This window comes from Mesorhizobium ciceri biovar biserrulae (assembly GCF_001618845.1).
Lineage (GTDB): Bacteria > Pseudomonadota > Alphaproteobacteria > Rhizobiales > Rhizobiaceae > Mesorhizobium > Mesorhizobium ciceri.
Genome location: NZ_CP015064.1, coordinates 167,357 through 622,660 on the forward strand (window position 1 = coordinate 167,357; position 455,304 = coordinate 622,660).

The window sequence follows — 455,304 nt, forward strand, 5'->3', positions numbered from 1 at the left end:
CGCTCCAGCACCGGATTACGCCAGGCGGCCGCCGCTTTGAGGAAGGCTCCACCCTGCAGCATGGTCTCGGTATGGCGTTCGCGCGAGCCGGCCAGGGCTTCGGCGAGTGCCGCCACTTCATCGAGATCACCGGTGCCGCATGCTCGGCGCCAGCTCTCGGCGAACAGCACGGCGTCGTTCCAGCCCGAGCCCATCTCGACCAACGTCTCCAGCCAGCCGGCGAGGCTCCCGGCATCGGCAACCAACCCGTCATGCACCGCCCGCTCGAGACCATGGCTGTAGGAAAAGCCGCCGACCGGAAAGGCAGGCGACAGCCACGCCATCAGCCGCAGCAGGGCGATGTTCGAAGGCTGGTCAGTCATGATCGTGGTGATGGCCGGCATGACTGTGCGAATGGGAATGCGCTTCGCCATGAGAATGGCTGTGCGCTTCGGCGTGGCTGTGGGCATGCGCATGGCCGTGATCGTGGCTTTGCCCAGCATGGCCGGAATAGGCGCCGCGCACCGGCTTGAACGGTTCGGAAACGTCGCTCACCGTGGCGCCGAGCCCCTCCAGCATCGCCCTGATGACATGGTCGCGCAGGATGAGGATGCGTCCGGCCTCGATGCCTGCCGCGAGATGGCGGTTGCCGATATGCCAGGCGAGTTCGGCCAGATGCACGCCATCGCGGGCGCGGATGTCGTAGACCTCTTCCGGTGCCGCGATGATCTCGATATGGCCGCCATTCTCCAGCACCAGCCGGTCGCCATCGTTCAAGGCGACGGGTTCGGGCAGGTCGACCAGCACCTTGCCGCCGTCGGCAAGTTCGATGGCCCGGCGGCGCAGATGCCGCTCGTCATGGGCGAGAATGGCCCGGCCGGACGGTAGGGTGGTTCCGGCAGCGCCGGCGGACAGCACCGAGACGGCGCGCGGGAATTTGGTGAAGTCGGTGTTGAGGTTGAGTTTCATTTCATGGATCTCCCATTTGCTTGTGCCCGCACACGCGCGATCCGACGGCCTTGTACATGTCCAACCCTGCCTTTCTCCAACAAGCTAGACCATCACGTTCGTTCAGACGATGGTGTCGAAGAGCCGCAGGATGAACGATATCTGGTAGATAAGCGCCGCCGTGACAAAGGCGATGTGGAAGCGGCGGTCGCGCACCAGGATCGCGATGATGCAGAGCACGACGAAGACCGGCGTGCGGAACAGATACTCGCTGCCGAAGCGGGCGAAATGCTCCGGCCCCTTCAGCAGCGTGTCGACGACGTCGAGCAGATAGGTCGCCGCCAGCAGGCCGAAGAACCACGCCCGCCGCGAATAGAAGAAATCCTCGTAGCTGGTGTAGTCCAGCATCGAATCGGGAAACAAAAGCGCGCACAGCAGGAACAGCGTGATCGCGTAGAAAATGATGAACAAATATTTGCCGAAGGTCCAGGTTTCGACGGCGTAGAGGCCGAACTCCCACCACCAGAAATGCACCAGCATCAGGAGCACCGAGACGACCCAGGCCAGATGCACGGTATAGAGCTTGTACTGGCCGGGATGCTGGACGATGCGCGCCACCCCCGACAGCAGGCGGGCGACACCAAGCCCGATCACCATGCCCATGACGATGCGGATGTGCGGGAAGATGTCGTGGGCGGAAGCGATTTCGGTGGTCATGCTCGATCACAATGCAGCTGTTGGTTGGCCGCATAGTGCTGCCTTCCACCAAGGGCTGCAACGGATAATGCTCGCCCGGTGGAAGCGCCGCTTCAAAACAGAAAATACCGTTGCGCCATCGGCAGCACCGTCGCCGGCTCGCAGGTCAGCAACTCGCCGTCGGCGCGCACCTCGTAGGTTTCCGGATCGACCTCGACATGCGGCGTGGCGTCGTTGAGCACCATCGAATGCTTGCCGATGCCGCCGCGGGTGTTTTCGACGGCGACGAACTGCTTGTCGACACCGAGCCTGCCATGCAGTCCCGACTCGAGCGCTGCTTTCGAAACGAACGTCACCGACGAGTTGGTCCTGGCCTTGCCATAGGCGCCGAACATCGGCCGGTAATGCATCGGCTGCGGCGTCGGGATCGAGGCGTTGGGGTCGCCCATCGGGGCGGCGGCGATCATGCCGCCGATCAGCACCATGTCCGGCTTGACGCCGAAGAAGGCCGGGTTCCACAGTACCAGGTCGGCGCGTTTGCCAACCGCGATCGAGCCGATGTCTTTCGACAGCCCATGCGCGATGGCCGGGTTGATCGTGTATTTGGCGATGTAGCGGCGGACGCGGAAATTGTCGTTGTTGCCGGTCTCCTGCGGCAGCGAGCCGCGCTGGCGTTTCATCTTGTCGGCGGTTTGCCACGTGCGGATCGCGACTTCGCCGACGCGGCCCATGGCCTGCGAATCCGACGAGATGATCGAGAAGGCGCCGATGTCGTGCAAAATGTCTTCCGCCGCGATGGTCTCCTTGCGGATGCGGCTTTCGGCAAAGGCGATGTCTTCGGGGATCGACGGCGACAGATGATGGCAGACCATCAGCATGTCGAGATGCTCGGCCAGCGTGTTGACCGTGTAGGGCCGCGTCGGATTGGTCGAAGACGGAATGACGTTGGGCAGGCCGCAGACCTTGATGATGTCGGGCGCGTGGCCGCCGCCGGCGCCCTCGGTGTGGAAGGCGTGAATGGTGCGGCCCTTGATGGCGGCGACCGTGTTCTCGACAAAGCCGGATTCGTTCAGCGTGTCGGTGTGGATCATCACCTGCACGTCGTATTCGTCGGCGACCGACAGGCAGCAATCGATGGCCGCCGGCGTCGTGCCCCAGTCCTCGTGCAGCTTCAGCGAGCAGGCGCCGCCCAGCACCATTTCCTCGAGCGCGGCGGGCAGCGAGGCATTGCCCTTGCCCGACAGGCCGATGTTCATCGGAAAGGCGTCGAAGGACTGGATCATGCGGGCCATGTGCCATGGCCCCGGCGTGCAGGTGGTGGCCAGCGTGCCGTGCGCCGGACCGGTGCCGCCGCCGAGCATGGTGGTGATGCCTGACATCAGCGCTTCCTCGATCTGCTGCGGGCAGATGAAGTGGATATGCGCGTCGAAGCCGCCTGATGTCAGGATCTTGCCTTCGCCGGCGATGATCTCGGTGCCGGGGCCGATGATGATGGTGACGCCATCCTGCGTGTCCGGATTGCCGGCCTTGCCGATGGCCGCGATGCGCCCGTCGCGAAGCCCGACATCGGCCTTGAAGATGCCTGCACTGGCATCGATCACCAGCGCGTTGGTGATCACGGTATCGACGGCGCCTTGCGCCCTGGAAACCTGGCTCTGGCCCATGCCGTCGCGGATCACCTTGCCGCCGCCGAATTTCACCTCTTCGCCATGGATGGTGAGATCCTTCTCGACCTCGATGAACAGTTCGGTGTCGGCAAGCCGTACTCTGTCGCCGACCGTCGGGCCGTACATCTGCGCGTAGGCGGCGCGGGTAATTCTGGCCATCAGCGATTGCTCCCGAAATGCGGTTTGCCGAAATGCGGTTGGATTGAAGCGCGGCTGCACATTGCTGCCATCCTATGGTCACGCAATGACCTGCTGGGCGACACCTTCTGATCCCATTTGGCGGTTGAGGTTAGGGCGTCACCCCAGACCGACCGTTTGCCAATCGATGGAAAGGAAAATCCATGCGCAAAACGATAGTTCTTGCCGCCGCCGCCAGCCTGATGCTGGCGGGCGCCGCCAGTGCCCAGCAGCAACCCGCGCCACAGCCCGCTCCGGCGCCGGCAACGCCTGCTCCAGCCACGCCCCAGGCTCAGCCGGCCGTTCCGACGATCCAGAGCGTCAACATCGTCGACATCACGGAGCTGCCAAAGGACACCCAGACGCAGGTCAACCAGGTGATCGCCCAGCGCGGCGATGACGGCTTGAAGAAACTGCGCAGCTCGATCGACGCCACACCCAAGGTCAAGTCGGCGCTCGAAGCCAAGGGAATGACCTCGGCGCAGGTGGTCGCAGCCAGTATGGAACCCAATGGCGCACTGACCCTGATCACCAAGAAGGCGAGCTGACGCCACGGCATGGCGGGCCGGCATCCGGCCGGCCGGCCGCATCGGGAAAGGAACCTTCGCCGGGCGGGATTCGTTTTGTTCTTTTCGCGCTAACCCGCGCCCCGAAACGATTTCTCTCAGGAGCGAGCGATGGCGATCACTTCTTTCTCGACCAGAATGCAGGCAGTCGCCGCCATGACGTTCCTGGCGGCGGCTGGTCCTGCTGCCGGACTGAAGGCGCAAGGACTGGAAAGCACGGAGACCGTCAATCGCATCGTCGGCTCGCAGGTCAAGCAGGAAGAGGCCAAGGCCAACACTGAGGCCGGCAACGTCAACACGGCGATCGACCGCACGCGTGAAAACATCGGCACGGTGCGCAAGACATCCAAGCTCGACAAGGTCGACATCGTGTTCCTCACCGATGCCGCGCGCAGCGAAGGCGGCCCGCCGCCGGAGATCGAGGCCAAGGTCAAGCAGCATCAGGACGACATTACGGAGCTGCGCAAGGAGATCGAGGCCAACGCGCTGCTGTTCAACGCCATCGAATCGCGGCGCGTGCAAGCGCAGGATGTCCTCGCCGTCGAATTCGACAATCCCGGAAAGATCGTCATCTACGCCGCGGCCAAGCCATCGAACTGAGCTGAGCGCGCCGGAAGATCTCACAGCTTGCCCATCACCTTCTGCTGAAATCCGTAGACCTCGCGCTTGCCGCCGAGCGGCACCAGCGTGACGTCGCGCTCCTGGCCCGGCTCGAAGCGCATGGCCGTGCCCGCGGCAATGTCGAGGCGCATGCCCCTGGCGCGCTCACGGTCGAATTTCAGCCCCTCATTGGTCTCGAAGAAATGGTAGTGGCTGCCGACCTGGATCGGCCGGTCGCCGCTGTTGGCGACTTTCAGGGTGACGGTCTGCAGGCCCTTGTTGAGCTCGATGTCGCCGCCCACCGTGATGATTTCACCGGGGATCATGGTCACCCTCACACGATGCCGAAGGCGAGACCGATGCCGATCGCCGCGCAGGCGGCACCGGCAGCGCGGGCCAGGCCACGAAACCGGATGCCGAGACCGAGACCGGTGGCGATGCCGGTGGCATGCAGCAACAGCGTGGCGGTGGCAAAGCCGGCCATGTATTCAAGCCCGCCGGCATTCTCCGGCACCTCGGTGCCATGCGCGTGGCCGTGGAAAAGTGCGAACAGGCCGATGATGGCGACGCCGGCCGAGACCGGCAGATCGATCGCCAGCGCCACCAGCAGTCCGAGTGTCACGACCGATGCCAGTATGCCCGGTTCGACGAAGGGCAGCGGCATATGCAGCATGCCCAGCGCGCCGCCGACCAGCATGACGCCGACAAAGGCAGCCGGCCAGGCAAGAACCGCCTTGCCGCCCTTGAGCGCCGCCCACAGCCCGACCGCGATCATCACCGTCATGTGATCGAGGCCGGAGAGCGGGTGCATGAAGCCGGCCGTGAAGGAGGAGGTGGTACCCAGGCCGACATGGGCATAGGCCGGCAGGGCGGCGGCCAGCAGCAGGATCGCCGACAGGCAGAGGCGTTTGGCGGATATCATTCTGTTTGCCTTTCGTTTTGCTCGGTCTGGTGTTCACGCCGCCTTGCGGGGGCCGCAGCCTTCGGCCTTGAGAACGCGTTTGGCTGACGCCGGATATTTCTTCAGCATCGCTGCCGGGCGGATCGGCCGCGCCGAAAAACCACCGCCGCAATTGGGGCAGATGCCGCCCAACACCTGTTCCACGCATCCGGCGCAAAAGGTGCACTCGAAGGTGCAGATCAGCGCATCCGTCGCCTCGGGCGGCAGGTCCTTATCGCAGCATTCGCAGTTGGGACGCAGCTCCAGCATCCTGTCCTCCTCAACGGATCGGTTCGTGCACGGTCACCAGCTTGGTGCCGTCGGGAAACGTCGCCTCGACCTGCACGTCATGGATCATCTCGGCGATGCCTTCCATGACTTGCGCGCGGCTGACGACATGAGCGCCGGCTTCCATCAGTTCGGCGACCGGACGGCCGTCGCGGGCGCCTTCGACGACGAAATCGGTGATCAGCGCAATCGCTTCCGGATGGTTGAGCTTGACGCCGCGTTCGAGCCGCTTGCGCGCCACCATCGCCGCCATGGCGATCAGCAGCTTGTCCTTTTCCCTCGGCGTCAGGTTCATGCGTTTCCCTGGATTGGTAGAGGCAGGCCTATAGTGACCATAATTTGGGCAACCCCGCCCTTCCGTTGAGCAATTCGACGAGTGGAACCAGCCGCTGGCGCAGCCGGTAGCCATCCCCGGCGTAGAGCCTCGCAAGAAGCTTGCCAGATTTCTTCACGCACCAGGCACTGGCGCTGCCCTGGTCGCCGACGATCTCCAGAACCGGATCGAGCAGGGCTTCGGCGCGCGGCGACACCAGAAGCAATGTCGCCACCGCGATCGCGCCGCCGGCAACCGCCGGGCGATCGAGCGTTGCGGCGATATCGGGTCCGATGCGGAAATCCTCGGCATGAACGAGGGCGCCATCCTGACGCACACGCCAGCGGTCATGGAAGTTGCCCTGCGTGGCGCGTTCGCCCATCGCCAGGCGGCCGAAGACGGTGGCTTCCAGCACCAGCGCCTCGGCGCCGACGGCAAGCTCGACGTTGAGCGTACGGGCAAAGGCCGCCCTGTCGAAAACGATGGTTTCCTGCGGCAGCCAGGCGATGCGGCCGTTTTCGCCTACCGACAAATTGACCCGCACTTCGGCATGGTCGGATGCCGCCCGGTAGATCTTCTCGCAGGCCTGCGTGGTGATCGATGCCGAAGCGGCCGCGGCGACATCCACGTCCCAGGCGATACGGTCGCCGCCCGTCATTCCGCCGGCGGTGTTGATCAACACCGCTTCGAGCGGATCGGCCGAGACGGCCGGCATTCTTATCTTGGCGGCGCCGTCCTGATAGAGGCGCCGCAGGCGCGTGCGGCCCTCACTGAGCGCACAGGAAAGCCGCGCCACGCCCGCAACGCGCTGCGTCGAAATCCCGCCATGTTCGCCCATATCCATGCCTGCACGTTAAGCACTCCGGCGGCTTTGTCGATATGGAGTTCGATATAGCTTGTTGCTTGACAACGTTTCGGTTTCTATAGAGGGAACCACCTTGGTACGGTCATGCTGCGCTTGGCGGGGGTATTAAACGACGACGGCGGCTTGATACCAGGAGAAAAAGGGGCGCTGCTCAGTCGGCGTCGGGAAACGCGAGATAGTGGGGAAGGAACCGAATGGCCGACCAGCTGGCAACGGATATCATCGCGAAGATCAAGGCTCATGCCGAGCCGGGCGGCGAAGAAATCACCACCACCACCGAATTGACCTCGCTTGGCATCCATTCGCTCGAGCTGACGGAGATTATCTTCGATCTTGAGGAAGAGTATGGCATCGAGATCGAGATGAACACGGTCGACGCCTGGAGCAATCTGAAGAACGTCGGCGACATGGTCGAAGCTGTGCGCGCGCTGATCGCGAAAAAAGCCTGAACTGAATGCGGCAGCGCGTTGTCATCACCGGCATGGGCGGCATTTGCGGGCTCGGCACCAGCGCGCCCGCGATCTGGAACGAGATGCGCGCCGGCCGCTCGGCCATCGGCCAGATCACAAGTCCCCAACTGCATGATCTGAAGGTCAAGGTCGGCTGCGAAATCAAGACGCTTCCCGATCACGGCATCGACCGCAAGCAGACCGTGTCGATGGACCGCTTCAGCCTGCTGGCGACGATCGCAGCCAGGGAAGCCATGCAGCACGCCGGCCTGGTCTCGAATGAAGCCACCACCTATCGGATGGGCACGGTCGTCGGTGTCGGCGTCTGCGGCTGGGAGGCGATCGAAGAGAGCTATCGCGCCATCCTGGTCGAGGGCAAGAACCGCGCCGGCATCTTCACCGTGCCAAAGGTCATGCCAAGCGCGGCCTCCGGCCATGTCAGCATGAATCTGGGCCTGCGCGGCCCGGTCTTCGGCGTCACCTCGGCCTGCTCATCGTCCAACCACGCCATCGCCTCGGCCGTCGACCAGATCAGACTTGGCCGCGCCGACGTGATGGTCGCCGGCGGCACCGATGCGCCGCTGGTCTGGGGCATCCTGAAGGGCTGGGAAGCACTGCGCGTGCTGGCGCCCGACACCTGCCGGCCATTCTCGGCCGACCGCCAGGGACTGTCGCTCGGCGAGGGCGCCGGCATGGCGGTCCTGGAGACGTACGAGCACGCCATGGCGCGCGGCGCCACCATCCTTGCCGAGGTCGCCGGCGCCGGCCTCTCCGCCGACGCCTCCGACATTGTCGCGCCGACCGTCGAAGGGCCGACGGCGGCCATGCGCGCCTGCCTCGCCGATGCCGGCTTCAATCCCGAGGATGTCGACTACCTCAATGCCCATGGCACCGGCACCAAGGCCAACGACCAGATCGAGACGGCAGCGATCAAGCGCGTCTTCGGCGACCATGCCTACAAGCTTTCGGTGTCGTCGACCAAGTCGATGCATGCCCATTGCCTCGGCGCATCGGGTGCGCTGGAGATGATCGCCTGCGTGATGGCGATCCGCGAAGGCATCGTGCCGCCGACGGCCAATTTTCGTGAGGCCGATCCCGATTGCGACCTCGACGTCACGCCGAATGTGCCGCGCGAGCGCAAGGTGCGCGCCGCGATCAGCAACGGCTTCGCGTTCGGCGGCACCAATGCCGTGCTGGCCTTCAAGGCTGTCTGATCTAACGGGCGGGCGGATCTGCCCCAGGCCGGCCATTCCGTTGACTGTCCGTGCTCGATGAAACCCTTCGCCGCCATATTGATCGTGCCGTGCGCCGCGTCTAATCCTTGGCCGACCCGCCAAAACCGCGCCGCTCGGCGCTAATCCTCATCCAGGAGTTTCCATGGCAGACCTGTCCGCCTTTCCGATCGCAACGCGTTGGCCGGCCAAGCATCCGGACCAGCTCCAGCTCTATTCGGCGACAACGCCGAACGGGGTGAAGATATCGATCGCCTTGGAGGAACTCGGCCTTCCTTACGAGCCGCATTGGGTCAACATCGGCCAGAACGAAAGCTGGACACCGGAATTCCTGTCGCTCAATCCCAACGGCAAGATACCGGCGATCATCGATCCCAACGGCCCGGACGGCCAGCCGATCGGCCTGTTCGAATCCGGCGCCATCCTGCTCTACCTTGCTGAAAAGACCGGCCTGCTCATGCCCATTGATGGCGCGCGCCGCTACGAGACCATCCAGTGGGTGTTCTTCCAGATGGCCTCGGTCGGGCCAATGTTCGGCCAGGTCGGCTTCTTCCACAAATTCGCCGGCCGCGAAATCGCCGACAAACGCCCTCTGGAGCGCTATCGCGACGAGTCAAAGCGACTGCTCGGCGTGCTCGACGGCCGGCTGAAAGGGCGCAAGTGGATCATGGGCAATGACTACACCATCGCCGACATCTCGCTGCTCGGCTGGGTGCGCAACCTGATCGGATTCTACGAAGCGCGCGAACTCGTCGGCTTTGACGATTTCGCCCATCTGGGAACATGGCTGGAGCGCGGCCTGGCGCGGCCGGCGGTGCAAAAAGGCCTGACCGTCCCGGCCAAGGGATAGCAAAACCAGCCTCCGAAGCGCGGCTATTTCGCCTTCGCTTTAGCTTTCGAACCGCCTTTGCCCATGACGGAAGCAGCGAGCGACGCAGCACCTCGGGCGGCGACCATGACCGCGCCGGCAGCGACGTTGGCCGTGGCCTTGGCCGTGCGCATCGCACTGCCGCCTAAGGAGTCGCTGGAACTCGCGGGCTTCTTCGGCTTTGCGGCTTTTGGCGCGGCTTTCGCTGCGGCCGGCACCACTTTCTTCGGCGCTGCCTTGCCGAAAGCCGGCTTGGCGTCCTTTGAACGGGCTGTCATCGCCGGGCCGGCGCCGATTTTGGATTGGGTCGCCTTGCCCTTGGCGGGCGCAGGCTTTTTTGCCTTGGTTGCCATTAGACCGAATCCCTCTTTTGGCACAATTGTCGTGTCGGGATAACGGCCTGAAAGTCTTAAGGTTCCCCTTGCACAATCCGTCGAATCAAGCGGAAAGGCCGATCACCAGATCGGCGGCACTGCGCCGCGCGAGCACGCGCTCGATGTTGGGCAGGTCGTTGGAAGCGATCCAGGCGCGCGCATCTTCATCGGAGCGGCCATGCTCGTGCCAGCGCTCCATCAGGCGGCGCTCGAGCTCGTTGCGCGGCACGTCGACGAAGATCGAGAAATCGAACAGCGGCGCCAGCCGCGACCACGGCTCTTCGTCGAGCAGCAGGTAATTGCCCTCGACCAGGATGAACTTGGTTTCTGTGGCGACGATCGAGGCTGCGGCGCGCGACAGTTCCATGCTGCGGTCGAAGACCGGAATGGCGATGTCGGGTTCACCGGCACGGATACGCTTCAGCAAGGCCTCAAAACCGGCAAAGTCGAAGGTTTCCGGCGCGCCCTTGCGCGCGCGCAGACCGCGCCGCTCGAGCACGGCGTCGTCATAGTGGAAGCCGTCCATCGGTACGACCTCCGCTGCACCTTCGGGCAGCAGTTCATGCAGCCTTGCCGACAGCGTCGACTTGCCGGCGCCCGGTGGACCGGCAATGGCGACGATGAAGCGGTTTGCCTTGCCGGCACGCTTGAAGATGGTGGCGGCGAGATGGGCGATTTCGGACATGAGAGCCTCTCTGGCAGAGCTTCAGATCCACCATGTTCCGCATGATGATTTCGGCCACATCTTGGCGACAGTTCACGGAAATTTCAAACCCTGCGGCCGCGCAATCACACCTACGAGGCCAGCGGCTGGCCAATGCGCAGGAAATCGCTGTCGAAGGGAACCTCCCGCGTCGAACCACCGGCTTGCAGCCGCATGCGGCCATCCGCCGTCGTGACGTCCCGCGGCGGCTCGCCGCCCGACAGCGGCAGGACGCCGATGACGTGGCGAAAGGACACGCTTTGGCCTTCGCCCAGCGCAAAAGCGGTCGCCACCCCTTCGCGCTTCAGCCAGTTGTCGCCGATCGAGGCGGCATGGCCGACGGCAGCGCGGCCATCCTCGATGCCGAGCACGCCAAGGTGGCGGCCGCTCCATGGGGCGTAGTCGCGCCCGCCATTGCTGAACCACAGCATGGTGATTGGCAGTTCGGCCGGGTTCTTCAGCACCAGCACCAGATCGTCCTCGGCCTGTCGTGCAAGCGCGGTCCATCCCGGCCCGCCATGGTCGGCTTCGACCAGCGTGATGAAATCCTCGCGGCGGTCATCCATGCGGTATTCCGTCAGGTCGAGCGTGCCGCCGCCGGCGGCGGGAAAATGGCCGAGATCGGTGGAGCGAGCCGGATAGGCGAGCATGAAGCGGCCGCGTGCGGGATCGGGCTCCAGCGGATCGTCCAGCGTCGCGGCAAAACGCTTCGGCGAAAAGGCCAGCCTGCCGCCGCCGGTCATGGCCGTCATCGGGTGATGGGCGACCGAGATGGCACCATGGCCGCCTGAAAACGCATGCTCCTGGTAGAGGAAGGGATGGCCGTCGCGCAGCGTCAGGATCTTGTCGACCGAAGCGCCCATCACCTCGTGCCGCAAGCGGTAGACCGCGCGCCAGCCATCGTCGGTCGCGACACTTTCGACGACATCCCAGGCGCTGTTGGCCGTCCAGCCATGCAGCGGCGCTTCCTCGACATCGCTGCGCGAAAACGGCGCGCAGAGGAAATCGCCGGACAGCCGAACCGTGCCTTCCGGCAGGTCTTTCGGCAGCGTCTCGTTCGCATCGACCCAGGGCGCGCGATGCAGCGGCTTCAGCTGCCGCCCACCGCCCTCGACGACCATGTCGGCGATGTGGCCGACCGTGAGGTCGAGCGAAACCGAAATGCCTCTGGCCTTGATGGTGTGGATGGTCATTGCGCTGTCACCGATTCTGAAGGCGCAAACTGAACCGTTCGGCGGCGGTTGCGCAAGCACTGCGACAGGGCATTTTTGCATCGCGCACCTTCACCTTCCCCACAAGGGGAGGGTGAGCTACTGTCGCTTGTATTCCCGCACCGGCGACTTGGTGTCGTCGGTGTAGGTAACCTGCACCGACATCGATTTCACGCTGTCGGCGACCTTGAAATAGGGCTGGTAATCGTAGGGGATGGCGTAGGGGTCCTTCTTGTCGCAAGGCGGCATCTTGATCTCCTTGTCGAGTGCCGCGCCGTTCAGGCTGTAATGCACCTGTTTGATGGCGCAGCGGTAGGACAGCATCTGGGTGAAATAGACCAGGCCGTGGTTGCCGCTGGCATCGAAGGCGATCCACGAGGTCCAGAACTGGTCGAGGATCTGCTTGTTGCCTTGCTGAAGCGCTGTCTCGGGGTCGAAGCGGATGTCGAACGGGCCGGTCTCGCGGCCCCTGATGTCGAGATATTTGATCGCAATGATCCCCGCCACCGTGCTGTCGGGCATCTCGAAGCTCGGATTGGCCATCGGCTTGCCGGTCGTCTGGTCGTTCATGGCCAGGAAACCGGTGTCGGTGAACGGACCGCTGTCGCCCATGCGCCAGGAGATGGCGGTCGCCGGCTCGGGCAGCGAGATGGTCATCGACCAGCCCTGGTTGGAGCGCATCGGCGTCAGCGAAGGCACGAAGCGGGCGGGGTCGAGCACGTCGCCAAGCGCCGCCAGCCGGCTGCGGCTGCGGTCCAGCCAGTCGGCCAACTGCGTCTGGTCGACGAAATATTTGAGCAACCCGCCATCCTGTTCGTAGGACGTGAACTTGGTCAGCGCCTTGGCCTCGTTGCGCTTGTCGGCCAGCGTCTGGGCGCCGAGGCGGTCTTCGGAAAACTCCTGCGCCAACAGGAAATAGGCCGGCGCGAAATCCGGATTGGCTGATATGAAGGCGTTGAGCTTGTCCAGGCGCTGGGCGTCGTCGAACTGCTGGATATGCACGAGCTTGATCGACAGCGCCTTGCCCTTGTCGGCAAGCGCGCCGAACACCTCACGCGCGCCGGCCTTGCCGTCCTGCACCCGAAGCAGCGTGGCAAAGCGCGTATAGGGGTCGATGGCGTCGACGTCGAAGCCGGCAAAAGCGAGGTAGGAGCGCCGCGCATTCAGCATGTCGCCGGACAGCTCGTAGACGCGGGCATTGTGGTAGAACTCGTCCGGCCGCTTCGGCTCGGCGATCGCCCCGCCCTGCGCGGCCAAGGCGGCAAAGCCCTTGGCGATGATGTCGATCGAGGCGGCGATCTGCTGCGTCGTCGCCTGCAGCTTCTCGGTCTGGGCCTGCTGCTGCGCCTGGCCGGCGACCAGCGTCTCGGTCTCCTTCTTCACCTCGTCGGTGGTCTTCTGCACTTCCGCCGTCTGCTCAGTCTGCTGCTGCTGGACGGACGCGATCTCGTCGGTCTTTTTCGCCACCGTGTCGGTCGACTGCTTGACCGCGTCGACCGTCTTTTGCGTCTGCGTGACGGTCTGCTCGATCTTCGCAACTTTCTCGGTAACGATGCCCATCGACTGCTGCAGCCCGGCAATGGCCGGCACCAGGCTGGCGATCACCCCGTGCTGGGCGTTGGTCTGCTGCTGCAGGCCGTAGACGCCGCCGGCGACGGCGGCCGCACTGGTGGCGAAGATCAAGGCCGGCAGCGCCTTGGCCGCCAGCACCAGCCGGAGCACGATGGCAATGGCGATGATGATTGCGGCCACCGCGGCGACCAGCGCGACATAGGCGGCGAACGGCGCCAGCGGATTGAGGATGTCGGATACGGCACCCCCGACAAAGGCGACGCTGCCGGCCCATTTGCCGGTGCGGCTGAGTGATGCCCTGATAAGCGAGGGCGCAGCGCCCCCGGCCCCGATGTTCGTCATGCCAAGCCCCCAAGCCCTCGATACCACGCCCCTTCCCACGGGAAACGCGGCCTTGGCAAGCAAAGACACGGGAAAACCGGCGTTTTCGCGGCGGATGCCAAGCTTGCGCGGCTCGACAATCCTGGGGCTAACCGGCATTAACCAAATGGACGCAACAGCTGCGTTACGTTAGCGTCGTCTCATCTCAGCAACAGCCGACCCAGAACAGTCCAGCCCTTGTCCTACCTGCGTCCCCTTCCGCTCATCCAGAGAGTTTTTGCGGCACTAGCCCTGCTGGTGCTGCTGGCCGGCTGCGCCACGACGCCGCCCGACAGCGTGCTGGCCGTGCCCGCGCCGGCGCAGAAATATGCGGCCATCGTGGTTGACGCCAGGACCGGCAAGCAGCTGTTCGAGGTCAGCTCGACGGCGCAGCGCTACCCCGCCTCGCTGACCAAGATGATGACGCTGTATCTTTTGTTCGAGGCACTGGAGTCCGGCCGCGTCAGCAAGCAAACGCAGATCCCGGTTTCGGACCATGCCGCCTCGCAGCCGCCGACCAAGATGCGCTTCCGCCGCGGCGAAAGCATCGACGTCGATTCCGCGATCCGCGCCATCGTCGTCAAATCGGCCAATGACGTGGCGGTGGCGGTCGGCGAATATCTCGGCGGCTCGGAGGATCAGTTCGCCGCCATGATGACATCCAAGGCGCGCCAGCTCGGCATGACCAGCACCACCTTCCGCAACGCGTCCGGCCTGCCCGACGATGGCCAGATGACGACGGCGCGCGACATGGCGGTGCTCGGCATGGCGCTGCATCAGCGCTTTCCCCAGCAGTTCCACTATTTCTCCGAAAGCGACTTCATGTTCCGCGGCCGGCTGGTGCGCGGCCACAACGACATGCTCGGCCGCGTGCGCGGCGTCGACGGCATCAAGACCGGCTACATCAGGGCGTCGGGCTTCAACATCGTCACCTCCTACAATGCCGACGGCCGCAATTTGATCGTCGTGGTGATGGGCGCCGACTCAGCCCGCCAGCGCAACGACCATGTCGAAGCGCTGATCCAGCGCAGCCTGTCGCCGACCACGGACGGCGCCAAGACCAGGCTGATGTTCGCGGAACAGTGAGGAGTGGTCCGCGTAGCGGACAAAAAGCCAATTGCTTGGCTTTTTGAACGACGAACGCCCTGAGCCTGCGAAGGGCGAGCTGCCGGTAGCAAGCATCGCGCTTGGCTGCGCGGGGATGGATATCGATAGGAATTTTTTCTTGACCCTGAGGGCAGCTATGCTACTATTTTCGGTATGGTGCTGAGTCGCGCCAATTGATCGACTGGAAACGTGACCCGCCCGCAAGGCGGGTTTTTTGTTGCCCGCCGCCCTGCAGAACCTTGTGCACGTTGGCGGGGACAGCGCCCCCCTCTGTCCTGCCGGATCTTCGTCGCTCGGAAAGCCAAGCAATTGGCTTTCCGCCCGCTGCGCGGACCGCTCCTCAACCCCCGCAAACGGGGAGATTGGCAGCTTCGGCGCTCCGCTCACTCCTGTGACGGTGGAAATTGGCGAAAGCCGGGACAACAGCCAATCTCCCCCCTTGAGGGGGAGATGTCCGGCAGGACAGAGGGGGGTGATTGGCGCAAACATCGGGCAAGTTCTTCCCGCTCCGGCCAATCTGGAACGTCTCCACCCGCCCTGAGAGGCGAGCCGCCGCCAGCCACATCGCCTTCTCCGATCAAAAACACTTGTCCGGCCTGCGAAATCCGTGCCCGGCGCTGGCTATGCGCCGCCACCTCTGTCTATCGTCGCCCAGCACCCTCAGGAGCCCACCATGAGCACCGTCCCCAAAACGCCCGAACAGGCGGCAGACAATCAGAACGATGACGGCGGCGAGTATTTCGAGGCGCCGATCGTCGGTGAGCTGGAGGCCGATCCGGTATCGGACGAACACTTCGACACGCCCGAAGTGCCGGACTCCGACCCCGCTGGTCCAGGCGCCCACCGTGGCAAGCCGAAGAAAAAGCCGTCGGCGATATCGGGCCGCAAATTCCGCAAGCGCGATCTGGTGCGCATCGACACGCTGCGCCCGAGCCTCGCTGACCGCATCCGCTCGGACCATCCCGACCTGCCGGCGGGCGCCCGCATCAGCCGCGCCGAGCTCGGCCGCTACCGCATGCGCTACATGGAGGAGTTGCTGCAGCAGGAGCACGGCGAATTCTCCGAGCTCGACCGTCAGGTGGTCGAATCGATCGCCAGGCAGGACACGATTTCCGAAAACTCGGAAGAAGAATTCGAGGAGCACCGCACCTTCGCCGACCGCGTCTCCGACAACATGGCGGCATTCGGCGGCAGCTGGTGGTTCCTGATCTCGTTCGGCAGCGTGCTTCTGGTGTGGATCGGCATCAATCTGGTCGCCGGCATGAGCGCCGCTTTCGATCCCTATCCCTTCATCCTGCTCAACCTGCTGCTCTCCTGCATTGCCGCCATCCAGGCGCCGATCATCATGATGAGCCAGCGGCGGCAGGAGTCCAAGGACCGCCTGCGCTCCTTCAACGACTACCGCGTCAACCTCAAGGCCGAGCTCGAAGTGCGCCATCTGCACGAAAAACTCGACTACCTCATCTCGCGCCAATGGACGCGGCTGGCCGAAATGCAGCAGATGCAGCTGGATGCGATGCACGAACTGGCGGGCGCGAAGAAGCCGAAGCGGGCGGTGCGCGGAAGGCGGACGGTGAAGGCGGGGGCAGGGGAGTGAGAGGTGGCTCGGCGAAGCCGAGACGGAGAGGGGGAGCGCCATATCCAATAAGCTGGCATCCACGAGAGGACCGCCCCACTCTCCACCACGGGGCGCGCCAATCGCCATTTGCCCGTTGAAGCCCGCGCGCGCTTCCGCTAAGAAGCCGTGACTTGCCGGTTCACCGGCTGGTTCGTTTTCCGGATTTCGGAAAGCACCCGTAGCTCAGCTGGATAGAGCGCTGCCCTCCGAAGGCAGAGGTCACAGGTTCGAATCCTGTCGGGTGCGCCAGTTCATGTAGGACCGTTTCGGGGCACTGCGTTTGTCGTGGGCAGCTTTGCGGTCGAGCAGGCTCACGCGGCCCTTCAGCCCTTCAAAGGCATAATTCTTCTCAACCGCCAGCCAGGGCAACCGCCAGCGTTCGGCGGCGAGGGTGTCGCGAGCCCGCGAATGGGCCACCTGCGTCGTGAAGAAGGTGCACCCCTCATTGCTCGGCTGCCGGCCGGCCGTCGAACCACATGTAATAGGAGGCGATGAGCATTTGGCGCCCCTCGAACGCGTCCAGCAATGTTACCGACCCGACACCGATCGGAGTGAGTGCGCCCTATCTCCGCTTATGAGGCACCGTGCCGTTCTCCCGCGGCTGGGGAGCGCCTAGAGCATCAGATAGATGATCCGGCCCAGAGCGCCAAAAAGCAGCGCGAAGGCTGCAATCGACTGGACGAAGAAGCCGGGATAGCGCTTCAAGGGCGCGGTGCGATACCCTACGAAATATGCAATCCGACCTATCATCCAGAGCAGCCCAAGGCCGGAAGCCCACGCGGCATTCCAGTAGATCGCGAACAGCCACATCGACGGCATAAAGATAGGAAACCATTCCACCGCGTTGGCATGTGCCCGGATGGTTCGTTCAAGGAGCGGGTCGCCGGTCATTGCGGGCGCCAGTATGCCAGTCTTCTTGTGGGTTCTCGCGACCGTCACCGCCATTCCGAATATCATCAAGCTACAAAACAGCGTCACGAGAGCTACCGGGTAAAGCCGTTCCATGTTTGCCTCCTCTCATGGTCGGGACAGTAGGCAAGCAAAGGTTATCGGCAAGGGCAAGGCGCAGGCAGATCTTTCCTGACAGCCAGCGCCAATAAGAGCCGGGTTTGTCAGTTACATAATTGCCCTTTTTGTTAATCATCCGAAAACGATGGGCAAGTTGGAATGCCATCAGCGTCCCTTCCGTGGAGGCGGTGACGGCCATCGACATACCGCCGTGACCGGCCTGCTGCCGAAAGGTGGCGGCATTTTGTTGCGCGATTGACACGCTGCCCGGCGGAAGGCAAAGAGTGACACATTATTGGCAAAGGGGAATGTCGATGAAGAAAATCTATCAGAAGCCCGTTTTCACGAAGCGTGAGCGACTGTCGTCAGTGACGGCTTCGCCCAGCTCATCCGGGATTATCGATTAACCAAGAGAGCTACAGTTTTGGAAAGCCCGCTGCCGAAAGGTGGCGGGCTTTTTGCTTTCTCGAGGAAACGAAAGCCGATTCCGCAAGTCGGCACCGTCAACCTCAATTTCAAGTTCGGCAGACGCAAGTGCCTGTGGGACCGCGTGCAGGGCAAGGTTAGCGGACCAGTGCCGAAGGCCTGAAGAAAGACAAAGCGGAATGGTTCAAGCCCGCCTTGTCGGATGGTGCGAAGAAATGCATCGCCATGCGAAGCTGCTGGACTGCCCGGAGGAGAAGTAATGCCCGTGGTAAAAGGGCTCCCTGAAGCGCGAGAACAGGCTCTGCACTCGCGATCTAGACCATCAGGCTTAATTGCTGGATTCCTGTTGTGCCGGTAGCGTAATCGGGCTGGGGTGTCCAGCACTGGCCAGCACGGCGTGTCCAACCCCAAATTCGCAACCGTGCCGGTCTGTTGCACCAATGGGAATGAGTGTCTCGGACTTCGACCTTGACGCCCTTCCGCGCAAGAATCGTCTGCATTGCCGCCATCAGCTCTTCGTCCCACTGGTCAGGTTTCCCTAACGGTCGAAGGTAAGCCAGCGCGGGCCCGCCGAGTCGCGTTACCCTACCACTCCCCGCACACTCTCCCGCTCCACCAGCGGGCACTCCAGCTTCGTGATCGGGTACCGCCCGCGCCCAGGCGCCGCCGGCGCTTCCAGCTGTTCGATCGCCCATTGGCCCATCGCCATGTGCGGCAGGATCGAGGTCGTCAGCGGCGGGAACAGATGCCTGGCGATTTCCTCGTCGTCGTAGCCGACCACGGAAATATCTTGCGGAATGTGCAGGCCGGCTTCCTTCAGCGCTTCGTAGCAGCCGATCGCGGTGCGGTCGTTCTGACAGAAGATGGCGGTGGGCTTGTCCCTGAGTGCCAGCAGCTTGACGGTGGCGGCATAGCCGGCGCTGGCCGACCAGTCGCCCTCGACCACCAGCTCGGGATCGAACGGAATGTCGGCCGTGGCGAGCGCGCGGCGGTAGCCCTTCAGCCGGTCCTGTGCCGCCTGCATCCACGGCTCGCCGGTGATGGTGGCGATGCGGCGGTGGCCGTGGCTGATCAAATGGCGGGTCGAGCTCTGGCCGCCGGCGATCTCGCTCGGCACCACGGCAGGGAAGGCGTAGTCCGCCGTGTAGCAGTTGAGCAGGATCACCGGGATGTCGAGGCCGTAGAGATAGTCGGGCGCCGTGATCTCGCGGGTGAAGATGGTCATGTAGATCAGCGCCGAAATGCCCCGCTTGGTCAGCGCTGAAATGGCGCGCGGCTCCATGACGGAATCGCCCAGCGTCTGCGCCACCAGAAGCACGTTGCCGGCATTCCACGAGGCCTGGCGCGCGCCCTCGATGGCGACCACGGCTTCGGGGCTGGTGGCGAGCTGGTCGACGGCAAAGCCGATCACCCCGTCCAGCCCTTCGAAGGCGGGCCCCTCGAAGGCAGGCAATGCCGGGTGAAGCGCCTCGAAAGCGGGCGCGGTGTAGCCAAGCGTCCGTGCGGCCTCGATCACCCGTTCGCGGGTCTGCTGCGACAGCTTGATCCCTGGCGAATTGTTGAGCACGAAGGACACGGTCGCCTGCGAGCAGCCAGCGGCCCTGGCGATATCGATCATGGTGACGCGGCCCTTGGCGCCCTTGGCGGGCGCCTTGCGCCGCCTCGCTGTGTCGCTGGCCCGATCCGTCGTCTCGCTCATGGCAAATCCCAGTCTGGCTGGCCGGTCAGGCCGGCAAGGTGGCGTGACCCCGTCGATTTATCGGAATAACGTCAAGCTCGTTTATAACTATTAGTATGCCGGAGGTCCATCCGCCACGCATCTCCATACAAGCGAAAGCTCAATTAACAAAAGGCCCGGGGGGCGGCCCAGCGGTGAGGGCGGCATGCCGGCGGGCACACCGCGAAACCGCTGGCATTGGCTCGGAACTAATACTGTTTACTAATACAAAAATGCGCTGTACCGTCAATCGTCGCATCCGGCCGGTCACGTCCGGGGCGGCGGGAGAGTACGAAAAATGGCCCGGTGGCGAGCGGATCCTATCTCCGCAAGCCTTGTCTCGGATATGTGATATGTCAGACAAATCGGACTATTTACGAATGAAGGATGAGTCTCTAAGGTCGCTGTCGTGGCTGGAACGACGCCATTCTTTCGGTGCCGGGAACCCCTTTGAGGAGGAGGGCGTCCACGCTGCAAACGGCAAATCAGGTCAGTGCAAGATCGGCCGGTCCAACGACTGAGCCAAACGGGAGGTTGAACATGAAATCCTTGATACGCAATGCATCCGTAGCCGCGACCGCGCTGCTGCTTGGCCTGTCGGCCACGGCAATCGCGCGCGCCGACGACAAGCCGACGCTGGCCTTCGTCGTCAACGGCGCTTCCGATTTCTGGAAGGCCGCCGAAGCCGGCGTCAAGAAGGCGCAGGGCGAACTGCCCGACTATACGCTCGAGCTCAAATATCCCGAACAGTCCTCGGTCGCCATCCAGCAGCGGCTGATGGACGATCTGGTGACCGCCGGCGTCAAGGGCATCATGGTCTCGGCCGTCGATCCCAAGACCTCGACCGATGGCCTCAACAAGATCGCCTCGGAAACCGCGCTTTTCACCACCGACTCGGACGCGCCGCAGACCAAGCGCGTCGCCTATATCGGCTCGTCCAACGTCGATGCCGGCAAGCAGGCGGCCGAAATCGCCAAGAAGGCGATGCCCAATGGCGGCAAGTGCCTCGGCTTCGTCGAGCGCATCCAGGGCATGAAGGACGGCCTGGCCGGCACCAAGATCGAGCTGATCGACGTGCGCGGCGACGACATCGACCAGGCGCGCGCCAAGAAGAATGTCGAGGACGCGCTGGTCGCCAGCCCCGACGTCACCTGCATGGTCGGCTTCTACTCCTACAACACGCCGCGCATCTATGAAGCGCTGCGCGATGCCGGCAAGCTCGGCTCGATCACCGTCGTCGGCTTCGATGACGATCCGATCACGCTGGGCGGCGTCAAGGAAGGCACCATTGCCGCCACCGTCGTGCAGCAGCCCTTCGAATGGGCCTATCAGGGCATGAAGCTGATGGCTGCCTATCTCAAGGGCGACAAGTCGGGCATCCCGGAAGGCAACCTCATCATCATCCCGACCAAGATCATCGGCAAGGATGACGTCGACGCCTACGCCGCCAATCTGAAGGCGATGGCCGGAAACTAAGACTTGAAGCAGTTCAGCCGGCTCAACGTCGCTTGGGCCGGCTGCTCGCATTGACGAACACCGCGAGGATCGTCACTCTGCCAAAAGCCAAGAGCATGATCCCGAAAAGTGGAAGCCGGTTCTCGGAAAAGATCATGCTCAGAAATTGGCCCGCCAATCGCTGTCAGGCATGATGAATTATTCCGACACATCCATTGCTGCATCCGTGACCGCCCCGTTCCTCAGCCTTGAGAACGTGCGCAAGACCTATCCGGGCGTCGTCGCGCTCGACGGCTTCTCCATGGAGGTCAGGCCGGGCGAGGTCATCGGCCTTGTCGGCGAAAACGGCGCCGGCAAATCGACGTTGATGAAGATTCTCGGCGGCGTCACCAGGCCCGACAGCGGCACGATCACCGTCGACGGCACCGCGCATGACAGGCTCTCCGTCGAAGCCAGCCTGGGATCGGGCATCGCCTTCGTCCACCAGGAACTCAATTTGTTCGAAAATCTGGACGTCGCCGCCAACATCTTCTTCGGCCGCGAACCTTTGCGCGCCGGGCCGCTCAAGCTCGTCGACCGCGCAAAGCTGCGCACCATGGTGGCGCCGCTTTTGAAGCGCGTCGGCGCCAATTTTTCCGCCGACACGCCGGTCGCGACCCTGTCGCTGGCGCAGCAGCAGATGGTCGAGATCGCCAAGGCGCTGTCGATCGAGGCGCGTCTGGTCATCCTCGACGAGCCGACATCGAGCCTGCCGCTCGCCGAGACCGACAAATTGCTCGACGTCATCAAGGCGCTGAAGGCCGACGGCATCAGCGTCATCTTCATCTCGCACCGCCTGCACGAGGTCGAGCGCGTCGCCGACCGCGTCGTGGTGCTGCGCGACGGCATGCTGGCCGGCACCTTGCCGAAGAGCGATATCGGCCACGACCAGATGGTCAAGCTGATGATCGGCCGCATGCTGAAGGAGCGCGAGAAGGCCTCGGAAGCGGCGCGTGCGCCCGGCGCCGTAGCACTTGCGGCCAAGGCCATCCGCACCCCTGCCTATCCCGGCCGCCCGGTCGATCTCGACGTCAGGCGCGGCGAAATCCTCGGCCTCGCCGGTCTTGTCGGTTCCGGCCGCACCGAGCTGGCGCGGGTGTTCTTCGGCATCGATTCGAAGCTCGGCGGCGCGCTGGAACTCGACGGCCACCCGCTTGCGCTGGCTTCCGCGGCCGACGCCGTCGCGCACGGCATCTTCCTGGTGCCGGAAGACCGCAAGCTGACCGGTATCCTGCTCGACCTGTCGATCGCTCAGAACATTTCGCTGCCCAATCTGCCCGCGCATGCGCGCCGCTCCCTGGTGTCCTCAAGCGCCGAGACCTCCACCGCCGAGAAGCAGAAGAAAGATCTCGGCATCAAGGCGCCTTCGGTGCAGACGCGCACCGGCACGCTGTCGGGCGGCAATCAGCAGAAGGTCGTGCTCGGCAAGTGGCTGGCCATGAACCCCAAGGTGATGATCCTCGACGAGCCGACGCGCGGCATCGACATCGGCGCCAAGGCGGAAATCTACGGCCTGATGCGCGCATTGGCCGATGCCGGCGTCGCCGTGCTGATGATCTCGTCGGACATGGAAGAGGTGATCGGCGTGTCCGACCGCATCGCCGTCATGCATGAGGGCCAAATCTCCGGCATTCTCGACAAGGACCGGTTCAGCCAGGAAAACGTGCTGCTGCTGGCGGTGGGCAAGCAGCCGAAGTAGTTTTGCCGGGGTCTCGCGCAAGCGCGATCTGCTCAGGCATTGGGGAGAAGACGATGAGCAAGAAAGATCTCGGCCTGCTGATCCTGATCCTGGTGGTCGGGGCGATCGTGGCGATCATCAATCCGCGCTTCCTGTTGCCGATCAACCTCGCCAACACCTCGAACCTGATCGGTCTGTTCGGCATCCTGTCGATCGGCCAGGCCTTCGTCATCATCACCGGCGGCATCGAATTGTCGGTCGGCTCGGTGGTCGCGCTGCTTGGAACGCTGTTCATCGACTTCATCGCCGTGCGCGAGGTGGGCTGGCCGCTGGCCTTCGTGCTGATCCTGTTCCTCGGCGCCGTCATAGGCCTGGTGCATGGCTGGCTGATCACAAGGCTCAAGCTGCAGCCTTTCGTCGTCACTTTGTGCGGCCTGTTGATCTACCGCGGTGTCGCCCGCTTCTACACCGCCGACGGCACGGCGGGTTTTGCGTTCGGCCAGAATTTTCCCGAGCTCGAATTCCTGACGGCCGGACGCTCCTATGGCGTGCCGAACAGTTTCATCGCGCTGATCGTTATTTCGATCGTCATGTGGGTGGTGCTGCACCGCTCGGTGTTCGGCCGCTATCTCTACGCCATCGGCAAGAACGAGGAGGCGGCGAAATATTCGGGCATCCGCACCGGCCGTGTCGTCATCGCCGCCTATGTCATCTGCGGTGTGCTGACGGCGCTGTCGGCGATCTATTTCGCCATGTACACGCGCTCGATCTCGCCGGCCAGCCACGGCCAGTTCTACGAGCTCTACGCCATCGCCGCCGCCGTGCTCGGCGGCTTCTCGTTGCGCGGCGGCGAAGGCTCGCTGATCGGCGTCATCCTCGGCACGGTGCTGCTGCAGGAGCTGCAGAATCTCGTCAACCTGCTCGGCATCCCGTCCTCGCTCAACTTCGCGGTGATGGGCGGCGTCATCCTCATCGGCGTGCTGGTCGACCAGCAATGGGGCGTGTTCCGGGAACGGCGGCTGATGGTCGACGCCACCCGCAAGGGCGTGGCGGGCCAGGCTGCGGAATAGCTAGCCTAGATCAGGCCCGACATGTCGGAAAAGGCCATCGCCTTGCGCAGCACCTCGGCGAAGCGTTCGCCGGCGGCTTCGCGCGGGCCGCTGTTGTCGATCGAGGTGACGCCGGGCCCGGACAGAGTGACATTGGCGCTGCGTGCCAGCCGCGCCAGCACTTCGCCGCGGGACTCCCGGCCGCGCATCGCCAGACGCTCGGCCAGCACTTCAGGCGAGGCAGTGATCTCGACGACGGCCAGGTTGGCATAGCGTTCGCGCAAGGAGGGGATGATCGCGCGCGACACATTGGCGACAGCGACACGGCCATTGGCGACAGACCAGTCGACATCGGCGGGGATGCCGTAGCGCAAGCCGTGTGCTTCCCAGGAAATGGCGAAGGCGCCATCGGCTTCGGCTTCGGCGAAGGCAGCGTCGGCCAGCGTGTCGTGATCCTCGCTTGCGGCATCGCTCGGCCTGGTGATGACCCGGCGGACGAACTCCAGCCGCGTTTCGTCGGCAAAATGGTTGCGGGCGTAGCTGATCACCGTGTCCTTGCCGGCGCCGCTTGGGCCGACGACGGCGACGAAAACGCCATCGCGGATCGGAAACGTCTCGGCCGAAAGTTCCCGCTCGATCAGTGCCGACACCATCATGCCACCCGGCGTCCCTGCCGCCAGACGGTGCGCACGACCGGAACATGGTCGTCGACACGCACCCGTACCAGATCGGCGCGGCGGCCCTGCTCGATGACGCCGCGGTCGGTCAGGCCAACCGCATCGGCCGGGTTCTTCGACACCATGGCGACGGCCTGCGGCAGGGAAATGCCTTCGACGACATCGCCGAGGAAGAACGCCGACTGGATCAGGCTGAAGGGAATGTAGTCGGACGACAGGATGTCGAGCAGGCCGTCGCTGGCCAGCGTACGGGCCGAGACATTGCCCGAATGCGAGGCGCCGCGCATGACGTTTGGCGCGCCCATCAGCACACCCATCCCGGCCTCTTTCGAGGCCCTTGCGGCCTCTTCCGTGGTCGGGAATTCGGCAACCCGCACGCCCTGCTCGATGGCTTCGTCGACATGGCCCGATGTGGCGTCGTCGTGGCTGGCCAGCACGATGCCGCGCTCCTGGCAGGCGGCGGCGATCACCGCTCGGTTCGGCGCCGAATTGCGCGCCGATTCGGCCATCCGCTTTTCGCAGAACACCTTGAAGTCGCGATCGGTCAGCTTCAGCTTGCGCTGGTAATAGTAGGCATAGGTTTCGAGATTGACGAACTGGCGCTGGCCTGGCGCATGATCCATCAGCGATGCCAGCTTAACCCGCTCGTCGCCGTCGAAATTGGCGAAAGCCCTGAGGCAGTCCGGAGCCGAAACCTCGCAGCGCAGGTGGATGAAATGGTCGGCGCGCAGACGGTCCTGCTTCACACTGTCCTCGATCGCGTCGGCCAGCTTGCGGATGTCGGCCGATGTCAGGTCGGCGTCTTCGTCCATACCGACGCGCAAGGCATCCAGCACGGTGGTGATGCCGGCGGTTGCCACCTGCGCGTCATGGGCGAGCACGGCGGCGATCGGATTCCAGCGCACCTTGGGCCGCGGCGCGTAATGGCCTTCGAGATGGTCGGTGTGCAACTCGACCAGCCCGGGAATAATATAGTCGCCGCCCATATCCTCGCCGGTGCGACTAGAACCAGAGCTTGCGCCGGCTTCGATGCCGGCGATAAAGCCGTCGCGCAGCACCAGCGAACCTTCGACGATCTCGTCGGCAAGCACGATGCGGGCATTGTGGAGAACAGTCTCGGCGGTCATTTCAGGTAGTCCTTCAGGCGGTTTTTCTGGCCGGGCGGCGCCCGAGCGCGTGATGCGAGAGCACCATGAACGGCGCACCCGGTTCGGTTTCGACAAACAAGGTCAGCGCATCCACCAGCACCTTCTGTTGCAGCACTTCCGCGAACAGGCTGTCGATCGCTGCGCGCAAACGCGGGCTCTCCTGTGACCCCGCCCGGCCGGAGAGCGTCATGTGGAAGCGAAAGGTTTCGAAGACATAGGGGTAGCCCCATTGGCAGAGATTGCGGAACTCGGCCGGCTTCAGCGAATCCGGGCTGCGCCGCTCGATTTCCGCCTCGCTCAGCGGTGCGCGAAACCGGTCGAAGTCGCGCACCACGTCATCGGCGAACCGGTTGAGCGCAGGCACTGGCCCTTCCGGCACCAGTGCGAAGAAGCCGTCGATCTGGCTGACCACGAGACGGGGGATGGTCACCACCGGCGTCACCTCGGCAAAATGGTCGAGTGCGGCGCGCAGCGAGACTTCCGTCTCGTTGGCAGCCAGGCGGAACGGTGCTTTCAGCGTCGCATGGAAACCATAGCGGCGCGCCGAAGCGGTGTGGAAAGCGACTTCCGCCGCCGACAGGTCGGCCACCGCTTCGACCGGCCTCGTCGCGGCGCCAAACGGGTCGCGGCCCAGCCAGTCGGCGGCAATCCGCGCCAGTGGCTCGTCCTGCCGGGGAGTGAAATAGAGGGCGTAGCGCATGGAAAGTCCTTGTCAGCTTCGCTGCCATAGGTGATTTCCATGACGAATTGACGAAGCCTTGCTGGCTTTCAGGTAACAAAACGCTGCGGCGGGGTCATTAGCCGACGATTTTTTCGTGCTGGACCAGGGAGCGAGTGCTCACGCAGCGACCGATCAGGCCTTCATCAGCCATTCATGCTCGGGCGCATTGTGGAACTTCCACGTCCGCTTCGGTCCTGCCATGACGTTGAGATAATAGAGGTCGTAGCCATGGCAGGCGGCGCAGGGGTGATAACCCCTGGGTACCAGCACGACATCGCCATCCTCGATCGCCATTGCTTCGTCGAGCGCGCGATGGCCGTTCTTGTCGGCGTCGGTGTAGACGCGCTGGAAGGCAAAGCCCTGCGGCGGGTTGAGGCGGTGATAGTAAGTTTCCTCGAGGTAGGATTCAGCGGGCAGATTGTCCTGGTCGTGCTTGTGCGGCGGATAGCTCGACGTATGCCCCCCGGGCGTGATGACCTCGACCACCAGCAGCGAATCGGCCGGCTTGTCCTCCGGCAATATGTTGGTGACATAGCGCGTGTTGGTGCCCTTGCCGCGCACCTCCTGGCCGAGATCGTCCGGTCCGATGACGCGAACCGGCAGGCGGCCGCCAAGGCCCGGCGCCGAGCAGACCGCGAGTTCCAGTTCGGTGTCCGCGGTCACCGACCAGTCCGAACCCTCAGGCACGTAGACCGACCACGGCTTGCCCTCGAAGGGCGACATGCGCTCGCCGAGCAGGCCGAGCTCCTTGCCGCCGGCTGAAGCCTTGCCCTTGCCGGTGACGAACACCAGGCAGACTTCGCGATCCTCCGTCTTGCCGGAGGCGCTCTCGCCCGGCTTCAGCCGATGCAGGTCGAAACCGACATAGGTCCAGCCGGCGCTTTTCGGCGTCACATGGGCGACGCGACCGTGGCCCTTGTCGGCTTTGACGAGCAGCTTCGACATTTTTGTCTCTCCTATCGCAAATCTTCGAGATCGGCCGAAGCCTCTCAACTTCGTCATCCTAGGGCCTAGGAGGAGCGAAGCTCCGTCGCGGAGACCTTAGGATGACGAAGTTAGAAGCACTGGAAGCTAACCGCCGACGCATGCGATCAGTCACTCCTTCGGCTCGGGCCCGACCGGAGGCCTCGCCTCGTCAGCAGGCTTGTAGAGATAAAAAAACTGCCAGACGGCGTAGCCGGCGAAGCCGAGCGCGATCATGCCCCAGAACGGCGTGCCGGTGGCGAACTCGATGATCGACCAGATGACACAGACCGCGACGACGGCGACACGCCGCCACAAAGGCCGGAAGAAGGGGTGTTCGGAATCTTTCATCGGGCCAATCTACAGCAATCGGCCTCGCCGGGAACCCGTCGCACCAGCCATTGGGATACTAGACATTTGGAAAGCCTTGCGTCTCGACCGTGTATCCGGCCGCCGTCATGACGCGCATCAATTCCTTGTAGCCCACTTGCGCCATCCTGAGCGGCGGGTTCTTCTTCGGGTCCTGCTCGGCCTCGACCACGAACCAGCCCTCATAGCCATGGTCGGCGAAGCGCTGCACGATGGCGCCGAAGTCCAGCGAACCGTCGCCCGGCACGGTGAAGGCGCCGAGCGCCACCGCGTCGAGGAAGGACTGCTTCGTGCGGTCGAGCTTTTCGATCACCCCCATGCGGACGTCCTTCACATGCACATGGCTGATCCGGGTATGATGGTTGTCGATGGCGCGCAGTATGTCGCCGCCGGCGAATGCCAGATGGCCTGCATCGAGCAGCAGCGGAATGCCGGCTCCGGAATAGCGCATGAAGGCATCGAGTTCCGGCTCGGTCTCAACCACTGCCGCCATGTGGTGGTGGTAGGACAACGGCATGCCCTGTTCGGCGCACCATTCGCCAAACGCGGTCAGGCGTTTCGCATAAGCCTTCATCTCGTCGTCCGACAGCTTCGGCTTGGTCGCCAGCGGCTTCGAGCGGTCGCCCTGGATCGAACGGCCAACCTCGCCATAAACGATGCAAGGCGCGTTCACCGCCTTGAACAGGTCGATCATCGGCTGGATGCGATCCTTGTTGTCGGCCATTTCCCCATCGACCAGCGTGCCCGAGAACCAGCCGCCGCACAGCGTGACGTCGGCGGCCTTGAGGATCGGCAGCATGATTTCGGGGTCATTGGGAAAACGCCGGCCCATCTCCATGCCGGTGAAGCCGGCCGAGCGCGACTGGCGCAGACATTCTTCCAGCGACACGTCATCGCTGAGCTCCGCAAGATCGTCGTTCCACCACGCAATGGGGGACATGCCCAGTTTGGCTTTCAAGTCGTCACTCCGGTCCTAAAACAGTTTCTTGCTCGTTGGCGCCGCCCCTCATCTGCCTGCCGGCATCTTCTCCCCGTGTAGAGACAGGGAGAAGGAGGAGCTTCGGCGCCTCTATCAATCGCCGATGGTCTGCATCTGCCGCTTTTCGTCATACGCCTTGCGCGCCGCGTTGACCTGCGGCCGCACTGACACTTCCGGCACCGCCACATCCCACCAGTGACCGCCGGCATCGGTGGAAACCAGCGGGTCGGTGTCGATGACGAGCACCGTGGTGCGCGTATTCTTCCTGGCCTGTGCCAGCGCGTTTTCCAGCCCGGCGATCGACGGCACTTTCTCGGCAATCGCCCCCATGCTCGCCGCATGCGCGGCGAAGTCGATGTCGGGCAGAACCTCGTGGCGCGAGTCCTTCAGCAGATTGTTGAAGTTGGCGCCGCCGGTCGCCATCTGCAGCCGGTTGATGCAGCCATAGCCGCGGTTGTCGAGCAGCACGATGGTCAGCTTGAGGCCGAGCATCACCGAGGTGGCGATCTCCGAATTCATCATCAGGTAGGAGCCGTCGCCGATCATGACGACGATCTCCTCGCCGGGCTTCGCCATCTTGGCGCCGAGCCCGCCGGCAATCTCGTAGCCCATGGTCGAGAAGCCGTATTCGCCATGGTACGAGCCGGGCGCGCCCGCCTGCCAAAGCTTGTGCAATTCGCCCGGCAACCCGCCGGAGGCATTCAGCAGCGTCACACCGGAGCCCATGGCGCGCTGCACCGCGCCGATCACCTGCGCATCGGACGGATAGGCGGCATTGGTCGACGCCGTCACCTTGGCCGCCTCGACCGCCCAGGCCTTCTTGCCGGAGGACGCATTGTCGGTCCAGCTTGCCGGCGCCTTCCAGTCCTTCAGCGCAGCACCGAGTTCCGCCAGGCCCTCGGCCGCATCGGCCACCAGTGGCAGGGCGCGGTGCTTGCCGGCATCGAAGGGCTGCACGTTGAGCCCGATGATGGTCTTGCCCGAATTCTTGAACAGCGCCCACGAACCGGTGGTGAAATCCTGCAGGCGCGTGCCGATGGCCAGCACGACATCGGCTTCCTCAGCCAGCCGGTTGGCGGCAGAAGTGCCGGTGACGCCGACCGCCGCCATGTTGAGCGGGTGGTCGTCCGGCAGCGAGGATTTGCCGCCTTGCGTCTCGCAGACAGGAATGCCGGCGCCCTCGGCGAATTTCGCCAGTTCGTCCGACGCCTGCGAATAGAGGACGCCACCGCCGGCGATCACCAACGGCTTTTTTGCACCCTTGAGCGCGGCGACCGCGGCCGCCAGTTCCTGGCGATCCGGGCGCGGCCGGCGCTGGTGCCAGACCCGCTCCGCGAAAAAATTCTCGGGATAGTCATAGGCCTCGGCCTGGACGTCCTGGCAGAGCGACAGCGTCACCGGGCCGCAATCGGCCGGATCGGTCAGCACTTGCATGGCGCGGCTCAGCGCAGGAATGATCTGCTCCGGCCGGGTGATGCGGTCGAAATAGCGCGAAACCGGACGGAAGCAGTCGTTGACCGTCGCCGTGCCGTCGGAAAAATCCTCGGCCTGCTGCAGCACCGGGTCGGGGATGCGGTTGGCGAAGACATCGCCTGGCAAAAACAGGACGGGCAACCTGTTTACATGGGCGAGCGCCGCCGCCGTCACCATGTTGAGCGCGCCGGGGCCGATCGAAGAGGTCGCGGCCATGAAGCGGCGGCGGAAATTGGCCTTGGCGTAGGCGATTGCCGCATGCGCCATCGCCTGTTCGTTGTGGGCGCGAAAGGTCGGCAGTTCGTCGCGCACCTGATAGAGCGCCTCGCCGATGCCGGCGACATTGCCGTGGCCGAAGATCGCCCAGACGCCGCCGAAGATCGGGACTTTGCTACCGTCGATCTCAGTCATCTGGCGCGACAGGAAGCGGGTCAGCGCCTGCGCCATCGTCAGGCGGATTGTCTTGCTCATGGTGTTTTCCTCCGCAGTCCTATTCCGCGCCTTCTTATGCCGCCTTGCGGCCGCGCGCGGCAAGCCACGCATCCGTCAACTGTTCGAAGCGCTGCGCCATGTCGGCGATCGCCTCGTCATCCGACATCCTGCCGGCCAGCCATTGTTCGGCCGCATGGACGAAGATGGTGCGGCCGACGGCAAAACCCTTGACGATGGGTGCCTTGGCGGTGGCGGCGAACGCCGCTTCCAGCTCGTCCTGCGGCGCTTCCAGGCCCAGCAGCACGACGCCGCGGCACCAGGGGTCGTGCTTCAGGATCACGGCCTCGATCTTCGCCCAGGCGCCGCTCGACGCCTGCGGCTCGAGCTTCCACCAGTCCGGCTTGATGCCGAGCGCATAGAGTTCCTCCAGCGCGCGTGGGATCGTCGTGTCGTCGAGCTTGCCATGCTTGCCGGCAATGATCTCGATGAGAAGCTCCCTGCCTACCTTCCGCGCGCCTTCGAACAGCGCGCGCAACTTCTGCTGCTGTTCGTCCTTGAGCGCCGCCGGATCGTCGGGATGATAGAAGCACAGGCATTTGATGCAATGGTCGACCGGCCACTCGGTGAGCTGCGAGCCGATGTCCTGCGAGAATTCGAAGCGCAGCGGCCGCGAACCCGGCAGCTCCACCGGCCGCCCGAGCCAGGCGAAGGAATGCCTGGCGAATTCGAACATCGCCTTGCGGCCGTGTTTCTCGTCGATCAGCATGCCGTAGCCGTCGCGGCCGGCGGCAACCTTCGCCGCCGCCTTGACCGCCAGCACCTTGAAATCCTGGATGCGTGCGGGATCGGCACCGGCCTTCGCCGCCACATCCTCGAGCTGCACGCGGTGGTCGCAGGCGAGCGCCATCATCGAGGGAATGTCGCGCCGGCGCGTCGTTGCCCAATGGATGTGGTTGATCGCCTCGTCCTTGCGCAACGCCAGATGCCTGCTGCCGTTCTTGAGGAAGAACCGCAGCTCCTCGAAGGTCGGATATTCCGGCGCGCAGAGCAGCCGCGACACGGCGAAGGCGCCGCAGGCATTGGCCCAGGTCGCCGCCGTCGCATGGTCTTCGCCACCCAGCCAGCCGCGCAGGAAGCCCGACATGAAGGCGTCGCCGGCGCCGAGCACATTGTAGATCTCGATCGGAAACCCCTTGCCGACGACGCCGTCCTCGAGATCGTCGCTGATCGGTCCGTCATAGACGATGCAGCCCATCGCGCCGCGCTTCAGGACGATGGTGGCGGACGACAGCGAGCGGATAGTCTTCAAGGCGCTCAGGCAATCATCGGCGCCCGACGCGATCATGATCTCTTCCTCGGTGCCGACGATGAGGTCGCAGTCGGGCAGCACCGTCTTCAGCTGGGCCGAGACGCGGTCCGATTTCACATAGCGCTCGAACCCTTCGGCATGGCCGGCGAGACCCCACAGGTTCGGCCGGTAGTCGATGTCGAACACCACCTTGCCGCCCTTGGCCTTCATGATGCGGATCGCCTTGCGCTGCGCGGCATCGCTGTTGGGCCTGGAAAAATGCGTGCCGGTGACGACGATCGAGCGCGCCGAGGCGATGAAGGCCTCATCGATGTCTTCCGGCGCCAGCGCCATGTCGGCGCAGTCCGAGCGATAGAAGATCATCGGCGAGACGCCTTCGTCCTCGACCGACAGCAGCACCAGTGCGGTTAGCCGCTCCTTGTCGGTCTTGAGCCCGTCGACATTGACGCCTTCACGCGTCAGCTGCTCGCGGATGAAGCGGCCCATCTGCTCGTCGCCGACGCGGGTGAGCAGCGCCGAGCGCAGGCCGAGCCTGGCGGTGCCGACCGAGATGTTGGCCGGGCAGCCGCCGACCGACTTGGCGAAGGAGGTGATGTCCTCCAGCCGCGAGCCGATCTGCTGGCCGTAAAGGTCGACGGAAGCGCGACCGATGGTGATGACGTCGAGCGGCGCGTATTCAGCGTCCACGGCTTCGCTCATTGGAACCTCCCGTCGGCCTTGTTGTGTTGGGGTACACGCGCGAGCGGCAGCGTGGCGCCGGGAATATGAAATAATAATTCCAATCGATAGTCAATATGGAATGAGTATTCCTTCGGTGAAAAGTACCTTTTCGGCGGTGGATCAGGCCTTGCGCTTCCTGCCCGTGTCGCGCCGCTTCTCGCCGACGCCGACGGTCAGCGCCATGGCCAGCGCCATTGTCGCCGACAGTGAGCGGAAGCCGGCGAAATCGGCCTCGGCAACCTCGAACCAGACCTTGGCGAACTGGGCGAGCGGCGAAAACGAGCTGTCGGTGATGGCGACGATCGGCACGCCCTGTTCCGAAATGCTGCGCGCCTCCTCGATCGTGGCGGGCGCGTAGGGCGAGAAGGAGATGGCGATGACGGCATCCGCCGGCGTGGCGAAGCCGATCATCTCGGCATTCAGCCCGGCCGCCGATTCGATCAGCTGGTTGCGGATCTTCAGCTTGCCCAGTGCATAGGCGATGTAGGACGCCACCGGATAGGAGCGCCGCTTGGCCAGCACATAGATGGTTTCCGCCTTTGCCAGCAGGGAAATAGCGTCTTCCAGATGCGCTTCGTCCAGCGTGCGCGAGATGTCGTTGAGCGAGGTCGAGGCGGCGGCGACGAAGCCGTCGAAGATCGCCCGGTGGCCGGCGCCTCCCTCAGCCTTGACGCGCAGCGCCTGCAGCCTTTCGTCATAGGATGAGTTGCGCTCGCGCAGCCGCTCGCGAAACACCTGCTGCAGGCTGGTGAAACCATCGAAGCCAAGCTGCTGGGCAAATCGGATCAGGGTCGAAGGCTGCACGCCCGCCGAAGCGGCGATGCTGGCGGCGGTGCCGAAGGCGATATCGTCGGGATTGTCGAGCGCATGGGCAGCGATCTGGGCGATGCGTTTCGGCAGGCTTTCGCGCCGCTCCAGGATGGTGGTGCGCAGCGTCTCGAAATCGCGAGGTACCCGTTCGTCCATCGTCGCTCTGTCCAGGCTCATGCGTGAAGCGTCCTCTGTGCCTCATCATAGCGAGCCTGCGCAAGAACACCATAAAAAATGAGGCAGACATTCCATTTCAGGAGAAAATGGACTAATTCATCCACGCAGCGCTTCAAGCAGTGGAGAAACGGAAAATGGTCGGCGTCGGTCTCATCGGTACGGGTTTCATGGGCAAGTGTCACGCCATCGCATGGAGTGCCGTCAGCGCCGTCTTTCCCGACGTGGCCAAGCCACGGCTGGTCCATCTCGGCGAGGTCAATGAAGAGCTTGCCCGGCGCAAGGCGGGCGAGTTCGGTTTCGCCAAGGCGTCGGGCGACTGGCGCGCCGTCGTCAACGATCCCGAAGTCGACATCGTCTCGCTGACCACGCCCAACCAGTTCCATCCAGAAATGGCCATCGCGGTTCTTCAAGCAGGCAAGCATCTGTGGTGCGAAAAGCCGATGGCGCCGAGCTTTGCCGAGGCCGAGGCGATGGCGGCGGCGGCGAAAAAGTCCGGCAAGGTCGCGGCGCTCGGCTACAACTACATCCAGAGCCCGGCCATCCGCCATATCGGCGCGCTGCTGGAAGAGAAGATCATCGGCGAGGTCAACCATCTGCGCATCGAGATGGACGAGGACTTCATGGCCGACCCCGAAGCGCTGTTCTTCTGGAAGCACGAAGCAGCTTCCGGCTATGGCGCGCTCGACGATTTCGCCGTGCATCCGCTGTCTCTGGTCTCAGCCCTGTTCGGCCGCGTCGCCAGTGTCATCTGCGACATGGCTAAACCCTATGCCGATCGCAAGCTGGCCAGCGGCGGTCGTCGCGCGGTGGAGACCTACGACATCGCCAGCGTGCTGATGCATCTGGAAAACGGCATTGCCGGCACGCTGCTGGTCAACCGCTCGGCCTGGGGCCGCAAGGGCCGCATCGCCGTCCAGATATTCGGCTCGAAAGGGTCGATCCTGTTCGACCAGGAACGATCGAACGAATTCCAGCTCTATCTCACATCAGACCGGCCGACCGAACAGGGCTACCGCACCATCCTGGTGGCGCCGCACCACAAGCCCTATGACCTCTTCGTGCCGGCGCCAGGCCATGGCCTCGGCTTCAACGACCTCAAGATCATCGAGTGCCACGAATTGCTGACGCGGCTTGAGGGCAAGCCGGCGCGGCTCATCGAGTTTGCCGAAGGGCTGGAGATCGAGCGCACCGTGCACGCGATGGCGCGTTCGTTCGAGGAAAAGCGCTGGGTGGACGTGCGGTAGAGCGGCTGCTTCCCCTTCTCCCCTTGACAAGGGGAGAAGGGAAATCGCGTCAGCCGCCAACCGCAGCGTTCGTCTCCCACCCGTTGACCCAGACCTGCCGCAAGCGGTCGCCTTCGCCCTTGAAGCGTAACCCGGTCGCCTGGCAATCCGCGATCCGGTCGCTGCGGAAATTGCGGATCGCCTGGCGCAGCTCGCACCAGGCGACGATGTTGGCGGTTTCGGCGTAGTAGATCAGCGCGATCGGGCGGATGAGGCGCTCGGAGGCGCGGCCCATTTCGTCTCGATAGGAGAGGTCGAGCTTTTCCTCGTCGCGGATGGCGCGTCGCACCAGCGCAAGGTCGATCGCGCCGGTCGAAGGCGCGGCGAACCCCCACGCATGCAGCGCATTGGCGTCGAATACCTGGCGCAAGGGCGGCGGCACCGCGCCGGCGATCTTGGCGCTGACGCGCTTGGCCGCCTGCTTGAGCTCGCTGTCGCCGGTGCGCTCCAGCAGCGCCAGCGACAGGACGATCGCCTCCATCTCCTCGATCGAGAACATCAGCGGCGGCAGGTCGAAGCCGGGACGCAGGATGTAGCCGATGCCGCGCCCGCCCTCGATCGGCACGCGCATCGCCTGCAGGGCGGCAATGTCGCGATAGATCGAGCGCACCGTCACTTCCAGCCGTCCGGCAATCGTCGCCGCCGTCACCGGCTGCCGCGCCAGCCGCACGATCTGGATGATCTCGAACAGGCGTGAGGCCTTGCGCATTTTTTACCCCAGGTTGCACGCCCAACTGACACACCATTGTCAGTTGGGCTGACCTATAGGAGCGCCTATCGAATTGAAAATCAACAGGTTCCGCTGCGGCTTGGCCGGGCGAGGCGATAGGCAACTGACATGGACTACGCGGCAAACCTCTGGCTTTTCTTTATCCTGCTGTTCGGCATCATCGCCGTTCCGGGCATGGATATGCTCTTCGTGCTGGCCAATGCACTGACCGGCGGACGCGACAGGGGTCTCGCCGCGACCGGCGGCATCATGGTCGGCGGCATGGTGCACACGCTGAACGGCGCCATCGGCGTCGGCCTGCTGATGCATTTCGTGCCGATCCTGTTCAAGCCCCTTCTGCTTGCCGGCGCCGCCTACATGGCCTTCATCGGCATCACGCTGATGCGCAGTTCCATCACTGTCGGTCAGGAGGGGCCTGCCGGCAGCCGTTCCGCATGGAAGGCGTTTCGCCAGGGGTTTGTGACCTGCCTGATCAACCCGAAGGCATACCTGTTCGTGCTTGCCGTCTACCCGCAGTTCCTGAAACCGGACTACGGTCCGATCTGGATGCAGGCGACGGTCATGGGGCTGCTGACCGTGGTGACGCAGGCTGCGATCTATGGCGGGCTGGCTATCACCGCCGGCCGCAGCCGCAACCTTCTGATCGCCAATCCGCGGGCGACCATTTTTGCCGGCCGGGCGGCCGGACTGCTGCTCTTTGCCGTGTCGGTGTTCACGGCATGGGAAGGATTAAGGGCGGCGTAATCCCGGTCACCGCCGCCCACTTCCCTATGCCCTGTCAGGCAGCTCCCTGCCGGTTGTCGATCATGGCGCGGCGTGCCGAGCGGCGCCACTCGACGGCGCCGGCAAGGCCGTGCAGCACCGTCTCGGTGGTCGCCCAGTCGATGCAGCCATCGGTGATGCTCTGGCCATAGACCAGCGGCTTGCCCGGCACCACGTCCTGCCGGCCGGCGACGAGATTGCTCTCGATCATCAGGCCGATGATGCGCTCGTCGCCTGCCGCGACCTGGCCGGCGACATCTGCCGCCACCTTGGGCTGGTTCTCGGGCTTCTTGGCCGAGTTGGCGTGGCTGACATCGATCATCAGACGGGGCGCAACGCCGATGCGGGCGAGTTCCACAGCGGCGGCTTCGACGCTCGCCGTGTCATAGTTCGGCTGAACGCCGCCGCGCAGGATAACGTGGCAGTCCTCATTGCCCGTGGTCGTGGCGATGCCGCTGCGCCCGCCCTTGGTCACCGCCATGAAATGATGCGGCTGCGCGGCGGATTTCACCGCCTCGGCGGCTATGCGCAGATTGCCGTCGGTGCCGTTCTTGAAGCCGACCGGGCAGGAGAGGCCCGAGGCCAGTTCGCGGTGGATCTGGCTCTCGGTCGTGCGCGCGCCGATCGCGCCCCAGGCGACGAGGTCGGCAATGTATTGCGGGGTGGTCATGTCGAGGAATTCGGTCGCCGCCGGCAGGCCGAGATTGTTGACGGCCGACAGCACATTGCGTGCCATCCGCAGCCCCTTGTCGATGTTGAAGCTGCCGTCGAGGTCGGGATCGTTGATCAGGCCTTTCCAGCCGACCGTCGTGCGCGGCTTTTCGAAATAGACCCGCATCACGATCTCCAGCCGGTCCGACAGGCTCTCGCGCAGCGCCGCCAGACGGCTGGCGTAGTCGACGGCCGCGACCGGATCGTGGATCGAACACGGGCCGACGATGACGAGCAGCCGGTCGTCGGTCCCGTTCAAGATGGCATGGGTTGCGTTGCGCGATGCGCTGACGGTGCGCGTCGCCGTCAAAGTGCGCGGTATCTCCCGCATCACCTCGTCCGGTGTGCTCAGTTCTCGGATTTCCTTGACCCGGAGGTCGTCTGTGGTGGTCAACACGGCTTTCTGCTCCTGTCGAGAGCATGATGCCGAAAAGTGTGAAGCGGTTTTCGGACGACATCATGCTCCTCTTTGATTTAGAGGGAACCTGCCGGCTGAAAACAAAAAAGCCGCCAGGTATGGCGGCTGTTCGGATCTTGTTGCTGCAATCTTCAGATCGAGCGCAATCCTCCCGCCGCCAGCGAGCTCCTAAAGTACCAATATGTGGCGGTCAGGTTGATCATGAGGCTCATATAGTCGATGCGGAGGCACTTGTCACGTGCCCTGATGCGGAGACAATTCGGGATGGCCGAAGCACCCAAACTTCGTCCTCCCTGGGCGGAGCAGGAGCGAAGCTCCGTCGCGGAGACCCTGGGATCCATTCCGTGACTTTGGCCGAATGGTGCAGCGGAGCAGAATTCCGCACCGCAGCAACGCTCAGAAGTCGCGGCATGGATCCTCGGGTCTGCGCTGCGTCGCTACGCTCCTTGCTCCGCCCGTGGATGACGAAGCGATGGACGTTTCCGATAGACTCGCCGGCGTTACTCCGGTGACGCCCCTGCAATGCTCTGGTCATAGTCGACCAGCGACCCGGTCATGACACCGGACTGCGGGCTGACCATGTAGCTGATCAGACGGGCAAGCTGGTCCGGCTTGACCAACTGGCCCATCGGCTGCGTCGCTTCGGCCTTCGCCAGCCAGTCGTCCGGCGCGTCGTGCCACTTCTTCTGCACGATGTCCTCGCCTTCCGTATCCATCCAGCCGGGCAGCACCGCATTGCAGCGGATGCGGTTGTAGCGATAGGCATTGGCCACGTTCTTGGTCAGCGTCATCAGCGCGCCCTTGCTGGTCGAATAGGGCGTCAGGAACGACTGGCCGGTATGCGCCGACATCGACAGCACGTTGACGATCGAGCCGGGTGCCTTCTTCTCAAGGAGATGCGCCACCACGCCCTGCATCAGGAAGAACGGGCCGCGCACATTGGTATCGAAAATCGTATCGAACAACTCTTCGGAGGTTTCGACCAGCGAACCGCGCGCCGAAGTGGCGGCGGCGTTGACCAGCGCGTTGACGGTGCCGAAATGCGAGATCGCGGTGGCGACCGCGCGCTTGCAGTCCGCCACTTTTGACACATCGGCGCTGATGAAAATGGCATCGACGCCGGCTTTCTTGAAATGGGCGACAGCCTTGTCGCCCTTCTCCTGCGAGCGGCCGATGAGCGCCAGTGCCCGGCAGCCTTCATCGGCCAAGGCTTCGGCGACGGCAAAGCCAATGCCTTGCGCGCCGCCGGTGACGATGGCGCGTGTCTGTGAATTGCGATCGGCTGATGCGCTCATCGCTCTGCTCCTGTGGTTTTTCCTAAGGGTTCTCTTACTTGTCGAGACGGACAGTCTTGCCGGTCGTTGCTGATTTCAGCGCTGCGTCGGCCAGTTTCAGCGCCACCAGTCCGTCCGCGCCGCTCGGCGCGGCCTTCTTGCCTAACGTCGCTGCGGCGATGAAAGCAGCGATCTCATTGGCATAGGCGTCGAGATAGCGGGTCATGAAGAAGTCGTGCAGCGGCGGGCGGGTATAGCCCTTCTCGTTGGCCAGTTCGATCGACACCGGGCGCTGGTTCTCGGCGGCAACCATGCCTTTCGAGCCATGCACCTCGATGCGCTGGTCGTAGCCATAGGTGGCGCGGCGCGAGTTGGAGATGACGGCCTGCTTGCCGGAAGCGGTTTCGAGGATGACACTGACGCTATCGAAATCGCCGGCATCACCAATCTTCTTGTCGACCAGCACCGAGGCATGGGCGCTGACCGCCACGACCTCTTCGCCGAGCAGGAAGCGCGCCATGTCGAAATCATGGATGGTCATGTCGCGAAAAATGCCGCCCGAACGCTTAATGTAGTCGATCGGCGGCGCGCCGGGATCGCGCGAGGTGATGGTGACCATCTCCACGGTGCCGATGGCGCCGTCGTCGATCGCCTTGCGCACGGCGGCGAAGTGCGGATCGAAGCGCCTGTTGAAGCCGACCATCAGCGTCGCCTTGGTCTTCTCGACCACGGCCAGGCATTTCTCGACGCGCTTGACGTCAAGGTCGATCGGCTTCTCGCAGAAGATCGCCTTGCCGGCCTTGGCGAAGCGCTCGATCAGATCGGCATGGGTGTCGGTCGGCGTGCAGATGATGACGGCGTCGATATCTCCGGCTTTCTCGATGTCCTCGATGCTGCGCACCTCCGCGCCATAGGCGCTGGCCAGTTCGGTCGCCGCCTTCTCGAACGCATCGGCAACCGCAACCAGTTTGGCCTGCGGGTTGGAGCCGACGGCACGGGCGTGGACCTTGCCGATGCGGCCGGCACCGAGGAGAGCGAAGCGAACGGTCATGGGTATTTCCTCTGGGGAATGGGTTGGAGAGAGTTGTCCGCACCTTGCTTTTGGGGAAAGGTGGCAAGGCTATTTTTCGAGCGCGCCAGAAAACAGGATGACCATCCTGTTTTAGGCCGCGAGTTCCGCCTCCCCGGTCTTGGCGCCGGTGATGTAGGAGACGATGTCGTTTCCGTCGGTGTTCTCCTTGCGCAGATTGGCGACGATGCGGCCGCGCCGGAACACGACGATGCGGTCGCAGAGATCGAACACCTGGCGCATATTGTGGCTGATCAGGATCAGCGGCTCGCCATTGTCCTTCAGCGTACGCACGATGTTTTCGACCTGCGCGGTCTCCTGCACGCCAAGGGCGGCGGTAGGCTCGTCCATGATGATCAGCTTGGAGGCGAAGGTCGCGGTCCGGGCGATCGCCACGCACTGGCGCTGACCGCCTGACATGTGGCGGATGGTGTTGGACAGATTGGGGATCTTCACCGCGGTGCGGACCAGCGCCGCCTCGGTTGCCTTGCGCATGTATTTGCGGTCGAGGATCGAGAACGGGCCGAGGTTGAACAAAACCTTCTCGCGGCCGAGGAACAGGTTCGACGGCACGTCGAGATCGTCGGCCAGCGCCAGATTCTGGAACACGGTCTCGATGCCCGCCGTGCGGGCCTCGATCGGCCCGGCAAAGTTCACTTCCTTGCCGTCGAACCAGATCTGGCCGCTGGTGCGCTGCTCGACGCCGGTGATCTGGCGCACGAAGGTCGATTTGCCGGCGCCGTTGTCGCCCATGATGGCGACATGCTCGCCCTTGCGCAGCTCGAAGTTCGCGCCTTCCAGCGCATGCACGCCGCCATAGCGCTTGGTCAGGTTTTCGGTCTTCAGGACGATGTCTGACATGGTCATGCCCTCATTGCCCGCAGGCGTTGGCGCCACTGGTCGAGAACCACCGCACCGACGATGATCACGCCCTTGACCATCTCCTGGTAGTAGGCATCGAGGCGCAGGAAGGTGAAGCCGGAGATGATGACGCCGAAGATCAGCGAGCCGATCACCGTGCCGATGATCGAGCCGCGGCCGCCCGATAGCGAGACCCCGCCGATGACCGCCATGGCGATGGCGTCGAGTTCGTACATCACGCCCATGCCGGACTGCGCGGTCAGGTTCTTGGAGCTCAGCACCACGGCGGCGAGCGCGGCGAGAATGCCGGCGATGACGTAGACCAGGATCTTGTGATTGGCGATCTTGATGCCGGACATGCGCGCCGCGTCCTCGTTGGAGCCGATCGCGTAACAGTGCTTGCCGTACCTCGTATAGGTCATGATCAGCTGGAACAGGATGGCCAGCGACAGGAAGATGACGACCGGCATCAGGCCTTTGCCGATGCTGGCGAAACTCTCGGTGGGAAACGAGATCGGCTGGCCCTTGGACCACCATTTGGCGATGCCGCGCGCGGTCACCATCATGCCGAGCGTGGCGATGAACGGCGGAATGCGCGTGTAGGCGATCAGCGCGCCATTGACCAGGCCGGCGAAGAGGCCGCAGGCGATCGCCACCAGCAGCGGCACGATGACAGGCAGGTCGGTCCAGCCCTGCGCCAGGAACATCGCCTTGGGATTGGGGTTGCCGTTGACCGTCGCCACCTGGGCGAAGCTCATGGCGATCATGGCGGTCGCGCCGACGATCGAGCCCGAGGACAGGTCGATGCCGCCGGTGATGATGACCTGTGTCACGCCGATGGCGATGATGCCGACGATCGACACCTGCAGGATGATGATCTGCAGGCGCGCTTCGTTGAAGATGCCGCCGACATCGCTGCGTGTGTTGAACAGGAAGCTGTCGCCGAGAAAGATGCGGCCGATCAGTTCGAAGATGACGACGAGAATGACCAGGGCCAGGAAAACATTGAACTCGGCCGGCCATGTGCGCTTCTTCGCATCATAACCGACGCCGCCGACGCCATGAGATGTCTGTGCCACGTATTCTGTCCTCCATCAGCCGCGGTCGCCCTCGCGCCGTGCCGGCGCTGAGGGAGAGAGGGGAGCGGCGCTGTCTTGATCGAGAGCGCCGCTCCGTATCGAACCGCTGGCGGCTCAGTTCTTCTTCAGGAACTTGTCGATGTTGGCTGGCGTCACCAGCTGGAAGGGCACGTAGACCTTGTGCTCGACCTTCTCGCCCTTGGAGAGCTTGAGCGCCGCATCGAGAGCGCCGGCGCCCTGGCCGGCCGCGTCCTGGAACACAGTTACGTCGAGGTCGCCCGCCTGCATGGCCGCCAGCGCGTCCTGGGTGGCATCGACGCCGCCGACGACAACCGCCTTCATGTCGATGTTGCCGGCCTTCATCGCCTGGATGGCGCCGATGGCGCTTTCGTCATTGTTGGCGATGACGCCATCGAACGGCTTGCCGGTCGAAAGCCAGTTGGTCATCAGGTTCTGCGCCTCGTCGCGGTTCCAGTTCGACGTCTGCTTGTCGATGATCTTGATGAAGCTGCAATCCGGCGTCGCGATCACATCGTCGATGTCCTTGGTGCGCTGCACGGCGGCCTGGTTGGAAAGCTCGCCCATGATCACATAGACATTGGCTTCCTTCTTGCCGGCTTCCTTGAACAGGCGGCAGACTTCCTTGGTCTCGAGCGTGCCGGAATCGGCTTCGTTCGAGGCGACGAAGGCCTGGTTGTCGGGCAGCGTGTCGACATTGACCGGCTCGCGGTTGACATAGACCAGCGGGATCTTGGCTGCGGCGGCGGCATCCGACATCGCCTGCGTGGCCGAAGTGTCGACCGGGTTGACGATGATGGCGTCGACGCCCGAAGCGGCGAAGTTCTTGATCTGGTCAAGCTGCTTGGCAACGTCGTTCTGCGCGTCCTCGACCTGCAGCTCGACGCCGCTCATGCCCTTGGCCTGCTCGATCATGCCGTTGCGCAGCACGGTCAGGAAGTTGTCGTCGAACTTGGCCATCGACACGCCAACCTTGGCGGCCAGGGCGGATGAACTCATCAGCGCCGCGAAGGCGACGCCTAAAATCAATTTCTTCATTGTGTTTCTCCTCCACATATTGGTGTCCGGTTTCACCGATTTATCCGGAATCCCCGATCTCCCCGGGGAATCTCTCCCTGATGTCGTTTCTATTCCGGGTGACGCTTGCCGTTGGCTGGAACGTCAAACCCTCTGTTTGAAACAGATATCCGGAACGAAAGAACCAAAATATACAGATGATGAAATATTTATTCCATTTCACATCGGGGCGTCAAGGGCGATTCCGCGGCTTGCGGGCCGATTTACGCATCGCTCTGATGGATTCTATCATTTGCCTCGGCACCTCGCGCGGCGGCTGGCTAGATGTTTTCCGGCAGATAGATGTCGAAGGGCAGAAAGGTCTGGCCCGGAGCGTTGGCGGCGCCGGTTTCGATGGCATGCGCCATCAGGTCGACGAGCTCACGGCATAAAGCGGCGAGCGGGGTCGAGATCACCATGGTGAGGATGTTGTCGGCGAGCGCCGCGCGCGACTCGGCGTTGATCTCGTTGCAGACGACCACCGGCATGGTCGCGGGCTTCGCTGCCCGCAGCGCCGAGACCGCGCCTTCCATGCCACCGCCGGCGACGTAGCAGCCGGCAAGATCCGGATAGCGCGCCAGAAGATCGATCATCGCGTCATGGGTCACCTGGTTGGCTTCCAGATTGACCAGCGTTTCAAGCACGCTGAACTCCGGCGCATGCTCGCGGAAGAAGGAGCGAAAGCCGATCTCGCGCAGCTCATGGCCGTGGAAGCGGTGGCTGCCGACGAAGAGGGCGACCTTACCGGGCCGCTTGGCTGCCTTGGAGATCATCCATGCGGCGGTGCGCCCGACCTTGCGGTTGTCGAGGCCGATATAGCCCTCCCGGATGCCGGCGGCAAAATCGGACAGCACCGAAAAGACCGGCTGCCCTCTCGCCTTCAAGGTTTCCACGACCGCTGTCAGGGTCGGATGGTCCGGACCGACCACGGCGATGGCCCTCGATTTCGCCGCCAGCCTGCGCATCTGGGAGGCGATCTCGTCGGGAGCCAGGGAGCTGGCGAAATCGATGCTCGCAACGCCGCGGAAGCGCTGCGATTGAGAGATGGCCAGTTCGAGTTCCCGCGCGAAGTCACCGTAGAAGGCATCATTGCCCCGCAGCAGCAGGAAGCCCAGGCGGTACTCCGGCAACTCCTGGCGCATGCGCTGCTTGATAAGGCCGGCGGCGTGGTAGCCGATGTCGGTAGCGGTCTCGTAGACGCGGCGCGCTGTCTCTTCGCGCACCGGCAGCCGGTTGTTCAGCACGCGGTCGACGGTGGCGACACTGACGCCCGAGATGCGCGCCAGATCGGATATTGTCGGCCGCTTCACCATGCTTGCCTCGTCGGGTTTGCTCGAGCCCTTCGTACATCATCCTGATGGGAAATGATAGAAACTATCTTTATGATGTTGAGTCTATCATCAGTCGGCGTTACTTTGACGCCCGAAGCCAAGGGATTTCATGGCATTCGCTCTGGCGGATGCCTTTGCCGAGGGAGGCAATCATGTCCACTGCGCCGTCCCGGCGTGACTACAGCCTGATCGGCCGCGACGCCAAGCTCGCCGTCGAGACCGGCCTGTCGGCGGCCGAGTGGTATCACACCGACATACCGCGCAAGCAGATGAAGGAGCTGATGCAGCGCTCCGACGGGCCGGCGATCCGCGATACGGCGATCTGGTTCGCCGCCCTGATCGTCAGTGGCGCCGGCGGCGCCTGGCTCTGGGGCACATGGTGGTGCGTGCCGTTCTTCTTCGTCTATGGCGTGCTCTACGGCTCCTCGACGGATTCACGCTGGCACGAATGCGGTCACGGCACCGCCTTCCGCACGCAATGGATGAACGATGCGGTCTATCAGATCGCCTGCTTCATGATCATGCGCAATCCGGTGACCTGGCGCTGGAGCCACACGCGCCACCACACCGACACCATCATCGTCGGCCGCGACCCGGAAATCTCGGTGATGCGGCCGCCGGATCTGGTTCGCGCCATGCTGGGCTTCGTCGGCGTGCTCGACGCCTGGCATGCGATGAGCGATATGCTGCGCAACGCCGCCGGCACCGTCAGCGCCGCCGAAAAGACCTTCATTCCCGAACAGGAACAGCCCAAGGCGATCCGCGTCGCCCGCATCTGGACGGCGATCTATGCCGCCACCGTCGGGCTGGCGCTCTACACCGGTTCGTTCCTGCCGCTGATGCTGGTCGGCCTGCCCAGGCTCTACGGCGCCTGGCACCATGTCATGGTCGGGCTGCTGCAGCATGGCGGCCTGGCCGACAATGTCACCGACCACAGGCTGAACAGCCGCACCGTCTACATGAACCCGATCAGCCGCTTCATCTACTGGAACATGAACTACCATGTCGAGCATCACATGTTTCCGATGGTGCCCTATCATGCGCTGCCGAGGCTGCACGAACTGATCAAGCACGATCTGCCGGAACCGACACCGTCGATCCTGGCCGGCTACCGCGAGATGATCCCGGTCTTCCTGCGCCAGCTGCGCAACGAGGACTATTTCCTCAAGCGCGAGCTGCCGCCGACCGCACGGCCATATCGCGAGGAATTCCACAACGACACTATCGCCGCCGCGGCGGAATGATCGTGCTTCCATCCGATCCAGACTGTTTATTTAACGCAATTCCGGACGGAAAACCGCTGCGCACTTTTTTGCTTTTGGGAGGACTTGAATGAGCGACTGGGTCGAGGCCTGCGCCACCGGCGACATAGACGAGGAGGATGTGATGCGCTTCGACCATGGCGGCCGCACCTTCGCCATCTATCGCAGCCCCGACGACGAGTTCTTCGCCACCGACGGCCTTTGTACGCATGAAAAGGTGCACCTGGCCGACGGGCTGGTGATGGATGACATCATCGAATGCCCCAAGCACAATGGGCGCTTCAACTACAAGACGGGTGACGCCCGCGGCGCCCCGGTCTGCATCAATCTCAAGACCTATCCGGTCAAGGTCGATGCCGGCAAAGTCCTGATCCAGATCGGATGACTGACATGGCGGGGGGGATGCTCATCATCGGCGCCGGCGAATGCGGCGGGCGGGCGGCATTGGCGCTGCGCGACCTCGATTATCAGGGGCCGGTGACGCTGGTCGGCGACGAGCCGCATCTGCCCTATGAGCGCCCGCCTCTGTCCAAGGAGGCGATGGCCAGCGATGCGCCCGAGATCAAGGCGATCGCCAGCGACGCAATTCTGGCCGAGAAATCGATCCGGCATGTCCATTCCGTCCAGGCCGTCGCGATCGATCGCGCGGCGCATACTGTGCGCCTGTCGGACGGATCGGTCCTGCCTTACGAAAAGCTCCTGCTGGCAACCGGTTCGACGCCGCGCAAGCTGCCGATGCCGGGCCTGGGCCCGCGCTGCGTCTATCTCAGAACCTTCGCTGATGCGCTCGCCATTCGCGCGCATCTCACCCCCGGCAACCGTATCGCCATCATCGGCGGCGGCTTTATCGGCCTCGAACTCGCCGCCGCGGCCCGCAAGCTCGGTGCCGCGGTCACCGTCATCGAGGCGCAGCCTCGCATCTTGATGCGCGGCGTGCCGGCGGAGATCGCGGAAATCATCCATGAGGCGCATGTCGCCGAGGGCGTCGACATCCTGTGCGGCGACGGCATCGCGTCCATCGCCGACGATGGCAACGAGGTTCGCGTCACCCTTGCCGGCGGACGGGAGATATCAGCCGACCTCGCGATCATCGGCATCGGCGCCGTGCCGGTGACCGGGCTTGCGGCCGAAGCGGGGCTGACGATCGACAATGGCATTGCAGTCGATGCCGAGCTGCGCAGCAGCGATCCCGACATCTTTGCCGCCGGCGATTGCTGCTCGTTTCCGCTCGCCGTCTATGGCGGCCGCCGCGTGCGGCTGGAAGCCTGGCGCAACGCCCAGGAACAGGGCGCGCTGGCGGCCAGGAACATGCTCGGCGCCGGCGAGGCGCATGCGGCGGTGCCGTGGTTCTGGTCGGATCAATATGGTCTGTCCCTGCAGATCGCCGGGCTCTCCGACGAGGGCAAAAACACCGTGCGCCGCGATCTCGGCGACGGCGCCTTCATCCTCTTCCATTTGGCTGAAGACGGCAGGCTGGTCGCGGCCAGCGGCATCGGCCCCGGCAACGCGGTCGCCCGCGACATCAGGCTGGCCGAAATGCTGATCGCCAAGCGCGCCAAGCCGGCGCCGGAAGCGCTGGGCTCGCAGGACGTGAAGCTGAAGTCGTTGTTGGCGGCCTGAGCCTACGCTCCCCCTTTTTGGGGGCCGCTGCGCAGCTGCGGGATGGGAGTGCGGCACCGCCCCTAACCTTCGGTCCGACCTGCCCTACAAGGGGCAGGTAAAGGCTCTGAACCCCAGCCCTAAAACAGCGCCTTCAGCTCCGGCAGTTTGTCGTTCACCAGCCAACCATAATAATTCTCTTCCGGCAGCTTTTCGGGCTCACCGGCGGCGCGGCGCCTGTCGTTCTCCGCCTTCAGGGCATAAGCGCGCTGCTCCGGATTGCCGACATTGTAGAGCGTGGCGGTCAGCCCGGGATTGCCCGAAATGTCGAAGCCGGCAATGCTTTTATAGGCATCGATCGATTTCCTGATCGTCGCGGCGACGTAGGGCAGCGTCAGGTCGGGATCCATGATGGTCTTGTAGACCGAATTGGGATCGCCGACGTCGAGCTTGGGCAGGCCCGAAACCTTGTGCACCAGATCGCTCATCTGCAGGGCGGTCAGCGGATTGAGCTGGCCGAGGCCGAAGGTCTGGCCGGCATAATAAGGCTGGAAGAAGGTGGCGCCGAAGCGGTCGTCGGGAAAGCTGGTCCCGCCGACCGACTTGCCGCGAAACGAACGGTTCCACACCTGTTCGCGGCATTCCCACAGATCGTAGCTGTCGGACATCCCCGCGCATTTCTTGAATTCCGGCCGCTGGACGAAGTCGGTGATGTCCTCGCCGTCATAGGCGAAGGACAGCTTGCTGGAGAGATAGGAGATCGCCTTGACATAGTAGGTCTGCAGCCGGTCATAAGCATCGACATTGTAGGTGTGCTCGCCGACGATGGCGCCGACGATGTGCAGGGGATCGATGCCGTAGGCGGCCGCCGCCTTCCTGATCTTGGCGCGCAGATCGGCGTCGTTCTGCAGCAGGGCATAGACCTTGCGGTACTTCGCCTGGAAGCTGGTGTTGGTCGCCTGCGTGCGCCGGCTGGAGGCGCCGGGAATGTCGGGCTGCACGGCATTGCGATTTCCCGGCGGCACCAATGTCGCTGCCTCGGCGGCGAACAGCGTCGCCGCCAGCGTCAAGCCGAGAATGACCAGGATCAGTTTTTTCATGCACCCGCCGCCCAAGCAATTCCAGGAAAAGTGTGAAACGGTTTTCCGGAATTGCGTCAACCTAGAGATCGAGAATTGCCGCGCAAACTAGGTAAAGCTCTTGGTCGAGTCGAGAGCGCCCCTTCACCCGGCAGGACGAAAGGTGGCCAGATGGTACCATCTGGCCACACATGATTTTGCTTGCCGGAAAATGTTGCCTTGACCGGCGCCGGAACGTTTCGGCGCCGTCGTTTAAAGGATGAACCGCGACAGGTCGGTATTCCTGGACAGATCGCCGACATGCTTTTCGACATAGGCGGCGTCGATAGTGACGCTCGTTCCGTTGCGGTCGGGCGCATCGTAGGAGATTTCGTCCAGCACCCGCTCCATCACCGTCTGCAGGCGCCTGGCGCCTATGTTCTCGACGCTGGCGTTGAGATCGACGGCGATGCCGGCGAGCGAATCGATGGCGTCGTCGGTGAAGGTCAACTCGACGCCCTCGGTCTTCATCAGCGCGATATACTGCTTGATCAGGCTGGCCTCGGTCTCGGTCAGGATGCGCACGAAATCGTCCTTCTCCAGCGCCCGCAGTTCGACGCGGATCGGCAGGCGGCCCTGTAATTCCGGCAACAGGTCGGACGGCTTCGAGACGTGGAAGGCGCCGGAGGCGATGAACAGGATGTGATCCGTCTTCAACGGTCCGTATTTGGTCGCCACCGTGGTGCCTTCGACCAGCGGCAGCAGGTCGCGCTGCACGCCTTCGCGCGAGGGCCCGCCGGAAATGTCCGATCTCGCCGCGATCTTGTCGATCTCGTCGAGGAAGACGATGCCGTCGTTTTCCGCGGCATCGAGCGCCCGGCGCACCACCTCGTCCTGATCGAGCAGCTTGTCGGACTCGTCATTGACCAGCAGGTCGTAGGACTCCTTCACCGTCGTCTTGCGCATCTTGGTTTTCTTGCCGCCCATCGCCTTCGACAGCATGTCGTTGATGTTCAGCACGCCGATATTGGCGCCCGGCATGCCGGGGATTTCAAATCCGGGCATGCCGCCGCTGCCGGTGTCGGCAACCTCGACCTCGATTTCCTTGTCGTCGAGCTCGCCGTCGCGCAGCTTCTTGCGGAAACTGTCGCGGGTGGCCGGGCTCGCCGTCTTGCCGACCAGTGCTTCCAGCACACGTTCCTCGGCGTTGACGTGGGCGCGCGCCTTGACGTCCTCACGCATCTTCTCGCGCACCAGGCCGATGGCGATCTCGACCAGGTCGCGGATGATCTGCTCGACATCGCGGCCGACATAGCCGATTTCGGTGAACTTGGTCGCCTCGACCTTGACGAAAGGCGCACCGGCCAGCCGCGCCAGGCGGCGCGAGATTTCCGTCTTGCCGACGCCGGTCGGCCCGATCATCAGGATGTTCTTGGGCATCACCTCTTCGCGCATCTGGCCTTCCAGCTGCTGGCGGCGCCAGCGGTTGCGCAAGGCAATGGCCACGGCGCGCTTGGCGTCCTTCTGGCCGATGATGAAGCGGTCGAGTTCCGAAACGATTTCGCGGGGAGAAAATGTGCTCATATCACTAAATTCCACTTTGCCACTGCTTGATGGCCTCGAACGGATGCAGCAGCATGATCACGTTGAGTGTCAGATTGTCCCGGATGAGGTAGCCGGTGCCGAGTTCGAAGATGATGGCGAGGCTGACGATCACCCATATAGGTAGCCTTCGCGCCATCACAAATCCCAGCACCATGGCCAGTGTGTCCGACACCGAATTGATGATGCTGTCGCCATAGTAATCGAGCGAAATGGTGCCGGCGCGGTAGCGGTCGATGATGAACGGGCTGTTTTCCAGCAGCTCCCAGCCGCCCTCGATGAAGACGGCGAACGCCAGCCTCAGGCCGATCGGCGAACGCGGGAACAGGAACCGCGCCAGCGCATAGAACAGGAAGCCGTGGATGATGTGCGAGAACGTGTACCAGTCCGAAATGTGCTGGGAATTCTCCGAACTGTTCACCACGCCATGCCAGAGCTTGACGTAGCCGCAGGTGCAGATCGGCGTCCGCCCCATGCCGTAGAGCGCCCCGGCCTGGAAGATGACCAGGGCAAGCACCAGCAGAAGCCCCATCCGCCAGCTGTCTTCGTAGGCCGAATAGCTGTTTTCCGTGGCCGGTGTCGTCATCGGTTCATTCCCCCTCGTTTCGCGTCGCCGTCTCGACCATCACAAAGTCCTGTCACGCCTTCAGCGGCGGTAGCCGGCGGATCACGGCCGCCGGCAAGGTGGGGTTGACCACAATCCGCCGGATACGCTGCCAGCCGGCCCCGAACAGGATAATCAGCGCGCCAACAACGACCAGGATCAAGGCAAAAGGCGGGATGCCCGTCGAATCGGAGGCGGAATTCACCAGATAATAGATGCCCAGCGAGCCGAAGTAAGCCAATGTAGGAACCAGAAGCGAACGGCGGTCTATGGCCAGCGCGACATAGAGGAAGCCAAGGATCAGAATCGTCAGCATGATGGTTGCATTGGCATCCGGCGCGATATGTCCGAATACGACGTTTTGGCCGGTTGCCATGATAAAGAGCGGATGCACCAGCATCGGCGCCGAGACGACATGCAGCCAGAAAGCGCAATCGGACCAGATCTTGCGTCGATCCCTGTCGTAAATGTCAAAAGCGACACCCGTTGCGAACACGATCAGGCCGCAGATCAGCGGCATGTAAAGGGCCGCGCGAAGCAATTCGGGAACGTCCTCGAGGCGCGGCGGCGGAATCGCGCCGGTTGTCACGCTGTCATACAGGATTATCGCCGTTTGCAGGAAGGCAAGCAGTGTGAAGGCGATGGCGATGGTCCCGGCAAGGATGGGGACGCGAAAGCGCCAGAAATAGATCGCCGCCGCGATTATTCCTCCGCCCAGGAACAGATATCCGGCCCGGGACGCCGTCTGGCGCAACGCCAATAGCTGCCAGATGGTTTCCGGCTTGCGTATGCCGAAGCTGGCCTCCACTTGCAGCGCCAGAGCGGCCAGAATGGCGGCCATGAAAATCAGGGCAAGCACGGACGACGATAGCTTCATCCGGTGCTGACGCGTGACGATTTCGGCGAGCCCCCAGGCGAAAACCGCGAGGATGCCGGCGATCCAGAATGTCTGGCCTGGAAGCAAGGTGGTGAGGACAAAGAAGAAGCCGGCGCTGAGCAGAACGGTTCCCACGGTGACGAACAGATCGTTGCCGCCGCCGACCAGCCGCAGGTTTTCCTCGTCACCCTCGTCATCGGCGCGCGTGGCCTCGGGGGCGAGAGCGACCGCGCGTTCCATGGCCTCCAACTGATCGCGCAAGGTCTGCGAGATCAAACCTTTCGCGACTGCCTTGTCGAGGGTTTCGGCGCTGATCAATTGGGCTCCTGCGTCGCGTCGCGCGCCATCATCAGGGCTGGCCCGTACTCCGATGTTCTGGTGTCAAAGGCAACAAAGCCGGCCTTTTCGTAGGCGCGGATCGCCCTGACATTGGCGGGATCCGGGTCGATGATGACGCGCGGAACACCTTCCTCGAAAAGCTGTTCGACAAATTGGCGCACGATCGCCGAGCCATGGCCACGCCCGACCAGCTCCGGCACGCCGATCGACACGTCGATGCCGAGCGTGCCGAACGGCTGGTCGGCGTAGGGGTGGTCGTCTTCCAGATGCGGATCGTAGCTCTGCAGATAGGCGATCGGCTTGCCGTGGAGCTCGACGATCAGCGGCTCGACGGAAATCGAGTCGATATGCTCGCGAATCCCGGCGATTTCCGTCTCCGGATCGTCCCACCACTCTGCAACATGCGGCTGGGCAAGCCAGCCGGCGATCATCGGCAGGTCTTTCTCCGTCACCGGCCGAAAATCATAGGTCACCACCTCTTCAGGCGGCATCGAGCGTTTCGACGACGAAATTGTTGTTGGTGTAGACGCAGATGTCGGATGCGATCTGCATCGCCTTGCGGGCGATCTCCTCGGCATCCTTGTCGCTGTCCATCAGCGCGCGGGCCGCGGCCAGCGCGTAATTGCCGCCCGAACCGATGGCCATGACGCCGAATTCGGGCTCGAGCACGTCGCCGGTGCCGGTCAGCGCCAGCGAGACTGACTTGTCTGCCACCAGCATCATCGCTTCCAGCCGGCGCAGATAGCGGTCGGTGCGCCAGTCCTTGGCGAGCTCGACGCAGGCGCGCGTCAGCTGGTCGGGATATTGTTCGAGCTTGGCCTCGAGCCGCTCCAGAAGCGTGAAGGCGTCGGCGGTGGCGCCGGCGAAACCGGCAATCACATTGCCGCCCTTGCCGATGCGGCGCACCTTCTTGGCGTTGCCCTTCATGATGGTCTGGCCAAGGCTGACCTGGCCGTCGCCGGCGATCACCACCTTGTTGCCCTTGCGCACCGTCACGATGGTCGTGGCGTGCATGGTCAGTTCATTGGACATTTCTTGGGCTCCGAGCAGCGCCATCCCGATAAGGCGATTGGCGCGGTACGAGTAACTTTGATCGGCCATATGTATGCATGGGGCCGGTGATTGCAAATCGCTCTCTGGCAAGGCCGATACCGCTGCCAGAGGCAACTGGCAATCGCCGGATCATGCTGCTAGAAGGCTTTCGTTTTCAAGCCTGCGAGCGCTTGAAGCCTCTGAGCCGGTCACGATGTGAACCTCTGGACAAGGATAGAGTGATGCCGCCCCGTTCCGCCGAAGCGAGCCGTAAGACCAAGGAAACCGACATCTCCGTGTCGATCCATGTCGACGGTTCCGGCAAGTCGGATATCGCTACGGGCGTCGGCTTCTTCGATCATATGCTGGACCAGCTGTCGCGCCATTCCCTGATCGACATGACGGTCAGGGCCAAGGGCGACCTGCACATCGACGATCACCACACGGTCGAGGACACCGGCATCGCGCTCGGCCAGGCCTTGACCAAGGCGCTCGGCGAGCGGCGCGGCATCATGCGCTATGCCTCGATCGACCTTGCCATGGACGAGACGCTGACGCGCGCGGCGATCGACGTCTCCGGCCGTCCCTTCCTGGTCTGGAACGTTTCGTTCTCGTCGCCGAAGATCGGCACCTTCGACACCGAACTGGTGCGCGAGTTCTTCCAGGCGCTGGCGCAGAATGCCGGCATTACGCTGCATGTCACCAACCACTATGGCGCCAACAACCATCACATCGCCGAGACCTGCTTCAAGGCGGTGGCGCGCGCGCTGCGCGCTGCTCTCGAACGCGATCCGCGCCAGCCGGATGCGGTTCCCTCCACCAAGGGATCGTTGAAGGGATAAGGCCATGGCCACCTACGTCGTGATGGAACCGGCAGGCCGCAGCGAAAAGGCTGATGCGACGGCCTTTGTCCGCGATGGCTTCACCTGGCTGGGCCTCCTGGTGCCGCCGCTATGGTTCGCCTGGCATCGGCTGTGGATCGAAGCAGCACTTGCCTTCGTCGTCATGGGCCTGCTTTCGATGCTGGGCCAGAAGCTCGGCCTTGGTCTGGCCGGGTCGCTGCTGTCGTTGCTGGTTTCGCTCTATGTCGGCCTGGAAGGGCAAGGCCTGCGCATCGCGGCACTTCGCCGGCGTGGTTGGCACGAGTGGGGCACGGTCGAAGCCGGTTGGCTCGACGATGCCGACACACGCTATGCGCTGGAGGCGGAAGCGCTTGCCGATGAGGTTGTGCCGGCGCCGCGCATGGTCCCCGATGCTGCCCTCGCGCGGCCAGCGCAGCCGGGCATTGCGCTGGGGCTGACCCACATACCGGGAAGAAACTGACATGATTCCGGGAAGAAGCTGAGATGCGGGTTGCGATCATCGACTACGGCTCGGGCAATCTGCGCTCGGCCACCAAGGCTTTCGAGCGCGCCGCGCGCGAAGCCGGCATCGCGGCGCAGATCGACCTGACGGCCGATGCCGAGCGGGTGCGCACGGCCGATCGCATCGTCCTGCCCGGCGTCGGCGCCTATGCCGATTGCGCGGCCGGCCTGCAGGCCGTCGAAGGCATGTGGGAAGCCGTCGAAGATGTCGCGATCGTCAAGGGCCGGCCTTTCCTCGGCATCTGCGTCGGCATGCAACTGATGTCGCAGCGCGGCCTTGAAAAGACAATTACCGAGGGCTTCGGCTGGATATCGGGCGACGTCAAGGAGATCATGCCTTCCGATCCGGCGCTGAAGATCCCGCAGATCGGCTGGAACACGATCGAACTCAAACGCCAGCATCCACTGTTTGCCGGCATTCCCACCGGGACCAACGGGCTGCACGCCTATTTCGTGCACTCCTACCACCTCGATGCGCGCAAGCCGGACGAAGTGCTGGCGGTCGCCGATTATGGCGGCCCGGTGACGGCGGCCGTCGCCCGTGACAATCTCGTCGGCACGCAATTCCACCCGGAAAAGAGCCAGGCGCTGGGCCTCGCCCTGATCACCAATTTCCTGCGCTGGAGGCCCTAGAGCATGATCGCGAAAAGTGGACCCCGGTTTTCTCGGACAAACGGTCCCGTTTGTCCCGAGATCATGCTCAAGCAAAGGGGAAACCGATGAGCAAGAAGGGCTACTGGATGGCGATGGTCGAGGTGACCGATCCGGAAAACTATCCGCTATACATTGCCGCCAACAAAGCGGCTTTCGACAAATATGGCGCAAAATTCCTGACCCGCGGCGGTCAGTCGTCGAGCCCGGAAGGGTCGTCGGGCAATCGCCATGTCATCATCGAGTTCGAGAGCTACGCGGTCGCACTCGCCTGCTTCCATTCGCCCGAATACCAGGCGGCGCTGAAGTTCCGACGTCTCTATTCGACATCGCATTTCGCCATTGTGGAAGGCGCCTGAACGGATGATCCTTTTCCCCGCCATCGATCTCAAGGACGGCCAGTGCGTGCGCCTGAAGCACGGCGACATGGCCACCGCGACCATCTACAACGATGATCCTGCAGCGCAGGCGCGGGCCTTCGAGCAACAGGGCTTCGAATGGCTGCATGTCGTCGACCTCAACGGCGCTTTCCAGGGCCAGAGCGTCAACAGCGCGGCGGTCGGCGCCATCCTCAAGGCGACGAAGAACCCTGTGCAGCTCGGCGGCGGCATCCGCACGCTGGCGCAGATCGAGGACTGGCTCGATCGCGGGCTGGCCCGTGTCATCCTCGGCACGGTGGCGGTGCGTGACCCGGACCTGGTCAGACAGGCCTGCAAGGCGTTTCCGGGCAAGGTCGCTGTCGGCATCGACGCCAAGGGCGGCAAGGTCGCCGTCGAGGGCTGGGCCGAGGCGTCGAGCCTCGGCGTCGTCGAACTGGCGAGGAAATTCGAGGGCGCCGGAGTCGCCGCCATCATCTACACCGATATCGATCGCGACGGCGTTTTGACCGGCATCAACTGGGACGCCACCATCGATCTCGCCGATGCCGTATCGATCCCGGTCATCGCGTCGGGCGGCCTCGCCTCGATCGCCGACATCGTGCGCATGACCATGCCCGATGCGCAAAAGCTCGAAGGGGCGATCTCCGGGCGCGCGCTCTATGACGGCCGCATCGATCCGGCCGAGGCCCTGGCGATCCTGCAGGGCAGGGCGGAGACGCGGACGTGAAAATCTCCATCATCCTGGCCTCCTACGACAGCGGTCATTACCATGGCGGCATGGGCCAGGGCCCGGACGCACTGATATCAGGCGGGCTCGTCGACGCGCTGACCATGGCCGGCCATGACGTTACGGTGGAAGACATCGGCAGGGTCGGAGACATCCAGGAGCGCGAGATCGCCACCGGCTTTGCTGTCTGCAACGCGGTTGCGACCGAGGTTCGCCTTGCCCGTGACGCCGGCCGGTTTCCCATCGTCCTTGCGGGAAACTGCCTGACATCAGCCGGTGCGGTCGCCGGCGAGGACGCCGATGCGATCATCTGGGCCGACCAGCATGGCGACCTCAACACGCCCGAGACATCGGCGTACGGGTTTCTCGACGGCATGGCGCTGGCGACGGTGCTTGGCCTGTGCTGGAGGCCGATGGCTTCGGCCATTCCCGGCTTCAAGCCGATCGATCCGTCGCGTTGCGTGCTCGTCAACGCGCGCGATCTCGATCCGGACGAGAAGCGGCTGCTGGAGACATTGCCGATCGTGCGGACGGAATGCTCCGGGGTGGCCCAGGCGACCGAAAGACTGAAGATCGCCGGCGCCAAACGCGTGCACATGCATCTCGACATGGACGTGCATGATCCCCGCGAGTTGCAGGCCAACCGCTATATCACTTCGGGCGGCCCGAGCCCGGAGCAGTTGCGCGACGCCACTTGCGCCATGGCGATTGCGGTGCCGGTCGTCGGCATCACCGTCTCCGCCTACGACCCGGCTTTCGACGCGCAGGCCGATGTGCCGCCGCTGGTCGGTCAATTGCTGAACGATCTCATCGCCACGATAGAGGGCCGCTGATGCTGAAAGCCCGTGTCATCCCCTGTCTCGACGTCAAGAACGGCCGTGTCGTCAAGGGCGTCAACTTCGTCGATCTCGTCGACGCCGGCGATCCGGTCGAGGCGGCCAAGGCCTATGACGCGGCCGGCGCCGACGAGCTTTGCTTCCTCGACATCACTGCTTCGTCGGACAATCGCGAAACCATCTTCGACGTCATCGCACGCACCGCCGAACAATGCTTCATGCCGCTGACCGTCGGCGGCGGCGTGCGCCAGGTCGCCGACATCAGGAAGCTGCTCTTGGCCGGCGCGGACAAGGTGTCGATCAACACGGCGGCGGTGAAGAACCCGGATTTCGTTGCCGAGGCCGCCGACAAGTTCGGCAACCAGTGCATCGTCGTCGCCATCGACGCCAAGAAAGTGTCTGCCACCGGTGAGGCCGACCGCTGGGAGATCTTCACCCATGGTGGGCGCGAAAAGACCGGCATCGACGCGGTCGAGTTCGCGCGGAAAATGGTCGATCGCGGCGCCGGCGAGATCCTGCTGACCTCGATGGATCGCGACGGCACCAAGGCCGGCTACGACATCGCGCTGACCCGCGCGATATCAGACGCCGTGCGCGCGCCGGTCATCGCTTCCGGCGGCGTCGGCACGCTCGACCACATGGTCGAAGGCATTCGCGACGGCCATGCCGGTGCGGTGCTGGCCGCGTCCATCTTCCATTTCGGTACCTACACGATAGCGCAGGCCAAGGCGCATATGGCCGCCGCAGGGCTGCCGATGCGGCTGGACTCTGTGAATAATCGGCCCTAAAGCATGATCCCGAAAAGTGGGAACCGGTTTTCGGAAAAGATCATGCCTAAACAAGCAGATAGATGGCGCCATGGCTGAGTTTTCGCTGTCAGATCTTGAAGAAACCATCAGGGAACGCGCCCATTCCGGCGACCCGGACTCGTGGACGGCAAAACTGTTCGCGCGCGGCATCGACAAGGCGGCGCAGAAACTCGGCGAGGAAGCAGTCGAGACGGTGATTGCCGCCGTCAAGGGCGACAAACAGGCCCTCGTTTCGGAAAGTGCCGATCTTATATATCATTGGCTCGTCGTTCTCGGCCTCTCGGGGGTTTCGCTGAGCGACGTGCTCAAGGAGCTCGAAGGCCGCACCCGGCGTTCGGGCATCGCCGAGAAGGCGTCACGGCCCAAGGGCTGACCGCGAGGAAGGGCAGGTATCTCGATGGATCAGCTCGCGCCGACCGAGAAGTATTCCCCGTTTCGCTTCTTCTCCGCCGAGCAATGGTCGCAATTCCGCGCCGACACGCCGCTGACGCTGAGCGCGGACGAATTCCGCCGCCTGCGGTCGCTCAACGATCCGGTCGATCTCGAAGAGGTCACGCGCATCTATCTGTCGCTGTCGCGGCTGTTGTCGGCTCATGTCGAAGCGAGCCAGCTGCTGTTCCGGCAACGCCAGGCCTTCTTCAACGCGGTCGACGTGGTCAAGACGCCCTTCATCATCGGCATCGCCGGTTCCGTCGCGGTCGGCAAATCGACCACCGCACGCGTGCTGAAGGAGCTTTTGGCGCGCTGGCCGTCGAGCCCCAAGGTCGATCTCATCACCACCGACGGCTTCCTGCTGCCCAACGAGGTCCTGCGCCGCGAGAACCTGATGGAGCGCAAGGGTTTTCCAGACAGTTACGATGTCGGCGCGCTGCTGCGCTTCCTGTCGGGCATCAAGTCGGCGCTGCCCGATGTCCGCGCGCCGGTCTATTCGCACCTCACCTATGACGTCATTCCCGGCGAGTTCGTCACCATCGACCGGCCCGACATATTGATCTTCGAAGGCATCAATGTCCTGCAGCCCGGCAAGCTGCCGCAGGACGGCAAGATCGTGCCTTTCCTGTCGGACTTCTTCGACTTCGCCATCTACATCGATGCCGACGAGAAGCTGATCCACAACTGGTACATTTCCCGCTTCATGCGGCTGCGTGAGACCGCCTTCCGCAATCCGGACTCCTTCTTTCACCGCTACTCGCAGCTGTCGGAGGGTTCGGCGCGCGCCATCGCCGAAGGCCTGTGGACCAACATCAATTTGAAGAATTTGCGCGAGAACATCCTGCCGACGCGGGCCCGCGCCGACTTGATCCTGCGCAAGGGCGCCGACCACCTGATCGAGGAAGTGGCGCTCAGGAAGCTGTGACGGCCGGCTTCGTCACCCGTCGCAATGTCAGATTGATCCGCCCACCGTTTTTCAGCAGCGCCGAGGTCGAGGGATAGATCCGATCGACGCCGTGAAAGCACAGCCGCCCCTCGCCGCCGAGCACCACGACGTCACCGCTTTGCAGCCTGAACGACTTGGTGGCGCCATCACGCGTGGTCTGGCCAACCCGGAACAGGCAGTCGTCGCCGAGCGAGACGGAGACGACCGGCGCCGAAAAATCGGTCTCGTCGCGGTCCTGATGCAGGCCCATCTTCGCATCCGCCGTGTAGAAATTGATCAGGCACGCTTCCGGCGGATGCGGATAGCCCGAGACCTCGCGCCACAGGTCGAGCAGCGCATCCGGAATTGGCGGCCAAGGCGCCCCGGTTAGCGGATGCGCCGGCTGGTAACGATAGCCGTGCTCCTTGTCGGTGACCCAGCCCAGCGGCCCGCAATTGGTCATGCGCACGCTCATCTCCTTGCCGGTGCGCGGCATGGCCGGCACGAACAGCGGCGCCTGCTGCACGATCCGTCTCACCTCGTCGACCAGTTCTTCCTGCACGGTGCGTGACAGGTAGGCCGGCATGTGGCGGACGCCTTTGGGCAGAACGAGCACGGATTCGATCACCTTTTGGATGGTTCGGAACCGTAAAATGTCACGATCAAATGAAAACGGCGACCCGAAAGCCGCCGCTCTTGTCGAATTGGCAGTCGCCGATCAGGCGAGGTCGGGGATGCGCAGCACCTGGCCCGGATAGATCTTGTCGGGATGGGTCAGCATCGGCTTGTTGGCCTCGAATATGACCGTGTTCTTGACGCCTTGGCCCTTGCCGTAGCTTTTCTCGGCGATCTTCCAGAGATTGTCGCCCTTCTTCACGGTGTAAAAGGTGGGCTCCTTGGCCGGGGCGGCGGCCGTGCCAGGTGCTGGCGCGACCTGTAATTCGTCCGCCTGCACCTTGGAGACGCCGAGCGTGTTGCCGACGGCGATGACCGCCTTCTCGAAGATCGACTGGTCCTTGACCACACCCTTCAGCACCGCCGTATCGCCGTTGACGACGACCTCGACGCCATCGGTGCCGAGCTTGTGCGAATCGAGCTCCTTCTTGAGTGTGTCGGCCGTGGGTGCGGCTTCGTCGTCACCGCCGATGCCCAGTTTCTTGCCGACACTCTTGACGAAATCGAACATGCCCATCGTTGGTCTCCATTGCTGTGGTGGGTGATCGCAGCTTGCCATCTGCAACCCAGAATTGGAAGCCACCCGCGCGTTGCAGCTTCGCGGTGCTTAATCGTTCTCCACCCGGCCGCGCAGCTTCTTGATCGTGCCGCGCCCGGCCTTGCTCTTCAGCCGCCGTTCCACGGCACCTTTCGACGGCCGCGTCTTCTTGCGCGGCGGCGGTGGCGGCTCGGCGGCCTTGGCGACCAATGCCGTCAGCCGTGCCCGCGCATCCGCCCGGTTCTGTTCCTGGGTGCGGAAGCGGCCCGCTTCGATGACGATGACGCCGTCCTTGGTGGCACGCTGGCCGGCAAGCTTGATCGTCCGCTCGCGCACGCGCTCCGACAGACCCGCTGCGTTGGCGGCGTCGAAGCGCAGTTGCACCGCCGTCGCCACCTTGTTGACGTTCTGGCCGCCGGGACCGGACGAGCGGATGAAATCCTCGTGCAGGTCGCCCGGATGGATCACCGCATCGCCTGATATGAAGATATTGTCGTCGCTCGCCATGCCGCAGTCATGGCGCGGCGGATCGAAAAAGAAAAGGCCCGATCGAACCGGGCCTTTCAACGAAGCTGAACCTTGTGGCGCGATTACTCCGCGGCTTCCTGCATGCGCGGCGCCGCACCCAGCACCACGGCGTCGACATGGCTTTCGAATTTCTCGAAATTGACGGCGAACATGCCGACCAGCCTTGCCGCCTGCCGGTCATAGCCGGCCTTGTCGGCCCAGGTGGAGCGCGGGTCGAGAATGGCGCTGTCGACGCCTCGAACCGCCACCGGCACCTCGAAACCGAAATGAGGGTCGGTGCGGAACTCGGCCGTCTTAAGCGAGCCGTCGAGTGCGGCGGCTAGCAAGGCGCGCGTCGCCTTGATCGGCATGCGCTTGCCGGTGCCGTAGGCGCCGCCGGTCCAGCCGGTGTTGACCAGCCAGCAATCGGCGCCGTGGCGGGCAATCAGCTCGCGCAGCAAATTGCCGTATTCCGATGGATGGCGCGGCATGAACGGTGCGCCGAAACAGGTCGAAAACGTCGCTTCGGGCTCGGTCACGCCCTTTTCGGTTCCGGCCACCTTGGCGGTGTAGCCGGAGAGGAAATGATACATCGCCTGCGCCGGGGTCAGCCGCGCGATCGGCGGCATCACGCCGAACGCATCGGCGGTCAGCATGATGATGTTCCTCGGATGGTTGGCGCGGCCGGTCTTGCTGGCGTTGGGAATGAAATCCAGCGGGTAGGCGCAGCGTGTGTTTTCGGTCAGCCTTCCGTCGTTGAAATCCGGCACGCCATCAGCGTCGAGCACGACATTTTCCAGCACCGTGCCGAAGCGCTGCGTGGTGGCGAAGATTTCCGGCTCGGCTTCCGCCGACAGCTTGATCGTCTTGGCGTAGCAGCCGCCTTCGAAATTGAAGATGCCGTGGGGTCCCCAGCCATGCTCGTCGTCGCCGATCAGCGTGCGCGAGGGATCGGCCGAGAGTGTCGTCTTGCCGGTGCCCGACAGGCCGAAGAAGATGGCGGCGTCGCCGGCCATACCCTCGTTGGCCGAGCAATGCATCGGCATCACGCCTTTCGCCGGCAGCAGATAGTTGAGCATGGTGAACACCGACTTCTTCATCTCGCCGGCATAGGAGGTGCCGCCGATCAGCACGATCTTGCGCGTGAGATCCACGGCGATCACCGTTTCGGTGCGGCTGCCGTGGCGGGTGGGATCGGCGCGGAAGGACGGCAGGTCGATGATCGTCATATCGGGCACGAAATGCTCGAGCTCGGCGGCATCGGGACGAATGAGCAGATTGCGGATGAACAGCGAGTGCCAGGCAAATTCGGTGACCACCCTGGTCGGCAGCTTCAGCTCCGCATCGGCGCCGCCGATCAGGTCCTGGACGTATAGATCCTTGTCCGCGGCATGCGCCTGGAAATCAGCGAGCAGCGTGTCGAACTGGGCTTGTGAAATTGCCTTGTTGTTGTCCCACCAGACATGCGGTTCGGTGTCACTGTTGCGGACGACAAACTTGTCCTTGGGCGAGCGGCCGGTGTGCTGGCCTGTTTCGGCGACCAGCGCGCCATGTGCCGTCAAGCGGGCTTCGCCGCGCCGGATCGAGTCCTCATAAAGAGCAGCCGCACCGAAATTATAGCGCACCACCCCGGTGGTTTTCAGGCCGATATGATCGATCGCGCAGGCGGAATTGCGTTTGCCGACTTCCGACATCGAGTGTCCCTCTTGGATTTGCCGCATCTTTGCCGGCACGTTCCCGGCACGCCCACTACGCGGGCTGAGATGGTCAGAACCAGAAAAGCCAAATGATATCAAATCATTAATCGATTTAAATATTTTGAAAGTTGTTTAAATCGTTTATATGTGCAAAAAGTTTCGCGGTTGCCCAAAGGATTGGCGATGTACGTTCGTCCAATCCATGTCGAGGTAGGATTGTGGCCGCCGGCATGCCGCGCGTGACAGCGGACAAGGCCTATGCCACATTTTGTACCTAATTTGTCCTGCAAAAGCCCCTTCTCTACGACAGAAGGGACAGCTCATGAGGGAGCCGCTTGAAATGGCAACAATCGCGCTTGTCGATGACGACCGCAACATTCTGACATCGGTGTCGATCGCCCTGGAATCCGAGGGGTATCGCGTCGAGACCTACACGGATGGTGCGTCGGCGCTGGAAGGCCTGGCGGCACGCCCGCCGAACCTTGCCATCCTCGACATCAAGATGCCGCGCATGGACGGCATGGAACTGCTGCGCCGGATGCGCCAGAAGTCCGACCTGCCGGTGATCTTCCTGACCTCCAAGGACGACGAGATCGACGAATTGTTCGGCCTCAAGATGGGCGCCGACGATTTCATCCGCAAACCCTTCTCACAGCGCCTGCTGGTCGAGCGCGTGCGCGCCGTGCTGCGCCGCGCCAGTGCCCGCGAGGCCGCCGCCAAGACACCCAGCCAGCAGGCCCGCTCTCTCGAGCGCGGCCAGCTCGTCATGGACCAGGAGCGCCACACCTGCACCTGGAAGGGCGAGCCGGTGACGCTCACCGTCACCGAGTTCCTGATCCTGCATTCGCTGGCGCAGCGTCCCGGTGTCGTAAAAAGCCGTGATGCGCTGATGGATTCGGCTTATGATGAACAGGTCTATGTCGACGACCGCACCATCGACAGCCACATCAAGCGGCTGCGCAAGAAGTTCAAGGCCGTCGACGACGACTTCGAGATGATCGAAACCCTTTACGGAGTCGGATACCGGTTCCGCGAAGCATAAGTAGCAGGGCCTGCTATTCGATGGCAGTGGAAGCACAGCGAACAAGACCGGCGGGCGCCTCCAGGCGGCCGTCGCGGATCATGCCGTCCTTCGTCTCGAAGATCACGGTGCCGATGCGCCGCTTCCTTGGCCATCACATCTTTTCCAGCCTGACGCGGCGTATCCTGTTCCTCAACCTTGCCGGCCTCGCCGTGCTGGTGACCGGCATCCTCTATCTCAACACCTTCCGCGACGGACTGATCGACGCCCGCGTCGAAAGCCTGATGACCCAGGGCGAGATCATCGCCGGCGCCATCGCCGCTTCGGCGACGGTCGAGACGGATTCGATCAGCATCGACCCGGAAAAGCTGCTTGAACTGCAGGCCGGCGAAAGCCTGGGGCCGGGCTCGGACCAGCTCGACAATCTCGATTTCCCCATCAACCCGGAGCGTGTCGCCCCGGTGCTGCGAAGGCTGATCTCGCCGACCAGAACCCGCGCCCGCATCTATGACCGCGACGCCAATCTGCTGCTCGATTCGCGCCACCTCTATTCGCGTGGCCAGATCCTGCGCTACGACCTGCCGCCGGTCGAGGAAGAAGAGCCCGATCTGGTCGAGCGCATCCAGAAATTCGTCTTCGACTTCTTCCGCAACACCGAGCTGCCGGTCTATCACGAGCAGCCGGGCGGCAATGGCGCCGCTTTCCCGGAAGTGGTCAAGGCGCTCACCGGCAGCCCTTCGACCATCGTGCGCGTCAGCGAGCAGGGCGAGCAGATCGTTTCGGTGGCGGTGCCGATCCAGCGCTTTCGTGCCGTCCTGGGCGTGCTGATGCTGTCGACCGAAGGCGGCGACATCGACAAGATCGTCGCCGCCGAGCGCAAGGCGATCCTGCGCGTCTTCGGCATCGCGGCCCTTGTCACCGCCATCCTGTCGATGCTGCTCGCCTCGACCATCGCCAATCCGCTGCGCCGGCTGTCGGCGGCGGCGGTGCGAGTGCGGCGCGGCGTCAAGAGCCGTGAGGAAATCCCCGACTTTTCCGACCGCCAGGACGAGATCGGCAATCTGTCGATCGCCATACGCGACATGACCAACGCGCTCTACGCCCGGATCGAGGCGATCGAAAGCTTCGCGGCCGATGTCTCGCACGAGCTGAAAAACCCGCTGACGTCGCTGCGCAGCGCGGTGGAGACCTTGCCGCTGGCCAAGAACGACGATTCGCGCGGCCGGCTGATGGACATCATCCAGCACGATGTCAGGCGGCTGGACCGGCTCATCACCGATATTTCCGACGCATCGCGCCTGGACGCGGAACTCGCGCGTGAAGATGCGGGAACGGTCGATTTGAAGAAATTCATCACCGATCTGGTCGCCGTTTCGCGCGAAGCGACGCGCAACAAGAAGGCGGTCGAGATCGAGTTCAAGGCCGCCAAACTGCCGCAGGGCGTCAAAGCCTATGTCGTCGTCGGCCATGATCTGCGCATCGGCCAGGTCATCACCAATTTGATCGAGAATGCCCGTTCCTTCGTTCCCGAGGATCATGGCCACATCAGCCTGTCGCTGGCGCGTGCCGGCAAGTTCAACATCGTCACCGTCGACGACAATGGCCCCGGCATCCGCGCCGACAACATCGACCGCATCTTCGAACGCTTCTACACGGACCGGCCGGCCGGCGAGGCGTTCGGCCAGAATTCGGGCCTTGGCCTGTCGATATCCAGGCAGATCGTCGAGGCCCATGGCGGCACGCTCACCGCCGAGAACATCCCCGGCACCAAACCCGGCGAGATCAAGGGCGCGCGTTTTGTGGTGACGTTGCCGGCCGAAGGCTGAGAGCATGAATTCCAAGCATGCCTGGTCCAGCCGTGCAGCCTGAAAACATTCACGCGACAATGGTTTTGATCGGCGAGCGCGGCATTCTCGTCACCGGAGCCTCCGGCTCGGGCAAGACGGCGCTGGCGCTGGCGCTCATAGATCATTGTCGCCAGCGCGGATCGTTCGCGCGGCTCGTCGGTGACGATCAGCTCTTTGTCGAGGCGCATGCCGGGCGGCTTCTGTGCCGCGCTCCCGCCGCCATAGAAGGCCTCGTCGAGGTGCCTGGGCTCGGCCCCCGGCCTCTGCCATTCGAGCCGGCAGGCCTCGTCGACCTGCATGTCCACCTGGTGCCGGCCGATAAAGCGCCGCGCTTCCAGGAGGATGCCGCAAGCAACATCGTGGGTTGTCTGGTGCCACAGGTCGATGTGGTCGAACGCAATGTCGCGGCGGCCTTACCGGTCGTGATGGCGCGGCTGTCGATCGCGCCTTTTCTATGATCCGCTCCGGGTTTTTTGCTGCAATGCGTCAAAATGGCATGCGCCTGCGCAATTTTGGGCTTGTCAACGGGCCGCGCGTCGACAAGATAGCGCTCCCGCCGCCTGGATTGGCTGGCGAGCATAAAATGCGCCTGTGAAGCGGCGATGACGGGAGCCACCAAAGAATGATCGGACTCGTGCTTGTAACGCACGGTCAACTGGCCACCGAGTTCCGACATGCCGTCGAACATGTCGTCGGGCCACAAGACAATTTCGAAACCGTGGCGATCGGTGCCGACGACGATATGGAGCAGCGTCGCCGCGACATCGTCGACGCGGTTGCCCGTGTCGACACCGGGGCGGGCGTCATCGTGCTGACCGACATGTTCGGCGGCACGCCCTCCAATCTTGCCATCTCGGTGATGGAGTCCGGCCGCACCGAGGTGATCGCCGGCATGAACCTGCCGATGCTGATCAAGCTTTCCTCGATCCGCAAGGGCGACAACATGGCGGCCGCCCTTGATGAGGCCCAGGCCGCCGGTCGCAAATACATCAATGTTGCCAGCCAGCTCCTGAGCAGCAAATGACCGCGCTGTCCCCGGAAAAAGATCAGATAGTCCGGGATTTTCCCATCATCAACCAGCGCGGCCTTCATGCGCGCGCTTCGGCGAAGTTCGTCCAGCTGGCCAGCGGCTTCGATGCCTCGGTGCATGTCGAGAAGGATGGCGTCAAGGTTGGCGGCACCTCGATCATGGGCCTGATGATGCTGGCGGCAAGCCCCGGCTATTCGATCCGCGTCACCGCCAGCGGGCCGGAGGCCCAGCAGGTCATCGACGCCCTGGAGCAACTGGTGGCGTCCCGCTTCGGCGAGGAATGCTGATTTAGGACACTGCCAAAGCATGTCCGAGACACATGCACGAATAAAGATTTCTTTATATCCCATTGTCGTCCTTGCTCCGATCTGCTAGTCAGGCCGGCAATTCGCGCCCTTGGACGCGCCGACCGGCGCGGGCGTGTCCGCAACAAATTCGCAAGCACAACATTCGCATCGGAGTACTGCCATGACGGGTAGCAAGGACTATGTGGTCGCCGACATCTCGCTTGCCGGCTGGGGCCGCAAGGAACTCGAGATCGCCGAAACCGAAATGCCGGGCCTGATGGCCTGCCGTGAGGAATTCGGCCCCAAGCAGCCGCTCAAGGGTGCGCGCATCACCGGCTCGCTGCACATGACCATCCAGACGGCGGTGCTGATCGAGACGCTGAAGGCGCTTGGCGCCGATATCCGTTGGGCCTCCTGCAACATCTTCTCGACCCAGGACCATGCGGCCGCGGCCATCGCCGAGGCCGGCATCCCGGTGTTTGCCGTCAAGGGCGAGTCGCTGGAGGAGTATTGGGACTACACCGACAAGATCTTCCAGTGGGCCGATGGCGGCCTCTCCAACATGATCCTCGATGATGGCGGCGACGCCACCATGTACATCCTGATCGGCGCCCGCGCCGAGGCCGGCGAGGACGTGCTGTCCAACCCGCAGAGCGAGGAAGAGGAATATTTCTACGCCCAGGTCAAGAAGCGCCTGAAGGCTTCGCCCGGCTTCTTCACCAAGCAGAAGGCGGCGATCCGCGGCGTCACCGAAGAGACGACCACCGGCGTCAACCGCCTCTACCAGCTGCAGAAGAAGGGCCTGCTGCCCTTCCCCGCAATCAACGTCAACGACTCGGTCACCAAGTCGAAGTTCGACAACAAGTATGGCTGCAAGGAATCGCTGGTCGACGGCATCCGCCGCGGCACCGACACGATGATGGCCGGCAAGGTCGCTGTCGTGTGCGGTTATGGCGACGTCGGCAAGGGCTCGTCGGCCTCGCTCAAGGGCGCCGGTGCCCGTGTCAAGGTCACCGAGGTCGATCCGATCTGCGCCCTACAGGCGGCGATGGACGGTTTTGAAGTCGTCACGCTGGAAGATGCGGCCCCCACCGCCGATATCGTCATCACCACCACCGGCAACAAGGATGTCGTCACCCTCGACCATATGCGCTCTATGAAGGACATGGTCATCGTCGGCAACATCGGCCATTTCGACAATGAGATCCAGGTCGCCGCGCTGCGCAATTTGAAATGGACCAACGTCAAGCCGCAGGTCGATATGATCACCTTCGCGGACGGCAAGCGGATGATCCTTTTGTCGGAAGGACGGCTGCTCAATCTCGGCAACGCCACCGGCCACCCGAGCTTCGTCATGTCGGCATCCTTCACCAACCAGGTGCTGGCGCAGATCGAGCTCTACACCAAGCCCGGCCAGTACGAGAACCAGGTCTATGTCCTGCCCAAGCATCTCGACGAAAAGGTCGCCCGCCTGCATCTCGACAAGCTTGGCGCCCGCCTGACCGAACTGTCGGGTGAACAGGCCGCCTATATCGGCGTCACGCCGCAGGGTCCGTTCAAGCCGGAACACTACCGCTATTAACCAAAGCTAAAATTACTACCAGATATTGAGGCCGGGCGATTGACTTTTCGCCCGGCCTTATTTTTGCGCGCCATCAGCCTTCACGCCGATTCGGCGAGGGGTTATTGTCAGGTGATTCGGCGATGCTTCCAGCCCGAGAGGGTCAAGAGAGGCACGCATCAGGGCGGTCTTGCATTCAGGCGGCGGAGAGGACCAAGACATGCCGGGGCAACACCCGCACAGAGCGGGACGGGCCGTTTCCGGCGGCCATGACGATTCGGGGATTGCTGGCTCCGCCCTGGAAGGGGGGAGCCTGTCCTGGCGCGCCCGCGCGTCGACATTCCTTGCCACCTCCGCGCTCGCGGGGCCCTTGGCCGGCGCCGCCGCGCATGCCGAGACCGCTGTTGCCAGCGTCGCCGGACTGTCGGTGAGTGCCATTGATGTCATGCAGCTTGCAGTGTTCGTCGGCGTGACGGGTGCCGCACTGATATCGGCCATCGTTCTCATCCGCGAAAGAGCCCGCACCTCGGCGGAGAATGTCGAACTCAGGAGCCGCCTCGCCGACATCAACGCGGCGCTCCGCCGTTCCGAGGCGCTGCTCAATCTGCGCGACCAGCGCGTCGTCGTCTGGGCTGCGGAAAACAAGAAGCCCGAGCTCATCGGCACATTGCCCGTCGAAAGCGGCGCTCCCGAGGATAGGGCCGCTTTTCTTGCTTTCGGCCGCTGGCTGATGCCGCGTTCGGCGGCGGCACTCGAACATGCCGTCGCGGGATTGCGCGAAAAGGCCAAACCCTTCGACCTGGTCATCGAATCGCAGGCCGGTGCGCCGCTCGAAGTGCATGGCCGCAAGAGTGCCGCGCATGTGCTCGTGCGTTTCGTCTCGCTCTCGGAGACGCAGCGCAGCCAGGCCAGGCTGAAGATCGAGAACCAGCGGCTGGCCGCCGACCACGACACGATGATCGGCCTGCTCGACGCGCTGAACATGCCGGCGTGGCTCCGCAGCGAGGATGGCGGGCTGAGGTGGGTCAACCGCGCCTATGCCGATGCCGTCGAAGCCGAAAATGCCGAAGCCGCGGTTCGGGAGAAGAAAGAGTTCCTCGGCGGCCAGGCGCGCGATGCGATTGCCGCCCAGCACAGGACGCATCCGGTTTTCGAGCAGTCGCTGTCCACCGTGATCGAAGGCGATCGCCGTGTGTTCGCGGTCACCGATTTCGCCGGCAGCGATGGCTCGGCCGGCCTTGCCTGCGACACCAGTGCCATCGAAGCCGTTCGCGGCGAATACGAACGGACGGTGCGAAGCCACGCCGACACGCTCGACCAGCTCAACACGGCGGTCGCCATTTTCGACACCGACGAGAAGCTGCGGTTCTTCAACCAGGCCTTCCAGAAGCTTTGGGGCCTGGACGCAGGCTTCCTGCACAGCGCTCCAGACAATGCCTTGCTGCTCGACCGGCTGCGCAGCGAAGGCAAGATCGCCGAACAGCCTGAATGGCGCCGCTGGAAGGAAGGCCTGCTCGGCGCCTATCGCGCTGTGGAATCCCAGGAACATTGGTGGCATCTGCCGGATGGCAAGACCATCCGCGTCGTCGCCAACCCCCAGCCCAAGGGCGGCGTGACCTGGGTGTTCGAGAACCTGACCGAGAAGATGGACCTCGAGAGCCGCTACCAGACAGCGGTGCGGGTCCAGGGCGAGACGCTCGACAATCTTGCCGAAGGCGTAGCGGTGTTCGGACCCGACGGCAGGCTCCGGCTGTCGAATCCTGCCTTTGCCACGCTCTGGGGATTGAGCGGCGAAGCGGCCAAGCCCAGCGTCCATGTTTCCACCATCCGCGACCTTTGCGACCGGCAGGCGGCGGACAGCCCCTGGCCCGGCTTTGTTGCCGCCGTCACCGGCTTCGACGACGAGCGCCGCGACCGCCACGGACAGACCGAGCTCAACAACGGCAACGTGTTGAGTTACGCCATGATCCCGCTGCCCAACGGGCAGGTGATGATGACCTTCGTCGACGTCACCGACAGCGTCCATGTCGAGCGGGCGCTGAAGGACAAGAACGAGGCGCTGCAAAAATCCGATCAGCTCAAGAACGAATTCGTCCAGCACGTTTCCTATGAACTGCGCTCGCCGCTGACCAACATCATCGGCTTCACCGAACTCCTGTCACAGCCCACGACCGGTCCGCTGACGCAGAAGCAGCGGGAATATGTCGAGCATGTCAGCTCCTCCTCCGCGGTCCTGCTCACCATCGTCAACGACATACTCGACCTGGCGACGGTGGACGCCGGCATCATGCAGCTCGATATTTCCGAGGTGCAGGTCGATCGCACCATCGCCGCTGCGGCCGAACTGGTGGCCGACCGGCTGGAAGAGCATTCGATCAGGCTCGAGGTCGAAGCAGCCTCGGCGCCGAAGACGTTTCACGGCGATGAGGTCCGCGTCCGCCAGATCCTCTACAATCTGCTCAGCAACGCCGCCAATTACGCCCCGGAAGCCAGCACCATCCGGCTCACTTGCCGCCATCTGGCGGACGGGGTGGAATTCTCGGTCCATGACGACGGTCCCGGCATGCCGCCCGATGTGCTCGATTCGGTGTTCCGCCGTTTCGAGCCGCGCGCCAATGGTGGCCGCCGGCGCGGCGCCGGCCTCGGCCTGTCGATCGTCAAGAGCTTCGTCGAGCTGCATGGCGGCAGCGTTCGCATCGAAACCGGCAAGGACAAGGGCACGACCGTCATCTGCACCTTTCCAGACATGCCGGGCATCCGTGCCGCGGCCGAGTAGCGCGTTCGATGACCGGATTGGTGCTGGAGCGATTACTCGCCGACGAGACCCAGACAGCGCGGCTGGGCGAAGATCTGGCGCTGTCGCTGCGCCCAGGCGACGTGCTTGCCCTGAAGGGCGATCTGGGCGCCGGCAAGTCGACGCTGGCGCGGGCCTTGATCAGGACCTTGGCCGACGATGCCGGCCTCGACGTTCCGAGCCCGACCTTCACGCTGGTGCAGAGCTACGACACCCGCATTCCGGTGCATCACTTCGATCTCTACCGCCTGTCCTCGGCCGACGAGATCGATGAGCTTGGGTTCGACGAAGCCTTGGCGCAAGGTGCTGCTTTGGTCGAATGGCCGGAGCGGGCGGAAGCCCATCTGCCGAAAACCACGGTCCTGATCGAGCTCGTCCAGCATGGCAACGGCCGGCTGGCACGATTGTCGGGGCAGGGACCTGCCTTCGATCGGGCCGCACGGTCGCTGGCCATGCGCGACTTTCTCGTGAGCGCCGGCTGGGCGCAAGCGCAGCGCCGCCATTTCATTGGCGATGCTTCTGCCCGCTCTTACGAGATCGTTTCGCTGCCGGGCCAAAAGCCGCAAGTGCTGATGAACTCGCCACGGCTGGTGCTCGGCCCGCCGGTCCGCGACGGCAAGCCCTATGCCGAGATCGCCCACACCGCCCAGTCGGTTTCCGCTTTCGTCGCCATCGACCGCGCCTTAAGGGCAGGCGGCGTCAGCGTTCCGGAAATCCATGCCGAGGACCAGGAGCAGGGATTCCTGCTACTCGAGCATCTTGGCTCGGAAGGGTTCCTCGGCAGCGATGGCCAGCCGCTGCCCGAGCGCTGCGCGGCGGCGGCCGAGCTGCTGGCCATGATGCATGGCAGGACCTGGCCGCAGCGCCTGGAAACAGGGCATGGCGGCTTCCACGATGTCCCGCCTTGCGACCGCGAGGCCATGATGATCGAGGCCGATCTGCTGGTCGACTGGTACGTGCCGGCAATAACGGGCAGCCCGGCAAGCGGTGCCTTGCGCGCCGGCTACCACAAGCAATGGGGCGCGCTCCTCGACCGGCTGCACGGCCGCGAATATACGCTGATGCTGCGCGACTTTCATTCGCCCAACATCATCTGGCGCGGCGACCGTTCAGGGCATGATCGGCTGGGCATCGTCGATTTCCAGGATGCGCTGATCGGCCCGTCCGCCTATGACGTCGCCTCGCTGGCCATGGACGCGCGTGTTACGATGTCGCCCGAGATCGAGAGAAAGACGCTGGATGCCTATGTCGCGGCGCGCCACGCAGCCGGTGCTTTCGACGAGGCAAGCTTCCTGGAATCCTACGCCATCATGGCGGCGCAACGAAATTCCAAGATCCTCGGCATCTTCGTCCGCCTCGAAAAGCGCGACGGCAAGCCCTATTATCTAAAACACCTGCCGCGCATTCGCGATTATCTGCGCCGGGCCTTGTCTCATCCGGCGCTGGCAAGCCTGCGCGAGTTCTACGACGCCCACGGTTTGCTGGAGGAGCGAGCGCTGTGACAGCAGGACCGGACACCGCCATCGTACTTGCCGCCGGCCTTGGCAAACGCATGCGGCCGATTACCGACACCATTCCCAAGCCGCTGGTCAGGATTGCCGGCAAGACGTTGCTCGACTGGAGCCTCGACAGCCTGGCTGCCGCCGGTGTCGCGAAGGCCGTGGTCAACGTCCACTATTTTCCCGAACAGATCCTCGCCCATGTCGCCGCCCGCCGCGCGCCAAAAATCGTCATTTCCGATGAGAGCGAACAACTGCTCGATTCCGCCGGCGGCATCGTCAAGGCGCTGCCGGAACTGGGCGAGCGACCCTTCTACATCCTCAATGCCGACACCTTCTGGATCGATGACGGTCCTCTCAATCTCCAGCGCCTCGCCCTTGCATGGGACGCGGCGAAAATGGATATTCTGCTGATGCTGGCGGATCTCCAACAGGCGACCGGACACTGCGGCAGCACCGATTTCCTGGTGGCGCCGGATGGCGGCTTGCGGCGTTCAAAGGGGGATCCGGCGGGGCTGATCTATGCCGGCGCGGCGATCGTCCATCCGCGCCTGTTCAAGGGCGCACCGGCCGGGCCGCACTCGCTCAACGCCTATTTCGATTCCGCCATCGCCGCAGGGCGCCTGTTCGGCATGCCCCTGCATGGCCACTGGATCACCGTCGGCACGCCCGATGCCGTACCGCTCGCGGAAGCGGCGGTCGCCGGTGCGCTCATCGAGTCGCAATGAGCGGCTCCAGCCGCGTTTTCTCGATCCCGCCCGGAGCGCCGTTTCTGCCGACGCTTGCCGAGGCGCTGCTTGCCGGTCGTCTTGTTCCGGGGTTTCGATTCGACGGCGACCCGCTCGCTTTGGTCGATGTCACTATCTATGTGCCGACACGCCGTGCCGCGCGTGCCTTGCGGGGTGTCTTCGTCGACAGCCTGGCGGCACGCGGCGGCGGCGGCTCGGCGATCCTGCCGGTCATCCGGCCACTCGGCGAATTCGACGAGGATGAGGCCGCGTTCGAGACCGAGGCATCGGCGGCCATCGATCTGGCGCCGCCGATTTCGGCAACCGAACGCCTGTTGCTGCTGACGCCGCTGGTGCGCGCCTGGAAACGCCGGCTGCCGGCGCATGTCGCCGCCCTTTTCACCGAGGAGATCGTCATCCCGGCTTCCACCGCCGACGCGATCTGGCTGGCGCGCGATCTCGCCCGGCTGATGGACGAGATCGAGACGGAAGGCACCGACTGGGCCAAGCTCACCGATCTGGTGACCGGCAATCTTGCCGGATGGTGGCAGGTGACGCTCGAATTCCTTGGCATCGTCACCGAAGCCTGGCCGAAATTCCTCGCGGAAAGCGACCGCTCCAATCCGGCCGCGCATCGCAGCGCGCTGATCCGCGCCGAGGCGGCGCGGCTGCAGCGCAATCCGCCTGCCGGCCCGGTCATCGCCGCAGGCTCGACCGGCTCGATACCAGCGACGGCCGAATTGCTTGCCGCGATCGCGCGCCTGCCGGGCGGCGCCATCGTGCTGCCGGGTCTCGACCGGACGCTGGACGAAGCGTCGTTCCAGGCGATTGCCGCGCCTGGCGCGCGTCCAGCCGTACTCGGCCACCCGCAATATGGCTTGGCCAGGCTGATCGGCAAGATCGGCGTATTGCGCGGCGACGTCGAGGAGATTGGCGTGGCCGAACCGCGACGTGCGCTTCGCGCTGCCCTTGTCGGCGAAGCGCTGCGGCCGGCCGAAACCACCGAACTCTGGGCCGAGACACGTGCCGGTTTCCCGGCGTCCGACATTGCCGGCGCCTTCGCCGAGGTGACCTTGCTCGAAGCCGCCAGCGAACGTGATGAGGCCGTCGCCATCGCCGTCGCGCTCAGGCGCGCGGTCGAACAGCCCGGCCAAAGGGCGGCTCTCGTCACCGGCGACCGCGCGCTGGCGCGGCGCGTCTCGATCGAGCTCCAGCGCTTCGGCGTCGTTGCCGACGATTCCGGTGGCACACCGCTCGCCAACACCCCGGCGGCCAGCTTGCTCAGGCTGGCGCTCGAGGCACTGTTCCGGCCAGGCGATCCGGTTGGCCTGCTGTCGCTGCTCAAGCATCCGCTGCTCGGCCTCGGCCTCGAACGGGCCGATGTGCGCCACGCGGCGGAGCTGATCGAACTGGTGGCGTTGCGCGGCGGCACAGGCCGCCCCGACATCGTTTCGCTACCGGAACTGTTCGAAGCCCGCCTCACCGGCTTGGGCGGCGGCAGCCGACAGCCCTTCTGGTTTTCCCGGCTGACCGTGCGCTCTATCGAAACTGCGCGGAATTTGCTCGAACGTCTCAAGCAGGCGCTGGCGCCGCTCGCAGCCTTCCGAGGCCGGGATGACGCCGACCTTGCCGCGCTTGTCAGGGCCAGTGTCGTGACACTCGAAAATCTCGGCCGCTCCGCCGACGGGGGTCTTGGCGAGATCTATGCCGGTGACGCCGGCGAGAAGCTTGCCGAACTGCTGCGCGGGCTGGTCGCGGCTTCGGCTTCGCTGTCCTTCGCGGCGACCGAGTGGCCCGACATCATGGCGGCGCTGATCGCGCCTGAAACGGTCAAGCCGGCACAAGGCACCGACCGGAACATCGCCATCTGGGGCGCGCTGGAAGCCCGGTTGCAGACGGTCGACACGCTGGTCATCGGCGGGCTCAACGAGGGCGTATGGCCGCGCAAGCCAGAGAGCGACCGCTTCATGTCGCGGCTGATGAAGACCGGCATCGACCTCGAGCCGCCCGAGCGGCGTATCGGCCTTGCCGCGCATGATTTCCAGATGGCCATGGGCGCCGGGAAGGTGGTTCTGTCCCGCTCGGCACGTGCCGGCGATGCACCCGCCGTGCCGTCGCGCTGGCTTCAGCGGCTGCTCACCTTCATAGGTAATGACCAGGCGGCCGCGCTGCGCCGGCGCGGCGACGAATTGCTTACCTGGGCGCGCGCGCTCGATACCGGCCCAAGGCAGGATTTCGCGCCACGGCCGCAGCCGAAGCCGCCGCTGTCGGTGCGCCCGACGCATTTCTCGGTCACCGAGATCGAGACCCTGCGCCGTGATCCCTACGCCGTCTATGCAAGACGCATCCTCGGCCTGATGCCGCTCGATCTGGTTATTCGCGACCCCGGTGCGGCCGAGCGCGGCACGCTGTTTCACGCCATCCTGTACCTGTTCTCAGGCAGCGTCGCCGATCCGCGCGCTCCCGATGCGCTTGCGGGCCTCATCGCCGCCGGCCGCGCCTGCTTTGCCGAAGCCGCCCTTCCGGCCGACGTCGAGGCGGTGTGGTGGCCGCGCTTCGAAAAACTCGCCGCCAACATCATCGAGTGGGAGCGCACGCGCGCTGATGCTGTGACAAGGCGCCATGCCGAGGAGCGCGCCGGAAAGACCGTTGTCGGCCAGTCCGGCGTGACGCTGTCCGGCTACGCCGACCGGGTCGACCTTCTGGCCGGCGGCATGGCCGACATACTGGACTACAAGACCGGCTCCTCGCCGTCCAAGGCGCAGGCGCACACACTGCTTGCGCCGCAACTGGCGCTGGAGGGCGCGCTGCTCAGGCGCGGCGCCTTCAAGGATTTGGGCGTGCGTGAGCCCTCTCAGCTGGCTTTCATCAGGCTGAAGCCGAATGGCGAGGTGTTCGAGGAATCCATCCTCGAACACAACCGCCAGCCGCGAACCGCGACCGATCTTGCCGAAGAGGCTTGGGCACGGCTGGAAAAGCTGCTGATCCACTATGCAGACCCTGCGACCGGGTATCTGTCGCGCGCGCTGCCGTTCCGCGAAGGCGAGACGGATGGCGACTACGACCATCTTGCCCGCGTGCTCGAATGGTCGGCAGGCGGGGATGGCGGCGACGAGGGAGGGGAGGCATGAAGAAGGCCTATCCCATTCCCAGCGACACCGCGACCAGCCAGGCCCGCGCCGCCGACCCCGGCAATTCCGCCTGGGTGTCGGCCAATGCCGGCTCCGGCAAGACCCATGTGCTGGCGCAGCGCGTCATCCGGCTGCTGCTGCGCGGCACCGATCCGTCGAAGATCCTGTGCCTGACCTATACGCGCGCCGCCGCCGCCAACATGTCGAACCGGGTCTTTTCGACACTGTCGGAGTGGACGACGCTTGGTGACGTGGATCTGGCGGCAAAGGTCGAGGCGCTGGAGGGGCGCCGGCCCGATCTCGAGACCATGCGCCGGGCGCGGCGCCTGTTCGCCGAGGCGCTGGAAACGCCCGGCGGGCTGAAGATCCAGACCATTCACGCCTTCTGCGAATCGGTGCTGCACCAGTTCCCGCTGGAGGCCAACATCCCGGCCCATTTCGAGATGCTCGACGGCCAGATGGAGGCATCGCTGTTTGCCGCGGCGCGCCGCGAGATGATTTCGGGCACGTCCGCCGGTGACAGGGATCTGGCCGAGGCTTTTGCCGCCATTCTCGATCGGGGCGGCGAAGCCGGGCTCGACGCCTTGCTGGGTGAGATTGTGCGCAAGCGCGACGGCTTGCGCCATTTCATCGACGCGGTCGGGCGCGATGGCACGCACTTCCAGGCCCTGTTCGACGAATTCCATTTCCATCCAGGCCAGACAGCCGAGGGCATAGCCGCTTCGGTATGGCCGTTGCCGGGCTTCCTGCCCGACTATTTTGCCGGCTTCGCCCACGCCGCCGAGGCCACCGACGCCAGATCGGTACTGAACAACATCCTGCCCTATGCGCGGCAGGCTTTTGCCGAGGGCGATCCCATTCGCCGCCTGCAACTGCTCGCGCGAGCCTTCCTCAAGACCGATGGCGACGCTTACGACCCGGCAAAGGCCTTCAAGAAGGCCCTGGTCGACCGGTTGCCGGATCTGGCGGAGCGTTATCTCTCGGCCGCCAACGCCATAGTCGAAACCACCGATCGGCTGGCCCTGTTCCGGATGCTTGAAGGCACGGCTGCCGCGCTGACCATCGCCGACTGGCTGATCGCCCGCTACGAAATGCTGAAGCGCAGCCGCGGCTTCCTCGATTTCAACGACCTGATCACCCGCACCGTCAACCTGCTGGCGCGGCCGGACGCCGGCCCCTGGGTGCAGTACAAGCTCGACCAGGGCATCGACCACATCCTGCTCGACGAGGCGCAGGACACCAGTCCGGACCAATGGGAAGTGGTGAAACGGCTGGCGGAGGAATTCTTTGCCGGCTTTGGCGCACGCGACAGGGTCCATCGCACGGTGTTCGCCGTCGGCGACGAGAAGCAGTCGATCTATTCGTTCCAGGGTGCGGCCCCGGACTCCTTCGCCGACAGCCGGCTGTTGTTTGCCGGACGAGTGCGTGACGCCGAGGCGTCCTTCGCCGATCTCAAGCTGACCTGGTCGTTCCGCTCGACCGACGATGTTCTGACCGCGGTCGACCGCGTCTTCGCCGATCCAGCCGTGCGGCGCGGCATCAGTCATGATCCCGATCCGCTTCGCCACCAGGCGATCCGCACCGACGCGCCGGGCTATGTCGAGGTGTGGCCGTCGGTCGGCGCTGAAGCCGTCGATGAGCCAGATGACTGGACACAAGCCATCGACCATGCCCATGCGCCAGCGGTGCGCGTGGCCGAGAACGTCGCCGCCACCATCGCCGGCTGGATCGGCAGTGGCGAAATCATCGAGGGCCGCGGCAAGCGGCTGCGGCCGGGCGATGTGCTGGTGCTGGTGCGCAAGCGCGATCGCTTCGTCCATGCCCTGACCCGCGCACTCAAACGCCGCGACATTCCGGTTGCCGGCGCCGACCGGCTGAGCCTGCCCGGGCACATCGCGGTCAAGGACCTGATCGCGCTCGGTCACCTCCTCATCCAGCCGCAGGACGATTTGTCGCTTGCCGCCGTGTTGCGCAGCCCGATCTTCGATCTGCCGGAAGAGACGCTGTTCATGCTCGCCGCGCAGAGGCCGTCGGGTCTGTCGCTGATCGCGTCGCTGCGACAGCACGCCGGCGACAGCGAGAGACTGGCGAAGATCGTCGCCCAGGTCGACATCTGGACGAACGAAGCCGCGTTTAAGCCGGTGTTCGAATTCTATGCCGCCCTGCTGGCGCGCGATGGCGTGCGCCGCAAGATGATCGCGCGGCTCGGGCCCGAAGCCGGCGATATTCTCGACGAGTTCCTGAGCTTCTGCCTCGCCGAGGAGCGAACCGGCCTGCCGGGGCTGGAAGCCTTCCTGTCGACGTTGGAAAACGCCGGTCCCGAGATCAAGCGCGAGATGGACCAGACCCGCGACGAGGTCCGGGTCATGACCGTGCACGCCGCCAAGGGCTTGGAAGCGCCCGTCGTGTTCCTGGTCGATGGCGGTTCCGCGCCGTTCAGCGACCAGCATTTGCCGCGCCTGATGCCCTTCGATGGCTCCGGCGCGAACTGGGACGGCAAGGGCTATCTCTGGCGCTCGGCCAGCGAGGTCGCCAACGGTTTTTCGAAAGCAGCGGCCTCAAGGGCACGGGAACTCGCCGACGACGAATACCGCCGGCTGCTCTATGTCGGCATGACCCGTGCCGAGGACCGGCTGATCGTCTGCGGCTATCATGGCAAGCGGGCGCCGAACGCCGGCACCTGGCACTCGATCGTCAGCCGCGCGCTGATCGGCGCGTCGGAGAGCGAGCAGCGTGCGCATCCCGCCGGCGGCGAGCCGGTGCACCGTTTCCATGTCACCAAGCTGCCCCCCGTCGCGCCAAGTTCCGCCGAGCAGGTACGGCAGGCCGACGCTTTCGCGCCTTTGCCGGCGACGCTGTTCCGGCCCTTGCTGCCCTTCGAGGATCTGCCGCGTCCGTTGTCGCCATCGGGCGCCTCGGCGCTGATCGACGAAGGCAAGCAAGCCGTTGTCGACAAGGCGTCGCCGGTGCTCGACGCCGACGCCGAGCCCGGCTTTGCCGTGCTGCGTGGGCTCGCCCTCCACAAACTGCTGCAGATGCTGCCCGGTATTGCCGAGCCCGAACGTGCGGGAGCGGCAGAACGCTATCTCTTGCGAACCGGTGCGGACTGGCCGCCATCAGAGCGTGAAAAGGCCCTGGCGTCGGTCACATCGATCCTTGCCGATCCCGGCTTCGGTCAGCTGTTTGCGCCATCGTCGCGTGCCGAGGTTGCGATCATGGGCAGCCTGGAGGTCAAGGGCAAGAAGCGCTCGATTTCCGGCAAGATCGACCGGCTGGCGGTAACGCCGGACACGGTATCGATTGTCGACTACAAGACCAACCGGCCGGCGCCCGCCAGTCTGGCCGAGGTGCCGCCGGCCTATGTCCTGCAGTTGGCGCTCTACCGCGCGCTGTTGCAGCCGCTCTATCCCGGCCGCACGGTCAAGGCGGCCTTGCTGTTCACCGAGGCGCCGCAGCTGATCGAACTGCCTGCCAGCGCCATGGACGACGCCCTTGCTCGACTCACGGGAGCGTGACACAACACCTGCTTGAAGAAGGGCGCGATCACCACCACATTTGGTGGGACAAAAACTTTCAAAAGGATTTTTCCATATGGCAACCGTGAAGGTCGACAAGAGCAACTTCCAGGCTGACGTGCTTGACGCCAACGTACCGGTCGTCGTCGATTTCTGGGCGGAATGGTGCGGTCCCTGCAAGATGATTGCGCCGGCGCTCGAAGATATCGCCACCGAACTTGGCGCCAAGGTCAAGATCGCCAAGCTCAACATCGACGAGAATCCGGAGCTTGCCGCCCAGTTCGGCGTGCGCTCGATCCCGACGCTGATGATCTTCAAGGGCGGCGAAATGGCCGACATGAAGGTCGGTGCCGCGCCGAAGACCGCGCTGTCGCACTGGATCAATGGCAACCTCGCCTGACCCATCTGAAATTCCTGGTATCAAGCCCGGCCTCGCGCCGGGCTTTTTGTTGGCGTCATCGGTGCGTGGCTCTGGCTCTCGCATCCGGGCACTCCATGTCATCTGCTCGAGGCAGACAGGAGAACTCCATGACCGGATCCGCCAAGGCCACCGTCTTCATCGACAACGAGCGTGTCATCGTCACCGAATACCGCTTCGCGCCGGGCGAGAACACCGGCTGGCATCGCCACGGCCACGACTATGTCGTCGTACCGCTGATGGACGGCAAGGTGAAGCTGTTGACCAAGGACGGCGAATCCTTTGCCGAGATGAAGAAGGGCGCGCCCTATTTCCGCAAGGAGGGCGTAGAGCACGACGTCATCAACGCCAATGAAGGCGAATACGCCTTTATCGAGATAGAGTTGAAGTAACGCCGCCTATCAATGCGCTGGAAATCCACCGCGTGATGGCACGCCATCAACTGCCACCTTGATGGCAGCGGTGGATCGGCCTATATCCGTTCTAAAAGGGAGTTCGAAATGGCCGAACCACAACTCTCAGTCCGAAGCGCAAAAGCACGCGACCTGGCTCATAGACTTGCTCGTCGTGAAAATCGTTCGATAGCCGATGTGGTCGAACGTGCGCTCGAATCCTACGAAATTCGTGAAGCTGGCCGTGAACCTGCTTCCACCTTCTATGCCAGCTTGACTGCAAACCATGGCGCCGACATCGATCTGGAAAAGATCATTCGCGAAGGCCGCCAGGTTCATTCGGGACTTGAGCTTTGATTTTCGTCGATACCAACGTGATTTCGGAGAGTCTGAAGAAGGCGCCGGACCAAGCTGTCCTGGCGTGGCTTGTCCGCAATGACGCTGAACTGGCCCTTCCCACAGTGACGATTGCTGAAATCGCCTTCGGCATCCAAAAAATACGGCCTGATGAGCGTGCCGATCGGCTGGAGCAGGGACTTTCCCGGTGGCGCCATCGATTTGCCGGCCGGATTTTTGGATTGACTGAAGATGCTGCCTTGGCTTATGGCGAGATCATGGGGGCCGCGACACGCCAAGGTCGCGGCATGTCAGCCCCCGATGGCATGATTGCGGCGATAGCGCGCGTGAACGGTGGCCGGCTGGCAACGCGCAATCTCAGCGACTTTGGCACCACCAGCCTTGATCTGATCTCACCGTGGGATTTCTGAAGGTCGAAAGCCAAGGTTCGGCCTCAGCCGCCGCAGCCACTCAAGGCATGAATAGTGCCTGCTTCAGGTCGGCGGGGTGCCGTTCTCGGCCAGCACCGCTCCGGTCAGATACAGCGAACCGCTGATCAGGATGCGTGGCGACGGGCCGTCCCAGGTGTCGCGCAGCAGCATCAGCGCGCTGGCGACGGAACTCACCGGCTCGGCGGTCAGCCCGGCTTCCGTTGCGCGGATCGCCAGTTCGTCGTTCGGCACGCCGGCCTCGCTGAGGCTCACCGGCACCGTGTAGACATGCCGGGCGAGGCCCTTGAAGGCACGGAAATAGCCGCTCTGGTCCTTGGTGTTGATCATGCCCGAGATGAGGAACAGCGGACGCGGGTTCTTCTCTTCCTGCTCGGCCAGCGCTTCGGCAACCACCACGCCGGCGCCCGGATTGTGGCCACCGTCGAGCCAGATATCGGCGCCCTTGGGTGCCAGTTCGGCCAGCCGGCCCTGCACGAGCTTCTGCATGCGGCCGGGCCAGGCGACATTGACCATCGCCTTTTCGGCGGCGCGATGGCTGATCTCGAAACCGGCCGCTTTGACCGCGGCGATCGCCGCCGCCGCATTGGCGAACTGGTGGCGGCCGGGCAGCCTGGGCGGCGGCAGGTCCATCAAGCCGTCTTCGTCCTGGTAGACCATGCGGCCGTTTTCCTCGAAGGCAAGGAAGTCCTGGCCGTAGACGAAGGTGGGGCATTCAAGCCGCTCGGCGGTTTCGATCAGCACCTGCAGCGCCGTCTCGCTTTCCTGCGCGCCGATGACCACCGGACAGCCGGGCTTGATGATACCGGCCTTTTCGGCCGCGATCAGTTCGACACGGTCGCCGAGATAGGCCTCATGGTCGAGCGACACCGGCATGATCACCGACACGGCCGGCTCCTTGATGACATTGGTCGCGTCGAAGCGGCCGCCGAGCCCGACCTCGATGATGGCGGCGTCGGCCTGGTGTTCGGAAAACAACAGGAAGGTGACGGCGGTGAGGATCTCGAAGACGGTGATCATCTCGCCTTCATTGGCCCTGGCCGCACGGGCAATGGCATCGGCGAAAACCCTGTCCTCGACCAGCCTGCTGCCGCCATCGGCGGCCAGCCGGTAACGCTCATGCCAGTTGACCAGATGCGGCGAGGTGTGGACATGGACGCGGTAGTCCGCAGCCTCGAGCAGGGCGCGTGAAAAGGCTGCGCACGAACCTTTGCCGTTGGTGCCGGCGATGTGGATGACCGGCGGCAGCCGGTCCTGCGGATTGTCAAGCCGCTCCAGCAGCCGCGAAATGCGGTCGAGCGAAAGGTCGAAGCCTTTCGGATGAAGCGCCATCAGGGCTTCGATTTCGCGGTCGGCGGCAAGCGTCGTCATGGTGGAATCCTAGCGCATGAGCCTGAAAACCAGAATCGGTTTCGGATGGCCATGGCAATCAAAGGCTACAGCGCGCCGAAGCCCTCGTGCAATCGCGGTCGCGGCGCTTCGTGTCGCTTCAGGCTTGCGGCCGAGCTTCCGCGGCAACCACCGCCGGCGGCAGGATTTCCGGCTCCAGCGTTTTTTGCTCTTCCGGCAGCTTGAGCAGCATCTTGAGCAGGCGCGCGATCGTTTCACGCATTTCCAGCCTGGATACGACCATGTCGACCATGCCGTGCTCCATCAGATATTCGGAGCGCTGGAAGCCATCGGGCAGTTTCTCGCGGATCGTCTGTTCGATGACGCGCGGTCCGGCAAAGCCGATCAGCGCGCCGGGCTCGGCGATGTGCACGTCGCCCAGCATGGCGTAGGAGGCGGTCACGCCGCCCGTGGTCGGGTTGGTCAAAACGACGATGTAGGGCAGGCCGGCTTCCTTCAGCCGGTCGACACCAACCGTTGTCCGCGGCAATTGCATCAGGGACAAAATACCTTCCTGCATGCGCGCGCCGCCGGAAGCGGCGAACAGGATCAGCGGCCGCTTGCGCTGCAGGGCCACTTCGAAGCCGTGCACGATGGCGTCGCCGGCGGCCATGCCGAGCGAGCCGCCCATGAAGGCGAAATCCTGCACCGTGACCACCACCGGCAGACCCTCGACGGTGCCCAGCGCATTGATGATCGCGTCCTCAAGGCCGGTCTTGGCCTTGGCGTCCTTCAACCGGTCGACATAGCGCTTCTCGTCGCGGAATTTCAGCGGATCCTGCATCACCTTGGGGTTGTCCAGGGTCTCGTATTTGCCGCCATCGAAGAAGAATTTCAGCCGCTCCTTGGCCGAGATCTTCATGTGATGGCCGGACGACGGAATGACGAACTGGTTCGATTCCAGGTCCTTGTGGAACACCATCTCGCCGGTCTCCGGATCCTTGATCCAGAGGTTCTCGGGCATGTCGGTGCGCCGGCCGAGCATCGAATTGATCTTCGGGCGAACGTAATTGGTGATCCAGTTCATCGCTTCGGCTCCTGTCCTGACGAGGATTGGGAAGAGGTAGGAGAACTATTCGGCAGCAGCAAGGCGGGCCGAGCGCACGCCTTGCGCTAGGCCGCTGACCAGCGTGGCGACGGCCTCGGCCGGATCGGCGGTCTTCTCGCCCTTCGGCCCCAGCACATTGGCCACCGCATTGACGATCGCGGTGCCGACGACGACGCCGTCGGCATTGGCGCCGATCACCCGGGCCTGCTCGGCGGTCTTGACGCCGAAGCCGACGCAGACCGGCAGGTCGGTGTGGCCCTTGATGCGCTTGACCGCCGCCGCTACCTTGCCGGTGTCGGCCAGTGCCGAGCCGGTGATGCCGGTCATCGACACGTAATAGACGAAGCCCGACGTGTTCTGCAGCACCTTGGGCAGGCGTTTGTCGTCGGTCGTCGGCGTCGCCAGCCGGATGAAGTTGATGCCGGCTTTCAATGCCGGAATGCACAGTTCCTCGTCCATCTCCGGGGGCAGGTCGACGACGATCAGCCCGTCGATGCCGCTGGCGATCGCGTCCTTGAGGAAGCGGTCGACGCCATAGATGTAGATCGGATTGTAGTAGCCCATCAGCACGATCGGCGTTTCATTGTCGCCGGCGCGGAAGTCGGCCGCCATCTTCAGCGTCTTGGCCAGCGTCTGGCCGCCTTTCAGCGCCCGCAAGCCCGCCGCCTGGATCGCCGGGCCGTCGGCCATCGGATCGGAAAACGGCATGCCGAGCTCGATAATATCGGAACCTGCGCCCGGCAACGCCTTCATGATCGACAAAGAGGTGTCGTAGTCGGGGTCGCCGCCCATGAAATAGGTGACGAGCGCCGGGCGGCCTTCGGTCCTGAGCTTCGCCATGCGGCGGTCGATGCGGGTGGCCATGATCAGATCTCCATGCCCAGCATGCTGGCCACCGTGTGCACGTCCTTGTCGCCACGGCCGGACAGGTTGACGATGACGATCTGGTCCTTGTCCATGGCGGGCACGATCTTCACCGCATGCGCAATGGCATGCGCCGATTCCAGCGCCGGGATGATGCCTTCGACGCGCGTCGTCAGCTTGAAAGCCTCCAGCGCCTCGTCATCGAGGATCGGCACGTATTCGACCCGGCCTGAATCGCGCAGCCAGGAATGCTCCGGCCCGACGCCGGGATAGTCGAGGCCGGCCGAGATCGAATGGCCGTCCATGATCTGGCCGTCGGAATTCTGCAGGAGATAGGTGCGGTTGCCATGCAGCACGCCCGGCGCGCCGGCATTCATCGAGGCGCAATGCTCGATGCCGTCGAGACCGCGACCGCCGGCTTCGATGCCGATGATGCGGACCTCCTTGTCGTCGAGGAAGGGATGGAACAGGCCGATGGCGTTCGAACCACCGCCGACAGCGGCGATGATGGTGTCGGGCAGCCGGCCTTCCTGCTCGAGGATCTGTGCCCGCGCCTCGATGCCGATCACCGACTGGAAGTCGCGCACCAGCTCCGGATAGGGATGCGGGCCGGCGGCGGTGCCGATCAGGTAATAGGTGTCCTCGACATTGGTGACCCAGTCGCGCAACGCCTCGTTCATGGCGTCCTTCAGCGTGCCGTGGCCGGCGGTCACCGGGCGCACTTCGGCGCCGAGCAGCTTCATGCGGAAGACGTTCGGGCTTTGCCGGGCAACGTCTGTGGCGCCCATGTAGACGACGCAGGGAAAGCCGAAGCGGGCCGCAACCGTGGCCGAGGCCACGCCGTGCTGGCCGGCGCCGGTCTCGGCGATGATGCGCTTCTTGCCCATGCGCTTGGCCAGCAGGATCTGGCCGAGGCAGTTGTTGATCTTGTGCGAACCGGTGTGGTTCAAATCCTCCCGCTTGAAGTAGACCTTCGCGCCGCCCGCGAGGCCCCTGGCCGAGGAAACCTCACGAAGATGCTTCGTGAGGCCTTCGGCGAAATAAAGCTTCGACGGCCGTCCGGCATAGTGGGTCGACAGGTCAGTCAGCTCAGCCCTGAAATCCGCATCGTTCTTGACCTCGTTCCAGTGCCGCTCCAGATCGAGGATCAGCGGCATCAGCGTTTCGGCAACGAAACGACCGCCGAAAATGCCGAACATGCCCTGTTCGTCGGGCCCGGTGCGGAAGGAATTGGGTGTCGCCGGCTTGTTCATCGCCGATCTCCTGGCATCTTGACTATGAGGCATGTCCTTGTCGGAAAACCGGTTCCCACTTTTCCGGGACATGCTCTGGTTTGAGGCACCACTAGGCTGCGCGGGTGTTCCGCGCGGCCCTGACGGCCCGGAAAAACTGTTCGATCAGCGCCGGATCCTTGACGCCCGGCGCGCTTTCCACGCCTGAAGAAATGTCGATCCCAGGCGGGTTGGCAAGCCGAAGGGCATCGCCGATATTGGCGGCGTTGAGCCCACCGGAAAGCATGTAATCGACGCCGCCGTCAAGGCCGGCGAGAATGCGCCAGTCGAAGGCAACACCATTGCCGCCCGGCAGTTCGGAGCCTTTCGGCGGCTTGGCGTCGAACAGGAACCGGTCGGCTATGCCGATGAATGGCTTCATTCGTTCGAGATCGGCGGCCTCGCTGAGCGGCAGCGCCTTCATCACCGGCAGGCCATAGCGGGCTTTGACCTCGGCGACGCGCTCGGGCGTTTCCGCGCCGTGCAGCTGCAGCATGTCGGGCTGCATTTTGGCAACGATTTCATCCAGGAAGGCGTCGCCGGCATCGACGGTGACGGCAACCGCCATCGCCTTGCCGCGCGCGGCCTCGCGCAGACGGCCAGCCTCGGCAGGTTCGACATAGCGCGGGCTTTTGGCGAAGAAGATAAACCCGACATGGCTGGCGCCGCCGGCCAGCGCCGCGGCCATTGCCGCGTCGGTCTTCAAGCCGCAGATTTTGATGTCGAGTGCCATGGCGCGGGAATTGGCATGAAAAGCGATAAGAGTCGAGAAAAAGCATGCTGTTTGCCGGCACGGCCAAAGGCGCTACCTATGGATGGACAGGACGCAAGGCGGGAGCACGATCATGGCCGACAGAACCGTAGCCGAACTCAGGCAGAAGATTGCGCAGGCGCGCGAGGTCATCGCGCACCTGATCGACAAGGCCGCCTTCAATGGCGCCGAGGCGCACCGCGCGCTCGACTATTTCGGCGGCGATGAGTTCGACGGCAATTTCCTGCCGTGGCCGCATCATGGCGATGAGGGGTTGCGGCCCGAAGACTTGAACGCCGCCAACGACGATTGAGCGATCTACTCGAACATGATCGCCTGCAGCGCACCGCCATTGCGCTTCAGCCAGTCCTTGCAGCGATCGGTGTCGGGGCAGAGCTTTTCGCACAGTTTCCAGAATTTCGGGCCGTGGTTCATCTCCTTGAGATGCGCCACTTCATGCGCGACGAGATAGTTGATGACCGGCGACGGCGCCATCATGATGCGCCAGGAAAAGGACAGATTGCCTTCGGAGGTGCATGACCCCCAGCGGCTTGACGTGTCCTTGAAGCGGATCGCCTTGGCGCGCTTGCCAAGCGCCTCGGTGTGCTTGGCCACCAGCTTCTCGATTTCCTTCTTGGCCTCGCGCTTGAGGAAATCGGCGAGGCGGCGCGGCAGATGTATGCGGTCGCCATGCACGATCAAGAGCGGACCACGTTCGTCGCGCGACACGGTGACGGTGCCGCGCTTTGACGGTTCATGGACGATGCGGTGCGGCACGCCGCGTACCGGGATCCTGATGCCGGGCCGCACCTGCGGCCGCGTCGGCACCTTGGCCAGTCGCTGCTCCAGCCAGTCCTGATGCCGCTCGAGGAACCTGTCCACTTCGCCGCGGCGCAGGCCTGGCGGCACGGTGATGCGCAGACCCTGGCCGCCTGAATCGATACGCAGCGTCATTCGGCGCGCCCTGGCGCTCTCGACGATCTTGAGCGGCAGCGTGCGACCGGCGACGCAATATTCGCGCTCCACGACAGGCGTGGGCTTGGGCTTTGTCAGATTGCGAAAGAAGCCGAGAGTCATGGCGGGACGATACGCGATTCGAGAAAAACGACTAGAACAAAAAAGAAACGGCGCCGCTCGCGCGACGCCGTTTTTTCACGATGTGACCAGTCGCCGGATCTCAGTCGTCAAGCAGGTTCGAACCCTTGCCACGCTTGGTGGTCGTCGTTCCGGTGCTCGGATCGGTCTTCGTCGGCGCCGTCGACTTGTTGCGGTTGGCCATGAAGCGGTCGAACTCGTCCTGGTCCTTGGCGCGGCGCAATTCGCGGGCGTATTCGTCGAACTGGGTCAGCATCTCGTCGAGCTTGCGGCGCTCTTCGTTCAGCCGCTCAAGTTCCTTTTCGCGCCAGTCGTCGAAAGCGACGTTGCCGGTGCGGGCGGAGCCATTGCCCCAGCGCGCGGCCTTGTCGGAACCGCGGCGGCAACCGGCGAAGATGCCGTCGGTCGCGCGGTTGACGTCACGCTTGAAGCCATCGAGGCGGTCGCCCCAGATGATGTAGGCGAGCATGGCGAAGCCGAGTGGCCAGAACACCATGAAACCCACAACCATCAACGCGATGGTTGCCGGCGTCCAGGCCGGACGGATCAATGCGGATGTGTTCATTTTCTCCCATTCCTTCGGTTGGAGACAGCCAAACCCGGCTGCGTGGAATCGAAATGGGAAGAGAAAAACGGCGATTCAAGACAATGTCCGCCAAATCCGGACAAGCATCTGAAATGTTTATCGCTTTTTGATCATATCGAGGAAAAGCACGACCAGCCCGGCAATCAGGCCCCAGAATGCGGCGCCAACGCCGAACAGCGTCAGACCCGACGCGGTGACGACAAAGGTGACGGTGGCGGCCATGCGATCCGCCTCTTCCTTCAGCGCGATAGAAAGCGCGTTGGCGAGCGACGCCATCAGCGCCAGGCCCGCCACCAGTACGATCAGGCTCTGTGGCAGCACCGCGAAGATCGCCACCAGCGAAGCGCCGAAAATCGCAAAGATGAGATAGGCGAGCGCATAGAACGGCCCGGTCTTCCAGCGCTCGGCGGGGTCGGGGTGGACGTCCGGCCCGGTGCAGATCGCGGCCGAGATCGCCGCCAGATTTGTGGTCGAGCCGCCGAACGGCGCCGACAGCAGCGAAAACAGGCCGGTGACGCCGATCAGCGGGCCGGGCTCCGGATGGTAGCCGGCGGCGCGCAGCACGGCGAGGCCGGACAGGTTCTGCGAAGCCATGGTGACGAGATAGAGCGGCAGTGCCAGCCCGATCACCGCCTTGGCGGTGAAATCAGGCGCAATCAGCGTCAGCGTCGACAGTTCCGGTGTCGGCAGGCCGCCGACACGGCCGGTGAGGAAAGCGGCGAGGCCACCGCCGATCAGCACCGCCAGCACCGATAGCGCCGGGTTGAACAGCCGGATGACGAAGAAGGCTGCAATCAGCGGCAGGATCAGCCACGGGTCGATGGGAATGGTCTTCACCGCATTGAGCGCGAAGGTGACGACGATGCCGGCCAGCATGCCCGAGGCGACGGAAGGCGGTATTCTCGAGATCAGCTTCGTCAGGGGCCGAAACAGCCCGGTGGCGATCAGAAGGACGCCGGTGACGATGAAGGCGGCGACGGCCTCGCCCATCGAAAAGCCGCTCGATGCCGCGATCAGCGCCAGGCCCGGCGTCGACCAGGCGGTGATGACCGGCATTTTCGTGCGCCATGACAGCCACAGGCTCTCGATCGCCATGGCCAGGCAGATCGTCGTCACCCAGCTTGCCGTCTCGATCTGCGTCGCGCCGACTGCGTTGGCGGCGGCGATGACGATGGCCAGCGTGCCGCCGAAGCCGACGATCGCCGCGACGAAGGCGGATATCGGAATGGAAAGGCGCATCAGTTTCCCCTCTGCGCCATCGCATCGACGGCCCGCACCAGCATGTCGAGATCCTGCGGTCGCGACAGGCGATGGTCGCCGTCAGGGATCAGCGACAGGGTCACGTCGTCGGCGGGCAGCAGGCTGACCAGCTTCAGTGCATGGCTTGCCGGCACATCCGCATCGGCCAGGCCCTGCAGGATATGCACCGGGCAATGGGTGTCGATCGGGCCTGTCATTGTCAGGTTGTCGCGCCCGTCCTCGATCAGGGCGCGGGTGTAGATGTAGGGTTCCGTGGAATAGTCCGACGGCTCTTCGAAGAAACCTTTTTTGGCGAGATCGCGCTTCTGCGCCTTGGTCAGCACCGGCTCGATCAGTTCAGCGGTAAAATCCGGTGCCGGCGCCAGCAGCACCAGGCCGGCGACGTTGCTGTCATCAGCCTTGCGCAATTCCTGCACCATGCGCAGCGCGATCCAGGCGCCCATCGAGGAGCCGACCAGGATCTGTTTGCCCTTGGTGAAATGCCGGAACACGGCAAGGCTTTGTGCAAGCCATGTCGAAATCGTGCCGTCGGCAAAGGCGCCGCCGGATTCGCCATGGCCGGAATAATCGTGGCGCAGAAAGGCGCGGCCTTCTTTTGCCGCCCAGTCCGACAGCGTCTGCGCCTTCGCGCCCAGCATGTCCGACTTGTAGCCGCCGAGCCAGACGATGCCGGGCGCAGAGCCAGCAGTATGGCGCACCGCGATGCGCGATCCGTCGACATCCATAAAGACGGGGGGCGTTGCGGTCATGGCTTTTTCCTCAGGCCCTCTTCTGGCGCGGGATTCTTGTGGCACGGTCGGTGGCGTGGCGAAAAGTGCTCACTATGTTCTTTGTTTGGTGCAGGGCAGCGATCAGGGTGATTTTCTGTCAATGCTGTGCTATTGACTCCGCCCGCGCGCTCACCACATTGGCGCGTCCATGCATCAACACTGACAAATCCTGAACGAAACGGCCAAGGAGACCACGACCATTCGCAGACCTTTCAAAGCAGCGGCGCCGACCAAGGATGGCCCGCGCTCCAACCGTGACATCCGGGTTCCCCGGGTCCAGCTTATCGACGCCGAAGGCCAGAACCGCGGCGATGTTTCCATCAACGACGCATTGCTGCTGGCCGAAGAGGCCGGACTCGATCTCGTCGAGATATCGCCCAACGCGGTGCCCCCCGTCGTCAAGATCCTTGATCTCGGCAAGTTGAAATACGCCAACCAGAAGAAGGCGGCCGAGGCGCGCAAGAACCAGAAGGTCATCGAGATCAAGGAGATCAAGATGCGCCCGAACATCGACAGCCATGACTACGAGACCAAGATGAAGGCGGTTCGCCGCTTCTTCGAGGAAGGCGACAAGGTCAAGCTGACGCTGCGCTTCCGTGGCCGCGAGATGGCGCATATGGAACTCGGCATGCAGCTTCTGAACAAGGTCCGCGAGGAAGTGGCGACGATTGCCAAGGTCGAAGCGGAACCGAAGCTCGAAGGCCGCCAGATGATGATGGTGCTGTCGCCGCGCTAAGATCTGCGGCGCGTATCTAGGATCACGATGACGTCAGGCTTGGCCATCGCGCTTAAATCCGCCTGAATCACATCGCAAGGCGTCCCGGCGATCGGCGGGACGCCTTCTTCTTGTTCAGACGCTGCGATCGCCGGCAAAATTCCTGACGATCGGATTCACTATGGTCGATGAAGTCAAGGTTTCGGACGTGGACTTCAAACGCGGGCTGGGCAATTACCAGCATATGCGCCGCATAGTGCTTGCCGTTCTCGTGGTCGTGCTGTTTGCAGCATTGCTATTTGGCCAATCGACGTTTCCGCCCGACACAGCCGTGCACGAGACGATCGAAATGTTCGGCGTGCTGCTGATTTTCCTCGGCATCGTGGGCCGCCTTTGGGCGACACTCTACATAGGCGGGCGCAAATCGTCCGAGGTGGTGACTGGCGGGCCTTACTCGATCACCCGCAACCCGCTCTATGTGTTCTCGACCGTAGCCGCAGCCGGTGTCGGCGCGCAGATCGGTTCGTTCTCCGGTATCATCCTCTTCGGGCTTTTGTGCGCGGGGGCGTTCCATATCGTCATCCTGCGCGAGGAGAAGTTCCTCAAGGAAGCGCTCGGCGCGCCGTATCAGGCCTATCTGGCGCGGGTGCCGCGCTTCTTCCCAAAACTGTCGCTCTACCAGGAGGGCGATACCGGAAACTTCAAGCCGCGCCTGCTGTTGACCACGCTGCTCGACGGCCTGGTGTTTCTGATCGCGCTGCCGGCCTTCGAATTGATCGACGGCGCCCAGCTGTCAGGCATGTTGCCGGTCTGGTTCACGCTGCCCTGACGAGGACACAGCGCCGCATCTCCACAGGTGTTGCGCGCGGGCCGTCTTTGACGTATAGCACCGCCGTTCAAGAAAACCGCCCGGCAGGGCATGCCGTGGCGGTTTCATTTGCTTTTCGGGCTTTGGTCGGCCTGAAGCGAACAAGAAGCGCGATAGTGCGCCAACAATACGGAGTAGCAAAATGCCCAAGATGAAGACCAAATCGGCCGCCAAGAAGCGGTTCAAGATCACAGGTACGGGTAAAGTCCTGTCGGCTGCGGCCGGCAAGCGTCACGGCATGATCAAGCGTTCCAACAAGTTCATTCGAAATGCCCGCGGCACGATGGTTCTGGCTGAACCGGATGGCAAGAAGGTCATCAAGAATTTTCTGCCGAACGGCCTCTAAGGCATTCGGTCCGGACACGCATTTGTTTTACGCAATTCCGAACGGAAAACCGCAAGGCACTTTTCCTGGAATTGCTTTTAAGGAGATCATGACATGGCACGCGTAAAAAGAGGCGTCACTTCGCACGCCAAGCACAAGAAGGTCCTGAAAGCCGCGAAAGGCTTCTACGGCCGCCGCAAGAACACCATCCGCATCGCCAAGCAGGCGGTGGAAAAGTCGCTGCAATACGCTTACCGCGACCGCAAGAACCGCAAGCGCTCCTTCCGCGCGCTGTGGATCCAGCGTATCAACGCCGCGACCCACGAGCATGGCCTGACCTATGGCCGCTTCATCGACGGCCTCAACAAGTCGGGCATCGAGATCGATCGCAAGATCCTGTCGGACATGGCCATCCACGAGCCGCAGGCTTTCGCGGCCCTAGTCGCCAAGGCCAAGGTGGCGCTCGAATATCTGAAGAACACCACGCCGAACGCTTTTGAAAGCGCTGTCGCCTAAGACCAGCGCTTCCCAAGCATTCGCAATTCTGATTTGGGGAACCCGCGCTGGCACGGCTGGCGCGGGTTTTTCTTTTGCCTGATCCTTGGAGTGATTTCACTTTAGAAGTGACTTTCACTTTGAGGCCGACCTCCCAACGCAGCGAGTTTGACCGTGAACGACGCAACCACTGGCCTGGATACGCTTGAAAACTCACTTCTGGCCGAGATCGCCTCGGCCGCCGATGAGCCGGCCATCGAGGCCGTGCGCATCGCTGCTTTCGGTAAGAAGGGCAGCGTGTCCGAGATGCTGAAGACACTTGGCGCCATGACCGCCGAGGAGCGCCAGATCAAAGGCCCAGCCATCAACGGCCTCAAGAACCGCGTCACCGACGCGCTGACTGCCCGCAAGGCTGAGCTCAAGGATGTGGCGATCACCGCCCGCCTCGCCGCCGAAAAGGTCGACGTGACGCTGCCGGTGCGGCAGTCGCCGGCCGAGCGCGGCCGTATCCATCCGATCAGCCAGGTCATCGACGAGATCGCTGCGATCTTCGGCGACCTCGGGTTTTCCATCGCGGAAGGTCCCGACATCGAGACCGACTATTACAATTTCACCGCGCTGAATTTCCCCGAAGGCCATCCGGCGCGCGAGATGCACGACACCTTCTTCTTCCAGCCGGACGAGAAGGGCGAGCGCAAGCTTTTGCGCACGCACACTTCGCCGGTGCAGATCCGCACCATGGAAACGAAGAAGCCGCCGATCCGCATCGTCATTCCTGGCAAGACGTACCGGCAGGATTCGGACGCCACCCACTCGCCGATGTTCCATCAGGTCGAGGGGCTGGTGATCGACAAGACGGCCAACGTTGCCAACATGAAATGGGTGCTGGAGGAGTTCTGCAAGGCCTTCTTCGAGGTGCCGCAGGTCAAGATGCGCTTCCGGCCGTCCTTCTTCCCGTTCACCGAGCCAAGCCTCGAGGTTGACATCCAGTGCGATCGCTCGCGGCCCGGCGAAGTGCGCTTCGGCGAAGGCTCCGATTGGATGGAGATCCTCGGCTGTGGCATGGTGCATCCCAACGTGCTGCGCCATGGCGGTCTCGATCCGGACGAATATCAGGGTTTTGCCTGGGGCATGGGCATCGACCGCATCGCCATGCTGAAATACGGCATGCCGGACCTGCGCGCCTTCTTCGATGCAGACGTGCGCTGGCTGTCGCATTACGGCTTCCGGCCGCTCGACATGCCGACTTTGTTCGGAGGCCTGAGCGCATGACAGCGCCCTATGCCGGCGGCTGCCGCTGCGGCGCCGTGCGGTTCGAGGCCTCTGCCGAACCGCATCACGTCAGCTACTGCCATTGCGGCGATTGCCGGCGGGCCAGCGGCGCGCCGGTGTCGGCCTTTGTCGGCTTCCTGGTCGATCAGGTCGCGTTCACCGGCAAGGCGCTGAAGATGTATGAGAACGGCCCGGTGACGCGCTCTTTCTGCGGCACCTGCGGCTCACCCATCGCCTATGTCGACGAGCGGCTGGAAGAAGACATCTACTTCATGCTCGGCGCCATGGACATGCCGGCCGATTTCCAGCCGACGCTGCATGCCTATATCGGCGAGCAGCTTGCCTTCCTGCATATGTCCGACGACCTGCCGAGACATCTGAAATCAAGCGTCAAAAGACCAGACGGAACAGTCCCATGAAATTCACCCTCTCCTGGCTCAAGGACCACCTCGAGACCGACGCCACGCTCGACGAGATCGTCGAGCGGCTGACTTCGATCGGTCTCGAAGTCGAGCATGTCGACGACAAGTCGAGCCTGAAACCATTCGTCATCGCCAGGGTGCTGACGGCGGTTCAGCATCCCGATGCCGACCGGCTGCGCGTGCTGACCGTCGACACCGGCGACGGCAAGCCTCCGGTGCAGGTCGTTTGCGGCGCGCCAAACGCTCGCGCGGGCCTGATCGGCGCCTTTGCCGCGCCCGGCACCTATGTGCCCGGCATCGACGTAACGCTGACGGTCGGCAAGATCAGGGGCGTCGAAAGCCACGGCATGATGTGTTCCGAGCGCGAGCTGGAGCTGTCCGACGAACACAATGGCATCATCGACCTGCCTGAGGATGCGCCGGTCGGCACCAGCTTCGCCGCCTATGCGCACATCGACGATCCGGTCATCGAGATCAACTTGACGCCGAACCGGCCGGATGCCACCAGCGTCTACGGCATCGCCAGGGATCTGGCGGCGAGCGGGCTTGGCCGCCTCGTCGGCGGCGCCATCATGCCGCATGTCGGCAATGGCATGTGTCCGGTCAAGGTGACGATCGAAGCGCCGGAGCTTTGCCCCGGCTTCGCGCTCAACTTGGTCAAGGGCGTCAAGAATGGACCCTCGCCAAAATGGCTGCAGCAGCGGCTGATCGCCATTGGGCTGAGACCCATCAGCGCACTGGTCGACATCACGAACTACGTCACCTTCGACCGCGGCCGCCCGCTGCATGTGTTCGACGCCAGCAAGGTTGCCGGCAATCTCGTCGTGCGCCGCGCGCGCGATGGCGAAAAGGTGCAGGCGCTCGACGGCCGCGAATACACGCTGACGCCGGAAATGTGCGTCATCGCAGATGACAACGGCGTCGAGTCGATCGCCGGCGTCATGGGCGGCGAGCATTCGGGCTGCGACGAGAACACCTCAGATGTGCTGATCGAATCCGCCCTTTGGGATCCGATCACCACGGCGCGCACCGGCCGCACGCTCGGCATCATTACCGACGCGCGCTACCGTTTCGAGCGCGGCGTCGACCCCGAATTCATGGTTCCGGGCGTCGAACTGGCGACGAAACTGGTGCTCGATTTCTGCGGCGGCACGCCGACCGAAATGGAGGTCGTCGGTTATGCCGGTCACACGCCGAAGATCGTTTCCTTCCCGCTTTCGGAAGTGAAGCGGCTGACCGGCATCGAGGTTCCCAGCGCGGAAAGCCTCGACATCCTGTCGCGCCTCGGCTTCAAGCCGGAGGGCTCGGGCGATGTCGTCGATGTCGCCGTGCCGTCCTGGCGCCCCGACGTCGATGGCAAGGCAGACCTGGTCGAGGAGGTCATGCGCATCCACGGTGTCGACAACATCGCGCCGCAGCCGCTCGGTGCGCATGACGCGGTCAATGCAAAGATCCTCACCACGCTGCAGGTCCGTACCCGCACGGCCAAGCGCGCGCTTGCCGTGCGCGGCATGATGGAAGCCGTTACCTGGTCGTTCATTCCGGCCAAGCATGCCGAGCTGTTCGGCGGCGGCCAGACCGCGCTGAAGCTTGCCAACCCGATCGCCGCCGATATGTCCGACATGCGGCCCTCGCTGCTGCCGGGGCTGATCGCGGCTGCCCAGCGCAACGCCGACAAGGGTATTGGCGACGTGGCGCTGTTCGAAGTGTCGGGCACTTATGAGGGCGACGGCGCCGACCAGCAGCGGCGCGTCGCCGCCGGCGTGCGTCGCGGCACCGCCAAGCTCGACGGTTCCGGCCGCAACTGGGCCGGCAATTCCGGTCCAGTCGGCGTGTTCGACGCCAAGGCCGATGCGATCGCCGCACTGGAAGCCTGCGGTGCGCCTGTCGACCGGCTGCAGATCGAGGCCGGCGGCCCGGCCTGGTATCATCCCGGCCGTTCCGGCACGATCAAGCTCGGCCCGAAAACCGTGCTCGGAACTTTCGGTGAATTCCATCCGAAGACGCTGGAAGGGCTCGATGTTTCCGGCCCGCTGTGCGGCTTCGAGATCTTCGTCGATGCCGTGCCTGAACCGAAGGCCAAGCCGACGAAAACCAAGCCGAAACTGGAACTGTCGCCCTTCCAGGCGGTCAAGCGCGATTTCGCTTTCGTCGTCGACAAGTCGGTCGAGGCCTGCACGCTGGTGCGCGCAGCGCTCGCCGCCGACAAGAAGCTCATCACCGCCGTCTCGGTCTTCGATATTTTCGAAGGCGCTTCGCTGGGCGAGGGCAAAAAATCGATTGCCATCGAAGTGTCGATCCAGCCGGTCGAAAAGACGCTCACCGACGAGGATTTCGAGGCACTGGCCAAGCGCATCATCGAGAATGTCGGCAAGCAGACCGGGGGCGTTCTGCGGGGTTAAAAAACTTGCGAGCAGATGGCGAATCGCCCTCCAAAGGGCGATGGACCATCTGCGGTATTCCGGCCTTCCCCTTGAAGAACAGCGCGCGGCGTTTCTCGCCATCGTGTCTGCCGACCCGCTGTTATGCGACGCGGTGGCGCGGGCTCGCACGCTCGACCTGCCGGACTGGCTGGTGGTATCCGGCGCTCTCTACAACAGCATCTGGAACCACCTGACCGGCAAACCGTCGGGCTACGGCATCAAGGATGTTGATCTTTTCTACTTCGATGACAGCGACCTGTCCTATGAGGCCGAGGACGCGGTGATCCGCCGGGCGGAGAAGCATTTCGAGGGGCTAGCGTTGCCGGTCGAGGTGCGCAACCAGGCGCGGGTGCATCTGTGGTATCCGCAGAAGTTCGGACGGCCGTGCCCGCGCTATTTGAGCGCCAGCGAATCCGTCAGCCATTTTGCCTCGAAGACGCACGCCGTCGGGGTTCGATACGACGCTGACGGGCAGCTCGAGATCGTGGCACCGTTTGGTCTTGACGACATTTTCTCGTTTCGCATCACGCCGAACCGGGTGATGGACAATCAGCGCACGCATGAGGCGAAGGGTAAGCGTGCAAGGGAGAATTGGCCGGAGATTAGTGTCGAGCCTTGGTAAAAATGTCGGCAGGGCAGAGGGGGGCGCTTCACGTCAGCGTCCCCACCTTCTGCACCGCGCTGCGTACGAAAAAGGGGCGCGCGGCGCCCCTTCCGATAACTCACCAGTTTTCAACCATTGACCAGCGTCAGCTCCTTCTCCGCATAGCGCCTACCGACCACCTTGTCGGGCGACAGCGCGTCACCAATCGCCTGCACCTCGACCGCACTCAGCGCGATCCCGGCAGCCGCCGCATTCTGCTCCAGATGGCGTATCCTTCTTGCGCCGGGGATCGGCACGATGAAATCGCCCTGGTGCAGCACCCAGGCCAGCGCCAGTTGGGCCGAAGTTACCCCCTTTTCAGCTGCCAGCTTTTCCAGCGTCGCGATGACAGCGGCGTTGGCTTCCATCGCCTCGGCCTGGAAGCGCGGCAAGGTCCGGCGCCAGTCGTCGTCGCTCAGCGCCTCGGGCTTGGCGATCGTGCCGGTCAGCAGGCCACGGCCGAGCGGGCTGTAGGGAACAAAACCGATGCCGAGTTCGCGGCAGACGGCGAACACCTCGTCTTCCGGGTCGCGGCTCCAGAGCGAATATTCGCTCTGCACGGCAGCAATTGGATGCACGGCATGGGCCCGGCGGATGGTCGCCGCACTCGCCTCCGACAGGCCGAGCGCGCGCACCTTGCCCTCGCGCACCAGCTCGGCCATGGCACCGACCGTGTCCTCGATCGGCACGTTGGGGTCGACACGGTGCTGGTAGTAGAGGTCGATCACATCCGTGCCGAGCCGCTTCAGCGACGCCTCGGCGACCGCCTTGACGTGCTCGGGGCGGCTGTCGACGCCGGCCATGCGGTCGAGGCCTGTACCTTCCTCCAAAATCCTGAAGCCGAATTTTGTCGCGATCGTCACCTTGTCACGCGCGGACTTCAGCGCTTTGCCGAGCAGGATCTCGTTCTCGAACGGGCCATAGACCTCCGCCGTGTCGAAGAAATTGACGCCGATATCGATGGCGCGGTGCAGCGTGGCGATTGCGTCGGCTTCCGCCTGGCCGCCATAGGCGAAGCTCATGCCCATGCAGCCGAGGCCGACGGGATAGACGTTCAATTCAGTTCCTAGCTTGCGGGTTTGCATAACGCGTCTCCTTGTTGCGATGCGGCAGAAATAGCGCCTTGCCTTGTGTTCGATAATCGGCTCTCATTTGCACGGGCTGTTCTAAAAGATAGATCAATGAATCGCGCGCATCTTTCCCAACTGGCCGTGCTGGCAACCGTTGCCCAATGCGGCAGCTTTCGCGGCGCGGCCAGGGAATTGGCCATCGCGCCTTCGGCGGTCAGCCATGCGGTGTCCAGCCTAGAGGCGCGGCTTGGCGTTCGGCTGCTGGCGCGCAGCACACGCAGCGTCGCGCCGACCGAAGAAGGTGCGCAGTTGCTGGAACGGCTGCGGCCGGCGCTGTCGGAGATCGATCTGGCGCTGGAGACGGCAATCGAGACGCGCGACCGGCCGGCCGGCAATCTGCGCCTGACCGTGCCGCGCACCGCAGCCCATTTGGCGCTGACGCCACGGTTGGGCGCTTTTGCGTCGGCCTATCCCGATATCGTGCTGGAGATCGTCATCGAGGACCGTTTCACCGACGTGGTGGAAGGGGGCTTCGATGCTGGCGTCAGGCTAGGCGAGAGCCTGCAGCGCGACATGATCGCGGTGCGCATCGGGCCGGACCTTCGCGGCGCGGTGGTTGGCGCCCCGGTCTATTTCGAGGTCAACCCCAAGCCGCGTCACCCGCGCGACCTGGCTGACCACCGCTGCATCCGCTTCCGCTTCTCCAGCGGCATCCTCTACCACTGGGAGTTCGAGAAAGGCCGCGAGGCGATCGAGATGGCGGTGGAGGGACCGCTGATCCTCGACGAGGACCATTTGATCGCCCAGGCGGCGGTCGACGGCGCTGGGCTCGCCTTCGTCTTTGAGGATTATGTCCGCGCGCCGCTCGCCGACGGCAGGCTGATCCGTGTGCTGGAGGACTGGTGCCCCTCCTTCGACGGCTTCTTCGTCTATTATCCGAGCCGCCGGCAAATGCGCCCGGCGCTCCGGGCGTTTGTCGATTTCTTCAAGGTGAGTGGATAGAGCGGGCTCGCCCCTCCCCTTGTGGCCCTCCGGAGGGAGAGGAAGGGCACCGGCTGTGATAAGCTCGCGCCTTCCTCTCCCCCTCCGGAGGGAGAGGAAGGAAGCCAGGCTCGGCGAACTCGCGCCTTTCGTCTCCCTCCGGAGGGCCCTGATGGGAGTCCGAAGGACGGGCGAGATCGGCGGCTCGCCCCGATAGGGCGGCTGAGGGACGGGGTGGGTAGCGCCCTACGAGACCCCCACCCCGCTTCGCAAAAGCCGCTTCGCGGCATTTGCTGCGCGACCCTCCCCACAAGGGGGAGGGTGAAGCGCGCTGGAAGAAAGCCGAACCAACATTCGTTCACTCCCCATGCAAACATCGATCACCAACAGCCCCACCCGCTATGGCTGGGGCGCGATCCTTCTCCACTGGCTGATTGCGCTCGTTTTCATCGGCCAGTTCGGGCTCGGCTTCGTCATGGTGCGGCTGACCAGCCAGCGCACCGTCTTCGAGCTGATCCAACTGCACAAATCCTTCGGCTTCCTGCTGCTCGGGCTTGTGTTGCTGCGCATCGCCTGGCGTCTTGGCAATGCAACGCCGGCGCTGCCGCGCTCGGTCGGAACCCTGGAGCGTCGGGCAGCACCGTTCGCCCATCTTGCGCTCTACGCGTTTCAGCTTGCCTTGCCCTTGTCCGGCTGGGCGCTGGTGTCGGTCTCGATGCTGGAGATCCCCAGCCTGCCGTTCAACCTGTTCGTCATGCCGAACCTGCCGCTGGCCGAATCGGATGGTGCCGAGAGCTTCTGGGCGGCGGCACATTGGTATCTCGCCTATGCCGGCATGACGCTTGTGGCTCTCCACGTCGCGGCGGCGCTGCGGCATCATTTCCAGCTCAGGGATGGCGTGCTCACGCGCATGGTCACGCCTTCGTCAGATTCGGAATAGAGCGAGCGGTTCATTCGTTCATGGAGTGAGGGCGCAAGAAATGCGCTGCCTCCAACAAGGAACATCCCCATGTACACGCGCATCCTCGGATTTGCGGCGGTCGCCGCTTGCCTTGCCATGCCTGTTTCTGCGGCCGTCGCGCTGGGTGACGCCGCCGGCAGCTATTCGATCAGCCCGGCCAGTTCCAGCATCCGCTTCTCCATCGGCAAGGTCGGCGGCGGCGGCCTCAATGGCACCTTCGCCCGCTTCAAGGGCTCGATCCGCATCGACAACAGCGATGTCGGGCGCTCAGCTGTCAATTTCACCATTTTTCCCGAAAGCGTCGGCACCGGCCAGGGCCGTATCGATGCCTTCCTGCGCTCCGACGCGGTGTTTGATGCCGCCAACAGCCCGGAAATCCAGTTCCGCTCTACCAGCGTGACCCGAACCAGCGACACCACGGCTCTCGTCAGCGGCCGGCTGACGGCGCGCGGCAAGACGTTCCCGGAAAAATTCACGGCCGAGCTCGGCGGTCTCAAGGCCGGCATGATCAAATTCCATGTCACCGGCAAGGTGCTGAGGTCGCGCTACGGCATGGATGTCGGCACGCCGATCTATTCCAACATCGTCGACTTCGACATGACGCTGACCGGCAAAAGGGGCTGACCTCGTCATTGGCTTTTCCGGCGATTTCGGGCAAACCTCGTCGCCTGTAATCGTGATGGAGAAGCCTGATGTTCCGATGGGGTGTGTTGTCGACGGCCAAGATCGGCCGCGAGCATTTGTTGCCGGCGATGGTCGAGGCGGAGAATAGCGTGCTGTCGGCGATCGCCAGCCGCGATCTGTCGAAGGCCAAGGCGCTGGCCGATCGCTTCGGTGCGCGCCATGCCTTCGGCTCCTATGAGGAACTGCTTGCCTCCAACGAGGTCGACGGCGTCTACATCCCGCTGCCGACCTCGCAGCATGTCGAGTGGGCGGCCAAGGCCATCGAAGCCGGCAAGCATGTGCTGGTCGAAAAGCCGCTGGCGCTCGACGCCAAGGACATCCTGCCGCTGATCAAGCTGCGCGACCAGAAAAGGGTGCTGGTCTGCGAAGCCTTCATGGTCATCTACCACCCGCAATGGATCAAGGTGCGCGAGCTCATCGCCAGCGGCGCCATCGGCCGGCTGCGCCATGTGCAGGGCGCGTTCTCCTACTACAACGTCGACCCCAGCAACATGCGCAACCAGCTCGACCTCGGCGGCGGCGCGCTGCCCGACATCGGCGTTTACCCGACCGTGTCGACGCGCTTTTCCACCGGCAAGGAGCCGCTGCGCGTGCAGGCGACGATCGAGCGCGACAAGACATTCGGCACCGACATCTACTCCTCGATCCGTGCCGATTTCGGTGACTTCGAGCTGTCGTTCTATCTGTCGACGCAGATGGCGGCGCGCCAGGTGATGGTGTTCCATGGCGAGAAGGGTTTCATCGAGTTGTTCTCGCCTTTCAATGCCGGCCTCTACGACCACCACCGTGTCGAACTGCACAACCAGAACCACACCGAGGCGCAGGTTTTCCGCTTTCCCGGCACGCAGCAGTACCGGCTGGAGGTCGAGACCTTCGCGCGCGCGGCACAGGGCGGCAAGGAGCGCGTCTTCACGCTGGAGGAATCGGTGCTCAACCAGAAAGTCATCGACGCCATCTTCCGCGCCGGCGGCAAAGAAGGCTGGGAGACCGTCTGAATTCCTCGCATTGAAATAGCCGGCTAATTCTGGGAGGAAAAATGGCTGACGATGCGGACGTGATCATTGTCGGCGCCGGCCTTGCAGGGCTGGTTGCCGCCGCCGAGCTTGCCGAGGCCGGCAAGAAAATCATCATCGTCGACCAGGAGCCGGAGCAGTCGCTCGGCGGCCAGGCATTCTGGTCGTTCGGCGGCCTTTTCCTCGTCGATTCGCCCGAGCAGCGGCGCATGCGCATCCGCGATTCGCATGACCTGGCGCTGGAAGACTGGCTGGGCACCGCGGCTTTCGATCGGCCCGAGGATTTCTGGCCGCGCAAATGGGCGGAAGCCTATGTCGGCTTTGCCGCCGGCGAAAAACGCTCCTGGCTGATACAGCGCGGCCTGAAATTCTTTCCCGTGGTCGGTTGGGCCGAGCGAGGCGGCGGCAATGCCATCGGCCACGGCAATTCGGTACCGCGCTTCCACATCACCTGGGGCACGGGCCCCGGCGTTCTCGAACCTTTCGTACAGCGCGTGCGCGAGGCGCAGAAGCGCGGACTGATCAGTTTCAAATTCCGCCATCGGGTCGATGAATTGACCCGCACGGGTGCGACTGTCGACGGGGTGCGCGGCGACATCCTGCAACCGAGCACCGCCGAGCGCGGCCACAAGAGTTCGCGCGAAATATCAGGAGATTTCGAGCTTCGCGCGCAAGCCGTGATCGTCGCTTCCGGCGGCATCGGCGCCAACCATCAGCTTGTGCGGGAAAACTGGCCGCAGCGGCTGGGCGCGGCGCCCAAGCGCATGATCACCGGCGTGCCCGATCACGTCGACGGCCGCATGCTGGCGATCACGGAACAGGCCGGCGGTTCGATCATCAACCGCGACCGCATGTGGCACTATGTCGAGGGCATCAAGAACTGGGCGCCGATCTGGACCGACCATGCGATACGCATCCTGCCCGGCCCATCATCGCTGTGGCTCGATGCGCGCGGCAAGCGCCTGCCGGTGCCGCTCTATCCCGGCTTCGACACTCTGGGCACGCTCTCCCACATCATGAGCACCGGCTTCGACTATTCCTGGTTCATCCTGACCAAGAAGATCATCCAGAAGGAGTTCGCGCTGTCGGGCTCCGAGCAGAACCCCGATCTGACCGGCAAGAGCTGGCGCCAGGTGCTCGGCCGCGCCACATCGGGCATTCCGGGCCCCGTCAAGGCGTTCATGGAAAAGGGCGAGGACTTCATCGTCGAGGCCGATTTGCCGGCGCTGGTCGCGCGCATGAACGCGCTGGCCGGCGGCGAGGCGCTGCTTGAGGTGGCTCAAGTCGAGCGCGAGATCCGCGCCCGCGATAGGCAGCTCGACAACCCGTTCTCCAAGGATATGCAGATCACCGCTCTGCGCGGCGCGCGCGCCTATCTCGGCGACCGGCTGATCCGCACGGCCAAGCCGCACAAGATGCTCGATCCGGCAAATGGCCCGCTGATCGCGGTGCGGCTCAACATCCTGACCCGCAAGACGCTGGGCGGCCTGCAGACCGATCTCGACAGCCGCGTGCTGGGGGCAGATGGCCAGCCGGTAGCCGGGCTTTATGCCGTCGGCGAAGCCGCCGGTTTCGGCGGCGGCGGCGTGCATGGCTATGCGGCGCTCGAAGGCACCTTCCTCGGCGGCTGCATCTTTTCCGGCCGCAGCGCCGGCCGGGCAGCGGCTGCCTCGGTGGCGTGATGGGGCGCCACTTGGTCCTCAGAGTTTGGCCGCGATCACCAGCGCCAGTCGCCCTGTCCAAGCGCGGTCACCGCACCGACGATCCGGGTGAAGCTGGTGCGGGCGCGGCCAACCGTGTGCCGGGCTCTGAGATAGCCGTGCACCAATCCCGGCTCCTCGAACCACGTCGCGTGGCCACCTGCCGTGATGATCAGGTCGCGATAGGTCTCGCCATCCGATGACAGCGGGTCGCATTCGGCGGTGATCAGCACTGTCGGCGGCAAGTTGGAGAAATCGGTGTCGGCAAGCGGGGCCAGCGTCGCATCGCCGCTACGGTCTTGCCCTCCAGTGCGAATGTGCTTGTAGAATTCGAGATCGCGCACGGTCAGCATCGGCGCTTCGGCGTGCTTGACATAGGAGCCTTTCGAGCGGTCTCCGCCGAGGCCGGGATAGATCAGCACCTGGCCGACCGGCCTTTTCGAATGGCCGCGCGTGGCGTGACTGACGGCGGCGCAGAGATTGCCGCCGGCGCTGTCGCCGCAGAGCACGATAGGATGATCGCGATTGGCGGCGGCCCATTCGAAGGCGCTCATGGCATCGTCAAAGGCGGCTGGATGCAAATGTTCCGGCGCCAGCCGGTAATCTACGGAGACCACCTCATAGCCTGTGCGCGAGCACAGCTCCGCGCAAACATCGTCGTGGCTGTCCAGCCCACCAAGGATGAAGCCACCGCCATGGACATAGAGCACCGTCACGGCTGCCTGAAGTGTGCTTCGGTAGATGCGGATCGGGATGTCATGCGTCGGCGTTGCAATGGCGGAGGTTTCGACAGCGACGCCCTCGGGGTAGCCGGCAAAGAATTCCCGGCACATGCGGTCGTAAATCTCGCGCTGCTGCACGATCGTGTAGTCGATCGTATCGGGCGGGTAATAGGAATTGGTGCGCTCGATGAAGGCCCAGGTCTCGGCGTCGATGAGCTTGATGTAGTCGGTCATGGGTGCTGGAGAGGCGGCCAAGGCTGAGCCTGGGCGCCCCCCTCTGTCTGCCGGACATCTCCCCCTCAAGGGGGGAGATCGGATGTTGCGAAGGCTTTCGCCAACCTTCGGCGTCGCAAGAAGAGTGCAGAGATCGAAGCTGCCAATCTCCCCCCTTGAGGGGGAGATGTCCGGCAGGACAGAGGGGGATAAGCGCCGTCATTTCGGCAACAATCCTTACTTCCCCTTCCACACCGGCTCCCGCTTCTCCGCAAAAGCGCGAAAACCCTCCATATTGTCCTCGGAGCCATAGAGCGCATCGACCGTCGGCAATTGCCGGCGGGTCACCTTGTTCATCGCGTCCTGGAAGGTCAGCGCCTCGGCCACGCGCGCCGTCTCCTTGATCGCGGCAAACACCAGCGGTGGGCCGCCTGCGAGCAGCCGGGCGATCTCCCAGACGCGATCTTCCAGCTTTTCCTTGGGCAGCACTTCGTTGACCAAGCCCCAGCGATGCGCTTCAGCGACATCCATCCAGCGGCCGGTGAGCAGAAGGTCCATGGCGACATGGTAGGGGATGCGCTTCGGCAGCTTGATCGTCGCCGCGTCGGCCAGCGTGCCGGCTCGGATCTCGGGCAGCGCGAAGGAGGAATGATCGGAGGCGTAGATGAGGTCGCAGGACAGCGCCAGCTCGAAGCCGCCGCCGACCGCCATGCCGTTGACGCACGCGATGATCGGCTTGTTGAGGTCGCGCAGCTCCTGCAGGCCGGCAAAGCCGCCGACGCCATAGTCGCCGTCGACCGCATCGCCGCCGGCAGCTGCTTTGAGGTCCCAGCCCGCGCAGAAGAACTTGTCGCCAGCGGTCTTGACGATGGCGACGCGCAATTCCGGATCGTCTCGGAACGCCTTGAAGGTCTCGCCCATCAGCCGCGAGGTCTTCAGGTCGATGGCGTTGGCCTTGGGCCGGTCGAGGGTGACTTCGAGGATGGTGCCCTCGCGGCGGGTCGAAATGACGTCAGACACTCTTGTTCTCTCCCAGCACCAGCAGCGCGTCGGCGATCCAGGCGCCCTTGCCCTCTGCACAGACGATCAGCGGGTTGATATCGAGTTCCTCGATCTCCCCGGCATTCTGCTGCACGAAGGCGGCAATGCCAGAAATAGCATCGATGGCAGCCGCGACATCGGCCTTCGGCCGGCCGCGATAGCCTTCGAGCAGCGGGAACAGTTTCAGGCCGCGCAACGCCGCCTCGATATCGTCGCGGGTCGCCGGCAGCATCAGCGTGACGCTGTCGCGCAACAGCTCGACCAGCACGCCACCAGTGCCGAGCGTCATCACCGCGCCGAACATCGGGTCGCGGGTGAAGCCGACGATGAGTTCGGCAACACCGTCGCGCACCATGCGCTCGACATAGAGCCCGGTGCCGAGCGGCAACAGGTCATGCGCTGCGGTGCTGACGGATTCGGCATCCCTGAGATTGAGCCTGACAGCGCCAACTTCGGATTTGTGGGTGACGCCGAGCGCCTTCAACGCGACGGGAAAGCCGAGCGCCATGGACGAAATCACCGCCTCGACGGCATTGGCTGCGCGCTCGCCCTTCGGCACCGGCAGGCCGGCTTTGATCAGCCGTGACTTCGCCTCGGCTTCGTCGGGCGTGACGTGGTCCCCGCCAGAGGCGCCGGAGGCCGACGTGTCGATCGGCTGCGCCTGCGGTTCAGCCCAAGCCCAGCCGATGAAGGCTGCTGCGCCGGCTGCATCCATCGCTTCCGAAATGCCGAACAACGGCACCATGCCGCGCGCCATCAGTTCGGCGGTGTATTCCTCCGGCAGGTTCTCCGGCAGCGAGGAGACGATCGCGCCATGCGCCTTGTTGGTCTTGAGCGCCGATTCGAAAGCGCGCAACGTCGCCCACCAGTCGGTGACCGAGCAGCGGTCGGGTCGCGGAAAATCGAGCACCAGCATGTTGAGGTCGAAACCGCCCGACACCATGGCGGTGAAGGTGGCGGTCATCGCCGGCTCGTTGTTCCAGATGAAGGTGTGATAGTCCAAGGGATTGGCGACCGCGACCAGCGGCCCGAGCGTCGATTTGACATGGGCGCGATGGCTGTCGGTCAGCACAGGGAAATTGACCCAGCGGCCTTCGGCGCTGTCGGCCATGACGGAGGCCTCGCCGCCGGAGCAGCTCATCGACGACAGCCTATAGCCGGGCAAAGGTCCGGTGATGTGCAGCAGCTTCAGCGCCTCGATGAAGGCGGGGATTGAATCGACACGCGCAATGCCGAGCCGCCGCAGGAACGCACCCGAGGCCGCGTCCGAGCCGGCGAGCGACGCGGTATGCGAGACAGTCGCTTGCCTGGCCTGTTCGGAACGGCCGACCTTCATGGCGATGATCGGCTTCTTCAGCTCGCGGGCTCGTGCCGCCAGCCGTTCGAAGCCGGCTACCGAATCGAAGGCCTCGATGTGCAGGCCGAGCGACGTGACCCGCTCATCCTCGATCAGGCCGAGCGCCATTTCGGATAGGCCGGTCTGCGCCTGGTTGCCGGCGGTCATCAGGAAGGCGATCGGCAGGCCGCGCTTCTGCATGGTCATGTTGATGGCGATGTTGGAGGACTGGGTGATGATGGCGACGCCCTTGCCGCCCTCGGCCAGTCTTATGCCGCCATGCTGGTCGGGCCACAGCAGCGCGCCGTCGGCATAATTGATCAGGCCGTAGCAATTCGGCCCGATGATCGGCATCTGGCCGGCCGCCGCGACCAGCTCGGCCTGCAGCCGCTCGCCATCATCGTCATAGGCCTCGGTTTCGAGGAAGCCGGCGGCAAAGCAGACGGCGCCGCCGGCGCCGCGTTCGGCCAGCGCCTTGATCACCTCGATGGTCAAATGCCGGTTGACGCCGACAAAGGCAGCATCCGGCGCGCCGGGCAGGTCAGCCACCGAACGATAGGCCTTGCGACCGGCAACCTCGTCCTTGGTCGGATGCACCGGCCAGATCTCGCCGGCAAAACCCATCTTGATCGATTGCGCGACGACGGCTGCAGCCTGCGCGCCGCCGAAGACGGCGATCGATTTAGGCCGCAGGAGACGCTCCAGTTTATGCATATGTTATGCCCCGAACGGGCGCAGCAGCGCCCTTGAAATGATGTGGCGCTGGATCTCGGACGTGCCTTCCCAGATGCGTTCGACGCGCGCGTCGCGCCAGATGCGCTCCAGCGGCAGATCGTCCATCAGCCCCATGCCGCCATGGATCTGGATCGCTTCATCGGCGACGTACGCGAGCATTTCGGTGGCCTTCAGCTTGGCCATGGCCATGTCCTGGTCGGTGACGGTGCCCTGATCGTACTTCCAGCCGGCTTCGAACACCATCAGGTCGGCGGCCTTCAGTTCGGTCGCCATGTCGGCGAGTTTGAACGACACGCCCTGGAACTTGCCGATCTGCTGGCCGAACTGCTGGCGCTGCGCGGCGTATTCGACGGCATGGCCAAGCGCACGCTCGGCGCGGCCGAGGCAGGTGGCGCCGACCTGCAGCCGGGTGGCGCCTAGCCAGGAATTGGCGACATCGAACCCCTTGTGGACTTCGCCCAACACTTGGGCTCCGGGTAGCCGGCAATCGTCGAATTCGAGGATGGCGTTGGTGTAGCCGCGATGCGAGACGTTGCGGTAGCCGTCGCGCACCGTAAAGCCCTTGGTGCCCTTGTCGACGAAGAAGGCGGTGATCTTCTTGCGTTTTCCGCGCGGCGAATCCTCTTCGCCGGAAGCCATGAACACGATGGCGAAGTCGGCGAGGTCGGCGTGGGAGATAAAATGCTTGGTGCCGTTCAGCACCCAGTCGTCGCCATCCTGCACGGCGGTCGCCTTCATGCCGCGCAAATCGGAGCCGGCGCCCGGCTCGGTCATCGCCAGGCAGTCCCATTTCTCGCCACGGATGCAGGGGAACAGATACTTTTCGCGCTGTTCGGGCGTGCCGGCCAGGAGGATGTTGGAGGGGCGCGCCACGCAGGTCCAGTGCAGCGCGTAATTGGCGCGGCCGAGTTCCTTCTCGTAGAGCAGCCAGGTCACCGTATCGAGGCCCGCTCCGCCGACATCGGCCGGCATGTTGGCGGCATAGAGCCCTGCCTCGATCGCCTTTACCTTGATCTCCTCGATCAGGTCGCGGCGCAGCACGCCGGTGCGCTCGACCTCGCGCTCATGCGGGTAAAGCTCGTTCTCGACGAACGCGCGCGTCGTCTCGACTATGAGCTTCTGTTCCTCCGACAGCCCGAAATCCATGCTCTCAGCCTTTCTTCTTGCCGGTCTTTTTCTTCGGCTTTTCGGCTTTCTTGACCGGTTTCAAGGCTTTGGCCTTCTCGGCCGCCTTGGAGGCCATGGGCTTCTTCGCCGCCAGCTTGGCCAACTGCCTGGTATAGTCCTTATGCAGCGCGCCGGCGCCCCAGCCCTTGCCTTTGTTTTGTTTCGACAGCGCATCCATGATGGCGACCAGATTGTCGTCGCGGATCTTTTCCAGTTCGCGGATCGACAGCCCATGCGCCTGTTCGTCCGACTGCGTGGCGATCAGGTCGACCAGTTCGTCGTTGAACTCAGGCACGTCCATCAGCTTGGTCCATGGCCATTTCAGGCACGGCCCGAACTGCGCCATGAAGTGGCGCATGCCGGCCTCGCCGCCGGCGACGCGATAGACCTGGAACATGCCCATCTGCGCCCAGCGCAGGCCGAAGCCGTAGCGCATGATGTCGTCGAGTTCCTCGACCGTGCAGATGCCGTCCTTGATCAGCCACAGCGCCTCGCGCCATGCCGCTTCGAGCAGGCGGTCACCGACGAAGGCCTCGATCTCCTTGCGGATGACGACAGGCTTCATGCCGATCGAGGCATACATCTCCTTGGCGACCTCGATCGCCTCGGGAAAGGTCTGCTCGCCACCGACGATCTCCACCAGCGGCAGGAGATAGACCGGGTTGAACGGATGGCCGACGACCAGCCGCTCCGGATGCTTCTTCATCGCCACCTGCATGTCGGTCGGCTTGATACCGGAAGTCGAGGAGCCGACAATCGCGTTGGCCGGCGCGTGAGCGTCGATCTCGGCCAGCACGCGGTGTTTCAGGTCGAGCCGCTCCGGCACGCTCTCCTGGATGAAATCGGCATCGGCGACCGCTTCGGCGATGGTCTTGGCGAAGGTCAGCTTGCCCTCTTTCGGCAGGCCGCCGGGCACCATCTGCTTGTAGGCGCGGCGCGCGCCCTTCATCACTTCGCCGACCTTGCGCGACGCCTCGGGATCGGGATCGAAGATCGACACGTCGATGCCGTTGAGCAGCAGGCGCGCCACCCAGCCGGCGCCGATCACACCGCCACCGATGGCGGCTGCCTTGTTGATGATGCTCATGCTGAAGCTCCGGTTCTTGTCGCGGCGGTTGCGGGATCGATGAGGGGCACGCGCTCGCCGGCTCGGATCACCGAGGGATCGTAGGCCTTGCGGGCAAAGACTTCGAGCACGAAGGGCCGGAAGAATTCGATCGACAGCGTGTCATAGTCGGGGTCGAAGCTGGACTGGTCCCAGCGTTCGCAAAACTGGTCGCAATCGTCGAAATAAGCATGGCCGGCAAAGCGGTCGCGGGCGTGGCGGTTGCCGCCGAGATGATGGGCATAATAGAGCCGCTGGAAGTCGCCATGCTTTTCCACCACCCAAGTGCATTGCTCGCGCACGAAAGGTTTCAGGATCGAAGCGGCATATTCGTCGTGATTGTAAGGCGCATAGATGTCGCCGATGTCGTGCAGCAGCGCGCAAGCGATCCAGTCGGTGTCTGCGCCGTCGCGCCACGCACGTGTCGCTGCCTGCAGCGAATGGCCGAGCCGGGTGATCTTGTAGCCGGAAAGACCCGCGTCGAGCTGCACCAGCGCGTCGACCAGCCGCTCGCCGGTCCTGGCCGCATAGTCGATTTCATGCGCGGTCAGGAACTCGTAGTCGTCCCGGTCGCCATCCTTCATCGCGGTGAATTTTACGGTAGTCATGCCGACCCTCCCGACGAATAATCTATGCCGCGATCGGCGCCCGCTTGGTGAGGTTGAGCTTCTGCCGTACCTCTTCCGGTCCAAGGATTCTGGCGCCGAGATTGGTGACGATGCTGGCGGCGCGCTCGACCAGCTGTGCGTTGGTGGCCAGCACGCCCTTGTCTAGCCACAGATTGTCCTCCAGCCCGACGCGGACATTGCCGCCGGCCAGCACCGCCGCCGCGGCATAAGCCATCTGGTTGCGGCCGATGGCGAAGGCCGACCAGTTCCAGGTCGACGGCACATTGTTGACCATGGCCATGAAGGTGTTGAGGTCGTCAGGCGCACCCCACGGCACGCCCATGCAAAGCTGCACCAGCGCATCCGGGTTGAGCACCTTTTCCTCGACCAACTGCTTGGCGAACCACAGATGGCCGGTGTCGAAAGCCTCGATCTCCGGCTTGACGCCGAGCGCCGTCATCATGCCGCCCATGGCGCGCAGCATGCCGGGCGTGTTGGTCATGACATAGTCGGCCTCGGCGAAATTCATGGTGCCGCAGTCGAGCGTGCAGATTTCCGGCAGGCATTGGCGCACATGTTCCATGCGGTTGGTGGCACCGCCCATGTCGGTGCCTTTTTCGTTGAGCGGCAGCGGCGCTTCCGGCGATCCGAACACCATGTCGCCGCCCATGCCGGCGGTCAGGTTCAGGATGACGTCGACTTCTGCCGCGCGGATGCGCTCGGTCACTTCGCGGTAGAGATGCACGTCGCGCCTCGGCCTACCGGTCTCGGGATCGCGCACATGGCAATGCACGATGGCGGCGCCCGCCTTGGCCGCATCGATGGCGGAATCCGCGATCTGCTTGGGCGAGCGCGGCACATGCGGGCTGCGGTCCTGCGACCCGCCGGACCCGGTCACGGCACAGGTAATGAAGACCTCACGGTTCATCGCAAGCGGCATGGAACTCTCCTCCGAAAGAAATAGGCCTCAACAATGCCCGACTTGCCGGAAACTGTTTTGCGTTTTACGAAGCTTCCATGACGAAAAGCGAAAAACCAACGATCTTTCGCGCCGAGCGCTCGCCGCTTAGGGTGACGCTGCTGGTATTTTCCGGTTCGTCGATCATGTGCGTCGCATCCGCCGTCGATCCACTGCGCGCGGCCAACCGCATCTCCGGCGAGACCCTGTTCGATTTCAAGCTGGTCTCGGTGACCGGCGAGGCTCCAGTCACCACTTGCGGCCTGCCGGTGGCGGTCGGCGGCCGCTTCGATGCGGGCGAGTCGACCGACGTTCTTGTCGTCGTCGCCGGCTTCGGCACCCAGAACTATGCAACCTCGGCTCTGTTGTCCGGCCTGCGCCGGGCCGCACGGACAGCACGCGCTTGCGGCGGTGTCGAAGCCGGCACCTGGCTGGTGGCGCGCGCCGGCCTGCTGGAAGGACGCAGCGCCACCACCCACTGGGAAGACATGGAGGATTTTTCCTCGGCCTTTCCCGGCGTCGACGTGCGTCCGGACCGTTATGTCATCGACGGGCCGGTGTTCACCTCGGGCGGCGCGTCGCCGACCTTCGACCTGATGCTGCATCTCATCCGCACGAGGCTCGGCATGGCCGTCGCGCTCGATGTCGCCAGCGTCTTCATCTACGACCAGGCGCGCGCCGCCACCGACGCACAGCCGCTGGTCTCGCTCGGCCGGCTCGATGGCTACGATCCGCGGCTGGCGCAAGCGATCCGGCTGATGGAAGCGCATGTCGACCAGCCGCTGACCATTGAAGCGGTGGCCAAGCGCGCCGGCGTGACGGCACGGACGCTGGAGAGCATCTTTCGCAAATCGATCGGCGAGACACCGGGCGCCTATTATCTCAGGCTGCGCCTGGGCGCCGCGCGCCGGCTGGTGGTCGATACAAGGATCGCCATGGCCGATATTGCCGGGCGGACCGGATTCTCATCCGCCGCGGCGTTTTCAAGAGCGTTTTCAAGGGCTTTCGGCGAAGCGCCAGTCAGGCTGCGCCGGGGCTGACTATGATAGAATCAGGCAGCGTTCTGACGGTCGCTGCCGCCGTCGATCTGCGAGCGCATTTGCTTGGCAAGATGGGTCTCGAAACGGCTGGCCACAGCGCGATCCCATTCGTTCGAGCGGCGCGTGCCGTCCTTCGGATGCGGCATTGCCATCAGCCGGTCGATGATCGATCCAGCCTCGCCAGGTGAGAGCAGGGCGTCGATTTCACGTTCGTTCTGCATATCGGTTCGCCTCCTTCTTCCTCTCCCGCCACGAGCCACTCTTATACGAGATTCGTGACGGCAGTTTGAAGGCAAGAGCGAGGTCATTGAAGGGCGTCGAAGGGCAAAACCATGTCGCTGGACCGGGCCATGCGCAAAGCTGTTCCTGCGCCCAGGCAGGTCAGGTCAAGGAGAAATCTATTGTTGGATTGCGCAATTCCCAAGGCAAAGCGCTGTACGCTTTTCCCGGGGAAACCGTTACCCACTTTTCCTGGAATTGCTCAAAGCCGCTTTTCGAACAGCACCGTGGTGAAGCCACTGTCCCATTCGTCATCGGGATAGCGGCTTTTCTCGATATAGCCGACCGCTTTGTAGAGTGCTTGTGCGGGCAGGTTGAACGTGTCGGTCTCCAGCCGCGCCTGCGCCAATCCGGCCGCACTGACCGCCTGTTCGGCATGGGAAAGCAGCTTGCGGCCGACACCTTGGCCTTGACGGGATGCCATCACGTGCAGGGCCTCGATGAAATCCGCGCGCCAATGGATCAAGCCGGCGACCTCGCCATCGATCTCGGCAACGGCGAATTCAGGCCAGCTCTGGTCGACATAGCGCCCGCCAATATCCGTCTCGACATAGCGTTGCGCGGCTGCTTCGGTGATGTTCGGCAGCCAGGTGCCTTCGAAGGTTTCCTGCAGCACCTGCTTCAGCGCCGGAATATCGCTCGCCTGCGCAGGGCGCACGATGATTCGATCCTCTGCCATTTCCTTCTCCTGCCAATGCATGTCGCCCAAAGTGCACAGCGGTTTGGGACGACGACATGCCGCCGCACGGGCCCTCTTTCGGTGACACGTGTAGCGTCCTGGTCCCACGCAGGCTGCCGAAGATCTGTGCGATCCTCGGCAGCTTGTCGCGAACTGGGCTGACTAGCAGATGGCGATGGCGGCGGCTTTCAGCCAGTGGCGCCGGATGTCGGTCCAAAGATGAAGCGGCGCTCGCCCTACACGTAGCGGTTGACGATGTTTTCCAGCAGTTCCTGGCGGCCGGACCTCGGCTGCGGCTCGATCTTCTTCTTGACGACACGCTCGGCGATATCCTCAAGCGTGCGCTTGCCGGCAAGCATCGCCTTGCCCTCGGCCGTGTTCCAGCCGGCATAGCGTTCGGCCAGCGGCGCCGACAGTGCCTTGTCCTCGACCATGCGCGCCGCGGCTTTCAGGCCGCGAGCGCAAGAGTCCATGCCGCCGATATGGCCGATCAGCAGGTCCTGCGGATCGAGCGACTGGCGGCGCAGCTTGGCGTCGAAATTGGTGCCGCCGGTCTTGAAGCCGCCAGCCTGCAGGACTTGGTAGTAGGCCAGTGCCATTTCCGGCACGTTGTTGGGGAACTGGTCGGTGTCCCAGCCCGACTGGTAGTCGTTGCGATTCATATCGATCGAACCGAAAATGCCGAGCGCATTGGCCAGAGCCAGTTCGTGCTCGAAGGAATGGCCGGCCAGGATGGCGTGGCCCTGCTCGATATTGACCTTGACCTCCTTCTCCAGCCCGAAGCGCTTGAGGAAGCCGTAGACCGTGGCGACATCGTAATCGTACTGATGCTTGGTCGGCTCCTGCGGCTTCGGCTCGATCAGGATCGTGCCCTTGAAGCCGATCTTGTGCTTGTAGTCGACGACCATGCTGAGGAACCGGCCGGCCTGTTCCTGCTCGCGCGCAAGGTCGGTGTTGAGCAGGGTCTCATAGCCTTCGCGCCCGCCCCACAGCACGTAGTTTTCGCCCTTCAGCCGCTTGGTGACGTCGATACAGCTTTTTACCGTCGCCGCCGCGTAGGCAAAGACATCCGGATCGGGATTGGTGGCCGCGCCCGACATGAAGCGGCGGTTGGAGAACAGATTGGCGGTGCCCCAAAGCAGCTTGACGCCGGTCTGCTTCATCTTGCCCGCGAAGTAGTCGGCGATCTCATCGAGGCGCGCCGCACTCTCGGAAAAATCCTTGCCTTCCGGCCGTACATCGGCGTCGTGGAAGCAGAAGTAGGGCGCGCCGAGCAACGAGAACATCTCGAAGGCGACGTCTGCTTTCAGTTTTGCCAGCTCCATCGTGTCGACGCCGCCGGCCTTGGGAAACCACGGCCGGTCGAAAGTCTGGCCGCCGAACGGATCGCCACCCGGCCAGGCAAAGGAGTGCCAGTAGGCAACGGCGAAGCGCAGATGATCTTCCAGCCGCTTGCCGGCGACGACCTCATCGGGATTGTAGAACCTATAGGCCAGCGGATTGGTCGAATCCGGCCCTTCATATTTGATCTTCTGGATGTCGCCGAAAAATCCACTGCTCATGATTTCTGTCCTCTCACAAAGTTCTGACGCCATTACCTCAGGCGTAATTGGTTTCACGCCGGCGCTGGTTGAAAAGGGTCATGTCAAAGCCACCAAACGAAGGAGACAGACCATGACCGACCTCACCAAGATCGCTGAAAACTACATCACCGCCTGGAACGAAAGCGATGCCGGCCGCCGGGCCGAATTGCTCAAGGCGACCTTCACGGAAGACGTCAGCTACCGCGATCCGCTCATGCAGGGTGATGGCCATGAAGGCGTCGCGGCTCTGATCGGCGGCGTGCAGCAGCGCTTTGCCGGTTTCCGGTTCTCGCTGAAGGGTACGCCGGACGGTTTTGCCGACAAGATCCGCTTCTCGTGGAATCTCGGACCTGAGGGAACGCCTTCGGTGATCGAAGGTACCGACATCGGAATCATCGAGAACGGCCGCCTCAAGAGCGTCACCGGTTTTCTCGACAAGGTGCCGGCGCAGTGAGCCGGACAGCCGCGGCGTGGGCGAAAGACCGCTCACGCCGTGGCGACCCTGATTGCCGGATAAAGCGCCCGGTAGCGCTGATAGGCATCGGCATAGGCGCCGCCGAGCGCCGCATCCGGTTCGATAGTTGCGTCCGTCCTCGGGGCCGTACAGATTTCGAGCGGATCGGCACCCGTCGCCGCGATCAGGCCGAGCCGCGCGGCACCAAAGGCGGCGCCGAAGTCGCCGTCGGCAGGAATGTCGACAGGCAGTTGAAGCGCGGTGGCAATCGCCTTCAACCAGTAGCGTGAGCGCGAACCGCCGCCGATCGCCGTCACCCGCGTCAAGGCTGTGCCGGCCGTGGCCAGCGCTTCGAGGCTGTCGCGGAAGGCAAAGGCTATACCCTCCAGCACGGCCTGGGTCAGCACGGCACGGCTCGATTGATGCGCCAGCCCGGTGAACGCGCCGCGAATGGCGGAATCATTGTAGGGCGTGCGCTCACCCGAGAGGTATGGCAGGAAGGACACGCCGCTCGGCGCCTTCAATGTGTCGCCGAGCTCAGTGGTCAACTCGCCGGCGCTCTTCCCGGTGATTTCCGACAGCCAGTTGAGCGAATCGGTTGCCGACAGGATGACCCCCATCTGGTGCCAGGTGTTCGGAAGCGCGTGGCAGAAGGTGTGAACCGCGCTAGCCGGGTTGGGCAGGTAGGAAGCGTTGGCGGCAAACAGCACACCCGACGTGCCGAGCGAAACAAAAGCGTGGCCGGCGCCAACCGTGCCCATGCCGCAGGCCGAGGCCGCGTTGTCGCCGGCGCCACCGGCGATCGGAATGCCGGCCTGGACGCCCCACTTCGATGCCAATTCGCTGCGCAATGCGCCTGCCTTCTGCGTACCCTCGACCAGCGACGGCATCTGCTTTTCATCGAGCGATGTCGCCGCGAGCAAATCCGCACTCCAGCGCCGCTTGCCGACATCGAGCCAGGATGTGCCGGCAGAATCCGACATTTCCGAAATGTGCTCGCCCGAAAGCCAGAGCCGCAGGAAATCCTTGGGCAGCAGCACTTTTGCGACCTTGGCGAAGACAGCGGGCTCGTTGTTCTTCACCCAGGCCAGTTTCGGCGCGGTGAACCCGGGAAAGACGATGTTGCCGGTCAGGGCGCGGAAACGCGGATCGGCATCGAGGACGGCGGCCTCGGCATGGCTGCGCGTGTCGTTCCACAGGATGCAGGGGCGCAGCACCTTGTCGGCGGCGTCAAGCAGCGTGGCGCCATGCATCTGGCCAGACAGGCCAATGCCCTTGACTGCCGCGAGTTCATGCGGATGGGAGGATTTGAGCTCGGCGATTGCGTCTTCGCAGGCCCGGATCCAGTGCTCGGGATTCTGTTCCGACCAGCCGGGGTGCGGCCGTGAAACATCAAGCGAACCATGGCCGGAACCGATGACGGTTTGCCCGGCATCGATCAGCAGCGCCTTGACGCCCGACGTCCCGAGATCGAGGCCCAGATACATGTCTTCCTCCCACGCCAGTTAATTTTTTCGGGTCTCGAAAAAATCTGGCTTGGCCAGTTTCTAAAACAAGATCCGCTTCGGGTCAATTCTCCGACAAATCGGCGGCGCGTCGCACAAACAGCGCTGACAGCGGACTGTCGGGCCGCGCCATCGAACGCTCCGCCGTGAGCGCCCTGGCCAGCGCACCCTCACCGGCGCGCAAGGCCGCCTCGATCAGCGTCAAGTCGATGACGTCGCGCTGGGCGTGGCTGCCACCGAAACGATGTGCGATCGCCCGGATCGGCCGGATCAGGCGCGCGGTCTCGGCGTAGCTGCCCTCACCGAATGCCTTGATGGCGAGCGTCAGCGGATGGCCGACATCCCGCGTGAAAGCCGCATTGTCGTCGCTGCCACGCATGGCCTCGCGCTGAGCCTCGAGCAAGGCGAGGGCCGGCGCATCTAATCCGGCACCGACGAAGGCCATCATCGCGTGGGCGTCGTTGAAGGCATAAAGGCCCGCTCCCGCCTTGCCCCAGTTGGCGGCGAGCGCCGCCCAGCGGTCGCCGACATCGACGCCGCCGAGGTGGAGCCGCCACAGGACTGCCGAGGCATCGACCATGTTGAGCGCCATCGTCGATTGCACGCTGTAGATAGGGCCGTCATAGAGGGCCAGCACCGCGTCGGTCTCGCCGAGATCATAGTGGAACAGCGCCAGGTGCCACCAATTGTGGACCTGCAGGAAGCTCTCCCGTGTCCACGCTTCCGGATTGGCGCGCATCCAGGCAATGCCATCCCTTTGCCGGCTTTGCATCTCCATGACATGGGCGACGGCGTGCTGCGCCCAGCCGTCGCGGGGCTCGATGTCGACTGCCTCGCGGCCAAGCTGCTCGGCCCTGACATAGTCACCCATTTCCTCCAGCCCGAAAGCCTGCATGCCGAGCATGGCGTGGTAGCCGGGCATGCCGCTTTGCCACGAAGGCAGGGCACGAGCGATGCGGTCGCGCAGCATGCGGGCATTGCCGGTGAAGAAATCGATCTGGTGGCCGACCTGCAGCGCCAGCCCGTCGCGCGGGGTCTCGATGGTGATGTCCTCGAGAACGCGGCTGGCCTCATGCCAGCGCCCGCTGGCGAGATGGCCAAGGGCCGAGACATGCGCCCGCTCGCGCGTGGTCGCGGCAAGCGGCAGTGCGGCCTCATGGCAAGCCTTGGCCACGGCCGTCGCCTCCCGCTCGGTGGCGAGGCCGAACAGATATCCCTTGAAGACATGGGCCATGACGAAGCCGGGATCTTCCGCGATGGCGCGGTCGACGGAAGCTACGGGATCGCCGATGAAGCACTGCAGTTCACGCACTGCCTGGCTGTAAGGCGTGAATCCCGCCTCCGTCGCGCCCGAAAGTGCCAGGCCGAATGCGTCCCTGATTGCCATGCGATGTCCTTTATCGACCCGTGACAGGCCCTTGATCCTTCGGCCCAAACCGATCCTAAAGCATAGGCCACGGACACGCCAACCGTGCGCTACGCCAGAGCTTTCAGTAGTCTTTGCAGTTTAGCAACCATGCGGGGCAGATTAGGCTTTGTAAAACTGAATGAATTGTGTCTTCATTGCGGCGGCTGGCGGGGGCTGGAAATCGCGAATCGAGAGGGGACGCGATGCGGCATGTGAAGAACTCGCTTCCGAACAGTCGTTCGGCGGATGCGCAGGTGACAATTGCTTCGCAATGGCGAAAGCCGCATCCGTTACATCCGTGGCTTATTAGCATCCTCTCAACTACAGCTTTTGCGTTGCTGCCCAACTCCGCCGCGTTTGCCGCATGCGTGCTGGCTCCATCCGCCGGAAACACCGTCTACACCTGTGACAGCGGCGACTCAGGCGGCAGCCTCACCGATCTCGACGGTGACAACACGCTGAATTTTCCCGCCGGCGGCACCGGGCAGATATCAGGCAATGTGACCTTTGGCGTCGGCACGGACCGCATCGACATGCAGTCAGGCACCATAACCGGCACCGTCGATCAGGGTGGCGGCACGGATTTCTTCAAAATTGGCGCGGGCACCGTCACCGGCAATGTCCAGCAGGGCGCCGGCATCGACGACTTCAACATGAGCGGCGGCCAGATCGGCTCGCTCAACCAGGGCGACGGCCTCGACACCTTCGCCATGACCGGCGGACGCATCGTCGATTTCTTCGACGATGGCGACCACGCCGTGATGACCGGTGGCCGCATCGGCCGGGTCAACATGAAGCTCGATCAGAACTATTTCAACATGTCAGGCGGCACCATCGACCGCAACCTCGTCACCGGCTTCGACAAGGACACGATCATCCTTTCGGGCGGCACCATCGGCGGCAACATCAGCGTCAGCGGCGGCAATGACAGCGTCACGGTCACCGGCGGCACGGTCGGTGGCGATATACTGATGAGCTTTGGCGCCGACAATTTCGTCTGGAACGGTGGCGGCATCATCTATGGTTCGGTCGATCTCGGCGGCGATAACGACACCGCCAGGCTCAGCAACCTCACCAACGCCAATCTCGGTGCCACGGATGCCATATCAGGTGGTGCCGGCACCGATGCGCTGACCCTGGACAACGTCAAACTGGATGGCGTCAGCCGGCTCCAGAACTGGGAAAGCATCGACGCCACCAATGACACCCAGCTGACGATGGACAGCAATCTGGTGCTCGGCGACAGCGGCACCGGCACGGGTTCGCTCAGTGTCGATGCCGCAAGCACGCTCTACGGCGGCGGCTTCAATGCGGCGATCCAGGCGTTTACGGCAGGCCAGCTGGCGCAGGTCACCAATGCCGGGCGCATCGACCTGACCAATGGCAGCACCGGCGCCACCGACAGCCTGACGATTTCGGGCAATTATGTCGGCCTGGGTGGCCTGCTGCTTATCCAGACCGAGCTCGGTGACGATTCCTCCGCATCCGACAAGTTGGTCCTGTCGAGCGGAACGGCTTCCGGTTCGACCGGCATCTCCGTGGTCAATCTCGGCGGCGCGGGGGCTGCGACCACGCAGGACGGCATCATGGTCATCCAGGCAATCAACGGCGCTACCTCGGGCGCCACGACATTCGCGCTCGACGCCCCGGTCGCTGCCGGTGCCTTTGAATATTATCTGTTCAAGGGCGGCGTCAGCGCCGGCAGCGAGGAGAACTGGTACCTGCGCTCGACGCTGAACACGCCGGCCCCGCCGGCCGCAGCCCCGCCGGCGCTGGAACCTGCTCCGCCGCCGGCACCTGAGCCGCCGGCGGCCGAACCGCCGCCGCCGCCGCCCATCGACCCTGCGCCGCCGCCTCCGCCGGAATCCACCCCCGGCGATCCCGATCCGGTTGATCCGGCGCCGCCGGTCGTGCCGACCGATCCGCCGCCCGCGACACCACCGGCACCACCACCGGCACCAGTGGCGGATCCGCCCCCGCCACCGCCGGTGGTGCCAACTGAGGTGCCCGACCTGCCGACACCGGCGGCGGGCGAGGAAATCCTGCTCTATCGCATCGAGGTTCCGGTCTATTCGGCCTTGCCGCCGGTCGCCGAACATCTGGCGATGACGACGCTCGGCACCTTCCACGAACGGCGCGGCGAGCAGAGCCTGTTGTCGAACACCGAGCTGTCGCCGGTCTGGGGCCGCATCTTCGGTCAGGACAGCAAGATGGCCTATTCAGGAACGGTATCGCCGTCCTTTGACGGCACCCTGTTCGGCCTCCAGGCGGGCTTCGATCTGTTCGGCCGCGAAACCGCGTCGGGCCAGACCGATCGCGCCGGCCTGTTCGTCGCCTATGCCAGCATGAATGGCGACGTGCGCGGCCAGGCGCTGGGCAGGGACAATCTGTCCGTCGGCAGCATGGATATCAACGGCACCAGTATCGGCGGCTACTGGACCCGGATCGGTCAGGGTGGCTGGTACCTGGACGGCGTCCTCATGGCCACCTTCTTCGGCGGCAACGCAACATCGTCGCGCGACATTGGCATCGACGTCGGCGGGACCGGCGTCACCGCTTCGCTGGAAGGCGGCTATCCCATCGCGCTGGCGCAAGGCTGGACGCTTGAACCGCAGGCGCAACTGGTCTGGCAGCAATTGTCGCTCGACGATGCGTCGGACCGCTTTGCTTCGGTTTCCTTCGATACGGACGGCAGCGTGACCGGCCGGCTCGGCGCACGGCTGCAAGGCGAAACAGCGATCAATGGCATGGCGCTGCAGCCGTATCTCAAGGCCAACATCTGGCACGATTTCGGCGGCACCAGCCATGTCAATTTCGACACCACCGACATCTCGACCGAGGGCAGATCGACCTCGTTCGAGTTCGGCGGCGGCGTGATTGCCAAGGTGACGGACAAGGTCAGCATCTTCGCCACCGGCGACTACACCACCAATCTCGGTGGCGACAAGCGTCGGATCCTCGAAGGCAATCTGGGCTTCAGCGTCAAATGGTAAGGCCGGTCATGATCCCGAAAACCAGTTTCGGGATCATGATCAAAAAGACAGCTTAATTGCTGGAACGCATCGCCACCGTGGCGATGCCGGCGCCGACCAGCAGCGTACCGCCGGTGCGGTTGAAGATGCGGATCGCCTTGGGATTGCGCACCACGTTGCGTGCGCGTGCCGCGATCAGCGCATAGCCGAAGGCATTGGCGAAGGCGAGCGCCAGGAAGGTCGTCTCGAAGATCAGCATCTGCGTCCAGAAATCGGCGTGCCGGTCGAGGAACTGCGGCAGGAAAGCAACGAAGAACGTGATGCTTTTCGGGTTGAGCGCGGTGACGAGCCAGGCGTGCGCCATCATCTTGGCCGAGGAGACCGCGTCGGTGCGCGGTTCGGCCTTCAACGCGCCGCCGGCGCGAAACAGTTTCACGCCAAGATAGATCAGATAACCGGCGCCGATCAGCTTCAGGATGGTGAAGACGGTCGCCGAGGCCGCCAGCAGCGCACCGATACCCAGCATCGACAACGTCATCGCAGTGAAATCCCCCAACGCCACGCCGACGGCCATCGGCAGAGCGGTACGCCAGCCCTGGCCCAGCGCATAGGACACGACCAGCAGGATGGTCGGTCCCGGAATGATGAGAAGGATCGTCGATGCGGCAGCGAAGGCGGCCCAGTTTTCGAAGGACATGCTCGTCTCCTTTGAGCTTAAAGAAGAGGATAAATCCTTAGGCCCGGGAGAATGTAAAGAGGCGATTTCCCTAACTGCGCCAGCGGCAGATCGGTGTCAGTTCGCGCCGCTCAGTGTGCTCACGATATCGGCCAGGCTGACATTGGCACCGAGAACGGTAGCCGCCGCGACAATGGCAGCGGCAAAAAGCTTGATGTCGGTTTTTAAGGTCTTGCACATGGAGGCCCCTCGCTGATGGCTCGAGGAGTAGGAGACGCCGGCACCGGGAATATGACTCGACCGAGGTCTTTTTGTGCAGCAGCCTTCGTTCAAGTTCAGGCAAGAAGGTCGAACATCGCCAAGGCCATGCGCAAATGCAGGCTGTGCAAGGTCTTCACGCTTTATCAACCATGAATGAGGAAAATGCCTGCTATCCGGCCGGACCGTGCTTCCCGCCGACAGCGTAGGGTCTGGGTATATGCGTGAGTTGCCGCAAGGTCTGACGCCGCCGCGAAATGGCGACGCAATCGAAACCGATCATCATCTTTCCCGCCGCGCCATCCTGTCCGGGGCAGGGGCGCTTGCGCTGCTGAGCGCCGCCGGTTGCTCGACCTCGGGCGGCGGACTGCCGGCGCTCGAGCTCGACGACGTCACCACGGGTTCCGTGCGGCCGATCCGGCCAAGCATCAGCGTCGACAAGAACGTCACCAGCCCCGGGGTCATGTATGCCGGGCTGACCGACGGCGGCTTCAACGTGCCGGAAGTGCCATATCTGAAGGTCAAGCCGGAATTCCGCCGCCAGATCGTCGTCGACACGACAGGCGAGGCGCCCGGCACCATCGTCGTCCATCTCAAGGAGCGCATGCTCTATCTCGTCCAGCCGGGTGGCGATGCCATCCGTTATGGCGTCGGCATCGGCAAGGACGGTTTCCGCTGGTCCGGCCGCGCCAATATCCAGTACGGCCGGGAATGGCCGACCTGGACGCCGCCGCCGGAGATGATCGCCCGCAAGCCTGAACTGGTGAAATGGCAGGCCGGACAGCCCGGCGGCCTCACCAATCCGCTCGGCGCGCGTGCCCTCTACATCTACCAGGACGGCAAGGACACCGGCTATCGCATCCACGGCTCGCCCGAATGGTGGAGTATCGGGCAAGCGATGTCGTCGGGCTGCGTGCGCCTGATCAACCAGGACATCATCGACCTCTACAGCCGCGTCTCCAAGAAAAATCCGGTCGTCGTCGTCTGACGCTTATGGGGCGTGTTGGCGCCGCTCGAAACTCCCGTTGCGCGATGCGGCAAGACAGGCCAAGGTGCCTTGAAAACCATCGCGCCGGGAGAAATCAAGCATGGCTGGAACGTTTGTCATCGCGCAGGGCGGCGGCCCAACCGCCGTCATCAACCAGACGGTTGTCGGGGCGACGCTGGAGATCCGCAAGCGGCATCCCGGTGCCAAGGTGCTGGGCTCGATCCATGGCGTGCGCGGCATCCGTGACGGCAATTATGTCGACCTTTCCGCCATTCCGGAAGACCGCCTGCGGCTGATTGCTGGCACGCCGAGCGCCGCCCTCGGCTCGACGCGCGACAAGCCCGACGCCGCCTATTGCGATGTCATCCTCGACGGCCTGAAAAAGGCCGGCGCCGACGCCTTCATCTATATCGGCGGCAACGACACGTCGGGTACCCAGCAGATCCTGACCGACGCCGCCGGCGGCTCAATTGCCTTTGTTCATGCGCCAAAAACCATCGACAATGATCTCGAGGAAAACGACCACACGCCGGGCTTCATTTCGGCGGCCGAGTTCGTCGCCGGCGCCTTCCTGTCCGTCGATCTCGATTTTCGCGCGCTGCCCGGCATCTATGTCGGCATCGTCATGGGCCGGCATGCGGGCTTCCTGACCGCGGCTGCCGCTGCCTGGCAGCTCGACCCCGACAGCGGCCCTCATCTCGTCTACGTGCCCGAGCGGCCGTTCTCGGCCGCTGGCTTCATCGACGACGTGCGTGCCACGCTCGATCGCCACAAGCGCTGCATCGTCGCCGTTTCGGAAGGCGTCAGCACCGCCGACGGCAAGGCATTGGTCGAAAGCCTGGTGCCGCCGGACAAGCTTGAGCGCGACGCGCATGGCAACGTCAAGCTGTCGGGCAGCGATCTGCCGGCCGCACTCGAGCGCGCGTTGGCGGAAGGCCTGCCGGGCAAACGTGCCCGCGTCGACGCGCTCGGCTACATGCCGCGCGGCTATATCGGCGCCATCAGCGCGGTCGACGCGCAGGAGGCTTTCGATGCCGGCGCTTTCGCCGTCACCGTCGCCGAACAGGGCGGCGGCTCGGTGGCGCTGCAATATGACGGCACCAGAACGGTGCTGAAGAAAGTGCCGCTCAAGAACGTCGCCGGCAAGACCCGCCACATGCCTGACGATTTCATGAAGCCCGACGTCAATCAGCTGTCGGATGCCGGCATGGCCTATCTCAAGCGGCTGGTGCCGGAAAAGTACAAGGTCGGGAAGCCCTTCGTCTGATGCCGGGCTCACACCTGATGCCCGGCTCACTTCGTATGCCGGACTCACACTTGATGCCGGACTGGTTCAGCAGGAGCGTGGTCGACGGCAAGACGACGATGCTGACCGAGCCCTTCGTGCATGCCTATGTTCGGGCCAATATCTGGCATCTGCGCGGTCGCGATGCCGACCTGCTCGTCGACACCGGTATGGGCATCTGTCCGCTGGCGCCGCAGATCGAGACGCCGCAGGGCAAGCCGTTGCTGGTCGTTGCCACCCACATCCATCTCGACCACGTCGGCTCGCTGCATGAATTCCCGTTGCGGGCCGGGCCAAGAATGAGCGCGGCTCGGTTCGAGACCATGGATGAGGCCGCGACCTACGCCTACATGTTCCACGACCTCGAGGGTGCCGTCTCGAAACTGCCGGCGCCCGGATGGAAGTCGGCCGACTACAGGATCCCGCCCGCGCCGTTGACGCGAACCCTGGACGAGGGCGATGTCGTCGATCTTGGCGACCGGCAATTTCGCGTGCTGCATTTGCCGGGCCATTCACTGGATTCGATCGCGCTGTTCGACGAGGCCGACGGACTGTTCTTCAGCGGCGATGCCATCTACGACGCCATGCTGATAGACGACCTGCCGGATTCCGACCGGGCCGCCTATATCAGTACGATGCGGCGCCTGCTCGACCTGCCGATCCGTATCGGTCATGGAGGACACGGACCGAGCTTCGACGGCAAGCGCATGCGCGAGATTGCTACGGCCTATCTCGGACGAACCGCCGGTGGCTGAGGCTCCAGCGAGGCAGCAAGGCGCGACCCGACGACTTTGCGACCCTGCCGCCGTGCGGATATTAAATCTTCGTAAGGTCGCCCGAAAACCCTAAATCGGGCCAATCTGCGCCCTAGATGCAAGGCCGTCGATCCGGTTGGCTGCCATGTAGGCGAGACGGGCAATTGCAACCTCGACACGCCGATGACCGATTTCCCGCATGGGAGGCCACGGCGCTGGATCAACTCTCGCCCGGACAACGACCATGTCAGATATCCTTCGTAGGCATCGCGTCGCGGCCTTGCTGGGCGCTGCGCTGATCATATCCCCCTTCGTCATGTCTTTCGCCCAAAGCGCGGGCAACACCGTTCCGACCACCCAGACACCTGTTGCCGGCATCACTGCGCCCAATGGCTCGTTCGCACCCATCGTTGCCGCCGACAAGCCGGCGGTGGTGACGGTCACCACCGTCATGAAGGCACAGCCTGAAACGATGAGCGATGCCTCTCCTTTCGACGGCGGCTCGCCTTTCGACGACTATTTCCGCCAGTTCTTCGGTGACCAGGGCATGCCGACGCCCAAGACGCCGCCGCAACAGCAACCGCAGCGCGCCGAGGCGCTGGGTTCCGGCTTCATCGTCGCCTCCGACGGCACCATCGTCACCAACAATCACGTCATCGATGGGGCCTCTTCGATCAAGGTGACGCTCGACGACGGCACCGAACTTCCGGCCAAGCTTGTCGGGCGCGATGCCAAGAACGATCTCGCCGTGCTGAAGATCAAGTCGGACAAACCCCTGCCGACCGTCAAATGGGGCGATTCCGACAAGCTTATGCCAGGCGACCAGGTGCTGGCCTTCGGCAACCCGTTCGGCATCGGCACCACCGTCACGGCAGGCATCGTCTCGGCGCGCGGCCGTGACCTGCATAGCGGGCCGTTCGACGATTTCATCCAGATCGACGCGCCGATCAACCACGGCAATTCCGGCGGCCCGCTGGTGGATGTCGCGGGCAATGTCGTCGGCATCAACACGGCGATCTATTCGCCCAATGGCGGCAGCGTCGGCGTCGGCTTTGCCATTCCGTCGGACCAGGCCCAGAAGGTGGTGGCCAAGCTGATGAAGGGCGGCTCCATCCAGTACGGCTATCTCGGCGTTCAGATCCAGGAGGTGACACCGGATGTCGCGAGCGCCATCGGGCTCGACCATCCCGGCGGCGCGCTGGTTTCAGAGGTCAATGACGGCTCGCCGGCGGCCAAGTCCGGCATCGAGACGGGTGACGTCATCACCAGCTTTGCCGGGCAGGACGTAAAGGACCCCAAGGACCTGTCGCGGGCGGTCGCCGATGTCGCGCCGGGCGCCACGGAAACGGTCGATGTCTGGCGCAAAGGCAAGCCAATGCGGATTTCCGTCGATGTCGGCCAGAACAGCGCCGATGCGAAGACCGCGTCGCTGGATGACGGGTCCGACACGCCCAGTGCCGGGCGCGCTCCGGCGATAGGGCTCGGCTTGATGGATATAACGCCCGACATTCGCCAGCAGATGAACCTAGCCGGCAAGCAGCACGGCGCGGTGGTTGCCAGCGTCAATCCCGACAAAGCTGCCGCCGCTTCCGGAATACAGGCCGGCGACATCATCGTTGCCGTCAATCAGGTGCCGGTTAAGAACGCCAGGCAGGTAACCCAGGCAATCGCGCAAGCCGGCAAGTCTGGCCGCAAGTCGGTGCTGTTGCTGGTCGAGCGTGGCGACGCTCAGATCTACATCGCGGTGCCTTTTGCCAATGGCTGAGAAATGACGTTGACGTGAACGGGACCGGCAGGGTTCGTCGGCGACGATCCCTCCGGCCTCCGCCCGTCAAGATTTTGGTTGCCCGCCACGACATCTTCGAGAACATTGCATCAGGTTGATGTCGGCCCGATGCAGGGAGATTGCCGCGATGGTCACCCGAGGTTTTTCTTCAGGACGGCGCCCGCCAACCGATGACGATGCCCGCATCCCGCCCGGCCAACATCTTGAACAGGGTTTTCCGGTGCTGTCGGCCGGTCCGACGCCGCGCGTGCGCACCGAGGATTGGTCTTTCACGCTGAAACATGGGCCACGCCCGATCAAGAAATGGAATTGGGCCGAGTTCAACGCGCTGCCGTTGACCAAGATGACGCGCGATATCCATTGCGTGACCGCATGGACCAAGTTCGACACGCCGTGGCAGGGCGTGCTGGTCGACGATATCCTTGCCGACGCGGGTGTGGAGCCGCCGACCGGCTTCACGCTGGCGCACGCGTTCGACGGTTACACCACCAATGTGCCGGTCAAGGATCTCACCGCCGGCAAGGCCATGGTCGCGCTGCTCTACGAAGGCAAGCCGATCACACCGGATCATGGCGGCCCGGCAAGGCTGCTGGTGCCGCATCTCTATTTCTGGAAGTCGGCCAAATGGCTGAACGGCTGCAATTCACCACGCGCGACGAGCCCGGTTTCTGGGAATTGCGCGGCTACCATATCTATGGCGACCCATGGCGCGAGCAACGCTACACGGACGATCCGTGAGCGATACGGCGGCAGTGCAGTCGCCCTGGCAAACAGCCGGCATCGTCCGCATCGAAAAGCGCACGCCGCGTGTCACCAGCTTCTTTTTTCAGCCGTCTCGGCCCTTCGCCTATCGCGCCGGGCAGCATGTCGACGTCAGGCTGACGGCGCCGGACGGCTATCAGGCGCGCCGCTCCTATTCCATCGCCTCCGCGCCCGAAACGAATGGCGCAATCGAACTGGCGATCGAAAAACTCGACGATGGCGAGGTTTCGCCCTTCTTCCACGAGGTCGCGGCAATTGGCGACGAAATCGAACTGCGCGGGCCGCTTGGCGGGCATTTCGTCTGGCCGAAGGATGAGAGTGGGCCGCTTGTGATGGTCGGCGGCGGTTCGGGCGTCGTGCCCTTGATGTCGATGATCCGCCACCGCGCCGCACGGAATTCAGCGGTGCCCGTCGTCCTGGTCTTTTCGGTCCGGGTCTGGGACGAAGTGATCTTTCGTGACGAGCTGATCGCCCTCGACGAGCGTCAGGACGGCTTCGAGCTGGTGCTGACACTGACCCGCGAAGCCGCACGCCGCCCGGCCGACTATGCGAGGCGGGTGGACGTCGCGATGATGGCGCAAGCCATGGCGCGGCTGCCCGAGCCGCCCGGTCTCGCCTTCGTCTGCGGCTCCAATGCCTTCGTTTCCGCGGCAGCCCAGGCGCTGATCGATGCCGGCGTTGCAGCCGAAATCATCCGCACCGAACGCTACGGAGTTTGAGCGGACGCCGCCTTGCGAGAAAGGTTCGTCGGATTCGCCTTCAGCCGATCGGCAAGAAACCCGCCGACAGCAACTGGAAAGGCAAGGCGCCATAGGCGGCCACCGTGGCCGCGTCGTTCCACTCGCGAAACTGTCGCGATGGTCGCGCCTCGAGCGTCAAGGCAACTCGCGCGCCGTCGAGCGTCACCTTGCCGCGAAAATGCAGCACGCGTTCCCTGCCGGATCGGCTGATAGCCACGGCACGCAGGCGAGCGATATGCTCGCCACCGTCATTGATCTCCATTTCGATGCGGCGCCGGACCGGCGGAACGCCGATCCTGACGGTGATGTCGAGCATCATGTCGCCGGTCGTTTGCGGACAGGCGATGGCCTGCGAAAACACCAGAGGCGCCGATGCGGCTTGCGGCTTGCCCGCGGCCGGTCTCCCGCGCCAGGGTTTGGCGGGCGGCTCCTGCTGCAACCGGCCCTTCTTCCGCTTCAGGCGCAACTGCTTGGCAAGGCCGCGCGACAGCCAGACCAGGCCGCCGAAATCCGTGCGCGGCTTGGCTTGCAGAACCGACGACCAACGCGACAGGCCAGCCCGGTCGGCCATCTCGAAGATTCTGGCCATTGTCCGTTCCGGCACCGGAATGCCGATCTCGAACGCCAGATAGGATAACGCCACCGCCGCTGGAACCGCCAGGCCGCGTCTTCCGACGATGTCGAGGAACATCCCCCAATCGACGTCTTCGGCATGGATGGCGACCGCGCAGTCGACAAGCCAGTCGCTGTGGGTGTGGGCGTCGAGGCCGCCATGGGCGATGGCCAGTGCCATGCGATCGGCCGGCGATGGCACGAAGACCGCGACGCCGCTGAATTGTGCCGGGACCGCCCGTTGCCAGATCGCCAGGTCGTCTTCCGCGCTCGTCTGCGACCCATCATAGCCGAGCTGGTGCAGGTCGATGTCGCCGAAACGGCCCTTGAAGAAGTTCATCGACCGCAGCGACGCCAACCGGGTTCGCAGATATTGCGCGCTGACGCCCGAGGCGATCTGCCAGTCGCGGTCGCGCAAGATGTCGAAGGCGGCAGCCATGTCGCGCGGGCGCACCAGTATGTCGATGTCATGCGCCACCCGACCACGCTGCGCCGACGCGTTCAAGGCAATGCGGCTGGCGCCCTTGATCAGCATGATGTCGGCGCCGCCGTCGGCCATCGCCTTCAGCGCCGGCTCGGCCTCGCGCATCGCCATGCGCGACTTCGTCCACAGCATCTTCTGCAGGCCGACGAGGCGCGGGTGCGCGGTATGCCCGGCCAGTTTTCTGCCGAACCTGTCGGAGATGGCGGCGAGCAGACGATGTTCTCGAAACGAGACGAGGTCGATGTCGTTCTCGTCGAGCCAGCGCGCGGCGCAGGCAGCGGCTGCGTCCTCATCGGAGAGCAGCGCCGCCTTCAGCAACAGGTCCAACTGGCCGGTGGGCCACGACCAGCCATAGTCCGGGAAGCGGCGGCTGATGCGGCGAACAGGCCTGGCGTTCAACTGGAGCCCGCCTTGTTCTGGGCCCGCCGCTGCATGGCGAGCCTTGCGACCTGGATATAGCCCCGGTCGCGTGCCGGATCGCGGCCGTAGGAAAGGCTGCCCGGACGGATGCGGCGCAATGCAAGCACGTCGTCGAGCATGGCAAGTACAAAGCCTGCCTCACGAACCCGGGCGATCCAGTCGATCATCTCGCCGCGACCGCCTGGTGGGTCGATGATGGAACCGACGCTCTGCACCACCTCCTGGCGGATCATCATCGTCGTGCGCGACCAGCCCGCTCCACTGGCCGCATCGGGCAAATCGGGGCTGTCGCCGCGAAACGTCCGCCAGTGCGTAAAGACGCCCGCTGTCCCGGGATGACGGCCGAGATAGGCCAGCTGCTTTTCGATCTTGTCCGCCAACCACAAATCGTCGGCATCGAGCGTCGCGATGAGCGGCGTCGAGAGTGCCGCAATGCCACGGGTCGTTGCGCTGCCGGGTCCGGTATTGTCCTGTCGCAGCACCGTCACCGGCAGGTTCATCGCATCGATCACCGCGGCCGTATCATCGGTCGAACCGTCGTCGACCACGACGATGGCCTCCGCCTTTGCCGTCTGGGCCAGAACGGAGTTCAGGGCCGCGCCTATGGTGGCGGCCGCGTTGAAAGCCGGAATGACGACGCCGTAGCCTGCCATCAAAGGAACCGCCACTGCGCGAGATCCTTGAAGTCGAAGATCCCCTCCACCCGGCGCAAGCTGGGATCGGCCTTGCGACGCTTCATCGACTTGTGAATGGCGCGCATGAACTCGCGAAAGGGCACATCGGCTTCCTTGGTCATGTTGCCGGGATGACGCCTGTAATAGAGAGCCACCGTATCGGGCATAACGTATTTTGCCTGGCTCTCAAAGATACGCAACAGATAGTCGGTGTCCTCGGCCTGTTTGAAATCCTCGTCGAAACCACCGATGCGCTCGATGAGGTCTCGCGCGAAGATCCCGGCTGACAGGTGGATCCCTCGCACGGTGATGGAGTGGCTGTCGGCAGCCGGTTCCAGTGTCTCGCCATTTATCTTGTCGACCAGCGTCATGCGCGAATAGGTCAGCTCGAGGCCAGGATCCTCTTCGAAGCAGGCGAGATCCGCCTTGAAGCGGCCTATCGGGGAGATGTCGTCCGAATCGAGAAACGACACCAGACGCGTCTGCGGCAGCAGCTGCTTCAGCCCGGCATTGCGCGCCTTGGTGACCCCGCCATTGATCTGCTGGAAAAGACGAATGCATGGGGCCTCGTCGATCAACGACCGTATGACGGCTGCCGAGCCATCGGTCGACCCGTCGTCGATGACGATGATGTCGAGATCGATGTCTTCGCGCTGCCTGAGCAACGAGCGCAGCGCCAGGCCAACGAATTGTTCGCGATTGTAGACCGGCATGATGACGCTCAGCCTCATCGGCGTCTCCAGCAGCGTTGCGGGCTTGGCTGATCCGAGCCGATTGTGTCGAGCATCATGGCATCCGCCAATCGGCGGGACTCTTCAATTCGAAGATGCCCTGGACCTCTCGCCGTGACGGATCGGCCTTGCGCCGCCGCATCGACTTGTGGATTGCACGCAAGTGGTTGCGGACCCTGCCGCTATGTTCCTTGGTGACATTTCCGGCGTGGCGTCGGTAGTAGATCGCGACGGTGTTCGGCAATTCGTAGCGCGGACCGGTTTCGAAGACTCGCAACAGATAATCCGTGTCCTCGGACTGCTCAAAGTCCTCGTCGAAATGGCCGATGCGATCGACAAGCGTTCGACTGAAGAGAGCGGTGCTCAGCGAAATTCCGCGAAGCGTCATGGTACAGCAGTTCGCCTCCGGCTCGAGCTTCTCGTCGTCGATCCGGTCGACCAGCGTCATCAGCGAATAGGTTAGCTCAAGCCCGGAGGTAGCCTCGAAGCGGGCGAGATCGGCCTTGAACCGTCCGGCCAGCGAGATGTCGTCAGAATCCAGGAATGACACGAACTCCGCATCCGGCGGCAGGTGCCGCAGCCCGGCGTTGCGCGCCCTGGCCACGCCCATGTTCGATTGCTGGAACAGTCGGATGCAGGGGTTTTCGCGCATCATCGAGCGTACGGCCTCAGCAGAGCCGTCGGTCGAGCCATCGTCGATGACGATGATGTCGAGATCGGCGGCGTCCCGCTGCCGCACCAGCGAGCGCAATGCCGAAACGACATAGCGTTCACGGTTATAGACGGGCATTATCACGCTCAGTTTCACGAAGCGCCCCGCACAAGAAAGTCCGCAATCGTGCCGGCTATCTCCTGTGGCTGCGTCCCCAGCGACAGACGATAGCACGGCAGCAGGCGGGTCAGGTCGCTGAAGAAGCGAAAGCCGCTCCCCCGCTCGCCCGGCATCTGCGCTATGCCGGACGGCGCCAAGGCAATCATGGCATCCCTGCGCGACACCGGCACGATCGAACTTGCCCCGCCTCCGCCGATATGTGGCACCACCAGCGCAACGATGTCCAGGGTTTCGGGCACCGGCCGTGGCGCAATGTCGTCAATGTGAAAAGCATGCTTGCCTTGCCAGTTGAGCGGACCGTGCGCCTTCAGCCGGTGCTTCAGCCCAAGTCGCGCGAATCCCTGGGGATCCTGCTTGAGTGTTGAAAACAACGGGCGGGCAGTCACGCCGTTGGAGAGGTCGACCAGCACATAATCGTCGCCGACGCTGTCCAGCCCGTGGAGGAGGCCGGCGGCGACGGTCCCGGATTTCCCGGCGCCGCCCGCGCCGGCCAGCAGTACGCCCCTGCCCTTGGTGCCGAGCGTCCCCGCATGGGCCAGCCGCATGCCACGTGCCGCATATTCCCAATGGAGGAAGGGGCGCAGCGGCGCTCCCGGCTCCCAGGGTGGAAAGGCATCGGCCGAGGCCATCAATTGCACGCCAACGCGACGTTGCGGATCATAGAACTGCCAGAAATCCAGGTCATGGAAATGGTTGCCGCGCAATCCGGCTTCCGCCAGCCTGGTGGCCAAGCCATGCTGCGTGAAGGGTCCTTGGCCCCATCTGGCCGGTGCCGCGATGCCGTCAATGCCGGGATGTGCGACGAAGATGCGGCAGATGTCGGCAGGCGCTCGGTTGTCCGGAGCCGTGACAAAGCCATGAGCGAAGGCATCCGCGAACGCGCCGGCACTCACATGCGCGGTCAACTCCAGATGCGGCAAGCCCACCTTGCAGGTCAGTGGATAATGCGCGGCGCTGCTCTGCGCTTGCGCCAGGACATGACGTGCGTAGTCAGTCAGGTTTTCGAGAGTGACGTTTGGCATGGTCTGCCTGTTCCGGAGCTGTCCGGCAACGAGAGCCTGGCGGGCGCCTCAGTTGGCCTGCTTCACCGCGGGCCAGCCGAGAGGCTCCTCGACCTCGTGGATGGGATCGACGACAATGAGGTCGGCAAGGTCGTCATGGATGTCGACCTTGAGGGGCTCGCCGGCAGCGGCGAGCTGAGCCAGCAATTCGCTGGGAACCGGTCTTGCCACGCCATCGGTTGCGGCCGCCAGCAAACCGAATTCGAGCAATTGTGAAACAAAGCCGTCAATCGCGGCGGCATCGAGGGCGCCAATTCCGGTCGCGGCGCCGACCAGTTCGGAGGCAGGCACGCCGGACGACAGTGCATCCCAAAGCCTGCTGCCTGAATCAGAGAAGCCGAAATATTTACCGGTGATCAGGTCGAGAACGACGGCTTCGCCATCGAAGGATTCAAAGACGATATCCTTGCTGGCAATGGCATATACGCCGGATTGTCGCATGTTTGCTCCCCGCCGAAGCAGGCCGCGGAGATGATCTTCGGGCCCTACGGTCAACCCCACCGTTGCAGGCGTCTAACCATTTGCAGGGTTTTTGGCAAGATGGCGTAGGCCCGGGCGAGCGCAGCTGCAGGCCGCGCGGGCATGGACAGTCTCTGACCGTGCCTGCCGGTCACGCCTCGATTTCAAGCGCCGAAAGCGGCTTCGAGCAACAGGCGAGGATAAAGCCGTCCTCGATTTCGTGATCGAGGATGCCGCCATTGTGGCTCATCTCCACGTCGCCCGCGACCTTCCTCACCTTGCAGGTGCCGCACAGGCCGAACTCGCAGGCGGCGGGAATCCGCACCCCCGAGGCGCGTGCCGTCTGCAGCACGGTCTGGCCGGCGACGCATTCGGCATCGACATCGGAATGCGAGAACCGGATCGGTGTCACGGCCTCCACGGCGGCAGCGGCGCCGTCTTCCGCCGGCGGCGAGAACGGCGCCGGGATCTCCTCCACGGCAGGCGCGGCAAAGCTTTCCTGATGGTATTTCGCCATGTCGAAGCCGGCGGCGTCCAGCATGCCGCGCACGGCGCGCATGAAAGGATCGGGGCCGCAGCAGAAAATCTCGCGCTCGCGGAAATCGGGCGCCAGCAATGGCAGCCGGATCGCGTCGATGCGGCCCATATGGCCGAACCAGCCCTCGCGGCTTGACCGCTCCTCGATCATGAAGCCGAGCGACAGCCCAGGCATGCGGCTGCCGAGCAGTTCGAGCTCCTTGCGGAAAATGATCTCTTCCGGGCGGCGCGCGCAGTTGACGAAGCCGACATCGGTCCATGGCGCGCAGTCGTTCAGCCAGCGCAGCATCGACATCATCGGCGTCACGCCGGAACCGGCCGAAATGAACAGGTATTTGGCGGCCGGGTGGCTGTGCAGCGAGAAGTCGCCGGTCGGCCCATAGGCCTTGACGTGCGAACCGGGCGTCAGATGGTCGAACATCCAGCGCGTACCGGTGCTGCCCGCCTGCGCCTTGACCGTCACCGCGATCGAGAACGGCCGCGACGGCGAGGACGACAGCGTGTAGGTGCGCATCAGCGGCCCGTCCGATGTCGGCAGTTCCAGAGTCACGAACTGCCCCGGTTTGTAGCGGAACCAGGTCTGGTTGTCGGAGCGGAAGGTGAAGGTCTTCACGTCAGGCGCTTCGTCGCTGACGCCGATCACTTCCAGCACCTGCAGCCTGTCGTTCCAGGGCGTCATCTGGTCGAGATGGCGATAGAGGCCAAGGTCCGTCATCGCATTCATCCTCTTATCCCCTGGGCTAGGCGACGCTGCGCAGGGCCGGCCGGCCGCCTTCGGCAAGGCGCGGCCCGATGAACGACGCGTACCACTCGACGAACTGGATCACGCCGCCCTCATGCAGCTCCGAATAGGGGCCTGGTTCATAGGCAGGCGACAGGATGCCGAAGGCGTTTTCCTCGACGATGCGGCGGTCCTGGTCGTTGGTCTCGATCCAGACATGGGTGAGCTCAGCGAGGTCGTAGTCGACGCCTTCGACCGCATCCTTGTGGACGAGCCATTTCGTTGTCACCGCGGTTTCCGTGGCACTGATCGGCAGCACGCGGAACGTAACGGCGTGGTCGCCGAGGATATGGTTCCAGGTCGTCGGATAGTGATAGAGCAGCAAGGAGCCGATGCGGTCGGTTGAAACGCTGTCGGACAAGTTCTTCTGGACCGCCCGTTTTCCCGTCATGGTGTAGCTGACGGCATCGCGCAGCAGCGGCGCGCGGGTGGCGCGGTACTGCCCTGCCGGATCGATGCGGAATTTGCTCGGCAAGCCTGATGCCTCGCATTTGGCCCAGTGTGCGACCATTTCAGGGTCGCTGTCGGCGCCATGGACGCCGGTTATGGTTGGAGCCTCGGGGAAGGTCTTGCACAACTCGGGATGATTGGCGGCGCAGTGGTAGCACTCGCGGTTGTTTTCCCAGACCAGCTTCCAGTTGCCCTTCTCGACGATCGTGCTCTCGAAGGCGATCTTTGCTTCACGCAGCCGGTGCGGCAAGAGATAGGGTTCGATCATCGCCCGCATCGGCGCGAAATCTGCCGGTTCCTTGGCCAGGCAGATGAAGATGTAGCCGCCGACGCTCTCGCAGGCGACCGGCTTCAGGCCGAAATCACTCTTGTCGAAACCGTCGGCCATCTGGCGGGCAAACAGCAGGCGGCCGTCCAGCTCATAGGTCCACTGATGATACGGGCAGACGAGCTTTGCCGCGGTACCCTTCTCCGTGTTGCACACGCGGCTGCCGCGATGGCGGCAGGAATTGTGGAAGGCGTTGATCTTGCCGTGCTGGTCGCGGACAAGGACGACCGGATAGTCGCCGACCTGCACGGTGATGTAGCTGCCCGGCTTAGGCAGTTCGCAATCATGGCCGATGAACAGCCAGTCGCGATACCAGATCAGCTCCATGTCGAGCTTGAAGTAGTCTGGATCGGTGTAGAAGGGCTGCTCCAGCGAAAAGCCTTGCCGGCGCCCCTTCAGGAGCCTCAGCATGTCGTTGCGGATATCCATGTCCTGTCCTCGTTTCTAAGGACTGAACTGGTGGTGATGGAGGAAGGATTGAAACACAGGCCGGCTGTGTGCCGGACATGCGCTATCCACCTCTTGACCGCCCACCGCGATCAGTCGAGTCTAAAAATCTCGGGCTGGTTTCCGGGCTCTGGAGTTGTCCTTGCGGACCATCGCGACACCTTCCCAGGCGGTTGCCCAGTGGTCTCCCGTTGCGACTTGAACTCCACCACCGTTGCGGGGGCAGCGCCGGATTCTGACCGGCTTCCCAATTCTCCGCCTCGTCGTCACGAAGCGGCACCTGAGATGGTATGATCTAACCACGATCGCGGGCGCGCCGTCGGCATGAAAACGACATCGTATCCATGCGGCGCGACACGGCATGCGAAACGCTACTGCAGATCGTCGCGGGCCGAGATCCCACCTCCCGGGCGGCCATTTGCCGGCTGCGATCTTCCCGAATCCGACCCTTCGCGGGGGTCAAAAAAAGGTTAATGGTTTCGAAAAGTGACTATTAGCTCGCCCTAAAATCGAACCGAACGGTTCGTTTCTGTTGACGGTGCGTGCAGGACGGTGTGAACGCTGGGCCTCTGAAACAGTCAGTGATCCATCAAGTGTCTATACCTAACACACTGATATGAAGAAGAAAAATACATCCCTAGATTCCGTTGGCACAATTTCAAGGTGTGGATTCATGGTCCACACGGAACAACTTCGTGATTGGAAAAGACGACCTTGCCCTCCCACATCGGGGCTGTCCGAACGACGCGATTTCATTTCCAAGACACGCCGCTAGACGGACGGAAAAAAGACGATACTGGAGTACCAAAAATGAAAAAGATCATTCTCACTGCCGCAGCCCTTCTGGCCATTTCCGGCAGCGCCTTCGCTGGTAGCGACCACTACGGTTCGAACGCCGCGGCAGCCACTGCTGTCGACAGCTCGTACACCGCTTCGACCAAGAAGTCGGAACCGGCTGCTCAGGCGCCTGCCCAGGGTGCTGACCGCAACCTCTTCGGCAACAACTAACAGCCGATTCCCAGTTTCCCGGTCGACGGCGGGCTTGCCCGCCGCCCTGGCGAAATTCAGACATTCAGGAGTATTCAAGATGAACAAGATCCTCATTGCTGCCGCCGCCGTTCTGGCCATCACCGGCAGTGCCTTCGCCGGCAGCGACAACTTTGGCTCCAATGGTGCCAATCAGCCTGCCGCCACGACTTCGGTCGACAGCACGCGCACCTCTTCGGTACGCAACACCGGTTCGCCGGTTTACAAGCTGCTGAACTCGTCGGGTGACACCACCCAGAAGTCTGCTCCGCAAGGTGCCGACCGCAACCTCTTCGGCAACAACTAACAACCGAAGTCGATCTCCAAGTCAAAGAGCGGCGGGCCCGGCCCGCCGCTCTTTTTTGTGCCTGACACGGTAATTGCGGTTAAGCCGCCTTTGCTTCCACTTCATGCAACGCGAAAGAACGTCCATCCGCGTCGAAGATATGCAGGTCCTCGCCATTTGCGCTCAGCCGCAATGTCGAGCCGCGCTTGACCTCGACATTGCCGGGCAGCTTGGTCACCAGCGGCAGATCGGCGCGGCCGATGTCGACATAGACAAGCTGCACCTCGCCGAGTTGCTCGACATAGTCGACCGTCCCCTCGAACAGATAGTCCGCGCCGCTGGCGATGATCAGGTCCTCCGGCCGCACGCCAAAGCTCACCGCAGCGCCCTTTGCCGAAGCCGGCGTCGCAATCGGCACGGTCGCCTTGCGTCCGCCGACATGGCTGACGAAGGTCGGGTTTCCGGTCTTTTCGATGGTCGCCGGCAGGATGTTCATGGCCGGCGAGCCGATGAACTGGGCAACGAACAGATTGCCGGGCTTCTTGTAGAGGTCCATCGGCGTGCCGACCTGCTCGATATGGCCGTCCTTGAGCACCACGATGCGGTCGGCCAGCGTCATCGCCTCGACCTGGTCGTGGGTAACGTAGATCATGGTCGTGTTGGGCATCGATTCCTTGAGCTTGGCGATCTCGATGCGGGTGGCGACGCGCAGCGCGGCGTCGAGGTTCGAAAGCGGCTCGTCGAACAGGAACACCTTCGGATTGCGCACGATGGCGCGGCCGATGGCGACGCGCTGGCGCTGGCCACCCGACATCGCCTTGGGCAGGCGGTCGAGATATTTGGTCAGTTGCAGGATCTCGGCGGCCTGGCGCACGCGGCGGTCGATCTCGGCCTTGTTCTCTTTGCCGATCTTCATCGAGAACGCCATGTTGTCGTAGACGGTCATGTGCGGGTACAGCGCGTAGGACTGGAACACCATGGCGATGCCCCGCTTCGACGGCGGCACGTCGTTCACCACTTCGCCGGCTATTCTGAGTTCGCCGGAGGTGATTTCCTCGAGCCCGGCGATCGACCTCAGCAATGTCGACTTGCCGCAGCCCGACGGGCCGACGAAGACGATGAACTCGCCCGACTTAATATCGAGGTCGATGCCGTGGAGAATGTTCAGATTGCCGTAGGACTTCTTCACTTGTCTTAGCGTGACATCGGCCATTGGTTTCCTCCAGTGATTGGAAATTCAGTCGAGACGCCCGAACCAGGCGCCGTAGCCGCCAAGCTCGATGGAACCGCTGCTCGCCTGCCCCGAAAATCCGTGCCCGGGCAGAGGTTGCAGCGATCGGCCGCCAAGGTCAACCTTGGCCCGCCCGGCTCCCAGATTGAAGACGCAGACGATCTGCTCGTTGCCTGCGCGGCGCGTGAAGGCGACGGTATCTCCCTCACTTTCGATGAAGGTGATGTCGCCCTTGGCCAGCGCCGGATGGGCACGCCGGAAGGTGAGAAAGCGCCGGTAGTGCTCGAGCAGCGAAGCCTCGTCGCCCTGCTGGACATTGACCGCTTGCGCCAAATGCTTGGCCGGCACCGGCAGCCAGGGTTTTGCCTGGGAGAAGCCGCCATTCTTGGCGCCGCCGTTCCACACCATCGGTGTGCGGCAGCCGTCGCGGCCCTTGAATTCAGGCCAGAAGCGGATGCCGTAGGGATCCTGCAAATCCTCGAACCGAAGGTCGGCCTCGCCGAGCCCAAGTTCCTCACCCTGATAGATGCAGACCGAACCGCGCAAGGACATCAGCAGCGCCGAGATGACCTTCAGGTAGGCGGTCGGGTCGGGCTCATTGGCGGCCCAGCGCGAGGCCGGGCGCATTACATCGTGGTTGGAGAAGGCCCAGCACGACCAGCCATCGCTGGCGACCTTGCCGAAGGATTCCAGCACCGAGCGGACCTTGCCCGCGCTGATCTTTTCCGGCGCCAGGAAATCGAAGGAGTAGCACATGTGCACGCGCTTGCCGCCGGCGGTGTAGGCGGCCACCACTTCAAGCCCACGCTGCGAATCGCCGACCTCGCCGACCGCTGCGGTTGCCGGATATTCATCGAGCAGGGCACGGAACCGTTCGAGGAAGCCGAGGTTCTCGGGCCGGCTCTTGTCGTAGAGATGGTCCTGGTAGTTGTAGGGGTTGACCGCCGGCGCGGTCTGGTCGTTGCGCTCTTCCGGCGGCAGCGGCGGGTTGTTTTCCAAGCCCTGGCTGTGGAAGTAGAAATTGATGGTGTCGAGCCGGAAACCATCGACGCCGCGCTCCAGCCAGAAGCGGGTGACGTCGAGCAACGCGTCCTGGACTTCGTGGTTGTGGAAGTTGAGGTCGGGCTGCTCGGCCAGAAAATTGTGCATGTAATATTGCTGGCGGCTGGTGTCCCATTGCCAGGCCGAGCCGCCGAAGATCGACAGCCAGTTGTTGGGCGGCGTGCCGTCCGGCCTGGCGTCTGCCCAGACGTACCAGTCGGCTTTCGGGTTGCTGCGGCTCGACCGGCTTTCCTTGAACCACGGGTGGTTGTCGGCGGTATGCGACAGCACCTCGTCGATCATCACCTTCAAGCCCAGCCTGTGTGCCTCGGCTGTCAGCGCGTCGAAGTCGGCCAGCGTGCCGAACATCGGATCGACGTCGCAGTAATCCGACACGTCATAGCCGAAATCCTTCATCGGCGACTTGAAGAACGGCGAAATCCAGATGGCGTCCGCACCGAGTGCCGCGATGTAGGGTAGCCGCCCGATGATGCCCTTAAGGTCACCGATGCCGTCGCCGTTCGAGTCCTGGTAGCTGCGCGGATAAATCTGGTAGATCACCGCGCCCCGCCACCAGTCGCGATCGATGGCGAGGTCAGGCTTCGAGCTGGCCTTCAAAGCGGATTGCATCGTCTCAGCCTCCTTTCACCGAGCCGGCAAGCAGCCCGCGGACAAAATAGCGCTGCAGCGAGAAGAACACGATCAGCGGCACGATGATGGTCACGAAAGCCGATGTCGTCAGAATCTCCCAGTCGCCGCCGCGTGAGCCCAACAGCGCGTTGAGCTTGGCGGTCAGCACGATCTGGTCTGCCTCTGTGCCGAGGAAAACCATCGCCACCAGCAGATCGTTCCATACCCACAGGAACTGGAAGATGGCAAACGAAGCCAGCACCGGAAACGACAGCGGCAAGACGATCTTGACGAAGATCTCGAAATCGCTGGCGCCGTCGATGCGCGCCGATTCCATGATTTCGCGCGGCAGGCCGGCAATGTAGCTGCGCAGCAGGTAGATGGCGAAGGGCAGGCCGAAGCCGGTATGCGCCAGCCAGATGCCGAGATAGGTCTTCGACGGCATGCCGAAGAAAGCGCCGACGCCGTTGTAGAGCTTCAACAGCGGGATCAGCGACATCTGCAACGGCACCACCAGCAAGCCGATGATGACCGCGATCAGCAGCGCCCGGCCGGGAAACCGCATCCAGGCCAGCGCATAAGCGGCAAAGGCGGCGATCAGGATCGGGATGACGGTCGCCGGAATGGTGACGGTCAGGGAATTCATGAAAGACCGTCCGATGCCTTCGGAGAACAGCACGGTTTTGTAATTATCGGTGGTGAATTTCGGCGGCGCCGACGAAGCATAATAGACGCGCTGGCCGCGATCGCCTTCGAACGCTTTCGGGGACTGCATGACGAAGCTGCCGTCGGCATTGAGCTGCAAGGTCACGCCGTCGCCGAGATCGGCTGTGGTGCCGGCGGGATACTGCGTCGGTGCCGCCGATTTGACCCCGAAGGCGCTGATGTCGCGCTTGGCGCCGTCGCCGAAGATATTGCCCTCGAGCACGAACTTGCCGTCCTTCTCGACTTGCGCCGAGGCGGGCGGCAGCCGGCCGGCTTCGGTCTGGGTGGAACTGGCGAACGAGTTCCACCAGCCCGAGGCAATGATCTGGTTCTTGTCGCGCAGCGATGAAACCAGGATGCCGAGGGTCGGTATGGTCCAGATCGCGACGAAGATGAGCACGGCGATGTGGACGCCGAAGCGGCTGGCGAAGGAATTTCCGGTCGCGACGGCCATCTCAATGTCCTCCCGTCTCTTTGTTCGCCTGGCGGATGTTCCAGACCATGATCGGAATGACCGCAATCATGATGATGATGGCGATGGTGGCGCCGCGGCCGAAATCGCCGCCGCCGCGGAACATCCAGTCGAACATCAGATTGGCCAGCACCTGGCTGTTCCACTGGCCGTTGGTCATGGTCAGCACGATGTCGAATACTTTGAGCACCAGAATGGTGATCGTGGTCCAGACCACGGCGATGGTGCCCCAGATCTGCGGCACCATGATCTTCCAGAAGATCTGGAACGGATTGGCGCCGTCGATCACGGCGGCTTCCAGCGTTTCCTCGGGGATGCCGCGCAGGGCGGAAGACAGGATGACCATGGCAAAGCCGGTCTGGATCCAGATCAGGATGATCATCAGGAAGAAATTGTTCCAGAACGGCAGCGATATCCAGACCTGCGGCTGGCCGCCGAAATGCTGGATGATGGCGTTGAGGATGCCGATCTGCGTCTGGCCTTCGCCGCGATACTCGTAGATGAATTTCCAGATCACGCTGGCGCCGACGAAGGAGATCGCCAATGGCAGGAAAATCAGGCTCTTGGCGATCGTGCCCCACCAGATCTTGTCGGTGAGCACGGCGATGATCAGCCCGAGGAAGGTGCAGGCGGCCGGCACCACCGCCAGCCAGATGATGTTGTTGAGGATCGAGTTGCGGAACTCGCGGTCGCCGAACGCCCATTCATAGTTCGCCAGGCCGACGAAATTGATGCCGCCGCGATCGAGGAACGACAGCCGCAGCGTCTCGACCACCGGATAGATCAGGTAGATGGTGAGGATGATCATCGCCGGGCCGACGAACAGCCATGGCCTGACCAGCCCTTGCCGGCGTAGATTGTCGATGGCCGCGGCACCGGCGACGCCGCGTGACGGGAATATCAGGTCGACCAGTTTGTTGGCGCCCCAGAAATAGGCGACGCAACCGCCGACGCCGACGATGATGACGAATATGGCCGAGAAAATCTGAGCCGCCATGGGTCCCTCTCCCCCTGCGCATGACCCGACAAGGAATGACCTTGGTGACGGGGACCAGGCGCCGATTCAGTTGTTTGGAGCGCGTCATCGGCGGCTTGCGCACATTGCCGATCGCGCTTCATGTCAATGCGCTCATGACGAAAGGCTGCGGCACGGGCCGCCGTCGGATCCGGGCCGGTACGGTCCGGATCCAGTGCGAGAATGGTTGGTCGTCTACGTGCCAGCCGTCTACTTGATGGCGTCCCAGCTCTTCTGGATGTCGGTGGCGACGTCCTGTGCCGACTTGCCGCCGACCAGGTCGATCATGCCGGTCCAGAAGGCGCCGGCGCCGATCTTGCCCGGCATCAGGTCGGAACCGTCGAAGCGGAAAGTCGAGGCATTGGCGAGGATTTCGCCCTGTTTCTTCAGCGCGTCGCTGGCATAGGCATCCTTGTTGACCGACTTGAGCGGCGTCACGAAGCCGCCCTCGGCCATCCAGATCTCGTGGGCGAGCGGCATCTTCAGGAATTCGATGAACGCGCGCGCACTCTTGCTGTCCTTGGTGATCATCGCCAGCGTACCGGCGCCGAGCACGGGCGTGCCCAGTTCAGGCTTGGCGGCATAGGGCGGGAAGTAGAAGAAGTCCGCGTCCTGGCCGACCTTGGTGCCTTCCGGGAAGAAGGTCGGAATGAACGATGCCTGGTGGTGCAGGTAGCATTTCGGCGGCACCGAAAAGAGGCCCTTCGGGCTGTCGCGGAAGTCGGTCGCCGCAACCGCCTTGGCGCCGCCGTCGACCATCTTGTCGTCGGTCGCGATCTTGCCGAAAATGTCGATGGCGTTGACCACCGCCGGATCGTTGAACGGGATCTCGTTCTTCACCCATTTGTCGTAGACCTCCGGAGGCTGGGTGCGCAGCATCAGGTCTTCGACCCAGTCGGTTGCCGGCCAGCCGGTGGCACCGCCGGAGCCGAGGCCGATGCACCACGGCTTGCCGCCATCGGCGATGATCTTCTTTTCGAGATCGGCGAGTTCTTCCTGGGTCTTCGGCACCTTGTAGCCGGCTTCCTCGAAATTATCCGGCGAGTACCAGACCAGCGACTTCACGTCGGCCTTGTAAGGGAAGGCGAAGAAGCCCGGCTTGCCGTCCTTGTCCTTGAAGGTGCCGAGATCGACCCATGACTGGCCGGCGCCGTAATTGTCCTTGACCCATTTGGCGGTGTCGTCACCGAGCGGCGTCAAAAGGCCCTTCGACGCCAGGTCCTGGATGAGGCCCGGCTGCGGCAGCACGGCGATGTTGGGCGGGCTGCCGGCCTGCGTGTCGATGACGATCTGCTGCTCGTAATTCTCCGAGGAGGAGTATTTGATCTCGACGCCGGTGGCTTCCGAGAAATAGTCGAGAACGCCGCGCACCAGGCCTTCGTCCTCGCCGCGCCACGGTCCGAAGATCGACAGCGTCTCACCCTTGAGGTCGACTTTCTTGAGCTCTTCGTAGTTCGCCCAGTTGAAGCGCTTGTCTTCGCCGGGCTTGAACTTCAGTTCGGCCTGCGCGGGCGCGTTCAGGGCGAACGTGGCAAACGCAGCACCCAGCAAAAGCATTTTCTTCATCGGTATTCCTCCCAGTGGGTCTCACACACCGGACGGAACCTCCATTCCGCCCGCCGACGCCGCAGGACTGTGACTCAGTCGGAAAGGAACCGCAACCTTTCGAAGAGTCTTCCAAAGCGCTTTGGCTTTTTCGATCACGCCATTGAATCGCGGGGAAGTCAAGAGGCTGGCGAATCAATCGATTTAGGTTCGCGCATTTGTGCCCTAAAAGTGCGTCGCAGCACGCTATTATGGCAGTGCAGCAGCAATTTTTGTTTCAAACATGCCCAAACCGCGTCTATGGTTGGGCTTCGTATGGCTCGGCCCCGATGGCACTTGGGTCGATTCAATTTAAAAGCGCTTTGAGGGAATGGAGACTTTCGTGAACCTCAAGCAGCTCGCCCACATGCTGGCACTTTCGCAAACCACGGTAAGCCGCGCGCTGAACGGCTATCCCGAGGTCAACGAGGAGACGCGCAGGCGTGTCATGGATGCCGCCAAGCGCCATGGCTATCGGCCCAACCCGAGCGCGCGCCGGCTGGCGACCGGCAAGACCGGCATGATCGGCTATGTCCTGCCGACCGGTGCGTCCGTCGACATCGATCCGCATTTCGTCGAGTTCCTGTCCGGCCTTGGCGACTATGCTCGCTCGCACGAGCTCGACCTTGTGCTGTCGCCGGCCGACGCCGACGACCAGGAGACGACCTACCGGCGCATCGTCGCCAACCGGCAGGTCGACGCTGTTTATATCTCCTCTCCAAGGCCCGCTGACCGGCGCGTGGCGCTGGTCAACACGCTCGGCATTCCCTTCATCGTCCATGGCCGCAGTGAGGGCTTCGATTTCGACTACGCCTTCACCGACATCGACAATGAGGGCGCCTTCCACGAAGCGACCAGGCTGCTGATCCAGCTCGGTCATCGGCGGCTGGCGCTGATCAACGGTGACGGCCGCGAGACCTTCGCCATCCATCGCGAACGCGGCGTGCGCCGGGCACTCGCCGCGAGCGGACTGACATTGATCGAACGCCATGTCTGCTCGGTCGATATGACCGAGGAGAACGGCTATCGCGCCACCAGGCGTTTGCTGGAAGGGGACGACGCGCCGACGGCGATCGCCTGCTCCAGCCTGATCATGGCGCTGGGCGTCGTGCGTGCGGTGCGCGACCTCGGCTTGAGCATTCCGGGCGACGTCTCGCTGATCGCCCATGACGATGTCTTCCCCTGGCTGAGGCCGGAGAATTTCTCGGTGCCGCTGTCGACGACGCGTTCATCGATCCGTCTCGCCGGCGCCCGTGTCGCCGAGCGGCTGGCGGCACGGATTTCAGGACTGGAGGAGGGCGCGCGAGGCGAGGTCTGGCCGGTCGACCTGGTGGTGAGAGGGTCAGTCGCCGGTGCGCCGGCGTAGCTGGAGATCAAAGCCATGTGCTCTGCGGGATCGAGTTGAGACGCGACACTCACGCCGCATCAATCTCGCCCGACGCCGGCAGTAGCGAGACCACCGCAAGGGGGCCGGATTCCGACATCTCACGCCGCGGATTTGAGGTGGTCGATGAAGGCGCGCAGCTTCGGCAGGACTTGGCGCTTGCCGGGATGATACAGGAAGACGCCCGGCGTCGTGGCGGCGATGCCGTCCAGCACCGGTTCCAGTTTACCTTCGGCTATCGGAGCTTCAGCGATTGGTCGAGGCGTCTGCGCCAGCCCGACGCCCCGCATCGCGGCCCCGAGCAATGTCGGATAATCGTGCGCTATCAGCGGGCCTGAGAGCATCGCCTCGATCGCCTCGTTGCCGTCGACGAAAGCCCAGGGCGCTATGGCGCCGTTCGAACGGCGCAAGCGCAGGCAGGCGTGGTTGCGCAGATCATCGACGCGTTCGGGGCGGCCGTGGCGTTTGAGATAGTCAGGGCTGCCGACGACCACGAACGAAAACGATGGGGTTAGCCGCACCGCGACCATGTCGACCGCAATGAACTGGCCGAGACGGATGCCGGCATCGAACCCGCCGGCCGCGAGATCGACCATCTCGTCGCTCGCGGCGATCTCCAGCTCGATCTCGGGGTAAGCCCGGCAGAACGACGCGATCATCGGCTCCAGGATCAACGGCACGACGGCGCGGGGCACGGACAGGCGCAGCAGACCGGTCGGCCGTTGGCCGATGTCACGCACGGCCTCGCCGGCCGCGACGAGTTCTTCGAAAGCAGGGCCGGCACGATCGAGGAACCGCTGGCCAGGCTCGGTCAAGCCGACGCTCCGTGTCGTGCGGACGAACAGCGCCGCACCCATGCGTGCCTCCAGCGCGCGCACCGCCTGGCTCACGGCGGACGGTGTCACGCCGAGTTGCGCTGCGGCGCGGCGGAAGTTGCGGTGCCTGGCGACAGCCAGGAACGCCTCGATGCCCTCCAGCGCACCATGTCGGACTGTGTAGTTCTGCTTCATAGGTTGTTGTTATTACGCCGGGTAGTCGAATTATGGAAGTGGGCCTAGGTATGAGCTGAACCTAGGAGACATCATGCGATGACCGATGAACTTGAAGGGGTACGCGACCATTATCGCGCGACGGGCCTGACCGAGCGGCTGAAGACGGTGTTGGCTGCCCTCGGCCCGGAGGACCAGCTCCTCACGCCCCAACAATTGGGCGTTCTCGACCAGTTTCACACCCGTGGGCTAGCTGCCACCGGCGAGCTTGCCCAATTGGCGGGGATCGCTGCCGGCATGTCGATACTGGACGTCGGCTCGGGCGTCGGTGGGCCGGCGCGCTTTCTGGCTGCGACCTATGGCTGCCGGGTTACTGGCGTGGATCTCAGCGAGCCTTTCGTGGATGCCGCGCGCTATCTGACCGAGCGCACGGGACAGAGCGGGCAGCTGTCGTTCCAGACCGCCAGCGCATTGGAGCTCCCATTCGACGATGGCCGTTTCGACGCGGTGCTGTTGCAGCACGTGGCGATGAACATCTCTGACCGGACGCTGCTCTACAGCGAGATTCGGCGCGTGCTGAAGCCAGGCGGCAGGTTTGCCACATACGACGTCGTGTTGTCTGGAGGCGAGCCGCACTATCCGCTTCCCTGGGCGAGAACGCCGGCGACGAGCTTTCTCCTAACAGCCGGTGCGACGCGCGAGGCGATCGAACCGGCCAGCTTCCGCATGCTGGCATGGCAAGACGACACCGACGCCGCCAAGGCGTGGTTCGCACAGTTGCGCGCGTCGGGGCCGCCTTCGCCCAATCTCGGCGTGGTGATGGGACCGGACTTCGCTGAGCTTGCGGCCAATCTCGGACGAAATCTTATGCAAGGTCGGCTCGGTATCCTGACCGCAGTGTTCGAGGCCGCATGAACCAATTGTCGAGAGGAGGCCAGATGTCCACCGAAGTCCTATTCCAAATCCATCTTGTTCTGGGCTATGTCGCGTGGCTGCTTTGCTTCGCTGTATACGGTTTGCCGTGGCTCAGATCGATGGACCGGGTCGCGGCGCAACGCGCTGTTGCCACTCTGCACAGCTTCCGCTTCTTCGGGCTGGTCTTCCTCGTTCCGGGTGTCGTCAGCCCCGATTTGCCTGCCGGCTTTGCCGTGTTTGCTGCCTACGGCGACCTTGCAACAGGAGTGCTGGCCATGCTGGCGCTGCTCACGGCAAGGATACCTCGGCTCTTCTGGGCGCTCGTCGTCGCCTTCAATCTGGTCGGGACGGTTGATCTGATCGTAGACTATTACCACGCCATCCAGGTCGGCCTCCCCCAGCGTGCGGGCGAACTGGGCGCCACCTACGCGATCCCGATCATCTACGTGCCGCTGCTGATGATCACGCACATCGTCGCGTTCTATTTTCTGGTGCGTCCCCCGCAGGCCGCCGCTTGGACTGTCGCAGACTAGTCCTTTGCCGCCGCCTTGATGTCCAGCAGGCCGTAGCCGAAATCATTGTCGCGTCCCTTGGGACCGAGATCCCTGGCCGTTGCCGCGAGCGCCTTTTCGATGTCGTCGGCCGAGCGATCGGGCGCGGCATGGATGAGATTGGCGATGGCGCCGCTCACGATCGCCGCGGCAAACGAGGTGCCTGTGACCACATCCGAGCCGGCGCCGCTCGGCGCCACCATCTCGACGCCGGGTGCCGAGATGAAGACATAGGCGCCGCGATTGGCCTGCGGCATCAGCCCGTCCTTGGCATCGGTGGCGGTCACCGCGATGACACTATCGAAGGCGGCCGGATAGCCATAGGGCGCCTTCGGCCCGTTGTTACCGGCTGCGGCGACCAGCACCATGCCGAGCGCGCGGGCATTGCGGCAGGCGACGCCGAGCAAATCGTTCTTCGGCCCGACAAAGCTCATATTGATGATGCGCACGTCCTGTTCCGCCGCCCAGTCGAGCGCCGACAGGATGACGTCCATGGTCGACTTGCCGCCCTCGAAGGCGCGGGCGTGATAGATTTTTGCGCCCGGTGCCATGCCTTCCAGCGCGCCGACGCCGGCGATCAGCCCGTCGATCGACGTGCCGTGATCGCGCTTTTCGATCGGCACGTCGGGCATGGCGTCGAACTGCCCGGCAATGACGCCCGAGAGCGCCGGGTTGGTGTCGTCGATGCCGGTGTCGATCACCGCGATGCGGACGTTTTCTCCGCTGGCTTGCTTGGAATCGAGCGCAATGCGGTCGAACGCATAGTTGACGATGCCGGCGTCCTGCTGCAGCGAATAGACGTGATTGGGCTCGCGCCGCTGAGTGCGGCCGTCGGCGGCCAGTTGCGCCAGCACGACGCCGACGGGCCGGCCGTCGGGAATGCCGAAGCGCACCAGTGTGGTGCCAAGCAGCCGCGACTGGCGCTGCGAGCGCACCTGCAGGCCGAAGGAGGCGGCGATCTGCTGGACAGCGCCGGCATCGCCGTCGACGGTCACCAGCACCTCGTCGGGCACGAAATCGCCAATCACCGCGCGCCGCGGCTGAACGGCAATGAGATCGGTCGGCGAGACGATCGGGCCACCGGGCGGGGGGCCGGCTTGAGTGTCGGCCGGCGGCGTCGCCGGTTCGGGCCGTGGCGTCGGCACAGGGGTCGGGGGCGCCGCCGGGTTGGGAAACAGGTCGACGATCAGGGCCGGCAGGAACACCGCGCCGGATTGCGCCGCATCCGATCCGCCCTCTGTGTCGCTGCCATCCTTGGCGCAGTCGGCGCCTGCCGCATTGGTCCCGTCGCGGCAGTCGATTTTCGTCTGGTCGGGATTGGGATCGTTGGTCTGCGCCGACGCGGGCACGGCGACGATTGTCATCGCCGCCGCAAGCATTGCCGCAAATCGAATGACCGCCTCAGCCGCCATCAACCGGTTTCCTTCCCTCGATCACAGTCTCCGTGAAAGCCTGGGCGGCAACAAGGCCGATTTGCCTGGTGTAGTCGGCTGCGTTGGCAGCCGGGATGCCAAGCCGGAACACGCCGTCGGCGGTCGGTCCGCCGACGATCTTCAGCCCGTTGCTGCCGAGGAAGGCGGAAATGTCCGACATCTTCGCATCCGGCTTGAACTTGACCAGGGCGTACGGCATTTTCGCCAGATCGTCTTGCGCGCCGGCAATCTCGAAATCATTGCCCTTTCCGCCGGGTTCGACAAACGACTGCACCATGACCAGCGCCAGCAGAACCGCGGCTGCCGCCCAGGCGACGCCGACCGGCACCGCCATGAAGCGGCCCCAGGCCTGCGCCAGCCAGGACGATCCTGCCGGCTTGCGCGCAGGCCCGGCCTCGGCGTCGAGTGCCTTGGCAAAGCGGCTGAGCGCATCGGCCGGCGGCCGGATTGCTTCGTTGGCGGCCGTGGCGCCGGAGAATTCGGCTTCAGCTTCGCCAAGGGCGGCAAGTGCGGCCGGATCGCTGGCCAGCCATTCCTCGACCGCTTCCAGGTCGGAACCTTCCAGCGAGCCGTTCAGGTAGAACGGCAGCAGCGTTTCCATTTCGTCGCGGCGCGACATCTTTTCAGCGGCGCTCATGGCCACCCCCTGTCGTAACCGGCGGCCTTGAGAGCCTCGCCGAGTTTCTTGCGGGCGTAGAACATCCGGGTCTTGACGGTGGCGACCGGAATGTCGAGCACCTCGCTGATCTCGCTCACCGACTGCCCGTGATAATAGGCAAGATCGATGACGACGCGATGCTCTTCCGGCAAGGCGTCGACGAAGCGCCGCAGGGCGGCCGCCTTGTCTTCCTTCATGGTGACGACTTCCGGCGTGTCGGCGCCGTCGGGCACTGCGGCGGCGGCCTCGTCGTCGATCCAGTCTTCCTTTTTCTTGCGCAGAAAGGACAGCGCCTTGAAACGGGCAATGCCGAGCAGCCATGTCGAGACTTCGGAACGCCCTTCGAAGCCGGGCGCCTGGCGCCACAGCTCAAGGAAGACTTCGTTGGCGATATCGTCGGCCATCATTTCCGATCCCGTCTGGCGCGCCACGAAGCGGTAGACCCGCGCGTGGTGACGCATGAACAGGAGCCGCACGGCGGCTCGGTCGCCCTTCGCGACCCGGTCGACAAGCGCGCGATCGGTCTCCGTCGCTGCCGTCATGGCCGGTCGAGCCGCCTGGCTCCTGTCTGCTCTGTCGCTGATCGGCCCAAAAAGGTTCATCCTCCGCCAAGGAATTTTGCGGAGGCTAACCGAAGAGCGCGGAGGTTGCCAGAGGTGCGCCTCTTCCTTCTCCCACAAGGGCAGAAGGGAAGAGCTTCGCGGACCGCTTCTCACTCCAAGAAAGACTTCGCCTTCATCGTCGCGGGCACGGGAACACCCAGTCGGCTCAGCACCGTCGGCGCCAGCTGCAGCTGGTCGAGTAGTGTGTCCGCATCCGACCCTTTGCCTTGTCCAAAATAATACAGCGCGAAATCCTGCATCTCGTCGTCATGGCCGCCGTGATGGCCACGATCGGTCTGGCCGTGATCGGCGGTCACGATCACCTCATAGCCGGCTTCGATCCAGCGCGGCAGGAAGGCGGCCAGCATGCCGTCCATCGCATAGACGGCATGGTCCATCTCGTGGCAGTCGTGGCCGAAGCGGTGTCCCATCGAATCCAGCGTGCAGGTATGCAGGATGCCGTAGTCAATGCCATGGCGTTTCGTCAGCATGGTCAGCGTCGCGAACAGGTCGACATCGCTCGGCGTCATCTGGTTGCGGAGATTGTAACCGGTCATGGTGTGGAAGCGGCCATGCGTGATCGGCCCGCCTGGCTCGTCGAATTCCATGCCCTCGACCAGGTCGAACGGGTAGGCGCGGAAGAATTCCGACCAGTAGGAATGGGTCACCGCCCCCGTCTTGCCGCCTGCCTTGCTGACCTCGGAGAAGATATCGGGCTGCTCGACGCGGAAACGGTTCTCATTGGAGAGAATCCCGTGCACCTGCGGCGAAACCCCGGTGTGGATCGAGGCATAGCAGCAGGCCGAGGTCGACGGCAGCACCGAGCGCATCTTCCAGACGCGCGCCTCGCCCGATTGCACCCAGCCTTCGAGATTGCCCATCAGCCGGCGCCAGTTCCGGTAAGGCACGCCATCGAGGATGATCAGCAGAAGCTTGGATTTGAGCGCCACGGGCTGCTCCATGCGGTTGGCGGTTGAAACGGGAATGCCGTATGCCGTCCCGGGCACACGGCATTCTGATAGATGAAATCGGACGATCAGAGTCCGCTCAAGCGTTGAGCCAGCACTCGGCAAGCGCGTAGCCGTCCATCATTTCGCCGATAGGGCTCTTGGCATAGCGAGCGGCGCTCGTCCCGAAGGACGTGTGGCGCTCTAGTGTTGCATCCGGATGACGGTCGCTGACGCCCCTATGTGGCAGCTTGGTCTGACACAATTTCCAGGGGAAGCGCCTGCCTTTTTCTTCCGGCAGTATTGGTTCCCAGTTTTCCCGGAATTGCTTTAGTTCCCCGCGCTGGCCATGCGCCGTCCCTTGATTGCCTTTTCCAGCCAGCCGATTTCCATCTCTGGAACCGAGGAGAGCAGCAGGTCGGTGTAGGCGTCGAAGGGCGGGCTCAGCACCTTGCCCTTGGGGCCGTAACGCACCACCTCGCCGCGATACATAACCGCGATTGAATCGGCGATCGACTTCACCGTGGCAAGGTCATGCGTGATGAACAGATAGGCGACGTTCTCTTCCTTCTGCAGCTCCAGCAGCAGCTCGAGGATGCCGTGTGCCACCAGCGGATCGAGCGCCGAGGTCACCTCGTCGCAGATGATCAGCTTCGGCTTGGCGGCAAGCGACCGGGCGATGCAGACACGCTGTTTCTGGCCGCCGGAAAGCTCGGCCGGGTAGCGGTCGGAAAATCCCTTGCCCATCTCGATCTTGTCGAGCAGTTCGGCAACGCGTCTGTCGCGCTCACGGCCGCGCATGCCGAAATAAAACTCCAGCGGCCGGCCGATGATGGTGCCGACGGTCTGACGCGGGTTCATCGCCACATCGGCCATCTGGTAGATCATCTGCAACTGGCGCAGATCCTCCTTCGGCCGGTCGGCCAGCCTGTTGGCCAGCGCGCGTCCGTCGAAGGTGACGGTACCCTGTTCGGGTGGCAAAAGTCCCGTGATGGCGCGCGCCAGCGTCGACTTGCCGGAGCCGGACTCGCCGACCACGGCCAGCGTCTGGCCCGGATAGATGTCGACGGATACGTCCTTCAGCACCTTGATATGGCTGCGGCCATAGGCGGCGGTGACGTTCTTCACCGACAGGAACGGCGACGTGCCGGGCTTCTGCTCCTGGTGTTCGATCTCATGCACCGAGACCAGCGCGTTGGTGTATTCCTGGCGCGGCTCCTTGATGATCTGCCTTGTGCCGCCCCATTCGACCAGCCTTCCATGGCGCAGCACCATGATCTCGTCGGAGACCTGGGCGACGACGGCAAGGTCGTGCGTGATGTAGAGCGCAGCGACATGGGTGTCGCGGATGGCGTCCTTGATCGCCGCCAGCACGTCGATCTGCGTCGTCACGTCGAGCGCCGTTGTCGGCTCGTCGAAGACGATCAGGTCCGGCTCGGAGCACAGGGCCATCGCCGTCATCACACGCTGCAACTGGCCGCCCGAAACCTGGTGCGGAAAACGCTCGCCGATGGTTTCAGGGTTCGGCAGGCTGAGCTTCTTGAACAGCGCAACCGCGCGCTTCTCGGCCTCGGCGCGTGTCGCGGTGCCGTGCAGCAGGGTGGCTTCCACCACCTGGTCCATCAGTCTGTGCGCCGGGTTGAAGGCCGCTGCCGCCGACTGCGCGACATAGCAGACCTCGCGGCCGCGTAATTTGCGGAAGCCGTCCTTGCCGCCCTTGAGGATGTCGCGGCCGTTCAGGATCACCTCGCCGCCTGTGATGCGCACGCCGCCGCGGCCGTAGCCCATAGACGACAGGCCGATAGTCGACTTGCCGGCGCCGGATTCGCCGATCAGGCCGAGCACCTTGCCCTTCTCGAGCGTCAGTGAGACATCGTGCACCAGCACGATGTCCTTCGGCGGTTCGCCGGGCGGGAAGACGGTAGCCTCGATGCGCAGATTGCGGATGTCGAGCAGCAGGCCTGACTTCGGTTGCCCGAGCTTCGCTTTGGTGTCGGCCATCACCCGCGTCCTCCCTTGAGGCTTGTCGTCCGGTTGAGCACCCAGTCGGCAACCAGGTTGACGGAAATCGCCAGCAGCGCGATCGCCCCCGCTGGGATGAGTGCGGCCGCGATGCCGAACACGATGCCGTCTTTGTTTTCCTTAACCATGCCGCCCCAGTCGGCGTCCGGTGGCTGCACGCCAAGGCCGAGGAACGACAGCGTCGACAGGAACAGCACCGCGTAGATGAAGCGCAGACCGAGTTCGGAAACCAGCGGCGACAATGCGTTGGGGAGGATCTCGCGGAAGATGATCCAGCCGCTGCCTTCACCGCGCAGTTTCGCCGCTTCGACATAGTCCATGACGTTGATGTCGACGGCGACCGCGCGCGACAGGCGATAGACGCGGGTCGAATCCAGAATGCCCATCACCAGGATCAGCGTCACCAGATTGGTCGGCAGCACCGACAGCACGACGAGACCCATGATCAGTGTCGGGATCGACATCAAGAGATCGACGAGGCGCGACAGCAGCGTGTCGAACCAGCCGCCGAAGACGGCCGCCGAGAAGCCGAGAATGGCGCCGAGCGAGAACGACAGCGCGGTGGCCAGCACCGCGATGAACAAAGTGATGCGGGCGCCGTAGATCATGCGCGAAAGCAGGTCTCGGCCGAGATTGTCGGTGCCCAGCAAATGGGCAGCCGACATCGGTTCCCAGACGTCGCCGACGATTTCGCCATTGCCGTGCGGCGCGATCCAGGGGGCGAAGACCGCCGCAAGCACGAACAATGCCGTCAGCACGATGCCGATCAGCGCGGGGATGGGGATGCGTTTGATATCGAGCATATCCGCCCCCTATTTCGGATGTCTGAGACGCGGATTGGCGACGATCGCCGCTATGTCCGCAATGATGTTCAGGCTGATATAGACGGCGGCGAAGATCAGGCCGACCGCCTGCACCACCGGCACGTCTCGCTTGGTGACGTGGTCGACCAGATACTGTCCCATGCCCGGATAGACGAAGATCACCTCGACCACGACGACGCCGACGATCAAGTAGGCGAGGTTGAGCATGACGACATTGATGATCGGCGCGATGGCATTGGGGAAGGCGTGCTTGCGGATGACGTTGAAGGCCGACAGGCCCTTCAGTTCCGCCGTCTCGACATAGGCCGACTGCATGACATTGAGGATCGCCGCGCGTGTCATGCGCATCATGTGGGCGAGCACGACCAGCGTCAGCGCCGTCGCCGGCAAGGCGATCGCCTGCATCCGTTCGCCAAAAGGCATGCCGTCATAGACGGTCGAAATGCCGGGGAATATCTGCCATTTCACGGCGAAGAAATAGACCAGCACATAGCCGATGAAGAATTCGGGAAACGAGGTCGAGGCCAGCGCCAGCCCGGAGATCAGCTTGTCGACCCAGCCATTGCGGTAGCGCACCGCGATCAGGCCGAGGATGATCGCCAGCGGCACGGCGACGATCGCCGCCCAGAAGGCGAGGAACAGCGTGTTCCACAGCCGTCCCTTGATCGACGTGGCGATGTCCTGCCCGCTCGACATGGCCGTGCCGAGATCGCCGGTCAGCACGCCGCCCAGCCAATGAAAATACCTGAGATAGGCTGGCTGGTTGAGTCCGAGCTGCTCGCGCAGATTGGCAAGCGACTCCGGCGTCGCCGACTGTCCGAGAATGGCTTGCGCGACGTCGCCGGGCAGGATCTGGGTGCCGGCGAAGATCAGGACCGAAACGGCCAACAAGAGCAGAATGCCCAGCGCAACGCGCTGGGCCACCAGTTTCAAGATGGGTGAGGACATATCCGCAAGGCCAAGCTCAGGCTTCGAGCCAGCACTTCGCCAGCGCGTAGCCGTTCATCAGCTCCTGATGCGGATCGTCGACCCAGCCGCCGACCTTGGCGCCGGTAGCGTCGATGAACTGGTTGAACATCGGCAGGATCAGGCCGCCCTCGTCTCGTACCAGGACAGCCATGTCATGATACATCTGCTTGCGCTTGGTCTCGTCGAGCTCGGCGCGCGCCGCCAGCACCATCTTGTCGAAGTCAGGACGCTTGAAACGCGTGTCGTTCCAGTCGGCGGTCGACAGATAAGCGGTGGAGTACATCTGGTCCTGGGTCGAGCGGCCGCCCCAGTAGGACGCGCAGAAGGGCTGCTTGTTCCAGACCTCGTTCCAATAGCCGTCGCCGGGCTCACGCTTCAGCTCGATCTGAATGCCGGCCTTGGCCGCGCTCTGCTGGAACAACTGCGATGCATCGACGGCGCCCGGGAAAGCGACGTCCGAGGTCCGCAGCAGGACAGCGCCGTCGTGGCCGGACTTCTTGAAGTGGAACTTGGCCTTGTCGGGATCGTACTTGCGCTGCTCGATCTCGGTAAACAGCGGATAGGACGCATTGATCGGGAAGTCGTTGCCGAGCGAACCGTAGCCGCGCAGGATCTTGTCCAGCATTTCCTCGCGGTCGATGGCCAGCTTCAGTGCCATGCGCAAATCGGCGTTGTCGAACGGCGCCGTGTTGCAATGCATGATGAACACGTAGTGGCCAGGACCCGCGTGGTTGCGGATGGTGACGCCCGGCAGGCGCTTGATCAGGTCGACGATCTTCGGCTCGACGCGGTTGATCACGTTGACCTGGCCGCCCTGCAGGGCGGCCGTGCGCGCTGTCGCATCGTTGATGACGATGATCTCGATCTGGTCGGCATGGCCCATCTTGTCGCCCTGCCAGTAATTGGCGAAACGCTCGCCGCCATGGCGCACACCGGGCTCATTGGTCGTGACCTTGTAAGGACCGGCCGAGATGCCTGCGTCAGCCTTGTCCTTGCCGCCATTTGGTTGGACGATCAGGTGATAGTCGCTGAGCAAATAGGGCAGATCGGCATTGGCCTCCTTCAGCGTCAGCACGACTTCCTTGCCGCTGGCCTTGATGGTCTCGATACCTTTCATGTAGCCGAGCGCGCCGGATTTCGACTTCTCGTCGGAATGGCGCTCAAGTGTGGCGGCCACGTCCTCGGCGGTCACTGTCTTGCCGTTGTGGAATTCGACGCCGTCGCGGATCTTCAGCGTCCACACCTTGGCGTCGTCCGACGAGCCGATCTCCTCGGCGATGCGGTTCTCGAGCTTGCCTTCCGGCGAAAGCTCGACAATCAATTCGCCCCACATCTTGCCGAAGGCGAACGGCACCTGAGTCATGAACAGTGCCGGATCAAGGCTGTTGGTGGATTCGCCGCCGACAAGTCCGGCCTTCAGTGTGCCGCCCTTGACCGGGCCTGCCGCGCGTGCAGCGCTTGAAAGCAGCGAGTTGGCGAAGGGCGCGGAGATACCGAGCGCCGCCGCCCGGCCGAGAAAATCACGACGGCTCAGTTTGCCCGACGCGACACGCCGGCTAAGAAATTCCAGTTCGTTCGACATTTTGAGTTCCTCACTCTGTTGGTTCGACTCTGCGGTCGTTTTTCTTGTTTCTTGTGAGGAGAATAATGACCGCAAGGGAAAGCGGTAAGCAAGACCGAATGCGACATGCCGTGGCGTAAATCGTACGTCGCAATTGGACCAATGAAATCGGCATTCAAAGAAACGCGCGCGGCACCTTCTCCTCGAAATTGCGCTCGAAGACGAGGGTTTCGTCCTCATAGGCCTCGATTCTGGCGCTGACGCTGAAGTTTTGCCCGTCCGATCGCATTTCGGCTGTCGTTTCGGTGCGTACTGACCATCCGTTTCGCGACAGGGTCTGCGTCCAGTGCGTCTTCCCCGAGGCCGACAGCGGATCGTCGGGATGGATCGTCCAGGTCTCGCGGGCGATGCTGCCATTGGCGAGGCCATGGGCGAGATCGCGCACCTCGCCGAAATCGTCAGCAATGGAAAGCGTCACCATTCCGGTCTTCTCATCACGATCGACATGACGCTCTGAATTGGCGGCGCGGATCGTCTCTGTTGCCCAGGGGGTGGCACCTTCCGGCTCGGCGAACGTTACTTCGTCGCCTGTCGCCAGCGGCCGCAGCGGCAAATTGAGCGTCGCCGTCGACAAGGTGAGCTGGACCGGCTCCGGCGACGGCCAGATGGCAGGCCAATAGGCGTTCGAAACGGCAACACGCAGCCGGTGGCCGGCCGGCACACGATAGGCGCATTGATCGAGCACGACGCGCACCGAGACGGTTTCGCCCGGCACCAGCGCCTCGGGGAATTCATGCGAATTGCGGTGCGTCAGATTGAGCACGCCATAGGAGATCAACTCCGAGGCGCCGTCGGGATGCACATCGCAAAGCCGGACCGCGATGTTGGCCTGCGGACGATCAGAGGACAGCCGCAGCTCGACCTCCGGCGCTCCGACGATGTCGATCGGCTCGCTGAGTTCCGGCTGGTCGAGACACACCGACAGCGCATCGTCGGGGCGCTGGTCGCCGGGCAGTTCGGGACCGAAGGTGAAGGGAAAATACTCGCCGCCGGCCAGGCCGCAGCTTTGCGGAGAGGCGATGATGGCGGGTTTTTCCGTTGAGGGGATCAGATCAACCGTTTGCATCTTGATGGTTGGCGAGGGCCATTCCTGCTCCGCCACCCAACGGCCGGGACGCTCGGGGTGCCAGCGCGCCGGACGCACGCTGTCCATGACATAGGCGCGGTAGGCCGGGTCCGCCTCGACGCCGGTGTCGACACCCTTCAGCCAGCGGTCCCACCAGCGCAAGGCCTCCTGCAGGAAGCCGATGGCAGGCTTGGGCCCGGCGTAGTGCGGGTATTTGTGGATCCATGGCCCGACGATGCCCTTGACCGGGGCTTGGATGTTGGTCGCCAGATGCGAGACGGTGTTGCGGTAGCCGTCATGCCAGCCGCCGATCGACAGCACGGCGGCTTTGACGGCGGAAAAATCCTCGCAGATCGAGCCGCGCTTCCAGTAGGCATCACGGTGCTGGTGTTTCAGCCACAGCGGCGCCAGGAAGGATTGGTTCTCCAGCCGGGTCAGCCAAAGATCGCGCCACCGGTTGTCGCCGGCCAAAAGCGGATCCGGCGGCCGCGACGAGTAGGACAGCATGGTCGAGGCCCAGCCGAAATTCTCGATCAGCAGGCAGCCGCCCTTGTAGTGGATGTCGTCGGCATAGCGGTCGACGGTCGAGCACAGGCTGATCACCGCTTTCAGCGCCGGCGGCCGCTTGGCCGCCACCTGCAGGCAGTTGAAGCCGCCCCAGGAAATGCCCATCATGCCGACATTGCCGTTGCACCAGGGCTGGCTTGCCGCCCAGGCGATGACGTCGCAGGCGTCCTGCAATTCCTGCTCGGAATATTCGTCGTCCATCAGCCCTTCGGAATCGCCATTGCCGCGCATGTCGACGCGGATCGAGGCATAGCCGTGGCCGGCGAAATAAGGATGCGTCAGCTGATCGCGAAAGATGGTGCCGTCGCGCTTGCGGTAGGGCAGATGCTCTAGGATGACAGGCACCGGATCGTCGCCCGCATCCTCCGGCATCCACACCCGCGCCGACAGGCGGCAGCCATCCGGCGTGACGATGCCCATATCCGGGAATTCGACGATTTTGCGGGCAAATTCGGTGACGGTTTTCATGGCATGCTCCAGGATCGCCAGATGATGGAACCTGCCGTGCCGCGTCGTGGGCCAGCCAACGAATTCGGCTGGTCAATCCGCGTCAGTTCAGCGGGATATCGTTATCGTCCTTGTTCGCCTGATAGATGTTGGACAATTCATCGTAGCGCGCCGAAATCGCGCCGATACGGGTCTCCAGCCGTCGCCGCTCTGCCTCGGGCAACGCTCGCACCAGCCTGCGGATAGAAAAGCTCTTCCAATAGGCATTCTCGGCATTGTAGCCGCCGGGATCGAGGGTGAAGACCTCTTTCAGGATCTTCAGGTCGTGCGGGATGGCGAAGCTGTCGCGCGAATCCTCGTGGCTGAACAGATAGTAGAAATTATCGAAGCCGGTCCAGGTGATCGCCGACAGGCACAACGAGCAGGGTTCGTGCGTGGCGATGAAGATGGCGTCTTTCGTATCGACGCGCTCAGCCCTGGGCATTTCGTAGAAACGCTTCAGGCAGTGTACCTCGCCATGCCAGAGCGGGTTTTCCATCTCGTTGTTGGTTTCAGCCAGCACCAGCGAACGGTCGTCCTTGCGCAGGATCGCCGCGCCGAACAGCTTGTTGCCATAGGTAACGCCCTCGGCCGTCTTCGGCACGATGTCGTGCTCGATCACATCGAGCAGGCGGTCGATCAGTGAAATATCGGTCACAGGAGGCTCTCGTTGGGCAAGTGGATCTCGTAGGCGTGCGAGAAATGGAACTCTTCGAGATTGGAGCCATCGCCGCCACGGTCGACGATCAGGAAGTCCTGAGCCTCGCCGAGCGGCGTCAGCACGCCATGCCAGAGATTGCGCCGGTAATTGATGCCTTGTCCGGGTGCGGTGATGAAGGCATGCGGCTCGCCCGGCCCCTGCTCCCCGTCATGGCAGACGACGACCAGGAAGGGGCGCGGCGAGAGCGGGATGAAGGCCTGGCTGCCGAAGGGATGGCGCTCGACCATGCTCAATTTCAGGGGCAATTCGTAGGGCGTGCCGCGCACCATCGAGATCAGCACTCGGGCGTTCGGACCGGTTGCTTCGGCGGTAGCCAGATCATGATAGCGCTCGGCCCTGCCGCCATTGATCGGGTAGTGGTTGTCGCCGCCCATGTCGATGACATCGCCGAAGGGGGCAAAGCCATCGCGGGTCAGCGGCCGCGCGACGATACGGGTCACAGCGCGCGCCTTGCGATGCCGGCGCCGCCGAGCTTGGCGTGCCGGTTGACATCCTTGTAGAGCAGATAGCGGAATTTACCCGGGCCACCGGCATAGCAGGCCTGCGGGCAGAAGGCGCGCAGCCACATATAGTCGCCGGCCTCGACCTCGACCCAGTCCTGGTTGAGGCGGTAGACGGCCTTACCCTCCAGCACATAGAGACCGTGCTCCATGACATGGGTCTCGGCGAAGGGAATGACCGCGCCGGGTTCCAGCGTGACAATGGTCATGTGCATGTCGTGGCGCAAATCTGCCGGATCGACGAACCGCGTCGTCGCCCAGCGGCCTTCGGTGCCGGGCATCGGCGTTGGCGCGATCTCCTGCTCATTGGTGAAGAAGGCTTCCGGCACATCGAGACCGTCGACCACCTCGTAAGCCTTGCGAATCCAGTGGAAGCGCACGGCGGCCCTGCTTTCGTTGCGAACCGTCCAGCCGCTGGCCGGCGGCAGGAAGGCAAAGCCGCCGGGCCGCAACACATGCGTCTTGCCGGCAAGCAGAACCGTCAGTTCGCCTTCGACCACGAACAGAGCGCCTTCGGCGCCGGCATCGGGTTCCGGCCGATCGCTGCCGCCGCCGGGCGCGACCTCGACAATGTATTGCGAGAACGTCTCGGCAAAACCCGATAGCGGTCGCGACAAGATCCAGACGCGGGTTTCGTCCCAGAACGGCAACGCACTGGTGACGATGTCCTGCATCACACCCCGGGGAATGACGGCATAGGCCTCGGTGAAGACGGCGCGGCCGGTCAGAAGCTCGTTCTGGCCGGAATGACCGCCATGTGGCGCGTAATAGGTTCGCTCGGGCATCCTGATCGTATCCATGGTTTCAAACCTATTGCGGAAGCATGTCCTTGAGGCGGAGCAGCGCGATGCGCTCGACCTGTTTGCAGGCGGTCTCGAATTCGACGCCGCGGCTGTTGCCGATGCGCGCCTCGAACTCCGCCAGGATTTCCTGCTTCGTCTTGCCCTTCACCGCGATGATGAAAGGGAAGCCGAAGGTGGTGACGTAGGCGGCGTTGAGCTTGGAAAACAGTTCGCGCTCCTTGTCGGTCAGCGCGTCGAGGCCGGCCGAGGCCTGTTCCCTGGTCGATTCCACCGTCAGCCGTTTGGCCTTGGCCAGCTTGCCGGCAAGGTCGGGATGGGCGTTGAGCACCGAAAGCCGCTCGGTTTCGCTGGCGGAGCGGAAGATACGGCAAAGCGCATTGTGCAGGCCGCCCGAAGTGTCATGCGCCGGGCCTAGTTCCAGTTCGTAGGCGCGTTCGGCGATCCAGGGCGAATGCTCGAATACGCCGCCGAAAGTGTGGACGAAGGTCTCGAATTCCATCTTCGATGGGCGGAGTGCCGCCGGTTGATAAGGATTGACCTCTTGCCAGTGCTTGGCGATGTCGATGCGCCTCGCCAGCCAGACCTTGTCGTGCGACTTCACATAGTCGACGAAGCGCTTCAGCGCCGCCACCCGGCCCGGCCGCCCGACGAGGCGGCAGTGCAGGCCAATGTTCATCATGCGTGGCCGGCCGGCCTTGCCCTCGGCATAGAGCGTATCGAAGCTGTCCTTCAAATAGGCAAAGAACTGGTCGCCCGAGTTAAAACCTTGCGGCGTGGCGAACCGCATGTCGTTGGCGTCGAGCGTATAGGGGATGATGAGCTGCGCGCCGCCCTCATGCTCGAACCAGTACGGCAGCTCGTCGTCATAGGTGTCCGACACATAGTCGAAGCCGCCTTCTTCCGCCACAATCCGCACCGTGTTGATCGATGTGCGACCCGTATACCAGCCGGTCGGGCGCGCGCCGGTCACTTCGTAGTGCAGCTTGATCGCCGCCTCGAGGTCGCGGCGCTCATCCTCGGCGCTGTGGTCGCGGTAGTCGATCCATCTTAAGCCGTGCGAAGCGATCTCCCAGCCGGCGTCCTGCATGGCCGCTACCTGATCCGGCGAACGGGCGAGCGCTGTGGCGACGCCGTAGCAGGTGATCGGCACTTGCGACTCGGTGAACAGCCGGAGCAGCCGCCAGAAGCCGGCGCGGGCGCCGTATTCGTAGATGGATTCCATGTTCCAGTGGCGTTGACCCACCCAGGGTGCCGCGCCGACGATTTCCGACAGGAAGGCTTCGGACGCCTTGTCGCCATGCAACACGCAGTTTTCGCCACCTTCCTCGTAATTGACGACGAACTGCACGGCGACATGTGCACCGCCAGGCCATTTCGGGTCCGGCGGATTGGCTCCGTAGCCACGCATGTCTCTGCTGTAACGCATCGTCCCTCCCGCCGGGCACGGCCCGAAGTATGATCAGAATATCGAAAGGGTGCTTCTCGCATTCCCCCGAAAATTTTTGAAAGTGTTTTTGTCGCACTCCGCTCGACCGGGACTTATGCATCGCCTTTAATTGGCGCACAATTCACTGTTGATACTTGACCGTACCGGGCCAATTCGCTCGTACCGGAAATGGGAGGCGGCCAATGGCAGAAACGTCGAAAGCCGACGGCGGGCGTCTGACGACCCATGTCCTCGACACGGCGACCGGCAAGCCGGCGGCGGGACTGTCGATCGCGCTCTATCACCTCGAGGGCAAGGCGCGGACACATCTGAAGACCGTTCTCACCAATGCCGACGGCCGTTGCGACAAGCCGCTGCTCGCCGGCGCGGAGTTCCGCACCGGCGAATACGAACTGGTCTTCGCCGCCGGCGACTATTTGCGCCAGCAGGGGTTGAGCCTGCCGAAACCGGCCTTTCTCGATGTGATACCGATCCGCTTCGGCATGGCCGAGCCTGTGCATTATCATGTGCCACTGCTGGTCTCGCCCTACGGTTACTCGACCTACAGGGGGAGCTGAGGCATGACCAAAATTAGCATCCGCAACGAAATCCGCTTCATTCTCAATGGCAGGGATGTGGCGCTTTCGTCGGTGGCACCCGACGCGACCTTGCTCGACTGGCTGCGGCTCGACCGTTCGCTGCGCGGCACCAAGGAAGGGTGCGCCGAGGGAGACTGCGGTGCCTGCACCGTGCTGGTCGGCAAGCTGTCGGAGGGCGGCTTGGTCTATGAAAGCGTCAATGCCTGCATCCGCTTCCTCGGCTCGCTCGACGGCACACACGTCGTAACGGTCGAGCATCTGCGTGGCGGGCCAGGCCAGTTGCATCCGGTGCAGCAGGCGATGGTCGATTTCCACGGCTCGCAATGCGGCTTCTGCACGCCCGGCTTCGTCATGTCGCTCTATGGCTTGTGGATGAAGTCGCCTGATCCCTCGAACGCGGATGTCGAAAAAGCTTTGCAAGGCAATCTCTGCCGCTGCACCGGCTATGAGGCGATCATGCGCGCCGCGCAGGCCATCTCCAGCTACGGCAAGGCGGCAAAGGACCCGCTGGCCACGGAACGCAAGGCGATCACCGCGAGGCTCGAGGCCATGCGTGACGGCGCCCGGGTCGAGATCGGAACCGGCAAGGCGCGGCTGGTCGTGCCGGCCGATGTCGACGATTTCGCCGCCGTGCTGGACAAGGAACCCGGCGCTACCATCGTGGCCGGCTCGACCGATGTCGGCCTGTGGGTGACCAAACACATGCGCGATATTTCGCCGGCCATTTTCATCGGCAATCTCGACGGGCTTTGCACCATCTCGGAAGACAAGGGCGTCATTTCGATCGGCGCCGGCGTCACCTACACTGACGCCTTCGCGACATTGGCGAAGCGCATTCCGGCGCTGGGGCCGTTGTTCGATCGCATCGGCGGCGAACAGGTGCGCAACATGGGCACCATCGGCGGCAACATCGCCAACGGCTCGCCGATCGGAGATACGCCACCGCCCTTGATCGCGCTCGGCGCAAGTCTCACCTTGCGCAAGGGCAAGAAGCGGCGGACGATCCCGCTGGAAACCTTCTTCATCGCCTATGGCAAACAGGACCGGCAGCCGGGCGAATTCGTCGAGGCCGTGCACGTGCCGGTGCCGGCCAAGGGAACGAAGTTTGCCGTCTACAAGATCACCAAGCGTCGCGACGAGGACATTACCGCGGCCCTTGGTGCGTTTTTCCTGGATCTGGCCAAGGACGGCACGGTGGCGGAGGTGCGCATCGCCTATGGCGGCATGGCGGCGACGCCGAAGCGGGCGTCTTCCGTCGAAAAAGCGCTGTTCGGCAAGCCATGGACCGAACAGACGGTTGAAGCGGCGATGGCCGAATATGCCAGGGATTTCACCCCGCTGACCGACATGCGGGCCTCGGCCGAATATCGCGCCCTGGCAGCGAAAAACCTGCTGCTGCGCTTTTTTGCCGAGAGCAGCGGCACCAGAGAGCCGGTCCAGGTTTCAAGGCACGAGGCGGCATGATGAACAAGCACGCTGCCCCCAACCTCAAGGCTGAAAAGATCGCTGGCGGCGTCGCCACCGATCAGCGCCACGATTCCGCGCACAAACATGTCAGCGGCGCCGCCGTCTACATCGACGACATGCCGGAACCATCAGGCACGCTGCATGGCTGCCTAGGGCTTTCCGGTGCCACGCATGCCACCATCACCAGCATGGATCTCTCGGCGGTGCGTACAGCGCCCGGCGTTGTCGACGTGCTGACGGCCAGTGACGTGCCGGGCGAAAACGACATTTCGCCGACCGGCCGCCACGACGAGCCGGTGCTTGCCGACGGCAAGGTGCAATTCTACGGCCAGCCTATCTTCTGCGTTATTGCGCAAACTCGCGAGCAGGCGCGCCGCGCCACAAGATTGGCAAAGGTCGAATACAAGGAATTGCCTTTCGTCACCGACATCGGCGCGCTCGATCCGAAGAAGGACAAGCTCGTCACGCCGCCTCTCACCCTGAAGCGCGGCGATGCCGCTACGGCGATCCGTCAGGCGCCGCGCCGGCTAAAGGGAAAAATGCGCATCGGCGGCCAGGAACACTTCTACCTCGAAGGCCATATCGCCATGGCCGTTCCTGGCGAGGATCAGGACGTCACCATCTATTCCTCGACCCAGCATCCAAGCGAAGTCCAGCACATGGTCAGCCATGCGCTCGGCGTGCCGAGCAATGCCGTCACGGTGGAAATCCGCCGCATGGGAGGCGGCTTCGGCGGCAAGGAAACGCAGGGAAATCAGTTTGCCGCATTGGCCGCGATCGCCGCGAAGAAGCACCACCGCGCCGTGAAGATCCGGCCCGACCGCGACGACGACATGATCGCCACCGGAAAGCGTCATGATTTCCTCGTCGATTACGAGGTCGGCTTCGATGATGAGGGCAACATCCTCGGCGTCGATTTCATGTTCGCGGCGCGCTGCGGTTTTTCGTCGGATCTGTCCGGCCCGGTAACCGATCGCGCGCTGTTCCACTGCGACAACACTTATTTCTGGCCGGCGGTGCATGCGCAGTCGGCGCCGCTCTACACCAACACCGTGTCGAACACCGCCTTTCGGGGGTTCGGCGGCCCGCAAGGCATGGTCGGCGCCGAGCGCGTCATCGACGAGGTGGCCTTTGCCGTTGGCAAGGATCCGCTCGAAATCCGCAAGAAGAATTTCTACGGCACCAGTAGCGAGGGGGGCCGCAACATCACGCCCTACCACCAGACGGTCGAGGATAACATCATCCAGCGCATCGTCGCCGAGCTGGAGCAAAGCGCGAGCTATGCGCGGCGGCGGCGTGAAATATCGGCCTTCAATGCCAACAGCCGTTTCATCAAGCGGGGCCTCGCTCTGACGCCGGTCAAGTTTGGCATCTCGTTCACCGCCACGCATTACAATCAGGCCGGCGCGCTGGTGCATGTCTACACCGATGGTTCGGTGCATCTGAACCATGGCGGAACCGAGATGGGGCAGGGCCTCTACGTCAAGGTGGCACAGGTGGTGGCGGAAGAGTTCCAGATCGATCTCGACCAGGTGAAGATCACCGCGACTACGACCGGCAAGGTGCCGAACACTTCGGCTACGGCAGCGTCGTCCGGCTCCGACCTCAATGGCATGGCGGCGCAGAATGGCGCGCGCCAGATCAAGGATCGGCTGACCGATTTCGCCGCCGAAAAATATCAGGTGCCGCGTGATCAGGTGCTGTTCCTGCCCAACCGGGTGCGTATCGGCAACCAGGAAATCGCCTTCGCCGACCTCGTCAAGCAGGCCTATATGGCCCGCATCCAGCTGTCGGCGGCTGGTTTCTACAAGACGCCGAAAATCCACTGGAACCGCGACAAGGGCGAGGGCCGCCCCTTCTATTATTTCGCCTATGGCGCCTCGTGCTCGGAAGTCTCGGTCGACACGCTGACCGGCGAATACATGGTCGAGCGTACCGATATTCTCCATGACTGTGGCCGCTCGCTGAACCGGGCGATCGATATCGGCCAGATCGAGGGCGGCTTCATCCAGGGCATGGGCTGGCTGACGACGGAAGAACTGTGGTGGGACGCCAAGGGCCGGCTGCGCACGCATGCGCCGTCGACCTACAAGATCCCGCTCGCCTCCGACCGGCCGAAGATCTTCAACGTCACCTTGGCCGACTGGCCGGAAGCCGGCGAGCCAACCATCCACCGCTCCAAGGCGGTCGGCGAGCCGCCGTTCCCGCTCGGCATGTCGGTGCTGCATGCGCTATCGGACGCGGTGGCCAGTGTCGCCGACAACAGGATCTGCCCGCGCCTCGATGCTCCGGCGACCCCGGAGCGGGTTCTGATGGCGATCGAGCGGCTGAAGAAGGAGGCCGGCGCCTGAATCCGGCCCCAGGGTCGGCAATGCGTGCAATCCGGGCCGAAAAAACCTATATTTCCCATTCGGGAACGTGAACCATGAACTCGAAAGTGCAAAGCCTGAAAGCCTTTCTCGCCAGCGCCGGTCGGGTTGCCCTGGTCGAAGTGGCCGGAACAAAAGGCTCGACGCCACGCGAGAAGGGCGCCTTCATGCTCGTCTCGCAGACGGCGATCTTTGGCACCATCGGCGGCGGTCAGCTCGAATATATGGCGATCGACAAGGCCAGGCAGATGTTGGGCAAAGAAGCCCGCATCGAGGTTGACGAAGTCTGCGCTACCCTAGACGTCCCGCTGGGTCCCGAGATCGGCCAATGCTGCGGCGGGCGCGTTGAAGTCTTGATCCGGCTCGTCGATGCTGCGCTTGCCGGCGACCTGGTTGCGGCCGCGGAAGCCGAGGAGGCGCACCTGCCGTACGTCTACATCTTCGGTGGCGGCCATGTCGGCCAGGCGCTGGCATCGGCGATCGCACTTCTTCCCGTGCACGGCGTCGTCATCGAGACGCGGGCCGAAGCACTGGAAGGCATGCCCGAAACCATCGAGACACGGCTGACAGCTATGCCGGAAGCGATGGTGCGGAATGCCCCCGCCGGCGCCGCCTTCGCCATCCTGACCCACGATCATGCGCTGGATTTCCTGATCGTCGCGGAAGCGCTGAAACGCGGTGACACCGCCTATGTCGGCATGATCGGCTCGAAGACGAAGAAAGCGACGTTCAGGACCTGGTTCCTGAAATCGGCGGACGGCAGCCAGGCTGAGTTTGCCCGCCTCGTCTCGCCAATTGGCGGCGACACCGTCAAGGACAAGCGCCCTCAGGTCATCGCGGCGCTGGCTGCGGCCGAGATCATGACGGCGTTGGTCAATCACAACGCAGCCTTTAATGCCGACCATCAAATTCCGCATGGCAGGGTGATGGCAGGCTAAGCTGCGCCGCAGCTAAACCGGCCGTTTCAAACCCAGATGGTCGCGCAGCGTGCGGCCCTGGTATTCCGTCCGGAACAGGCCGCGCCGCTGCAACTCCGGCACGACGAGCGTGGCAAAGGCATCGAGTTCCCCGGGGAAATATGAGGGCATGACGTTGAAACCGTCGGCCGCGCCACCCTCGAACCGCGCCTGCAGTTCGTCGGCGACTTGGGCCGCTGTGCCGACGATGCGCCAATGGCCCCGCGCGCCGGCAAAATGCCGGGCGAGCTGGCGGATGGAGAGGCCGTCGCGGCGCGAGTGCTCGATGACCAGCGCTTGCCTGCTCTTCATCCCCTCGCTCTCCGGCAGTTCCGGCAGTGGCCCATCGATCGGATAGCGCCACAGATCGGAGATGCTGAGGTAGCTGGACAGCAGCGCCACGCCGACATCGTCGGGGATCAGCTCCTGCAATTCCTCGTATTTTTCACGGGCCTCCGCTTCGGTCTCCGCCACCACCGGTGCGACGCCCGGCATGATCTTGATGTCGTCCGGCTCGCGCCCGTAGGCCGGCAGACGTCCTTTGAGATCGTCATAGAAGGCCTTGGCTTCCTCGAAGGTCTGCGCCGCCGTGAACACCACATCGGCGGTGCGGGCGGCAAGGTCGCGGCCGACATCCGAGGCGCCGGCCTGAACCATCACCGGCGCGCCCTGCGGCGAGCGCGGCAGGTCGAGCGGATCGCGAACCGAAAAGCTCTGGCCGTTATGGCCGGAAGCCTTGCCGTGCCACAGGCCGGTCACCACCTCGGCAAACTCGCGCGCCCGTTCGTAGCGGTCGGCATGGGGCTTGAGGCCCGTCGCGCCGAAATTGGCTGCTTCGATGGGGCTGGCCGAGGTGACCAGATTCCAGCCGGCCCGGCCTCCGCTCAGATGGTCGAGCGACAGGAAGGTTCGTGCCAGCCCATAGGGCTCGTTGTAGCTTGTCGACGCTGTCGAGACGAGGCCGATGCGGCTGGTCTGGACGGCGAGCGCCGAGAGCAGGCTGATCGGCTCGAAACCGATCGAGCGCGACGTCTGGCTGGCAATGCCGATATTGGCTTCACGCAGGCCGGCGGCGTCCTCGCAGAACACCATGTCGAATTTTGCCGTCTCCGCCGTGCGCGCCAATGCGATGTAATGGTCGATGTCGATGCCGGCGGTGACGTGTGCCTTTGGATGGCGCCAGGCGGCGATGTGGTGGCCTGTCGCCCACAGGAAGGCGCCCAGCCTCATCTGGCGAGCGGTCATCGGTCACCTCCGCCGGCAAGCCCGAGATGCGAGCGCAACGTTTTTCCGCGATAGCTTTCTCGAACCAGGCCACGCCGCCGCAGTTCCGGCAGAACCAAGCCGACGAAATCGTCGAGCGCTGAAAGCTGTTCCGGCATCAGGATGTTGAACCCGTCGCAGCTTTTCGCCAAGAATTCCTTTTCCAGCCTCTCGGCGACGGCAGCCGGCTTACTATCGGCGATAAGCGCGACGTTCGTCAGCACTTTCACAGCATCCGGATCGCGTCCGCACGCCGTGACACGGCGCCTGATATCGTCATAGCGTTCGGTCGCGCCCTCCACCAGTCCGCCGTCCAGCAGGATGACATCGGCGGTGCGAGTGGCAATATCGAAGTCGGATTCCTGCAGGCCCGACAAGACGAGCACTGGCGTATCCTGCGGCGACCGGGCGACGTTCAGCGGTCCGCGCACGGAAAAGAATTCGCCCTTGTGCTCCAGCAGGTGCATCTTTTCGGGGTCGTGGAAGCGGCCGCCGCTCTGGTCGAACAGCAGCGCGTCCGCATCCCAGCCCTGCCACAGACCTTGCACGATGCCGATATATTCCTCACTGCGACGGCGGAAATCGTTAGGCGAAAATCCTTCGGGCCGGCTGAAATTGGCTGCTTCCCGTGGCGCTTGCGTCATGGTTGCGTTCCAGCCACTGCGGCCGTGGCTGATAACGTCGAGCGAAGCGAAACGGCGTGCCAGATTGTAGGGTTGGTGGGCAATTGTCGAGGCAGCGGCAACCAAGCCGATCCTGCTTGTGACAGTCGCCAGAGCGGCCAGCAAGGTCGTCGCTTCGAAGGGCATCCGTTTGTTCGCGGCTTCGCTTTCGGACGCTGGCGCGGCATCGGCAAGCAGCACCATGTCCAGCCCGGCTGCTTCAGCCTTTTGCACGAAACCAGCCAGGCGGCTGAATTCCAACCCAGTCTCGAGTGATGGATCGGCGAGCGAAACGGCAAGATGCATTGTGGCGCCGTTGTCCATCGAGGGTTCCCTATGAGATGAAATGCCACCCAAACTATGTTCGCCACATCCTGGGATGGCAACCGCCGGCGCTGGGCCAAACCGCCGCTCACCTACCGGCCAGTCCCTATTTGCCGGCCAGCCTTTATTTGCCAGCAAGAAGATCGTTGATCAGCCGCTGGCAGCGCTCGGCCATGAAGTCGAGCAGCAGCCGCACTTTTGGGTCCTGCAGCTTCTTGTGCGGATAGACGGCGGCGAACTGCACCGGTGTCGGTGGCGTGCTGGGCAGGATCACCTTCAGCCGCCGGTCGCGGATGAATGGCTCGACCTCGAAGCGCGGCTTGTTGATGATGCCGCGGCCTGAAAGCGCCCAGCCGGTGAGCACGTCGCCATCGTCGGTGTCGTAGGGCCCGTGTACCTCGAATTTCTGCGGGCCGGTGGGGGTCTGCAGCGTCCACACATATTCGCGCGCGCCCGAATAACGCAGCATCAGGCAGTCGTGCTTCTTGCCGATCAGTTCCTGCGGCTCAATCGGTTCGCCGCGCGCTTCGAGATATTTCGGCGCCGCCACCAGCACGCGCTCGCATTCCATGATGCCGCGCATCCTGAGGCTGGAATCCTCGATGATGCCGAGCCGGAAGGCGACGTCGATGCCTTCCTTCATGATGTCGACATTGTGGTCCGAGAGCCTGAGCCGCACCTCGATATCAGGGTATTTGTCGTGGAAATCGGGGATGCCCGAAGCGACCAGCCGGCGGCCGAGGCCGAGCGGTGCCGTGACGCGGATGGTGCCGCGCGGCTGGCCGGAAAGGGCAGAGACCGCCGCTTCCGCCTCGGTGATTGCCTCCAGCACCTGCTTGGCGCCCCCGTAAAAAACCGTGCCATGCTCGGTCGGCATCAATTGCCGTGTGGTGCGGTTGAACAGCCGCACGCCAAGGTGCTTCTCCAGTTCCTTGATGCGGTTGGAAGCGACCGCCGGCGAAATGCGCATGTCGCGCCCGGCCGCCGACAGATTGCCGAGTTCAACGACGCGAACGAAGACGGCGATGTTGTCGAGATAGGCCATGCGGAGCACCTTCGCCGGTTTGCAGGATCAACCTAGTATTTTCCATTTTTTTTTGAAAGTCCTCGTGCGCCTCGCCTCTTTCCGTTTGCGCTCCAGCCCGTAAAGTCACCCAATCGGCAGGGACGATTTCAATGATGGATTTCGCGATTTTCTGGGATTGGCTGAGTTTTGCCGTGCGCTGGCTGCATGTCGTCACCGGCATCGCCTGGATCGGCTCGTCGTTCTATTTCGTCGCGCTCGATCTCGGCCTGCGCCAGCGTCCCGGCATGCCCGTCGGCGCCTTCGGCGAGGAATGGCAGGTGCATGGCGGCGGCTTTTATCACATCCAGAAATATCTGGTGGCGCCGGCCGAAATGCCGGAACACTTGACCTGGTTCAAATGGGAATCCTACGCCACCTGGCTTTCCGGCTTCGCCATGCTGTGCGTCGTCTATTATGCCGGGGCCGATCTGTTCCTGATCGATCCGAACGTGCTGCCGATGTCGGTGCCGGTCGGCATCCTGCTGTCTCTGGCAACGATCGGCGTCGGCTGGGTGGTCTACGATCTGCTGTGCCGCTCGCCGCTGGGCAAAAGCGACACCGGCCTGATGCTGGTGCTCTATTGCGTGCTGGTGTTCATCGCCTGGGGACTGACCCACCTGTTCACCGGCCGTGCCGCCTTCCTGCATCTGGGCGCCATCACCGCCACGATCATGTCGGCCAATGTCTTCATGGTCATCATCCCCAACCAGAAGATCGTCGTCGCCGACCTCATCGCCGGCCGCAAGCCCGACCCGAAATACGGCAAGATCGCCAAGCAGCGCTCGCTCCATAACAATTACCTGACGCTGCCGGTCCTGTTCCTGATGCTGTCGAACCACTATCCGCTGGCGTTCGGCACTGAGTTCAACTGGGTCATCGCCTCGCTGGTGTTCATCATCGGCGTGCTGATCCGGCACTATTTCAACTCGGTCCATGCGCGCAAGGGCAATCCGACCTGGACCTGGATGGCGGCACTCGTCCTGTTCATCGTCATCATCTGGCTGTCGACCGCGCCGAAGGTGCTGACCGGCGAACCCAAGGAATCCGCGTCGGCGCAAGTCTATGTCGCTTCAGCGCATTTCCCGGCGGTGCGCGACACCGTGCTCGGCCGCTGTTCGATGTGCCACGCGGCGGAGCCGGTCTATGAGGGCATCTATCATGCGCCCAAGGGCGTGATGCTCGACACCGATGCGGATATCGCCAACCACGCCCGCGAAATCTATCTGCAGGCCGGCCGCAGCCACGCCATGCCGCCCGCCAACGTCTCTCAGATCACCGACAAGGAACGGGCGCTGCTGGTGGCCTGGTTCGAAGGCGCAGGGAAATAGCATGAATTCGACACTTCTGCGCGGCCGCACGCTGTCCTTTGTGCGCTGGCCGCAAACTATCGAAGACCATTCCGCCTGGCGCTACGAGGAGGATGGCGGACTGCTGATCCGTGACGGCAGGATCGTCGCCGCGGGTAGTTATGCCGATGTTGAAAAGCAAGCCGACGAAACGGTGAAAAGGATTGACCACCGGCCGCATCTGCTGCTGCCCGGCTTCATAGATGCCCATGCGCATTTTCCGCAGATGCAGATCATCGCCTCCTACGGCGCCGAACTGCTCGACTGGCTGAACACCTACACTTTTCCGGAAGAAACGAAGTTCGCCAACGCCCAGCACGGCCGCCGCATCGCGCGGCTGTTCCTCGACGAAATGGTGCGCCACGGCACCACGACGGTCGCCGCCTACTGCTCGGTGCACAAGGCCTCGGCCGAAGCCTTCTTCGCAGAATCGCATGACCGCAACATGCTCAACATCGCCGGCAAGGTGATGATGGATCGCAATGCGCCCGACGGCGTGCTCGACACCCCGCAATCCGGCTATGACGACACAAAGGCGCTGATCAAGGAGTGGCACGGCAAGGGCCGCCAGCACTACGCCATCACGCCGCGCTTCGCCATCACCTCGTCGCCGGAGCAGATGGAGATGGCGGGCGTGTTGTGCCGCGAACATCCCGGCCTGCACATGCAGACGCATCTGTCGGAAAACCACGCCGAGATCGCTTTCACGCAGGAACTCTACCCGTGGGCGCGCGACTACACCGACGTCTACGAGCATTACGGGCTGTTAGGCAAAAAGAGCCTGTTCGGCCACTGCATCCATTTGTCGGAGCGCGAAGCGGATGCGCTTTCGGACTCGGGCTCGGTGGCGGTGTTCTGCCCGACCTCGAACCTTTTCCTCGGCTCCGGCCTCTTCGATTATCAGCGCTTTCGCCGACGCGACAAGCCGATCCGCATCGCCGCCGCCACCGATGTCGGCGGCGGCACCAACTACTCCATGCTGCGCACCATGGACGAAGGCTACAAGGTGATCGCGCTGAATGGCGAAAAGCTCAACCCGTTCCAGTCCTTCTGGCAGACGACGCGCGGCAATGCCGAGGCGCTGTCGGTGGTGGAAAAGATAGGCACGCTGGACGCGGGCACCGACGCCGACATCGTCGTGCTGGACGCCAGGGCAACGCCGGGAATGCGACTCAGGATGGAGACGGTCGAGACGCTGGCGCAGGAACTCTTTCTCCTGCAGACGCTGGGCGACGACCGCTCCGTCCGCGAAGTTTATGTGGCGGGGCGGCCAGCCAAGGCTGACATGAGCGCGGGGTAAGACCCCCTCACCCGGATTGCCAACCGAATTGCGAAGGCAATTCGGGGCAATCCGGCCTCTCCCCGAGGGGAGAGGAGGAAGCCGAGGCCCGTGCTCGTCTCTTCTCCCCTCGGGAGAAGGTGGCCACGCCACGGAAGCTTGACCGAGCGGAGCTTGTCGTACACACGACGTGTGACGATTTCGGAGAAAGAAAATGGCCGTTGCTGACGACATCGCTCTGATCAAGAGACAGGAAGAGACCCTTGTCTTCGCGACCTTCGACGAGGCCGTCGCTTTCAAAATCGGCTCCGCCATTCGCGATCGTGCAATCGCCGAAGATCTACCCATCATAGTCGACATCAGGCTGTGGGACCGGCCGCTGTTCTACGCCGCGCTGCCGGGCTCGAACGCTTCCAATCCCGACTGGGCGCGGCGCAAGATCAATGTGGTCAAACGGTTCCTGAGAAGCACCTATCGCATGGTGTTGGAACAGCAGCGCCCCGACCGCACCTTCAAGATTGGTGAAGGGCTGGATATTGCCGACTACGTGCTGGCCGGCGGTGGCTTTCCGGTGACCGCCAAGGGCACCGGCGTCATTGGCGTCATCGCCGTTTCCGGACTGCCGGAGCGCGAGGATCACGGCGTCGTCGTCGATGCGCTGTGCGATCATTTGGGCGTCGACAAGCGCGGCTTGGCATTGCCTCGGGAAGGCGAATGACCGTGCTCGACCCCAAATCGTTCCTCGTCTCCATCTTCAACGCCGCCGTCGCCGCCGCCGATCCGGAACGAACCATCAGGGATCATCTGCCGGCCAAGCCCAAGGGCCGTACCATCGTCATCGGCGCGGGCAAAGGCTCGGCGCAAATGGCGGCAGCCTTCGAGAAAGTGTGGGACGCCCCCATCGAAGGGCTGGTCGTCACCCGCTATGGCTATGGCGCGACCTGCGAGCGCATCGAGATCATCGAGGCGGCGCACCCGGTGCCGGACGCTGCCGGCCTTGAAGCCTCGCGCCGGCTGCTGGCGAAGGTGCAAGGGCTGACGGCGGACGATCTGGTGGTGGCGCTGATTTCCGGCGGCGGCTCGGCGCTGTTGCCGTCGCCGGCCGGCAGCTTGACGCTGGCCGACGAGATCGCCGTCAATGAGGCGCTGCTCGCCTCGGGTGCGCCGATCGCGGCGATGAACACTATCCGCAAGCACCTTTCCACCATCAAGGGCGGCAGGCTGGCGGCGGCCGCATGGCCGGCCAGGGTGGTGTCGCTGATCGTCTCCGATATTCCCGGCGATAATCCGGCAATGGTCGCCTCCGGCCCAACCGTACCGGATACAGGCAGCCGCGCCGACGCGCTGGCCTCGATATCGGCCTATGGCATGAAACTGCCGGCCTCGGTGATGGCGCATATCAATTCGCCGGCCGCCGATGCGCCAAGCCCGGATGACGAGCGCTTTTTGCGCAACGAGGTGCATCTGATCGCTTCGGCCGGGGTATCGCTGGAAGCCGCCGCTGCGGAAGCGAAACGGCAAGGCGTCGAGGCGGTTATCCTCTCCGATGCCATCGAAGGCGAGGCGCGCGAGGTTGGCGGTGTCCACGCCGCGATCGCGCGTGAAGTGGCGACGCGCAACAGGCCTTTCTCGAGGCCGGTGCTGATCCTGTCGGGCGGCGAGACAACCGTGACGCTGCGCGCAAAAGGCAAGGGCGGCCGCAATTCGGAATTCCTGCTCGCCTTCGCCATCGGCATCAATGGCGTCGACGGTATCAATGCGCTGGCCGCCGACACTGACGGCATCGACGGTTCGGAAGACAATGCCGGTGCCTTTGCCGATGCTTCGACCGTGTCGCGCATGCGCGCTGCCGGGGTGGACGCCAAGGCTATGCTTGCCGGCAACAATGCCTGGACGGCCTTCAACGCGGTTGACGATCTCTTCGTACCCGGCCCGACCGGTACGAATGTCAACGATCTCAGGGCAATTCTGATCAGATAGCCGCAGCAATTCCAGGAAAACCGTGAAGCGGTTTTCCGTCCGGAATCGCGCAAAACAGACAATCAGGCGGCCATCAGCCGCTTCACCAGCTTCATGTCCTGCAGGAACCGTTCGCGTTCAGCCTCCTTGTCCGCGGGTTCGCGGATGCGCAGGATGAAGGAGGGATGGATGGTGATGAACACGCGCAATCCGTCCTCGCGCTCGATCACTTGTCCGCGCATCTTTGTCACCGGAATCGCCTTGCCGAGCAGCGACATCGCCGCTGTCGCGCCGAGTGCCACGGCGAGGTTCGGCTTGATCAGCTCGAATTCTTGGTCGATCCACCAGCGGCAGGCCTGAATCTCACCGGAATTCGGTTTGGAGTGGATGCGGCGTTTGCCGCGCGGCTCGAACTTGAAGTGCTTGACCGCGTTGGTGACATAGACCTTTTGCCGGTCGACACCGGCATCGTCCAGGATCGCATCGAACACCTTGCCGGCCGGACCCACGAAAGGTTTGCCGGCGAGGTCCTCCTGATCCCCCGGCTGTTCGCCGACGAAGATCACCTTGGCATTGTCAGGGCCTTCACCGAAGACGGTCTGCGTCGCGTCGCGCCACAGCGGGCAGCGGCGGCAGCCTTTCGCTGCCTCGCGCAATTCCGGAATCGTGCTTGCATCATCTTCCGGTGCTTCGACGGGCTGCTTCGGCCAATGCCGTGCCTGCACCTTTGCGTGGTGCGGCGCGGGTGTTGTCGGCATCTTCGCAATCATGTCCTTGGCGGCCTTGTCCGCTCCTGCGATCATGTCTGGAATGAGCGAGGCCTCGGGAAGGTTCCGCCAATATTTCTTCGGCATCTCCTTCTGCATGGCTTTCACCTTCAATCGCGCCGGGTTGAAGATGTTCTCGAAATAGGTGCGCCAGAGCGCCTCGGTATCGTCCTGATCAGGCGCATCGCCCTTGGCCGCGCCCGGCCCGATCGCCAGCCTTTCGCCATCCCAGTCGGCAGAGGCATAAGGGGTCAGGATCGTCCAGCGCATGCCGGTGAAACGTCTGACGAAGAAATCGGCGTTGCGCTCGACGATGAAATGATCCGGCTCGAACCAGGCGACATAGCGCTCATCGGCACCGTCGCCGATTTTCCGGAAACGTACGAAGGCGTGCATCTTGTGGCTGTCGCGCCGCACCGCCTTCTCCATGGCCTCGAGCCGCCTGGTGTCGGAATCCGACGCGATTTCCAGCAGTTTAGCCTCGTCGCGCAATCGCCACAGCATTCGGTAGAGAAAGGCAAACCGGCCGGGATCGGAATGGCAGAACGCCGTTTCGGCATGCCCGAGGAAGTCGCGCGGCACGACGAGTTGCGCGCCCGCAGGCACTTCAGGCAATTGTGCCTGCTCAGAGCCTGGCGCGACATGCCAGTCGACGTCCTCGGGCCTGACCTCATTCAAGGCCAGCCGCCGTGCCGCGTCACGCCAGCCCGCAAAATCCGTCTCGCTGTCGAGCCGAACTCTGTATCTGGCGAGATCGAGTTCCGCCGGCCGCATGATCAGAACAACGACAACTGTTCGCAGGAGGAGGCAATCTTTTCGCGCAGGCCGGCCTTGTCGGTCAGCGCACCAGGCGACCAGCCTTCGGCGATGATGAACGGCCTGAGCTTGGCGATCGACTGGCAGATCCATCCGACGTCCTCGAGCCGCATGCGCCGGTGCCGACGCGTCTCCAAAATCTTCGCCACCACCTTGGTGCCGAGGCCCGGCACCCGCAGCAGCGCTTCGCGGTCGGCGCGATTGATGTCGATGGGAAACTGCCCCCGGTTGCGCAGTGCCCAGCCCAGCTTCGGGTCGATGGCGAGATCGAGCATGCCGTCGCTGCTGCCGGCGAGGATTTCCGGTTGCGAAAAGCCGTAAAACCGCATCAGCCAGTCGGCCTGATAAAGCCGGTGCTCACGCATCAGAGGCGGCTTCTGCAGGGGCAGCGACGACGACGAATCCGGAATCGGACTGAAGGCCGAGTAATAGACCCGCCGCAGATGGTAGCTGCCATAGAGCCGGGCGCTCGTGTGCAATATGCCGTCGTCGGATGTCTTGTCGGCGCCGATGATCATCTGCGTCGACTGGCCGCCCGGCGCAAAGCGTTCGCGCTTTTTGGTCTTCAAAGTCGGCTCGGCCTTCTCCTCCATCTTCTGGCGCAGCCTGGCCATGGAAAGCCGGATTGTCTCCGGCTTCTTCTCGGGCGCCAGCCGCTTCACACCCTCGTCGGTCGGCAGTTCGACATTGATCGACAGCCGGTCGGCATAGAGACCGGCCTGCTCGACCAGTTCGGCCGAGCTTTCCGGGATGGTCTTCAAATGGATGTAACCGGAGAATTTCTCCTCCAGGCGCAGCCGGCGCGCCACCTCGACCATCTCCCCCATGGTCTCGTCCGGCGAGCGAACGACACCCGAGGACAGGAACAGGCCTTCTATGTAGTTGCGCCGGTAGAAATCCATGGTCAGCTTCACCACCTCGTCGATGCCAAAGCGGGCTCGCCGCACGTTGGAAGACGAACGGTTGATGCAGTAGCTGCAATCATAGATGCAGAAATTGGTCAGCAGGATTTTCAGCAGCGAAATGCAGCGGCCGTCCGGCGCGTAGGAATGGCAGATGCCCATGCCCTCGGTGGAGCCGATGCCGCCTGATTCCAGCGAGTCCTTTTTCGCCGCACCTGATGAGGCGCAGGACGCATCGTATTTGGCGGCATCGGAGAGGACAGCCAGTTTTTCACGGACGGTGAGTGCGCTCATCCGTTCATGATATGTTCTTATCCGCCCTTATGCCACCTCATTTGATGGAAACGGCGAAAAAGTGATCGCCCGCCCGGCCCTCAGACTTCGTGCAGATAGAGGTGGTAATCCAGTTCGCTGACCGTGCGTGCCACGCGCAGGTATTCGGACTGTTTGATCGCCACGAAGGTCCGGTGCAGGTCCTCGCCGAGCGCGTTCTTCAGGAAGCTGGACGCCCGGGCCGATTCGATCGCGGCGCGCCAGTCGACAGGCATGGTTGTGCGCGTGACCGCTGCCTCATAGCCGTTGCCGGTCGTTTCGGGCCCCGGATCGAGCCCTTCATCCATGCCCTTGATGATGCCGGCGAGCACGGTTGCGGCGATCAGATAGGGGTTGGCGTCGACGCCCGACGGCCGGTGCTCGATGCGCCGGTTCTTGGCGTCGCCGGCCGGCACACGCAGCGCCACCGATCGGTTGTTGACGCCCCATGTCGGCGCCACCGGCGCATAGGATTGCGAGACGAAGCGCCGCCAGGAATTGGCGTGCGGCGCAAACACCAGCATCGATTCCGCCATGGTCTGGATGAGGCCGCCGAGCCCTTGCAGCAGCGGCAGCGACCAGCTCTCGCCGCCGGCTTCGGCAAAGACGTTTCGGCCGGCTCTGTCCTGCAGCGAAACATGGAAATGCATGCCCGAGCCGGCGTATTTCTCGATCGGCTTGGCCATGAAGCAGGCGGTGACGCCGTGGCGGCGCGCCTGCGCCCGCACCAGCCGCTTCAGCATGACCAGGTCGTCGGCCGCCCGCATCACATCCTTGCGGTAGTTCAGCGTCAATTCGTACTGGCCGGGCGCATATTCGGAAATGACCGTCTCGGCCGGAATGCCTTGCGCCTTGGCTGCGGCATAGATGTCGGAAAACAGCGGCTCCATGCCGTGCAGATGGTCGACGGAATAGACTTCCGTCTTGCCCGAGACGCGGCCGTCGAGCACGGCGCGCGCCGGCTGCACCTTGCCGTCGGCATCGCGCTCATTGGCCAGCAGGAAGAATTCAAGTTCGAAGGCTCCGGCCGGATAGAGGCCCTTGGCCGCCAGGATGTCGACTTGCCGAGCCAACGCCAGCCGCGGATCCGACGACATCGGCCGGCCGTCGAGCATGTACATCGCCATCAGCAGCTGGCCACGCGGCGGGCTCGTGCCGTAGAGCGGCACCAGCGTACCGGGGATCGGCCATGCCCTGAGATCGCCGTCGCCGGTCGTCCAAATCAACCCGGTCTCGTGCACATCCTCGCCGGTGATGTCGAGGCCCAGGATCGAGATCGGCATATGGCGGCCGCCCTCGAAGATGCTTTTCAGCTCGTGCCGACGCACGATCTTGCCGCGGCCGACGCCATTGGCGTCGGTCAGCACGATATCGAAGGCTTCGATCTCGGGATGGGCGTCGAGAAAGGCTTGCGCCTCGGCGGATGTCGAGCCCGAAGGTGAGGTCATTATGGCATTGGGATGGTCCATCGCCGCTTGTCTCATGCCCCAAGCTTTGCCGCAACCGCGCCGAAGGCGGTGATCAGCCGGTTGACCTGGGTCGCAGTGGTCGCCGGCGAGATCAGCATCATGTTGTGGAAGGGTGCGATCAGCACGCCGCGATTGACCAGCGCGACATGGATCGCGGCCTCCAGTTCCGGCGCATGCGCCACTTCCGCCTCGGCGCCATTGCGCAGCGGACCGGGCGCGCAGATGAACTCGACGCGGGCGCCGACACGGGAAACATGCCAGGGCAGGCGATAGCGATCGATCACGCCGGTCAACCCGGCATCGAGCCGCCGCGCCAGGTGATCCATGCGGTCATAATTTTCCGGCGTCATTACCTCTTCAAGCGCGGCGCGCATCGCTGCGAACTGCAGCGGGTTGGCCGAGAGCGTCGTGCCCATGCCGGAATAGCCCGGCTCCTTGGTCCTGTTGTAGTCCGCGTAGCGCGAGGCGACGTCGTCGCTCATGCCCCAGACACTGGCCGGCACGCCGCCGGCGATCGGCTTGCCCAGGACGAAGAAGTCCGGGTCGAGACCATATTTCCTCGTGTAGCCGCCGGGGCCGGTCGAGATCGTGTGCGTCTCGTCGATCAGAAGCAGTGTGCCGGCTTGGCGTGTCAGTTTGCGCAGGGCGTCATGGTAGCCCGGATCGGCAAGCACCATGCAGGAGTTGGTCAGCACCGGTTCGGCGATGACGCAGGCGACGTCCTTATCCCCAAGCGCAGCTTCGAGTGCTGAGATATCGTTGAACTCGATGACCTTGGCCGTACGCGTCAGGTCGCGGAACTCGCCCGCCAATCCCGGCCGGTTGACGGGCTTGCCGTCGATCAGCCGCACCATCGTCTCGTCGACCGAGCCATGGTAGCAGCCGTTGAAGACAAGGATCTTCTCCCGGCCGGTGACGGCGCGGGCGACGCGCAATGCAAAACGGTTTGCGTCGGTTGCCGTCGTCGCGATCTGCCAGAATGGCAGGCCGAAGCGCTGCTGCAGCAGCGGCCCGATGGCCAGCGCATCTTCCGAAGGCAGCATATAGGTCAGGCCACGTCCGGCCTGGCGGCGGATGGCGCGCGCCACCGGCGGCGGCGAATGGCCGAACATCGAGCCGGTGTCGCCAAGGCAGAAGTCGTCGAGCTTGTTTCCGTCGATGTCGGTGATCGTGGCGCCCTTGGCGCTGTCGACCAGGATCGGGAACGGCGTCGGCCAGTCGTTCATCCAGTGCATCGGCACGCCGCCGAAGAAGCCGGGCAGGCCGTTGCCGACCTTTGCCTGAGATTGCGGCCGCGCCTTGCGGAAGGTTGCCCCCTCGGTCTCGCGCAGATCGGCAATGCGGTCGCGGCCGATGCCGCCGATGGACGTCTTGGACATATCGCTGTGCATGAAAACCCCTCTGGTCGATTCCTCTTAGCCAATCCGTGTCTGCATCCGCAATTGGCCGCGCATCTGTCCTGCGTTGGCTCAGCCTTTGGCGGCGGCGCTTGACCGTGCTGCCGAAGTCGGCGCCAATATGAGCGGGAATTGAGGGGGGAGGGGTAATGAGGACAGTCATCTGTGTGGCGATGCACCTGTCGTCGGCGAGCGCGGCCTTCGCCTCGGGCGGCATCTGGTGCTCCACCGACGACACGGCGGCGACATTCGAGGTCGAGGCCGGCGTCACCAGAGGCATGGGCGGGCCGACCTTCAACTTTCGCGGCAACCTCGAAATTCTGAGCCGGCCTGCCAGCGACAGCCTGCGCAAGACTGTGTTCGAGGATTCCAACCTGACGCAGTACTGGCTCGACGGCAAGGAATTGCGGCTGAACATCTATCGTGAGCACGAGGCCGCGCAAAAGATCAACTCGGTCGAACTGACGATCCTGACCAGGACCAGCGACGAAGGCGTCTACGACGGGAGCTATACGCTCTCCATCTACGACGCCGCGGCGGATACGGACCAGGACGGCAAACCGGTTGAAATCAGCGGCAAAGTGTCGTGCGGAGCGGAGTGAGCGGGGTCAGGCCGTGATGTCGATGACGCCGCAGTCGCCTGCCGCGCTGCCAAAGGCGACGCGGCGTTCTTCTTTGTCCCACATCATCGAGGTGATGGCGCCCTTGCCCGGCCGCCGCAACAGCACTTCCTTGGCGTCGGCAAAACGCACCGCCATCACCATGCCGTCATCATAGCCGACGGCGACGACATCCTGGCTCGGGTGACAGGCGACAGCCGTCACCATGGCGTTGCCGCGCGTGCCGAGTTCCAGCGGTGCCTTGCCCATCGGCCCGTCCTTGCCGGAAAACGGCCAGACGATCGCCGCCGGCGCGCCGGAACTCGCCAGCCACTTGCCCTTCACGCTCCACGACAGGCTTTTGACCTTGCCGGGATAGCCGGTCATGCGCATGTGCTTGCCGTCGGCGAGCTTCCAGCCGTGCAATGCGTTTTCTTGCATGGTGGTGACGAGGAAGGCGCCATCCGGCGAGAAGGTGATGCCGGTATGGGCGCCGGCCCATTCGAGTTCCACCGGCTTGCCCTCGGCGGCCGGGAAATGCAGCGTCGCGCCATTGTAGCGGGCGACGCCGAAGCGCATGCCCTTGGGCGAGAAGGCCAGCCCCTCCACCGAACGCGGATGGACGAATTCCCTGGTCTTGCCGTCGGCGAAGCGCACGAAGGCAGTCTTACCCGAGGCATAGGCGATGGCGCCTTGCGGCCCGGCGGCAACGCTGGTGATCCACTTCCTGGCCGCGCTTGCCAATTCCGTGGCCTCGCCGCCCGTTTTCACGGCAAACACCTTGCCGTCCTCGCCGCCGGTGATCAGCCGGTCATTGGCCGCATCATGGAAGGCGGCGAGCAGCCCGTCATTGGCCTGAACCGTCTTGTGGCCATGGTCGAGCCGATGGATGGCACCGTCGGCCATCGCGAAATGCGGCACGTCGCCGAGAAAGACGGCGGCGATGCAATGGCCTTCGAGGTCTAGGGGGGCGACTGTGGGCATCAGGGAACCATTCCAATGAAGTTTGTTGCCATCCCCGGGAAGTCGCCAGCGCGGCCGGGTGTGGCGCCAACCTTCTCCCCTTGTGGGAGAAGGTGGATCGGCGCGCAGCGCCAGACGGTTGAGGGGTGTTGGACGGATCGCCGTCGGTGCCCAGCTGGAGCACCCCTCATCCGACCGAGCTTCGCACGGCCACCTTCTCCCACAAGGGGAGAAGGACAGAAGGGGCAGCGCTAGCGTTATAAGGCTTGGAAATCAAGCCGCCTGGCAGACGTCAAAACTCTTCTTCAGCCGCTCGGCGTCGAGTTCCCTGCCGATGAACACCAGCCGGCTCTCGTGCTTTTCGCCGTCTTTCCAGGCGCGCTGGTGGTCGCCTTCGATGATCATGTGCACGCCCTGGATGACATAGCGCTCGTCGTCGCCCTTGAGCGCGATGATGCCTTTCAGCCGCAGGATGTTGGGGCCTTCCATCTGGGTGATCTTCTCGATCCAGGGGAAGAATTTCTTCGGATCCATCTCGCCGCCGCGCAGCGACACCGATTGCACCGTCACGTCATGAATGTCCGAAGCATGCGCGTGATGGTGGTGGTCGTGCCCGTCATGATCATGGTGGTGGTGATCGTGGCCGTCGTGGTCATGATGATCGTGATCGTCATGCGCCTCGAGGAAGTGCGGATCGTTTTCCAGTGCCCGGGACAGATCGAAAGCGCCGCGGTCGAGTACTTCGGTCAGGTCGACGCCGGCGCGGGTGGTACGATGGATCTTTGCCGCCGGATTGATGGCGCGGATCGTTGCCTCGACCTTGGCGAGTTCTTCTGACGTGACGAGGTCGGTCTTGTTGAGCACGACGACGTCGGCGAAGGCGATCTGGTCCTCGGCTTCCCTGGAATCCTTGAGCCGCAACGGCAGGTGCTTGGCGTCGACCAGCGCCACCACCGCGTCAAGCCTGGTCTTGGAGCGCACATCGTCGTCCATGAAGAAGGTCTGCGCCACCGGCACCGGATCGGCGAGCCCGGTGGTCTCGACGACGATGGCGTCGAAGCGGCCGGGGCGGCGCATCAGGCCCTCGACGACACGGATCAGGTCGCCGCGCACCGTGCAGCAGACACAACCATTGTTCATCTCGTAGATTTCCTCGTCGGATTCCACGATCAGATCGTTGTCGATGCCGATTTCACCGAACTCGTTGACGATGACGGCGTAGCGCTTGCCGTGGTTTTCCGACAGGATGCGGTTGAGCAGCGTCGTCTTGCCGGCGCCGAGATAGCCGGTGAGAACGGTTACGGGGATTTGCGTCTGTGCGTCGCTCATGGCTTGCCTCGAAAGTGCTGGGCCGCGAAAGATCCGGCCCTCAAAAGGGATTGTCGGTTCCATATAGGATGTGTGCCGGGCTTTTGCACGGGGCAAACCGATGGGCCAAACCGGCTTGCTACAATACCGGATTTTGACTGGCGAAAGCCGCTGTGATTGCCTAGCTCGGGATGCGGAAGGTCAATTTGAGAGGCAAGATATGTCCGGCAAGCCATCCTCCTTCTCATTGAGCCGGCGCCAGGCGCTCGGGTTGATCGCGGTCACCGCCGGAGGTGGTGCCTTCCTGCCGGCCTCGGCAATGGCCGCTCAATCTTCGGCTGCCCAGGCTTCACCCTATGCCGGACTGGCCTTGTTCGAAAACGGCGCCGGTGTCTGCACCATTACGCCTGAAGTGACCGAGGGACCGTTCTATTTCGACCCGAAACTCGAACGTGCCGATGTCACCGAAGGCAAGAAAGGTATTGCCCTTGACGTCCGGCTGCAGGTTGTCGACGTGGACTGCCGCCCACTTGCCGGCGCCCGCGTCGATATCTGGCATTGCGACGCGCAGGGCGCCTATTCCGGCTATCCCGGACAGGGTGACGGCCGCGACGTCGACACGTCGGGCCAGACCTTCCTGCGTGGTTGGCAGAAAACCGATGCAAGCGGCATCGTTTCCTTCGCCACGATCTATCCCGGCTGGTATCGCGGCCGCACCACCCATATCCATTTCAAGGTCTTCCCTGACGACAGGTCGGTGATGACCGGCCAGTTGTTTTTCCCCGACAGCCTCAGCGAGCAGATCTTCACCTCTGTCGCGCCCTACAATGACCGGCCCGGCAAGCGCGACACTTCAAATGCCGATGACGGCATCGCCAGGCGGGCCGGATCGCAATCGCAGGCTGCGCTGCGCGAGTTGGAGGATGCCTATCAGGCGCTGATGATCGTGGCGGTGAAGTCCGGCTGAGCGGCGGTCACTCCACCACCACCACCCTGCTCGCGACGAAAACTCCGGCTGGGAATTCGTTTGTCATCTAACTGAAATAAACATCTGGCATTAGCCACGGCGGACACCACAATGCTTGCCGGCAAAGCTGTTTGAAGCACCGGAATCTTTTTGATCGTCGATTGCCAACCGGCCGGCTGCCTCTATGCTGCCCGCACCGGTACGGCCGAAGAGGGAAGACCATGGCCAAGGCGGACAAGACTGCGACAATGAGCCGGCTGCATTCCGCGGCAAGGCTGGCAAGGACGGCGCTGGCTGCCCGGCTTCTGGCGCACGGCTTCTATGCCGGCCAGGACCAGATCATGCTGGCGCTCGACCGTGAGGACGGCCAGACGCCGGGCAATCTTGCCGGACGTCTCGGCGTGCGCCCGCCGACGATCACCAAGACCATCAACCGGCTGCAGGCCCAGGGTTTCCTGGAGAAGCGCGCTTCTGAAGCCGATGCCCGCCAGGCCCACATCTTCCTCACTGATACAGGCCGCGACATCATCCACGCCATCGAGAAATCGGTGAAGAAGACCGAAAAGCAGGCGCTGAAGGGCCTCGACAAGAAGGACCAGAAGTCGCTGTTCAAACTGCTTGCCCGCATCGAGGCCAACCTCTCGAACGAGGAATTGGTGCTCATCGACGACGACGCCGAGTCGGACGACTGACCGGCGGATTGTCGCGGCAGGCGATCAAGCCGCCGCGGCAGAGCCCTGGATCAGCGATGACCAGCGTCCCGGTGTCATGCCGAACGCCTTCTTGAACTGCCTGATGAAATGGCTCTGGTCGCTGAAGCCGGCTTCGACCGCGATCTGCGCCAACGGTTCGCCGGCGGCGATCATCCGCCGCGCACGCTGAAGCCGGCGCATCACCAGGAAGCGATGCGGACTGGTCGAAAACGCCGCGCGGAAATGCCGTGACAGGGCATAGCGGTCGAGCCCGGTTATCGCTTCCAGTTCGCCGGAGCGCACCGGCCGGGTCAGGTTTTCCGTGAGATAGTCGCGCGCCAGTGCAGCCGCCCGCCACGCCGTCCGTGTCATCGGCTTTGCCGGCTGGCCGCCATGCCGGGTCAGGCTTTGCATCAGTTGGACCAGGAAGTCGTCGACGAACAGGTCGTCGAGTTCCTGCTCCAGCGGCCCCAGCGCCGAAAGCAGCGTTGCGCAAAAGGCGGCGTCCGTCACCACGCCATCCCTCACAAAAGGCAGCGAAGCGCCGCCGAGGCAGTCGAGCATCAGCGACGGCTCCAAATAGAGCATTCGGTAGCGCAGGCCCTCCTCGGTGCCGGCGCCGCCGTCATGCAGTTCGTCGGGGTGTAGCACGATGATCTGGCCTGGAAGGCTGTGACGCGCAGCACCAAGATAGCGAAACGTCTGCACACCGTGCAGCGTGACCCCGATCGCATAGGTGTCGTGGCGATGCAGGTCGAACGCGCTGCCATGGAAGCGTGCCTCGATCCGCTCCATGCCTGCGGGATCGGGACCGGAGATAATACGGTTTTCCGCCGCATCGATGCACAAACGTCCAAGACCCTCGAAGGCCTGGCTGTCTAGATCGTGCGACATCGTCTCCGTAAGCCTCGCATTGGGGCACAAACCGAATGGCCAATGTCTCATGTTCGATACGAAATTTGCAATCGTGCTCAGGGAAGATCTGTCGGTCTGGCAGAAACTCAACGTCACCGCCTTCCTGACCAGCGGCATCGTCGCCCAGTTTCCCGACATCATCGGCGAACCCTATCGCGACCGCGCCGGCAATCTCTACAACCCGCTGTCGATCCAGCCGGTCATCGTGCTGTCGACCGATCAGGCGACGCTCGCCGCGATCCACCGGCGCACACTGGAGCGCGGCGTGACCACCTCGCTCTATGTCGAGGAGATGTTTTCGACCGGCTTTGACGCGGCCAACCGGGCCGTCTTCGCCGAATTTGCGCCTGAAGACGTCAAGGCGGTCGGGATCGCGCTTCGCGCCGACAAGAAGCTGGTCGATAAGATCACCAAGGGCGCCCGTATGCACCCGTAGCTTCAGAGGCATCGACTAAGCCTGCCGCCGACACTTGTTGTGCCAGCCGGCTTTGGCGTGGCGACAGCCGACAATTGGCTTGCCGGGAGCCGGCAATTCCCGCAAAGGTGGGTCCAGCCCAGCTCCCATCCGGCCTGCAAGTGAGTGCTCCCCAAAGACATGTAGAAAGCGCGACGCCCCCGGTGGCGATCCTGTGCATGCTTTCCACTTACGTCTGCTTCACCTTCCTCGACACATCAAGCAAATACCTCGTCCTCGCCGGCATTTCCGTGCTGGTCGTTGCCTGGGTGCGCTTTGCCGTGCATGTCATCCTGGTCGGCACCCTGTTGCGCGGCTGGCGCCAACCCATGCGGTTTCGCCCGGTCAACCTGCCTGCGCATATCCTGCGCGGGGCTTTCCTGTTCGGATCGACCATATTCAATGTCCTGGCGCTCAAATCCCTGCAACTGGCCGAGACAACCTCGATCTATTTCTTTGGGCCGATGGTGATCACGGCGCTGGCCGGTCCGCTGCTTGGCGAGTGGGCGGGCTGGCGGCGCTGGCTGGCCATCCTGGCGGCCTTTGCCGGCGTCCTCATCATCACCCGACCGGGCGTCGGCGTGTTCGGCATCGGACATCTCTTCGCGCTCGGCTCGATGCTGTCGAACTGCTTCTACGTCATCATGACGCGCCGCATGTCGGCGACCGAGACATCGGAGAGCCTCATCCTGTTTTCGGCGCTGGCGCCGGCGCTGCTGCTGTTGCCCCTGCTGCCGTTTTCGTTTTCCTTGCCGCATGACGGCTGGCACTGGTTCGTGCTGCTGATGCTCGGCGTGTTCGGCGGCGTCGGTCACTGGCTGCTCGTCCAGGCCTACCGGCTGGCGACGACCACGGCTTTGGCGCCCTATCCCTATTCGCAGATGGTGTGGATGATCATTTCCGGATGGATCGTCTTCAAGCAGTTTCCCGACCGCTGGACGCTGGTCGGCGCCGCCATCATCGTCGCCAGCGGCCTCTACATCGTCCATCGCGAGCATAGGCTTCGGCTGCGGAGCCGCGCGGCCTCGGACGTCGAGGCCGAGGCGTTGGCAAAAAAACTTTGATTTGCCCCCGATCGGTGGCATAACGCCGCCTTTAAACAGTTTAGGTCTGGAAAGTCAGGTCCGGGGAGCACACGTCGCTGGCACAAAAAATCAAGCTTTCGACGATCGCGGATGCGCTCGGCGTGTCCACGGCCACGGTCTCGCTGGCGCTGCGCGACAGCCCTCTTGTTGCCGGGACCACCCGTGACCGCATCAAGGAACATGCCCGCGCCATCGGCTATATCTACAACCGACGCGCCGCCAGCCTGCGCACCTCGCGTTCCGGCATTGTCGGCGTCGTCGTGCACGACATCATGAACCCGTTCTTCGCCGAGATCCTGCGCTCGATCGAAAGCGAGCTCGACCGCAGCCGGCAAACCTTCATCCTGTCCAACCACTATGATCAGCTCGAAAAGCAGCGCACTTTCATCGATACGCTTTTGCAACTCGGCGCCGACGGCGTCATCATGTCGCCGGCGATAGGCACGCCGGCTTCCGACATCGTGATGGCCGAGGAGAACGGCCTGCCGGCTGTGCTGATCGCGCGCACCGTCGAGGGTGCCGACGTGCCGGTCTTTCGCGGCGACGACTCTTATGGAACAGGCCTCGCCACCAACCACCTGATCTCGCTCGGCCACAAGCGCATCGCCATGATCGGCGGCACCGACCAGACCTCGACCGGCCGTGACCGCTACCAAGGCTATATCAACGCGATGGAGGCGGCCGGGCTGGAAGTCAGGCCGTCCTGGCGCATCGCCGGGCCGCGCACCAAGCAGGCCGGCTTCGAGGCCGCCGGACAGTTCCTGGCGCTGAAGGACAGGCCGACGGCAGCCTGCTGCTGGAACGACCTCGTCGCCATCGGCCTGATGAACGGCATTGCCCGCGCCGGCCTGGTGCCGGGCGTCGACATCTCGGTCACCGGCTATGACGACCTCGAAGAGGCGGCGATCGCGACGCCGGCGCTGACCACCGTCTGGAACGGCCAGCGCGAGGTTGGCCGCCGCGCCGCCAGCGCGCTGCTCGACAAGCTCAACGGGCAGACGGTGCGACCCTCGCAGGAATTGATCAAGCCGGAACTGCATGTGCGTCAGTCGACCGGCAAGCCGGTGGAGCGTGCATGACCAAGGCCGAACAGTTGCAGACCGTCGCCATCCTGGTGCCGGGCGATTTCAACGACCACGCGGTCGACCGCATCAACCGCACGTTCAGGCGTGTCAGAATTGAACGCGCCGATCCGGCGCTCGTCACCGACGAGATGCGCAGTGATGTGCGCGGCATCGCTTCGTTCGCCGGCATCAACGCGGCGATGATGGATGCATTGCCCAACCTCGAACTCATCGCTTCCTTCGGCGTCGGCTATGATTCGGTCGATGTCGGTCATGCGGCGGCGAAAAACATCATGGTCACCAACACGCCCGACGTGTTGACCGAGGAGGTCGCCGACACCACGATCGGGCTGTTGATCAACACCATCCGCGACCTGCCGCGCGCCGAGACCTGGCTGCGCGACGGCAGCTGGGTGCGCAAGGGCAACTATCCGCTGAGCCGGCTGACCTTGCGCGGGCGCAGTGTGGGTATTTTCGGCATGGGCCGCATCGGGCAGGCCATTGCCCGGCGTCTGGAAGCCTTTGGCTTGCCGGTCGCCTACCACAACCGGCGCCGTGTCGAAGGTCTTTCCTACCACTATCATGCGACCCTGAAAGGGCTTGCCGAAGCCGTGGATACGCTGATTTCGGTCGCGCCGGGGGGCGCCTCGACGGAGAAGGCGGTCAATGCCGAGATACTGTCGGCGCTTGGCGCCAACGGCGTCTTCGTGAACATCGGCCGTGGCAGCACGGTCGATGAGGCAGCGCTTGCGGCAGCCCTTGCCAACGGCACCATCGCCGCTGCCGGCCTCGACGTCTTTGCCGACGAACCGAACGTGCCCAAGGCGCTGCTCGACGCGCCCAACACCTCGCTGCTGCCGCATGTCGGCTCGGCCTCGGACCATACACGCCGCGCCATGGCGGATCTGTGCGTCGACAATCTGGTGTCCTGGTTCACCGAGCGCCGGCCGCTGACGCCGGTGCCCGAGACGGCGCATGTGAAGGCTAGAAACTGATCGGTGGCTGCCACATTTATTAACGTCAGCTTAACCCTTTGGAATCATTGTTCAACCTGTCCGTGTACGTGGATGAAGAATGATGAAAGCACTTTCCGCATTGATCGCTGCCGCAGCGCTGTTTGGTGGCATTCAGCTGTTTCATGGCGGCAGCCGGGAAAGCGTAGCCAACGAGGCCGCCCCGTCCAACAGCTACAGGCTGGTCGCCAATGGCGATGAAGCGGTCTGTGCAGTCAGCCGCGGGGCCGAAATTTCGGACGGTTTGTCGTTGCTCACCGTTGCTCCCAAATGCCGTCGGCTCTTGCCGGGCATAGAACAGGCGAAGTTCTGGCGCGAGCAAAACGATGGCACCGTTGCCTTCAGCGCCAATGGCACCGATCCAATCGTCACCTTCGCGGCTGCCGATGGCGACGGCTACGAATCCTATGCCCCGGCGCTGCCGCTGCTGTCGCTGGCGGCCACCCGTGATAAAAAATCCGGCGACTGATTATTCCGCTGCGGCCCGCGCGCCCGCCCTCGCTGCGGCGTGCAGCCGAACCGCATCGCCGAAGGCACGGAATATTTTCACCGAATTGCTGTCCGACTTGACCCAGTATTCCGGGTGCCATTGCACGCCGACGGCGAAGGCGCGGGCGTCCCGCACCGAAACCGCCTCGACCGTACCGTCGGTGGCGACGGCCTCGACCTGCAGCTTCGAGCCGAGCCGGTCGATCGCCTGGCGGTGCAACGAATTGACCTTGATGTCGCCGGCACCGAACACACCGGCCAGGCAACTGTCAGGTTTGATCGAAATGGTCTGGTGGATGGCGAAGCGTTCGTCCTGCTTGTCGCTCACCGGCGCGCGGTGATCGAGCGAGCCCTCGCGCTCCTGGATCTCGGTGCCGAGCGTGCCGCCCAACGCCACGTTCAGTTCCTGGATGCCGCGGCAGATGGCGAGCAGCGGCACGCCGCGTTCGATCGCCCGGCGGATCAGCGGCAGCGTCGTGGCGTCGCGCGCCGGATCATAGGGGCCATTGGCTTCACTGGCGTCGCCGCCATAAAGCGAGGGATGCACATTGGATTTTGAGCCGGTGACCATGACGCCGTCGACCGACGACAGGAGTTCGTCGAAATCGAGCCGGTCGCCGAACGATGGCACCAGCACCGGGAACACGCCGGCGCCGGCGATCGCCGCTTCCAGATATTGTTGTGGGGCGGCGTGCCAGGTGTAGTTGTCGAACTGACGGACGTCGGTCGATATGGCGACGAGCGGCTGATGCATTTTGGCTCTATGTTCCATCGGGGCAAGGGATACCTGCCTTCAAAATAGGCGATCCCACGTTATCTTTCCATGCCAAGTTTCGGCGTGTCGCATGGGCCACGAAACGGCCTGTTAGACTATAGTTGCAGTGCAGCCGGGCTTCGCCGTCAAATCGGGCCGGCCTGCTGGACTCGACTTCTTGCCTGTGTATTGTCTCGAACGAACCGACACGGAAACCGAGGATTTTCTGACGTCGGCCTGTTGATCCAAAAGGGAGGAACTTCATGGATCGTCGTTCATTCATTCGCAAGGCCGGTGTCACCGGCGTCGGTGCCGCGGCGGCGGCGGCCACGCTGGCGGCGCCTGCAATCGCCCAGTCCAATCCCAAGGTGACATGGCGGCTGGCGTCGTCCTTCCCGAAGTCGCTCGACACCATCTATGGCGGCGCCGAGGTGTTCTCGAAGATGCTGTCGGAAGCCACCGACGGCAATTTCCAGATCCAGGTTTTTGCTGCCGGTGAGCTGGTACCTGGCCTGCAGGCCGCCGACGCCACCACAGCCGGCACGGTCGAGGCCTGCCATACGGTGGCATATTATTACTGGGGCAAGGACCCGACATGGGCGCTCGGTGCGGCGGTTCCCTTTTCGCTCAACGCACGCGGCATGAATGCCTGGCATTACCATGGCGGCGGCATCGACCTGTTCAACGAGTTTCTGGCCACGCAGGGTCTTTTCGGCCTGCCGGGCGGCAACACCGGCGTGCAGATGGGTGGCTGGTTCCGAAAGGAAATCAACACGGTGGCCGACCTTTCCGGCCTCAAGATGCGAATCGGCGGTTTTGCCGGCAAGGTGGTGCAGAAACTCGGCGTCGTGCCGCAGCAGATCGCCGGCGGCGACATCTATCCGGCGTTGGAAAAAGGCACCATCGACGCGGCCGAATGGGTGGGCCCCTATGACGACGAGAAGCTCGGCTTCTACAAGGTGGCGCCCTATTATTACTATCCCGGCTGGTGGGAGGGCGGCCCGACCGTCCACCTGATGTTCAACAAGGCGAAGTACGAAGAACTTTCGCCGACGTACAAGTCGCTGCTGCACACTGCCGCGCAGGCGGCCGACGCCAACATGCTGCAGAAATACGATTATCTGAACCCTGCGGCGGTGAAGCGGCTGGTGGCCGGCGGCGCGAAACTGCGCCCGTTCAGCCAGGAGATCATGGCCGCCTGCTTCGAAAAGGCCAACGAGGTCTATACCGAAATGGAAGCTTCCAACGCCCCGTTCAAGAAGATCTGGGAATCGATCAAGGGCTTCCGCAAGGAGCATTATCTCTGGGCACAGGTGGCCGAATACAATTACGACACCTTCATGATGGTCCAGCAGCGCAACGGCAAGCTGTAGTCGTTTGTACTTCTGCTCAAAAGCTCTCTGGGCGGACCCCGCTCAGGGAGCTTTTCTGTATATGCCGGGAGGCGAAGCCGGCGGTTCAGCCGCGGCGCGGCACCACCAGAACCTTGACCTCGCCGGGCGCCGGCGGATTGGCGATCACCGCTGGCGCTTCTTCAAGCGACACCTGCCTGGAGATCAGCCTGTCGATCTCGACCGCACCGGAAGCGATGAGTTCGGCGGCGCGGCGATGGGTGTAGGGATTGAGGAAGGAACCGAGCACCTTCAGTTCCCGGAACAACAGGTCGAACGGCTCGAATTCCGCTTTCATGCCTTGCGGCGTCACGCCGACAATGACGACCGTGCCGCCGGCTCGGGCCAGGCGCATGGACTGCTCGACGGTCTCTCGCACGCCGGCGCATTCGAAGACGACGTCGACGCCACCTGGCGCCAGACCGGCCGGTCCGGCGATCGCATCGATGACATCGGTGGCTGTCGGATCGATCGTCGCTGTCGCGCCGAGGTCCTCGGCGAGGGCGCGCCGCGAAGCCTGCCTGGTCGACAGGATGATGGTCGTGGCTCCCGCCAGTCTTGCCAGCTGCACGGTGAGCAGGCCGATCACGCCGCCGCCAAGCACGACCACCGAGCTGCCCGGTTTGATACCGGCAAGGTCGACGCCGTGCAGGCAACAGCCGAGCGGCTCGCAGAAGGCACCGTGCAGGGGGTTCAGGCCTGCAGGCAGGACGAAAGCCTGCTTCTGCGGCAAGGCAAGATATTCGGCAAAGCCGCCGTCGCGATGAATGCCGATCGCGCACAGATTGCTGCAGAGATTGACTTGTCCCGCGTGACAGTGTGCGCAGCGCCCACAGGCTATGTTGGGGTCGCCGGTAACACGATCGCCGATGGCAAAACCCGAGACCGATGTTCCGATCGCCTCGACGATGCCGGAAAACTCATGGCCGGGCGTCACCGGTGGCGTGCAGGGAAATTCACCGTGAAACAGATGCCGGTCCGTGCCGCAGACGCCGCAGGCTTCGATGCGCACCAGTAGCTCATCCGCACCGATGTCAGGCATGTCGACGTCGCGCAGCGTGATGCCGCCCACTGCTTCCAGCCGCACCGCTTTCATGGTCTTGACCATGCCGGTTCAGTTGAAGCTTGGCGGTTGCGACAGGTCGGGCTGTGGCGCTGCCGGCTTTGCCGGTGTCGGATCGCCGAAACTGGGCGGTTGCGAAAGGTCAGGAGCGGCCGGCGCCGTGGCGCCACCAGCGGGCGCCGCTCCATCCGCCGGCGGCGTGCCCAGCGGCGACAGGCCGGGCACCTCCGGTACCTTGTAGTCGATGGTGCCCGGATCGACGGTCGTTCCCTTGTAGTGCATCACCATTTGCGGGAAGGCGATGGTCAGCCCGATCATGATCACCTGGATGCAGACAAAGGGCACCGCGCCCCAATAGATCTGGCCGGTCGTCACCGGCGCGATTTGTTTGCCGGTGAGACGATCGAGATAGGGCACGCGCGCGGCCACCGAACGCAGATAGAACAGCGCGAAGCCGAAGGGCGGGTGCATGAAGCTGGTCTGCATGTTGACGCCCAGGAGCACGCCGAACCAGATCAGGTCGATACCGAGCTTGTCGGCGGCGGGCGCCAGCAGCGGTACGATGATGAACGCCAGTTCGAAGAAATCGAGGAAGAAGGCGAGGAAGAAGACGAGCATGTTGACGCCGATCAGGAAGCCGACCTCGCCGCCCGGCAGCGACGTCAAAAGGTGCTCGACCCAGATGTGGCCGTTGACGCCGTAGAAGGTCAGCGAGAACACCCGTGCGCCGATCAGGATGAACAGCACGAAGGACGACAGCCTTGTCGTCGAGGCCAGTGCCTGCTTAACGACGTCAAGCGACAAGCGCCCCTTGGCCGCCGCCATGAACAAGGCGCCGACCGAGCCCATGGCGCCGCCTTCGGTCGGCGTGGCGATGCCCAGGAAGATGGTGCCCAGCACCAGGAAGATCAGCGCCAGTGGCGGGATCAGCACGATGATCACCTGCTGCGCGAGCCTGGACATCATGTTGAAGTTCAGGCGCTTGTCGGCAATGGCGACGATGTAGATGAACAGCACCCCGGCAGTCGCGCCAAGAATGTCGGCATTGTCGCCATGCGCCGGCGCCAGATAACGATATGCCGCGTAGGAAACCGCCGATGTGACCAGCAAAGCCACCAGCAGCGACATCACGCCATGGCCAAGTGTACGGGCCTCGAGCGGCAGCGCCGGCATCGAGTTCGGCCGGATGATCGACATGATCAGGATATAGGACATATAGAGGCCGGTGAGCACGAGGCCCGGGATCAACGCGCCCGCGTACATATCGCCGACCGAGCGGCCGAGCTGGTCGGCAAGCACGATCAGCACCAGCGACGGCGGGATGATCTGGGCAAGCGTGCCGGAGGCGGCAATGACACCGGATGCGAGCCGGCGGTCATAGCCATAGCGCAGCATGATCGGCAGCGAGATCAGGCCCATGGCGATGACGGAAGCCGCCACCACGCCGGTGGTCGCCGCCAAAAGCGCGCCGACGAAGATCACCGCATAGGCGAGGCCGCCGCGGATTGGCCCGAACAGTTGGCCGATCGTGTCGAGCAGGTCTTCGGCCATGCCCGATCGCTCGAGCACGATGCCCATGAAGGTGAAGAACGGGATGGCCAGCAGCGTGTCGTTCGACATCACCCGGCTGCCGTAGAAATTATCCGGCAATGCGTGCAGGAGCGGCCAGGCGAGGTTGATCGATCCTCCGGAATAGGGAGACAGCAGCACACCGATGAAGAAGAACATCAAGCCGTTGGCGGCCAAGGAAAAAGCGACGGGGTAGCCGATCAGCAGGAAGATGATCAGCGAAGCGAACATGATCGGCGCCATGTTCTGCGCGATGAACTCCATCACGAACGCACCTCGTCGGCCAGCGCCTTGGCTTCGAGTTCGGCCTGCTCATGCACCGATATGAAGGGATTGGGGTCGTCCATGTCTCCGCGCATGATGGCGATCTTCTTGATGATCTCGGAGATGCCCTGCAGCGCCAGCAGGAAAAACCCGACGAGCAGGATGGCCTTGGCGGGCCAGATGATCAGGCCGCCGGAATTGTTGGACATCTCGCCGCTGCGAAACGACAGCGACACATAAGGAACGAAATAGATCACCATCAGCGTCACGAACGGCATCAGAAAAAAGACATGCCCGAAAAGGTCGATCCAGTGCTGCGCGCGGCGTGGAAACAGGCCGTAGACGACGTCGATGCGGATATGTTCGTTCTGCTTCAGCGTATAGGCGGCGGCCAGCATGAAGGCGGCGCCGAACAGATACCATTGCAGCTCGAGCCAAGCGTTCGAGGATATGTCGAACACCTTGCGGATAATGGCGTTGGCGGCGCTCACCAGGATCGCCAGCAGGATCAGCCACGATATCCATTTGCCGATGAACTCGTTGGCGCGATCAATAGTCCTGGATAGAGCGAGAAGCCCTGCCATGCATTCCTCCCTTGTACCGGAGGCGTGCCGGCTTCCCCCTTTTTGTCCGTCACGCCACGTGGTCCAACGGTATGCCGCGCGTGGACTGACGGGTCAACAAGGATAGAGGCAGCGAATATCATCGCATCGCAGACAGGTGCCCAATACCGGCGATCTGCCCTCGCGTCATGCAACCAAAGTCTGACGTTTTCAGGCGATTTTGCCGGTGTCGCGGCCGGCGCCGATCAGGATCAGCGTCGTGACCAGGAACAGGTACATCCACGCGTCGCGCCACTCGACCGGGAAGTAGCCGGCCCACAGCGATTCGGCCATGCCGAAGACGGCCGCGCCGAGCGCCGCGCGCGGTGGCGAGAGATAGCCGCCGACCGCCGTCACGAACAGGATCTTCAGTCCGTAGACGAGGCCCGAGCCGAAGCTGACATTGCCGTAATAGAGCCCGGCCATGACACCGGCCAGCGCGGCGCAGAAGCCGCCGAACAGCACCGCGTGCCGGAACACCGCGCGTACGTCGACGCCGCACATCGCGGCAGCCTTGGGGTCGTCGGAGACGGCGCGCCAGCACCGTCCGAAGCTCGACCGGGCAAAAGCCCAGCTTGCCAGCGCGATTGCCGCCACCACCACGGCGCAGTCGATAAGCTGGATGAGCGTCAGCGTTGCCTTGAAGGTCGCGCCCTGCGCGAAAACGATGGGCTGCGCCAGCATCGGCGGCAGCCACAGATCATGCGTGTCGGCGGCGATGCGGCTCGCTTCGGACAGCAGCAGCAGGATGCCGAGCGTCGTCACCACGATTGCATTGGGCGTGCGGTCGGCCAACGGTTCGAAGACACTGCGCGACAGCACGTGGCTGATCAGCGCGGCATAGAGGAACGCAGCGACGACGCCGAGCGCCACCGCCGCCAGCAGCGTCAGCCACAGCACCTGATAGCCGAAGGCCGCGGTCAGGATCATGGTCTGGCCGCAAAAGGCGAACAACGCGCCATAAGCGAGATTGGTGCGGTGCAGGATGCCGTTGGTCAGCACATAGCCAAAGGCGAGCAACGCATACAGCGCGCCCGAATGCAGCCCGTTCAGCACCTGCTGGAAGAAATAGAGCATGCAAAACCTCGAAGCATGCCGCCCAAAAGTGCGAAGCGGTCCTGGCCAACAGCATGCTCAAAAGGCTGCGGAGACCACCGCATCCCGGAGTGAGGTTGCATCGCTGAATCTAACTTGTCAAATACGATTTATCGGTTAGATTTTCGCCATGACGGTATCATGGACCCCGCACCGCTTCACCGGCGGCCTGCTTGCGCTCGACACGGCGAACACCGTCGTGCTGCGCGGCGATCCGGAGCGGACGTTCGACCGCTTCGAAGATCCGGCCGAGATTGCCCGCTTCGCCGACGCGGCGAGCCGCTTTCGCGCCGCCGAGCTTGGCGAAAGGCCGCTGGCGGTAGCCTCAGCGGTGGCGATCGCACCCGTCGTGCTGTCGATCCGCGAGGCGACGGACCGGCTGTTTCGTGGAGCGGTATCGAAGGGCGCGGTCGCCACCGCTGATCTGCCCGGATTCCTGAGCGCCTGCGCCGAGGGTCTTGCCGGCAGCCGGACCGAGATCGGTGCGCCGGGAAGGCCGTTCGGTGATCCCCTGACGCCGATCGCCTTCGAGGCGGCGCTGGCGGTTTCGGCGCTATCGCTTCTGCGCGACGATACCGTCGCAAGGCTCAGGATCTGTCCCAACTGCACCTGGCTGTTCGTGGACAGAAGCCGCAATTCCAGCCGCCTATGGTGCGACATGGCGGTGTGCGGCAACCGTCAGAAAGCAAGCCGTCACTATCGCCGTCGTCGCATGGCGGAAAATGAGGTCAAGAATGCGTAGCGGCCTTTCCCGTTCGATCCTTGTTGGCGCGGCGCTCATCGTGGCCGTTGCGCTCGGCGCCTGCCGCGACACCGGCGACGCCGAAGGCAAGCTGTTCGAGATTTCCGGCAAGATATTCGTTTTCAACTACCGCCTCGCCAGGGCGACTTATGTGGTGACCCTGCGGCCGCTGAAGCCGATGGGAGAGGGCCAGGTGGCGGTCGCCAGCTTCCAGGATCCCGCTGGCGGCGCACCTCTGGTGGTCGAGCAGAAGGTCTGGCCGAAGCTCGACAAGGTGACGCTGGAGAGCCCGGCACTGACCTGCGTCGTCAAGAACAAGCCCTATGCGATTGCCATCAGCATCAAGGGCGCCGACGGCGCGGTCCTGCAGAAGATCGACACCACGCTGATGTCGACGGAAGACCAGTCGATCCTGCCCGACCGGCCGCTGGTCATCGACCAGCTCTACACCGCCAATCCCGATCTCGTCGGCCATCCCGACGGCAAGCTGCCGGGCGAGCCGAAGCCAGATTGCTCGAAAGGCGGCTGACGCGTCGCGGCCGCCCGCGCCGCAGCTGTAATGTTCATGCGCCGGGCAATGTCCGCGGATCGGTTTCATACCCGATTCAGGATGGCCGCGGACTGTTCGTTGCGCGTTGCCTGGCATCTGCGATTTTGTTTGACCTGCCTTGCAAGGGGAGAAAGGATGCGTCATCCGACCCCGACGTTGGCTGCCTGCCCCGCGTGGCCTCCGCAGAGGAAATGCCTGATGACGCTGCACGACGTCGCGCTCGACGACAAGTTCGATCTCGCAAAGGAGCGCATCTTCCTGTCCGGCGCGCAGGCGGTCATTCGCATGCTCTTGATGCAGCGCGAGCGCGACCGTCGCGCCGGCTTGAACACGGCCGGGTTCGTCTCTGGCTATCGCGGTTCGCCGCTCGGCGGCCTCGACATGCAGCTGTGGAAGGCGAAGAAACAGCTCGCCCAGGCTGACATCATCTTCCAGCCGGGTCTCAACGAGGAGCTTGCCGCCACCGCCTGCTGGGGGGCGCAGCAGACGGAGCTGCTGGGCGAGGGCACTCATGACGGCGTCTTTTCGGTCTGGTACGGCAAGGGACCGGGCGTCGACCGCTCAGGCGATGTGTTCCGCCACGCCAACCTCGCCGGATCGTCGAAGCATGGCGGCGTGCTTGCGCTGATGGGCGACGACCATATGGCCGAATCCTCGACCAATGCGCACGCCACCGAATTCCTGTTCGTCGACACGATGGTGCCGATCCTCAACCCGGCCGGTGTCCAGGAGATCATCGACTACGGGCTCTACGGCTTCGCCATGTCGCGCTTTGCCGGCACGTGGGCGGCGATCAAATGCGTCAAGGACAACATCGAATCGACCGCCTCGGTCGATGCCGCGCTCGAGCGGCTGAACATCGTCGTGCCGGAGTTCGACATGCCGCCTGGCGGTCTCAACATCCGCCACGAGATCGACATGCTCGGCCAGGAGGAGCGGCTGCATGAACACAAGCGCGCCGCGGCCTCCGCCTTCATCCTTGCCAATGGGCTGAACCGCATCGTCTATTCGGGCGGCCGCAATCCGAAGATCGGCATCATCACGCTCGGCAAGAGCTATCTCGACGTTCGCCAGGCGCTGGAGGATATCGGCATCGACGAAGCGGCCGCCAACCGCATCGGGGTGCGGCTGTTCAAGGTCGGCTGCCCCTGGCCGCTCGACCTGCATCACATCGCCGGTTTCGCCCGCGGCCTCGACACCGTCGTCGTCGTCGAGGAGAAGCGCTCGCTGATCGAGGTACAGTTGCGCGAAAGCCTTTATGGCACTGCCACCCAACCGGTCATTATCGGCAAGAAGGACGAGCGCGGCGACTGGCTGTTTCCGGCCAAAGGCGCGCTCGATCCCAACGAGATCGCCATCGCGCTTGGCGAGAGGATCGTCAGGACCATCGGCCCGTCCGAAGAGATTTCGGCGCGGGTGGCAAAACTGCGCCAGTTCCAGGCAATGCTCACCGAGGCCACCGACATCGGCTCGCGCACGCCGTTCTTCTGTTCCGGTTGCCCGCACAATTCGTCCACCAAGGTGCCGGACGGCTCGATCGCCGCGGCCGGCATCGGCTGCCACTTCATGGCGCTGTGGATGGACCGCAACACAGTCGGCTTCACGGCCATGGGCGGCGAGGGCGCGCAATGGGTCGGCCAGGCGCCGTTCTCCAAGCGCGAGCACATCTTCCAGAATCTTGGCGACGGCACCTACAACCATTCCGGTACGCTGGCGATCCGCTTCGCGCTGTCGAGCGATGCCAACATCACCTACAAGATCCTCTACAACGACGCGGTCGCCATGACCGGCGGCCAGCCGCACGAAGGCGGCCTGACCGTCGATATGATTGCCAGGCAGGTGCGGGCCGAGGGTGTCGACCGCATTGCCATCGTCACGGATGAGCCGGACAAATATGCTGGCAAAGCCGAATTCCCGGCCGGTGCCACTATCCATCACCGCGACGACCTCGATCTCGTCCAGCGCGAGCTGCGCGACGTCAAGGGCGTTTCGGTCTTGCTCTACGACCAGACCTGCGCCGCCGAAAAACGCCGCCGCCGCAAGCGCGGCACATTCCCTGATCCCGACAAGCGCGTCTTCATCAACGAACTGGTCTGCGAAGGCTGCGGCGATTGCGGCGTACAGTCGAACTGCGTCTCGATCCAGCCGGTCGAGACCGAATTCGGCCGCAAGCGCAAGATCGACCAGTCGAGCTGCAACAAGGATTTCTCCTGCGTCAACGGCTTCTGCCCGTCCTTCGTCACTGTGCACGGCGCCAAGATCCGCAAGGCCGAGGGCCTGGCCGGCCAGGCCGATCCGCTGGAAGGCGTGCCCGTTCCGGCGCAATTCCCGCTTGGCGAGCAGGGCTGGGCGGCGATCATCGACGGCGTCGGCGGCACCGGCGTCGTCACCGTCGGTGCGGTGCTCGGCATGGCGGCGCATCTTGAGGACAAGGGCTGCGGCATGATCGACATGGCCGGCCTCGCCCAGAAGGGCGGCTCGGTGTTCACCCATGTCCGCATCGCCCGTACCCCGGACGACATCCATGCGATCCGCGTTTCGGCAGGGAAGGCCGATCTCGTGCTTGGCTGCGATCTCGTCGTGTCGGGCGCCAAGAAGGTGCTGACCGCGGTGCGCGAGGGCCACACCATCTTCGTCGCCAACACCGCCGAGATCATGCCCGGCGAATTCGCCCGCTCGGCCGATTTTTCGTTGCCGATAGAGCGGCTGAAAAAGGCGATCCGTGCGGCTGCGGGCGACGACAAGGCACATTTCTTCGATGCCACCCGCACTGCCACGGCACTTTTCGGCAATTCGCTCGGCGCCAACATGTTCATGCTTGGCTTTGCCTTCCAGCACAGCGGCCTGCCGCTGTCGGCCGAGGCGGTCGAGAAGGCGATCGAGCTCAATGGCGAAGCCGTGGCGATGAACATCGCCGCCTTCCGCTGGGGCCGTCGCGCTGCCCATCAGCCGGATTTCGTGCGCGGGCTGGTTACCCAGCCGGGTCCGACCGCGGCTGGAAAGGCAGGCCAGGCCACGGATACCGCCGAGACGCTGGACGACATCATTGCCCGCCGCGTCGCCTTCCTGACCGCCTATCAGAACGCCGTCTATGGCAGGCGTTATGCCGGAAAACTGGCCGCGTTGCGCGCCGCCGAAGCGAAGGCCGTGCCTGGTTCGACCGCGGTGTCGCAGGCTGCCGCCAGGAACCTGTTCAAGCTGATGGCGATCAAGGACGAATACGAGGTGGCGCGTCTTTACACGGACGGCTCTTTCGCCGCCGAACTGGGCAAGCAGTTCCAGAGCTACGAAAGGCTCGAATTCCACCTCGCTCCGCCGATCATGGGCCGTCGCGGCAATGACGGAAGCCCGCGGAAATCGAGCTTCGGCCCGTGGATGATGAAGGGTTTTCGCGTGCTGGCGGCGATGAAGGGCCTGCGCGGCACCGCCTTCGACCTGTTCGGCTACACCGCCGAACGGCGCATGGAGCGGCAGCTGCTGGCGCGGTACGAGGCGGATCTGGAGCTCATCGCCGGATCGTTGGCCCCAGCCAGGGTCGATGCGGCGGTTGCGCTGGCCTCGGTGCCTGCCCTCATCCGCGGCTATGGCCACGTCCGCCAAGCCAGCGCGCAAAAGGCCGCCGGCGAGCGCCAAAGGCTGCTCGAACGCCTGTCGAGTACGCCGGCGCGGCCCGAACTTCAGGCCGCCGAATGACCGATACGTCTTGTTTACCTGAACGACAGTTTCCTTGCTTTCCGCTGCGTCACCCGGCTTGACGGCAGGAGCGCGAGGGTCTCTCTAAATCTTTCTTAAGGCGGATGTGGCACTGCTTGGCTCCCCAGGGTTGGGATTCAGGCGTTGAATCTGCGAAAAAAGAACGAGATCCCGGTCGACGTCTATATTCCGTTCGTGGAAACCCTGTTTCGCGACGGGCTGACGCTTTCGATCGGCATTCTCGCGCAGACTTTCCTGATCGGCCTGGTCTGGTGGAAGAGCGGCGATCCGCGGTATTTGCTGGTCGCGATCTCGATGGTTCTCGTCGGTGTGTTCCGCATGAGAAACTTTCGAAAATACAACAGCATGCCGTCGCCGACGACCTGGGAAGAGGCGCACAAGCGTGAGAATGACTACATTCTCTATGGCTCCCTGCATGGCTTGACGCTTGGCGCTTTCTGCCTGCTCGGCATCTATTTCGCGCGCGATGGTTTCGCCGAAATCGCCTCCGTTTGCCTGACGCTGGCGACGGCGACCTCCATCGCCGGCCGCAACTACGGCTCGCCGCGCATGGTCACCATCCTGACCATTGCCTTGACCTGGCCGATCTCGCTTGGCTTCCTGCTGCGCGGCGACATCTACCATGTCCTCCTCGGGCTCCTGTCGGCGCCGTTCCTGTTCGCCATCCGGAAATTCGCCAACACCGTACGCGATGTGCTTTTTGCGGCCGTCTCGGAAGAGAAGAAGGCCAACCGCATTGCCCAGCGCTTCAACCGGGCGCTCAACACCATGTCGCACGGCCTTGTCATGCTCGGTCCGGACGGCCGCGTCGCGGTGGCCAATGCCGAGGCCGCGCATCTGATGTCGCTCAAGTCGCCCGACGCGCTGCTCGGACGGTCGATCCACGGTCTGTTGATGCGCGGTGTCGCCGGCGGCATGCTGGCGCCCAAGGATTGCCGCTACATCGAGGCGCAGCTGACGCGTGCCCTGCGGGAGGGTCGCGACCGCAAGGTGCTGGTTTCCCTCGCCAACGGCCAGCATTACGAGTTCTCGGCTCGCGAGGGCAGCCAGGAACTGGGCGTCATCACCTTCGAGGACGTCACCGCCCGTGTCGAGGCGGAAGACAAGATCCGCTTCATGGCACGCTACGACAATCTCACCGGCCTGCCCAACCGGGCCTATTTCCATGAATTGGTGGGCGAGGCCATGGCGTCCGGCGATCGCGACCGACTCTGCGGCCTTGCGGTGCTGGATCTCGACGATTTCAAGAGCGTCAACGACACGCTTGGCCATCCGATCGGCGACGGCTTGATCTATGCCGTTGCCGAGCGGCTTGCCGCCATTGCCAAGCAAGATATCACGGTCAGCCGTTTCGGTGGCGACGAGTTCATGATCTTCTTCGACCGCGTCGAGGATGAGAGCCATCTGACCAGCCAGCTCGACGAGATTTTCGCCGGCCTGCAAGGGGAAGTCGACGTCGCCGGTCACGGGCTGCGCATTCAGGCCAGCGGCGGCGCGGTGCTGTCACGGGTCAAGGATACCGATGTCGACGCCATGATCGTGAAGGCGGACCTGGCGCTCTACAAGGCCAAGGAACTCGGCAAGAACAGCTGGCGATTGTTCGAAGCTTCGATGGATGCCGCCTTCCGCAACCGTCAGCTGATGAAGGCGGATCTGCGCACCGCGGTAGAGGGCAAGAGCCTGCGGGTGGTCTATCAGCCGATCGTGGCGATGAGCACCATGCGTATCGCCAGTTGCGAGGCGCTGTGCCGGTGGGATCATCCAGATCTCGGGCCAATCTCGCCCAGCATCTTCATTCCACTGGCCGAGGAAATGGGCATCATTTCCGAGATCAGCACCTTCGTGCTGCAGGCAGCCTGCGCCGAATGCGCCAAATGGCCCGACCAGACCAGCGTCTCGGTCAATCTCTCGGCCAAGGATTTCCGCAGCCGCGATGTCATCCAGAAGGTTCGCGATGCGTTGGCCGGCTCCGGCCTCGCCGCCAGTAGGCTCGAGATCGAGGTCACCGAAACGGCGCTGCTCGATGACAAGTCGCTGACGCGCCAGTATATTGAGGAGCTGAAGCAGCTTGGCGTGCGCATCGCGCTCGACGATTTCGGCACCGGCTATTCGAGCCTGAGCTACCTGCACAAGCTGCCGCTCGACAAGATCAAGATCGACCGCTCTTTCCTGATGGACGTCACCCAGAATCCCCGTTCGCTCGAGCTGCTCAAGGGTATCGTCAACCTGTCGCGGCCGCTGGGGCTTTCGGTGACCGTCGAAGGGGTCGAGACCTTCGAGCAGCTCAAGATCCTGGCGCTGCAGGTCAAGCCTGATCTTGTCCAGGGGTTCCTGTTCGGTTCGGCGCTCAGCGCTTCCGGCATCGAGACGATGTCGAACACGGTATGGCCCTTCGCCAAGGATATCAGGACCGCCAAAAAGGCGGTACGCCGCTGATTTGCGGCGCCTGGCGCATGGTGCCCAGGCACTGAGAGCCCATCCCTGTTTCCATCAGGATTGAACAGGCGCCCAGGCTTTAGGCATTCACTGCATTCGAGGTTTCTTTGCACATCGCGGGCCATGCCAGAATTTCAGCCGCTTCCCGTCATGTTCGAGACACGCTCTTTCCCCGTCGCGACGCAGAAAACGAAGAAAACCACCAATTTTAGTTTTATTTTAGGAATCGTTAACCTTAACGACTGGTAAACGGGCTGCTTCCTGTTTTCATCTTTTACATCCCAAGACCCTGTCGTAGTGTCGGATCGCGGCGGCAATGTACGGGGATTGAGTTGATGATTGTGCAGTTGAGTTCGCTTCGTCCGGTGACGGGCGAGGACGGCAAGGACGCCGCCGACACCATGTCCAGCTTCGCCCGCAACGTTTCGGCGATGCTTGAGCGGACAGAGTACCGCCGCTGCGACAAGGGCGAAGATCTCGAGGACATCTACCGCCTGCGCTACAAGTCATATCGCTCGAACGATATGGTGCCCGACAACGAAAACCATACCATTCACGATGAGCTCGACGAGGCACCGAATGTGTACCGCTTCGGGGTCTATATCGACCAGGAACTCGTCAGCACGCTGCGTATCCATCACGTCACCTTGGCGACGCCGATGTCGCCTTCCACCAAGGCCTTTGGCGACATCGTCATGCCGATGCTTCGTGACGGGCTGAGCTTCATCTGTCCCAGCCGGTTTGCGTCCGATCCCGAATGGTCGCGCGTCTACCCGCAGATTCCCTACCTGACGCTGCGGCTGGCCGGCATGGCGTGCTTCCATTTCAACGCGCCCTACTGCCTGTCGACCATTCGCGAGGATCACGCCGGCTTCTACAAGCGCATCTACTACTCGGAGAAGATCAGCGAGTCGCGCGCCTATCCGGGCGTTTTCAACAAGGTCGTGCTCTACCGCGCCGACGTCAACGCAATCCGCGAGCGGTCCTTCTCACGGTTCCCGTTCTTCCGCTCGACGCCAATGGAGCAGCGCATGCTGTTCGATACGCCGCATGTCGGGGAACTCGCGCCGCTGACCGTCCTGCCGACGGCAAAATACTATCACGAAGCCGCCTGATACGGCAGGGATCCACACGATTTTGCAGGGCCGACAGGAGCCTTTTGGCGACTTCGGCGTTCTGGGTGAGGCCACGAGCAGCGCTCCGGGTCGATCTGAGGTTTTTGAGGGAACCCGCCATGACCATTTCCACACTTGCGCTAACCCCGCTCATCTCGCTGATCGCCGGCGTGCTGATCCTGGTCATGCCAAGGCTGTTGAACTACATCGTCGCGCTCTATCTGATCGTCGTCGGGTTGCTCGGGCTATTTCCGCATCTAGCCGGCTGAGGCGCCGGCCACGCAAGCGTCCGCCCTTCGGAGTTCCGCATCAAGCATCAGAATCCAGCGATCGGACTCCGTCGCGGCGTCGACTGCTGGCTTCAATCTTTCTTTGAGGCAGTTGTCGGTTGTTGTGCGGCAATAGCGCCATTGCTCTCGGCGCGGCTTTTCGCTATGTGCCTGAAAGATGTCTTCGAAGGGGTATTCCTATGGCTGATCACTCGCCGACTGGTCCTGTCGAACTGGGCGCGAAGATGGACTATGCCGAGCATGACCGCACCTATGCGGGCTTCCTCGCGCTGGCCAAGTACGGCTCGCTGTTTTGTGGCGCCCTGCTCCTGGCGATGGCCTTCGGCTTCTTCGCGGGCGGCTTCTTCTCGGCGACCATTCTGTTCGTGCTGATTCTGGCTGTCGGCGCCTTTATCCTCCGATAGATTTTTCCGACATCTTGTCCACGGCGCCGCCGCGAGGCCGGCCGGCGTCTTGCGGGAAATAGCTTCCGGCCGAAAGGATCATGCGGTGGGACAGACGGTTTTCATCCCTCGTGAGCTCGATGCCAACGAGCCGCGCGTCGCGGCTTCGCCCGATACGGTGAAACGGCTGGCGGCGTTGGGTTTCGACGTCGTCGTCGAGGCCGGTGCCGGTCTGAAATCGCGCATCATCGATGCCGACTATGCGAGCGCCGGCGCTGCTATCGGCAAGGCTTCCGATGTCGCCAAGGCCGATGTGGTGCTGAAGGTGCGCCGGCCTGGTGATGCCGAGCTGAAGAGCTACAAGCCCGGCGCGGCTGTGATCGCCATCATGGACCCCTACGGCAACGATGCCGCCGTGGCAGCTCTTGCCAAGGCCGGCGTCACCGCTTTCTCGATGGAATTCATGCCCCGGATCACCCGCGCGCAGTCGATGGACGTCTTGTCCTCGCAGGCCAATTTGGCCGGCTATCAGGCGGTGATCGACGGGGCTTCGGAATATGACCGCGCCTTGCCGATGATGATGACGGCGGCCGGCACGGTGCCGGCGGCGAAGGTCTTCATCATGGGCGTTGGCGTCGCCGGCCTGCAGGCGATCGCCACCGCGCGCCGGCTTGGTGCGGTCGTCACCGCCACCGACGTTCGCCCCGCCGCCAAGGAACAGGTCGCCTCGCTCGGCGCCAAGTTCCTCGCGGTCGAGGACGAGGAATTCAAGGCGGCCGAAACGGCCGGCGGCTACGCCAAGGAAATGTCGAAGGAATATCAGGCGAAGCAGGCGGCACTCACATCAGAGCACATCGCCAAGCAGGATATCGTCATCACCACGGCGCTCATTCCCGGCCGGCCGGCGCCCAAGCTGGTCTCGGCGGCGATGGTCGCTTCGATGAAGCCGGGCTCGGTGATCGTCGACCTCGCGGTCGAGCGCGGCGGCAATGTCGAGGGCGCCGAAGCCGGCAAGGTGGTCACCACCGCCAACAACGTCAAGATTGTCGGCCATCTCAATGTGCCTGGCCGCATCGCGGCGTCGGCCTCGCTGCTTTATGCCAGGAACCTGTTCGCCTTTCTCGAGACGCTGGTCGACAAGACGGCCAAGACGCTTGCCATCAATCGCGACGACGATCTGGTCAAGGCAACGATGCTGACCGATGGCGGCAAGGTGGTTCATCCGGCTTTCGTGAAAGCCGACCAGCAGCCGGCAAAGGGCCAATATGTCGAGCCGGCCGCGATCCCGGCCAAGACCATGGTCGCCGATGCTTCGCCCAAGAAAGCCGCGTCCAAGAAGGCGGCCGCACCCAAGTCGCCCTCGTCGAAGCCGAAAGGGATCGCGTGATGGACCAGACCCTGCAGAAAGCCCTCGACCAGCTCGACCAAGCCTCCGCCGCCGTCCGGCTGGCGGTGCACAATATGGCGACCGCGCCCGGCGGCACTGACGCAGCCGGTGATGCCGCGCATGCGCTCTCCGGCGGAGCCATCGATCCCTTCGTCTTCCGCTTCGCCATCTTCGTCCTGGCGATCTTCGTCGGCTACTACGTCGTCTGGTCGGTGACCCCCGCACTGCATACGCCGCTGATGGCCGTCACCAATGCCATCTCCTCGGTCATCGTCGTCGGCGCGCTGCTTGCCGTCGGCATCGCCGCCTCCGGCATTGCCGCGGGCTTCGGCTTCGTCGCGCTGATGCTGGTTTCGGTCAACATCTTCGGCGGCTTCCTCGTCACCCAGCGCATGCTGGCCATGTACAAGAAGAAGGACAAGTAGAGCGCCATGAACGCCAACTTCGCGTCCTTCCTCTACCTCGTCTCCGGTGTCCTGTTCATCATGGCGCTGCGCGGCCTGTCGCATCCGACCACCAGCCGCCAGGGCAATCTCTACGGCATGATCGGCATGGGTATTGCCATCGCCACCACACTGGCTCTGGCGACCCCGTCCGCCGGCCGCTTCGGCCTGATCGTGCTCGGCCTTGCCATTGGCGGCGGCGTCGGCGCCGTTACCGCGCGCCGCATCGCCATGACCTCGATGCCGCAGCTGGTCGCTGCCTTCCACTCGCTGGTCGGCCTCGCCGCCGTCATGGTGGCGGCTGCCGCGATCTATGCCCCGGAAAGCTTCGGCATCGGCACGGATGGCGACATTCATGCCCAGGCCCTGATCGAGATGAGCCTTGGCGTCGCCATCGGCGCCATCACCTTCACCGGCTCGGTCATCGCTTTCCTCAAGCTCGATGGCCGCATGTCCGGCAAGCCGATCATGATCGGCGCACGCCACTTCATCAACGCCGCACTTGCTATCGCGCTCGTCGTGCTGATCGTGTTGCTGGTCACCACCGAGTCCAAGCTGGTCTTCTGGCTGATCGTTGCCGCCTCGCTGGTGCTCGGTATCCTGCTGATCATCCCGATCGGCGGCGCCGACATGCCGGTCGTCGTCTCGATGCTGAATTCCTATTCCGGCTGGGCGGCGGCGGCGCTGGGCTTCACGCTCGGCAATCTGGCGCTGATCATCACCGGCGCGCTGGTCGGCTCATCCGGCGCGATCCTGTCCTACATCATGTGCAAGGGCATGAACCGAAGCTTCATCTCGGTCATTCTCGGCGGCTTCGGTGGGGAGACGGCAGCGGCCGCCGATGACGGCATCGAACGCACGGTCAAGCAGGGTTCTGCCGACGATGCCGCCTACCTCATGATGAACGCCCAGAAAGTCATCATCGTGCCGGGCTACGGCATGGCGGTCGCCCAGGCGCAGCATGCGCTGCGTGAAATGGCCGACAAGCTCAAGGCCAATGGCGTCGACGTGAAGTACGCCATCCACCCGGTCGCCGGCCGCATGCCCGGCCACATGAACGTGCTGCTCGCCGAAGCCAATGTGCCCTACGACGAGGTGTTCGAGCTTGAGGACATCAACTCTGAGTTCGCGCAAGCCGACGTTGCCTATGTCATCGGCGCCAACGACGTCACCAACCCGTCCGCGCGCGACGACAAGTCCTCACCCATCTACGGCATGCCGATCCTCGACGTCGACAAGGCGCGCACCTGCCTGTTCGTCAAGCGCTCGCTCGGTTCCGGCTATGCCGGTATTGACAACACGCTGTTCTACAAGGACGGCACCATGATGCTGCTCGGCGACGCCAAGAAGATGACCGAAGAGATCGTCAAAGCCATGGATCACTGATCCGGGATAAGCGCCGGGACAAGCCAAGAAGAGCCCGGCTTCGCGCCGGGCTTTTTCTTGGCAGGCTTTCTTGGCTTGACGGCGATTTCGGCGCTACGATGACGAATTCCCGCCTCGACGGCGGGATTGTCGTCGACGGAGACGTTGGTGCCTGACCCGATCGCATCGCCGCCCGCCGGGAAAGCGCCGCGCAAGCCTGGCCAGGCGGTGGTGATCGTGCATGGCATGGGCGAACAGCGGCCGATGGATACGCTGCGAGGCTTTGTCCAGGCTGTCTGGAGCCATGACCCCAACCGCGCGCCGTTTTATGCCCATGTCGCCGATCCGGCCGACCCCGCCGGCGCGAAGATCAACCAGAGCTGGATCACTCCCGACAGCCGGACCAATTCGTACGAACTTCGCCGCATCACCACGCCCTACGATGTCGATGGCCGCCGCACCGACTTCTACGAGCTTTACTGGGCCGACATCACGCAGGGCACGACGCGAGGCCGGCTTGCCGCCTGGGTGACAAATCTGCTGTGGCGCAAGCCCGCCGACATACCGCCGGACGCCCGAAAGCTCTATCTGGTCACTCTGGTTGCCGTCATCATCGTCCTGGTCGCGACGCTCGCGCTTGCGACGTCGGTTTGGCAGCAGCAGATTTCGTGGACCGTCGGCGTCCTCGTCACCATCCTGGCCTCGTTCGTCATCTGGTCGGTGGACCGTTTTGGCCTTCCCTATTTCGGCGATGTCGCGGCCTATGTGCGCGCTGAAGCGGCCACGGTAGAGAAGCGGGCGCTGATCCGCGACCGCGGCCTGAAGCTGCTGAAGCGTCTGATGATGGACGATACCTACGATCGCATCGTGCTGGTCTCGCACAGCCTCGGCTCGATGATCGCCTATGACCTGTTGCAGATCTTGTGGTCCGATTTCAGGCCCCGAAAACTGGAGGCCATCCGCGACAAGGCGAAACTGAAGGCTATCCACGCCATCGACAAGGCGACGCTTGTTGCCGACGGCTCGGCATGGCCCGGCAGCCTTGACGATCTTGCCGGGTTCCGGCGCGATCAGTGGGAGCTCTATCGCCAACTGCGCACCAGGGACGACAGCCATCGGCCTTGGAAGATCAGCGATTTCGTCACGCTTGGTAGCCCGCTGACCCACAGCGAATTTCTGGTGACGCACAATCTCGCTGAATTCAGGCGCGGCATCGCCGAGCGCCTGTTCTCGGCATGTCCGCCGATTGCCGAGGGAGCGGCGGCCGGTGGCACCGTGCTTTATCAGGAAGGGCGCAACCGTTCTTCCGGCAAGCCGCAGCGGGCGGTGCATCATGGCGCGGTGTTTGCTGCGACGCGCTGGACCAATATCTTCGACCGCGGCAATGGTTGGCTGACGGGCGATCCGATTTCCGGGCCGATGGCGGAGAATTTCGGCCCGGGCGTGGAGAACGTCCAGGTCGAGCTGCGCGGTTCCCTCGGCCGTGTCTTCACCCACACGCTGTACTGGTCGTTGGCGGCGACCGGTATCGAGGTTGCCGCCGGCGATCAGCCGCGCTCGCATCTCGCCGTGCTGCGCGACGCTGTCGACCTCGGTCGCAAACTGGAGCCGAGCCAAGCCGAAGTGCCGGCGATTCCTCCCCGAAAATAAGAACGGATTTCAGGGAACGGGGCCAAGGCAGCGCCGCTCGACAACTTCAAAGCAAAGCCGCTCCGGGCGGGCCAGAGTGGCTTTGTTGCAAGTGCAGTTCAACGGTTGGTGATAAAAACCGCTTCCTCATCGTCGCGCTGCCTGCCGCCAAGGGCCGCGGCAGCACTGGCGATAAAGGCGCCGATCGCCAGCGACAGCGCACCAAGCAAGGCAAACGTCGCGCTGGCCTTCCTGGCTGTGTCGGCGGCCTGCTGCGCCTTGACCTTGGCGTCCTGGGCCTTGGCGAGGACGGCATCCACCCGGGTCCTGGCATCTGCTTCCGAAAGCCCCGTGCGAACGGCGACCAACTGCGACAGATAGGTTTTGTCGTCTGCGGAAACCTCGCCTGCCGCGGCGCCGGCGATCAGGATGCGCGAAGCCTGCCCAACCGCGGCCGCATCGCTGTCCGGATTGGCGGCCGCGAGCTTGCCCGGATCAGCCGGACGGAACAGTGAATCCACCAGGTAGGATGTCGCATTGTCGGCCGACGCGCTGCCGGCATTGGCCGAAGCCCCCGCCGATGCGCCCATGGCCGCACCAGACGCGATGGTGGACACCGCCTGCACGCCCGAGCCTATGGCAGCGGAAAGCGCGGAGCCAAGCACGCCGACGACGAGCAGTGTGGCCAACGCCCAGGCAAGAAAGCCATGGGCGGTATCACGGAAATACACCTCGTCCGTGTGGATGCCGACCCATTTGGTGCGCAGGCGTCCGGCAAGGTAGCCGCCGACACCCGAGGACAGCCATTGCACGATGATCAGCCAGACGGCGGTGGATGCCGCGAAAGTGGTGACAGATGCGCCGGATCCCGACCAGGGCGACACCATGCTCAATCCAAGCCCGGAGCCCAGCAGCATGAGGATGAAGGTCAGCGTCGAGGCCGCGAAGGCACCGGCGATGATCGGTCCCCAACTGACGGCGGTGGAGGAGGATTCTGTCGAAGTGGAAACGTCGACAGCCGATAGGGTGGACTGCATAAGTGCCCCCTATCGTACGAACAGCATGATCAGAATGATGATCGGGATCGGTATGCCGAGCAACCAGAGCAAAATGCCGCGTCCCATGGAAGCCTCCTGTTAGAAATTGTGATCGATATTGTCACAATGTCTCGCAGGGACTTCCGTTCCGGCGCGTTGCAAATTGATTTTGTTGCCGCCGGTGGAACAATTGGCGCGCCGCAGCGCGCCAATTCAGATTAACGTCAGCTCAGATATCCAGATTGGCGACCGACAGCGCGTTGTCCTGGATGAACTCGCGCCTGGGCTCGACCTCGTCGCCCATCAGCCGCGAAAACAGCGAATCCGCATCGGTCGCGTCATTGACCTTGACCTGCAGCAGCGAGCGCACGTTCGGATCGAGCGTGGTTTCCCACAGCTGTTCGGCGTTCATCTCGCCGAGACCCTTGTAGCGCTGCATCGTCAGGCCCTTGCGGCCTGTCGCAAAGACCGCATTGAGCATCGCCAGCGGCCCCGAGATGGTTTCGGAGACATCCTTGCGGCGCAGCACCGGCGGCGACCCGTAGACCTCGCTGAGGCGCTGTGCGTAGCGGTCGAGCTGGCGTGCGTCGGCCGAATTGATCAGCGCCAGGTCGAGATGCGCATATTCCTTGACGCTGCGCACCGTGCGCTCGAACACATAGCCGCCCACGCCTTCATTCGAGGTCGACATGCGGCCGGTCCAGCCGCGCTCGGTGTCCTCGGCAATGATGTCGAGGCGTTTTGCAATCCGCTCCGCCATGTCGTTGGCGCGGCCGAGATCGGCGAACACGTCCGGGTTGAGCCCACCGGCGATCGCCGCCTGCTCGACGACGCCTCTGTTGTAGCGCGTGTGCAGGCCGTTGATCAGCTGGCGCACCGCCAGCGCGTCATCGATGGCGCCACGCAGGTCCTGCCCGATGCGAACCTCGCCCGAGCCGAGCGTAAGCGATGCTTCCTCCAGTCCCGAGCCGATCAGGAACTCCTCGAACGCGCTCTCGTCCTTGATGTATTGCGAGCTCTTGCCGCGCGTCACCTTGTAGAGCGGCGGCTGGGCGATGTAGAGATGGCCGCGCTCGATCAGCTCAGGCATCTGCCGGAAGAAGAAGGTAAGCAGCAAGGTTCTGATATGGGCGCCGTCGACGTCGGCGTCGGTCATCAGGATGATCTTGTGGTAGCGCAATTTGTCGGCGTTGAACTCGTCCTTGCCGATCGAGGTGCCGAGCGCCGTGATCAACGTGCCGATCATGTCGGAGCCGAGCATGCGGTCGAAGCGCGCCCGCTCGACATTGAGGATCTTGCCGCGCAACGGCAGGATCGCCTGGTTCTGGCGCGAACGCCCACCCTTGGCGGAGCCGCCGGCGGAATCACCCTCGACGATGAAGATTTCGGATTTCGCCGGGTCGCGTTCCTGGCAGTCGGCCAGTTTGCCGGGCAGGGAGGTGACGCCGAGCGAACTCTTGCGGGTGATATCGCGCGCCTTGCGCGCCGCTTCGCGCGCCGCCGCCGCCTGGATCACCTTGTCGACGACCACCTTGCCTTCGCTCGGGTGTTCTTCCAGCCAGGTGCCGAGCGCTTCGTTGACCAGGCCTTCGACGACAGGACGGACTTCCGACGAGACCAGCTTGTCCTTGGTCTGCGAGGAGAATTTCGGGTCGGGAACCTTGACCGACAGCACCGCCGTCAGACCTTCGCGGCAATCGTCGCCGATCAACGAGACCTTTTCCTTCTTGGTCAGCCCAGAGGATTCGCCATAGCCGGTGATCTGACGTGTCAGCGCGCCGCGGAAGCCGGCCAGATGCGTGCCGCCATCGCGCTGCGGGATGTTGTTGGTGAAGGCCAGCACGTTCTCGTGGTAGCTGTCGTTCCACCACATCGCCACTTCGACGGTGATCCCGTCGCGCTCCGCCCGGATGGCGATCGGCTTGTCGATCAGCGGTTTCTTGACGCGATCGAGATATTTGACGAATTCTTCGAGGCCTCCATCGTAGTGCAGTTCATGGCGCACGACATCGGCGTGACGGGCATCGGTCAAAATGATGCGCACGCCGGAATTGAGGAAGGCAAGCTCGCGCAGCCGGTGTTCCAGCGTGCCGAAGTCGAACTCGACCATGGTGAAGGTCTCGGCCGACGGGAAGAAGGTGATCTGGCTGCCGCTGCGGCCCTCATAGGTGCCCGGCTGCTTGTCCTGCTCATAGGTGCCGGTCGCCTTCAGAGGTGCGTCGGCATTGCCATGCGTGAAACTCATCTCGAAGATCTGGCCGTTGCGGCGGATCTTCAGCTTTAGCCACGCCGACAGCGCGTTGACCACCGAGACGCCGACGCCATGCAGGCCGCCCGAGACCTTGTAGGAATTCTGGTCGAACTTGCCGCCGGCATGCAGCTGCGTCATGATCACTTCGGCCGCCGAAATGCCTTCTCCGGTGTGGATATCGGTCGGAATTCCGCGGCCATTGTCGATCACAGTGACCGAACCATCGGGGTTGAGCGTCACGGTGACGAGGTCGGCGTGACCGGCCAGCGCCTCGTCGATGGCGTTGTCGACCACTTCATAGACCATGTGATGCAGGCCCGAGCCGTCGTCTGTATCACCGATATACATTCCGGGGCGTTTGCGGACAGCGTCCAACCCCTTCAAAACCTTGATGGAATCGGCGCCGTATTCGGCTTCAGCGCCGTTGTTGTTGTCGATCTGATCGCTCATGAAAACCTGTTGTCTGGATGCCGCCTGCACAGCGCGAAAAATCCGCGCCGAATCGCGCCTCTGATATCGACTAGATATAGGCGCAAAAGGCGGTTTTTCCAAGGTTTGCAGGCATTTCACTGGGAATGGCCGGCTGCCAATGGCGGGCCTCCGCCGGCCCCCATTTCACTTCGGCCAGCGGTCCTTGAGAAACCTTGATCATGAACTTGTATCTCGGCGCCAGCCGCCTGCTGCGGTCGCGCCCCGGCGTCATGTCGGGCGGGCGGCCGGATCAGGCGGTGGTCGTCGTTGGCGATGACCAGGGCCAGGCGCCACCACTGCGGTGGCGGTGGTGAGCATAGGCAGCAAGGCAAACAGCAAGCGCAAATCGAACTGCCCCCCAGCTCGTTCCTGTGCACGACCACCTCTCTATGGCAGCAAACCGGGGTTTTTTGCGGAAGACCAGCGTTTTCAGCCTGCCCGCATCGGCTTCAAAGCCTCGCTCCAGCGCAGCAGCTCGTCGAGCATGGTTTTGGCTCCGCCCTGCACCTGTTCGCTGGCGTTGAAAGCGCCATTTTCGTCGAGCAGTTTCTGGTACATCGGCAGCGCGACGCCTTCCGGGATCGGCATGACACCTACCGAGGTCAGCAGCGGCTTCAGCGCTTGCGCCGCGCGCAGGCCGCCGGAGACGCCGCCATAGCTGAAAATGGCGGCTGCCTTGTACTTCCATTCGCGCGAGAGATAGTCGATCGCGTTGACGATCGCCGGCGCCACGAAATAATTGTATTCCGGCGCCACGAAGACGAAGGCATCGGCGGCATCGATCGCCTTGGACCAGGCTTTGGTATGATCGTTCTGGTAGTTGCCAAGCCTTGGATGGTGCGGTTCGTCCAGCACCGGAAGCTTGAACGCATCGATGTCGGTCAGTACAGGCTCGAATTTCCCGTGCTCGCGCGCGAACCTCTCCAGCCACTCGGCAAAAATCGGTCCGGCGCGGCCTGGCCGCGTGCTGCCGATGATGATGTTCAACTGGTGCTTCAAGCTGGGCTCCTGCGGTGGCGGTATCCATTGGTGACTGCCACCTAGGGCATGCCGCTCGGGGCAACAAGAAGGCACCTCGCGGTAACCGGTCACATTCCGGAGAGTAGGGCCTTGCCGTTCGGTCACATGGACGCCTGCTTTGCGGCCCACTACATTGGGTCATCAGCGGAGCACAGCATGGACATCCAGCCCGCCCCCTTCATTCCCCCGGCGCCGAAGCCGCGCACGACGCCGCCCTCGACGTTGGAGATGATCCGCATCGTCTACCGCAACCCGCTCGAATTGTGGGGTGAGCATACCTACAACGAGCCGTGGATCTCGGCGAACGGCGTTGGCGGACATCTGATCGTCGCCAATGATCCCGCCCTGATCCGGCATGTGCTGGTCGACAACGCCAGGAACTACAAGATGGCGACGGTGCGCCAGAAGATACTGCGGCCGATCCTGCGCGACGGCCTGCTCACCGCCGAGGGCGAGGTCTGGAAGCGGTCGCGCAAGGCGATGGCGCCGGTGTTCACGCCGCGCCACATCTTCGGCTTCGCCCAGCCGATGCTGAGGCGCACGCAGGACTTCGTCACCCGTTACGAAGACGGCGGCACGTCTGACATCGCCCATGACATGACGCTGCTCACTTATGACATCCTGGCCGAGACGCTGTTTTCCGGCGAGATATCAGGCGAGCCCGGCAGTTTCGCCAACGAGATCGACCGCCTGTTCGAGACCATGGGTCGCGTCGATCCGCTCGACCTGTTGCGTGCGCCCGACTGGCTGCCGAGGCTGACCCGCATCCGTGGCCGCAAGACCATGGCCTATTTCCGCAAGATCGTCACCGACACGGTCAAGATGCGCGAAGCGAAATTCAAGCGCGATCCCGATGCCGTGCCGCAGGATTTCCTGACATTGCTGCTCAAGGCCGAGGGACCCGACGGACTGACGCGGGCCGAGGTCGAGGACAACATCATCACCTTCATCGGCGCCGGCCATGAGACGACGGCGCGTGCGCTCGGCTGGACGCTCTATTGCCTGGCTGAATCACCGTGGGAGCGCAACCGGGTCGAGCAGGAGATCGACCAGGTGCTGGCGCGCGAGCCCGATCCGACGAAATGGCTCGATGCCATGCCGTTCACGCGCGCGGCTTTCGACGAAGCGCTCAGGCTCTATCCGCCGGCGCCGTCGATCAACCGCGAGCCGATCGAACCGGAAATGTGGAAGGATCTTCATATCCCCAAGCACGCCGCGGTGCTGGTGATGCCTTGGGTCGTGCATCGCCACAGGAAACTGTGGGACCGGCCGGATGCCTTCCTGCCGGAGCGCTTCCACCCGGGAAATCGCGAAAAGATCGACCGCTTCCAGTATCTGCCGTTTGGCGCCGGCCCACGCGTCTGCATCGGCGCCAGCTTCGCCATGCAGGAGGCGATCATCGCGCTGGCGATCATGCTGTCGCGCTTCCGCTTCGACACCACCGCCGAAACGAAACCCTGGCCGGTACAGAAACTGACCACGCAGCCGCAAGGCGGTCTACCGATGCAGGTCACGCCGCGTTAGGCGTGACACCTTCAGGCAGTTGCGCCGAATTAGGCCGCGGGCTTGCGTTGCTGGAACTGGCCGGCGGCGCGGTAGCGCCAGAGATAGCTGGGCAGGATCGTCGCGATCGACTGCGACTGGATGCCTAGCCCCGCAAGCGTCCTGTTGGTCTGGTTGGCGGCGTCCGAAACGATGTTGTGCTCGCGCAGCTGCATCACCTGGTCCTTGGTCAGCAGCGGGTTGGGCAGGAGACCGAGGATCGAGGCCTGGATGTTGGCCACCCACCACGGAACCGGCACCAGCAGCCGCTTGCGCTCGATCACGTCGAGCAGCTCTTCCATACACTGCTTGAAGGTGAGCACCTTCGGTCCGCCGAGTTCATAGATCTGGCCGCCATCCACCTTGCCGTCGACCGAGCGCGCCACCGCTTCGGCCACGTCGCCGACATAGACCGGCTGAAACTTGGTCTGGCCGCCGCCGATCAGCGGCAGCACCGGCGAATAGCGCGCCATGTTGGCGAAGCGGTTGAAGAAGCCGTCTTCGGGTCCGAAATTGATCGACGGCCGGAAGATCACGGCGTCCTTGATCGTCTCCAGCACAGCCTTTTCGCCAAGCGCCTTGGTGCGCGCGTAGTCTGATTCGGAGTCCAGATCGGCGCCAAGCGCAGAAATGTGGGTCAGGCCGGCGCCGACCGAGCGCGCGGCCTCGGCCACTGCGCGGGCGCCGAACTCGTGCACGGCGGAGAATTTCTGCCGGCCGCTCTCATGCAGGATGGCGACCAGATTGACGACATGGTCGGCGCCTTGCACGGCGCGGTCTACCGACCAGCGCACGCGCACATTGGCCTGGACCGGCTGGATCTGGCCGACATTGCCGAGCGGCTGCAAATGGCCGGCGAGATCGGGCCGCCGGCAGGCGACCCTGATGCGATAGCCGCGCTTGGCCAACGCGCGCACGACATGGCGGCCGACAAAGCCTGACCCGCCAAAGACGACGACGAGCTTTGGGGTCTGCAGGATTTCGGTCATGGCTGGCTCCGGCGCTCGCAGGCTTGGCTGAAGCCGTTTCATAATCCGTTTCGTGCCAAAGGCAAAGGGCGACGCGTCGTCGCTATCAGCCTGTCAGAACGCTTTGCCGATACGGTTGTCGACCGAATGGCGGTTGCCGCCGCGAATGACGAAGAAGAGCAGGATCGCTGCCCACAGCAGCGACTTTTCCGCACCCGAATAGCCTTGGCCCATGGTGACCCAGTGGAACCAGACCGTGACCAGCAGCACGAACAGGCCGGCAAAGGCGGCCGGCCGCGTCAAAAACCCGATGGCGATGAAGATGCCGCCGAAGAATTCAGTGCAGGCCAGAAGCAACGACCACAACGCGCCCGGATAGAAGCCGAGACCCTCGACCATCTCGGCAGCGCCGAAAGGATTGGTGATCTTCTGCGAACCGTGGATCGCGAGAAACCCGCCGGCGACGACGCGAAGAACGATTTCGGCACCATCGTGCAGGGCCGCGTAAAACCTGCCAAGGACCGGGATGACAAGGGCGTTGCGGGGATTGTCCGTGCTTGCCGACATTGTAGCTCCTCTGTTTTGCTCAATCAGCGCAAACGGCCGATCAGGTTGGTCGAAGTCAAATAAACAAAAGTTGACCAAAACGAGAATGTTTTACCATCGTGCGATCAAAACGCAGAAAACCCCGCTGAAGCGGGGTTTTCCGGGTGACATCCATGCGAAGCCAGGGGCCGACGGCGCGGCCTGACCTGAGACGGTATCAGGAGGGCGTGAAGCAAGTACGCCCACCCCAGCCCTGAACATCCGACATGGTGCCACCAACCTTCTTGCAGGCGGCGACGAAATCAGCGCTGCAATTGGCGAATTTTGCATGGCCGTTCTTGCAGTAGTGGTCTTCGGTGGCCCCGCCGCTCGGGGCAGCGATGACACCCGGGCTGGACGGCTTGACCGGTGCGGCCTTCAGGGTGGCTGCCTGTGTGGCGCCCATGAACGAGCCGAGCAGAAGGACGGCGGTCAGCATGGTGATCTTGGTGTTGGTCATGGCAATTTCCTTTGATTTGGGTTGAGTTTTCCGAGGCGCGAAGGACCGGCCTTCGCGTGATGCAGGCTTTCGATTTCGGTTTGCTGCTTCCCTCGGTGTGGATCGGGCAAGCTCGCCTTGCCCTGGACAAAGCTGGGTCGCAGCAAGGCGCGGAAAGGTTCAGCGGCGCGCAAAGAAAATCGCACTGCGCCGCGCCTGCGGCGGACGAATTCCAGATAACTAATTGATATTTAATAGATATTCAGGAAGAATAGCGTGCAGCGAATTCGGAAATGCGCTGCACCACGGCCTTCGATGCGGTAATGCCGCGCGCTTGCGCCTTCTCGGCGGCCTCTGCGCGGGCACGACCGGGCACATGCACGCCGAAGCGCCGCCGCAGCCGGTCAAGCTGGTCCTTCATTCGTTGCTCGAAATCTGGATCGAGCAGCTTGGGTTCGATAGCAAGCACGAACAGTCCCGTGCCGGGGCTGTCCGGCCCGCCGCTGAACCATGGCGCGTCGAGCGACCAGTTGGCGCCCGATAGGCCCGCCGCCAGCACCTCGACCATCAGCGCGATGTTGGCGCCGCGCTGACCGCCGAAGGCGAGCATTGCACCCTTCATGGCGGCGGCGGGATCGGTGGTCGGATTGCCGCTGGCGTCCAGTGCCCAGCCTTCCGGGATTGTCTTGCCGTCCTCGGCCGCTTTGCGGATGTTGACGAAAGCGGTGGCGCTCGACGACTGGTCGATGACCAGCGGCGCCCCGTCGGCGGCAGGCGCGGCAAACGACATCGGGTTGGTGCAGTAGACCGGCTTGACCGAGCCCGAGCCGGCAAGCACGGCCGGGCCGTTGGTGGCTGCGAACGACACCAGTCCTTGTGCTGCCAGCCTTCCGGTGAAATAGCCGAGCGCGCCGCATGTATAGGCGTTCTTCTGCGAGAAGATGGCGACACCGAACAGCTTTGCCGCCTTGGCGAGGTCGTCGATGGTGCGGTCGAAGCCGGTATGCGCCAGCCCGCCGCGTGCATCGGAGAGATAGACTGCCAGCGCCGGCCGGGTGATCACCGGGTCGGCATTGCCGTCGATGCGTCCGGCTTCCAGCGCCTCGAGATAGTCGATGAAATGCGACAGACCGACCGAGGAAAGCCCTTCGGCCTCGGCTGATATGATCGAAGCAGTGAGCGATTGCGCCGCTTCCTCATTGGCGCCGGCGCCAAGTGCCGCCATCCGGCACAGTCCTTTTGCCTGGTCGAGACTGAGTTGCATCATGGCCGTCCTAGGGGAGTAGGGGAGTAGGGGAGTAAGGAAATAGGGGAGTACGGGACAGTGGGCAGTGAATAGCGAATGGGGATGGAAATGTGAATGTGGATAGTGGCCTGATACTCCCCTACTCCCCTACTCCCCTACTCCCCTACTCCCCTACTCCCCTACTCCCCTCTAACCAATCTTGTTCGGGATCCTGGCCTCTATCCTGCTGAAGGCGAAGACCAGAATGCCGGTTATCGTCATGTAGATCAGCGCCAGCAGCAGCAAGGGCTCGTAGGTGAGGTAGGTGTCCTGCCGTACTTTGGACGAAACGGCGAAGATGTCGATGACGCTGATCGTCGCCACCAGCGGCGTCGACTTCAATTGCAGCACGGTCTCGCCGGTCAGCGTCGGCAGCGCCCGGTAGATGGCTTGCGGCAGCCAGATCCGCCGGAACGCCTTCCAGCGGCTCATGCCGAAGGCGCGGGCGGCTTCGAGTTGCCCCTTGGGCACGCCGGCGAAGGCGCCGCGCATCACCTCGCCCTCATAACCGGCGAACGACAGGGTCAGCGCCAGCACGCCATAGGGCCAGGCTTGCCGCAGATATGGCCACATCCAGGATTCGCGGATCCACGGATATTGCGGGAACAGCGAACCCAGGCCGTAATAGAGCAGCCAGAGCTGGATCAGCAGCGGCGTGCCCCGGATCACCGTGCAGAACACCTTGGCGGGTGCGGCGAACCAGAACGAGCCGGCAGCCTGCGCCAGGCCAAGCGGGACGGCCAGCAGGAAGCCCAGCACGCAGGTGACGGCCAGGATCCACAGCGAGCGCCAGAGGCCGATCAAGCCCATTTCATAATATTGCGGCAGCCAGTCCCAGCGCATGAAAAAGGCGGCCGACAGAACCAGGCCGAGTGCGATCAGGATCAGCACGATGCGGTGCGGCTGCAGCCACAGCGACGTTCGCGCGGCGACGTCGATGATGGTCGCCTCGTTGGCCATCAGCGCGCCTCCTTGAGCGAAGGCATGCCGCGCCGCGACCAGGTCTCGACCCGGCCGATAACGAGGTTGGAAAACAGCGACAAAAGCAGATAGAGCACGCCCGCCGCGAAAAAGAAGGTGAAATAGGCCTTGGTGACGCCCGCTGCCTGCCGCGTTGCCAGCGCCAGCTCGTAGAAGCCGACAACAGCCAATAGCGCGGTGTCCTTGGTGGCGATCAGCCAGAGATTGGCGAGGCCCGGAATAGCGAAGGGCAGCATTGACGGCAAGGTGATGCGCCGCAACATCAGGCCCGGAGACATTCCATAGGCGCGGGCGGCTTCGATCTGGCCCTGCGGAATGGCCAGGATCGCGCCGCGTATCACCTCTGTCGAATAGGCGCCCTGGACGAAGCCGAGCACGGCGATGCCGGCGGCAAGGCCGCTCACGTCGACGCGCTGATAACCCATGGCCGTCAGCGCCTGATTGATCAGGTCGGTGCCGGCGTAATAGAGCAGCAGGATCAGCACCAGTTCGGGCACGGCGCGCACGATGGTGGTGTAAACCGCCAGGAGATCGCGCACCACCGGCCCGCCATAAAGCTTGCCATAGGCGCCGCCGGTGCCGATCAGAAGGCCGAGGCACGTGGCGCCCAGCGCGATCTCGATCGAATGCAGCAGCCCAACCAGAAGCGCCCCGCCCCAGCCTGGCGGGTAGGGCGAGAGAAGCTCGGTGATGCCGGCCGCGGAGGCCGAAAGAAGTGCGTCGATCAGCGTCGCCCCCGAAGTGCTGACTAACCGCCGACGGCTGCGTCGGCGGCAAACATGCCTGGGAAAGATCGAGCAGGTGGGGCATGGCGCGACGCCACACCCCACAGCTCATACGAGGATCGTCAGTTCGACTGCGCGCCGCCGCCGCCGTAAATGTCGAAATCGAAGTATTTCTTCGAGATCTCGTCATATTTGCCGTTGGCGCGGATCGCCTTGATGCCGGCGTTGATTTTGCCCTTCAGGTCGGTGTCTTCCTTGCGCACGCCGGCGCCGACGCCCGGTCCGAGCACTTCGTCATCGGGAGCGACCATGCCCTTCAGGTCGCAGCAGGCTTTGCCCTGGTCGGATTTGAGGAATTCGCCAAGCGCGATGGAATCGGCCTGCACCGCGTCGAGACGGCCGGCGGCCAGATCGTTGTTGGCCTCGTCCTGGGTCTGGTATTCCTTGATCTCGGAGGCTGTGCTGCCAAAGTGCTTCTTGGCGTAGACAGCGTGCACCGTCGACACTTGCACGCCGACGATCTTGCCCTTGAGGTCGTCCGGAGCGGAGCCGAATTTCTGGTCCTTCGGGCCGATGATCGCGGTCGGCGTGTTATAGTACTTGTCCGAGAAATCGATCGTCTTCGCGCGTTCGGCGGTGATCGACATCGAGGAGACGATGAGGTCGATCTTCTTGGTCGTCAGAGCCGGGATGATGCCGTCCCAGGCAACCGGGGTGATAACGCAATCGAGCTTCTCCTCGGCGCAGACGGCGTCGATGAAGTCGATCTCCCAGCCGATCCATTTGCCCGAAGCATCGGGCGAGGTGAAGGGCGGATAAGGCTCGGCGGCGACGCCGATCTTGACCGGATCGGCCTTGGCCACGCCCATGGCGGCGACGCCGAGCAGCAGCGCTGCGGCAAATGTCTTCAGAACGGTCTTCATTTCATGACTCCCAGTTTGTTGTTGGTTCCCGGTTTTCTTCCGTCCCGGCTTGCCTAGCCGATGTTGCGGATGAACTGCTTCAGCCTTTCGGATTTCGGTGCGCCGAAGATCTGCTCCGGCGGCCCTTCTTCCTCGACCAGCCCGTTGTAGAGGTAGACGACATGGGTCGCGACCTCGCGGGCGAACTTCATCTCGTGGGTGACCAGCACCATGGTGCGGCCTTCGCGCGCCAGGTCGCCGATCACCTTCAGCACCTCGCCGACCAGTTCGGGATCGAGCGCGGAGGTGGGCTCGTCGAACAGCATGACGCGCGGATTGATGGCCAGCGCCCGGGCGATCGCGGCGCGCTGCTGCTGGCCGCCCGACAGATAGGCCGGATAGACGTCGCGCTTTTCAGCCAGACCGACACGGGCGAGCAGCCTCTCGGCCTCGCCGATCGCCACATCGCGCTTGACGCCAAGCACATGCACCGGAACCTCGATGACGTTTTCGATCAGCGTCATGTGGCTCCACAGGTTGAAGTTTTGGAACACCATGCCGAGCTTGGAGCGGATGCGCTCGATCTGCTTGCGGTCGGCCGGAATGGTGTGGCCGTGGCTGTCGGCCTTGAGTTTGATCTCCTCGCCATTGACGCGAATGATGCCGCTGGTCGGGTTTTCCAGGCAGTTGATGCAGCGCAGCAGGGTCGATTTGCCGGAGCCCGAGCCGCCGATGATGGCGATGACCTCGCCGTCGCGCGCCGACAGCGAGACGCCCTTCAGCACATGCAGCTCACCGAACTTCTTGTGCAGGTTCTCGACATGGATGGCTTCGGCGGCGCCGTCCTGCGCCTTGCCGGATCGGACTGCGGCAGCTTCCACCACGCTCACCGGGTGACCTCTATCGGGTCGGCTGCGGTTCGTCGAACGTGTATCCGGCTAATTAACATATACGCTGTACTGCCCCGCTCCAGACTTCAGCATGGACCCAACGGCGAGAGCCCGTCAATCCTGCTTATTACGGCACTTGCGAGCTTGTTGTGCAAGTGTATAAATAGCCTTCCATGAAATTTTCTCGATTTTTTTCAGCGAAAAAGGACTTCGATGAGCGCTTTCGGATCACAGTCCATGGCGGCGCCGCTGCGCCGCGTGCTGATGCGGTCGGCGGCCAACGCCATGCGCAATGCCGACAGGGTTGCCTGGCACTATGGCCCGGGATTCAATCCGGCGAAAGCGGCATCGCAGCACGCGCTCCTTGCTGAACTGGTGGCGGCTTCCGGTGCCGAAATCGAATGGATCGAGGACACGGCGGATGGACTTTCGGACTCGGTGTTCACGCACGACCCGTCGCTGATGACCGATCGCGGCGCGCTGATTCTGTCCATGGGCAAGCCGTTGCGCGCCAGGGAGCCCTCGCTGCATGAGGAAACCTACCGAAGGCTGGGCATTCCAATCCTGGGCCGCGTCGAGGTTCCTGGCCAGGTCGAAGGCGGTGATTGCGTATGGCTCGATGCCCGTACGCTGGTGATCGGGCGCGGTGTCCGCTCCAACCAGGAAGGCATCCAGCAGGTTTCCAACCTGCTGACGCCGCTGGGCGTTTCCGTCTACGGCTTTGATCTTCCGCTGTGGCAAGGCGAAGAAGCGTGCCTGCATCTGATGTCGGTGATCAGCCCGCTGGCCGACGACCTCGCACTGGTCCATTCACCGCTTTTGCCGGCCCCATTCTATCAGATGCTGAAGGCGCGTAACATCCGGCTGGTCGAAGGCGACGCCGAAGAGTTCGCGGCTTCCAACGGGCTTAGCCTGAACGTGCTGCCGACCAGCCCACACAAGATCATTGCCGTCGCGGGCTTTCCAAAGACCAAAGCCGCGATGGAAGCCGCCGGCTGCACGGTCGAAATCTTCGAGGCGGATGCGCTCTGCATCGCCTGCGAGGGCGGGCCGACATGCCTGACGCGACCGATCCTGCGCCAATGAATATGCCATCCCGCCGCAGGTTCCGTCGCGAGGGCGAGGAGCGGCGGCGGCAGGATCTGATCGAGGCCACTCTGGACAGCGTGGCGGAACATGGCCTGCAGGGCGCCACCTTGCGCACCATCGCATTGCGTGCCGGCGTCACCGCCGGGCTGATCCGGCACTATTTTCCCGGCAAGGAAGAATTGCTGCAGGAAGCCTATGCAGCGCTGATGGGCCGCATGACCGAGCAGGCGAAAGCGGCTTTGGTCATGGAGAATGCCTCGCCTCGCCAGCGCCTTGCGGCTTTCGTCACCGCCAACCTCAATGCGCCGATTATCGACGCGCGGGTGTTTTCGCTCTGGGCAACCTTCATCGGCCGCGCCAGAGCGGATCCGACCTTGGCCCACGCCCACCGCGAAGGCTACCTTGGTTTTCGCAATGAGGTGGAAGCGGTTGTGGCCGAGGTGCTCGCCGCCGAACGGCGCAAATCGGACGCAAGCCAATTGCGCCACCATGCCATCGCGATTAATGCGATCATCGACGGACTCTGGATCGAAGGCTGCCTGGCCGGCGAGATGTTCTCGCCCGGCGAATTGGCGGCGATCGGCATCAAGGCCGTCGAGGCCGAACTAGGCCTCGCGCCGGAAGGGGAGGAAAACCAATGACGACACTCGGCGAAGCGCTCATTTCGCTGCTCGAAGCCCATGGCGTCGACACGGTCTTCGGGATTCCCGGCGTCCACACGGTAGAACTCTACCGCGGGCTAGCGCGCTCCAAGATCCGCCACGTCACACCGCGTCACGAACAGGGCGCCGGCTTCATGGCCGATGGCTACGCACGCGCCAGCGGCAGACCGGGCGTCGCCTTCGTCATCACCGGACCGGGGCTGACCAACACCATCACCGCCATGGGGCAGGCACGCGCCGATTCGGTGCCGATGCTGGTGATCTCAGGCGTCAACGCCACGCCGACGCTGGGCAAGGGGCTGGGCCATCTGCACGAATTGCCGGATCAGCGCGGCATGATGGAGAAGGTGGCGCTGTTTTCGCAGCGCGTTACCGAGGCTGGCGAATTGCCCGGCGCGCTGGCGCAGGCCTTCGCCCTGTTTTCATCGGCCCGGCCCGGCCCGGTGCATATCGAGATCCCGACCGACGTCATGGTCAAGCCGGCGGATGGCATCGCTGCCATGCTGAGCAATGTGACGCCGCCCGTGCCGGAAGGTGTCGCAATTGCCAACGCGGCCAAACTCATCAGTGCAGCGCGCCGCCCGCTGATCCTGGTCGGCGGCGGCGCCAAACGCGCCGAAGCGCCACTGCGGCGTCTGGCCGAACGGTTGGGGGCGCCGGTCGTCCAGACCACCAATGCGCGCGGCCTGCTGCATGGTCATCCGCTTTGCGTGCCGGCCAGTCCCAGCCTGAAGACAGTACGGGCGCTGATGGCCGACGCCGACCTGGTCATTGCCGCCGGCACCGAATTCGGCCCGACCGACTATGACGGCTACAGCGATGGCGGCTTCGTCCTGCCCGCCAACCTGATCCGCATCGATATCGTCGCGGACCAGCTTGCCCGCCGCCCGGCGACGGTTTCGATCCTGGCCGATTGCGCCGAGGCGCTCGAAGCACTGCTTCTGGAAACCCGCCATGTCCGGGCAAGCGAGGGCGGTTCGTCGCGCGCCGCTACTACACGCAAAGCAGCCTTTGCCGAGCTCAATCCGACACTGCAGGGGCAGGTGCGCGCCGTCGAGATGATCCGCGACGCTTTGCCGGGCGCGCTCATCGTCGGCGATTCGACGCAGCCGATCTATGCGGCCAACCTCTATTACGACCATGATCGGCCAGGCGGTTGGTTCAATGCCGCCACCGGCTTCGGCGCGCTTGGCTACGGCCCGCCGGCCGCAATTGGCGCGGCCCTTGCGATACCCGATGCGCCGGTCGTCTGCCTCACGGGTGACGGCGGCTTCCAGTTCACGCTGCCGGAACTGGGCGCCGCGCTCGACGCGCGGGTACCGGTCATCTTCGTCGTCTGGAACAACAGAGGCTACCGCGAGATCGAAACCTCGATGCTCGATGTCGGCGTCGAGCCGGTTGGCGTATCGCCGGCGCCGCCGGATTTCTGCAAGCTGGCCGAGGCTTATGGCATCGGCGCCGAACGGCTTGCCGATATCGACGCTCTCGCGGACGCGCTGAAGCGCGCCCGGGCCACCGGACTGCCGCGCGTCATCGAAATCACAGTTGACTGAAGCGCGGGTTTCCCGTTTTGGCGGGCCACGGCTGAAGTGTCGGACGCATGCAAAGACGCGACAACTGCCATGTCGAGATGTCAATTGAGTGATGGCGCAAAAGGCGCGACGCTTCGCGTCGGCGGCACAGAAACGACCTAACGACAAAAAAATGACAGGAGCGTCCAAGATGACGGAAACACTTGAAGGCAAGCATATCGTCGTGACTGGTGGGACCGGTGCGCTCGGCGGTGCGGTTGTCGGCAAACTGCTGAGCGACGGCGCGATCTGCCATGTGCCCAATGCTCATGCCGCCGCCCCTACGCATTTCCCCTTTACCTCGCATGACCGTGTCCAGCTGGTGCACAACGTCGATCTCTCGGACCCCGCGAAGGTCGAAGCGTTCTATAGCCAGGTTCCGGGCCTTTGGGGCTCGATCCATCTGGCTGGCGGCTTCACCTCGGCGCCTGTTGAAAAGATCGAGTCGGCGTCCTTTGCCGAGATGATGGACACCAATGCGCGCACCGCCTTCCTGTGCTGCCGCGCCGCGATCCGCTCGATGCTGTCGTCGGACACGGCGGGCCGCATCGTCAACGTCACCGCGCGCGCCGGGCTCGATCCGCGGCGCGGCGCCGGCATGGTCGCTTACGCCGCCAGCAAGGCGGCGGTGGCAGCCATGACGGTGGCGATGGCCGAAGAGCTGAAGCACAAGGGCATCCTGGTCAATGCCGTGGCGCCGTCGACGCTAGATACGCCGGCAAACCGCGCCGATATGCCGGATGCCGATGTCACAAGATGGGTCAGCCTCGAAGCCGCCGCCGAGGCCATCGCCTATCTCGCCTCGCCGGCCAATCAGGCGATGAGCGGCACGCTGGTGCCGCTTTACGGCAGGGCGTAACTTTCCAACCTTTACCTAGGTCAAAGAAAAACCCCGCCGGATCGCTCCGGCGGGGTTTTGTTTTGGAGCCTGTGCGAAGGCTTCGCGGTGCGAAGACTTAGCTGCCCTGCTTCTTCAGCGCGGCACCCAGGATGTCGCCCAGCGAAGCGCCGGAGTCGGTCGAGCCGTACTGAGCGACCGCTTCCTTCTCTTCGGCGATTTCCAGCGCCTTGATCGAGACCTGCAGCTTGCGGGTCTTCTTGTCGAAGGCGATGACGCGGGCATCGACCTTCTGGCCGACGGTGAAGCGCTCGGGGCGCTGCTCGTCGCGGTCACGGCTCAGGTCGGAGCGCTTGATGAAGGTTTCGATGCCGCTGTCGACCAGCCGCACTTCCAGACCGCCATCCTTGACGCCGATGACTTCGCAGGTAACGACCGCGTTCTTGCGCAGTTCGCCTGAAGTCGCCGCTTCGCCGACCGTATCCTTGGCCAGCTGCTTGATGCCGAGCGAGATGCGCTCCTTGTCGATGTCGACGTCGAGCACCTGCGCCTTGACCATGTCGCCGCGATTGTACTCTTCGATGACCTGCTCGCCCGGACGGGTCCAGTCGAGGTCGGAAAGGTGCACCATGCCGTCCACGTCGCCTTCGAGGCCGATGAACAGGCCGAACTCGGTCTTGTTCTTGACCTCGCCCTCGACCTGGCTGCCGACCGGATGGCTAGAGGCGAAAGCCTGCCACGGATTCTCGAGCGTCTGCTTGAGGCCGAGCGAGATGCGGCGCTTGGCCGGATCGACTTCGAGCACCACCACGTCGACTTCCTGGGTCGTCGACAGGATCTTGCCGGGATGCACGTTCTTCTTCGTCCACGACATTTCCGAAACGTGGATGAGACCCTCGATGCCCGGCTCCAGCTCGACGAACGCGCCGTAGTCGGTGATGTTGGTGACGGTGCCCTTGATCTTCTTGCCGATCGGGAACTTGGTGCCGATCTCGGACCACGGATCGCTCTCGAGCTGCTTCATGCCGAGCGAGATACGGTGGGTTTCCTGGTTGATGCGGATGATCTGCACCTTGACCGTCTGACCGATGTTGAGGATTTCGGTCGGATGGTTGACGCGGCGCCATGCCATGTCGGTGACATGCAGCAGGCCGTCGATGCCGCCGAGGTCGACGAACGCACCGTAATCGGTGATGTTCTTGACGACGCCTTCGACAACCTGGCCTTCTTCGAGGTTCTGCACGATTTCCGAACGCTGTTCGGCGCGGCTCTCTTCGAGCACGGTACGGCGAGACACCACGATGTTGCCGCGGCGGCGATCCATCTTGAGGATCTCGAAGGGCTGCGGGTTGTGCATCAGCGGGGAGACGTCGCGGATCGGGCGGATATCGACCTGGCTGCGCGGCAGGAAGGCCACGGCGCCGTCGAGGTCGACCGTGAAGCCGCCCTTGACCTGGTTGAAGATAACACCTTCGACGCGCTCACCCTTGGTGAACTTCTCTTCGAGGCGGACCCAGCTCTCTTCGCGACGGGCCTTCTCACGGGAAAGCATTGCTTCGCCAAGCGCGTTTTCAATGCGCTCGACATAGACCTCGACGGTGTCACCAACCTTGAGGGTAGTGTCCTTGCCCTTGACGCCGAATTCCTTCAGCGGCACGCGGCCTTCGACCTTGAGGCCGACGTCGATGATGGCCATGTCCTTTTCGATCGCCGTGATCGTGCCCTTGACGACCTGGCCTTCGCCGGAGTGACCGGTGGTGAATGATTCTTCGAGCAGGCTCGCGAAATCATCGCGAGTGGGATTTGCAGCTGACATTGTTTCTCCTGGAGTGCCCCGCATCTGGAAGCGGGACGGGCGCCGTGGGTTAGCGTTGCGTTGGCCTGCCGGCGTTCCGGGCTACAAAAGCCCTGGGCCGCTCTTTAAGCGGCAATTCCGGCGCATGAAGAATGCTGGCAGGCTGGTTCGTGCCCGATATGGGTATTTTCTTCGCCTCCGACAACGGAAAGACGAGGGAAAAACCCGGATCAGGCCTAGTCTCTCTTGGCCAAGACGTCATCGATGATCGCCATGGCTGCAAGAAACGCGGCTTCTATAGCCATTTCGCTGGTATCAAGCAAGTGCGCGTCGGCGGCCGGCTTCAAAGGTGAGTCGGCACGGCCCATGTCGCGCTCGTCGCGGCGCATGATATCGGCGAGGATCTCGGTGAAATCGGCGGTCCCGCCGATGCTCTCGATCTCGGCCAGCCGGCGCTGTGCCCGCACCTCGGCGCTCGCCGTCACATAGAGTTTGATGTCGGCGTCGGGGCACACCACGGTGCCGATGTCGCGCCCATCGAGCACCGCACCCGGCGGCGTCTTGGCGAAGTCGCGCTGCTTTTCGACGAGGATGCGCCGCACGGTCGGGTACACCGCGACCTTGGAGGCCGCCTCGCCGACCGCATGCGCCGACAAGACCGTCCGGTCGAGCTTTGCCAAATCGACCTGGCGGGCAGCGGTTTCAGCCGCCGAGACATTGTCGAGCGGCAGCGCGTGCTGGATGAGCGCATAGGCCACGGCACGGTAGGTGAGGCCGGTGTCGAGCAGGTTGAGGCGGTAGTGGTCGGCCAGCCGGCGGGCGAGGGTGCCCTTGCCGGCGCCGGCGGGGCCGTCGATGGCGATGGTGAAGACGTGTGTCATTGGCAGACCGCCGAAAGGGTTGGGCGCTGGCCTGCCAACGTACCAAGGCTATTGGTTGCCACGACCGTCACCCGATCTCCGCGCCCAGCGCCGTCATCAGCCCCATGAACTCCGGAAAGCTGGTCGCGATCATGGCGGCGTCGTCAATGGTCACCGGCTTTTCCGTCGCCAGCCCCATGACCAGAAAGCTCATGGCGATGCGGTGATCGAGGTGGGTCTGCACGGTGGTGTCCTTGCCATTGGGATGGCCGCCAAGGCCTTTGCCGCCCGGTTTGCCGCGCACGGCAAGCGAAGCTTCGCCCTCGGTGCAGTCGACGCCGTTGAGCGTCAGCCCGTTGGCGACGGCCGACAGCCGGTCGGATTCCTTCACCCGCAACTCCTCCAGCCCCTGCATCAGCGTTTCGCCCTCGGCGAAGCTCGCAGCGACCGCCAGCACCGGATACTCGTCGATCATCGACGGCGCCCGCTCGGGCGGCACGATGACGCCCTTGAGCTCGGAGTAACGTACCCGCAGGTCGGCGACATCCTCGCCGCCGGCATTGCGCGGGTTGAGGATGTCGATGTTGCCGCCCATCTCCTGCAGCGTCAAAAGCAGGCCGGTGCGGGTCGGGTTCATCAGTACGTTTTCGATCGTGATGTCCGAACCCGGCACGATCAGGGCGGCCACCAGCGGGAAACCGGCCGAGGACGGGTCGCCCGGCACGGCGATGGTCTGGCCGGTCAGCTTGCCCTGGCCTTCGATGAAAATGTGGCGCACGCCACGCTCGTCGGTTTCGACCGACAGATTGGCGCCAAACCCCTTCAGCATCTTTTCGGTGTGGTCGCGTGTCATCACCGGCTCGATCACCGTGGTGATGCCGGGCGTGTTGAGGCCGGCGAGCAGCACTGCGGACTTCACCTGCGCCGAGGCCATCGGCACGCGATAGGTGATCGGTGCGGCATGCTTGGGTCCATGCAGTGTGATCGGCATGCGGTCACCCGGCGTCGCCTTCAGCACCTGCACGCCCATCTGGCGCAAGGGTTCCAGCACACGGCCCATCGGCCGGCCCGACAGCGAGGCATCGCCGATGAAGGTCGTCTCCATGTCATAGGTGCCGACAAGGCCCATGGTCAGCCGCGAGCCGGTGCCGGCATTGCCGAAATCGAGCGGGCCTTCCGGCTGCAGCAGCGCGCCGTTGCCGGTGCCGCGGATCACCCACTCGTCGCCGTTCTTCTCGATATGCGCGCCCATTGCCTTCATGGCCGCGCCCGTGCGCATCACGTCCTCGCCTTCGAGCAGGCCGGTGATGCGGGTCTCGCCGGAGGCGAGGCCGCCGAACATGAAGGAACGGTGCGAGATCGACTTGTCGCCCGGCACGCGCGCGATGCCGGAAAGGGCTGGGGATTGGCGGGCGGTGGCCGGCTTGGGGGCGGCGGCGTGAGACATGGAATTTCCCTGGACGGAATGCCGGCGGGCCGGCGCTTTTCATTTGTTGCGGCGGTCTCGTACCACGGTGGGCCGAAATGGTCATCCCCATGGTCGTCACTTCACGCGAGGCCTTTCAATGCATGGTTTTGTGACGCCGGCTTTTCGCTTTGACAGCGCTGCAAACTGTGGTTAAGGGGACCACTCTTTTATTGACGAGGCTTGCCGTGGCAAAAACCGAACTTGGCACAAAACGTATCGACCCGGAGACGGGCCGAAAATTCTACGACCTGAACAAGGACCCGATCGTCTCGCCCTACACCGGCAAGACCTATCCGCGTTCCTATTTCGAGGAAGGCAAGATTGCCGCTCTCGAGGAGGAAGAGGAAGTGGCCGAGAAGGAAGTGGACGCCGAGGAAGAAGAAGGCGTTGAGGTCGTCTCGCTCGAAGAGGCTGATGAGGACGTCAAGGGCGACGACCTGCCGGATCTTGGCGACGACGAGGACGACGTTGATCTCGGCGACGACGAGGATGACACCTTCCTCGCCGACGAAGAGGAAGAAGATGACGACGTTGCCGACATGATCGGCGTCGGCGACGACGACGACGAGGTCTGATCGGCCTTGAAAGCGGGCGTTTGCGGGCTTTCGAGGCCTGTGAAGAAAAAGCGACTCTCGAAGGCTTGATATCTGAGAAGGGCGGGGTTAGAAGCCGCCTGCACTAACGGCGCGGTCTCCAACCCGCGCCGGATCTCTTCGCCGGAAACGGCGCCGGTTGACTGCCGGAAGTGGGGCCATAGCTCAGTTGGGAGAGCGCTTGAATGGCATTCAAGAGGTCGTCGGTTCGATCCCGATTGGCTCCACCAAACAGTCCCTCTGCAATTCGCAGCCGATGAATGTGCCGCACTGCGGTCATCTGCGTTTGATGGTCAATTCGGCAACGCCGCTGAAAGCCCCTCGATCAAACCGAACGAACGAGCCATTTCTCGAGAGCAACTGCTCGCCGGACAAAGTCTTCATTATTCCTGGAGTGCTTGGAGTCTGAAAGCCAGCCCGGATCACCACTCGGCGAAGGAACCGTCCTTGTGGCGCCAGATCGGGTTGCGCCAGCGGTGGCCTTCCCTGGCGCGTTCCTTGACATAATCCTCGTCGATCTCGACACCCAGGCCCGGGCCGTCGGGAATGGCGACATAACCATCCTCGTAGCGGAAGACATCCTTGTTGGCGGCATAGTCGAGCAGGTCGTTGGCGGCGTTGTAGTGGATGCCGAGGCTCTGCTCCTGGATGAAGCAGTTGTAGCTGACCGCGTCGAGCTGCAGGCACGCGGCAAGCGCGATCGGCCCGAGCGGGCAATGCGGCGCGACCGCGACATCATAGGCTTCCGCCATCGCCGCGATCTTGCGGCATTCTGTGATGCCGCCGGCATGCGACAGGTCGGGCTGGATGATGTCGACGACGCCTTCCTCGAACACGGACTTGAAGTCCCAGCGGCTATAGAGCCGCTCGCCGAGCGCGATCGGTGTCGAGCCAAGCGCGGCGATCTCCTTCAGCGCCTCGCGGTTTTCGCTGAGCACCGGCTCCTCGATGAACATCAGCCTATAGGGTTCGAGTTCCTTGACGAGCGCACGCGCCATCGGCCGGTGCACGCGGCCATGAAAATCGACAGCGATGCCGATGTTGGGCCCGACGGCCTCGCGCACCATGGCGACGCGTTCGACAGCGGCGTCGATCTTGTCATGGCTGTCGACGATCTGCAGTTCTTCGGTACCGTTCATCTTGAGCGCCAGGAAACCGCGCGCAACCATTTCCCTGGCGCCGGCCGCGACCTCCGCCGGGCGGTCGCCGCCGATCCAGGAATAGAGCTTGATCGAGTCGCGCAGCTTGCCGCCGAGCAGTTCGTGCACGGGCACGCCGAGCGCCTTGCCCTTGATGTCCCACAGTGCCTGGTCGATCCCGGCAATGGCGCTCATCAGGATCGGGCCGCCGCGGTAGAAACCGCCGCGGTGCATCACCGTCCAGTGATCCTCGATCAGCCGGGGATCCTTGCCGATGAGATAATCGCCAAGCTCCTTGACCGCCGCCTCGACGGTCAGCGCCCGGCCTTCGACGACCGGCTCGCCCCAGCCGGTGACGCCGGCATCGGTTTCGATCTTCAGGAACAGCCAGCGCGGCGGAACGATGTAGGTGGTGAGCGAGATGATTTTCATGCGCAGTCTCAGTTGCTTTTGAGTTTCTTGGCGCTGACGAGGTCGCGCGCCGCGAGGTCGAGGATCTTGTTTGCCGCCCCACGCGCGGCATCGGCATTGCGCATACGCAGCGCCTCGACCACCTCGCGGTGCGCCGCCACGGCCTCCATGCGCCGGTCGAGCGAAATCACCGCCGTCGCCTCCAGCGAAAATTTCAGCCCGGTGTCGATGAGATTACCGATCTGGCGAAAGATCGGGTTGTGGCTCGCGGCATAGACGATCTGGTGGAAAGCGATGTCGCTGCGCGAGAAGGCGGCGAGATCCTCGCCGGCGCCGGCCATGCCGCGCCAGGTGGCTTCGAGATCGGCGATCTCCTGCAGCGTCGCGCGCGTGGCGGCGAGTTCGGCAACCAGCGGCTCGATGGCCCGGCGAGTCTCAAGAATGGCGTCGAAGAGCTTGTCGTCCAGTGCATGCGGCGCGTGCCAGGCCAGCACCTGCGGGTCGATGATGTTCCAGTCATCCTCGTTGCAGACGATCGTGCCGACGCGTGGCCGCGACAGCACCAGCCCTTTTGCCGCCAACACTTTCAGGGCCTCACGGATGACGGTGCGGCTGACGCTGTATTCGACGCCGAGCTCGTTTTCGGTCGGCAGTGAGGAGCCGGCCGGATAGCGCCCGGAAAAGATGTCCGAGGCAATCGCCTTGGTCACGTCGGGCATGACGCGCGGGCGGCGAGTGGTTGTGTCGCCTTGCGGTTTCTTCAAAGTCCCGGTCACCTCAGCCCTCCTCCAAGGCGGCGAACCGCTGGTTTCGCACAACCGGTCCGGCCTTAACGGATGCGGATCAGTTGCGCCAGCGATCGCTGGTCAGAGCATGTACATTAATTATCATACCAGATCAATTGACGAGTATGATAAAAGCGATTAGAGACTCCGGCATCCGGGCTGAGCGCCCGGTCTATCGCTGGGAGGTAATCATGCGACTTTTGAAGACCGCGCTCGTCGCGGGCGCGCTTGCCGTGCTGTCCGTCACGACCATCGCTGCATATGCTCAGGACACCAAGATCGGCTTCATCGTCAAACAGCCCGAGGAGCCGTGGTTCCAGGACGAATGGAAGTTCGCTGACCAGGCCGCCAAGGAAAAGGGCTTTACCCTGGTCAAGATCGGCGCCGAAGACGGTGAGAAGCTGATGTCGGCCATCGACAATCTCGGCGCCCAGGGCGCGCAGGGTTTCATCGTCTGCACGCCCGACGTGAAGCTCGGCCCCGGCATCGTCGCCAAGGCCGCCGCCAACAATCTCAAGCTGATGACTGTCGATGACCGCCTGGTCGGCGCCGACGGCAAGGCGCTGGAAGACGTGCCGCATATGGGCATCTCGGCAACCAAGATCGGCGAGGCGGTTGGCCAGGCGATCGTCGACGAGATGAAGGCGCGCGGCTGGAAGGCCGACGAGGTCGGCGCCATCCGCGTCTCTTACGACCAACTGCCGACCGCGGTCGACCGCGTCGAAGGCGCCATCTCGGTGCTCAAGGCAAACGGCTTCAAGGCCGAGAACATTTTTGACGCCCCTCAGGCCAAGACCGATACGGAAGCTGCCCTCAATGCGGCGACCGTCGTGCTCAACGCCCATGCCGAGATCAAGAAGTGGGTTTCTTTCGGCCTCAACGACGAAGCGGTGCTGGGTGCGGTGCGTGCCTCCGAAAGCGTCGGCATCCCCGCTGATAGCGTGATCGGCGTTGGCATTGGCGGCGCGGATTCGGCGATCAACGAGTTCAAGAAGCCGACGGCCACCGGCTTCGTCGGCACCGTGATCATCTCGCCGAAGCGTCATGGCTACGAAACGGCGCTCAACATGTATGACTGGGTTGCCAGCAACAAGGAGCCGGAGAAGTTGATCCTGACTTCCGGTGCACTCGCCAAGCGCGACGACTACCAGAAGGTCCGCCAGGGCCTCGGCATCGAATAATCCTCCCTGTACAAACAGGCGGCGGCTCATCCCGCCGCCTGTTTGCCATTCCACAAGAGGATCGCTGCCCGTGTCCTTTCTCGACTTCTCGCACATCACCAAGACCTATCCGGGCGTCAAGGCGCTGTCGGACGTCTCGTTCGGCGTCGACAAAGGCGCCGTGCACGGCCTGATGGGCGAGAACGGCGCCGGCAAATCCACCCTGATCAAGATACTGTCCGGCGACCAGCATGCCGATCAGGGCGAGATCCGCATCGACGGCAGGGTTCAGGCCTATACGTCGACCCGGGATGCCTTCGACAATGGCGTCATCGTCATTCATCAGGAACTGCAGCTGGTTCCTGAACTCACCGTTGCCGAAAATCTCAGCCTCGGTCGTTTCCCTGCCAACGCCGGCATCATCGCCGGCCGCCGGATGCTGGACGACGTCGGCGCCAAGCTGAAATCGGCCGGCATCGACATCGACATGCGCCGCAAGGTCAAGACGCTGTCCATCGGCGAACGCCAGATGGTCGAGATCGCCAAGGCGATCATGCTCGACGCACGCGTTATCGCGCTGGACGAACCGACCTCGTCGCTGTCCTCGCGCGAAAGCGAAATCCTGTTTGCCCTGATCGACCGCCTGCGCGGCGAGGGCAAGGTCATCATCTACGTCTCGCACAGGCTCGACGAAGTGTTCCGGCTCTGCGACAGCCTGACCGTGCTGCGCGACGGCAAGCTGGCGGCGCACCATGCGTCGCTGAAAGGCGTCACCCGCGACCAGGTCGTCGCCGAAATGGTCGGCCGCGAGATTTCGGATATCTGGGGTTTTCGCGCACGAAAAACGGGCGATGTCCGCCTGAAGGTCGACGCTCTCAGCGGCCCCAAACTGAAGACGCCGGCCAGTTTCGAGGCGAGGGCAGGCGAGATCGTCGGCTTCTTCGGCCTGATCGGCGCCGGGCGCTCGGAACTGATGCGTCTGGTCTATGGCGCCGATCCGCGCTCGGGCGGCACCATCACCGTCGACGGCAAGCTGGTCCCTGCCACCGATCCGCGTGGTACGATCCGGGCCGGCATCGTGCTGTGTTCGGAGGATCGCAAGCATGACGGCATCATCCAGGGCCGCTCGGTCGAGGAGAACATCAACATCTCGTCGCGGCGCCATCACACGCGCTTCGGTGTTTTGAACCGCGCCAGCGAGATCGCCACCGCCGAAACCTTCATCAAGAAGCTCAAGGTGCGCACGCCGTCGCGCAAGCAGGACATCATCAATCTCTCCGGCGGCAACCAGCAGAAGGTCATTCTTGGCCGCTGGCTGTCCGAACAAGGGGTGCGGGTTCTCATTGTCGACGAGCCGACGCGCGGCATCGACGTCGGTGCCAAATCGGAAATCTATGAACTGCTCTACCAGCTTGCGCAGGACGGCATGGCGATCGTTGTCGTCTCGTCCGAACTGCCGGAGGTGATGGGCATCTGCGATCGCATTCTGGTGATGTGCGGCGGCCGCGTCAGCGCCGAGCTCACCCGCGACCAGTTCGCCGAAAGGGCGATCCTGGCCGCCGCTCTCCCCGATCAGAAAACCCCCGACGCGATCGCATCTTGAGGACTTTTGGCATGACCGACCAGTTGAAAAAAATCCTGCTCGGCGAACAGGGCCTCGTCGTCATCTTTGTCGTCGCCTTCGCGCTGGTCTCGGCTCTGGTGCCGAATTTCCTCACCGACCGCAACATGCTCGGCCTGCTGCAGTCGGTGGTCACCGTCGGTATCGTCGCCTGCACCATGATGTTCTGCCTTGCCGCACGCGACTTCGACCTGTCGGTCGGCTCCATCGTCGCCTTTGCCGGCATGGTCGCTGTGATGGCGTCGAATTACACCGGCTCGATCCTGCTTGGCCTCTTGGCGGCAATTGCCAGCGGCGCCTTCGTCGGCTTCATCAACGGCATCGTCATCGCCAAATTCCGCATCAACGCGCTGATCACGACGCTGGCCACCATGCAGATCGTGCGCGGGTTTGCGCTGATTGCGTCCGACGGCCGCGCCGTCGGCATCAACAGCCCGGATTTCTACCAGCTCGCGCTGTCCAAACTGCTCGGCATTCCGACGCCGGTCTGGGTGCTCGCCATCCTGTTTTGCATCTTCGGCTTCGTCCTCAACCGCACCGTCTTCGGCAAGAACACATTGGCCATCGGCGGCAATCCGGAGGCTTCGCGCCTTGCCGGCGTCAATGTCGACCGGACGCGCATCTGGATTTTTGCGCTGCAAGGCGTCGTCTGCGGCATCGCCGGCATCCTGCTGGCGTCGCGCATCACCTCGGGCCAACCCAACGCGGCGGTCGGACTGGAACTCTCGGTCATCTCGGCCTGCGTGCTCGGCGGCGTCTCGCTTGCCGGCGGCCGCGCCACCATGTCGGGCGTCATCGTCGGCGTGCTGATCATGGGCATCGCCGAGAACGCCATGAACCTGCTCAACATCCCGGCCTTTTACCAGTACATCGTGCGCGGCGTTATTTTGCTCCTGGCCGTGCTGCTCGACAATCTGCGCTCGTCGGCTTTGGGCCGGCGTTGAGTCGGGGCAGGGCATGTCGGCTGGAATACTACTGGAAAGCAATCGGCTGTGCGTCGAGATCAGCCCCTCTGGCAGCGCAATCGTCAACGGCCATACGGCCGACGGGGTGCCATTCCTGCGTCCCTACCAAGGCGAGGCCGAGTTCGACGTTGTGCACTGCGCTTGCTTTCCGATGGTGCCGATCGGCAATCGCGTCGAGGGCAATGCGTTTTCCTGCGGCGGTCAAAACTTCACGCTGGCGCCCAACACGACTGATCCTTTCTATATTCACGGTGACGGCTGGCAGGCGAACTGGAAGGTCGAGGAGCATCGCGTCGACCGCCTCGATTTGGCCTTCGATCATCCGCGCGGCGTCGACTCGCCCTATGCCTACCATGCGCGACAGTCGTTCCGGCTCGCCGGCGCGCGGCTGGAACTCCGGCTTGCCGTCGAAAATACCGGCGTCATTCCACTGCCATTCGGCCTCGGTTTCCATCCATTCTTTCCGCGCACGCCGCGGACGACCTTGTTTGCGCCGGCCGAAACCTGGTGGACAGAGCGCGACGGGCACCTTCCAGCGTCCAGGAGCGCCATTGCCGACGATGTCGATTTCTCAACGCCGCGCCATTTGCCCGACCGTTGGCTGAACAATGGCTTCGAAGGGTGGAGCGGCATCGCGCGCATCATCTGGCCGGAGCATTGTCTGGGGATCGACATCGAGGCGGACGCGGAACTCGACCGCTACATGCTCTTTGCGCCGGACACGGACCGAAGCTTCTTCTGCCTCGAGCCGATGAGCCATACCCCAAATGCGTTGAAGCATTTCGATGCCGACCCAATGGGGATCAAGGTACTTTCCCCCGGCGAGGTTCTCAGAGCAAGATTCGCAATGACCGTCTTCGACTGGAGCGACAACCATGGCTGAGCGCCTTTCCGGCAAACGCATCTTCCTGACCGGCGCCGCGCAAGGCATCGGGCTGGCGATCGCCGGGGCCTGCCTTGCCGAAGGCGCAAGACTGTTCCTGGTCGACCGCGACGGCGCACTGCTGGACAAGACCGTCGCGGGCCTCGCCGTGCCGCGCGGCCATGTCGGGCATGCGGCAGCCGACATCAGCGACGGTGCCGCAATTGCCGCTGCCGTCAGCCAAGCGGCCGCCGAGATCGGCCCCATCAACGCGCTGATCAACAATGCCGGGGTCAATGTGTTCTCGACGCCGCTCGAGGCGACCGAGGAGGAATGGAACCGCAACTTCGACGTCAACGTCAAGGGCGCCTGGAATTGCAGCAAGGCGGTGTTGCCGGGTATGATCGCGAGCGGCGGCGGCGCCATCCTCAACATCGCCTCGACACACAGCTTCACCATCATCCCACACACCTTTCCCTATCCGGTCGCCAAGCACGCGCTGCTCGGCCTGACCAAATCGCTGGCGCTCGAATATGCGGTGCAAGGCGTGCGCGTGAACGCGCTGGCGCCCGGCTATGTCGAAACCCAGAAGGCGATCGACTACTGGAACAGCTTTGCCGATCCGGCCACAGCACGCGCCAACACCATGGCGCTACATCCTGGCGGCCGCATCGCCACGGCGCGCGAGATTGCGCTGGCTGCGGTGTTCATGATTTCCGACGAGTGCCCGTTCATGAATGCGGCCACGCTCGTCGTAGATGGTGGGCTGAGCCAGCTCCAGCATCCAGCCTGAATTCCGGGAAATCATGACCAAGAGACGATCGCAGCACTGGTTCGGCGGGCAGGGCAAGGACGCCTTCATTCACCGCAGCTGGATGAAGAACAACGGCCTGCCCGACGATGCCTTCGACGGCCGCCCGGTGATCGGCATCTGCAACACCTTCTCCGAATTCACGCCTTGTCACGTGCATTTCCGTGGCCTGATCGAGCACATCAAGGCGGGCGTGCTGGAAGCCGGCGGCCTGCCGCTGGAATTCCCGGTCTTCTCCTGCGGCGAATCCAATCTGCGCCCGACGGCGATGCTGTTCCGCAATCTCGCCTCGATGGATGTCGAGGAAGCGATCCGCGGCAATCCGATGGACGGTGTCGTGCTGATGGCAGGCTGCGACAAGACCACCCCGTCGCTGGTCATGGGCGCGGCCTCCTGCGACCTGCCGTCGATCGTCATTTCCGGCGGGCCGATGCTCAATGGCCGTTTCCAGGGCCGCGAGATAGGTTCCGGCACCGATGTCTGGAAATTCTCCGAGGATGTCCGCGCCGGCGTGATGAGCGAGCAGGATTTCGCTAATGCCGAGAGTGCCATGTCACGCTCGCCGGGTCATTGCATGACCATGGGCACGGCCTCGACCATGGCCTCGATGGTCGAAGCGCTCGGCCTGGCGCTGCCGGGCAACGCTGCCTATCCGGCGGTCGACGCGCGCCGCAGCCGCATCGCCCGCATGACGGGGCGGCGCATCGTCGAGATGGTCAATGAGAATCTCCGCCCGTCCGCCATCCTCAAGAAAGAAGCTTTCGCCAACGCCATCCGTGTCAATGGTGCCATCGGCGGCTCGACCAATGCGGTCGTGCATCTGCTGGCGATTGCCGGCCGCGTCGGCACCGAACTGACACTGGACGATTGGGATCGGTATGGCCGCGATGTACCGACCATCCTCGACCTGATGCCGTCAGGCCGCTTCCTGATGGAGGACTTCTGCTACGCAGGCGGCATTCCGGCGGTCATCAAGGAGATCGGCGATCTGCTCGATCTCGACGTGCTGACCGTCACCGGCAAGACCGTGCGCGACAACATCCGTGACGCTGAAAACTACAATCCCGAGGTGATCCGCCCGCGCGACAAGGCGCTTACTCCCAATGGCGGTATCGCGGTGCTGCGTGGCAATCTGGCGCCCGACGGCGCCATCATCAAGCCGTCAGCCGCGTCACCGGCCCTGATGAAGCATCGCGGCCGCGCCGTCGTCTTCGAGGACATCGACGACTACAAGGCGCGCGTCGACGATCCCGCGCTCGACGTCGACGAAGCGTCGATCATGGTGCTGAAGAATTGCGGCCCCAAGGGCTATCCGGGGATGGCCGAGGTCGGCAACATGGCGCTGCCCCGGAAGCTGTTGAAGCAGGGTGTCCGCGACGTGATCCGCATCTCCGATGCCCGCATGTCCGGCACCGCCTTCGGCACCGTCGTGCTGCATGCCGCACCCGAAGCCGCCATCGGCGGCCCGCTGGCGCTGGTCAGGAGCGGCGACTTCATCGAGCTCGACGTCGAAGCAAGGAAGCTGCATCTCGACGTGTCGGCACAGGAGTTGGCGCGGCGTCGTGAATCCTGGCTACCGCCCGTCCCGGCGATGCGCGGCGGCTATCAGGGCCTCTACGTCGACCGTGTCCTGCAGGCGGACCGCGGCGCCGATCTCGACTTTCTCGTCGGATGCCGTGGCCACGCCATTCCACGCGAAAGCCATTGAGGCCGACCAGCATGCCTAATTTCCGGCCTGACGATTTCCACGGCATTCACGCCATTCTCTACGCGCTCTTTGACGCGAACGAACAACTGGACCGCGCGGCGATGCGTCGGCAGGTCGAGATCTGCCTGGCGACGGGCGTGCACGGCATGGCGGCGCTCGGCCTGGCGACGGAAGTCGCCAAGCTGACCGAGGCCGAGCGCCGGACGATCATGGACTGGACGGCGGAAGATACGGCTGGAAAAGTGCCGCTTGCCTTCACCATCTTCGGCGCTTCGGTGGCTGAGCAGGTGGCACAGCTTCGCCATGCTGAAAGCGTGGGAGCGGATTGGGTGATCCTGCAGCCGCCGCCGGTCGGATCCTATGGTGCGCTGGAATACACCAGGTTCTTCGGCCGCGTCGCCGAGGCAACCGACCTGCCGGTGGCGATCCAGAACGCGCCGGCGTTTTTCGGGCGCGGCCTGTCATCGGACGAGATCCGCGAACTTGTCACGCTTCATCCCAACATAAGGCTGATCAAGGGCGAAGGCCCTGTCACCGACATTGCCGGATTGATCGAACGCACCGAAGGCCGGATACCCGTTTTCAACGGACGCGGCGGCCTTGAACTGATCGACAATTTCCGCATCGGTTGCCGCGGCATGATCCTGGCGCCTGATGGCATCGACCTCGCCGTGCGCGCCTACAATGCGTTTCGGATCGGTGACGAAGCGACGGCCGAGGCCGAGTACGCAAGAATGCTGCCGGCAGCGGTCTTCGTCATGCAGGGCATCGAGAACCTGATCTGCTACGGCAAGCGGCTGTTCGGCGCCCGCGCAGGCATCCCGATACACGACCGGGCTCCGGCGATGCGGCCCAACGAGACCGGCGTGGCGATGGTGGCGCGCTTTGCGGCTGGCCTCGGTCGGTTGCCTGGCTGAACGGCAACTGCCCTTCAATAGGTCGTCCGCCCACCCGACAGGTCGAACGTGGAGGCGGTCGTGAAACTGTTCTCCTTGGAGACGAGCCAGGCGACCATCGCCGCGGCTTCGTCGACCTCCAGCAGGCGGCCGCGCGGAATGCGCGAGCGCATATATTCGATGTGCTCCGGCGTCAGCTGTTCGAGAATGCGCGTCTGTGCCGTGGCCGGCGAGATGCAGTTCACGGCGATGTCGTACTGCGCCAGTTCCTTGCCGAGCGACTTGGTCAAGCCGATGACCGCCGCCTTCGAGGCTGAATAGGCGGAGGCGTTGGGGTTGCCCTCCTTGCCGGCGACCGAAGCGATGTTGACGATCCGTCCGTAATTGCGCTCCTTCATTCCGGGAACCACGGCGCGATTGACGTAGAACGTACCGTTTACGTTGACGTCGATGACCTTCTTCCACGTCTCGATGTCGTAGACGTCGAGCGGGGCGGCAGGGCCGGCAATTCCGGCGGAATTGACCAGAATGGAAATCTTGCCGGCCAGATCTTCGGTCCTGGCGCGCGCCGCGTCCACCGACGTCCAATCGGCGACGTCCACGATCTCTGTCGTGGCAGCGTTGCCGAGTTCCTTCTTGGCGGTTTCGAGGCGGGCCTCATCGAGATCCCACAAGCTGACCGTCGCGCCGGAAGCGACGAAACGCCTGGCCATCGCGAAGCCGAGGCCTTGGGCGCCACCGGTGACCACAGCGTGCTGGCCGTCAAGATCGATCCTGTTCATGTCGAGCGGTTCTTTCCGTTTGAGCTACTTCCGGGATAAAGGCCGGCCTGTGCAGGCCGGCGATCGCTACATGGTCGCGCCAAGGCTCCATGGCACGAACTCGTTGTCGCCATAGCCGAGCGCTTCCGACCTGGTGCGCCCGCCGGAAGCGACGCGCAGGATCTCGGCAAAGATCTCCTCGCCCTTCTCGGCCAGCGAGACGCCGTCCAGTATGTCTCCGCAATTGATATCCATGTCCTCGCGCATCTGCTCGAAGATGAAGGTGTTGGAGGCAAGCTTGATCGAGGGCGTCGGCTTGCAGCCGAAGGCCGAACCGCGGCCGGTGGTGAAGCACAATATGTTGGCGCCGCCGGCGACCTGCCCGGTGGCCGAGACCGGGTCGTAGCCGGGCGTATCCATGAAGACGAGGCCGCGCTCGTTGATCGGCTCGGCATATTCCAGCACCGCCCGCAGATTGGTGGTGCCGCCCTTGGCGGAAGCGCCGAGCGATTTCTCCAGGATGGTCGTCAACCCACCCAGCTTGTTGCCGGGCGAAGGGTTGTTGTTCATCTCCATGTCGTGCCTGGCGGTATAATCCTCCCACCAGCGGATGCGTTCGATCAGCTTTTCGCCCACCGCGCGGCTCTCGGCGCGCAAGGCGAGGAGATGTTCGGCGCCATAGATCTCGGGCGTCTCCGAGAGCACCGCCGTACCGCCTTGCCCGACAAGCAGGTCCACCGCAGCACCTAATGCCGGATTGGCGCTGATGCCGGAGTAACCGTCCGATCCGCCGCATTGCAGCGCAAGCACCAGTTCGGAGGCTGGTTGCGGCGTCCTTTCGGCGGCGTTCACCGTAGGCAGCATGTCGACGATCGCCTTCACGCCAGCCTCGACCGTCTTTCGCGTACCGCCGGTTTCCTGGATGGTCATCGTGCGGAAAATCGTGCTCTCCTTGATGTTGTACGACTGCATCCAGCGTGGGATCTGGAACGCTTCGCAGCCGAGTCCGACCATCAGCACGCCGCCGATATTGGGGTTCGTGGCAAAGCCCCATTGCGTCCTTTTCAACAGGTCGTAAGCGGGCCCCTTGGTGTCGATGCCGCAGCCAGTGCCGTGGACGAGTGCGATGATACCGTCGACATTGGGATAGTCGCGCAGGATGCCAGACCGGTTGACCTCATCGGTGATGAACCGGGCGACGCTGGCAGAGCAGTTCACCGAGGTCTGGACGGCAATGAAGTTGCGCGTGCCCACCTTGCCGCTCGGCCGGCGGTAACCCATGAAAGTAGCGCGCTCGGCCTCGGCAACGATCTCGGTTTGCCTGGTATTCGTGCCGAAGACGTAGTCGCGTTCGAAATTTCGCAGATACACATTGTGCTCGTGAACCCAGTCGCCGGCGACGATTGGTTCCCGCGCAAAACCGATGGTCTGGCCGTATTTCACGATCGGCTGGTCCGAGCCGATGTCGCGCAAGGCCATTTTGTGCCCGCGCGGTATGCGTGCCCTGGCAGCCACGTCACCGGCTTTTTCGCCGATCTTCAACGGATCGACCGCCAGAAGAATGTTGTCGGCCCCCGAAAGCTTGATGAACCGCGCCATGACCCAAACTCTGAAAAAGTTCTCCGCGACAGGAGGTCGAGAGACAAGAAATGATTTGGAATACTAATATAATAGAATGTCAAAGGTCAAGGCCGGAGACTGGATGAGGTCGTCATGAAAGACGGACCGGTCGCCACGTCGTTGGGGCATATCCGGGAAGCGACTGCCCGATAACGTTCTGGTCAATCGAGATGGAAGACCTCTTCCATGGCCGCCCACCATTCGCCGTCGGCAGCGGCGTCTGCATGGGGCCGCACAGTTCCCACCATTTGCGCATGGCCGGCGACTCGCTCATCCGCGCTGCATCCCTGGCGAAGTCGCTGCCGTGATACTCCCAGCAGGCGAACAGAAGGTTCTCCGGTTCGCGCAGGAAGATCGAATAGTTGCGGATGTTGGCGCGGCTGATGACGTCGAGCACTTCGGGCCAGACGGCGGCGTGGACGCGCTTATAGTCCGCGATCGCCTCGGCTTTCACGCCGATACAAAGTCCCATTCTTTGCATGCTGGTTGCTCGCGGGGCTTCAGCCGAGAAGGTCGGCGGCGACTTCGAGCGTGTTGCGGAACGACGTCTCGAGATGATGTTCCATGGCCCGTGCCGCACCCTCGGCGTCGTGGCGCTTCAGCGCGTCGAAAATGGCCTCGTGCTGCTCGATCGTCTGTTCGCCATAACCCGGTCTTGGGATAGCGAGATAGCGCCCGCGATCCATCTGTGCCTTCGAGATGTCGACGGCTCTCCAGATCATCGGCAGGCCGCAGATCTCGGCTATGGTGCGGTGGAAGACATCGTCGAGTTGTATCGCGGTGGCATATCTGCCGCGGGATATGGCAAGCCGGTGCGCCGCCATGTTGTCTTCCAGCAATTCGCTGGCTGCCGCTGTGAACTTGGCGGCCGCGCGTCGGGCGCTTTCCATCTCCAGTGCGCGCCGGATGACATAGGCTTCTTCCAGGTCGGCCCGGCTGATCGGAGCAACATAGGTGCCGGTCTGCGCCAGGATCTTGACCAGGCCCTCGTCGCTGATGCGCTTGACCGCTTCGCGAACGGGGGTGCGAGACACCCCCAGGGCCTCCGCGATGGCGACCTCGTTGATGACCTCTCCCGGCTTCAGCTGCCCGACGACGATCAGGTTGCGGATCTTGTGGTAGATCTGATCGCGGAGCGGAAGAGCCCGATTGAGCGTCGAAGGATCCAGGTCCATTGCAAATCCGTGTCTTCGTTCACCAGAAATGGCCAGATAGTACTAGAATGTCAATTGGAACGCATCCAATACAGGCGTGGGGGTCGGTGACGCACGACGTCATGACGACCCGCCGGAATCCAGCTTGCCAGAACTGTTATATTAGTGCAATAGTGAGGATGAACGATGGAAAATTCAGTCCGGGACTGAGGCTTGGATCTTCAACAGCGCAGGCCATTCAAGCTTGTTCGAAGAAGCCCGAACTGCGTTTGCAGCGCTATTATACTAACATCGAAGGCCGATGTAGCGCACCGGCCGGCCGCCAGGAGGAACCTAGCCAGATATGACCGTCGCCGCCGATTGCGCCTTGGATATGCGAGGCATCAGCAAGAACTTTCCAGGCGTGAAGGCTCTGTCCAACGTCAATTTTGCCGTGAAATTCGGCACCGTTCATGCGGTCGTGGGTGAGAACGGCGCCGGCAAATCGACGCTCATGAAGATCCTCAACGGATCCTACGCGCCCACCAGCGGCACGATCAAAGTCGGTGACGCCGAGGTGCGCATGCGCCGGCCCGCCGACGCCCAGGCGCTCGGCATCCGCATGGTGCACCAGGAAATCAATCTGGTCCCCGACCTGACCGTCGCCGAGAACGTCTATCTCGGCCGCATGCCCGGCAAATGGACCTTTCTGCGCAAGCGCGAGATGGTCAGGGCGGCGGCTGCCGTCCTCGACGAGCTCGGAGCGGCCATTAATCCGCGTGAACGGCTCGGCAACCTTTCTATCAGCCAGCAGCAGCTCGTCGAGATCGCCAAGGCCTATGCGGCGCAGCCGAGGATCATCGTGCTGGACGAGCCGACATCCAGCCTCAGCGAGCATGAGACGGCGGCGCTGTTCCGGATCCTGCGCAAGATGCGCGATGACGGCATCGCCATCGTCTACATCAGCCATCGGCTGAAGGAGGTGCTCGAAATCGCCGATGAGGTGACGGTGCTGCGCGATGGCTCAATGATCGAGACGCGTCCGATCAAGGGCATAAAGGCTGCCGATATGATCAGGCTGATGGTCGGTCGCGAAGTTAGCAATGTCTTCCCGAAAAGTCCGGCCGCGATCGGCAAGTCCGTGTTGCGCGTGGAGCATATCAGCGACGGACAGCGCTTCCGCGATGTCAGCTTCGAAGTGCGCGCCGGCGAGATACTGGGCTTGACCGGCTTGGTGGGCGCTGGCCGCACCGAGGTTGCCCGCGCAATCTTCGGCCTGTCGCGGCTTGTCGAGGGCACGGTCAGCGTCAACGGACGCGAGGTCTCGATCAACTCGCCATCCCAGGCGGTCAGGGCAGGCATTGCCTATGTTCCGGAAGATCGCAAGGGCGATGGCGTCGTGCCTGGAATGTCGGTCCGGGAAAACATCAGCCTGCCCATCCTGCGCCGCCTGACCCGTTTCGGGCGCATCAGCCGCAGCGCCGATCGCGCGCTTGCCCGGGATTCGGTCAAGCAGTTTTCGATTTCACCGCCCGACGGCGAACGGCGCATCAGCCTTCTGTCGGGCGGCAACCAGCAGAAGGCGGTCATCGCCAAATGGCTTGCCGCCAAACCTTCGGCCTTGATCCTCGACGAGCCGACGCGGGGCGTCGACGTCGGCGCCAAGGCCGAGATCCACCACATCATCGGCCAACTCGTCGCCGGCGGCATGGCGGTCGTGATGATCTCGTCGGAACTGCCCGAAATCCTCGGAGTCTGCGACCGCGTGGTGGTGATGCGCGATGGCTATGCCTCCGAGCCTCTCTTGCGCAGCGAATTGAGCGAGGAGCGCATCATGGCGCTGGCCACCGGGGAGGAGATGGCTTGAGCGAAGCGGCCATGGAGATCGGTGGCGTGAACCGCAACGACCGCTTTACGCGTGGCAGCAGGCTTGTCGATGTCCTGTCGAAGGCGGGGCTCGCCTTCGCCATCGTCGCCGTGATGCTCTACGGCTCCCTCGTCAGCCCCGCCTTCTTCACGTCAGGCAATTTGCTCAACGTCCTGACCTCGATGTCTATCGTTGGCATCGTCGTCGTCGGCATGACCTTCGTGCTCGTGGTCGGCGGCCTGGCCGACCTGTCGGTGCCGGCCACCATCGCCTGCGGCGCCATCCTGTCGCTCGGGCTGCAGCCGATGATCGGGCCGCTGCCGGCGTTCCTGCTGGCGGTGGGTCTCGCGGGCCTCATAGGTCTGCTCAACGGGGGCCTGGTCGGATATGTCGGCATCAATCCCATCATTGCCACGCTCGGCGTTGGCACGATCGGACTGGGCATCGTCCAAGCGGCTGTCGGCGGGGTCATCGTCTATGGCAGCAATCCCGCCTCAGCCGAATTCGCCAAGGGCCGGCTGTTCGGCATTCCGGTCGTGGTGTTGATCTTCCTGGTCATCGCCCTTGTCGGCCATTTCGTCCTGTCCCGCTCCTTCTGGGGTAGATGGACGCTCGCCACCGGCGGCAATTACAGCGCCGCCGAGGCTAGTGCGGTTCCGGTGCGGGCCGTGAAGGCTGGCGCCTTCGTGATCACCGCACTGGCTTCCGGCATCAGCGGCGGCCTGCTCGGACTGACGCTGCAGAGCGCGCGGCCGCTCATCGGCGGCGGCTACGAATTCAGCGCCATCACGGCGGTGGTGGTCGGCGGCGTGTCGATCGTCGGCGGCTTCGGATCGGTGCCGCGGGCCATTGCCGGCCTCATCTTCGTGCAACTGCTGACCAACGTCATGGTGCTCGACGGTGTGCGCACGCCAATCCAGGGTTTCGTGCTCGGCATCCTGATCGTCGGTGCCGTCGGCATGGATGCGGCATTGCGCAAGCGGGGCGTGGCGTGATGCGTTTTCTTTCGCTTGTCTCGCAGCATCGCGTCGTCATCATTCTCGGCCTGACGCTCGTCATTTCCGCGCTGTTGGTCCCCGGCTACCTCTCGGCATCGACCCTCGGCCTCGGTCTCGACCGGGCGGCGACGATCGGCCTGATCGCGGTCGGCCTGACGGTGCTTTTGATATCGGGCCAGATCGACCTCTCCGGTGGCGCGGTGTTTGCCCTGGCCGGCATCGTATCGGTCATCCTGCAGCGAGAGATCGGCATCCTGCCTGCCGCGATTGCCGGCATCCTGGTCGGTACCCTGGCAGGCGCCATCAACGGCATGCTGGTCGTCGGCCTGAAGGTGAATTCGCTCGTGCTGACGCTCGCGACGATGCTGATCTTCCGCTCACTCGCGCACTGGATCACCAACAGCCAGCCTGTGACCGGAACCGACATCATGCTCTCCCTGGCGCTGGCCAAGATCTATCTCGATGTCTTCACCCTCCGCAGCGTGCTGTTCATCGCCCTGATCGTGCTGCTGCATTTCTGGCTGACGCGCACCATACCTGGGCGCAACGTCTTTGCGGTGGGGTCCAACCCGGCGGCTGCCAAGGAAAGCGGTATCGCCTCGGACCGTATCGTCTTTCTCGGCTTTGTCTTTGCCGGCACGCTTGCCGGCCTGGCGGGGGTTCTCCAGAGCCTCGTCACCAACACCGGCTCGCCTGTCTTCGGCTCGGAACTGACGGTCGCCGTCATTGCCGCGGTCGTTGTCGGCGGGACTCGTCTCGAAGGCGGCAAGGGATCCGCGCTCGGCACGCTCGGCGGCGTGCTGACGATCGGCTCGCTGACCATCGCGATGGAGTTCCAGTCCGTTCCCGCATACGTCCAGCAGGTCGTGTCCGGGCTTATCCTGATCCTGCTCGTCGTGCTCGATCGGGCCGTTACCACCAAGGGGAGGGCTCCGGGCACGCGCCCGGCGCTCGTTCGCGACAATCCAATCACTCAAGGAGGAACCACATGATTGGGAGGAAACACATGATTGGCAAGAAAAGCATGCTTCACGTCGCCGCCATGGCGGCTGTGCTGGCATCGACGGGCTGGGCCAGCGCCAAGACGGTCTGCTACGTGACGGCAGCGGATTCGCATGCCTACGCGACGCCGGCCAACAAGGCGCTTCAGGCGCGCGCTGCGGAACTCGGCATCGAGATCCTGAGCCTCAGCCAGGATTTTGATGTCCAGAAAGGCACCGAGCAGCTCAACACCTGCGTTGCGCGCAAGGTCGATGGCATCATCCTGTGGCCGCTCGACCCGCAGGCATACATACCGGGGCTGGCGCGCGCGCAGCAGGCGAACATTCCGGCGATCCTCATCAATTCGCCGATGAGCGACGATGCCAAGCCGTTCATCAAGTCGTTCACCGGGCCTGATGTCTACGAGGAAGGCAAGCTGGCGGCGGACTCGCTGAGCAAGGCGCTGGGCGGCAAGGGCTCCGTCGTCATCATCGCCGGCCAGGCCGGCAACGGCACCACGATCGGCCGCGTCAGCGGCTTCACCGACCGTCTCAAGGAAACCAATGCCGAGATCAAGGTGCTCGACACGGTCAACGCCGACTTCGACCAGCAAAAGGCGCTGGTGGTGAGCCGCGATCTGATCACACGCTTCGGCGACCAGATCAGCGGTGTCTACGCCAATGACGACACGATGGCCCGCGGCTTCATCGACGCATGGAAAGAGGCGAACCCCTCCAAGGCCGCACCGCCGATCGTCGGCATCAATGGCCAGAAGGATGCGTTCGAATCGATCCGCACCAATGAGATGTACTCGACCATCGTCCAGTCGCCCGTCGAGGATGGCCGCCTGGCGATCAACACGATGGCCGAGATCATCGAGGGCAAGGAGGTCAAGGACCGGCTGCCGATCCCGCTGACCGTCGTCACCAAGGACAACGTCAACGCGGTCGAACCAGCGTTCTGATGCAGGAAGGCCGGCCCGCTGCACTCGGGTCGGCCTCGCCGCCGATTTCTTGGGGAGAGAAATTCTAATAGCGGCAACGGAATTGGAATAAACTAACTCTACAGAGTTTGTAGAATAAGCAATCTGCACTGGCGATCTGGTTTCCATCCGGACAGGACCACGCCATGCCTACCCTTTTGCGCTCGCCGTCAACCAAAGCAGGCATATCCGGCCGCCTCCGTCGGGCAGCGGGAGACAGGCCATGAGCAAGGACATTCCCGACCGTATCAAGGTGCTCTGGTTTCTGCCGACGCATGGCGACAGCCGCTATCTCGGCACGGCCGAGGGCGGCAGATCGGTCGATCTGCCCTATCTGACGCAAGTGGCGAAGGCGGCCGACACGCTCGGCTACTATGGCGTGCTGTTGCCGACCGGCCGCTCGTGCGAGGATTCCTGGGTGATCGCATCGGCTCTTGTGCCGATGACCGAACGCTTGCGTTTCCTTGTCGCTGTGCGGCCCGGTTTGCAGTCGCCGACGCTGGCCGCGCGCATGACTGCGACGCTGGACCGCATCTCCAATGGCCGCCTGCTGATCAACGTCGTCACCGGCGGCGATCCGCTGGAGAACAAGGGCGACGGCATTTTCCTGTCGCATGCCGAACGCTATGAGGTGACGCAGGAGTTCCTGCGCATATACAAGCGGGTGCTGAGCGGCGAGACGGTCGAGCATGACGGCAAGCATTTCCACATCGAGGACGGAAGGCTGCTGTTTCCGCCGGTGCAGACGCCTTACCCGCCGCTGTATTTCGGCGGTTCGTCCGACGCTGGGTCCGTGGTGGCGGCGCAGGAGATCGACAAATATTTAACCTGGGGCGAGCCGCCTGCCGATGTCGGGCGCAAGCTGGACAGCGTGCGTGAACTGGCGCAGAAGGCCGGCCGCAAGCTCTCCTTCGGCATTAGGCTGCATGTCATTGCCCGCGAGACGACCGAGCAGGCCTGGGCCGCTGCCGACAGGCTGATCAGCCGCCTCGACGACACGACGATCGCCTCGGCCCAAAAAGTCTTTGCGCGCATGGATTCGGTCGGGCAGGCGCGGATGAGCGCATTGCATGGCGGCGATCGTGCCAAGCTCGAGATCGCGCCCAATTTGTGGGCCGGCGTCGGCCTGGTGCGTGGCGGTGCCGGTACTGCCCTTGTCGGCGACCCCGACACGATCGCCGAGCGCATCGACGAGTACCGGCGCCTCGGCATCGATACCTTCATCCTGTCCGGCTATCCGCATCTGGAAGAAGCCTATCGCTTCGGCGAACTGGTGCTGCCGAAACTGCCGACCGACCATCCGGTCAAAGCCGCTGGCTCGTCCGTCAACACCGGTCCGTTCGGCGAGACCATCGCCGGCGACCACCGGCCGAAATCGCTCGCCAGCGCCTCGTGAACGCGCTCCCTCCGGCCCGCCGGTTGCGCGTCGCCATCCTTGGCGGCGGCTTTTCCGGCGCGGCGGTGGCCTGGCATCTGGCGCGGGCACCTCAATCGGAGCGCCTGTCGATTTCCGTCATCGAGCCGCGACCAGCGCTCGGCGGCGGCCTGGCCTATTCCAGCGAGGAACCGTCGCACCGGGTCAATGTCCCCGCAGTCAGGATGAGCATGGCTCCCGATGATCCGCAGCATTTTGCACGCTGGTTGGCTGGCAGCGGAGAACTCGAACACGACCCGGATGCCATCTGGAAGAACGGCGACGCTTTTCCGCGCCGTCGCGTGTTCGGCCGCTACGTCGCCGAGCATCTGGCGCCGTATCTCGGTTCCGGCCTTGTCCATCATGTCGAAGGTTCCGCCACACGCGTGACACGCGATGCCAATGGCGCGGGCTGGACCGTGCACACCTCTGCCGGACCGGTCGTCGCCGATATCCTCGTCCTGGCAGCGACGCATCCGCGGCCCGGAATTCCCGACGCGCTGGCCTCGCTGACGGAAGCGCCAGGTTTCGTCGCCGATCCGTACGCTTCCGCCGCGCTTTCAGGGATCGGGCCGGAGGCGTCGGTGCTGATCGTCGGCTCCGGGTTGACCTCGGCCGACATGGTCGCCGAACTTGACCGCCGTGGCCATCGCGGCCGTATCCTCGCGCTGTCGCGCCGCGGCCTGCGCTCGCGCGGCCACCCGGATATCAGGGGCGAGCCTTTTGGCGACTTTGCATCCGCGCCGGCCACGACGGCGCTCGGCCTGCTCAAGACCATTCGCGCGACGCTGGCGGCCGCGCGCGCCGCCAATGTCAACTGGCAGTCGGTCTTCGATCAGCTGCGCCTCCAGGGGCCGGTGCTGTGGGCTGCACTTGCGCCGCCGGAGCGGGCAAGGCTGGTGCGCCAGCTGCGCGTGTTCTGGGACGTGCATCGTTTCAGGATCGCGCCGCAGGTCGCCGCCGTGCTCGACCGGCGTCATGCCGCCGGTACAGTCGACACCATTGCCGCCAGGCTTGTCGCGTCGAACGACGAGGACGGCAGCCTGGCTGTCAGCTTTCAACGGCGCGGGCAGACCCGGATCGAGACGATGCGCTTCGCTGCCGTCATCAACACCACCGGTCCGGCCCATGGGCAGGCGCTGCAGCTGAACCCGGCGCTAAGCTCGCTGGCGGAAGCCGGCTTGATCAGGACGGACCAATATGGGCTTGGCATCGAGACAGGTCTCGACAGCCGCGCGATCGGCCGGGACGGCGCGGCGGTCGCGACACTCCTGGTCGCCGGCCCGCTGGCACGAGGGACTTTCGGCGAGCTCATGGGTCTGCCGGAAGTCGCCCGCCATGCCCAGGCGGTCGCGGTTGAAATTGCCAGGCTGCTGGTAACCCTGCCGTCAGCGCAGGCCATCGGCCCCAATGCCGCACACCGTCCACGCGTGGGCTGACACCTGCGGGCCGGGTTCGGCAGCGAAAATTGGTATTTCCGTCCCAAGAGCGCCCCAAAAAACGGAAAATCCTTCTTTGTATATATATTCTATAAACATAATAAATATCGGAGCCGGCGCGACCGGAGCGATCAACGACACGGCCTGAATGGGAGACAGTTCATGGCACATGCAGAAGCCGATCCGATCAAATTCGCCTACTGGGTGCCGAATGTTTCGGGCGGCCTGGTGATTTCCAACATCGAGCAGCGCACCAACCATTCTGCCGAGTACAATCGCAAGCTGGCGCAGATCGCCGAGAAGGCCGGCTTCGACTACGCGCTCAGCCAGATACGTTTCACGGCCGGCTACGGCGCCGACGAACAGCATGAATCGGTGGCGTTCAGCCATGATCTGCTGGCGGCGACCACGACGCTCAAGGTCATCGCGGCGATCCTGCCAGGACCATGGAACCCGGCGCTGGCGGCCAAGCAGATCGCCACCATCAGCTACCTGACCAACGGCCGCGTCGCGATCAACCTTGTCTCCGGCTGGTTCCGCGGCGAGTTCCATGCCATCGGCGAGCATTGGCTCGACCATGACGAGCGCTACCGCCGCTCGGAGGAATTCATCCGTGCGCTGCGCGGAATATGGACTGAAGACAGCTTCACCTTCCGTGGCGATTTCTACCGCTTCAATGAGTATTCGCTGAAGCCGAAACCGCCGCAAGTACCCGAAATCTTCCAAGGCGGCTCGTCGCGCGCCGCGCGCGACATGGCATCGCGCGTCTCGGACTGGTACTTCACCAACGGCAACACGCCGGCCGAGATCGCCAAGCAGGTCGATGATATCAGGGTCAAGGCGAAGGCCAATAACCATTCCGTCAAAGTTGGCGTCAACGCCTTCGCGGTCGTTCGCGAGACCGAGGACGAGGCCAGGGCGGTGCTCGCCGAAATCATCGCCGAGGCCAATCCCGACGCGGTCAATGCTTTTGGCCATGAGGTCAAGAATGCCGGCAAGGCCTCGCCGGAAGGTGAGGGCAATTGGGCGAAATCGTCCTTCGACGATCTGGTCCAGTACAATGACGGTTTCCGCTCGAACCTGATCGGCACCCCCAGGCAGGTCGCTCAACGCGTCGTCGACCTGAAGCGCGCGGGTGCGGATCTTATCCTGCTCGGTTTCCTGCACTTCCAGGAGGAGGTCGAGTATTTCGGCAAGCATGTCATCCCGCTCGTTCGCGAACTGGAAGACGCCGAGGCGGCGGCGTCGCTGGCGGCGGAATAGTCACCCCATAGGCACGCCGGACAGGCGCCGGCCCGCACGCACGAAGCTTGCCCGGCGCGCTGATCCGTCGGGCGGCAACAGGATTTTGCGCGCCTAATCAAGGACGATTGGAATGCCGTTGCCCAGTTATACGCTCGGAGTGATGGAGGCTTCCGCCTATGCACCGGAAGTCTTTGCACGCGGCTTGCCGTCAGACCAGCGGCCGGAGCAGTCGTTCGAAGATGCCGCCAGGCCGGCAGGGGCCGTTGCCGGCGCTGCCTCAGCGTTGCTTTCGCTTCAGGGCATCAGCCTGTCCTTTGGCGGCGTCGTGGCACTGGCCGATATCGACCTATCGGTCCGCCAAGGCGAGATCCGTGCCATCATCGGCCCGAACGGCGCCGGCAAGAGTTCGCTGATCAACGTCATCAGCGGCGTCTACCGGCCGGATAGCGGCCATGTCCAGCTCGACGGTACCTCCTATGCCCAGGTCCCGACGCAGCGGCTGGCCCATCTCGGCGTCGCCAGAACCTTCCAGAATCTCGCACTGTTCAAGGGCCTAAGCGTCCTCGACAATGTCGCCTCTGGCCTTGCCTACAAGGTTCGCTCCAACTTTGCCGGCCAGGTGCTCGGCATCGGCCGCTCGCGTGGCGAGCAGCGCGATTCACGCAGCCGTGCCGAACAGATCCTTGAATTCCTCCATCTCACCGCCATTCGCGACCGTCTTGTCGGCACCTTGCCTTACGGGCTGCAGAAGCGTGTCGAACTGGCCCGCGCGCTGGTGGCCGAGCCGCGCCTGCTTTTGCTCGACGAGCCGATGGCCGGCATGACAGCGAGCGAAAAGAGCGAGATGGCGTCTTTCGTCCGTGCCGCGCGCGATCGTTTCGCCACCACCGTGGTGTTGATCGAGCACGATGTCGGCGTCGTCATGGGTCTGTCCGATCGCATCGCCGTTCTCGACTACGGCCGCAAGATCGCCGACGCCACGCCCGATGAAGTCAGGAACGACCAACGCGTCATCGATGCCTATCTCGGCGTCGCCTCGGACAATGAGGACGGGGCAGGCATATGATCGCCGATTTCGACTACCAATTCCTCATCGAAGTGCTCGTCGGCGGCCTGCTCTCAGGCGTCATGTATTCGCTTGTCGCGATCGGCTTCGTGCTCATCTACAAGACCTCGGGCGTGCTCAATTTCGCGCAAGGCGCGCTGCTGCTGTTTGCGGCACTCACCTTCGTCAGCCTCGTCGAGCGCGGTATTCCGTTCGCGCTGGCGCTGGCGGTCACCTTCGCCATCATGGTGGCGATGGGTGTCGCCATCGAGCGCACGGTGCTGCGGCCACTGACCAACAAGCCGCCGATCACACTGTTCATGGCGACGCTCGGCCTGTCCTACATCATCGAGGGCGTCGCCCAGCTGATCTGGGGCACGCAGGTCCATGGCCTCGATCTCGGCATCGAGGACGTGCCGCTGGAAATCGGCGGCGTGCTGATCAGCCAGTTCGACATTTTTGCCGCGGTGGTTGCCGCCGGCATGGTCCTCCTGCTGTCGCTGTTCTTTCGCTACACCCGCATCGGCCTCTCCTTCCGCGCCGTTGCCGATGATCAGTTCGCGGCCCTCGCGGTCGGCCTCAGGCTGCCCTTGATCTGGGCCACCGTGTGGGCTGCCGCCGGCCTTGTCGCCCTGGTGGCGGGACTGCTCTGGGGCGCACGCCTCGGCGTGCAGTTCTCGCTGTCGCTGGTGGTGCTCAAGGCGCTGCCGGTGCTGGTGCTCGGCGGCTTCGATTCCATCCTCGGCGCCATCGTCGGCGGGCTGCTGATCGGCGCCAGTGAGAAGCTCGCCGAGGTCTATATCGGCGATTATTTCGGCGGCGGCATCGAGAGCTGGTTTGCCTATGTCGTCGCGCTCGTCTTTCTGCTGATCCGCCCTTCCGGCCTGTTCGGCCAGAAGCTCGTTGAGAGGATCTGAACAATGACCGCGATAACAAGCGATTTCGTCGCCGCGCCGGTGCTGCCGAAATGGGTCGTACCGGTCCTGCTGCTCGCCTTCGCCTATGGTGTCGTGCCGCTGATCGGCTCAAGTTATCTGTTCGAGGCCATCCTGCTGCCGTTCCTGGCGCTCAGCCTCGCAGGCGTGGGCTTGAACATTCTCACCGGCTATGCCGGCCAGGTCTCGCTGGGCAGTGCCGCCTTCATGGCGGCGGGCGCCTTCGCCGCCTATAATTTTAACCTGCGCGTCGAGGGCCTGCCGCTGATCGGCAGCATCTTCCTGGCCGGCATCGTCGCCGCCGCGATCGGCATCGTTTTCGGCCTGCCCAGCCTGCGTCTGAAGGGTTTTTATCTCGCGGTCTCGACGCTCGCCGCGCAGTTCTTCGTGCAATGGGCGCTGACCAAGTTCAGCTGGTTCTCCAACAACTCGGCGTCAGGCGTCATCGACGCGCCGAGACTGTCGATTTCAGGTTTAGCGCTCGACGGCGCCGTCGGCCGCTATTTGTTCGCGCTGACAATCGTCACTGTGCTGACCTTCCTTGCCTACAGGCTGGTCTCGTCGCAGACCGGTCGCTACTTCATCGCCATCCGCGACAATGAAACCGCCGCCCGCATCATCGGCATTCCGGTGCTGAGGACCAAGCTGCTGGCCTTCGCCATCTCGTCCTTCATCATCGGCGTCGCAGGCGTCATCTGGGCCTTCGCCTATCTGAGGACCGTCGAGCCGGACGGCTTCGATCTCGATCGGTCGTTCCAAATCCTGTTCATCATCATCATCGGCGGGCTGGCTTCGATCCGCGGCGCGTTTTTCGGCGCCGCCCTCATCGTGGTTTTCCCGCTCGCTCTGTCGCGCCTCGGCGGCTTCCTGCTCGGCGATCTCTTCGATTCGGGCGTGCTCGACATGAGCCAGCGCATCGTTCTGGGCGCGCTCATCATCCTGTTTCTGATCCTTGAACCCGACGGGCTGGTGGCGCTGTGGGACAGGGTCCGAAGACGGCTCCTGTTCGCCTGGCAGTCGACTTGAGCTGATGCATCCGAAAATGAACAAGGGGCCGAACAAGACGGCCCATACCGGGAGTACCTCGACCATGACTTTCCTCAGCACAATCAAGGCGGCGGCATTGTCCGCGGTGATGATCGTGTCGGTGGCCTTGCCCGCCGCGCACGCCGACGAACAATATTTTCCGCTGCAGAGCTATCGCGTCGGGCCTTACGCGGCCGGCGGCACCGGCTTCTTCGGCGGCTTCATCGACTATCTCAACCTCATCAACATCCGTGACGGCGGCGTCAACGGCGTCAAGCTGACCTGGGACGAATGCGAGACCCAGTACGAGGTCGAGCGCGGCGTCGAATGCTACGAGCGGCAGAAGAGCCATGCCGGCGCCGCCGCCTGGAACCCGCTCTCGGTCGGCATCGCCTATGCCATGATTGACCGCATCACCGCCGACAAGGTGCCGCTGATCACCGTCAACCACGGCCGCACCGATTCCACCGACGGGCGTGTCTTCCCCTACGTCTTCCCGCTGCTGCTCAATCCCTACAGCGAGACATCAGGCATCGTGAACTACATCGCCTCCAAGGAAGGCGGCATCGACAAGCTGAAGGGCAAGAAGATCGTCGTGCTCTATCACGGCTCGCCCTACGGCAAGGAGACCATCCCGATCTATGAGCTGCTGGCGCAGAAATACGGCTTCACCGTGCAGCAGATCGAGGTGCCGCATCCCGGCAACGAGCAGCAGTCGCAGTGGCTGACCATCCGCCGCGCCAAGCCGGATTTCGTCGTCCTGCGCGGCTGGGGTGTGATGAACCCGGTGGCGCTGAAGACGGCGGTCAAGGTCGGCTATCCCGTCGATCACATCGTCGGCAATGTCTGGTCGAATTCTGAAGAGGATGTCATCCCTGCCGGCGACGCCGCCAAGGGTTACACCGCCATCACCACGCAGGCTTCCGGCAACTCCTACCCGGTGGTTCAGGAGATCGTGAAGACGGTCTACGGCGCCGGCAAGGGTAACCTTGAAGACAAGGCGCGCATCGGCTCGGTCTACCACAATCTCGGCATCGTCAACGGCATCCTCAATGTCGAGGCGATCCGGGTCGCGCAGGAGAAGTTCGGCCACCGCACGCTGACCGGCGACGAGGTCCGCTGGGGCTTCGAGCATCTCAAGCTTGATCCGGCCAAGGTCGAGGCGCTCGGCGCCAAGGACCTGTTCCACTCGATCAATGTCAGCTGGGACAACCATGAAGGCGAAGGCTACGTGACCTTCCAGCAGTGGGACGGCAAGAAGTGGAACGTCGTCTCCGACTGGATCGCGCCGGACTGGGCGCTTCTGCGGCCAATCATCGAGAAGTCCGCCGAGGCCTACGCCGCCGAGAAGGGCATCAAGCTGCGCACCGCCGACGATGCCAATGCTGTGACCACCAACTGATCAGTCAGTGCCGGGCGTCGCGGACCAAGTTTCCGTGGCGCCCGACCTGTTCGGTTTTCGAACCGCGAAAGAACAGCCTATGCCGAACGATGACGTCATTCTTGCTGTGGACACGGTCCATGCCACCTACAGCCACGCCATCACGGCGCTGCATGGTGTCAGTTTCGAGCTCAGGCGCGGCCAGATACTGGCATTGCTCGGTGCCAATGGTGCCGGCAAGACCACGACGCTGAAGGCCGTCTCCAACCTGCTGCCGGCCGAACGCGGCCAGGTCAATGCCGGCACCATCCGCTATGACGGCTCGGATGTCTCGCGCCGCAAACCGGGTGATCTGGTGCGCGCCGGGCTGGTTCAGGTGCTGGAAGGCCGCCACTGCTTCAAAAGCCTCACCGTCGAGGAGAATCTGATCGCCGGCGGCATCGGCCGCAGCGGCAGCCGCGCCGAGATCAACGGGGATCTCGAACGGATCTACGGCTATTTCCCGAGGCTTCGGGAAAAACGCCGGACATTGTCCGGCCTGACCTCCGGCGGCGAACAGCAGATGACCGCCATCGGCAGGGCGCTGATGTCGCGGCCGCGGCTGCTCGTCCTGGACGAACCGTCGATGGGGCTCGCGCCAATCATCGTCCAGGACATCTTCCAGAGCTTGAAAAAACTCAACCGCGAGACTGGCCTATCCATCCTGGTCGCCGAGCAGAACTCCGCAGTGGCGCTGCGATATGCCGACCATGCCACGGTGCTGGAGAACGGCGTTTCCGTTCTCGCCGGCGCGGCCCCCGAGCTTCGCCAGCGCGAGGACATCAGGGCCTTCTATCTCGGTCAATCGAACCCCGGGCAACAGACGTCACCCGCCACCAAGCCCGCCCATCTCCACGCCGTTGCCTGAATCGAAATCCCAAGGAGCAGTGAAATGACCGTTTCGACCGTCAAGACCGACAAGGCTTCCGCCGCCGTGCCGCCAGTCGCAAGGCCGACCGCCCCGGCGCACATCATCAAGGACGACGCCGAGGCGATTGCGGTTGCCCATGCGCTCGCCGCCGAATTCGTCAAGGACTCCTCCCGGCGCGACCGTGAACGGATCTGGCCGGTCGCCGAACTCGATGCCTTTTCGCAAAGCGGCCTGTGGTCGATCAATGTACCCAAGGCATTCGGTGGGCCGGAGGTGTCCTATGCGACGCTGGCGAAGGTGATCGAGATCATCTCGGCGGCGGATTCCTCGATCGGCCAGGTTGCGCAGAACCATCTCGGCGTCGTCGCTGCCATCCGCACCGTCTCCGACGCGGACCAGCAGAAGCTGCTGTTCGCCGAAGCACTGAAGGGCACCCGGTTCGGCAACGCCTTTTCCGAGTTCGGCTCCAAGCGCGCCGCCGATTTTGAGACCCGCTTCACCGATGCCGGCGATCATGTGGTCGTCAACGGCCGGAAATTCTATTCGTCCGGCGCGCTGCTCGCCCATCTGGTGCCGATCGTGGCGCTCGATGACGAGGGCCGCGCCTGGTATGCGATCGCCGACCGCGGCGCACCCGGCCTGACCGTCATCGACGACTGGTCGAGCTTCGGCCAGCGCACGACCCTGTCCGGCACCGTCATCATCGACAACGTCAAGGTGCCGAAGACGCATCTGGTGCCCGGCTACAAGGGCTACGACAAACCGACCGCCGACGGCGCCATCTTCCAGATCATCCAGGTGGCCGTGGACACCGGCATCGCCCAGGCGGCGATCGACGAGACGGTCGATTTCGTCAGGACCAAAAGCCGCGCCTGGATCGACAGCGGCGTCGACAACGCCTGGGACGATCCCTACACCATTCAGGCCATCGGCGACCTGACGCTGCGCCTGCACGCGGCGCAGGCGCTGCTCGAAAAGGCCGGTCATGCAATCGACCGGGCAGTGGCCGAGCCGACAGCCGAGACGGTGGCGCACGCCCAGATCGTCACTGCCGAGGCAAAAATCCTGTCGACAGAGATCGCCATCGCCGCCACCAACAAGCTGTTCGAACTGGCAGGGACCCGCTCAACCCTGGCCGAGCACAATCTCGACCGGCATTGGCGCAACGCTCGCACGCACACGCTGCACGATCCGGTGCGCTGGAAGTACTCGATCCTCGGCAAATATTTCCTCAACGGCGAAAACCCGCCGCTGCACGCTTGGAGCTGATTTCCACCGGCGGGCTGGCGGCCCGCCACGTCAAACCTTCGACCATTCAAGAGGCCCACTGCCATGTCAAACCCAACAGTCGTCGGCTTTTCTGGCAACATCACCAGGCCGTCAAAGACGCGCGCCTTCGTCGATCTGGTCGCCAGGGACATCGCCGCCAGCCACGGCCTATCGGCGAGCACCTATGATATCGAGGATCTCGGGCCGTCGCTGGGAACGGCGAAATGGGCCCGCGATCTCGACGGCCAGGCGCACGCGATCCTGGAACAAATCCTCGCCGCCGACGTGCTTGTCGTGGGCTCGCCGACCTACAAGGGCAGCTATACCGGCCTGTTCAAGCATTTCTTCGATCTGATCGATCCGGCGGCATTGCGGGGAAAGCCCATCGTGCTGACGGCGACCGGCGGTGGCGAGCGCCATGCCTTGATCGTCGAGCATCAGCTGCGGCCGCTGTTCGGCTTCTTCGAGGCCTTTGCGCTGCCCACCGCCGTCTACGCCACCGACAAGGATTTCACCGACGGCGTGCTGCGCTCCGAGGCGATCCTTAAGCGTGCGGCGCAGGCGGTCGACGAGGTCGGCTTTGTGCTGGCCAATCGTTCGGCAGGCTGGATCGCCGCTGAATAGCCTGTCGTCAGCCAGATTGAACTGAACGAAATCCGTGAGGGCAGCGCCCCCGCTTACGCGCAATTTACGACCGACCGCTAAAACCGTTCCTGTCTGATTCGTCTGGGACAGGAACGTCATGAGCAAAGCCCTCACATCCTTCGCATTGGTCGCCGTGCTGACCGCCTTGCTCATGGCGTTGAGCCTGGCTGTCGCCAGGCACGGCTATCCCTATGGCGCGATCGGCGTCAGGCGCCTTGACGGCATTGCCGACGCCGGCGTGTTCATCCCGATTGCCGCCGTCTATTTCTTCAGCGCGATGCTGATGATGATCCTGCCGATAAGGGCGGCCGGTATCGTCCTGACCCATGCCGCCGATGCCCTTTTCTGGACCGTGATCGCACTGTTTGCGACCATCGTCGGCTGTATGGTCGCCAGATGGGCGTTCGGGCAGGGCAGCGCCGTGTGGACATTGCTGAACTGGCGGTTCCTGTTTGCCGCGGCGATCGTCGGTTGTCACTTTGTCATGAACGAGCTGCGCCGCAACGTGCTGCTGCGCAGCCTGTTCTTCGCCGTCTTTGCCGCCGCGACGCTGGCCTGCCTGTTCTGGTCGTTCACACTCTGACCAGCCGTAACCGGCTACTTCGCTGATCCTGCGGCGATGTTGCCGGCGGCAATTTCCATCCATGTCCAGAGATAGGCGGCAAGACCGCGATCGACATGGATGCGCAGCTTGGCGTCATGGCGATAGACGACGGCGCTGATGTCGGCGAAGGAGAGCGCTGCACTGGCGCTCGCTTGGCTGGGATCGAGCGTCGTTCCACGCGCGATGAAAGCGTCGAGCGCCGTGCCCTCGGCCTCGAACATTTGCAACCCGGCGCTGATCGCCGTCACCGCGAACCCGTCTGTGTGCCAGCCCGAGGCGATGGCAAGCGGGCTGTTCGAGACGACCAGCAGCCGGTCGCGCGCCAGTCGTGCCGCATAGCGGTCACCTTGTGCGGTGCCAAAGGCTCCGACACCAGTGCGGTCCACGCCAGATACTCGCGCCCATGCGTCGAGATCGCCGCTGACCAGCAACTGGGAGAGGTCGAGGACTGCTCGTATCGCAAGGCCCGGCGTGGCGATGACCGCGCCCTGCCAGTCCGGTGCAACGGACCATTTTTCCGCGAGATCACGCATGCAGCCGGTCTCCTGCCGGGTCGAAGGCGCAAGGGGCGGTAATTGTCGCCTTGCTGATCTTGCCGAGATGCTGGATGTCGATCGTCTCGCCGTGCCGCGTCGCGCCGCGCTCTATCAGCCCAAGCGCAACCGGGCGGCCAAGCGTCGGGCTCTGGTAGCTCGAGGTGACAAAGCCCTGGCTGTGCAATCTCCCGTCGATCCGTTTGATGCCATGCGCGCCGGTCGGCAGCGGTGCTTCGCCTTGCGGCACTGCCAGCCCGACAAGCTGCATGCGATTGTCACGCGACGCCTCCTCGGTGAACAATGAGCGGCGGCCGACGAACTCGGTCTTGCGTTTGGCCCGCGGACCGTGGACGCCGAGATCATGCGGCAATGTGGTGCCGTCGGTGTCCTTGCCGATGACGATAAAACCCTTTTCGGCACGCAGGATCATCAGCGCCTCCAGGCCGATGACGATGGCGTCGAGCGCCTGGCCGGCCTCGCGCAGATGCGCCCATAGCGGCTCGGCGTGGTCGGCCCGGATCGAAATCTCGTAGCTCCTGTCGCCGGTGAAACTGACGCGGGCGATGCGGACTTCGTCGCCGGCATAAGTGCCATGACCGATCGCCATATGCGGCAGGTCGGCATCGTCGAGCGAGAGGCCAAGATGCAGCTTTTCCAGCAGCTTGCGGGCATTTGGCCCCGAAACGGTCAGTGTCGCCATGTCCGGTGTGGCGTTGTGGATGTAAACGGCGCTGCGGCCAAAACGGTCCTGGCGCCATTCCTCCAGCCGCGCATGGACGGCGGCGACATGCGAGGACGAGCACGACACGATGAAGCGATGCTCGTCCAGCCGCACCAGCACGCCGTCGTCGAAGACCACGCCGTTCTCAGACAGCATGAAGCCATAGCGGCAGCGGCCCGGTTTCAGTGTTGACATGGTGTTGTAGTAGAGGAAATCGACGAACGCCGTCGCCTGCGGCCCGATCACCTCGATCTTGCCGAGCGTCGAACCATCGAACAGCGCGACCGACTGGCGCGCACGTCGCGCCTCGTCCGCGATCGAACGTTCCGCGTCCGCGTTGCCGCCATAGTGGGCAGGCCGCAGCCAGCCGCCATATTCCTGGAAGACAGCGCCGCTGGCGCGATGGACGTTTTCGAGCGGCAGTCGCCGTACCGGCGCCATCAATTCACCGACGCGCGCGCCGGCAAAGCTTGCCAGCGGCACCGGCGTGAACGGCGGCCGGTAGGTGGTGGTGCCGACCTCCGGCACCGTGCGGCCGGTAATCCCTGCCATCAGCGCCAGCCCGGGCAGGTTGGAGGTCTTGCCCTGGTCGGTCGCCATGCCGAGCGTGGTGTAGCGCTTCAGATGTTCGACCGAGACGAAGTTTTCGCGTGCGGCCAGCTCGACGTCCTTCACCGTCACGTCGTTCTGGTAGTCGATCCAGATGCGGCCTTTCGAGCCCGGCATCGGCCAGGCCGGGAGAATGCCGTCCGTCGCCTCCGGCCCGGTGCTGCGTGGTGTTGCCGCGTTCTCCTTGCCGGCGAATGCCTTTTCCACGCCGGCAAACACCTCCGACAAGGAGACCGCGCCGGCTGCGGCGCCGACCACGGCGATACCGCCGACCGGTTCGCCCGGCAGGAAGGCCGCGCGCGCATCGCTCCAGGCGAGCTTGCCCCTGGCCTGGCCGAAGAGATGGATGGTCGGCGTCCACCCGCCGGAGACCACAACGCAATCGGCATCGAACCTCGTGCCGTCGTCGAGCGTCACGCCGTCGACGCGCAGCTTGCCGCTGGCGGATGCGAGAGAACGCCCCTTGATCAGCCGGACATTGGCCGCCGCCGCAGGCGCGCCGTCACGCCGGATATCGACAAGCCTGACTTCGGCGCCAACCTCGGCAAGCGCCCCCGCCACCTCATAGGCGCTGTCATTGTTGGTGGCGACGATGATGCGGCGGCCGACCAGCACAGCGTGGCGCCGGAGATAGGCGAACGCCGCATCCGCCGACATGATGCCCGGCAGATCGTTGTTGGCGAAAGGCAGCGGCCGCTCGATGGCGCCGGTCGCCAGCACGATCTGGCGCGGCCTGACCCGCCACAGCGTATCCGGCCGGCCGTCGAGATGACGCTGGTTCAGCCCGACCAGATTGTGGTCGTAAATGCCGAAGGCGGTGGTCGAAGGCAGGATGAGGTGACCGCCAGCGGCAAGCCCGGCAATCGTCTCCTTGACCCATACGGCCGCCGGCTTGCCGTCGATCTCCGCGGCACGATGGCCGAGCGATCCGCCGGGACTCTGCTGGTCGTCGACCAGTGTGACGGTCAGGCCAGCACCGGACGCCAGCCCTGCCGCCGCCAGCCCGGCCGGTCCCGCGCCTACAACCAGCACATCGCAATGATGGTTGATCTGGTCGGCCTTGCCGGGCGAGGTCCAGTCGGCGTCGACTGTGCCCAATCCCGCCATGGCGCGGATGCGCGGCTCGAACCTGTGCCAGTCCGGCCACATGAAGGTCTTGTAGTAGAACGCCGCTGGAATGAAGCGCGCGAAACGGTCGAGGAAGGCGTTGCGGTCGGCCAGCGCGCTGGGCGTGGCGTTGACGCTTTTCGCCACCAGTCCGTCCCGGGCCGGCTCGGTCGTGGCGCGGGTGTTCGGCGTTGCCCGCGTGCCGCCGATATCGACCAGCGCATTTGGCTCCTCGACGCCGGCGCCCCATATGCCGCGCGGCCGGTGGTATTTGAAGCTGCGGCCGACGACCGCGACGTCACCCGCCAGCAGCGCCGAGGCGATGGTGTCACCGGCAAAGCCTTGCACGATGGTTCCGTCGAAGCTGAAGCGGATCGGGCGCGAGCGGTCGATGGCGCTGCCGCCGGTGGCAAGACGTGAGGCGGTCACGCGACGTGCTCCCCGCCGAGTGCGGCCGAGGACAGCACCTTGTGGGTGACGGTGTCGCGCTCCATAACGAAGAACTCGCCGCAGTTCATGTGAACCCAGATCTCGCGCGCCGCGCCTTTCGGATTGGTGCGCAGATAGAGATAGTTTGCCCAGCGATCGATCGGCACATCGGCGCCATCCGGCCTGATGTTGCCGGCATCGCCGCCATAGTGGAATTCGGTTTCGTCGCGCGGACCACAGAATGGGCAAGGAAAGAGCTGCATAAAATCCTCAATCTTCGTCTTTATGCATGTCGTTCTCCCAAAACCGCTGCGCACTTTTGGGCGACATGCATCAGTGCGCGATGCCGGAGCCGGCCGCTTCGTCGATCAGCCGCCCGCTGGCGAAGCGATCAAGGTCGAATGGACGGCTGATGTGGTTGTGTTCGCCAGTCGCCAGCAGGTTCGCCAGCAGCGTGCCGCCTGCGGGAATGGCCTTGAAGCCGCCCGTGCCCCAGCCGCAATTGAGGAACAGGCCGGGCAGCGGCGAGGGGCCGATGATCGGCGAGGAGTCCGGCACGACATCGACGATCCCAGCCCATTGCCGCATCAGCTTGAGCTGGCCGAAGATCGGGAACATCTCCAGCAGGCCGGCGATCACCCCCTCCAGCGTCGGCAGATTGCCGCGTTGCGCATAGGAAGGAATGCGGTCGAGCCCGCCGCCGATGACGATCTCGCCCTTGTCCGACTGGCTGACATAGACGCCGCAGCCGGGCGACAGCACCACCGTGTCGAGGATCGGCTTGACCGGTTCGGACACGCAGGCCTGCAGCGCATAGGAATTGATCGGCAGGCGGAAGCCGGCCCTGGCCGCCAGCACCGAAGAATGCCCGGCCACCGCCATGCCGATACGCTCGGCACGGATCGCGCCACGCGAGGTCTGGACGCCACGGCAGCGGCCGCCCTCGATGATGAAATCGGTGATCTCGCAGTTCTGGATGATGTCGACGCCGAGTCGGCTTGCGGCCCGCGCATAGCCCCAGGCGACCGCATCATGGCGTGCCGTTCCGGCCCTGCCTTGCCAGATACCGCCGAACACCGGGAAGCGTGCGTCCGGTGAAAAATTGTAGATCGGCGCCACCCGGCGCACATCGTCAGGCGAAAACAGCTCCGCATCGATGCCGTTGATCTGCATGGCGTTGACGGTGCGGGCGCCGATCTCCATCTCGCCGGTCGAGTGGCAGAGATTGACCATGCCGCGTTGCGACAGCATGACGTTGTAGTTGAGCTCTTTCGACAATCCCTCATAGAGCCGGTGCGCCAGCCCGTAGAGCTCGACGCTCTCCGGATAATAGTAGTTGGAGCGCACCACGGTGGTGTTGCGGCCGGTGTTGCCGCCGCCGATCCAGCCTTTTTCCAGCACCGCTACCCTGGTGATGTTGTGGTTCTTGGCCAGGTAATAGGCCGTTGCCAGCCCATGGCCGCCGCCACCGATGACGATCACATCATAGGACAGTTTCGGCTCGGGCGAGCGCCACGCCGGTTGCCAGCCGGTTTGGCCGGCCAGGCCCTCCTTGAACAGCGACAGGGCGGAATAGCGTGTGGTCATGACGTGCCGGACAGGCCTGATGTTCGGAAAGAAACGTGGATCATCGCATGGTCTTCCGCACCGACGTCACCGGTTCGATCGGTCATGCCCGCATCGCCTTGCCCAGTGGATCGTATGGCGACGAGGCGATGACGCGCGCACCTCTTTCGACGCCGACGATGTGGGTTGTCAACTGCGTATCGATATCAGCCACCTCGCGCTCGACCAGCGCCATGGCGAGGCTCTTGCCGACCGTATGGCCGTAGCCGCCCGAGGTGACGAAGCCGGCAAGCTTGCCTCTATACCAGACCGGCTCGTAACCGCTGGCATCGGCGTCCACCGCGTCGATTTCGAGCGTCACCAGCGTGCGCCTCGATGAAGCCTTCAGCTCCTTCCGGGCCGCCTCGCGGCCGATGAAATCGCCCTTGTCGAAAGCGATCCAGCGGTCCATCCCGGTCTCATCGGGCGTATAGTCCTGCGTGAACTCGCGCGACCAGATACCAAAGCTCTTTTCGAGCCGCAGCGAATTGACCGCGCTGAAGCCGTATTCGCTCACGCCCAGATACTTGCCTGCCGTCAGCAGAGCGCGGCGCAGGCCCGCGTGCTCATTGGCCTGGCAATGGATCTCGTAGCCGAGTTCGCCGATGACCGAGAGCCGCCCGACCTTGGCCCGCACCAGCCCGACATCCAATGTCCTGCAGGCTAGAAAGCCAAAGGCCTCGTGCGAAACGTCGTGATGCGTCAGGCGCTCAAGCAACATTCGCGCATTGGGACCAGCCAGCGAGAAACCGACGACCGCGTCTGAAATGTCGCGGACGGTGACGCCGTCGCTCATATGCTGCTCGAACCAGCGCATATGCCACTGGCGCAGATAGTAGGATCCCATGATCCACCAGGAGCCATCGCCCCAGTTGAAGACGGTGAGGTCGCCCTTGAGCTTGCCGTTTTCGCCGAGCATAGGCGCGAGCTTGGCGCGACCCGGCTTGGGCAGCGCACAGGCAAGCAGCCGGTCGAGCCAAGTTTCCGCCTGCGGCCCGGCGATTTCGTAGCGCGAGAAGGCAGTGATATCGAGCAGACCGACGCCCTCGCGCACCTTGCGGCATTCCTGTGCGGCGATGTCGAAGGCGTTGGAGCGCTTCAGCGTCGGTGTCTCGACGAAGCCATGCGGCGCGAAATAGAGCGGCACTTCCATGCCCCATGAGTTGCCCCAGCGCGCGCCGGCGGCATCCATCGCGTCATGCGCGCCGGCTGTCTTCAAGGGCCGCCCCGCCGGCAACTGCTCGTTGGGATAGCTCATGACAAAGCGGCGCGAATAGAACTGCCCGGTGGTCTGCCTGATGTATTCGCGGTTGGAGGCGAAATCGCCATAGCGGGCGATGTCCATGCCGTAGACATCGGCTTCCGGCTCGCCATGGATCATCCATTCGGCAAGCGACTTGCCGACCCCGCCGCCTTGCAGGAAACCGGCCATGACGCCGCACGCCACCCAGTAGTTGGGAACCCCGCGCACCGGGCCGACCAGCGGATTGCCGTCCGGCGAGAAGGTGAAGGCGCCGTTCACCCAGCGCTTGATGCCGGCATTCTCCAGGCAGGGGTATCGGCTGAAGCCGAGGGCCAACTCGTCGGCGATGCGGTCGGTGTCTTCCTGGATCAGTTCAATGCCGTAATCCCACGGCGCCCCATCCATGTTCCAGTGCTTGTGGTTGATCTCGTAGATGCCGAGCAGCAGGCCCTTCTGTTCCTGGCGCATGTAGGTGAAGCCTTCGAGATCGACGATCAGCGGCAATTCCTTGTCCAGCGCCTGGATTTCGGGCAGCGCCTCGGTGACGAGATAATGGTGCTCCATCGGCGACACCGGCAGGTCGATGCCGGCCATCCGGCCGACCTGCTTGGCCCACAGCCCGCCGGCATTGACGACGTGTTCGGCAATGACCGTGCCCTTCTCGGTGACTACGTCCCAGCCGCCGTCCGCGCGGCGGTTGAGTGCCAGCACGCGGTTGTGCTCGATGATATCGGCGCCGCGCAGCCTGGCTGCCTTGGCATAGGCGTGCACGACGCCCGAGGGATCGATATGGCCTTCGCGCGCGGCATAGAGTCCACCCAGCATGCCATCGGTGTTGAGAATCGGGCAGCGCTGCTTGATCTCATCGACTCCGACCAGGTGGACATCGTCGATGCCCATGGTCTGGAAGATGCGGTATGACGCTTTCAACCATTCCCAGCGCTCCGGCGCGGAGGCGACCGAGATGCCACCGGTCATGTGCATGCCGATGCTCTGGCCCGTTTCTTTCTCGACCTCGGAGAGCAGGTCGATCGTGTAGGCCTGCAGGGCGGCGATGTTGGGATCGGCGTTCAGCGCATGGAACCCGCCGGCCGCATGCCAACTCGACCCTGCGGTCAGCACCTCGCGTTCGATCAGCGCGACGTCGCTCCAGCCGAACTTCGCTAGGTGATAGAGCACCGAGGCTCCAACCACGCCGCCGCCGATGACGATCGCCCGATATTGGGATTTCATCCTGTCGCACTCCACCCAGCCAGTGGCGTACCCTATCGGTATTGTACATATGTGTCTAGAGCTTGGCGGACAGCGGAATGAGCGCCCGTGCGCCGCTCTGCGCCGATACGGCAGAGGGCTCCTCTGCTGCTGTCGGCAGCAACCGTGCTTGCTATTGGGCCGATGCACGAAGCGAAATCGTCAGGCCGCGGCGGCCGAGCGGCCCGTACTATCGATTGCGCGAAAGCGTCTTCTCGACATAGCGCGAGAAGTCCTCGACATCCTCCGCCGGAGGCTCCTGGCCGGTGAAGCTGCGCAGATAACCGGCGACGTGAGGCAGGCGGCTGCTCATCGGCTCGTTGAGCTCAAGCGAGTAATAGCCGATCTGCATGAAATACAGCACGCGGGCCCGCACGAAGGCATCCTCCTCGTCGTAGCCGTGACGCATGAACATGTCGCGTATGGCGTTGACACGCTCCTCGTCGGCCTCGTCTAACGCGCGCCTGATGGCGGGCGAGCGACGGGCCCAGGCCCTGATCGCGAAATCCAGCTGGGGGTCGAACAGCCTTTCGTCCACCCAGCATTCGAAAATGCTCATCACCCCACGTATGACGGTGGCGGAAGGCCGCCTGGCGCGTTCCACGATGAATTTGGTATTCGTCTGCCGCCAGTAGTCCAGCAACTGATCGAGCAGATCCTGCCGGCTCTTGAAATACCAGTAGAAGCTGGAGCGCGACACATCGAGCTTCTGGCCAAGCGTCAGCACGCGGACGCGTTCGACTCCGTCAGAGATCAACGTTTCAAGCGCAAGCTTCAGCCAGTCTTCGCGAGTGGCCTTGATGTTGCCGGTGGCGCCGGCGCGCTGAATCGTCGTTTCGAGAGCTGCCATCGACACGACGCATGACATGCTGCCTCAGGCAAATCAAGGCTATGGACATAAGTGTACAGGATGAATCGGCCCAAGCCGATTGATGCACGATGGAGGTTGGCTGCATCGAGGCTCGATGGGGAATCGTCGTCGCCCGCCATCCGCGCGGCGCAGGCACGGGGATTTTTGTCGCGGCTGGCGGTTCACTGTTTGCTTTCCCGCGAGGCAATTGTCTGGCAAATACCAGTTCAGACAGATGCCCGCGCGGCCAACAAGCAGGAACACACGATATGACGCTGTTTCGAAAGAACCTCATCGATGGCGAGTGGGTCGGCGATGCCGGTTCGCGCAACATCAACCCCTCGGATACCGGCGACATCGTCGGCGACTATGCATCGGCGGGTGTCGAACAGGCCCAGCAGGCGATCGCTGCGGCCAAGGCAGCGTTCCCGGCTTGGTCCCGCTCCGGTCCGCTGGCGCGTCACGCGGTGTTGAAAAAGGCCTCCGACGAGATTCTGGCGCGCAAGGACGAGATCGGCCGCAACCTGGCGCGAGAGGAAGGCAAGACGCTGGCCGAAGGCATCGGCGAGACAATTCGCGCCGCCCAGATATTCGACTTCTTTGCCGGCGAAACGTTGCGTTTGACCGGAGAGGTCGTGCCGAGCGTGCGGCCGGGCGTCGGCGTCGAGATGACGCGCGAGGCGGTCGGCGTGGTCGGCATCATCACGCCGTGGAATTTTCCGATCGCTATTCCGGCCTGGAAGATCGCCCCGGCGCTGACACACGGCAACACCGTCGTCTTCAAGCCGGCGGAACTGGTTCCCGAGAGCGCCTGGACCATCGTCGACATCCTGCATCGCGCCGGCCTGCCGAAGGGCGTGCTCAATCTCGTCATGGGCAAGGGCTCGGTCGTCGGTCAGGCGATGCTCGACAGTCCCGATGTCAACGCCATCAGCTTCACCGGCTCGGTCGGCACCGGCAAGCGCGTCGCTGCGGCAAGCATCGAACACATGCGCAAGTTCCAACTTGAAATGGGCGGCAAGAACCCGCTGGTCGTGCTCGACGATGCCGACCTCGCGATCGCCGTCGATTGCGCGCTCAACGGGGCCTTCTTCTCGACCGGCCAGCGCTGCACCGCCTCGTCCAGGCTGATTGTGGCTGACGGCATTCACGACCGCTTCGTCGACGCCCTCAAGGATCGCATGAGCAAACTGGTCATCGGCGATGCGCTCGACGCGCAGACCCAGATCGGTCCTGTCGTCGACGCGACGCAGCTGAAGCAGGACGAGGACTATATCGCCATCGGCGTCAGGGAAGGTGCCACGCTCGCCTTCGGTGGCGGGCGGCTCGACCGCAAGACGCCGGGCTTCTACCTGCAGCCGGCGTTGCTGACCGAGGCGACCAACGCCATGCGCAGTTCGCGCGAGGAGATTTTCGGGCCTGTCGCCAGCGTCATTCGCGTCAAGGACTATGACGAGGCGCTTTCCGTCGCCAACGACACGCCCTTCGGCTTGACCTCCGGCATCTGCACCTCGAGCCTCAAGCATGCCACGCACTTCAAGCGCAATTCGGAGGCCGGCATGGTGATGGTCAACCTGCCGACGGCGGGTGTCGATTTCCATGTTCCCTTCGGCGGCCGCAAGGGTTCGAGCTATGGGCCGCGCGAGCAGGGCCACTATGCGGCGGAGTTCTACACCACGGTAAAGACGGCCTATACATTCGCGGGCTGATCAGCCGTCGACCGATCAGCCGGGCTGATCGGTCACTGCCGGCCACGCCGGCAACCCCGCCATGCACATCTGGATTGGAGCGGCGCGAAGGATGACAGTGCAGGACCTGACCTGGCTTAACCCGCCGCCGCACCATTCTATCGACGGCGACAGCGTTCGTGTGCACACCGGCAAGGAGACCGATTTCTGGCGCGAGACCTTCTACGGTTTCTGGCGCGACAATGGCCACTTCCTGCACCGGCCCGTCGAAGGCGATTTCACCGCCGAGGTCACCGTCAAAGGCGACTACGAGGTGCTTTATGATCAGGCGGGGCTGATGGTGCGGCTCAGCGAAACCCATTGGATCAAGGCCGGTATCGAGTACACCGACGGCCTTGCCTATTTCTCCGTCGTGGTCACCAACGACACGTCAGACTGGTCGCTGGTCGCCATTCATGCCGGTCCGGGCGGCGTCAGGATCCGGCTGACCCGTCACGCCGAAACGATCCGTGTCCAGTATCTCGATGCTTCCGACGGCCACTGGAAGCCTGTGCGGCTTGCCTACTTTCCGATCTCCAGGACGGTCGATGTCGGCATGATGTGCTGTTCGCCGCAACGCGAGGGCTTCGAGGTCACATTCTCCGGCTTTTCGGTGGGGCCGCCGATATCGCGGGAATTGCACGATTGAGACGTGCGGCCTGCGCCGACCGCAAGCCCTTCGACCTTTGTCATAATCAAGTCTGTAGATCGCCGCCTGCCTCGCCGGCGGCTGCGCCTGTCGTAAGTTGGGTTCTCCGGAGCCGGAAGGGTATTGCGGGGAAACTTTTGGCCTTTGTTCCGCTCAAGGCGAATATGTCGGGCAGCACGTTGCAACGGTATTGGCATCCGCGCTAGGAGTTGCCCATGGGCAGGTTGCGAAGGGCAGTCAAAAGAGCCGTCTATTCCAGGGCGCTGAGATTTCTTGGCGTTCCGCCCGTGCTGTGGTCGCAGGGGATCGGACATTTCTGCGATTTCGCCGGGCCGCGCTGGTATCGCAACGCGTCAACCGCATCGACACAGAGCGAGGCATTTTTCCGCCAGCATTACAGCGGCGCACATGGCATCGTCTGGCTGCGTCTGAGCACCTTGTCCAGGGATGCGCAAACCTGTGATCTCGACACGTTCGTCAGGATCGTGTTGCCGACGATCACGGCACCGTTCACGCTGCTGACGACCGATGGCGATGCTTCGGTGCCGTCGGATCTGGCGAAGGACACCGTCGACCAGCTTCTCGCCAACCCCTTCCTGGTCTCCTGGTACAGCCAGAATTGTGACGGCACTCACCCCAGGGTCAAGCCTTTCCCGATCGGGCTCGATCTTCACACGCCTCGGTCCTTCGCCACGCCGGAAGGGCTTGTGAAGCAACTGGAAATCATACGCGCCCGGCAGGATCATGTGGACCGCCGCCCGCCCAGACTGTTCTCTGATTTCAGCATCAGCAATGGCTCGAGACAGCGCCGGGAACTGCTTGATGCCCTGCGCGGATGTCCGCATGTCGATTTCCTGACGAAACGCGTCTCGCAGCGCTCGATCTGGCAACTGTACTCGCAATACCCGCTTGTGCTGTCCACCGAAGGCAACGGCCTGGACTGCCATAGGACATGGGAGCTGTTTTATCTCGGCTGCATCGTCGTCACCAAGACCTCGCCGCTCGACCCGCTCTATCAGGGTCTGCCGGTCATTATCGTCGACGACTGGCATGAGGTCAGGGACCCTGATGCGCCGAGGCGCTGGATAGAGCAGGTTAAGCACCTGACCGAGCGCGACCATGTTTGGGGACGCTTGCATCCGCAAACCTATCTCGAGCCCATTCGGCAAGAACTTCTGCACGCACCCTGACAGGGCAGCCACGAAATTGGAGTCGCGGTCGGCAGGGCCCGCAGGATCCGCGGAAATATAGAGCCGGCTAACCTCTGGATGGCACCGACGTTTGGGATATCCGAGATGGTCGACGAGGCTTTCGTCAAGCGCCGCATCGTCGCCGAATGTCCGACGCACCAGCTGCGGCAGGCTGCCGGAATGTCACCATCGCCTGGACCACGCCAACCAGCGGCCCGCCAGATGCTTCCATGATGAGGTGAGCCTTGTCCGCCGATAGGCGTCGCCGGCCACCTTTATGCCTAGCGCCTGCGTCGGGAAGGGATGGATGACGTCGGCCAGCGCACGCAATCCCATGCCCGATTTGATGGCCAGCGACACCGCATTGATCATCTCACCGGCATGGCTGGCGACGACCGTGGCGCCCAGGATGCGGTCGGACCCTTCCCTGACGTGGATTTTGACGAAACCCTCCTCCTCGCCGTCCATGACCGCCCGGGCGACATCGTGCATCAGCACCGTATAAGTCTTGACCGGGATGCCGTTCTGGCGCGCCTCCGCCGGATAGAGGCCGACATGGGCGATCTCCGGATCGGTGTAGGTGCACCACGGAATGACCAGCTCGCTCAGTTTCCTGCGTCCGAGAAACAGGGCATTGCGCACGACCATGCGAGCTGTGGCCTCGGCGGTGTGGGTGAATTTGTAGGCGAGGCAGACATCGCCCGCCGCATAGATATGCGGATTTGTGGTGCGGAGATAATCGTCCACCTTGATACCGTCGGCATCGTATGCCACCCCGGCGTTTTCCAGGTCGAGGCCGTCGACATTGGGCGATCGGCCGATGCCGGTGATGATCTCGTCGACGGAAATCGTTGTCGTGATGTCGTCGCACACCAGATCGGCGAGCTTCTTGCCGCCTTCCGTTCGCACCGCTACCACCTCGGTGTTGAGGCGAACCTCGACACCTTCGCGCGCCAGCGCGTCCGAAAGGATCTGGGCGGCGTCGCGTTCCTCGCCGGGCAGGAACATCGGTTCCCGTTGCGCCAGGATGACCTTGGCACCGAGCAGGCAGAAGGCCTGCGCCGCCTCGCAGCCGAGCGGTCCGCCGCCAATGACCAGAAGCCGCTTCGGGCACTCCGTGAGCTCGAACATGGTCTCGTTGCTGAGATAGCCGGCCTCGGCAAGGCCTGGAATCGTCGGCAGCCTCGGGCGCGCGCCTGTCGCGATCAGCGCCTTCCTGAAACGCAAGGTTTGTCCGGCGACCGTGACAGCGTCCGGTCCGGAAAACAGCGCTTCGCCGAAATAAAGGTCGATGCCTTCGGAAACCAGCCTATCGGCGGCATCCGCGCGGCTGATCCGCTGCCGGATCTGCCGCATCCGCGTCATGGCGCGCGGAAAGTCGACGTGAAGACGGTCCGGCATGTCGCCGCCGAAATTCTCGGCATCGCGCATGTCGGCATAAAGCCTTGCGGTGCGGATGATCGACTTGGACGGGATGCAACCGACATTGACGCAAGTTCCGCCGATCAGATTGCGCTCGATGAGCGCGACCTTTGCGCCGAGGCCGGCCGCTTCGTAGGCGGCAGTCAGCCCAGCCGGCCCGGCACCGATGACGACGAGGTTGTAGGGACCGTCCGGCTGCGGGTTCTTCCAGTGCGGCGGATGGGCGCTCGCGATCAGACTGATGTCGTTGCTGTCGACGGGGAAGGCGGTGATCCTGGTCCGGTCACGCGACATTGCCGCCACCTGACGCCGGGCTTGCCGGCTGAGACAGCCAGCCGCCATTGAATCCGGCCTTGTGCAGGCCGCGACGGATATGCTGATTGGACCGCATCAGCTTCCAGATCAGCCCTGACCGATGGTTCTCGATCATCATCACCACGATACCCTGATCCAGCCCATAGTGGCCTTCCGACACCCAGCCGTGCCTCCCGAATTTACGCCGGTTCGCCAATGTCGGATTGAAGCCGCTCGGCAGCCGGAAATTGTCGATCACCTCGGGGTAGCGATCACCGAGATGGCGCAGCGCCGCCAGGCAGATCTCCGGCGCGAAAGGCAGTGATGCCGGATAGGACCAAGGGGCGATCGTCCCGTCATCGGGCCCGAACGGAGCGCCGCGCGCGGCATAGCCGGAAAACCGCCGGCGCTGTCGCTCCACGCTGGTGCGGAAGCCGCCCGGCCCGTCGCCCGCCGAAAGTCCCCAAAGGTTCTCTTCATAGCCGTCATAGCCGTAAGGGTTGTGGCGCGCATAGTCGCGATGCAGATAGGTCGAGCGGCGGCTGTTTTCGAAATAGTCCGAGTTCTTCTCGCGCATGAAGGCGTCGCGGATGCCGGCGAAATCGATCCAGGCATGCGAGAACTGGTGCATGAACAATGGGCCGCCATACAGCACGTCGTAGCCGTAGATGTTTTCCCACTGATAGGTCGCCGTCCAGCCCTCGTAGCTGTTATCCGAGGTTGGACTGTCAGGCGAGGCCATCGACAGCACGTAGAGGATCGTCGCTTCGTTGTAGCCCTCCCAGCCATAGTGCAGAAAGCCGCTCTTTGGCTTCCAGCCTTGCCGCAGGGTCGGGCTTGAACCTTGTGCCCACCGCCAGTCGACGCGCCGGTAGAGCGCCTCGGCCAGTTGGCGGATTTCGGCTTCCTCGTCATCGTCACTGGAGAAATAAGCGCTCGCCACCAGCATGCCTGATATCAGCAACGCCGTATCCACCATCGACAGTTCGCAGCGCCAGACGCGCAGGCCGGTCCGCATATCGAGGAAATGGTAGTAAAAACCCTTATGGCCGGTGACGTCGTCGCTATTGCCTTGCCGGCTGGTCGAGAAGAAACGCAGCGCGGCCAGCGTCAGCTTCGCGGCGGCATCGCGCGTCATCCAGCCGCGCTCGACGCCGATCGGATAGCTGGACAGCGCGAAGCCGACGACAGCGATGCTGGCCGGCGAATTCGGCCGCGATGTGTCGGCGACCAGTCCGTTTTCGGGGTTCACGTTATCGAGGAAATAATCGAAGGCGGCGCGCTGATAGCGGTCCAGAAGCTCATCGTCGGACAGTGCGGCAGATTCGGCTCTAAGCAAAAGTAGCAAACTCCCGCCTGACGGCTGCATTCCGTGTCATGGTTCCCGCTACCTTGTCGCGACTTGTCGATTCGAGGCGTCCAACTATACGCCCGCATGCTCCGTCCGTTGCACCGTCACGTGGAATTGAGATTCGTTCTGCCTCAGTAGGTGGCGCGGCCGCCGGAAACGTCGAACACGGCGGCCGTCGTGAACGAACACTCTTCCGAGGCGATCCAGCAGATCAGCGCCGCCACCTCGTCGACCTCGCCAAAGCGCGCCATCGGTATCTTGGACAGCATGAAGTCGATGTGCTCCTGGCTCATCTGCTTGAAGATCGCGGTGCGCACGGCCGCCGGCGTGACGCAATTGACCGTCACCCCGGTCTTGGCCAGCTCCTTGCCGAGCGACTTGGTCAGGCCGATTACCGCGGCCTTGGACGTGCTGTAGGCGGAGGCGTTGGGATTGCCTTCCTTGCCGGCGATCGAGGCGATGTTGACGATGCGGCCATAGTTGCACTCGAGCATGTGCGGCACGAGCGCCTTGTTGCAGTAGAAGACGCCGTTGATGTTGATGTCGATGACCTTCTGCCAATCTTCCGCCGAATAGTTCCAGGTCGTCATGTTCGGCCCGGTGATCGCCGCGCTGGTGACCAGGATATCGACACCGCCAAGCGCTTCGAGCGTTGACCGGGCAGCGCGCTCCACGCCAGCGGCATCGGCAACGTCGATAGCGATGCCGTGAAGACTGGGGATGACGGCCTTGGCCTGTTCGATCTGGGCGGGATCGCGATCCCAGACCGAAACCCGTCCGCCTTCTTCGACAATCCTCTGCGCCACCGCCAGACCAATGCCCGATGCGCCACCGGTGATGATCGCCACCCGATCGCTGAACCGTCCTGCAAAATTCATCGGCATCCGATCTCCCCCCGTCACCTGAACCCGATGGACTGACAACGCGAGCGCCATGCCATCGGCGGCGACTGTGCTGCCACCACCAGGCAAGTTCAAGCCGGCATGCAGCCCGATCGTCTGGGCCAATCCCGTGCCGGGATTACACGGGAATTCCCTCGAGTTGGTCGCCCAGTGCTTTCACCATCGCCACCAGCGCCGGTCCGATCTCGGCATGCGCGCGGTCCTCGGTGATGATCTCGCCGATGCCGCCGCAGGTGATGGCAACCAGCGGCGAGCCGTCACGCGGGCGGAACGGCACGCCGACTGCATGGATGTAGCTGTGCCAGGCGCCGAACGACGTCACATAGCCCTGGCGTGCATATTGGGCGATCGCATCGTCGATCGCCACCGCGATCATCGCTGCCTTGTCCGGCTCCGCCTCCTGCAAAGCCCGTACAAGGCTGACGCGCTCCTCGGGTGAAAGGGCCGCCGCATAGGCCAGCCCCATCGATGTCTTCCAGATCGGCAGATAGGAGCCCGGGTTGAGCCGCAGCGTGACAAGGCTCTCCGACCGGCAATTGGCGAGATACACCATGTTGAGGCTGTCGCGCGTGCCGAGCGCCACCGCCGCCCCCGTCAAATCGGCCAGCGGCTGCATCAGCGGCCGGGCGACGTGCACGACGGCGCTTGAACTGAGCGCCGAATAGCCGAGCGCCACGGTAGCCGACCCCAGGCTGTAGCGGCCGAGATCCTTGTCGTACAGGAGGTAGCCGAGCGCGCTCAGCGTATAGGTGATGCGCGACACCGTGGCCTTGGGCAGGCCGGTGCGGGCAATGATGTCCTGGTTGCCGAGCGAGGCGTCGCCCGGCCGGAAGGCGCGCAGGATGCCGAGCCCGCGCACCAGCGACGACGAAAGCTGTGCGCCTTCGCCTTCAAGCTCCGTCTCGTCCCTGGTGGCTCGCTTGCGCACGCTGAGGTCTTTCTGGCGTCGTCGTCCGCCTGTCGGGCCGGTGACGTCGGCACTGTCGATCAAAAATGAAATTAAATTCCATTTATATTGACAGCGGCTTTCGCGGGCTGTCAATATGTTTCCGTCGATGGCATGTCCCAGCGCCTTGTGCCATCTTACGAAGCCCCTCCTTGTGAAGGTAGCCACGTGTCTCGCTATATTTTGCGCCGGCTTATCGCAATGCCGTTTCTGGTGCTCGGCATCGTCACCATCGCCTTCCTGATCACCACGGTGACCAAGGGGGATCCGCTGACCGCGATTGTCGCCGAACAGCAGATGAGCAACCCCGAAGTGGTGGCCGCCGCCAAGACGCGTTGGGGTCTCGATCGTCCTTTGCCGGAACGCTATATGATATATCTTGGTAATCTGCTGAGCGGCGATCTTGGCACCTCGTTCATCACCAAGCGCAATGTCGGCACCGACATTCTCTACCGCTTGCCGGCAACGCTCGAACTGGTTTTCGCCGCGATGATCTTCGGCACCACGCTCGGCATCATGCTTGGTGTGCTGGCCGCCTATTTCCGCAACAGCCTGATCGACCATGGCGCGCGGCTGTTCGCCTTGTTCGGCTCTTCGCTGCCGGTGTTCTGGTCGGGGCTCGGCCTGTTGTTCATCTTCTCCGTCATGCTGAACTGGCTGCCGGGGCCGGGCAGGGTCGATGCCCGCTTGGCATTGCCGCCCGGCATCACCGGCTTCCTGACCATCGATTCGCTTCTGGCTGGCGACTGGACCGTCCTCAAGGACGCGCTCTGGCACCTGCTTCTGCCGGCCTTCGTCCTCGGCTGGACGGTTTCGGGCACCATATCGCGGCTGGTGCGCGCCAACATGCTTGATGTGATGAGCCGCGAGTTCGTGCTCACCGCGCGCGCCAAGGGGGCGAGCGAATTCCGCGTCGTCATCGTCCATGCGCTGCGCAACACCATGGTGCCGACCCTGACCGTCATCGGCTATTCCTTCGCCTATCTGATCACCGGCGCGGTGCTGACCGAAACCATCTTCTCCTGGCCGGGCATGGGATCCTATGCCGTGGAGGCAGCGCGTGCGCTCGACTTCCCGGCGATCATCGGCGTCACCATCGTCGGTGGTCTCGCCTTCCTGGTCACCAACCTTATCACCGACATACTCTATGTCGTGGCCAATCCGCGCGTGAGGTTGAGCTGATGGCAGTCGTCGTCACCAAGTCCCGCTCCTCGACGGTTCCCGAATGGCTGACCGCGCCATTGGTCATCGGCACGGTCGTCATCCTGTTCTGGCTGTTCATGACCGTATTCGCCAACCTGGTCGTGCAGTTCGATCCGCTCGAAATGGTCGCACGCCGGCTTCAGGCGCCAAGCTGGGCGCATTGGCTGGGTACCGACGCACTCGGCCGCGATGTGCTGGCCCGCACTCTGCACGGGGCCGCGCATTCGCTGCCGATCGCGGTTCTGGTCGTCGTCTCTGCAGTGATCATAGGCTCGCTGCTCGGCGCCATTTCCGGCTTCGTCGGCGGATTGACCGGCGCGGCGATCATGCGGCTTGTCGACGTCACTCTGTCCTTTCCGCCGATGCTGCTGGCCATGGCCGTCGCGGCGTCGCTCGGACCAGGCCTCGGCAATGCCGCCATAGCCATGGTGCTCGTCTGGTGGCCCGTCTACGCCCGGCTGATGCGGGCGCAGGTATTGGAGGTGAAGGAGCGCGAGCATGTCGAGGCGGCAATCGCCGCCGGCGCCAGGCCGCGGCGCGTGCTGTTCACGCACATATTGCCGCTTTGCTGGACCCCGGTGCTGATCAGCGCGACCATGGATCTCGGCCAGGTCGTGCTGCTTGCCGCGTCGCTCAGCTTCATCGGCCTCGGCGCCACGCCGCCGACACCCGAATGGGGCTCGATGATCTCCGATGGCGCCGTTCATTTCTATCAATGGTGGATCGCCTTCGGTCCCGGCGTCGCCATCCTCACCATCGTGCTCGGCTTTAACTTCATAGGCGACGGCTTGCGCGACATTCTCGATCCAAGGTCGGACTAGGCGATGAGCGCACAGATTTCCTCAGCGCCACCGGGCGCAGTCGACAAGGTGGAGGAGCGCGAGCCGCTGCTGTCCATACGCGGTCTGCGGGTCGGGTTCCGCAAGGCCGGCAGTCAGTTCGAAGCGGTTCGCGGGATCGACCTCGACGTCGCCAAGGGCGAAGTGGTCGGCATTGTCGGTGAGTCCGGCTCGGGCAAGTCCGTCGGCATGCTCGCCGCGCTCGGCCTCACGTCAAAGAACGCGGTGGTCACCGGCTCGGTCCGCTTCAACGGCGACGAACTGGTCGGCAAACCGGCGCGCGAGATGCGCAAGATCAGGGGCGCGCGCGTCGCCATGATTTTTCAGGACCCGCTGTCCTCGCTCAATCCGGTGATGACCGTCGGCGCCCAGATTGCCGAGGCGGTCAGGCTGCATCAGCGCGTGACACGCAAACAGGCGATGGCGCGCGCGGTCGAATTGCTCCATCTGGTGGCGATCCCGCAGCCGGAGCGCCGGGTCAACCAGTATCCGCATGAATTCTCCGGCGGCATGCGCCAACGCGCGGTTATCGCCATGGCCGTCGCCAACGATCCTGACCTGTTGATTGCCGACGAACCGACCACGGCGCTCGATGTCACGGTGCAGGCACAGATCCTGGCCGTGCTGCGCTCGCTGCAGGAACGGCTCGGCCTCGGCCTGGTGCTGATCACCCATGATCTCGGCGTCGTCGCCGGCCATGCCGACCGCGTCGCGGTCGTCTATTCCGGCCGTGTCGTCGAACAGGCAGGCGTATCCGAGCTGTTCGCCGATCCGCGCCATCCTTACACGCGTGGCCTGATCGCCTCGATCCCCAACCTCGAGGAAAGCCGCGAGCGGCTGTTCTCGATCGACGGTTCGCCGCCCGCACTTGGGCGCTTGCCGGGCGGCTGCGCCTTCCATCCGCGCTGCATTTATGCCGCGGCACGCTGCCGGACCGAGGACCCGCCTTTGCACGATGTCGGCGGCCGGTTCTCGGCCTGTCATTTCGCGACGACCTTGCCGCCCTTCCACAGTGCTGTGCTGGCGGCGGCGAGCCTGGACAGTGGAGACGTGGCCCCATGAGCGCAGCGGAGCAACTCCAGGCGGAAACCAAACCGGCGGTTGCGCTTTCTGTTCGCCATCTCGTCAAGGACTTTCCGGTTCGCGGCGGCCTCGTCTTCGACCGTGCCGTTGCCCATGTCCGTGCGGTCGCCGATGTCTCGTTCGACGTAGCACCAGGCGAAACGCTGGGTCTGGTCGGTGAATCCGGTTGCGGCAAGTCGACCCTCGGGCGCTGCCTGATGCGGCTGATCGAGCCGACCAGCGGCGAAAGCTGGTTCCGTGGCCAGAACCTGCTCGCGCTCAATCACGAAGACATGCGCCTGATGCGGCGCTACATCCAGCTCGTCTTCCAGGATCCCTACGGGTCGCTGCATCCGCGCATGCGCATTGCCGACAACATCGCCGAGCCGCTGCGCATGAGCGACATGTCGGCGGCCGACCGCCGCGCGCGCGTCGCCGAATTGCTCGAACTGGTGCGGCTCAATCCCGAGCATGGCAAGCGCTATCCGCACGAACTGTCCGGCGGCCAGCGCCAGCGTGTCGTCATCGCCCGCGCGCTGGCACTCAATCCGCAAGTGGTGATCCTCGACGAGCCGGTTTCGGCCCTCGACGTTTCGGTGCAGGCCGGCGTGCTCAATTTGCTCAAGGACATCCAGCAATCCTTCGGCACCTCCTATCTGTTCATCGCGCATGATCTGTCCGTCGTGCGCCACATCTCGCATCAGGTGGCGGTGATGTATCTCGGCAAGATCGTCGAGATCGCGCCGGCGGCCGAACTCTATTCGAGGGCGCTGCATCCCTACACCCAGGCGCTGCTGTCGGCGGTGCCGCTCGCCAATCCCGAGAAGGAGCGCAAGCGCGAGCGCATCGTGCTGAGCGGCGATGTGCCGAGCCCGCTCAACCCGCCATCCGGCTGCCGCTTCCGCACGCGCTGCTTCAAGGCGCAGGCGATCTGCGCTGCCGTCGAACCGCCGCTCGATCCGGCCGGTGGTTCGCATCGCGTCGCCTGCCATTTCCCGGAGCCGGTCAACACTTTCAGGGCTGTCTGAGTGGCCTGCCGAATTCACCCGAAGGAATTTTGATCGTGACTGAGGACCATTCCGCGAATGCCGGTACGGCAGAACCCGCGCGCTTGCCGCTCGAAGGCATCAAGGTTCTCGACCTCTCGCGTGTGCTGGCCGGGCCGTGGGCAACGATGAGCCTTGCCGATCTCGGCGCCGAGATCTGGAAGATCGAGAACATCGACGGCGGCGACGACACCAGGGCGTGGTCGGTGCCGAGCTACAAGGGTGTCTCGACCTACTATCTCTGCGCCAATCGCGGCAAGCAGAGCATCGCGCTCGACATGAAAAGCCCGCAGGGGCTGGCCATCGTGCGCGAGCTGGCGGCCAAGGCCGACATCGTCGTCGAGAATTTCCGCTCCGGCACCGCCGACCGCCTCGGCGTCGGTTTCAAGGAGCTCAGCGCGTCAAATCCGCGGCTGATCTACTGTTCGATCTCCGGCTACGGCCAGACCGGGCCCGATGCCGGACGGCCCGGCTATGATTTCGTCATGCAGGCCGAAAGCGGCCTCATGGCCATCACCGGCGAGAGCAATGGCGAACCGATGCGTGTCGGCGTCGCCATCACCGATATCGTCTGCGGCATGGTCGCCACGCAGTCGATCCTGGCGGCGCTTTACGAGCGCGCGACGACCGGCAAGGGCCAGTTCCTCGACCTGTCGCTGATCGACTGCGCGCTCAGCCTGCTGATCAATGTCGGCAGCGGTTACCTTAACACCGGCCAAGAGGTCGCCCGCTACGGCAATGCCCATCCGACGGTCGTTCCCTATCAGATATTCGAAGCCTCCGATGGCAGCTTTGCGCTGGCGGTCGGCAATGACCGCCAGTTCGCGGCGCTGTGCGAGAAGGTCGTTGATCTGCCACATCTGGCTGGGGATGCGCGCTTCATCAAAGCAGGGGCGCGCGCCACCAACCGTGAGGCGCTGATCCCGCAACTAGCCGCCGTCTTCAAGACCAAGCCACGTGACCACTGGATGGCCACCTGTGCCGCCGCCAGCGTGCCGGCCGGCACGGTAAAATCGATACCGGAAGTCTTCGACAGTTCCAATGTGCGCGAGCGTGGCCTCGTCCAGACCTTGCCGCATCCGCATCTCGGCTCCGTCGCCATGGTGCGCCCGGCGCAGGGACTTGCCGCGCAGCTGACCGCGGACTTCACCGCGCCGCCGATGCTGGGCCAGGACACAGCTGCCGTGCTGGCCGACGTGCTCGGCTATAGCGCCGAGATCATCGACCAGCTGATCGGCACCGGCGCCATCGGCGTCTATACGCCGGCCGCCGAACCGATCCCCGCCTGATCTTCATGGAGCCTGACGGGCCTTCGTCTCGCATTTGCAGGTCGACTGAATGGTTCTTCAAGAGGGCGAAGAGCCGTTCCTTGTTTTGGCGCAATTCCCTGGAGAAAGCGCTATGCGCTTTTCCCGGGAAACCGCTTCACCTTTTCTGGAATTGCTCGGCCGGCTACTTCTGCTGGCCGTAATTCTTGTAGCGCCCGCGAATGGCGGGGATCTCGCTGCCCTCGATGAGCACCGGCGTGCCGGCGCTGCGCGCCAAAAGGTACTGCCGCGCCAGGGTTTCCAGCTTGATGGTGCGGATGAGCGCCGTGTCGAGATCGCCGCCGAAGGCGATCATGCCATGATTGGCGAGCAGGCAAGCCGTGCGGTCCTTGAGCGCGACGACGGCAACCTTGGCCAGTTCGCTTGACGCGAAAAGCGCATAGTCCGAGCAGCGCACATCATCGCCGCCGAAACCCGCCACCATGTAGTGGAACAGTGGCAGCGGTTCACGCAGGCACGACAGCGCCACGCAATGGTCGGGATGGGCATGCACGACGGCGCCGGCCTCGGGAAACGCCTTGTAGATTTCGGCGTGCATCTCCCATTCGCTCGACGGCCGGAACGCAGCGTCCCAGGATCCATCGAGCTGCATCGCCACCATTTGCTCCGGCCGCAAGGCGCTTGTGGCTATTCCCGTCGGCGTGATCAGCATGCCGCCTGTCGTGCGCACGCTGATGTTTCCGGTGGTGCCGACATTCATCCCGCTGGCGTCCAGCGTCTGCGTCGCGGTGATCAGGCTTGTGCGTTCGATTTCGAGTTCCATCACGATGCTCTCCTTGCCGGTGGCCATGTGTCGATCGCCGGCGCAATAGTGCTCGGCCGTGTCATGTCTTGCAGAACGTCGGTGAAGATATCGGGGCCGCCGAGCTTTCCCGATTTCAGCATCAGCGCCAGCGGATCGGAGGGCCGGCCGGGGAGGTGAGCGATGGCGCGCGACAGTCCGGGGCCCTCATAGGCGCCCATGGCGATCCGGTCGATGCCGAGCGCCTTCACCACCGAACCGGCGGTCTCGCCGCCGGCGACGACGAGCCGGCGGACGCCGAGTTCGCGCACCAGAATCTGGGCAATCCCGGCCAGGATCTCTTCCGCCCTTGCCGCCACCATATCGCGGCCATGCGCCTGCTGCAGCGCTTCGACGGTCGCTTGCGGCGCTGTCGTAGCAATGGCGATCATCGCGCCGGGCAAATGCCGTTGGGCGAAGGTACGCGCTTCGGCCATGACATCGGCGCCGGCAAAGGCGCTGGCAAGGTCGATCGTCAGCAGTGGATTGTTTTGCGCAAAACGCTCGAGCTGTTCGATGGTGCGGTCGGCGACGCTGCCGGCCAGCACCGCTGCCGGCCCTTCGACGGCCGGCAGGCTGGCGGCAACGAGATCGCCTGTATCCAGCAGCCCATGCGTGAGCCAGGCCGGTGGCAGATGCGCGGCGACTGAGGAATTACCGGTCATCAGCGGCAGGTCGAAGGTGGCTTCCGCGATCGCCGCCAGATCGCGCTCGCGGATGGTGTCGGTGACCAGCAGCGTCTCGCCACGCGCGCTGTGTGCTCGTATAGCGCTTCGGATGGCTCCAGCGCCGGCGTCGACGACGAGATAGGGCACCAGCCCGACCTTGCCCCTGCTCTGCGCCTGCAGCACGCGAACCAGATTGGAATCGGTCATCGGCGTCAGCGGATCGAAGCGCTTGGGCGACTCAGCAAGCAGCTGGGGGCCGCCGAACATATGCCCCTGATAGACAGTGCGCCCAGTCTCACACAGCGCGGGGGCGAACAGTGTGACGCCGCCGCCAAGGCGCTCGAGCAGCGCTTCGGCGCAAGGACCGATATTGCCCGCGGGCGTCGAATCGAAGGTGGCGCAATATTTGAAGAAGATCTGCCGCGCGCCAGCTTCGACCAGCCGGTCCGCGGCCTCCAGCACCTGGCGCACCGCATCGCTGGCTGCGATGACGCGGGTCTTCAGCAGGATCACATGGGCAAGATTGCCTGATGGGATCGGCGCGTCCAGCCCGACCGTGCATCCCGTCGGAATGCCGCGCGCGACCAGCATCGACGCCAGCTCGGTGCCGCCGGTCAGATCGTCGGCAATGGCGCCGAACAGCAAGGAAGGCATCGACGCGGTCATGCGGCCCGTCTCATGTCTGCCGGTTTCGGGGCGGCTTGTCTCATGTCGGTGGTCAGGCCATTCGTGGTATCATATACACAAGCCACGCGACGCAGGCGACGCCTGCGCTGTTGCAAGAACGGAGAGCGGATGTGACTGCTTCTATCGCGCCGATCGCGCGCGACAATCTGACGACGCGTGTCTATGAGGAGCTTCGCCGTGCCATGATGGAAGGCCGTTTCTGGCCGGGCCATCGCTTCAAGATCCGCGACCTTGCCGCCAGCCTTCAGGTGTCCGAGACGCCGGTGCGCGAGGCGCTGATGCAGTTGGTGCGCGAAAAAGGCCTGGAGATGGAGGCCGGCCGTTCGATCACCGTCGCCCAGCTGTCGCTGGCTCAGTATCTGGAACTGCGCAGCATCAGGCTGCATCTCGAAGGCATGGCGGGTGCCGCGGCAACGACGCGCATCGAGCCGCGCGAGATCGACCGTCTGGCGGCGGTGCATGAGAAACTCATTGCCAACGAGGACAATGGCCGCTGGTTCGAAGCCGTCCGCGACAATTGGGAATTCCATCACTCGATCTACCAGGCGGCGCAAATGCCGGAGCTGCTGGCCATCATCGAGGGAATCTGGCTGCGCAACGGACCGCTGGTGAACTACCAGTACCCGCACGCCCGGCCGACCTATGACGGCCGCCACCGGCATCTCGACATTCTTGAAGCGCTGCGGGCGCGCGACGAGAACGGTGTGCGCAAGGGCATTCAGCAGGACATGATCGAAGGCGGCCGCCTGCTGGTCAAGGTTCTCGAACGGCTGAACGACGGCGCGGTCACGCCGGAGGAACTGCGCCGCGCTGCGCAGAACGGCCGACTGGTGTCGGCCACCGGCTGAACAGTTTGTTCCTTTCCACCGCATTGGCGCCGGTCACGCCACCTGCGCCGCGGCGGCCATGCCCGCATCGGCAGCCTGCAGGGCGAGATCTATATCTTTTGCGGTGTGCGCAGCACTCAGGAACATGTTGTGCCGGGGATGGAAATAGGCGCCTTCGCGCAAGGCGGCCGAGCAGAAGGCGTTGGCCAGCTTGAATTCGGCATCGCCGTCGAACAGCACCATCGGCATCGACACCGGACCTGTCTGTCGCAGCGAAAGACCATGCTTCTTCGCTGCAGCATCGAGGCCTGAGCGCAGCCTGTCGCCGGCCTGTGTCATGTGGGTGACGGCGTCGGTATCGCGCAGCGTGCTGATGGTGGCGATCGCCGCGGCCATTGCGACGGCGCCGTACCAGAAAGAACCCGTCACATAGACCTTTGTCGCGGCTTCGCGAAACCGGTCGGTGCCTGTGATGGCGGCCAGCGGATAGCCATTGGCGATCGCCTTCGAGAAGGCGGACAGGTCCGGCCGTACGCCGAGCGGCTCCCAGCTACCGGCGAGGTCGATGCGGAAGCCGGCGCGCACATCGTCGACGATCAATGCCGCATCGGCAGCGGTGGTGAGTTCGCGCGCCCGTTTGGCGAAGGCGGCGGTCGGCAGTTCCTGGTCGCGGGCGATGTCGTGCCGGAAGGCAGTGACGACGACAGCAGCGAGATCGTTGCCGGCCTGCTCGACGGCCGCTTCGAGGCTGGCGACGTCATTGTAGTCGAAATGGATCAGATGGGCGCGGTCCTCGGCGGTGACGCCGGCCAGCGATGGCGTGCACCACGGCACGGCGCCGTGATAGGAGCCGCGCGCGACCAGCACCTTGCGTCGGCCGGTGCCGGCGCGCGCGATCGTCACGCAGGCCGTGGTGGCGTCGGTGCCGTTCTTCTGCAGCATTGCCCAGTCGGCATGCGCGACCGTCTTGACCAGCAGCTCGGCCAGTTCGACCAATACCTCGCCGGGGCCGTTCATTGCATCACCGAGGCGACGCTGCCGGGCGGCAGCCTCTTCGACTGCTTGATGATGGTGGCCGAGAATGTTGGGCCCCCAACTGCACATCAGGTCGATGTATTCGTGCCCGTCGATGTCCCAGACCCGGCAGCCGTCGGCGCGTTCGAAGAATTGTGGATAGGCGGAGCCGAGATAGCGCGTCGCCATGTGTCCCCACATGCCGCCCGGAATCACCGAGGCCGCACGCTCGCGCAGCAACTGGTCCTTGGAGTTGATCAGGGAAGGCATGACGAGGTCTCCGCTCATTGATATATCATATATTGAATGTGATGTTGGAAGAACAGGATTTGCTGGCCTTCCGGGATGGAGAACAGGGAGGCGACTGTCGCCTCCCCGTATTGTTTTGCTCAGTGGCTGAGTTCTGCCAGCGGCAGGTTGCAGCAGGCGCTGTAGCGCACGCCCTTGACGTCCGACTTGTAGGCCAGGATCAGGTTCGGGCTGATCAGCGGCAGGATGATCCTGTCCTTGATCATCTCCTCGCCGGCCTGGTGCCACAGCTTGGAGGCCTCGTCGCCGCTTGCCGCAAGGGCTGCCTTGTAGATATCCGCTTCCTTCGGGTTGAGCACCGACGGGTCGCGCTCCGCGCCGGCACGGCGCGACCAAGGGCTGCCCTTCGTCATGGCGAAATAGTCGATGTATTGCGAGGTGCCGTAATAGTCCGGCGCGTAGAACACCGCCGTCATCGGGATGCCGTCGCCATTGACGCGCTCGCGCCAATTGGCGAAGGGGATCGGCTGCAGGTCGAGCTTGATGTTGATCTTGGCCAGATCCTGCTGGACCTTCTGCATCAAGAGCGAGAGATCGACGCCGTAGACGTTCATGCCGGGGAACGCCGCCTCCATCTCGAAGCCGTCGGCGTGTCCGGCCTTGGCCAGAAGTTCCTTTGCCTTGGCAACGTCATAGGGCTGCGCCTCGAAGCCCGAACCGCCGGGGAAGCCGAGCGGGATCGGCGCGCTGATCAGCTGACCCTCGGAGCCGATGGTGAAATCGAGGATAGCAGGACGGTCGAGACCGAGCGAAATGGCCTCGCGCACTTCGGGCGTCAGCGGCACCTTGTTGGCCTTGGCGCCGGGCGACAGCGCCACATAGATGAAGTTGTAGGACGGCACGGTCTCGATCTTGACGTCGCTGCCGGTCATCGTCTTGGCCGTGTCCGGGTCGATCTGCATGGCGATATCGGCGGTGCCGCTCTGCAGCATCTGCGCCTGCGCCACCGCATCCTTGGTCTGGCGTATGACGACTTCGCTCAGCGCCGGCGCCGTGCGCCAGTACTTGTCGTTGCGCGCCAGCCGCAGTTCCGAATTGGGCTCATAGGATTTCAGCACGAACGGCGCGCTGCCGGCCGAATGGGCCAGGAACCAGGCCTCGGCATTGTCTGTCGTCGAGGCGTCCGCATCGGCCTTGGCGCCGGCTTCGGAAGCAACCTTGCTGTTGACGACCGCTGCGTAGGGCGCCGCCGCGATGTTGAGGAATTCGGAGCTCGGCGCGACCATCTTGACGACGACCGTATGCGCGTCCGGAGTCTCGATCGAGGCGACATTGTCCATCAGGAACGAGGCGCTGCCCTTGAGGTTCTTCAGCCGCTCCCAGGACCATTTGACGTCCTTGGCTTCGACAGGCGAACCGTCCGAGAATTTGGCGGCCGGGTCGAGCGTAAAGGTGAAGCTGCTCTGGTCGGCATTGCCTTCCCACTTCGAGGCGAGCAGCGGGATCAGCTTGTTGTCCTTGTCCAGCGTCAGCAGCGATTCGTAGACGCTGGAATTGTAGATCTGGCAGGTGTCGCAGAAGGCGCGGTGCGGATCGAGCGAATTGAGGTCGATGTTACGCGCGATGACCAGCGGCTTGCTGTCCTGCGCGAAGGTGGCAGGCGCCCAGAAGGCGCTGGTGGCCAGCAGCACGGCCGCCAGCATCGTCGCCCTGGTCTTGGCTCTTGGTAGGATCGTCATGTCCATTTCATTCTCCCATTTTCTTGTCAGATCTTTGTGGCAATGCGTTGCTCTATCCACCCACGGCAATGAGGGATTGAAGCGCGGCCTTGAGCTTATCAGCGCCGCCCAGTGCGGCGCGGTTGAGCGGGGCCGATACGACGGGAGCCGAGAGGCTTCCCGTCACATGCAGGATCTCGTGATCGAGATAGTCGAACACGCGATCCTGAATCTCTTGTGTCAGCCGTCCGCCAAGCGACAGTCCACGCTGCACCTGCTCGACGACGGCCACCCGGTTGGTCTTGCGGATCGAGGCCTCCACCATCGGCCAGTCGAGCCCGGTCGGGTCGAGGCTGCGCAGGTCGATGATCTCGGCATCGACGCCGGTCTCCTCGACCACCTGCTTGGCGACGGCGACCATGCTGGCACTGGTGAGCAAGGTGCAGGCACTGCCCGGCCTGACGGTTTTCGCCTTGCCGAGTCGCACGCAATAATCGCGGTCATCCGCAGGCACAGGCCCTTCGCTCGGGAACAGTTCGACATGCTCGATGACGACGACCGGATCGTCGCATTTCAGCGCCGAATTCATCAGGCCGATATAGTCGAAGGGCGTCGTCGGGGCGACGATGCGCCAGCCGGGAAACAGCGCGAACAGGCCGGACGGATCGCCCGAATGCTGCGAGCCGTAGCCGGTGTGCGGCGAGACGCGGACCCGGACCACGATCGGCACCGCGAAGCCGCCGCCGAACATGTGGCGCACCTTGCTGACCGCGTTGAACAGCTGGTCGGCGGCAACCAGGCAGAAATCGCCGAACATGATCTCGACGATCGGCCGCAGGCCGCAAAGCGCTGCACCCAGCGCCACGCCGACAAAACCGTTCTCGGCGATGGGCATTGCCAGTACACGCTCCGGCCAGCGTTCCAGCGCACCCTTTGTGGCGCCCGAAACGCCGCCGCGCAGCCGGTGCACATCCTCGCCCATGATAATGATGCGCGAATCCTTTTCCATGGCGCGCGCAATCACCTCGGACGCGGCAACCATGAACTTGACCGGCCTGGTGTCGGCTGGCGGCATATCCTCGATCTCGAGGAAACGCTCGCCCTTCAGTTCGGAAAGATCACCGCGTATCTGGTTGTCGACGCCGCCTGGGTCTGGCCACAGATGGTCGGGAATGCGCAGCGCGTTGCCACTCATTTCGGTGAGCGAATCGGCAGCGGTGTTGACCACCTCCACGACGCGCTGGTCGAGTGTGCCGAGGTCGGAAGCGTTCAAAATGCCCATCGTCTTCAGGCGAGCCGCCATCGTGACCAGCGGATCGCGCGCTTTCCAGGCGTCTTCCTCGGCCCGCGTGCGGTAGCCGAATTCGCTGCCAGGGCGCGCGCCGCTCTGATGCAGGAAGCGGTAGCAAAGCGCCTCGACCAGCACCGGGCCACCGTCTTCCTCGATCGCCCGGCGCGCCTCGCGCATGGCATGGTGGACCGCCACCACATCCATGCCGTCGCATTCGATGCCACGAAAGCCGAGCATAGGTCCGCGCGCGGCCAGCCGCGTCTCGCGCGTCTGTTCGTTGATGTGCGTCGAGACGGCATAGAGATTGTTTTCGGCGAAAAAGATCACCGGCAGCCGGTAGAGCGCGGCGATGTTCATCGCCTCATAGGCCGGCCCCGCCATCATCGTGCCGTCGCCGAAAAAGGCGACCGAGATGTTGCCGGTACCGAGCAGCTTGTCGGCCAGCGCATAGCCGGCCGCATGCGGCAGGTTGCCGCCAATGATCGCGCTGGTGCCAGGGATGCCGGAGGCATCGTCGCGCATATGCATCGAGCCGCCACGGCCGCCGCAATAGCCTGACTTGAGGCCCATGATCTCGGCCATCAAGCCGCGCACCGAGCCCTGCATGTCCGGGTTGAAAGCGTCATGCAACGGGTCGAATCCGCCGGGCGTCTGCGCGTTGACAAGCTTGGCCAAGACCTGGTGATGGGCGCGGTGGGTGCCGTTGATGCGGTCGCCCGTACCGAGCACGGACATGGCGCCGACCGCCGTCGCCTCTTGTCCGATGCTGGCATGCGCCGGACCATGCACCAGCCCGGCATTGGCGAGATCGAGCACTTTTTCCTCGAAACGGCGGATGAGCAGCATCTGCTGATACCAGCGCACCAGGCTCGAAACCTCGGCGTCGTTCCAGTCCGAATCGTCGACGTCGAGCCGCAACCAGGGCGCCGATGGCTGGATCGATGTCTGCTGGACCATGTCAGCTATTTCCGTTCTGGTAGATGATATATCAAATATTTTCTCAGTCGATTGCGTCCGGGCACTTTCCTGGGCACTGCACTGGCTTGCGGGCACCGCACAAATGGAATTAAATTTCATTTTCTGTGCGAAGCCGAGACTAAGCCGGGACGGCGGCGTTCCGCAAGAGGAATTTTGAAGCCAGTTTTCGAGCCATTCCGGCGACAAGCCCTGCACCAATTCACGGAGGGAGCGGCTCTGCAAATCAGGCATTCGGCTGGCGGATCGGCTGGGTAAGCGAGCGGCTAGCGATCGGCCTGATGCTGGAAGAACTGCAAAAACAATTCCCGCTCGGTGGTGATGTCGAGCTTCTCGTAGATGCGCCGGCGATGGTTCTTGACCGTGCCGACGGTGATGCCGAGGCGCTCGGCGATGTTGGCCGTCGGGTGGCCGGCGAGGATCAACTGAACCAATTCCCGCTCGCGCAGCGACAGCTCCGGCCACAGACTGGCCGGGATCGTCGGCTCCTGCCGGGGCGAGGCGCCGGGGCCTGTCGGCGCCGACGTGCGGGAGAATTTGGTTCCGCGCGCCTTGATGTCGAGCGCATGCAGCGCCTCGAATACAGGCAACCGCTCATCCAGCAAAGCGATCTCGCTCTCCTTGAACGACGTGGTCGAGCGGTCGAGGAAGATGCCGAGGCACCAGTCGCCGCCATCGGCAAGCATGATGCCGACCTCGTCGCAGATCTCCGACTGCGCCAGGAAGCCGGCAATGTACTGGCCGCGCTTGGCCTCGTCGTCGGCGAGCCGTTTCAGCGGCATGATGCCCAGCCTGCGCTCGCGCCGCCACGAGGCATAGAACGGGTCGAACACGTAGTAATTGTGGAGATAGCGCCGGACCATCTCATCCGAGAAGCGCCGGTGCTTGATGAATTCGGGTGTCTGCGTCGCCGAATAGCGCGTCACCGTGACGAGGTCGTGGTCGATGTCGGCGCCGATCAGGTCGATCAGGCAGTCGACATGCCTGTCCGTGCCGATGGCGGCGATCGCTTTGGCGAGCGGCGCCCAGATATTGCCCATGCGCATGCCCTTTTCTCGGCGATGTCAGCCCAACCGTCATTGTGTCTTTAGGCATATGGCGCGAAGCCGCCCATCGAATCTAGCCTAGCGTCAACCTAGACCAGATCCCGAGGCGACCGTGACCCAACCCAATCTCACCGCCCCCATTGTCGGCAACCCAATCGTCATCGGCATCGACGCCGGCGGCACCATGACCGACACGATCCTTGTCGATCAGGACGGCCACTTCAAGATCGGCAAGTCGGCGACCACGCCGAAGAACGAAGCCGAGGGTTTCCTGGCCTCGGCCGAGGACGCGGCGGATGCCTGGGGCATCTCGCTGGAATCATTGTTTTCAGGCGTCAACGTCGTGCTCTATTCCGGCACCGGCATGCTGAACACGCTGTTGTCGCGCACCGGCCGCCGGCTCGGCCTGATTACCACCAAGGGCCTCGAGGACATGATCCTGATGGGCCGCGGTCTGCAGGCCTGGGCCGACTATTCCTATGCCGACCGGCTGCATGCGGTCACCCACCATCATCCCGATCCGCTGGTGCCGCGCCGCCGCACCCATGGGGTCACCGAGCGCATCGACCAGTTCGGCGACGTCGTGCTGCCGCTCTATGAGCACGAGGTTTCTGCAGCCGCAAAAAAACTGATCGCCGACAAGGTCGAAGCGATCTGCATCATGACCATCTTCTCGCACGTCAATCCGGTGCACGAGAAGCGCATCGCCGAAATCTGCCGCGAAGAGGTCGACAAGGCCGGCGCCGACATCATCGTCTACACAAGCCACGAGGTCCGCCCGGTCATCCGCGAGCAGTCGCGGCTGAACTCGGTGCTGATCGAGGCCTACGCGACTTCGCGTGGCCGCAAGCAGCTTAGGGGTATCGAGGACGTCTCGAAGAAATACGGCTTCAAATATGGCGTGCAGACGCTGCTCTCCTTCGGCGGCCTGACCTCGATCAACCATCCGCGCCTGCATGAAACCATGATCTCCGGCCCGATCGGCGGCATCCTCGGTGCTGCCTATGTCGGCAAGCTGATCGGCAATGATTCGCTGATCTGCTCGGACATGGGCGGCACCTCCTTCGACATGGGCGTTATCACGCGCGGCCAGACGCGGATCGAGAACGAGCCGCTGATGGATCGCTTCAAGCTCAACGTGCCGACGCTGCACCTCGATACGATCGGTGCCGGCGCCGGCATGATCCTCAAGATCGACCCGCTGACCAAGAAAGTTTCGCTCGGGCCGGAAAGCGCGGGCTCCGATCCAGGTCCGATTTGCTTCGCCAGGGGCGGCACCGAACCGACGATTGCCGATTGCGATGCGATTCTCGGCCGGCTCAACCCGCACTATTTCCTCGGCGGCAAGGTCGTGCTGCAGGTCGAAAAGGCCCGCCGTGCCTTCGAGGAAAAATGCGCCAACGTGCTCGGTGTCGGTGTTGAGGAGGCGGCAGAGGGCATGATCGACATGCTGGAGGCCGACGCCAACAACGCGCTGCGCCGCGTCATTTCGGGCCAGGGCATCCATCCCTCCGAGTTCACGCTGCTGTCCTATGGCGGCTCCGGTCCGCTGCACCTGGCCGGCTGTTCCAGGGGCATCGGCTTCAAGGACATCATCACCTTCCAGTTTGCGGCCGCCTTCTCCGCCTTCGGCTGCACCACGGCTGATTTCATGCGCCGGCATTCGGTGTCGACGCAGCACGACATCCCGTCACGCGCCGATGAGGCGACGCTGGCCGCCTTCGGCGTCAAGGTCACCACGGTCTGGAACGATCTGACCAAGGCCGCGGTCGACGAGATGATCGCCGACGGCCATGCGCGCGAGAAGATCAGGACCGTGCCGTTCCTGATGATGCGCTACACCGGCCAGCTCGAGGATGTCGAAGTCATGGCGCCGCTGGCTGAGGTCAACTCGGCCGACGACATGCGCAGGGTTATCGACGAGTTCGAGGCGGTCTACGCCAAGGTCAATCATCGCGTGTCGCGCTATGGCGAGGCCGGCTTCACCATCACCGAACTCGGCCTGATCGCCACCGCCGACAAGGTCAAGCCGGTGCTGCTCAAGCGGCCGCTTGGCAAGTCGGATCCGGCTTCCGCGCACAAGGGCGTGCGCGAGGCCTATATCGGCGGACGCTGGCACAAGGCCAATCTCTATGAGATGGACCTGCTGCAGCCCGGTCACGAAGTGATCGGCCCCGCCATCATCGAACACCCCGCCACCACGCTCGTCGTTCATCCGCAGGACCGCGTCCATGTCGATGAATGGACGCTGCTGCACTACACCCACGCTTGAGAGGGCACCGCCATGTTGGACAAACCTGCCTCGGCCCTGCGCCTTCGCGAAAGACTGCTCGATTCCGAGCGGCTGATGGAAGAGACCGGCTGCTATGACGGCATCACGGAACTCACGCTGCGCAACCAGGATCCGCTGAAGTTCGAGACGCTGCACACCAAGCTGCGCGCCTATTGCGTCTCGGCTCGCGAAATGGCCCGCCGCATCTCGGCCTCGCCCGGCGTGCGCGAAGTCGGCGAGATGGTGGTCGCCATCTATACGCCCGAAGGCGACGCCATCGCGCTCTCCAACGGCATCATGGTGCATGTCCATACGATGAGCCGCTTCATCAAATGGATGATCAAGAACAATTACGAGGAAAACCCGAAAATCCGTGAAGGCGATATCTTCGCCAACAACGACGCCTTCATCGGCACCGTGCAGGTGCCTGATGTCATGGATGTGGTGCCGATCTTCCATGAAGGCACGCTGGTCGGCTGGGCCGGTGCCGTCTGCCACGAACTGGAAGCCGGCGGCATCACGCCGGGCGGCGATGTCTGCCTGGCGCAGGAGCGCTTCACCGAAGGCCTGTTCGTCTGCGCCGAGAAGATCGGCGAGAATGACGAGATCCGGCGCGACTACGTCATCCGCTGCGAGCGCAATCTGCGCATGCCGATCTACTGGGTGCTCGACGAGAAGGCCAAGGTCGCCTCCTGCATCGACATGCGCGAAAGCGTCAAGCAGCTCATCTCGGAGATCGGCCTCGACTACTGGATGAAGGTGTCGAAGGAGTTCATCGAGGAAGGCCGTCGCGCCCAGCTCGCCCGCACCCGCCAGCTCACCGTGCCCGGCATCTACCGCGGCCACACGTTCTACGGCCATGTCACGGCGGGAAAGCCCGGCTTCCAGCTGCTCGGCGATCCCGACTGGCTCTACAACATCCCGATCGAGATGGAGATCACGTCAGACGGCAAGATCACCATGGACTTCGAGGGCACGCAGCCCTGGGGCTACCATTCGATGAACTGCACGCCGGCCGGCATGGATGGCGGCATGTTCGTGACGCTGACCCAGCACATGAATTTCGAAGGCCTGGTCAATGACGGTGCCTGGATGGCGACCGAACTGAAACTGCCGCACGGCACCTGGACCAACCCCGACAACGAGATGGTGGCCACCGCCACCTCATGGGCGCTGCTGCTGCCGGCCTACGGCGTTTTCCAGCGGCTTTTGTCGCGCAGTTTTGTCGCGCGCGGCTTCGTCGAGGAGGCCTTTGTCGGCCAGGTCAACAGCCCGATGATCGAGATGGGCGGCGAAAGCCAATACGGCACGCCGTTCGGCATGGCGCATTTCGAGTGCGCTGCCGCCGGGTCCGGGGCGCTCGCCATCAAGGACGGTCTCGACACCGCCTATGTCGGCTGGAACCCGGAATCCGACATGGGCAACATCGAGGTCTGGGAACAGTCGATGCCGATGGTCTATATCGGCCGTTCGATCGTGCCGAATTCCGGCGGCGCCGGCAAATATCGCGGTGGCTGTTCCTTCGTCTCGACCTGGCTGATCAACAAGACCTCACATCTGCGGCTCCACACCTCCGAGCACTCCTCGCGCGTGTTCGACAATGGCGGCATGTGCGGTGGTTATCCGGCGCCGACCTGCCAGAAGCATCGCGCGGTGCGCAACTCAGACATTCACGAACTGGCGGCAAAAGGCGAACCGCTGGCGCATTCGCCCGGCATCGACCCTGACGTCTCCGACTACGAGAAGAACATCGGCGGCGACCATGTCGTGGTCGAAGGCCCCTACATCACCTCGCCGCACAAATCCGGCGACATCTTCAGCCATTCCTACAATGGCGGCGGCGGCTATGGCGACGTGCTGGAGCGCGATCCGATCAAGACGGCATGGGATGTCGAGAACGGCTTTCTCACCCGTGAAGCGGCGGACCAGGTTTTCGGCATTGTGCTGAAGGACGATGAAGACGGTTATCCCGTCGCCGATATCGACGCCACGGTCGAACGCCGCGCCGCCATGCGCAAAGAGCGCCTGGCTAAGGCGATTCCGGTGGCGGATTGGATCGCCAAGGAGCGTGGCCGCGTCGGAAAGGCCGACTTCGCGCCCGAAGTGAAGAAAATGTACGCCAGCGCGATCAAGCTGTCGTCGCGCTTCACCAAGGAATTCAGCGATTTCTGGAACGTCGACGCCAAATCGATCTTCACGCCGGGAGCCAAGCCATGACGTCATACAGCAAGGAAGTCCTGGGCGATCTGGCCGCCGGCAAGCTGCCCTGGCCGCAGACAAGGCGCATCATGAGTGCCTACAAGGATGACGACCGTTTCTTCAAGATGGTTGCCGTCTATCAGGATCGTGTCGCCTGGAAGGACCCGATCCTGCTGCCGGTCTCGGACCATCTGTTCATCTGCCAGAGCGGCGATGAGCGCATTACCCGCTGCGAATGCGGCCACTCCTTCGGCGACTATCGGAAGAACTGGAAGCTCAACGCCGCGATTAACGTGCGCAACACCGAGGAGGCTTTGCGCGAGATCTATCCCAACAGCGATCTCCCTGATCCCGAATGGATGGAAATCCGGGAGTTCATCTGCCCGGAGTGCGGGACGCTGCATGAGGTCGAGGCGGCGGCACCCGGTTATCCCATCGTGCATGATTTCGAACCCGACCTCGAAGGCTTTTATCGCGAATGGCTGGGCAGACCGCTTCAGGGGTCCTGAACGCTCGTCGATGGAGGGCCGCGCCGCTGTGATTGCCAAATCCGGTCAGGACTGATTGCCTGCCCAAACGAAGCGGAGACCGTGCGCCATGAACAACCTTTCCGGCCGTAGCGCCATCGTGACCGGCGGTTTCTCGGGCATGGGCTTCGCCATTGCCACGGCTTTGGCCGAGGCTGGGGCCAATGTCGCCGTCGGCTCCTACATCGCGCCTGCCGGCGCCGACAGATCCGATGCCGCCTACTATCCGGCCGCCGACGAGATCGAGCGCGTGCGCTCGGCCCTTGCCGCTCATGGAACGAAAGTTCACGCCGCACACCTTGACGTTCGCGACAGCGACGTCACCAACCGTTTCGCGGCTGACGCCGAGACGGCCATCGGCCCCGCCGACATTCTGGTCAACGCCGCCGGCACCACCGCCGAGCAGCCGGTCTGCGGCCATTCCGACGCGCTTTGGGACAAGATCGTCGACACCAACCTGACCGGCGCCTTCCGCGTCACGCGTGCCGTGCTGCCGGGTATGATCGAGCGCGGCTGGGGCCGCATCGTCAACATTGGCTCGACGGCCGCCTTGGTCGGGTGGAAGGACAACCCGGCCTACTGCGCGTCCAAGGCCGGCCTGCTGGGTCTCACTCGCTGCGTGGCGCTGGAAGGGGCGGCGCATGGCGTCACCTGCGTCATGATCAGCCCGACCTGGGTCGAGACCGAACTGATGCGCCGCAATGTGGCGCAGGTCGTGGAGCGCGAAGGCAAGGGGCGCACGCCAGAGGAAGCGATGGCCGAGATCGCCAGGGGCAACCCGCAGCAGCGCCTGCTGCAGCCGCAGGAGATCGCCGCACTGGCCGTCTTCCTGTGCTCGGATCTCGCCAAGGGCATCACCATGGAAAACATCCAGATCACCGGCGGAGCGCTTTGGTAGCGCTCCAGCGGGGTGCTTGCGAAAAGTCCAACTGACGGGGACTGAAAAGGACCAGTGTCTAAAAAGGCGCCGGCATCAGGCGGGGCGCTTCCGCTTGCGACGACCGCCTTAGGACGGATTTTTCGCACGCGCCCTGCATCTCGCATGTGCGAAAAGTTCTTTCGCATCTGCGAGAAAAGGTGTTTACTGCTCTTGTAGCACTCGCCATTCTCACAGGCTGACTCTAGATGAAAGTAGCCGGTCTTCGGCCATTCCTGATAGCAGTGTTGGCGGCAGCTGGGTTAAATGGGCTCACTGATCGCTGTGCGCTTGCCGGGGAATCGGAGTTGCACAGCGCGCGGCTGGTTGGTCGCTTTTTGGCGACCGGAACCCAAGCCACATTTGAATGGCCGGGAACTGCCATCGAGGTTGAATTCCAAGGGGCATGGCTCGACGTAGTGCTTGACGACACAGGCCGCAACAGCATGGTCGTTGATGTTGACGGTGCTGTATCCCGCCTTGACTTGAAGAAGGGCGAACACACCTACAGAGTCGTATCGGATACGGTGGCCGCCCGGCACGCCGTGCGTCTTGTCCGCCGAACCGAAGCGTCATTCGGCGCGACTGTTCTCAAGGATATCCGGACCGACGGATCTTTTCTGCCGCCGCAGCCGAAAACCCGCAGCTTTTTAGTCATCGGCGACTCCATCTCGGCGGGTTACGGCGTCGAGGGCAAGGACGCCAAATGCCGGTTTAGCGCCGATACCGAGAACCAGTACTTGACCTTTGCCGCAGTCGTGGCGCGCCGCTTTGGAGCAGACGTTACGACGCTTGCAGCATCCGGGAAGGGCCTTGTCCGCAATTATGATGGCAGCACCAACGCAACGATGCGCGACCTCTACACGCGACTGATGCCGTCACGTCCTGACCGGGAGCAACTGCCTGATACCAATGTCATTGTCGTGCATCTCGGCAGCAACGATTTCAGTGGTGGCGCGCGGCCGCCGGATTTTGTCGCACGCTACGCGGACTTGCTTGCCCAATTGCGCGCCAACGCGCCTGGCGCAATGATCTATGCCGGTATCGGCCCGATGCTTTGGGGCGCCGACCTCGATGCCGCGGTGTCGGCCGTGAACAAGGCCGTGGCGGTCCGTCGTGCCGCGGGTGAAAGAAAAATTGCTCTGATACGATTCGACAGTCCGGGAGGAGTTGCTTCACGCGGCTGCGACTCGCATCCAAATGAAATCGGCCAGGGTCATATGGCCGATGAACTTGAGGCCCGTGTGAAAGCGGACCTTGGCTGGGAAGAGACAAAATGACTGTAGCTTCGACGGTTGGCGTAGAATCACCAACGGTGCTGCCGGACAGCACCAATGTTCGTCGCAAGCTGCTCGGGCTCCAAGTTCTAAGGTTCGTCGCCGCTTTTGCGGTGGTATTGTTCCATATTGGAAGCGGTTTTCAAATAGAGTTTGGTCTTAAGGAAAATATCTTTGGGTTCGGAGCGTCAGGCGTTGATATATTCTTCGTAATCAGTGGATTTATAATCGCTTACACCACCGATGAGGCCAAAGGCGCCTGGCAATTCTGTCGCCGCCGCATAGTTCGTATCGTTCCGCTCTATTGGACGCTGACGGCAGGTATCGTGTTGATTGCGCTGATGAAACCCGGTCTGCTGAATTCGACCGTCGTGAGCGGCGAAACGATCCTGAAATCACTGTTCTTCATCCCGTTCGAAAAGGTCGACGGTTCGATTCAGCCGCTGCTCTTTCTCGGCTGGAGCCTCAATTATGAGATGTTCTTCTATGCAATATATGCTGCGTGCATAGCTTGCGGCCTGCGCGGCCCACTGTCGCCATCCATGTTCATAGTAGTTCTCGTGGCGATGGGTCAATTCATCCAGAGTGAAAACGTCGCTTGGCGCTTTTATACAAATCCGCTGATGCTGGAATTTGTTTTTGGCATCTTACTTTACCTGGCATATGTGCATAGTGCGAAGCTTTTCGTGGGACGTACGTGGCTTATGCTTGCGATTTTCGTGGCGACAATAGCCATTCGGCAAATGATACCTGATTTGCCCTGGCTTCTGGCGAACGGCGTCCCTGCCGTGGTTTTAACCGCCGCCGCTTTGTCTTGGTCGCCCCCCCGGACGCGCGCGATAACATTTCTGGTTTTGCTCGGAGATGCATCATATTCGCTCTACCTCTCGCACCCCTATGTGATCCAGCTGGCGAGCAAACTGCTACCGCATCAGTCGGGGCTGATGGCGCAGGGGCTGGCCGGCATCGTGGCATGCGCGCTGTCCATAGCGGTATCAATTGTCCTTTATACGATGATCGAGCGACCCGCGCAGGCTCTCTTCAATGGCTTGGCAGCCCGTAGGCAAGCCTCCTCGACGCTCAGGAAAACCGAAAATCATATCTGACTCGCGATGGGAACAGGCCGCCCACTGCCTCTGGATTTGTGACGGATCGCCCCTGTTCCAAGGTGCGACGACTCGGTATCCGCCGCTTGGCCAATTCGCGTAAGATAAGTTGACCGGATTTGCCATTGAGCGCCGGGCGCGATAGGTTATATTGCACTGCACAATGGAGAAGCCGTTTATTGCACGCCCATGTCTGCGAAAAATCCGGCCGGCTCATGGCTTGCCGGCACTGGGTCGTGTCGGCGGGACTCTGAGATGAAGATTCCAAAGTCCCTGCTGGTCGATCCCGAGAAGAACTCGGTCTATGGCGCCTTTGCCGTAGCCGTCTCGATCTGGGCGTTTTCCTATTCGTTCATTTTCGGCCAGGTGCTGATCCTGGCCTACTACGCGGTCTGGCTTCCACTCGTCCTGGTCGACTACCGGCGGTTTCTGCGGCATCTGTCCAGCGCCTGGCTGCCGCTGCTGTTTGCCGCCTATGTCTGCTTCTCGATTTTCTGGTCGGTTGCGCCGGGCATCACGGCAAGGACGGCGTTCCAATATCTCTCTCATATCGCTTGTGCCTATATCGCGGCGCGCACCGTCAGCGTGCGCGCATTGACGATAGGCGCCCTGGTCGGGATTTTCTTCATCCTGCTGTATTCGTTGCGGGTCGGCAATTATTCCGACGATGTTCTCGACGGCACCTACAATTTCGTCGGCGCGTTTGCCTCCAAGAACCAGCTCGGTTTTGTCGCCTCGCTCGGCATATATTTCAGCGTGGTGTTCCTTGCCTTTTACAGGCGCGGCCGGCTGAGCCTCATGCTTACAGCGCCTCTCATTCTGCTGTCGGCCTATCTGCTGTTCGTCTCGCATTCCGCCACCTCGATGGCCTCTATACCGGCGGTTTTGGCGCTGGTGACGCTTCTTGCGATGAGCAAAATTTTGTCACGGCGCTACCGCCGGGTGATTTTCCTGATCGGCGCCGGTCTGCTGGTCGTGACTGCCTTTGTCGCCTTGAATCTCGGGCTGATGGACTTCGTCCTCGGCCTCTTCGGCAAGGATTCGACGCTCACCGGACGGACCTATCTGTGGGAGCAGGGCTGGAATGCCGTGCAGAAATCGCCGATTCTCGGCGTCGGCTATGCCGCCTATTGGGTGCAGGGCTTCGCCGAAGCCGAGCGGCTGTGGAACGAGTTCTACATCACCACCCGCACCGGCTTCCACTTCCACAACACCTATATCGAGGCTCTTGTCGAACTCGGCTTCGTCGGAGCGACGCTGGTATCGCTGATCGTGCTGCGCACGCTCTACGGCCACGTGTCGGCGGTGGTCTTCAAGACATGGCGGGCCGAGCCGGTGATCCTCGCCGGCGTGATGGTGCTGCTGCTGATTCGTTCCTTCGTCGAGGTCGAGATACTCAACCCCTATTTTACGGGTTCCTTCTTGATGTACTACAGTTTCTTCAAGCTGGCGCGGCTGCCCGTTACTACCCGCACGCGGCGGTCGCAGGCGCCGGCGGATGCGGCCACGGGTGAAGCTGATTGGCCCCGGCATGCCGGCCGTCCGGCGGCCGCTGGGTCGTCATAAGCAATCAACTCGCGGGTTGAAGTCAGGGCAGCGGGAAGCCTTCGCCTGGCAAGCATGGTGCTCAGCAAAAATCCGCCCCTCACGGGACGGATTGAGATGCTGGATGGTATCGGGCTGTGGGCTACTGGCTGGCCAGCGGCGCCAGCTTGACCTTGATCACATCGCCAGGCAGCACGAGTGTGTCTTCCTTGGCGGCGATTTCGCTGGTCTTGCCGTCGATATTGCGCACCAGTGAATAAAGCAGGGCGGGCTGCTCATCATTTGTCATGGCGGCCACAGTCGCGGGATCGGTAGCCTGGGCTATCAGGCCTTTCTGCATATTCGCCTTCAGCGCGGCTTCGTTCAGGTCGGCTTCGGTCTGCTGCCGGGCGGTAGCGAGGTTTGAACTCAAGGTGTTCTGGGCATCGATGGCGTCCTGCTTCGCCTTGCTGATCGACTGCTTGGCGGTGAGGATGGCGGTTTCGTAGTCCAGGATCTTGCCCTGCAGGTCGGCAACCGACTGGCGCGAATCCAGCAGTCGGGCGTTGGCGATCAGGCCTTTCTGCGCTAGCGGGCCGATGCTGGCGAGCTGCTGCTGCGCCAAGTCGACCTGCTGCTGCTGGTTGACGATCTTCTTCTGCAGCGATTCGATCTCGGATTCCAAAACCCCTTTGAGATCGTCGAGCGCTTCAAGCTTCAGCTTCAGCGCCTTTTGGTCCGCTGTCAGGATAGTCATTTCGTCCGCGACGATGGCTGGCAGTCTCGGATCGCCCTCGACCTCCTTAGGCACGTCGAAACTGGCCTTGCCGGCCATATCCGCGTCGATGCGGGCGCGCCTGACGATCAGCCGAATGCGCTGGTCGTCGGAGACATCGAAATTGCCCTTGGCGGTAACCAAGTCCTTGCCGAGTTGAGGTCCGTAGTCGGCGTTTCGCCGGATGCCTCCGGCGACGCTGATGGCCTTCAACACTGTCAGGTCAGGCACATATGGAAACTGGCCGGGGTTCTGGACTTCGCCCGAAATGTAGAATGGCCGGAACTGCGCCATCTCGACCGAGGCTTCCGGTCTGTCTGACAAAGCGAGTTTTTTCTGCAAAGCCTCGCCGATCGCCGTTGCGATTTCGGACGTGGTCTTGCCGGAGGCCGGCAGTTCGCCGGCGAACGGCACCGACAGCGTGCCGGATGGACCGACCGTGTACTCGCCATTCACCGCCGACCAGTCACGGAATGTGCCTTCCACGGTCTGCCATTCGGCGACGCGGATGGTGAGCTTGTCCTGCGAGCCGAGGCGATAGTCGCCGGCGGCGGCGATGTGCGGGACGACGAGGGCCATGGCAAGGCATGTGGCCAGCAAACGCGCCCGCCGCAGGCGGCCGGAAACCGGGCCGCCGCGAAAGGCTTCGAACAAATCTGTTTTCAACTCAACGTTCCGATCCGCTATAGCCCCATCGCCCGATGAGCTTGCGTCGAATGGCCGACGCCAATGTCTGGCATTGGCCACCGGCCGGTCAGTAAGAACCGCGCGACATCCAGACGGCCGGGACGGTCTTGATGATGATGCGAACGTCCTCGAACAGCGACCAGTTCTCAACATAGTGACGGTCGAAGGCGACGCGGCTGTCATAGGACACATCGTTGCGGCCGCTGACCTGCCACAGGCCGGTCAGGCCCGGACGCGATTTCAGATAGTAGACGGCGGATGTGCCATAGATCTCTAGTTCGTCGCGCACAACCGGACGCGGACCGACAAGGCTCATATCGCCCTGCAGGATGTTGATGATCTGCGGCAACTCATCGAGGCTGAGTTTCCTCAGCACTGCTCCAACGCGGGTGACGCGCGGGTCGTTCTTCAGCTTGCGGGTCGCGATCCATTCCGCGTTGGCGTCCGGGTTGGTGGCGAGATAGGCTGCTAGCACCTTGTCGCCGTCCGGAACCATGGTGCGGAACTTCAGGCACGGAAAAATCCGTCCGCCCCGCCCGATTCGCCTGTGGCCGTAGAAAATCGAGCCGCCGTCGGAAAACTTGACGAGCAGCGCTATCATGACAAATAGCGGGCTGAGGGCGATCAAGCCAATCAGTGAACCGGTGATATCGAAGCTGCGTTTGAGCAGGCCGCCGATCGGCGGCGGAAAATCGATGTCAGCCTGCGAAAAGCTCGCGGTGGCTGACTTGGCAACGTCCCTCATGCCGTAAACTCCATGCGTTGAACGAATGGTTCACCACACGATACCAAAAAAATGTTGCAGCGCAACACACAATTTACCACCCCGTTGAAATAGTCACGTCATGAAATGACTAAATAATAAGCTTGCCATGCACAAATTTCGGCATATTTAGCACATTTGTGACAATAAATGGGCACAGCCGAAAAAATAGAGGCCTTTGTGGGGCGGTTTTTAGGCGGACCTACCTATTTGCCAAGGCGAGGTACAAACTAGTGCTTCATCATGCCGTGATGCTTGGTCAAAACCATATAAAATACTACTTAATATTGGCCATTTTACTGAAAAATATCGACGAGAGGATATCGGCCTAGCTCCCGTTGCGTGCATTGCAACATGGCAGAGTCGATCGCAAAAGCTCGATCAAAAATAACCGAAGTTGCCCTTGCCGCCTATTGCTCGCCTTAATAGAATTGCAAATTATACCTGTCACGGTGACGACAGGTGGAAAAGGCCGGAAGCAACCGGTCGAGAGTGGGCGACCTTAACAAGCCCACATGACAAGGGACGGCGCTCGGGTGGGGCAATCGCGATAATACCCGAGCCGGTTTATGGGCTGTTGGGTATGGCACTTCCAAAATTCATCCTCGGGATGATTTTCGCTCTGGCGATCGTCGTCGGCTGGTCCTGGCTGGGCGGTGCGTCGATAGGCACGATATTGGTGCGTGTCATCATCTGCGCCGTGACCATTCAGGCCGGCTATTTCGTGCTCATCTACACCATGATCGCCAGGAGCGCGCCGACGCCTGCCGACATAGCTCGTGACGCCGAGCGCAAACTGAACGCACCCGAGGTCGCCGAAAGCGAGAAGCTCGGCGGTGCCAGGCGCGGCCTGCATTGATGCAGACTGCTCAAACGTGGCCGGTTTGGCGGCAACGACATGCTTCGAGACAAAGGGACCAAAGCGCCGCGTGAATCCGTCTCGGCGCGACGCGTCCTGGCCGCCGGCTCACGCCACATCAGCGGGTTCGCTCTCCGACTGTTCCCCCAACAGCATCCTCGACAACCGGCTGCCGGTTTTTTCCTTCAGCCGCTGATATTGGCCGACCTCGACGATACGGCCGTTTTCCATCGCCACCACCCAGTCGGCGAAGGCGATCATCGACGGCCGGTGCGCGATGGTCAGGATCGTCATCGTACCGCGTAATCCGTCGATCGACCTGGCGATCAGCGACTGGTTCTGCCAGTCGAGCGCGCTGGTCGCCTCGTCGAGGATGAGCAGCGACGGCTTGCGCAGCAGCGCGCGCGCGAGCGCGATGCGCTGACGTTCGCCGCCCGAGAGCCGCACGCCGCGATCGCCGACCACCGTCTCGAGCCTGAGGTCGAGCCGTTCGACAAACTCGCCGGCGTGCGCCTGACGCAGCGCGGCCCACAGATCGCCATCGCTGGCCCGTGGCGCGGCGAGGCGCAGGTTCGCCGCGATCGTGTCGTGCAGGAGGAACACGTCCTGCGGCACATAGGCCACCTGGTCGCGCCAGCGACGGCGATTGCTGGCATCGATCTCGACGCCATCGACAAGCATCTTGCCAGTGGTGGGCTCCAGCAGGCCAAGCAGCATGTCGGCGATCGTGCTCTTGCCCGATCCGGACGGCCCGATCAGGGCGGTGACCTTGCCGGCCGGCAGGCCGAAGGTGATGCCGCTCACCACCGCCTTGTCGACAGCATCTCCGTAGGCGAAGGACACGCCGCGAATATTCAATCCCGTATTGAGGGAGAGTGTCCCGGCGTCGGCGAACTCGGTATGGCCGGGTTCGCGTTCGGCGTCGAAACGTGCCTGCAGGCTGCGCATTGCCGTAAAGGCGGGCAGGTTGATCAGCACTTGCTGGGCCTGCGTCTGCATGTCCATGAAGCGCGGCGCGATACGCATGAAGACCAGGAGCAGGACGACGATCTCGGCCAGCGACAGGTTGAAGCGGACCAAAGCCACATAGATGAACAGGCTCAGGCCCACGACGCTCGCCACCTGGAATACAGCAGTGCCGATGGTGCTGTTGCGCACATAGTCGATGTTGTCGGCCTTCATCCTCTCAAGCGTCGACCGCAGCTGCGCGAAATAGCTGTCCTCGACGTTCAGGCTCTTGGCCACCTTGATGCCGCCGAGAAATTCCGAGACCGTCCGGTACTGGTCCTGGCGATTGGCGGTCAGCACACGGCCGAAGGCAGTGGCCCGTGCCCGGAAGGGCCGCAGCGCCACGAACATCAGGATGCCGACGACCACGGCAAACAGCGTCATGACCGGCGAGATAAACACGGAAACCAGGAGATAGCCGGCCAGAAGAACGGCGATTTGCACCAGCATCAGCAGTGAGAAAGCCGCGCCCTGGACGCGGTCGATGTCGCCGGTCAGGGCATGATCGAGGTCGGAACTGCGCATGCGTGTAAAAACGCCCCAGCGCGCCTTGCCGATGCTTTCGAACAGGTTCATGCGAACGCGATTGATGAAATCGAACAGCAATTTGGCCATGTAGACCGACTTGAAGCGATTGAACGCCGCCTGCGCCGCAACAAGCCCGACCAGCGCGCAAAGCACGGTCGTCAGTTGCAGCGTGCCATCAGGCACCAGCCAGCGCACGAAATCATCATTGGGCAGCCGAACAGCGAAATCCTGGTCGGCACGTCCGACCAGATGCAGCAGCGGGACGAGCAGCAGGATCGAAATGCCCTCGGTCAGGCTGCCGAGGATGAGGAAGAACAGCGCCGTCCACGTTCGCCGGCCGCCGATCCGGGCAATGGTGGCGCCGAAGGCGGCAATTTCTCGAAACAGCGACAGGCGAAGGATTGGGGGCTTCGACATGGTTGCGCTCACAACCGCCGGCTGCCAGCCGACAGATCCTTTTCGATCAGTTCCACGGCTTCGCCGATCCTGTCCAGGCCCGTCGGGACTTCCAGCCGGTACACGCCGATATGGTTGGCAATCCATGAACATTGCCGAAGATGCGCCGTCGCGAAGTCGCCGGGCAGGGCCGCGCGGCCGAAGCGCGTCACATAGGAGAATTTGATGATGGCCGGCAGGGCGGCAATGGCGGGCAAGGGCGTGATGTCAGCCCTTTCGCCGCGCTCGAGGATATAGATCCTGGTCGCCGGCACCTCGTCGCCCGAAAAGCCACCGTTCAGGCGATGCTGCATCTTGTCGATCGCCGCATGCACTTGCGGCCGCACTTCCGCTTCCCCAAGCGAGATCGCCGCCGCGGCGTCGGCCGCCAGCTTGATCTGCGGAAAGCCCGGAACGGTCATTGGCTCACTCGGATTGGCGAGGTCCAGCGCCACCACGTCATCGGTAAGCAGTCGATGCCCGGCCCGGATCATCGCACTTGCGGTCGTCGACTTGCCGGCTCCCTTGTCACCCATGAAGATGGCGCTCGTGCCGGCGGCGGCGATGGCACTGGCATGCAGGACAAGCAGGCCGCGCCGGTGCAAGAGCAGCGCCATGATCGGACCAAGCAGCGGAAACGCGAGCAGCGCGTCGTCGACGCCGGGCGCCGGTTCGATGTCGATACGGCTGGAATCGGTGATCAGGAACGCGCCCACGGCATGCCACGCCAGATATTGCCGGTCCGGCTCGAAGCGAAAGTCGGTCGCGGCTTCGGGCGAGGGCTTTGGCAGGTCGATCGCGCCGACGGCAATCACGACATCCGCCGCCCCCGGCGCCGCCGGCTGCAGTTCGGGCAACGTCACCTCCGACGCGATGGTCAGGCCGTAGGCCCGGTAGAAGCGGCGTTCTCGCTTGGCCCGGCCATGCGAAAAGGCATCATCATTGCATAGAGCGAGCGGCTCGTTGCGCGGCATCATGCGGGGCTCCCGCCATGCTGGAGCTGCCGCAGCCAGAGCGACAGCGAGGCCGAGCGCCAGACATACTGGACATCCAGGGGGGCTGCCTGATCGGGCTGGCGCAGCAGCCGCGCATAGGCGGCACTCACTTGCGGCAGATTGACGTAAGGCGCGATGCGTTTCGCATCCGAGACCAGCAGCTGTTCCAGGAGGTCGCGATGGTTGCGCAGCATGCCGTTGACGAGATTGGCAGTGAAGTCGATCTTGTCGCGCCGCCACTGCACCGCCTCCGGCAATACGCCTTGCATGGCGCGGCGCAGCACATAGCGGCCAAAACCGTGGCTCAGCTTCTCCTCGCCCGGCAGCGCCAGGCAGAACTCGACCAGCGGCTTGTCCCAGAAGGGGTAGCGCGGCTCGACCCCGAAATTGGCGGCGGCTTTGTCGAGAACTTCGAAAGCATGCGGGACATAGCCGTTCGACAGGATCCAACGATGGCTCAAGGCGTCGCTGGCCTGGACGCCGGGCGGCATGTAGCCGGCCCGGTGAAACCGGTCGACAAGCTCGGTGCGCTTGGCCAGGTCCGGATTGATCAGGTCGCGCCAGCTTCGTGCGCGCGACACTTGCGCGGGCTTGCGGATCTTGTTCAGGGCACGGTTGGCCATATGCCTCAGCCTGGCGATGCGCCAGGCCGGCCCGTAGAGGGTCAGGAACTGGAGATAAAGGCCAAGCGTGCTGTCGCCATAGGTGTTGGATGCGCTGCGGACCTCGCGCCACAGATCCATCCATCGGCCGCCATTCGCAAGCTCGTGCAGGTGGCCGTGGCCTTGTGAAACGACCTCGTCGCCACCATGGCCGTCCAGCAGCACCTTGATGCCCTTGGCGCCGGCAGTCCGGTAGATGCCGCGGGTGAGCGTCAGGCCCGGCGCCAGGAACGTTCCTTCCTGTTCTTCCAGCACGCGCTCGAATTCGGCAAATGGGGCATAGTTGCCGACCGGGATCAGCGTCGCGTCGACCTTCTGCTGGTCGAGAACGGCATCGATGAAGGGCCGCTCGTCCATCGGCGAGCCCTTCTCGAAAATCAGCGAGAACGTTGGCAGCCTCGGCTTGCGCGCGGCGGCATTCTGCAGGCTGGCGACACAGGCGATAGACGAGGAATCGAGGCCGCCGCTCAGCATTGCCCCGACCGCCGAGGTCCCACGCATGCGGTTGCGCACCGATTGCGAGAACAGATGGGCGAATTCCTCCGATGCATCCGACCGCAAGGGCCGCGCCGACGGCTCGATCTGCCAGTATCGGCGCAGCATCACTTGTTGCGCGGTGACGGTTAGGCTGTGGCGGGCCGGCAGGCTGAATATATCGCTGTAGGGGGTCGACTGCGGGTCGTCGGGAAGCCCGGCCAGGAAGCCGGAGATCTGGCGCTCGCTGACACGTGCGCGGATACCCTCGACGCCCAGGATCGGACCGATCTCCGACGCAAAGGCAAAACGCCGGTCCGCCGCGTGGTAGTAGAACGGCTTGACGCCAAAATGATCGCGCGCGCAAAACAGCGATTGCCGCTCGTCATCCCAGATGGCGAAGGCGAAATCGCCTTGCAGATGCTCCGGGCAGGCTTCGCCCCAGCGCAGATAGGCCCGCATCAGCACGATCGCGTCGGCTACCGACTGGTCGCGGATACCGAGCCTGGCCAGCAACTCGTCACGGTTGTCCAGCCGGCAATCGGCGGTGATGGCGAGCCGGCCCCCAGCCATCGTCAAAGGGCCCGGACCGACTTCATCCGATGTGTTGAGCCAGGCGTGGCCAAGGGCGATGCTGGTGTCCAGCCACCAAGAACTGCCGTCAGGACCACGATGGCGCATGCGCGCCAGCATTTGCTGAATGTCGGCCGCCGCGACCGCCGGTGCGTTTGCTCCGCGCAACAGGATTCCGGCGACGCCGCTCATCGGCTGCCGTGGTCGACGAGATGGGCGAAGCCGTCGATCGATCCGCCAAGCACGATATGGTTGTCGCTGACCAGCCAGGCATGTGCTTTCAACTGCTCGCCTGTGCCACGTTCGATGCCGATGCGTATCGTCGATTCATTGCCTTGGCGGGCGAGAATATACTGGCCGGAGAGCGCCTGGGTCAGGCACGTGGCGTAAGGGACGAAACGGGCCGCGGCGGCAACGCCCCAGGCGACGCGCCGCAGTTCGCCCATTGAGGCGCACTGCCGCGCGTCGAGGCGCGTCACCAGGCTGCGTACACGATTGTAGGACAACAGCGTCAGCCCCAGCCGAACTGTCGCCACCACCAGCAGGCAATGGCCAAGGAAGATCATTTCCGAGCCAGTCAGGGAGAAAATCCTGACCAGCCCGCGCCGGCTTCCCCCGCGCTTCGTCTGCTTGACGTTTGTTTCTCTCGCCGGTTCCTGCCGTAAAGCCGTGGCCCGCGAAGACAAGGCCGGCGAAACCAGGGCCCGTGAAACCAGGGACTTGTGCTGGACCGGCTTAGACAAGTGCCTCATGATGCCGTCTCGCAAGCCCATTATCGGCCAGGCCCTTCAGCAATGCGTCGACATCGGCCTGGCAGCGCACCGGGTCGACATTGTAGCGCGCAAGCACGGCGCTGCGGATGTCGCCGATCGACCGGGGTTCCTGGATTAAATCCCAGATGAAGGCGCCGACGCCATTCAGGCTGTAGTAGACATTGGATTTGAGATTGAGCAGCGCCAAGCCATCGCCGAACTCGCAAGCCACGGCATCCTTGGTCGCGCACACGCTATCGTGGTCGCCCAGATCACGGTCGGATAGCTCCCCGTTCATCCCCAAACCTCGCTGACAAAACGCTGCGACATCTCCAGGCGGCGCAGGAGAAATCGGGAGGCTGGCCCCCCGACCCCTCTTACGTCTGCTTTTGAATCCAGAGTCCCAACATGTCACTCTGGAATCGGCTGTAGGTCTCAGGAGAACGTCAGGTCGCCAATCGGCGTATGCGCGGGGAACGATGCGTCGATCGCCGTGCTGCCGCCGCCGCCCTGGGTGATGGTCTCAATCGAACCATGGACCGTCAGGCTTGGCGTTTCATATTCATGCTTTTCAACATTCTGTTCCATTTTACTCTCCGATTTAGGACTGGAAACGGCCTGTCGAGTGCCGTCAGCACTTTTATGCTGCAATGCAATAGCTGCACGGCAGCATTTATGAGTCAAGACTGTTTTACTTTCTGTTAATCAATTACGGTTGCTGGCGTCGTCACATGAGCGGCATGCCTAAAACTTGTCACTTTTTTAGCCGATTCCTTGTGCACGACGATCGCTCCCGTGCTGATTCTTTAAGCATTTGATTTTGCTTGCATAAGCTGTTTGCGTTGTGCCTATATTTAGGCCTCTCTAATGAAAAGAATTTCCATTTGAGAAATCGTCCGGAGATTGCCTAAGCCGACGTGGCAAGGGACATTTCAACCGCGGTTTTCACTGCTTTCCGATGCCACCTCGATAGACGCTTTGGTGGCAAAAATTCGCACTGCAGAAGGAAAGGCTTTACGGCATCGAGGTTTTTGGTGATGCTTGCTTCGCACTTGCAGCATAAGTGTCGGCGCGAAACGCTTTCTTGGGAGACTGTGCGCTAAATGGCCTTGCCGGATGGCTCATACGAACGATTGCGCGCCGCCGGCTGTGCCGGCGAGGTGGCCTATGTGCAGGCTTGCCTGCGATTGTTTTTCGCCGGCCCGGGCGCGGGCGACGTTTCGATGCGCCATCTTGACGGTGAAAAAATTGCCGAGATTGCCAGGCTGAACAAGGTCGCCGTCTTTGTCCTCAAGGCGCTTTCGCGCGCACCCGCGCTTCAGAGGCCAACTAAGCTTTTCCAATGGCTCGACACCTACCGCAGGAAAACGGTTTCGATGAACGCGTCCTGCATCATGGATTCGATGGCGATCCAGGACGTGCTGCGCGCCAGCGAGATCGATTTCGTTTTTCTGAAGGGTCCGTTCCAGCAGCAACTTCTCTACGACGACCATTTTATGAAGCCCTCGGGCGATGTCGACATCCTGGTTTCGCCGCTCGGATTTTTCAGGGCGCGTGATGCGCTTCGCAAGATCGGCTATGAGGTATCAGGCAAGTCGAGCTCCGTCTGGTGGGTCCGCTTCCTCGGCGAACAGCACATGACCCGGGACGACGGGCCGAGGTCGTCCACCGTCGATCTCCACTACCGCCTCCAGCAGCCCGGCTCGCCAAGCCCGCGCGACGCGGACGGGTTCCTGCGGCGCAAGCGACAGGTCGAAATCGCCGGTGCGACGGTGCCGTTCACCTCGGTGGCCGATACATTGCTTTTGTCCTGCATCAGCGTCGCCAAGGCACTTTTCAACCGGGAACCCTGCGCCGGATACGTCTGTGATATCGGCGCCAGCGCCGGCCGCCTCGACGAGGCGGATCAGCAGCGTTTGCTCGATGCCGCTACCGCGCAAGGTCTGGACGACACGCTGCTGCTTGGCCTGCGCGCCGCCGACGTGCTACTCGGCGGTGCCGGCACGCTGCTGTCGCAGCGCGCGACCAGGATCCTGCCGCGCATCGGCAATGAGGATCTGCTCAGCATGGTCATCGCGCCGTGGCTGCCGTCGCTGCGGTGGCCGCAGCGGCGAACGGTGCTTTGGGAACTGTGCGGCCGCGCGCCGGTCCGCTATCTGGCCGAAGCAGGCTGGGCGGCGTCCGCCGATATCAGCCGCCGCATCTTCGAGCGGCCGGCGAGTCGCTGAAGGTAAATTGGATGCTGATGGCAATTCTGTAGTGCATCGAACGAGTACGGGGCGAGGGCAAATCGATATTACCTGTACGAGAGGCAAATCCATGTCGATGACGAAATCCGAGGTCTGCGTGATCATCGCGGCAAAAAACGCCGCAGCGACAATCGCCGTCGCCATCGCATCCGCATTGCGCGAACCGGAAGTGGCGGAGGTCGTGGTCGTCGACGATGCCTCCACCGACGACACCGCCGGTGTCGCACGATCCGCCGATGATGGCAGCGGGCGGCTCTCCGTGATGCGCCTCGATGTCAATCGCGGCCCCTCCTTTGCCCGCAACGCAGCCATCGCCGGCTCGAAATCGCCGTTCATCAGCATTCTCGATGCCGACGATTTCTTCCTCGAAGGCCGGTTTCGCAACCTGTTTGCCGGCGCCGATTGGGATTTCGCCGCCGACAACATCATGCTGATCAGGGATGATGCGACGGGCGACGCGACGAAAATCGTCGCGCCGCAATTTGCCGCCGATCCGGAATTCCTCGATTTCGAGCGTTTCGTCGAAGGCAACATCTCCAGGCGCCGCGTGCAGAGGGGCGAATTGGGCTTTTTGAAGCCGGTGATCAGCCGTGCCTTCCTCGACCGCCATGGGTTGAGCTACGACGAGAGCCTGCGGCTGGGCGAGGACTATGAACTCTACGCCCGCGCGGTCGCATGCGGAGCGCGGTTCAAGGTCATTCGCTCCTGCGGCTACGGCGCCATCGTCCGCGCCGATTCCCTGAGCGGCCGCCACAAGACCCAGGACCTGAAGCGTTTGGCCGATGCGGATCTGGCGCTGCTGGCGATCGACAGCCTGCCGGAAGGCTCGAAGGCGGTGCTGCGGCGGCATGAACGGCACGTGCGCGACAAATATCGGCTGCGTAATTTCCTTGACGTCAAGGCCGAGCGGGGGCTGGGCTCGGCTGCGGCTTACGCCTTCGCCAGCCTGTCCAACCTCGTCCCCATCGTCCAGGGCGTGGCTTCCGACAAGCTCGAGGCGCTGTTTCGTCGTGTCGGCCTTGTGTCCAGCCAAAAGTCTGTGCCGCCGCTGCGCTTTCTGATGGCCGGAACCAGCACGGGCAAGGAACGCTGAGAGCGGTCCCGATGCAGCGATTTGTCCACTCGCGGCATGTCATCACGCAAACCATTTCGGTCGGATTTATGAGTTTACGAATTGGGTGGTTGCCTCGCGGCTCCGACGATGGCAGTCTATGTTGCGGTGCAGCATAGTGGACGACCAGCCGAACTTGGCCCCCGATCGGATTGGTCTGATGTCTCTCCCTCAAAAGGAGCACGACAACGCAACACGAGTTTTTGAGCCCCGGCTGCGGGGATCGGCCAGAAGCCCGGCCCACAAGCCGGCGATGACGGGAACCTGAGTTCATGGCCTCGATATTCGGTTTCAGATCAAGGGATCCGGCCCGCGACCGTCAGGCCGATGTTTCACGTCTTGATCGTCTGGCAAAGCTGTTCGAGCAGATTGCGGCCGAGATCGAGGCCGAGAGAACCGGGCTTGAGAATCGCTACCGGACGACGTCGACCAACGCCGCCTTTCTGGTCGAAGCGATGGAAAACGGCTCTGCTTCCGACAAGCGGTCTTCGGAAGTCAGCGCACTGACACAGTCGATCCTGAATTGCGAGCGCCGCATCGCGGCGCTGTCGCGCCAGGACGGCATGATGAAAGAGCTCCGTCATTCGCTGGATACGGTCTTTGACGAGGATGCCTCCTCGGCCGCCGCGGCGGAATTCGCCTGGCCGGCAGGCGCCGGCAGAGGTTGAACGTGAAGGCTCGGAACTGTTGCAACAGATTTGATGCAAGGCGGGAAGCAGAAGCAATCGAGAGGGTCACAAGGAAGGTCAAGGTTGGCCCGTGCAGGAGCGGTTCGAACGTCGACTTTGGGTTGGGGACACACAGCGCAAAGGTGAGTTTGGTATGAATTGGAATCCGAAACCTACGACGGCAATTGACGCACCGCCTCTCGCATATCGGACCGGACAAGCCGCCCGGCGGCTGGGGTCGCTCGGTGCGTTGCTGCTGGCTGCTCTTGGCGGTTTCCTGGCAACCCCTTCCCATGCCCAGGACATTCCGACATCGCCGTCCTTTGTCGATGATTTCAAAAGCTTCGACCGCACGCGCTGGTATGTTTCCGACGGCTGGAACAACGGCAGCCATCAGAATTGCACCTGGTCGAAAAATATGGTCGAACTGTCGAATGGTGTGCTGTCGCTCGGCTTCGAAAAGCAGACGCTGAAGGATCGCGACTACGTCTGCGGCGAGATCCAGACCAAGCAGCGCTTCGGCTATGGCACCTATGAGGCACGGCTGAAGACCGATACCGGCTCCGGCCTCAACGCCGCGTTCTTCACCTATATCGGTCCAAGCGACAAGCAGCCCTGGGACGAGATCGACTTCGAGGTCCTGACCAAGGACACCTCCAAGGTGCAGGTCAACGCCTATATCGCGGGCAAGGGCAAGAACGAGAAACTGGTCGACGTACCGGGCGGCACGGAGAAGGCCTTCAACGACTACGCCTTCGTCTGGCAGAAGGACAGCTTGCGATGGTACGTCAACGGCCAACTGGTGAACACGATTACCGACCCGGCGAAGCTGCCCAGCCATGCACAGAAGATATTCTTCAGCTTTTGGGGCAGCGATACGATGAAGGGCTGGATGGGAGCGTTCGCGGATCCGGGCCGCAAGCTTTCCCTGCAGGTCGAGCGGGTCGCCTTCACGGCGCTCGGCGAACCCTGTCAATTTCCGGAATCGCTGGCATGCAGTGTAAAGTAGTTGGGAAAGTCGATTTGAACCGGCGGGGCCGAAAACGGTCCGCTGCCTTGCATGGGAATGAAACCGAATGAATTTGACGGTGTTTGGAATTGGCTATGTCGGCCTCGTGCAGGCGGCGGTGCTTGCCGAAGTCGGGCACCAGGTGGTGTGCGTCGACATCGACGCCGCCAAGGTCGAGCGGCTCAACCAGGGCCTGGTTCCCATTTTCGAACCCGGTTTGGAAAACCTCGTCAAGGAGAACCATGCCGCCGGCCGCATCAAGTTCACAACGGATGCCGCCACCGCTGTCAGGCACGGCGAGATCCAGATGATCGCGGTCGGCACGCCGCCGGGCGAGGACGGCTCGGCCGACCTCAAATATGTGCTGGCAGTCGCCGAGACCATCGGCCGCGAAATGGACAAACCCAAGATCGTCGTCGGCAAGTCGACGGTGCCGGTCGGCACCTGCGAAAAGGTGAAGGCCAGGATCGCCGACACGCTGAAGAAAAGAGGCCGCGAGGACCTGGCTTTCGATGTCGCTTCAAATCCGGAATTCCTCAAGGAAGGGTCCGCGGTTGCCGACTGCATGAAGCCGGACCGCATCATCGTCGGCACCGACAGCGAGGACACCGAGGCTGTGATGCGCGAACTCTACGCGCCGTTCAATCGCAACCACGAGAAGATGATCGTGATGGACGTGCGCAGCGCAGAATTCACCAAATATGCCGCCAACTGCATGCTGGCGACCAAGATCAGCTTCATGAACGAGATGGCCAATCTGGCCGAACAACTCGGCGCCGACATCGAGGAGGTCCGCAAGGGCATCGGCAGCGATCCGCGCATCGGCTACCATTTCATCTATCCGGGCCTCGGCTATGGCGGCTCGTGCTTCCCGAAGGATGTGCGGGCGCTGATCAAGACCGCCGAAGGCGTCAAGTTCGACGCCAAGCTGCTGCGCGCCGTTGAGGAGCGCAACAACGCACAGAAATCGGTTCTCTTCGACAAGGTGGACCGCTATTTCAAGGGCAACCTCAAAGGCAGGACCTTTGCGCTCTGGGGTCTGGCCTTCAAGCCCAACACCGACGACATGCGTGAGGCGCCGGCGCGCGTCCTGATGGAGGCGCTCTGGAAGGCCGGCGCCAATGTGCAGGCCTATGATCCCGAGGCGATGCAGGAATGCCAGGCCATCTACGGGCTGCGCGACGACCTGCTTCTGTGCGGCACCAAGGAGGCGGCGCTGCGCGGCGCCGATGCGCTGCTGATCGCCACAGAATGGAAGAGCTTTCGCGCGCCGTCCTTCGACGCGGTGAAGGACGCGCTGACCACGCCGGTCATCTTCGACGGCCGCAACCTCTATGACCCCAAGGTCATCGCCCGCCATGGCATCGAATATCACTCGATCGGCAGAATGGCGGCATGAGACCGGGCCCTGGCAGACGGATGCAAGACCGGTCCGCACACGGCCTGCGGACGCTGGGGCTGAGCGCGTATTTCTGTGTGGAGTTGTAGCTGATGGTGCTGGACGTAAAGCCGGAGCAAATCACCAAGGATCATTTCGATCTCGTCGCGATCGGTTCCGGCTTCGGTTCGGCCTTCTTCCTGCATGAGTTCGCCAGGCGCCGAAAGGCGCGCATTCTGGTGCTGGAGTGGGGACGCCACAACACCCATGAATGGCAGCTCGAACAGAACGTCAACACCGACATCGAAGACGAGACGACCTACAAGACCAATTCCGACAAGCCGTGGAACTACACGATCGGACTGGGTGGCGGGACGAATTGCTGGTTCGCGCAGACGCCAAGATTTCATCCCAATGATTTCCGGCTGAAAAGCACCTACGGCATCGGTAATGACTGGCCGATCAGTTATGACGACGTCGAGCCGTTCTACTGCGACGCGGAAGACATCATGTCGATCTCCGGCGACCCCGACATGGCGGCGATGCTGCCCCGCTCGAAGCCGTTTCCGCAACCGCCGCATCGCATGTCGACACCGGACAGGATGATGAAGGCGGCGCAGCCCGACCAGCACTTCGTCATGCCAACCGCGCGGGCTCGCGTGCCGACCGCGCAGCGCAGCTCGTGCTGTGCCAATCTGCGTTGCTGGCTGTGCCCGGTCGACGCCAAATTCACCGTCAACAACGGGTTGATGCACGTCTTCGAGCATCCCGACATCTCGGTCTGCCTCGGTGCGGAAGTGCGCCGGCTCGATCACGTCGGCGGTGCTGTCCGTTCGGTCACGTTCAGCCATGACGGCAAGGAATACCAGGTCAGCGGCGATCTCTTCATTCTCGGCGCCAATGCCATCCAGAGTGCGGCGATCATGCTGCGATCCGGCCTGGGCGGCGAATTTGTCGGCAGCGGCCTGCATGAATCCTACGGCTGGAATTTCGAGGTCTATCTCGACGGTGTCGACAATTTCGACGGCAGCACCATCACAACAGGCCTGAATTTCGGCCTCTATGATGGTCCTCACCGATCGGAGCATGCGGCGGCACTGGTCTATTTCGAGAACCGCTGGCAGCACGGAATGCGTGCCGAAAAGGGGCGGCTACGCCAGGCGCTGCCGTTGGTCGTGGTCACCGAGAACCTGCTCGACCCCGAGAACTACGTCACGCTTGACGCGGATGACAATGCCTTCGTCAGCTTCAAGGCGCCATCGGACTACGCGGTGAAGGGCATGGCGCGCGCTCTGGAGAAATTGCCTGACCTTCTGGCGCCGCTGCCGGTCGAAAAGCTCTTCGACCGCGGCATTCGGCCGACCGAATCGCACGTCCAGGGCACGCTGAGGATGGGCACCGGCCCGGCCGATTCTGTGGTCGACAGCGGCATGATCCACCATCAGCTCAGAAACCTGGTCGTCGTCGGCACCAGCACCTATCCGAGCTGCTCCTGCGCCAACCCGAGCCTGACCGCGGCAGCGCTGTCCTTGCGGGCGGCGAGCCGGATCGCGTGAAAGGAGGTATCGCATGATCGAGATTTCCAGACGCTCGGCCCTGGCCGTCTTGGCTGGCGGAGTGGTTTCGACGGGGGTCGCCTACGCCACCGTTTCCTCCTTCTCGGACGAGGATCTGGTGCGCGTCACGCTGGAAAAATACCTTGGCAAGTTGAACATCCGCATCGAGCATCTGCAGCAGTTCGTGCTGGCGTTCCGCGACCGGAATCCATGGAACTTTCCAAGCGAAAAACTGAGTGACGCCGTCACCCTGGTGGAGGAGCTCAAGCTGGGCGCTGCGCGTCGCTTGCTGCCCCGGCGGAAGCGGGAAGATCTGCTGCATTTCGACCGCTGGGTCGTCGCCGAATTCCATATGCTGACGGACTACGCCTGGCGCAGTTCGCCCAACGACCCGATCCGGTTTACCGGCTGGCAATCCTGTACCAATCCCTTCGCCAATCTGGAGCCGCCGAAACTTGCCTGACGTCGAAAGCGAGGCGGCGGCCTTTGCCTGTTGTCTCCGAGCAAGGAATACGAGATGCGACAAGGAGCCCGATCATGAAAGTTCTCTTTGCAGGCGGCAACGGCTACCCGCCCGAGTTCAGTGGCGGCGTTCAGTCGAGCACGCATCATCTGGCCGAACAGCTGATCGAGCACGGTCATGAAGCCGCTGTGCTCGCCGCCCTGTTCGGTGACGGTGTCTTCGGCTTCAAGGCGCGCGCCAAGATGAAGCTGTTGCGGCAGCCGGCGGTTGTCGACAGCTATCCCGGCTATCCGGTGGTGCGGGCCTGGTTTCCCTGGGAAGCGGCGGGTTATGCCGTCGACAGGCTGAAGCCCGATGTCGCCGTGGTCCAGTGTCACAAATCGGTTCCGATCGGCAAGGCGCTGCAGGCGGAGGGCGTGCCTCTGGTCGTTTATCTCCGCAATGTCGAGTTCCATGAACTGGGCGGCGATCTGCGCGAATTGCATTCGGCGCTTTACATTGCCAATTCGGATTTCACCGCGCGAACCTACAAAAAAGAATTCGGCATCGAGGCAGCAGTGATCCCGCCAACCATCAACCCGGCGCATTACTCGACGCCGACGACGGGCCAGTTCGTCACGCTGATCAACCCCTATGAGGAAAAGGGATTTGAGCTCGCGGTGCGGATTGCCGGCGCCTGCCGCGAAATTCCATTCCTGTTCGTCGAAAGCTGGAAGCTCGACGACGATCACCGGGCGCGGATCGAACAGACGATCGCTCCCTTGGGCAATGTCGTCCTGGAGAGCCGCACCAGCGACATGAAGACGGTCTATGGTCGCACGAAGATCCTGCTTGCTCCCAGCAAGTGGGAAGAGGCGTGGGGCCGCGTCGCTTCGGAGGCCCATTGCAGCGGAATCCCCGTTATCGGTTCGCGGCGCGGCGGTCTGCCCGAGGCTGTCGGCTCCGGTGGCGTGGTGCTGGATTACGATGCTCCGCTGGCCGATTGGGTCGCGGCCGTCAGGCGGCTGTGGAACGACAACCAGGAATATGACCGGCTTTCCAGTCTCGCTCGCAGCTTCGCCGGGCGCCCGGAACTCGATCCCGATCGCCAGTTCATCACCTTCTTCTCGATACTGGACAGGGCCATGCAGCAGCGCGCGCGACAGGCGGCCTGACGACGCCGCCTGAGCAGGTCAGGCCGGACGCTTGACCCGGCTTTTCAGCGTCTCGTAGCCGCGGGCGCCAAGCAGTGCGCGGGCAATGGTCTTGGCGGCGCTCTTGCGGCCCTCTTGCGACTTGATCTGCCGCAGCCTTGCCGGCAGGTTGCGGGCCGCCTGGCCAAGTGCCGGCAGCGACAGCGCGTCGGGGAAGCTGACCATATGCGTTTCGACGCACAGCACCGGCTTGCCTGACAGTTCGGTGATCTTCAGCGCCTGTTCGTGCTCGCTCTCGATGAACAGGATGGCATCGGACTTGCGGTAGAAATCGGCCTTGAAACTGCCATGCGCGCCGAGTCGTTGCCGTTCCGCCTTGCTCGGCAGATCGAGCATGATCAGCTGGTCGTATTTGATCTCATGCTTGGCGAGCCATGCCTCGGTGAGCGCGCGGTATTTCTCCAGCCGGCTGGTGACCAGCCAGCCGATCCTGTGGGTCGCGACATGGAGCGGCCGCGCTTCGCTGAGGAATTTCTCATAGGCCGGGCCGTCGTCGTTTTCCGCCTCTGTCGGGTCGAGGCACAGCACGCCGTCAATGTCGACGCAGCATTGCGCCAGGAATTTGTGATGCATGAAGTTCCACTGGAACATGCGCGGATGCGGCACGACCTCGAAGACGAGGTCGGTTTCCTGGTGCAGGGGCTCAAGGCCGAACACGGCGGCAAAGGTGAAGTCCGCCTCGATGCCCGCAGCCTGGATGCGGGCGCGTGCGTCGCGCATGGCGTTGCCGCCGGCGACGCTGTCGTCGATCACCAGCACCTTGCGCATCTCGGAAACCTTGCGGTCGAGAGCGGCCCGGCGCTTGGTGACGCCTGATGTGTAGATTCGCCCAGCCAGGAAGCTGTCGAGATCGGTCATCGGGATGTTCGCGGCAAGGCTGACCAGCGTCGCTGCCAAAACGCCGCTTCTCGGCACACCGACGACCAGGTCGATGTCGCGCGGCAGCCGGTGCAGGCCCCTGACGATGGCGTCGTTCATATCGGAGATCGATCGGTAGTGCATGGTTCAGACCTGGTCCTGGAGGAGATGTCCGTAGCAGTCGAAGACGCCCAAATTATTGCGCTTCGCGCGGCGCTGCCGCAGGCAGCCTTGCCGGCAGTATCCTGAGCGCCTCGCGCAAGGCTTCGCGGCCGGAGGCGAATGCCAGTGCGATGATGATCGTGATGAGGTAGGCGAGCACGGCGCTGCTGGCCAGGGCGACGACATGCTGCTGCGGCAGCGCTGGCTTGACGAACCAGATCGCGGCCAGCGCCAGATGGGCGCCAAGCACGAACGGCGTTGCCGCGCGCAGCACATGATGCGCCTGCAGCGGTCCGCTCTTGCCGACATAGAGCCATAGGAAAGGCGTCCGCAGATATTCGCTGATCGCATAGGCGATCGCCACGCCCAGCGCGCCATAGGGCAGGCCGAGCATGAAAGCCAGCACCGACGTCACGGCCGTTATGATGCCCCAGCGCATGAAATCGCCGGAGCGGCCCTGGCTGACGAAAAGCCACCCCGCCGGATTGTTGAGCGGCTGCAGCAGCCCGGCAAAGCCGAGCGCCAGGAAAATCGAGGCGCTTGCGCGCCATTGCTCGCCGAGCACGAAGGGGATCAGCACATCCGACATCGCCGTGGCGAAGGCGACACCGGGAAGCGCCACCAGCAGGATCAGCGGCATGACGCGCAGATAGGCGCTGCGGTAGCGATCCGGTTCGTCCTTCAGCCTGGAAAGTGCTGGAACCATCACCTTCGACAAGGGGTTGGTGATCTGGCTCAGCGGAAACAGAAGCAGCTTGTAGGCGCGGTCATAGAGGCCGAGCTGCGCCTCGCCCCAATATTTGCCGATCAGCACGTTGTCGAGGTTGCGGGCAAAGAAATTGGCGAAGTTGAAGCCGGTGATGCCGGCGCCGAAATTGATCAGCTCGCCGATGCCGGCGACCTTGCGCGGCAGGCCCGGACGCCAGCGCGAACTCGCCCAGTAGCAGAGCGTCGGCAGCACGGCACCGGTCAGCGTGCCGGCAAACAGGGCCCAATAGGAGCGATCGATGAAGGTCCAGGCGATCGACACGGCAAGCCCGGCGATTGCGCTGGCGACGTCGATGACGGCCAGCCGGCCGAACTGCATGCGGCGCGTCAAGAGCGCCAGATGCTGGGCGCCAAGCCCATAGGCCATGATCTGCAGCCCGAACGCAGCCACCAGACCTGTCACGCGCGGTTCGCCGTAGAAGGCAGCAACCAGCGGCGCCGCACCCGCAAGCACGCAAGCCAGGATCGCGCTGACGGCGACATTGATCCAGAAGAGGTAGTTCACCTCCTCATGCCGGATGCCTGATTTCTGGATCGTTGCCTGGGTCAGGCCGAAATCCTGGAACAGTGCGATAAAGGCAAGCACCGGCGCGCACATCGCCACGACACCGAAATCCTGTGGCGACAACAACCGCGACAGCACGACAACCGACAGAATCTGTGTCGCGACCCGCACCGATTGCGCCATGGCCGTGACAACCGCGCCGCGCCCAACCGATTTGCGCAAGGAGCCTTCTGGCGGATCGAATGCATTGGCTTCCAAATTCAGGATTCCTGATTTTTTACGTGGATTTTCGAGCCCGAAAATCCACGACCGCCGCCGACCACAAACTACGGCAATAATTTTGCAGTGCAACAGAAAACGTGGATTGGTGCAGCAAAAATGTTGCGATGCAGCAAGAGCTGTACTAGCATTCCCTTGGGTGGGCCAACAGCGGTCGAGTTTTTATGCTGCATGTCTTGTACCTAGTGCACGACGTTTCCGACCCGGCGGTGCGCCGGCGGATCACGATGCTCAGGGCAGGTGGGGCCCAGGTCACCTTGGCCGGCTTCCGTCGCACCGCGAATCCGATTGCGGATATCGAGGGACTGCGCCCGATCGACCTCGGCGGGACGCGTGACGGGCGATTCGGCCAACGCCTCGCGGCCGTAGCCAAAGCAGCCGTTTCGATAGGCTCGAGGCTGGGCGGAATGCCAAAGCCGGATGTCATCGTCGCGCGCAACCTGGAAATGCTGGCGCTTGCCCGCCGCGCCAGGTCAGCCTTCGGTGCATCGGTTCCGATCGTATACGAGTGCCTCGACATTCATCGGCTTGTGCTGCGCAACGATGTCCTGGGCAAGGCGCTGCGTGCCACCGAACGATTTCTGGCCAGGGATGTGAAGCTGCTGGTGACCAGTTCGCCTGCCTTCATCGCCAATTATTTCAAGCCGTTCGGCCAGGTCGCGGCACCCATCGAGCTGGTCGAAAACAAATATTTCGAGGCCGCGACGATTGTGCCCGGCGCTGCCGAGGCCGATGAGAGCCCGGTCGGCCCGCCATGGCGGATCGGCTGGTTCGGCGCGCTGCGCTGCCGCCGCTCGCTCGAGCTGCTGGCTGATTTCTCCCGCCGCATGGAGGGCCGCTTCGAGATCGTGCTGCGCGGCCGTCCGGCTTTGTCGGAATTCCCTGACTTTCACGGCTTTGTCGAAGCCGAGCCATGGCTATCGTTTCTCGGGCCCTACCGCAATCCGGAAGACATGGCGGCGATCTACAACGATGTCCATTTTTCCTGGGCGATCGATTTCTTCGAAGCGGGGCAGAACTCCGAATGGCTTCTGCCCAACCGGCTCTATGAGGGTTGCCGTTTCGGCGCGGTGCCGATCTCGATGGGCAACACCGAGACCGGGCGGTTCCTCAAGCAGCAGGATATCGGCGTGCTGTTGCCGCAGGCGTCGCCCGAAGCGCTCGAAGCCGCGCTAGGCAAGATGGAGGAGCATCGCTTCGCCAGGCTGAAGGGGCGTGTTCTGGCGCGCAACCCGAGGACCTGGAGCTACGATCGCAGCGATTGCCGTGCGCTTGTCGAGCGGCTGCGCAGCCTGACGGCCGTGCCCGGTTCGTTTGCCGCCGAGGCATTGGCTTAGGATGGCCGGGAATGGACAGGGGCAAGATGGACAGAGGTTGATGATGCAGACGGAAAAACCCTCATCCAGCCTGATCGTCATCCCATGCCTGAACGAAGCCGCCCATATCGGTGCGCTGCTCGATCAATTGCGGCCCGCGGCCGCCCGGCTTGGCGCCCGGATCATCGTCGCCGACGGCGGCAGCACCGACGGCACGCTTTCCATCGTAGACGACGTCATTGCCAGGGACCCGCGGGTTATCCTGCTCCACAACAAGCGGCGTATCCAGAGCGCGGCGATCAATCTCGCCGTCGGTACCTTCGGCGATGGTGCCGACTATCTCATCCGCATCGATGCGCATGGCGGTTATCCCGACGATTATTGCGACCGGCTGGTCGAGGAAGCCCTGGCTACATCGGCGGATTCGGTTGTCGTTTCGATGCTGACCAGCGGCAGCGGTGCCGTGCAGAAGGCGGCGGCCGCGGCGCAGAACTCCAAGCTCGGCACCGGCGGCTCGAAGCATAGGCATCTTTCGCAGGGACAGTGGATCGATCACGGCCATCATGCACTGATGCGGATATCGGCGTTCGGTGCCGTCGGCGGCTATGACGAAACGTTCAGCCACAACGAGGACGCCGAGCTCGATTATCGCCTGCGCAAGGCCGGCTACAAGATCTGGATGAGCGGCAAGACGCAGATGGTCTACTACCCGCGTGCCTCGCTCTCAGGCCTCTATTTCCAGTATCTCGGCTACGGTCGCGGGCGTGCCAAGAATGTACTGAAGCATCGCGTCATCCCGAAGGTGAGGCAGATGGTGCCGCTGCTGGTGTTCCCGGTGGTGCTGCTGGCGGCCTTCTCCTTCGTGCACTGGCTGGCGGCGATGCCGCTGCTGCTGTGGGCGTCGGTTTGCCTGGGCTACGGGCTGGTGGCGGCTATCCGCCAGCGCAAGGCCGACGTTGCGCTGGCCGGTGTCTCGGCCATGGTCATGCATCTTGGCTGGTCGGTCGGCTTCTGGCTGCAGCTTCTCGGCCTCGGCTCGCGACGAGGAGTGGCCTGATGGCGGTGTCGGTAAAGGACCGCAGCATCGACATCGGCGTCTGCACGTTCCGCCGGCCGGAACTGGCCGACACGCTGCGCTCGCTCGACGCCATGGAGATGCCGGTGGGATTCGATGTCCGCATCGTCGTCGCCGACAATGACGACACCCCATCGGCCCGTGACCTGGTGGCGGCGCTGTCGCGGGAATTGACGGTGCCGATCCACTATCAGCACGCCCCGGCGCGCAACATCTCGATCGCCCGTAACGCCTGCCTCGATGCGAGCACCGCGGATTTCGTCGCCTTCATCGACGACGACGAGACGGCCACGACGCCATGGCTTGCCGAACTGGTCGCGATGGCGCAGCAAAGCGGTGCCGCCGCCGTGCTCGGCCCGGTCAGGGCGCGCTATCGCCCGGACGCGCCGGACTGGATGCGGCGCGGCGATTTCCATTCGACCTTGCCCGTCTGGGTGCGCGGCGAGATCCAGACCGGCTACACCTGCAACGTTCTGCTGCGGATGGGCTCGGACAGCCTGCGCGGCCGCCGCTTCAGCCTGGCGCGTGGCCAGACCGGCGGCGAGGACACCGAATTCTTCGACCAGATGCACAAGGCAGGCGGCCGCATCGCCTTCTCGCCCGAGGCGTGGGTCGAGGAGGTGGTGCCGCGCTCCAGGGCGGCATTCGATTGGCTCGGCCGCCGCCGCTTCCGCGTCGGCCAGACGCATGGCCATCTCCTGGGCAGCAGCGCCAGCGGAATCGGCCTGGCCAAGCAGGTCGGCCTGGCCTCGGCAAAGGCCATCTATTGCTTCGCCTCGGCACTTCCGGTCGTCGTCAGTCCGGTACGCAGGAACCGCAGCGTGCTGCGCGGCATTATGCATGTTGGTGTCGTCAGCGGCCTCGTCGGCATCCGCGAAATCCGCCTCTATGGCCAGCCGTCGCCACAGGAGGGAGGCAAGCGTGCAGCCTGACGTCAGCTCTATCCCCGATGTTTCCTTCGTTATTGCCGCCTACAATGCCGAGACGACCCTTGATCGGGCGATCGCCAGCGCCATCGCCCAGAAGGGTGTCAGCGTCGAAATCATCGTCGTCGACGACAAGTCGCGCGATGCGACGCTCGATGTTGCGCGGGCCTATCCCGGGGATATCGTCCGTGTCATCGCCCTGCCAAGCAATCGCGGCCCGGGCGGCGCCAGGAATGCCGGCCTCGATGCCGCCCGCGGCAGATGGATCGCGGTTCTCGATTCCGACGACGCGGTCTTTCCCGGCCGGCTCGCCAGGATGATCGCGCGTGCCGAAAGCGCGGATGCCCAGATCGCCGTCGACAATCTGCAGGTCGTTCGCGAGGACGGCGTTATCGAGGACGCGATGTTTCCGCGGCAATATCTGGAAGGCTTGCGCGAGATTTCGCTGGCCACCTACATCGCCGGCAACGTCGTCTTCGAATCCAAGTTCAACCTCGGCTACCTCAAGCCGATCTTCCAGCGCGAGTTCCTGAACGAAAACCGGCTTCGCTATGACGAGAAGCTGAGGATCGGCGAAGACTACATCCTCTTTGCCGCCGCCCTGGCCAAGGGCGGAAAATGCGTCGTCGAGCCCGATATCGGCTATTCCTACCATATTCGCAGCGCCTCCATTTCGCGCGTGCTTGAGCTTCACCACGTCGAAGCCATGCGCAGGGCGGATGCCGTGTTCGCTCAAACCCATCGGATGGATGAGGCCGCGCAGGCCGCGTTCGCGCGGCGTGGCCGCAGCCTGCGCAAGGCGGCATCGTTTCTGTCACTGGTACAGCACATCAAGGCGCGGTCCCCGCTCAAGGCGATCCGGACTGCGCTCAGCGACCCGGCGGCGGTCAGGCATATGGGCATGCCGATCGCCGTGCGGTTGCGAAGAATGGCGGCACAATTTGCCGTCGGGGCGGGGAGGTGAAGATGCAGGCACATGGAGGGAATTTTCGTGGCCTGTGAACGGATTGAAGTCGATCTCCTCAGAAGGAATTTGCGATGAAGAAAATCAGGAAGGCCGTGATACCGGTGGCGGGGCTTGGAACGCGGTTCCTGCCGGCGACCAAGTCGATGCCGAAGGAAATGCTTCCCGTCGTCGACAGGCCCGTCGTCCAATATGCGGTGGACGAGGCCTTCGAGGCGGGCATCGAACACATCGTCTTCGTGACCGGTCGCAACAAGGCGGTGATCGAGGACTATTTCGACCTGCATCCGGAATTGATCGGCACCCTGGAGCAGACCGGCAAGAAGACCCAACTGGAGGCGCTCGAAAGCATGCTGCCTGTGGCCGGCGCCACCAGCTTCATCCGCCAGCAATCCCCGCAAGGCCTCGGCCATGCCGTCTGGTGCGCGCGCGAGGTTATCGGCAACGAGCCCTTCGCCTTGCTGCTGCCGGACATGGTGTCCTTCGGCGGTCGCGGATGCCTCGCCGAAACCGTCGAGCTTTATGAGCGCACGGGCGGCAACGTAATCGCCGTCGAGCGTTGCGAACCCAGCGAGACCAACAAATATGGCATCGTTGGCCGTGGCGCCGAGATCGGCGGCGGTTTCGAGGTGACGGCCATGGTCGAGAAGCCGGCGCCGGCCAATGCGCCTTCGAATTTCTACATCAACGGCCGCTACATCCTGCAGCCGGAGATTTTCGCGCTCCTGGGCAATCAGCAGCGCGGCGCCGGCAACGAGATTCAACTGACGGATGCCATGGTTCGTCTGTCGAAGGATCAGCCGTTCTTCGCCCAGCCTTTCCTCGGCCGCATGTTCGACTGTGGTTCCAAGGAAGGGTTCATCCAGGCCAACATCGCCTTCGCGCTGGCGCGCGACGACATGAAGGGTCCGGTTTTCGAGATGCTTCAGGAGTTCGTCCGGTCGCATGAACGCCAGGAAGAAGCCGCATAATGCCCATCTTTCGGGAGTATCGTCAGATGGCCGGCGAAGAGGGGCCGGCAGGTTCTCTCCGTCTGGCACGACGCTTGCATTGCTCTGGCGATGCTCCCGATCTTCGAGGCGCCTGCAAGCCAAGGCATGATCCCTGAAAGTGGGTCCCGGTTTCCGGAAAAGATCATGTTGAAACAGTAAGATAGAGCCAACTGCGATCAATCGGAATAGGACCGGCTCTAGAATTGGACCGAAGATGAATTATGCCAACTTTCCTCTCGACAAGAGGATGCCATTGCCGAATTCGGACGCAGGAGACGGCGAAGACTTCATCAATATCGAGCGGCTGCTTGGCATGGCCGCACGGCAGGCCAAGGTGGTTGCCGTGTGTGCCGTCATCGGTCTCTTCCTGGGCCTGCTCTATTTGCAGACAACGCCGCCCAAATATCAGTCGATCGCCAGCGTGCTGATCGACGAGGGCTTGAACAAGATCGTCGACGACATTTCGGCGACGTCGACAACCATGCAGACCGATTCCGCCATCCTGAGCCAGATCGAGATCCTGACCTCGACGCGGCTTGCCGCCGTGGTCGTCGACAAGCTGAAGCTCGACCAGAACGACACGTTCATGAATCCGCCCCAGTCGGCGCTTGCCCAAGGCATAGGCCTCATCCGCGGCCTGATCCAGTATGTCCGCCCCAGCTCTTCCATGCCGGGTGGCGCTGACTTCAGCAAGCTCGACCCGGCCGCCCGCGATGCGCTGATCGCCACGTCGCGCCGCGACTACGCGATCCTCAAGCTGCAGAACGAGATCCGGGCGGAACGCGTCGGCCGAAGCTACGTCATCGCGCTCGGCTATCAGGCGACGGATCCGGCCTTGGCAAACGCCATCACCAAGGCCTATGCCGATGCCTATCTCGCCGATCAGCTCGATGCCAGCTTCGATGCCACCGAGCGGGCTGCGGTCTGGCTGCAGGGCCGGTTGACGGAGTTGCGCCAGAGCTCGCAGGCAGCTTCGCTCGCGGTTGAGAAATTCAGGGCCGAACATGGGCTGGCCGCCAACAGCGACGGCCAGCTGATGAGCGACAAGCAGCTTTCCGACCTCAACGCCCAGCTTATCGTGGCGCAGGCCGATACCGCACGCGCCAGCGCCCGCTACCAGCAGTACAAGGCCATCGTCGACAGCGGCTCCGAAAACGCTTTCAAGGATGCCGCCATATCGAGCGACCAGCCAAGCAGCTCGGTCATATCGGCGCTCAAGACCCGCTATCTCACAGTGGCCAAGCGGCTGCAGGACGTCGAGGCGAATTTCGGCCCCGAGCACCCGCAGGCGGTGGCTCTCTCCAAGGAGAAGGCCGACATATCGACGCAGATTTTCGGCGAGCTGAAGCAGCTGACCGAAAGCTATCGCAACGAATATGAGGTGGCGCAGGCACGCGAGACCGCGCTCAGGGCCAACGTCGCGGCCGCGCAAGGCAAGAGTTCCGTCGACAACCAGACGCAAGTCAAGCTGCGTGAACTCGATCAGCAGGCGACGGCGCTCACCACGCTCTATCAGACATTCCTGGGTCGTTACGAGGAAGCCGCGCAGCAGCAGTCCTTCCCGGTCGGCAAGATCCGCATCATCTCGGACGCGTCGATGCCGATGACGGCCTCAAGCCCGCGCACCATCGTCGTGCTCGGACTTTCGCTGGTGCTTGGCCTGCTGATGGGCGCCGGCTTTGGTGGCCTGAACGAGTTCAACGAACGCTTCTTCAGGACCGGCGAGGACGTGCGCGACCGCGTCAACCTCAAATTCCTCGGCTACCTGCCGACGATCGGCGGCAAGCTCGGCAAGGAAGAAAAACCGGGCGAGACCCAGGTGGACGCCAAGACCACCCAATCGCTGTCTTCAGCCGAAAAGCGGGCGCGCATGCGGGTCAGCATCGATTCTCCAGCCTCGATGTTCTCCGAAACGCTGCGCAGCGCCAAGATCGCCTTCGACGTCGTGATGGAAGGGCAAGGCAGCCGTGTCATCGGCATCATCTCGGTGCTTCCCGGCGAGGGCAAGTCGACGGTCGCGGCAAATCTCGCCGGCTTGCTTGCCGCCAATGGCTCCAAGACGCTGCTGATCGACGGCGACTTGCGCAATCCCGGCCTCAGCCGAGGCCTTGGCATGGAAACCGAGCAGGGCTTGATGGAAGCGGTGGTCGGCGGCCAGACCTGGCAGTCCGTCGGCAAGATCGACAGGCAGACGAAGCTGGCGATCATCCCGGCGGTGCTGCGCGGTCACTTCTCGCATACCAGCGAACTTCTCTCCTCGGCCGGCATGCGGCGCTTCATCGAGAACGCCAAGGAGACGTTCGAATACATCGTCGTCGATCTGCCGCCGCTCGGACCGGTGGTCGACGCCAAGGCCTTCGCGCCATTGGTCGACGGTTTTGTACTGGTCACCGAGTGGGGGCGCACCCCGCGCGCGATGGTCAGGTCGATGCTGGAATCCGAACCCTATGTCGCCAACAAGATCGTCGGCGCGGTGCTGAACAAGGTCGATTTGAAGAAACTGGCCAAATACGGATCGTTCGGCGGCTCGGAAAAATTCTTCGATAAATATTCGAGCTACTATCTGGAAAAGTCGGAAGTGCGCGGCAAGGCGCCGGTCTGACGTCGACCGTTGCGCGAGTGGGTCCACTCTGAAGTGTATCGATCTTCAGGCCAGCACACCTGAATATCGTTGCGCGTCAGGAGAAGATCAGCCTGCCTTGCTTGTCGGCGATCCTGACGGCGGTCAGGCGTCCGCTCTGGAAGGCGGCCGTGTCGATGCCGAGCCGGCGCCCTTCGAGCTTCGGGACATCCACAGGCGTATGCCCGTGCACCACCCAGCGGTCGAGCAGGTGCGTTGCCTCGAAGAAGTCCGAACGGATGTTGATCAGGTCATGGTCGGTTTGCGCCGCAAGGTCGACGCCGGGCCTGATGCCGGCGTGGACAAACACGAACTTCCGCGAACGGACCATGATCGGCAGCCCGCGCAGGAAGCTGACGTGATCGTCCGGAATGATCTCCCTTATGCGCCGGTCGATCTGCGCGCTGCTCCCGTAGAGGCTGGTGAGGCGCGCCGGATCGATGCCATAGGAAAACAGGGTTTGCAGGCCGCCCGTCGCCAGCCAGGGTTCGCGGGACAGATTTCCGTCGAGATAGTTCAGCATTGCCACTTCGTGGTTGCCCGCAAGACAAATGCGCTGAAATCCTTTCGGCGGCGGCGCCAGGAGGTGATCGAGCACCCGCGCCGACTGAAACCCCCGGTCGATGTAGTCGCCAAGCATGACGATGATCTTGCGGCTCTGGAAGCGCAGCGAATCGAGCAGGATCTTCTGCTCCAGCGCGCGGAGTTCCTTGTAGCAGCCATGCACGTCGCCGATCGCATAGACGACGGCGTCCTGCATGTCGATATCGAGGCGCGGACGCGCCGCGATGCGGGGTTTTCGCTGGAACAGGGTCACGTGCCGGGCGTCTCGAGGCAAGCTCTCATGCCGAAGGCATAAGTGCCTGTTATCATGCCCGAAACGAAGAATTCCGCAATCGTGGAAAATGCAGCTGCGCCGGGTCGGCACCGCCAATGCATGTCGCTCGGAAGTGAGCTCCGTTTTGGGAGAGCGATCCGTGGAACAAAGGCCTGGAGTGGGCCTGAATCCGCTCAGGCGCGACATGCTTTAGGTCGGCGGCCGGCCCGGTCTGCCGGACCGTCGTCAGGCTGCCTTGAGCCGATAACGGAAAACGGTATGGTCGAGCAGCAGCCGGATGCGTGGTTCGGCCTCGGTCGCCACTAGCCAGCTTGCCGCGATCATCGTCGCGCCGACGACCGCCATCGAGAACAGATGCGGCAGACCGGCGCGGACCAGGATGCCGAGCAGGGCCGCGCCGACGACATCGTGCAGCAGGTAGAGCGGATAGGTCATCAGCCCGATCCGACGCCAGCCGCTCCAGGAGAGGTCGAGCCGCAGCGACCACGCCATCAGCGCGATGCCTATGAGGAAGATGAGGATCGGCGGGGCGAAGGGCATATCACGCCCGACCTTCAGGATATGAACGTCGACCGAACTGGCGATCTGCAGCACACCACCGGCCAGGAACAGGGCGCAGAAGGCTAGGCGGGCGGCTGTCACCGCCTTGAAGCGCATCAGCCACAGCATGACGCCGGTGGCGAAGAACACGCCGTGATGCACCAGAAGCAGGTCGAGCGTGCGTGTTTCGGCAAGGTCGGCCCAGTCGAGCGGGTAGTAGAGGCACCAGAACAGCGCGCTGACCAGGCCGATGGCGAGCGCCACAATTTCCATTAGATGGAAGCGGCCGAGCCGCAGCAAGGTCCAGACGACGGCATAGAAGGCGATCTCGATGCCGAGCGTCCAGTAGACGCTGTCCACCCATGGCGCGTAAGGGGCGAACAGGCCGGTGCGGACGAGCCTGACGACGGCATCGGTCGGCCAGCTGAGGCCGACGATCAAAAACACCGCCGCAGTGACCGGCGCACAGATCCACACGGCCGGCGCCAGCCGTTTCACCCTGGCTTCGAAAAACCGCAGGGGTGTCGACCTTTCGGCGCTGAAGGCGATGACGAAGCCGCTGATGACGAAGAAGATCTGGACGCCGACCCAGCCGGATTCGACCCAGGCGCCTATTGCCGGCTGCGGGGGAACGCCGCCCGTGGCGCGCGCCGAAACACCGTCAGGATACGCCCACACCCAGAAGCCATAGTGGTAGACCATGACCATGACGGCGGCGAGAAAGCGCAGGATGTCGACGCCGCCAAATGTAATCTTCTGCTGAGCCATGCGACCTTTGTCGATGGCCCCCCGCGAACGACTTTAGGGTGCATTGCTGCGTCGCACAATAAAAGTATTGCTTGCCGATCGAAAAGGTCGTCCGCGGCCCACCTTCAGTGGCTCAAAGGCCGATCCCACGTTCCTTCAGCGCCGCAGTGATCTCGTCGAGGATGACCGGATCGTCGATGGTTGCCGGCATGGCCCATTCCTCCTTGTCGGCGATCTTCTGCATGGTGCCGCGCAGGATCTTGCCCGATCGCGTCTTGGGCAGGCGCTTGATCGTCACCACCGTCTTGAAGGCGGCGACCGGGCCGATGCGTTCGCGCACCAGGCCGACCACCTCGTTCTCGATGGAGCCGATATCGCGGGTCACACCCGCATTCAGCACCACGAAGCCCAGCGGAACCTGGCCCTTCATGGCGTCGGCAATGCCGATGACCGCGCATTCGGCGACATCGGGATGGGCCGAAAGCACCTCTTCCATGGCGCCGGTTGACAGTCGGTGGCCGGCGACATTGATGATGTCATCGGTGCGGGCCATGACGTAGAGATAGCCGTCCTCGTCGACCATGCCGGCATCCGCCGTCTTGTAGAAGCCGGGGAACTCGTCGAGATAGGCTTGGCGGAACCGTTGATCGGCATTCCACAGCGTTGGCAGGCAGCCGGCCGGCAGCGGCAGTTTGATCACCACATTGCCCAGCGTGCCGCGCTTCACCTCATGGCCAGCATCGTCGAGCACGCGGATGTCGTAGCCGGGCATCGGCACGCCGGGCGAGCCGTATTTCACCGGCAGCAGGCCAAGGCCGGCGGGATTGATCGTCATCGGCGAGCCGGTCTCTGTCTGCCACCAATGGTCGACCACAGGCACATTCAGCTTCTGCTCCGCCCATTTGATGGTTTCCGGGTCGGCGCGCTCGCCGGCAAGAAACAGCGTGCGGAATTTCGAGAGGTCGTGTTTGGCAATGAACTCGCCCTTCGGGTCCTGCCCCTTGATGGCGCGGAATGCGGTCGGCGCGGTGAACAGCGCGACCACGCCATGCTCCGCTATCACCCGCCAGTAGGTGCCGGCATCGGGCGTGCCGACAGGCTTGCCCTCGAACAGGATGCTGGTGCAGCCATGCAGCAGCGGTCCGTAGACGATGTAGGAATGGCCGACCACCCAGCCGACATCGGATGCCGCCCAGAACACCTCGCCCGGCTTGACGCCGAACTCGTTTTCCATCGTCCATTTCAGCGCGACCATATGGCCGCCATTGTCGCGCACGATGCCCTTGGGCTGACCGGTCGTGCCCGATGTGTAGATGATGTAGAGCGGATCGGTGGCAAGCACCGGCACGCAATCGACATTGGCGCCCGCTGCCCGTTCGCGGGCGACGGCATCGGCGTAGTCGATGTCGAAATGCTCCTTCAACTCGCATCGCAACTGGTCGCGCTGCAGGATCAGGCAGGCGTCCGGCTTGTGGCGGGAGATCTCGATCGCCTTGTCGAGCAACGGCTTGTAGGCAACGACGCGGCCGGGCTCCAGGCCACAGGATGCCGAAATGATCAGCTTCGGCCTGGCATCGTCGATGCGGGTGGCAAGCTCATGCGAGGCGAAGCCGCCGAAGACCACCGAATGCACCGCGCCGATGCGGGCGCAGGCGAGCATGGCGATGGCCGCCTCGGCCACCATCGGCATGTAGATGATGACGCGGTCGCCCTTGCGAATGCCGCGGTTCTTCAGCACCGAGGTCAGCGCGACGACCTCGCGCTTCAGCTCGGCATAAGTGAACTTTTTCACGGTTCCGGCAATCGCACTGTCATGGATCAGCGCGATCTGGTCGGCGCGGCCGCCGGCGACGTGGCGGTCGAGGGCATTGTAGCAGGTGTTGCAGGTGGCGCCGGTGAACCAGCGGCCATAGACGCCGGCCGTGGCGTCGAACACCTTGTCCCAGGGCGAATACCAGTCGATGGCGCCGGCCGCATCCGCCCAGAAGCGTTCCGGATCGCGTTTCCAGCCTTCATAGACCTCGTGATAGCGTGAAGCCATCCATACCTCCCCGGGAAATGTTTTTCTTCCTTCCAGATAGCGCGCTCTACCCTTGGCCGCAAATCCACGCCATTGTGACGACGGCATCGACCTGGCGCTTGGGGGCAAGCAGCTATGAACTGCGAGACGGGACTGGGGTGGTGATGTCTGCTGCTGTTCGGATCATCGGGCGCTTTTCGCTATCGTCGGTCATGGGCGCCGTACTTGCTATGTCCACCGGAACCGCTGAAGCCGGCGATGCCGCGGCACGGCACATCATCGGCTTTTCGCCGGATGGCGCTTATTTCGCCTTCGAGCAATATGGAACGCTCGACGCCGGCGCCTCGGACTCCGGCTGGTCTGAGATCGACATCATCGATACCCGTACGGATCGGTTCGTTGGCGGTAAGCCGATCCTCGTCGTCGATGAGACGGAGGAGGCGACACTGACGCTGGAGCAGGCGAGGGCGCAGGCCGCCGCTCAGGCGGCGCCCATTCTCGCCCATTATGCAATCACATCCCCAGCCGAGCAGACAGCGTCCGACAAATTCACCTTTCCGGGTGAAATGGTTGCCTACAACGACATCTCCCGCCTCGAACAGGTGTCGCAGAAATGGCTGTCGCCGCTCCATGGCGAAACGGGCGTTTCGACCATCCAGCTCGACGAGATCCTGGCAGCCAGCACGGGCGATTGTTCGGCGAGTTTCGCAACGACGGAGCGGCGCGACACATCTGGCAAGGCACTCGGCTTCCGGCTGACGCTGCAAGGCCAGGATGGCAAGCCGGTCAAGATCCTGCACGAGGACAAGACCGTGCCGGGCTCAAGAAACTGCCCGACCTCCTACAGCCTGTCGGAATCCTACGAACTTACCCCGGCCGGCAAGCCGGCGGTGATCGTTGTGCTGGTGCAGCGTTTCAGCCAGGGTTTCGAGGGGCGCGATCGCCGCTTCCTCGCGGTGACCGGGGAGCCACGCTGAGAGGTCACGCCCAAGCGCCGGCAGCCGCTCTGTCTCAAGGTTGTTTCTAGATCGGCAGGGCCACAAGCATGAGGCCAATGCCGCCAGCGATCAAAATGGCTGTCGCCAGCGCTTTTCTATGACGTTCGAAGCTCGTCGGAGCTCGCTCCCAATTGTAACGCATACGCTATCTCCCCAATACCCAGGCAGGTTTTACCTTACTTAGGGGAAGAAATGCAACGTCCGCTGCCGGCAGCCCGCTGTTTGTCACGTTTCATCGAGGACTATTTCTGGGCCGAATGCGGCCGGGAAGACGCAACCGAGCAGGTTCTAACGCGACTGGCGCGGAGAATCTGTCAGCAAAGCCGTTGGTCCCCTGAACTGGGCTCCCGTGATCGGCCGATAGACAGCGCTCCACCTCCGCGCTATCTGATTTCCGGGATGAGCATGGCTTGGAGGGGGCGTGGTGGAAATAGTCTCTGGAACCGTTCTGCGGCTGGCCGAGGATGCCTCGGTGCAGCATGTGGGCGATGGCGCAGTCGTGCTTTTGGCGCGCAGCGGCCAGCTCTATACATGCAACGGCACGACCGAAGCCTTTCTCGACAAGGTGGACGGCGCGCGCAACCTCGACCAGATCGTCGACCTGCTTTGCGAGGAGTTCGAGGTCGACAAGGGGACGCTCGATCAGGACATGGCGGCACTGGCCACGGATCTGATCTCGGAAGGTATCCTCGCCGCGCCAGGTGCTTGATGGCTGACGGCCCGCTCCTGCGCGCTCTTTTTCGCTGCCATCTCTGGGCGAGCGCGCGGCTGATGCCGGTCCTTGTCACCAACCGGAGCTTCGAGGAGGTGCTCAAATGGGCGCCGCTCGCCTCGTCGACGCCCTATCGCGGTCTGCCGTCCGCCTACATCGTCGAGAGCGTCAACCGCACGGTCCGCCATCCCTGGCTGATGCGTGACCGCAGGTGCTTGAGGGAAGGTCTGCTCGGTCATCGTTTCCTGCGACTAGCCGGCTTCGATCCGGACCTGCGCTTCGGCGTCGAACCGCAGTCGATGCAAGCGCAGCGTCTATCGGCGCATTGCTGGGTCTGCCTCGACGGCAAGCCGGTGGTCAGCGACAAGCTTCCCGGCATGGTCGAGATCTATCGTCATCATGCCGATGCCGTAAAGGCGCGTCCCGCTTGACCAGACCTTCAGCCTGCTATGGCCTCAACGGCCTGATCCTTTGCATATCGGCCGAGCGCTCCGAGCTGTGGCAGGATTTCGACCGGATGCTGGGCAGCCTGCGTATAGAGGAACCCGTCGCGCCGGACTTTCGTCTTGAGATCACCGAGACAGACACGCTGGACGAGACACCCAATGGATCCCTGGTCTTCGATGGCGAGGTGCCGGAGGATGGTCCCTGCCGGATGATCGAGGATGGCGGCATTGTCCATCTGGTCTTTCCCGGGCGCCAAACCGTTGCGATCAATGGTGGGGAAAGTTGGGCCGAACTCCGGATTCGTACCGGTACGAAAGCCGCCTGGACGCCGTCGATGTTGGTCCTGGATGCCGCGCTCGACGCCGGTGGCCAGCATATGCTGCATACGGCCGGGCTGACCTTGCCTGACCGCGATGCGGTGGTGCTGATCCATGCGCCGAGCGGCACCGGCAAGACCACGACGTCGTTGGCGCTGGCAACACAGGGCTTTGGCCTCTGCTCCGACGACGCCATGATCCTGAATGTCGCTTCGGGCAAGGTCGTGGTCTGGGGCTTGCCGCGCGCCGTCAAGATCCACCAGAAGACTGCCGAAATGATCCCGCAGGTGGCGCCATGCCTTGGCCAGACGTGGGATCGCAACGGCGAACAGCCGGTCTCGTTAGAACGGTTAGAGGGTATCATCCGGGTGGAAAACGCATCCGCCCGGCCGGTGGCGGCGCTTCTGCATCTGGCGCGTTCCGCCGACGGCCAGACCCGGCTCGTCGCCATGGCCAGGACCGACGCGATGGTGGCGCTGGCAGTAGACAATGTCCGCACCGGCATGACCGGGCTGCTGCCGATGCAGAAGCGCAGGCTGGCGACCATCGCCGGGCTGGTCAATGCGGTGCCGACCTTCCAGCTCGAAGTAGGCGGGCGCCCCGCTGACGCGGCGGCGCTGATCCGCGCTACCCTGGATTGACGTCAAGTCAGGCTACTTGCGGCCTGGCCTTGGCCAATCTCTGAATCCACCGGAAGGCGTCGCGGCGCAGGCGCGAGCCCAGTCTGTCCCTGGAATTGACGCCAAGCAGCGTATTAGTTGTGATCAGCCGCCTGGCCAGCCGTATGGAGAGATCGGGCTTGATGCGGCCGGCGAGTTCGAGCGCGCGGCTCTCGTCGAACAGCTGGCCGGTCACATTGAGCACGATTGCCAACTCCAGTTCGATGCCGGTCATACGGGCAGCGTCGAACAGGCGTGCTTCCGCTTCGGGTGATTGCAGCGCCCGCACCCCTTGCAGCACGTCCACGCAAAGCTGCAATCGGTGGAATTTGTGGCCGCCCGCGGCGTGCACGATGGCGATCGTTAGAAGAGCCGCCGGCGTGTCCGTGGCTTCGCCGTCGATGGCGCGCAATTCAGGGAAACCCAGCGACAGGCGCCGCCGCATGCCGGTGTCATGCACGAGGTCGCCATGCAGTTCGACCAGCAGGCTGGAATTCTCTTTTTCCAGCCATTTGAATTCCTGCAATTCGTAGGATTCGGCCTCGTTGCTGCCAAGCTCGAAGCCGCATGCCGCGATCACCTGGTTTGCCCTGGCCAGATTGGCGGGTTCGACCAGGATGTCGATGTCGGTGAAGGGCCTGTCGGTGACGTTGCGGTAGAGCTTTCGCGCGAAGACGGGTCCCTTGACGATCCGCGCCGGAATATTGTCCGCCGCCAGTCCCTTCATGATGCGGTCCCCATGATACTTCAACAGCATCGACTGGCCGGTGGCGATCGTTGCCTTCTGGCGCAGATCCTCCAGCTTGCCGTGCAGGTCGGCATCCGCTGGCAGCCGCGCGTCCCCGCTGAGCTTGCGCAACATGATCGGCAGCACGCCGTGAAACTCGGCATTGTCGAGCAGCGCCGTCAGCGTCTTTGCCGACAAATCTTCGCCGCCTGCCGCCGCCTCGGGGTCAGCGAAGCGCAGCAAGAGTCTTTCTTCGGCGGAAGTAAGCGGTGGCAGCATCAACCCAGCTAGCATTGCGAGCAAGTCAGGAATGGTTGCAGAAAAGCCTAATGTAAGCCAGCTTTTACATGCCCCAGCGCAGCGCCGCAGTGTGTACCGGCGCGTCCCAGAATGCGGTCGTCTCGTCGTCGAGCATGGTCAGCGTGATCGAGCAGCCGGCCATATCGAGCGAGGTGACGTAGGAGCCGACCAGCGAACGGGTCACCGTCACGCCATGCTTCTCGAAGATTAGCCGTGCGCTGTTGTACATCAGATAGAGTTCCATCAGCGGCGTGCCGCCGAAGCCGTTGACGAACAGCAGCGCCGGGCCTTTCGCTTTGTCGCCGAGATCGCCGAGGATCGCGGCGCAAATCTCCTGCGCGATCGCATCGGCGCTTTTCAGCGCATCGCGCCGGCGGCCGGGCTCGCCATGGATGCCGACGCCGAACTCCATCTCGCCGTCGCCGATATCGAAAGTCGGCTTGCCCGCCGCCGGCACGGTGCAACTGGTCAGCGCCACGCCCATCGAGCGGGTAGCAGCGTTGACGCGGTCGCCAAGCGCCTTCAGCGACGCCAGAGCCAGGCCATGTTCGGCCGCCGCGCCGACGATCTTTTCCACCACCAGCGTGCCGGCGACGCCACGCCGGCCCGTCGTATAGGAAGAATTCTCGACCGCGACATCGTCATTGGTCACGATCTGCTGGACGCCTTCCGACATTTCGGCCGCCATCTCGAAATTCATGACGTCGCCCTCATAGTTCTTGACGATGAACAGGCAGCCGGCGCCGGTGTCGACGGCCTCTGCCGCCGCCAGCATCTGGTCCGGTGTCGGCGAGGTGAACACCTGGCCGGGGCAGGCGGCGTCCAGCATGCCGTGACCGACAAAGCCGCCATGCAGCGGCTCGTGACCGGAACCGCCGCCGGAGATCAGCGCCACCTTGCCCGGCCGCAAGGTCTTTCGGCGGATGAATTTGTGCGCGTCGCCGAGCACGAGGATGTCGGCATGGGCGGCGACGAAGCCGTCGAGGCTTTCGGTCAGCACCGTGTCCACCGAATTGATAAACTTCTTCACGGCCGTCTCCTCCCGAAATAGGCCTTCCAAAGCAATTCCAGGAAAAGTGTATCGCGGTTTTCCGTCCGGAATTGCGTAAAACAAGAGTTCGATCAGCCACTCTTGCCGGTGATGCTGGTGATCTTTTGGATAAAATCGTTCACCGCCTTATCGAGCGCGGCGTTCTGCTTGTCGTCGCCGAAATCCGGCACGATCAGCGAGACATGCCGCGTCTTGCGCATGCCTGATGCGATCGACATCTTGCCTGGATGCGCCTGGTGATAGGCGGCGAGAAACTGGTCGCGCTCGGCCGGGCTGAAATGGCAGACGGAAAATATAGCCGGCAAATGTTTTGACGGAATCGGGATCGAATAGGCAGGACTGGAAATCTGCGTGACGAAGCTGCGGTGCTTGCCGAGCGCATCGGCCAGGCGCTGGCGCATACCGGACGGGCGCTGGTCGATAACCTGCGACAGGATCGTCTTGTAGGCGCGGATCGCCTCTTCGGAACCGGGTTCGGGTGTCCTGTCGACCATGCCGGCCGCGCCTAGACAGAAACGTCCGCGACGGCCGCCTTGGCCATGGCGAGTTGCGCCGGCGCGACGGAAAGATCGCGCAGGCCGGCCTCGATCAGTGACGGGATCGAGGCTGGATCGCCGGCTGCATCGCCGCACAGGCTGACCGGGATCTCTTCCCGCTGGCCAAACGCCGTCACGGCAGCGATCAGCCGCAGCACGGCCGGATGACGGACCGAATTGAGATGCGCCACGGCAGCGTTGTCGCGGGCGGCCGCCATGACATACTGGGTGAGATCATTGGAGCCGATCGAGAAGAAGGCGGCATCGGTAAAGGCTTCCGGTACGATCGCCACCGAAGGCACTTCGACCATGATGCCGAGCGGCGGCATGTTGTGTGCGACGCCGCGTGCGGCAAGTGCAGTCTGCTCTTCGGCGAACATCGCCGCTGCCTGTCGGTATTCCTCCACAATGGCGATCATAGGGAACATCACTTTCAGGCTGCCATGGACAGCGGCGCGCAGCAGCGCCCGGATCTGTACACGAAACACCTCGGGTCTTGCCAGCGACAGCCTGATCCCGCGCAGGCCGAGAAACGGATTGCTCTCCTCGACCGTAAAGCCGGGCACCGGCTTGTCGCCGCCGGCGTCAACGGTGCGGATCGTCACCGGTTTTTCACCGGCCCACTCCAGCACCTTGCGATAGGCGCGATACTGCGTCTCCTCATCCGGCAGCGTCTTGCCGAACAGGAATTCGGTGCGCATCAACCCGACTCCGTCGCAGGTCGTAATGTCGATGAGGTCGACATCGGACGGGTCGGCGATGTTGACCTGCACGCGCACCGCCGTGCCGGCCTTGGTCACCGCCGGTCGCGCCAGGAACGTCCCGGCCCGGTCGCTGCGCGCCCGGAATGATGAGGACGATTGGCGAAAAGCAGCGATTTCAGTCTTGGAGGGTGACAGCACAATGCCGCCATGTTCGGCGTCGAGCAGCGCTGTGCCGGTTAGACGAGCCAGCGAAGTGCCCAACCCGACAACCATCGGCACGCCGCGCGAACGCGCCAGCATGGCGACGTGGCTGGCGGTGCTGCCCGCCTTCAGTGCGATGCCGCCGCCGCTGCTCCAGTCGGTTTCGAGAAAACGCGTCGGCGCGATATCCCAGCCGTAGAGGATGGCGCCGGTTGGCGCCTGGACGTCGCCATCCTCGGACAGCGCCCGCAGCACCTGGTCCCTGATATCGCGTATGTCGGCGGCCCGTGCGCGGAAATAATCCTGGTCTGAAGCGTCGTAGCCGGCAATCTCGGTATCAAGCGCTTGCCGCCAGGCTTTGTCGGCTGGCAGGCCGGTGCGGATCGCGGCAAAGGCCGGGCTGCTCAGCGCATCGTCTTGCAGCATGGCGATCTGAAACTCGAGAATGTCGGCGGCATCGCCCTCGGCCATCTCGCTCAATGCGGTGAGACGGCTTGTCGCGACGGCGATTGCGGCTTCGAGCGCGGCCTTCTCGTCGTCGGCTGTTTCTTTGCCGACATAGGATACGACAGTCTGGTCGAGGTCGAACAGTGGCCCCTCGGCATAGCCGGCCGAGGCCGAAATGCCTTGCAGTCTAAGCGGTTCGGACATGGTCCGCGCCTTCGTCGAAATCGCGCCGCACCAGTTCGACCAACGCGTCGACGGCATCATTGGCGCCGTCACCGCTGGCCCTGATGTGCAGCACGGTGCCCTTCGGCGCCTTGGCCGCCATCACCTTGACGATGCTCTTGGCGTCGAACCATGGCCCGTTGGCGGCGAGCGCGATCTCCACCTCGGCGGCAAAACTCTTGGCCAGCTTGGTGAACTTCACCGAAGGACGCGCGTGCAGACCCACCTCGTGGGTGATCACAACAGTCGCTTCGGCGGATGCGGACATGTCTTTCAAAGTTCCCGTTCGTTCACGACGGCGACAATTCATGTGCCGTCGCCACCACTTCCCGCAGCGAGGCGCCGCCGGAGGCCTCGGTCGCTGCCATCACCGCGCCTTCGACGATCGGCGCGTTGCAGACTATGATCTTGTGCGACCGTGGCTCGCCGATCATCTCCACCGCCATTTCCGAGTTGGTCTCGGCGCCGCCGAGATCGACCAGAATGGCGACACCGGCTTCCGACCAGGCCTTGTCGATGGCACCCATGATCGCCTCGACATTGGTGCCGAGCCCGCCATGGCCGTTTCCGCCGCACCATGCAAGCGGCACTTCGTCGCCCACCATCTGCCGCACCATGTCGGCCGTGCCCTCGGCAACCAGCGGCGAATGCGAGACGATGACGATGCCGACATTGCTCATGCGCTTTCCCCGAGGCTGTGCGCCACTGTGCGCACCAGCAGCGCGGTTGAGCGCGCGCCGGCGTCCATATGACCGATCGATCGGTCGCCCAGGAACGAGGCGCGGCCACGCAAGGCTTTCATAGGCAGGGTCGCGTCGGCCGCGGCGTCGGCGATATCGGCGATTTCAAGAGCTGTCTTTCCCTGCAGCAGCGCGTCATGCACCGGCTGCAGCACGTCGAGCATGGTTTTTTGTCCGATCTGCGATTTGCCGCGTGCTGCCACAGCTTCGATCGCCTTGCCGAACGCCGCCGTCAGATTGGCGCGATCGGGTTTCGCCGAAATCTCCTTGCCGAATGCCAGGAACAGGGTGCCGAACAGCGGGCCGGAGGCGCCGCCGACCGTCATCACCAGCTTGGTGCCGATCGCCTTCAGGGCATCGGGCAGCGGTTTGGCCGAAAATGCTTCGGCTTCGGCGCGCACGGCCTCGAAGCCGCGCTTCATGTTCAGCCCGTGGTCGCCGTCGCCGATCGCCTGGTCGAGCGCCGTCAATTCCTCGGCGTTCGCGGCGATCGTATCCGCGGCGGCCGCGATCAGCCGGGCAAGGTTCAACGCCGCCATGTCACCCGCATTCCCGGTTTCCATCTTGCCGGCAGTATCGAAAGAACGGTCATTCGACAACTGGAGCATACGTCAGGCCGCTTCATGCAATGCCGCGGCCGCCGCGAAGACTTCGGCCACCGCGTGAGCGCCGGGGTCGACCACACCTTGCAGCTTGCTGCCGATATAGGCCGACCGCCCGGCTTTTGCCTTGTCCATGGCGGCCGTGGCCTCGGCACCATGGCGGGCTGCTGTTGCCGCCTCCTCAAGGCCGTTCGCGTCGAGCGCTTTGAGCGCCGGCTCAAGCGCATCGACCATGGTTCTATCGCCAATTCTGGCGCCGCCGTAAAAGGTCATCCGTTCAAGGCCGGCAAGCAGCGCTCTGGGCAGGCTCGCGCCGCCGCCCAGAGCCTGCGCCGCCGCCGTGAAGAAGATCGACAGCAGCACGCCGCTGGAGCCGCCCATCGACGCGCTCAGAATGTCGCCTATCGCGCCAAGGGTGGCTGCAGGCTCGGCAAGCGGCAGCATATCAAGCCGCTCGAGAACACTGCGCGCGCCGGTCGCCACCGTCGAACCGGTGTCGCCGTCGCCTGTTTTGGTGTCCAGTCCGTTCAAAGTCGCTTCGAGCGCGATCAGCCTTTCGCAGATGGTAACGAGAAGAGGCCGGGTCCGCGCATCCTGGCTGGGCTTGCGTGCCACGCTTTGTCCGGCCGCTTTCGCCATCGGCACGACGGCAGGTGAAACAACCGGCTTTGCCGGTATCCAGGCATGCGGGCCGACCGGCGCCTGCAAGGCGGTTTCGCGCGCCGCATCCAGCCGGATCAGCGACAGCGAGAAGCCGTTCATGTTGAGCGCCGTCATCAGCGGGCCCGGGCCGATCGTCAGTTTGATGGTTTTAGCCAACGGCGAGGCAAGCACCGCATTGGCGATAACGGACATTTCGAGCGGCGGCACGGAGCCGAGATTGTTGATCAGCAAGGCGTAGGTGGCCTTGGGATCAAGCCGCTTCGCAAGGCGCTCCGCCATGATCGCCACCAGCCTGTCGGCGCTCTGCACCGCAATCCGCTCGACGCCCGGCTCGCCGTGAATGCCAAGGCCGAGTTCGCCATCATTCTCGCCAAATCTGTCTTCGTGCGGCTGGCCCGGGATCGAGCAGGACGACAGCGACATGCCGAGCGAAACGATGTCCTTGGCCGCCGCCCGTGCCGCTGCCGCGATTTCAGCCAGATCGTGGCCGGCTTCCGACAGGTGGCCTGATATCTTGTGCACGAACAAGGTGCCAGCAACGCCGCGCGGCTGGGTGATGTCAGGCAAAGCGATATCGTCGGCGACAATGACCATCTCGACACGAAACCCTTCGGCGCGCGCCTTCTCTGCCGCCAGGCCGAAATTGAGACGGTCGCCGGTGTAGTTCTTGACGATCAGCAGGCAGCCGGCCGGGCCGGTGACCGCGCGAATGGCCGCCAGCACCGCTTCGACGCTTGGCGAGGCAAAGATCTCGCCCGAAACCGCCGCCGTCAGCATGCCCCTGCCGACGAAGCCGGCATGTGAAGGCTCGTGCCCGGCCCCGCCGCCGGAGACGATACTGACTTTCGTCTTGTGCCAGTCGGCGCGCAGGACGACCTTGATCTCGGGATAGCCGTCGAGGCGCGCGAGATCGATTGATCCGGTGGTCCTTAACAGGCCGTCGAGCGCCTCGGTGACGATCGTTTCCCTGTGGTTGAAAAAGTGCTTCATCGAATTCGTCCCGTACTCGAAAAATCAAAACCGGTGCTGAATCACCGAAAACCGCTCACATCAATCGCTGTCCATCGGCGCCGAAATACAGCGGCGCCCGGTAGCGGATCACCACTTTGTCGCCCTGCGCCAGATCCGTGTCGGGATCGGTCAGCGTCACCAGTTTCTTGGTGCCTACCGTCACATGCAAATGGTTCTGGTCACCGAGATGCTCGACCCAGTCGACAACGCCGTCAGCATGGCCATTCGCGGCCTTCGCGATCGTCAGATGCTCGGTGCGCGCGCCGATCGTCTTGGTGCCGGCCGGTGCGCCGCCGTCAGGCAGCAGCCCGGTCGGCAGAAGATTGATCGCCGGCTGGCCGAGCCTCGCCGCGACATGCAGGTTTGCCGGCTCTGAATAGATGGTGCGCGGCGAGCCGATCTGCACCAGCACGCCCTCGGTGAGGATGCCGATGCGGTCTGCCATCGTCATCGCCTCGATCTGGTCGTGGGTGACGTAGAGCATGGTGGCGCCGAGCTCGGTCTGGATGCGCTTCAGCTCGAGCCGCAGATCCGCCCGCAGCTTGGCGTCGAGCGATGACAGCGGCTCGTCCATCAGATAGATGGACGGTTTGCGCACCAGCGCGCGGCCGATGGCGACGCGCTGCATTTCGCCGCCCGAAAGCTTGGTCGAGCGGTTGGCGAGCTTGTGATGGATGCGCACCATCTTCGCCACCTCCTCGACCCGGCGGCGGATCTGGTCTTCCGGCATTTTCCGCGCCGGCGAGCGCAGCGGAAAGGCGAGATTGTCGAACACCGACAGATGCGGATAGAGCGAATATTGCTGGAAGACGAAGGCGGTGTCGCGCTCGGCCGGCGACAGCGTCGTGGCATTGTGTCCGCCGATCTCGATCGTGCCGCTGTCCGGCCGTTCCAACCCGGCGATGAGCCGCAGCGTCGTCGTCTTGCCGGCCCCGGTTGGCCCGAGCAGCACGACGAATTCACCATCTGCTATGTGCAGGTCGAGGCCGTCGACGGCGACATGGTCGCCGAAACTCTTGGTCACGTTCTTGATGTGCACCTCAGCCATGCTGGGGCCTCCGTTCCGAGGCGACATCGTGGATCGCGGTTCTCACCGCGCGGCCCGATCCCTTCTCGAACAGCGACAGCCGCGCGCTGCTCAGCGTCAGGCCGACATGGTCGCCGGTGGCGAGCCTGATTTCGGCCGGTACGCGTGCCTTGATGATGCCATCCGCCGTCTCCACCGCGACGATCTGCGTGGTGCCGAGATATTCGGTGCCGTAGATGGCGCCGCGCAATTTTGAGGCGTCGTCGAAGCGGATGTGTTCAGGGCGGATGCCGAGCGCCATGTCGCCAGGTGCGATGTCCTCGCGCACCTCCGGCACCGCGACCTTCGCGCCTTGCACGATGATCTCCCTGGCGCCCTTGGCGAGCCCGCCGCCAAATCCCAAAAAGTTCATCGGTGGCGAGCCGATGAAGTCGGCGACGAACATGGTCGCCGGGCGGTCATAGATTTCGCGCGGGCTTCCGAACTGCTCGATGACGCCATGGTTCATCACCGCGATCTTGTCGGCCATCGACATCGCTTCCATCTGGTCGTGCGTGACATAGACCGTCGTGGCATGGATGCGGTTGTGCAGTTCGCGCAGCTCGTGGACCATCAAATCGCGGAATTCGGTGTCAAGGGTTCCCAGCGGCTCATCCATCAGGAAGCATTTTGGCCGCCGCACGATGGCGCGGCCGAGCGCGACGCGCTGGCGGTCGCCGCCGGCAAGTCCGGAGACGGATTTGTTGAGCAGATGGTCGATGCGCAGCAGCTTCGCCGTTTCCTCGACCCGCGTGCGGATTTCGGCCGAAGGCATGCCTTGCGCCAGCAGCGGGAAGCCGATGTTCTTGCGCACATTCATGTGCGGGTAGAGCGCGAACAGCTGGAAGACGAAGGCGATGTCGCGCTCGCGGGCCCGCAGCATGGTAACGTCGTCGCCGCCGAGCAGGATCTGGCCGCCGGTCGGCAGCTCAAGCCCCGCGATCATGCGCAAGGTCGTCGTCTTGCCGCAGCCGGACGGGCCGAGCATGACGAAGAACTCGCCATCCTCGACGACGAAGTTGGAATCCTGCACGGCGACGAAATCGCCGAAAGCCTTTCTCAGGTGCTGGACACGGATTTCGGCCATGATTATTCCGGGAACTTGGAGACGATGATGAACATCACGGTGCCAGCGAGCATGGTGATGAAGGAGTAGGTGTAGAGCGACAGCGCGAAGGGCTGGAACAGCATCAGGAAGCCGATGGCGATCAGCGCTGTCGCGATGTTTTCCATCAGCCCGCGCCGTGCCCAGGCCGGCCAGCGCGATTTGCGGTTCCCAGGCTTGGTCAAGCTCATTTGCGCACCGCGCCGAAGGTGATGCCGCGCAGCAATTGCTTGCGAAGCAGGATGGTGAAAACCAGGATCGGCACCAGGAAGATCGTCGTGCCGGCCGCGACCGCCGGCCAGTCCTGGCCGCCTTCGCCGATGATGGTCGGGATGAAGGGCGGCGCGGTCTGCGCCGTGCCGGAGGTCAGGAGAGCTGCGAACGCATACTCGTTCCAGGCGAAGATCAGGCAGAAGATGGCGGTCGCGGCTATGCCGGTCGTCGCCTGCGGCAGCACGGTGCGCCAGAAGGCCTGCAGCCGCGTGTAGCCGTCGATCATTGCCGCTTCTTCATATTCGCGCGGGATCTCGTCGATGAAGCCCTTCAGCAGCCAGACAGCCAGCGACACATTGACCGCCGTGTAGAGCAGGATCATGCCGAGCGCGGTGTCCGACAGGCCAAGCTCGCGGTACATCAGATAGATCGGAATGGCGACGGCGATCGGCGGCATGAAGCGCGTCGACAGGATGAAGAACAGGAGGTCGTCGGCGAGCGGCACCTTGAAGCGTGAGAAGCCGTAGGCCGACAGCGTGCCTAAGAACACGGCGCAGAAGGTCGAACCGAAGGCGATGATCAGCGAATTGACGAAGCGCGGCAGGAAGTTGGACGGACCGGCGATCACCATGTTGCGCTTGCGCGTGGTCTCGTCGCAGAAGCCCGTCGCCGGACCCAGCGAGTTGATGTATTCCGGCGTCTGCCGGGTCCGCGTCGTGAACAAATTGCAGTAGCCCTCAAGACTGGGCTGGAACAGGATCTTGGGCGGATAGGCAATCGAATCCGGCGGCGTCTTGAAGCTGGTGGCGAAGATCCACAGCAGCGGCACGATCGAGATTAGTGCGTAAAGCACGATGATCGTGCCGGCGATCCGTTTCGAGTTGCTGCTCGGTGCGACGACCGAATGGGCTGTGGTCAGGCTCATCTCTGCTTCACCTTGTTGAGCGCCTTGACGTAGATGTTGGCCAGGCCGAACACCGCCACGAAAAGGATGATGGCGAAGGCCGAGGAATAACCGGTGCGCCAGCTTTCGAAAGCCTGCCGCTTCAGCGTTATCGAGGCGACCTCGGTCGTCGAGCCCGGCCCGCCGCCGGTCAACAGATTGACCATGTCGAACATCTTGAAGTTCTCGATGCCGCGAAACAGCACAGCCAGCATGATGAAGGGCAGCGCCATCGGCAGCGTGATCGACCAGAACTGCCGCCAGTTCGAGGCGCGGTCGACCTCGGCCGCCTCGTAGATGTATTCGGGGATGGAGCGGAGGCCCGCGAGGCAGATAAGCATCACGTAGGGCGTCCACATCCAGGTATCGACGATGATGATCGACCAGGGCGCCAGCGACACGTTGGAGAGCATCTGGATATCGGTCGGCGGGATCCTCGTGACAAAGGAGATCGCATAGGCGAACAGGCCGATCTGCGGCTCGTAGAGGAAGCGCCAGAAATTGCCGACCACCGCCGGCGACAGCATCATCGGCACCAGGATCAGCGTCGTCCAGAAAGCGTGGCCGCGGAACTTCCTGTCGATCAGCCAGGCCAGCGTGAAGCCGATCAGCGTCTGCAAAAGGATCGTCCAGAACACGAAATGCGCGGTCGTCTGCATGGCGATCCAGATATCCTTGTCGCCGAGGATGCGCTGGTAGTTGGCAAGGCCGAGATTTTTCACCACCTCGTTCGGGCGGTTGGCCCGGTAGTTGGTGAACGACAGATAGATCGCCCAGAACAGCGGGAAGATGTTGATGGCCAGCAGCAACAGGATCGTCGGCGAGATGAACAGCCAGGCGAGGCCCTTGTCGCTGATGCCCCGGACCTTGCGGGCCAACGGCTCCGGGGTCGCCCGGGCAACGTTCTCCGCGGTCCGATTGAGCATGGTGAGTCCTGCTTCGGTCACTTGGTCGTCTCTGTCATGGAATTTATCTGAACTGCATCCCGTGCCAAGGGGCGGCACGGGATGCTTGGCTTAGCTCGGGAGGAGCTGGTTACATCTTGCCATCGTCCTGGAAGACCTGGGTCCAGTCCTTGACCAGGCCGTCGAGCGCGTCCTTGGCCGAACCTTGGCCGGCGACGACATAGTCGTGGAAGCGCTTCTGCGAGGCCTGCAGCAGCGGGGCGTAGCTCGGCTCGGCCCAGAAGTCCTTCACGATGGCCATCGAGTCGAGGAAGGTCTGCGCATAGGGCTGGCTGGCCGGGAACTTCGGATCCTTGACCACCGCGTTGAGGCACGAATAGCCGCCGAGCGACCACCATTTGGCCTGCACGTCCTTGTTGGCGAACCACTTGATGTATTTCAGCGCCGCCTCCTGCTTGTCGGAATAGGACACCACGGAGATACCCTGGCCGCCGAGCTGGGCGAACTGCTCGCCGTCCGGACCCTTCGGGTTGACGAAGTAACCGATCTTGTCGCCGCCGACATTCTCGTCTTTCTGCAGGCCCGGCCATGTGAAGGCGAAGTTCATGTGCATCGCCACCTGGCCGGATTTGAAGGCATCGACGCCTTCGCCCATGTAGCTGTTCGAGGCACCGGGCGGCGTGCAGCAATCATAGAGCGCCTTGTAGAACTCCAGCCCCTTGACCGACTTGTCGGAGTTGACGAAGCCTTCCATTTCATAGGGCTTCTTGGGGTTTTCGTACTGGAAGCCATAGCTGTAGAGCACGTCCATGGCGCCCATGGTGATGCCTTCGGAGCCGCGCTCGGTGTAGATCGAGGCGCCATAGACGGTCTTGCCGTCGATCTCGCGCTTCTGGAAGAACTCGGCGACCTGCTTCAACTGGTCGAAAGTGGTTGGCGGGCCGAGATCCCAACCGTACTTCTCCTTGAATTCCTTCTGCAGTTCCGGCTTGGAGAACCAGTCCTTGCGGTAGGTCCAGCCGACGACGTCGCCCATGGCCGGCAGCGCCCAATAGTTCGGCGTGTTCTTCGGCCATTCCGAATAGCCGACGACGGTTGCCGGCACGAAATCGTCCATGCTGATCTTCTCCTTGTCGAAGAAGTCGTTCAGCTTGACGTAATGGCCGTTCTCGGCAGCGCCGCCGATCCACTGGCTGTCGCCGATGATCAGGTCGCACAATTTGCCGTGCGAGTTGAGCTCGTTGAGGAAACGGTCGGCATAGTTGGTCCACGGCACGAACTCGAATTTCATGCCGATACCGGTTTCCTTGGTAAAATCCTTGGACAGTTCGACAAGCGCGTTGGCCGGGTCCCAGGCGGCCCAGCACAGGGTCAGGTCTTCAGCGTGCGCGACGTTCGCGACGGCTGTCGACGCTGTGATTGCCGAGGTCAGTCCCAACGCCAGTTTCAAGCTCGATTTCATGACTTCCTCCCATTTGCGAAACGCGCCCGGATGACGGTTTCAAAAAGCCCTCAACCCCTCTCCTCAGGGGCCCAAACATGGCTGCGCGGTTACACTGCAGATGTTTAGTAATTTGTTTAGTGATGCAATTTTTACTAAACAAGGCAAGCGAATTCGTTGCTGCGCCGCAGCATGCTTATGGCGATGTCTGAAAACGTTGGGAAAAGCGCGGGTCGCTGGCTGGCTTACCGAAGCTGTTCAGGCCGATTCTGACCGGGACGTGGGGCAACCTCGGCTTTCAATCTACCCTTCTGGTGCTCACCATCACCTTGCGGATCGCCGGCGCCGGCGGCAGCAGCGCGCGGATATCGGCGAACGGGAACGACGGTTCAAAACGGAAGGCTTCGGCCGATGAGCCTTGCGCGCCGTTGCACTGGCCGGCGCGAAAGGCGTTCTGTGTCCGCGCAATGTCGACGAAGCGGTCGGGATCCTGCGATTGATGCATGCGGATCGCCACGGCCTTGACGTCGGCATGGGCGGAAATGTCGACATAGTGCGTCGGCGAAAAACCGGTGCCGCCCATCGTGTCGGCATGCAGCACTGGGACGGCGAAAGACGCCGCGATACGAACGCCGTCCGACAGCGCGCGATGGTCTGCATGATAATCGTTGGGCGCGTGCGTGATCACCAGATCCGGGCCGATTTGACCGATCAGTGCTTTCAGAGCTCCAATCAGCGCTGCATCGGCCACCAGCTCGCCGTCCGGGAAGTCGAGGAAGCGTGGCACTGCGCCTACCAGCGCGGCCGCGGCCGTTGCTTCGTCGCGACGGACACGAGCGAGAACAGCGGGATCACTTGTGCCGCCCCTAGCACCATCCGTGGCCATGGCAAAAGTGAGTTCTGCGCCTTGCGCGGCATAGGCGGCCATCGTACCGAACATGAAGATCTCGATGTCGTCCGGATGCGCACCGAGCGCCAGGATTTTCAAACCACTCTCTCCCCGGAATTGGAACAACGTGACGAACGGAATCCTGCTCGCCCTGATCGCCTACGCAAGCTATTCGGGTAGCGATGCCGTTGTCAAAAGCCTGGGCGGTCAGCTCACGATCTTCGAGATCGGCTTTTTCATAACCTTGTTCGCGGGCTTCTTCCTGTTCTTCACGCGGCCCGCGGGCGAACGCTGGCGCGATTTCTGGCGCACCAGAAGGCCATGGGCGGTGCAGGCGCGTGCCTGGGCGGGCATCGCTTCCGGCGTGCTCAGTGTCTACGCCTTCACCACCATTCCGCTGGCCGAGTCCTATGCGTTGATCTTCCTGGCGCCGCTCTGCGTCACCATCCTCTCCACGGTGATCCTCAAGGAGAAGGTCGGCCCCTGGCGCTGGCTGGCAGTGGTCGCCGGTTTCGCCGGTGTCATGCTGGTGGTGCGGCCGGGCTTTCGCGAGCTCAATCTCGGCCACCTTGCCGCCTTCGGTGTTGCCTTCCTCGCCGCCACCAGCGTCATCCTGATGCGCTCGCTGGCGCAGCAGGAAAAGCGCACCACCATGCTCGGCGTGCTGGTCGGCTACGGCCTGCTGTTCAACGGCATCGGTGCCGCCGCCACCTCGTTCACCGTTCCCGACGGCAAGCAGTTGCTGTGGTTGGCGGCGGCCGGTGCCTTCACAGCAGGTGGACAATTCCTTCAACTGCTGGCCATGAAATACGCGCCTGCCAACCGGGTCGCGCCGACGCATTATTCGCAGATCGCCTGGGCGGTGATCCTCGGCGCGTTGTTTTTCCAGGAATATCCGGACGGGCTGTCGCTGGTTGGCCTGGCGGTCGTTGGCGGCGCCGGCCTGTTGACCATGGTGCGTGAGGAAGCGCGGCTGGGGACCGTGCGCTGGAACCCGTTTTCGCGTACCCGGCTTTGAACCGACTCTGGTTGCGCCGTGGCCGTAACCGCTGATATGCGGGCGCCATGACCACAAAACCCCTGCCGGAGCTTCCTGTGTCCGTCGTGCTGCCGGCGCTGAGGGAAGCGCTTGGCGATGGCGACAGCGCCGTGCTGGTGGCGCCGCCCGGCGCTGGCAAGACCACGCTGGTGCCGCTGGCGCTGCTTGACGCGCCTTGGCTCGGCGCCGGCAAGATCATCCTGCTTGAACCGCGCCGCCTCGCCGCTCGCGCCGCCGCTCGCCGGATGGCTGAGTTGCTTGGTGAGGAACCCGGCGCCACCGTCGGCTACGCCATGCGCATGGAAAACCGCATTTCGGCAAAGACCAGGATCGTGGTCGTCACCGAAGGCGTGCTGGCGCGCATGATCCTCGACGATCCCGAACTGCCCGGTGTTTCGGCTGTCATTTTCGACGAATTCCACGAGCGTTCGCTCGACGGCGATTTCGGTCTCGCTCTGGCGCTCGACGTGCAGGGGGCGCTCAGGCCGGATCTGCGCTTGGCTGTGATGTCGGCGACGCTCGACGGCGCGCGCGTCGCCAAACTCATGTCGGGCGCGCCGGTCGTCGAAAGCGAGGGTCGCGCCTTTCCCGTCGATATCCGTTATGACGAACGGCCGGCCGGCATCGCCATCGAGGACGCGATGGCCAAGGCGATCCGCGCCGCTCTTGCCGACGAGAGCGGCAGCGTCCTTGCCTTCCTGCCCGGCCAGCGCGAGATCGAGCGCACCGCCGAACGGCTGGCCGGCAAGGTCGGCACCGATACCGACATCGTCCCGCTCTACGGCATGCTGGACGGCAAGGCGCAGGACGCGGCGATCAAGCCGGCAACATCGGGCCGCCGCAAGGTGGTGCTGGCCACCTCGATAGCCGAAACCTCGATCACCATCGACGGCGTGCGCGTCGTCATCGATTCCGGCCTGTCGCGGCTGCCGCGCTATGAGCCGGCCAGTGGCTTGACCCGACTGGAGACCGTGCGTGTCAGCAAGGCTTCCGCCGACCAGCGCGCCGGCCGTGCCGGGCGCACGCAGCCAGGCGTCGCCATCCGGCTGTGGCGGGCCGAGCAAACGGCTGCACTTCCTGCTTTCACGCCGCCGGAAATCCTTGAGGCCGATCTGTCCGGACTGCTGCTCGATTGTGCTGCCTTCGGCGTTGCCGATCCGTCAGCGCTTGCTTTTCTCGATCCGCCGCCTGTTCCGGCCCTCAATGAGGCAAGGGGGCTACTGCGCGCGCTGGATGCCATCGACCACACGGGGCGCCTGACGGAGGCGGGTGCAGCGATGCGCAAGCTCGCTCTGCCGGTGCGGTTGGCGCATATGGTTGCCGAGGCATCCCGGAGCGGCCATGCCTTCGAGGCGGCAATGTTCGCCGTGCTCCTCACCGAACGCGGCCTCGGTGGCGACGGCGCCGATCTGGAGCGGCGGCTGATGCGTTTTCGCGGGGAAAGATCTCCGCGCGCTGCCGCCGCCAAGCAACTCGCCGAAAGGCTGGCAAGGCAGGCTGGCGGGGCGAAGGGCAGCGAAGCTGCGGCGGGCGGTCCCCTGCTCGTCCACGCCTGGCCGGATCGGGTGGCGAAGGCGCGCGGCGAGCGCGGCCGTTTCGTGCTGGCCAACGGCTCCGGCGCCATGCTCGACGCCGCCGACCCGCTGGCGGGCGAGCCGTTTCTGGTCGTCGCCGACCTGCAGGGCAAGGCACAGAATGCGCGCATCACGGCGGCAGCGGCGATCGGCGAGGACGATGTCCGTGTCGCGTTGGCGGACAGGATCGAGGCGCGCCGTGAAACGAGCTTCGATCGGGACAAGCGCGCCGTGCGTGTGCGTGAAACCGTGCGCCTTGGCGCCATCACGCTCGCCGAGCGCATGCTGCCGCCGCCAACGGGGGCCGACGCCGACCGCGCCGTCCTCGATGCCGTGCGCCAGCACGGGCTGTCGCTGCTGACCTGGAGCAAGGAGGCGCAAACGCTGCGCCAGCGGCTTGGCTGGCTGCATCGCGGCCTGGGCGCGCCATGGCCCGATATGGCGGATGACGCCCTCGTCGAGCGCCTCGACGACTGGCTGCTGCCTTACCTCGCCGGCGCGGCATCGTTTGCCGCCATCGATGCGGGTGTTGTCTCGGCCGGACTGGCCAGCCTCGTGCCGCATGATCTGCAGCGCAGGATCGATACGCTGGCGCCAACCCATTTCGACGCTCCGTCCGGCAGCCATGTGCCTATCCGCTATGACAGCGAATGGCCGGTGCTGGCGGTTCGCGTGCAGGAACTGTTCGGGCTCGACCGGCATCCCGCCATCGCCAATGGCACTGTGCCGCTGACGCTCGAACTCCTGTCGCCGGCGCACCGGCCGATCCAGACGACGCGCGACCTGCCCGGCTTCTGGCGCGGCTCCTGGGCCGACGTACGCGCCGACATGCGCGGCCGCTATCCCAAGCATGTCTGGCCGGAAAACCCGCTGCTCGCCGCCGCCACCGCCAGGGCCAAGCCGCGCGGGACCTAGCCTTTGGAGCTTCGCGGCTGTAATTCATGGCCATGATCAACGTTTTGCGTTCGCCCGATTTCCAGCAGAGCCAGAGACTGCGCCTCAACACGCTAATCCGGTTGCGATGGCTTGCCATTGTCGGTCAGAGCCTGGCGGTGCTCGTCGTCGCCTACGGGCTGAAGTTTCCGCTGCCGGTCAGCCTCTGCTTTGCCCTGATCGCCTGTTCGGCCTGGATGAACCTGTTTCTCGCCTTTCGCTTTCCGGCGGCGCACCGGCTCACGCCGCTTGCGGCCTTCGGCATCCTCATCTTCGACAGCCTGCAGCTTGCCGGCCTGCTCTACATGACCGGCGGCCTCACCAATCCGTTCTCGCTGCTGATGACCGTGCCTGTCGTCATTTCGGCGACATCGCTGCCCCTGCGCCTGACTGCCATCCTCGGCGGGCTGGTCATGTCGGCGGCGACCTTTCTGGTCTTTGTCCATCTGCCGCTGCCCTGGCATGAGGATGCGCCGCTGGCCATGCCTTTTCTCTATGTCGCCGGCATGTGGATGGCGGTGCTGTCCTCGATCGCCTTCACCGCCATATATGCCTTCCGGGTGGCCGCCGAAGCCCGGCTTCTGGCCAATGCGCTCGCCGCAACAGAGCTGGTGCTGCAGCGCGAGCAGCACCTTTCGGCGCTCGACGGGCTGGCCGCCGCGGCCGCGCACGAGCTCGGCACGCCGCTCGCCACCATCGCGCTTGTCGCCAAGGAGATGGAAAAGGCGCTCGGCAAGGATCCGAAATACGGGGAAGACGTGACGCTGTTGCGTTCGCAGAGCGAGCGTTGCCGCGAGATTCTCAAGCGGCTGACCAGCCTGTCCTCGGAGGGTGAGGCGCATCTTTCGCGGCTGCCATTGACATCGCTGGTCGAGGAGGTCACCGCGCCGCACCGGGACTTCGGCATCTCGATCAAGCTTCGGCCCGGCGAACGCATCGGCCCCGAGCCGGTCGGGCAGCGCAATCCGGGCGTCATCTACGGCCTCGGCAACCTGGTCGAGAACGCGGTCGATTTCGCCCGCAAAAGCGTCACCGTGCGCTGGAGCTGGGACGAGGCCACCGTCACCTTCTCGATCGTCGATGACGGCCCCGGTTTTCCGGCCGAGATCATCGACCGCATCGGCGAGCCCTATATGTCGACGCGCCAGGGCAATGAAACCGGCGGTGGTCTGGGCCTCGGCCTGTTCATCGCCAAGACCCTGCTCGAACGCTCTGGTGCCGTGCTCGATTTCCGCAATTCGAGTGGCCTGGGCGAGGGCGCCATGGTCCAGATATCGTGGCCGCGTGGTGTGTTCCTCAATCCGGAAATCACTTCGGCCAGCATGTTCGACACTGCCTGAGAGCCTTGAAGGACCTCTAAAAATTGGACAAGGAGGCTCAGGAACTATATTTGCGTAAAATTAAGGCAGCAGGAATTTTGAGACTATGACAGGCGACGAGAATATTGGCGCAATGGTTGAAGGCGAGGACACCTCGCTGCTTGTCGTCGATGACGACAAGCCGTTCCTCACGCGTCTGGCCCGCGCCATGGAAGCCAGGGGCTTCGTGGTCGAGACGGCCGAGAGCGTCGAGGAGGCGGTTGCCAAGGCGCGCGCCAATCCGCCCGCCTACGCCGTGGTCGACATGCGGCTCGGCGACGGCAACGGCCTCGACGTGGTCGCGGCCATCCGCGAAAAGCGCGAGGATTCCCGTACCATCATCCTGACCGGCTATGGCAACATCGCCACCGCGGTGACCGCGGTGAAGCTCGGTGCGGTCGATTATCTCTCCAAGCCCGCCGACGCCGATGATATCTTCGCCGCACTCACCCGCACCGCCGGCGAGCGCGCGGCGCCGCCGGAAAACCCGATGTCGGCCGACCGCGTCCGATGGGAGCATATCCAGCGCGTCTATGAGATGTGCGAGCGCAACGTCTCCGAGACAGCGCGCCGGCTCAACATGCACCGTCGCACCTTGCAGCGCATACTGGCAAAGCGCGCGCCGCGTTAAGGCCACCGTTTGCCATCTTGCCGATTGAAACCCGCCGAAACAGGCGGCATGACGGAGGCGACATGCAGGATCTGAAGCAGCGGCCGATTTCCGTCTTCCGCGAATTTCTCGATAGCGAAGCGGCCGGCGGCATCATCCTGATGGCGGCGGCGGCGCTTGCCCTGATCGTCGCCAACTCGCCGCTCGCCGAAACCTATTTCTCCGTGCTCCACGCCTATCTCGGCCCGCTCAGCGTCTCGCACTGGGTCAATGACGGGCTGATGGCGGTGTTCTTCCTGCTCGTCGGGCTGGAGATCAAGCGCGAGATGCTGGACGGCCAGCTCTCCACCTGGCCTCGGCGCGTGCTGCCCGGCATCGCCGCCGCCGGCGGCATGCTGGTTCCGGCACTCGTCTATGTCGCCGTCAACCGCAACAATGCGGCCGCCCTGTCCGGCTGGGCGATCCCGACCGCCACCGACATAGCTTTTGCGCTCGGCGTGCTGTCGCTGCTCGGCAGCCGCGTGCCGGCTTCGCTGAAGGTGTTCCTCACAGCATTGGCCATCATCGACGACCTCGGTGCCGTCATCATCATCGCCATCTTCTACACCAGCGGCTTGTCGCTGGCTTATCTGGGTGCCGCCTTCGCAATCATTGCCGCGCTTGTCGTGCTCAACCGCATGCGGGTGATGACGCTTGTGCCCTATCTCGTTCTGGGCGTCGTCCTGTGGGTTCTGGTGCTGAAATCTGGCGTCCATGCAACGCTTGCCGGCGTGGCGCTGGCGCTGACCATCCCGCTTGAGCGCTCCGCCGGGATCGGTCACGATCTGGACCGTTCGCCGCTGCACCGGCTCGAGCACGGCCTGCACAAGATTGTGGCTTTCGTCGTCATCCCGATCTTCGGCTTTGCCAATGCCGGCGTTTCGCTCGCCGGCCTGAGCTTTGGCGCGCTGATCGAGCCGTTGACGCTGGGTGTCGCCGCCGGCCTGGTTGTCGGCAAGCTGGTCGGCGTGTTCGGCTCCTCGGCACTTGCCATCAGGCTCGGTCTTGCCGACCTACCCGCCAATGCCGGCTGGACGCACATGATCGGCATATCGCTGCTGTGCGGCATCGGCTTCACCATGAGCCTGTTCATCGGCCTGCTCGCCTTCGCCGGCGACGTGGCGCTGCAGGACGCGGTCAAGGTCGGCATCCTCGCCGGCTCCTTCATCGCCGCCATCCTGGGCGCTGCCGTGCTGCTCATGGCGTCCGCTAGGGGTGGCGTGGAGGACGGCGAAGAGGAGAGCCGGTCATAGAGTGAAGGACGCCGCTACTCGCTCTCACCCTCCAGCGCCGGCACCGACACGCCGGCAAGCTCCGCCGCCAGCAGCCGCGAAGCGCCGGCCCGCGCGATCCGCAGCATCAGCGCCTTGCGCGTTGCCGCTGCCATGCGGTGCTCGGGCGCATCGCGCAGGATCTCGGCGCCATAGCCGTCGGAAAGGATGAAGCCGCATTCGTGCGGGAAGATCTCCGAGGGTACGCCGGGATGGGTGGCGAAGAAGAAGCGGTCGGAATGCAGCCGGTAGTCGGGCCATTTGCGGTCGACCCTGAAATCCTCGATCGAGGATTTGATCTCGATGATCCAGATATCGCCCTGCCGGGTCAAAGCGACGAGGTCGGCACGGCGGCCGGTGGCCAACGACAGTTCGGGCAAGACATGCGCGCCCATATCCATGAGCAGCCGCTGCACACCGCGTCGCACCAGCATGGCGCGTTCGGACTGGCGACCGTCGATGAGAGGGTTGATGGGGATGGGCGAGATGATCGGCATGCCAGGCACCATGCCAGATTCTGTTCACGGTTTGAACCTGTTTTATGCAGGCGATTGTATATTCGATATACCCGGATATACCCAAAAGAAGTCACGCATTGATCCTTGAAAGATTGAGCTTGTGGTGCACACCATCGTTCTCATGGGGACGGGCGGCACAAAATTGAACAGCACTGATGGTGAACAACTGTGGGCCTTTGATCTTGATGCTCTGCGCAAGGCTTTCAGAAAGTCCGTTCAGGAGCATAAAGTCACGACGGCTGATTGGGCGGAGCACGCCAAGCAGTTCCTGGAAAAACAAAGAGATCGTCAGCGCAAATCGACTTGATATGCTGCGCCGGTCAATTTCCATTTGGTAACTTTAAGATAGCAGCGAAAAAATCTTTGCGCGTCACCAACCAAAGTCAGATGCACCGCTTTAGTTCCGCGAATGCCGAATGGCATAAGCAGGGAGACGTCACTTCGACACTTTCGTGAAGTGCGCACCCCATCTGCGGGTGATGCATGGCTTTATGTAAATTAGCTAAAGCGAATATAAGAGAAAAGTGATATTTTGGAAGCAGCCGGGGCTCCCCCAATACACCCCGCTCCGGTCAGGCCCGGTGGCGGTCCACCCAAAGGAAGGCTACCGGGCCGATCCCTGCAACCAACCGGTGACCCGCTCGTTGATCCCATGCCGGGTTGATCCCCCGGCACTCCAGGACCTGCCCGCTGCCGAGGGGCGGCGGGCCTTTTTTGCCGATTGGATTCCCCGCAGCGATAGCGAAGGCCCCGGCGGGCGCCGGGACCTTCGCGTTGCTGGTCTCGTCAGAAGTGGATCCAGAAGGATCTGCGGAAACATCTGCGGCGCCAATAGCCATTGCGCCAATAGCGACGGCAGACCCGCCTCCACCCGCGTCGGCGACGGCGGCGGTGCCATCTGCGGTGCCGCACCAACTCGACGCCATCCTGGACACCGGGACCATCCGGGTCGAGAATATCGTCGGACGGTTTGTCGAGCTCGTCGAGAATGCCGGGCCCCGTATTCGGGATGCCGGCCAAGGCGGTGGCAGGACGCGCGATTGCGACGACGGTCGCAGCCCCTGCCAGCCCAAGCATTCCAGTCAGAAACAATCGCCGATCCATGCCAACCTCCATCGTTGATCATTGCGACAAAGGAAGACATAGAGCGGCTGATTGACGCGCCCAGATGCCGAAGAAAATTGGGTCAATCGCTCCGCCGTGCCGGCGGCGGGCCTTTTTGGGCGATCTCTGACAATCCACGCGGCCAATGCGCCTGTTCCGGGGGATCATTCCTCCGACAAGCCGGCCGCCGTTGCGGCCGTTTCAATGCTCACCGGCACGCCCTGGCGCAGGGAGTTGCTGACCGTGGAAATCGCCGCGGCCCTTGTGATGATCTCCGCCGGGTCGGAGCCGTCCAGCGTCGTGCATGAAACCGCCATGGTTGACGAGGTCGCGAGCAAAGGCTTGCCTTCGAGGTTCAGCGTCACGGTCACGGCGATCTTGTCGAGCGTTACGCCCATTTCCTCGGCGACGTAGCGAAGATCGTTGCAGAAGCAGCCGCCGATCGCCAGGGCAAGCAACTGGCCGCCATTGAAGCCCAGGCCCATGCCGCCGGCCTTGCCTTCGGGCCGGTCGACGATGATCGTGTGGCCGCCGGCCCAGCCCATGGCGGCTCGCGTGTCCTCCACGTTGCGCAGTTCGACGGTCATCGAGACCATTGCGGATGTCCTCCCGGCAGGAGTCGACCAGGCTTCGGGCGTCGTCGACGTACGGTCATTATGCAGGCGCAGAGGCGCCCTTGTCGCTGGGCAATGCCGCGCCCGCCATGTCATCAAGGATCGGACAATCCGGCCTTTCGTCGCCGTGACAGGCATGAATCAGTTTCTGCAGCGTCGAGCGCATTGACTGCAACTCGCGCACTTTCTCCTCGATCGCCGTGACATGGGCGGCGGCGATTTCGCGCACGTTTTGGCTGGCGCGGCTGCGATCCTGGTAAAGCGCCATCAGCTGGCGGCAATCGTCGATGGAAAAGCCGAGATTGCGCGCGCGGCGCAGGAAGGCCAGCCGATGGATGTCGTCTCCGGAATAATCGCGGTAGCCGTTGGCGGCGCGTGCCGGGGCGATCAGGCCGATCTCTTCATAGTAACGGATGGTCTTGGCCGGCAGGCCGGAGCGGTGGGCGGCGTCACCGACATTCATGACGGTTCTCCTCGATTTCCAGGAACCCATGGAGCAGGCCCCTTGAATTTGCTTCACAATCCTGTGAGTCCTGTTGCCAAAATGCCATAGTGATACGCTTACCGATACGTCAAGGCAGGCATATAGGCATCGCGCGCTTGGCAAGCAAAGCAAATGCCAGCATGAATGATGATGAGAGAGCGGCCGACTCGTGCCGCCGAGTTTGGGCGGGGCACCGGATCACCTGATGCGCATGAAGTCGTTTGCAATCATCGCCGCACTGGCGCTCTCCACTGCTATCGCCGGTTGCAGCACCATCGGCTCGCAGATCTTCTCCAACGACTACGGCGCGGTCACCGACGCCGGTTATCAGCTGCCGCGCATCCCGATCGAGAAAGTGCCGATGAAGTACCATCGGCAGGAAGTGAACTACGATAGCCCGGAAAAGCCGGGCACGATCATCGTCGATACGCAGAACAAGTTCCTTTATTTCATCGAGGGCGACGGAAGGGCCATTCGCTACGGCATCGGCGTCGGCCGCGAGGGCTTCGAGTGGCATGGCACCGCCCACATTGCGCTCAAGCGCGAATGGCCGACCTGGACGCCGCCGAGGCAGATGATCCAGCGCCAGCCGGAATTGGAAAAGTTTGCCGGCGGCATGGAGCCGGGCCTGAAGAACCCGCTCGGCGCGCGCGCCATGTACCTGTTCAACAAGGGCGGTGATTCAGGCTATCGCCTGCATGGCAGCCCGGAATGGAATTCGATCGGCAAGGCGATGTCGTCTGGCTGCATCCGGCTGATGAATCAGGATATCATCGACCTCTATGACCGCGCCTCGGTCGGCGCCAAGGTCATCGTTCTCTAGAGGCAGTTTTCGTACGCGGACCGTCTAGGCAACAACGGACGTCCCAAGCAGAAAACCGGGCAATTCGGCCCGGTTTTTTGTTGTTTGCGCGATGCGACGCCTGCTCGGCGGTCAGGACACCGCCGAGAACGCGGTGGGAACCAAAATTTGGTTGATGATTGTCTCGGTGATCTGGCCATCACGCTCGGAATCTTCCCGCGCCTGCGTCCAGGCAGGGTCCTTCACGAACGCCGTCCAACGCTCTTCGCGTTCGGCCAGCGATTCCCATGCCAGCATGTAGGTCAGTTCGTTGTTCGAAGCTCCGATCAGCGTGGTAAAGAAACCCGCTTGGCGGATACCGTGCTTTTCCCATAATTTGAGCGTGATCTTGTCGAAGCGATCAAGAAGCGCCGGCAAGCGTCCCGGCAAAGCCCGGTAAACCCGAAGTTCGTAGATCATTTTGGAGTTCCTTCTGACCGATGCGCCGGAAGCGAAGAAATCGGACCAGACGGTCAGCAGGGTAGAATTGTAAAAACGGGCGTCAGGAGACCTGCTCGACCTGCTGCACTTCCGGCACGAAATGGCGCAGAAGGTTCTGGATGCCGTGCTTCAGCGTCGCCGTCGATGACGGGCAGCCGGCGCAGGCACCCTTCATGTGCAGGAACACCGTGCCATTCTCGAAGCCGCGGAAGGTGATGTCGCCGCCATCCTGGGCGACCGCCGGGCGCACCCGCGTGTCGAGCAGCTCCTTGATGGTGATGACCAGCTCCTCGTCGGCCTTGTCGTAGAACTCACCGGTCTGGCTGGTCTCGGCGGCCGGGCCGGCCTTGGCCATGACGGGCGCGCCGGACATGAAATGCTCCATGATGGCGCCGAGGATCGCCGGCTTCAAATGCTGCCAGTCGGGGCCATCCTTGGTCACGGTGATGAAGTCATAGCCGAAGAAAACGCCGGTGACGCCAGGAATTTCGAACAGCCGGCCGGCCAGCGGCGAGGCGACGGCGGCGCTGTCGGCATCGCGGAAATCGGCGGTGCCTTCCACAAGCACTTCCTTGCCGGGCAGGAATTTCAGCGTCGCCGGGTTTGGCGTCGATTCGGTCTGGATGAACATGGCCGTCTCCGTGCCCGTTTGGGCATCTAGTTTGGAACAATTCTAAATAGGCTCAATTGGCTGGACATTCAAGCGAAACGCATCGCCGGAATGGCTGGCTGGCGGAATGTTTTTTGCGCGCCCCTGGGACGCGCCCGAAGGTGTGTTGAGATTCAGGTCAGGCCGGCATCACCTGAAAATCAGCACACCTCAGGCCAGGCTGTCTATTTCCTCGTCCGAAAGGTTCTGCGGCACGACAGTCACCGGGATCGGGAAGGCGGCACCCTTGCCGGCCACGGCGCCGACCAGCGGTCCCGGGCCTTCCTTGCCCGCACCGGCGGCCAGCACCAGGATGGCGATGTCCTGGTCTTCCTCGATCAATTTGTGAATCTCTTCCGTCGGCTTGCCTTCGCGGACCACCATCTCGGGCTCGATGCCGAGCTTCTGGCGCACCTTGTTGGCATAGCTGTCGAGTGCGGCGCGCGCCGTGGCGTTGGCTTCCTCGCGCATGATCTTCTCGACACCCAGCCAATGCTGGAAATCGTCCGGCACGATGACATAGAGCAGCACCAGCGTGCCGCTGGTGCTCTGCGCCCGTTTCGAGGCATAGGCGACGGCACGCTCGCATTCCGGCGTGTCGTCGATGATCGTCAGGAATTTCCTGCGATGGCCGGCTTCGCGGCTGAGGCGTTTGGAGACCATGTCTATCTACTCGGTGTCTTGCGGCGCAATCTGCCACTGCGGCGGACCGGCGGCAAGCCGCCGGCCTTGTGCCAGTGCACCCGATGTCGCGATCAGCCCTGCAGCAGGCCGATAATGTCGCGCACCGTCTTCATCGTCGCTTCGGCCAGCACGCCGGCGCGCTCGCCGCCGTCCTTGAGCACCGCGTCGACATAGGCGCGGTCATCCGAAATGCGGCGCATCTCGCTGGCGATCGGCGCCAGTTTTTCCACAGCAAGATCGGCCAAGGCCGGCTTGAACACGGAAAACTGCTGGCCGGCGAATTGCTTGAGCACATCCGCCTTCGACATCTCGGCGAGACCCGCATAGATGCCGACCAGGTTTTCTGCCTCGGGCCGGCCGGCCAGGCCATCCAGCTCGCTCGGCAACGCTTCCGGATCGGTCTTGGCCTTGCGGATCTTCTTCGAGATGTCATCGGCGTCGTCGGTCAGGTTGATGCGCGACAGATCAGACGGGTCCGATTTGGACATCTTCTTGGAGCCGTCGCGCAGCGACATGATGCGCGCCGCCGGCCCGCCGATGACCGGCTCGGTCAGCGGGAAATAGCCGTTCACGGTCTCTTCGCCGATCTGCATCTCGACGCCGACGCCGAGCGCTGCGATACGGTCGGAGAAGTCGTTGTTGAATTTCTGCGCAATGTCGCGGGTGAGCTCCAGATGTTGTTTCTGGTCCTCACCGACAGGGACGTGGGTGGCACGGTAGAGCAGGATGTCGGCAGCCATCAGCGAGGGATAGGCGAGCAGGCCGAGCGAGGCATTCTCGCGGTCCTTGCCGGCCTTGTCCTTGAACTGCGTCATGCGGTTCATCCAGCCGATGCGCGCCACGCAATTGAAGATCCAGGCAAGCTCGGCGTGCTGCATGACCCGTGACTGGTTGAAGACGATGTGCTTCTTCGGATCGATGCCGGAGGCCAGGAACGCCGCAGTGATCGACCGCGTCTGGTCGGCCAGGTCTTCATAAACGAGTTGGGCTGTCAGCGAATGCAGGTCGACGACGCAATAGATGCAATCGGAGGTGTCCTGCAGGGCAACGAATTTCTTGATGGCGCCGAGATAATTGCCGAGATGCAGATTGCCGGTCGGCTGGACACCGGAAAAGACGAGTGGCTTGAAGGCGGTCATGATTGTCCTCATGGCTTGTGGAGGGCCGTATAAGCGTGATTCCGAAAAGTTGCAGACTTTTCGGAGCCAATCACGCGGCTGGAAACCGCGCGCGGCGAAAGTCTTGCGACGGCGCGCTTATGGACGAAGACGGCGCTGCGATCAAGACGGCGCTGCGAGCTTGCCCGGCCTACTCGTCCAGTTCGGTCTTTGCGATCGGTGGCGCCGACTTGCCAGATCCCCGCTTGACGTTGCGACGGATCATGCCGAAATCGGCGCCGCCGGTGGCAAACGCCGTGATGAAGTACAGCAGCGCCCCACCCGCGACCAGCGACAGCAGCGTCGTCGCCTTGACCACCAGCGGCGAGCCGGGCCCGAGCCTGACGGCGAACCAATGCTCGGCAAAATAGAGCGCTGCCCCCATCACGATAGCCGACAGCACCAGACGTGGAATGCGCTTCATCAGCGGCACGTCGCGGCCCCAGTGGCCGCGCCGGATCAGGACGCCGAGCAGCATCACCGCGTTGACCCAGCCGGCGACGGCCGAGGCCACCGCGATGCCGGGTGCGCCCATCCGTGGAAACAGCGTCAGCGCCGTGGTGACGTTCACCGCCACCGAGATGGCGGCAAAGATCATCGGTGTACGCGTGTCCTCTCGGGCGAAATAACCCGGGGTGAATGCCTTGATCAGCACGAAGGCCGGGAGGCCGAGGCCGAAGATCGCCAGGATCGCCGCCACCGTCGGCGTCGAGCCGTTGGCGGCGAACGCGCCGCGCTCATAGACCAGCCGTACGATCGGCTCCGACATCACCCAGAGTGCGGCGGCTGCCGGCAGCGTCAGGAACAGTGTGAACTCGACCGAGCGGTTTTGCAGATTGGCCGCCTCGATCAAATTGCCCGACTTCAGCGCGCGCGACAGTTCGGGCAACAGCACGATGGCGACCGCGACACCGACCACGCCGAGCGGCAACTGGTAGATGCGGTCGGCATAGGCGAGCGAGGACACCGCGCTGTTCTGCGCCGAGGCGATCGCCGTGCCGATCAGCTGGTTGATCTGTGTGATGCCGCCGGTGATGGCCGCCGGCAGCGCCAGGATCAGCAGCCGCTTGACCGCGGGCGTCATTTTGGGACGGCGAAAGCCGATCGAGATGCCGGCATGGCGCACTGCCACCCAGACGATCGCCAGCTGCACCAGTCCGGCGGCAAGCACGCCCCAGGACAGCCCGTAGCCGACTGTGAGGGCATCCGAGCCCTTGTACCAGGCATAGGCGAGCACGCCGATCAGGATGATGTTGAGGAACACCGGCGCCACGGCGGCGGCGAAATAGCGGCGCAGCGAATTCAGCATGCCCGCCATCATCGCGCCCAGCGACATGCAGATCAGATAAGGGAACATGATCGTCGCCAGCGTCACCGTGGTGTCGAACTTCCCCGGCGTGCCGGCAAAACCCGGCGCCACCAGATAGCGCACGATCAGCGGCATCGACAGTTCCATGATGATGGTCAGCGCCAGCAGCGCCGTGAACAGCACGCCGAACACTTCCTCGGAAAAGCGCTTGGCGCCTTCGGTGCCGTGGGTCTCGATCTCCTTGGCGAACAGCGGCACGAAGGCGGCGTTGAAGGCGCCCTCGGCAAACAGCCGGCGAAAGGTGTTGGGAAACTGGAAGGCGGCGTTGAAGGCATCGGCGACCGGTCCGGTGCCGAGTGCGGCGGCCATCAGCATCTCGCGGCCGAAACCGAGCGCGCGGCTCATCAGCGTGCCGGAAGCGACCGTTGCGAATTTCTTGACGAGGCTCATGCTTTTGGGAACTGCCTGCGGAATTGGGACAAAGTGATGGTCGTTGTCACTCGGCCGCCGCCCTGGACTTGCCGCCGCGTTCGGGCACGATGCCCTCGAGCGTTGCCATCAGCCGATTGCGGATGGTGGCGATGCGGGCCGGGCTATCTATCTTCTGGCCAGTGAGATCGGTGACATAGAAAGTGTCGATGACCTTTTCGCCAAAGGTGGTGATATGGGCCGATGCGATGTCAAGCGACAGGTCGGAAAGCGTTCCGGTGATCTCCGACAGCAGCCCAGGCCGGTCGAGGCCCTCGACCTCGATGACCGAAAAACGATTCGACAGCGTGTTGCGGATTTCGGCACGCGGCGGGATCTTGAACACCTTGGAGCCGCGCCGCGGCTTGGTGCGCTTCTCGATCATTTCCGGCAGCCAGCTCTTGCCCGACAGCACGTCCTCGATCAGCCGGCCGACACGCTCGGCACGCCGGCGCTCGTCCTCGTCGCGGTCGAATTCTCTGCTGATCAGGATCGTGTCGAGCGCACGGCCGTCCGACGTCGTGAAGATCTGCGCGTCGACAATGTTGCCGCCGGCCCCGGCGCACGCCCCGGCGATGACCGAGAGCAGGCGGGGGTGGTCCTGCGCCAGCACGGTGATTTCGGTCACCGCCTCGAACTGGTGGGTCTTGACCATGGTGGCAAGCTTGTTGCCTGACGCGTCAGCCTCACGAATGAATTCGGCATGGCGCAGCTGGTCTGCGAGATCGACGGTCAAAAGGTAATTCTCGTAGTGCTGGCCGACATAGCGCTTGCGGGTCTTGTCCGGCCAGTCGGCAAGCGCCTCGGCCAGACGCTCGCGCGCCGCCGCCGTGCGTTGCGCGCGCGACACTTCCGAAAACCCGCCGGTCAACAGCAATTCGGTCTCGTAGTAGAGCGTGCGCAGCAACTGGCCCTTCCAGCCGTTCCAGACACCCGGTCCGACGCCCCTGATGTCGCAGACGGTGAGGATCAAAAGCAGCTTCAGCCGCTCGACCGACTGCACGATCGCGGCGAAATCCTCGATGGTCTTGCGGTCGTTGAGGTCGCGGGTCTGGGCTGTCATCGACATCACGAGATGGTTCTCGACCAGCCAGGCAACGGTCTCGGTATCGGCAGGCGACAGCCCCATATGCGGACAGATACGGCGTGCGATCCTGGCCCCCGCCTCGGAATGATCCTCCGGCCTCCCCTTGGCGATGTCGTGCAGCAGTACGGCGACATAGAGCGCCTCGCGGCTCTTCTTCAGCCCCGGCATCAGCGTGTGCGACAGGGGATGGACCTTTTCGCCGTCGCCGCGTTCGATCTCGGCCAGCACGCCGATGCAGCGGATCAGATGCTCGTCCACCGTGTAGTGGTGGTACATCGAGAACTGCATCATGGCGACGATCTTGCCGAAATCCGGGATCAGCCTGCCGAGCAGCCCGGCCTCGTTCATGCGGCGCAGATTGAGTTCGGCATTGCGATCCGAGGTCAATATGTCGAGGAACAGCCGGTTGGCCTCCTCGTCGCGCCGCAGCGACTTGTTGACCAGGCCGAGCGAACGGGTCAGCAGCTTCAGCGCATCGGGGTGGAATTCCAGACCGTGCTTGTCGGCGAACCAGAACAGCCTGAGCAGATTGACCGGATCGCGCTCGAACACCTGGTCGTCGGCGATGTTGATGCGGTGGTTGTCGACAATGAAGTCCGACGTGCCGGCCAGCTTGCGCTTGCGCCGCGAGAAAGTCAGGAAGATGCGGTTGAAGCCCGGCACGTGCTTGGCCTGCTCCTCCTCGAGCGCGGCACAGAAGATGCGGGTCAGGTCGCCGACGTCCTTGGCAACGAGGAAGTAGTGCTTCATGAAGCGCTCGACCGCCGACAGGCCGGGGTGCGTGGTGTAGCCGAGCCGTTCGGCGATCTCGCGCTGGATGTCGAAATGCAGCCGCTCCTCGGCCTTGCCGGTGAGGAAATGCATGTGACAGCGTACCGCCCACAGGAAATCCTCGGCTTTCTGGAACTCGCGGTACTCGCCCTCGGTGAAGACGCCTTTATCGACCAATTCCTCGCCGGTGCGCACCCGGTAGAAATATTTGCCGATCCAGAACAGCGTCTGCAGATCGCGCAGGCCACCCTTGCCGTCCTTGACGTTGGGCTCGACCAGATAGCGGCTTTCGCCGGCCTTGGCATGGCGGTCATCGCGTTCGGCAAGCTTGGCCTGGACATATTCGGGGCCGGTCGTGCGCACCACCTCATGGTCGAAGCGCAGCATCAGTTCATCATAGAGCTTTTCCTCGCCCCACAGGAAACGTGCTTCGAGGATCGAGGTGCGGATGGTGACATCGGTGCGCGACAGGCGCAGGCATTCGTCGATATTGCGTGTGGCGTGGCCGACCTTCAGCCCCAGGTCCCACAGCATGTAGAGCATGTATTCGACTGTCTGTTCGCCCCACGGCGTCTGCTTGTAAGGCAGCAGGAACAACAGGTCGATGTCGGACCCCGGCGCCAGCGTTCCACGGCCGTAGCCGCCGACAGCGACGACGGCCATGCGCTCCGCGGAGGACGGGTTCTTGACCCGGTAGACATGGGTGACGGCGAAATCGTAAAGCGCCCGGATGATCTCGTCCATGAGATGCGACAGCCGCGCCGCGCAGGCGCTGCCGCCGCCATCGTCCCTCAGCATGCGTTCGGCAATGGCGCGCCCGTCCGCCAGTCGTCCCTTGAGCAGCTGGAGCACACCATTGCGCGCAGCCTGCCCTGAGCCGTCGCCCGCCGTGCCTGCGGTCAGCGCGGTCATCTCGCGGCGCAAGGCTTCGCCGTCGATCAATTCGTCGAGCTTCAGGGAGATTCTTGCCATATATCCAGTCGGCCTTGCCGTTTCGGCGGCGTCTATAGCGCGTTTTGGCGGCGCTGGGTATGGGGCGTTGAAGCCGGTTCAAGACCCGGCTGAGTTTTGGCTCGGATAAGTAAATGGAATGACCATTCTTCGCTTCAGTCGACCGAAATCGACAATGCGCTTGCCTATTCGCCGAGCCTCGGCTTTGACCCTCGCTATGGCTGTCTTTCTGCGTTTCCCGGTCCCGGCAGGTGCGGCGCACTGGATATCCCGCTTTTCTCTGAGCAGGCTTGGCAAATGGAGCGCCCTGTCGCCAAGGAACTGATCTTGCGCGCAGAGCGCAGGAACAAGCTGATAGATCGTCTCGCCTCGCAAAACCGAAAACTCGGGGTTGAAGACAAGGTCGTCGACAGCGATGCCGATCTCCTCGGTGGCCTTGATCAGGTCGAGCGCGGTTTGCCTGGAGATGATGTAGCCGGCGGTTCCTATATGTCCGGCGTCGAGTTTGGATGTGGAAAAGCCGTGACCGATGGCAATGCGCTTGCGTCGGATCACGGTCTTACAGAAGTAGCTTTCGAGCTTGACGACTTCGGCATCGGCTGGGATCCAGTCGCTGTCGCGAAGCAATGCGCCGGCTTTTGCGGCAAAGACGATGTCGTCCTCGAAAATCGCCCCGTAGCGGGCGTCGCCTTGCGCGATGACAGCCCAGCAGGCCCGGTGACTGAGCAGGCAGGCGATCTCGCCGTCAGTCAATGGCAGCCTGTTCCGATATCCGACATTTTGCGGCAGCTGGTCCAGCTCCGGCCGGTCGCGTGCGTCTATGGCCTGAACGCGTTCGAATGCAACGCCGATGCGGGCAAACTCCGCCGTCACACGGGCAAGGCGATCGGGAGACCGATCGAGATTGATGACCAGACGCTTCATTGCCGAAGAAAATCCCCACCCCCGCGACGCTCGCGCTTTCTAGCAGGCCTGGTGTTGCCGCGTGAGACTTTTTCTGGGGTGGATGGACGCGCCGTGGACCGGAGAAGAAAAGTCGAAACAGCCCTTGACCTTCCAGTTACTGGAAGCCCTATCTCCACGTCACACACCGATCCATCAAGGCATTTTCGAATGACGCATTCCGATCACGATCATCACGCGCACGGTAGCTGCTGCTCGACAAAAGGCGCCGTGCCCACCACGAAGAGCGTCGTCCGCGACCCGGTCTGCGGCATGACTGTTGATCCGGCGGCTGGCAAGCCGACGGTCGAACATGATGGCCATCTCTATCATTTCTGCAGCCAGGGCTGCCGCACGAAATTCGTCGCCGAACCGGAAGAATTCCTGACCGCCACCGATCCGGTCTGCGGCATGAGCGTCGACCGCGCGACAGCCAGTCATTTTGCCCGCCACGAAGGCCAGGGCTTCTATTTCTGCTCGGCCGCTTGCCAGGCGAAATTCGAGGCGGAGCCGCAAAAATATCTCAGCGGCAGGCCAGCACCGCAGCCAATGCCCAAGGGCACGCAATACACCTGCCCGATGCACCCGGAGATCGTCCGCGACAAGCCCGGATCCTGCCCGAAATGCGGCATGGCGCTGGAGCCGATGGGCATACCAACGGGTGACGAGGGTCCCAATCCGGAACTGGTCGATTTCACCAGGCGATTCTGGGTCAGTGCTGCTCTATCCGTCCCTTTGCTGGTCGTCGCCATGGCGCCGATGCTTGGCCTGACTTTCCAGGCTTTTGTCGACGAGCGGACGAAGGTCTGGCTTGAGCTGGCATTGGCCAGCCCCGTCGTGTTGTGGGCGGCACTGCCTTTCTTCCACCGCGGCTGGGATTCGCTCGTCAACCGCAGCCCCAACATGTGGACGCTGATCTCGCTCGGCGTCGGCGCTGCCTATCTCTACAGCGTCGTCGCCACGCTGTTTCCGGATATCTTTCCGCATCAGTTCCGCGGCCATGGCGGTGCGGTGCCGGTTTATTTCGAGGCTGCCGCCGTCATCGTCGCGCTGGTCTTCCTTGGCCAGGTGCTGGAGCTGCGCGCCCGTGAAAAGACCGGTTCGGCGATCCGCGCCTTGCTCGATCTCGCACCGAAGACAGCGCGGCTGATCGCCGCCGATGGTCCCGAAAGCGATGTGCCGCTCGATGCGGTCAAGGCCGGCGATCGCCTGCGCATACGCCCCGGTGACGCCGTGCCGGTCGATGGCACGGTGCTGGAAGGACGGTCCTCGCTCGACGAATCGATGATCACGGGCGAGCCGTTGCCGGTCGAGAAGGTCGAGGGCGATGCGCTGACCGGCGGCACGCTCAACAAGAATGGTGCGCTGATCATGCGCGCTGAGAAGGTCGGCGCCGAGACGACGCTGGCGCGCATCGTCGAGCTCGTCGCCAAGGCGCAGCGCTCGCGCGCCCCGATCCAAGGGTTGGCTGATCGCGTTTCTTTCTACTTTGTCCCGGCCGTCGTCCTTGTCGCGATTGTCGCCTTCATCGCCTGGGCCGTGTTTGGACCCGAGCCCAGCCTGATCTTTGCCATCGTCTCGGCGGTGTCGGTGCTGATCATCGCTTGTCCCTGTGCGCTCGGCCTCGCCACGCCGATGTCGATCATGACCGCCACCGGGCGCGGGGCGCATGCCGGCGTGCTGATCAAGGAAGCCGCAGCACTCGAACGCTTCGCTTCCGTCGACACGCTGATCGTCGACAAGACGGGGACGCTGACCGAAGGCCGGCCGAAGCTGACCGATGTCGTCACGGCAAACGGCTTCTCCGAAGACGAATTGCTGGCGCTTGCCGCGGGCCTGGAGAAAGGCTCGGAGCATCCGCTGGCTGAAGCCATCGTCGACGGCGCCGCTACGCGCGGCGTGACCGTTGCAGAGGCCAGCGGCTTCGAGGCGGTCACCGGGAAGGGTGTGTCCGGTTCGGTCTCGGGAAGGACGGTCGCGCTCGGGAACGCTGCGATGATGGCCGACCTTGGCGTCGACATCGCATCCATCTCGGCCAAGGCCGAGGCGCTGCAACTCGAAGGCAAGACGGCGATGTTCGTTGCTGTCGACAAAAAACTGGCCGGCATCGTCGCCGTCGCCGACCCTATCAAGACAACGACGGCCGAGGCGATCAAGGCGCTGCATGAAAGCGGCTTGCGGATCGTCATGGCGACCGGCGACAATGAACGCACGGCCAACGCGATCGCCAGAAGCCTCGGCATCGACGAGGTCCGCGCCGGCCTGCTGCCGGAACAGAAGGCAGCCCTTGTCGAGGAACTGCGCGCAAAAGGCACCGGCGTTGCCATGGCCGGCGACGGCGTCAACGATGCACCGGCCCTTGCCGCCGCCGATGTCGGCATCGCCATGGGGACCGGCGCCGATGTCGCCGTCGAAAGCGCCGGCATCACCTTGGTCAAGGGCGACCTCAACGGCATCGTGCGGGCGCGCACGCTGGCTCAGGCGACGATCCGCAACATCCGCCAGAACCTGTTCTTTGCCTTCCTCTACAACGTGCTTGGCGTGCCGGTCGCCGCCGGCGTGCTCTATCCGCTCACCGGCACGCTTCTGTCGCCGATGCTGGCAGCGGCGGCGATGAGCCTGTCCTCGGTGTCGGTGATCGCAAACGCATTGCGGCTGAGAACATTGAAACTCTGATCCAAGCCCCCAAATACGAAACCCATCCAACAGGAGACCATGTATGACCTTCGCCAAAAAACTCGTGCTGCTGCTGATGGCGGCCGGAATGCTGGTTGCCGTCTTCCTCGAAAGCGTTCCGGCGCAGAGCGAAGAGATGAAACACGACATGGGCGCCATGGCGACGGACGCGACCAGTCCTTCGACGGAAGGCTACAAGGCGGCGATGGACAAGATGCATGCCGACATGATGGCGTCCGACTACACCGGCAATGCCGACGTCGATTTCGTCAGAGGCATGATCCCGCACCATCAGGGTGCGATCGACATGGCCAAGGTTGAACTTGCCAATGGCAAGGACCCGGAAATCCGCAAGCTAGCCGAAGGCGTCATCGCCGCGCAGGAAGCAGAGATCAAGCAGATGCAGGCCTGGCTCGCCGCCCATCCGGTGAAGTAAGTCTTCAGCCATCGCCAGCGCGGCGAGAACGCCTCTGGATTTATCGCCCAGCCTGTGATGCGATCCGGCCCCAACTGGAGCCCGCCATGCCGACCATCAGAACCACCAAACTGTCCTCCGGCGAAGCCGTTCAGGTGCTTGGCCAGGGCACATGGAAGATGGGCGAAGATTCCCGTCGCCGCGCCGATGAGGTGAATGCCCTCAAGCTCGGCCTCGACCTCGGCATCACGTTGATCGACACCGCCGAAATGTATGCCAGCGGCGGTGCCGAGGAGGTGGTGGCCGAAGCCATTGCCGGGCGCCGCGACGAGACCTTCCTGGTCTCGAAAGTGCTACCGTCGAACGCCTCGCGCGCGGGCGTGCAGCGGGCCTGCGAAAACAGCCTGAAACGCCTGCGCACCGACCGCATCGATCTCTATCTCTTGCATTGGCCCGGCAGCGTGCCATTGACGGAAACCGTCGCGGCCTTCGAGGCCCTGAAAAAGGCCGGCAAGATCCGCCACTGGGGCGTCAGCAATTTCGACACCGACGAGATGGAAGAGCTGATCGGCCTGCCCGATGGCGGCAATGTCCAGACCAACCAGGTGCTCTACAATTTGGTCCGGCGTGGCCTCGAATTCGATCTGGCGCCCTGGAGCCGGCAGCGCGGCATCCCCTTGATGGCCTATTCGCCGGTCGAGCAGGGTGCGTTGGCGCGCAATGCCAGGCTCGAAGCCATCGCCGGGCGCCACAATGCGACCCCAGCGCAAATCGCCCTGGCCTGGGTGATGCATCAGGAGGGCGTCATCGCCATCCCGAAAGCCAGCAGCGAGGAGCATGTCCGCCAGAATGTCGCTGCGCTCGACATCAAGCTTGCGCCGCAGGACATCGCCGATCTCGACCGCGCTTTCCCGCCACCAGCGCGCAAGCGCGGGTTGGAGATGATCTGACTACGTCCCCGCCAACCCCTTCAGCCGGTAGAGCGCTTCCAGCGCCTCGCGTGGCGTCATTTCGTCCGGGTTGATGTCGCCAAGTGCCGCGCCCAGCGCGTCGCTCTTGATCGGCTTCGACGCTTCTCGCTTCACCGCCACCGAAAACAATGGAAGATCGTCGACCAGCCGGTTGGTCTTGCCCGAAACTTCGCCCTCTTCCAGTTGGTGCAGCACTTCCTTGGCCCGGTCGACCACCGCTTCCGGCAGGCCGGCCAGCCGCGCCACCTGCACGCCGTAGGAGCGGTCGGCGGCACCCTTGCCGACCTCGTGCAGGAAGACGACGTCGTTTTCCCATTCCTTGACCCGCATGGTGACATTGTGGAGCCGCACCAGCTTGCCGGCCAGCGAGGTCATTTCGTGGAAATGGGTGGCGAAGATTGCCCGGCAGCGGTTCTTCTCATGCAGATATTCGACCGCCGCCCAGGCGATCGACAGGCCATCGAAAGTGGCGGTGCCGCGGCCGATCTCGTCGAGGATCACCAGTGCGCGCTCGCCGGCCTGGTTGAGGATCGCTGCCGTCTCGACCATCTCGACCATGAAGGTCGAGCGGCCGCGCGCCAGATCGTCCGAGGCGCCGACACGCGAGAACAGCCGGTCGACGACGCCGATATGGGCCGATGTCGCCGGCACGAACGAGCCGGTCTGGGCCAGGATGGCGATCAGCGCGTTTTGCCGCAGGAACGTCGATTTACCGCCCATGTTCGGGCCGGTCAAAAGCCAGATCGCGCCGTTCCGGGCAGCTCCCTCCGGCGACAGGTCGCAATCGTTGGCGACGAACGGGCCTTCGCCGGAGCGGCGCAAGGCCTGTTCGACCACCGGATGCCGCCCGCCCGCAATCTCGAAGGCAAGGCTCGAATCCACCACCGGCCGGCACCAGGCTTCGCTTTCCGACAGAAGCGCGAGCGCCGCGGAGACATCGAGCACGGCCAGCGCATCGGCGCCGGCACGGATCTTCTCCGCTTCGCCGACCGCTTCCGTCGTCAGCGCCTCGAAGGCGGCCAGTTCGATGTTGAGCGCCCGGTCGGCGGCATTGGCGATCTTGGTCTCGAGCTCGGCAAGCTCGGTCGTGGTAAAGCGCATGGCGTTGGCCATGGTCTGGCGGTGGATGAAGCGCGCCTTGGCGCCATCGCTGCCGGTCATCACCGCATGGTGGTTGGCGGTCACCTCGATATAGTAGCCGAGCACATTGTTGTGCCGGATTTTCAGCGAGCGGATGCCGGTCTCGTCGATCAGCGAGCGTTCCAGCCCGGCGATCACCTTTCGCGATTCGTCGCGCAGCGCCCGCATCTCGTCGAGATCGGCATGGTAGCCGCCACGAACGAAGCCGCCGTCGCGCTTGAGCAGCGGCAGTTCGTCGCCAAGTGCCTGCATCAGATGCTGCGAAAGCGCTTGGGGCAGTGCATGGATGGCGGCCAATGCCGCCGCAAGTTCCGGGGGCAGGGCGGTCGCGGCAAAGATTTCGGCGATCGCGCCTGCCGCCTCGAAGCCGGCGCGCAGCGCGCCGAGGTCGCGCGGCCCACCCCGGTTGAGCGCCAGCCTGGACAGCGCGCGGGGCATGTCGGCAACGCTCTTCAGGCTCGACCGCACCGCCTGGCAAAGTCGCGTTTCGGAACGGAAGAACGACACCGAGTCCAGCCTGGCGCCGATCGCCGCCGGGTCGGTCAGCGGCGCCATCAGCCGGTCGGCGAGCAGCCTTGCGCCGCCGCCGGTCACCGTGCGGTCGATCGCCTTGAACAGCGAGCCTTCGCGGCTGCCCGACAGCGTGCGCAGCAGTTCCAGATTGCCGCGTGTCGCCGGATCGATGAACAGGGTCGAACCCTGCTCCTCGCGTTCGGGCCGCGACAGCGGCGGGCGCTCCGCTTTCTGCGTCTTCTCGACATAGGCAATGGCGCCCGAGATCGCCGACAGTTCGGCGCGCGAAAAGGCGCCAAAACTGTCCGGCGTCGCCACATCGAAGAAGCGGGCGATGCGCCCTGTCGCGGACGCCGAATCGAACAGTGACGGTGGTTGCGGGCTGGCGACGCGGCCGAGCACGTCGAACACCGGCTTCAGCTCCGGATCGTGGAACACTGGCTCGGCAACGATCAACTCACGCGGATCAACACGGAAGATGTCAGCCAAAAGCCGGTCGGCGGTGGTGTCGGTGACGCGGAAGGCGCCGGTCGAGATGTCGATCCAGGCCAGCGCAAAGGAGTGGTCCGCTCCGCCTTTCACCCGCCCCAGCGCCATCAGGAAGCTCGATTCCGACGGCGCCAGCAATTTGTCCTCGGTGATGGTGCCTGGTGTCACCAGCCGCACCACATCGCGGCGCACCACCGATTTGCCGCCGCGTTTCTTCGCCTCGGCCGGATCCTCGATCTGTTCGCAGACGGCAACGCGGAAACCCTGGCCGATCAGCTTCTGCAGATAGTCGTCAGCAGCATGCACCGGCACGCCGCACATCGGAATGTCGAGCCCTTGATACTTGCCGCGCTTGGTCAAGACGATGCCCAGCGCCCGGCTCGCCTTCTCGGCATCGTCGAAGAACAGCTCGTAGAAATCGCCCATGCGGTAGAACAGCAGCGAATCCGGGTTTGCCGCCTTGATCTCAATGAATTGCTCGATCATCGGCGTGGCGCCGGCGTGGGCGGTCGGCACCGGCGTCATCGCCTCGGGGGCGTCTGGCTCGTTCGGGCTGTGCATGTTCATGCGCCGCACGCTAGCAGATGTGATCGCGCGGTTTAATGCCGGGGCTTCGAAAAACAGGGGACGACCGGGACGGCAGGATGCCCGCAATCGCGCGTACCAACCGCGATTCCGCACGCTGGCGGTTTACACGCGGCGGCGCGTGGTCTTAATTCGGTCCGACACAAAGCACCCGCTTCAACGAGGTGCTGCACCGGTGAGGAAATCAAGTACATCATGGCCAGGAAAACCGAGAACAGCGGTCCGTCCGTCAGTGCGCAGGAAGCGCTCGAATTCCACGCCATGGGTCGGCCGGGCAAGCTGGAGGTCGTCGCCACCAAGCCCATGGCAACGCAGCGCGACCTCAGCCTCGCCTATTCGCCTGGTGTCGCGGTTCCGGTTCTGGCCATCGCCGAAGACCCCTCGCGCGCCTTCGACTACACGACGCGCGGCAATATGGTCGCCGTCATCTCCAATGGCACGGCTATCCTCGGTCTCGGCAATCTCGGCGCGCTGGCCTCCAAGCCGGTGATGGAGGGCAAGGCGGTGCTGTTCAAGCGCTTCGCCGATGTCGATTCCATCGACCTCGAGGTCGACACCGAGGACGCCGACGAGTTCATCAACTGCGTGCGTTTCCTCGGGCCCTCCTTCGGCGGCATCAATCTCGAGGACATCAAGGCGCCGGAATGCTTCATCATCGAGCAGCGGCTGCGCGAATTGATGGACATTCCGGTCTTCCATGACGACCAGCACGGTACCGCGATCATCTCCGCCGCCGGCCTGATCAACGCGCTGGAGATCACCGGCCGTGACATGAAGACCACGAAAATGGTCTGCAACGGCGCCGGCGCCGCCGGCATCGCCTGCATCGAGCTGATGAAGGCGATGGGCTTTTCGCCGGAAAACATCATCCTGTGCGACACCAAGGGCGTGGTTTTCCAGGGCCGCACCGAAGGCATGAACCAGTGGAAGTCGGCGCATGCGGTGAAGACCGAGGCGCGCAGCCTCGCCGAGGCGCTCGACGGCGCCGACGTCTTCCTCGGCCTCTCCGCCAAGGGCGCGCTGACCACCGCCATGGTGCAGTCGATGGCCAAGAACCCGATCATCTTCGCCATGGCCAATCCCGATCCGGAAATCACGCCGGAGGAGGTCGCCGAAATCCGCACAGACGCCATCATGGCCACAGGGCGTTCCGATTATCCCAATCAGGTCAACAACGTGCTCGGCTTCCCCTATATCTTCCGCGGCGCGCTGGATGTCAGGGCAACCACCATCAATGACGACATGAAGATCGCCGCCGCCCAGGCGCTGGCGGCCCTGGCGCGCCAGGACGTGCCCGACGACGTCGCCGCCGCCTATCAGGGCAATCGACCGAAATTCGGCCCCAACTACATCATCCCAGTGCCGTTCGACCCGCGCCTGATCTCGGCCATTCCGATTGCGGTCGCCAAGGCGGCGATGGATTCAGGCGTCGCCCGCAAGCCGATCCTTGACCTCGACCGTTACGCGCAGGAGCTGTCGGCCCGCCGCGACCCGATCGCTTCGACCCTGCAGCGCATCTACGACCGCGTGCGCCGCCAGCCCAAGCGCATCGTCTTCGCCGAGGGCGAGGAGGAACAGGTCATGCGCGCCGCCGTCTCCTATGTGAACCAGAAGCTCGGCACCGCCATCCTGCTCGGCCGCGACGACGTCATCAAGGAAAACGCCAAGCACGCCGGCATCGATCTCAACAAGCAAGGCATCGAGATCATCAATGCAAGGCTGTCGCGCCGCAACGGCATCTACACCGACTACCTCTACGAGCGCATGCAGCGCAAAGGCTTCCTGTTTCGCGACTGCCAGCGGCTGATCAACAACGATCGCAACCACTTTGCCGCCTGCATGGTGGCGCTGGGCGACGCCGACGGCATCGTCACCGGCGTCACCCGCAACTATTCGACCGCGCTCGACGACATCCGCCGCGTCATCGACGCCAAGCCCGGCCACCGCGTCATCGGCGTCTCGATCGTGCTGGCGCGGGGCAAGACCGTGCTGGTCGCCGACACCGCCGTGCACGATATGCCGAACGCCGAGCAGATCGCCGACATCGCCGAGGAGGCGGCAGGCTTTGCCCGCCGCATGGGTTATGAGCCGAGGCTTGCCATGCTCGCCTATTCCACCTTTGGCCATCCGCAGGGCGAACGCTCCGAGCGCGTCCAGGAAGCCGTGCGCATCCTCGACAAGCGCCGCGTCGATTTCGAATATGACGGCGAAATGGCCGCCGACGTCGCCCTCAACGCCCGCGCCATGGCGCAATATCCGTTCATCCGCCTGACCGGCCCGGCCAATGTGCTGATCATGCCGGCGTTCCACTCGGCCTCGATTTCGACCAAGATGTTGCAGGAACTCGGCGGCTCGACGGTGATCGGGCCGCTGCTGGTCGGCCTGAACAAGCCGGTTCAGATCGTGTCGCTGAATGCCAAGGACAGCGATATCGTCAACATGGCGGCGATCGCGGCGTACACGGCGGGGACTTGAGGGGCTGGCCTCAGCGGTGAGTCGGCGAGGCGTTCAGCCCGGCGCGAATATGCGAGCGGCCTCGACGACCTCGTCCACCTGATCCTGCCGCAGCAAGTCGATCGGGACGCGGCCGTCGAGCTGCGCCGAGGGCCGCGTCAGCCACAGCCATGCGAGCCTCGGATTGGTGATCAGGGATAGCACGTCGCGAATGCCTGCAACCGGCCGGCCGTCGACGAACTGCGCCAGCGGGAAGACATGTTTGCGGCCGCCCTTGCGCAAGGCGATGACCTCACCCCGCCGCTGCCAGCGGTGCAGGGTCGAGCGGGCGATGCGCAGATGCTCTTCCAGATAGGTCGAACCGGCGACGCGGCCGGCCCAGTCCTCGATCAGCATCGATTCGAGATCGTCGGACTTTGGCAGCGAAGGAGGCTCGACATCGGCCAACGGGGTCGTCGGCGGATTTGTCACGCCGGCAATACCGGCTTCGCTGCGGCGCGCGGCTTCCGCCGCCAGCGCGCGCACGAATTTCGACGCCAGGCCGGGCAGGTCGGCATGGATGGCGTCGATGGCGCGCCGGTGCTTCGGTGACAGCAAGGTGACGGCGGACGCTATGCTGCCGGCGATCTTGCCGACCGAGACCATGGTGGGCTTGTTGATGGCCTCGTCATAGTGGGCAAGTGCACGTTCGACGTCTTCCGCGACCATCTCCGCGAAGTCGTCCTGCTTGAGGCCCTGGATTTGAAATCTGTTCATGCATCTGTCTTCTGGCCGCGCGCTCCCCCTCAGCTGCGGCCGATTGTTGAACTTCTAGTGCGGAAAACGGAAATCGCGGCGGCAACCGGTCCGGCCGCCCGACAGCATGCTGTCCAGCATTTCTTGACACCCCAACTGACTGAGGGCGCACCGAAATGTCAGTCGCGGGCGCCCAGATTGCGTGTAGGTGTCATGTGTGACAGCCGCGCGACGGCATTTCCTTCTCCCCTTGTGGGAGAAGGTGGATTGGCGCGTAGCGCCAAGACGGTTGAGGGGTGTTCCAGCTTGGCGCCAAGCTACCCCTCACCCGGATTGCCATCCGATTTGTAAAGGACAAATCGGGGCAATCCGACCTCTCCCACAAGGGGAGAGGTTAAAAGCGCCGGGACCCCTACAGCAATCCCGCCTGCTCAGCCTCGCGGCGCAGATTCTGCCGGGGCCTGGGGCCGATCTGCTGGATCACCAATCCGGCCGCCAGTGAGCCAAGGTCGCCGCAGGTTTGCAGGTCGCGGCCTTGCGTGTAGCCATGCAGGAAGCCGGCGGCATAGAGATCGCCGGCGCCCGTCGTGTCGACCAGTTCCTTGATGGCGGTCGCCTTGATCACCACCGTCTCGTCGCCGCGCACGATCACGGAGCCTTTTTCCGAGCGGGTCACGGCGGCGATCCGGCAATCCTTGCGGATCTGCGCCAGTGCTTCGTCGAACGAGGATGTCTGGTAGAGCGATTTGATCTCGTGGCTGTTGGCAAAGACGATGTCGACCGTGCCCGAACGCATCAGCTCGAGGAATTCGTCGCGGTAGCGGTCGACGCAGAACGAATCCGACAGCGTCATCGACACTTCGCGGCCTGCTGCGTGCGCCAGCTTCGCCGTCTGGCGGATCGCTTCCTTGGCGCGCGGCGGGTCCCACAGATAGCCTTCGAAATAGGTGACCTTGGCGCCAGAAGCCTTATCGGCCTCGACATCCTCCGGCCCAAGCTCGACGCAGGCGCCGAGATAGGTGTTCATCGAACGCTCGCCGTCAGGGGTGACGAAGATCATCGACCGCGCCGTCGGCGGCTCGCCCTTGAGCGGCGTGGTGTCGAAGGCGACGCCCTGTGCATGGATGTCGTGCGCGTAGATTTCGCCCAGCGCATCGTTGGAGACCTTGCCGAAGAAGGCGGCGCGGCCGCCGAAGCTGGCGACGCCGGCCGCCGTGTTGCCGGCGCTGCCGCCGGACGCCTCGATCGCCGGGCCCATGCGGCTGTAGAGCAGTTCGGCGCGTTGTGTGTCGATGAGGTTCATCGCGCCCTTGATGATGCCGTTGGTCTCGAGGAATTCCTCGTCGCACTGGGCGATGATGTCGACAATGGCATTGCCGATGCAAAGCACGTCATAATCCGGCATCAAAATCTCCGCCAAAAACCCGAGCCGGCTTCTTGCCACGCCGGCCCGGCGCGGGTCTAGCGATTTGAAACCGGTTTGCCTAGGGCGTGACACGCCTTTGGCGGAACAGGCAAAGGCGCATCAGCCGCGAGGCGCTATGACAATTCGACCGTGGCCGAAGCATTTCATCGCCGCACCGCCTATAAGCCTGGATCAGACGATCCCGCTTCGAAGGCGAGCCAGCCCCCAATGTCTACAAAAAGCATGTCGACGAAGAACGAGCCTGCAAAAAACGATCTGACCACCGACCTGGTACTGCTCGTCGTGCTGGCAGTGCTCTGGGGCGCCTCCTACACCTTCATCAAGATCGGCGTCGAAACCATCCCGCCGGTCACCTTCATTGCCGCCCGCACCCTGATCGCTGGCGGCATCCTGTTGGCCATCATCCGCTGGCGCGGGCTCGCCTTGCCGGGCGATGCTGCAAGCTGGCGCCGCTTCGCCTTCCAGGCCTGCCTCAACAGCGTTATTCCGTTCACCCTGATCGCCGCGGCCGAACGCTCGGTCGATGCCGGCCTCGCCACCATCCTCAACGCGACCTCACCGATCTTCACCTTCCTCTTGACCGCGCTCATCACCCGCCACGAGCCGGTCACCTTGCGCAAACTGATCGGTGTGGGCGCCGGCATTGCCGGCATCTGCCTCATTATCGGCACGCAGGCGCTGGGTGGCCTCGGTCATGAATTGTGGGCGCAATTGGCAATCGTCGCCGCGACGGTCTGCTATGCCGGGGCCGCCATTTTCGGCCGCGGTTTCAAGGGCCTCGACCCAATGCTACCGGCCGCCGGTTCCATGCTGTGCGGCGCCGTCATCCTCGTGCCGCTCAGTCTGGTGTTCGACCAGCCGTGGACGCTGGCGCCATCGACCGCGTCGATCCTGGCCCTGCTCGGCCTGTCGGTCTTTTCCACCGCGCTGGCCTTCGTTATCTATTTCCGCCTCATCCACACGCTGGGTTCGGTCGGCACCACCTCGCAGGCCTATCTGCGCGTGCCGATCGGCGTCGGCATCGGCGCTCTCTTCCTCGGCGAAAGTCTTGGTTCGACGGCATGGCTGGGCATGGGTTTTGTCGTGGCCGGGGTCGCTGCCATGACCATCCCGGTTCGAAAGCCGGCGTTTGCGCGGTAAACGCCAGCCCGCTTGTGCTCATGGCCTGCGCTGCCTATCTCGGAAGCATCCGCCTTTTAGGCGGCGTCCGCTAACCGGGGGTGTGACAAGGTGATTTTCGACGCTGCCCGCGCTGCGGCCCTCGAGCTGATTTCGCCTCCCTTCCGGGCCGTGTTCGTCAAGACGCTGGGCTTGACCGTGCTGGCACTGGTGGCTCTGTGGTTCGGCCTGACCAGCCTCGTCGAGTGGCTGGCGCTGCCGTGGCTGCAGACGCTGTTGCCCGGCATGCCGTCCTGGGCCGGGTGGCTCGGCGGCATCATCGCGGCAATAGCGCTTGCCTTCGGCATGGCGTTGCTCATCGCGCCGGTGACGGCTGTTGTCGCTGGCCTGTTCCTCGACGATATCGCCGAAGTGGTCGAGCGCACCGACTATCCCCGCGATCCGACCGGCCGCGCCATGCCGGCGCTGCGCTCGCTGGTGCTGTCGGCGCGATTCCTCGGTGTCGTCACTCTCGGCAACATCGTCGCCCTGCTGCTTCTCTTGGTGCCGGGCGTCAACATAGCCTCCTTCTTCATCGTCAACGGCTATCTGCTCGGGCGCGAGTTCTTCGAATTCGCCGCCATGCGCTTTCGCGGCGAAGACGAGGCCAGGGCCTTGCGCAGGCACTATGCCGGCACAGTGTTTCTCGCCGGGCTGCTCATCGCCGCTTTCCTCGCCGTGCCGTTGCTCAACCTGCTGACGCCGCTCTTCGCCGCCGCCATGATGGTGCATCTGCACAAGGCGATCTCGGTGCGGGAAGTGGCTCGCCCCTCACGCGGCTAGGCATTTTCTTCAGCGCAACAGAAATCCGCGTCCGAGCTCGTCATCGGCCTCGACGATGAATTCGGCCCGCCCGGAATAATAGGCGCGGCCGCCGACGCGGGCGATGATCGCCTCATGCCGTCCAGCCTTCGCCGTCCGCGCCACGGCTCCGGAAAAACGCGAGCCGGCGATGCTCTCGAATGTGCGCGTCTGTCCGATCGCGATCTCGCCTTTGGCATGCATGGCCGCCAGCCTTGCGGTGACGCCGGAACCGGTTGGCGAGCGGTCGACCTCGGCTTCGGCGAAGACGCAGATGTTTTTGGTCACCTCGCCGGAAAATGTGTCGCGGCCATCGGTCAGGATGGTACCGTATAGGAAGGCAAGGTCGCCGTGGTCGGGATGCGACAGCGGAAATTCAGCCTTGAGCCTGTCCGTCAGCCCCGTTGCCGCATCGACGAAATCGCGCATCCGGCTTCTGCCGAATTCGAGCCCGAATTGGTGACAATCGGCCAGCGCGTAGAAGGCGCCGCCATAGGCGACGTCGAAGCCAATCGTGCCGTGGCCCGCCAATTCGATCGCCTGTCCACCGGCGAACAGGAAGGCCGGCACGCTTTCGAACGACACCGCACCGGCCTTGCCGTCCCTGACCTCGACCGAGGCGACGACCAGCCCGCACGGCGCCTCGATATTGACTGTCGTGACTGGTTCCTGTTTCGCCACCAGCCCTTCATCGATGGCGTAGCGGCCGAGCGCGACGATGGCGTGGCCGCACATCGTCGAATAACCCTCATTGTGCATGAACAGCACGGCGAGGTCGGCGCCGGGCAGGTCCGGCTCGACCAGCAAGGCGCCATACATGTCGTAATGGCCGCGTGGCTCGAACATCAGGATTTTCCTGAGATGATCGAGATGGTCGCGCACATAGGCGCGCTTTTCCAGGATCGTGCCCTTGGGGATACCGGGATAGCCGCCGGTGACGATCCTCAGCGGCTCGCCGCCGGTATGCATGTCGACCACGGTCAGCGTCATGCGACGGGCCCCATTAATCCGAAGATTTGCCGAAGAGGGCCTGCAATTTGCTGAACGGCATGGCGGCGCGGGTGAAGCCGAAGGTGCCGTCTTGCTGGATTTCGCGTGCCGCCGTTTCCAGCATGCCATAGGCGAAATTGGTCAGCCACGGCCCGAGCGAGATACGCTTGACGCCGGCCATGGCGAGATCGGCGATGGTAAAACCCGGGACCGCCATGACATTGACCGGCTTGCTGACGGCAGAGCAGAGCGTGCGGATCATCTCGACGTTGCCGATGCCTGGCGCATAGAGTACGTCGGCGCCGGCCTTCTCGAACGCCTGCAGCCGCTTGATCGTGTCGTCGAGGTCGGACTTGCCCCAGAGGAAATTCTCGGCCCGCGCAGTGAAGACGAAATCGCGTTTCAGGGCCCGCGCCGCTTCCACGGCCGCCGCAACGCGTTCGACGGCGTGCGCAAAATCATAGATCGGCTTGTCCGGATCGCCGGTGTGGTCTTCGATCGAGCAGCCGGCAAGGCCGGCAGCTTCCGCCGCGAAGATGGTTTCGGCGGCCTGCTCGGCGCTGTCGCCCTTGCCTTTCTCGAGGTCGGCCGAGACCGGCAGGCTGGTCGCCGCGGTCACTTCGCGGCAATGGTGGATCATCTGGTCGAAGGTCACCGCGCCGTCCGGCAGGCCGCGCGAAAAGGCAAAGCCGGCGCTGGTCGTCGCCAGCGCCGTGAAGCCGAACGAGCCGAGCAGCTTGGTCGTGCCGATATCCCAGGGATTGGGCACGACGAAGGTCGAGGCATGCAGGTCGCGAAAGATCTTGCCCTTGTCCATGGTAGTTCCCCCATCATATGCGGTGTGGCCGAACGGATTTTATCCTGCTCCATCTGGCCGGGCAAACGAATGCGGTTGGTTCAGAAGCGTCTGGCGTTCTCTCCTGCCAAATTGTTCAGCGCGTCGGAATCCTTGGCGTAGTGCGAGGTTCTCTTGTCCCAATGATAGGTGACGGAGATGTCGTGAGATTCAGGTTTGGGCGGCCGGTCATCGCAGCTTTCGTCGTTCACGACGGTGGCATCGGTCACCGTTACCTTGATCGCCGCATGGCGTCGGCCCTCTGCGATGGCTTTAAAGGCAACGTCCTGCGTCCGGCTATGGGCACACACGTGCTCGTCGAACAAATAGATGATGTCGATCAGCTTCAACTTGTCCCTGGCGACCATAATCAGCGGGACGATCATATAGTTCTGGTTTGAATTGGAATGCGAACTCTCGATCATGAGGATATCATCATTGGCGCCGATGCCGAGCTTGCCGGGTTCGCGGAAATAGGTGCTGCGGTCGAGGGCGACATTGGCGGCGTCGAGCAGCCTTGGTTTGCCCGTAATGTCGTAGAGCGCTAGCACCGCATAGCCTTCTGCGCTGTCTGAGGAATCGCCGAGATCGAACAGCATGGTCAGGCGGTCCTTGCCTCCCGCCTTGATGGCAAGCACGGAGGCATTGGAAAAGCCTGAGGTTTCGGGCGGCGAGCCGCCGCTGTCGGGTCCCTCGATATGGCGCATCGCGATCGGCAGCCCGCCCCTGTAAAAGCCATTCTTGTCGGCGGCGAGGTCTGGAATGATCATCCTGGCGAGGTCGAGATAGGTGATGTCTTTTTGGCCGGGCAGTGGGCTGCCGAGCTCCGGAAGGCTGGCGTCTTGCGCGCCGGCTGCGGTCCACAGCAATGGCAGCAGCATCACGGCGAGGATGAAGCGAAGCAGGTTCGTCGGCATGGTCGCCTCAGGCTGTCGGGCGCGCGGAACGTAGCACAGCCTCCCAACCCGTCCAGTCCGTCAGCCAGCTCAGTGGATCGGCACCAGCCCGGCCAGTTCGCGCATGTCGTCGAACAGGATGCCGCCGGCCTGGATAAGGCCGTCGCGGTCGGAATAGGGATCGGCGTGATAGGAAAACACCCGCATGCCGGCCGCGATGCCGGCCTGCGTGCCAGCGACGCTGTCCTCGATGACGATGCAGTCGGCAGGTGCAAAGCCCACGGTTTTCGCAGCATGCAGGAACAGGTCCGGAAACGGCTTGCCGCGCGCGACCATCGTCGAGGAAAACATCGCGTGTTCGAACAGCGGCAACAGCCCGGTCTGGCCAAGTGTGATGTGCATCTTCGACACCCGGGCCGAGGTGGCGACGCAATAGGCGATCCCGGCTGACCGCACGGCCTCGACGAATTCGCGGACAAAAGGGATTGCTTCGACGCCGTGGGCGAACAGGTCTGGCAGGCCGGCGTTCCAGCGATCGACAAAATCGGCGCCAAGCCTGACGCTGGTCTCTTCTTCGATCTCTTTCTGCACCGACGCCATGCTGCGGCCGGAGAAATTCTTGCGGCAATATTCGAAGCTTGTCGGATAGCCGGCAGCGGTCAGCCATTCGGCAAGGCGCCGGTTGGCGAGATTCTCCGTGTCGACCAGGATCCCGTCGCAGTCGAAGATGACGAGCTTTGGAAGGGGTACTGTTTCAGGCATCAGGCTGTGCCGGTCGATCCGAATCCGCCCGAGCCACGCGCCGTGCTGCCGGCAAGCGAACGCTCCTCCACCGCCACCTGTGTCACCGCGGCGAAAACGAGCTGGGCAATGCGCATGCCCCGCGTCACGGCAAAGTCCTCGTCGCCGAGATTGATCAGCAGCACCTTCACCTCGCCGCGATAGTCGCTGTCGACCGTGCCCGGTGAGTTGAGGACTGTGAGACCATGTTTGAACGCCAGGCCGGAGCGCGGCCGCACCTGGCCTTCCATGCCCTCGGGGATTTCGAGGATCAGCCCGGTCGGCACCAAGGCTCGTTTGCCCGGCAGGATCAGCAGCGGCCGGTCGTCGGGCACCGCCGCGCGCAGGTCCATGCCGGCGGCGCCGGCGCTTTCGTAAGCGGGAAGCGGTAGTCCTTCGGCATGCGGCAACCTGACGAAGCCGACAGTCGGACCGATGACGGAGGGAGTTTGAAGGGCTGCGCGCATAAAATCGATCCTATCGGCGCGAACGGCGATTCGGTCAACTCGCCCGCAAGCCTATCAACGGCTTTCTTTCAGGCATCAGTATGGCCTGAGGTGTGTTGAGATTCAGGTCAGGCCGAGTCGAAACCCGTCGTTTGCAGGCCGGCATCACCTGAATATCGACATACCTTAGCGCACTTCCATCGGAACCACCGTCGTCTCCTTGATCTCTTCCATCACGAAAGAGGCGGAAACATCAGACAGCGCCACCTTGGCGATCAGCCGCTGGTAGAGCCGGTCATAGGCCTTCACGTCGGCGACGCGGGCGCGCAGAACGTAGTCGAGGTCGCCGGACATGCGGTAGACGCCGATGATCTCGGGAAAGCCGGTCACCGCCGCCCGGAATCTCTGCAGCCACTCCGGATCGTGGTTGGACGTGCGGATCAGGATGAAGACGGAAAGGCCAAGCCCGAGCTTTTCGGCATCGACCAGCGCCACCCTGCCGGTGATGACGCCGGCCTCCTCCAGCCGCTTCACCCGGCGCCAGCAGGCATTGCGCGACAGCGCCACCCGTTCCGACAACTGGTCGACCGACAGCGTGCCGTCGCGTTGCAACTCGGCGAGCAATTTCCGGTCGATTTCGTCAATTTCCAGCGCCATGTGGGATATTTGTCCCATGCATCACCGAAATACAAGGACATTTTGAGACCGATGAACCGGCGAAGCATGTCAGGATACTCATATCAGGAACTTCAAGCGCTGAAGGGGAACCAGCATGTCGGTCGCAAGGATTTTCACCTCTCATCCGGCCAAGGTCGGCGAAACCTATTTCAGCCACATGGGCTTTGCCGCCTGGTTTTCGTCGCGCCTGTTGATGGCGGCCGGCGCCGCGCTCGTTCATGCTTTCTTGCCATTTCTGTTTGAAACTACCGCCAGCCGAATCGTTCGCGAGCTTTACGAGCGGACGCACAACAGAGGCACGCACGCGACCAAGAAGCCGGCGGCTCTTCCGGATCGCGCCTAGGCGATCGCGCCATCGAGCTTCGTCACCATGACCAGGGACGGGATCAACATTCGGCCTTTTGCTCCGGCCGTGGCGAAGCTGGCGTTGGCCGGGTAGTTGCAAATTGCGGCAACGCCGCGGGCCAGCGCCCCCCTCTGTCCTGCCGGACATCTCCCCCTCAAGGGGGGAGATTGGATGTCGCGACGGCTTTCGCCAATCGCCGACCTTGCGGGACTGAGCGAGGCGCCGAAACTGCCAATCTCCCCACTCGAGGGGGAGATGTCCGGCAGGACAGAGGGGGGCGCCGTAGGGCGTTAACCTATACAGACATCGGCCGACGCTGCCGTCCGTCCGGGTTATTGAGCAAACCGTCCCAACCCGTAAGGCGCGAGCAGCGGATCGCGCTCGCCATCAAGGATTTCGCGAGCGGCAAACAGGCCGACGGCCGGCGCCAGCGTGATGCCGGAATGCATGACGCTGACATAGACGCCGTCCATGCCCTCGGCGCGGCCGATGATCGGAAAACCGTCGATCGGCGTCGGCCGGTAACCGACCGTGTGGAAATCGAGCGCCAGCCCGTCTCCGCCGCGCAGGCTGGCTTTCAGGACCGCGAACAGTTCGCTGGCGGTGGCTTGCGCATCCATGCCGGGGTCGGCGCCGCCGAAATCGGAACCGGCGATGATACGGCCCTCGGCGGTCTGGCGCATATGCAGCCGCTCGGCCAGCACCAGTCCGTTCAGCAGTTTCTCGTAGGGCCGCGAGTGGACGATCAGGCCAGGTGGCGTCTCGAGCGGCAGATTTATGCCGGCGGTGGCGGCAATGCCCGCCGAGCCGACGCCGGCCGCGATCAACACCTCGTCGGTGGCAAGCAGCCCATGCGATGTGTCGACGCCCGAAATCCTGCCGCCTGTCTGGACAAGCGCCGTCACCGTGCTGGAGATGATCCGCGCGCCGCGTCGTTCGGCATCGGCCAGCAGCGCCTTCGTTGCCGCGACCGGCTCGGCAACGCCCTCTTCGGCGGCATGCAAAGCGACGTCCGGGAGTTCGGTGAGATTAGGCTCTATACGGGCCGCGCCGGCGCGGTCGACGCGCTCGATGCCGTAGCCCCAGGCCGAATGCTGCGCGGTATAGGCTTCCATGTCGGCCGCCGATAGATCCCAGCACAGGCCGCCGCACCAGTTGAGCGGCAGGCCGGGCACGTCCCGCGCCAGCCGCGACCATTCGGCCATGGCGCGGGTGCGCAGCCGGAAATAGGGCTCCGGATTGCCCCAGGTGGCATTGATCCAGGCAAAGGAGTTCGGCGTGGCGACCCGACCGGCGGCGCTGTCGGCAGCGATGACCGTCACCTGTGCGCCTGCCCTGGTCAGGTGCCAGGCCATGGAAGCACCGATGATGCCGGCGCCGATGACGATCACTTGTTTCACCGCAGCCATGTTCGCTCCTCAAACTCGCCACCCCCTGAGGGACACTCTTCCAGTGCCACCCCTGCTTGCCAACATCGGCAACGCAAATTATTCGGCTTGACATCAATACGTACGTACGTATTATATCGGTATGGCCAGACAATCACTCCGCGAAAACCTCCTTGACGCCGGGTTCCGGACCATCTGGAATTCCGGCTATGCCGCCGCCGGTGTGCGCGACATCGTTGCCGCCGCCGACGCCCGGCCCGGCTCGTTCACCAACCATTTTGCCTCCAAGGAGGAGTTTGCCGGGGAGGTGCTGGACCGCTATTTCGCCTATGTCGGCACGTTGGTCGAGAAAGCCTTGGCGCAGGACGGCACGCCGCCCATCGGCCGGCTGAGGCGCTACGTCGATGTCATCACCTCGAAGCTTGAGGCGCATGATTGGGCACGCGGCTGCATGATAGGCAATCTCAGCCTCGAGACCGCGGTCCACAGCGAGCCGCTGCGCCTGCAACTCGTCGACATCTTCGAACGCTGGCGCCAGCCCTTCGCCGCCTGCATCGCCGAAGGCCAGGCAGCCGGCGACATCTCCAAGACCTTCGAGGCCGAGGACCTTGCCGACTTCCTGCTGTCGTCTTGGCAGGGCGCCATGCTGCGCATGAAGGTTGAACGTAGCCCCGCGCCGCTCGAGCGGTTCAAGAAAATCATCTTCAGCACAGTTTTTGCAAAGGAGCCGACCCCATGAGTTCGAAAGCCAACATTTCTCAAGCTGGCGTCGCTGCACCGAGACGCTCGCAGATCGCCGTGCTCGATTCGACCATGTCCTATGTCGAGACGGGAGCGTCCGGCCCCACCGTTCTGTTCCTGCATGGCAATCCGACCTCATCCCACATCTGGCGCAACATCATCCCGTATGTCGCGCCGCTCGGTCGCTGCATCGCGCCCGACCTGATCGGCTACGGCCAATCCGGCAAGCCCGATATCGATTATCGCTTCTTCGATCACGTCCGCTATCTCGACGCCTTCCTGGACGTGCTCGACATCCAGGAAGTGGTGTTGGTCGCGCAGGACTGGGGCACGGCCCTGGCTTTCCATCTCGCGGCGCGGCGACCGCAACGCGTGCTCGGCCTTGCCTTCATGGAATTCATCCGACCCTTCGAGCGCTGGGAGGATTTTCATCAGCGCCCGCAAGCCCGCGAAATGTTCAAGGCGCTGCGCACGCCGGGTGTCGGCGAGAAGCTGGTCCTGGAAGACAATGTCTTCGTCGAAAAAGTGTTGCCGGCCTCGGTGCTGCGTACACTGAGCGATGAGGAGATGGCCGTCTACCGGGCGCCGTTCCCGACACCGCAATCGCGAAAGCCGGTGTTGCGCCTGCCTCGGGAATTGCCGATCGAGGGCCAGCCCGCCGACGTTGCCGCCATCAGCGAACATGATCATCGCGCACTTCGGCTCTCCACCTATCCGAAACTGCTGTTTGCGGGCGATCCCGGCGCGCTGATTGCGCCGCAGGCCGCACGCGAATTCGCCGCCGGGCTGAAGAACTGCCGGTTCATCAATCTCGGACCCGGTGCGCACTATCTGCAGGAAGACCATGCCGACGCGATAGGCGGCACCATTGCCGGCTGGCTCCCCGAGGTCGTTCAGGCGAGCCGCACGGCCGAATTGGCCTGAAGCAAGCCATGGCTTCCGGCGGCTTCCCTGCCGCCGGACCGGTCGACAGGCCGGCAGTGCGCTGCTAGAAGCCCGGCCTGTCACACGGAAATCCCAGAGAATGCCCGAAGCAATAGAAGAAGAAGTGGCGCGCCGCCGCACCTTCGCGATCATCGCGCACCCGGACGCCGGCAAGACCACGCTCACCGAAAAGCTGCTGCTGTTCGGCGGCGCCATCCAGCTTGCCGGCGAGGTCAAGGCCAAGAAGGACAAGATCCAGACGCGGTCGGACTGGATGAAGATCGAGCGTGAGCGCGGCATTTCAGTCGTCACTTCGGTGATGACCTTCGAGTATGAGGACAATGTCTTCAACCTGCTCGACACGCCCGGCCACGAGGATTTCGCAGACGACACCTATCGCACGCTATCGGCGGTCGACTCGGCCGTCATGGTCATCGATGCCGCCAAGGGCATCGAGCCGCGCACGCTGAAGCTTTTCGAAGTCTGCCGGCTACGCGACATCCCGATCATCACCTTCGTCAACAAGATGGATCGCGAAAGCCGCGATCCGTTCGAGATCCTCGATGAGATCGAGCAGAAGCTGGCGCTGGATACGGCGCCGATCACCTGGCCGATCGGCCGGGGCAAGAATTTTTCCGGCACCTACCATCTGGCGCTGAACGCCGTGCGCAGGGGCGACGACGAGAAGGAGCGCACGCCGGTCAACGGTCCCGATTCCAACCGCGTCGCCGGCCTTTTGCCGGAGAACGAGCGCGAGGCCTTCATCGAGGAGCTGGAGCTGGCGCGGGAAGCATGCAGACCCCTTGATATAGAAGCCTTCCGCGAGGGTCACCTGACGCCGGTCTATTTCGGCTCGGCGCTGCGCAATTATGGCGTGCGCGACCTGATCGAGGCGCTCGGCGCTTTTGGACCGCCGCCGCGTGCTCAAGAGGCCGACACCCGCAAGGTCGAGGCGACCGAAGAGAAGATGACGTCCTTCGTCTTCAAGATCCAGGCCAACATGGATCCCAACCACCGCGACCGCATAGCCTTCGTCCGCGTCTGTTCGGGCAAGCTCGAGCGCGGCATGAAGGCCAAGCTGGTACGCACGGGAAAACCGATGTCGCTGTCGGCGCCGCAGTTCTTCTTTGCCCGCACACGCGTCACCGCCGACGAGGCCTTTGCCGGCGACGTCGTCGGCATTCCCAACCACGGCACGCTGCGTATTGGCGATACGCTGACCGAGGGCGAGGAAATCCTGTTCCGCGGCGTTCCGAATTTTGCCCCGGAAATCCTGCGCCGTGTCCGCCTCGGCGACGCGATGAAGGCCAAAAAGCTGAAGGAAGCGCTACACCAGATGGCAGAGGAGGGCGTCGTGCAGCTGTTTTCGCCCGAGGACGGCTCACCGGCCATCGTCGGTGTCGTCGGCGCGCTGCAACTCGACGTCCTGAAGGAACGGCTGAACTTCGAATACACCCTGCCGGTCGAATTCGAGATGTCGCGCTTTTCCGTGTGCCGCTGGATCTCGGCCGACGACAAGGCCGAGGTCCTGCGTTTCATCGAGGCGCATCGCGGCGACATCGCCCGCGACCTCGACAACGACCCGGTGTTCCTCGCCCAGCACGCCTTCTCGCTGAACTACGAAGCGGAGCGCTGGAAGGCGATCGAGTTTGCCACGATCAAGGACTATCAGGTCCGCGACAGAGCGGCGTAAGTCGCGCTTTTTCCTTCTCCCCGTTCACGGGGAGAAGGTGCCCGAAGGGCGGATGAGGGGCGGCGCGACCCTCGACTATCCTCTGGCAGCTTCCTCTATCTTGGCGATGTCGATCTTGCTCATCTGCATCATCGCCGACATTACGCGGCCGGCCTTGGCCCGGTCCGGATCCAGGAGCAGGCGCGGCAGCTGCTCCGGCACAACCTGCCAGGAGACGCCGAATTTATCCTTCAGCCAACTGCATTGCGATGGTTGGCCGCCACCTTCGATGAGCTTGTCCCAGAAGTAATCCACCTCTTCCTGCGTCTTGCAGTCGATCGACTGCGACATCGCTTCGCTGTGCTTGAACTGCGGTCCACCATTGAGCGCCTGGAACTGCACGCCGTCGAGTTCAAACGTGGTCACCAGCACTTTGCCTTCATCGGCGTGGCCTTTGGGCCAGCGCATCACGCTCAGCACCTTCGAATTCTTGAAGATGGAGACGTAGAAATTCATGGCCTCTTCGGCCTGGCCATCGAACCACAGGCAGGTGGTGATCTTTTGCATGTCGTGCTCCTCGTGCTGTTTCGGTCGCTGTTCCTGTGAAACGGCTGACTCCGAACATGGTGCCATCTCCTTGCCGTCTGCCCAAGGACGGACATGCAGCGCGCCATCCGACAGTGCCACGCATTTTTTTGAGAGAATCTGGCGCATTGCAAAATTGTGGCCAGACCATACTTGCGCGTCTATAACGCCTGCGGTCCGAATTCAGCTCCGCCGCGCCAACCCCTGGGCTGCGGCCAGCCACCAAGGAAAAAACATGCCTGCCTATCGTTCCCGCACCACCACCCATGGCCGCAACATGGCCGGCGCTCGCGGCCTCTGGCGCGCCACCGGCATGAAGGACTCGGATTTCGGCAAGCCGATCATTGCGGTGGTCAACTCCTTCACCCAGTTCGTGCCGGGCCATGTTCATCTGAAGGATCTCGGCCAATTGGTCGCGCGCGAGATCGAAAAGGCCGGCGGCGTTGCCAAGGAATTCAACACCATCGCCGTCGATGACGGCATCGCCATGGGCCATGACGGCATGCTCTATTCGCTCCCGTCGCGCGAGCTGATCGCCGATTCCGTCGAATACATGGTCAACGCGCATTGCGCCGACGCCATGGTCTGCATCTCCAATTGCGACAAGATCACGCCCGGCATGCTGATGGCCTCGTTGCGCCTCAACATCCCGACCGTCTTCGTCTCCGGCGGTCCGATGGAAGCCGGCAAGGTGGTGCTCGCCGGCAAGACGCAGGCGCTCGACCTGGTCGATGCCATGGTCGCGGCCGCCGACGACAAGATCTCCGATGAGGACGTCAAGGTCATCGAGCGCTCGGCCTGCCCGACCTGCGGCTCCTGCTCGGGCATGTTCACCGCCAATTCGATGAATTGTTTGACCGAGGCGCTTGGCCTGTCGCTGCCCGGCAACGGCTCGACATTGGCGACGCATGCCGACCGCAAGCGTCTGTTCGTCGAGGCCGGCCACCTGATCGTCGATCTCGCCCAGCGCTATTACGAGCAGGACGACGAAACCGCACTGCCGCGCAACATCGCCTCGAAGGGCGCTTTCGAGAACGCCATGACGCTCGACATCGCCATGGGCGGTTCGACCAACACCGTGTTGCATATCCTGGCTGCGGCGCATGAGGGCGAGATCGATTTCGATCAGGACGACATCGACGCGCTGTCGCGCAAGGTGCCGGTGCTGTGCAAGGTGGCGCCCGCCAAGTCCGACGTCCACATGGAAGACGTCCACCGCGCCGGCGGCATCATGGCCATCCTCGGCCAGCTCGACAATGCCGGCCTGCTCAACCGCGACCTGCCGACGGTGCATACGTCAACCCTGGGCGAAGCGCTCGACCATTGGGATATTTCCCGCACGACCAGCCAGAGCGTGCGCGATTTCTTCCTCGCCGCCCCTGGCGGCGTGCCGACACAGGTCGCCTTCAGCCAGGAGCGCCGCTGGGACGAGCTCGATCTCGACCGCGAGAAAGGCGTTATCCGCTCGACCGAACATCCCTTTTCCAAGGATGGCGGCCTTGCCGTGCTGAAGGGCAATCTGGCGCTCGACGGCTGCATCGTGAAGACGGCGGGCGTCGATGAATCGATCCTGAAATTCACCGGCCCGGCCCGCGTGTTCGAAAGCCAGGATTCCAGCGTCAAGGCGATCCTGTCCAATGAGATCAAGGCCGGCGATGTCGTCGTCATCCGCTATGAAGGACCGCGCGGCGGCCCCGGCATGCAGGAAATGCTCTACCCGACAAGCTATCTGAAGTCGAAGGGCCTCGGCAAGGCCTGCGCTCTGGTCACTGACGGCCGCTTCTCCGGCGGCACCTCGGGCCTGTCGATCGGCCATGCGTCGCCGGAAGCTGCCGAAGGCGGTTTGATCGGACTGGTGCAGGAGGGCGATACGATCGAGATCGACATCCCGAACCGCAGCATCCGCCTGGCTGTCGATGAGGCGGAACTCGTTGCGCGACGGGCGGCGATGGAAGCCAAGGGCGCCATGGCCTGGAAGCCGGAGGAAAAGCGCAAGCGCAAGGTGACGACCGCCTTGCGCGCCTATGCCGCCATGGCCACCAGCGCGGCCAAGGGCGCGGTGAGGTTTGTGCCGGAATAAGGTTCGCGCCCAGGCCCCCTCATCCGGCCGCTACGCGGCCACCTTCTCCCCGCTGGGGAGAAGAGGCTGGCGCCGGCGCTGACGATCTCTTCTCCCCTCGGGGAGAAGGTGGCCCGAAGGGCCGGATGAGGGGGCTGGCTCCAATATCCGGAACACCATCACGGCATCAACTGATACTCATAGAGCTTCTGGTAAAGCCCGCCCTGCTTGAGCAAGGCCTTGTGCGGGCCGCTTTCCACCACCTTGCCGGCTTCGAGCACCACGATTGTGTCGGCCTGGTGCACGGTCGACAGACGGTGCGCGATGACGATCGTCGTGCGGCCTTCCGTCAATTGCTGCAGCGCGTCGCGGAACAGCGCTTCCGATTCGGCGTCGAGCGCGCTGGTCGCTTCGTCCAGCAGCAGGATCTCCGCATTGCGTAACATGGCGCGTGCGATCGAGATCCGTTGGCGCTGGCCGCCCGACAGTAAGCCGCCATTCTCGCCGACATCCGTCTCGTAGCCTTTCGCCTGCGCGCTGATGAAGTCATGCGCGTTGGCCGCCTTGGCGGCGGCGATCACCTCATCGTCGGTCGCACCCTCGCGCCCAAGCCGGATGTTGTGCATGATGGTGCCGGCAAACAGGAACGTATCCTGGCTGACATAGGCGATCTTTTCCCGCAGCGATGCGAGCGTCGCATGGGAAATATCCTGACCGTCGAACAGCACCCTGCCGCTCTGCGGATCATACATGCGCATGATCAGGTTTAGAATCGTCGACTTGCCGCCGCCGGAAGGCCCGACCAGCGCCGTCATCTTGCCGGGCGCAAGCGTCAGATCGAACCTGTCCAGCACCGGCGGCCCTTTCTGATAAGCGAAGTCGACGGTGTCGAACCGGATCTCGCCCGGTCCGGCCAGAAGCGGCTTCGCGTCCGGCTTCTCGACCAGAGTGAGTGGCTGGTCGGCGAGATCGAACATCATGCGCACGCCGACAATGCCGCTTTCCAGCGATATGCGCACGCGAGCAAGGCGCTTTGCCGGCTCATAGGCAAACAGGAGTGCCCCGATGAAGGCCATGATGTTTCCCGGCATCTGGCCGCCCTGCAAGACCAGGAAGCCGCTGACGAAGATGGCCCCGGCAATAGCCAGCCCGGCCAGCGTCTCCATCACCGGGCTTGTCGCAGCCTCCAGCGTCGCGATGTTATTGGCCCGGTTCTCGACGTCCGACACGGCCTTGTACATGCGGTTGCGCATCGCGCCTTCGAGGTTGAAGGATTTGACGACGCGCACGCCGATTGCCGTTTCCTGCATCACCTGCACGATCTGGCCGACCGAGCGAAACTCCATCGCGGCGAACTTGCGAACACGTTTCAGGATGCGGTTGACCCCGTAGATAGCCAAGGGGCCGACGACGAAGCAGATTATAGACAAGGCTGGCTGCTGCCAGACCATGACTCCTACCAGGACGACCAGCGACAACAGATCGCGCACATAGGACGTGACAACGAGGTCGAGCACGTTGCGTGCCGCCTGCGCATTGTTGGTCATGCGTGTGATCAGGTCGGACGACGAGGTCGAATGGTAGAATTCGATGCCTTGCGCCAGGATGCGGTCGTAGATCTTGCGCTGGCGGTCGGCGATGATGGCGTTGCCGACACGGCTCATGAAATAGGCCTGAATGAAGTTGGCGAGGCCCTTGAGGATGAAGATCGTGGCGACCCCGCCCGCAATCAGGTTGACCCGGTCAATCCGCTTGAAAACTACGAATTCGTCGGTGATCTCTTTGAGAATCCAGGCGCTGGCGCCGGTCGTGGCGGCCACCACAAGCATCGACAAGATCGCGGCGCCGTAGCCAAACCTGTGCTGATAAAAGGATTCCCGGATCAACCTCGCGACGAGGCGCTGGTTTTCCGTCGAGCGGAAGAAACGAAACAAACGGCGGATCCTTGAAACCGGGACAACGAAGGCGGCTTATAGAGGGAGTTGCGGCCGGATGAAACCATCCGCGGCCGCCGCGGACAAATCGCTGTTGCAAGCGGCATCGACGGGATGCGATTTTCAGCCTCGGCTATATCAGATGATTCTTTTAACGGGATGACGACGGATGGATTTCGACCTTATCGTTCGCGGCGGCACACTGCCTGATGGCAGGGTTGCCGACATCGGCATCAACGGTGAGACGATCGCGGCGATCGAGCCCGTTCTCCAGGGTTCCGCGCGGACGAAGGTCGACGCCCGTGGCAATCTGGTCTCGCCGCCCTTCGTCGATCCGCATTTCCACATGGATGCGACGCTCTCCTACGGCATTCCGCGCATCAACGCTTCGGGTACGCTGCTCGAAGGCATTTCGCTGTGGGGCGAGTTGAAGCCGCTTTTGACGCATGAGGCCGTGCGTGATCGCGCGCTGGCCTATTGCGACTGGGCGGTGTCGATGGGCCTGCTCGCCATCCGCACCCATGTCGATGTCTGCGATGACCGCCTGCTGGCGGTCGAGGCGTTGCTCGAGGTCAAGAAGACGGTCGCTCCCTACATCGACCTGCAATTGGTCGCCTTCCCGCAGGACGGGTTTTATCGCTCTCCATCGGCGCGTGAAAACACCATCCGCGCGCTCGACATGGGCGTCGACATCGTCGGCGGCATCCCGCATTTCGAGCGCACCATGGCCGACGGCACGCGCTCGGTAACGGAGCTGTGCGAGATCGCGGCCAGCCGCGGCCTGATGGTCGACCTGCATTGCGACGAGACCGATGATCCGCTGTCGCGCCATATCGAGCAGTTGGCCTATGAAACGCAGCGTCTTGGTCTGCAGGGCAAGGTCGCCGGTTCGCACCTCACCTCGATGCATTCGATGGACAATTACTACGTCTCGAAGCTGCTGCCGCTGATCGCCGAGGCCGGCGTCTCGGTCATTCCAAATCCGCTGATCAACATCATGCTGCAGGGCCGCCACGACACCTTCCCGAAGCGCCGCGGCCTTACCCGGGTCAAGGAGATGCTGGCGCTCGGCATTCGCGTCGGTTGGGGCCAGGATTGCGTGCTCGATCCCTGGTATTCGCTGGGCACCGCCGACATGCTCGATGTCGCCTTCATGGGTCTGCACGTCGCTCAGATGTCGAGCCCGGCCGAGATGGCGCGCTGCTTCGACATGGTCACCAACGTCAATGCCGCGATCATGGGCCTCGATCATCTCGGCCTGGCGGTCGGCAAGCGCGCCAGCCTTGTCGTCCTCGATGCCGGCAATCCGGTCGAGGCCCTGCGGCTGCGCGCCGAGCGCCTGTGCGTCATCGCCAGGGGCAAGGTGGTGGCGGAGCGGACGAAGCAGGAAACCAGGCTGTCCATCGGCGGAAGGCCGGGAATGGTGAACCGGCGGCACATATCCAGCTAGATACAGCCGATTCCCGGCGCTGGTCTTACCCATTGCCCGAATTCTCCTCGTCAAGGCAGCCGCTTCCGTCTACGACGCGGCTTACCAGGGAGGAATCGGGATCGGCATGACGCAGCCCGTGGCGCAGAATTCGACGATCAGGAATGTGCTTTTGGCCGGCATTCTGTTGATGCTGGCCGGCGATTTCCTGTTTGCGCTGAACGACGCCATGGGCAAATGGCTGGTCGCCAGCTTCTCCGTCGGCCAGGTGGTGCTGATCCGCTCCATCGGCGCCTTCTTCGTGCTCGGCCCGATGATCGCCAACCAGGGCCCGGCCAAGCTGTTTCGCATGGAACGCCTGGAGCTGCAGCTGCTGCGGGTGGTGATGACCACGCTCGACACCGCGCTCTTCTATGCCGCCGTGGTCTATCTGCCGCTGGCCGATGTGATGAGTTTCTACATGGCGGGGCCGATCTACGTCGCGGCACTCTCGCACCTCTTGCTTGGCGAAAAGGTCGGCTGGCGCCGCTGGATGGCGATCCTGCTCGGCTTCTGCGGTGTGCTGATCATGCTGAAACCGTCCTCGGCGGCCTTCTCGCTGTCATCGGGTTTTGCGCTGGTGGGCAGTATCTCCTTCGCCTTCGCCATCATCCTCAACCGCCGGCTGCGTGGCACCAGCGACACCAATCTAGTGACATGGCAGACCATCGGCACGCTGCTGGTCGGCGGCGTGCTGAGCATCGGCGCCTGGCAGACGCCGTCGGCGCTCGATCTCGGCGCCATGCTGCTGCTCGGCATCGTCTCCTGCGGCGCCCATCTGATGATCACCAGGGCGCTCAAGCTGGCGCCGGCCTCAACGCTGGCGCCGCTGCATTACACGCTGCTGCTGTGGGCGGTGGTGTTCGGACTGGTGTTCTTCGGCGACGTTCCCGGTCCGCGCATCCTGATCGGCTCGGGCATTGTCGTTCTCGCCGGCCTGTTCATCTTCCACCGCCAGAAAGTGGTCGAGACCACGGTGCCGCCCGAAAACGTGCCGAAGGGCGTGAATTAGTCCAGGCTCACCCCCGGCGGATCGCCGCCAGATGCCCTGAAAACTCGGACGTCTCCATCAGCGCCTTGCAGCGCGCGAACCGCCCGTCGGCATAGGCGCGAAAATCATCGACCGGGTTGTTGTTGGCGAGCTGGATCAGCCCCCACAGCGTCCATAACAGGTCGCACATCGCCTTGTAGATGACGATGCGGCCGCGCTCCGCCGGCCTCGCCTCGCCGCCGAAATAGGCGCGCATCATCTCTTCGTCTTGCGCCAGATCGAATTTACCTTCCACGGAGAGGTCGCCAAGGTCCCAGAGCGGGTCGTTCATGCCCGAATATTCCCAGTCGACGATCCACATCCGCTCGCCGGTGTCGAGGAAGTTTTCGCACAGCGGATCGCAGTGGCAGGCAACGATCGGCAGCGGATGGGCGGCCAGCGCCGACCGCACGCTCTCGGCGTCGCGCACCACGTCATGATAGCCGGCGGGCAGGGCGATCTCCTTGGTGGACAGCACCTTGAGATAGTCGTCGATCATCGCAAACAGCTCGAAGCGGAAGGGAAACACCGCGCCTGAATTGTGCAGCTTGCGAAAGGCCTCGCCGGCGCGGGCTGGACTGCCCGGCCGAACCTTGAATTTCTCCTCCGACATGGTTTCGGCGCCGGCGATGTAGCGTGTCACCATCAACCCGGTGCCGGCATCGACATGCAGCACCTCGGGACTGACCCCTGCTTTTGCAGCTTCGCGTGCAGCCACCGCTTCGTTGGCCCGGTTGATGTATTCCTCGGTGCCCTTGCCGGGAATGCGCAGGCAGAAGTCGCCGGCCTTGAAGACGAGGTTGGTGAGGCCGCCCAGCCGTTCCAGCGGCCCGCTGTAGCAAGCCAGCATGGGAATGGCGTCCAGTGCCGCACGCGCCTCGTCTGTAATCATGCCTGCGCCCCCACACACTGTTATTTGTCGCGGCAACGGTTCCACAATTTTCGCGCTTTGGCTATCATCACTGCGAGATCAAAAATTGGCGGACTGGATCAAAGTGGCGGACAACAAACATCAGGGTGCGCTTGGCGCGGCCTACGCGGCAAAGCGGCCCGAAGAGGTCGCCGCACTTTATGATCGTTGGTCGCAGACCTACGACGCCGACATGTCGGCCGCCGGCTATCGCCATCCGACGATCTGCCTTGCGCTGCTGACCCGCCATCTGCCGCGCGGTTCAGCACCGCTGCTCGATGCCGGGGCCGGCACCGGTCTCATCGGCGAATGGCTTGATATTGCTGGTTACCCGCAAGTCGAGGCACTCGATATTTCGCAAGGCATGCTGGATCAGGCAGCCCGCAAGGGTGTCTATTCCGCGCTCCATTGCCTGGCGCTGGGCGGTCATCTGCCCTTTGCCGATGATGCCTATGCCGGAGTGATCTCGGCCGGCGTCTTCACATCAGGTCATGTCGGCGTCGAGGGGCTGGACGAACTGATCCGCATATGCCGGCCGGGCGGCATCATCGTGCTGACGGTCAAGAACTCGCTGTGGGATCAGGGCTTCGCCACGCGCGTCGCTGAGCTCGAGGCGCAGGGCCTCGTCACCCGCGTCGAGGAAACGCGCCCTTATGTCTCGATGCCCGGCGAAGCCGACACCGTGCCCAGCCGCGGCCTCGCACTGCGCGTGACCTGACCTACGCTTTGACCCTCGCGCCTGCCGGGTCGTACATCGGCTCGAGGTGGATCTTGGCCGGCGTCCTCTCCATCGCAACCACCAGTTCGTAGTCGCCCGAGGCGAGAAAATCGTCGCTGACCCCGTCGGCGTTGCGCACGTAGCCGTAGCCGATGGTCTTGCCCAGCGTATAGCCATAACCGCCGCTGGTGAGATAACCGACAGGCTCGCCGTTGCGCAGGATGGTTTCGCGGCCGAGCAGCACGATCTCGGGGTCGTCGACCGTGAAGCCGGCAAAGCGTTTCTTCATTGCCGTGCCGCTGGTCTTCTCCAGCGCGCGCCGTCCGATGAAATCCGTGTTCTTGCGCAGCTTGACCGCCCAGCCGAGCCCGGCTTCCTGCGGCGTGTCGTTGGGCGTGATGTCGGAGCCCCAGGCACGATAGCCCTTTTCCAGCCGCAGCGATTCCAGTGCCCGATAGCCGATCGGGCGGATGTCGTGCTTTTTGCCTGCCGCCATCAGCGCGTCGAAGACTTCGCCGGTGGCCGCGATCGGCACGTGCAGTTCCCAGCCCAGTTCGCCGACATAGGTGACGCGCAGCGCCCGAATTGTGTGGCCGGCGATGGCAATCTCACGCACATGGCCGAACGGGAAGCTCACGTTTGAGACGTCGGCTTCGGTCACGGCCGAAAGCACGTCGCGCGCCCGAGGACCCATCAGCGACAGCGTGCCGAAATCCTCGGTGACATCGACCAGCCTGGCATCGAGCCCTTCGCCGATATGATCGCCGATCCACGAGGAATCATGCGTGCGGAAGCCTGTGCCGGTGACGATGTAGAACTTCTCTTCGGCCAGCCGCGCCACCGTCAGATCGGCCTCGATGCCGCCGCGTGTGTTGAGAAGCTGCGTGTAGGTCAGCCGGCCGACCGGCTTGCTGACGTCGTTGGCGCAGACCCAGTCCAGCGCCTTCAGCGCATCGGGCCCGCTCAGCTCGTATTTGGCGAAGGAGGATTGATCGAATATGCCGACTTTTTCGCGCACATGCCGGTGTTCGTCGCCGACCGCCACAAACCAGTTCTGCCGGCCCATCGAATAGATGTCCTGCGGCTCGACGCCTTCGGGCGCGAACCAGTTAGGCCGTTCCCAGCCGAGCTTCGAGCCGAACACGGCATTTTGCTGTTTCAGCCTGTCGTAGAGCGGCGAGACGATGCGCGGCCTCCCGCTGGCATACTCCTCATGCGGAAAGCCGATCGTATAGTGTTTGCCATAGGCCTCCAGCGTGCGGTCGCAGACCCACTGACGGTCACGGTGCAAATTGGAAAAGCGCCTGATGTCGACCACCCACAGGTCGAGCGGTGCTTCGCCATCGACCACCCACTGCGCCAGCACCCAGCCGGCGCCGCCGCCCGAGGCGATGCCGAAGGCGTTGAAGCCGGCGCCGACAAACATGTTGGCGCATTCGGGCGCTGTGCCGAGAATGAAATTGCCGTCTGGCGTAAAACTCTCCGGCCCGTTGATCATCTGCTTGACGCCGACGGTTTCCAGTGCCGGCACGCGCGCGATCGCTTGGCTCATGTGCTGCTCGAAATGGTCGTAATCATCGTCGAACAGCCTGAATTCCCAATCATTGGGGACGTCGCCGCCGGGGAGACTAGTAGCCCAGGCCTGCGGGTTCGGCTCATAGCCGCCCATCACCAGCCCGCCGACCTCTTCCTTGAAATAGGTGCGCCGGTCCGGATCGCGGATGGTCGGCGCGTCGGTCGCCAGTCCGTCGATCTTCTCGGTGATGATGTACTGGTGCTTCACCGGCTGCAGCGGCACGTTGATGCCGGCCATGGCGCCGACCTGCCGCGTCCACTGGCCGGCGCAGTTGACCACCTTGTCACAAGCAATGTCGCCCTTGTTGGTCTTCACCGCCGTGATGCGGCCGTCCTTCATTTCGAAGCCGATGACGCGGACATCCTCGAACAGTTTGGCGCCATGCATGCGCGCGCCCTTGGCCAGCGACTGCGTGATGTCGGAGGGGCTCGCCTGGCCATCGGTCGGCAGCCAGGAGGCGCCGACAAGATCGCCGGTTTCCATGAGCGGCCACATTGCCTTGACTTCCGCCGGCGACAGCAATTGCATGTCCATGCCGAAGCTTTTCGCCGTCGTCGCCAGCCTTTTGTACTCGGTCCAGCGGTCGGCATTGGTGGCGAGCCTGAGGCAGCCGGTCATCTTCCAGCCGGTGGCAAGGCCGGTCTCGGCCTCGAGGCCCTTGTAGAGTTCGACGGAGTATTTCAGCACGCGGGTGATCGAAGCCGACGAGCGCAACTGGCCGACAAGGCCGGCGGCATGCCAGGTCGAGCCCGAGGTCAGCTTGCCTTGTTCGAGCAGAACGACATCGGCCTTGTGGTCGCGCGCCAGATGATAAGCCGTCGAACAGCCGATGATGCCACCGCCGATGACGACGATGGCGGCCTGGGTCGGCAATGTCATGATTTCTGCATCCCGTACTTCGTTCTGTAGTTTTCCAGCGCCGTGTCGAGCCGGGCGAGGTTTTCCTCGGTGTAGGCGACGTAGTCGATACCGGGCGCGTCGAGATAGAGCTCGGACACCATGCTCCACATCGCCTCGCGCAGCAGCGAGGCGCATTGCATGGCCGCGTGCGAACGGCGGATCGCTTCGTCCGGTTCTTTCATGAAATAGGCGGTCAGAAAGGCGAAGGAGTCCTCGTCGCTCATGCCGGCGTTGGAGGCGGCGCCTGCGAGGTCGAACATCGCCGTGTTGAAGCCGGCATATTCGAAGTCGATCAGCCACAGCCTGTTGCCGTCGTCGAGAATGTTGGCCGGCAACAGATCATTGTGGCCAAAGACGATCGGCAGCAGTTTCTGCGCGCGCTCCAGTTCGTCGGCCAGCGTCAGCAGGCGCGGCAGGTCGCTGCGCTTGCGGCTGCCGCCTTCTTCAAGCGTGCGCGCATAGTCGCGAATGACATGGAACACCCAGAACATGAAGCCGGCGCCGGAGACGTGACTGGGCATCTCCCGGTGAAAGGCGCGCATCAGGGCTGCGACGCGGCCAAGATTGGCGCGTACGTCCTCGGCGAGATAGGTCTTGGCGCCGAGAAACTCTGTGACCATGATGCCCGGTTCGGCATGGCGGACGGCCGGCGCGAAACCGGCGGCATGCGCCGCCCGCGCCGTCATCACCTCGCGCTCGCGAAAGACATGGTGGAACGGATAGTCCTTGCCGAAGCGCACGACGTGTCGTCCCGCCGCGTCCGTGACCACATAATTCGCGTTGCTCAGACCGCCGGGCAGCGGTGCGATCTCGATGCCACCGGTCCAGCAGGGCAGGGCGCGGATGCGGTCTTCGGCGGTCACGGAATCATCCCTGGTTTGCTGGGCTTCGACAAGGCGCCGTGAACAGCGCAACGACGGCGGGGAGAAACGTAAATAATCTCGTCGGTGCGGGACGCCAGGATCGGTATCCCGCACCGCACCGACGAGCCCCTTGGCCAGGTTTTTGAGCCCGGCATCCGCCCCCGCGGATCTGAAAATTCCTTGTACAGGCACGTTCCAAACAGCCTGACCACTGAGTTGCGTCTCTGCCCCCAGTCGCAGATCTGAAGCCTGTTGATGTCTTTGATTTCACGCCAGGGTTTCCCGCTTGTCAATAAAAAGCTGTGACTTTTTTTGGGTATTTTGCCTGAAAGCATAAGGTAGTTCCTTTAAAAGCAATTGAATTACCTTAGAATCGGTCAAGAGCATCAGTTCGGGAAACCAGATGGCCCAGTCCAAACGACACGGCGAGATCCTGCGGCTCCTGCAGGAAGAGGGCACCGTCACCATCGCCAGTCTGGCCGACCGGCTGGGCGTGTCGCTCGAGACGGTGCGCCGCGACGTCAAGCCGCTGACCGGTGATGGCTCTGTCCTCAAGATGCATGGCGCCATCGGCCTGCCGTCAATGATCGGCGAAGCGCCGTTCGAGCGGCGCATGCGTGAGAACGCCGACGCCAAGCGGGTCATTGCCCGCATGGTCGCCGCCACCATCCGCGACGGGGAATCCATCATGCTCGACACCGGAACGACGACCTCGTTCCTTGCGCGTGAACTGCTCGGCCACCGGCGCCTGACGGTCGTCACCAATTCCTCGGACATCGCCCGCACGCTGGCCACCATCAACGGCAACAAGGTCTATATGGCCGGCGGCGAGCTGCGCAGCGATTCCGGCGCTGCTTTCGGCGCCTCGGCGATCGATTTTGTCAGTCGCTTCTCGGTCAGTCACGCCATCATTTCCACCGGGGGCGTCGACGCGGTGATGGGCGTCATGGATTTTGATCTGGATGAGGCCGAGTTCGCCCGCATGGTGCTGTCGCGCGGCCAGCGGTCCCTCGTCATCACCGATCACTCGAAATTCGGCCGTCTTGGTCTGGTCCAGGTCTGCGGCTTCGACAGCTTTTCCGAACTCGCCACCGACCGCTCGCCGCCGCACGACCTGGCCGCCGCCCTTGCGCAGGCCGGCGCCCGGCTCAGCATCGCCGGCGCGGAAGCCGGGTTCTAGCCGAAGACCAGCGATTGGTGGGCGCAGACGCCCGCAAAGGTGCCACCCGATACTGCAAGGGCGATGTTGTGCATCGAACGTGCCGCGTCGCCGGCGGCGTAGACGCCGGGCACGGTCGTCTGCTGCCTGTCGTCGACTGATATCACCGTGCCGAGGAGGCCTTCGGTGAAGCCGCAGCCGAGCTGTTCGGCCAGCGGGCTGGCCATGATATTGCGCGGAGCGGTGAACATCGCCCTGACGCCGGCCTTTCTGCCGTCGTCGAGGTGGACGATCAATCCGCCGGAGCCGTCTTCCTCTAGCTCGGCAACGCTGGTGGGCTCAAACCGCACCTTTCGGCTCTCCAGCGCGCGCATCTGCTCTGTGTCAGGTTCGAGCAGGCCATTGCCGAACAGCGTGACATCGCCCCAATCGGTGATCAGCTGTGCCTGATGCATGGACATCGGACCGGTTGCGAGCACGCCGAGCGGCCCGCCGGAAACTTCGTAGCCGTGGCAATAGGGGCAGTGCAGCACGCTCTTTCCCCAGAGCTCGGCAAGCCCGGCAACCTCCGGCAGGATATCGCGCACCCCAGTGGCCAGTACCAGCCGTGCCGCGCCGAATGTCTCGCCACCCTCGGTGGTGATTTCGAAATCGCTGCTGCCAGCGGCAAGGGCCTTGTCGGCGCGCCCGTCGACAACCCTGGCTGTCGGATAGGCCAGTAGTTGGCGCCTTGCGTCATCCAGGATTGCGCCGGGCGCGCGCCCGTCATGTCCGAGGAAGCCGTGCGAATGCTCGGCAAAGCGGTTACGCGGCCGGCCGGCGTCGATCACCAGCACCTTGCGTCCTGCCCGCGCCACCTGGATGGCGGCGGACAGGCCGGCAAAGCTGCCGCCGACGACGGCAAGATCATACTGCATGGCTGGAGACTCCAATGAGGTCAAAACGGCGGCGGAAATCGGCGGTCAGGTCAGCCAGCGTGATGCGGCTCAGCTTCTCCGCCAGCAGCCTTTCGGCGGCGATGCGAAAATCGTCGAGCACGGCGATCACCGCCTGCTCGACGAGGCAGCCGGGGCTTTCCGGATCGGTGCTGAACGGCAGCAGTGTCTCGCCAAGGGCGACGCTGATCTCGGCCAGGGATATTTTCTCGGGCGCCCGCCCGAGCAGCCAGCCGCCACCGTGCCCGCGCGACGAGGTGACGATGCCGGCGTCGCGCAAGCCTGCGATGGTGCGGCGGACCACCACCGGATTGGTGTGGATGAAGGTGGCAAGCTGCTCGGAGGTCAGCGCCTGTTCGGGCTTCTCGGCCATGTGGACGAGAATGTGCAGGGTCGAGGACAGCCGGCTGTTGCGTTTCATGTAACTTAGTTAGTTACGATTGGTGTCGATGTCAAACACGTCTCGTCCGCGCCGAGGCACAATGTCCACGCAATCCATTCGCGGCAAACAGAACCAGTCGGTGCGCGATTCGCCTCGTATGCCGGCGCCAAGGCGTCGGACCCGACATATGCAACGGATTTCGGGTCCGACGCTGACTGCAGCAAACGCCACGTCGACCGATCGAAGCGTTGGATCCAGGATGGAGGTTGCCTGATGCTTTGTCTTTTCTCCAGAGATGGACCGTGGCACCGTTTGGTGTTGGCGTCACCATGTCGCTTCGCATGACGGGGCCGCTGGCGGCCGTCCTCGGCTTCGGTCTGTTCGGCGTCTTCTGCCTCGCCTTCACCGAAAAGATCCTGCCAATCCCGCCCTCGCATGTGCTGCTGCTGTTCCTCGGCATGACGGCGGCGCCGGATGCTTCGACGCTGGCGATCCTGCTGATGGTGACGACGCTTGCGTCCGCCAGCGGCTGCCTTGTCTGGTTTGCGGTCGGCCGCCGGGTTGGACCTGACCGCGCCGACAGGCTGGTCGAGCGTTTCGGCAAGTACGTGTTCCTGCGCCACGCGACCTACCGCAGGCTCGGCCAGGCCTATCGGCGCAATCACGTCCGTGTGTCCTTGCTGGCGCAGTTCATCCCGACTGTGCGCAATTACCTGCCGATCGCCGCCGGCGCACTCTGCCTGCCCGCTTTGCCCTTCGCGGCCGCGACGCTGCTCGGCGCCACGTTCTGGAACGCGGGCTTTCTCACCACCGGCTATCTGCTGCGCGGCAGCGGCCGGGACTCCTTCACGGTGGGCCTGCGCATCATTGTCATCGTCGTGGCTCTGGAGACGGCATTCATGCTTGCGCTGCGCTATGGCCCCGCATGCCGGCGGCGCATCAAGTTGGCGCTCGGTTGAGCGCCAGCTCTCAGGTCATGGGATAAGCTCTGCAGTCGGCTTTCCTTCGTTCGGCCGCCGGTGTTTAGTCCGGGCATGGCTTTCACCATCCGCCAGCTGCAGTTCTTCATCGCCGTTGCCGAGCAAGGCACGGTCTCGGGCGCCGCCCAGAACCTCTCCATCTCGCAATCGTCGGTCACCGAAGCGATCAAGGAACTCGAAAGCGATCTCGGCGTCGAACTGTTCGAACGCCACCCGCGCGGCCTCAACATCACCCACAAGGGTCACCAGTTCCTGCGCCATGCGACGAAAATCCTCGCCGATGTTTCCGACGCGCGCCGCTCTTTCTCCGGCGAGCAGGCGGTGGCGGCCGGCCGGCTGCAGCTCGGCGTCACCTCGCTGGTCGCCGGCTATGTGCTGTCGGATCTGCTCGCCCGCTACCGCCGTGCCTATCCCGGCGTCGAGGTCTCTGCCATCGAGGACAATGGCGATTATCTCGAACACCTCCTGATCGGCGGCAAGCTCGACATTGCCGTCATGGTCACCTCCAATTTGCGCGACCGCACCGCGTTGCAGTCGGAAATCCTCGAAGTCTCGGCCTATCGGCTGTGGCTGCCGCTCGGTCATCCGCTCGTCGGCGCCGACATCATCAGCATTGGCGACATTGCCTCCGAAACGCTGATCATGCTGACCGTCGACGAGATCGAGGAGAATACCGGCAAGCTGCTGACGGCGATCGGCGCCAAGCCGCATGTCGCCTTCCGCACCCGTTCCGTGGAGGCCGTGCGCAGTCTGGTCGCCACCGGTGCCGGCGTGGCGCTGCTGCCGGATCTCGTCTACCGGCCCTGGTCGCTGGAAGGCGACCGCATCGAATCGCGCGATATTTCCGGCTCCTTGCCGGTGGTCCAGGTCGGCATGGTCTGGCGGCGCGGCTCCGGTCTGCCGCAGGCCGCACGCGATTTCATCGGTCTTGCCCAGTCGCAACGGACGGTCCGCCAGCGTCCCTGAGAGACCGGCTGCACATCTATCGGAAAAACCGATATCGCCCTTCTGATAAATGAATTTGCGAAACCGGAATTTTCAAAGCACTTTCGGTTCAGGGACCAAAGCCGCCATCAGAGCGGCATCAAGCCCAACGGACGAACTGACAGTTTTCAGTCCGCGCGTGACCCCTAGCGAAGACCGAAACCGGCTTTCAGGGTCAGGCGCCTAAATGGGAGATCGACAATGAATTCATTCCTGAAGTCCTGCACTGCTCTGACGGTCGCGCTGACCTTTTCCGGTCAGGCCGTCGCCCAGGTCAAGGAACTTGGCAAGGGCGAAGGCCAGGTCAACATCGTTGCCTGGCCGGGCTACATCGAGCGCGGCGAAACCGACAAGGGCTATGACTGGGTGACTTCCTTCGAGAAGGAGACCGGCTGCAAGGTCAACGTCAAGACCGCCAACACCTCCGACGAGATGGTCTCGCTGATGAATGAGGGCGGCTTCGACCTCGTCACCGCTTCGGGCGATGCCTCGTTGCGCCTCGTTGCCGGCAAGCGCGTGCAGCCGATCAACACCGATCTCATCCCGAGCTGGAAGACGGTCGACGAGCGCCTCAAGGACGCGCCGTGGTTCACCGTCGGCGGCGCCCACTACGGCGTTCCCTACCAGTGGGGTCCCAACGTCCTGATGTACAACACCGACGTGTTCAAGGAGGCTCCCAAGAGCTGGAACATCGTCTTTGAGGAAATGAAGCTGCCGGACGGCAAGTCCAACAAGGGCCGCGTCCAGGCCTATGACGGGCCGATCCACATTGCGGATGCGGCCAACTATCTGATGTTCCACAAACCGGAACTCGGCATCAAGGATCCTTATGAACTGAACGAGGACCAGTACAAGGCGGCGCTCGAATTGCTGCGCGTCCAACGCACACTGGTTGGCCGCTATTGGCACGACGCCGCCATCCAGGTCGACGATTTCCAAAACGAAGGCGTCGTCGCTTCCGGCTCGTGGCCGTATCAGGTCAACACGCTGGTCGCCGCCAAGAAGCCGGTCGCTTCCACCATCCCGGAGGAGGGCGCCACTGGTTGGGCCGACACCACGATGATGGAGGCCGACGCCGCCAACCCCAACTGTGCCTATATGTGGATGGAACATTCGCTGTCGCCGAAGGTGCAGGGCGATGTCTCAGCCTGGTTCGGCTCACTGCCCGTCGTGCCCGCCGCCTGCAAGGGCAATGAGCTTTTGACCGACGAGGGTTGCAAGACCAACGGCTACGAGAACTTCGACAAGATCAAGTTCTGGAAGACGCCGGTGTCGAAATGCGCCACCCAGAACGATCAGTGCGTGCCCTACTATCGCTGGGTGTCGGACTATATCGGCGTCATCGGCGGACGATGAGCATCCTTGCCCTCCCCCTTGTGGGGAGGGTCGACGCATAGCGTCTGGGTGGGGTCTGCTCGGCAGTTCGTGGCAGTGCCTGGCCCTTCGCAAGGCTCAGTCGTTCGAAGCTCGAAAAGCCAAGCAATTGGCTTTCCTCCGCTATGCGGATCACTTCTCACCCCCACAAGGGGGAGATAGGACGTCGCGCGACATCAACACATCAAACCGGCAACGGACTGACAGCCCATGACCTCCGCCGTCTCCTTCCAGAAAGCCTCGCGCCATTTCGGCAGCGTGCGCGCGGTCGACGCGGTCGATCTCGACATCGCGCCGGGCGAGTTCTTCGCCATGCTCGGGCCGTCCGGTTCCGGCAAGACCACTTGCCTGCGCCTCATCGCCGGCTTCGAGCAGCCGACATCGGGCTCGATCTCGATCTTCGGCGACCGCGCCGAGGGCGTTCCGCCCTATCGCCGCAACGTCAACACCGTGTTTCAGGATTATGCGCTGTTCCCGCATCTGAACGTGCTCGACAACGTTGCCTACGGGCTGATGGTCAAGGGCGTCGGCAAGGCTGAGCGGCACAAGGCGGCGGAAGAGGCGCTGTCACTGGTGCGGCTGCCCGGCTATGGCGCCCGCCGGCCCGGCCAGCTTTCCGGTGGCCAGCGCCAGCGCGTGGCACTGGCCCGCGCGCTGGTCAACCAGCCAAAGGTGCTGCTGCTCGACGAGCCGCTCGGCGCGCTCGACCTCAAATTGCGCGAGAACATGCAGGAGGAGTTGAAGTCGCTGCAGAAGGCGCTCGGCATCACCTTCGTCTTCGTCACTCACGACCAGGGCGAAGCGCTGTCGATGGCCGACCGCGTCGCCGTCTTCAACGATGGCAAGATCATGCAGATCGGCACTCCGGAAGATATCTACCAGCGGCCGAGGACCCGCTTCGTCGCCGATTTCGTCGGCTCCTCCAATGTGCTGCCGCCGGATTTCGTGCAGCGCTATTCCGGCCAGCATCGCTGGGGGAGTCTCCGCCCTGAATCCATTCGCGTCGGCCGCGCGGCCAAGGGGGTCACAAGTGGTGAAGGCGTATCGGCCCGCCTCATCTCGACCAATTATCTCGGCGCCACGACAAAGCTGGCGCTCGACGCCGACGGGCTGCGGCTGCACGCCATCGTGCCGGCCGGCATCGCCTTGCCGGCAGAAGGCGAGGCGGTTGTGCTGACCTTCAACCGCGAGCACCTGCATCTGATGGACGAGCCGGCATGAGCCTCGACGCCGCCATGATGCGTGCAACCGCTCCCGCCATCCTGCCGGGTAGCGGCGGTCTGCGCGGCGCTCTGTCGGACCTTTTCTGGCGCAAGCCGAAGGTCCTGTTGCTGCTCATGCTGCTGCCTCCGGTTTTGTGGCTGGGCATCGTCTATATCGGCTCGCTGTTTGCGCTGCTGGCGCAGAGCTTTTTCTCCATCGACGAGTTTTCCGGCCTCATCGACCGCGAGTTCACGCTCAAGACCTATGGCGATCTGTTCCAGGCTGCCAATCTCGACATCATCCTGCGCACGGTGACGATGGCGGCTCTGGTCACGCTGGCCTCGGCCGTCATCGCCTTCCCCATCGCCTACTACGCGGCGCGCTATGCGCGCGGCCGCTGGAAGGCCTTGTTCTATCTCGGCATCATGCTGCCGCTGTGGTCCAGCTATCTGGTCAAGATCTACGCCTGGAAGCTGATCCTGGCCAAGGAAGGCATCCTCACCTGGCTGCTCGCCAAGCTACATTTGTTGTGGGTTCTCGACGCTTGGCTGTCGCTGCCGATCGTCGGCGGCAATTCCCTGTCGGTATCGTTCACCGGCACCTTCATCGTCTTCGTCTATGTCTGGCTGCCGTTCATGATCCTCCCCGTTCAGGCGGCGCTCGAGCGCGTGCCCGGCAATCTGGTCGAGGCCTCGTCCGACCTCGGCGCTTCACCGGGACAGACCTTCCGCAACGTGCTGTTTCCGCTGGCGCTGCCGGGCATCGTCGCCGGTTCGATCTTCACCTTCTCGCTGACGCTCGGCGATTACATCATCCCGCAGATCATCGGCACCTCGCGTCTGTTCATCGGCCAGGCGGTCTATTCGCAGCAAGGCACCGCCGGCAACATCCCGCTCGCCGCCGCCTTCACCGTGGTGCCGATCGTCATCATGGGCTTCTATCTCTGGGGCGCCAAGCGCATGGGGGCCTTCGATGCGCTCTGATGGTTCCCAGTCGGCTCCGCTCGGCCTGAAGATTGCCGCCGCCTGCGGGCTGCTGTTCCTGCACCTGCCGATCCTGCTGGTCTTCGTCTATGCCTTCACCACCGAAGAGAAGAGTTTCGTCTGGCCGCCGCCAGGGCTGACGACGCAGTGGTTCGCCGTGACCTGGAACCGGCCAGATGTCTGGCAGGCGCTGTCGCTGTCGGTCAGGGTGGCCGCGATTTCGACGGCGATCGCGCTCATCCTCGGCACGCTCTGTTCGGCGGCGGTGTCGCGGACAAGATTCTTCGGCCGCGAAACCATCTCGCTGCTGGTCATCCTGCCGATCGCGCTGCCCGGCATCATCACCGGCATTGCGCTGCGCTCGGCCTTTTCGCTGGCCGACATCCCGTTCTCGTTCTGGACGATCGTGCTTGGCCACGCCACCTTCTGCGTGGTCGTCGTCTACAACAACGCCGTCGCCCGTTTCCGCCGCACTTCCGGTTCGATGATCGAGGCTTCGATGGATCTCGGCGCCGACGGTTTTCAGACCTTCCGCCATGTCGTGCTGCCCAACATCGCCACGGCGCTGCTTGCCGGCGGCATGCTGGCCTTCGCGCTGTCCTTCGACGAGGTCATCGTCACCACCTTCACCGCCGGCCAGCAGCAGACGCTGCCGATCTGGATGCTGGAAGAACTGATCCGTCCGCGCCAGCGCCCGGTCACCAATGTCGTTGCCATGGTCGTCATGCTGGTGACGTTGCTGCCGATCCTTGCCGCTTATTACCTCACCCGTGACGGCGACCAGATCGCTGGAAGCGGGAAATGAAAAACAGCGAATAGGGAGTAGCGAATAGGGATCGACGGTCAAACCCTACTCGCTTTCAGCTACTCGCTACTCGCTACTCGCTTCTGTAAAGGGAGAAACCTTATGGACACCCAGATGCTGATCGGCTCGAAATTCGAGAAGGGCACCGAGACCGAGGAGCCGATCCTCAATCCAAAGACCGGGGCGACCATCCTCAACCTGCCCGAGGCCAGCCAGGCGCAGATCGAGGCGGCGGTCACTGCTGCCGAACAGGCGTTCGTCTTGTGGTCGCGCACCACGCCGGCGCAGCGCTCCGGCTATTTGCTGAAGATCGCCGACCGCATCGAAGCCGACGCGAAGGAGTTCGCCACGCTCGAGGCGCTCAACTGCGGCAAGCCGATCAACGCCGTGCTCAATGACGAAATCCCGGCGATCGTCGATTGCTACCGCTTCTTCGCCGGCGCCGTCCGTTCGATGCCGGGCGTCGTCGCTGGCGAATACATTCCCGGCCACACCTCGATGGTCCGTCGCGATGCCATTGGCATCGTCGCTTCCATCGCGCCGTGGAACTATCCGCTGATGATGATGGCCTGGAAGCTGGCGCCGGCGATCGCCGGCGGCAACACCGTCGTCTTCAAACCGTCCGAGCAGACACCGCTGACGGCGCTGAAGCTGGCAAAAATCCTTGCGGACATCCTGCCCGAAGGCGTCGTCAATGTCGTGCTCGGCCGCGGCGACAGCGTCGGCAACACGCTGATCAATCATCCCAAGGTCAACATGATCTCGATCACCGGCGATGTCGCCACCGGCAAGAAGGTGCTGCAGGCGGCCGCCAAGTCGGTCAAGCGCACGCATCTCGAGCTCGGCGGCAAGGCGCCGGTCATCGTCTTCGACGACGCCGACCTCGGCGCCGTGGTCAACGGCCTGCGTGCCTTCGGCTATTACAATGCCGGCCAGGACTGCACCGCCGCCTGCCGCATCTACGCCGGCAAGAAGATCTACGACAAGCTCGTCGCCGATCTCTCCTCGGCCGTCTCGACCATCAAGTACGACCGCCCCGACGATACCGAAAACGAAATCGGCCCGCTGATCTCGCGCCGCCAGCGCGACCGCGTCTCGAGCTTCGTCGAGCGCGCCTCGGAACTGAAACACATCGAGATCACCACCGGCGGCAAGCCGGGCGAGGGCTCCGGCTTCTACTACCAGCCGACCGTCGTCGCCGGCGCGCTGCAGGAAGATGAGATCGTGCGCCGCGAAGTGTTCGGCCCGGTCGTCTCGGTTACTCGTTTTTCGGAAGTCGACGAGGCGGTGAACTGGGCCAATGACAGCGACTACGGCCTGGCGTCATCCGTATGGACCAAGGATGTCTCGCGCGCCATGGCGACGGCCGCCCGCCTGCAATATGGCTGCACCTGGATCAATACCCACTTCATGCTGACCAACGAGATGCCGCATGGCGGGTTGAAGCAGTCCGGCTACGGCAAGGACATGTCGCTCTACGCACTGGAGGATTACACCGCCGTGCGGCATGTGATGGTTGCGCATGGGTAGTTTTCCCTTCTCCCGTTGTGGGAGAAGGTGGATCGGCGCGTAGCGCCGAGACGGATGAGGGGATGTTCCAGCTTGACGCCAGCTTACCCCTCACACGGGTTGCCAACCGATTTGTGAAGGACAAATCGGGGCAATCCGACCTCTCCCACAAGAGGAGAGGTAAGACCGCAGACCACTACTCCACGATGCGATAGATATTCCACAGGCTGGTGCCAGACACGACATAGGGCTCGATCTCCTTGCCCCATTTCGCGTGCGCGTCGATCTTGCCGATCTTGGCGAAGAACGCCTCCAACTGGGCCAGGCTTTCGACCTGGTGATGGGACTCGACCGTCGCCTCCCGCGCGCCGATCGAACCGGTCATGATCTGGAATTCCAGCTCGTCGAGGCCGACCTGTGACCCGATCTCGCGTTCCCATTTCTTCAACAGGTCGAGCACGGTCTGCTTGTGTCCGAACTTGGCGTCGATCTGCCATCTGGCGCTGAACATCGTCTTCTCCTCCAGGTTGCGGCCAGGCCGCGGTTGATCCACGGTTGTTGATCTACTCGTCCCAGGCCTGCACGACGGTCTGTCTTGCGATCCGACCGTTCTTCAGCTCCAGCATCGCTGCGCAGAACACCTTGGTGCCGTCCGGATAGGCGCAGGCCTGGGTGAAGGCGAGGCTGTCGCCGTCGGCGATGGTGGTGTCGACCTTGTGGGTCATCGCCCGGCTGCAGATGTCGTCCCAGAATGTGGTGATCGCCGCGCGCCCGCGGATTTCACGCGGCTTGCTCGGCGGGTTGTTGCGGTCGATCACCCGCACCAGCGCGTCTTCGGCATAGAAGCTCGACAGCATCTTGCCGTCACGGGTTTCGATCGCCTTCTTGATCGCGGCGCCGTCCACTGTTTGGGTCTTGGTCAGCATTTCATCCTCCATTGGCCCGTCTTCCGACCGGGCGGTTGATGGTCGATGTGCCGTCCGGCGCTCATCGCCGGGCAGTGGTTCTTACTGCGACTTCGCCTTGACGGCCGCGAATACGTCGTCGGTCTGCTTCTTGAAGGTCGTCAGATCGACCTGGCTGCCGTTGAGCATCGTCGACCAATGGCGCACGATGGCGGACATCGCCACCGCCTCCTTGATCTCCTCGTCGCTGGCGCCGTTGAGCTTGGCCGCCTCGGTGTGGAAATAAATGCAGTACTGGCATGGGATCTGCGCCGCGACGGCGAGGCCCAACAGTTCCTTGGTCTTGCCGTCAAGCGCCGTCTTCGGATTGAGCTGCACGCCCTTAATCTCGGCCCAGGCGCCGGCGACGGCCACATCCGGCAGGGTCTTGAACATGTCCGGCACCGAGCCGAGCGTTGCCTCGATGTCCTTGTAGGCGGCCGCCGCGGACGCGTCCTCGGCCTTTGCGGGAGCGATGGCGAACAACGCGCCGACGCTTGCAGCGATCACAAGCAATTTGAGTGTCCGGTTCGACTTCAGCATTTCCTCCTCCGTTCGCAGCACCTTTCCCAGCGACATCCGCCTAGCCTGCGTGGAGAGAATTGATAGCGCTTACCCGCCCATGGCCGCTTCGCCCGAAAGCGCCATGGCTCTCATGGCCCGTGCGGGCCAGGGTGCCTGGCCGAAAACGCCGCCGCCGCCGCCCGCGACGGCAGATCCAGCTTGAGCAGTATGTTGGCGACATGGCGCTTGACCGTGTGTTCGCTCAGCCGCAATTCGGCGGCGATCGCGGCATTGCTCTTGCCGTCGGCGACGAGGCTCACCACCTCGCTTTCGCGCGCCGTCAATGCGGCCGGCTCGGCGGTCTTGGGTTTGGGCCGGCAGGCGGGTTCCAGATGCTGTTCGGACGTCGCATGGACCAGCGCCAGCGGCTGTTCCAGCTCGTCGACACTGATGCGCCCGGCGTCGGTGAAATGCAGGCCCGACCCAGCCGCCAGATCGGCGATCAGACGCGACGCGATAATGTCGCCGCGGCCGGCATGGGCGGCCAGTTGCATTGCCACCCGCGCCGTCGTCCCAACGGGCGGACCGCGCACTTCGATCTCGCCGACATGCGCCCCTTGCGCGCTTGCCACGCCGATTTCCTGCGCCGCCTCGCGCAGCGCTGCCGCGCAGCGTATGGCGCGTGCCGGGCCGTCGAAGCGCGAAATCATCAACTCGCCATGCAGGCCCACAGAGCGCCCGCCATGGCGCCCGACCAGCAGCCGCCAGGTTTCCTGGAAGCGTTGGCTGCGTTCGCTCCACATCCGGTCGCCGAGCCGTGCCGTGTCGTAGATGCGTGTCACCAGCAGTGCGGCCAGCACGCGGTCTACTTCGCCCACGGCGCGTTCGCCGGTCAGGAATTCCTCGATCAGGTCGGCCACCCCATCGACATCGCCGGTCCAGATCGGATGGTCGCGCCCGGGAATCTCGACCAGCCGGGCGCCGGGGATCTTCTGTGCAAGGAAGCGGCTGGCGTCGGGGTCGACCCGCGCATCGTTGCGGCGATGGATTACAAGCGTCGGCGCGCTGATCACGCTCAGGATATGGCGGATGTCGACGTCGGCGTTCATGCGCGCCAGCGCCGCCGCCGCCGTCGGGCTCGCCGACAATCGTTCGAAACGTGCCCACCACTGGGCGAAATGCGCGTCGTCGACCCGGCTCGGCGCGAAATGGGGCAGCATGGCGCCAGTGCCCCAGGCTGTCTCCGCCATCTCGATGAAAGCGTCGAGGCGTTCGGGCGACATCACCCATTTCTGGAAATGCGCATAGCCGCCATAGAGCGCCAGCGCCCGTGTCCGCTCCGGATAGGTGGCGGCGAACAGCATCGCCATCGGCGCGCCTTCGGAGGAGCCGAGCAGCGCCGCACGGCCGCTGCCGGCGGCGTCCATTACCGCGCGCACATCGTCTATCCGCGTCTCGAGACTGGGCAGGTTATGCGCGTCGACACGGTCGGACAGGCCGGTGCCGCGCTTGTCGAACAGGATCAGCCGAGAGAACGCCGAAAGCCGCTTCAAGAGCCTGGTGTAGCCCTCGTCTTCCCAGTGCAGGTCGAGGTTGGAAATGAAGCCCGGCACGAAGACGAGATCGAATGATCCCTGCCCGACCACCTGATAGGCGATCCGCACATCGCCGCTACAGGCGTATCGCGTCTCGATCGGCCTCACGAGATTTCCACCCCGGCCTGACGATTTCTGGTCGTCAAACCATAGCAGAACAGCGCAGATTGCGGCAGCTTAAACTTTAGCGATTGTGAATGTAAGCTGGCGCGGCTTGGCGGCTATTCCTGCGAGGCGGCGACGTCGGCAGGGGAGGGCTTGAGCCCGAGTTTGAGGTCGGCCGCAGCCGGCGTGATCGGTCGCTTGATCCTGGCGGAGGCGGCCACCACCAACTCGTTGAAGTTCCCGGTGCCGTCGTCCAGCATTTCGAAGAACTGCCGCCGCATCCTCGGCTCCCAGAACTTGTTGATGTGCTCGGCGACGCCGGCAATGCCTTCCTCGCGCGGCTTGGAATGGAAGAAGTCGGCGATCTGGTTTGCCATGCGCACCAGCTTCTCGGCAGTGCTCATAATGTGTTCTTCGTCATGCGACATGCTTGGCAACTCCGCAAACCACCCGGTCGGGGTGGGTGAAAATATCAAAATCGTCGCCGCGAACCAGCGCCACCAGCGTCATGCCGGACTCTTGCGCCGTGCGGATGGCAAGGGCGGTCGGCGCCGAGACGGCGATGATGAAGGCCGAACCGATAGAAGCCGTCTTCTGCACCATTTCGACCGAAACCCTGGATGTCACCACGACAGCACCGGATGCGCCCTCGATGCCGGCTTTGGCCAGCGCACCCGCCAGCTTGTCGAGCGCATTGTGACGGCCGACATCTTCGCGCGCCATGACGATGCCCTTACCAGGCACATAGAAGCCGGCGGCGTGCACGGCTCCGGTCTCGGTGTGCAGCGGCTGCACTTTCGACAAAAGCTTGACCGAACGGACAATATCGTTGGCATCAAGCGTAAGCTTTGACACACCAACCGCATCCACCGAACGCATCGCTTCCTCGATCGATTCGATGCCGCAGAGCCCGCAGCCGACCGGACCCGCGAGCCTTCGCCGCCGCGCTTCGAAGCGCGTGTTGGCTCGGTCCTTCAGCCGGATCTGGATGTCGATGCCGGCGCCATGGTCCTCGACCTCGATGGCTTCGATCTCCTCCGGCGCAGCTACAATGCCCTCGGTCAGCGAGAAGCCAAGCGCGAAATCCTCGAAATCGGCCGGGCTTGCCATCATCACCGCATGCGTGGTGCCGGCAAAGGAGAACGCCACCGGCGTCTCTTCCGGCACCATGCGGTTCGCCGTAGCAGTGCCGCTGGCGCGGTGCGCCAGCCGCGATACCTGCGTCGTGGTTTTGCGCCGCGCGCTCAAGGCTACTCCGCCGCCTGCAAAGACGCGATGCGCCGGCTCTGCTTGGCTTGCTCGTCATAGTCGCGCTGCCATTCCGACGGCCCATTGGAGGCGCCGACCTGCACCGCCGTCACCTTGTATTCCGGGCAGTTGGTCGCCCAGTCGGAGAAGTCGGTGGTGATCACGTTGGCCTGCGTGTCCGGATGGTGGAACGTCGTGTAGACCACGCCGGGCGACACCCGGTCGGTGATCAGCGCGCGCAGCGTCGTCTCGCCCGAGCGGCTGGTCAGCCGGACCCAGTCGCCGTCGCGCAAGCCGCGGTTCTCGGCATCGTGCGGATGAATCTCCAGCCGGTCCTCCGAGTGCCACATGCTGTTGTCGGTGCGCCTGGTCTGCGCGCCGACATTGTACTGCGACAGGATGCGGCCGGTGGTGAGCAGCAGCGGGAAGCGCGGCCCCGTCCTTTCGTCCGTCGCCACATATTCGGTACGGATGAACTTGCCCTTGCCGCGCACGAACCCGTCGATATGCATGATCGGGGTGCCGAGCGGCGCCTTCTCGTTGCAGGGCCATTGCACGGACCCGACACGGTCGAGCAGCTCGAAGGAGACGCCGGCGAAGCTCGGCGTGGTCATCGCGATCTCGTCCATGATTTCGGAGGGATGCTTATAGTTCCAGTCCAGCCCGATCGCGCGGGCAAGCTCCTGCGTCGCCTCCCAATCGGCGTAGCGCGCCTTCGGCTCAAGAACCTTGCGCACCATGTTGATGCGGCGCTCGGCGTTGGTGAAGGTGCCGTCCTTCTCCAGGAAGGTCGAGCCCGGCAGGAAGACATGCGCGTAGTTCGCCGTCTCGTTGAGGAAGAGGTCGTGCACGACGACGCATTCCATCGCGGCAAGGCCGGCTGCGACATGCTTGGTGTCGGGATCGGACTGCAGAATGTCTTCGCCCTGGATGTAGATGCCCTTGAAGCTGCCGTCGACGGCGGCGTCCAGCATGTTGGGGATGCGCAGGCCGGGTTCGTCGTCCAGCTTTACGCCCCACAAGGTCTCGTAGATATCGCGCACGGCTTCGCCGGAGATGTGGCGATAGCCCGGCAGTTCGTGCGGGAAGGAACCCATGTCGCAGGAGCCCTGCACGTTGTTCTGGCCGCGCAGCGGGTTCACGCCGACGCCGGGCCGGCCGATATTGCCGGTGGCCATGGCGAGATTGGCGATTGCCATCACAGTGGTCGAACCTTGGCTGTGTTCCGTCACGCCCAGGCCGTAATAGATCGCGCCGTTGCCGCCGGTGGCGTAGAGACGCGCAGCACCGCGGATCAGCTCGGGATCGACGCCGGACAATTTGCCGACGGTTTCGGGGCTGTTTTCCGGCAAGGCGACGAACGATGCCCAATCCTGGAACTCCGTCCAGTCGCAACGTTCGCGGATGAAGGCTTCGTCGAACAAGCCCTCGGTGACGATCACATGCGCCAGCGCCGTCAGCACGGCCACATTGGTGCCGGGCTTCAGCGGCAGGTGGTAATCCGCTTCGATATGAGCCGACTTGACCATCTCGGTGCGGCGCGGATCGAGCACGATCAGCTTGGCGCCCTGGCGCAGCCGCTTCTTGAGCCGCGAGGCGAACACCGGGTGAGCGGAAGCCGGATTGGCGCCGATGATGACGGCGACGTCGGTGAAGTCGACGGAATCGAAATCCTGCGTGCCGGCAGACGTGCCATATGTCTGGCCGAGCCCGTAGCCCGTCGGCGAATGGCAGACGCGTGCGCAGGTGTCGACATTGTTGTTGCGGAAACCCTGCCGCACCATCTTCTGGACGAGGTAGGTTTCCTCATTGGTGCAGCGCGACGAGGTGATGCCGCCGATCGCGGTGCGTCCGTACTGGTATTGGATGCGGCGGAATTCCTTGGCGGTATGGGCGATCGCCTCTTCCCAGCTTACTTCGCGCCACGGATCGGTGACCTTTTCGCGGATCATCGGCGACAGGATGCGGTCCTTGTGGGTGGCGTAGCCATAGGCGAAACGGCCCTTCACGCAGGAATGGCCGTGGTTCGCCTTGCCCTCCTTGTAGGGCATCATGCGAACGACTTCGTCACCCTTCACCTCGGCCTTGAACGAGCAGCCGACGCCGCAATAGGCGCAGGTGGTGACGGCCGAGCGCTCCGGCAGGCCCTTGGCAAGCACCGTCTTCTCACGCAGCGCATCGGTCGGGCAGGCCTGGACGCAAGCGCCGCAGGACACGCATTCCGAATCGATGAACGCCTCGTGCATTCCGGCCGAAACCCGGGATTCGAAGCCGCGTCCCTCGATGGTCAGCGCAAACGTGCCCTGCACTTCTTCGCACGCCCGCACGCAGCGCGAGCAGACGATGCATTGCGAGGCATCATAGGTGAAATAGGGGTTGGATTCGTCGCGGGCGATGTAATCGACTGCCAGCGAGCCATGGCCGGGCGCCACGCCACCTTCCGGCTTGACGTGGTTGCGGCCCTCGATGCCGTAGCGGTTCTCGGTCAGGCCGATCGACTTCGCCACCGCGTCGAACTCGCTGGCGCCGGTTCCGGCCTGTTCGTTCCAGCCGGTCGGATGGTCGGAGACATAGAGCTCCATGACGCCACGGCGAATGGCATCGAGCCGCTCGGTCTGCGTGCGCACGATCATGCCTTCGCCGACAGGCGTCGTGCAGGATGCCGGCGTGCCGCCGCGTCCTTCGATCTCCACAAGGCAGACACGGCACGAACCGAAGGAGTCCAGCATGTCGGTGGCGCAGAGCTTCGGGATTTCGACCCCGCCCTCCATCGCGGCACGCATGATCGAGGTGCCTTCCGGCACGGTGATGCTGCGCCCGTCGACGTTCAGCGTGACCTGCTTCTGCGCCTTCGATTGCGGGGTTCCGTAGTCGATCTCTTCGACGAGGGATGGGAAGTCGGCCTTGATGTTCATCTGCCAGCTCCTATTCGGCAGCCACGCGCACGGGCGCGGGCTTGAAGTCGTCAGGGAAATGGGTGATCGAGCTCATCACAGGGTAGGGCGTGAAGCCGCCCAGCGCGCAGAGCGAGCCGAATTTCATCGTGTTGCAGAGGTCGGTGACCAGAGCGAGGTTCTTCTCCGGCTCGATGCCCGCGGCGAGTTTGTCGATGGTCTCGACACCGCGCGTCGAGCCGATGCGGCAGGGCGTGCACTTGCCGCAGCTTTCGATGGCGCAGAATTCCATGGCGAAGCGCGCCTGTTTCAGCATGTCGGCGGTGTCGTCGAACACCACGATACCGGCATGGCCGATCAGCCCGTCCTTGGCCGCGAAGGCTTCATAGTCGAATGGCGTGTCGAACAGCGCGCGCGGGAAATAGGCGCCGAGCGGTCCGCCGACCTGCACTGCCTTGACCGGCCGGCCGGTGGCCGTGCCGCCGCCGATCTCGTCGACGATCTCGCCAAGCGTCATGCCGAAAGCGGCTTCGAACAGCCCTGCAAATTTGACATTGCCGGCGATCTGGACCGGGATCGTGCCGCGCGAGCGGCCCATGCCGAAATCCTTGTAGAAGGCCGCACCCTTGTCCATGATGACGGGCACAGAGGCTAGGCTGATGACGTTGTTGATCACCGTCGGCTTGCCGAACAGCCCCTTATGCGCAGGCAGAGGCGGCTTTGCCCGCACCATGCCGCGCTTGCCCTCGAGCGAATCGAGCAGCGCCGTCTCTTCGCCGCAGACATAGGCGCCGGCGCCGACCCGGATCTCCATGTCGAACGCGTGAGGGGAACCCAGCACGCTGGCGCCAAGAACGCCGGCCTTGCGGGCGATCTCGACGGCCTTGTTCATCGCCGCCACCGCATGCGGATATTCCGAGCGGACATAGACGAAGCCCTTGGTCGCGCCCGTGGCTATACCGGCGATCGTCATGCCTTCGATCAGCACGAAGGGATCGCCCTCCATGATCATGCGGTCGGCGAAGGTGCCGGAGTCGCCTTCATCGGCGTTGCAGACGATGTATTTGCGGTCGCCTGCTGTATCGAGCACCGTCTTCCATTTGATGCCGGTCGGGAAGCCGGCGCCGCCGCGCCCGCGCAGGCCGGATTCGGTCACCTCTGCGACGATGGCGGCAGGCGTCAGCGCCAGCGCGTTCATCAGTCCATTCAACCCGCCATGTTTTTTGTAGGATTCGAGCGACAGCGGATCCGTGACGCCGCAGCGCGCGAAGGTCAGCCGTGTCTGCTTGGCCAGGAACGGGATCTTGTCCGGCGCGCCCAGCCAGCGTTTATGATGGCCGCCGGTAAGGAAGCCGCTGTCGAACAGGCTTTTGACGTCGGACGGTTTGACCGGCCCGTAGGCGATGCGGCCGTTGGCTGTAGCGACTTCGACCATCGGTTCGAGGAAATAGGCGCCGCGCGAACCATTGCGCACGATCTTGGCTTCGATGCCGCGCTCGGCGAGTTCGCCGGCGATCGCCTTGGCGACCTTTTCGGCGCCAAGCGCCAGCGCACCGGAATCGCCGGGAATGTAGATACGCGGGATCATGAGAGCACCTCTGCAACGATCTCGTCGAGCTTCTCGTCATCGAGCCGTCCGATCACCTCGCCATCGAGCATGGCGGCGGGCGAACAGGCGCACAGGCCGAGACAGTAGACCGGCTCCAGCGTCACCGAACCGTCGCGGGTCGTTTCATGAAAGCCGATGCCCAGCAGTTGCTTCAGCTTGGCGGCGATGGCATCCGACCCCATGGACTGGCAGGATTCCGCCTTGCAGAGCTTCAACACATGCCGGCCTGCCGGATGGCTTCGGTAATCGTGATAGAAGCTGACGACGCCGTGCACCTCGGCCCTGGAAATGTTCAGCGCCTCGGCGATGACCGGCAGCGCATCCTTGGGCACATGGCCGAACTCTTCCTGGATGCCGTGGAGGATCGGCAGCAAAGGGCCTTCGAGCCCCTTCATCTCCTGGATGATCGCGGCCGTGCGCGACGTAATCTCGGTACTTGCAGGCTGCATTGTCATGCAGCGCCCTCCCTATCGTAGCGACCCACGCATATCGGCCAAAAGCATCAAGCTGTTTTGGAACAACGACATGCGCGTGCCGCTTTATCGCTAAGTGCTTAAGAAACCAGAGAAAACCTCTGAAATCAATAAAGCGGTTTCGTTGTACGATAGAAATCTTCTATCGTTCCGTTTGACTAACCCTGTCTAGCGGAACGGTTGGCATGGAAATCGTCCGCCAGCGCCATTGCCTCGTCCAGCAGCGCCGAGACCAAAGGTGTGTGCGGTTCGCGCGGTGTCGCCACCAGGCCGACCGTGTGGCTGGCGTCTGGTTCGATGATTGGAATGGCCCGGATCGGTTCGGAAAAGCCGAATGTTTCCGCAAGGTTGAGCGGCATGATCGACGACCATTTGCCGGTGCGGATGTGCGAAAACAGCACGATCATCGAATTGGATTCCAGCGTCGGTCGCACCTGCACGCCGGCTTCGGCCAGATGCTGGTCGATGATGCGGCGGTTCTGCATGTCCGGCGTCAACAGGCACAGCGGCAGGCTTGAGAGCTCCGCCCATGTCACTTTGTCGCGGTCGGAATAGGGATTTCCCATCGCGGTGATCAGTTGGTAACGCTCGTCATAGAGCGGCACGCTGGTCACCCGCCCCAGCGGCTCGTTGTCGAGATAGGTGATGCCGGCATCGATGTCGAAATTGCCGAGCAGCGACAGCACCTCGATCGAGGTCCGCGACAGCACCGAAAAGGTGACGCCGGGATGCTTTTCGCGAAATGGCGTCGTCAGCCGCGGCAGCATGGCGAGCGCCGTCGGGATGGCGGCGATGCGGATACGGCCCGAAAGTCCGTGGCGCGCCGCGCGCATTTCCTCGCGCATGGTCCTGGTGTCGCCGACGATGCGGCGTGCCCACACCAGCACCTGTTTTCCCTCCGGCGTCAGCCCCTGGAAGCGTGAGCCGCGCAGAACCAGCATGACGCCAAGCTGGCCTTCCAACTGCTTGATGCCGGCCGACAGCGTCGGCTGCGTGACGCCGCACACCTCCGCCGCCCGGCCGAAATGCTCCTCCCTGGCGAGCGCGATGAAGAATTCCAGCTTGTCGATCATGTGATCTTTCCGGTCGTTCGCTGCAAGGTCGGGGAAATTGTGCTCTACCGCAAGCGCCACGCACAATTGCCCTGCATCCACACCTTTAAGCCGGCTACCTGTTTCCCGCGGCTGAATGCGGCGCTATGTGGATGAACTGGGAGATCGACCATGCTGGGCTGGTTCCGCAAGCTTTTGCCGCGCGAAGATCGCTTCTTCGACCTGTTCGAACGACATTCCCGCACCGTAGTCGGCGGCGCCGAGGCGCTGGAGCAGCTTCTCCAGGGCAGGGATATCGATCTCTGGTGCCAGAAAATCATCGATCTTGAAGATGAGGCCGACCACATCACCGCGGAAGTCCTGCTGGCGGTACGGCGCTCCTTCATCACGCCTTTCGATCGCGGCGACATCAAGGACTTGATCCAGTCGATGGATGACGCCATCGATATGATGCACAAGACGGTCAAGACGGTGAAGCTGTTCGAGCGCAAGGAGTTCGATCCGCTGATGCAGGAAATGGGTGGTGTCATCGTCGCCGCCGCCAAGCTGGTGGCCGAGGCGATCCCGCTGCTCAACAAGGTCGCAACGCATACTGTGCGCCTCAACGCCATCGCCGAAGAGGTGATGCGCGTCGAAAGCCGGGCCGACGACCTGCACGAGCAAGGGCTGAAGGATCTCTTCAGGAAGCACGGCAGCAGCGATCCGATGGCCTATATGATCGGCAGCGAGATTTATGGCCAACTGGAAAAGGTGGTCGACCGCTTCGAGGACGTCGCCAACGAGATCAGCGGCATCGTCATTGAGAATGTCTAGGTGATGGAAGCAACCATTGCCTTTCCCGTGCTGGCCGGCCTCGTCGCCGTCGCACTGTTCTTCGACTTTCTCAACGGCCTGCACGACGCCGCCAATTCCATCGCCACCATCGTTTCCACCCGCGTGCTGCGGCCGCAATATGCGGTGCTGTGGGCGGCATTCTTCAATTTCATCGCCTTCATGTTCTTCGGCCTCCACGTTGCCGAGACCGTAGGCAAAGGCATCGTCGACGTCAGCATCGTCACCCCGGCGGTGATCTTTGCAGCCCTGGTCGGCGCCATCGTCTGGAACATCGTCACCTGGATCGCCGGCATCCCTTCGAGCAGCTCGCATGCGCTGATCGGCGGCCTGGTCGGCGCCGGTGTTGCGAAAGCAGGCGTGGGCGCCATCGTCTGGACCGGGCTTGGCAAGACGGTCGCGGCAATCGTCTTGTCGCCAGCGACGGGCTTTATCCTGGCGCTCGTCCTGGTTCTCGTCGTCTCGTGGCTCTTCGTGCGCCAGACGCCGTTTGCGGTCGACAGCACCTTCCGCGTCATGCAGTTCTTTTCCGCCTCGCTCTATTCCCTCGGGCACGGCGGCAATGACGCCCAGAAGACCATGGGCATCATCGCCGTGCTGCTCTATTCGCAAGGCATGCTCGGCGCGACTTTCTACGTGCCGCTGTGGGTGGTCCTCACTTGCCAGTCGGCACTGGCGCTCGGCACCCTGTTCGGCGGCTGGCGCATCGTCCACACCATGGGCTCGAAGATCACCCGGCTGAACCCGATGCAGGGTTTTTGCGCCGAAACCGGTGGGGCGATCACGCTGTTTGCGGCGACCTGGCTCGGCGTTCCCGTATCGACCACCCACACCATCACCGGCGCCATCATCGGCGTCGGCGCCGCCCGCCGCGTCTCGGCCGTGCGCTGGGGCATTGCCGGCAACATCGTCATCGCCTGGATCGTTACCTTGCCGGCCACCGCTTTGATTTCGGCGCTCACCTACCTCGCGGTTGGCCTGGCGAGGTGAGGTGAAGAAATCTACCTGTCCACAAGGTTCAGGATGTTGCCGTCTGGATCCTTGAACCAGGCAACTTTCATTCCGTAACCGACGTGGAGATCGCCCTCCAGCGTCAAGCCCGGCATCTGATAGTGCTCGAAGGCGACGCCCTTCGACTTCAGCTCCTTGACGATGTTACCGATCTCGTCGCCAACCATCCAGGTCACCGCTGTCGCCTTGTTGGTTCCGGCAAATTGGGAATGATAGACGTTGAGGGTGGTATCGCCGCTTTTGTACACGATCAGTTCGCCCCCCTCATCCTGCACCTGTTTCAGGCCAAGCGTTCCTTCGTAGAAAGCCTTGGCCTTTGCCAGATCGCTTACCGCCAGATTTGCCGTTGCGTTGCTGTTTGCGAGCATAATCGCCTCCTTCTCGGCTTGTCGGTCCCGTGCTGGTCGTTGAAATAGGTCGCTGCGATCGTTTGGCGACTGTCGGCTGGATTGATTGCTGGCCGCATCGGCGCTGGCTTATCTGGAGGACGTTTGGCGCGGATGAATCCGGCAGGACCCGCCGGTTTTTCAGGCACGCCAAGACAGCCATTGCTCCACGGCTTGGTTCTGTCCGGAAACTGCATTATCTCAGGTGCAAGCTGCATCTCAGGCGCAAGCTGCGTAAGGAAAAACTGCCATGTCCGTCACCAAGGAAATCGTCACCGAGCGTCTGAAGACGGTCAACGGACCGGATTTCACCGGCAACATCGTCGACCTCGGCATGGTTTCGGAAATTTTTATCGCCGACGGGAAGGTCTTCTTCTCGATTACCGTTCCCGCCGCCCGCGCCCAGGAAATGGAGCCGCTGCGCGCCGCCGCCGAGCGTGTCGTCAAGGCGATCCCCGGTGTCGCCGGCGCCGTCGTTGCGCTGACGGCGGAGAAGAAGGGCGGCGGCATGGAGGCGCCGGTTCCGTCGCGCCCCGCACCCAGGCCCGTTCCGCCGGCTGCGCCCGCTGCCGCCGCGCCGCGTGCGGCTCCGCACGCGCCGGCCTCGCACAGCTCGGGCAAGCGTGGCGTGCCCGGTATCGAAGCGATCATTGCCGTTGCCTCCGGCAAGGGCGGCGTCGGCAAGTCGACCACCGCCGTCAACATCGCGCTCGGCCTCGCCGCCAACGGCTTGCGGGTCGGCGTGCTCGATGCCGACATCTACGGCCCGTCCATGCCAAGGCTGCTCAACATCCACGGCCGGCCGCAGACCGTCGACGGCAAGATCCTGAAACCGATGGAGAATTACGGCCTGAAGGTGATGTCGATAGGCTTCCTCGTCGATGAGGAAACGCCGATGATCTGGCGTGGTCCGATGGTGATGTCGGCACTGACGCAGATGCTGCGTGAAGTCGAATGGGGTCGGCTCGACGTGCTCGTCGTCGACATGCCGCCCGGCACCGGCGACGCGCAGCTGACCATGGCCCAACAGGTGCCGCTGGCTGGCGCCGTCATCGTCTCGACGCCGCAGGACCTGGCCCTGATCGACGCGCGAAAAGGCCTCAACATGTTCAAGAAGGTCGACGTGCCGCTGCTCGGCATCGTCGAGAACATGAGCTATTTCATCGCCCCGGACACCGGCAAGCGCTACGACATCTTCGGTCATGGCGGGGCGCGGCGCGAGGCCGAGCGCCTTGGCGTCACCTTCCTCGGCGAGGTGCCGCTCGAGATGGGCATTCGCGAAAGCTCGGATGCCGGCACGCCGGTTGTCGTCTCCAAGCCCGACGGCGCCGAGGCGAAAATCTACCGCGACATCGCCTCGAAGGTCTGGGACCGGGTTAACGAAGAGCGTGGTGCTGCGGCAGCGGCGGTGCCGAGTATTGTTTTCGAGTAGCTTGTTCGGTAGCCGCCGCCGCTCTGCAGCCTAGGCCGCGCCGACCTTCTCGCCGAAGCTGGAAAAAAACTGTCCGGCCAGTTTCTTCGAGGTCGATTCGATCAGCCGGCTGCCGAGTTGGGCGATCTTGCCGCCGACATCGGCCTTGGCCGCGTAGTTCAATATCGTGGCGTCGGGTCCATCTGCCGTCAGCGTCACGTCGGCGCCACCCTTGGCGAAGCCTGCAATGCCGCCCTTGCCTTCGCCCTGGATGGTGTAGGAGTGCGGCGGCTTCAGGTTCTTCAGCGTCACTTCGCCGTTGAACGTCGCCTTGATCGGTCCGATCTTCACCACCACGGTTGCCGCCATCTCGGTCGGCGACTTCATCTCCAGGCTCTGGCAACCGGGAATGGTCGCCTTCAAGACCTCGGGATCGTTCAGCGCTTCCCACACTTTTTGCAGCGGTGCGGCAATGCGCTCCTCGCCTTCGATCACCAAAGCCATGAAAACCTCCCGGACAAGACTGTCCGAACCCGTAACGCACGGCTTGGGTCGTGTCTATCGCACCAAAGTCCGGTTGCGACCGCACGCCCTCTTGCCTGCTCCCGCGCGTTGCCATATCGATTTGTCTTACAAATACGGAGACCATGATGGCAGGCGCCCCCACCCATAAGAAAAAATTTCGCTCGCAGGAGTGGTTCGACAATCCCGACAATCCGGGCATGACGGCTCTCTATCTCGAGCGCTATCTCAATTACGGCCTGACGCGCGCCGAACTGATGTCCGGCAAGCCGCTGATCGGCATCGCCCAGACCGGCTCGGATCTGTCGCCCTGCAACCGTCATCATATCGAACTGGCCAAGCGTGTGCGCGAAGGCATCGTCTCGATGGGCGGTATTCCGTTCGAGTTCCCCTGCCATCCGATCCAGGAGACCGGCAAGCGCCCGACCGCAGCGCTCGACCGCAACCTTGCCTACCTCAGCCTGGTCGAGGTGCTTTACGGCTACCCGCTCGATGGCGTCGTGCTGACCATCGGTTGCGACAAGACGACGCCGGCGCTGCTGATGGCAGCGGCCACCGTCAACATTCCGGCGATCGCGCTGTCGGTCGGGCCGATGCTCAATGGCTGGCACAAGGGCAAGCGCACCGGCTCCGGTACCATCGTCTGGGAATCACGCCAGCGCCTGTCGGCCGGCGAGATCGATTATGACGAGTTCATGGACATCGTCGCCTCGTCGGCGCCGTCCACCGGCTATTGCAACACCATGGGCACCGCCACCACGATGAACTCGCTGGCCGAGGCGCTTGGCATGCAGTTGCCGGGCTCGGCCGCCATTCCCGCGCCCTACCGCGAGCGTGGCCAGATTTCCTATGAGACCGGAAAACGCATCGTCGAGATGGTGCATGAGGATCTGAAGCCGTCCGACATCATGACGAGAGAGGCTTTCGAGAACGCCATCGTCGTCAATTCGGCCATTGGCGGCTCGACCAACGCGCCGATCCACCTCAATGCCATCGCCCGCCACCTTGGTGTCAAGCTCGACAATGACGACTGGCAGACGGTCGGCCTCAATGTGCCGCTGCTGGTCAATTTGCAGCCGACGGGCGAATATCTTGGCGAGGACTACCATCATGCCGGCGGCGTGCCGGCGGTCATTGCCGAACTGATGAAGGGCGACCTGTTGCCGCATCCCGGCGCACGCACCGTCAACGGCAAGTCGATCGGCGAGAATAGCGAGGGCGTCGCCAACGAAAACCCCGACGTCATCCGCTCTGTCGCCAAGCCGCTGAAGGCCAATGCCGGCTTCATCAATCTCAGGGGCAATCTGTTCGATTCGGCGATCATGAAGACCAGCGGCATCTCGCCCGAGTTTCGCGAGCGCTATCTGTCCAATCCTAGGGATCCCGAGGCTTTCGAAGGCAACGCCATGGTTTTCGACGGGCCGGAGGATTACCACGCCCGCATCGACGACCCGGCGCAAGGCATCGACGAACACACCATCCTGTTCATGCGCGGCGCCGGCCCGGTCGGCTATCCCGGCGGTGCCGAGGTCGTCAACATGCAGCCGCCGGCCTATCTCATCAAGAAGGGCATCCACGCGCTCGCCTGCATCGGGGACGGCCGCCAGTCGGGCACGTCGGGTTCGCCGTCGATCCTCAACGCCTCGCCGGAAGCGGCGATCGGCGGCGGACTGGCGCTGCTCAAGACGGGCGACCGGGTCCGCATCGACTTGCGCAAGGGCACGGCCGACATCCTCGTCACCGACGACGAGATCACCCGGCGCCGCGCCGAACTGCAGAACAATGGCGGCTTCCACTATCCCGAGCACCAGACGCCCTGGCAGGAGATCCAGCGCGGTATGGTCGCGCAGTTTTCGGAGGGAATGGTGCTGAAGCCGGCGGTGAAATACCAGGATGTCGCGCACACCAGCGGTGTCCCCAGGGACAATCATTGATTCTGGATCGACGGATGGCGGCTTGATCAAATCAGGCCGCCGTCGGTTTTCCGGTCAGCGTGTTGCATCGCTGCCGGGTAGGTCGAGAACGGCCACCGTCCTTGACAAGCGCGCCCAACAAATCCACCATCATGACAAGGGGTGCATCGCGACGACCCCGTGAGGCGTCAGCCCAACGTTCGCGTCCAAGCTTCTCTTTTCAGGAGGTGGACGCCATGCCGTCAACAACCGCTATCACCGTACCGCAATTGTCCCGGCTCATAGGTCTGCCGGGCGCCCCAGTCATTGTCGATGTTCGCATAGATGAAGATTTCGACGCCGATCCGCGGCTGTTGCCGGCGTCGTGCCGTCGCGATTTCAAAACCGTTTCAAGCTGGGCGGCCACGTTCGCCGGCAAGCCAGTGGCCGTCGTTTGCCAGAGGGGGCAAAAGCTCTCGCAAGGCGTGGCCGCATGGCTGCGCCATGAGGGGATATCAGCTGAATCTCTCGAAGGCGGCTTTGAAGCCTGGCGCGATGCCGGCGGGCTTCTGGCCCGCACCGCCAAGATGCCGCCACGCAATGAAAAGGGCGCCACCGTCTGGGTGACGCGATCGCGCCCGAAGGTCGACCGCATCGCTTGCCCGTGGCTGATCCGGCGTTTCGTCGACCCCGACGCGGTGTTCCTGTTCGTCGAACCCGCTGAAGTGTTGGCTGTTGCCGACCGCTTTCAGGCCGTGCCGTTCGACATCGACAATGTGTTTTGGAGCCATCGCGGCGAGCGCTGCACCTTCGACACGATGATCGAGGAGTTCGGGCTGGAATCCGCGGCGCTCGATCGCCTCGCTGCAATCGTGCGGGCGGCCGACACTGCAAGCCTCGACCTGGTGCCTCAGGCGGCCGGCTTTCTGGCTGCCTCGCTTGGTTTGTCGCGTATGTACCGCGACGATCTGGAACAACTGGAAGCAGGCATGCTGCTCTACGACGCGTTCTTCCGCTGGTGTCGCGACGCCACCGAAGAAACGCACAACTGGCCGGCTGCGGGTAAGCCGTCGTGACCGCTCTTGTCCCGGACAATAAGGCGGGAACCGTCCCGGTGCCGGCTGCACCGACCTTCACCGAGGCCGTGAAGGTCTGGGCGAAAATCGGATTGCTCAGCTTTGGCGGTCCGGCCGGGCAGATCGCGCTGATGCACAAGGAACTGGTCGAGGAGCGGCGCTGGATCGGTGAGCGGCGTTTCCTGCACGCGCTGAACTACTGCATGCTGCTGCCTGGCCCGGAAGCCCAGCAACTCGCCATCTACATCGGTTGGCTGCTGCACAGGACGGCCGGCGGCCTTGTCGCCGGCATCCTGTTCGTCTTGCCGGGCGCGCTCGTCATGCTCGCCTTGAGCAGCCTCTACGTCCTCTATGGCGACGTGCCGCTTGTCGCGGCGCTGTTTTTCGGGGTCAAGGCGGCTGTGCTTGCCATTGTCGTCGAGGCGGTGGTCCGGATCAGCCGGCGTGCCCTCAAGAACCGGGTCATGGTGTCGATCGCGGTCGCGGCGTTCATCGCCATCTATGCGTTGAATGTGCCCTTTCCGCTCATCGTCCTGCTAGCCGGCCTGACGGGATGGCTGGGGGATCGCATTGCTCCCGCCCTGTTTTCCGGCTCGGCCCATGGCAAGGACGATGTTGCCGACTTCAAGGGAGCGGTCGACCTGATGTTCGAGCGTGGCGAACTGGCCCATGTCAAACCGACCAGATGGCATGCACCGCGCACCGTCGCCATCTGGCTGCCGCTCTGGCTCGGGCCTGTTCTTTTGATCTGGTGGTTCACCGGCTCTGCAAGCGTCTGGACCGAGATAGGCCGGTTCTTCAGTCTCATGGCTGTCGTCACCTTCGGTGGCGCCTATGCGGTCCTCGCTTATGTCGCACAGGCAGCCGTCCAGTCCTTCGGCTGGTTGGCGCCGGGTGAAATGGTCGATGGCCTTGGGCTCGCCGAAACGACGCCAGGGCCGCTCATCCTGGTGCTGCAGTTCGTCGGCTTCATCGCCGCGTTCCGCCATTCCGGCTCGCTGGACCCGTTGGTTGCCGGATCGCTGGGGGCTTTGCTCACTCTGTGGGTGACGTTCACGCCTTGCTTCTTCTGGATATTCCTCGGTGCGCCCTACATCGAGGCCTTGCGCGGCAACAAGGCACTGTCGGCCGCACTGGGCGCGATCACCGCCGCCGTTGTCGGGGTAATTATGAATCTGGCCCTATGGTTTGCCTTGCACGTCATCTTCCGTGAGGTGCACGCGACGGGCCTTGGCATGAACGTGCCGGTGCCTTCGTCGATCGACTGGCGCGCGGCCTTGCTTTCCGTGGCCGCCATGGTCGCCATCCTGAAGCTGAAAGTCGGCATGCTGCCGACACTCGCGCTATCCGCCCTTGCAGGGATCTTGCTGGCGGCGGCTGGTTAGACAGCACCGCCTTTGCAATCCGCTTGCCCACCACCTAAGTGGGCTGGAAATGGAAGGAAACATCATGGCCGGACGGCGATCTTCCCTCGGCTTCCTCGGAGTGTTCGGCCGTTCGGGCGACTTGAGGCAGCTCGACGATGCATTGCGCGGCGCCGATCTGCATCCAGCCCTTGTGCCGGAGGGCGTGAAGCTTACCCTCGTCAATCTCATGAAGGATCGCTGGCCCGACGAGCCGCCACCGGGCACCTATGCGTCGGTGGCACAATTATGCAGCTATTGCATCGCGGGTCCCGAAACCTTCGAGCAAGCCAATGGCCATGAGCGGGCGCTGGGAGCCGAGCGCCGCATCGAGGCGGCGCTTGAAGCCGGTGACAGCCTCGACGCGCAGATCGTGCTGATGACGCTGCATGCCAAGCTCATCAACCCCGAAGTCGTCGACCGATACGGGCTCAGCGCGGAATGACGCGAAAGGCAAGATCTGCCTGATTCTCCTAGAGCAATTCTAGGAAAAGTGTGAGCGGTTTTCCGTCTAGAATTGCGTCAAAACAAAGAGTTAGAGCAGATCGCCGTTTCCGTGAAACGGTGAATGCTCTAAGGCAGCCGAGCCGTTCAGGCCCGGCTGATCTCCTCGAGATACCAGCCGATGTAGCGCAGTTCGTTGTATTCCATCGGCGCGATAGGTCCGGGCACGAAATAGTGCGAGCGCACGCCGCGCGCGGTGTGCTCGATGATCTTCTTGTCCTCTTCGGTGGTGATCTTCCACAGCCAGGTCAGCTTCTCCAGATCGTAATCCTGGCCCTCGACCGCGTCGCCGCGCACCAGCCAGATCAGCTCCATCTCGCAGGTGCCAGCCGTTTTCGGGATGAAGCGGTAGATCATGCCGTGATCGGGATAGCATACGAGGAAGGTCGTGCCGCCGAGATGGATGGAAGTGACGCCACCGTCATAGTCGGAGAAGCGTCCCATCAGCGGGGCCACCGGCGATCCATCCTGGCTGCCGCTCGAAACGCCGTCATAGAGCGCATAGCGGAAGGTGTGGATTGCTTCCTGGCCGGCCGCCGAGTTCTGCCAGCGGTTGGCGCTGCCGATCTCGATGCCGAGCGCGCAGGTGCGTTGCTCCATCGCCGCATTGAGCTGCTCGATCATTTCTGCCGGCTTTTCCAGCGCATGCGTCTGCGAATATTCCGGATGCGCCGGCCCGCAATGGTAACATTCGACATAGTTCTCGACGGCGAGCTTCCAGTTGGCGTCGAGCGGATAGGACTGACGATACGCAACCTTGGCGTCGCCCCAGCCATACTGGCCGCAGCTCGTTCGCAGCGACTGTTCGATAGGATCGAAATCGAGCGGCGTCTCGGCGAAGGAAATGAAGACCAGACCGGATGCGACGCGGGCATGAAGCTTCTTCAGGCCGTGCGCCGTGCGGTCGAAATCCTTCGGCATCAGGCGGGCAGCGCGCAACGATCCGTCATTGGAATAGGCCCAGGCGTGGTAGGGGCACACGAACATCTTCGCGTTGCCCTTCTGCTTGGTGCAGACCTCGGCGCCGCGGTGGCGACAGACGTTGAGCATGGCATGCACGGTGCCATCCATGCCGCGTGTCAGGATGACCGCCTCGTCGCCCAGTTTGAACAGCTCGAAATCGCCGGGGTTCGGGATAACGCTGGCGTGGGCCAGGCAATGCCAGTGGCGGCGAAAGACCCGTTCCATGTCGCGCTCGAAGATCGCCGGGTCATGATAGAAGGCACGCACCAGGCCGTGGCCTGGCCGATGAGATGCCACCAGCCGATCGATCGCGTCGCCGTCGGTGGGGGCTTGCTGGATAGGATGCACACTCATTTGTCGTTCTGCCCGATGGTTGGTCGTGTATGGCTGTATGGCTGCACGAGACTTGTCTCCGGTCAGCCGCCCATATGCGTGCGCGGCAGGTGGATCAGGTTGCCGAAACGGGCACGCAATCTGTCGTCGACCTGTTTTGGCACATGGCGCGGAAATCGTTCGGCAAGAATGCGCTTCTTCTCGGTGATCGCACGCAGCAATATATCAGGCCGGCCTTTTTCGTTCCATTCCTTCGGCGAGGAACGATCGCCGAGGGCAGGATAGAAGTGCTCGGTCTGCATCAGCTTGAGCGTTTGTTCGTTGTCGAGATAGTGGCCCGGACCCTTGAGGCAGACCTCCGCGATGCTGTCGATCGACAGGGCCTCGTCAGTCACGTCGATGCCACGCGCGCAGCCCAGGCAATGACCGAGCATGTCGTTGTCGATGACCAGGCTCTCCAGGCAGAAGCCGAGCAGCGAGGCATGCATGCCGGCCGCCTCATAGACGAGGTTGAGGCCGGAGAGGCCGGCCATCACATTGGTGATGCCCTTTTCGTAGCCGGACTGAATGTCGGGCAATTTCGAATCCGTCATGCCGGCGGCGGAGCCACCGGGCAGGTCGTAGAATTGCGCCATCTGGGCACAGGCCGCCGTTGCCACCGACTGCTCGGCCGACCCGCCGGCCATGGCGCCGGTGCGCAGGTCGGACATGAACGGCCATGCGCCGAAGATCGCCGGATGGCCGGGCTTGAGCGCGTTGACATAGACCAGGCCGGCCAGCACTTCGGCCACTGCCTGCACGACGGCGCCGGCCATCGCCGCGGGTGCCGTCGTGCCGGACTGGCCGGTCGACAGCAGCAGGATCGGGATGCCGCCTTCGACGCAGGCCTCAAGCACGCCGCACGCATCCTCGGCGAACCTCATCGGCGGCACGACGAATGAATTGGAGTTGGAAACGAATGGCCGGGCGCGGAAATTCTCCTCGCCTCCGGCGATGGCGTACAGCATTTCAAGTGCAGGCTTCACGTTCTCACGCACCGTGAAGGATGTTCCGACGTGCTTCGATGTTCCCATCACACAGGCATAAAGCGTGTTGAAATCCATCTCGAGCGGATCGGCGATGTCGCGCGCCACCATCGGCCGCTGGAAGAAATGAATGTTGTCCAGCCCGTCGACGATGCGGGCGGCATCATAAATATCCTGCAGCTTGGATTCGCGGTACTCACGCTTCTCCAGATCCACCAGGTGCACGGCGATGCCTGCCGTGCCGTAGTGCACGCGCTTGCCCTGGACCACCATGTCGTGCCTGGGGTCCTGGCCATGAAGCGTGAAATGTCGTGCCGCCCGCTTGATGGTGTCGAGCACGAGCGCGCGCGGAAAGCGGACCCGGCCATCGTCGCCATGGATCGCCCCCACCTTGGTCAGCACCTTTATGCAGGAAGGAATGGCGTTGGCGAAACCCACTGTCTCCAGAAGCGTCAGTACGCCTTCGTGGATACGCTCGCGGTCATCCCCGCGAAGCGGCCCGTAGCCGCCGCCCTCGATGGCCTTGTGCTGTGGTCTGGTATCCTCCACCAGGGGAGATGATCGCATGGCATGTCCTGTTTCGCGAAGACCGGAGCGTTGTGGACGACGGTTCGCCGGCGTGTCCTGCTGTTCGACAGCCACTGGCATGGAGCACTCCAACTTCGTCGGCAGGAACTCGTGGCGGTTGGTCCACCATCGGCCTGCTTCTTCCCCTGATGACGCCGACTATGCCGCCGGCACTGGCCCATCCTATGGGCCAGCTGGCTCAGTTCCATGTGCCAGAACTAAAATACCGGAGCCGCTGCGAGCGGCTCCGGTCACGAGAGGTCGATGATGGATCAGGCGGCCGCGGGTCTGCGTCCGGCGGCCGTGGCCAGTTCGCGGATGCCTGGCTCGATGTGCTGTAGCGCGATCGACGAGATGCCCAGCCGCATGAAACGCGAAGGCTTTTCAGTGCGATCGAAGAAGCGGTCGCCTGGCTCGATGATGACGCTGCGCGAGGCCGCTGCCTCGGCAAGCCCGCGCGAATCGGTGCCGCGCGGCCCTTCGAGCCACAGCGACGTACCGCCGGCCGAATCGGTCGAACGCCATTCCGGCAGGAAGGCGGAAATCGCATGGACCAGCCGCTTGCGCCGCTCGTCGAAGGCTGACGACAGCCGCCGCACCAGCGCCTCGTGGTGGCCGAGCGACAGGAACAGTGCGACGGCGCGCTGATTGTTGGCCGGCGGATGACGCAGCATGAAGCGGCGCAGCGCCCGGAGCTCCGCGATCAGTCCGGCGGACGCCACGATGTAGCCGAGCCGCAGGCCGGGAGCCAACGTCTTGGACATAGAGCCGACATAGACCACGCGGCCGGAACGATCGAGGCTCTTCAGCGCTTGCTGCGGTGCCTCGTCGAGAAGCTGGCTGTCATAGCCGTCCTCGATGATGATCTGGTTGTAGCGGTTGGCGCGCGCCAGAAGATCCTGCCGCCGTTCCGCCGACAACGGCACCATGGTCGGGCAATGATGGCTGGGCGTGACGAAGACGAAGCCGGAATCATTGGGAATAGAAGCAGTTACGATGCCGGACTGGTCGACCGGCACCGGCTGTATCTCTGCGCCCGCAAGGCGGAAGATCGAGCGCGCGTCGGGGTAACCGGGGTCCTCCATCGCCACCTTGGAGCCCTTGGACATCAGCAGCGTCGCCAGCATGTAGAGCGCGTTCTGGGCGCCCAGCGTGACGATGATCTCGTCGGGATTGGCGAAGATGCCGCGCCGGGGCAGGAGCCGCGCCTGGATCTGCTCGATCAGCAGCGGATCGTCACGGTCGACCATGTCGGATGCCCAGTTGCGGATTTCCAGCACGGCAAGCGCCATGCGGTTGCACTCGCGCCATTCAGCGGTCGGGAACAGCGCCGGGTCGAACTGCCCGTAGACGAAAGGATAGGACGACTTGATCCAGTTCTCGTGCTTGGCCGGCGGCGGCATGTCGCTTGCGGCGATCTTGCGGCGTGCCTTCCAGTCGATCTCATTGGCCTGGTCGGGCGCCTTCTGGTGCGGCTTGGCCGGTGTCGCCAGCACATCGGGATTGACGAAATGGCCACGCCGTTCGCGCGCCACCAGGAAACCCTGGTCGACGAGCTGCTGGAACGCCAGCACCACGGTTCCGCGCGCCACGCCGAGTTTTTCGGCCAGGATGCGGCAGGAAGGGAGCGGCATCGAAGCGGCGATCTGGCGGTCGAGAATGGCGGCTACGATGGCCTGGCGGATCTGCGCCTGCAGGGTTTGGCCGGATTCGGCCGAAATCCGGAACAGGCCGGACCATATCGCCGTGTCGTTTCGCTGTGGCATGGGAGATTTCCTCGATGGCCAGCCTTTTTCGTTTGGCTGGACCAGCCGAACGTAACCGTGGCACAAGGGGTTGCGCCAATCAATTTTTCTGATCGTTGGGATTTATGCCAGTGATCCTTCACGTCCTTTTGATGCCGCGTTGCGGCATCGTGGGGTGACGCGGCGCTTCATCCCGGCGATGACATCGTGCGTCATGGCGGCGTGAGGGTGTGCGTCATCGCTGCGCATTGATACGGATGGAGTTCGGCCCGATAGATTGTCGCGACGACACGCGCCGGAAACATCCGGTCCGTAATGATGGCTCGAGGTCTCGGAGTTTGGCAGTGGATCAATCGTCCTTTCAAAAACAGCTCGCCGCCTTGCGCGATCACCGCGCGGCGGCGCCCGCCAGCATGCGCCAGACCTTCGCCGCCGATCCCAAGCGGTTCGTGGAATTCTCCGCCACCGACGGCGATCTGCTGCTCGACTGGTCGAAGTGCGCGGTCGACGCGACCACCATGGAGCTGCTGGAAAAGCTCGCGCAGGCCGCCGATCTCGAAGGCCGCCGCGCCGCCATGTTCGCGGGCAAGAAGATCAACGTCACCGAGGACCGTGCCGTGCTGCACACGGCGCTGCGCAACCTGACCGGCAAGGGCGTCACCGTCGATGGCCAGGACGTCAAGGCGGACGTCATCGCCGTGCTCGACGCCATGGGCGCCTTTGCCGATGCCGTGCGCTCGGGCAAGGCGGCCGGCGCCACCGGCAAGAAGATCACCGACATCGTCAACATCGGCATCGGCGGTTCCGATCTCGGCCCGGCCATGGCGACGCTGGCGCTGGCGCCCTATCATGACGGGCCGCGCGCGCATTACGTCTCCAACATAGACGGCGCCCATATCCACGACACGCTGAAGGGCCTCTCCGCCGAGACCACGCTTTTCATCATCGCTTCCAAGACCTTCACCACCGTCGAGACGATGACCAATGCGCAGACGGCGCGCGACTGGGTGGAGAAGGCGCTCGGCAAGGAAGCGGTCGGCAAGCATTTCGCCGCCGTCTCGACCGCGCTCGACCTGGTGGCCAAGTTCGGCATCGCGCCCGATCGCGTCTTCGGCTTCTGGGATTGGGTCGGTGGCCGCTATTCGCTCTGGGGCGCCATCGGCCTGCCGGTGATGATCGCTGTCGGCCCGCGGAATTTTCGCGCCTTCCTTGATGGCGCGCATGAGATGGACGAGCATTTCCGCACCGCGCCGGTGCAGGAGAACCTGCCGGCACTGCTGGGACTGGTCGGCTGGTGGCATCGCGTGATCTGCGGTTACCCGGCGCGCGCCGTCATCCCTTACGACCAGCGCCTGTCCAGGCTGCCGGCCTATTTGCAGCAGCTTGACATGGAATCGAACGGCAAGAGCGTCACCCTCGAAGGCACGGCGGTGACGACGCCGACCGGACCGCTGGTCTGGGGTGAGCCCGGCACCAACGGCCAGCATGCCTTCTTCCAGCTGCTGCACCAGGGCACCGATTTCATTCCGGTCGAGTTCCTTGCCGCGGCCATCGGTCACGAGCCCGATCTCAAGCACCAGCATGATCTGCTGCTCGCCAACTGCCTGGCGCAGTCGGAAGCGCTGATGAAGGGCCGCACGCTGGACGAGGCGCGCGCCCAGATGCTGGCCAAGGGCATGAAGCCGGCCGAGGTCGACAAGATCGCGCCGCACCGCGTCTTCTCGGGTAACCGTCCCTCGGTCACCATCCTCTACAGAAAGCTCGACCCGCGCACCTTCGGCCGGCTGATCGCGCTCTACGAGCACCGCGTCTTCGTCGAGGGCACGCTGTTCAACATCAACTCCTTCGATCAGTGGGGCGTCGAACTCGGCAAGGAACTGGCCACCGGCCTGTTGCCTGTCGTGGAGGGCAAGGAAAGTGCCGCCAATCGGGATGCATCGACCGCTGGCCTTGTGGGATTCATCCAGCATTTGCGTGGCTCGGAGTGAAAAGCTTGGCAGACATCAAGGGAATATTGTTCGACAAGGACGGCACGCTTGTCGACTTCAACGCCACCTGGCTCGGCGTTGCCGACTTCATGGCCATGGATGCGTCGGAAGGCGATCGCTGGAAAGCCGACAGGCTGCTGGCCGCTGCCGGCTTCGATTTCGCCAACAAGCGTTTCAAGCCGGACTCCATCTTTGCCTCCGGCACCAATCTCGACGTCGTCGAATTGTGGTTCCCACGCCTGTCCAACGAGGATCAGATGCTTGCGGTTGCCCGCTTCAACGAGATCACCTCCGTACAGGGCTCGGCGATGGCTGTGGCGCTGCCGGGCATCGTCGATACGCTGACGGCACTGCACAGCAAATCCTACCGGCTTGGCGTCGCCACCAACGATTCGACCAGCGGCGCGGAAAAGACGCTGGTTACGCTCGGCGTCGCTCAATTGTTCGACGCGGCCTATGGCTACGACGCGGTGGCCAATCCGAAGCCCGCCCCCGACACGATCCAGGCCTTCAGCGATCTCACCGGCCTCAAACCGGCGGAAATCGCTATGGTCGGCGACAACAGGCACGACCTCGAAATGGCGCGTGCCGGCGGCTGCGGGCTGGCGATCGGCGTGCTCTCCGGCACCGGCACCCGCGAATCGCTGGCCGGCATTGCCGATGTGGTTCTGGATTCGGTCGCCGACCTGCCGGATTTTCTCTCGGCGCGGGTCAGGGAGACGATCTGACGGGAAAGGCTAGGTCAAACTCGATTCACCTCGGGATTTTCTGCCAATGGCCGAGATGGGGGAGCAGTCCATGGAAACTATCGAGCTTCTGGTTTGTTTTCGGACACAATGGGCCACTCATCAGCAGAACAAACGTACCCGCATTTGCCGCACCTGATCTTGGCGCTTTGCGCTGTCGATGTCTTCGCCTGGCTGAAGATCGAAGCCCCGATTTTCGCATTTTGGGCAAACTGTGAAACCGATACGTTGAACAACTTTAATCCACGCCACTCGACTTCTCCGACCAACGGCTAGTCGAATCTATTTTCTGCCCTCGATGTTTGTCCACAATGAGTAGAATTTAGGCTTGCTCTGTGGCGTCAGCGCGCTCCCTCCTCAAACGAAAAGACGCCGCTAAGCCTCGTCGCGGCACCCTTCGCGTCGCCGAAATCCGGCACCCGGTATTCGGCGACCAACTGCAGCCGGGACAGCGGCAGGTCGTTGCGGCGGGGATCTCCGACCAGCACCTCGATGCCGGCCGCCAGGCAGCGGTCGAGGAACGGGATAACCCGCAGAGCGACCTCTGGGCCGTAGAACACGTCGCCGGCAAGCACGAGCTCGACCGCCGGCGGGGGACCCGTGGTAATGTCCTTGTCGACAATGGCGATCTCGACGCCGTTGGCCGCGGCGTTGAGGCCGATCGCGGCAACGCCGTTACGGTCGATCTCGGCGGCGATCACTTCGCGCGAACCTGCCTTGGCTGCGGCGATGCCGACAAGGCCGGAGCCGGCACCAAGGTCGAGCACGCGGCGACCGGCTACCGTTTGCGGATGATCCAGTATATGGCGCGCAAGCACCGCGCCGCCGGCCCACACATAAGCCCAGTAAGGCGGCTGCGGCTCAGGTCCATTGTTGTCCGCCTCGATCGTGTCGTCATCGTCGTCAGCGCTTTGGTGCGTATCGGTAAGCCGTCTCAGGCCACTGGCCGGGTGCGGTGTAAAAAGCTGGATCTCAGGCACCGACGGCACCGGGGCGAGGCACATGTTCGTCCTGATGAACTCTGCCGGGTCAGGACGGCAAGGTGCATCTACGGCATCCGCGCCGACGGCTGCAATCATTCGCGCAGCGCTCGCCGCAGGATCTTGCCGACCGGCGTCTTCGGCAGTTCGGTGCGGAATTCGATGTATCTGGGCCGCTTGTAGCCGGTCAGGTTCTCGCGGCAAAAGGCGGTCAGTGCCTCGGCGGTCAGCGCCGGATCCTTCCTGACCACGAACAGTTTCGGCACCTCGCCCGAATGCTCGTCCGGGACGCCGATCGCCGCCACTTCGAGCACACCCGGATGCATCGCCACGACTTCCTCGAGCTCGTTGGGATAGACGTTGAAGCCCGAGACCAGGATCATGTCCTTCTTGCGGTCGACGATCTTGGTGTAGCCGCGTTCGTCCATGAAGCCCATGTCGCCGGATTTGAAGTAGCCGTCCTTGGTCATCACCTTGGCGGTCTCATCCGGCCGGTTCCAGTAGCCCGCCATCACTTGCGGCCCCCGGATGCAGACTTCGCCGACCTCGCCGAGCGGCAAATTGTTGCCGTCTTCGTCGCGGATGGCGATCTCCGTCGAGGGCAGCGGCAAGCCGATGGTGCCGGTGAAGTCGCCGGCGGTGAACTTGTTGGCGGTGGCCACCGGCGAGGTTTCCGAGAGGCCGTAGCCTTCGGTGACCGAACATCCGGTCAGCGCCTTCCAGCGTTCGGCGACGCCCTTCTGCACCGCCATGCCGCCGCCCAGCGTCAGCACCAGCGGCTTGAAGTCGAGCTTGCGGAAATCCTCATTGTTGAGCAGCGCGTTGAACAGCGTGTTGAGGCCGGGAAAGATGTGCACCGGATATTTCTGCAATTCCTTGACGAAGCCTGGGATGTCGCGCGGATTGGGAATGAGCACATTGCGGGCGCCCTGCTGCATGCCCATCAGCGCGTTCACCGTCAGCGCGAAGATATGATAGAGCGGCAGCGCGCAGATGAAGTTGGGATGCGCGGGTTTCGGCTTGATCGTGTAGGCGTCCTCCATCCACTGCGCGTTCTGCGCGACGTTGGCGAGCACGTTGCTGTGCAGCAGCGTGGCGCCCTTCGAGACGCCCGTGGTGCCGCCCGTATATTGCAGGAAGGCGACATCGTCGGCTTCCACCTTGGCCGGCTTGAAGCCCAAACCGGCGCCGGCCTTCATGGCCGCATTGAACTTGACGTGCCCGGGCAGCGACCATGCCGGCACCATTTTCTTCACGCGGCGCACGACGAAATTGACGATTGTGCCCTTCAGCCCGCCGAGCATGTCGCCCATCGCGGCGACCACCACATGCTTGACTGCGGTCCTGGCGATCACCGCCTGCAAGGTGTTCGCGAAGTTCTCCAGGATGACGATGGCTTGCGCCCCGGAATCCTTCAGCTGGTGTTCGAGCTCGCGCGGCGTGTAGAGCGGATTGATGTTCACCACCACATAACCCGCTCGCAAGATCGCCATCATCGCCACCGGATATTGCAGCACGTTCGGCATCATCAGCGCGACGCGCGCGCCTTTCTGCAGGCCCTTCGATTGCAGGTAGGCGCCGAAGGCCGCCGACAGCCGCTCGACATCGGTGTAGCTGATGGACTTGTCCATGCAGGTGAAGGCCGGCTGCGCGGAAAACTGCTTGCAGGCCGCGACGAGGAAATCGCCGATCGAGCTGTAGGGCAGGGCGCCGATCTCGGCCTGCACGTTTTTCGGATAGCTCTTGAGCCAAGGCTTTTCCGGCAAGCCGGCGGCCAGCGCCGTCAATGCTTTCGGCAATCGGTTGGCGGTGGCGTCGGCCGGCTTTGCCGCCGGTGGGGCCTTCACCGCCGCCGCGGCCTTCGAGGCCGGCCTGGCAGCGGGCTTTGCCGCACCCGCTTTACGCCCCGGCGCCGTCTTTCCGGCCGCAGCCTTGGCCGGGGCTTTCACCGCCGGCTTTGTGCTTGCCCTTACAGGTGCCGCGGCCGCCTTCGGCTTGGCGGCTTTGGCAACGGGTGCTTTCGGCTTGGCAGTACCGGCTGCTTTCGACGGCGCCTTGGCTCCCGCTTTCACCGGCGCCGTCGTCCTTGATGCTTTTGCCAACCGTTCCTCCCTGGACAAGTCTTGTTCATCCGTGCCGCACTCGCCCCTGAATTGGCAAGGGCGCCCTCCGCTGCGGCCGCTACACCCTATGTATTGCCTCCCTTGGTGAGCGTGCAAGTCTTGCCCCTGCGGCAACGCGGCGAAAGATTTGCCGTCGAAAGTCTTTGCCGCCGCCAGCGCTCCAGGCGGTGTCCTGGCGCATCCCACGGCCGCTCGGAAGCGCCGGGAACATTTATATCGTCAGCCTGGCGATCAATAAAAAAATTCGGCTGTTAATAATCTCGTGAACGGAAGAAACGGCTAATTTTTTCTGCAATTTGGCAAAGTTGCGGATTTTTTTCCTGCTTCCCGCGGGGTAAGCAAACGGGGTGTTCCAAAGCCGGAAAAACGGTGCTTATATGCGCGCTTCGCGAGCCTGATAGAGGGGCTTGGAAGAACATCAGGGAGTGCTCAATGAATAAGAAGCTGACTTTTGCAGCCGCGTTGCTGGCTGCAAGCGTCCTGGGCGGCATGGCCAATGCGAAAACTCTGGTCTACTGCGCGGAAGCTTCGCCGGAAGGTTTCGATCCGGCGCCGTATACCGCAGGCCAGACGTTCGACGCGTCCTCGCGCACCGTCTTCAACCGCCTCGTCGAATTCGATCACGGCAAGACGACGACCTCGCCGGGCCTGGCCGAAAGCTGGACGATCTCCGACGATGGCAAGGAATATGTCTTCAAGCTGCGCAAGGGCGTCAAATTCGCCGCCACCGACTATTTCACCCCGACGCGCGACTTCAACGCCGACGACGTGGTGTTCTCGTTCGAACGTCAGGTCGACAAGAACGGTCCCTGGTTCCAGTACATTCCGGGCATTGCCTACCAGTATTACAATGACCAGTTCGGCGACAACATCACCAAGGTCGAGAAGGTCGATGACCTGACGGTGAAGTTCACCCTCAAGGAGCCGGCGATCACCTTCATTCCGACGCTGGGCATGGATTTTGCGTCCGTCGTCTCCAAGGAATATGCCGACAAGCTGCAGGCCGACAAGACGCCTGAGCTGTTCAACCAGAAGCCGATCGGCACCGGCCCGTTCATCTTCGTCGACTACCAGACCGACGCCGCCATCCGCTACAAGGCCAACCCGGACTATTGGGGCGGCAAGCAGAAGATCGACGATCTGGTCTTCGCCATCACCACCGATCCGGCCGTGCGCGCGCAGAAGCTCAAGGCCGGCGAATGCAACATCATGTCGTACCCGGCACCGGCCGACATCGCCGGCCTGCAGGCCGATGCGAGCCTGAAGGTCGAGGAGCAGGAAGGCCTCAATGTCGGCGCGCTGATGTACAACACCCAGCAGAAGCCGTTCGATGACGTGCGCGTGCGCAAGGCGCTCAACATGGCCATCAACAAGAAGGCCATCATCGACGCGGTCTTCCAGGGTGCCGGCCAGGTGGCGGTCAACCCGATCCCGCCGACCATGTGGTCCTACAACAAGGAAGTGAAGGACGATCCGTACGATCCGGATGCAGCCAAGAAGCTGCTTGAAGAGGCCGGCGTCAAGGACCTCAAGATGAACGTCTGGGCCATGCCGGTGTCGCGCCCCTACATGCCGAACGCGCGCCGCACCGCCGAATTGATCCAGGCGGACTTCGCCAAGGTCGGCGTCACCGTCGAGATCGTCAGCTACGATTGGGGTGAATACCTCAAGCGCGCTTCCGCGGTCGATCACGACGGCGCCGTCATCGTCGGCTGGACCGGCGACAATGGCGATCCGGACAACTTCCTCGGCGTGCTCCTGAGCTGCGCTTCCGTCGGTTCGAACAACCGCGCGGAATGGTGCAACAAGGACTTCGATGCGCTCATCAACAAGGCCAAGACCGTTTCGGACCAGGCCGAGCGCACCAAGCTCTATGAACAGGCACAGGTCATCTTCAAGGAACAGGCACCCTGGGCGACGCTCGCTCACTCCAAGGTGTTCATGCCGATGCAGAAGACCGTCACCGGCTTTGCGATGGATCCGCTCGGTATCCACCGCTTCGACGGCGTCGATATCGCCGAATAAGGTTGCGAAACGGGGGCGCCACCATGTGGTGACGCCCCCACTCGCCCGCCATGCTGCGTTATATCCTCGGCAAGCTCGCCCTCATCATCCCGACCTTCATCGGGATAACCATCCTCGCCTTTGGCTTCGTGCGCATCCTGCCCGGTGATCCGGTGCTGGTGCTTGCGGGCGAACGCGGCCTGTCGCCCGAACGCCACACGGCGCTCATGCACCAGTTCGGTTTCGACCTGCCGATCTGGCAACAATATCTGACCTATCTGACGAACATCCTCGGCGGTGATTTCGGCACCTCGTTTTCCACCAAGACACCGGTGCTCAAGGACTTCCTTGTCCGCTTTCCGGCAACGGTCGAGCTCGCCATCTTCGCCATGATCTTTGCCGTCATCCTGGGTGTGGCCGCCGGCATTTTCGCTGCCATCCGCCGCGGCTCCTGGTTCGACCAACTGACCATGGGCACGGCGCTGGCCGGCTATTCCATGCCGATCTTCTGGTGGGGTCTGCTGCTGATCATCGTGTTCTCCGGCATGCTGCACTGGACGCCGGTTTCAGGCCGCATCGACCTCCTCTACTTCTTCAAGCCGGTGACCGGCTTCATGACCATCGATTCCCTGATCTCGGGCCAGAAGGGCGCCTTCCGTTCGGCGCTGTCGCACCTGATCTTGCCGACCATCGTGCTCGGCACCATTCCGCTCGCCGTCATCGCGAGGCAGACGCGCTCGGCGATGCTCGAGGTGCTGGGTGAGGACTATGTCCGCACCGCGCGCGCCAAGGGCCTGGCGCCGCGTAGGGTCATCGGCCTGCACGCCTTCCGCAACGCGCTGATCCCGGTCGTCACCACCATCGGCCTGCAGGTCGGCACGCTGCTCACCGGCGCCATCCTGACCGAGAGCATCTTCTCCTGGCCCGGCATCGGCAAATGGATGATCGACGCCATTTCCAAGCGCGACTATTTCACCGTGCAGGGCGGGTTGCTTTTGATCGCGTTGATCGTCATGTCGGTGAACCTCATCGTCGACGTGCTCTACGCCGTCATCAACCCACGCATCCGGGCCAACTGACATGAGCAATGAAGGCCCCGCCACCATCGAAGCCGCGACCGTCGTCAAGCCGCAGGACGCCAGGTTGCAGATGTTCGGCGAGTTCTGGCATTACTTCTCCGTCAACAAGGGCGCGGTGATCGGGCTCTTCGTCTTCGCGCTGCTGATCCTGATCGCCATTTTCGCGCCGCTGCTGGCGCCGCATTCGCCGGACGATCAGTTCCGCGACTTCTTCCTGACGCCGCCGGCCTGGCAGGAGGGCGGCAATGCGCAGTTCCTGCTCGGCACCGACGCCGTCGGCCGCGATATGCTGTCGCGCCTGATCTACGGCTCGCGCTTCTCGCTCGCCATCGGCTTCGTCGTTGTCACGTCAGCGCTGATTTCAGGCGTCATCCTCGGCCTGCTCGCCGGCTACTGCCGCGGCTGGGTCGACACGCTGATCATGCGCATCATGGACATCATCCTGGCCTTCCCGTCGCTGCTCTTGGCCCTGGTGCTGGTCGCGGTGCTTGGCCCCGGCCTCGTCAACGCCATGATCGCCATCGCCTTCGTGCTGCAGCCGCATTTCGCCCGGCTCACCCGCGCCGCCGTGATGGCCGAAAAGACCCGCGAATATGTCGTCTCGGCCAAGGTCGCCGGCGCCAGCCATCTCAGGCTGATGCTGGTCACCATCCTGCCAAACTGCATCGCGCCGTTGATCGTGCAGGCGACGCTGTCCTTCTCCAACGCCATCCTCGAGGCGGCGGCCCTTGGCTTCCTCGGCATGGGCGCGCAGCCGCCGACGCCGGAATGGGGCACCATGCTGGCCGAAGCGCGCGAGTTCATCCTGCGCGCCTGGTGGGTGGTGACCTTCCCCGGCCTCGCCATCCTGATCACCGTCTTTGCCATCAACCTGATCGGCGACGGTCTGCGCGACGCGCTCGACCCCAAGCTGAAGAGGTCGTGAGCATGTCTCTGCTCGAGATCAAGAACCTCACCGTTTCCTTCGACACCGCAGCCGGACCGTTCATGGCCGTGCAAGGCATCGACCTGTCGATCGAGCCGCGCGAAGTGCTGGCGATCGTCGGCGAGTCCGGCTCCGGCAAGTCGGTGTCGATGCTGGCGGTGATGGGGCTGTTGCCCAACACGGCAACCGTCAAGGCCGACCGCATGGCCTTCGACGGCGTCGATCTGCTGAAGCTCAGCCCGTCCGAACGGCGCAAGATCGTCGGCAAGGACATCTCGATGATCTTCCAGGAGCCGATCGCCAGCCTCAATCCGTGCTTCACCGTCGGGTTCCAGATCGAGGAGGTGTTGCGCTTCCACATGGGCATGGACCGCGCCCAGCGCCGGGCGCGTGCCATCGAACTGATGAAGCTGGTCGGCATCGCCGACCCTGAAGAGCGGCTGAGTTCGTTCCCGCACCAGATGTCGGGCGGCCAGTGCCAGCGCGTCATGATCGCCATCGCCATTGCCTGCAATCCGAAACTGCTGATCGCCGACGAGCCGACCACGGCGCTTGACGTCACCATCCAGAAGCAGATCCTCGATCTGCTGGTTTCGCTGCAGGCCAAATACGGCATGGGCCTGATCATGATCACCCACAATATGGGCGTAGTGGCCGAGACCGCCGACCGCGTCATCGTCCAGTACAAGGGCCGCAAGATGGAAGAGGCCGACGTGCTGTCGCTGTTTGAATCGCCAAAGAGCAATTACACGCGGGCGCTGTTGTCGGCCTTGCCGGAGAACGCCGTCGGCGACCGGCTTCCGACCGTTTCCGACATGATGTTCGAGCCGGCGCCTTCTGCTGCGGGAGCCACCTCATGAGCACCACGGTTCTCGAAGGCAAGAACATCGTCCGCGACTACCACATCGGCGGCGGCCTGTTCACCGGGCCGCGTACCGTGCACGCGGTCAAGGGGGTCTCGTTCAAGGTCGACAAGGGCAAGACGCTGGCCATTGTCGGCGAAAGCGGCTGCGGCAAGTCAACGCTTGCCCGCATCATCACGCTG

General features: G+C 63.5%; 415 protein-coding genes, 2 tRNA genes, 5 pseudogenes and 1 riboswitch (2 of these 423 only partly in view). Of the genes and pseudogenes, 203 read left to right on the plus strand and 219 right to left on the minus strand.

Going from position 1 to position 455,304, the window contains the following annotated elements; translation table 11 throughout:
* From A4R29_RS00825 to ureC, 4 genes are all read right to left on the minus strand, one after another.
* Positions 1-362, minus strand: the 5' portion of a protein-coding gene (locus A4R29_RS00825) for an urease accessory protein UreF (RefSeq protein WP_063173514.1). The gene continues 310 nt to the left of window position 1, outside the view; only the first 362 of its 672 coding nucleotides appear in the window; the start codon lies at positions 360-362; its stop codon lies off the left edge, out of view.
* Complete coding sequence (gene ureE, locus A4R29_RS00830; RefSeq protein ID WP_063170971.1) at positions 355-948, minus strand: urease accessory protein UreE; 594 nt, start codon at positions 946-948, stop codon at positions 355-357. Before ureE ends, A4R29_RS00825 begins: the two co-directional genes overlap by 8 nt.
* 102 nt (positions 949-1,050) lie before the next feature.
* Positions 1,051-1,644: a hypothetical protein gene (locus A4R29_RS00835; RefSeq protein WP_024502037.1), complete on the minus strand. Its 594-nt coding sequence runs from the start codon at positions 1,642-1,644 to the stop codon at positions 1,051-1,053.
* Positions 1,645-1,736: 92 nt separating this feature from the next.
* Complete coding sequence (gene ureC, locus A4R29_RS00840) at positions 1,737-3,449, minus strand: urease subunit alpha (protein WP_063170972.1); 1,713 nt, start codon at positions 3,447-3,449, stop codon at positions 1,737-1,739.
* Positions 3,450-3,631: 182 nt separating this feature from the next.
* On the opposite strand from ureC, the gene A4R29_RS00845 reads away from it, so the two are divergent.
* Both A4R29_RS00845 and A4R29_RS00850 read left to right on the plus strand, forming a co-directional pair.
* Positions 3,632-4,015 (plus strand): hypothetical protein, encoded by a 384-nt coding sequence (locus tag A4R29_RS00845; RefSeq protein WP_013528400.1) that lies wholly within the window; start codon positions 3,632-3,634, stop codon positions 4,013-4,015.
* A gap of 129 nt (positions 4,016-4,144) precedes the next feature.
* The gene (locus tag A4R29_RS00850; protein ID WP_063170973.1) at positions 4,145-4,633 is read left to right on the plus strand and encodes a hypothetical protein; all 489 of its coding nucleotides are present in this window, start codon (positions 4,145-4,147) and stop codon (positions 4,631-4,633) included.
* Positions 4,634-4,653: 20 nt separating this feature from the next.
* On the opposite strand, the gene A4R29_RS00855 is transcribed toward A4R29_RS00850, so the two are convergent.
* Genes A4R29_RS00855 through A4R29_RS00875 form a run of 5 tightly spaced genes read right to left on the minus strand, consistent with a single transcriptional unit; the run spans position 4,654 to position 7,018 of the window.
* Positions 4,654-4,959, minus strand: a complete 306-nt coding sequence (locus A4R29_RS00855) for an urease subunit beta (RefSeq protein WP_013528398.1) — start codon at positions 4,957-4,959, stop codon at positions 4,654-4,656.
* Positions 4,960-4,967: 8 nt separating this feature from the next.
* A complete protein-coding gene (locus tag A4R29_RS00860; protein WP_063170974.1) occupies positions 4,968-5,555 on the minus strand; it encodes a HupE/UreJ family protein in 588 nt (195 codons plus the stop codon).
* Positions 5,556-5,588: 33 nt separating this feature from the next.
* Entirely contained in the window at positions 5,589-5,843 is a 255-nt protein-coding gene (locus tag A4R29_RS00865) for a DUF1272 domain-containing protein (RefSeq protein ID WP_013528396.1), read from the minus strand.
* 10 nt (positions 5,844-5,853) lie between these two features.
* The gene (locus tag A4R29_RS00870) at positions 5,854-6,156 is read right to left on the minus strand and encodes an urease subunit gamma (RefSeq protein WP_013528395.1); all 303 of its coding nucleotides are present in this window, start codon (positions 6,154-6,156) and stop codon (positions 5,854-5,856) included.
* A gap of 28 nt (positions 6,157-6,184) precedes the next feature.
* Positions 6,185-7,018, minus strand: coding sequence for an urease accessory protein UreD (locus A4R29_RS00875; protein ID WP_063170975.1), 834 nt, complete (start codon positions 7,016-7,018; stop codon positions 6,185-6,187).
* A 215-nt stretch (positions 7,019-7,233) separates the two neighbouring features.
* Between A4R29_RS00875 and A4R29_RS00880 the strand changes: the two genes are divergently transcribed.
* The 4 genes from A4R29_RS00880 to A4R29_RS34565 all read left to right on the plus strand — a co-directional run bounded on the left by A4R29_RS00880 (position 7,234) and on the right by A4R29_RS34565 (position 9,984).
* Positions 7,234-7,488 (plus strand): acyl carrier protein, encoded by a 255-nt coding sequence (locus A4R29_RS00880; RefSeq protein WP_013528393.1) that lies wholly within the window; start codon positions 7,234-7,236, stop codon positions 7,486-7,488.
* 5 nt (positions 7,489-7,493) lie between these two features.
* On the plus strand, positions 7,494-8,702 hold the full coding sequence (locus A4R29_RS00885; RefSeq protein ID WP_063170976.1) for a beta-ketoacyl-[acyl-carrier-protein] synthase family protein: 1,209 nt from the start codon (positions 7,494-7,496) through the stop codon (positions 8,700-8,702).
* A gap of 163 nt (positions 8,703-8,865) precedes the next feature.
* Positions 8,866-9,570, plus strand: a complete 705-nt coding sequence (locus A4R29_RS00890; protein ID WP_013528391.1) for a glutathione S-transferase N-terminal domain-containing protein — start codon at positions 8,866-8,868, stop codon at positions 9,568-9,570.
* Between the two features lie 105 nt (positions 9,571-9,675).
* On the plus strand, positions 9,676-9,984 hold the full coding sequence (locus A4R29_RS34565) for a hypothetical protein (protein WP_167355164.1): 309 nt from the start codon (positions 9,676-9,678) through the stop codon (positions 9,982-9,984).
* Positions 9,985-10,026: 42 nt separating this feature from the next.
* On the opposite strand, the gene A4R29_RS00900 is transcribed toward A4R29_RS34565, so the two are convergent.
* The 3 genes from A4R29_RS00900 to A4R29_RS00910 form a co-directional block, all read right to left on the minus strand.
* Positions 10,027-10,647 (minus strand): nucleoside triphosphate hydrolase, encoded by a 621-nt coding sequence (locus tag A4R29_RS00900; protein ID WP_013528389.1) that lies wholly within the window; start codon positions 10,645-10,647, stop codon positions 10,027-10,029.
* Between the two features lie 110 nt (positions 10,648-10,757).
* Positions 10,758-11,858, minus strand: coding sequence for a hypothetical protein (locus A4R29_RS00905; protein ID WP_063170978.1), 1,101 nt, complete (start codon positions 11,856-11,858; stop codon positions 10,758-10,760).
* A gap of 117 nt (positions 11,859-11,975) precedes the next feature.
* Positions 11,976-13,790, minus strand: coding sequence for a hypothetical protein (locus A4R29_RS00910; protein ID WP_063173515.1), 1,815 nt, complete (start codon positions 13,788-13,790; stop codon positions 11,976-11,978).
* 216 nt (positions 13,791-14,006) lie between these two features.
* Between A4R29_RS00910 and A4R29_RS00915 the strand changes: the two genes are divergently transcribed.
* The 3 genes from A4R29_RS00915 to A4R29_RS00925 all read left to right on the plus strand — a co-directional run bounded on the left by A4R29_RS00915 (position 14,007) and on the right by A4R29_RS00925 (position 16,782).
* Positions 14,007-14,894, plus strand: a complete 888-nt coding sequence (locus A4R29_RS00915) for a D-alanyl-D-alanine carboxypeptidase family protein (RefSeq protein ID WP_013528386.1) — start codon at positions 14,007-14,009, stop codon at positions 14,892-14,894.
* Positions 14,895-15,588: 694 nt separating this feature from the next.
* Entirely contained in the window at positions 15,589-16,512 is a 924-nt protein-coding gene (locus A4R29_RS00920) for a DUF1003 domain-containing protein (protein WP_063170979.1), read from the plus strand.
* A gap of 193 nt (positions 16,513-16,705) precedes the next feature.
* Positions 16,706-16,782 (plus strand) — tRNA-Arg (locus A4R29_RS00925).
* Between the two features lie 51 nt (positions 16,783-16,833).
* On the opposite strand, the pseudogene A4R29_RS34835 reads toward A4R29_RS00925, so the two are convergent.
* From A4R29_RS34835 to A4R29_RS00935, 3 genes and pseudogenes are all read right to left on the minus strand, one after another.
* Positions 16,834-16,947, minus strand: a pseudogene (locus A4R29_RS34835) (DUF899 family protein); the annotation flags it as partial.
* A 198-nt stretch (positions 16,948-17,145) separates the two neighbouring features.
* A complete protein-coding gene (locus A4R29_RS00930) occupies positions 17,146-17,538 on the minus strand; it encodes an MAPEG family protein (protein WP_013528384.1) in 393 nt (130 codons plus the stop codon).
* A 1,009-nt stretch (positions 17,539-18,547) separates the two neighbouring features.
* Positions 18,548-19,666, minus strand: coding sequence for a LacI family DNA-binding transcriptional regulator (locus tag A4R29_RS00935; RefSeq protein WP_024502024.1), 1,119 nt, complete (start codon positions 19,664-19,666; stop codon positions 18,548-18,550).
* Between the two features lie 558 nt (positions 19,667-20,224).
* On the opposite strand from A4R29_RS00935, the gene A4R29_RS00940 reads away from it, so the two are divergent.
* The 3 genes from A4R29_RS00940 to A4R29_RS00950 all read left to right on the plus strand — a co-directional run bounded on the left by A4R29_RS00940 (position 20,225) and on the right by A4R29_RS00950 (position 23,926).
* Entirely contained in the window at positions 20,225-21,160 is a 936-nt protein-coding gene (locus tag A4R29_RS00940) for a sugar-binding protein (RefSeq protein WP_063173516.1), read from the plus strand.
* Positions 21,161-21,332: 172 nt separating this feature from the next.
* The gene (locus A4R29_RS00945; RefSeq protein ID WP_082827518.1) at positions 21,333-22,877 is read left to right on the plus strand and encodes a sugar ABC transporter ATP-binding protein; all 1,545 of its coding nucleotides are present in this window, start codon (positions 21,333-21,335) and stop codon (positions 22,875-22,877) included.
* Positions 22,878-22,930: 53 nt separating this feature from the next.
* Entirely contained in the window at positions 22,931-23,926 is a 996-nt protein-coding gene (locus A4R29_RS00950; RefSeq protein ID WP_063170981.1) for an ABC transporter permease, read from the plus strand.
* Positions 23,927-23,931: 5 nt separating this feature from the next.
* Here the strand turns inward: A4R29_RS00950 and phnN are convergent, their stop codons facing one another.
* From phnN to A4R29_RS00995, 9 genes are all read right to left on the minus strand, one after another.
* Positions 23,932-24,561 (minus strand): phosphonate metabolism protein/1,5-bisphosphokinase (PRPP-forming) PhnN, encoded by a 630-nt coding sequence (gene phnN / locus A4R29_RS00955; protein WP_063170982.1) that lies wholly within the window; start codon positions 24,559-24,561, stop codon positions 23,932-23,934.
* Positions 24,558-25,709 carry an alpha-D-ribose 1-methylphosphonate 5-triphosphate diphosphatase gene (locus A4R29_RS00960; RefSeq protein ID WP_013528377.1) on the minus strand — a complete coding sequence of 384 codons (1,152 nt, stop codon included), beginning with the start codon at positions 25,707-25,709 and terminating at the stop codon, positions 24,558-24,560. The genes phnN and A4R29_RS00960 overlap by 4 nt, the downstream gene beginning before the upstream one ends.
* 13 nt (positions 25,710-25,722) lie before the next feature.
* Positions 25,723-26,430 carry a DUF1045 domain-containing protein gene (locus A4R29_RS00965; protein ID WP_013528376.1) on the minus strand — a complete coding sequence of 236 codons (708 nt, stop codon included), beginning with the start codon at positions 26,428-26,430 and terminating at the stop codon, positions 25,723-25,725.
* A 153-nt stretch (positions 26,431-26,583) separates the two neighbouring features.
* Complete coding sequence (gene iolB / locus A4R29_RS00970) at positions 26,584-27,396, minus strand: 5-deoxy-glucuronate isomerase (protein WP_063170983.1); 813 nt, start codon at positions 27,394-27,396, stop codon at positions 26,584-26,586.
* 150 nt (positions 27,397-27,546) lie between these two features.
* Positions 27,547-27,765 (minus strand): hypothetical protein, encoded by a 219-nt coding sequence (locus tag A4R29_RS00975; protein WP_027161053.1) that lies wholly within the window; start codon positions 27,763-27,765, stop codon positions 27,547-27,549.
* A gap of 58 nt (positions 27,766-27,823) precedes the next feature.
* Positions 27,824-28,741 carry a myo-inosose-2 dehydratase gene (gene iolE, locus A4R29_RS00980; RefSeq protein WP_063170984.1) on the minus strand — a complete coding sequence of 306 codons (918 nt, stop codon included), beginning with the start codon at positions 28,739-28,741 and terminating at the stop codon, positions 27,824-27,826.
* A gap of 114 nt (positions 28,742-28,855) precedes the next feature.
* Entirely contained in the window at positions 28,856-30,706 is a 1,851-nt protein-coding gene (gene iolD, locus A4R29_RS00985) for a 3D-(3,5/4)-trihydroxycyclohexane-1,2-dione acylhydrolase (decyclizing) (RefSeq protein WP_063173517.1), read from the minus strand.
* Between the two features lie 34 nt (positions 30,707-30,740).
* Positions 30,741-32,675: a bifunctional 5-dehydro-2-deoxygluconokinase/5-dehydro-2-deoxyphosphogluconate aldolase gene (locus tag A4R29_RS00990; RefSeq protein WP_024502015.1), complete on the minus strand. Its 1,935-nt coding sequence runs from the start codon at positions 32,673-32,675 to the stop codon at positions 30,741-30,743.
* A gap of 141 nt (positions 32,676-32,816) precedes the next feature.
* Positions 32,817-33,662 carry a MurR/RpiR family transcriptional regulator gene (locus tag A4R29_RS00995; RefSeq protein ID WP_024502014.1) on the minus strand — a complete coding sequence of 282 codons (846 nt, stop codon included), beginning with the start codon at positions 33,660-33,662 and terminating at the stop codon, positions 32,817-32,819.
* Positions 33,663-33,817: 155 nt separating this feature from the next.
* On the opposite strand from A4R29_RS00995, the gene A4R29_RS01000 reads away from it, so the two are divergent.
* Positions 33,818-34,927 carry a Gfo/Idh/MocA family protein gene (locus A4R29_RS01000; protein WP_063170985.1) on the plus strand — a complete coding sequence of 370 codons (1,110 nt, stop codon included), beginning with the start codon at positions 33,818-33,820 and terminating at the stop codon, positions 34,925-34,927.
* Between the two features lie 49 nt (positions 34,928-34,976).
* On the opposite strand, the gene A4R29_RS01005 is transcribed toward A4R29_RS01000, so the two are convergent.
* Complete coding sequence (locus A4R29_RS01005) at positions 34,977-35,675, minus strand: helix-turn-helix transcriptional regulator (RefSeq protein ID WP_063170986.1); 699 nt, start codon at positions 35,673-35,675, stop codon at positions 34,977-34,979.
* A 129-nt stretch (positions 35,676-35,804) separates the two neighbouring features.
* Between A4R29_RS01005 and A4R29_RS01010 the strand changes: the two genes are divergently transcribed.
* Positions 35,805-36,440 (plus strand): LysE family translocator, encoded by a 636-nt coding sequence (locus A4R29_RS01010; protein ID WP_063170987.1) that lies wholly within the window; start codon positions 35,805-35,807, stop codon positions 36,438-36,440.
* Between the two features lie 34 nt (positions 36,441-36,474).
* On the opposite strand, the gene A4R29_RS01015 is transcribed toward A4R29_RS01010, so the two are convergent.
* The 7 genes from A4R29_RS01015 to A4R29_RS01050 form a co-directional block, all read right to left on the minus strand.
* The gene (locus tag A4R29_RS01015; protein ID WP_013528366.1) at positions 36,475-37,566 is read right to left on the minus strand and encodes a 3-deoxy-7-phosphoheptulonate synthase; all 1,092 of its coding nucleotides are present in this window, start codon (positions 37,564-37,566) and stop codon (positions 36,475-36,477) included.
* Positions 37,567-38,087: 521 nt separating this feature from the next.
* The gene (locus A4R29_RS01025; protein ID WP_013528365.1) at positions 38,088-38,882 is read right to left on the minus strand and encodes an SDR family oxidoreductase; all 795 of its coding nucleotides are present in this window, start codon (positions 38,880-38,882) and stop codon (positions 38,088-38,090) included.
* Positions 38,883-38,916: 34 nt separating this feature from the next.
* A complete protein-coding gene (gene iolG, locus A4R29_RS01030; protein WP_013528364.1) occupies positions 38,917-39,912 on the minus strand; it encodes an inositol 2-dehydrogenase in 996 nt (331 codons plus the stop codon).
* 111 nt (positions 39,913-40,023) lie between these two features.
* Positions 40,024-40,791 carry an ATP-binding cassette domain-containing protein gene (locus A4R29_RS01035; RefSeq protein WP_023810655.1) on the minus strand — a complete coding sequence of 256 codons (768 nt, stop codon included), beginning with the start codon at positions 40,789-40,791 and terminating at the stop codon, positions 40,024-40,026.
* Positions 40,792-40,793: 2 nt separating this feature from the next.
* Positions 40,794-41,870, minus strand: coding sequence for an ABC transporter permease (locus tag A4R29_RS01040; RefSeq protein WP_013528362.1), 1,077 nt, complete (start codon positions 41,868-41,870; stop codon positions 40,794-40,796).
* 114 nt (positions 41,871-41,984) lie between these two features.
* Positions 41,985-42,926: a sugar ABC transporter substrate-binding protein gene (locus A4R29_RS01045; RefSeq protein ID WP_024502009.1), complete on the minus strand. Its 942-nt coding sequence runs from the start codon at positions 42,924-42,926 to the stop codon at positions 41,985-41,987.
* A gap of 299 nt (positions 42,927-43,225) precedes the next feature.
* Positions 43,226-44,257 (minus strand): LacI family DNA-binding transcriptional regulator, encoded by a 1,032-nt coding sequence (locus tag A4R29_RS01050; RefSeq protein WP_027161043.1) that lies wholly within the window; start codon positions 44,255-44,257, stop codon positions 43,226-43,228.
* A 170-nt stretch (positions 44,258-44,427) separates the two neighbouring features.
* Here A4R29_RS01050 and A4R29_RS01055 point away from each other — a divergent pair, with 170 nt between their 5' ends.
* The 3 genes from A4R29_RS01055 to A4R29_RS01065 all read left to right on the plus strand — a co-directional run bounded on the left by A4R29_RS01055 (position 44,428) and on the right by A4R29_RS01065 (position 47,157).
* A complete protein-coding gene (locus tag A4R29_RS01055; protein ID WP_024502008.1) occupies positions 44,428-45,519 on the plus strand; it encodes a fatty acid desaturase family protein in 1,092 nt (363 codons plus the stop codon).
* 88 nt (positions 45,520-45,607) lie between these two features.
* The gene (locus A4R29_RS01060) at positions 45,608-45,922 is read left to right on the plus strand and encodes a Rieske (2Fe-2S) protein (protein ID WP_013528358.1); all 315 of its coding nucleotides are present in this window, start codon (positions 45,608-45,610) and stop codon (positions 45,920-45,922) included.
* A complete protein-coding gene (locus A4R29_RS01065) occupies positions 45,919-47,157 on the plus strand; it encodes an NAD(P)/FAD-dependent oxidoreductase (protein WP_063170989.1) in 1,239 nt (412 codons plus the stop codon). The genes A4R29_RS01060 and A4R29_RS01065 overlap by 4 nt, the downstream gene beginning before the upstream one ends.
* A 119-nt stretch (positions 47,158-47,276) precedes the next feature.
* Here A4R29_RS01065 and A4R29_RS01070 read toward each other — a convergent pair whose 3' ends face one another.
* The 6 genes from A4R29_RS01070 to hslV all read right to left on the minus strand — a co-directional run bounded on the left by A4R29_RS01070 (position 47,277) and on the right by hslV (position 52,648).
* A complete protein-coding gene (locus A4R29_RS01070) occupies positions 47,277-48,236 on the minus strand; it encodes a DUF1402 family protein (RefSeq protein ID WP_063170435.1) in 960 nt (319 codons plus the stop codon).
* Positions 48,237-48,467: 231 nt separating this feature from the next.
* Positions 48,468-49,778 carry an ATP-dependent protease ATPase subunit HslU gene (gene hslU / locus A4R29_RS01075; protein ID WP_063170990.1) on the minus strand — a complete coding sequence of 437 codons (1,311 nt, stop codon included), beginning with the start codon at positions 49,776-49,778 and terminating at the stop codon, positions 48,468-48,470.
* 4 nt (positions 49,779-49,782) lie between these two features.
* The gene (locus tag A4R29_RS01080; protein WP_013528354.1) at positions 49,783-50,382 is read right to left on the minus strand and encodes a DUF2585 domain-containing protein; all 600 of its coding nucleotides are present in this window, start codon (positions 50,380-50,382) and stop codon (positions 49,783-49,785) included.
* 52 nt (positions 50,383-50,434) lie between these two features.
* Positions 50,435-51,595, minus strand: a complete 1,161-nt coding sequence (locus tag A4R29_RS01085) for a hypothetical protein (RefSeq protein WP_063170991.1) — start codon at positions 51,593-51,595, stop codon at positions 50,435-50,437.
* On the minus strand, positions 51,592-52,107 hold the full coding sequence (locus tag A4R29_RS01090) for a GNAT family N-acetyltransferase (protein ID WP_063170992.1): 516 nt from the start codon (positions 52,105-52,107) through the stop codon (positions 51,592-51,594). The genes A4R29_RS01085 and A4R29_RS01090 overlap by 4 nt, the downstream gene beginning before the upstream one ends.
* Positions 52,097-52,648: an ATP-dependent protease subunit HslV gene (hslV, locus tag A4R29_RS01095; RefSeq protein WP_013528351.1), complete on the minus strand. Its 552-nt coding sequence runs from the start codon at positions 52,646-52,648 to the stop codon at positions 52,097-52,099. Before hslV ends, A4R29_RS01090 begins: the two co-directional genes overlap by 11 nt.
* Before the next feature lie 242 nt (positions 52,649-52,890).
* On the opposite strand from hslV, the gene hisB reads away from it, so the two are divergent.
* The 9 genes from hisB to coaA all read left to right on the plus strand — a co-directional run bounded on the left by hisB (position 52,891) and on the right by coaA (position 58,772).
* Entirely contained in the window at positions 52,891-53,490 is a 600-nt protein-coding gene (gene hisB / locus A4R29_RS01100; protein WP_024502002.1) for an imidazoleglycerol-phosphate dehydratase HisB, read from the plus strand.
* Positions 53,491-53,494: 4 nt separating this feature from the next.
* Positions 53,495-53,971 carry a DUF2628 domain-containing protein gene (locus A4R29_RS01105; protein WP_063170993.1) on the plus strand — a complete coding sequence of 159 codons (477 nt, stop codon included), beginning with the start codon at positions 53,495-53,497 and terminating at the stop codon, positions 53,969-53,971.
* A gap of 23 nt (positions 53,972-53,994) precedes the next feature.
* Positions 53,995-54,645: an imidazole glycerol phosphate synthase subunit HisH gene (gene hisH / locus A4R29_RS01110; RefSeq protein WP_063169779.1), complete on the plus strand. Its 651-nt coding sequence runs from the start codon at positions 53,995-53,997 to the stop codon at positions 54,643-54,645.
* An 86-nt stretch (positions 54,646-54,731) separates the two neighbouring features.
* Entirely contained in the window at positions 54,732-55,022 is a 291-nt protein-coding gene (locus tag A4R29_RS01115) for a DUF1330 domain-containing protein (protein ID WP_013528347.1), read from the plus strand.
* A gap of 4 nt (positions 55,023-55,026) precedes the next feature.
* Positions 55,027-55,770 carry a 1-(5-phosphoribosyl)-5-[(5-phosphoribosylamino)methylideneamino]imidazole-4-carboxamide isomerase gene (hisA, locus tag A4R29_RS01120; RefSeq protein WP_013528346.1) on the plus strand — a complete coding sequence of 248 codons (744 nt, stop codon included), beginning with the start codon at positions 55,027-55,029 and terminating at the stop codon, positions 55,768-55,770.
* Complete coding sequence (locus A4R29_RS01125; RefSeq protein ID WP_063170994.1) at positions 55,767-56,603, plus strand: arginase family protein; 837 nt, start codon at positions 55,767-55,769, stop codon at positions 56,601-56,603. The genes hisA and A4R29_RS01125 overlap by 4 nt, the downstream gene beginning before the upstream one ends.
* Entirely contained in the window at positions 56,600-57,394 is a 795-nt protein-coding gene (gene hisF, locus A4R29_RS01130; RefSeq protein ID WP_024501998.1) for an imidazole glycerol phosphate synthase subunit HisF, read from the plus strand. Before A4R29_RS01125 ends, hisF begins: the two co-directional genes overlap by 4 nt.
* Positions 57,395-57,464: 70 nt before the next feature.
* Positions 57,465-57,788 carry a phosphoribosyl-ATP diphosphatase gene (locus A4R29_RS01135; protein ID WP_063170995.1) on the plus strand — a complete coding sequence of 108 codons (324 nt, stop codon included), beginning with the start codon at positions 57,465-57,467 and terminating at the stop codon, positions 57,786-57,788.
* 24 nt (positions 57,789-57,812) lie between these two features.
* On the plus strand, positions 57,813-58,772 hold the full coding sequence (gene coaA / locus A4R29_RS01140) for a type I pantothenate kinase (protein ID WP_013528342.1): 960 nt from the start codon (positions 57,813-57,815) through the stop codon (positions 58,770-58,772).
* Here coaA and A4R29_RS01145 read toward each other — a convergent pair.
* From A4R29_RS01145 to A4R29_RS01160, 4 genes are all read right to left on the minus strand, one after another.
* A complete protein-coding gene (locus A4R29_RS01145; RefSeq protein ID WP_024501996.1) occupies positions 58,759-59,388 on the minus strand; it encodes an alpha-ketoglutarate-dependent dioxygenase AlkB family protein in 630 nt (209 codons plus the stop codon). The genes coaA and A4R29_RS01145 overlap by 14 nt on opposite strands.
* A 102-nt stretch (positions 59,389-59,490) precedes the next feature.
* Positions 59,491-59,964 carry a peptidoglycan-binding protein LysM gene (gene lysM, locus A4R29_RS01150; protein WP_013528340.1) on the minus strand — a complete coding sequence of 158 codons (474 nt, stop codon included), beginning with the start codon at positions 59,962-59,964 and terminating at the stop codon, positions 59,491-59,493.
* Positions 59,965-60,054: 90 nt separating this feature from the next.
* Positions 60,055-60,492 carry an alternative ribosome rescue aminoacyl-tRNA hydrolase ArfB gene (gene arfB / locus A4R29_RS01155; protein WP_027161031.1) on the minus strand — a complete coding sequence of 146 codons (438 nt, stop codon included), beginning with the start codon at positions 60,490-60,492 and terminating at the stop codon, positions 60,055-60,057.
* Positions 60,493-60,575: 83 nt separating this feature from the next.
* Positions 60,576-62,186: a phosphoenolpyruvate carboxykinase gene (locus tag A4R29_RS01160; protein WP_063170996.1), complete on the minus strand. Its 1,611-nt coding sequence runs from the start codon at positions 62,184-62,186 to the stop codon at positions 60,576-60,578.
* A gap of 343 nt (positions 62,187-62,529) precedes the next feature.
* Between A4R29_RS01160 and A4R29_RS01165 the strand changes: the two genes are divergently transcribed.
* The 15 genes from A4R29_RS01165 (at position 62,530) to A4R29_RS01235 (ending at position 81,179) form a co-directional block, all read left to right on the plus strand.
* A complete protein-coding gene (locus tag A4R29_RS01165) occupies positions 62,530-63,231 on the plus strand; it encodes a response regulator transcription factor (protein WP_013528337.1) in 702 nt (233 codons plus the stop codon).
* 20 nt (positions 63,232-63,251) lie between these two features.
* A complete protein-coding gene (locus A4R29_RS01170; RefSeq protein ID WP_063170997.1) occupies positions 63,252-65,036 on the plus strand; it encodes a sensor histidine kinase in 1,785 nt (594 codons plus the stop codon).
* A gap of 17 nt (positions 65,037-65,053) precedes the next feature.
* Complete coding sequence (locus A4R29_RS01175; protein ID WP_063170998.1) at positions 65,054-65,515, plus strand: HPr kinase/phosphorylase; 462 nt, start codon at positions 65,054-65,056, stop codon at positions 65,513-65,515.
* A gap of 164 nt (positions 65,516-65,679) precedes the next feature.
* Positions 65,680-66,081: a PTS sugar transporter subunit IIA gene (locus tag A4R29_RS01180; RefSeq protein WP_010912939.1), complete on the plus strand. Its 402-nt coding sequence runs from the start codon at positions 65,680-65,682 to the stop codon at positions 66,079-66,081.
* A complete protein-coding gene (locus A4R29_RS01185) occupies positions 66,078-66,374 on the plus strand; it encodes an HPr family phosphocarrier protein (RefSeq protein ID WP_013528333.1) in 297 nt (98 codons plus the stop codon). The genes A4R29_RS01180 and A4R29_RS01185 overlap by 4 nt, the downstream gene beginning before the upstream one ends.
* A 181-nt stretch (positions 66,375-66,555) precedes the next feature.
* Positions 66,556-67,956, plus strand: a complete 1,401-nt coding sequence (ahcY, locus tag A4R29_RS01190; RefSeq protein WP_013528332.1) for an adenosylhomocysteinase — start codon at positions 66,556-66,558, stop codon at positions 67,954-67,956.
* 199 nt (positions 67,957-68,155) lie between these two features.
* Positions 68,156-70,711 (plus strand): sensor histidine kinase, encoded by a 2,556-nt coding sequence (locus A4R29_RS01195; RefSeq protein WP_027161028.1) that lies wholly within the window; start codon positions 68,156-68,158, stop codon positions 70,709-70,711.
* Between the two features lie 8 nt (positions 70,712-70,719).
* Entirely contained in the window at positions 70,720-72,231 is a 1,512-nt protein-coding gene (gene tsaE / locus A4R29_RS01200) for a tRNA (adenosine(37)-N6)-threonylcarbamoyltransferase complex ATPase subunit type 1 TsaE (protein ID WP_063170999.1), read from the plus strand.
* Positions 72,228-72,956: a nucleotidyltransferase family protein gene (locus A4R29_RS01205; protein ID WP_063171000.1), complete on the plus strand. Its 729-nt coding sequence runs from the start codon at positions 72,228-72,230 to the stop codon at positions 72,954-72,956. Before tsaE ends, A4R29_RS01205 begins: the two co-directional genes overlap by 4 nt.
* Positions 72,953-76,087, plus strand: coding sequence for a double-strand break repair protein AddB (addB, locus tag A4R29_RS01210; protein WP_063171001.1), 3,135 nt, complete (start codon positions 72,953-72,955; stop codon positions 76,085-76,087). The genes A4R29_RS01205 and addB overlap by 4 nt, the downstream gene beginning before the upstream one ends.
* Positions 76,084-79,602 carry a double-strand break repair helicase AddA gene (gene addA, locus A4R29_RS01215; RefSeq protein ID WP_063171002.1) on the plus strand — a complete coding sequence of 1,173 codons (3,519 nt, stop codon included), beginning with the start codon at positions 76,084-76,086 and terminating at the stop codon, positions 79,600-79,602. Before addB ends, addA begins: the two co-directional genes overlap by 4 nt.
* A 76-nt stretch (positions 79,603-79,678) precedes the next feature.
* Positions 79,679-80,002, plus strand: a complete 324-nt coding sequence (gene trxA, locus A4R29_RS01220) for a thioredoxin (RefSeq protein ID WP_013528326.1) — start codon at positions 79,679-79,681, stop codon at positions 80,000-80,002.
* Between the two features lie 128 nt (positions 80,003-80,130).
* The gene (locus tag A4R29_RS01225; protein WP_013528325.1) at positions 80,131-80,412 is read left to right on the plus strand and encodes a cupin domain-containing protein; all 282 of its coding nucleotides are present in this window, start codon (positions 80,131-80,133) and stop codon (positions 80,410-80,412) included.
* A gap of 108 nt (positions 80,413-80,520) precedes the next feature.
* Positions 80,521-80,769, plus strand: a complete 249-nt coding sequence (locus tag A4R29_RS01230; RefSeq protein ID WP_013528324.1) for a type II toxin-antitoxin system VapB family antitoxin — start codon at positions 80,521-80,523, stop codon at positions 80,767-80,769.
* Positions 80,766-81,179, plus strand: a complete 414-nt coding sequence (locus A4R29_RS01235; protein ID WP_013528323.1) for a type II toxin-antitoxin system VapC family toxin — start codon at positions 80,766-80,768, stop codon at positions 81,177-81,179. The genes A4R29_RS01230 and A4R29_RS01235 overlap by 4 nt, the downstream gene beginning before the upstream one ends.
* Before the next feature lie 63 nt (positions 81,180-81,242).
* Here the strand turns inward: A4R29_RS01235 and A4R29_RS01240 are convergent, their stop codons facing one another.
* From A4R29_RS01240 to A4R29_RS01260, 5 genes are all read right to left on the minus strand, one after another.
* Positions 81,243-82,568: a bifunctional folylpolyglutamate synthase/dihydrofolate synthase gene (locus A4R29_RS01240; RefSeq protein WP_063171003.1), complete on the minus strand. Its 1,326-nt coding sequence runs from the start codon at positions 82,566-82,568 to the stop codon at positions 81,243-81,245.
* Between the two features lie 118 nt (positions 82,569-82,686).
* On the minus strand, positions 82,687-83,613 hold the full coding sequence (accD, locus tag A4R29_RS01245) for an acetyl-CoA carboxylase, carboxyltransferase subunit beta (protein WP_013528321.1): 927 nt from the start codon (positions 83,611-83,613) through the stop codon (positions 82,687-82,689).
* Between the two features lie 45 nt (positions 83,614-83,658).
* A complete protein-coding gene (gene trpA, locus A4R29_RS01250) occupies positions 83,659-84,498 on the minus strand; it encodes a tryptophan synthase subunit alpha (protein ID WP_027161022.1) in 840 nt (279 codons plus the stop codon).
* Between the two features lie 2 nt (positions 84,499-84,500).
* Positions 84,501-85,751, minus strand: a complete 1,251-nt coding sequence (gene trpB / locus A4R29_RS01255) for a tryptophan synthase subunit beta (protein ID WP_013528319.1) — start codon at positions 85,749-85,751, stop codon at positions 84,501-84,503.
* Between the two features lie 91 nt (positions 85,752-85,842).
* Entirely contained in the window at positions 85,843-86,502 is a 660-nt protein-coding gene (locus A4R29_RS01260; protein WP_024501981.1) for a phosphoribosylanthranilate isomerase, read from the minus strand.
* A gap of 112 nt (positions 86,503-86,614) precedes the next feature.
* On the opposite strand from A4R29_RS01260, the gene A4R29_RS01265 reads away from it, so the two are divergent.
* Positions 86,615-86,833 carry a hypothetical protein gene (locus A4R29_RS01265; protein WP_013528317.1) on the plus strand — a complete coding sequence of 73 codons (219 nt, stop codon included), beginning with the start codon at positions 86,615-86,617 and terminating at the stop codon, positions 86,831-86,833.
* Positions 86,834-86,838: 5 nt separating this feature from the next.
* Here the strand turns inward: A4R29_RS01265 and A4R29_RS01270 are convergent, their stop codons facing one another.
* From A4R29_RS01270 to A4R29_RS01285, 4 genes are all read right to left on the minus strand, one after another.
* Positions 86,839-87,597: a M48 family metallopeptidase gene (locus A4R29_RS01270; RefSeq protein ID WP_013528316.1), complete on the minus strand. Its 759-nt coding sequence runs from the start codon at positions 87,595-87,597 to the stop codon at positions 86,839-86,841.
* Between the two features lie 100 nt (positions 87,598-87,697).
* Entirely contained in the window at positions 87,698-88,180 is a 483-nt protein-coding gene (locus tag A4R29_RS01275) for a DUF2852 domain-containing protein (RefSeq protein ID WP_063169787.1), read from the minus strand.
* 117 nt (positions 88,181-88,297) lie between these two features.
* Positions 88,298-89,440, minus strand: a complete 1,143-nt coding sequence (locus A4R29_RS01280; RefSeq protein ID WP_013528314.1) for a benzoate/H(+) symporter BenE family transporter — start codon at positions 89,438-89,440, stop codon at positions 88,298-88,300.
* Positions 89,440-90,210: an alpha/beta hydrolase gene (locus A4R29_RS01285; protein WP_027161018.1), complete on the minus strand. Its 771-nt coding sequence runs from the start codon at positions 90,208-90,210 to the stop codon at positions 89,440-89,442. Before A4R29_RS01285 ends, A4R29_RS01280 begins: the two co-directional genes overlap by 1 nt.
* A 220-nt stretch (positions 90,211-90,430) precedes the next feature.
* On the opposite strand from A4R29_RS01285, the gene infC reads away from it, so the two are divergent.
* From infC to A4R29_RS01325, 8 genes are all read left to right on the plus strand, one after another.
* On the plus strand, positions 90,431-90,967 hold the full coding sequence (gene infC, locus A4R29_RS01290) for a translation initiation factor IF-3 (RefSeq protein WP_013528312.1): 537 nt from the start codon (positions 90,431-90,433) through the stop codon (positions 90,965-90,967).
* 160 nt (positions 90,968-91,127) lie between these two features.
* Entirely contained in the window at positions 91,128-91,775 is a 648-nt protein-coding gene (locus A4R29_RS01295; protein WP_063169789.1) for a methyltransferase family protein, read from the plus strand.
* 181 nt (positions 91,776-91,956) lie between these two features.
* Positions 91,957-92,160, plus strand: a complete 204-nt coding sequence (rpmI, locus tag A4R29_RS01300; RefSeq protein ID WP_006201248.1) for a 50S ribosomal protein L35 — start codon at positions 91,957-91,959, stop codon at positions 92,158-92,160.
* A gap of 93 nt (positions 92,161-92,253) precedes the next feature.
* Positions 92,254-92,655, plus strand: coding sequence for a 50S ribosomal protein L20 (gene rplT, locus A4R29_RS01305; protein WP_013528310.1), 402 nt, complete (start codon positions 92,254-92,256; stop codon positions 92,653-92,655).
* A 153-nt stretch (positions 92,656-92,808) separates the two neighbouring features.
* Positions 92,809-93,906 carry a phenylalanine--tRNA ligase subunit alpha gene (gene pheS / locus A4R29_RS01310; protein ID WP_013528309.1) on the plus strand — a complete coding sequence of 366 codons (1,098 nt, stop codon included), beginning with the start codon at positions 92,809-92,811 and terminating at the stop codon, positions 93,904-93,906.
* The gene (locus A4R29_RS01315) at positions 93,903-94,325 is read left to right on the plus strand and encodes a GFA family protein (protein WP_013528308.1); all 423 of its coding nucleotides are present in this window, start codon (positions 93,903-93,905) and stop codon (positions 94,323-94,325) included. The genes pheS and A4R29_RS01315 overlap by 4 nt, the downstream gene beginning before the upstream one ends.
* Positions 94,322-96,730: a phenylalanine--tRNA ligase subunit beta gene (pheT, locus tag A4R29_RS01320; protein ID WP_063171004.1), complete on the plus strand. Its 2,409-nt coding sequence runs from the start codon at positions 94,322-94,324 to the stop codon at positions 96,728-96,730. Before A4R29_RS01315 ends, pheT begins: the two co-directional genes overlap by 4 nt.
* Positions 96,731-96,770: 40 nt before the next feature.
* Complete coding sequence (locus A4R29_RS01325) at positions 96,771-97,373, plus strand: nucleotidyltransferase family protein (protein WP_013528306.1); 603 nt, start codon at positions 96,771-96,773, stop codon at positions 97,371-97,373.
* Positions 97,374-97,483: 110 nt separating this feature from the next.
* Here the strand turns inward: A4R29_RS01325 and A4R29_RS01330 are convergent, their stop codons facing one another.
* Positions 97,484-98,479 carry an aldo/keto reductase gene (locus A4R29_RS01330; RefSeq protein ID WP_027161015.1) on the minus strand — a complete coding sequence of 332 codons (996 nt, stop codon included), beginning with the start codon at positions 98,477-98,479 and terminating at the stop codon, positions 97,484-97,486.
* Positions 98,480-98,575: 96 nt separating this feature from the next.
* Here A4R29_RS01330 and A4R29_RS01335 point away from each other — a divergent pair, with 96 nt between their 5' ends.
* The 5 genes from A4R29_RS01335 to A4R29_RS01355 all read left to right on the plus strand — a co-directional run bounded on the left by A4R29_RS01335 (position 98,576) and on the right by A4R29_RS01355 (position 103,785).
* Entirely contained in the window at positions 98,576-99,466 is an 891-nt protein-coding gene (locus A4R29_RS01335; RefSeq protein WP_063171005.1) for a LysR family transcriptional regulator, read from the plus strand.
* A gap of 346 nt (positions 99,467-99,812) precedes the next feature.
* Positions 99,813-100,385: a cytochrome b gene (locus A4R29_RS01340; RefSeq protein ID WP_063171006.1), complete on the plus strand. Its 573-nt coding sequence runs from the start codon at positions 99,813-99,815 to the stop codon at positions 100,383-100,385.
* A gap of 69 nt (positions 100,386-100,454) precedes the next feature.
* Complete coding sequence (locus A4R29_RS01345) at positions 100,455-101,030, plus strand: YceI family protein (protein WP_013528302.1); 576 nt, start codon at positions 100,455-100,457, stop codon at positions 101,028-101,030.
* Positions 101,031-101,098: 68 nt separating this feature from the next.
* Positions 101,099-102,085, plus strand: a complete 987-nt coding sequence (locus tag A4R29_RS01350; RefSeq protein WP_063171007.1) for a Gfo/Idh/MocA family protein — start codon at positions 101,099-101,101, stop codon at positions 102,083-102,085.
* A gap of 41 nt (positions 102,086-102,126) precedes the next feature.
* On the plus strand, positions 102,127-103,785 hold the full coding sequence (locus tag A4R29_RS01355) for an FAD-binding dehydrogenase (RefSeq protein ID WP_027161012.1): 1,659 nt from the start codon (positions 102,127-102,129) through the stop codon (positions 103,783-103,785).
* Positions 103,786-103,820: 35 nt separating this feature from the next.
* On the opposite strand, the gene A4R29_RS01360 is transcribed toward A4R29_RS01355, so the two are convergent.
* The 7 genes from A4R29_RS01360 to bcoG form a co-directional block, all read right to left on the minus strand.
* Complete coding sequence (locus tag A4R29_RS01360; RefSeq protein WP_063171008.1) at positions 103,821-104,759, minus strand: alpha/beta hydrolase; 939 nt, start codon at positions 104,757-104,759, stop codon at positions 103,821-103,823.
* A gap of 216 nt (positions 104,760-104,975) precedes the next feature.
* Positions 104,976-105,758 carry a carnitinyl-CoA dehydratase gene (locus A4R29_RS01365; RefSeq protein WP_013528298.1) on the minus strand — a complete coding sequence of 261 codons (783 nt, stop codon included), beginning with the start codon at positions 105,756-105,758 and terminating at the stop codon, positions 104,976-104,978.
* Positions 105,751-107,829, minus strand: coding sequence for an acetate--CoA ligase family protein (locus A4R29_RS01370; RefSeq protein ID WP_063171009.1), 2,079 nt, complete (start codon positions 107,827-107,829; stop codon positions 105,751-105,753). The genes A4R29_RS01365 and A4R29_RS01370 overlap by 8 nt, the downstream gene beginning before the upstream one ends.
* Positions 107,830-107,832: 3 nt before the next feature.
* Positions 107,833-108,996, minus strand: coding sequence for an acyl-CoA dehydrogenase family protein (locus A4R29_RS01375; protein WP_013528296.1), 1,164 nt, complete (start codon positions 108,994-108,996; stop codon positions 107,833-107,835).
* A 4-nt stretch (positions 108,997-109,000) separates the two neighbouring features.
* Complete coding sequence (locus A4R29_RS01380) at positions 109,001-110,104, minus strand: carnitine 3-dehydrogenase (protein WP_024501970.1); 1,104 nt, start codon at positions 110,102-110,104, stop codon at positions 109,001-109,003.
* On the minus strand, positions 110,101-110,730 hold the full coding sequence (locus A4R29_RS01385; protein WP_063171010.1) for an HD domain-containing protein: 630 nt from the start codon (positions 110,728-110,730) through the stop codon (positions 110,101-110,103). Before A4R29_RS01385 ends, A4R29_RS01380 begins: the two co-directional genes overlap by 4 nt.
* A gap of 22 nt (positions 110,731-110,752) precedes the next feature.
* Entirely contained in the window at positions 110,753-111,670 is a 918-nt protein-coding gene (gene bcoG / locus A4R29_RS01390; protein ID WP_013528293.1) for a 3-dehydrocarnitine:acetyl-CoA trimethylamine transferase BcoG, read from the minus strand.
* A gap of 77 nt (positions 111,671-111,747) precedes the next feature.
* Here bcoG and A4R29_RS01395 point away from each other — a divergent pair, with 77 nt between their 5' ends.
* The gene (locus A4R29_RS01395) at positions 111,748-112,728 is read left to right on the plus strand and encodes a GlxA family transcriptional regulator (RefSeq protein WP_024501969.1); all 981 of its coding nucleotides are present in this window, start codon (positions 111,748-111,750) and stop codon (positions 112,726-112,728) included.
* Positions 112,729-112,739: 11 nt separating this feature from the next.
* Here the strand turns inward: A4R29_RS01395 and A4R29_RS01400 are convergent, their stop codons facing one another.
* The 3 genes from A4R29_RS01400 to xylA form a co-directional block, all read right to left on the minus strand.
* Complete coding sequence (locus tag A4R29_RS01400) at positions 112,740-112,949, minus strand: hypothetical protein (RefSeq protein WP_013528291.1); 210 nt, start codon at positions 112,947-112,949, stop codon at positions 112,740-112,742.
* 260 nt (positions 112,950-113,209) lie between these two features.
* Positions 113,210-113,686 (minus strand): GNAT family N-acetyltransferase, encoded by a 477-nt coding sequence (locus tag A4R29_RS01405; RefSeq protein ID WP_013528290.1) that lies wholly within the window; start codon positions 113,684-113,686, stop codon positions 113,210-113,212.
* A gap of 236 nt (positions 113,687-113,922) precedes the next feature.
* A complete protein-coding gene (gene xylA / locus A4R29_RS01410) occupies positions 113,923-115,248 on the minus strand; it encodes a xylose isomerase (RefSeq protein ID WP_027161006.1) in 1,326 nt (441 codons plus the stop codon).
* A 112-nt stretch (positions 115,249-115,360) separates the two neighbouring features.
* On the opposite strand from xylA, the gene A4R29_RS01415 reads away from it, so the two are divergent.
* Entirely contained in the window at positions 115,361-115,723 is a 363-nt protein-coding gene (locus tag A4R29_RS01415) for a nuclear transport factor 2 family protein (protein WP_063171011.1), read from the plus strand.
* Between the two features lie 32 nt (positions 115,724-115,755).
* Here A4R29_RS01415 and xylB read toward each other — a convergent pair whose 3' ends face one another.
* Both xylB and A4R29_RS01425 read right to left on the minus strand, forming a co-directional pair.
* Positions 115,756-117,210, minus strand: coding sequence for a xylulokinase (gene xylB, locus A4R29_RS01420; protein WP_063171012.1), 1,455 nt, complete (start codon positions 117,208-117,210; stop codon positions 115,756-115,758).
* Between the two features lie 82 nt (positions 117,211-117,292).
* The gene (locus tag A4R29_RS01425) at positions 117,293-118,615 is read right to left on the minus strand and encodes a tetratricopeptide repeat protein (protein WP_063171013.1); all 1,323 of its coding nucleotides are present in this window, start codon (positions 118,613-118,615) and stop codon (positions 117,293-117,295) included.
* A gap of 224 nt (positions 118,616-118,839) precedes the next feature.
* On the opposite strand from A4R29_RS01425, the gene A4R29_RS01430 reads away from it, so the two are divergent.
* The gene (locus A4R29_RS01430; RefSeq protein WP_082827274.1) at positions 118,840-121,629 is read left to right on the plus strand and encodes an autotransporter family protein; all 2,790 of its coding nucleotides are present in this window, start codon (positions 118,840-118,842) and stop codon (positions 121,627-121,629) included.
* Positions 121,630-121,681: 52 nt separating this feature from the next.
* Here A4R29_RS01430 and A4R29_RS01435 read toward each other — a convergent pair whose 3' ends face one another.
* The gene (locus tag A4R29_RS01435; protein WP_023761181.1) at positions 121,682-122,305 is read right to left on the minus strand and encodes a LysE family translocator; all 624 of its coding nucleotides are present in this window, start codon (positions 122,303-122,305) and stop codon (positions 121,682-121,684) included.
* Positions 122,306-122,401: 96 nt separating this feature from the next.
* A complete protein-coding gene (locus A4R29_RS35305) occupies positions 122,402-122,524 on the minus strand; it encodes a hypothetical protein (protein ID WP_013528283.1) in 123 nt (40 codons plus the stop codon).
* 238 nt (positions 122,525-122,762) lie between these two features.
* On the opposite strand from A4R29_RS35305, the gene A4R29_RS01440 reads away from it, so the two are divergent.
* From A4R29_RS01440 to A4R29_RS01465, 6 genes and pseudogenes are all read left to right on the plus strand, one after another.
* Positions 122,763-123,530, plus strand: coding sequence for a L,D-transpeptidase (locus tag A4R29_RS01440; protein ID WP_024501964.1), 768 nt, complete (start codon positions 122,763-122,765; stop codon positions 123,528-123,530).
* 100 nt (positions 123,531-123,630) lie between these two features.
* Positions 123,631-124,797 carry a diphosphate--fructose-6-phosphate 1-phosphotransferase gene (locus A4R29_RS01445; RefSeq protein WP_063171014.1) on the plus strand — a complete coding sequence of 389 codons (1,167 nt, stop codon included), beginning with the start codon at positions 123,631-123,633 and terminating at the stop codon, positions 124,795-124,797.
* Between the two features lie 53 nt (positions 124,798-124,850).
* On the plus strand, positions 124,851-125,570 hold the full coding sequence (locus A4R29_RS01450; protein ID WP_063171015.1) for an MBL fold metallo-hydrolase: 720 nt from the start codon (positions 124,851-124,853) through the stop codon (positions 125,568-125,570).
* Between the two features lie 244 nt (positions 125,571-125,814).
* Positions 125,815-127,335, plus strand: a complete 1,521-nt coding sequence (locus A4R29_RS01455; RefSeq protein WP_063171016.1) for a DegQ family serine endoprotease — start codon at positions 125,815-125,817, stop codon at positions 127,333-127,335.
* Between the two features lie 148 nt (positions 127,336-127,483).
* Positions 127,484-128,094: pseudogene (locus tag A4R29_RS01460) on the plus strand (molybdopterin-dependent oxidoreductase).
* Entirely contained in the window at positions 128,091-128,837 is a 747-nt protein-coding gene (locus A4R29_RS01465; protein ID WP_013528277.1) for an FAD-binding oxidoreductase, read from the plus strand. The pseudogene A4R29_RS01460 and the gene A4R29_RS01465 overlap by 4 nt, the downstream one beginning before the upstream one ends.
* Positions 128,838-128,877: 40 nt before the next feature.
* Here A4R29_RS01465 and A4R29_RS01470 read toward each other — a convergent pair whose 3' ends face one another.
* The 8 genes from A4R29_RS01470 to A4R29_RS01505 all read right to left on the minus strand — a co-directional run bounded on the left by A4R29_RS01470 (position 128,878) and on the right by A4R29_RS01505 (position 136,656).
* The gene (locus A4R29_RS01470) at positions 128,878-130,353 is read right to left on the minus strand and encodes a nucleotidyltransferase family protein (RefSeq protein WP_063171017.1); all 1,476 of its coding nucleotides are present in this window, start codon (positions 130,351-130,353) and stop codon (positions 128,878-128,880) included.
* Entirely contained in the window at positions 130,350-131,027 is a 678-nt protein-coding gene (locus A4R29_RS01475; protein ID WP_063171018.1) for a glycosyltransferase family 2 protein, read from the minus strand. The genes A4R29_RS01470 and A4R29_RS01475 overlap by 4 nt, the downstream gene beginning before the upstream one ends.
* Entirely contained in the window at positions 131,027-131,779 is a 753-nt protein-coding gene (locus tag A4R29_RS01480) for a glycosyltransferase family 2 protein (protein WP_063171019.1), read from the minus strand. The genes A4R29_RS01475 and A4R29_RS01480 overlap by 1 nt, the downstream gene beginning before the upstream one ends.
* A gap of 55 nt (positions 131,780-131,834) precedes the next feature.
* On the minus strand, positions 131,835-132,569 hold the full coding sequence (locus A4R29_RS01485; RefSeq protein ID WP_082827520.1) for a glycosyltransferase family 2 protein: 735 nt from the start codon (positions 132,567-132,569) through the stop codon (positions 131,835-131,837).
* Between the two features lie 14 nt (positions 132,570-132,583).
* The gene (locus A4R29_RS01490) at positions 132,584-133,633 is read right to left on the minus strand and encodes a hypothetical protein (protein ID WP_063171021.1); all 1,050 of its coding nucleotides are present in this window, start codon (positions 133,631-133,633) and stop codon (positions 132,584-132,586) included.
* Between the two features lie 48 nt (positions 133,634-133,681).
* Positions 133,682-134,113 (minus strand): PqqD family protein, encoded by a 432-nt coding sequence (locus tag A4R29_RS01495; protein WP_063171022.1) that lies wholly within the window; start codon positions 134,111-134,113, stop codon positions 133,682-133,684.
* A 169-nt stretch (positions 134,114-134,282) separates the two neighbouring features.
* Entirely contained in the window at positions 134,283-135,383 is a 1,101-nt protein-coding gene (locus tag A4R29_RS01500) for an FAD-binding oxidoreductase (protein WP_082827521.1), read from the minus strand.
* A 25-nt stretch (positions 135,384-135,408) separates the two neighbouring features.
* On the minus strand, positions 135,409-136,656 hold the full coding sequence (locus A4R29_RS01505) for an aromatic ring-hydroxylating oxygenase subunit alpha (protein WP_063171024.1): 1,248 nt from the start codon (positions 136,654-136,656) through the stop codon (positions 135,409-135,411).
* A gap of 115 nt (positions 136,657-136,771) precedes the next feature.
* Positions 136,772-136,973, minus strand: a riboswitch (cobalamin riboswitch).
* Between the two features lie 511 nt (positions 136,974-137,484).
* Here A4R29_RS01505 and A4R29_RS01510 point away from each other — a divergent pair.
* Positions 137,485-137,682 carry a DUF680 domain-containing protein gene (locus A4R29_RS01510; protein WP_013528268.1) on the plus strand — a complete coding sequence of 66 codons (198 nt, stop codon included), beginning with the start codon at positions 137,485-137,487 and terminating at the stop codon, positions 137,680-137,682.
* Positions 137,683-137,761: 79 nt separating this feature from the next.
* Positions 137,762-138,007 (plus strand): DUF680 domain-containing protein, encoded by a 246-nt coding sequence (locus A4R29_RS01515; protein ID WP_013528266.1) that lies wholly within the window; start codon positions 137,762-137,764, stop codon positions 138,005-138,007.
* 79 nt (positions 138,008-138,086) lie between these two features.
* On the opposite strand, the gene A4R29_RS01520 is transcribed toward A4R29_RS01515, so the two are convergent.
* The 5 genes from A4R29_RS01520 to A4R29_RS01540 form a co-directional block, all read right to left on the minus strand.
* Positions 138,087-139,199 carry an ABC transporter ATP-binding protein gene (locus A4R29_RS01520; protein WP_063171025.1) on the minus strand — a complete coding sequence of 371 codons (1,113 nt, stop codon included), beginning with the start codon at positions 139,197-139,199 and terminating at the stop codon, positions 138,087-138,089.
* Positions 139,200-139,223: 24 nt separating this feature from the next.
* Positions 139,224-140,888: a beta-galactosidase BglA gene (gene bglA, locus A4R29_RS01525; RefSeq protein ID WP_063171026.1), complete on the minus strand. Its 1,665-nt coding sequence runs from the start codon at positions 140,886-140,888 to the stop codon at positions 139,224-139,226.
* Between the two features lie 4 nt (positions 140,889-140,892).
* Positions 140,893-142,047 carry a carbohydrate ABC transporter permease gene (locus A4R29_RS01530; RefSeq protein ID WP_063171027.1) on the minus strand — a complete coding sequence of 385 codons (1,155 nt, stop codon included), beginning with the start codon at positions 142,045-142,047 and terminating at the stop codon, positions 140,893-140,895.
* Between the two features lies 1 nt (position 142,048).
* Positions 142,049-143,062: a carbohydrate ABC transporter permease gene (locus A4R29_RS01535; protein WP_013528262.1), complete on the minus strand. Its 1,014-nt coding sequence runs from the start codon at positions 143,060-143,062 to the stop codon at positions 142,049-142,051.
* A 228-nt stretch (positions 143,063-143,290) separates the two neighbouring features.
* Complete coding sequence (locus A4R29_RS01540; RefSeq protein WP_013528261.1) at positions 143,291-144,646, minus strand: ABC transporter substrate-binding protein; 1,356 nt, start codon at positions 144,644-144,646, stop codon at positions 143,291-143,293.
* A gap of 361 nt (positions 144,647-145,007) precedes the next feature.
* On the opposite strand from A4R29_RS01540, the gene A4R29_RS01545 reads away from it, so the two are divergent.
* A complete protein-coding gene (locus A4R29_RS01545; RefSeq protein ID WP_063173519.1) occupies positions 145,008-146,030 on the plus strand; it encodes a LacI family DNA-binding transcriptional regulator in 1,023 nt (340 codons plus the stop codon).
* Between the two features lie 119 nt (positions 146,031-146,149).
* Here the strand turns inward: A4R29_RS01545 and A4R29_RS01550 are convergent, their stop codons facing one another.
* A complete protein-coding gene (locus A4R29_RS01550) occupies positions 146,150-147,058 on the minus strand; it encodes a LysR family transcriptional regulator (protein WP_063171028.1) in 909 nt (302 codons plus the stop codon).
* A 78-nt stretch (positions 147,059-147,136) separates the two neighbouring features.
* Here A4R29_RS01550 and A4R29_RS01555 point away from each other — a divergent pair, with 78 nt between their 5' ends.
* Both A4R29_RS01555 and A4R29_RS01560 read left to right on the plus strand, forming a co-directional pair.
* Positions 147,137-147,952, plus strand: a complete 816-nt coding sequence (locus A4R29_RS01555) for a class I SAM-dependent methyltransferase (RefSeq protein ID WP_063171029.1) — start codon at positions 147,137-147,139, stop codon at positions 147,950-147,952.
* Between the two features lie 23 nt (positions 147,953-147,975).
* Entirely contained in the window at positions 147,976-148,485 is a 510-nt protein-coding gene (locus tag A4R29_RS01560; protein WP_024501948.1) for a hypothetical protein, read from the plus strand.
* Here the strand turns inward: A4R29_RS01560 and A4R29_RS01565 are convergent.
* The 13 genes from A4R29_RS01565 to puuE all read right to left on the minus strand — a co-directional run bounded on the left by A4R29_RS01565 (position 148,482) and on the right by puuE (position 163,148).
* Positions 148,482-149,915 carry a S8 family serine peptidase gene (locus A4R29_RS01565; protein WP_063171030.1) on the minus strand — a complete coding sequence of 478 codons (1,434 nt, stop codon included), beginning with the start codon at positions 149,913-149,915 and terminating at the stop codon, positions 148,482-148,484. The genes A4R29_RS01560 and A4R29_RS01565 overlap by 4 nt on opposite strands.
* On the minus strand, positions 149,905-150,573 hold the full coding sequence (locus A4R29_RS01570; protein WP_082826721.1) for an anti-sigma factor: 669 nt from the start codon (positions 150,571-150,573) through the stop codon (positions 149,905-149,907). Before A4R29_RS01570 ends, A4R29_RS01565 begins: the two co-directional genes overlap by 11 nt.
* Entirely contained in the window at positions 150,570-151,136 is a 567-nt protein-coding gene (locus tag A4R29_RS01575; protein WP_027163789.1) for a sigma-70 family RNA polymerase sigma factor, read from the minus strand. Before A4R29_RS01575 ends, A4R29_RS01570 begins: the two co-directional genes overlap by 4 nt.
* 170 nt (positions 151,137-151,306) lie before the next feature.
* A complete protein-coding gene (locus A4R29_RS01580; protein WP_063171031.1) occupies positions 151,307-152,158 on the minus strand; it encodes an alkaline phosphatase family protein in 852 nt (283 codons plus the stop codon).
* Between the two features lie 315 nt (positions 152,159-152,473).
* Positions 152,474-154,144 (minus strand): ABC transporter ATP-binding protein, encoded by a 1,671-nt coding sequence (locus A4R29_RS01585; RefSeq protein WP_013528251.1) that lies wholly within the window; start codon positions 154,142-154,144, stop codon positions 152,474-152,476.
* The gene (locus tag A4R29_RS01590; RefSeq protein ID WP_013528250.1) at positions 154,144-154,968 is read right to left on the minus strand and encodes an ABC transporter permease; all 825 of its coding nucleotides are present in this window, start codon (positions 154,966-154,968) and stop codon (positions 154,144-154,146) included. Before A4R29_RS01590 ends, A4R29_RS01585 begins: the two co-directional genes overlap by 1 nt.
* Positions 154,969-154,977: 9 nt before the next feature.
* Positions 154,978-155,937, minus strand: coding sequence for an ABC transporter permease (locus tag A4R29_RS01595; RefSeq protein ID WP_013528249.1), 960 nt, complete (start codon positions 155,935-155,937; stop codon positions 154,978-154,980).
* 16 nt (positions 155,938-155,953) lie between these two features.
* Positions 155,954-157,540, minus strand: a complete 1,587-nt coding sequence (locus A4R29_RS01600) for an ABC transporter substrate-binding protein (RefSeq protein ID WP_013528248.1) — start codon at positions 157,538-157,540, stop codon at positions 155,954-155,956.
* Positions 157,541-157,694: 154 nt separating this feature from the next.
* Complete coding sequence (locus A4R29_RS01605; RefSeq protein WP_063171032.1) at positions 157,695-159,680, minus strand: CocE/NonD family hydrolase; 1,986 nt, start codon at positions 159,678-159,680, stop codon at positions 157,695-157,697.
* Between the two features lie 82 nt (positions 159,681-159,762).
* A complete protein-coding gene (locus tag A4R29_RS01610) occupies positions 159,763-160,356 on the minus strand; it encodes a nucleoside deaminase (protein ID WP_024501941.1) in 594 nt (197 codons plus the stop codon).
* Positions 160,353-160,859 carry an ureidoglycolate lyase gene (locus A4R29_RS01615; RefSeq protein WP_063171033.1) on the minus strand — a complete coding sequence of 169 codons (507 nt, stop codon included), beginning with the start codon at positions 160,857-160,859 and terminating at the stop codon, positions 160,353-160,355. Before A4R29_RS01615 ends, A4R29_RS01610 begins: the two co-directional genes overlap by 4 nt.
* Entirely contained in the window at positions 160,856-161,719 is an 864-nt protein-coding gene (locus A4R29_RS01620; RefSeq protein ID WP_024501939.1) for a bifunctional allantoicase/(S)-ureidoglycine aminohydrolase, read from the minus strand. Before A4R29_RS01620 ends, A4R29_RS01615 begins: the two co-directional genes overlap by 4 nt.
* 10 nt (positions 161,720-161,729) lie before the next feature.
* On the minus strand, positions 161,730-163,148 hold the full coding sequence (gene puuE, locus A4R29_RS01625) for an allantoinase PuuE (RefSeq protein WP_063171034.1): 1,419 nt from the start codon (positions 163,146-163,148) through the stop codon (positions 161,730-161,732).
* 203 nt (positions 163,149-163,351) lie between these two features.
* On the opposite strand from puuE, the gene uraH reads away from it, so the two are divergent.
* The 4 genes from uraH (at position 163,352) to xdhC (ending at position 168,521) form a co-directional block, all read left to right on the plus strand.
* Positions 163,352-163,726, plus strand: a complete 375-nt coding sequence (uraH, locus tag A4R29_RS01630; protein WP_013528242.1) for a hydroxyisourate hydrolase — start codon at positions 163,352-163,354, stop codon at positions 163,724-163,726.
* 3 nt (positions 163,727-163,729) lie between these two features.
* A complete protein-coding gene (gene xdhA, locus A4R29_RS01635; protein WP_063171035.1) occupies positions 163,730-165,211 on the plus strand; it encodes a xanthine dehydrogenase small subunit in 1,482 nt (493 codons plus the stop codon).
* Positions 165,211-167,565 (plus strand): xanthine dehydrogenase molybdopterin binding subunit, encoded by a 2,355-nt coding sequence (xdhB, locus tag A4R29_RS01640; RefSeq protein ID WP_063173520.1) that lies wholly within the window; start codon positions 165,211-165,213, stop codon positions 167,563-167,565. The genes xdhA and xdhB overlap by 1 nt, the downstream gene beginning before the upstream one ends.
* Before the next feature lie 74 nt (positions 167,566-167,639).
* Positions 167,640-168,521, plus strand: a complete 882-nt coding sequence (gene xdhC / locus A4R29_RS01645) for a xanthine dehydrogenase accessory protein XdhC (protein WP_063171036.1) — start codon at positions 167,640-167,642, stop codon at positions 168,519-168,521.
* Positions 168,522-168,533: 12 nt separating this feature from the next.
* On the opposite strand, the gene A4R29_RS01650 is transcribed toward xdhC, so the two are convergent.
* From A4R29_RS01650 to A4R29_RS01660, 3 genes are all read right to left on the minus strand, one after another.
* Entirely contained in the window at positions 168,534-169,784 is a 1,251-nt protein-coding gene (locus tag A4R29_RS01650) for an LLM class flavin-dependent oxidoreductase (protein WP_063171037.1), read from the minus strand.
* The gene (locus tag A4R29_RS01655) at positions 169,781-170,788 is read right to left on the minus strand and encodes an LLM class flavin-dependent oxidoreductase (RefSeq protein ID WP_082827275.1); all 1,008 of its coding nucleotides are present in this window, start codon (positions 170,786-170,788) and stop codon (positions 169,781-169,783) included. The genes A4R29_RS01650 and A4R29_RS01655 overlap by 4 nt, the downstream gene beginning before the upstream one ends.
* Before the next feature lie 124 nt (positions 170,789-170,912).
* Positions 170,913-171,833, minus strand: a complete 921-nt coding sequence (locus A4R29_RS01660; protein WP_024501932.1) for a LysR family transcriptional regulator — start codon at positions 171,831-171,833, stop codon at positions 170,913-170,915.
* A 131-nt stretch (positions 171,834-171,964) separates the two neighbouring features.
* Here A4R29_RS01660 and A4R29_RS01665 point away from each other — a divergent pair, with 131 nt between their 5' ends.
* The 4 genes from A4R29_RS01665 (at position 171,965) to A4R29_RS01680 (ending at position 176,459) form a co-directional block, all read left to right on the plus strand.
* A complete protein-coding gene (locus A4R29_RS01665; protein WP_024501931.1) occupies positions 171,965-173,182 on the plus strand; it encodes a urate hydroxylase PuuD in 1,218 nt (405 codons plus the stop codon).
* Position 173,183: 1 nt separating this feature from the next.
* Positions 173,184-174,500: a guanine deaminase gene (guaD, locus tag A4R29_RS01670; protein ID WP_063171038.1), complete on the plus strand. Its 1,317-nt coding sequence runs from the start codon at positions 173,184-173,186 to the stop codon at positions 174,498-174,500.
* Positions 174,501-174,693: 193 nt separating this feature from the next.
* A complete protein-coding gene (locus tag A4R29_RS01675) occupies positions 174,694-175,197 on the plus strand; it encodes a heme-degrading domain-containing protein (RefSeq protein ID WP_013528233.1) in 504 nt (167 codons plus the stop codon).
* Positions 175,194-176,459: a glycerate kinase type-2 family protein gene (locus A4R29_RS01680; protein ID WP_063171039.1), complete on the plus strand. Its 1,266-nt coding sequence runs from the start codon at positions 175,194-175,196 to the stop codon at positions 176,457-176,459. The genes A4R29_RS01675 and A4R29_RS01680 overlap by 4 nt, the downstream gene beginning before the upstream one ends.
* A 62-nt stretch (positions 176,460-176,521) precedes the next feature.
* Here A4R29_RS01680 and A4R29_RS01685 read toward each other — a convergent pair whose 3' ends face one another.
* From A4R29_RS01685 to A4R29_RS01700, 4 genes are all read right to left on the minus strand, one after another.
* Positions 176,522-177,979 (minus strand): UdgX family uracil-DNA binding protein, encoded by a 1,458-nt coding sequence (locus tag A4R29_RS01685; RefSeq protein ID WP_024501928.1) that lies wholly within the window; start codon positions 177,977-177,979, stop codon positions 176,522-176,524.
* 2 nt (positions 177,980-177,981) lie between these two features.
* Positions 177,982-179,217 carry a putative DNA modification/repair radical SAM protein gene (locus A4R29_RS01690; RefSeq protein ID WP_063171040.1) on the minus strand — a complete coding sequence of 412 codons (1,236 nt, stop codon included), beginning with the start codon at positions 179,215-179,217 and terminating at the stop codon, positions 177,982-177,984.
* A gap of 80 nt (positions 179,218-179,297) precedes the next feature.
* On the minus strand, positions 179,298-180,683 hold the full coding sequence (locus A4R29_RS01695; protein WP_063173522.1) for a glutamine synthetase family protein: 1,386 nt from the start codon (positions 180,681-180,683) through the stop codon (positions 179,298-179,300).
* A gap of 32 nt (positions 180,684-180,715) precedes the next feature.
* Positions 180,716-182,095 carry an aspartate aminotransferase family protein gene (locus tag A4R29_RS01700; protein WP_063171041.1) on the minus strand — a complete coding sequence of 460 codons (1,380 nt, stop codon included), beginning with the start codon at positions 182,093-182,095 and terminating at the stop codon, positions 180,716-180,718.
* 155 nt (positions 182,096-182,250) lie between these two features.
* On the opposite strand from A4R29_RS01700, the gene A4R29_RS01705 reads away from it, so the two are divergent.
* Positions 182,251-182,703 carry a hypothetical protein gene (locus A4R29_RS01705; protein WP_013528227.1) on the plus strand — a complete coding sequence of 151 codons (453 nt, stop codon included), beginning with the start codon at positions 182,251-182,253 and terminating at the stop codon, positions 182,701-182,703.
* Between the two features lie 6 nt (positions 182,704-182,709).
* Here the strand turns inward: A4R29_RS01705 and A4R29_RS01710 are convergent, their stop codons facing one another.
* Positions 182,710-183,684: a WD40 repeat domain-containing protein gene (locus A4R29_RS01710; RefSeq protein ID WP_027163812.1), complete on the minus strand. Its 975-nt coding sequence runs from the start codon at positions 183,682-183,684 to the stop codon at positions 182,710-182,712.
* Positions 183,685-183,936: 252 nt separating this feature from the next.
* Positions 183,937-184,992, minus strand: coding sequence for a CobW family GTP-binding protein (locus A4R29_RS01715; protein WP_063171042.1), 1,056 nt, complete (start codon positions 184,990-184,992; stop codon positions 183,937-183,939).
* A 199-nt stretch (positions 184,993-185,191) separates the two neighbouring features.
* Here A4R29_RS01715 and A4R29_RS01720 point away from each other — a divergent pair, with 199 nt between their 5' ends.
* Positions 185,192-185,938 (plus strand): intradiol ring-cleavage dioxygenase, encoded by a 747-nt coding sequence (locus A4R29_RS01720; RefSeq protein WP_063169833.1) that lies wholly within the window; start codon positions 185,192-185,194, stop codon positions 185,936-185,938.
* 221 nt (positions 185,939-186,159) lie between these two features.
* The gene (locus tag A4R29_RS01725; RefSeq protein WP_013528223.1) at positions 186,160-186,630 is read left to right on the plus strand and encodes a MarR family winged helix-turn-helix transcriptional regulator; all 471 of its coding nucleotides are present in this window, start codon (positions 186,160-186,162) and stop codon (positions 186,628-186,630) included.
* Between the two features lie 24 nt (positions 186,631-186,654).
* Here A4R29_RS01725 and A4R29_RS01730 read toward each other — a convergent pair whose 3' ends face one another.
* Entirely contained in the window at positions 186,655-187,524 is an 870-nt protein-coding gene (locus A4R29_RS01730; protein WP_063171043.1) for an AraC family transcriptional regulator, read from the minus strand.
* A gap of 49 nt (positions 187,525-187,573) precedes the next feature.
* Between A4R29_RS01730 and A4R29_RS01735 the strand changes: the two genes are divergently transcribed.
* The 5 genes from A4R29_RS01735 to A4R29_RS01755 all read left to right on the plus strand — a co-directional run bounded on the left by A4R29_RS01735 (position 187,574) and on the right by A4R29_RS01755 (position 191,630).
* Entirely contained in the window at positions 187,574-187,981 is a 408-nt protein-coding gene (locus A4R29_RS01735; RefSeq protein WP_063171044.1) for a DUF2000 family protein, read from the plus strand.
* A 197-nt stretch (positions 187,982-188,178) separates the two neighbouring features.
* Positions 188,179-189,063: a DMT family transporter gene (locus tag A4R29_RS01740; protein ID WP_063173523.1), complete on the plus strand. Its 885-nt coding sequence runs from the start codon at positions 188,179-188,181 to the stop codon at positions 189,061-189,063.
* 77 nt (positions 189,064-189,140) lie between these two features.
* Complete coding sequence (locus A4R29_RS01745) at positions 189,141-190,163, plus strand: LacI family DNA-binding transcriptional regulator (protein WP_081714208.1); 1,023 nt, start codon at positions 189,141-189,143, stop codon at positions 190,161-190,163.
* The gene (locus A4R29_RS01750; RefSeq protein WP_013528218.1) at positions 190,160-191,143 is read left to right on the plus strand and encodes a 2-hydroxyacid dehydrogenase; all 984 of its coding nucleotides are present in this window, start codon (positions 190,160-190,162) and stop codon (positions 191,141-191,143) included. Before A4R29_RS01745 ends, A4R29_RS01750 begins: the two co-directional genes overlap by 4 nt.
* A gap of 82 nt (positions 191,144-191,225) precedes the next feature.
* Complete coding sequence (locus tag A4R29_RS01755) at positions 191,226-191,630, plus strand: hypothetical protein (protein ID WP_024501916.1); 405 nt, start codon at positions 191,226-191,228, stop codon at positions 191,628-191,630.
* Here the strand turns inward: A4R29_RS01755 and A4R29_RS01760 are convergent, their stop codons facing one another.
* The gene (locus tag A4R29_RS01760; protein ID WP_063171045.1) at positions 191,631-192,404 is read right to left on the minus strand and encodes a gamma-glutamyl-gamma-aminobutyrate hydrolase family protein; all 774 of its coding nucleotides are present in this window, start codon (positions 192,402-192,404) and stop codon (positions 191,631-191,633) included. It abuts the gene before it with no gap.
* A gap of 263 nt (positions 192,405-192,667) precedes the next feature.
* Between A4R29_RS01760 and A4R29_RS01765 the strand changes: the two genes are divergently transcribed.
* On the plus strand, positions 192,668-193,777 hold the full coding sequence (locus A4R29_RS01765) for a TRAP transporter substrate-binding protein (protein ID WP_013528215.1): 1,110 nt from the start codon (positions 192,668-192,670) through the stop codon (positions 193,775-193,777).
* An 85-nt stretch (positions 193,778-193,862) separates the two neighbouring features.
* Here A4R29_RS01765 and A4R29_RS01770 read toward each other — a convergent pair whose 3' ends face one another.
* From A4R29_RS01770 to A4R29_RS01785, 4 genes are all read right to left on the minus strand, one after another.
* Positions 193,863-194,891, minus strand: coding sequence for a zinc-dependent alcohol dehydrogenase family protein (locus A4R29_RS01770; protein WP_063170440.1), 1,029 nt, complete (start codon positions 194,889-194,891; stop codon positions 193,863-193,865).
* An 18-nt stretch (positions 194,892-194,909) separates the two neighbouring features.
* Positions 194,910-196,691 (minus strand): TRAP transporter large permease, encoded by a 1,782-nt coding sequence (locus A4R29_RS01775; RefSeq protein ID WP_013528213.1) that lies wholly within the window; start codon positions 196,689-196,691, stop codon positions 194,910-194,912.
* A complete protein-coding gene (locus A4R29_RS01780; RefSeq protein WP_063171046.1) occupies positions 196,691-197,275 on the minus strand; it encodes a TRAP transporter small permease subunit in 585 nt (194 codons plus the stop codon). The genes A4R29_RS01775 and A4R29_RS01780 overlap by 1 nt, the downstream gene beginning before the upstream one ends.
* Positions 197,276-197,464: 189 nt before the next feature.
* Positions 197,465-198,370 carry a branched-chain amino acid ABC transporter permease gene (locus tag A4R29_RS01785; protein WP_063169837.1) on the minus strand — a complete coding sequence of 302 codons (906 nt, stop codon included), beginning with the start codon at positions 198,368-198,370 and terminating at the stop codon, positions 197,465-197,467.
* 148 nt (positions 198,371-198,518) lie between these two features.
* On the opposite strand from A4R29_RS01785, the gene A4R29_RS01790 reads away from it, so the two are divergent.
* The 11 genes from A4R29_RS01790 to A4R29_RS01835 all read left to right on the plus strand — a co-directional run bounded on the left by A4R29_RS01790 (position 198,519) and on the right by A4R29_RS01835 (position 212,463).
* Positions 198,519-199,130: a CGNR zinc finger domain-containing protein gene (locus tag A4R29_RS01790; protein ID WP_063171047.1), complete on the plus strand. Its 612-nt coding sequence runs from the start codon at positions 198,519-198,521 to the stop codon at positions 199,128-199,130.
* Positions 199,123-199,659: a hypothetical protein gene (locus A4R29_RS01795; RefSeq protein ID WP_013528209.1), complete on the plus strand. Its 537-nt coding sequence runs from the start codon at positions 199,123-199,125 to the stop codon at positions 199,657-199,659. Before A4R29_RS01790 ends, A4R29_RS01795 begins: the two co-directional genes overlap by 8 nt.
* Positions 199,660-199,878: 219 nt before the next feature.
* The gene (locus A4R29_RS01800; RefSeq protein ID WP_063171048.1) at positions 199,879-203,373 is read left to right on the plus strand and encodes an indolepyruvate ferredoxin oxidoreductase family protein; all 3,495 of its coding nucleotides are present in this window, start codon (positions 199,879-199,881) and stop codon (positions 203,371-203,373) included.
* Between the two features lie 144 nt (positions 203,374-203,517).
* The gene (locus A4R29_RS01805; RefSeq protein ID WP_024501909.1) at positions 203,518-205,830 is read left to right on the plus strand and encodes a putative bifunctional diguanylate cyclase/phosphodiesterase; all 2,313 of its coding nucleotides are present in this window, start codon (positions 203,518-203,520) and stop codon (positions 205,828-205,830) included.
* 335 nt (positions 205,831-206,165) lie between these two features.
* Entirely contained in the window at positions 206,166-206,945 is a 780-nt protein-coding gene (locus A4R29_RS01810; protein ID WP_063171049.1) for an N-acyl amino acid synthase FeeM domain-containing protein, read from the plus strand.
* Between the two features lie 119 nt (positions 206,946-207,064).
* Positions 207,065-207,214 carry a DUF3096 domain-containing protein gene (locus tag A4R29_RS32550; RefSeq protein WP_013528205.1) on the plus strand — a complete coding sequence of 50 codons (150 nt, stop codon included), beginning with the start codon at positions 207,065-207,067 and terminating at the stop codon, positions 207,212-207,214.
* Positions 207,215-207,414: 200 nt separating this feature from the next.
* Positions 207,415-207,639, plus strand: a complete 225-nt coding sequence (locus A4R29_RS01815) for an aa3-type cytochrome c oxidase subunit IV (protein WP_013528204.1) — start codon at positions 207,415-207,417, stop codon at positions 207,637-207,639.
* Between the two features lie 85 nt (positions 207,640-207,724).
* Entirely contained in the window at positions 207,725-209,005 is a 1,281-nt protein-coding gene (locus tag A4R29_RS01820; RefSeq protein ID WP_063171050.1) for a Re/Si-specific NAD(P)(+) transhydrogenase subunit alpha, read from the plus strand.
* On the plus strand, positions 209,005-209,430 hold the full coding sequence (locus tag A4R29_RS01825) for an NAD(P) transhydrogenase subunit alpha part 2 (protein WP_013528202.1): 426 nt from the start codon (positions 209,005-209,007) through the stop codon (positions 209,428-209,430). The genes A4R29_RS01820 and A4R29_RS01825 overlap by 1 nt, the downstream gene beginning before the upstream one ends.
* 6 nt (positions 209,431-209,436) lie before the next feature.
* On the plus strand, positions 209,437-210,834 hold the full coding sequence (locus A4R29_RS01830) for an NAD(P)(+) transhydrogenase (Re/Si-specific) subunit beta (RefSeq protein WP_013528201.1): 1,398 nt from the start codon (positions 209,437-209,439) through the stop codon (positions 210,832-210,834).
* Between the two features lie 147 nt (positions 210,835-210,981).
* Complete coding sequence (locus A4R29_RS01835; RefSeq protein ID WP_063173524.1) at positions 210,982-212,463, plus strand: hypothetical protein; 1,482 nt, start codon at positions 210,982-210,984, stop codon at positions 212,461-212,463.
* 98 nt (positions 212,464-212,561) lie between these two features.
* On the opposite strand, the gene A4R29_RS01840 is transcribed toward A4R29_RS01835, so the two are convergent.
* From A4R29_RS01840 to A4R29_RS01850, 4 genes are all read right to left on the minus strand, one after another.
* Positions 212,562-213,479, minus strand: coding sequence for a hypothetical protein (locus tag A4R29_RS01840; RefSeq protein ID WP_013528199.1), 918 nt, complete (start codon positions 213,477-213,479; stop codon positions 212,562-212,564).
* A 229-nt stretch (positions 213,480-213,708) separates the two neighbouring features.
* A complete protein-coding gene (gene gyrB / locus A4R29_RS01845; protein WP_013528198.1) occupies positions 213,709-216,180 on the minus strand; it encodes a DNA topoisomerase (ATP-hydrolyzing) subunit B in 2,472 nt (823 codons plus the stop codon).
* Between the two features lie 70 nt (positions 216,181-216,250).
* Positions 216,251-216,382 (minus strand): hypothetical protein, encoded by a 132-nt coding sequence (locus A4R29_RS35310; RefSeq protein ID WP_255337201.1) that lies wholly within the window; start codon positions 216,380-216,382, stop codon positions 216,251-216,253.
* A gap of 248 nt (positions 216,383-216,630) precedes the next feature.
* On the minus strand, positions 216,631-217,200 hold the full coding sequence (locus A4R29_RS01850; RefSeq protein WP_024501906.1) for an NADPH-dependent FMN reductase: 570 nt from the start codon (positions 217,198-217,200) through the stop codon (positions 216,631-216,633).
* A gap of 177 nt (positions 217,201-217,377) precedes the next feature.
* Between A4R29_RS01850 and A4R29_RS01855 the strand changes: the two genes are divergently transcribed.
* On the plus strand, positions 217,378-218,745 hold the full coding sequence (locus tag A4R29_RS01855) for a cytochrome P450 (RefSeq protein ID WP_013528196.1): 1,368 nt from the start codon (positions 217,378-217,380) through the stop codon (positions 218,743-218,745).
* Positions 218,746-218,774: 29 nt separating this feature from the next.
* On the opposite strand, the gene A4R29_RS01860 is transcribed toward A4R29_RS01855, so the two are convergent.
* The 8 genes from A4R29_RS01860 to A4R29_RS01900 form a co-directional block, all read right to left on the minus strand.
* Entirely contained in the window at positions 218,775-219,752 is a 978-nt protein-coding gene (locus A4R29_RS01860) for a complex I NDUFA9 subunit family protein (protein ID WP_013528195.1), read from the minus strand.
* A gap of 93 nt (positions 219,753-219,845) precedes the next feature.
* Entirely contained in the window at positions 219,846-220,298 is a 453-nt protein-coding gene (locus A4R29_RS01865; protein WP_063171051.1) for a DoxX family protein, read from the minus strand.
* Positions 220,299-220,494: 196 nt separating this feature from the next.
* Positions 220,495-220,776, minus strand: a complete 282-nt coding sequence (locus tag A4R29_RS01870) for a hypothetical protein (RefSeq protein ID WP_013528193.1) — start codon at positions 220,774-220,776, stop codon at positions 220,495-220,497.
* Positions 220,777-221,017: 241 nt separating this feature from the next.
* Complete coding sequence (locus A4R29_RS01880; protein ID WP_024501902.1) at positions 221,018-222,019, minus strand: Ldh family oxidoreductase; 1,002 nt, start codon at positions 222,017-222,019, stop codon at positions 221,018-221,020.
* A gap of 171 nt (positions 222,020-222,190) precedes the next feature.
* Complete coding sequence (locus A4R29_RS01885) at positions 222,191-223,000, minus strand: ABC transporter permease (RefSeq protein ID WP_063171052.1); 810 nt, start codon at positions 222,998-223,000, stop codon at positions 222,191-222,193.
* Positions 223,000-223,713: an ABC transporter permease gene (locus A4R29_RS01890; RefSeq protein ID WP_196815384.1), complete on the minus strand. Its 714-nt coding sequence runs from the start codon at positions 223,711-223,713 to the stop codon at positions 223,000-223,002. Before A4R29_RS01890 ends, A4R29_RS01885 begins: the two co-directional genes overlap by 1 nt.
* Before the next feature lie 155 nt (positions 223,714-223,868).
* Positions 223,869-224,669: a transporter substrate-binding domain-containing protein gene (locus tag A4R29_RS01895; RefSeq protein ID WP_063169843.1), complete on the minus strand. Its 801-nt coding sequence runs from the start codon at positions 224,667-224,669 to the stop codon at positions 223,869-223,871.
* 53 nt (positions 224,670-224,722) lie between these two features.
* Positions 224,723-225,538 carry an ABC transporter ATP-binding protein gene (locus A4R29_RS01900; RefSeq protein WP_063169844.1) on the minus strand — a complete coding sequence of 272 codons (816 nt, stop codon included), beginning with the start codon at positions 225,536-225,538 and terminating at the stop codon, positions 224,723-224,725.
* A gap of 213 nt (positions 225,539-225,751) precedes the next feature.
* On the opposite strand from A4R29_RS01900, the gene A4R29_RS01905 reads away from it, so the two are divergent.
* The 4 genes from A4R29_RS01905 (at position 225,752) to A4R29_RS01920 (ending at position 229,719) form a co-directional block, all read left to right on the plus strand.
* A complete protein-coding gene (locus tag A4R29_RS01905) occupies positions 225,752-226,624 on the plus strand; it encodes a dimethylarginine dimethylaminohydrolase family protein (protein WP_063171053.1) in 873 nt (290 codons plus the stop codon).
* Positions 226,621-227,268 (plus strand): TetR family transcriptional regulator C-terminal domain-containing protein, encoded by a 648-nt coding sequence (locus tag A4R29_RS01910; protein WP_032809890.1) that lies wholly within the window; start codon positions 226,621-226,623, stop codon positions 227,266-227,268. The genes A4R29_RS01905 and A4R29_RS01910 overlap by 4 nt, the downstream gene beginning before the upstream one ends.
* Positions 227,265-228,842: a 5-guanidino-2-oxopentanoate decarboxylase gene (locus A4R29_RS01915; protein ID WP_063171054.1), complete on the plus strand. Its 1,578-nt coding sequence runs from the start codon at positions 227,265-227,267 to the stop codon at positions 228,840-228,842. The genes A4R29_RS01910 and A4R29_RS01915 overlap by 4 nt, the downstream gene beginning before the upstream one ends.
* A gap of 169 nt (positions 228,843-229,011) precedes the next feature.
* Positions 229,012-229,719, plus strand: coding sequence for an SDR family NAD(P)-dependent oxidoreductase (locus A4R29_RS01920; protein ID WP_063171055.1), 708 nt, complete (start codon positions 229,012-229,014; stop codon positions 229,717-229,719).
* A 97-nt stretch (positions 229,720-229,816) separates the two neighbouring features.
* Here A4R29_RS01920 and rpsA read toward each other — a convergent pair whose 3' ends face one another.
* The 3 genes from rpsA to aroA form a co-directional block, all read right to left on the minus strand.
* A complete protein-coding gene (gene rpsA / locus A4R29_RS01925) occupies positions 229,817-231,514 on the minus strand; it encodes a 30S ribosomal protein S1 (protein ID WP_013528183.1) in 1,698 nt (565 codons plus the stop codon).
* A gap of 215 nt (positions 231,515-231,729) precedes the next feature.
* Entirely contained in the window at positions 231,730-232,374 is a 645-nt protein-coding gene (cmk, locus tag A4R29_RS01930; protein ID WP_013528182.1) for a (d)CMP kinase, read from the minus strand.
* A gap of 67 nt (positions 232,375-232,441) precedes the next feature.
* Entirely contained in the window at positions 232,442-233,800 is a 1,359-nt protein-coding gene (aroA, locus tag A4R29_RS01935) for a 3-phosphoshikimate 1-carboxyvinyltransferase (RefSeq protein ID WP_013528181.1), read from the minus strand.
* Positions 233,801-234,006: 206 nt separating this feature from the next.
* On the opposite strand from aroA, the gene A4R29_RS01940 reads away from it, so the two are divergent.
* Complete coding sequence (locus tag A4R29_RS01940; protein ID WP_013528180.1) at positions 234,007-234,396, plus strand: TIGR02300 family protein; 390 nt, start codon at positions 234,007-234,009, stop codon at positions 234,394-234,396.
* A 172-nt stretch (positions 234,397-234,568) separates the two neighbouring features.
* Positions 234,569-234,644, plus strand: a tRNA-Ala gene (locus A4R29_RS01945).
* Between the two features lie 192 nt (positions 234,645-234,836).
* Here A4R29_RS01945 and dgoD read toward each other — a convergent pair.
* Entirely contained in the window at positions 234,837-235,985 is a 1,149-nt protein-coding gene (gene dgoD, locus A4R29_RS01950) for a galactonate dehydratase (protein WP_063171056.1), read from the minus strand.
* An 8-nt stretch (positions 235,986-235,993) separates the two neighbouring features.
* On the minus strand, positions 235,994-236,683 hold the full coding sequence (locus A4R29_RS01955) for a FadR/GntR family transcriptional regulator (protein WP_050596413.1): 690 nt from the start codon (positions 236,681-236,683) through the stop codon (positions 235,994-235,996).
* A gap of 257 nt (positions 236,684-236,940) precedes the next feature.
* Here A4R29_RS01955 and A4R29_RS01960 point away from each other — a divergent pair, with 257 nt between their 5' ends.
* The 7 genes from A4R29_RS01960 (at position 236,941) to A4R29_RS01990 (ending at position 244,793) form a co-directional block, all read left to right on the plus strand.
* Positions 236,941-237,930 (plus strand): arabinose ABC transporter substrate-binding protein, encoded by a 990-nt coding sequence (locus tag A4R29_RS01960; RefSeq protein ID WP_024501894.1) that lies wholly within the window; start codon positions 236,941-236,943, stop codon positions 237,928-237,930.
* A gap of 70 nt (positions 237,931-238,000) precedes the next feature.
* The gene (gene araG / locus A4R29_RS01965) at positions 238,001-239,512 is read left to right on the plus strand and encodes an L-arabinose ABC transporter ATP-binding protein AraG (protein WP_027164219.1); all 1,512 of its coding nucleotides are present in this window, start codon (positions 238,001-238,003) and stop codon (positions 239,510-239,512) included.
* Between the two features lie 11 nt (positions 239,513-239,523).
* Positions 239,524-240,474: an L-arabinose ABC transporter permease AraH gene (gene araH / locus A4R29_RS01970; RefSeq protein WP_063171058.1), complete on the plus strand. Its 951-nt coding sequence runs from the start codon at positions 239,524-239,526 to the stop codon at positions 240,472-240,474.
* A 13-nt stretch (positions 240,475-240,487) separates the two neighbouring features.
* Positions 240,488-241,378, plus strand: coding sequence for an aldose 1-epimerase (locus tag A4R29_RS01975; protein WP_063171059.1), 891 nt, complete (start codon positions 240,488-240,490; stop codon positions 241,376-241,378).
* Positions 241,371-242,150: an SDR family oxidoreductase gene (locus tag A4R29_RS01980; RefSeq protein ID WP_027164222.1), complete on the plus strand. Its 780-nt coding sequence runs from the start codon at positions 241,371-241,373 to the stop codon at positions 242,148-242,150. Before A4R29_RS01975 ends, A4R29_RS01980 begins: the two co-directional genes overlap by 8 nt.
* Positions 242,151-242,163: 13 nt before the next feature.
* Positions 242,164-243,876, plus strand: coding sequence for an IlvD/Edd family dehydratase (locus tag A4R29_RS01985; RefSeq protein ID WP_063171060.1), 1,713 nt, complete (start codon positions 242,164-242,166; stop codon positions 243,874-243,876).
* Positions 243,877-243,887: 11 nt separating this feature from the next.
* Positions 243,888-244,793: a dihydrodipicolinate synthase family protein gene (locus tag A4R29_RS01990; protein WP_027164224.1), complete on the plus strand. Its 906-nt coding sequence runs from the start codon at positions 243,888-243,890 to the stop codon at positions 244,791-244,793.
* Between the two features lie 14 nt (positions 244,794-244,807).
* Here the strand turns inward: A4R29_RS01990 and A4R29_RS01995 are convergent, their stop codons facing one another.
* The 4 genes and pseudogenes from A4R29_RS01995 to A4R29_RS02010 all read right to left on the minus strand — a co-directional run bounded on the left by A4R29_RS01995 (position 244,808) and on the right by A4R29_RS02010 (position 248,328).
* Positions 244,808-245,554 (minus strand): SDR family NAD(P)-dependent oxidoreductase, encoded by a 747-nt coding sequence (locus tag A4R29_RS01995; protein ID WP_013528170.1) that lies wholly within the window; start codon positions 245,552-245,554, stop codon positions 244,808-244,810.
* 66 nt (positions 245,555-245,620) lie between these two features.
* Entirely contained in the window at positions 245,621-247,132 is a 1,512-nt protein-coding gene (locus A4R29_RS02000; RefSeq protein ID WP_063171061.1) for a UxaA family hydrolase, read from the minus strand.
* 182 nt (positions 247,133-247,314) lie between these two features.
* Positions 247,315-247,634: pseudogene (locus A4R29_RS02005) on the minus strand (L-rhamnose mutarotase).
* Between the two features lie 19 nt (positions 247,635-247,653).
* Entirely contained in the window at positions 247,654-248,328 is a 675-nt protein-coding gene (locus A4R29_RS02010) for a GntR family transcriptional regulator (protein WP_013528167.1), read from the minus strand.
* A 322-nt stretch (positions 248,329-248,650) separates the two neighbouring features.
* Between A4R29_RS02010 and A4R29_RS02015 the strand changes: the two genes are divergently transcribed.
* The 15 genes from A4R29_RS02015 to A4R29_RS02085 all read left to right on the plus strand — a co-directional run bounded on the left by A4R29_RS02015 (position 248,651) and on the right by A4R29_RS02085 (position 265,006).
* Entirely contained in the window at positions 248,651-250,153 is a 1,503-nt protein-coding gene (locus A4R29_RS02015; RefSeq protein ID WP_063171062.1) for a sugar ABC transporter ATP-binding protein, read from the plus strand.
* Complete coding sequence (locus A4R29_RS02020; protein ID WP_244506882.1) at positions 250,150-251,148, plus strand: ABC transporter permease; 999 nt, start codon at positions 250,150-250,152, stop codon at positions 251,146-251,148. The genes A4R29_RS02015 and A4R29_RS02020 overlap by 4 nt, the downstream gene beginning before the upstream one ends.
* Positions 251,148-252,143: an ABC transporter permease gene (locus A4R29_RS02025; RefSeq protein WP_063169855.1), complete on the plus strand. Its 996-nt coding sequence runs from the start codon at positions 251,148-251,150 to the stop codon at positions 252,141-252,143. Before A4R29_RS02020 ends, A4R29_RS02025 begins: the two co-directional genes overlap by 1 nt.
* Positions 252,144-252,157: 14 nt before the next feature.
* Positions 252,158-253,096, plus strand: coding sequence for a sugar ABC transporter substrate-binding protein (locus A4R29_RS02030; RefSeq protein ID WP_027164230.1), 939 nt, complete (start codon positions 252,158-252,160; stop codon positions 253,094-253,096).
* A gap of 241 nt (positions 253,097-253,337) precedes the next feature.
* Positions 253,338-254,510, plus strand: a complete 1,173-nt coding sequence (gene ssuD / locus A4R29_RS02035) for an FMNH2-dependent alkanesulfonate monooxygenase (protein WP_063171063.1) — start codon at positions 253,338-253,340, stop codon at positions 254,508-254,510.
* Positions 254,507-255,967, plus strand: a complete 1,461-nt coding sequence (locus A4R29_RS02040; protein WP_063171064.1) for an FAD/NAD(P)-binding protein — start codon at positions 254,507-254,509, stop codon at positions 255,965-255,967. The genes ssuD and A4R29_RS02040 overlap by 4 nt, the downstream gene beginning before the upstream one ends.
* Before the next feature lie 162 nt (positions 255,968-256,129).
* A complete protein-coding gene (sfnG, locus tag A4R29_RS02045) occupies positions 256,130-257,230 on the plus strand; it encodes a dimethylsulfone monooxygenase SfnG (protein ID WP_013528160.1) in 1,101 nt (366 codons plus the stop codon).
* Positions 257,231-257,342: 112 nt separating this feature from the next.
* The gene (locus A4R29_RS02050; RefSeq protein WP_063171065.1) at positions 257,343-258,278 is read left to right on the plus strand and encodes an ABC transporter ATP-binding protein; all 936 of its coding nucleotides are present in this window, start codon (positions 257,343-257,345) and stop codon (positions 258,276-258,278) included.
* Complete coding sequence (locus A4R29_RS02055) at positions 258,275-259,174, plus strand: branched-chain amino acid ABC transporter permease (RefSeq protein WP_063171066.1); 900 nt, start codon at positions 258,275-258,277, stop codon at positions 259,172-259,174. Before A4R29_RS02050 ends, A4R29_RS02055 begins: the two co-directional genes overlap by 4 nt.
* Positions 259,175-259,177: 3 nt before the next feature.
* Entirely contained in the window at positions 259,178-260,218 is a 1,041-nt protein-coding gene (locus tag A4R29_RS02060; protein ID WP_063171067.1) for a branched-chain amino acid ABC transporter permease, read from the plus strand.
* Between the two features lie 64 nt (positions 260,219-260,282).
* On the plus strand, positions 260,283-261,620 hold the full coding sequence (locus A4R29_RS02065) for an ABC transporter substrate-binding protein (RefSeq protein ID WP_063173525.1): 1,338 nt from the start codon (positions 260,283-260,285) through the stop codon (positions 261,618-261,620).
* Between the two features lie 79 nt (positions 261,621-261,699).
* Entirely contained in the window at positions 261,700-262,506 is an 807-nt protein-coding gene (locus tag A4R29_RS02070; RefSeq protein WP_063171068.1) for an ABC transporter ATP-binding protein, read from the plus strand.
* 24 nt (positions 262,507-262,530) lie between these two features.
* Positions 262,531-263,778, plus strand: coding sequence for an SfnB family sulfur acquisition oxidoreductase (locus A4R29_RS02075; protein ID WP_063171069.1), 1,248 nt, complete (start codon positions 262,531-262,533; stop codon positions 263,776-263,778).
* A 63-nt stretch (positions 263,779-263,841) separates the two neighbouring features.
* Positions 263,842-264,402 carry an FMN reductase gene (gene msuE, locus A4R29_RS02080; RefSeq protein ID WP_063171070.1) on the plus strand — a complete coding sequence of 187 codons (561 nt, stop codon included), beginning with the start codon at positions 263,842-263,844 and terminating at the stop codon, positions 264,400-264,402.
* A gap of 118 nt (positions 264,403-264,520) precedes the next feature.
* Positions 264,521-265,006 carry a hypothetical protein gene (locus A4R29_RS02085; protein ID WP_063171071.1) on the plus strand — a complete coding sequence of 162 codons (486 nt, stop codon included), beginning with the start codon at positions 264,521-264,523 and terminating at the stop codon, positions 265,004-265,006.
* A 14-nt stretch (positions 265,007-265,020) separates the two neighbouring features.
* Here A4R29_RS02085 and A4R29_RS02090 read toward each other — a convergent pair whose 3' ends face one another.
* The 6 genes from A4R29_RS02090 to A4R29_RS02115 form a co-directional block, all read right to left on the minus strand.
* A complete protein-coding gene (locus tag A4R29_RS02090) occupies positions 265,021-265,560 on the minus strand; it encodes a hypothetical protein (RefSeq protein ID WP_063171072.1) in 540 nt (179 codons plus the stop codon).
* Positions 265,553-268,429, minus strand: a complete 2,877-nt coding sequence (locus tag A4R29_RS02095) for a sarcosine oxidase subunit alpha family protein (protein WP_063171073.1) — start codon at positions 268,427-268,429, stop codon at positions 265,553-265,555. The genes A4R29_RS02090 and A4R29_RS02095 overlap by 8 nt, the downstream gene beginning before the upstream one ends.
* Positions 268,426-268,692 (minus strand): sarcosine oxidase subunit delta family protein, encoded by a 267-nt coding sequence (locus tag A4R29_RS02100; RefSeq protein WP_063171074.1) that lies wholly within the window; start codon positions 268,690-268,692, stop codon positions 268,426-268,428. Before A4R29_RS02100 ends, A4R29_RS02095 begins: the two co-directional genes overlap by 4 nt.
* 70 nt (positions 268,693-268,762) lie before the next feature.
* A complete protein-coding gene (locus A4R29_RS02105; RefSeq protein WP_063171075.1) occupies positions 268,763-270,016 on the minus strand; it encodes a sarcosine oxidase subunit beta family protein in 1,254 nt (417 codons plus the stop codon).
* A gap of 82 nt (positions 270,017-270,098) precedes the next feature.
* On the minus strand, positions 270,099-272,510 hold the full coding sequence (locus tag A4R29_RS02110; RefSeq protein WP_063171076.1) for a GcvT family protein: 2,412 nt from the start codon (positions 272,508-272,510) through the stop codon (positions 270,099-270,101).
* Between the two features lie 208 nt (positions 272,511-272,718).
* Positions 272,719-273,378 carry a TetR/AcrR family transcriptional regulator gene (locus A4R29_RS02115; protein WP_024501867.1) on the minus strand — a complete coding sequence of 220 codons (660 nt, stop codon included), beginning with the start codon at positions 273,376-273,378 and terminating at the stop codon, positions 272,719-272,721.
* Positions 273,379-273,647: 269 nt separating this feature from the next.
* Here A4R29_RS02115 and A4R29_RS02120 point away from each other — a divergent pair, with 269 nt between their 5' ends.
* From A4R29_RS02120 to A4R29_RS02130, 3 genes are all read left to right on the plus strand, one after another.
* The gene (locus A4R29_RS02120) at positions 273,648-275,087 is read left to right on the plus strand and encodes an aldehyde dehydrogenase family protein (RefSeq protein ID WP_063171077.1); all 1,440 of its coding nucleotides are present in this window, start codon (positions 273,648-273,650) and stop codon (positions 275,085-275,087) included.
* Positions 275,088-275,178: 91 nt separating this feature from the next.
* Positions 275,179-275,754 carry a DUF1349 domain-containing protein gene (locus A4R29_RS02125; protein WP_063171078.1) on the plus strand — a complete coding sequence of 192 codons (576 nt, stop codon included), beginning with the start codon at positions 275,179-275,181 and terminating at the stop codon, positions 275,752-275,754.
* Positions 275,755-275,969: 215 nt separating this feature from the next.
* The gene (locus A4R29_RS02130; protein WP_013528143.1) at positions 275,970-276,944 is read left to right on the plus strand and encodes a hypothetical protein; all 975 of its coding nucleotides are present in this window, start codon (positions 275,970-275,972) and stop codon (positions 276,942-276,944) included.
* A gap of 183 nt (positions 276,945-277,127) precedes the next feature.
* Here A4R29_RS02130 and A4R29_RS02135 read toward each other — a convergent pair whose 3' ends face one another.
* From A4R29_RS02135 to A4R29_RS02150, 4 genes are all read right to left on the minus strand, one after another.
* Positions 277,128-278,660, minus strand: coding sequence for a mercuric reductase (locus tag A4R29_RS02135; RefSeq protein ID WP_063171079.1), 1,533 nt, complete (start codon positions 278,658-278,660; stop codon positions 277,128-277,130).
* Positions 278,650-279,999 (minus strand): glucoamylase family protein, encoded by a 1,350-nt coding sequence (locus tag A4R29_RS02140; protein ID WP_082827276.1) that lies wholly within the window; start codon positions 279,997-279,999, stop codon positions 278,650-278,652. Before A4R29_RS02140 ends, A4R29_RS02135 begins: the two co-directional genes overlap by 11 nt.
* 143 nt (positions 280,000-280,142) lie before the next feature.
* Positions 280,143-280,895 carry an SDR family NAD(P)-dependent oxidoreductase gene (locus tag A4R29_RS02145; RefSeq protein ID WP_063173526.1) on the minus strand — a complete coding sequence of 251 codons (753 nt, stop codon included), beginning with the start codon at positions 280,893-280,895 and terminating at the stop codon, positions 280,143-280,145.
* Between the two features lie 136 nt (positions 280,896-281,031).
* Positions 281,032-281,904: an IclR family transcriptional regulator gene (locus A4R29_RS02150; RefSeq protein WP_224618408.1), complete on the minus strand. Its 873-nt coding sequence runs from the start codon at positions 281,902-281,904 to the stop codon at positions 281,032-281,034.
* Between the two features lie 123 nt (positions 281,905-282,027).
* Between A4R29_RS02150 and A4R29_RS02155 the strand changes: the two genes are divergently transcribed.
* Genes A4R29_RS02155 through A4R29_RS02175 form a run of 5 tightly spaced genes read left to right on the plus strand, consistent with a single transcriptional unit; the run spans position 282,028 to position 287,298 of the window.
* Positions 282,028-283,041, plus strand: coding sequence for an ABC transporter permease (locus tag A4R29_RS02155; RefSeq protein WP_063171081.1), 1,014 nt, complete (start codon positions 282,028-282,030; stop codon positions 283,039-283,041).
* Positions 283,041-283,883: an ABC transporter permease gene (locus A4R29_RS02160; protein ID WP_013528137.1), complete on the plus strand. Its 843-nt coding sequence runs from the start codon at positions 283,041-283,043 to the stop codon at positions 283,881-283,883. The genes A4R29_RS02155 and A4R29_RS02160 overlap by 1 nt, the downstream gene beginning before the upstream one ends.
* A 3-nt stretch (positions 283,884-283,886) precedes the next feature.
* Positions 283,887-284,963 (plus strand): ABC transporter ATP-binding protein, encoded by a 1,077-nt coding sequence (locus A4R29_RS02165; protein ID WP_081714204.1) that lies wholly within the window; start codon positions 283,887-283,889, stop codon positions 284,961-284,963.
* Positions 284,960-285,991 (plus strand): ABC transporter ATP-binding protein, encoded by a 1,032-nt coding sequence (locus A4R29_RS02170; protein ID WP_024501857.1) that lies wholly within the window; start codon positions 284,960-284,962, stop codon positions 285,989-285,991. The genes A4R29_RS02165 and A4R29_RS02170 overlap by 4 nt, the downstream gene beginning before the upstream one ends.
* A 35-nt stretch (positions 285,992-286,026) precedes the next feature.
* Complete coding sequence (locus tag A4R29_RS02175) at positions 286,027-287,298, plus strand: CaiB/BaiF CoA transferase family protein (RefSeq protein ID WP_013528134.1); 1,272 nt, start codon at positions 286,027-286,029, stop codon at positions 287,296-287,298.
* Between the two features lie 163 nt (positions 287,299-287,461).
* Here A4R29_RS02175 and A4R29_RS02180 read toward each other — a convergent pair whose 3' ends face one another.
* Together A4R29_RS02180 and otnK are read right to left on the minus strand one after the other, a co-directional pair.
* Positions 287,462-288,100, minus strand: a complete 639-nt coding sequence (locus A4R29_RS02180) for a class II aldolase/adducin family protein (protein WP_063173528.1) — start codon at positions 288,098-288,100, stop codon at positions 287,462-287,464.
* Positions 288,100-289,452, minus strand: a complete 1,353-nt coding sequence (gene otnK, locus A4R29_RS02185) for a 3-oxo-tetronate kinase (RefSeq protein ID WP_063171082.1) — start codon at positions 289,450-289,452, stop codon at positions 288,100-288,102. Before otnK ends, A4R29_RS02180 begins: the two co-directional genes overlap by 1 nt.
* 131 nt (positions 289,453-289,583) lie before the next feature.
* Between otnK and A4R29_RS02190 the strand changes: the two genes are divergently transcribed.
* Entirely contained in the window at positions 289,584-290,321 is a 738-nt protein-coding gene (locus tag A4R29_RS02190) for a GntR family transcriptional regulator (protein ID WP_013528131.1), read from the plus strand.
* Between the two features lie 33 nt (positions 290,322-290,354).
* Here A4R29_RS02190 and A4R29_RS02195 read toward each other — a convergent pair whose 3' ends face one another.
* The 4 genes from A4R29_RS02195 to A4R29_RS02210 form a co-directional block, all read right to left on the minus strand.
* Entirely contained in the window at positions 290,355-291,584 is a 1,230-nt protein-coding gene (locus A4R29_RS02195) for an aminotransferase class III-fold pyridoxal phosphate-dependent enzyme (RefSeq protein WP_082827525.1), read from the minus strand.
* A gap of 119 nt (positions 291,585-291,703) precedes the next feature.
* Positions 291,704-293,266, minus strand: coding sequence for an ABC transporter substrate-binding protein (locus A4R29_RS02200; RefSeq protein WP_167355196.1), 1,563 nt, complete (start codon positions 293,264-293,266; stop codon positions 291,704-291,706).
* Positions 293,267-293,354: 88 nt separating this feature from the next.
* Positions 293,355-295,529 (minus strand): dehydrogenase E1 component subunit alpha/beta, encoded by a 2,175-nt coding sequence (locus A4R29_RS02205; protein ID WP_063171083.1) that lies wholly within the window; start codon positions 295,527-295,529, stop codon positions 293,355-293,357.
* Positions 295,530-295,813: 284 nt separating this feature from the next.
* A complete protein-coding gene (locus A4R29_RS02210; RefSeq protein WP_063171084.1) occupies positions 295,814-296,593 on the minus strand; it encodes a helix-turn-helix transcriptional regulator in 780 nt (259 codons plus the stop codon).
* A gap of 112 nt (positions 296,594-296,705) precedes the next feature.
* Between A4R29_RS02210 and A4R29_RS02215 the strand changes: the two genes are divergently transcribed.
* From A4R29_RS02215 to A4R29_RS02245, 7 genes are all read left to right on the plus strand, one after another.
* Positions 296,706-298,865 (plus strand): hydantoinase/oxoprolinase family protein, encoded by a 2,160-nt coding sequence (locus A4R29_RS02215; RefSeq protein ID WP_082827278.1) that lies wholly within the window; start codon positions 296,706-296,708, stop codon positions 298,863-298,865.
* Positions 298,866-298,877: 12 nt separating this feature from the next.
* Positions 298,878-301,082, plus strand: a complete 2,205-nt coding sequence (locus tag A4R29_RS02220; RefSeq protein ID WP_027164257.1) for a hydantoinase B/oxoprolinase family protein — start codon at positions 298,878-298,880, stop codon at positions 301,080-301,082.
* On the plus strand, positions 301,079-301,573 hold the full coding sequence (locus A4R29_RS02225) for an acetone carboxylase subunit gamma (RefSeq protein ID WP_013528124.1): 495 nt from the start codon (positions 301,079-301,081) through the stop codon (positions 301,571-301,573). The genes A4R29_RS02220 and A4R29_RS02225 overlap by 4 nt, the downstream gene beginning before the upstream one ends.
* 88 nt (positions 301,574-301,661) lie before the next feature.
* Positions 301,662-302,489, plus strand: coding sequence for an SDR family NAD(P)-dependent oxidoreductase (locus A4R29_RS02230; protein WP_027164258.1), 828 nt, complete (start codon positions 301,662-301,664; stop codon positions 302,487-302,489).
* 227 nt (positions 302,490-302,716) lie between these two features.
* Complete coding sequence (locus A4R29_RS02235) at positions 302,717-303,787, plus strand: SGNH/GDSL hydrolase family protein (RefSeq protein ID WP_081714202.1); 1,071 nt, start codon at positions 302,717-302,719, stop codon at positions 303,785-303,787.
* Positions 303,784-304,890, plus strand: coding sequence for an acyltransferase family protein (locus tag A4R29_RS02240; protein ID WP_024501842.1), 1,107 nt, complete (start codon positions 303,784-303,786; stop codon positions 304,888-304,890). The genes A4R29_RS02235 and A4R29_RS02240 overlap by 4 nt, the downstream gene beginning before the upstream one ends.
* 255 nt (positions 304,891-305,145) lie before the next feature.
* Positions 305,146-306,456 (plus strand): O-antigen ligase family protein, encoded by a 1,311-nt coding sequence (locus A4R29_RS02245; RefSeq protein ID WP_024501841.1) that lies wholly within the window; start codon positions 305,146-305,148, stop codon positions 306,454-306,456.
* 121 nt (positions 306,457-306,577) lie between these two features.
* On the opposite strand, the gene A4R29_RS02250 is transcribed toward A4R29_RS02245, so the two are convergent.
* Together A4R29_RS02250 and A4R29_RS02255 are read right to left on the minus strand one after the other, a co-directional pair.
* Complete coding sequence (locus A4R29_RS02250; RefSeq protein WP_063171085.1) at positions 306,578-307,843, minus strand: polysaccharide biosynthesis/export family protein; 1,266 nt, start codon at positions 307,841-307,843, stop codon at positions 306,578-306,580.
* A gap of 100 nt (positions 307,844-307,943) precedes the next feature.
* Positions 307,944-308,621, minus strand: a complete 678-nt coding sequence (locus A4R29_RS02255; RefSeq protein ID WP_013528120.1) for a sugar transferase — start codon at positions 308,619-308,621, stop codon at positions 307,944-307,946.
* Between the two features lie 601 nt (positions 308,622-309,222).
* Here A4R29_RS02255 and A4R29_RS02260 point away from each other — a divergent pair.
* Entirely contained in the window at positions 309,223-309,498 is a 276-nt protein-coding gene (locus A4R29_RS02260) for an exopolysaccharide production repressor ExoX protein (protein ID WP_013528119.1), read from the plus strand.
* A gap of 108 nt (positions 309,499-309,606) precedes the next feature.
* Here A4R29_RS02260 and A4R29_RS02265 read toward each other — a convergent pair whose 3' ends face one another.
* The 6 genes from A4R29_RS02265 to A4R29_RS32555 form a co-directional block, all read right to left on the minus strand.
* Positions 309,607-311,451: an ABC transporter ATP-binding protein gene (locus tag A4R29_RS02265; RefSeq protein WP_032809899.1), complete on the minus strand. Its 1,845-nt coding sequence runs from the start codon at positions 311,449-311,451 to the stop codon at positions 309,607-309,609.
* Positions 311,452-311,459: 8 nt separating this feature from the next.
* A complete protein-coding gene (locus A4R29_RS02270; RefSeq protein WP_027164261.1) occupies positions 311,460-312,446 on the minus strand; it encodes a phosphoenolpyruvate carboxykinase (ATP) in 987 nt (328 codons plus the stop codon).
* Positions 312,443-314,365 (minus strand): lasso peptide isopeptide bond-forming cyclase, encoded by a 1,923-nt coding sequence (locus A4R29_RS02275; protein ID WP_027164262.1) that lies wholly within the window; start codon positions 314,363-314,365, stop codon positions 312,443-312,445. Before A4R29_RS02275 ends, A4R29_RS02270 begins: the two co-directional genes overlap by 4 nt.
* Complete coding sequence (locus A4R29_RS02280) at positions 314,362-314,739, minus strand: lasso peptide biosynthesis B2 protein (RefSeq protein WP_024501836.1); 378 nt, start codon at positions 314,737-314,739, stop codon at positions 314,362-314,364. The genes A4R29_RS02275 and A4R29_RS02280 overlap by 4 nt, the downstream gene beginning before the upstream one ends.
* A gap of 169 nt (positions 314,740-314,908) precedes the next feature.
* Positions 314,909-315,223 (minus strand): PqqD family protein, encoded by a 315-nt coding sequence (locus tag A4R29_RS02285; protein WP_027164264.1) that lies wholly within the window; start codon positions 315,221-315,223, stop codon positions 314,909-314,911.
* A gap of 137 nt (positions 315,224-315,360) precedes the next feature.
* A complete protein-coding gene (locus A4R29_RS32555; protein WP_010913078.1) occupies positions 315,361-315,513 on the minus strand; it encodes a lasso peptide in 153 nt (50 codons plus the stop codon).
* A 515-nt stretch (positions 315,514-316,028) separates the two neighbouring features.
* Here A4R29_RS32555 and A4R29_RS02290 point away from each other — a divergent pair.
* The 8 genes from A4R29_RS02290 (at position 316,029) to A4R29_RS02325 (ending at position 324,513) form a co-directional block, all read left to right on the plus strand.
* The gene (locus A4R29_RS02290; RefSeq protein ID WP_013528113.1) at positions 316,029-317,153 is read left to right on the plus strand and encodes a nucleotidyltransferase family protein; all 1,125 of its coding nucleotides are present in this window, start codon (positions 316,029-316,031) and stop codon (positions 317,151-317,153) included.
* 91 nt (positions 317,154-317,244) lie between these two features.
* Positions 317,245-318,267, plus strand: a complete 1,023-nt coding sequence (locus A4R29_RS02295; RefSeq protein WP_027164265.1) for a glycosyltransferase family 2 protein — start codon at positions 317,245-317,247, stop codon at positions 318,265-318,267.
* Between the two features lie 290 nt (positions 318,268-318,557).
* Complete coding sequence (locus A4R29_RS02300) at positions 318,558-318,953, plus strand: hypothetical protein (protein WP_024501833.1); 396 nt, start codon at positions 318,558-318,560, stop codon at positions 318,951-318,953.
* Positions 318,954-319,107: 154 nt separating this feature from the next.
* Positions 319,108-319,962, plus strand: a complete 855-nt coding sequence (exoK, locus tag A4R29_RS02305) for an endo-1,3-1,4-beta-glycanase ExoK (RefSeq protein ID WP_024501832.1) — start codon at positions 319,108-319,110, stop codon at positions 319,960-319,962.
* A 67-nt stretch (positions 319,963-320,029) separates the two neighbouring features.
* Positions 320,030-321,361 (plus strand): UDP-glucose dehydrogenase family protein, encoded by a 1,332-nt coding sequence (locus A4R29_RS02310; protein WP_063171086.1) that lies wholly within the window; start codon positions 320,030-320,032, stop codon positions 321,359-321,361.
* 92 nt (positions 321,362-321,453) lie between these two features.
* Positions 321,454-322,896 carry a GMC oxidoreductase gene (locus A4R29_RS02315; protein ID WP_063169883.1) on the plus strand — a complete coding sequence of 481 codons (1,443 nt, stop codon included), beginning with the start codon at positions 321,454-321,456 and terminating at the stop codon, positions 322,894-322,896.
* Between the two features lie 13 nt (positions 322,897-322,909).
* Positions 322,910-323,359 carry a hypothetical protein gene (locus A4R29_RS02320; RefSeq protein ID WP_013528107.1) on the plus strand — a complete coding sequence of 150 codons (450 nt, stop codon included), beginning with the start codon at positions 322,910-322,912 and terminating at the stop codon, positions 323,357-323,359.
* 74 nt (positions 323,360-323,433) lie between these two features.
* Positions 323,434-324,513 (plus strand): glycosyltransferase, encoded by a 1,080-nt coding sequence (locus tag A4R29_RS02325; protein ID WP_024501831.1) that lies wholly within the window; start codon positions 323,434-323,436, stop codon positions 324,511-324,513.
* Between the two features lie 18 nt (positions 324,514-324,531).
* Here the strand turns inward: A4R29_RS02325 and A4R29_RS02330 are convergent, their stop codons facing one another.
* Positions 324,532-325,554, minus strand: coding sequence for a phosphoribosyltransferase family protein (locus A4R29_RS02330; protein ID WP_013528105.1), 1,023 nt, complete (start codon positions 325,552-325,554; stop codon positions 324,532-324,534).
* A 52-nt stretch (positions 325,555-325,606) separates the two neighbouring features.
* Complete coding sequence (locus A4R29_RS02335) at positions 325,607-327,103, minus strand: lipopolysaccharide biosynthesis protein (RefSeq protein ID WP_063171087.1); 1,497 nt, start codon at positions 327,101-327,103, stop codon at positions 325,607-325,609.
* 185 nt (positions 327,104-327,288) lie between these two features.
* On the opposite strand from A4R29_RS02335, the gene A4R29_RS02340 reads away from it, so the two are divergent.
* From A4R29_RS02340 to A4R29_RS02365, 6 genes are all read left to right on the plus strand, one after another.
* Positions 327,289-328,461, plus strand: a complete 1,173-nt coding sequence (locus A4R29_RS02340) for a glycosyltransferase (RefSeq protein ID WP_063171088.1) — start codon at positions 327,289-327,291, stop codon at positions 328,459-328,461.
* 43 nt (positions 328,462-328,504) lie between these two features.
* A complete protein-coding gene (locus tag A4R29_RS02345) occupies positions 328,505-329,497 on the plus strand; it encodes a glycosyltransferase family 2 protein (RefSeq protein ID WP_063173531.1) in 993 nt (330 codons plus the stop codon).
* A complete protein-coding gene (locus A4R29_RS02350) occupies positions 329,497-330,447 on the plus strand; it encodes a glycosyltransferase family 2 protein (RefSeq protein ID WP_063171089.1) in 951 nt (316 codons plus the stop codon). The genes A4R29_RS02345 and A4R29_RS02350 overlap by 1 nt, the downstream gene beginning before the upstream one ends.
* Positions 330,437-331,405: a glycosyltransferase family 2 protein gene (locus A4R29_RS02355; RefSeq protein WP_063173530.1), complete on the plus strand. Its 969-nt coding sequence runs from the start codon at positions 330,437-330,439 to the stop codon at positions 331,403-331,405. Before A4R29_RS02350 ends, A4R29_RS02355 begins: the two co-directional genes overlap by 11 nt.
* A 74-nt stretch (positions 331,406-331,479) precedes the next feature.
* Positions 331,480-332,376 carry a UTP--glucose-1-phosphate uridylyltransferase gene (locus A4R29_RS02360; protein ID WP_013528099.1) on the plus strand — a complete coding sequence of 299 codons (897 nt, stop codon included), beginning with the start codon at positions 331,480-331,482 and terminating at the stop codon, positions 332,374-332,376.
* Positions 332,377-332,611: 235 nt separating this feature from the next.
* Positions 332,612-334,999, plus strand: coding sequence for a polysaccharide biosynthesis tyrosine autokinase (locus A4R29_RS02365; RefSeq protein ID WP_063171090.1), 2,388 nt, complete (start codon positions 332,612-332,614; stop codon positions 334,997-334,999).
* 76 nt (positions 335,000-335,075) lie between these two features.
* Here the strand turns inward: A4R29_RS02365 and A4R29_RS02370 are convergent, their stop codons facing one another.
* From A4R29_RS02370 to A4R29_RS02380, 3 genes are all read right to left on the minus strand, one after another.
* Positions 335,076-335,834 (minus strand): metallophosphoesterase family protein, encoded by a 759-nt coding sequence (locus A4R29_RS02370; RefSeq protein ID WP_013528097.1) that lies wholly within the window; start codon positions 335,832-335,834, stop codon positions 335,076-335,078.
* Positions 335,835-336,080: 246 nt separating this feature from the next.
* Positions 336,081-337,163, minus strand: a complete 1,083-nt coding sequence (locus A4R29_RS02375) for an acyltransferase family protein (protein WP_063171091.1) — start codon at positions 337,161-337,163, stop codon at positions 336,081-336,083.
* A 112-nt stretch (positions 337,164-337,275) separates the two neighbouring features.
* Positions 337,276-339,183, minus strand: a complete 1,908-nt coding sequence (locus A4R29_RS02380; RefSeq protein ID WP_063171092.1) for a propionyl-CoA synthetase — start codon at positions 339,181-339,183, stop codon at positions 337,276-337,278.
* Positions 339,184-339,326: 143 nt separating this feature from the next.
* Here A4R29_RS02380 and A4R29_RS02385 point away from each other — a divergent pair, with 143 nt between their 5' ends.
* From A4R29_RS02385 to A4R29_RS02400, 4 genes are all read left to right on the plus strand, one after another.
* Positions 339,327-340,139: a DUF2259 domain-containing protein gene (locus A4R29_RS02385; protein ID WP_244506885.1), complete on the plus strand. Its 813-nt coding sequence runs from the start codon at positions 339,327-339,329 to the stop codon at positions 340,137-340,139.
* A 445-nt stretch (positions 340,140-340,584) separates the two neighbouring features.
* Complete coding sequence (locus A4R29_RS02390; protein ID WP_013528093.1) at positions 340,585-340,869, plus strand: PqqD family protein; 285 nt, start codon at positions 340,585-340,587, stop codon at positions 340,867-340,869.
* Positions 340,869-341,303, plus strand: coding sequence for a lasso peptide biosynthesis B2 protein (locus tag A4R29_RS02395; RefSeq protein WP_063171094.1), 435 nt, complete (start codon positions 340,869-340,871; stop codon positions 341,301-341,303). The genes A4R29_RS02390 and A4R29_RS02395 overlap by 1 nt, the downstream gene beginning before the upstream one ends.
* Positions 341,300-342,277: a phosphoenolpyruvate carboxykinase (ATP) gene (locus A4R29_RS02400; RefSeq protein WP_063171095.1), complete on the plus strand. Its 978-nt coding sequence runs from the start codon at positions 341,300-341,302 to the stop codon at positions 342,275-342,277. The genes A4R29_RS02395 and A4R29_RS02400 overlap by 4 nt, the downstream gene beginning before the upstream one ends.
* A gap of 7 nt (positions 342,278-342,284) precedes the next feature.
* Here A4R29_RS02400 and A4R29_RS02405 read toward each other — a convergent pair whose 3' ends face one another.
* The 15 genes from A4R29_RS02405 to A4R29_RS02475 form a co-directional block, all read right to left on the minus strand.
* A complete protein-coding gene (locus A4R29_RS02405; protein ID WP_063171096.1) occupies positions 342,285-343,301 on the minus strand; it encodes a nucleotidyltransferase family protein in 1,017 nt (338 codons plus the stop codon).
* A 64-nt stretch (positions 343,302-343,365) separates the two neighbouring features.
* Positions 343,366-344,352, minus strand: a complete 987-nt coding sequence (dhaK, locus tag A4R29_RS02410; protein WP_063173532.1) for a dihydroxyacetone kinase subunit DhaK — start codon at positions 344,350-344,352, stop codon at positions 343,366-343,368.
* Between the two features lie 92 nt (positions 344,353-344,444).
* Positions 344,445-344,867, minus strand: a complete 423-nt coding sequence (locus A4R29_RS02415; protein WP_013528088.1) for a hypothetical protein — start codon at positions 344,865-344,867, stop codon at positions 344,445-344,447.
* Positions 344,868-344,878: 11 nt separating this feature from the next.
* Complete coding sequence (gene ptsP, locus A4R29_RS02420) at positions 344,879-346,465, minus strand: phosphoenolpyruvate--protein phosphotransferase (protein WP_063171097.1); 1,587 nt, start codon at positions 346,463-346,465, stop codon at positions 344,879-344,881.
* Positions 346,449-346,751 carry an HPr family phosphocarrier protein gene (locus A4R29_RS02425; RefSeq protein WP_013528086.1) on the minus strand — a complete coding sequence of 101 codons (303 nt, stop codon included), beginning with the start codon at positions 346,749-346,751 and terminating at the stop codon, positions 346,449-346,451. Before A4R29_RS02425 ends, ptsP begins: the two co-directional genes overlap by 17 nt.
* 22 nt (positions 346,752-346,773) lie before the next feature.
* A complete protein-coding gene (gene dhaM, locus A4R29_RS02430; protein WP_013528085.1) occupies positions 346,774-347,163 on the minus strand; it encodes a dihydroxyacetone kinase phosphoryl donor subunit DhaM in 390 nt (129 codons plus the stop codon).
* Complete coding sequence (gene dhaL / locus A4R29_RS02435; RefSeq protein ID WP_063173533.1) at positions 347,160-347,762, minus strand: dihydroxyacetone kinase subunit DhaL; 603 nt, start codon at positions 347,760-347,762, stop codon at positions 347,160-347,162. Before dhaL ends, dhaM begins: the two co-directional genes overlap by 4 nt.
* 72 nt (positions 347,763-347,834) lie before the next feature.
* A complete protein-coding gene (locus tag A4R29_RS02440; RefSeq protein WP_063171098.1) occupies positions 347,835-349,478 on the minus strand; it encodes a dihydroxyacetone kinase subunit DhaK in 1,644 nt (547 codons plus the stop codon).
* A gap of 55 nt (positions 349,479-349,533) precedes the next feature.
* Complete coding sequence (locus A4R29_RS02445) at positions 349,534-350,547, minus strand: ABC transporter ATP-binding protein (RefSeq protein ID WP_013528082.1); 1,014 nt, start codon at positions 350,545-350,547, stop codon at positions 349,534-349,536.
* On the minus strand, positions 350,540-351,652 hold the full coding sequence (locus A4R29_RS02450; protein WP_063171099.1) for an ABC transporter ATP-binding protein: 1,113 nt from the start codon (positions 351,650-351,652) through the stop codon (positions 350,540-350,542). The genes A4R29_RS02445 and A4R29_RS02450 overlap by 8 nt, the downstream gene beginning before the upstream one ends.
* Positions 351,653-351,654: 2 nt before the next feature.
* Entirely contained in the window at positions 351,655-351,861 is a 207-nt protein-coding gene (locus A4R29_RS02455) for a hypothetical protein (protein ID WP_013528080.1), read from the minus strand.
* On the minus strand, positions 351,858-352,808 hold the full coding sequence (locus tag A4R29_RS02460; RefSeq protein WP_013528079.1) for a carbohydrate ABC transporter permease: 951 nt from the start codon (positions 352,806-352,808) through the stop codon (positions 351,858-351,860). The genes A4R29_RS02455 and A4R29_RS02460 overlap by 4 nt, the downstream gene beginning before the upstream one ends.
* Complete coding sequence (locus A4R29_RS02465; protein WP_013528078.1) at positions 352,805-353,752, minus strand: carbohydrate ABC transporter permease; 948 nt, start codon at positions 353,750-353,752, stop codon at positions 352,805-352,807. The genes A4R29_RS02460 and A4R29_RS02465 overlap by 4 nt, the downstream gene beginning before the upstream one ends.
* Before the next feature lie 109 nt (positions 353,753-353,861).
* Positions 353,862-355,193, minus strand: a complete 1,332-nt coding sequence (locus tag A4R29_RS02470; RefSeq protein ID WP_027164284.1) for an ABC transporter substrate-binding protein — start codon at positions 355,191-355,193, stop codon at positions 353,862-353,864.
* A gap of 277 nt (positions 355,194-355,470) precedes the next feature.
* Positions 355,471-356,160: a PIG-L deacetylase family protein gene (locus A4R29_RS02475; RefSeq protein WP_063171100.1), complete on the minus strand. Its 690-nt coding sequence runs from the start codon at positions 356,158-356,160 to the stop codon at positions 355,471-355,473.
* Between the two features lie 28 nt (positions 356,161-356,188).
* On the opposite strand from A4R29_RS02475, the gene A4R29_RS02480 reads away from it, so the two are divergent.
* The 5 genes from A4R29_RS02480 to nhaA all read left to right on the plus strand — a co-directional run bounded on the left by A4R29_RS02480 (position 356,189) and on the right by nhaA (position 362,867).
* Positions 356,189-357,079 (plus strand): DMT family transporter, encoded by an 891-nt coding sequence (locus A4R29_RS02480; protein WP_063169899.1) that lies wholly within the window; start codon positions 356,189-356,191, stop codon positions 357,077-357,079.
* 47 nt (positions 357,080-357,126) lie between these two features.
* A complete protein-coding gene (gene hrpB, locus A4R29_RS02485; RefSeq protein WP_063171101.1) occupies positions 357,127-359,589 on the plus strand; it encodes an ATP-dependent helicase HrpB in 2,463 nt (820 codons plus the stop codon).
* Between the two features lie 26 nt (positions 359,590-359,615).
* Positions 359,616-360,947 (plus strand): ActS/PrrB/RegB family redox-sensitive histidine kinase, encoded by a 1,332-nt coding sequence (locus A4R29_RS02490; protein WP_013528073.1) that lies wholly within the window; start codon positions 359,616-359,618, stop codon positions 360,945-360,947.
* 85 nt (positions 360,948-361,032) lie between these two features.
* Positions 361,033-361,596 (plus strand): ActR/PrrA/RegA family redox response regulator transcription factor, encoded by a 564-nt coding sequence (locus A4R29_RS02495; protein ID WP_013528072.1) that lies wholly within the window; start codon positions 361,033-361,035, stop codon positions 361,594-361,596.
* A gap of 62 nt (positions 361,597-361,658) precedes the next feature.
* Entirely contained in the window at positions 361,659-362,867 is a 1,209-nt protein-coding gene (nhaA, locus tag A4R29_RS02500) for a Na+/H+ antiporter NhaA (RefSeq protein ID WP_063171102.1), read from the plus strand.
* A 14-nt stretch (positions 362,868-362,881) separates the two neighbouring features.
* Here the strand turns inward: nhaA and A4R29_RS02505 are convergent, their stop codons facing one another.
* The 4 genes from A4R29_RS02505 to cueR all read right to left on the minus strand — a co-directional run bounded on the left by A4R29_RS02505 (position 362,882) and on the right by cueR (position 365,584).
* Positions 362,882-363,382: an MmcB family DNA repair protein gene (locus tag A4R29_RS02505; RefSeq protein ID WP_050596417.1), complete on the minus strand. Its 501-nt coding sequence runs from the start codon at positions 363,380-363,382 to the stop codon at positions 362,882-362,884.
* A 91-nt stretch (positions 363,383-363,473) separates the two neighbouring features.
* Positions 363,474-363,734 (minus strand): hypothetical protein, encoded by a 261-nt coding sequence (locus A4R29_RS02510; RefSeq protein WP_063171103.1) that lies wholly within the window; start codon positions 363,732-363,734, stop codon positions 363,474-363,476.
* A 937-nt stretch (positions 363,735-364,671) separates the two neighbouring features.
* Positions 364,672-365,103, minus strand: a complete 432-nt coding sequence (locus tag A4R29_RS02520; RefSeq protein WP_063171104.1) for an OsmC family protein — start codon at positions 365,101-365,103, stop codon at positions 364,672-364,674.
* Positions 365,104-365,161: 58 nt separating this feature from the next.
* Positions 365,162-365,584: a Cu(I)-responsive transcriptional regulator gene (cueR, locus tag A4R29_RS02525; protein ID WP_024501803.1), complete on the minus strand. Its 423-nt coding sequence runs from the start codon at positions 365,582-365,584 to the stop codon at positions 365,162-365,164.
* Positions 365,585-365,810: 226 nt separating this feature from the next.
* Between cueR and A4R29_RS02530 the strand changes: the two genes are divergently transcribed.
* A complete protein-coding gene (locus A4R29_RS02530) occupies positions 365,811-366,428 on the plus strand; it encodes a L,D-transpeptidase (RefSeq protein WP_013528066.1) in 618 nt (205 codons plus the stop codon).
* Positions 366,429-366,539: 111 nt separating this feature from the next.
* On the opposite strand, the gene A4R29_RS02535 is transcribed toward A4R29_RS02530, so the two are convergent.
* From A4R29_RS02535 to A4R29_RS02565, 7 genes are all read right to left on the minus strand, one after another.
* Entirely contained in the window at positions 366,540-366,866 is a 327-nt protein-coding gene (locus A4R29_RS02535) for an NIPSNAP family protein (protein ID WP_013528065.1), read from the minus strand.
* Between the two features lie 82 nt (positions 366,867-366,948).
* Positions 366,949-367,518 carry a NifU family protein gene (locus tag A4R29_RS02540; RefSeq protein WP_013528064.1) on the minus strand — a complete coding sequence of 190 codons (570 nt, stop codon included), beginning with the start codon at positions 367,516-367,518 and terminating at the stop codon, positions 366,949-366,951.
* Positions 367,519-367,707: 189 nt separating this feature from the next.
* Entirely contained in the window at positions 367,708-368,199 is a 492-nt protein-coding gene (locus tag A4R29_RS02545; RefSeq protein ID WP_013528063.1) for a universal stress protein, read from the minus strand.
* Positions 368,200-368,291: 92 nt separating this feature from the next.
* Positions 368,292-369,359 carry a tryptophan--tRNA ligase gene (trpS, locus tag A4R29_RS02550; protein ID WP_063173534.1) on the minus strand — a complete coding sequence of 356 codons (1,068 nt, stop codon included), beginning with the start codon at positions 369,357-369,359 and terminating at the stop codon, positions 368,292-368,294.
* A 169-nt stretch (positions 369,360-369,528) separates the two neighbouring features.
* Positions 369,529-371,136 (minus strand): murein biosynthesis integral membrane protein MurJ, encoded by a 1,608-nt coding sequence (murJ, locus tag A4R29_RS02555; protein WP_024501802.1) that lies wholly within the window; start codon positions 371,134-371,136, stop codon positions 369,529-369,531.
* A gap of 46 nt (positions 371,137-371,182) precedes the next feature.
* Complete coding sequence (locus tag A4R29_RS02560) at positions 371,183-373,984, minus strand: [protein-PII] uridylyltransferase (protein ID WP_063171105.1); 2,802 nt, start codon at positions 373,982-373,984, stop codon at positions 371,183-371,185.
* Between the two features lie 78 nt (positions 373,985-374,062).
* Complete coding sequence (locus A4R29_RS02565; RefSeq protein WP_024501800.1) at positions 374,063-374,887, minus strand: glycosyltransferase family 25 protein; 825 nt, start codon at positions 374,885-374,887, stop codon at positions 374,063-374,065.
* A 189-nt stretch (positions 374,888-375,076) separates the two neighbouring features.
* On the opposite strand from A4R29_RS02565, the gene A4R29_RS02570 reads away from it, so the two are divergent.
* From A4R29_RS02570 to A4R29_RS02580, 3 genes are all read left to right on the plus strand, one after another.
* On the plus strand, positions 375,077-377,581 hold the full coding sequence (locus A4R29_RS02570) for a heavy metal translocating P-type ATPase (protein ID WP_063171106.1): 2,505 nt from the start codon (positions 375,077-375,079) through the stop codon (positions 377,579-377,581).
* Between the two features lie 43 nt (positions 377,582-377,624).
* Positions 377,625-378,017, plus strand: a complete 393-nt coding sequence (gene copM, locus A4R29_RS02575; protein WP_013528057.1) for a CopM family metallochaperone — start codon at positions 377,625-377,627, stop codon at positions 378,015-378,017.
* Positions 378,018-378,103: 86 nt separating this feature from the next.
* Positions 378,104-378,946 carry an aldo/keto reductase gene (locus A4R29_RS02580; RefSeq protein WP_063171107.1) on the plus strand — a complete coding sequence of 281 codons (843 nt, stop codon included), beginning with the start codon at positions 378,104-378,106 and terminating at the stop codon, positions 378,944-378,946.
* Here the strand turns inward: A4R29_RS02580 and mutS are convergent, their stop codons facing one another.
* The gene (gene mutS, locus A4R29_RS02585; RefSeq protein WP_063171108.1) at positions 378,947-381,676 is read right to left on the minus strand and encodes a DNA mismatch repair protein MutS; all 2,730 of its coding nucleotides are present in this window, start codon (positions 381,674-381,676) and stop codon (positions 378,947-378,949) included. It abuts the gene before it with no gap.
* A 213-nt stretch (positions 381,677-381,889) separates the two neighbouring features.
* Here mutS and A4R29_RS02590 point away from each other — a divergent pair, with 213 nt between their 5' ends.
* Positions 381,890-384,169, plus strand: coding sequence for an NADP-dependent malic enzyme (locus tag A4R29_RS02590; RefSeq protein WP_024501796.1), 2,280 nt, complete (start codon positions 381,890-381,892; stop codon positions 384,167-384,169).
* A gap of 33 nt (positions 384,170-384,202) precedes the next feature.
* On the opposite strand, the gene A4R29_RS02595 is transcribed toward A4R29_RS02590, so the two are convergent.
* On the minus strand, positions 384,203-384,904 hold the full coding sequence (locus A4R29_RS02595) for an antitoxin Xre/MbcA/ParS-like domain-containing protein (RefSeq protein WP_027164298.1): 702 nt from the start codon (positions 384,902-384,904) through the stop codon (positions 384,203-384,205).
* A gap of 391 nt (positions 384,905-385,295) precedes the next feature.
* Positions 385,296-386,288, minus strand: coding sequence for an adenosine kinase (locus tag A4R29_RS02600; protein ID WP_013528052.1), 993 nt, complete (start codon positions 386,286-386,288; stop codon positions 385,296-385,298).
* Positions 386,289-386,516: 228 nt separating this feature from the next.
* Here A4R29_RS02600 and A4R29_RS02605 point away from each other — a divergent pair, with 228 nt between their 5' ends.
* Both A4R29_RS02605 and A4R29_RS02610 read left to right on the plus strand, forming a co-directional pair.
* The gene (locus A4R29_RS02605) at positions 386,517-387,449 is read left to right on the plus strand and encodes a DMT family transporter (protein WP_050580561.1); all 933 of its coding nucleotides are present in this window, start codon (positions 386,517-386,519) and stop codon (positions 387,447-387,449) included.
* Between the two features lie 90 nt (positions 387,450-387,539).
* Positions 387,540-388,250 (plus strand): sulfate transporter family protein, encoded by a 711-nt coding sequence (locus A4R29_RS02610; RefSeq protein ID WP_013528050.1) that lies wholly within the window; start codon positions 387,540-387,542, stop codon positions 388,248-388,250.
* A gap of 9 nt (positions 388,251-388,259) precedes the next feature.
* Here A4R29_RS02610 and A4R29_RS02615 read toward each other — a convergent pair whose 3' ends face one another.
* The 6 genes from A4R29_RS02615 to A4R29_RS02640 all read right to left on the minus strand — a co-directional run bounded on the left by A4R29_RS02615 (position 388,260) and on the right by A4R29_RS02640 (position 392,872).
* Entirely contained in the window at positions 388,260-389,258 is a 999-nt protein-coding gene (locus A4R29_RS02615) for a proline racemase family protein (RefSeq protein ID WP_063171109.1), read from the minus strand.
* 13 nt (positions 389,259-389,271) lie between these two features.
* On the minus strand, positions 389,272-390,075 hold the full coding sequence (locus A4R29_RS02620; RefSeq protein ID WP_024505790.1) for an isocitrate lyase/PEP mutase family protein: 804 nt from the start codon (positions 390,073-390,075) through the stop codon (positions 389,272-389,274).
* Between the two features lie 80 nt (positions 390,076-390,155).
* Entirely contained in the window at positions 390,156-391,010 is an 855-nt protein-coding gene (locus tag A4R29_RS02625; RefSeq protein WP_063171110.1) for a hypothetical protein, read from the minus strand.
* 69 nt (positions 391,011-391,079) lie between these two features.
* The gene (locus tag A4R29_RS02630) at positions 391,080-391,751 is read right to left on the minus strand and encodes an HAD family hydrolase (protein WP_063171111.1); all 672 of its coding nucleotides are present in this window, start codon (positions 391,749-391,751) and stop codon (positions 391,080-391,082) included.
* A complete protein-coding gene (dut, locus tag A4R29_RS02635) occupies positions 391,751-392,236 on the minus strand; it encodes a dUTP diphosphatase (RefSeq protein ID WP_063171112.1) in 486 nt (161 codons plus the stop codon). Before dut ends, A4R29_RS02630 begins: the two co-directional genes overlap by 1 nt.
* 165 nt (positions 392,237-392,401) lie before the next feature.
* Complete coding sequence (locus A4R29_RS02640; protein WP_013528044.1) at positions 392,402-392,872, minus strand: Lrp/AsnC family transcriptional regulator; 471 nt, start codon at positions 392,870-392,872, stop codon at positions 392,402-392,404.
* Positions 392,873-392,987: 115 nt separating this feature from the next.
* Here A4R29_RS02640 and A4R29_RS02645 point away from each other — a divergent pair, with 115 nt between their 5' ends.
* Positions 392,988-393,236: a DUF6356 family protein gene (locus tag A4R29_RS02645; protein ID WP_063171113.1), complete on the plus strand. Its 249-nt coding sequence runs from the start codon at positions 392,988-392,990 to the stop codon at positions 393,234-393,236.
* Between the two features lie 335 nt (positions 393,237-393,571).
* Here A4R29_RS02645 and A4R29_RS02650 read toward each other — a convergent pair whose 3' ends face one another.
* Positions 393,572-394,648 (minus strand): NAD(P)/FAD-dependent oxidoreductase, encoded by a 1,077-nt coding sequence (locus A4R29_RS02650; protein ID WP_063171114.1) that lies wholly within the window; start codon positions 394,646-394,648, stop codon positions 393,572-393,574.
* Between the two features lie 121 nt (positions 394,649-394,769).
* On the opposite strand from A4R29_RS02650, the gene A4R29_RS02655 reads away from it, so the two are divergent.
* From A4R29_RS02655 to A4R29_RS02665, 3 genes are all read left to right on the plus strand, one after another.
* Positions 394,770-395,366 carry a TetR/AcrR family transcriptional regulator gene (locus A4R29_RS02655; protein WP_063171115.1) on the plus strand — a complete coding sequence of 199 codons (597 nt, stop codon included), beginning with the start codon at positions 394,770-394,772 and terminating at the stop codon, positions 395,364-395,366.
* The gene (locus tag A4R29_RS02660; protein ID WP_013528040.1) at positions 395,363-396,292 is read left to right on the plus strand and encodes a haloalkane dehalogenase; all 930 of its coding nucleotides are present in this window, start codon (positions 395,363-395,365) and stop codon (positions 396,290-396,292) included. The genes A4R29_RS02655 and A4R29_RS02660 overlap by 4 nt, the downstream gene beginning before the upstream one ends.
* A gap of 100 nt (positions 396,293-396,392) precedes the next feature.
* Entirely contained in the window at positions 396,393-397,985 is a 1,593-nt protein-coding gene (locus A4R29_RS02665; protein WP_063171116.1) for a peptide chain release factor 3, read from the plus strand.
* Positions 397,986-398,060: 75 nt separating this feature from the next.
* On the opposite strand, the gene A4R29_RS02670 is transcribed toward A4R29_RS02665, so the two are convergent.
* Complete coding sequence (locus A4R29_RS02670) at positions 398,061-398,531, minus strand: VOC family protein (RefSeq protein WP_027163762.1); 471 nt, start codon at positions 398,529-398,531, stop codon at positions 398,061-398,063.
* A gap of 253 nt (positions 398,532-398,784) precedes the next feature.
* On the opposite strand from A4R29_RS02670, the gene ilvD reads away from it, so the two are divergent.
* On the plus strand, positions 398,785-400,629 hold the full coding sequence (gene ilvD, locus A4R29_RS02675) for a dihydroxy-acid dehydratase (protein ID WP_063171117.1): 1,845 nt from the start codon (positions 398,785-398,787) through the stop codon (positions 400,627-400,629).
* Between the two features lie 158 nt (positions 400,630-400,787).
* Here ilvD and A4R29_RS02680 read toward each other — a convergent pair whose 3' ends face one another.
* The gene (locus A4R29_RS02680) at positions 400,788-402,542 is read right to left on the minus strand and encodes an ABC transporter ATP-binding protein (RefSeq protein WP_063171118.1); all 1,755 of its coding nucleotides are present in this window, start codon (positions 402,540-402,542) and stop codon (positions 400,788-400,790) included.
* Between the two features lie 169 nt (positions 402,543-402,711).
* On the opposite strand from A4R29_RS02680, the gene A4R29_RS02685 reads away from it, so the two are divergent.
* Both A4R29_RS02685 and A4R29_RS02690 read left to right on the plus strand, forming a co-directional pair.
* Complete coding sequence (locus A4R29_RS02685) at positions 402,712-403,992, plus strand: amidohydrolase family protein (protein WP_063171119.1); 1,281 nt, start codon at positions 402,712-402,714, stop codon at positions 403,990-403,992.
* A gap of 106 nt (positions 403,993-404,098) precedes the next feature.
* Positions 404,099-405,022, plus strand: coding sequence for a DMT family transporter (locus tag A4R29_RS02690; protein ID WP_013528034.1), 924 nt, complete (start codon positions 404,099-404,101; stop codon positions 405,020-405,022).
* 7 nt (positions 405,023-405,029) lie between these two features.
* Here the strand turns inward: A4R29_RS02690 and A4R29_RS02695 are convergent, their stop codons facing one another.
* Complete coding sequence (locus A4R29_RS02695) at positions 405,030-405,932, minus strand: phosphotransferase family protein (RefSeq protein WP_063171120.1); 903 nt, start codon at positions 405,930-405,932, stop codon at positions 405,030-405,032.
* Between the two features lie 103 nt (positions 405,933-406,035).
* Between A4R29_RS02695 and A4R29_RS02700 the strand changes: the two genes are divergently transcribed.
* The gene (locus A4R29_RS02700) at positions 406,036-406,668 is read left to right on the plus strand and encodes a class I SAM-dependent DNA methyltransferase (RefSeq protein WP_063170453.1); all 633 of its coding nucleotides are present in this window, start codon (positions 406,036-406,038) and stop codon (positions 406,666-406,668) included.
* A gap of 1 nt (position 406,669) precedes the next feature.
* On the opposite strand, the gene A4R29_RS02705 is transcribed toward A4R29_RS02700, so the two are convergent.
* On the minus strand, positions 406,670-409,123 hold the full coding sequence (locus tag A4R29_RS02705; protein WP_063171121.1) for a GcvT family protein: 2,454 nt from the start codon (positions 409,121-409,123) through the stop codon (positions 406,670-406,672).
* The gene (locus A4R29_RS02710) at positions 409,120-410,007 is read right to left on the minus strand and encodes a phosphotransferase family protein (protein ID WP_063173535.1); all 888 of its coding nucleotides are present in this window, start codon (positions 410,005-410,007) and stop codon (positions 409,120-409,122) included. Before A4R29_RS02710 ends, A4R29_RS02705 begins: the two co-directional genes overlap by 4 nt.
* 403 nt (positions 410,008-410,410) lie before the next feature.
* Here A4R29_RS02710 and A4R29_RS02715 point away from each other — a divergent pair, with 403 nt between their 5' ends.
* Positions 410,411-411,187, plus strand: coding sequence for a DeoR/GlpR family DNA-binding transcription regulator (locus A4R29_RS02715; protein ID WP_013528029.1), 777 nt, complete (start codon positions 410,411-410,413; stop codon positions 411,185-411,187).
* On the opposite strand, the gene A4R29_RS02720 is transcribed toward A4R29_RS02715, so the two are convergent.
* Together A4R29_RS02720 and A4R29_RS02725 are read right to left on the minus strand one after the other, a co-directional pair.
* The gene (locus A4R29_RS02720; RefSeq protein ID WP_063171122.1) at positions 411,184-412,083 is read right to left on the minus strand and encodes an NAD(P)/FAD-dependent oxidoreductase; all 900 of its coding nucleotides are present in this window, start codon (positions 412,081-412,083) and stop codon (positions 411,184-411,186) included. The two genes, A4R29_RS02715 and A4R29_RS02720, sit on opposite strands and share 4 nt — an antisense overlap.
* Entirely contained in the window at positions 412,073-412,522 is a 450-nt protein-coding gene (locus A4R29_RS02725; RefSeq protein ID WP_027161832.1) for an RrF2 family transcriptional regulator, read from the minus strand. Before A4R29_RS02725 ends, A4R29_RS02720 begins: the two co-directional genes overlap by 11 nt.
* Positions 412,523-412,785: 263 nt before the next feature.
* On the opposite strand from A4R29_RS02725, the gene A4R29_RS02730 reads away from it, so the two are divergent.
* The 7 genes from A4R29_RS02730 to A4R29_RS02760 all read left to right on the plus strand — a co-directional run bounded on the left by A4R29_RS02730 (position 412,786) and on the right by A4R29_RS02760 (position 420,342).
* Positions 412,786-413,442, plus strand: a complete 657-nt coding sequence (locus tag A4R29_RS02730) for a DedA family protein (protein WP_082827281.1) — start codon at positions 412,786-412,788, stop codon at positions 413,440-413,442.
* A gap of 75 nt (positions 413,443-413,517) precedes the next feature.
* Positions 413,518-414,429 carry a LysR family transcriptional regulator gene (locus A4R29_RS02735; RefSeq protein WP_013528025.1) on the plus strand — a complete coding sequence of 304 codons (912 nt, stop codon included), beginning with the start codon at positions 413,518-413,520 and terminating at the stop codon, positions 414,427-414,429.
* A gap of 219 nt (positions 414,430-414,648) precedes the next feature.
* The gene (locus tag A4R29_RS02740; RefSeq protein WP_013528024.1) at positions 414,649-415,803 is read left to right on the plus strand and encodes an ABC transporter substrate-binding protein; all 1,155 of its coding nucleotides are present in this window, start codon (positions 414,649-414,651) and stop codon (positions 415,801-415,803) included.
* 228 nt (positions 415,804-416,031) lie between these two features.
* A complete protein-coding gene (locus A4R29_RS02745) occupies positions 416,032-417,042 on the plus strand; it encodes an ABC transporter ATP-binding protein (RefSeq protein ID WP_063169923.1) in 1,011 nt (336 codons plus the stop codon).
* Between the two features lie 14 nt (positions 417,043-417,056).
* Positions 417,057-418,007: an ABC transporter permease gene (locus A4R29_RS02750; RefSeq protein ID WP_210183137.1), complete on the plus strand. Its 951-nt coding sequence runs from the start codon at positions 417,057-417,059 to the stop codon at positions 418,005-418,007.
* On the plus strand, positions 417,997-418,812 hold the full coding sequence (locus tag A4R29_RS02755; protein WP_063171123.1) for an ABC transporter permease: 816 nt from the start codon (positions 417,997-417,999) through the stop codon (positions 418,810-418,812). The genes A4R29_RS02750 and A4R29_RS02755 overlap by 11 nt, the downstream gene beginning before the upstream one ends.
* 102 nt (positions 418,813-418,914) lie before the next feature.
* Complete coding sequence (locus A4R29_RS02760; protein WP_013528020.1) at positions 418,915-420,342, plus strand: gamma-aminobutyraldehyde dehydrogenase; 1,428 nt, start codon at positions 418,915-418,917, stop codon at positions 420,340-420,342.
* 175 nt (positions 420,343-420,517) lie between these two features.
* Here the strand turns inward: A4R29_RS02760 and A4R29_RS02765 are convergent, their stop codons facing one another.
* The 11 genes and pseudogenes from A4R29_RS02765 to A4R29_RS02810 all read right to left on the minus strand — a co-directional run bounded on the left by A4R29_RS02765 (position 420,518) and on the right by A4R29_RS02810 (position 430,766).
* Positions 420,518-420,832, minus strand: coding sequence for a hypothetical protein (locus A4R29_RS02765; protein ID WP_013528019.1), 315 nt, complete (start codon positions 420,830-420,832; stop codon positions 420,518-420,520).
* Between the two features lie 52 nt (positions 420,833-420,884).
* A complete protein-coding gene (locus tag A4R29_RS02770; protein ID WP_024503372.1) occupies positions 420,885-421,247 on the minus strand; it encodes a nuclear transport factor 2 family protein in 363 nt (120 codons plus the stop codon).
* An 81-nt stretch (positions 421,248-421,328) separates the two neighbouring features.
* Positions 421,329-421,808: a carboxymuconolactone decarboxylase family protein gene (locus A4R29_RS02775; protein WP_063173537.1), complete on the minus strand. Its 480-nt coding sequence runs from the start codon at positions 421,806-421,808 to the stop codon at positions 421,329-421,331.
* Positions 421,809-421,918: 110 nt separating this feature from the next.
* Positions 421,919-423,472 carry an alpha/beta fold hydrolase gene (locus A4R29_RS02780; RefSeq protein WP_063171124.1) on the minus strand — a complete coding sequence of 518 codons (1,554 nt, stop codon included), beginning with the start codon at positions 423,470-423,472 and terminating at the stop codon, positions 421,919-421,921.
* Between the two features lie 113 nt (positions 423,473-423,585).
* Positions 423,586-423,897, minus strand: coding sequence for a formate dehydrogenase subunit delta (locus tag A4R29_RS02785; protein WP_013528015.1), 312 nt, complete (start codon positions 423,895-423,897; stop codon positions 423,586-423,588).
* On the minus strand, positions 423,887-424,717 hold the full coding sequence (gene fdhD / locus A4R29_RS02790) for a formate dehydrogenase accessory sulfurtransferase FdhD (protein ID WP_063171125.1): 831 nt from the start codon (positions 424,715-424,717) through the stop codon (positions 423,887-423,889). Before fdhD ends, A4R29_RS02785 begins: the two co-directional genes overlap by 11 nt.
* Before the next feature lie 2 nt (positions 424,718-424,719).
* Positions 424,720-427,209: pseudogene (gene fdhF, locus A4R29_RS02795) on the minus strand (formate dehydrogenase subunit alpha); the annotation flags it as partial.
* Positions 427,210-427,268: 59 nt separating this feature from the next.
* Positions 427,269-427,632, minus strand: a pseudogene (locus tag A4R29_RS35520) (2Fe-2S iron-sulfur cluster-binding protein); the annotation flags it as partial.
* 10 nt (positions 427,633-427,642) lie between these two features.
* Positions 427,643-429,199 (minus strand): formate dehydrogenase beta subunit, encoded by a 1,557-nt coding sequence (locus A4R29_RS02800; protein WP_013528012.1) that lies wholly within the window; start codon positions 429,197-429,199, stop codon positions 427,643-427,645.
* Positions 429,196-429,675: a formate dehydrogenase subunit gamma gene (locus A4R29_RS02805; RefSeq protein ID WP_063171126.1), complete on the minus strand. Its 480-nt coding sequence runs from the start codon at positions 429,673-429,675 to the stop codon at positions 429,196-429,198. The genes A4R29_RS02800 and A4R29_RS02805 overlap by 4 nt, the downstream gene beginning before the upstream one ends.
* Positions 429,676-429,851: 176 nt before the next feature.
* Positions 429,852-430,766 carry a LysR family transcriptional regulator gene (locus A4R29_RS02810; protein WP_013528010.1) on the minus strand — a complete coding sequence of 305 codons (915 nt, stop codon included), beginning with the start codon at positions 430,764-430,766 and terminating at the stop codon, positions 429,852-429,854.
* Positions 430,767-430,916: 150 nt separating this feature from the next.
* On the opposite strand from A4R29_RS02810, the gene A4R29_RS02815 reads away from it, so the two are divergent.
* Entirely contained in the window at positions 430,917-431,558 is a 642-nt protein-coding gene (locus tag A4R29_RS02815) for a DUF47 domain-containing protein (RefSeq protein WP_013528009.1), read from the plus strand.
* 3 nt (positions 431,559-431,561) lie between these two features.
* A complete protein-coding gene (locus A4R29_RS02820; RefSeq protein WP_013528008.1) occupies positions 431,562-432,566 on the plus strand; it encodes an inorganic phosphate transporter in 1,005 nt (334 codons plus the stop codon).
* An 11-nt stretch (positions 432,567-432,577) separates the two neighbouring features.
* Here the strand turns inward: A4R29_RS02820 and A4R29_RS02825 are convergent, their stop codons facing one another.
* On the minus strand, positions 432,578-432,955 hold the full coding sequence (locus A4R29_RS02825) for a VOC family protein (protein WP_063169927.1): 378 nt from the start codon (positions 432,953-432,955) through the stop codon (positions 432,578-432,580).
* Positions 432,956-433,223: 268 nt separating this feature from the next.
* On the opposite strand from A4R29_RS02825, the gene A4R29_RS02830 reads away from it, so the two are divergent.
* Positions 433,224-434,405, plus strand: a complete 1,182-nt coding sequence (locus A4R29_RS02830) for an Mrp/NBP35 family ATP-binding protein (RefSeq protein WP_063171127.1) — start codon at positions 433,224-433,226, stop codon at positions 434,403-434,405.
* Between the two features lie 30 nt (positions 434,406-434,435).
* Here A4R29_RS02830 and A4R29_RS02835 read toward each other — a convergent pair whose 3' ends face one another.
* Positions 434,436-434,888, minus strand: coding sequence for an SRPBCC family protein (locus tag A4R29_RS02835; RefSeq protein ID WP_013528005.1), 453 nt, complete (start codon positions 434,886-434,888; stop codon positions 434,436-434,438).
* Between the two features lie 146 nt (positions 434,889-435,034).
* Between A4R29_RS02835 and A4R29_RS02840 the strand changes: the two genes are divergently transcribed.
* The 4 genes from A4R29_RS02840 (at position 435,035) to A4R29_RS02855 (ending at position 439,722) form a co-directional block, all read left to right on the plus strand.
* On the plus strand, positions 435,035-436,840 hold the full coding sequence (locus A4R29_RS02840; protein ID WP_013528004.1) for an IlvD/Edd family dehydratase: 1,806 nt from the start codon (positions 435,035-435,037) through the stop codon (positions 436,838-436,840).
* Positions 436,841-437,055: 215 nt separating this feature from the next.
* The gene (locus A4R29_RS02845) at positions 437,056-437,874 is read left to right on the plus strand and encodes a chromate resistance protein ChrB domain-containing protein (protein ID WP_027161822.1); all 819 of its coding nucleotides are present in this window, start codon (positions 437,056-437,058) and stop codon (positions 437,872-437,874) included.
* A complete protein-coding gene (gene chrA / locus A4R29_RS02850) occupies positions 437,871-439,259 on the plus strand; it encodes a chromate efflux transporter (protein ID WP_013528002.1) in 1,389 nt (462 codons plus the stop codon). Before A4R29_RS02845 ends, chrA begins: the two co-directional genes overlap by 4 nt.
* 64 nt (positions 439,260-439,323) lie before the next feature.
* Positions 439,324-439,722, plus strand: a complete 399-nt coding sequence (locus A4R29_RS02855) for a hypothetical protein (protein ID WP_082827526.1) — start codon at positions 439,324-439,326, stop codon at positions 439,720-439,722.
* Positions 439,723-439,868: 146 nt separating this feature from the next.
* Here the strand turns inward: A4R29_RS02855 and A4R29_RS02860 are convergent, their stop codons facing one another.
* The 3 genes from A4R29_RS02860 to pdxR all read right to left on the minus strand — a co-directional run bounded on the left by A4R29_RS02860 (position 439,869) and on the right by pdxR (position 444,435).
* On the minus strand, positions 439,869-441,098 hold the full coding sequence (locus A4R29_RS02860; RefSeq protein ID WP_063171129.1) for an aromatic ring-hydroxylating oxygenase subunit alpha: 1,230 nt from the start codon (positions 441,096-441,098) through the stop codon (positions 439,869-439,871).
* A gap of 62 nt (positions 441,099-441,160) precedes the next feature.
* Complete coding sequence (locus A4R29_RS02865) at positions 441,161-442,750, minus strand: trimethylamine methyltransferase family protein (RefSeq protein ID WP_024503381.1); 1,590 nt, start codon at positions 442,748-442,750, stop codon at positions 441,161-441,163.
* 191 nt (positions 442,751-442,941) lie between these two features.
* Positions 442,942-444,435, minus strand: coding sequence for a MocR-like pyridoxine biosynthesis transcription factor PdxR (gene pdxR, locus A4R29_RS02870; protein ID WP_024503382.1), 1,494 nt, complete (start codon positions 444,433-444,435; stop codon positions 442,942-442,944).
* Between the two features lie 323 nt (positions 444,436-444,758).
* Between pdxR and pgi the strand changes: the two genes are divergently transcribed.
* Complete coding sequence (gene pgi, locus A4R29_RS02875; protein ID WP_082827282.1) at positions 444,759-446,402, plus strand: glucose-6-phosphate isomerase; 1,644 nt, start codon at positions 444,759-444,761, stop codon at positions 446,400-446,402.
* Between the two features lie 5 nt (positions 446,403-446,407).
* Positions 446,408-447,130, plus strand: a complete 723-nt coding sequence (locus A4R29_RS02880) for an HAD family hydrolase (protein ID WP_063173538.1) — start codon at positions 446,408-446,410, stop codon at positions 447,128-447,130.
* Positions 447,131-447,489: 359 nt separating this feature from the next.
* Here A4R29_RS02880 and A4R29_RS02885 read toward each other — a convergent pair whose 3' ends face one another.
* A complete protein-coding gene (locus tag A4R29_RS02885; RefSeq protein WP_063171131.1) occupies positions 447,490-448,227 on the minus strand; it encodes a class I SAM-dependent methyltransferase in 738 nt (245 codons plus the stop codon).
* Entirely contained in the window at positions 448,224-450,230 is a 2,007-nt protein-coding gene (locus A4R29_RS02890; protein ID WP_063171132.1) for a long-chain fatty acid--CoA ligase, read from the minus strand. Before A4R29_RS02890 ends, A4R29_RS02885 begins: the two co-directional genes overlap by 4 nt.
* A gap of 453 nt (positions 450,231-450,683) precedes the next feature.
* Here A4R29_RS02890 and A4R29_RS02895 point away from each other — a divergent pair, with 453 nt between their 5' ends.
* From A4R29_RS02895 to A4R29_RS02915, 5 genes are all read left to right on the plus strand, one after another.
* A complete protein-coding gene (locus A4R29_RS02895; protein WP_024503387.1) occupies positions 450,684-452,276 on the plus strand; it encodes an ABC transporter substrate-binding protein in 1,593 nt (530 codons plus the stop codon).
* A 50-nt stretch (positions 452,277-452,326) separates the two neighbouring features.
* Positions 452,327-453,334 carry an ABC transporter permease subunit gene (locus A4R29_RS02900; protein ID WP_063169936.1) on the plus strand — a complete coding sequence of 336 codons (1,008 nt, stop codon included), beginning with the start codon at positions 452,327-452,329 and terminating at the stop codon, positions 453,332-453,334.
* 70 nt (positions 453,335-453,404) lie between these two features.
* Positions 453,405-454,259 (plus strand): ABC transporter permease subunit, encoded by an 855-nt coding sequence (locus tag A4R29_RS02905; protein WP_224618710.1) that lies wholly within the window; start codon positions 453,405-453,407, stop codon positions 454,257-454,259.
* Between the two features lie 2 nt (positions 454,260-454,261).
* Positions 454,262-455,119 carry an ABC transporter ATP-binding protein gene (locus A4R29_RS02910; protein WP_063171133.1) on the plus strand — a complete coding sequence of 286 codons (858 nt, stop codon included), beginning with the start codon at positions 454,262-454,264 and terminating at the stop codon, positions 455,117-455,119.
* Positions 455,116-455,304 carry the 5' end (the start) of a dipeptide ABC transporter ATP-binding protein gene (locus tag A4R29_RS02915; protein WP_013527989.1) on the plus strand. Its footprint extends 642 nt past the window's final position, so the window shows 189 of its 831 coding nt (coding positions 1-189); the start codon lies at positions 455,116-455,118; the stop codon falls past the right edge of the window. The genes A4R29_RS02910 and A4R29_RS02915 overlap by 4 nt, the downstream gene beginning before the upstream one ends.

Excerpts from the sequence above, each read along its gene's own strand:
- ureE (WP_063170971.1), bottom strand. The coding sequence starts at position 948 with ATGAAACTCAACCTCAACACCGACTTCACCAAATTCCCGCGCGCCGTC.
- A4R29_RS00835 (WP_024502037.1), bottom strand. The coding sequence starts at position 1,644 with ATGACCACCGAAATCGCTTCCGCCCACGACATCTTCCCGCACATCCGC.
- ureC (WP_063170972.1), bottom strand. The coding sequence starts at position 3,449 with ATGGCCAGAATTACCCGCGCCGCCTACGCGCAGATGTACGGCCCGACG.
- A4R29_RS00845 (WP_013528400.1), top strand. The coding sequence starts at position 3,632 with ATGCGCAAAACGATAGTTCTTGCCGCCGCCGCCAGCCTGATGCTGGCG.
- A4R29_RS00850 (WP_063170973.1), top strand. The coding sequence starts at position 4,145 with ATGGCGATCACTTCTTTCTCGACCAGAATGCAGGCAGTCGCCGCCATG.
- A4R29_RS00855 (WP_013528398.1), bottom strand. The coding sequence starts at position 4,959 with ATGATCCCCGGTGAAATCATCACGGTGGGCGGCGACATCGAGCTCAAC.
- A4R29_RS00860 (WP_063170974.1), bottom strand. The coding sequence starts at position 5,555 with ATGATATCCGCCAAACGCCTCTGCCTGTCGGCGATCCTGCTGCTGGCC.
- A4R29_RS00865 (WP_013528396.1), bottom strand. The coding sequence starts at position 5,843 with ATGCTGGAGCTGCGTCCCAACTGCGAATGCTGCGATAAGGACCTGCCG.
- A4R29_RS00870 (WP_013528395.1), bottom strand. The coding sequence starts at position 6,156 with ATGAACCTGACGCCGAGGGAAAAGGACAAGCTGCTGATCGCCATGGCG.
- A4R29_RS00875 (WP_063170975.1), bottom strand. The coding sequence starts at position 7,018 with ATGGATATGGGCGAACATGGCGGGATTTCGACGCAGCGCGTTGCGGGC.
- A4R29_RS00880 (WP_013528393.1), top strand. The coding sequence starts at position 7,234 with ATGGCCGACCAGCTGGCAACGGATATCATCGCGAAGATCAAGGCTCAT.
- A4R29_RS00885 (WP_063170976.1), top strand. The coding sequence starts at position 7,494 with ATGCGGCAGCGCGTTGTCATCACCGGCATGGGCGGCATTTGCGGGCTC.
- A4R29_RS00890 (WP_013528391.1), top strand. The coding sequence starts at position 8,866 with ATGGCAGACCTGTCCGCCTTTCCGATCGCAACGCGTTGGCCGGCCAAG.
- A4R29_RS34565 (WP_167355164.1), top strand. The coding sequence starts at position 9,676 with ATGACCGCGCCGGCAGCGACGTTGGCCGTGGCCTTGGCCGTGCGCATC.
- A4R29_RS00900 (WP_013528389.1), bottom strand. The coding sequence starts at position 10,647 with ATGTCCGAAATCGCCCATCTCGCCGCCACCATCTTCAAGCGTGCCGGC.
- A4R29_RS00905 (WP_063170978.1), bottom strand. The coding sequence starts at position 11,858 with ATGACCATCCACACCATCAAGGCCAGAGGCATTTCGGTTTCGCTCGAC.
- A4R29_RS00910 (WP_063173515.1), bottom strand. The coding sequence starts at position 13,790 with ATGACGAACATCGGGGCCGGGGGCGCTGCGCCCTCGCTTATCAGGGCA.
- A4R29_RS00920 (WP_063170979.1), top strand. The coding sequence starts at position 15,589 with ATGAGCACCGTCCCCAAAACGCCCGAACAGGCGGCAGACAATCAGAAC.
- A4R29_RS00930 (WP_013528384.1), bottom strand. The coding sequence starts at position 17,538 with ATGGAACGGCTTTACCCGGTAGCTCTCGTGACGCTGTTTTGTAGCTTG.
- A4R29_RS00935 (WP_024502024.1), bottom strand. The coding sequence starts at position 19,666 with ATGAGCGAGACGACGGATCGGGCCAGCGACACAGCGAGGCGGCGCAAG.
- A4R29_RS00940 (WP_063173516.1), top strand. The coding sequence starts at position 20,225 with ATGAAATCCTTGATACGCAATGCATCCGTAGCCGCGACCGCGCTGCTG.
- A4R29_RS00945 (WP_082827518.1), top strand. The coding sequence starts at position 21,333 with ATGAATTATTCCGACACATCCATTGCTGCATCCGTGACCGCCCCGTTC.
- A4R29_RS00950 (WP_063170981.1), top strand. The coding sequence starts at position 22,931 with ATGAGCAAGAAAGATCTCGGCCTGCTGATCCTGATCCTGGTGGTCGGG.
- phnN (WP_063170982.1), bottom strand. The coding sequence starts at position 24,561 with ATGATGGTGTCGGCACTGATCGAGCGGGAACTTTCGGCCGAGACGTTT.
- A4R29_RS00960 (WP_013528377.1), bottom strand. The coding sequence starts at position 25,709 with ATGACCGCCGAGACTGTTCTCCACAATGCCCGCATCGTGCTTGCCGAC.
- A4R29_RS00965 (WP_013528376.1), bottom strand. The coding sequence starts at position 26,430 with ATGCGCTACGCCCTCTATTTCACTCCCCGGCAGGACGAGCCACTGGCG.
- iolB (WP_063170983.1), bottom strand. The coding sequence starts at position 27,396 with ATGTCGAAGCTGCTCGTCAAAGCCGACAAGGGCCACGGTCGCGTCGCC.
- A4R29_RS00975 (WP_027161053.1), bottom strand. The coding sequence starts at position 27,765 with ATGAAAGATTCCGAACACCCCTTCTTCCGGCCTTTGTGGCGGCGTGTC.
- iolD (WP_063173517.1), bottom strand. The coding sequence starts at position 30,706 with ATGAGCAAGACAATCCGCCTGACGATGGCGCAGGCGCTGACCCGCTTC.
- A4R29_RS00990 (WP_024502015.1), bottom strand. The coding sequence starts at position 32,675 with ATGAGCGAAGCCGTGGACGCTGAATACGCGCCGCTCGACGTCATCACC.
- A4R29_RS00995 (WP_024502014.1), bottom strand. The coding sequence starts at position 33,662 with ATGGACGAACGGGTACCTCGCGATTTCGAGACGCTGCGCACCACCATC.
- A4R29_RS01000 (WP_063170985.1), top strand. The coding sequence starts at position 33,818 with ATGGTCGGCGTCGGTCTCATCGGTACGGGTTTCATGGGCAAGTGTCAC.
- A4R29_RS01005 (WP_063170986.1), bottom strand. The coding sequence starts at position 35,675 with ATGCGCAAGGCCTCACGCCTGTTCGAGATCATCCAGATCGTGCGGCTG.
- A4R29_RS01010 (WP_063170987.1), top strand. The coding sequence starts at position 35,805 with ATGGACTACGCGGCAAACCTCTGGCTTTTCTTTATCCTGCTGTTCGGC.
- A4R29_RS01025 (WP_013528365.1), bottom strand. The coding sequence starts at position 38,882 with ATGAGCGCATCAGCCGATCGCAATTCACAGACACGCGCCATCGTCACC.
- iolG (WP_013528364.1), bottom strand. The coding sequence starts at position 39,912 with ATGACCGTTCGCTTCGCTCTCCTCGGTGCCGGCCGCATCGGCAAGGTC.
- A4R29_RS01035 (WP_023810655.1), bottom strand. The coding sequence starts at position 40,791 with ATGTCAGACATCGTCCTGAAGACCGAAAACCTGACCAAGCGCTATGGC.
- A4R29_RS01045 (WP_024502009.1), bottom strand. The coding sequence starts at position 42,926 with ATGAAGAAATTGATTTTAGGCGTCGCCTTCGCGGCGCTGATGAGTTCA.
- A4R29_RS01050 (WP_027161043.1), bottom strand. The coding sequence starts at position 44,257 with ATGGTGAAGCGGCCGACAATATCCGATCTGGCGCGCATCTCGGGCGTC.
- A4R29_RS01055 (WP_024502008.1), top strand. The coding sequence starts at position 44,428 with ATGTCCACTGCGCCGTCCCGGCGTGACTACAGCCTGATCGGCCGCGAC.
- A4R29_RS01060 (WP_013528358.1), top strand. The coding sequence starts at position 45,608 with ATGAGCGACTGGGTCGAGGCCTGCGCCACCGGCGACATAGACGAGGAG.
- A4R29_RS01065 (WP_063170989.1), top strand. The coding sequence starts at position 45,919 with ATGACTGACATGGCGGGGGGGATGCTCATCATCGGCGCCGGCGAATGC.
- A4R29_RS01070 (WP_063170435.1), bottom strand. The coding sequence starts at position 48,236 with ATGAAAAAACTGATCCTGGTCATTCTCGGCTTGACGCTGGCGGCGACG.
- hslU (WP_063170990.1), bottom strand. The coding sequence starts at position 49,778 with ATGAGCACATTTTCTCCCCGCGAAATCGTTTCGGAACTCGACCGCTTC.
- A4R29_RS01080 (WP_013528354.1), bottom strand. The coding sequence starts at position 50,382 with ATGACGACACCGGCCACGGAAAACAGCTATTCGGCCTACGAAGACAGC.
- A4R29_RS01090 (WP_063170992.1), bottom strand. The coding sequence starts at position 52,107 with ATGCCGCCTGAAGAGGTGGTGACCTATGATTTTCGGCCGGTGACGGAG.
- hslV (WP_013528351.1), bottom strand. The coding sequence starts at position 52,648 with ATGTCCAATGAACTGACCATGCACGCCACGACCATCGTGACGGTGCGC.
- hisB (WP_024502002.1), top strand. The coding sequence starts at position 52,891 with ATGCCGCCCCGTTCCGCCGAAGCGAGCCGTAAGACCAAGGAAACCGAC.
- A4R29_RS01105 (WP_063170993.1), top strand. The coding sequence starts at position 53,495 with ATGGCCACCTACGTCGTGATGGAACCGGCAGGCCGCAGCGAAAAGGCT.
- hisH (WP_063169779.1), top strand. The coding sequence starts at position 53,995 with ATGCGGGTTGCGATCATCGACTACGGCTCGGGCAATCTGCGCTCGGCC.
- A4R29_RS01115 (WP_013528347.1), top strand. The coding sequence starts at position 54,732 with ATGAGCAAGAAGGGCTACTGGATGGCGATGGTCGAGGTGACCGATCCG.
- hisA (WP_013528346.1), top strand. The coding sequence starts at position 55,027 with ATGATCCTTTTCCCCGCCATCGATCTCAAGGACGGCCAGTGCGTGCGC.
- A4R29_RS01135 (WP_063170995.1), top strand. The coding sequence starts at position 57,465 with ATGGCTGAGTTTTCGCTGTCAGATCTTGAAGAAACCATCAGGGAACGC.
- coaA (WP_013528342.1), top strand. The coding sequence starts at position 57,813 with ATGGATCAGCTCGCGCCGACCGAGAAGTATTCCCCGTTTCGCTTCTTC.
- lysM (WP_013528340.1), bottom strand. The coding sequence starts at position 59,964 with ATGGGCATGTTCGATTTCGTCAAGAGTGTCGGCAAGAAACTGGGCATC.
- arfB (WP_027161031.1), bottom strand. The coding sequence starts at position 60,492 with ATGGCGAGCGACGACAATATCTTCATATCAGGCGATGCGGTGATCCAT.
- A4R29_RS01160 (WP_063170996.1), bottom strand. The coding sequence starts at position 62,186 with ATGTCGGAAGTCGGCAAACGCAATTCCGCCTGCGCGATCGATCATATC.
- A4R29_RS01165 (WP_013528337.1), top strand. The coding sequence starts at position 62,530 with ATGGCAACAATCGCGCTTGTCGATGACGACCGCAACATTCTGACATCG.
- A4R29_RS01170 (WP_063170997.1), top strand. The coding sequence starts at position 63,252 with ATGGCAGTGGAAGCACAGCGAACAAGACCGGCGGGCGCCTCCAGGCGG.
- A4R29_RS01175 (WP_063170998.1), top strand. The coding sequence starts at position 65,054 with ATGCCTGGTCCAGCCGTGCAGCCTGAAAACATTCACGCGACAATGGTT.
- A4R29_RS01180 (WP_010912939.1), top strand. The coding sequence starts at position 65,680 with ATGATCGGACTCGTGCTTGTAACGCACGGTCAACTGGCCACCGAGTTC.
- A4R29_RS01185 (WP_013528333.1), top strand. The coding sequence starts at position 66,078 with ATGACCGCGCTGTCCCCGGAAAAAGATCAGATAGTCCGGGATTTTCCC.
- ahcY (WP_013528332.1), top strand. The coding sequence starts at position 66,556 with ATGACGGGTAGCAAGGACTATGTGGTCGCCGACATCTCGCTTGCCGGC.
- A4R29_RS01195 (WP_027161028.1), top strand. The coding sequence starts at position 68,156 with ATGCCGGGGCAACACCCGCACAGAGCGGGACGGGCCGTTTCCGGCGGC.
- tsaE (WP_063170999.1), top strand. The coding sequence starts at position 70,720 with ATGACCGGATTGGTGCTGGAGCGATTACTCGCCGACGAGACCCAGACA.
- addB (WP_063171001.1), top strand. The coding sequence starts at position 72,953 with ATGAGCGGCTCCAGCCGCGTTTTCTCGATCCCGCCCGGAGCGCCGTTT.
- addA (WP_063171002.1), top strand. The coding sequence starts at position 76,084 with ATGAAGAAGGCCTATCCCATTCCCAGCGACACCGCGACCAGCCAGGCC.
- trxA (WP_013528326.1), top strand. The coding sequence starts at position 79,679 with ATGGCAACCGTGAAGGTCGACAAGAGCAACTTCCAGGCTGACGTGCTT.
- A4R29_RS01225 (WP_013528325.1), top strand. The coding sequence starts at position 80,131 with ATGACCGGATCCGCCAAGGCCACCGTCTTCATCGACAACGAGCGTGTC.
- A4R29_RS01230 (WP_013528324.1), top strand. The coding sequence starts at position 80,521 with ATGGCCGAACCACAACTCTCAGTCCGAAGCGCAAAAGCACGCGACCTG.
- A4R29_RS01240 (WP_063171003.1), bottom strand. The coding sequence starts at position 82,568 with ATGACGACGCTTGCCGCCGACCGCGAAATCGAAGCCCTGATGGCGCTT.
- accD (WP_013528321.1), bottom strand. The coding sequence starts at position 83,613 with ATGAACTGGATCACCAATTACGTTCGCCCGAAGATCAATTCGATGCTC.
- trpA (WP_027161022.1), bottom strand. The coding sequence starts at position 84,498 with ATGGCCACCCGCATCGACCGCCGCATGGCGAAGCTCAGGACCGAAGGC.
- trpB (WP_013528319.1), bottom strand. The coding sequence starts at position 85,751 with ATGAACAAGCCGGCGACACCCAATTCCTTCCGCACCGGGCCCGACGAA.
- A4R29_RS01260 (WP_024501981.1), bottom strand. The coding sequence starts at position 86,502 with ATGGCACTCGACATCAAAATCTGCGGCTTGAAGACCGACGCGGCAATG.
- A4R29_RS01265 (WP_013528317.1), top strand. The coding sequence starts at position 86,615 with ATGGCCGACAGAACCGTAGCCGAACTCAGGCAGAAGATTGCGCAGGCG.
- A4R29_RS01270 (WP_013528316.1), bottom strand. The coding sequence starts at position 87,597 with ATGACTCTCGGCTTCTTTCGCAATCTGACAAAGCCCAAGCCCACGCCT.
- A4R29_RS01275 (WP_063169787.1), bottom strand. The coding sequence starts at position 88,180 with ATGAACACATCCGCATTGATCCGTCCGGCCTGGACGCCGGCAACCATC.
- A4R29_RS01280 (WP_013528314.1), bottom strand. The coding sequence starts at position 89,440 with ATGCGCCTTTCCATTCCGATATCCGCCTTCGTCGCGGCGATCGTCGGC.
- A4R29_RS01285 (WP_027161018.1), bottom strand. The coding sequence starts at position 90,210 with ATGACCGCAACGCCCCCCGTCTTTATGGATGTCGACGGATCGCGCATC.
- A4R29_RS01295 (WP_063169789.1), top strand. The coding sequence starts at position 91,128 with ATGGTCGATGAAGTCAAGGTTTCGGACGTGGACTTCAAACGCGGGCTG.
- rpmI (WP_006201248.1), top strand. The coding sequence starts at position 91,957 with ATGCCCAAGATGAAGACCAAATCGGCCGCCAAGAAGCGGTTCAAGATC.
- rplT (WP_013528310.1), top strand. The coding sequence starts at position 92,254 with ATGGCACGCGTAAAAAGAGGCGTCACTTCGCACGCCAAGCACAAGAAG.
- A4R29_RS01315 (WP_013528308.1), top strand. The coding sequence starts at position 93,903 with ATGACAGCGCCCTATGCCGGCGGCTGCCGCTGCGGCGCCGTGCGGTTC.
- pheT (WP_063171004.1), top strand. The coding sequence starts at position 94,322 with ATGAAATTCACCCTCTCCTGGCTCAAGGACCACCTCGAGACCGACGCC.
- A4R29_RS01325 (WP_013528306.1), top strand. The coding sequence starts at position 96,771 with ATGGACCATCTGCGGTATTCCGGCCTTCCCCTTGAAGAACAGCGCGCG.
- A4R29_RS01330 (WP_027161015.1), bottom strand. The coding sequence starts at position 98,479 with ATGCAAACCCGCAAGCTAGGAACTGAATTGAACGTCTATCCCGTCGGC.
- A4R29_RS01335 (WP_063171005.1), top strand. The coding sequence starts at position 98,576 with ATGAATCGCGCGCATCTTTCCCAACTGGCCGTGCTGGCAACCGTTGCC.
- A4R29_RS01340 (WP_063171006.1), top strand. The coding sequence starts at position 99,813 with ATGCAAACATCGATCACCAACAGCCCCACCCGCTATGGCTGGGGCGCG.
- A4R29_RS01345 (WP_013528302.1), top strand. The coding sequence starts at position 100,455 with ATGTACACGCGCATCCTCGGATTTGCGGCGGTCGCCGCTTGCCTTGCC.
- A4R29_RS01350 (WP_063171007.1), top strand. The coding sequence starts at position 101,099 with ATGTTCCGATGGGGTGTGTTGTCGACGGCCAAGATCGGCCGCGAGCAT.
- A4R29_RS01355 (WP_027161012.1), top strand. The coding sequence starts at position 102,127 with ATGGCTGACGATGCGGACGTGATCATTGTCGGCGCCGGCCTTGCAGGG.
- A4R29_RS01360 (WP_063171008.1), bottom strand. The coding sequence starts at position 104,759 with ATGACCGACTACATCAAGCTCATCGACGCCGAGACCTGGGCCTTCATC.
- A4R29_RS01370 (WP_063171009.1), bottom strand. The coding sequence starts at position 107,829 with ATGCATAAACTGGAGCGTCTCCTGCGGCCTAAATCGATCGCCGTCTTC.
- A4R29_RS01375 (WP_013528296.1), bottom strand. The coding sequence starts at position 108,996 with ATGGATTTCGGGCTGTCGGAGGAACAGAAGCTCATAGTCGAGACGACG.
- A4R29_RS01380 (WP_024501970.1), bottom strand. The coding sequence starts at position 110,104 with ATGAGCATCATCAACAAGGCAGCCGCCATCGGTGGCGGTGTGATCGGC.
- A4R29_RS01385 (WP_063171010.1), bottom strand. The coding sequence starts at position 110,730 with ATGACTACCGTAAAATTCACCGCGATGAAGGATGGCGACCGGGACGAC.
- bcoG (WP_013528293.1), bottom strand. The coding sequence starts at position 111,670 with ATGCCGCTTGCGATGAACCGTGAGGTCTTCATTACCTGTGCCGTGACC.
- A4R29_RS01395 (WP_024501969.1), top strand. The coding sequence starts at position 111,748 with ATGACGAAAAGCGAAAAACCAACGATCTTTCGCGCCGAGCGCTCGCCG.
- A4R29_RS01400 (WP_013528291.1), bottom strand. The coding sequence starts at position 112,949 with ATGCAGAACGAACGTGAAATCGACGCCCTGCTCTCACCTGGCGAGGCT.
- A4R29_RS01405 (WP_013528290.1), bottom strand. The coding sequence starts at position 113,686 with ATGGCAGAGGATCGAATCATCGTGCGCCCTGCGCAGGCGAGCGATATT.
- xylA (WP_027161006.1), bottom strand. The coding sequence starts at position 115,248 with ATGAGCAGTGGATTTTTCGGCGACATCCAGAAGATCAAATATGAAGGG.
- A4R29_RS01415 (WP_063171011.1), top strand. The coding sequence starts at position 115,361 with ATGACCGACCTCACCAAGATCGCTGAAAACTACATCACCGCCTGGAAC.
- xylB (WP_063171012.1), bottom strand. The coding sequence starts at position 117,210 with ATGTATCTGGGCCTCGATCTCGGGACGTCGGGCGTCAAGGCGCTGCTG.
- A4R29_RS01425 (WP_063171013.1), bottom strand. The coding sequence starts at position 118,615 with ATGGCAATCAGGGACGCATTCGGCCTGGCACTTTCGGGCGCGACGGAG.
- A4R29_RS01430 (WP_082827274.1), top strand. The coding sequence starts at position 118,840 with ATGCGGCATGTGAAGAACTCGCTTCCGAACAGTCGTTCGGCGGATGCG.
- A4R29_RS01435 (WP_023761181.1), bottom strand. The coding sequence starts at position 122,305 with ATGTCCTTCGAAAACTGGGCCGCCTTCGCTGCCGCATCGACGATCCTT.
- A4R29_RS35305 (WP_013528283.1), bottom strand. The coding sequence starts at position 122,524 with ATGTGCAAGACCTTAAAAACCGACATCAAGCTTTTTGCCGCTGCCATT.
- A4R29_RS01440 (WP_024501964.1), top strand. The coding sequence starts at position 122,763 with ATGCGTGAGTTGCCGCAAGGTCTGACGCCGCCGCGAAATGGCGACGCA.
- A4R29_RS01445 (WP_063171014.1), top strand. The coding sequence starts at position 123,631 with ATGGCTGGAACGTTTGTCATCGCGCAGGGCGGCGGCCCAACCGCCGTC.
- A4R29_RS01450 (WP_063171015.1), top strand. The coding sequence starts at position 124,851 with ATGCCGGACTGGTTCAGCAGGAGCGTGGTCGACGGCAAGACGACGATG.
- A4R29_RS01455 (WP_063171016.1), top strand. The coding sequence starts at position 125,815 with ATGTCAGATATCCTTCGTAGGCATCGCGTCGCGGCCTTGCTGGGCGCT.
- A4R29_RS01475 (WP_063171018.1), bottom strand. The coding sequence starts at position 131,027 with ATGGCAGGCTACGGCGTCGTCATTCCGGCTTTCAACGCGGCCGCCACC.
- A4R29_RS01480 (WP_063171019.1), bottom strand. The coding sequence starts at position 131,779 with ATGAGGCTGAGCGTCATCATGCCGGTCTACAATCGCGAACAATTCGTT.
- A4R29_RS01485 (WP_082827520.1), bottom strand. The coding sequence starts at position 132,569 with ATGCCCGTCTATAACCGTGAACGCTATGTCGTTTCGGCATTGCGCTCG.
- A4R29_RS01490 (WP_063171021.1), bottom strand. The coding sequence starts at position 133,633 with ATGCCAAACGTCACTCTCGAAAACCTGACTGACTACGCACGTCATGTC.
- A4R29_RS01495 (WP_063171022.1), bottom strand. The coding sequence starts at position 134,113 with ATGCGACAATCCGGCGTATATGCCATTGCCAGCAAGGATATCGTCTTT.
- A4R29_RS01500 (WP_082827521.1), bottom strand. The coding sequence starts at position 135,383 with ATGACGGACCTTGGCCTCTATCGCCATCTCGACCAGATGACGCCCTGG.
- A4R29_RS01505 (WP_063171024.1), bottom strand. The coding sequence starts at position 136,656 with ATGGATATCCGCAACGACATGCTGAGGCTCCTGAAGGGGCGCCGGCAA.
- A4R29_RS01510 (WP_013528268.1), top strand. The coding sequence starts at position 137,485 with ATGAAAAAGATCATTCTCACTGCCGCAGCCCTTCTGGCCATTTCCGGC.
- A4R29_RS01515 (WP_013528266.1), top strand. The coding sequence starts at position 137,762 with ATGAACAAGATCCTCATTGCTGCCGCCGCCGTTCTGGCCATCACCGGC.
- A4R29_RS01520 (WP_063171025.1), bottom strand. The coding sequence starts at position 139,199 with ATGGCCGATGTCACGCTAAGACAAGTGAAGAAGTCCTACGGCAATCTG.
- bglA (WP_063171026.1), bottom strand. The coding sequence starts at position 140,888 with ATGCAATCCGCTTTGAAGGCCAGCTCGAAGCCTGACCTCGCCATCGAT.
- A4R29_RS01530 (WP_063171027.1), bottom strand. The coding sequence starts at position 142,047 with ATGGCCGTCGCGACCGGAAATTCCTTCGCCAGCCGCTTCGGCGTCCAC.
- A4R29_RS01535 (WP_013528262.1), bottom strand. The coding sequence starts at position 143,062 with ATGGCGGCTCAGATTTTCTCGGCCATATTCGTCATCATCGTCGGCGTC.
- A4R29_RS01540 (WP_013528261.1), bottom strand. The coding sequence starts at position 144,646 with ATGAAGAAAATGCTTTTGCTGGGTGCTGCGTTTGCCACGTTCGCCCTG.
- A4R29_RS01550 (WP_063171028.1), bottom strand. The coding sequence starts at position 147,058 with ATGAAGCAGAACTACACAGTCCGACATGGTGCGCTGGAGGGCATCGAG.
- A4R29_RS01555 (WP_063171029.1), top strand. The coding sequence starts at position 147,137 with ATGACCGATGAACTTGAAGGGGTACGCGACCATTATCGCGCGACGGGC.
- A4R29_RS01560 (WP_024501948.1), top strand. The coding sequence starts at position 147,976 with ATGTCCACCGAAGTCCTATTCCAAATCCATCTTGTTCTGGGCTATGTC.
- A4R29_RS01565 (WP_063171030.1), bottom strand. The coding sequence starts at position 149,915 with ATGGCGGCTGAGGCGGTCATTCGATTTGCGGCAATGCTTGCGGCGGCG.
- A4R29_RS01570 (WP_082826721.1), bottom strand. The coding sequence starts at position 150,573 with ATGAGCGCCGCTGAAAAGATGTCGCGCCGCGACGAAATGGAAACGCTG.
- A4R29_RS01575 (WP_027163789.1), bottom strand. The coding sequence starts at position 151,136 with ATGACGGCAGCGACGGAGACCGATCGCGCGCTTGTCGACCGGGTCGCG.
- A4R29_RS01580 (WP_063171031.1), bottom strand. The coding sequence starts at position 152,158 with ATGGAGCAGCCCGTGGCGCTCAAATCCAAGCTTCTGCTGATCATCCTC.
- A4R29_RS01585 (WP_013528251.1), bottom strand. The coding sequence starts at position 154,144 with ATGGCCGACACCAAAGCGAAGCTCGGGCAACCGAAGTCAGGCCTGCTG.
- A4R29_RS01590 (WP_013528250.1), bottom strand. The coding sequence starts at position 154,968 with ATGCTCGATATCAAACGCATCCCCATCCCCGCGCTGATCGGCATCGTG.
- A4R29_RS01595 (WP_013528249.1), bottom strand. The coding sequence starts at position 155,937 with ATGTCCTCACCCATCTTGAAACTGGTGGCCCAGCGCGTTGCGCTGGGC.
- A4R29_RS01600 (WP_013528248.1), bottom strand. The coding sequence starts at position 157,540 with ATGTCGAACGAACTGGAATTTCTTAGCCGGCGTGTCGCGTCGGGCAAA.
- A4R29_RS01605 (WP_063171032.1), bottom strand. The coding sequence starts at position 159,680 with ATGAAAACCGTCACCGAATTTGCCCGCAAAATCGTCGAATTCCCGGAT.
- A4R29_RS01620 (WP_024501939.1), bottom strand. The coding sequence starts at position 161,719 with ATGGATACGATCAGGATGCCCGAGCGAACCTATTACGCGCCACATGGC.
- puuE (WP_063171034.1), bottom strand. The coding sequence starts at position 163,148 with ATGCGTTACAGCAGAGACATGCGTGGCTACGGAGCCAATCCGCCGGAC.
- uraH (WP_013528242.1), top strand. The coding sequence starts at position 163,352 with ATGGCAGAAACGTCGAAAGCCGACGGCGGGCGTCTGACGACCCATGTC.
- xdhA (WP_063171035.1), top strand. The coding sequence starts at position 163,730 with ATGACCAAAATTAGCATCCGCAACGAAATCCGCTTCATTCTCAATGGC.
- xdhB (WP_063173520.1), top strand. The coding sequence starts at position 165,211 with ATGAACAAGCACGCTGCCCCCAACCTCAAGGCTGAAAAGATCGCTGGC.
- xdhC (WP_063171036.1), top strand. The coding sequence starts at position 167,640 with ATGAACTCGAAAGTGCAAAGCCTGAAAGCCTTTCTCGCCAGCGCCGGT.
- A4R29_RS01650 (WP_063171037.1), bottom strand. The coding sequence starts at position 169,784 with ATGACCGCTCGCCAGATGAGGCTGGGCGCCTTCCTGTGGGCGACAGGC.
- A4R29_RS01655 (WP_082827275.1), bottom strand. The coding sequence starts at position 170,788 with ATGGACAACGGCGCCACAATGCATCTTGCCGTTTCGCTCGCCGATCCA.
- A4R29_RS01660 (WP_024501932.1), bottom strand. The coding sequence starts at position 171,833 with ATGGCCTATCTCGACAACATCGCCGTCTTCGTTCGCGTCGTTGAACTC.
- A4R29_RS01665 (WP_024501931.1), top strand. The coding sequence starts at position 171,965 with ATGATGGATTTCGCGATTTTCTGGGATTGGCTGAGTTTTGCCGTGCGC.
- guaD (WP_063171038.1), top strand. The coding sequence starts at position 173,184 with ATGAATTCGACACTTCTGCGCGGCCGCACGCTGTCCTTTGTGCGCTGG.
- A4R29_RS01675 (WP_013528233.1), top strand. The coding sequence starts at position 174,694 with ATGGCCGTTGCTGACGACATCGCTCTGATCAAGAGACAGGAAGAGACC.
- A4R29_RS01680 (WP_063171039.1), top strand. The coding sequence starts at position 175,194 with ATGACCGTGCTCGACCCCAAATCGTTCCTCGTCTCCATCTTCAACGCC.
- A4R29_RS01685 (WP_024501928.1), bottom strand. The coding sequence starts at position 177,979 with ATGCGGCCGGCGGAACTCGATCTCGCCAGATACAGAGTTCGGCTCGAC.
- A4R29_RS01690 (WP_063171040.1), bottom strand. The coding sequence starts at position 179,217 with ATGAGCGCACTCACCGTCCGTGAAAAACTGGCTGTCCTCTCCGATGCC.
- A4R29_RS01695 (WP_063173522.1), bottom strand. The coding sequence starts at position 180,683 with ATGACCTCACCTTCGGGCTCGACATCCGCCGAGGCGCAAGCCTTTCTC.
- A4R29_RS01700 (WP_063171041.1), bottom strand. The coding sequence starts at position 182,095 with ATGCACAGCGATATGTCCAAGACGTCCATCGGCGGCATCGGCCGCGAC.
- A4R29_RS01705 (WP_013528227.1), top strand. The coding sequence starts at position 182,251 with ATGAGGACAGTCATCTGTGTGGCGATGCACCTGTCGTCGGCGAGCGCG.
- A4R29_RS01710 (WP_027163812.1), bottom strand. The coding sequence starts at position 183,684 with ATGCCCACAGTCGCCCCCCTAGACCTCGAAGGCCATTGCATCGCCGCC.
- A4R29_RS01715 (WP_063171042.1), bottom strand. The coding sequence starts at position 184,992 with ATGAGCGACGCACAGACGCAAATCCCCGTAACCGTTCTCACCGGCTAT.
- A4R29_RS01720 (WP_063169833.1), top strand. The coding sequence starts at position 185,192 with ATGTCCGGCAAGCCATCCTCCTTCTCATTGAGCCGGCGCCAGGCGCTC.
- A4R29_RS01725 (WP_013528223.1), top strand. The coding sequence starts at position 186,160 with ATGGCCAAGGCGGACAAGACTGCGACAATGAGCCGGCTGCATTCCGCG.
- A4R29_RS01730 (WP_063171043.1), bottom strand. The coding sequence starts at position 187,524 with ATGTCGCACGATCTAGACAGCCAGGCCTTCGAGGGTCTTGGACGTTTG.
- A4R29_RS01735 (WP_063171044.1), top strand. The coding sequence starts at position 187,574 with ATGTTCGATACGAAATTTGCAATCGTGCTCAGGGAAGATCTGTCGGTC.
- A4R29_RS01740 (WP_063173523.1), top strand. The coding sequence starts at position 188,179 with ATGCTTTCCACTTACGTCTGCTTCACCTTCCTCGACACATCAAGCAAA.
- A4R29_RS01750 (WP_013528218.1), top strand. The coding sequence starts at position 190,160 with ATGACCAAGGCCGAACAGTTGCAGACCGTCGCCATCCTGGTGCCGGGC.
- A4R29_RS01755 (WP_024501916.1), top strand. The coding sequence starts at position 191,226 with ATGAAAGCACTTTCCGCATTGATCGCTGCCGCAGCGCTGTTTGGTGGC.
- A4R29_RS01760 (WP_063171045.1), bottom strand. The coding sequence starts at position 192,404 with ATGCATCAGCCGCTCGTCGCCATATCGACCGACGTCCGTCAGTTCGAC.
- A4R29_RS01765 (WP_013528215.1), top strand. The coding sequence starts at position 192,668 with ATGGATCGTCGTTCATTCATTCGCAAGGCCGGTGTCACCGGCGTCGGT.
- A4R29_RS01770 (WP_063170440.1), bottom strand. The coding sequence starts at position 194,891 with ATGAAAGCGGTGCGGCTGGAAGCAGTGGGCGGCATCACGCTGCGCGAC.
- A4R29_RS01775 (WP_013528213.1), bottom strand. The coding sequence starts at position 196,691 with ATGGAGTTCATCGCGCAGAACATGGCGCCGATCATGTTCGCTTCGCTG.
- A4R29_RS01780 (WP_063171046.1), bottom strand. The coding sequence starts at position 197,275 with ATGGCAGGGCTTCTCGCTCTATCCAGGACTATTGATCGCGCCAACGAG.
- A4R29_RS01785 (WP_063169837.1), bottom strand. The coding sequence starts at position 198,370 with ATGCTCTATTTCTTCCAGCAGGTGCTGAACGGGCTGCATTCGGGCGCG.
- A4R29_RS01790 (WP_063171047.1), top strand. The coding sequence starts at position 198,519 with ATGACGGTATCATGGACCCCGCACCGCTTCACCGGCGGCCTGCTTGCG.
- A4R29_RS01795 (WP_013528209.1), top strand. The coding sequence starts at position 199,123 with ATGCGTAGCGGCCTTTCCCGTTCGATCCTTGTTGGCGCGGCGCTCATC.
- A4R29_RS01800 (WP_063171048.1), top strand. The coding sequence starts at position 199,879 with ATGACGCTGCACGACGTCGCGCTCGACGACAAGTTCGATCTCGCAAAG.
- A4R29_RS01810 (WP_063171049.1), top strand. The coding sequence starts at position 206,166 with ATGATTGTGCAGTTGAGTTCGCTTCGTCCGGTGACGGGCGAGGACGGC.
- A4R29_RS32550 (WP_013528205.1), top strand. The coding sequence starts at position 207,065 with ATGACCATTTCCACACTTGCGCTAACCCCGCTCATCTCGCTGATCGCC.
- A4R29_RS01815 (WP_013528204.1), top strand. The coding sequence starts at position 207,415 with ATGGCTGATCACTCGCCGACTGGTCCTGTCGAACTGGGCGCGAAGATG.
- A4R29_RS01825 (WP_013528202.1), top strand. The coding sequence starts at position 209,005 with ATGGACCAGACCCTGCAGAAAGCCCTCGACCAGCTCGACCAAGCCTCC.
- A4R29_RS01830 (WP_013528201.1), top strand. The coding sequence starts at position 209,437 with ATGAACGCCAACTTCGCGTCCTTCCTCTACCTCGTCTCCGGTGTCCTG.
- A4R29_RS01840 (WP_013528199.1), bottom strand. The coding sequence starts at position 213,479 with ATGCAGTCCACCCTATCGGCTGTCGACGTTTCCACTTCGACAGAATCC.
- gyrB (WP_013528198.1), bottom strand. The coding sequence starts at position 216,180 with ATGAGCGATCAGATCGACAACAACAACGGCGCTGAAGCCGAATACGGC.
- A4R29_RS35310 (WP_255337201.1), bottom strand. The coding sequence starts at position 216,382 with ATGATCAAGGTTTCTCAAGGACCGCTGGCCGAAGTGAAATGGGGGCCG.
- A4R29_RS01855 (WP_013528196.1), top strand. The coding sequence starts at position 217,378 with ATGGACATCCAGCCCGCCCCCTTCATTCCCCCGGCGCCGAAGCCGCGC.
- A4R29_RS01860 (WP_013528195.1), bottom strand. The coding sequence starts at position 219,752 with ATGACCGAAATCCTGCAGACCCCAAAGCTCGTCGTCGTCTTTGGCGGG.
- A4R29_RS01865 (WP_063171051.1), bottom strand. The coding sequence starts at position 220,298 with ATGTCGGCAAGCACGGACAATCCCCGCAACGCCCTTGTCATCCCGGTC.
- A4R29_RS01870 (WP_013528193.1), bottom strand. The coding sequence starts at position 220,776 with ATGACCAACACCAAGATCACCATGCTGACCGCCGTCCTTCTGCTCGGC.
- A4R29_RS01880 (WP_024501902.1), bottom strand. The coding sequence starts at position 222,019 with ATGCAACTCAGTCTCGACCAGGCAAAAGGACTGTGCCGGATGGCGGCA.
- A4R29_RS01885 (WP_063171052.1), bottom strand. The coding sequence starts at position 223,000 with ATGGCCAACGAGGCGACCATCATCGACGTCGCCGCGCGAACGTCGCTG.
- A4R29_RS01895 (WP_063169843.1), bottom strand. The coding sequence starts at position 224,669 with ATGAAGACCGTTCTGAAGACATTTGCCGCAGCGCTGCTGCTCGGCGTC.
- A4R29_RS01905 (WP_063171053.1), top strand. The coding sequence starts at position 225,752 with ATGAGCGCTTTCGGATCACAGTCCATGGCGGCGCCGCTGCGCCGCGTG.
- A4R29_RS01910 (WP_032809890.1), top strand. The coding sequence starts at position 226,621 with ATGAATATGCCATCCCGCCGCAGGTTCCGTCGCGAGGGCGAGGAGCGG.
- A4R29_RS01915 (WP_063171054.1), top strand. The coding sequence starts at position 227,265 with ATGACGACACTCGGCGAAGCGCTCATTTCGCTGCTCGAAGCCCATGGC.
- A4R29_RS01920 (WP_063171055.1), top strand. The coding sequence starts at position 229,012 with ATGACGGAAACACTTGAAGGCAAGCATATCGTCGTGACTGGTGGGACC.
- rpsA (WP_013528183.1), bottom strand. The coding sequence starts at position 231,514 with ATGTCAGCTGCAAATCCCACTCGCGATGATTTCGCGAGCCTGCTCGAA.
- cmk (WP_013528182.1), bottom strand. The coding sequence starts at position 232,374 with ATGACACACGTCTTCACCATCGCCATCGACGGCCCCGCCGGCGCCGGC.
- aroA (WP_013528181.1), bottom strand. The coding sequence starts at position 233,800 with ATGTCTCACGCCGCCGCCCCCAAGCCGGCCACCGCCCGCCAATCCCCA.
- dgoD (WP_063171056.1), bottom strand. The coding sequence starts at position 235,985 with ATGAAAATCATCTCGCTCACCACCTACATCGTTCCGCCGCGCTGGCTG.
- A4R29_RS01955 (WP_050596413.1), bottom strand. The coding sequence starts at position 236,683 with ATGCCCGACGTGACCAAGGCGATTGCCTCGGACATCTTTTCCGGGCGC.
- A4R29_RS01960 (WP_024501894.1), top strand. The coding sequence starts at position 236,941 with ATGCGACTTTTGAAGACCGCGCTCGTCGCGGGCGCGCTTGCCGTGCTG.
- araH (WP_063171058.1), top strand. The coding sequence starts at position 239,524 with ATGACCGACCAGTTGAAAAAAATCCTGCTCGGCGAACAGGGCCTCGTC.
- A4R29_RS01975 (WP_063171059.1), top strand. The coding sequence starts at position 240,488 with ATGTCGGCTGGAATACTACTGGAAAGCAATCGGCTGTGCGTCGAGATC.
- A4R29_RS01980 (WP_027164222.1), top strand. The coding sequence starts at position 241,371 with ATGGCTGAGCGCCTTTCCGGCAAACGCATCTTCCTGACCGGCGCCGCG.
- A4R29_RS01985 (WP_063171060.1), top strand. The coding sequence starts at position 242,164 with ATGACCAAGAGACGATCGCAGCACTGGTTCGGCGGGCAGGGCAAGGAC.
- A4R29_RS01990 (WP_027164224.1), top strand. The coding sequence starts at position 243,888 with ATGCCTAATTTCCGGCCTGACGATTTCCACGGCATTCACGCCATTCTC.
- A4R29_RS01995 (WP_013528170.1), bottom strand. The coding sequence starts at position 245,554 with ATGAACAGGATCGATCTTGACGGCCAGCACGCTGTGGTCACCGGTGGC.
- A4R29_RS02000 (WP_063171061.1), bottom strand. The coding sequence starts at position 247,132 with ATGGCGCGGTTCATCAAGCTTTCGGGGGCCGACAACATTCTTCTGGCG.
- A4R29_RS02010 (WP_013528167.1), bottom strand. The coding sequence starts at position 248,328 with ATGGACCTGGATCCTTCGACGCTCAATCGGGCTCTTCCGCTCCGCGAT.
- A4R29_RS02015 (WP_063171062.1), top strand. The coding sequence starts at position 248,651 with ATGACCGTCGCCGCCGATTGCGCCTTGGATATGCGAGGCATCAGCAAG.
- A4R29_RS02025 (WP_063169855.1), top strand. The coding sequence starts at position 251,148 with ATGCGTTTTCTTTCGCTTGTCTCGCAGCATCGCGTCGTCATCATTCTC.
- A4R29_RS02030 (WP_027164230.1), top strand. The coding sequence starts at position 252,158 with ATGATTGGCAAGAAAAGCATGCTTCACGTCGCCGCCATGGCGGCTGTG.
- ssuD (WP_063171063.1), top strand. The coding sequence starts at position 253,338 with ATGAGCAAGGACATTCCCGACCGTATCAAGGTGCTCTGGTTTCTGCCG.
- sfnG (WP_013528160.1), top strand. The coding sequence starts at position 256,130 with ATGGCACATGCAGAAGCCGATCCGATCAAATTCGCCTACTGGGTGCCG.
- A4R29_RS02050 (WP_063171065.1), top strand. The coding sequence starts at position 257,343 with ATGCCGTTGCCCAGTTATACGCTCGGAGTGATGGAGGCTTCCGCCTAT.
- A4R29_RS02055 (WP_063171066.1), top strand. The coding sequence starts at position 258,275 with ATGATCGCCGATTTCGACTACCAATTCCTCATCGAAGTGCTCGTCGGC.
- A4R29_RS02060 (WP_063171067.1), top strand. The coding sequence starts at position 259,178 with ATGACCGCGATAACAAGCGATTTCGTCGCCGCGCCGGTGCTGCCGAAA.
- A4R29_RS02065 (WP_063173525.1), top strand. The coding sequence starts at position 260,283 with ATGACTTTCCTCAGCACAATCAAGGCGGCGGCATTGTCCGCGGTGATG.
- A4R29_RS02070 (WP_063171068.1), top strand. The coding sequence starts at position 261,700 with ATGCCGAACGATGACGTCATTCTTGCTGTGGACACGGTCCATGCCACC.
- A4R29_RS02075 (WP_063171069.1), top strand. The coding sequence starts at position 262,531 with ATGACCGTTTCGACCGTCAAGACCGACAAGGCTTCCGCCGCCGTGCCG.
- msuE (WP_063171070.1), top strand. The coding sequence starts at position 263,842 with ATGTCAAACCCAACAGTCGTCGGCTTTTCTGGCAACATCACCAGGCCG.
- A4R29_RS02085 (WP_063171071.1), top strand. The coding sequence starts at position 264,521 with ATGAGCAAAGCCCTCACATCCTTCGCATTGGTCGCCGTGCTGACCGCC.
- A4R29_RS02090 (WP_063171072.1), bottom strand. The coding sequence starts at position 265,560 with ATGCGTGATCTCGCGGAAAAATGGTCCGTTGCACCGGACTGGCAGGGC.
- A4R29_RS02100 (WP_063171074.1), bottom strand. The coding sequence starts at position 268,692 with ATGCAGCTCTTTCCTTGCCCATTCTGTGGTCCGCGCGACGAAACCGAA.
- A4R29_RS02105 (WP_063171075.1), bottom strand. The coding sequence starts at position 270,016 with ATGACCACACGCTATTCCGCCCTGTCGCTGTTCAAGGAGGGCCTGGCC.
- A4R29_RS02110 (WP_063171076.1), bottom strand. The coding sequence starts at position 272,510 with ATGAAATCCCAATATCGGGCGATCGTCATCGGCGGCGGCGTGGTTGGA.
- A4R29_RS02115 (WP_024501867.1), bottom strand. The coding sequence starts at position 273,378 with ATGGCAGCTCTCGAAACGACGATTCAGCGCGCCGGCGCCACCGGCAAC.
- A4R29_RS02120 (WP_063171077.1), top strand. The coding sequence starts at position 273,648 with ATGACGCTGTTTCGAAAGAACCTCATCGATGGCGAGTGGGTCGGCGAT.
- A4R29_RS02125 (WP_063171078.1), top strand. The coding sequence starts at position 275,179 with ATGACAGTGCAGGACCTGACCTGGCTTAACCCGCCGCCGCACCATTCT.
- A4R29_RS02130 (WP_013528143.1), top strand. The coding sequence starts at position 275,970 with ATGGGCAGGTTGCGAAGGGCAGTCAAAAGAGCCGTCTATTCCAGGGCG.
- A4R29_RS02135 (WP_063171079.1), bottom strand. The coding sequence starts at position 278,660 with ATGTCGCGTGACCGGACCAGGATCACCGCCTTCCCCGTCGACAGCAAC.
- A4R29_RS02145 (WP_063173526.1), bottom strand. The coding sequence starts at position 280,895 with ATGCCGATGAATTTTGCAGGACGGTTCAGCGATCGGGTGGCGATCATC.
- A4R29_RS02160 (WP_013528137.1), top strand. The coding sequence starts at position 283,041 with ATGGCAGTCGTCGTCACCAAGTCCCGCTCCTCGACGGTTCCCGAATGG.
- A4R29_RS02165 (WP_081714204.1), top strand. The coding sequence starts at position 283,887 with ATGAGCGCACAGATTTCCTCAGCGCCACCGGGCGCAGTCGACAAGGTG.
- A4R29_RS02170 (WP_024501857.1), top strand. The coding sequence starts at position 284,960 with ATGAGCGCAGCGGAGCAACTCCAGGCGGAAACCAAACCGGCGGTTGCG.
- A4R29_RS02180 (WP_063173528.1), bottom strand. The coding sequence starts at position 288,100 with ATGGAACTCGAAATCGAACGCACAAGCCTGATCACCGCGACGCAGACG.
- otnK (WP_063171082.1), bottom strand. The coding sequence starts at position 289,452 with ATGACCGCGTCGATGCCTTCCTTGCTGTTCGGCGCCATTGCCGACGAT.
- A4R29_RS02195 (WP_082827525.1), bottom strand. The coding sequence starts at position 291,584 with ATGCCTTCCCTGATCAACTCCAAGGACCAGTTGCTGCGCGAGCGTGCG.
- A4R29_RS02200 (WP_167355196.1), bottom strand. The coding sequence starts at position 293,266 with ATGCTGGCGGCCGTGCTGCTGGCCACCAGCGCCTTCTGGGCGCCTGCC.
- A4R29_RS02205 (WP_063171083.1), bottom strand. The coding sequence starts at position 295,529 with ATGGTCCAGCAGACATCGATCCAGCCATCGGCGCCCTGGTTGCGGCTC.
- A4R29_RS02210 (WP_063171084.1), bottom strand. The coding sequence starts at position 296,593 with ATGCGCATGGGCAATATCTGGGCGCCGCTCGCCAAAGCGATCGCCGCC.
- A4R29_RS02220 (WP_027164257.1), top strand. The coding sequence starts at position 298,878 with ATGTTGGACAAACCTGCCTCGGCCCTGCGCCTTCGCGAAAGACTGCTC.
- A4R29_RS02225 (WP_013528124.1), top strand. The coding sequence starts at position 301,079 with ATGACGTCATACAGCAAGGAAGTCCTGGGCGATCTGGCCGCCGGCAAG.
- A4R29_RS02230 (WP_027164258.1), top strand. The coding sequence starts at position 301,662 with ATGAACAACCTTTCCGGCCGTAGCGCCATCGTGACCGGCGGTTTCTCG.
- A4R29_RS02235 (WP_081714202.1), top strand. The coding sequence starts at position 302,717 with ATGAAAGTAGCCGGTCTTCGGCCATTCCTGATAGCAGTGTTGGCGGCA.
- A4R29_RS02240 (WP_024501842.1), top strand. The coding sequence starts at position 303,784 with ATGACTGTAGCTTCGACGGTTGGCGTAGAATCACCAACGGTGCTGCCG.
- A4R29_RS02245 (WP_024501841.1), top strand. The coding sequence starts at position 305,146 with ATGAAGATTCCAAAGTCCCTGCTGGTCGATCCCGAGAAGAACTCGGTC.
- A4R29_RS02255 (WP_013528120.1), bottom strand. The coding sequence starts at position 308,621 with ATGAGGGACGTTGCCAAGTCAGCCACCGCGAGCTTTTCGCAGGCTGAC.
- A4R29_RS02260 (WP_013528119.1), top strand. The coding sequence starts at position 309,223 with ATGGCACTTCCAAAATTCATCCTCGGGATGATTTTCGCTCTGGCGATC.
- A4R29_RS02265 (WP_032809899.1), bottom strand. The coding sequence starts at position 311,451 with ATGTCGAAGCCCCCAATCCTTCGCCTGTCGCTGTTTCGAGAAATTGCC.
- A4R29_RS02270 (WP_027164261.1), bottom strand. The coding sequence starts at position 312,446 with ATGATGCCGCGCAACGAGCCGCTCGCTCTATGCAATGATGATGCCTTT.
- A4R29_RS02275 (WP_027164262.1), bottom strand. The coding sequence starts at position 314,365 with ATGAGCGGCGTCGCCGGAATCCTGTTGCGCGGAGCAAACGCACCGGCG.
- A4R29_RS02280 (WP_024501836.1), bottom strand. The coding sequence starts at position 314,739 with ATGATCTTCCTTGGCCATTGCCTGCTGGTGGTGGCGACAGTTCGGCTG.
- A4R29_RS02285 (WP_027164264.1), bottom strand. The coding sequence starts at position 315,223 with ATGAACGGGGAGCTATCCGACCGTGATCTGGGCGACCACGATAGCGTG.
- A4R29_RS32555 (WP_010913078.1), bottom strand. The coding sequence starts at position 315,513 with ATGGAACAGAATGTTGAAAAGCATGAATATGAAACGCCAAGCCTGACG.
- A4R29_RS02290 (WP_013528113.1), top strand. The coding sequence starts at position 316,029 with ATGGCCTTGCCGGATGGCTCATACGAACGATTGCGCGCCGCCGGCTGT.
- A4R29_RS02295 (WP_027164265.1), top strand. The coding sequence starts at position 317,245 with ATGTCGATGACGAAATCCGAGGTCTGCGTGATCATCGCGGCAAAAAAC.
- A4R29_RS02300 (WP_024501833.1), top strand. The coding sequence starts at position 318,558 with ATGGCCTCGATATTCGGTTTCAGATCAAGGGATCCGGCCCGCGACCGT.
- exoK (WP_024501832.1), top strand. The coding sequence starts at position 319,108 with ATGAATTGGAATCCGAAACCTACGACGGCAATTGACGCACCGCCTCTC.
- A4R29_RS02310 (WP_063171086.1), top strand. The coding sequence starts at position 320,030 with ATGAATTTGACGGTGTTTGGAATTGGCTATGTCGGCCTCGTGCAGGCG.
- A4R29_RS02315 (WP_063169883.1), top strand. The coding sequence starts at position 321,454 with ATGGTGCTGGACGTAAAGCCGGAGCAAATCACCAAGGATCATTTCGAT.
- A4R29_RS02320 (WP_013528107.1), top strand. The coding sequence starts at position 322,910 with ATGATCGAGATTTCCAGACGCTCGGCCCTGGCCGTCTTGGCTGGCGGA.
- A4R29_RS02325 (WP_024501831.1), top strand. The coding sequence starts at position 323,434 with ATGAAAGTTCTCTTTGCAGGCGGCAACGGCTACCCGCCCGAGTTCAGT.
- A4R29_RS02330 (WP_013528105.1), bottom strand. The coding sequence starts at position 325,554 with ATGCACTACCGATCGATCTCCGATATGAACGACGCCATCGTCAGGGGC.
- A4R29_RS02340 (WP_063171088.1), top strand. The coding sequence starts at position 327,289 with ATGCTGCATGTCTTGTACCTAGTGCACGACGTTTCCGACCCGGCGGTG.
- A4R29_RS02345 (WP_063173531.1), top strand. The coding sequence starts at position 328,505 with ATGCAGACGGAAAAACCCTCATCCAGCCTGATCGTCATCCCATGCCTG.
- A4R29_RS02350 (WP_063171089.1), top strand. The coding sequence starts at position 329,497 with ATGGCGGTGTCGGTAAAGGACCGCAGCATCGACATCGGCGTCTGCACG.
- A4R29_RS02360 (WP_013528099.1), top strand. The coding sequence starts at position 331,480 with ATGAAGAAAATCAGGAAGGCCGTGATACCGGTGGCGGGGCTTGGAACG.
- A4R29_RS02365 (WP_063171090.1), top strand. The coding sequence starts at position 332,612 with ATGAATTATGCCAACTTTCCTCTCGACAAGAGGATGCCATTGCCGAAT.
- A4R29_RS02375 (WP_063171091.1), bottom strand. The coding sequence starts at position 337,163 with ATGGCTCAGCAGAAGATTACATTTGGCGGCGTCGACATCCTGCGCTTT.
- A4R29_RS02380 (WP_063171092.1), bottom strand. The coding sequence starts at position 339,183 with ATGGCTTCACGCTATCACGAGGTCTATGAAGGCTGGAAACGCGATCCG.
- A4R29_RS02385 (WP_244506885.1), top strand. The coding sequence starts at position 339,327 with ATGTCTGCTGCTGTTCGGATCATCGGGCGCTTTTCGCTATCGTCGGTC.
- A4R29_RS02395 (WP_063171094.1), top strand. The coding sequence starts at position 340,869 with ATGGCTGACGGCCCGCTCCTGCGCGCTCTTTTTCGCTGCCATCTCTGG.
- A4R29_RS02405 (WP_063171096.1), bottom strand. The coding sequence starts at position 343,301 with ATGCTGCCACCGCTTACTTCCGCCGAAGAAAGACTCTTGCTGCGCTTC.
- A4R29_RS02415 (WP_013528088.1), bottom strand. The coding sequence starts at position 344,867 with ATGGTCGACAGGACACCCGAACCCGGTTCCGAAGAGGCGATCCGCGCC.
- ptsP (WP_063171097.1), bottom strand. The coding sequence starts at position 346,465 with ATGTCCGAACCGCTTAGACTGCAAGGCATTTCGGCCTCGGCCGGCTAT.
- A4R29_RS02425 (WP_013528086.1), bottom strand. The coding sequence starts at position 346,751 with ATGTCCGCATCCGCCGAAGCGACTGTTGTGATCACCCACGAGGTGGGT.
- dhaM (WP_013528085.1), bottom strand. The coding sequence starts at position 347,163 with ATGAGCAATGTCGGCATCGTCATCGTCTCGCATTCGCCGCTGGTTGCC.
- dhaL (WP_063173533.1), bottom strand. The coding sequence starts at position 347,762 with ATGGCGGCGTTGAACCTTGCCCGGCTGATCGCGGCCGCCGCGGATACG.
- A4R29_RS02440 (WP_063171098.1), bottom strand. The coding sequence starts at position 349,478 with ATGAAGCACTTTTTCAACCACAGGGAAACGATCGTCACCGAGGCGCTC.
- A4R29_RS02445 (WP_013528082.1), bottom strand. The coding sequence starts at position 350,547 with ATGGCTGAGGTGCACATCAAGAACGTGACCAAGAGTTTCGGCGACCAT.
- A4R29_RS02450 (WP_063171099.1), bottom strand. The coding sequence starts at position 351,652 with ATGGCCGAAATCCGTGTCCAGCACCTGAGAAAGGCTTTCGGCGATTTC.
- A4R29_RS02455 (WP_013528080.1), bottom strand. The coding sequence starts at position 351,861 with ATGAGCTTGACCAAGCCTGGGAACCGCAAATCGCGCTGGCCGGCCTGG.
- A4R29_RS02460 (WP_013528079.1), bottom strand. The coding sequence starts at position 352,808 with ATGAGCCTGACCACAGCCCATTCGGTCGTCGCACCGAGCAGCAACTCG.
- A4R29_RS02465 (WP_013528078.1), bottom strand. The coding sequence starts at position 353,752 with ATGCTCAATCGGACCGCGGAGAACGTTGCCCGGGCGACCCCGGAGCCG.
- A4R29_RS02470 (WP_027164284.1), bottom strand. The coding sequence starts at position 355,193 with ATGAAATCGAGCTTGAAACTGGCGTTGGGACTGACCTCGGCAATCACA.
- hrpB (WP_063171101.1), top strand. The coding sequence starts at position 357,127 with ATGACCACAAAACCCCTGCCGGAGCTTCCTGTGTCCGTCGTGCTGCCG.
- A4R29_RS02490 (WP_013528073.1), top strand. The coding sequence starts at position 359,616 with ATGGCCATGATCAACGTTTTGCGTTCGCCCGATTTCCAGCAGAGCCAG.
- A4R29_RS02495 (WP_013528072.1), top strand. The coding sequence starts at position 361,033 with ATGACAGGCGACGAGAATATTGGCGCAATGGTTGAAGGCGAGGACACC.
- nhaA (WP_063171102.1), top strand. The coding sequence starts at position 361,659 with ATGCAGGATCTGAAGCAGCGGCCGATTTCCGTCTTCCGCGAATTTCTC.
- A4R29_RS02505 (WP_050596417.1), bottom strand. The coding sequence starts at position 363,382 with ATGCCGATCATCTCGCCCATCCCCATCAACCCTCTCATCGACGGTCGC.
- A4R29_RS02510 (WP_063171103.1), bottom strand. The coding sequence starts at position 363,734 with ATGGAAATTGACCGGCGCAGCATATCAAGTCGATTTGCGCTGACGATC.
- A4R29_RS02520 (WP_063171104.1), bottom strand. The coding sequence starts at position 365,103 with ATGGTCTCGATGACCGTCGAACTGCGCAACGTGGAGGACACGCGAGCC.
- cueR (WP_024501803.1), bottom strand. The coding sequence starts at position 365,584 with ATGAATGTCGGTGACGCCGCCCACCGCTCCGGCCTGCCGGCCAAGACC.
- A4R29_RS02530 (WP_013528066.1), top strand. The coding sequence starts at position 365,811 with ATGCGCATGAAGTCGTTTGCAATCATCGCCGCACTGGCGCTCTCCACT.
- A4R29_RS02535 (WP_013528065.1), bottom strand. The coding sequence starts at position 366,866 with ATGATCTACGAACTTCGGGTTTACCGGGCTTTGCCGGGACGCTTGCCG.
- A4R29_RS02540 (WP_013528064.1), bottom strand. The coding sequence starts at position 367,518 with ATGTTCATCCAGACCGAATCGACGCCAAACCCGGCGACGCTGAAATTC.
- A4R29_RS02545 (WP_013528063.1), bottom strand. The coding sequence starts at position 368,199 with ATGGTCTCCAAACGCCTCAGCCGCGAAGCCGGCCATCGCAGGAAATTC.
- trpS (WP_063173534.1), bottom strand. The coding sequence starts at position 369,359 with ATGACCGCCTTCAAGCCACTCGTCTTTTCCGGTGTCCAGCCGACCGGC.
- murJ (WP_024501802.1), bottom strand. The coding sequence starts at position 371,136 with ATGAGCCTCGTCAAGAAATTCGCAACGGTCGCTTCCGGCACGCTGATG.
- A4R29_RS02560 (WP_063171105.1), bottom strand. The coding sequence starts at position 373,984 with ATGGCAAGAATCTCCCTGAAGCTCGACGAATTGATCGACGGCGAAGCC.
- A4R29_RS02565 (WP_024501800.1), bottom strand. The coding sequence starts at position 374,887 with ATGAAGCGTCTGGTCATCAATCTCGATCGGTCTCCCGATCGCCTTGCC.
- A4R29_RS02570 (WP_063171106.1), top strand. The coding sequence starts at position 375,077 with ATGACGCATTCCGATCACGATCATCACGCGCACGGTAGCTGCTGCTCG.
- copM (WP_013528057.1), top strand. The coding sequence starts at position 377,625 with ATGACCTTCGCCAAAAAACTCGTGCTGCTGCTGATGGCGGCCGGAATG.
- A4R29_RS02580 (WP_063171107.1), top strand. The coding sequence starts at position 378,104 with ATGCCGACCATCAGAACCACCAAACTGTCCTCCGGCGAAGCCGTTCAG.
- mutS (WP_063171108.1), bottom strand. The coding sequence starts at position 381,676 with ATGAACATGCACAGCCCGAACGAGCCAGACGCCCCCGAGGCGATGACG.
- A4R29_RS02590 (WP_024501796.1), top strand. The coding sequence starts at position 381,890 with ATGGCCAGGAAAACCGAGAACAGCGGTCCGTCCGTCAGTGCGCAGGAA.
- A4R29_RS02595 (WP_027164298.1), bottom strand. The coding sequence starts at position 384,904 with ATGAACAGATTTCAAATCCAGGGCCTCAAGCAGGACGACTTCGCGGAG.
- A4R29_RS02600 (WP_013528052.1), bottom strand. The coding sequence starts at position 386,288 with ATGCCGGATTATGACGTGCTTTGCATCGGCAATGCCATTGTCGACATC.
- A4R29_RS02605 (WP_050580561.1), top strand. The coding sequence starts at position 386,517 with ATGTCTACAAAAAGCATGTCGACGAAGAACGAGCCTGCAAAAAACGAT.
- A4R29_RS02615 (WP_063171109.1), bottom strand. The coding sequence starts at position 389,258 with ATGACGCTGACCGTGGTCGACATGCATACCGGCGGCGAGCCGCTGAGG.
- A4R29_RS02620 (WP_024505790.1), bottom strand. The coding sequence starts at position 390,075 with ATGGACAAGGGCAAGATCTTTCGCGACCTGCATGCCTCGACCTTCGTC.
- A4R29_RS02625 (WP_063171110.1), bottom strand. The coding sequence starts at position 391,010 with ATGCCGACGAACCTGCTTCGCTTCATCCTCGCCGTGATGCTGCTGCCA.
- A4R29_RS02630 (WP_063171111.1), bottom strand. The coding sequence starts at position 391,751 with ATGCCTGAAACAGTACCCCTTCCAAAGCTCGTCATCTTCGACTGCGAC.
- dut (WP_063171112.1), bottom strand. The coding sequence starts at position 392,236 with ATGCGCGCAGCCCTTCAAACTCCCTCCGTCATCGGTCCGACTGTCGGC.
- A4R29_RS02640 (WP_013528044.1), bottom strand. The coding sequence starts at position 392,872 with ATGGCGCTGGAAATTGACGAAATCGACCGGAAATTGCTCGCCGAGTTG.
- A4R29_RS02645 (WP_063171113.1), top strand. The coding sequence starts at position 392,988 with ATGTCGGTCGCAAGGATTTTCACCTCTCATCCGGCCAAGGTCGGCGAA.
- A4R29_RS02650 (WP_063171114.1), bottom strand. The coding sequence starts at position 394,648 with ATGGCTGCGGTGAAACAAGTGATCGTCATCGGCGCCGGCATCATCGGT.
- A4R29_RS02655 (WP_063171115.1), top strand. The coding sequence starts at position 394,770 with ATGGCCAGACAATCACTCCGCGAAAACCTCCTTGACGCCGGGTTCCGG.
- A4R29_RS02660 (WP_013528040.1), top strand. The coding sequence starts at position 395,363 with ATGAGTTCGAAAGCCAACATTTCTCAAGCTGGCGTCGCTGCACCGAGA.
- A4R29_RS02665 (WP_063171116.1), top strand. The coding sequence starts at position 396,393 with ATGCCCGAAGCAATAGAAGAAGAAGTGGCGCGCCGCCGCACCTTCGCG.
- A4R29_RS02670 (WP_027163762.1), bottom strand. The coding sequence starts at position 398,531 with ATGCAAAAGATCACCACCTGCCTGTGGTTCGATGGCCAGGCCGAAGAG.
- ilvD (WP_063171117.1), top strand. The coding sequence starts at position 398,785 with ATGCCTGCCTATCGTTCCCGCACCACCACCCATGGCCGCAACATGGCC.
- A4R29_RS02685 (WP_063171119.1), top strand. The coding sequence starts at position 402,712 with ATGGATTTCGACCTTATCGTTCGCGGCGGCACACTGCCTGATGGCAGG.
- A4R29_RS02690 (WP_013528034.1), top strand. The coding sequence starts at position 404,099 with ATGACGCAGCCCGTGGCGCAGAATTCGACGATCAGGAATGTGCTTTTG.
- A4R29_RS02695 (WP_063171120.1), bottom strand. The coding sequence starts at position 405,932 with ATGATTACAGACGAGGCGCGTGCGGCACTGGACGCCATTCCCATGCTG.
- A4R29_RS02705 (WP_063171121.1), bottom strand. The coding sequence starts at position 409,123 with ATGACATTGCCGACCCAGGCCGCCATCGTCGTCATCGGCGGTGGCATC.
- A4R29_RS02715 (WP_013528029.1), top strand. The coding sequence starts at position 410,411 with ATGGCCCAGTCCAAACGACACGGCGAGATCCTGCGGCTCCTGCAGGAA.
- A4R29_RS02720 (WP_063171122.1), bottom strand. The coding sequence starts at position 412,083 with ATGCAGTATGATCTTGCCGTCGTCGGCGGCAGCTTTGCCGGCCTGTCC.
- A4R29_RS02725 (WP_027161832.1), bottom strand. The coding sequence starts at position 412,522 with ATGAAACGCAACAGCCGGCTGTCCTCGACCCTGCACATTCTCGTCCAC.
- A4R29_RS02735 (WP_013528025.1), top strand. The coding sequence starts at position 413,518 with ATGGCTTTCACCATCCGCCAGCTGCAGTTCTTCATCGCCGTTGCCGAG.
- A4R29_RS02740 (WP_013528024.1), top strand. The coding sequence starts at position 414,649 with ATGAATTCATTCCTGAAGTCCTGCACTGCTCTGACGGTCGCGCTGACC.
- A4R29_RS02745 (WP_063169923.1), top strand. The coding sequence starts at position 416,032 with ATGACCTCCGCCGTCTCCTTCCAGAAAGCCTCGCGCCATTTCGGCAGC.
- A4R29_RS02750 (WP_210183137.1), top strand. The coding sequence starts at position 417,057 with ATGATGCGTGCAACCGCTCCCGCCATCCTGCCGGGTAGCGGCGGTCTG.
- A4R29_RS02755 (WP_063171123.1), top strand. The coding sequence starts at position 417,997 with ATGCGCTCTGATGGTTCCCAGTCGGCTCCGCTCGGCCTGAAGATTGCC.
- A4R29_RS02760 (WP_013528020.1), top strand. The coding sequence starts at position 418,915 with ATGGACACCCAGATGCTGATCGGCTCGAAATTCGAGAAGGGCACCGAG.
- A4R29_RS02765 (WP_013528019.1), bottom strand. The coding sequence starts at position 420,832 with ATGTTCAGCGCCAGATGGCAGATCGACGCCAAGTTCGGACACAAGCAG.
- A4R29_RS02770 (WP_024503372.1), bottom strand. The coding sequence starts at position 421,247 with ATGCTGACCAAGACCCAAACAGTGGACGGCGCCGCGATCAAGAAGGCG.
- A4R29_RS02775 (WP_063173537.1), bottom strand. The coding sequence starts at position 421,808 with ATGCTGAAGTCGAACCGGACACTCAAATTGCTTGTGATCGCTGCAAGC.
- A4R29_RS02785 (WP_013528015.1), bottom strand. The coding sequence starts at position 423,897 with ATGTCGCATGACGAAGAACACATTATGAGCACTGCCGAGAAGCTGGTG.
- A4R29_RS02800 (WP_013528012.1), bottom strand. The coding sequence starts at position 429,199 with ATGATCCCGCGTATCTACATTCCCGGCGATTCCGGTGCGCTGGCGCTT.
- A4R29_RS02805 (WP_063171126.1), bottom strand. The coding sequence starts at position 429,675 with ATGACAATGCAGCCTGCAAGTACCGAGATTACGTCGCGCACGGCCGCG.
- A4R29_RS02810 (WP_013528010.1), bottom strand. The coding sequence starts at position 430,766 with ATGATCGACAAGCTGGAATTCTTCATCGCGCTCGCCAGGGAGGAGCAT.
- A4R29_RS02815 (WP_013528009.1), top strand. The coding sequence starts at position 430,917 with ATGCTGGGCTGGTTCCGCAAGCTTTTGCCGCGCGAAGATCGCTTCTTC.
- A4R29_RS02820 (WP_013528008.1), top strand. The coding sequence starts at position 431,562 with ATGGAAGCAACCATTGCCTTTCCCGTGCTGGCCGGCCTCGTCGCCGTC.
- A4R29_RS02825 (WP_063169927.1), bottom strand. The coding sequence starts at position 432,955 with ATGCTCGCAAACAGCAACGCAACGGCAAATCTGGCGGTAAGCGATCTG.
- A4R29_RS02830 (WP_063171127.1), top strand. The coding sequence starts at position 433,224 with ATGTCCGTCACCAAGGAAATCGTCACCGAGCGTCTGAAGACGGTCAAC.
- A4R29_RS02835 (WP_013528005.1), bottom strand. The coding sequence starts at position 434,888 with ATGGCTTTGGTGATCGAAGGCGAGGAGCGCATTGCCGCACCGCTGCAA.
- A4R29_RS02840 (WP_013528004.1), top strand. The coding sequence starts at position 435,035 with ATGGCAGGCGCCCCCACCCATAAGAAAAAATTTCGCTCGCAGGAGTGG.
- A4R29_RS02845 (WP_027161822.1), top strand. The coding sequence starts at position 437,056 with ATGCCGTCAACAACCGCTATCACCGTACCGCAATTGTCCCGGCTCATA.
- A4R29_RS02855 (WP_082827526.1), top strand. The coding sequence starts at position 439,324 with ATGGCCGGACGGCGATCTTCCCTCGGCTTCCTCGGAGTGTTCGGCCGT.
- A4R29_RS02860 (WP_063171129.1), bottom strand. The coding sequence starts at position 441,098 with ATGAGTGTGCATCCTATCCAGCAAGCCCCCACCGACGGCGACGCGATC.
- A4R29_RS02865 (WP_024503381.1), bottom strand. The coding sequence starts at position 442,750 with ATGCCAGTGGCTGTCGAACAGCAGGACACGCCGGCGAACCGTCGTCCA.
- pdxR (WP_024503382.1), bottom strand. The coding sequence starts at position 444,435 with ATGCCACAGCGAAACGACACGGCGATATGGTCCGGCCTGTTCCGGATT.
- A4R29_RS02885 (WP_063171131.1), bottom strand. The coding sequence starts at position 448,227 with ATGATTGCAGCCGTCGGCGCGGATGCCGTAGATGCACCTTGCCGTCCT.
- A4R29_RS02895 (WP_024503387.1), top strand. The coding sequence starts at position 450,684 with ATGAATAAGAAGCTGACTTTTGCAGCCGCGTTGCTGGCTGCAAGCGTC.
- A4R29_RS02900 (WP_063169936.1), top strand. The coding sequence starts at position 452,327 with ATGCTGCGTTATATCCTCGGCAAGCTCGCCCTCATCATCCCGACCTTC.
- A4R29_RS02905 (WP_224618710.1), top strand. The coding sequence starts at position 453,405 with ATGTTCGGCGAGTTCTGGCATTACTTCTCCGTCAACAAGGGCGCGGTG.
- A4R29_RS02910 (WP_063171133.1), top strand. The coding sequence starts at position 454,262 with ATGTCTCTGCTCGAGATCAAGAACCTCACCGTTTCCTTCGACACCGCA.